Genomic DNA, 352,322 nt, shown 5'->3' with positions numbered 1-352,322 from the left:
TCTCAACTGGCGCTGCGGTTAAACCGGGGAAAACGGGACACCCAAAACAGGACAAAAAAGACTCTGCGAAAGTAATGCAAAAAAGACAATGACTCTGCTCGAACCCTGAAAGGGCCCTGGACCAAACGAGTAAAGGCTACCGAAGAAGGACAGCGCGAGCGATCACGAGGGATCGCATTACAAATGCTTAAAAAACCCAGGAGTCAAGCGGCAAATCAAGCTCATCACTAGCCGCCGACCGTAAGACAACTTACCGAACGGGTTTGATGGTAGCACGGAAAACTAGGCCCTTTTCAAGCCGTTTCCCGCAAATATTTGAGTTGCACCATTCCCGGTGAAACCCTCGTTGACCAGCCAAAAGAGCCATTCCCTCATCCCTCCATTGGATGCACAAAACCTTAAGCTCACATGAAGGCCCCCAACCCCGCAACGACACTTCGTCCACTTATTTCCTTCCCGTTTTCCACCTCTTCGCGTATACTCAGGAATTGTCGCCCCCGTGCTGACTGCCATACTTGAGAGCCTTAGTATTCGCCTCCAGGAAGCCGGTCCACCAAAAGCCAGCGTTCGACACACATTCAAGTTTCGTAACAGGAGCAGTCCCATGCCAAAGCGTACCTTTCAGCCCAACCGCCGCCACCGCGCCAAGACCCACGGCTTTCTCACCCGCATGAAGACCAAGGCCGGTGCAGCCGTGCTCAACCGCCGCCGCGCCAAGGGCCGTCACAAGATCGCAGTCTCCGCAGGCTTCCGCGACTAGTCCCGCCCGTGGCCGCCGCCACAGCAGGACGACGCACGCAATCCCAAAGCCCACGTCTCGCACCCCGGTACGTGGGCTTTTCCTTGCCCGGGAATGCCGTTGCCGTTCGGATTAGAGTGGGGCTTTAGCCCCACGTCAAAGGCTCAACAACAAAAGGGGCTTTAGCCCCGGGTTCTCCCCCGCCATGCCCACCCCCACCCCCAACGCGCTCCTCCGCCTGCGCAAGCACGCCGACTATCAGCGCGTATACACCTCATCCCGCAAGCAATTCTCCAAACAGATGAGCTTCTTCTTCTCCATCCGCCCGGAAGGAAGACGCTCCGACACCCCAGGCCCCCGCGTCGGTCTCACCGTCGGCAAGGTCCTCGGCAAAGCCGTCGATCGCAACCGCATCAAGCGCCGCCTCCGCGAGTGCGTCCGTCACCATGCCCAGACCCTCACCCACCCGGTCGACGTCATCCTCCACCCCCGCCGCACCGTCCTCGAACTCGAATCCGGCCACCTCGAACGCGAGATCGCCCAGATCTTCCGCACCATCCAGACCACCCTCAACAAAGCCGCACTCCAGTAGACCCTCATGGCAGGCATACGAGACACCCTCCTCCGCGCCGTCTTCACCCTCTACAAGGCAGTAGTCTCCCCCATCCTGCACTCCGTCGGCGTCTCCCGCTGCATCTATCTCCCCACCTGCTCGGAGTACGCCTACATCGCCATAAGCCGCCACGGCCTCCTCCGCGGCACCGCCCTGGCCGCCGCCCGCATCGCCCGCTGCAACCCCATGTCAAAAGGCGGCCTCGACCCCGTCCCGGACTAAACACTTTACCCCAGCGTAAAACCCCACCATTTACCATTAGGACAGGCCGTCTGAATCACCACGGCCAAGATATCCGAACCACCAGAACAGGAAGACCCAAGTGGCAGAGTTTCGCAACCCGAACCAACCAGGCGCATCGCAGGATAACCGTTCCCTCTTCACGATCATGGCCATCATGATCCTCGTCTTCGCCGGCCTTCAGTTCTGGCGCGCCAAGCACAACCCCCAGACCGCATCCCCCAACGGCCAGACCCAGCAGCAGCAGGCCAACCAGCCCACCCCGACAGTAGCCGCATCCGTCGCAGGCCAGACCATCCAGGTCCCCGCCGTGCAGCCCGTCGTCGCCGCCGCCGAGTCCACCACCGTCGTCGAAAACGAGCTCTACAAGATCACCTTCTCCAATAAGGGCGCACAGGCCACCAGTTGGATTCTCAAGAAGTACAAGGACTCCTACGGTCAGCCCCTCGACCTTGTCCACACCCTCGCCGCCCAGACCGTCGGCTACCCCCTCTCCCTCTACACCTACGACCCGTCGCTCACCGCCAGCCTCAACAACGCCCTCTATCTCCCCTCCGCCACAGGCAACATCACCGCCCCCCAGACCCTCACCTTCAAATACGTCTCCGGCGAGTACCAGGTCACCAAGACCTTCTCCTTCGACGACACCTACATCCTCCACGCCGACACCCAGGTCCTCCGCAACGGCTCCCCCATCCGCGCCCTCGTAGCCTGGCCCGGCGGCTTCGGCGACCAGGAAGACGCCAAGTCCTACGGCGGCTCCCAGGTCGATTACTCCCAGGAGCAGAAAGAAAAGCACCTGGCCGTAGGTAAGGTCACCGGTGGCAACACCCTCAACGGCTCCTTCGATTGGGCCGGAGCCTCCGACCTCTACTTCGCTGCCATCTTCCTCCCGGACGCGCCTGACTCCGCCACCGTCGCCACGTTGGACAGCAGCATCATCGTCCCCAAGGCCAACCGCCACAACGGCCTCGGCCACGGCGTCCCCGTAGCCCCCAAGGGCGAACCCGGCAAGGACGAGATCAAGGTCCCCATCATCGGCGCAGCCGTAGGCGATCTCTCCGGCCACACCCAGACCCGCCTCTTCGCCGGCCCCAAGGCCGTCGCCGTCCTGCGCAACGTTCACTCCGCCGGCAACAAGACTTCGCTTGAGCCTCTCCTCGACTTCGGCTTCTTCGGCATCATCGGCAAGTATCTCTTTCTCGCCCTCTTCGCCATCCACCAGTACGTCACGCCCAACTGGGGCTGGTGCATCGTCATCCTGACGGTCCTGATCAACCTGCTCATCCTGCCCCTCCGCATCAAGACCATGCAGTCCGGCCTCAAGATGCAGCGCATCCAGCCCCAGATGGATGCGGTCAAGGCCAGGTACAAGAACCTCAAGGTCACAGACCCTAAGCGCAACGAGATGAACGCCGAGATCATGCAGCTCCAGAAGGACAATGGAGTCAACATGTTCGGCGGCTGCGTCCCCACCCTCATCCAGATGCCTTTGCTCTTCGCCTTCTTCGGCATGCTCCCCAAGGTCGTCGAGCTACGCCAGGCCCACTGGTTCTGGCTCCCTGACCTCTCCTCCGCCGACCCCTACCATATCCTCCCCATCCTCATGGTCATCAGCCAGTTTCTGGTCCAGTTCTATACCCCCAGCCCTGGCGTCGACCCCCAGCAACAAAAAATGATGGCCTTCATGATGCCCGTCTTCTCCGGCTACATGACCTGGAACTACTCCTCCGGCCTCGCCCTTTACTGGTCCGTCGGCAACCTCATCTCCATCGCCACCCAGTTCATCATGAACAAGACCTCCATCGGCCAGGAGATGCGAGAGATCGCCGCCAAACGCGCCCGCCGCAAAGCCGGCGAAGGCGTCAACAGCAAAACCATCCAGGGCAAAACCGTAAAACGCTAACCCCGGCTTGAGCTCTACCAGAGGGGCCATTCTGAGCGGAGCGAAGAACCTCAGCAGTTCGCCCGGATCAGCGACACCGCCTCAGGAGAGCCCGTAACAAACAAAAGCGGGATAAGAGAAGATGCCCAGGCATCCCCTCTTATCCCGCTTTTATCGTTCTTATCCCCGTTACGCCTTTCTCTAGCCATAGCCCACAGCCGCACAGCATCTAGGTCTTATTAGCCTTGGCCTTACTCCCCCCAGCCTTCCGCAGCTTGCTCCCCGCAGCAGCCTTCGAGTCAGCCTTCTTCTCGCCCTTCGTCTGATGTTCCTTAGGCTCGCAGGACCCCTTGGTCCCAGGCGTCTTCCCCGCCACCGGCTCGAACCCAGGCCAGCAATGCGCCGCCGCTTTTTTTGCACTCTTCTTAGCCGGAGCTTTCTTACTCGCCGTCTTCTTCGCCGGAGCCTTCTTCGCAGTAGTCATGCCACCGTTAGAAGCCGCCAGCCCTCGAAACGCTACCGCCACCTAAACAAATATTTCACCGCAGCTTCAAACGAATAGGACCCTTTGCAGTAGAACCATCCACCACCTTCCCACCCTGCATGATGTTGATCCGACCCGCCGCCACCAACCGTCTCGCCGCAGCCCGCGCAGGCTCCATCAACCCCTCCCAATCCCGCCGCTCATCCTTCCCCCCGACGAACTTCGCAGCCTCAGAGGGACAGATCGTCTTATCCCTTCCCCGCTCCGCCAGCAACTCAAGAATCGCCGCCTCTAACTGAGCATCCGCCTCCCCCACCTGACGCCCCCGGCACCCATCCGAGCAGTACTTCACCACATCCCAGTCCTTCTCCCACTTCTTTCGCCACGAGAAAGCCCGCCCACACGTCTTACAGATCTTGTCCTTGTGCGGAGTCACCCGCTCCACCTTCCGCACCTTATCCGGCATAGCCTCACCCTGACCTTTGTAACCGAGCTTTTGCACTTCGGATTAGCGTGGGGCTTTAGCCCCACGATCAAGCCTACGAAAACATCCGGGCTTTAGCCCCGGAACGTCTACGAGTCCGGTCCCATCACGAAACCCCTTGAGCTCGTGTGATCTTCAGGTGGCAAGCATGATGCACCAGCCGCGTGTTCTCTTCCGTATAACCAGCCGTGGCCACCAGCCGATCCAGCTCCGCGCCCCGTTCCGGCAGGGGTTCCGGGCATAAAGCGCAGATCCCCTGTTGGCTCTTCCACTTCAACTCATGCAGCTTACGCCGCTGCGTCGGCGTCCCACGTTCGTCGAACTCCAACCGCTTCCCAACATACCGCCGCATCTGATGAAGCACATCGAGATCGCCCTCCGCGGCCTCCTGCAGAGCAGTCCGCACAGCCGCAAGGATAGGCAGCACCTTCTCTCGCTGAGCTTCGGTCAGAGACGGCATAGCGCTCCTACAGCTCCGCCGAATGGCTCTTCTGCAACTCCAGGCATCTCGCCACAAACGCCTCGGTCGACATAGCCCCGCCATCGCCCTTCCCACGCGTCCTCACACTCACCTCATCACTCTGCGATTCCTTATCCCCCATGATCAAAATGAACGGAACCTTGTTCACCCCAAACTCACGGATCTTCGCATTCATCTTCTCGTTCCGCTCATCCAGCTCCACGCGCACACCAGCGTCCTTGAGCCTCTGCTGAACCGTACGAGCATACTCGAGATGCTTCTCCGAAATCGGCACCAACCCAACCTGCACCGGAGCCAGCCAGAACGGAAACGCCCCCGCGTAGTGCTCGATCAGCACGCCAAAGAACCGTTCCACGCTCCCAAACAGCGCACGATGCACCATCACCGGCTGATGCAGCTCGCCATCCTCACCCTTGTAGTGCAGATCGAACCGAGCCGGCAGATTCCAGTCAAACTGAACGGTCGAAAGCTGCCACATCCGCCCCAGCACATCCACCAGCTTGATATCGATCTTCGGCCCATAGAACGCAGCCTCCCCCGGAATCGTCTTATACGGAATCCCCTTGCGCTCCAACGCGTTCCTCAGTGACCCGACAGCGACTCCCCACTGCTCCGCACTCCCAATAAACTTCTTGTCATTGGGGTCCCAAGTCGAAAGCTCCACCTTGAACTCATGGAAGCCGAATGTATTCAGCACGCTCTCCGCAAACTCGATGCAGGCCGTGACCTCATCTTCAATCTGCCCCGGCGTGCAGAAGATATGCGCATCGTCCTGCGTAAACCCACGCACTCTGAGCAGCCCATGCATCGTCCCGGACCGCTCATACCGATACACATTCCCCAACTCCGCATACCGCACCGGAAGGTCACGATAGCTCTTAGGCGAATTCTTATAAATCAAAATATGCCCAGGACAGTTCATCGGCTTCAGCCGATACTCCGCATCGTCCAGCTCCATCGGCGGATACATATTCTCGCCATAGTTCTCCTCATGCCCGGAGATCTTCCATAGCTCCCGCCGCATGATGTGCGGCGTAAACACCATCTCGTACCCGCGCTTGATGCAGTCCTCGCGCATCCAGTCTTCCATCGCCTTGCGGATCAGCCCGCCCTTCGGATGCCAGAAGATCAGCCCCGCACCCGCCACCTCCTGGATGCTGAACAGATCCAACTGCTTACCCAGCACCCGGTGGTCCCGAGCCTTGATCTCCTCCAGCCGCTTGAAGTGCGCATCCATATCCTTCGCGTTGAAGAAGGCCGTCCCATAGATTCGCTGCAACTGCTGATTCTTCTCATCGCCCAGCCAGTAAGCCCCAGCAACCGACGTCACCTTGAACGCCTTCACCCTGCCGGTCGAAGGCACATGCGGCCCTCGGCAAAAATCCGTAAACCCGCCATTCCGATACAGCGAAACCGGCTCCCCCGCCTGCGTAAACCGTTCGATGAAGTGGACCTTCATGAACTCGCCCTCGGCCGCATACTCCTGCAGCGCGTCTTCACGCGGCTCCGTCTCCTTCACAAAAGCATCGTTGCGAGCCACCACCTCGCCCATCCTCTTCTCGATCGCCGCCAGGTCGTCCTCCGTAAAAGGAGTCTCCCGATATACGTCATAAAAGAACCCCGCATCCGTCGCAGGCCCATGCCCCAGCTTCGTCTCCGGAAACAGCTCCAGGATTGCCGTAGCCATCACATGCGCAGTCGAGTGCCTAAGCACCTTCAGCGACTCCTCATCCTGCTCCTTCAGCAGCCAGAGCTCCACGTCCTCCGCCAGCGGCATCGCCAGGTCGATAATCCGCTCCGCCGAAGGCGAAAGCGCAGCGTCATACATCGCCTCTTCGGACCCCGCATCCGGAGCGTCGTCCTGCCCGCCTTCAGACTGGTTGATGTCCAGCCCAGCCATCGGCTTCACCTTCGCCACGACCACCACAGCCGCCAGCCGCGGTGAAATAGAGGTAGCAATCTCCAGCGGCGTAGTCCCGGAAGGAACCTCACGGATGCTGCCGTCTGGAAGTTGAACGCGAATAGTGGACACTGCAATCTGCTCGGTCATATCAATCCTGTCGTATCTCAAGCTGCAAAAACGTGCGAGGCCGCGAAGGTTTGCTGTTGCCCTTCGGATTAGAGTGGGGCTTCAGCCCCACGTCCAGCGTGCCAAGAAGAGGGGGCTTTAGCCCCGGGCTCTCCTCAACGCACCTAACCCTCTGCCCCTACAAGCATAGTTGCTTTCCCCCCCCCACACCACCCACACGCCCGCACCCCGAATCCGTTCAATCCTCCCCCTGCGAAATCGGCCCTCAAGTAATGGCACCTAAGGCCCATCGCCTCGAACGCAAGCGGCATTGTTGAGGAAAAGCAGGGGTTTTACTCTTCAGTTGTTGGCAGCACATGCCGATAGACCAATCAGAGCAAGAGGGCCCAGGCCATGCAGGTACTTTGCAAGATCTCCAACACAACCAGCGACGTACGTTGCAAGGTCTGCGGGCAGGGATTTCTGGTGTATTGGTCACGCACACAACGGTCCGAACGGGACCAGGTGCGCCGCCAGGTTGCCGAGGCGCTGTCACAACAGCACACCGCCTCGCACGCCCCCCAGGCTCATCCCCGCACCGGCTTCACCGTCTCCGCATGGTCAGGCGAGCCGGCCGCAGGAGCCCAGCCCTCCAGCTTCACCCTCACGGCAGCACGATAAGCCGAAAAGTTTAGTTCTGCAGGCTGAGGGCAGACACCACACGCCCTGGCTAACAGGCTGAAGCACAAAACTTCAGTGCCCCCCACGAATCCAAGCCGAAAGGCCAGGAAACGTGGGGTTCTTTTTTCCGATCCCTACCAGAACCGGCTCTCCACCCACCCAACCGTCCCCACCCAACTCCCGCTCCCATTCCCCAACCGTCCTCTCTTCCCCAACCGTCATTCTGAGCGAAGCTCAGAACCTCCGTATTGGCTTTGTCTGTTGCACTTGCTGTTGCAGTTCGGATTAGAGGTAAGCTTTAGCCCACCGTCAACGTCTCAAAAGTCAAAGGGCTTTGGCCCCAGGCTCGTGCCGTTGCGTGTCCTACAATCCGTTGCTCTTGCCGTTGCCTGTTCTATCCCTCTTATCCCGCCTTGATCCCTCTTATCCGCGTTACGCCTTCCTCCCCACCCTCAAAAAACATTCACACTCCCTGAATCTCCCCCAACCTCACCCCCATCTATAATGAGGATTGTTTGTTTCAACATCTACTTAGAGGTTCCATCATGGCGTCACTCCTCAGCATTGAATCCAGCCCACGCGGCGAATACTCCATCTCACGCAAGCTCACCTCTGCCTTCGTCGAAGAGTGGCAGAAAACTCATGCAGGCGGAACCGTCGTCAATCGCGACCTCTTCACCACCACCCTCCCCTTCGTCGACCTCCCCTGGATCGCCGGCGCCTACACCCCCGCCGAGCAGCACTCCCCAGAAATGAAGAAGGCCCTCGAGATCGGCAACACCCTCATCGCAGAGCTCAAAGCAGCCGACCACATCGTCCTCGGCACCTCCATGTACAACTTCTCCACCCCCGCCATCCTCAAGGCGTACATCGACCAGATCGTCCGTGTAAACGTCACCTTCACCCCGCAGTATGAAGGCCTCGTCAAGGGCAAGAAGCTCACCATCATCCTCGCTTCAGGCGGCGTCTATACCCCCGGCTCCCCCACCGAGGGCTACAACGCAGAGTCCAGCTACCTCAAGCAGGTCTTCGGCTTCATCGGCATCACGGACGTCAACATCGTCCTCGCCGGCGGCACCGGTGCAGTCTCCATGGGCCAGCGCTCCCTGGAAGACTTCGTCGCAGAGTTCACCCCCGCCGTCCTCGAAGCCGCAAAGTAACTCGCACCAAAACGGAAAACAGGCGTAGGAAGCTGAGCAGCAGAGGATTCACCCTCCATGCAAACTCTCTTCTTACGCCTTTTCGTTTGTCGTTTTTGTCTTGAGCGGGCAAGACTTACTCAGCGTAACGAACGCTGTCCAGCGGGATATACATCGCAATCACACAAGGCGTGAGCACCATCGCCCAATACACAAAGAACATCAGCACATCAGTCATAAAGCCTCTCTTGTTTTCGTCTTCGGATAGGTCATATCCGCCTTGCTTGATGGCTTCATCGGCGTTCCCCACGCCCCGTACGCCACTGTCCCAAATTCAGAAACCCCAACGTAATAACCCAAACCTTCGGTAATGCCCCGGCTTGGGGACTCTCGCATGACCGCTTAGAATGGGCAGCATGACCTATGCGGAAGCGCTCGAGCACCTCTACGGACTCGGCCCGGAACTAGCCCCCATCAAGCCATCCTCGGACTCCGAGCCCTCCAGCACCCCGCCCCGCCACAAGTTCGACCTCATCCACATGCGCCGCCTCTGCGCCGCACTCGGCGACCCTCAAAACAAGGTCCCCGCAGTCCTCATCGCCGGCACCAACGGCAAGGGCTCCACCTCCGCCACCCTCGCCAGCATCCTCGTCGCCGCCGGCTACCGCACCGGCCTCTACACCAGCCCCCACCTCACCCGCGTCAACGAGCGCATCCAGCTCGCCCACCCCATCCTCCCCACCGAGTACGGGGCACCCGGCGCCAATGGCCCCCTTGCCCTCAGCCCCATCCCGGACGACCTCTTCGCCGACCTCTACACCCAGGTCGACACCGCCGGCACCACCCTCGTCGCCGCCGGCGACCTCCCCTACCCTCCCAGCTTCTTCGAGCGCCTCACTGCCGTAGCCTTCGCCTACTTCGCCCACCAGCAAGCCGAAATCATGATCCTCGAAGTAGGCCTGGGCGGCCGCCTCGACGCCACCAACATCGTCGAGCCCCTCATCTCCGTCATCACCGACATAGCCCTCGACCACCAGGACTACCTCGGCGACACCATAGCCCTCATCACCGCCGAAAAATGCGGCATCCTCCGCGAGGGCGGCACTCTCATCACCCTCCCGCAACTCCCCGAAGCCAACCAGGCCATAGGCATAGCCGCCACAGCCCTCAACGTCCAAGCAATCAACGCCGCCCAGTACATCCCCCCACCCCAACGCGCCTCAGACCCACCTCATAGTGCCGTCCCCCATGCCACCGGCGTTCCATCCAATGAGGTCGTCATTCTGAGCGAAGCTCAGAACCTCCGTATTTCGCTCGGATCAGCACAAGCGCCTCCGGAAGCGCCCCCCGACTTCACCCCTCACTACCACCCCCACCAAGGCACTCCCCAAATAACCGACGAACCGGGTGCCCCACAGCCTGCCCTGAGCTTGCCGAAGGGTCTCGGTTCTGAGACGTGGGTTCCAGCCTCCACCCTCCCCCGAAACCACTACACCCTCTCCCTCGACGACCAAACCCTCCTCCAAGTCGACTCCCCCCTCCCCGGCACCCACCAGCAGCGCAACATAGCCCTGGCCATAGCCACCGCCCGAGCCATATCTGATTCCTGTTCCCTGATCCCTGTTCCCTTCCGAATCCCCCCCGAAGCCATAGAACAAGGCATCCGCACCACGGTCTGGCCCGGCCGCCTCGAACTCCTCCCCCCCAATCTCCTCCTCGACGTAGCCCACAACCCCGCCGGAGCCTGGACCCTACGCTCCGCCCTGGCGTCGCTACCAGAGCAACAACCAAGAACCCTCATCTTCTCCTGCCTCAAAGACAAGTCGTTAGAAGAAATGTCCCGCATCCTCTTCCCCCTGTTCGACTCCTCCCCAGACGCCGACCCGCTCCGCCGCCACGACCACATCATCCTGGCCCCCATAGCCAACCCAAGAGCCGCCGCCGTTGAGGATCTCTTAGCCGCCGCCCACGCCCTCCAGATCCCCGCCCACGCCGCCCCGCACCTGGCCGCAGCCCTGGCCCAGGCAAAGCAAATCACCCCCCCAGGAGGCCTCATCATAGCCACCGGCTCCGTCTACCTTGTAGGAGAAATCCGCGACCTGGCCTTGGGAGCATCCGAGTGAGCCAGCCCAAACCCGCCATCCGCTGGCTCACCTACCTCGTCCTCATGCCCCTGATCGCCCTCGCGACCACAATCTTCGGCTGCATCTCCCTCGTCGCCGGCCTCTGGGACAAATCCGGCCGCCAGCAGCACGCCATCGCCCGAGCCTGGGCACAGGTCCTCCTCTGGATCAGCCTCTCCCCCGTCAGGCTGATCGGTAAAGAGAACCTCCTTGGCCTGGGAACCGCCATGTACGCCGTGAACCATCTCAGTTACTACGACACCCCCGTCCTCTTCGCCAAGCTCCCCTTCCAGTTCCGCATCCTCGCCAAGCAATCCCTCTGGAAGATCCCCTTCGTCGGCTGGTACCTCAACCGCTCCGGCCAGGTCCCCATCGACGCCAAATCCGGTCGGTCCGCCATCGCCGGTCTCCTCCGAGGAGCCAAAACCCTCACCGCCGGCCTCCCCCTGGTCCTCTTCCCGGAGGGCGGCCGCGCCGAACACGGCCAGATGACTCCCTTCCAATCCGGAGCAGCCTTCATGGCCATCAAGGCGCAAGTCCCGTTAGTCCCCATGGCTCTCATCGGCACCTACGAGCTCCTCCCCATCCACACCTACCACCTGACCCCCCGCCCCTTAAAGCTGGTCATAGGCACCCCCATCCCCACCACCGGCCTCACCACCCGCGACGCCGACGCCCTAACCGCCCAAACCTTCGCCGCCATCACCGCCCTCTACCAACAGCACACTTGAAGCGCCTCCTCGTGTCGCTTTTTTGAGCGGTCGTCATTCTGGCGAAGCCAGAACCTCCGTATTGGTCTTTGCCGTTGCTTGTTTTTTATGCCTAGTGGTGTCCAGGCACCGTAATGTTCCACGTGGAACACTCCCACCCATAACGCCGTAAAATAGCCACATGCCAGTCCGCATCGCCATCCCCACCCCCACCAGCACCGACCCCGCCTACAACTCCCTCAACTGGAAGGACTACGCCGCCGCCGTCCGAGCCTGCGGCGCCGAACCAGTAGAAATCCCCCTCAACATCTCCCCCAAAGCCATCGCAGAGCTAGCCAACACCTGCCAGGCCATCCTCCTCCCCGGCTCCCCCGCAGACGTCACCCCGGAAAAATTCGGCCAGGAACGCGACCCAGCCACCTCCCCCGCAGATCTCCCCCGCGAAAACGTCGACGAACTCCTCCTTCAGGACGCCCACAATCTCTACAAGCCCATCCTGGGCGTCTGTTTCGGCTGCCAGATCCTCAATGTCTGGCGCTCCGGCACCCTCCTCCAGGACCTGACGATCCTTCCCGTCAACCACTCCGCCGGTCGCAGCGTAGCCGTAGCCCACACCGCCGAGATCGCCCCCAACTCCCTTCTCGCAGAGATCGCCGGGCCAGAACTCGAAGGCACCCGCCTCCCCATCAACTCCTCCCACCACCAGGCCATCGGAATCCCCGGCGACGGCCTCCGAGTCTCCGCACGCTGCCCCCAGGACGGCGTAGTCGAAGCTATCGAAGGCGGCCAATCCAACTCCAGTCACTTCGTCCTGGGCGTCCAGTGGCACCCCGAGCGCACCTTCGCCACCAACCCCGTCTCCCGCCTCCTCTTCGAGCGGTTCGTCCACGAAGCCACCACCTGGACCCCCCGCGAAATCCTAACCTCCGTAGCCCACTGACGAAGCAGGCCACCTCACCCCCCTCCCCACCACAACCGTCATTCTGAGCGAAGCTCAGAACCCCAGTATTGGCCGTTGTCGTTGTCATTGCTGTTGCCGTTGTCGTTGCCGTTCGGATTAGAGGGGGGCTTCAGCCCCCCGTCAACGGCGGCGATAAGATGGGGCTTTAGCCCCGGGCCGTTGTCGTCGCCGCTGTTCTCGCGTCTGCCGTTGTCTCTTCAAGCCGTCCTGGACCGATCCTTGCTCTTGCTTCATGACCGTTCGCACTCCCAAACCCATGCCAACCCTCCCCAAATCCCGCATAGCCGCCCTCCTCGCCCCCTACTACCCGGCAACAGACGAACTAATAACCCAACTCTCCGACTACCTCGACCTCCTCCTCCGCTGGAACGCCCGCACCAACCTCACAGCCATCCGCGACCCCGAAGAGATCGTCACCCGCCACTTTGGCGAATCCCTCTTCGCCGCCGCCAATCTCCCAGAAGGAAACACCCTACTGGACCTAGGCTCAGGAGCCGGCTTCCCCGGCCTCCCCATCCAGCTAGCCCACCTAGACCTCCTCGTCACCCTGGCCGAGTCCCAAAATAAGAAATCCACCTTCCTCCGCGAAGCCATCCGCACCTTGGGCCTCAAAACCCAGGTCCACGCCGCCCGAGCCGAAACCCTCACCGCTCCCTTTGACATCGTCACCCTCCGCGCCGTAGACGACATGCAGCTCGCCCTGGCCGCAGCTCTCCCCCTGGCCTCAAACGCCATCGTCATCCTCACCACAACCCGCCAAGCCCAGCCATCTCTCGAGAATTTCACCCTCCAACCCCCCATCCCCCTCCCCAACGCCCTGGACCACCAACTCCTCATTGCCCTCCGCAGCCAATAATGTTCCACGTGGAACAATCCGCTCTTTAGTAACCACCCAAACAAACTCCTGACGAATCCGCAAAATCGGTGTAGCCTTCTCCACATCCCCAGCACGACCAGGCCACTGTTTTCAATCCTTTAGGAGTCATCCAATGAAGCCCTTCCCAAGCCTTGTGTTGGCAGCGGCGCTGCTGCCTGCCACCGGTCTCGCCCAAACGGAGGTCCAGGCCGACAAGAGATCGCCCGCCACCCCCTCCACCAACGTCATCTACGCCTGCGTCACAGACTTCGCCGACTTCGCCCGCATCGTCAAAGCCCCCAAGGACTGCCACAAAGAGGAAAAGCTCGTCGAGTGGAACATCAAGGGCATCGCCGGTCCTGAAGGTCCCCCCGGTCCACAAGGCCCTATAGGCCTCCCCGGCCTGACAGGAGCCAAAGGCGCAACGGGAACCACCGGCCCAGTCGGCCCCGCAGGAGTCGCAGGAGCTAAAGGCCCCGCAGGCCCCACAGGAATAGCCGGCCCCGCAGGCGCAATCGGCCCAATCGGTCCGGCAGGTGCCAAAGGTGCCACAGGAGCTAACGGCCCTGTCGGCCCCGCAGGCGTTGCCGGAGCCACTGGTTCGATAGGCCCTGCCGGTGTCGCCGGTCCCACCGGCCCTGCCGGAACCGCAGGAGCCAAAGGTGCCACCGGTGCCAACGGCGCGATAGGCCCAGCCGGTCCCAACGGAGCAACAGGGGCCATCGGCCCAATCGGCCCATCCGGTCCTGCCGGAACGATCGGAGCCACTGGCCCCGCTGGCCCGCTTGGTCCCGCCGGTGTTCAGGGACCCACCGGTCCCACCGGCCCCGCCGGAGCCCAAGGCCCACAGGGAACCCCCGGCTCCACAACCCTTCCTGCCCCTCTCCAGGCGCTCTCAACCCTCCTCACCGTCGTCCCAAGCGAGCAGTACAACGCCCAGTTCCTTGACGGCAACGGCGGAGCCTGCACCCTCGGCGATATGGTCCTCTCCACCAACCGGTACTACGGAGGGAACTTCTTCCCAGCCGATGGCTCGCTCTATCAAATCAGTCAAAACACAGCGCTCTTCTCCATCCTTGGTACCCGCTTCGGTGGAGACGGCGTCCATACCTTCGCCGTACCTAACCTGGCTGCCGCGGCACCATCCGGTCTCTACTACTCCATCTGCTTCAAGGGAATCTTCCCACCTCGCGACTAATCTTCCCCAACGAGACGGGGATGTTCCACGTGGAACATCCCCGTTCCATTTGTGGTCCACGTATGGTGATTTGTGGTGCAGAAACACCACAAAAACCAGCAAAAATGCACATTTGTGGCACCACACCAGCCCCGTAAGTAACTAAAAGTAAACAACTTAACCAGTATGAGTCGCAGAATTGTTCCACGTGGAACACTGCATAAACGCAAAAAGGGCATTTTGCCGCAAAACGCCCGGAAAACCGAGAACATCGATCTGCCGTTTGCGCCCCCAACCCGAACCCGCTACGCTGAAGCAACGCATGAAAGCCGACAAGTCCGCCCCTCCGGAAACCCCCGCCCATAAAACCAAGGTCATCGCCGTCGTCAATCAAAAAGGCGGCGTCGGCAAGACCACCACCGCAGTCAACCTCGCCGCAGGCCTCGCTGTAGCCGGCCACGCAACCCTCCTCATCGACTGCGACCCCCAGGCCAACACCACCGGAGGCCTCGGCTTTCGCCGCCAGAAGGACGCAGAAGAGCAGCGCCTCTCCATCTACGACATCCTCCTAGGCCCCACCACCCTCATGGAGGCCATCCAGCCCACCCCAATCGACAACCTCAAGCTCATCCCCGGCAGCAAAAACCTTATCGGGGCAAATATCGAGCTTGTCGAAGCCGAACGCCGCGAATACCGCCTCCGCGACGCCATAGCCCTCCTGAATAACGACTTCCGCTTCATCGTCCTGGACTGCCCCCCCGCCCTGGACCTCCTCACCCTCAACGCCCTGGTAGCCGCAGAAGGTCTCTTGGTCCCCCTCCAGGCCGAGTACTACGCCCTCGAAGGCGTCTCAGAGCTCATCTCCACGCTCGACAAGGTAGCCCAGGCCTTCAATCCCGAGCTCGCCCTGGAAGGCGTCCTCCTCACCATGTACGACGACCGCACCAACCTCTCCCAGCAGGTAGCAGCAAACCTGAAGGAGTTCTTCGGGGATAAGCTCCTAAAAACCACCATCCCCCGCAACGTCCGCCTGGCAGAAGCCCCCAGCCACGGCCTCCCCGTAGAACTCTATGACCCCCGCTCCCGGGGAGCCGAAGCCTACCGCGACCTCACCAAAGAAATCCTAGAACGCAACAACATCGCCCTTAGCAACTGATCCCTGACAACTGATCCCTGCTCCCTGACCACCAAGAACGAAGGACCCCATGCCCCCATCTCCCGACCCAAAGCGCCGCGCCCTAGGCAAAGGCCTGGAATCCCTCCTCCCATCCCTCAAGGCGGAGGCCGCCCCACCCAGCACCGGCAAGCCACTCGAGATCCCCGTCGGTCTGATCGATCGCAACCCCTTCCAGACCCGCACCACCTTTGACGAGGCCAAACTCACCGAGCTAGCCCAGTCCATCGCCGCCTCAGGCGTCGTCCAGCCCATCGTCGTCCGCGTCCTCCCCGGAGACCGATACCAGCTCATCACCGGGGAACGCCGCCTCATCGCCTCCAAGCAGGCCGGCAAAGCGACCATCCCCGCCATCGTCCGTGAGGTCTCGGACGAGCAGGCCATGGAGATGACCATCGTCGAGAACCTCCAGCGCGCAGACCTCAACCCCATGGAGCAGGCTCGCGCCTACCACCGACTCTCCCACGACTTCAAGATGACCCAGGAGCAGATGGCAACGCGCACCGGCAAGGACCGCGCCTCCGTCGGCAACTTCCTCCGCCTCCTGAAGCTCCCGGAGACCATCCAGGCCCGGGTAGAAGCGGGTGACCTCAGCTTCGGCCACGCCCGCACCCTTCTCGGCCTCGGCTCCCCGGAGCAGATCGCCTCAGCCGCCCAGAAGGTCATGGCCCTCAGCATGTCCGTCCGCCAGACCGAAACCTACATCCACGGCCTGATGAACCCGGAGAGCCGCCCCGGCAAGCTGGAAAAGCAGCAGATCGCCGAAGCCGGCCAGGACCCCAACGTCCACGAAGCCCAGACTCGCCTTCAGCGCTCCCTCGGCCTCCGCGTCAAGATCGAAGACAAGAAGGGCAAAGGCAAAGTCATCATCGAGTACGCCAACCTCGAAGACTTCGACGCCCTACTCACCGCCCTTAACGCTCAACCCACCGAATAAGCAGCAGTCGCCTCCCAGCCAAGGAATTTACATGCGCCCAAAGCTCGCCAGAATCGCCTCCGTAGCCGCGTTTTCCCTGACAATCGCAGCTTCAGCCCAAACCGCGCCCCGGACACTGGTCCGCACCGGCCATCTCCTCAACGTCCACACCGGAGCTGAGCCGGAGGGGTTAACCATCGTGGTCACCGGAGACAAAATAACCGCCATCTCCCCCACGGCCCAGACTCCCGCGCAGGCCGGCGACCGTGAACTGGACCTGACAAAGTACACAGTCCTCCCGGGAATGTTCGACGTCCACGTCCACCTCACCGGCACCACCAACTTCGATCCCTACTTTGAGCTCTCCATGACCCCCGGCAAGGAGGCCATCATCGGCGTAGAAAACGCCAAAACGACCCTGGAAGCCGGCTTCACCAGCGTCCGCAACGTAGGCGCCAACGACTACACGGACGTAGCTCTCCGGGACGAGATCAACCTCGGCCACATCCCCGGCCCGCACATGCAGGTCTCTGGTCCTGCTTTGGGGATTACCGGGGGACACATGGATGAAAACCTCCTGCCCTTCGAGTACCACGTCACCGGCCAGGGCGTAGCCGACGGTATCCCCGCGGTCCAGCAGAAGGTTCGCCAGAACATCAAGTACGGCGCGGATCTCATCAAGATCGGTGCCAGCGGAGGCGTCCTGTCGAAGGGCGACGACCCACAGGCCAGCCAGTACACCCTTGAGGAGATGCAGGCCATCTGCGCCGACGCCCACCGCCTCGGCCGCAAGGTCGCCGCCCACGCCCACGGAGCCCAGGCCATCGCCCTCGCCACCCAGGCCGGCGTCGATTCCATTGAGCACGGCTCCTACATCGACGACGCCAGCATCAAGCTCATGAAGCAACACGGCACCTACCTCGTCCCCACCAGCTACCTCTATGACTGGTACAAGGAAAACGGCAAGCTCCCAGCGTTTTACGCCCAGAAGATGCACGACGTCACCTCCGTCGCCCGCGCCAACCACAAGCGAGCCATCGCCGCCGGCGTCAAGGTCGCCATGGGCACAGACGCGGCCGTTTATCCCCACGGTCTCAACGCGCATGAGTTTGAGGTCTACGTCCGCGACTACGGCATGAGCCCCCTGGCCTCGCTCCAGACCGGCACCCTCAACGCCGCCGACCTTATGGGCTGGACCGATAAAGCCGGCTCCATCGACGTAGGCAAATGGGCAGACGTCATCGCAGTCGAAGGCGACCCCCTCAAGGACATCCGGCTCCTCCAGCACGTCAACTTCGTCATGAAGTCCGGCGTCGTCTACAAGGATGAGTCTGCCCCGGCAGCCGTCGAAAAACTCAACCCCATGGCCGGAAACACCCTCCCCGGAGCGATGGTCGTCTCGGTGCCTGCCCTGTGAAGGCCTCTGCGCTCGAATTCCGACTCCGCTACCTCTTCCACGGCATCGTCTACGTCCTGGCCTTCTGGTCCCCGTGGAACTACGCCCTGCACACTGATCCCACCGGCCCCAACGCCCATGTCTGGGGCGTTCTCTCCGCAGCACTCGCCAAGAACGGCATCCTGAATATCGGCGCTGCGTTCGACCTCCTCCTCGTCATCGGGATCCTCTGCGCCTTCACCGGAGCCGGCCTCCGCACCTGGGGTTCAGCCTATCTCGGCTCAGGCGTAGTACAGGACGGCCGCATGCACGCCGGAGTCGTGGCCGACGGCCCCTACCGCCATCTCCGCAACCCGCTCTACCTCGGAACCTTCATCCACACCTTCGCCCTGGCGCTCCTGATGCCGCAGTCCGGGGCTATCTTCGCCATCCTGGCCATCGGCATCATGCAGATCCGCCTGATCTTCGGGGAAGAAGCCTTTCTGGCTGGCTCATTAGGCGACCCCTACCTGGCCTACAAAGCGCTCGTCCCCCGGCTCCTACCCTCCATCAAGGCAAAAGTAGCCGCGTCCGGACAGCCAGCCCGCTGGGGGCAAGCTTTCCTCGGAGAGATTTATATGTGGGGTGTCGCCGGTTCGTTCGCCTTCGCCGGCTGGCGCTACAACGCGTCCTTACTTACTCAATGCGTCCTGGTCAGCTTGGGCGTCTCACTGCTGACCCGCGCGCTGAAGCCGAACACAAGGTAAAAACCCACGATTCCCCGGGGGAATCGTGGGCGTATGACTACTTCTTGACGGGTGCGATGGTGTCCTTGGCGATCTTGGCGACGCGGAACTTCACGACGGTCTTGGCCTTGATCTTGATGGTCTCACCGGTCTGAGGGTTGCGGCCGAGGCGAGCCTTGCGTTCTGCCTTCACCAGCTTGCCGATACCAGGAATGGTGAACTCGCCATTCTTCTTGGTCTCTTTGACAGCCGTTTCGGCGAGCAGGTCGAGGAAGGCCGCGGTCTGCTTGTTGGTGAGTTCCATCTTTTCTGCCAGTGCGCGGACAAGCGCCGTCTTGGTCATACCCTTTGCCATGTTGTTACTCCTTCGTTCTTCGTTAGAGATGCGCTGCTGTGGAACAAAAGCGTGGTGCGTATCGGAAAAGCCTTTTACCGAGCCCATGGACGATTCAATCGCCTGTAATGACGCGGGTTTCAGGTGCCCAGAGAACCGTACCGCAATCCACCTTCGACTCTTCCGGGAGCTTTGTCAATTGGATTTGGGCGCTTTCCACAGATATTTTCGGGTTTTATCCCTCTTGTCTCCGGTTTTATACCCGTTTAAGTGGAAAAACCGCTAAAAGAGAGGCTTCGACGGGCGGCGAACGAGAGGCGCGTTGAGTAGATCGACAATGGGCGCTGCAGCCTTGAAACGCTTGACGATCTCACCGGTAAGTTTCGGGGTGAGGGCGAGATCGGCCGGAAGCTGGGCGGACACGCCCCACTGACGCTGAAGAATAAGGTCGAGCGCAGGATGATCCGCGGGAAATCCCTTGGGCGCGCGTGTGAGCTTGAGGCCGTCGAACGGCGTCAGGAGTGCTAGGGTCTTTTTTGCGCTGAAGAGGCCGCGAAGCTCCTCGTGGTGGTCAAGTAAATGACGACGGATAGCCAGAAGCTGCTCCCGCTCCGGCATGTACACACCTGCGGCGATGGTGATGTGGGTAGCGTTGATCTCAAAGTAGAAACCGCCGCCGGAGGTCTTCTCCAGGCCCTGGCGAGCCCACCAGGCGGCTACGTTCGTCTTGTAGGGGCGCTTGTCTTTGGCGAAGCGAATATCGCGATAGATGCGCATGAGGGACTTATGCGCGGGGCGGATGAAGTCCGGCGCGAAATCGACGAAGGCCTCATTGATCTGATTGATGAGGTCGAGCATAGGAGCTTTGAGCTCCTGCTCATAAACGGGCTTGCGCTCGTTGAACCATTCACGATCGTTGTTGCGGGCCAGGCCACGGAGGAATTTAAACGCAGCGGGAGAGAAGTGCGCGGACATACCCCGATGGTATGCCTGGCGGCTGTGCAAAGACGGCGACTGGCCGCGCGGAGGTATCCTGAGCGAGATGCAGAATGGAAGCTTCAGGAACGATACGATCGTGGCGATCTCCACGCCGCCGGGGCGAGGCGGGATTGGGGTAGTGCGGCTGTCCGGTGCGGATGCTCGTGCGATCGCCCTGCCGATGCTGCGGCTGAAGCACGCGCTGGAGCCGGGCCGGGTTCGTCTGGCAAAGATCGTAGATCCAGAGTCCGGTGAAGTACTCGATGAAGCCGTGGTGACGCTCTACGAGGCGCCACATTCGTACACGACTGAAGACGTTGTAGAGATTGCGTGTCATAGCTCTCCGGTGCTGCTGGAGGCAGTGCTGCGCGGCTGCGTGCAGGCCGGGGCACGCCTCGCGGAGCCCGGAGAATTCACGCAGCGAGCCTTCCTGTCTGGCCGGCTGGACCTGACGCAGGCCGAAGCGGTCCACGACCTGATTGAAGCAACGACGCTGCACCAGGCAAGGATCGCGGCAGCCCAACTGGGAGGAGCGCTTTCAAAGATCGTGGCTCCAATCAAGCGCAGGCTGGTGGAACTGATTGCAGGGCTGGAAGCCGGAGTGGACTTCGCCGAGGACGATCTGGATCTCATGACGGAAGCCGAGATTGCAGCTCGGATAGAGAGCGTGCGCGATCCTCTGCAGGCGCTGGCGGCTACTTATGACTATGGGCGAATTGTGCGGGAGGGCTTCACGCTGGCGATTGTCGGGCGTCCGAACGCAGGCAAGTCCTCCCTCTTCAATCGTCTGCTGGTGCGGCAGAGAGCGATCGTAACGGATCAGCCAGGCACGACACGGGACGCCATCAGCGAGCGTATGTCCATTGAGGGAATTCCGGTGGAGCTGATCGACACGGCCGGATTGCGTACAGCTCCAGACGGGCCCGAAGGTGAGGCAGAGCGGCAAGGCATTGAGCGGACGAATGTCGCGATGGCGGAGGCGGATCTTGTGCTGCATGTGGTCGATGGCGGCGCACTGACGAAGGACATAGATGAGATTGTGGTGGCTGAGGCAAGGCCTTACTTGAGAGTGCTGAACAAGAGCGATCTGCTGTCGGCTGGCGTTGGCGCAGAGGCATCTGAAGGGGCGATCCGTACGAGCGCGCTGACGGGCGAAGGCATTGAGGAACTCAAGCGGGCAATCGTAATGGCTCTGACGCAAACGGCGACGCCGCCGGAGAGCGCAGTGTTGACCAATGTGCGACAGCATGGGGCAATCATGCAGGCGGTGGATGCCTTGGAAATCGCGGCTGTGGCTGCGCAAGATGGACTGCCGCATGAGTTGTTGCTGCTCGATCTGTATGGAGCGCTGGATGCGCTCGACCGGCTCACAGGCGCGACGAGCGCAGATGAGATTCTGAACCTGATATTTTCTACGTTTTGCATCGGCAAGTAGGCCTGGACAAAGGTGACGCGGAAATGGCTGGGCGGGTGCAAGGAAGCTTGGTAAGATGAGGGTGAGCCGGGATGGCGGAATCGGCAGACGCAGCGGACTCAAAATCCGCCGACCGCAAGGTCGTGGGGGTTCGACCCCCCCTCCCGGCACCAGGATCCTCATGGAGCTACATCGCCTTCGGCCTCTCCCTTCGGAGAGGCCGAAGCTGTTTTGCAGCCACATCCCCCGAAGATCCGTCGAGAACCGCATGGCCGAATGCAGATCAAGCCCGAATCGTTCTCTTGAAACGTTGAGACGGTATGATCCCTTCAGAATCCTTGCGCTGAACTGCTTGGCGCCTTGCCCGCATCAGGTGTCTTTTTCCGGCATCTTACAATGGATGAACAGTTAACGATCTGCAACAACGAAGGAGTGAATCATGCAACTCGCAATGGTCGGTCTTGGAAGGATGGGAGCCAATATGGTTCGCCGTCTTGCCGCAAATGGTCACGAATGCGTCGTGTTCGACATGTCGCCAAAGGCAGTGGAGGATCTTGCGAAGACGGATGGAGTGACAGGTTCAACCTCCATGGAAGATATGCTGAGCAAGCTTTCCAAGCCGCGGGCGATCTGGCTGATGGTGCCGGCCGGCGTCGTGGATAAGACGATCGAACAGTTGGAGCCGCATCTTGAAGCGGGCGACATTCTGATCGATGGCGGAAACTCCTATTACATCGACGACATTCGCCACGCCAAGCGCGTGGCCGAGAAGAAGATCGAGTTTGTCGATGTAGGCACCAGCGGCGGAGTATGGGGACTGGAGCGCGGGTATTGCATGATGATCGGCGGCTCCGATAAGACCGTCGAGTATCTCGACCCAATCTTCAAAACCTTGGCTCCGGGTATTGGAACCATCGACCGTACGCCAGGTCGCCCTGAGAACAAGGGCACAGCAGAGTTGGGCTATCTGCACTGCGGTCCAAACGGAGCAGGCCACTTCGTCAAGATGGTGCACAACGGCATCGAGTACGGCATGATGGCTGCTTACGCAGAGGGACTCGGCGTTTTGAAGGCTGCAAACGTTGGCAAGCACGCGGGTGAGATCGACGCGGAGACTACCCCCCTTCGTGATCCGGAACACTACATGTTTGATATGGACATTCCGGAGATCACTGAGGTCTGGCGGCGCGGCAGCGTGGTCGCATCATGGCTGCTGGATCTGACCGCAGGTACGCTGGCTCAGGATCCGGAGCTGAGTAAGTTTGGCGGCCGGGTCTCCGACTCTGGCGAAGGGCGCTGGACGATCAAGGCTGCAATCGACGAAGGAGTCCCCACGCCTGTACTCACTGCGTCGCTCTACTCGCGTTTCAGTTCGCGCGGTGAGGCGGAATACTCCAACAAGCTCCTCTCCGCAATGCGCTATGCGTTCGGCGGCCATCTCGAGAAGAAGTCGTAAAAACGCAGGAGCGATCCATGTCCCAGGTTCATTCCGACGCTCTCGTCTTCTTCGGCGCCACGGGAGATCTTGCTTACAAGAAGATCTTCCCGGCGCTGCAGTCGATGATCAAGCGCGGCACCCTCAACGTTCCCGTCATCGGTGTTGCCAAGGCGGGCTGGAATCTCGATCAACTGAAAGACCGCGCCAAGGACAGCCTGGAGAAGCATGGCGGGCTCGACCAGGGGGCATGGGAGAAGCTGAGTTCCCTGCTCCATTACGTCGACGGCGATTATGAAGATCCAGCCACGTTTACAGCGGTACGGAAGGAACTTGGCGATGCCAAGAATCCGGCGCATTATCTGGCGATCCCTCCGTCACTGTTCGAGAAGGTCGTCGAACAATTGGTGAAGTCCGGCAACGCTGAAGGCGCGCGCATGATCGTGGAGAAGCCGTTCGGACACGATCTGGCTTCCGCGCAGGAGTTGAATCGAATTCTCCTCTCGGCCTTTCCTGAGACCTCAATCTTTCGTATCGACCACTATCTCGCCAAGGGACCCGTCTACAACATGGTCTCGTTCCGCTTCTCGAACTCATTCCTTGAGCCGCTCTGGAACCGGAACTACGTTGAGAGCGTTCAGGTCACGATGGCGGAGGACTTCGGCATCCAGGGGCGCGGGTCGTTCTATGACCAAACGGGCACGATCCGGGACGTGATCCAGAATCATGTGTTTCAGGTGATGTGCAATCTCGCAATGGAGCCTGCGGCAGCAGGCGATAGCGAGTCCGTCCGCGATGAGAAGGTCAAGGTACTGAAGGCAATTGCACCCATCACGCCGGATAATCTCGTTCGCGGGCAGTTCCGCGGGTATCTGGATGAAAAGGGTGTAGCCCCGGACTCCAAGGTAGAGACCTATGCGGCCTTGCGGCTGCAGGTGAAGTCGTGGCGTTGGGATGGTGTGCCATTCTTTATTCGCGCAGGCAAGAATCTTCCGATCACCTGCACTGAGGTTATGGTGAGATTGCGTAAGCCTCCTGCAACGAACTCCAGCAGCGGCGATCCCGCACAGAACTACATTCGTTTCAGGATTAGCCCTGAGACGACCGTCGCGTTGGCAGTTTCGGTCTCTTCTCCAACTGGTACAGGCAAGCGTGGTGAAGTTGAACTGGTTGCAAGCCGGCATCCCGAACCCAGCGAGATGGAAGCGTATGAGCGAGTGCTTACCGATGCCATGGCAGGGGACGCTACCCTCTTCGCTCGTCAGGACTACGTAGAAGAGGCTTGGAGAATCGTCGACCCGGTGCTGAACACCGATACGCCTGTCTCTGTCTACGAACCGCATACATGGGGTCCGGAAGGGCCGGAGAATGTCATCCCTCCGGGCGGATGGGATTCGCCGCAGCCGGAGCAAGGGGACAACTTCCGGCTCATCGGCTGATCATGCCGTGATCTGCTTTGTACCAGGTTCTTGCATCTCACAAACCAGGTAAGTGAGGAGCAAGGGAATGGCAAAGCAGATCTTAGGAACGTTTCAAAGCCGCAACGCGGCGGACTCAGTCAAAGACGCTTTCATCAAGGACGGCTTCAATGCGGCCGACCTGATCGTAATGGCGAACCGCGAGACTTCGGACCCGCCAGAGGATGCAAAGCTTGAAGTTGGGGCTGAAGGTGAGCCGGGCTTTGAAGGCTTTGAAGAGAAGCTTGGAAAGGCCGTGCTTCAGGTCTTCCACAAGGAAGAGACGATCGAAGGCGATGGCTTTGAGGGTGAAGGCAAGGGCGGCGCACTGCTCGGCATCACGCTGCAGAATGACGACGATGAGGCACGTGTCCGGGCGTTGCTGGAAAGACACTTTGCCAGCGATATCGAAGTCGCCCAACCAGATTAACCCTGTTCCCTGAGGTGCCTGTACATGTTTCGACTGAAGGAGAGCGTTCACGTTAATGCTCCGATGGATCGGTGCTTTCTGCTCTCCACCAGTATTGAACTGGTGCAAAAAACAATCGGTCTAAAGCCAGTCGAAGGCAAGACCAAAGGGCTCATCGTATCTGGCGATCAGTTGATCTGGCGGGGATGGAAGTTCGGCATTCCCGCCATGCACGAGACCTTGATCACGGGCTACGACAGGCCCGCCTTCTTTCAGGACACGATGGGCCGTGGCCGGTTCAGCTTCTTTCAGCATGATCATCACTTCGCTGAGATGAACGGTTGCACGACGATGTGGGATATCGTGCGCTTTTCCATGCCGTTAGGCATGCCGGGGAAGCTTGTGGGCAAGCACATCGTCGTCCCGCATGTTTTGAAACTGATGCTCCAGCGATTTGAACTACTCAAGCACATCGCAGAAGGTTCTGACTGGGAGAGGTATCTGGTCGCTGCGCCGGCTTCAACGGAGTCGACATCGGGCGCATAGTGAGCATCTTACTTCGGGTGAGGTGTCAGCGATGAAAGCTGTTGTGTTGCACAAGTACGGCGGTCCAGACGAACTGAAGGTGGAAGAGTGGGATGACCCGGTAGCGGGTGAGGGTCAGGTTCTGATCAAGATCTCCTCCGTCAGCATCAATCCCATTGACTGGAAGATGCGCTCCGGCGAAGCGAAGCAGCGGTTTCCGGTCGAGTTCCCCGGCATCATCGGGCGCGATGTCTCAGGCATCGTGCGAGCGGTGGGTGCAGGGGTAGAGAACTTCCTTCCCGGCGATAAGGTCTTCACCTTTGCGGATCACACCTACGCGGAACTCTGCGTAGTAAAGGCGAGTGACCTGGCAAAGATTTCAGAAGGTCTGGATGTAGTAAAGGCCGGCGCGCTTCCTCTGGTCCTGCTAACCGGAACCCAGTTGATCCGGCTTGGAGCAAAGATTCAGAGCGGCCAGACGGTGCTGGTCACGGGAGCGCTTGGAGCCGTTGGGCGCACGGCGGTCTATGTGGCCAGGAAGGCTGGGGCGCATGTGATCGCAGGCGTGCGCAAGAGCCAGTTGGATGAGGCGAAGAAGATCGGCGCAGATGAAGTCATCGCACTGGACGACAGTGATGCTGTTGCGAAGCTTGGCTTCCTTGATGCGATTGCCGATACGGTGGGCGGAGAGACGGCGCAGACTCTCATCGGCAAGGTGAAGCAGGGTGGTATCTTCGCCACGGTGACCGGTCCTCCTCAAAACGCGTCCCAACATCCCACCGTGCAGATCGGAGCGGTAAAGGCAGTGCCGAATCCCGAGCAACTCGTTGAACTTGCAGAGGACGTCCTGGCCGGCAAGCTGGAGATTCCAATCGACCGCATGATCCCGCTGGAGGACGCTGGAAAAGGGCAGGCAGCCGCTGAAAAGGGCGGGCTTGGAGGAAAGATTCTGCTGATTCCTTAGAACACTTCCATCGCTCCCGAAAGGCCCGGATGATCTCCGGGCCTTTCTTTATTTAAATCACTTGCTCATTATTGCAATCCGCAATACAATTATCACGAATCGCAATACATCGCAATACGGGGCAGTGGTGCTCCGAGCTGTCATGAAACTGTCAGACAAAATCCGTTATCTTCGCGAGGTGGAAGGGTCGCTGCGCGGCCTGAACCGGGCCATGACCCAGCAGGAGCTGGTGCGGGCAATCGCTGAGGATTCTGCGAGCGGTACGATCTCCCAGTCTTACCTTTCGCAGATCGAATCTGGGGCACGTCCTCACCTCACCAATACGACACGGCTGTTGCTGGCGCGGTTCTTCAAGGTCCACCCGGGCTACCTGGTGGAAGACCCTGAGGACTACCAGGCGGAGTTCCGGACGGCGGAGCTTGCGCAGCGGCAGTCCGAGGACAAGCTCGACCTGTGGCTCATCGCCGGAGCCGAGCGCTTCGGCAAGGCCGACCCAAAGCTCTGCCGAGCGCTGTTGACGTTGGCTCAGCATGAGGACTCCCGGCGCTGCCTCCTGTTGATGGAGTCGATTCTGGAGACACCGGCGCTGATCGACAGGCTCTACCAGGTCTTGAATCCGTCAGAGGCAGTTCTAGCCGCTGAACTGCAGCCAACAAAAGCGGAGAAGGAAAAGAAGAGCGGCAAGAAGAAACGGAAGGCTAAAAAGTGATCACTCTTTATCTCATCTGCTTTGTTCTGGGGCTGGTGTTGACGCTGTTCGCGGCGTTCTCAGGGGCTGGCCACTTGCACATCGGCCACCTTCATCTTCACCCGCACCTCCATGCCAAGCCCGCAGCTCACGTATCTGCGTTCAACGGTTTCACGCTGCCGGCTTTTCTGTGCTGGTTCGGTGCGGCCGGATATCTGCTGGATCGCTACAGCTCGGTGGTTTCAGCGGTCGTTCTTCTGGCTGCTGTGGCGGCCGGCCTCCTGGGCGCTTCGATTCTGTACGTCGTTCTATTCAAGCTTCTCCTTCCGCGTGAACGTGTCCTGTCTCCTGAAGACACGCGCATGGAAGGAACGCTCGCACGCGTCTCTGACGCGATCCGTGCCGGGGACGGTACGGGCGAGATTCTGTTCTCCCAGACTGGGGCTCGTCGCGCAGCGGCGGCACGCAGCGAGGATGGCGCACCCATCCCGCGCGGCACGGAGGTCGTCGTCCTGCGTTATGAGCGCGGCATCGCCTACATCCGCCCGTTGCACGAGCTCTCCAACTAACCCTCTAACCCGTTCCTTGAAAGGGACACCATGCACTCCCTGATCGTTCCTATTGTTGGGCTTTCCGTCGCTGTCATCATCATCCTGCTTGTGTCCATCGGCCGCATGTTCCGCAAGGCTGCGCCGAACCAGGCCATCATTGTCTATGGCTTTCGTAAGCCACGCGTCATCAAGTCCGGCGCAGCCGTTATCTTCCCTGTCGTCGAGACCTACCGCGAGCTGTCGCTCGAGCTGATGAGCTTCGACGTCGCGCCGCAGCAGGACCTCTACACCAAGCAAGGTGTCGCGGTGACCGTTGAAGCTGTCGCGCAGATCAAGGTTCGTTCCGATGAGGAGTCGATTCTCACCGCTGCCGAGCAGTTTCTCTCAAAGACTGCGACGGAGCGTGAGGGCCTCATCCGCCTGGTGATGGAAGGTCATCTCCGCGGCATCATCGGCCAGTTGACGGTGGAGCAGATCGTCAAGGAGCCGGAGATGGTAGCGGAGCGTATGCGTGCCACCTGCATGGATGACATGAGCAAGATGGGCCTCGAGGTCATCTCGTTTACCATCCGTGAGGTTCGCGATAAGAACGAGTACATCACCAACATGGGCCGGCCCGACGTCGCACGCATCAAGCGTGACGCCGAGATCGCATCGGCTGAAGCCGAGCGCGACACTGCCATCCGTCGTGCCAACGCACTGCGCGAGGCTGCCATCGCCAAGGCTGCCAGCGATCAGGATCGTGTGATCGCGGAGACGGCGTCCCTGGGTAAGCAGGCTGAGGCGCAGCGCGACCTCGACATCCAGAAGGCGCAGTACACCGAGCAGAGCCGCCGTCAGGAGGCGCAGGCCGATAAGGCTTACGAGCTTCAGACCAACGTCATGCAGCAGCAGGTCGTCGCCGAACAGGTCAAGGTCCAGCAGATCGAAAAGGAACAGCAGATCAAGGTGCAGCAGGCCGAGATCCTGCGTCACGAGGCTGAGCTGACCTCTACCGTCCTGAAGGGCTCTGAGATCGAGGCTCGCCGTATTCAAAACATTGCTGCCGCCGAGAAGGCTCGCATCACCATCGAGGCGGAGGGCCGTGCGGCGGCTACGCGTGCGGCTGGTGAGGCGCAGGCTGCGGTGACTCGTCTGCAAGGTGAGGCGGAGGCCGACATCATCTTCCAGAAGGGCAATGCCGAGGCCAAGGCGATGAACGTCAAGGCGGAGGCGTACCAGGAGTGGTCGCAGGCTGCGGTCGTCGACAAGCTCATCACCAACATGGCGGATGTTGTGCGTGCCATGGCTGAGCCACTGGCGAACGTGGACAAGATCACCATCGTGTCTACGGGCTCCGACGATCAGACCGGGGCGAGCAAGATCACAGGCGATATGACTCGGATCGCGGCCCAGGTGCCGGCGCTGTTCGAGGCTCTGAGCGGTATGAAGATGAGCGACCTGATGTCGAACGTGAAGGCCATGAAGCCGCGTGACAGCAGCAAGGACATCGACGCCGACACCGAGAAGAAGTCCAGCTAACTCACAACGAGCCCACGCACTGCTTTCAAGCGGCGCGTGGGCTCCTACCAACCTCTAACCAGTTCCCCTGCGAGGGTTCTTCAATGTTCACGCTTCTCTTCATCGTGCTTCCTATCCTCCTTGTGATTCACGTCGTTCGTTTGTTTACTCGTCCGTTCCGTTACCGCAGTTACCGGCAACCGTTCGGTTACGGCGGCTACGGGAACTACGGCGGTTATGGCCGTCGCCGTCACGGTCTTGGCGGTTCCCTGTTCTCGATCCTGGCGCTTGTGGCGCTGGACCGTATCTTCACCGGGCGGCGCTTCTAAGGGCTGCCCTGTTCTACCCGAAAGGATGTTGCCATGGCTCTCCTCGAACGTGTTTCTACTCTGCTGCGTGCGAATCTGAACGACCTGCTGGACAAGGCCGAAGATCCTGAGAAGCTGTCGAAGCAGATCGTGCTCGACATGGAAAATCAACTGCTCCAGGTGAAGACCCAGGTGGCAGTGGCTATTGCCGACCAGCACCGGCTGGGCAAGCAGCAGCAGGAGCATGAGGCCCAGGCGGCCGAGTGGCGCCGCAAGGCCGAGCTCGCGGTGGGCAAGCAGCAGGACGACCTGGCGCGTGCGGCGCTGGAGCGTTCGCTCTCCCACCAGAAGCTGGGGGAGGGCTTTGCGCAGCAGCATACGGATCAGACGGCCGAGGCCGATACGCTGCGGTCTGCGTACTCCAAGCTGCAGGGCAAGCTGACCGAGACCAAGGCTCGGATCGAGCTGCTGCTGGCTCAGCATCGGCGGAATAAAGCGCTGGCGAAGTCTGATCCGGGGCAGGCGCTGCTTTCGGCGGGCGAGCGGGCAGCTCGGCTGGAGCGGCTGAATGCTACCGTTGCTGCGGGTGAGCTGACGGCTTCGACCAACCGGACGGTTCGGGCGATTGCGGGCAGCGATACGCTGGAGGACCGGTTCCAGTCACTGGAGCAGGAGGACCAGATTGAGGCTCTGCTGCTGGAGCTGAAGGAGAACCACCCTCGTCTGAGCAACGGCACCAACTGAGTTCTACAATTCAGGGATGATTGCTCATCTGCGCGGGTTGCTGCTTTTCAAGTCTACAAACCAGGCTGTTGTGGAGTGCGGGGGCGTGGGATACGACGTGGCCATCTCGGTCGCGACGTACTCCGCGCTGCCGCGCGAGGGGGCGGAGGCTAAGCTGTTTATCTTCACCAAGGTGGCGGAAGAGCAGCTTGCGCTGTTTGGGTTCTCGGACCGGCAGGAGAAGAGCCTGTTCGAGAAGCTGTTGACGATTACCGGCATCGGGCCGAAGCTGGCGATTACGGTTTTGAGCGGCATTGCGGCGGACCGGTTGGTGACGGCGATCCGGGGTGGGGATCACGACACGCTGGTGAAGATTCCGGGCATCGGCAAGAAGACCGCCGAGCGGGTGGTACTGGAGCTCAAAGACAAGCTGGACGACATGGCCACAGCCCCAGTGGCGGCGGTGCAGAGTCATGGGCCGGCTGGGGACGATGTGCTTTCGGCGCTGGTGAACCTGGGGTATGCGAGGCCGCAGGCGCAGAAGGCCATCGAGATGGCGTTGCGTGATCCGGGTGCTGCGGGGAGCTTTGAGGTGCTGTTCCGGGCGGCTATGAATCACATCCGGTAGGTACCCCCCCTCCCCCCCTGAAGTAGGCAAAGTCTTCAAAGGAAATGAGTTAGGTCTGGACTGGCTTGTAAGGCTTCTGTTTAAAAGGGATTAGAGGTTGGCTCACGACGGTGGTTCGTCCTGATTTTTCTCTTCTTCTATTTTACCAAGGTGAGTGGGGTAAATACGCCATTTATTTTTGGGGTGGAAGTGGTTTTGAATGTTGGGGTTAGCTCAGATTTTTGGGCGGTGGGGTATTGACACGTGAGTTTTGGGGTGTTGTCGCGGAAAATAGTTGTAAAGCTTTGATAGTAGATGCTTTACGGGATCGATTATTGGCTGCACTTACGGTAACTTGGAACGGCAAGAGCAATGGCAACAATAGCTACGGAGATTCTCCGCTTCGCGCAGAATGACAGACCAGAACAAACAACGGCAACTGCAAATGCAGCTAAGGAGATTCTTCGCTGCGCTCAGAATGACGGTCGTGAGGGGTTGATGGTTGTTATCTGGGTGACGGTCGTGGCGGGGTTTTCTTCCAGCTGTCAGCTTCCAGCCGTGAGCTTCCAGCTTTTTGTTGCCTTCTAGGCGCGGCGGCGGTAGCGGATGGAGAACTCGTAGTCCTTGTTGGGGGGGAAGAGTTTGGCTACCAGCTTGAGGCGTTCGGCGAGGGCGGTAGGGGCTAGGAGGGGGTACTCGCGCTCGCGGAGTTCGGAGTAGTCGAAGTCGACTGCCAGGGAGAGTTGGTAGATCGCCAAGGCGTCCGAGAAGGCGGCTTCGGAGAACTCAAGCTTGGCCTTTTCGTCGGGATGGTTGCGGTCCGCCAGCGCGGCGGTGCGGCTCTCCCAGGAGTCCTGGCTGGTTTCTCCGCGGATGTCTGCGATGGCCTGGGCCCAGATGAGGTCGGTGAACTCGGCGGGAACGCCGGCGGCGTCGACGAAGGCGTGGCCGACGTTGATGAAGAACTCGAAGGAGAGGGCGAAGCGATCGTTGAGGAGGCGGACGGAGATGAAGACGCCTTCGCGGGCGGAGCCGTCGGGCGCGCTGGGGAGGGTGACGTTGCGGTGGCAGATGGCCTCGTCGCCGAGGGCCGCGGTGTAGATGGGCGAGACGAGGGTCTCTTCTGTGCCGCGGTGGCCGTCGCGGCGAGGCTCTGCGAGGGCGAGGGGGACGAAGTAGTAGGACTTGTCCTTGAGGGCCGCGGCGATGGGCGCGGGCACGGCCTGGACGAGGCGGGCGAGGTCGGTTTCGACCAGTTGGGTTTCGCCTGCGTGTGCGTATACGATTCCGTTTGCCGCGTGCTGCAGCGTCATTGCCTGCGCTGCGTCTGTTGCCTTGACCAAACCGCTTTGTCCAACCTCTGCCATAAGGAGTTATTCTACTTGGTATGAGTCAGACCGCTTACGACACGCCGCGCACGCTGGGAGGAGGATACCTCTTCGGGATTCCAATGAAGGACCTGGGGTGGTTTGCTTCGCTGCTGATGGGGCTCGCGACAGGCTTTATGGGGTTCTTTGGGGCTACGTTTTTTGCGATCGTAGGGCTGCTGATTTATAACGCCGGCGGGCACCATACGGTGGATTATTCGTACAGCTACTCGCGTGTGGGGCTGCCGGTGGGGATTCTGTTTGCGGTCGTCGCGCTGGGGTACCTGGGGACGATGTGGGCGAAGCGGATGGGGCGGAAGGCTTAGAGGAGTTCGATCATGAGTGATGCTTTAGTGCTGGTGCCACCTTTTACGATGGAGACGGCCAAGGCCAAGGTTCGGAAGGCTGAGGATGGTTGGAACTCGCGGAATCCGGCGCAGGTTTCGCTGGCTTACACGGTTGACAGCAAGTGGCGGAACCGGGCGGAGTTTGTGAATGGGCGCGAAGAGATCGTCGCGTTTCTGACGGGCAAGTGGGAGCGCGAGCAGGAGTATCGGCTGATCAAGGAGCTGTGGGGCTTCAAGGAGAACCGCATGGCGGTGCGGTTCTGCTATGAGTGGCATGACGCCGAGGGGCAGTGGTTCCGGTCCTATGGGAATGAGTTGTGGGAGTTCGATGAGGTGGGATTGATGCGGGTGAGGCATGCGAGCATCAATGACCTGGCGATTGCGGAGGGAGATCGGTTGTTCTTTTGGCCGCAGGGGCCTAGGCCGGTGGATCATGCTGGGTTGTCGGAGTTGGGGCTGTAAAGGCGTAACGCGGATCAGAGGGATAGGAACGGATCAGGGCGGATAGAACGTGTAATCTGTCTACAAGCTTTTCCGGAGATTCATATGAGCGACGTGATCAGCGGTGTACGGCAGGTAGTGCAGGACATCGTGGCTCCAGATCTCAAGGCTTTGACAGCGAAGGTGGACGCGCTGAAGACACAGAGTGCGATTGAGCACGATGCGGTCATGAAGACGCTGGATGCGTTCCGAGCGGAGATGCGGTCTGAATTGGCAGCGCTCCGGGCTAACAACCAAGTGGAGGTCTACCGGCAGGTAGCTCCTATCAGCGAACGCATTGCAATTATGGAAGCGCGCAAGAAGTAAGTCGCGGCTGGCTGGTCTGGTAGTCTGGGGGCTCCCAAATCTTTCTCGGAGAGCCCTGCCCATGTTTTTCGTTCGTGGAGTTGCTGCATCCTTTGTCCTTGCAAGCGCGGTTGTGCCGCTTGCTATCGCCCAGAAGCACGTTGATAAGGTTCCTTCCTACTACGGGGCGCAGCCTGCGACCGAAGATATCGACCTGACCATGTACTCGCGGATTCGCGAGGAGGGGTTGAAGCACTCGCATGTGATGGAGTTTGGCGGGGCGCTTTCGGATGGCATTGGGCCGCGGCTGACGGGCTCACCGAATATGGCGAAGGCCAATGCGTGGACGCGGGATACGCTGACGAAGATTGGCTTGGAGAACGCGCATCTGGAGGACTGGGGCGAGTTCGGGATGGGGTGGCAGCAGATCAATACGTGGGCCCGGATGGTGGGGCCTGATCCGGAGCCGCTTTGGTGCCAGGCTGCACCGTGGTCGCCTTCGACGAAGGGTCCGGTAACGGGTGAGCTGGTGTATATCGATCCGGCTACGGCGGATGCGGCGAAGCTGAAGGGGACGATGACAGGCAAGATCGTGCTGCTGGGTGCGATGCGGCCTACGCCGGATATTACGGAGCCCCTGTTCAAGCGATATACCGACGCCGAGTTGAAGGAGATGGAGAGCTATCCGACAGCGGGTGGCCGGCCGGGCGCGCCGAACATCCAGCAGTTGATGGCGGACCGGGTTCGCATGCAGGCGCAGCGGGCTGCGCTGCTGAAGGTCGTACTGGCGGATAATCCGGCGGCAATTATTCAGCCTTCGCGTGACTCCGGTGGCGGCGGCGGGACGGGCGTGATCTTTGACGATAACGGCGCGAACCTATCCCGGAACGCCCAGAGCAGGGAGGGCGCGGTCAACGTGCCTTCTGCGGTGATGATGATCGAGCATTACAACCGGCTGGCACGGCTCATCACGAACCATGTTCCTGTTTCGGTCGAGATCAATATCGAGACCAAGTTCACGGGCGATCATGAGCATGGGTTCGATACGGTGGCGGAGATTCCGGGTACCGATCCGAAGCTGAAGAATGAGGTCGTCATGGTGGGCGGGCATCTGGATTCGTGGATCTCGGGAACGGGCGCTACGGATAACGGTGCGGGCTCGATCGTCGCGATGGAGGCGGTGCGCATTCTGAAGGCGCTGAACGTGCCGATGAGGCGGACGATCCGGATCGCGTTGTGGTCTGGCGAGGAAGAGGGTCTGTTTGGGTCGGGTGGCTATGTGAAGCAGCACTTTGGGACCTTTAATGATCCACCGTCGGACCCCAACGTTCCGGCGTTTCTGCGGGCGCATGGTCCGCTGACGACGACCAAGGAGTGGGAGACGCTGGATGCTTACTACAACCTGGACAATGGGACCGGCAAGGTTCGGGGCGTATATACGCAGGAGAACTGGGCGATCGGGCCGATCTTCAAGCAGTGGATCGCCCCCTTGGCAGATCTCGGGGTGTCAACGATCTCCTACCGGAATACGGGTGGGACAGATCACCTGAGCTATGACGCGGTTGGGTTGCCTGGGTTCCAGTTCATCCAGGACCCGATGGACTATGAGACCAGGACGCACCACTCGGACATGGACACGTATGACCGGTTGCACCAGGCTGACCTGGAGCAGGCCGCGGTGGTGGAGGCGATCTTCCTCTACAATACGAGCCAGCGCGAGGCGATGATGCCAAGGAAGCCGTTCCCGCATCCGGAGACGGATAAAGCTCGGAGTGCGGCGATTGAGGGGATCTATCCGGGGGCTGTGAAGTAAAGGCGGAACGCGGATAGAAGCGATAGAAACGGATCAAGGCGGATTGGGCAAACCCTTAGGGGCTGCTCAATCCGCCTTGACGTTTTGGTGCGGGTTGGTATGACTTACTTGGAGGTGACGGTCAGGTTATAGGTGGCGGTGTGGACTAGGAAGCCGTCTGTGGCGGTGATGGTGAAGCTGTAGCTGCCGGGTTTGGTGTAGGACGAGTTCTCGGCCGGGAGCTTGCCGGAGCAACCGGTGACGGAGAGGCTGGCTACCGCGAGAAGCAGGGCGACCAGGGTGGCTCGGGCGAGGGTGCTTGCACTGCGGCGGCGGAACCAGAGGAGCGATCCGGTGCCGATGGCGAGCGCGCCCAGGAGCCAGTTGCCGCCCAAGCCGCTATAGCCGATGACGGTGTACTGAGAGGTGGTGGCCAGGTCGATCTCCGTCGTGATGGGTGCGGAGGGGAGGATAGTGGCGGACTTGGGCGTGCAGGTGGTGGCTGGTGCGTTGGTGACGCAGGAGAGCGTGACCGGGTTGGCGAAGCCGGCGATGGGTGAGGTGAGCGAAGAGAGCGTGACCGGATAGCCGGCGATGATGTTGCCAGAGGCGGGAGTGACGACGAAGGTAAAGTCGACGCCATTGCCGGTGAGGGCCGCGGTGGCAGTGGGGCCGACGGCGGCTGCGGAGCTGATGGTGATGGAGCCTGGGCTCGCGCCGGTGGTGGTGGGGTGGAAGGTGACGGTGAGGGTGCAGGAGCCGTTGGCGGGGACGATGGAGGTGCAGTTGGAGGAGACGGAATAAGGACCGGTGAGGGTGAGTTGCGGGAAGGGCAGACCGCCGGAGGCGCTGTTGGTGAGGAACAGGGTGCGGGCACCAGTGGCTCCCACGTCAACGCTGCCGAAGTCGAGCGAGGTGGAGGTGGTTGAGGAACTGGGTGTGGGTGTGGGTGAGAGGGCGAGCGCGGGAACGCCTGTGCCGGTGAGGCTCGCGGTGAGGGTGGTGGTGCCGGAGCCGACGGAGAGGGTGCCGGTGCGTGCGCCGAGTGCGGTGGGGGTGAAGACGACGTTGATGGTGCAGCTTGCGCCGGAGGCCACGGTTCCGCAGGCCGGGGAGACAACGGAGAAGTCGCCAGATGCGGCTTGAATGGTGACTGCCGCGGGGAAGGTTGAGTTGTTCGTCCAGACGAAGGGCTTGGCCGCCGTGGTGAAGCCTACGGGCTCTGAGCCGAAGTCCTGTGAGGTGGGAGTCAGAGTTGCGGCGCTGCCGTCGCTGGTGAGCTCGAAGAGGCTGAACTCGAGGAGCTTTTCCTGGGGGGTGAGGTCGGTGGTGGCGGACGGGCACTCGCTCGGGAAGGCGACGTTGATAGGCGAGGTCGTGGGCTGCTCGACGTGGTACTCGTTGAAGAGGACGCGGCCGCACTGGTTGGTGGTCGTGGTGACGGGGGTGTTGAAGACGAACTGCATCACGGGGTTGTTGAGGGCTGTGTTGTTCAGCGTAAGCCAGGACTGAGTGGGGGCGACGACACCGTTGAGGTCATGCTTGAGCACGGAGAGCTGGATCTGACCAAGGGTCGTGGTGGCTCCGACGAGCTGCAGCCAGTTGGAAAGGATCTGACCCTGCGAGAAGGAGGTGTCTACAGTGGCCGTGCCTGTGGTGCCGGGGTCCGGCTGCGTGACCTTCCAGTTGACGACGGAGTTGAAGGGCGCGTTGTTATACATCCAGACGTAGCTGTAGTGGCTGGAGTAGACGCGTCCACCGGCGTTAGCGAAGCTGACGAAGTTGGCCAGCGATCCGGCGGGCTGAATGTACTGATTCCCCTGGCAGGGCAGCATGAGGACGTCGTACTGGTTGAGCACGGTGGAGTCGGTCATGAGGTTGACCTGGGATGGGGTGGCACTGTCGATGCGTGCGCCGGGCGAGCCGCTGCCGGAGAAGAGATTGATGCGTCCGGTTCCTCCCATATTGGTGAACTCGGCGTCGTCGACTCCGACCTTGCGGAGGACGCACTCGACCTGGTCCTGAGAGCCGGTGGCGACAGCGAACTTGGGGATGTCGCCTTCGGTCTGATTGCGGGGGAAGCGGGAGAGATTGGGGTCGACTACTGTGTTGACGCCGGCGGCAGTGGCGATGGTGACCTGGCGACGCCAGCGGCCGGACTGGATCACGAGCGGCACGGCTGGATCGATGGGCACGCCTCCGAGGGAGAAGCTACCGTCGGTGGCGGTGGTGGTGCCGACCAGGGGGGTTCCGGAGGGAGGGGTGCCGGGGACCGGGCAGCTTACGCCGGGCGTGAAAGCATCCACGGCGGTGGTAGGGACGTAGACCAGCACATTGGGCAGGGGCTGCTTGCCATTGGGCGCGTAGACGATGCCGGAGATGCTGGTGGTCTGGCCGAAGGCGGCAGGGACACTGAGCCCGAAAAGCACGAGAAGAGACGCACAAAGAATTCGCATAATGGGGACTGTGAGAGGTATATCAGACCTTGTGGACGGTGTATCGCGAAAAAGCGGTTACACGTAACCCGTCAGTACAGTCGGATTCCCTGCTTATGCGTGTGCGGTAGGAGTTACCAAAGAACTCCGCGTTCCGGCGTGACGGGCGGCGGGAGTTCGGTCTCGCCGAGGATCTGGCGGAGGTTGATCTCGATGGTGCGGGTGATAGAGGTCAGGGGCACGTCGTAGATCTCGTTGTCGAAGGGATCTTCGAGGTCGCGACCGATCTTATCGAGCGTGAGGAACATGAAGCCGACCAGCGTGGAGCCGAGCGGCGTGAACCAGCCAAGCTGCTCCACCATGCCGATGGGCAAGAGGATGCAGTAGATCTGGACGAAGAGCATGGGGAAGAAGTCGTACTGCTTGGGCATGGGGGTGTTCTTGATGCGCTCTGTGCCACCCTGCGCGTCAGCCAGGTCGTCGAGGTTCTTGTCCATGGCCTGCCACTCCAGGTTGTCGATCCAACCGCGCTGGCGTGCGTTGCGGACGATGGTGCCCATGTTGCGCTGGAGGGCGAGGGCTACGTTCTTCTGCAGGGCGAGCGACTGGTACTCGGCTTCAGGGATGAGGCCGTGGATCTCCGGGAAGGGATCGAGCCCGCGCAGTTGCTGGCGGAGGGCGTGGACGTAGGCGATCTGGTGGTAGATGAGGGTGTGGCGGGTGGTGAGTAGCTCGTCCTCATCGTGCTCGGACTCAATGTGGTCCGGGCGGAGGGTGGAGAAGACCTGGCGCGCGAAGCTGCGAGAGTTGTTGACGATCTGTCCCCAGAGTCCGCGTGCCTCCCACCAGCGAGCATACGCAGAGTTGTTACGGAAACCGACGATGATGCCGATGGCCGAGCCATAGAGCGCAAGCGGTACGTTGCGGGAGCCGACCCATTCCCAATGCAGAACTTTGTAGGCGACGACGATGCAGACGTCCCAGACGACCAGCGCCAACAGAGGCAGGCCGACGTACTGGATCATGCGGGGCAGGTTGGCGGCTTTGGGGACGATCATCGGCGGCTCCTCAGGCTGGTCGGCCTCCGGCAAAAGCAAGGCGTAACGAGGATAACTATGGATAAGAACGGGATCAAGGCGGATAGAGCTTCAGTAGGGCCTCGATCCCGTTGAACTTCTCAGCTTTTAGACGGTGGATGCGCTTACCGGGATGAACGCGCGGCTGGGGTCTTCCGCGACGCGTACGCCGCCGGAGCCGATGTCATAGACCCAGCCGGAGATGCTGATCTCATTGCGTGCGAGTGCGCCGGCCACGCTGGGATGGGTCTTGAGGTGATTGATCTGCATGAGGACGTTCTGCTCGGTGAGGTTGCGGAGGCGCTGACCGGGTTTGTCGTCTGGGGTATCCAGGGCATCCGCTACCTTGAGAGCGGCCTGGCCGTTGGTGAGCCATGAACGCACAGTGGGCATGGCGGCGGTGCTGTCCGGGCTGAGCAGGGCCTTCATGGCGCCGCAGTCGGAGTGGCCGCAGATGACGATGTGCTTGACCTTGAGGGCGGAGACGGCGTACTCGATCACGGCGCTGACGCCACCCAGCATCTCTCCGTAGGCGGGGACCATGTTGCCGATGTTGCGGGTGATGAAGACCTCGCCGGGGCCTGAGGAGGTGATGGATTCCACGTCTACGCGGGAGTCAGCGCAGGCGATGACGAGGGTGTGGGGCTGCTGGGGGGTGGTGGCGGCACGCTCGTACTCCGCGGCATTGCCTGCGTGGACCTCTGACTGGAAGCGGCGGGCGCCTTCCTTGAGCTTTTCGAGAATCGTCTGTTCAGTCATAAGGACTTAGACTACCTCCGGCTGGAAAAGGGAAAGCGTAACGCGGAAAAAAGAGATAAAAAACAGATGAAGACGGATACGGCAAAGACGTTTCTTTTTGGGAGTTGCGGGGCCCTATCTGTCTTGATCCGTTCTTATCTTTCTTGTCTGCTTTACGCTTTGGCTGCTTTCTCTGTGGCTGGCTGGTTGGTCATCCAGGAGAGGGTGTCCGTCAGGTAGGACTTGAGGTTCTTACGCTCGATGACGGCGTCCAGGAAGCCGTGCTCGAGGAGGAACTCGGAGCGCTGGAAGCCTTCCGGGAGCTTCTGGCGGATGGTCTGCTCGATCACGCGGGGGCCGGCGAAGCCAATAAGTGCGCCGGGTTCGGCGATGTTGAGATCGCCCAGCATGGCGAAGCTGGCGGTGACGCCTCCTGTGGTGGGGTCGGTCATCAGCGAGATGTAGGGGATCTTGGCGTCGTCCATGCGGGCCAGGCCGGCGGAGATCTTGGCAAGCTGCATCAGGGAGGCGATGCCCTCCATCATGCGCGCGCCGCCGGAGGCCGAGACGATGATGAGGGGGTGGCGGGTGGCGAGCGAGCGGTCTACAGCGCGGGCGATGGTTTCGCCTACGACTGCGCCCATGCTGCCGCCGATGAAGGCGTACTCCATGACGGAGAGGACGACGTTGTGCGGGCCAAGCTGACCAATGGCGTTGACGATGGCGTCGTTGAGGCCGGTCTTCTTCTGGGCTTCGGCGAGGCGGCGCTTGTAGGGCTTGAGGTCCGTGAAGTTCAGCGGATCGGTGGAGCGCAGTTCCAGGTCGACGAGTTCGTAGCCGGGTTCCAGCAGGTTTTCGACGCGGGAGCGCGCGTCGAAGCGGAAGTGATACCCGCACTTGGGGCAGACCTGCAGGTTGGCGGCGAGGTCCGGCTTGAAGAGCGGCGTGCCGCAGGAGCCGCACTTGGTCCATAGGCCCTCCGTGCGGACGGTCTTGGTTTCGTCGTTGACGATCTTGTGATCTTCGCGTTTAAACCAACTCATTGCGGTCTGGTGTCCCTCTAGAAGCTCCTGCCTATTGTATCGGGGTTAGGCAAGGATGAGGGAAAGAGCGGTGACGCTGGCCGGCGGGAAGGTGTGGATGAGGCGGCCGCCGGAGGGCGTGCCGAGCTTTGCGGGCTCCGGGTGGACGGCGTTGGGGTGGGTGAAGTCGTTGTGGGCGTGGATGTCCGGGGCGGTGAGGACCTCGCCCGTGACGCTGGCGATGGTGACGCCGGGGATAACAATCTCAGTGGTGATGGGCTGGTCCAGGTGCGGGTTGACGACGGTGAGGGTCATCACCTTGCCGTTGCCGGTCGTCGCGATGGAGGCCGAGCCGCTGAGGCCGGCGAGCTTCGAGGCAGGATCGATGGAGCCGTCTGCGCTGTTGCCGCCGACCGGCGTGACGCGCGCGATGGGGTTGGGGATGGACGCCGCGGCAAACTCCACCCGCAGGCTCTGCGCGCCCTGGTGCGGCATGTACATCTTGAAGACGTGGAAGGTGGGGGTGACGGTGAACTTGTCCTCAGACGCCAGCATGAGTGAGTGGATGCAGTTGATGGTCTGCGCAACGTTGGCCATGGCGACTTTGTCCGCGTGCTTGTGGAAGATGTCCAGCGTGATGCCGGAGAGGATAGCGTCGCGCATGGTGCTCTGCTGGGAGAGGTTGTACTTCGGGCCGAGCTCAGTCGACTTGCTGTACCAGGCGCCCCACTCATCCATGATGATCTTGACGCTGTGGCCGTGGTTGGTCTCGCCCAGGGCGGACCAGCTATCGGTGATGATGCGCTCCATGAACGCACCGCGTGCGAGCGTGTCGTAGTAGGTGGGCGGGTCGAACTCAAGCGCGTCGCCGGCGGCGAACTTCTTCGCGTCGCCGGAGGTGTAGTAGTGGGTGGAGAAGCCGAAGGGCTTGTGATGCTCGCTGATGGACTTCATGACGCCGGCGGTCCAGCGTGCGTCGTCGCCGTTGGCTCCGCAGGCGATGAGGCGCAGGGAGTCGCGGCGCTGCTCGTCGGTGGCGCCGTAGCGGGGAATCCATTCGGTGTAGCGGCGATACTCGCCGCCATACTCCTCCGCGGTCTGCGATCCGCCGCAGCCCCAGACCTCATTGCCGACGCCCCAGTAACGGACGTTAAAGGGCTCCGGGCTGCCGTTGCGTGCTCGCTCCGCAGCCAGGGCGTTGATGCCGCCGGGCAGGCTGCCGCTCAGGTTGGGGGTGGAGGGCGCGTTGCAGTACTCGACCCACTGATAGAAGTCGCGGGCGGGGAGGCTGCGGACGTCGGCGGCCAGGTAGGGCTCGCACCCGATGGCGCGGCAGGTAGTCATGAACTCATGCAGGCCGTAGCGGTTGGAGTCTTCCTGGGTCCAGAAGGCGGTGCGCTGCGGGCGCTTCTCTGCGGGGCCGATGCCGTCGCGCCAGTCGTACGAGTCCGCGAAGCAGCCGCCGGGCCAGCGCAGGACGGGCGCTTTGACGGCACGCATGGCGTCGATGAAGGCCTGGCGGACGCCGTGGTGGTTGGGGATCTTGGATTTTTCGCCCACCCAGACGCCGTCATAGATCACGCCGCCGAGCTGCTCGATGAAGTGGCCGTAGATCTCCGGCGCGATGGTGCCGATGGGCTCGGCGGGCAGGATGGTGATGTGGGCGTCAACTGAGGTGGCGAGCTGGCCGATGCCGGCAGAGGCACGCAGGGCGAGTGCGGAGGAGGTCAGGGCGGCGGCGCGCAGGAACTGGCGGCGATCTGGATTCATGGGGTTGGGCCTCTGAAGTGCAAACCCACTATACATTTCCGGTAAAGGTTTTCCGAGCGTCTGAACCCTACTGCAAGTATGGATGGGGCGAGGCCTTTTTACTTATTCCGGTTCGCTGCCCCTGAAAGGGTTGGGGAACGGCCGAGAGAAAAACGATTTTGTGCGAATCGAACTTGACGTAGAGGTCCTTCAGAAAGACGCAGAGTTTCTCAAATTATCTGTCTTTTCATATAAATCTATGTGAAGTCAGTCACTTAGCAAAATGGGACGGGATGCGAAATAGTACGAAATCCTGAAACTTTGGTGGTATTTCCAGTTGGCCAGCAACGTGCAGGTAGTTCCCACAAGACCGAAAAACTCAAATCGTATAGAGCGGCTTATCCCGCTTTGCGCGAAGTTCTATCTCCCGGAGAAACGAAACGATGAAGAAGGTTCTTGGATTACTTGCTGTAAGCCTTGTCTGCACTGCGATGGGCCTTGGACAAAGCCAGAATGGAAACGTTGCCGGTACCGTGACGGACCCCAGCGGCGCGGTCGTCGCCGGAGCCACGGTGACCGTGATCAACGTCGCCACCGGCGCAACCCGCACCACAGTGACCACCGGCGCTGGCGCCTACAACATCGAGGGCCTCCCGCCCCAGGACTATAAGGTCACGGTGACCGCGCCCGGCTTCGGGACGACGAGCACCAATACGTTCAACATCTCGGTCGGTTCTTCAAATACCGTCAACGCGAAGCTTTCGGTGGATGCGACCAATGTTCAGGTTGAGGTTGCAGCGAACTCGCTGGCCGGAATCAACCTTGAGAACGCGGAGAACTCGCAGGTCGTCAATACACAGCAGTTGCTGGAACTTCCCACTGAAGGGCGTACTCCTTACGCTTTCGTTGTTCTTTCCGGTAATGCCGCAGCTGACCCCAGCGCAACCTCGCGCGGAGTTGGCGTGAACCTTGGCGGCGCACGTTCTGCCTCAACCGAGATACTGCTTGACGGTATCGAAAACACCAGCCTGTTCTCAGTGGGCGTTGCGACCTTCGTACCGGTTGATTCGGTGCAGGAGTACCGCATCGTCACCTCGAACTACGGCCCTGAATATGGACGCGCCTCCGGCGGTGTGGTCAATGTGATCACCAAGGCTGGTACGAACGCCTTCCATGGCACAGCGTATGAGTTCTTTCGCCCGTCAACCTTCGCGTCGAATAGCTATTACAACAACGCGAACGCCATCCCGCAGCACCGCTTCGATCGCAACAATTTTGGTTTCGCGGTGGGCGGTCCCATCGTCCACGACAAGCTGTTCTTCTTCAACAACACGGAATGGACGCGGGTTCGCAGCAGCAATGTGACCCAGTTTTATATTCCGACGTCGCAGTTCATTGCTGCTTCGGCATCCAGCACTCAGGCATTCTTTCAGCAGTTTGGAACCGTCTCCGGCACGCCCACGGGTAAGATTCTGACCCTCGGCCAGATCGGTGGCGCTGCGGGCTCTGTCTCCAGCGCGTTCGCGACGGACCGTGCTGCTCTGGAACTGGCGAAGCCCGGCACCTTCAACGACAGTACCCCCATTCTGCAGCAGGTCAACGTCACTGTCCCGGCGGACGCGGGCGGTGGTGTTCCTCAAAATACCTACAACATCGTCGGGCGGCTGGACTTCAATCTCAGCGACCGGACACAGATGTACGGCCGGTACGTTTTGTACAACTCGGTCACTCCCTCTGGAACTGGCAACGTCAGTCCATATGCTGGATACAGCACCGGGACGACCACGAAGTCGCAGAACCTGGTCTATGGAATCACCCATACCTTCTCCAATAGCTTGGTCGGCCAGTTCCAGATTGGCCTGCTCCGCTTCAACAATAACCAGCCCTTGGGGACCAATCCGGCTGGCCCTACGCTCTTTGTAAGTTCTGCAGCTGCTCCATCGATCGCAAACAATTCGCTTGTCTTTCCCGGTTATAGCGAAGGAAACGCGGCGAACGGGCTTCCTTCCGGCGGTCCGCAGAACAATATTGTGCTGAGCCCGACCTTCACTTACACCAAGGGCCGTCACTCCATCACCTTCGGCGGCCAGTACTCTTACATTCGCGATAACCACACGTTTGCGATTTATGAGAATGCTCAGGAGTCGCTGGTTAGCAGCACAGGTACGACGGACACGATCAACGGCGTTAAGGTGGGCGCGCTCACTAACTTTGTGAATGGCGTCACCGACTACTTCCAAGCGAATCTGAATCCGCAGGGCAAGTTTCCCTGCACCAAGGATCTGATCACCGGCTTGCAGAATGTCACGGCCGCTTGCACGTTGACCACACCAATCGCCCAACCGAACTTCAGCCGTTCTAATCGCTATCAGGAGGGTGCCGGCTTTGTGAACGATAGCTGGAAGGCGACTCCCCGTTTGACCATCAACGCTGGCCTGCGCTATGAGCTCTACGGCACTCAGCACAACAAGAACTCTGCCCTGGACTCCAACTTCTACTTTGGAACCACCGGATCGTTGCAGGATCGGGTTCGCGCAGGCAAGATTCTCCAGGTCAATCAGGCGGCTCCGGCAGGCGTGCAGAATCCCGGCGGCAAGCTATGGAACACCAACTACAAGCAGTTTGCACCTCGCGTTGCCTTTGCCTATGACCTCACCGGCGACGGCAAAACCAGCCTGCGCGGTGGTTACGGCATCAGCTACGAGCGCAACTTCGGCAACGTGACATATAACGTTGCGCTCAATCCTCCTTCGCAGCTTGCCATTAGCTTCACGAACCTGGACGTAGGCGCGCAGATTCCCATCAGCACCGGTGTCCTGGGTTCGTTCAGCTCGGGTTCGGGTGTCAGCAAGGCGATTCCGCAGGGAACCGTTCGCGCGGTTGACCCACGGATCAAGCCGGCCTACAACCAGTTCTATACGCTGGTTCTAGAGCGCCAGATCAACAACACCTTTGCTGCAGGCCTCGCCTACACGGGAGAACGTGGCATCCACAACTACTCCATCGCAAACTATAACCGCTCGTATTATGGCCAGGTCTACGAAGGGGATGCGGCAAAGTATGCTCCTTCGGGAGCAGTCAATACCAACCGCCTCAATCCACAGTTCACCTCCATCAACGTTCGCGGTGCGGACGGAGACAGCTACTTCAACAGCATGAACGCCAACTTACGCGGTACGAATCTATACAAGACCGGTGTCAGCCTCACAGCGAACTACACCTACGCACACTCCACCGATAACACCAGCTCAACGTTCACCGATGGCCAGTCCAACGGAGACGTAGGCGGCGTAGCCTACTTCGATCCTTACAACCACGCGATCGACCATGGCAACTCCGACTTCGATCTGAAGCACCGGATCGCTGTCGGCTTTGTCTGGCAGATTCCTTCCTATGGTGCGACCGGTTATAAGCGTGCCGCACTCGGCGGTTGGGAGATCGGGTCGATCTTTACGGCTGCTACCGGTACACCCTTCTCCATGTATGACTGCGCGCTTCCGGCTGTAACGGCTTGCCCTCGGGCACGCTTCCTGCAGACGCCAAACTACCAGCGTGTCCGCCCCAGCATAGGTGGTGGAGCACCGGACAAGTTTGATTACATCGACTTCCCCGCACGCTATCTTGCCAGCGGCGCGCTGAACAACGCGGCCTATGGTTCTTATGTCGATCCAAAGATTGGTGCAGCCGATCTGCCTACCATCGTCAACGGTATGGATACTTTTCCTGGCGGTATGTCAGCACGCAATGCCTTCCGCGGACCTGGAACCATATCTTTCAACGCTGACGTGAACAAGAGCATCAAGTTCACGGAGCGGTATAGTCTGCAGCTGCGTGCTGAGCTCTATAACGTCCTTAATCACGCAAACGCCTACCTGAACCTGAGCGGAGCGAACGATGTCTCGCAGAACTCGTTCATCTCTACCTACAAGAACGGGCCCGATCAGGGTGCTAACCGCCAGCTTCAGCTTGCAGCAAAGATCATCTTCTAAGCTGACTGAACGTGGCAAACGGCGAAAGGGAACGCCCTCATAGTGTTCCCTTTCGCCGTTTCAGGGTTAAAGCTCAGTGCCCCAGATGATACGGGTGCCCGGCGAGGATCGTCAGCGCACGGTATATCTGTTCCGCCGCAACGACGCGTGCCAACTCATGCGGCAGCGTGATGCGACCGAAGGAGACCAGTGCGGCGGCGCGGGTGCGGGCCTGGTCGCTCCAGCCGTCCGCGGGGCCGATTGCGAACACGATGCGCTGCGCTCCATCGTCCCGCAGGCGGCCGAGCGTATGGGCGAACTCGTCCGAGGTCAGGGTCTTGCCGCGGGGATCGAAGAGGATGGCATGAGCCGCAGCGCGTCCGGGAGCCTTGGCGATCCAAGCGGAGAGGGCATCCTCGCTCTCAAAGTTGAGCGCCTGGGCGGGCATATAGTGGGCCGCGCGAGCGAGATAGCGATCGGTCAGCGCCTGGAACTCGTCGGACTTGGCGCGGCTTCTCTTTGAAACGATTGCGCTTAGCGTGAGTTCGGTCATCCCGAATTCTACAATGCGGTGCTAAAAATTCTTCCACTTTTCATATTCCAGATATCACAGGCTTGTCACTGATTTGTCACCAGAATGTCACCGACTGCGGAAACACGGATTATTTAGATCACATTTTCAGGTGATTGATGTTTGGCCATTTACTTGCAAAGGAATCTGCATCCACGTAATTCAGCAGTCGGGCCCATTGCAAGGGGTATTCCCTTATTTGCATTTTGTTCTTATTCCGCTCAGGAGTTTTGCATGCCTTTCAGCACCCGTAAGACGTCGACCTATCTCACTGCCCTGGCGCTGTCGCTCGCTTTCAGTGCTCCGCTCGCCTTCGCTCAGACTAGTCAAGGCATCCTTGCCGGTGTCGCTCGTGATTCATCCGGCGCGGTTCTACCAGGATCCAAGGTTACGATCACAAATGAAGACACCCGCGAAGTCCGCACTACCGCAGCGAAATCGGACGGGACCTACCGTCTTGAGGCGATTCCGCCGGGGCGCTATACCGTTCTGATTGAACAGGCTGGTTTTGACGCGAAAAAGGCCACAGGCGTGGTCATCAATCCTTCGGTCACAAGCTCCTATGATGCAGTGCTCTCCGTGGGTAAGGTAAATGATGTTGTCGAAGTCGCAGCAGTATCCAATGCGATCAATCTTGAGAATGGTCAGATTACAGGCATCATCAGTGCAAACGACATTCGCTCGTTGCCGATCTTCTCGTTGAACCCGATCGAGCTTGCGACGACTCTGCCGGGCATTCAGACGATCGTCCAGCCGAGCGCGGGCCAAGGTGCTCAGGGACAGTCTTTCTCTGCCAACGGGGCTCGTCCGCGCGCCAACAACTTCCTCATCGACGGTCAAGAGATCAATGACGTGGCTATCGCTGGCCAAGGTTTCCAGCCTGACATTCCGGGCGCTTATGCGACGGTCGCTGTACTCTCTAACTCGGCGTCCGCCGAGTTCGGCCGTGCAGGTGGTGCTGTCACCAATGTGGTGACAGCGCGCGGCACTAACGTCTTCCATGGCTCGGCCTACGATCGTTACACCGGATCTGGTCTCAACGCGCTCTCCGCGACCCAGCGTCAATCCAAGGTCCCGGGCATCACGCCTCCGAAGAAGACGCGTTTCGACCGTCACACCTACGGCTTTACTGCGGGCGGCCCTATCTTCAAGGACAAGCTTTTTGCCTTCGGAGCCGGACAGTGGCAGCGTTACTTCGGTGGTGTTCTCGAAGGTCGTAATGAGCTTCCGGATCAGAGTGGCGTCAATCAGCTCAAGTCGATTGCCGCCCAGACAGGCACCGTCCAGGCGACCCAGGCTAGCCTGTTCGGGGCTTACCTTTCCAACTACGCCTACCTCAATACCTTTGCGAACACGACTGCAACGACCGCCAATCCGGCCTTGAGCTATAGCAGCTACTCAGTCATCGCTCCCGGTTGCCCTGCCACAGGTTGCTCCATCACCACGGCTCTGTTTCAGCGTCCATCCGTTCCGCAGCAGAATACAGACACGCAGTTCAATGTTCGCGTGGACTATACGCCAAGTGAGCGCGATAACGTTGCTGTCCGCTACATCCACGATCGCGGTTTCCTGACGCCTGACTTCGGCAACAATCCCTCGCTGCCAGGCTTTGACTCGCAGCAGGGCGGTTTCTCCGAGCTTGCCCAGGTCGCCGAGACTCACGTCTTTGGGCCGCGCGTTCTTAATGAGTTCCGCGTCTCTGAGACGCGCCTCAATTTCCTCTTTGCCTTCACTCCGGGCACCTTGGCCAACCCGCTCGCCATCACGCCGACGATCAGCTTTGCCGGCACCTCTCTCACCAACCTCGGTCCTAATCAAAACTTTCCCCAGGGGCGCGGTGAGGACCTTTATCAGCTTCAGGACACGGTCGGTATCAATATCGGCAAGCAGGCGATCCGTGCCGGTGCGGACATTGGCCGGCAGATTGAGCAGGAGTTCGTTTCGCAGAACGCGCTGGGAACGTTGGCCTACTCCGCAACCGGCTCCTACGGAGGTTCGATTGGCGAGTTCATCAACAACTCGCTGGGCAAATCGGGCACGGCAACCAAGACCTTCGGAAAGACCCGGATCGATCCACACGATTGGCGTTCGGGAATCTTTCTGGAGGACGACATCAAGCTGACCCCGGAGCTTACGCTCAACCTGGGTGCGCGCTATGACTACCTCTCCGATCCCGAAATGTATGGTCCGCCGCACGACTGCAAGGGAAAAGCGAAGGGCGACATCGACAGGTCTGCGCAAATGTATTCGGCCTTTGGGTGGAGGGTCTAGTCTCCTGGCCATGATGAGTTGCGCTGCGTGCTCTACCTGATAAACGGCACGGTCATGGAAGACCATTTTCGGGAGCAGGTTTTGAGCACGCCGTTGGGAACTGTTCGGTCGTCTTAGCTGTCCAGTGCAGACCTTGGTGGGAACTCTAAATCGTCGTCGTGGTGCGGTAAAGTGGGAGCGCGATTCTGCGCTTCCAAGCCGAAGGCGTCTTTTCCGCGCCTGCTCAGGCCGGCATCGGAGCCGTTGCTGGGCGGTAGTCATTGCCGCTTGAGAGCACCGCCCAGGCCATACGAGCAAGCTTGTTGGCTGCGGCTGTAATGACGACCTTCACCGGTGCTCGTTGTTCCAGACCATCAAGCCAAGGCCCAAACGGGGAACGCTCTCGCTTGACGATGAGAACTGCTGATCGGGCGCCATGGACGAGCAGCTTTCTCAGGTAGCGGTTACCTCGCTTGCTGATGCCGAAGAGTCTCGCCTTGCCGCCGGTCGAGTGCTGTCGGGGTACAAGTCCAAGCCATGCGGAGAACTCTCGGCCCTTATGGAAGGCTGCTCCGTTGCCGATCGCAGCGACGATTGCGGTTGCGACCAAGGGGCCGATGCCGGGGATTTGTCTCAGCCGTTGGCATGCGGGGTCGGAAGAAGCGATCTGCTCGACCTCTTCGTTCATCGCAACGATCTGCTGCTGAAGATCCTTCCACTCGCTCCAGAGCAGGCTGACAAGGTTGCGCATGCGTGGCGTCAGGTTCGACTCCGCGTTCTCGAGTATCTCTGGCATCGCTTGTCTCAACTTGATGGGAGTCTTGGCGAAAACCATGCCGCGCTCCAGCAGAAAGGCTCGCAGCTGGTTGATCACGGACGTCCGGCGAGCGACAAGCCTGTCACGCACACGATGCATGGCTTGCAGGTCGAGCTGATCGTCGGTCTTGATCGGAACGAAGCGCATGTTCTGTCGGTCGACGGCTTCAGCGATCGCCTCAGCATCCAGGAAGTCGTTCTTATTCGACTTCACGAACGGCTTTACAAACTGCGCTGGAATCAGCTTCACGTCGTGGCCTTGCGCTCGCAAAGCCCGGCCCAGGAAGTGCGCTCCTGAACATGCCTCCATCCCGATCAAGGAGGTCTGCATGTTCGCGGTGAAGGTGATCAGTTGCTTCTGAGTGAACTTCTTGCGCAACAGCACCTTGCCAGCTGCGCTCAGGGCTACGAGGTGAAAGGTCGTCTTACCCAGATCTATGCCAACCGAATGAATCTGCATGTCGATGATCCTCCTTGTACCTGCCAACACAATCGCCTACCTTCCGGGTGGAGATCAAGCGGCGGACCATCTCATTAACGGCGTTGCTTTTCCAGGAATCAATCCGGCGACTGCACTCACTGATCCAATCACAGCGGTCTACAAGGTCAATAATGATTACAACAACATCTCGCCTCGCTTTGGCTTTGCCTACAATCCGCACTTCGGCTTCTTCCATGACGGCAAGACCGTAATCCACGGAGGCTTTGGTGTCTACTTCGACGGGGACTTCAGCAACATTGTCGTCAACTCCGCGCAGAGCTCGCCGAACGCCGTTGCTCAGACCTTGACCTCAACGGCTCAGGACGGACTCGCCAACTCCAACACCCTGATTTCGGGCATTACGCCCGCTCTATCTCCACTGTCCTCCGTACTGTCGGTCGTCAATAATCTGGTCAACCCATACACCTATCAGTTCAACTTCGGCTTGGAGCGAGAGCTGCCTTATAACCTGAAGCTGACCACAAACTACGTTGGCAGCCGCGGAGTAAAGCTCTTCTCCAACCGCATGTACAACTACTTCACACCATCCAACGGGACTGCTGCTACGACCCGGATCAACCCGAATCGGGGCGCGATCTCAGCACGCGGTAACTTTGCTACATCTGAATACAACTCGCTACAGGCTGAGCTTTCGCGGTCATTCGTTCACGGCTTGACCTTCCGCGCCGCGTACACCTACAGCAAAGATCTCGACAATGCGTCAGAGATCTTCGCAACCTTCGCTTCCCCGGCTACCTACCCTGCCGATCTCTCGGCCAGCGGTATCCGTCAGGATTGGGGCAACTCTGCCTGGGATCACCGCAACAACGTGACTGTCTCGTATGTGTGGTCGCCGAAGGGCTACAACGCTGACAACCGTTTCACGAACGCCGTGTTGGGAGCCTTCACGCGGCACTGGACGATCTCTGGTGTCGAACGATTCCAGTCCGGCCCCTACAGCACTCTCAACATCAATGGATACGACACAAATGGCGATGGAACAACCACGAACGATCGCCCTGTCGTCAGCAACCCAATCGCACCAATCAACACCGCAGCGATTGATACCACGTTCCTTCCAACTGCCGCTGCAACGGGCGTTGCTGCCAACCCCGGTGTCCAGGGAACGTACTATAGCTTGAACGTCTACAACGCTGCGGCTACCCCCACCCAACCGGCTCACACCAAACAACTCGTTGATCCCGCATCGGTGCACTTCATCATTCAGCGTGGTCAAAACTTCCTCAGCCAGGAGGTCTCACGCAACAGCTTCCTGCAGCCTGGTTACCAGCAGCACGATCTCGCGATTGAGAAAGGGTTCGGTCTTTCCTATGCCCACTTCGAGCGCGGTCAGTTGACCCTTCGGGCAGAGGCAAACGACGTCGGTAACCATAACAACGTCGCTCCACTTGGCGTAAACGTGGCACTGTTCGGTGCAAGTTCACAGCTCAACCCTGTGGTCTCCCGCACCGTATCATCACGCTCGCTCGTCCTTTGGGCTACGTTGAAGTTCTAACTCGTCAGCTAAAAAATGGGCAGGCACCGATTCGGTGCCTGCCCATTCTTTCGCTGTTTGTAGAAATTCTTGAGTACTACTTTTTCTTCGTAGTCTTCTTCGCCGCCGCCTTTTTCGCCACTGCCTTCTTCGCCACTGCTTTCTTGGCAACAATCTTCTTGGCTGCAGACTTCACAGGCGCGGCTTCCGCCGGCTCTGCTACCTTGGCGCTCTTTCCAGTCTTTGTCCGTGTCTTGGCGATCAGCGCCTTCAGCTCTGCGTTCAGCTCCGGCACGCTGATGGTCGTTGCCGACTTCCGCAGACGTTCCAGCCCGTAGAACGCGCGCTTCTCGGCCGAGAAGACGTGGACGATGAAGTCGACGTAGTCCATCAGAATCCATTCGCCCTGGCGGCGGCCTTCCACCGAGTTCGGATACGTGCCGAACTCATGCTTCAGCTTGATCTCGATGGCGTCCGTGATGGCGACGTTCTGGCGATCGTTGGTTCCGTTGCAGATGAGGAAGTAATCGGTCAGGCCGCTCTCGGAAGGGTCCAGCGCCAGGATACGGATATCTTCCGCCTTCTTGTCTTCACAGGCCGCGGCGGCCGCGAGCAGTAATTGGTAACTCTCAGTGGTGGGCATGTTGCTCCTTCGTTCATGGTATCGGGTTGAGGGCGCGGGGGCCAGCAGAACCGTTGATTTATATGGGAATTCGTGGGCAGCGGGAATCTGCCCGGGGAAAGCCGGTCAGGAGCGGTACAGACCGTGCTCCGCGATAAACGCCGCGACCGAAGGCGTCAGAAGCTCGTCACAGCTCTCACCGTGAGCCAACCGCGTGCGCAATCCGGTGGCTGAAACATCCTCATGGACCGCGTCAAGCAGATGCACGCGAGCCCGCTGTTCCGGCGTCAGCGCCAAGCCGTCAGGCTCGGCGAGCAGAAATCCGGGGCGGCTGATGACGATCCAGTCAGCTAGCTCCAGCAGCCGTTGCGGCTCACGCCAGTGGCCCAGTGAGCGGAAACTGTCCGCGCCGGCAATGCTGAAGATCGCAGCGCCGGGCATCTCCTCGGCCAGCATCTCCAGCGTGCGCACGGTGTAGTTCGGCTGCCCATCCTTACGCGGCGCATCCAGCTCCGAGACCGCAAACCGGGCATCCTCCGCGCAGACCAGCCGCGTCATCTCCAGCCGCTCTGCATAGTCCGTCGAGCAGCCCTCCGGCTTCAAGGGCTGACGGCCAGCGGGGGCGAACAACACCGTATCCAGCGCGAAGCGGTCGGCGGCAGCGCGTGCAATCGCCACATGTCCGCGGTGCGGCGGATCGAAGGTGCCGCCGAAGAGCGCAACCCTGCTCAGCTTCGAAGGCACGTTGCTTACGCCCGGCCCTTGGCGGAGTTCGCCGGCGGCGGATAGTGCGCTCTGTGCTTCTTCGGCACTTCCAGCGGCTCCTGCACGGTGATGGGCCGGTGCGTCTGGACGAGCTCCCCAACCGCAAACTTCAGCGGCTCAATGCCCTCGCCCGTGACGGCGGAGATCTCGTAGAGCGGCAGCTTGCGCCGCTTGGCCATGGCCCGCAGCTTCTTCAGCTTGTCCGGGTTGGCCGCGTCGATCTTCGCCGCGACCAGCAGCGTCGGCTTCTCGGCCAGCGCCGGGTCAAAGCTCTTCAGCTCGGCGGTAATGACCTTGTAGTCCTCAACCGGGTCAGGTCGGCCGGAGCCGTCCGAGACATCCACCAGATGCACGATCACGCTGGTGCGCTCAATGTGCTTGAGAAACTGAATCCCCAGCCCGGCGCCAAGATGCGCGCCTTCGATGAGCCCCGGCAGGTCGGCGATCGTAAACGACTGCTCATGCGGCCAATCGCCCACGGAAACCACGCCCAGGTTTGGCTCCAGCGTGGTGAACTCGTAGTTAGCGACCTTCGGTTTGGCGGCAGACACGCGCGAGATCAGCGTGGATTTCCCCACGTTCGGGTATCCGACGAGCCCAGCATCGGCCAGCAGCCGAAGCTCCAGGCGAAAGTTCTTTTCTTCGCCGGAGCGCCCAAGCTCATGCTCGCGCGGAGCCTGGTGGGTGCTGGTGGCAAAGTGCTGGTTGCCGCGCCCACCGCGTCCCCCGCGTGCGATCACGATGGACTCGTTGACCCGCGAAAAGTCATGGATCAGCTCGCCGGTCTCGTCGTCATAGACGACGGTGCCGACGGGAACCTTCAGGATGGTGTGTTCGCCTGCATAACCGGAGCAGTTGGAGCCCAGGCCGTGTCCGCCGCGTTGCGACTTGTGCTCCGGGTTGAACCGGAAGTGAACCAGCGTGTTGTGGCTCAGGGAGGATTCCATTAAAACGTCGCCGCCATGGCCACCGTCGCCGCCGGACGGACCGCCGCGCGGGACGAACTTCTCCCGCCGGAATGCCATGCAACCATTACCGCCGTCGCCGGCTTTGACTCGAATTCGTGCTTCATCAATAAACATTGTTCTTCTTCAAGTGTAGCGGATCATTAGCTTTTGCCCCGGCTGGTGCCGCCCGTAACGGTCCGGCAACAAAAATAAGGAGGGAAATGACCCGTAGGACGATACACTGAACGCACACCAAGTCATCAAGCGTTCACGTCGTTATGTCATTGTGAGTGAAACAGCAACAGGCCGGAACCGCGCGTACAGGCTCGTCGAAGAACGAAGCTGCGTCGCGGACCGGGGTACTGGCAACAATTTCAGGAGATCAGATGATGTTCAAGCAAGCAGCACGTATCGCGATCGTGTCCACGGTCATTGCAGGTGCCGGAACCTTCGCGGGTTACGGGTACGCCCAGTCGGCTACGGAGGGCGCCATCGGCGGAACCGTTCAGGACTCCACTGGAGCAGTCGTTCCCAAGGCGAATATTGTCATCCACAATAACGGCACCAACGCAGAGCAGACCGTTACATCGGACGATTCCGGCTTCTTCCGCGTCATCCGTCTGCAGCCTGGTCTTTATACGGTTACGGTCAATGCGCCCGGCTTTCGCGCATTCAAGTCGGACAAAGTCGATGTCACGGTCGGCGCACTGACGGATGTGAACTCGACCCTCCAGACCGGTTCCTCCACGGATACCGTTGAGGTCACCAGCGATACGGCTGCGATCAACACCACCTCCCCTGACTTTGCTGGATTGATCGATCAGCAGACCCTCCAGAATCTACCGGTCAGCAACTATCGCTGGTCCGCGTACGCCGCCCTCACCCCGGGCGTGGTCGTCGACGGCAGCGGCTTCGGACTCCTCAGCTTCCGCGGGCAGAGCACTTTGCTCAACAACGTCACCATCGATGGTGCGGACGATAACCAGGCCTACTTCTCGGAAGAGCGCGGCCGCACCCGTGCCGGCTACTCCACTGCCAAGGCCTCCATCCAGGAGTTCCAGGTCAACACCTCCAACTATTCCACGGAATATGGCCGGTCCGCGGGCGGCGTCGTCAACTCCGTCACCAAGAGCGGTACAAACCAGTTCCACGGCGACCTTTACTTCGACGATCGTGACGCGGAGTGGGGCGCTTCCAACAATTACGCTCTCCAGACCGTGCAGAACGCGGCCGGCGCCTTCGTCTCCACACACATCAAGCCAACAGACAAGCGCAAGCAGTACGGCGGCGCCATCGGCGGCCCCATCTGGAAGGATAAGGTCTTCTTCTTCTTCGCGGGTGATCGCTTCGATCACAACTTCCCGGCGGTGGCGGCGGCCAGCGTTCCGGCCACCCTGTACGCGGTGCCGGATGCGACGCTTCCGGCCGGCAAGGTCTGCGGCACCACCGGCGGTACGGCCCCCAGCACTCTTGATGCCTCGGTCTGCACGCTCCAGACCAACCTCGGCCTGCCCACCTACGCCGCGGCTGCCACGGACTACATCAATGGCACCGCCGGCCTCAACTCCATGCTCGGCGTCGTTCCCCGCAAGGGCCTCCAGGACATCTTCTTCCCCAAGGTCGACTGGCAGATCAACGCGAAGAACCACTTCAATGCAGAGCTCAACCGCCTGCGCTGGGTCTCGCCCGCCGGCATCCAGACCGGGCTCGTCGTGTTTGACGGCGCATCCAGCTTCGGCAACGACTATGTCCGCGACACCTTCCTCATCAGCAAGTTGGACTCGCTCATCACCAACAACCTGAGCAATGAGGTCCGCTACCAGTACGGACGCGACTTTGAGTTCGAGTTCAACCAGACACCCACGCCTTATGAGCAGACCAACCTCGTCGGCCCCACCATTGGCGGCTACACCAACCCAATGGGTCTGCCGGCCAGCGTCTCCATCACCAACATCTTCACCTTCGGCACACCCAACTTCCTCAACCGCGCCGCGCTGCCGGATGAGCGCCGCTGGCAGATCGCCGATACCGCCAACTACAACCGCGGCAAACACAACATCAAGTTCGGCGTGGACTACGTTCACACCAACGACATCGTCAACAACCTCTTCTCCGGCTTCGGCGCGTACAGCTACAGCACCCTGACCAACTACTTCACGGACCTGTATCTCTCGCAGAGCGCGGCCAACACCGCCTCATCCCGTTATAAATACACGAGCTTCACCCAGGGCTTCGGTATCCCCGGACTCGAGTTTCAGACCGGCGATTACGCGTTCTTCGCAGAAGATAACTGGAAGGCCACCAAGCGTCTCAGCCTGACCTACGGTATCCGCTACGAGTACGAGCAGCTCCCCACGCCCCTCTCCAACCTCGTCAACCCGGCGCTTCCCCAGACCGGCAATCATCCCAGCAGCAAGACCAACTTCGGACCGCGCGTCGGCTTTGCCTACGACGTCTTCGGCTCGGGTAAGACCATCCTGCGCGGCGGCTACGGCGAGTTCTTCGCACGCATCCTCAACGGCACCATCTATAACTCGCTCATCAGCACCGGCCTAGCCGCCGGCCAGTACACCGCGTCCTTCACTCCGGGGCAGGCTGGATCGCCCACCTTCCCGCGCATCATCGCTGCCGGCTCTCTCAGCGTTCCGCCCAACGTCGTCTACTTCGACCCCAACTTCAAGACGCCTGAGATTCACCAGGCGGACCTGACGGTCGAGCAGGACCTGGGACACAACACCGTGATGAGCGTGACCTGGCTCGGCTCCTATGGCCGTCGCCTCGCCAACTTCACCGACACCAACCTCCCCACGCCCACCACTCAGAACTACACCGTAGTCGATACCTCGGGTAAAGGTCCCCTAGCCCCTGGTTCGATCTTCACCTCCAAGTTCTACGCCAAGCTGCCGAACACCGCTGTTTCACCTTGCCTCAGCCAGCGTCCCAACTGCGCCTACGGCGCAATCTCGGACATCTTCAGCGGAGTCAACTCGAACTACGAGGGTCTCGTCGGCCAGATCAATCACCGCTTCTCCAATCACGTCTCCTTCTCCGCCAACTACACCTGGTCGCATGCTTTGGATTACGGCGAGAACAACCAGACTGCCACCACCGCCAATAACCTGCTCGATCCGCAGAACCTGCGCGCAGAGTACGGCAACTCCAACCAGAACGTGCCTAACCGTTTCGTCATCAACGGTGTCGTGACCTCACCCTGGAAGTTCACCAATACAGCGTTGAAGTACCTGGCGAACGACTTTGAAGTGGCACCGTCTTATGCACTCCAGAGCGGTCTTCCGTACAGCATGACCAGCAGCGGTTCGCTCACCAGCGGCTTCGGTGGGATCAACGGCTCCAACGGAACCTTCCGCATCCCGGGCATTGAGCGCAACGGCTTCGAGCAGCCGAAGACCAACGTCCTCGATCTGCGGATCTCCAAGCGCTTTGCCGTCACGGAGCGCGTCAAGCTGGAGCTTCTCGGTGAGAGCTTCAACATCGTCAACCATCAGAACGTAACCAGCGTGAATGCGCTTGGATACACGGTCGGATCGACTGGTACGCTCACCTTCAACACCGCCACCGCAAGCCCCACGGTCTCCCAGTTCGGAGCCCGGACGGCCACCAACTCCAGCAACTTCCAATTCGCACCGCGCCAGCTTCAACTCGCGGCCCGGCTGCAGTTCTAACCTTACTGCTGTAGATCCAGGGCGGCGACTTCGGTCGCCGCCCTTTTTTCGTTTGCTGCAACCGGATCGGCTGCTATGCTTGCAGCCATCCCACCCAGACGTACGTTGTCCTGGAGCCTGATGCACTCGTTCCGCCGCTCAGAGTTGTACGCGGCAACACTCGCCTTCTCCCGCCTTCTTCAAGCGCTGGGAGTGCTCACTGCGCTGCTTCTCGCGAGCCCTCCCGATTCCGCCCAAAGCCCGGTCGATGGAGCCATCCAGGGCGTCGTCCTCGACTCCCGCGGTGCAGCCGTCCCCCACGCTGCCCTCGTCCTGCGCAACACGGACACCGGCGCAACCCGCCTCGGCTCCACGCAGTCTGACGGCTCCTTCCTCCTCCCGCATCTGCCCCCCGGCCACTACACCCTCAGGATCACCGCAACCGAGTTTGTCGAGGCACGCGAGATCGACCTCACAGTCAGCCTGGGCGAGACTGCGGACCTCCGCACGACCCTCCATCTCGCCAACCTTACACCCACCGCACAGACCACGGACGACACCCTCGCACGTCTGTCGCCCGCGCTTGAATCCACCCTCACAGATAGCGATCTGGCCCAGCTTCCAGCCAACGCTCATCGTTGGCAGGACCTGGCCCTGACGACCTCCGGCGCGGCCCCGGACCAGGATGACGACGGCCTCTTCAGCGCCAACGGTCTACCTTCCACCCAGAACAGCGTGCTGCTGGACGGAGCAAGCCAGAACCAGAGCTTCAGCTCCGTCCCAGCAGGCTCCGGTTCGGACGCCGCCCCGGACCCGGAGGCGGATTCAGACTCAGCCGAGCTCGCCACCGGCCCATCCCATGGCCTGTCGAGAGGACGTCACGCAGGCATCGCCTACAGCTTCTCCCAATCCGCCGTGCGCGAGTTCCGCGTCACCACCCAGACCTACTCCGCCCTCACCGGCAGCGCCGCCGGGGCCATCCTCACCTCGGTCTCAAAGTCCGGCGGTGCCATCCCGCACGGCTCCGTGTTCTTCTTGCTGCGCTCGCAGGCCCTCGCCGCCGCCAACCCGCTCTCGCTGGCCACCACGTACAACAATGGCGTCGCCACCACCCAGACCATCAAGCCGCACGACCTCCGTGAGAGCTATGGCGGAACTATGGGTGGTCCCATCCCGCACACCGCCGGCATGTTCGGCTTTTACTCGTTCGACCAGCAGCGCCGCGGCTTCCCCGCCATCTCCTCACCCGCCGACCCCAACTTCTATACCCTCACGCCCACGCAACTCGCCCTCCTCGCCAACCGCGGCGTCACCCGCGCAGCATCTACCGCCGCCCTGACCTACCTTGCCTCAATCACCGGTTCCACCCCCCGCCGAGCCGACCAGACCCTGAACTTCGCACGGCTCGACTGGCACGCCACCCCGCATGAAGAGTTCGGCCTCCAGTACAACCGAGTCCGTTGGAACTCCCCCGCCGGCCTCACGGACGCGCCCGTCGTCGCCGTCGGCAGAGCCAGCCTGGGCAACGCCTCAGGCAGTCTCGACGCCATCCTCGCCCGCGTCACCTCCACCCTCAGCACGCGCTGGATCAACCAGTTTCGACTTCAGTACGCCCGCGATAAGCAGTTTGAGACCCCGCAGCCCAACCTCCCACAGGAGCCCGGCATCGGCCCTGGAGGTCAAGCTCCGGAGGTCAATATCGGCCCCAACGGCCTGCTCTTCGGCACCCCGGCGTCGCTCTCACAGCAGGCCTACCCGGATGAGCGCAAGCTTGAAGCCGGGGACATCCTCTCGCTCCAGCTCGGCCATCATCTCTTAGAGCTTGGGGGCTCCGTCTCCGCCGTACACGATCGCGTCGCCACCCTCGCCAACGCAGCCGGCACCTTCCGTTACGACAGCACCCGCACCACCGCCAACGCAGGCGGCCTCGTCGACTTCATCACCGACCAGACCTTCAACGTCAACGCCTACCCCAACGGCGGTTGCCCATCGATCAACGCGGCCATCCATCTCTTCTGCTTCACCAGCTTCAGCCAGAGCTTCGGAGAGCAACTTGCAGCCTTTAGCACGTCAGAGTGGGCCGGCTTCGCACAGGACACCTGGCGCATCCGCCGCAACCTGAACCTCACCCTCGGCGCACGGTATGAGTACATCCTCCTGCCCATCCCCACCACGCCAAACTCCGCTCTGGATGCACTCTTCGGCACCCGCGCCGCCACCAGCATCTTCCCGGAAGACCGCAACAATATCGGCCCCCGCGCGGGGATCGCCTATGAGCCCTTCGGCAACGGTCACGGCACCATCCGCCTCGGCTACGGAGCCTACTACGGCCGTCTCCCCGGTGCGACTATCCGCTCTGCCCTCGCCGATACCGCCCTCACGAACTCCACCACCCGCATCCGCATCACCCCGTCCGCCGTCACCGCCTGCCCGCAGGTCGCAAATCAAGGCTTCGGCTACCCCTGCGCCTTCCTCACCCGGCCACCCGCGATCGTCTCCTCCACCACCTCCGCCATGATGTTCGATCGCCACTTCCGCCTGCCCGTCGTCCAGCAGGCCAGCCTCTCGCTGGAAGGCTCGTTAGGCCGCCACGCGAGCCTCTCCGCCACCTATATCCTCAACATCGATCACCAGCTCCAAAGCTCCACCGACCTCAACATTGCCCCGTCCACCTCAGCAGCCGAGTTCCAGCTCCAGGGCGGAACCGCCTCCCCCGGCGTCCTCTCCGGCGAGACCTTCGTCGTCCCCCAATACACCGCCCGCGTCACCCCCACCTTCGGCCCCGTCACCGACATCCTCTCCACCGCCAACGCCAGCTACAACGCCCTCGCCGTCACCGCCCAGATGCGCGGCTGGCACGGCCTCAGCGCACGCGGCAGCTACACCTGGTCCCGCGCCATCGACTACGGTGCCAACCTCTCCGCCACCCCCCGCACCAACAACCAGCTTGATCCATTCACCAACGGTTACGACAAGGGCCTCAGCGCCCTCAACTACCCCCAGATCCTTCGCATCGTCGCCGTCTACGCTCCTCGCATTCACATACAAAAGCGCACAACCCGCACCTTCCTCGACCACTGGGAACTAGCCCCCATCCTCCTCGCCCGCAGCGGCCGCCCATACTCCTACCAGCTCTACGGAGGCCCCAGCCTCAGCGGTGGCCACCAAAGCATCAACGGCTCCGGCGGCGCACTCTACCTCCCCACCGTCGGCCGCAACACCCTCCGCCTGCCGTCAGCCATCAACGCAGACCTCCGCATCAGCCGAGCCTTTACCCCCGGCGGTCACATCCGCTCCGAGCCCCTCAAGCTCCGCCTCTCCGCCGAGATCTTCAACCTCCCCAACCGCACCAACCTCTCCTCGGTAGAAACACGCGCCTTCCTCGTAGGCACCAAGACCGCCGGTATCACCCCGCTGGTATTCCAGGACGCCGCCGCCATCGCCGCCGAAGGCCTCAACACCCAACCCTTCGGCACCCCCACCGCCGCCAGCACCAGCCTTGCCCGCGAGCGCCAGATTCAGCTCTCCCTGCACCTGGAGTTCTAAGTCAGGAACCGGAAGCATCTATATTCACTTCCCGTTCGACAATCCACCCCGTGTTGGCATCCAATGGTGTCTAGCGGAGAAACGGTACGTATGGGCCTGATTGGCGTGATCGCGCAACACGGATACGCCATTGTGGCCATCGTCATGTTTCTGGCGGCGGCGGGCCTGCCCCTGCCCACCTCCATCGTGCTGCTGGGCGCAGGCGCAGCAGCCCACAACGGCCTCAAACTCGACATCATCTTCCCCCTCGCATGGGCCTCTGCTGTCCTCGGAGACACACTCCTCTACTTCGGTGGCCGATACACCGGCTGGTGGCTCCTGGCGGGCATGTGTCGCTTCTCCATCAACCCGGAGGCCTGCATCTTCTCGTCCTCGGCGTACTTCTACCGCCGCGGCTCCAAGACCCTGCTCTTCGCAAAATGGGTTCCCGGCCTGGCTTCGATGGCCGCGCCCCTCGCCGGCAGCCTCAATATGAAGTTCAGCCGCTTCTTCCGCCTGGACGCTGCGGGCAACCTCTTCTACGTCAGTGTCTGGGTCACCGCAGGCTATCTCTTCAGTCGCTTCCTCAACGAGATCATGGGCTGGATTCAGCGTGTCGGCCACGCGTTCCTGCTCATCGGCGCACTCCTCGTCGCAGGCTACGCCGTCTCGATCGTCGTCTTCTCCATCCGAGCTCGTAAGTACAACAAGATCGACAAGATCTCCGCCGCCAACCTCCAGGAGCGCCTGCAGAACCTGCACCCGGACAAGCTCGTCATCATCGCGGACGTCCGGAGCCACGGCTACTACGACCCCGGCATGCAGCGCATCAAGAACTCCATCCGCGTCGAGCCCACCCGCCTCAAAGAAGAGCTCATCGCCCTGCGCGAGTTCATGGCCCCCGAGTGCGAGATCTACCTCTACTGCTCCTGCATCCGGGACACCACCAGCAAGCGCGTAGCCCACATGCTCGAGCAGGAAAACTGCAAAACCCAGGTCATCGACGGAGGCCTCAAAGCCTGGGTCAAAGCCGGCGGCGAACTCGAACTCGTCCCCCTCGCCGATATCCAGCACCTACCCCGCTTCGAGTAGCTAGAGCATCAGATTCGGCAGATCCCGTCCGCCATAAAGCACCCGCTCGATCTTCACAATCTCGTCCCTGATCCGAAACAGAATGACATACCGCCCCACAACAGCCACTCTCGCATCCGAGCCAATGTCGGGACGCAGTTGGTAGAGGAGCGGATCTTTTCCGATCCTCGCAAAGCAAGCGCGAATTTCCTGAATGAACGTCACAGCCCTAACGGGCGCACCCTCTGCAATGAAGTCCGCAATGACACTGAGGTCGCCTTCGATGAAGGCCGATAGCTCGATGCGCATTACTTAGCCTCAGCCGCCTGATCTGCCATCAACTGGTATTTCCTTTCCAGTCGATCAAGAACCTCATCCGCACTGACGCTCACATCCGACTCGATCGACTGCTGCCACAGCCGCCGCAGATCGCCATGTTCCACCTGTCGAAGCCTGCGCGCCTCAGTCCACTCCTGTAGCGCATCGCGAACCACGTCTCCGCTGGAGGCATACTCGCCCGCCTCAACCGCCTCGTGAACCACCGTCAATATCTCTGGCGATAGAGCCACACTGATCGTTTCGCTCGCAGCCATGCCGTCCTCCGCTGGAAGCCGGTCTCCCAGGCCACCAGACTACCATCGTCGCTGGCACTAAAATAGACCTGTGGCCGTTACAGAACAATACGACGTAGTCGTCGTCGGAGCAGGACACGCCGGCTGTGAAGCCGCCGTAGCCTCCGCGCGCATGGGCCTCCGCACCGCCCTCTTCACCCTCAATCTCGATCTCGTCGCCCAGATGTCCTGCAATCCCGCCGTCGGCGGCATCGCCAAGGGCCACCTCGTCCGTGAGATCGACTCCCTCGGCGGCATCATGGGCCTCATCGCCGATTCAGCCGGCATCCAGTTCCGCCTCCTCAACACCTCCCGCGGCCCCGCCGTCTGGAGCCCCCGAGCCCAATGCGACAAGGCCCTCTACCGCGTCCGCATGAAAGAGCTCCTGGAAAACCAGCCCAACCTCCACCTCAAGCAAGCCGAAGTCGTCGACGTGTTGATAGAGGGACCAGGGCGCAGGGAACAGGGATCAGCCGCTGCCTATCCTGATCCCTGTTCCCTGATCCCTGTTCCCTGCATCCGTGGCCTCAAACTCCGCGACGGCCGTGAGATCCACGCCGCCGCCACCATCATCACCACCGGCACCTTCCTCAACGGCCTCATCCACTGCGGCGAGCAGCAGTACTCCGCCGGCCGTTCCGGCGAGCCCGCCAGCGTCCTCCTGGGCGAATCCTTAAAGCGCCTGGGCCTCCGCGAAACCCGCCTGAAGACCGGCACCCCGCCCAGGCTCGACGGACGCACCATCGATTGGTCCCAATTCCCCGAGCAGCCCGGCGACCCCGAGCCCACCCCCTTCTCCCTCCGCACCCGCGAGCTTCCCCTCCGCCAGATCTCCTGCCACATCGCCCACACCTCGCCGGAGACCATGTGGCTCATCCGCGAGAACGCCCACCGCTCCCCCATGTATACCGGCCAGATCGAAGCCATCGGCCCTCGTTACTGCCCCAGCATCGAAGACAAGATCGTCCGCTTCCCGGACAAGCCGCGCCACCAGTTCTTCCTTGAGCCCGAAGGCCTCACCACCCATGAGGTCTACATCAACGGCATGTCCACGTCTCTCCCTCAGGAGATCCAGCTCCAGATGGTCCACAGCATCCCCGGCCTTGAAAACACCGTGATGCTCCGCCCCGGCTACGCCATCGAGTACGACGCCATCGACCCGACCGAACTTGATCGCAGCCTCCGCGTCAAGTCCTACGAAGGTCTCTACCTGGCAGGCCAGATCAACGGCACCAGCGGCTATGAAGAAGCCGCCGCCCAGGGCCTCATGGCCGGAATCAACGCAGCCTTGAGCGTCAAGCGCGCTCGCGGCGATGCCTCCGCCGAACCCTTCCATCTCGACCGCACCGAAGCCTACATCGGCATTCTCATCGACGACCTCATCAGCAAGGGTACCGACGAGCCTTACCGCATGTTCACCTCCCGCGCCGAGTTCCGCCTCCACCTCCGCATCGATAACGCCGACCGCCGCCTCACCCCGCACGGCCACCGCCTCGGCCTCATCGGCGATGAAAACTGGGCTGACTATGAAGCCCGCCAGCACCGCGCCGCCGCCTTCAAGACCCTCCTAGAGACCACCCGCCTCAACGCCCGCGAGATCCCCGCCGACCTCTACGCCAAGCTCCTCGCCGGCTCCGCACAAGGCGTCGATTCCTTCGCCGGCGTCCTTCTCTCCGACCTCCTGAAGCGCCCCGACCTCGTCATCGAAGACTTCGTCCCGCTCCTCACGGAAGCCCTTGCCGCCCCCATCTTCACCGCTTGGCAAGACGAGACCTTCCCCGCCCGCACCCGCAACGAGCGCCGCGCCGTCGAGACCGAGATCAAGTACGCCGGCTACCTCTCCCAGCAGCTCCGTTCCATCGGCAAGATGAAGCAAGCCGAATCCACCCGCATCCCCCCCACCTTCGACTACACCACCATCTCCGGCCTAAGCCGCGAAATGCAGCAGACCTTCCAACGCGTCCGCCCGTTGACGCTAGGCCAGGCCAGCCGCCTCCCCGGAGTAACCCCAGCCGCCGTCTCCCTGGTCCACGTCTACCTAGAAATCCAATCCCGCCGCCTCACTGCCTGAAAGCAAAGACCTACCACGGATAAAAGAAAAAAAGGGATAAGAGCAGGATCATCTCAAGTGAGGTCCCCATGACACTGTCACCAGAGCATAACGGCAGGTTTCAAGGCGCGTCTGCCGATATTACTGAGCGGATCATCGGCATCTTCTACGATGTTTTCAATGAGCTCGGTTATGGTTTTCTTGAGTCGGTCTACAAGGAGGCCATGAGGGTCGCCCTTCTTGATGCTGGGCTAAGTGCTCAAGCAGAGGCCAACATCCCGGTTTACTTCCGAGGGGCTGTGGTGGGAATCTTCAAAGCCGACCTCATCGTGGAACAGCAGGTTATCCTCGAACTCAAGACAGCAGAAGTCATCTCCAAAGCCCATGAGGGCCAGCTGACTCACCACCTTATGTCATCAAATATCGAGGTAGGCCTCATCCTGAACTTCGGCGAATCCCCCAAATTCAGGCGCATCCTCCTAACCAACGACCGCAAGAAGAACACCAAGAAGAAAGATCAATAAATCGCCTTATCCTGCCTTTATCCGTCTTTCCCTTTTATCCGTGGTAAGTTTTTCGCCAGGAGCCAGCAAGGAATCCACCCTGTAACCCCCAGCGTCTAACATCCAGAGGCATCACATGGCACGCATCTCCGTCTTCCTCGCAGCAGTTCTTATCGTCGGCATCTTCTTTCTGGGGTATAAACGCATGACCATCGCATCCGCCGCCACCACGCAGCCCATCGCTGCCCCTGCTCTTGACGACCACCTCGCACCCCAGCCCGGCAAGGAAAAGGCTGTCTTCGCCGGCGGCTGCTTCTGGGGCACGCAGTCCGTCTTCCAGCGCGTCAAGGGCGTCACCCACACAGAGGCCGGTTACGCCGGCGGCTCCCAGTCGACCGCCACCTACGACCAGGTCACCACCGAGACCACCGGCCATGCCGAGTCCGTCGAGATCACCTTCGATCCCTCAAAGATCACCTACGGGACCCTCCTGCGCATCTTCTTCTCGGTCGCCCACGACCCGACGACCCTGAACCGCCAGGGCCCGGACGTAGGCACCAGCTATCGCTCCGCCATCTTTTACGAGTCGGAGCAGCAGCACAAGATCGCCCAGGCCTACATCGCCCAGCTTGACGCCGCCCACGCCTTCCACGGCAAGATCGTCACGGACCTGACCCCGCTGAAGGGCTTCTACAACGCAGAGGACTACCACCAGGACTACGCCACCAAGAACCCCAACAACCCCTACATCCAGATCTGCGACGTCCCCAAAACCAAGGCCCTCGCAGCCCAGTTCCCAGAGCTCTTCCAGACCTACAAGGGTCACTAACCCACCTCGCCGCGCTCAGAGTCAGCTCTCACCGGTCATTACTGAGCGCAGCGAAGAATTTCCGTAGGTGCCGCTGCTTTTTGCTGTTGCCGTTGCCGTTCGGATTAGAGGGGGCCTTTAGGCCCCCGTCAACGGCAAGTAAAGAATTGGGCTTTAGCCCCGGGTCGCTGTCGTTTCCACGTCGTCATCTGAAGCGGACCAAGGCCTTCGTCGCCCATTCTATTTATCCTTCAGAATGAACCACTTACAAGCCTAAAAAAATAATTTCTCCAAAACGCTGAGCAAAATCGCGTGTCAAGCCCCAAAACGACCTAACTCTCTCATTCCACGAGAGATAAAGTTGGGGTATTTACCCCCGTCAACCGCGTACAATTAAAGCAGAAGGAAATTCTTAGCCAGCCTCGTGCTCGCTCTCGTCCCCTTCGAACTCATTCAACACATCTTCAATCTCGTTATCGAAGCCCTCCAGAAGAGAGCCCAGAAACGCACCCGCATCCAGATCCTCGTCGTTTTCGGCGTGAACCTGGACGATGTTCCGCGCCAGATCCGCTAGCATTACTCCCCATGCCGTCGGGTCCTGCCACACCCCGGGCCGCAGCGAAATCTGCTGGCTCTGGTTCGCCACCCAAAGCCGCAGCAGCTCAAACGAAGCCGCATCCTTCGCCGCCGCCGCCGGTATCTCCAACTGTTTCTCTTGTCCCATTTGCGTCACTCTCCTCCAGACCATCCTCTCAGATCGGAAGGTCACAAAGGGAAGTCCAGACCTAACTTCAATCGTTTGAAGACTTTGGATCAAAACAGGGGGAGGGGGCCTACCAATCCATACCCCTAACAGCCAACGGAAGGGCACGGCCTCAGCCGTGCCAATACATCCCACCCCGCAAGACCGGGCCGTGGGCTGTAATCACCACAACCCTTCAGATGACCCATTTACACCGAAACTCCACTTTCTCCACGCAGCCGCTTAGCCTACTGTAAGGAGTAGACCGAACCAGAAAGCAGAGCGCACGCATGGCCACCTATCCCCGCCTCCTCAACCCGGAAGACGACTCCCGCCCCGCGTCCCTCCACGCCGAGCAGACCATCCTCGGCGCCATGCTCGTCGAGCCCCTCGCCATCGTCGACGCCACCATGCTTCTCAAGGCGGACGACTTCTCGCTCGATTCGCACCGCAAGATCTACGAGGTGATGATCCACCTCTCGGAGGTCGGCTACGCCGTAGACATCGTCACCGTCTCGGAGGAGCTCTCCAAGCGCAAGCAGCTCGACTCTGTAGGCAGCCGCCCGTATCTCGCAGGCCTCTCCGAAGGCCTGCCCCGCAAGCTGTCCATCGAGTCCTACGTCCGCATCGTCCGCGATAAATCCCTCATGCGCCAACTCATGAGCGTCTGCGACGCCGGCATGATGGAGGCCTCAGACCAGTCGCTCGAAGCCATCGACGTTCTCAACCAGGTCGAGTCCCGCCTTATGGAGATCTCGGAGCACGCTATCACCGGTGGCTTCTCCGGCATCTCCGACATCGTCAAAAGCTCCTTCGGCTCCATCGAGAAGCTCTACGAGCAGGGCCGCGAGGTCACCGGCCTCCGCACCCACTACACCGAGTTCGACAAGATGACCTCCGGCCTTCAGGAGTCGGAGCTCATCATCATCGCCGCCCGCCCCTCCATGGGCAAGACCGCCTGGGCCATCAACATCGCCCAGAACTCCGCCGTCAAGGACGGAATGGTAGTGGCGGTCTTCTCGCTTGAAATGTCCAAGGAAAGCCTCCTCCGCCGTATGCTCGCCGGCGAGGCCTCCGTTGGAGCCCGCAAGCTGCAGACCGGGTTCCTGGGAAGAGACGATAAGGGCAAGCTCCAGGACGCACTCGAGCGCCTCATGGAGTCCAAGCTCTACGTCGACGACACCCCCGGCATCACCCTCGCCGAGATGCGCGCCAAAGCCCGCCGCCTCAAGCAGCAGGAGGGCCGCCTGGACCTCATCGTCATCGACTACCTCCAGCTCATGTCCGGCTCCACAGGCGGCAAAAAAGGCCCCGAGAACCGCACGCAAGAGGTTTCGGCAGTCTCACGCGGTCTGAAAGCCTTGGCCAAGGAACTCCGCGTCCCAGTCGTAGCCCTCTCCCAGCTCTCCCGAGGCTCGGAACAGCGCACCGGCGACAAGAAGCCACTGCTCTCCGACCTCCGAGAATCCGGTTCGATCGAGCAGGACGCCGACGTCGTCTGCTTCATCCATCGCGAGGAGTACTACGACCGCGAGAACGAAGACCTCAAGGGCAAGGCAGAGATCATTATCGCCAAGCAGCGCAACGGCCCCACCGGCTCCGTCCAGATGGCCTACATCGCCGACTACACCCGCTTTGAAAACCTCGACACCGCCCACGGCGGCGACGGGGGCTACTAACTGAACAACTGGACTGAAATCGACGCCGCGGCCCTTACCGCTAACTACAAAGCCATCCAGCGAGTAGCCGGCGCCGAGGTCCTTGCCGTCATCAAGGCCCGTGCCTACGGCCACGGAGCCGAGCGTTGCGCCCCCATCCTCGTCCGAGCCGGTGCCCGCTGGCTCGGCGTTACCTGCGCCTCCGAGGGCCAGCAAGTCCGAGCCGCATTGGACCACGCCGGTCTCGAAGCAGACATCCTCGTGATGAGCGGCTCCCTGCCGAAAGACGTTCCTGCGATCGTCTCAGCCCACCTGATCCCCGTCATCTGGACGACGGACCATATAGACTTGCTCGCCGGAATCGGCTGCCGAGTCCACGTAGAGGTAGACACTGGGATGGGCCGCCAGGGCGTCCGCCCCGGCCAGGACCTCGCTACTCTGCTCGCGCGGATCAGCGCCGCGGGCCTGCGGTTGGACGGACTCTTCACCCACTTCTGTAGCTCAGAAGTGGCCAATTCAAATCTCACCCTGCGACAGCGAGCCCTCTTCGAGGCAGCCGTGCAGCAGACCGTGACAGCCGGCCTCACTCCAGCCTGGCTCCACGCCGCCAACAGCTCCGCGGTAGACAACGAGACGCCTGAACCATCGTCAGGCGACTGGCTCACCACCCTCGCTGCCGCCGCCGGCTCGCAGACGATGGTCCGCACCGGCCTCGCGCTCTACGGCTACTGCCTGCCCATCGAAGGCGGCGCACTCCACCACCTCAGCCCGGCCCTTCAGCCGGTCCTTACCTGGAAGGCCCGCATCCTGGCCGTCCGTGATTTGGCCCCCGGCGACACCGTCGGCTACAACGCCACCTTCATCGCCGGCCCGGCGATGAAGGTGGCGCTGCTGCCCGTAGGCTACGCCGACGGCCTCCGCCGCGAGCTCTCCCACCCCCACGGCTGGGTGATGGTTCAAGGCCACCCCGCCCCCATCCTGGGCCGTATCTCGATGAACCTGACGGTCGTGGACGTCACCGCCATACCCGCCGCAAGCGCGGGAGACGAGGCCACCCTGCTCGGCCCCGGCATCACCGCCGAGGACCACGCCCGCCTCGCCCGCACCATCTCCTACGAGATCCTGTGCGGCATCCACCCCTGCGGCTAGCCTTTGAATTACCATCGAGGGATGGAACAGCCCGTGACCAACAGCTCCGCTCGCCGCACCGAAGACATCGCCCTCGACCTCCTCAAGTTCGTCGCCGCACAAGCCAACGTCGGCCTGAAGGGTTCGGCCTCCACCACCGGCTTCGCCGCCCCCAGCTCCGCCAAGCCTGAGGACCAGGTCAACAACCTGCTCGAGCTCTACGCGCGCTGCCGTGAGGCCGTCGAGAGCCCGTCCGAGAAGTAGTGGCCACGAATGTAGCCGTCGTCGGGGCCGGGGCCTTCGGCCGCAACCATCTCCGGGTCTACCGTGAGCTGGAGCTGGCCGGAGCATCCGTCCGACTAGCCGCAGTCGTGGATCAGGACCAGACGGTCCGCGACCAGACCGCTGCCACCTACAATATCCCCGCCTTCCCCTCTGTGGAGGAGATGCTCGCCTCAGGCATCAGCCTGCAGGCGGCGAGTGTGTGTGTGCCTACAATCCACCACGCTGCTGCTGCCGCGCCCTTGCTGGCGGCCGGGACGGACCTGCTGATCGAGAAGCCCATCGCGGCTACGCTCGAGGAGGCAGACCAGATCAATGTGCTGGCGGCGAAGCATCATCGGATCGTGCAGGTGGGGCACCTGGAGCGGTTCAACCCGGCGGTAGCCGCTGCCCGGGCGCACCTCAACCGGCCTATGTTCTTCGAGGCCCATCGGCTGAGTGTGTTTACGCCGCGCTCGCTGGACGTGGATGTGGTGCTGGACCTGATGATCCATGACCTGGATATCGTGCTCTCGCTGGTGCCTTCTGCTGTTCGGGAGGTTCGGGCTGTAGGATTGCCGGTGCTTTCGCGGACGGTCGATATCGCCAACGTGCGGATCGAGTTTGAGAATGGATGTATTGCCAACTTCACGGCGTCCCGGGTGTCCACCGAGAGGGTGCGCAAGCTGCGCTTCTTCCAGCCGCACCAGTATCTTTCGCTCGACTTCGCACGGCAGGATCTTTTGCTGATCGATGTGACCGCCGCTGCCGGTCTGACGGACGCGCAACTGGCGGCGATGATCGAGAAGCACTCCAAGCCGGAACTGCCGGGAGAGCCAAAGCATCCTACTGCGGGGATGAATATGAGCAAGATCCCGGTGGCACCCGGGGAGCCGCTCCGGCTGGAGCTGTCGGCGTTCCTGGAGGCGGTGCGGACGCGGGAGCTTCCACAGGTGGATGGGGTGGCAGGGCGGAAGGCTCTGGCGCTGGCGCTGGAGATCAATGCTGCGATCGCGGAGCACACGCTGCGGACGGGGTTGTAGGGGAAATCGACCCCTGCACCCCCACCCGGGTAAATCATGCAAAGTCTTCAATCGATTTGACTTAGGTCCGGACTTCCTGCTCCGGACCAATCATGACCCACCGGCGAAAACGGGCACTACATGGTCTTGACTTTGGCGCCTTCCGGGAACTGCAGGACGAACTGCTCGTCGTCCAGCTTCTGGTTCAGGGTGAGCTTGGTGATGTCGATCTTAAGCTTGAGTTCGTTGGTCGGCTGGGTGATCAGGATGCTCTGCGGGAAGGTTAGTTCCCCGAACTTCTGGTACTTGTCGTAGGTCACGGTCGTGACGATGCGGCCTTCGTGGTAGTAGTCCTGCTGGTAGGGCTGGAGCGTGATGCGGCCGAAGTGGATGACGCGCAGTTGCTCAAGAACATGATCCTTGGTCTGGCTCAGGATCGTAATGTCGTAGTCCGGCTCTTCGATGGAGTCCTTCTGGCCGGGACCGGGGGGCGTGATGCGCGAGCCGCGGGTGAGCGTCACGTACTGATCGGGGGTGGCGGTCGGGATCAGCAGCGCGTCACGAACGATGTACGGCCGTAGATTCTCCAGACCGTTCTTGGAGGAGTCCGTGAACTTGTCTTCGCCGATGACCGCCAACTGTTTGTAGGGGACGTTGAGCTTGAAATGTGTGCCGTCAGAGACCATGTCGAGTCCGGTGGAGCGTGCGAGCGGTACGAGCATCAGCACGCGGAGGTCGCCGGGACGCCGCAGAAAGATATAGCCGGAGAAGGTGGGGAGTTCCTTGACCTCACCTTCGTGCTCGCCGCCAGTGGAGGCGGTGATATCGACCTTGGCGTTCATGGTCTGGATGGAATCATCCTGCTTGGCGAGCTGGGTCAGCAACTGGTCCAGGGTGGCGTCCAGGACCTTGGTGACGACGACTGTGCGACCAACGGTGTGGGTGCGGATGGAGTAACAGCCGGTAAGGCCGAACAGCATCAGCGCGGGCAGCGCGGCGCGGCACAAGCCGGTGAACAACCCCGGGAGCAGCCCTGCTGGCCCCCTCTGCTTCGAACTCTGTAACTGCCTCATTCCAGGTCTACTACTCGCAATCCCGCATCTGTTGTCACCCGTAAGACGTTCATCGGCGGGCGTTCGTGCTCAATGAGCCGAAAGCCAGCGCCGTCGAGACGCGGATGTACCGTGCGTTTCAATCGTACCGTGTTGGATGTCTGGCGGGGCTAAACGGTTCTTGGTGAACCAGACAGAGCAAGTCCTGCAAGACGATCATTGGGGGTGGGCTGCCTTTTCGGCCAGCCGGTAGGCCTGCACGCGCTCGTTGTGCTCCTTGAGGGTCCGGGAGAAGAGGCTGTGGCCTTGCGCGTCGGCGACGAAGTAGAGGAAATCAGTCTTTGCCGGCTGTAAGGCGGCTTTGAAGGCAGCGACTCCAGGGTTGGCGATTGGTCCGGGCGGCAGGCCGGCGTGCCGGTAGGTGTTGTAGGGGGAGTCTGAGGCCAAGTCGGACTGGTAGATGGTTCCGCGCCAGCGGCCGTCGAGCAGCGCGGCGTAGGCGACGGTGGGGTCAGTGGCGAGGGGCATGCCCTGGGCGAGGCGATTGACGAAGACTCCGGCGACCAGGGGCCGCTCAGAGTCCACACGGACCTCCTTTTCGATCAGGCTGGCCATTGTCACGGTTCGTGCGGTATCCGGACCGGGGGCCAGCCCGAGGCCGGCGGTGACCTGGCGGAAGCGCTTCACCATGGTGGCGACCATCTGATCAGGGGTGGTGTGGCGGGAGAAGCGGTAGGTATCGGGGAAGAGGTAGCCCTCAAGCGAGGCGGCCTGGGGGCTGAGATCGCGGATCAGGCCGGTGTCGCGGCGCTCCGCGGCCAGAAACGCGTCAGCTTCAGCGAGCTTTGCGCCCTGGATGGTCTGGGCGATATCGAAGATGTTGTAGCCCTCCGGGATGGTGACCTGGATGGTATAGACGTCGCCTTTGGCGATGCGGGCGTAGATCTCGTTGAGGGGGGCGGGGTGGTCGAAGCGGTACTCGCCTGCCTTGAGGCGACCGCCTCTGAGGGCTCGCAAAGCCTCAAAGGCAAATGCGGAGCGGATGACACCGCCGCGTTTGAGCCGCGCGGCCATGCCTTGGGTGCCGGTTCCGGAGGGGATATCGACGAAGGTCTCCGTATGCGGGCCGAAGGGGACGAGAAAGACGAAGGCAGCGGCTCCGACCAGGATAAGCAGGAATAGAAGTCGAACCAACCTCATGCGCAGAAACCCTCTGAGAGATTCTACGGCTTGCCTGCGCTTGCCCATGGGGATGACGCGGGACGCTTTTCAACGTCCCCGGAGAGACGACTTCAGGGAACTTTGCCCGGCATAAGGCTCGCGGGACCGCAGTCTAGGGATTCTGGGCGCGGGAACGGCGTTCGGGGTATGGGTCGGGTCTGAGGGCTACGGAGACGGTGCAACGGTCAACCTTGTCCGAGCCCGGGCGCTGAAGGAGCAGCTCAAGCTTTTGGCCGGGCCTGGTCCACCGCCCCTGGTAGTAGTTATCGAGCTGGGAGCTGGTGACGAAGCCACGGGAGCAATCGAACCGGTAGTCGGCTCCCTGGAGGACGGAGCCGGGCTGTGGATCGACGAGATTGGCGATGCCCCAGCCGTGATCGCCGAAGGAGTCTTCCTGCCGCTGGCCGTCAAGGACGTGAAACTGAATGAGATGGTCGGTCGAGGGGCCTTCATAGGCGAAGCCGGGGTCAAGCCACGGGGTTCGCAGGCTGGAGGAGACGCCATGGCTGAAGTGGGCGTCGTTAGCCGTGGTGAAGGGACGTGCTTCCATGGCGAGATTGAGGGTGCAGGTGCGGGTGAAGCTGGCACCTGCCTCAGTGGTCAGGATCTCCAACTGGTAGGGAGACTTCTTCCAACGTGCCTGGTAGGTGTCGGCGGGATCGGCGTTGGGCGTGAAGGGAACGCCGCACTCAAAGGCGAAATCAAAGCCCTGGAGGTTGGCGGCATCCAGCAGATTGCCTGTTCCGTAGCCGTGATTGCGTGATCCGAGACCTCCCCAACGAACGTTGAAGAGATGGACCCGGAGCGGGAAGGCAGCATCCGGCGCGGTCACGGGAACATCCGGCAGCAGTTTTTCAGGGTGATATACGGTACGCCGGACGCCATATTGAGCGTGCGCCATGGACGCGATGAGGAAGGAAAGAGCAAGCAGAGAGTGCTTCATGGGAGTCCTCGCAGGGACAGCTTAGTCGCGGGCGGGCGGGCCGCCGATGTAAAGACGGATAAAAATGCGGGATCGTTTCAAACCTTGCCGCGTGTTAGCAGTTTGCACGGACCGCATTCTGCCTGGCGGTCAAACGGTTAACCTAAGGGATTCCCGTGAAATGCTGCAAACCTTTCCACAGATATGCGGGAACCGGGCGCGTCTATCTTGCGTACCCCCAGACGCAGCGTAAGAACTCCCGGAGACTCAAGAATGCATCGCTTTTTCGTCGCGGCCGCGTGGCCCGCTTTTGTGGTTCCCTTCGTCTCAGCGGCAGCCGTCTCGCCGCTCCAGGCGCAGCAGCCACAGTCCGCCTGCACTGGCCGTGCTTTGACCGGTACGGTCCAGGACAGCACCGCCGCCGTGATTCCCGGGGCTACGATCCAGATCGACGGTAAGGCCGGGCTTAGCAAGATCAGCGGCAGCGATGGCCGTTTCAGCTTCCCCTGCGTTGCCGCCGGTCCTCATCACATCACCACCAATGCGCCCGGCTTCGCCGCCGCAGAGCAGGATCTGCCTGCACGCGCTTCCGCCGACCTCCATATCACCCTGATCCCGGCGGATTCGGTCGCCATCAATGTCAACGCGGACGAAGCGACGATCGACCCTGTTCCGGGAGGCCTCAACGGCACCACCTTGACCGGGACCCAGCTCAACACGCTTGCCGACGACCCGGACGATCTGCAGCGCCAGCTCCAGCAGCTCGCCGCATCCGGCGGTGGGCCGCCCTCCGGCACTGTTCTTTCCGTTGACGGCTTCCAGGACGACAGTCCCCTGCCACCCAAATCCTCAATCGCCCGCATCGAGGTAAATCCGGACCTCTTCTCGGCTGAAAACCGCCAGCCGCCGTTTGAAGGCGGCCACATTGAGATCTACACCAAGCCCGGCGCAAAAAATTATCACGGCACGCTCTTCACCACCAATTCCTCCTCGTGGATGAACGCGCACAATCCGTTCTCGGACGCGCCGGCCGCCATCGGCAAGCAGCGTTATGGCTTCACGTTGAACGGCCCGGTTCGGAAGGAAGGCTCCAACTTCTCGCTGGCGCTTGAGCATCGCTCCATTGACGAATTTTCCGTCATCAACGCCGTGACCCTGGACGACTCCGGCAACCAGGTCTCCACGGTAGCCAACGTGCCTGTGCCCCAGCGTCTCTGGGTTGGCAGCGCACGCGTCGACCTCCAACTGGGCCCGAAGAATATTGCCTTCGCCAGCTTCTCCACCAAGGTCGATCACCTCTCGAACGTCGGCGTCGGCGGTTCAACGCTGCTGGAGAGTGGCTACGACTCCCAGACCTACGATCACATCCTGCGTTTCAGCGATACGACCACTTTTTCGCCCAACCTGCTGCACGAAGGGCGTGTGAGCATCGATTTCCGAGGCGAAGACGACGTCCCAACCTCGACGGGGCCGCAGCTTGAGGTGGCCGGGGCGTTTACCGGCGGCGGCGCGAACATCGGCCAGCAGCGCATTCACCAGATTCGTACGGAGTGGGATGACGACTTCATCTATACCCACGGCAAACACTCGCTGAAAGCCGGGCTGCAGCTCTTCGACTACGTCGAGCGCCAGACCCTCAGCACCAACTTCAATGGGACGTACATCTTCGGCGGGGGCACCGCTCCGGTACTCAACGGCAACACCGCCACCACGGCCACGGAGACGATCACCGGCCTGGAGCAGTACCGTCGGGCCAAGCTGAATCTGCCCGGTGGAACCCCTACGCAGTATTCTTCGGTAGCCGGCAACCCGCAGGTCAACCTCAATGAGTTCTATCCTGTGATTTTTGTGCAGGACGATATCAAGCTCCGCCCCAACCTGACGCTTTCCGCAGGCCTTCGCTACTTCTATGCCAACCTGCCCTTCCAGGCCAACGGCTTTACCCCACGCCTGGGCGTCTCCTGGGCCCCCGGTTCCAGCAAAACCCTCACCCTCAACGCGCATCTTGGTCTCTTTGCCGGGCATAGCCCCAACGGTCTGGCTTTCACGCAGGCTGAATTGATGCGGGAGGACGGCGTCGCTCGTGTCACCTCGCTGGTCTATAACCCGGTTTACGGTGCTCCGGCTACGAACGGCAGCTCGGTGATCCATGCGGTCCGCACTCTGGCTCCCAACTACGGCACTAATCAGAACATGATGGCGCAGATCGGCGGGGATAAGACTCTGCCCTTCGGCTTCACGTTCAGCGCGAATCTCATCTACATCCGCGGTTGGCACCAGGAGCGCACGCTTAACGTGAATAGCCCGCTGAATGGCTCGCCTACAGGCCCACGGCCCGGCGCGCTCAATCTGAACGTGCTTCAGCTTCAAAGCTCAGCTGATACTGCGGGCGACATCGAGTTCGTCGGTGTCGGCAACCAGAAGCTGAAGCGGGTGCAGTTTTTTGTCGGTGCGGTGCGGATTCATATCAAATCCGATACGGACGATAACGCCTTCTTCTCCCCGCAAAGCTCCGCCACCAACGCCGGCGAGTACGCCATTGAGAGCGGTAACTCGCTCTGGCAGAACTTCGCCAATGTCACTGTCAACCTGCCGCGGAACGTGAGCCTGTCCATTAACTACTACGGGAATGGGAACTCGCCGTTCAACATCACGACAGGGTTCGACAACAACGGGGACGGCAACTTCAACGACCGGCCGCAGTTCGCGCGGCCCGGACAGGCTGGTGCCATTGCTACCCCCTTCGGGAATCTCGTAGCCACGGGAGGCACGGGTGTTCTAGCCCGTAACCGCGCCAGTTTGCCCTGGAGCATCCACGCCGACGCCAATATTCAGCGGACCTTTACGCTTACGAGCAACTCCAAGGCGGACCACCAGCAGACGATCACGGCTAATATCCGGTCGTCAAACTTCCTCAACCACACCAACGTGACCTCGGAGGGCGGCGTGCTGGGCTCGCCGCAGTTCCTGGTTCCGTTCGCGGCCGATAACAGCCGGCGCGTCGAAGGGGGTCTCCGCTACAGCTTCTGAGCAAGCTTTGTGCCGGACCGGCCTGGATACGGTTCTTTGTTGCGGGACGTATAATTTAAGTTCCGCACCAGTAATTCGCAGTTGTAGAAGAAGGCCGCATGCCAGAGCACATCAAAGCCAAGTTAGCCGAAGAGATCAAGGCGCTTGAGTACGAACTGACCACCGAACTTCCCGCCGAGATTAAGAAAGCCGTCGCGCTGGGCGATCTCAGCGAAAACGCCGAGTACCACATGGCCAAGCAGCGCCAAGTGTTCGTGAACGCGCGCCTGGGCCAGTTGAAGAAGCGCATGGGCGAGCTCGCCATGGTCAACCTGGCGAATATTCCGCATGACAAGACGGGCTTTGGGTCTCGCATTACCGTGTTCGATTCGACCAAGGATGAAGAGATCGTCTATCAGCTTGTAACGAGCGAAGAGTCGGATGTATCGAAGGGGCTGATCTCGACGACGTCGCCCATCGGCCGTGCGCTGCTGAATAAAGAGGTGGGCGATACGGTGACCGTCGTGACGCCGAACGGCAAGCGCGAGCTCGAGGTTTTGAAGCTGGCGACCATTCACGATATTGCGCTTGAGCTCGCAGCTGTGCATGAAACCGCCGCTGCCGGCACAACCAAGGAGTAGGCGCGTGCTTGCCCAGGCCTCTGTTGTTGGCTTCATCCCGGTTCACGACTTCGATCTTGCCGAAGGCTTTTATGCCGGCAAGCTGGGGCTGACTGTGGCCTCTCGCGATCCGTTTGCGCTGGTGCTGACGGCTGCCGGGGATGTCATGATCCGCTGCGTGCTGACTCCGGAGTTCAAGCCACAACCGTATACGGTTTTTGGCTGGGAGGTCTTGGATATTACGGTGTCCGCGAAGGCTCTGAATGCGGCTGGCGTTGAGACGCTGCGTTACCCGTGGTTTGAGCAGGATGCAGATGGCGTATGGACGGCTCCGGGTGGTGCGGCTCGCGTGGCGTGGTTCAACGATCCCTTCGGCAATGTTCTTTCGCTCTCGCAGCACAAGGCGGCGACCGCTTGAAGATCTTCCTGGCCCTTGCGCTCGCATGCTCCGCCTCGCTGCAGGCACAGTCCATTCCTGAGGAGGCGCCGATTGCTCCTGCGGTCACTGCGTTTGAAGCGGCGCTGGTCGGGCGCTGGTCCGGCGTGCTGGAGTATCGCGATTATCAGACCAATGGCCGCACCAAGCTGCCGACGTGGTCTTCGATCAGCCTCAGCCATACGGGTCTGACGTGGCAGTACACCTACGACGACGGGCCGAACAAGCAGGTCGTCGAAAACCTGGCCGTCACGGTGACTCCGGCTTCGTATAAGGTCGTCAATACGGACAAGCCCGCGGATGCGACGACCTCAAGCGTGGCCGGCCTGGATGCCCTGAAGAACGGCCGCGGAACCTTGGTGCTGACCGGAACGATCCAGGAGAATAATCACCCCGTCGAGGCGCGCACGACGCTGACGCTGCGGCGTAATCTGCTGGAGATCGTCAAGGAGACGCGTGCGGCTGGCGAAGAGTTCAAGTTTCGAGATGGCTACACGCTGACGCGTCTCACCCCGCTCTACGAAGCACCACCGGCAGCACACTGACACTATGACCTGGACAAGTCAATTCGGCAAAGGCAGCGGCTGGCTGCTGCAGAAGATCGTCAACGGTCTTGCCATCTCCAAGATCTCCCCCAACGTGCTGACGTTCATCGGGTTGATCATCAACATCGTGGCTGCGTTGTTCTTCGGCTTTGCGCGTGGCGATCATGCGGTGCGGTACTTCTTTTATGCCGGTCTGATCATCATCGGCGCGGGCGTCTTTGACATGGTGGATGGGCGGGTAGCTCGCCAGACCAACCAGGTATCGGTGTTTGGCGCGTTCTTCGATTCGGTGATCGATCGTTACTCGGACGTGTGCATCTTCTTTGGGTTGCTGGTCTTTTATGCGCGCGGCAACCGGTTGTTTTACGTGGGGCTGGTGGCGTTCGTGATGACGGCGTCGCTGATGGTCAGCTACACACGCGCGCGGGCAGAGGCGCTGATCGGGTCCTGCAAGGTGGGCTTCATGGAGCGGCCGGAGCGGATTGTGTGCGTGATCCTGGGGGCGCTGTGTAATCGTTGGGGTGTGATGGCTCCGGCGCTGTGGGTGCTGGCGCTGTTTTCAACGATCACGGTCATTCACCGCATCCGCTACACCTACAACGAAACCGAGCGCCGCAAGCGCCTGAACCTGGCGTGAAGAAGGCCTGATGCCTGAAAAACTTCCTATCCTCCTGATTCACGGCGGTGCCTGGGCCATGCCGGATGCCGAGATCGATGCCCATGAAAACGGTATCCGCAATGCCCTTGCGGCGGGGTATGCGCTACTGGAGCGTGGTGCTTCGGCGGTGGATGCGGTAGAGGCTGCCGTCGTCGTCATGGAGGACGATGAGACCTTCGACGCGGGGCGTGGATCGTTCCTGACTCGCGATGGGCGCGTGCAGCTCGACGCGCTGCTGATGAATGGTGCCGACCTCCGAACGGGTGGTGTGGCCTGCGTGGAGCGGCTGCGGAATCCCATCCGGGCGGCACGCCTGGTGCTGGAGGAATCGCCGCATGTCTACTTCGTCGGCACCGGCGCGGAACGATTTGCGATGCAGCACGGTATGAGCCTATGCGACAACATGGACCTGGTCATTCCGCGCGAGCAGAAGAGGCTCTATGCGGCGCAGGAGGCGGAGCTCGCGGGGCTGAAGGATACGACGTTTTCGGGCGGGTCGCCGGAGGCTACGATTCCTGATCCTCTGCTCTCGCACGATACGGTGGGTGCGGTGGCTTTGGACATCCACGGCAATCTGGCGGCCGCCACCAGCACCGGCGGCACGTTGAACAAGGCTCCGGGGCGTGTGGGCGATTCGTCGCTCATCGGCTGTGGCTGCTATGCGGACAATCTTTCGGCGGCTGTCTCGCTGACGGGATGGGGTGAGCCCATTATGAAGCTCGTGCTGGGCAAGTGGGCCGTCGACCGCGTGCAGGCCGGAGCAACTCCGCAGCAGGCTGCCACGGATGCGATTGCGTATCTGCACACACGGCTTGGCGGCCACGGTGGCGTGATCCTGCTGGGGCCGGATGGGTCGCTGGGCATCGCGCACAATACACCGCGCATGGCGTGGGGACTGGCGACTCCGGCGGGACACTCGCTTGGGGTTACACGCAACTGACGAGAGTCACGAAGGCGTAACGCGGATAAGAAAGATAAGACGGACCAGAACGGATAGGACACATACGTTTTGATTCGTACTTGTCACTTCTGTCCGCGTTATGCCTTTCACTTCAAAGCTTCTGCGAGCCTGCCTTTGTGGGCGGAAAGCCGTTCCTGCGCGGCCTCGCGCGAGATACCGAGCTTGCCCATTACGATGGCGATCTTCACGCTGCTGCCTGCCTCCAACAACTCCGCCGCGCGCTCCTTCTCGAAGCCTGTGGCTGCTGCGATGATGCGCACGCCGCGATCGACCAGCTTGGCGTTTGAGGTTTGCACGTTCACCATCAGGTTGCCGTAAATCATGCCGCCCCGCACCATGACGCCGGTGGAGATCATGTTCAGGACCAGCTTGGTCGCGGTGCCGGCCTTCATGCGGGTGGAGCCCGTCAAGACCTCCGGTCCGGTGGCCACTTCGACAGCCATTTCGGCCACATGACCCATGGGCGATCCACCCTCCAGCCCGCCCGCACAGGTCAATGCGACGGTCAAGCAGCCGGCATCGTTCGCTGCCGCCAGCGCGCCGAGGACGTAGGGCGTCCGCCCGCTGGCCGCGATGCCGAGAACTGTATCGTTGGGGGTCGGATCGAAGGTGAGCAGATCGCGTGCACCCTCCTCAGGCTTATCCTCGCTGCTTTCAGAGGAGCGGCGCAGCGCTGAGTCGCCACCGGCGATGAGGCCGACGAAGAGGCCGGGCTCGACCGAAAAGGTCGGCGGACATTCGCTCGCATCGAGCACACCCAGGCGTCCGCTGGTTCCTGCGCCGAGGTAGAAGAGCCGGCCACCGCGCTCGAACCGCGCCGCGATCGCATCGACGATCTCGGCTACGCCTGGCAGCACGGCCCGGACGGCAGCCGCAACGGTCGCATCTTCATCATTGATCACCGTCAGCATGTCCAGGGTGGAGAGTTCGTCGAGATGCTCGGAACGGGGGTTACGCGTTTCGGTCGGCAGCGTTGCGAGATTCATCATCTAGCTATTCTCAAGCCGCGAGAGCATCTCTACAACCGTAAGCCCCAGGATCGGATGCTTCCAGTGTGGTGCGATCCCGGCCAGCGGCTCCAGTACGAAGGCTCGTTCGTGCATCGCCGGATGCGGCAGCGTCAGCTCTGCCGACTGGACGACCAGATCGCCCACAAACAGGAGGTCCAGGTCGATCACGCGCGGGCCTTTGGCGGGTACGCCTTCGCGCTGCCTGCCCATGCCAAGTTCGATACCGAGTAGGGTCCGCATCAGTTCCGCAGGAGACAAGTCTGTTTCAAGGAGCACAGCGCCGTTCAGGAAGCGCGGTTGATCCGTGTAGCCCACCGGCTCCGTATCGTAGAACGCTGAGACTGCCGTCACCTTGCCAACCGCACCCAGACGTTCTACTGCGATATGCAGGGTCGCCTCACGGCCGCCAAAGGTTGAAGAGAGATTCGAGCCCAGCGCGATGGCGGCAATCACAGGGCTTACGCGTGCGCTGGAGAGAGTACCAGCAGGCCCAGCGAGCTTTCAGGCTCCGGCTCGGTGATCTCGTCGAAGCCATGCGCAAGGACCCACGCGGAGCGATCGCGCATCAACTTCTGCACCAGCGCCGTATGCATCGCGTGGCCTGCACGCTCGGCGACGACCTTGCCCTGGATGCGACGACCGGCAAGAGCGAGATCGCCGATCAGGTCCAGCACCTTGTGGCGTACGAACTCGTCGCTAAAGCGCAGCGGGCCGTTCTGCACGCCATGCTTGTTCAGAATGATCGCGCACGCGTCCGATGCGCCGCGGATCAGGCCCATGTTGCGCAGCATGGCTTCGTCTTCCATGAAGCCGAAGGTTCGGGCGGGAGCAATGAGGTTGGCATAGTCGCCGATGGCGAGGTCGCCGCGGAACGTCTCGCAGCCGATGGGCGCGGGAAAGTCGATCGAGTAGTCAATCTGGTAGCCCTCACCGGGATAGACGCCGATGAACTTCGAGCCGTCACGGACCTCGACGTCTTTGAGTATCTTCAGGTACTCGCGGCGGCGGCGCTGGGTCTTGAGGCCGACAGACTGGAAGGCCTGAACGTAAGGCAGCGCGCTTCCGTCCAGGATGGGGACTTCAAGGTTATCCACTTCCACGATCACGTTATCGACGCCGAAGCCGATGAGAGCGGAGAGGAGATGTTCGGTGGTCTGGATCAGGACCGACTGGCGCATGAGGGAGGTCGCATAGCTGACCTTGGCGACGTTGCGGCCGGTGGCAGGAATTTCGAAGTTGTCCAGATCGCTGCGGCGGAAGACGATGCCGGAGCCCGCAGGCGCTGGAATCAACCGCATCGACACCTCTGCGCCGCTGTGGAGACCCACTCCGTTGAAGCAAATCTCGGATTGAATGGTCTGCTCAGAGTGAGCGGGGCCTTGCACGGTTGGGTATCTCTCCTGCAGACGGAAGATTACAGCCGTGCAAACAGGATTTTGTGTGGAAAATTAGACACACGTAACCATGCAGGTGTTAACCTGCGTGGTTCAACCCAATTTTCGCAGTTATCCTTTTATAGTGAACGACTTACGCTACTCCTCTGGAACCTGCACTTGATCCAGAAGATGCACCACACGCGCAATCGGCAGGCCAACGACGTTGAAGTAGTCGCCTTCGATGCGGGGAATCCAGCGTGCGGCATAGCCCTGGATGGCGTAGGCTCCGGCCTTATCCATAGGTTCCCCGGTGGCGACGTAGCTCGCAATCTCCTGCTCGCTCATGAGGTCGAAGGTGACCTGCGTGATCACTACGTCGGCGATGGTGCGACTTTTGACCTCTGGGCCGAAGAACACGGCCGCCACCCCCGTCATGACGGCGTGGGTTCGCCCGGAGAGCAGTGCGAGCATCCTGCGGGCATCCATGATGTCGGTGGGCTTGCCCAGAATCTGTCCGTCTGCAACCACGCAGGTATCGGCTGCGAGGACGACGTAGCTTTCCGTTTCCTTGTCGCGGTGAAGACCGCAGACCGCCTGCGCCTTCTCGACCGCCAGCCGCTGCACGTAAGCCGCGGCGGCTTCGCCTTCAAGCGGGGTCTCATTGATGTTGGCGACCTCGACGGTGAAGTCGAAGCCGGCCTGCTTCAGCAGTTCGTGGCGGCGGGGAGAGGCAGAGGCAAGAATCAGCATGGGGTCGTTCAACTTTCGGGTTTTGTTGCGAGGCCGATCAGGCTTTGCCGAGCGTGATCTCAGCCTGCATGGTGTGAGCGTCGTTGGGTGCCAGCGTGATCGCGTCCTCGCCGGTGTTGGCGGTTTCAACGCAGACGAAGCCGGGCCACGCGTCCGGCCGCAGATCCTTCAGGGTCACCGAGCCTTCGGTCCATGGGTTCCAGACGACTGTTGTGGCGGAGTTCGATTTATTGATGGTGATGGTCCGTGGGCCGTCGCCGATCGTTGTGGACGAGACGTTCTCCGGGAAGACCCGGTCGGTCTGGCCGCTTAGGATCAACGCTTCGGGGGGGGTCTCCTTCTCCTTCAGGCCGTCGGTCTTATCCACGAATAATGCTGATTCCAGCCCTGCGATCGTCGTCCTGCGCACCTCGCCGATGGAGAAGTAGGTATGCAGCGCCTCTTCATACTTCAGCATGCCTTCGCCGTAGTTGGCGACGGTCAGGCGCAAGGTAAGCTTTTTGCCCAGAACCATCTCGTACGCGACGCGGAAGCCGTCAAAGCCGAGCGAGCGGCTAAGCGCGGTGGGGCCGAGCGTGAGGGTTAGGTGAACGTTCTCGCCTGAAAGCGCGGCGAAGGCGACCTCCCACGGCTGGATGCGCGCGAAGCCGTGCGATGGGCCGGGCTTGCCACCGGCACGCGGGCCAAACCAGGGGAAGCAGACGGGTATGCCGCCGCGGATGGCCTTATCGGGAGCAAAGTCAGAGCGATCCGAGAGAAAGAGCACAGGCTGCGCGCCGGTCGGCTGCCAGTGGGTGAGGTGCGCGCCGTGCAGGTAGACAGTAGCGGTGCAGGCAGGCGTTTTGACCTGCAGGCGGGTGAGGCCGTTGTGATCCTCAAAGGTCAGGACGCCGGAGAGTCCAAAGTGGTCGTTCAGCTCGGTCAGGTTCATTGCTCTCCTGTTCAGTTCTCAAGTCTACTCACTCACCAGGCTTGGATGCCTCAGCGGACTAATGCGCTCTGGTCAAAGCACTCCAGCAATGCGGCCACGTCCTTGTAGACCTCAACGCAGCCGGCTGCCAGTAGATCTTCCCTCGACCAGCCCCCGGTCTCCACGCCGATGGTCCAGATACCGGCCTTGCCCGCAGCCTCCGCGTCGTAGGGCGTATCGCCCAGCGCTAGGACTTCCTTCGGCTTCAGCTTCAACCGCTTCAGCGTGGCTTGAAAGATGTCCGGATGCGGCTTGGCGCGGTCAGCGTCATCTGCGGAACTCTCCTCTTCGATCAGGTCTTCCATGTGGGCGATCTTTTTGTAAACCAGCAGATCCTCTTTGCTGGCGGAGGATGCAAGCGAAAGCCGGATGCCTGCATCTTTCAGGCGCAGCAGGAACTCATGCACCTTCGGCAGCGGTTCAACCTTGGAGAGATAGTCCTGCTGGAAGATGAACTTCCGGTAGGCTTCCAGCGGCTCCTGCACATGCTTCCGCTTCCACCACGGCACGAAGACCGGCACGAGCTCCTCACCACCCTTGCCAATCTGCCGCCGGACCTCTTCAAGCTCTACCTGAATGCCCATCTCGGCGAGCGCGACCTGCCAGGCCTCGGCGTGAAGCCAGTTGCTTTGCACCAAGGTGCCGTCGATATCGCAAAGGAGTGCATTGATCATCCGCCGTATGATGCAGGGCGATGGAGCGCCGTATCCCGCTAACTGGCGATGTCTGAAGGATTTGCTTTGGTCTGCTTTTGCCCCTCTGGACACATATCCAGGAGAGGACATCTTCTGCAATGCGGCTCAGCGAAGGTGCAAAGTTCCTGGCCGTGCTTCTTGATGAGCGAGTGATGGTCGTCGAGCTTGATGGCGTCCCAGTCTGCTGGGATCTTGCGCATCAGCCGCTCCTCTGTGATCGCTGCATCTGCCCGAGGAGTGAGACCGAGGCGCTGCGTCACGCGCAGATGATGCGAGTCCACGCAGAGGGCTCTTCTGCGAAGCGTAGAAAAGTTCACGACCGCCGCAGAGGTCTTTGCCCCCACGCCTTCAAACTGCTCAAGCCAGGAGCGGATCTTGTTGGTCCTGTATTTTGCCAGAAACTCCAGGGACAGCTCGCCGCAGCGCGCTGTAATCTCCATCAGATCTTTCTTGAGCCAAAGGGCCTTGACCTCTGGAAACGTGATGATCTGGAGGGTCTGCTCAATCTCCGCGACCGCCGCGTCACGCAGATTTTCCCAGGTGCCGAAGCGTGCGCGCAGGTCACGCATGACTTGGTGGGATTGCTCGGTCTTGGTGCGGGAAGACAGAAGCGAGTAAATGAACTGATCCAGGGGATTCCAGACGTCCCGGGGCGGCGGCTGACCGTAGTGCGCCAGCAATCGGCGATCGATCTCGATGATGCGCGGGTCGGGCGGAACGGGGAAGAGTGTTTCGGGTTCCATCTCTTCAATTTTAGAGCACGAGCTAACTGAACAGGCTCATCTTGCGCGGCATCTCCAGCCCCAGGTGCTCGTAGGCCAGACGTGTTGCCACACGGCCACGCGGCGTGCGATCCAGGAAGCCGATCTGGATCAGGAACGGCTCGTAGACCTCTTCCAGTGCGTCCTGTTCCTCAGCCAGAGCTGCGGCGAGCGTGTTGAGGCCGACTGGGCCGCCATCGTATTTTTCGATGATCGTCCGCAGGAGTCGACGGTCGAGCTCGTCGAAGCCGTGCGCATCCACCTCAAGCATCTCAAGCGCCGCGTTTGCGGTCTCGCGGTCGATCACGCCGGCCGCTCGCACCTGCGCGTAGTCCCGGACGCGCCGTAGCAGTCGGTTGGCGATACGCGGTGTTCCACGGGAGCGCATCGCGATCTCCGCCGCGCCGTCGCGGTCGATCGGAACGCCCAGGACCTCGGCCGAGCGCTCGACGATGAAACGAAGTTCGTCGTCCGTGTAGAACTCCAGCCGCAGCAGGATGCCGAAGCGAGCGCGCATCGGAGAGCTGAGCAGGCCTGGCCTTGTGGTCGCGGCGACGAAGGTGAAGGGCTTGATGTCCAACACGAACGTCCGCGCAGCAGGGCCTGAGCCGATCATGATGTCCAGCGAGTAGTCCTCGAGGGCGGTGTAGAGCTTCTCCTGCAGGACAGGCTGCAGACGATGGACTTCGTCGAGGAACAGGACCTGCTTGTCCTTGATATTGGAGAGGATGGCGGTGAGGTCGCCTTGGATCATCAGCGCCGGCCCTGAGGTCTGCTGGAAGCCCACGCCCATCTCGTTGGCGATGATGGTGGCGAGCGTCGTCTTGCCCAGTCCCGGCGGCCCGAAAAGCAGGACGTGATCGAGGGCTTCGCCGCGCGATTTGGCCGCTTCGAGCGCAATGGCGAGCTGTTCCTTGGCCTTCGACTGACCGATGAACTCGGCGAGGCGGGTGGGCCGGAGCTTCAGTTCAAAAAGACTATCTTCATCGAGCGGTGCCGCGCTGACGATACGGTCGTCGCTCATAGATTCATCTCCCCGATCAGGTTCTGCATCTCGTCCATAAGTTCAGGTAGATCACGCTTCGTCAAGGAATAGACCAGCACGTCATTGACCGAGAAGTAGCCGTGTATGACACGATTCCGGAAATCGACAATATCGCGATCCATCTTAATTTTTCCCTGAAGTTCGGGATAGTGATCCAACGCTTGATTGATCGCCTCGCCGATGATGGAGAACTTTCGCTCGACTGCAGCCCGGACCAGGCTGCTCTCCCTGTAGTCGTCCAAAGACATATCGCCCAAGTAGGTCAAGATATCGCGGCCCGAATCGATGACATCATTTAAATATGCCCTCAACTCACGCGGCATAGAGGTAAACCTTATCGCATTCAATTGACTTGCGAAGGTAAGGGTTGCGGATGGAAGGATCTGTCAGCATATCGACACGGCGTCCGAAGAGCCGATCGAACGATCTGAGAAGAGAGAAGTAGTTGGGGGCGTACTCAAGGTCACTGAGAGGCCCGAACTCTACAAGTAGGTCGACATCGCTGCGTGCGGGGTCAAAGTCGTCGCGGGCAGCAGAGCCAAACACAGCGAGACTGCGCACGTGGTGCTGACGGCAGAGTTCGGCGATCTGCTCCTGGTTTTCTGTGATGATTGTCTGCACGCGGTATCCTCCCTGTGGGCAAAGTATATCGTGTGGCGGAACAGAAAAGCCCTGCCGGGTGGCAGGGCTTTTCTTGTACTCGAAAGTGAAGCTTACGCAGGGATCGACATGATCTCGGCAGCATCGATCGAGACGAAGCGGCCCTTCTGGCCACGGTCCTGGAAGCGGACCACGCCGGAGACCTTGGCGAACAAGGTGTCATCCTTACCGCGACCGACGTTGAGACCCGGCTTGAGCGGTGTTCCGCGCTGCCGAACCAGGATGGAGCCGCCGGAGACGACTTCCCCCCCGAACTTCTTCACGCCGAGGCGTTGTGCATTTGAATCGCGCCCGTTTTTGGACGATCCCAAACCTTTTTTATGTGCCATTTCTGTTCCTCATGCGACTCCCGGGACTCAGCCTCGGGGCGCGTTATGCGGATTGGACCGCAGTGAAGTCGATTGGAGCCGGGACTAAGCCTTGAAGCTCTTGCCGCCGACCAGAACCTCGTTGATCTTCACCTCGGTGAAGCTCTGACGATGACCCTGCATGCGCTTGTACTGCTTCTTGCGCTTGAACTTGAAGACCAGGATCTTCTCGCCGCGGCCTTCGCCCACAACGGTTCCGGTGACCTTGGCGCCTTCGAGCGACTGCTCGAAGCTGCCTGCATCGCCACTGACGGCGAGGACTTCGCCGAACTCGACCGCGCCATTCTCATGAGCGACCTTCTCAATCTTCAACACGTCGCCTGGGGCAACGCGGTACTGCTTCCCGCCTGTGCGGATCACTGCATACATGATGGAACCCTCATACGCGGTGGCGGATCCCGAAATCTCAACAAGACTACCCGGATGCCCGCTTCCCAGCGCGTTCTTCTGTTGCTGGATGGGTGTTGCTCGGAAGGCAGAAACTGGAATAAGACGCAGTTCCGCCAAACTTAAGAAGTGTACCTTGCGCCACGGCCTGGGTCAACCAGAAATGGCTATGAGATCCACTTCAGCAGCCGGATCACGCCCATGGCAGCCGGTTTGGAGTGCGCGGAGACGTCCTTGCGGGCGTGAATCTCCTTGCGGCTGGCGGCGTAGTACCGGAAGGCTTCCACCATCATCTCGTTGTTGGTCAGGGTGGGGGCCCAGCCGAGGCGCTCGCGGATGCGGCGGGTGTCGAAGATGAAATCCTCCGCGATCATGCGATAGTGGTACGGGCCGAGCGGCGAGACCCCGAGCTTATGGGCGAGCTTCATCGCCAGCAGCGTCGGGGCCTTGGGCATCTGGGCGACGCGGGCTTTCGTTGCGGCGACGTCGATGACGGCCTGGTAGACCTGGCGTAGGCTGGTCACATGGTCGGACCCGATGTGGAAGAGGTCCGAGCCCTCATAACCCAACGTCAGGATGCAGGCCGCTGCGAGGTCCTGAGCGTAGATGAACTGGTAGCGGTTGCCGCCGTCGCCGACCACCCAGACTCGCTTCCCGTCCTGGATGAACTCGAACAGGATGGCGAGCAGGCCGAGGCGGCCGCCGTCGATGATCGTCGGGCAGCGGATGGTGACGATCTGAAGGTCGGGGAACTCCGCCAGAGCCTCCTCGGCAGCGAGCTTGGAGCGGCCGTAGAGCTCGACCGGCGCGGGAATCTCATCCTCTGCGACCTCGTGGCCCAGGTTGCTGGCCCACAGGCAGTTGGAGCTGATATTGACCATCTTGGATACGCCGGCTGCGCGGCAGGCCTCGGCGATATTGCGTGTGCCGTCGACGTTGGAGGTCCAGAGCTCGTCGTCGGAGATGGTGTCGTGCGCCAGCATGGCCGCGCAGTGGAAGGCGGAAAGGAACTGGTTTTCGGCGAAGATGCGCTGCAGCAGGGGCTTATCGCGGATATCGCCGCGAATGCTGGTCAGGTTGGCGTGATGATCGGGGTCCTGCACCAGATCGATATTGACGACGGCAAAGCCTTCCGCCAGAAGGCGGCGTTTGAGTACTCCGCCAAAGAACCCGGAGCCTCCGGTAACAAGAACCTGTTTCATGCGTGTGCCTCGGCGAGCCTGCGGCGCTTTTCTGACGGCAGCTCAGCGGATTGAAAGAGATAGACGGCCAGGACCGTGATGATCGGTTCCAGGGGGTGGCGGAAGCGCGCCTGCACCGTGATGAAGTAATAAATAAGCGGAAAAAGCGCAAAGGCCCAGAAGAACAGCCAAGCGCCGGGCACGCGGCGATGCAGCGCGAGCGCGAGGCCGAGCAGGCCGGCCAGACTCAGGAAGGCGTAGTTCGCTTCGCGCGTGGCCTCGATGAAGACGCTCTTCTCTACGGGATGCGGAACGCTGACCCAGAAGAAGAAGACTCGTAATGCGGCGTGTCTTGCGAATGTCCTGGGATCGCGGCGGATGATCTCCTTGGCGCGCTCGCCCTGCGCCTTGCTGAAGGCCACTTCGCCCATATGTTCATAGCGTTGAAACTCTGGGTCAGCCTCCGCAAGCGATAAGGTGCCACCCCAGGGAAATCCATCGTTTGTCTGAAGTACGGATTGATAAAGCTCTGCGCCCAGATTGGCGCGCATGGGAATGAAGGCGTGGAAGGTGTACCAGTTACGCGCGACCCAGGGCGCGAGCATCGCCAGGCAGCAGACGGCGGCAAGAACGGCGTTGCGCAACGCTCGCAATACGTGGCGCGGGAGGCCTGTGAGCTCGGGCCAGACCATCCACAGCCCGCAGGCTGGGAGAAAGGTCAGCAGGGAGCTGTTCGATAGGGCGATCACGCCCCACAGAACACCGAACAGCAGCCAGCGACGGGCACTTTGAGGATTTGTTTCAGTTGGATCGCCCACGGCCCTGACCCGCAGGGCAAGCACGAGTACCCAGGAAAACAGGAGCGCGGTGAGCGCCATATCCCAGACCCAATGCACGGCGTACTGCATGGCCGCCGGATACAGAGCCCAGAGCCAGCCTGACCACAACGCGACCTTCAGCCCCTTGGCATCGCGGCCAAAGCAGCGCCATGCGATCTCATAGACCGCGCAGCCGGTGGCCGCGGAGAAGATGCTGTTGATGGTGAGGATGACCCACGCCGACTTGAGCGTATAGACGCCAAATACCTTGAAGACGCCGGCCAGCAGCAGCGGATAGAGCGGGGGCGTCCAGGCGGTGGGACCGGAGTGACCGTTGAATGGATTGGCAAAGCCGTATCCCGTAGCCAGCGAACGGGCGATGCGGCCCATCTCCCAGCCAAACTGGAAGTGGTCAAGAATGAGGCGAATCTTGTATGTGTGGGCCAGCGTGATGTAGGCGACGCGCAACGCGAGACCAACCCAGAAGAGTCGGCTGGGCAGCCGCAAGGGATCGTCCTCCGCCCGCATCCAGCGCAAGACGGCCTGCATACGAGTTTGAGTCGACGGCATCGTCCTTGATGATACCGGTTAGGTGCGCGTCAAGCTAAGGAACTGCCGTGCCGAACGCAACGCCAGCGCCATGATCGTCATCGCCGGATTCGCCGCCAGCGCCGCCGGGAAGGTGGAGTTATCGCTGATCCAGAGGTTCGGAATATCGTGACTCCGCCCATACGCGTCCACCACGTTATCTTTCGGGTCGTCGCCCATACGGCAGGTGCCGATGGTGTGGGCCGAGCGCTCGAAGGTCCAAATATCGGTCGCGCCTGCAGCCTCCCACGCCGAGGTCATCAGCTTCGCTCCATGCTCACTCATGCGTTTTTCGTTTTCGCCGTAGCTGAAGTGGATGAGCGGCTTGGGCATGCCGATGCCGTCGCGCTGATCCGCCTCGTCTGAAAGCTCAAGGTAGTTGCCGTTATACGGCAGGCAGTCGCCGTTAATCCCAATCCCTGCAATGTGGTTGTACTGGTCCAGGTAGTCCACCAGCGCCTGACCCCAAAGCCCACGCCCTCGCGCAACCTGCTTCGCAAAGGTCACCGGCACCACGCCCAGAGGCTGCACCAGGTAGCCGCCCACAAAGTCCGCGTCCGCAGGCCGCATCATCTCCTCTGAGATTAGCGACGCAGGGAAGCCCTTGTTCATCCGCATCTCCGGCGCAAACGTACCCCAGGCCTGCGTCGCGACGTGCGCCATGAAGTTCCGTCCCACCTGCCCGGAGGAGTTCGCAAGTCCCGTGTGCAGCAGCAACCGAGGCGTCTCCACCGCACCCGCGCAGAGGAACACAGCCTTGCATCGTTGCCTATGGTCTTCACTCTTCGTGCGATAGACCACCGCCGAGACCTCTCCTTTGGCATCGAGCTCAATCTGATGCACAAAGCTGTCCGGCCTGATCTCCACTCCCGCAGCGAGAGCGCGCGGCAACCAGGTCACGTCCATGCTGCCCTTGGCCCCATTGAATACGCACCCTTGGTGACAAAATCCACACCCCACACAAGGCTGCCGCTCCGCATACCCCGGCTGCGTGTACTTCGCTGAGACAGCAGCGATGGGCGCCTCAGCCGTCCTGATCCCAAGCGCGGCGAACCCCTTCTGCATCGCCAGCGCCGGCGCATTCAACGCGATGGGCCCCAACGGAAACTGCCTGCTCTCATTCCACGGATAAGGCGTCGGCCCGGAGACCCCCATGAAGCGATCGAGCTCCTCATAGATCGGCTTCAGCTCCGCATAGTCCAGCGGAAAATCCACGCCCAGCCCGGAGTCCGTCTTCAGCTTCAGGTCCCGCTCATCCGCACGCGGAGCATACGCACCCCAGTGCAGCATGGAGCCGCCCACGCCCGTCCCGCTGTTGTTGCCCCCGAAGGCTGTCGGCGTCTCACCTGCGCTGATGCGTTCGTCCAGCCAGTAGAGCTCGGACATCTGCACCTCGTCGGCTGCGAAATCCTTTGCCGGGTCCCACCAGCGCCCGGCCTCCAGCGCAACCACCGAAAGCCCCGCCTCAGCCAGCGTCGCCATCACGGGTGCGCCGCCCGCGCCAGTACCGATCACCACTACATCCACCACATCGTTCGTGCTGAAGCTCTTCACGCTTTCACTAACTCCTTCGGCTCCCACGCCTCGACATCGCCAATCCCAATCGCCACAAATCCCTTGTTCTGCGTGTTCGCGCCACCTACACCGATGCCGCTGTGGCCGATACGCGCGAGCGTCGCTGGGTGCGAGATGTAAGCGGTCGTAGCATCGCCGCGAACCTCCTCAAACCAGCACGCCTCTGCGCTTCCTTTCTTCTCCTCAAGCGCCCTCAAAGCAGCATCCTGATCCTCATCACTCATCTCGTCGAAGCCACGCGCTCTCAAGGAGTCCAACCCATCCCGATACGCCTTCGCATCCTCCGGCAGTACGGCATAACGCCAGCCATCGCCCTTGCCCTTGGCCAGCGAGGCCGCCACATATCCAGCCAGGTCGATTCCCTCACCCTTCTGCGGGACGATCCGTGCGAGCATCGCACGCAGCGTCACCATCTGCTCGGGCGTCAGCATATCCGTCGGCTCCGGTCCAGCCATGCGAGCCTCCAGCACCGCCCGCGTTCTAGGCGAAACCCGCTCCGAGGCGATGAACTCCAGGTACTCCGCAGGAACCGGCACCCGTCCCAGCTCTGCCACAAACGCCCGCATCATCTCCGCCAGCTCCGTGGGCCGTTCAAGCGGCACCAGGTGGGAACAGCCTTCGACCACCTTCAGCTCCGCCCTGGAGAAATGCCGCAACGTGAACTTGCGCTGAGAGTCCTCGCCCAGCGACGCATCCTTCTCCCCAGCAACGACCAGCGCGGGCAGGTCCAGCACGCCGACGCGCTCTCCCCAGTCCTCCCGGCTGCCGCTCTCCAGCCACGCCACCCAGGCGGCGCGGTTCATCTTCAACACCTCGTCCACCGTGCGCGCCAGCACCGCGGGAGGGATGTCCCGCTCCTCGTTGCGGCCGATGTAGACCTTAGCTCGCGCCTCATCACCGTCCTTTGCAGCGCCCAGCGACTCCAGCATCCCGGCACGTTTGTCGTCTGTCATCGGCTCCGGGCTGGGCGGAGACGGAGCCACCAGAATCAGGCCCGCGAGCCTGCCGTGCGCTGTCTCCGCAGCCCGTCGCGCCAGTACAGCAGAGACCTTTCCGCTCATGCTGTGCCCCACCAGCACGTACCGCCCCAGCTCCAGCCGCGCGATCAGTTCCTCCACAGCATCCGCCATCTCCGCAACCGAGTAGCCGGGCTCACCCGCAGCCTCGCCAAACCCCGGCAGGTCCACCGCCACCGTCCGGAAGCCGTCTCCCAATAGACCCACAACCTCATCCCACTCCCGCGTGCTGCCGCCCAGAAAGTGCATGAGCACCAGTGCCACATCGCCGGGCGTGCCGGTCCCTTTTATCTTCGCTTTCAGCATGTACCTCTCCAGACGTGTCCCGTTGCATGTCGGATGCAGAACTCTCCCAACCGTTTCAGTCCGAATGCCCGGCCTTGCACTTTCATCAACTTAATTCCCGGATGCGTTCAACGATAAACTCGACCCATGAACGCAGAATCATCGCCCGACCTGGAAATCAGTGTTCTCAAACTTCATCCCTACGCCCAGCTTCCCCGCTACGCCCACACCGGGCCTTATGGCGATCTTGCTGCCGATCTCCATGCCGTAGAGCCACTTACACTGGCCCCGGCGGAGACCCGCGCAGTTCCCACGGGCATCGCGCTTGGCCTGCCTGACGGTTTTGGCGCATTGGTGGAGGACCGTTCCGGGCTCGCCTCACGCGGCATCACCACCCTCGCAGGAGTCATTGACCCTGGCTACCGGGGTGAGGTCAAGGTCGTCATGACGAACCTCTCCGCCATCCCTCACACCATCGCCGCCGGAGACCGCATCGCCCAGCTCCGCATCGTACGCCGCATCGAAGCGGCCTTCACTGAGGTCTCCACGCTGGACCAGACACCGCGCAATCAGGGCGGATTCGGGTCAACCGGAGCTTGAATCGCAAGCCGAACGCACCGTAACACGGGCACATCGTCCCTGCCATCATGCGACAATCGAAGCTGCGAGCCTATGCCAAACGAGTACGTTTTCCCCACGTCTACGCCGCCCCCCACGCCCACCACCATCAGCCCGGCGCTCCTCAAAACGCATTCCATTACGCCGGACGAGTACACGCGCATTGAAGCCGCGCTCGGTCGCGTGCCTTCGCTGACTGAGCTGGGCATCTTCTCGGTTATGTGGTCGGAGCACTGCTCCTATAAGTCCAGCCGCGTCCACCTCAAGCGCCTGCCCACCAAGGGCACCCGTCTCAGCGGCCCAGGCGCGGTCGTGCAAGGGCCCGGCGAGAACGCCGGCATCATCGACGTAGGCGAAGGCTGGGCCTGCGCCTTCAAGATCGAGTCCCACAACCACCCCAGCTATATAGAGCCCTATCAGGGCGCGGCCACCGGCGTCGGCGGCATCCTCCGCGACATCTTCACCATGGGCGCACGCCCCATGGCCGTCATGGATTCGCTCCGCTTCGGCCCGCTTACCCCTGAGAGTGACAAAAAAGACGACACCACTGACTACGCCCGCAACCGCCAGACCATGGCCGGCGTCGTCCACGGCGTAGGCGGCTACGGCAATTGCTTCGGCGTGCCCAACCTCGGCGGCGAAACCCGCTTTGAGCAGTGCTACTCCGGCAACCCCTTGCTGAACGCATTTGCATTGGGCCTGGTGAGAACCGACGAGATCTTCTACGCCAAGGCGGAAGGCGTCGGCAATCCCGTCTTCTACGTCGGGGCTAAGACTGGAAGAGACGGTATTCACGGTGCCACCATGGCATCGGAAGAGTTCACCGAAGGCTCCGAGCAGAAGCGCCCCAACGTCCAGATGGGCGACCCCTTCCTCGAAAAACTCCTCCTCGAGGCCTGCCTGGAGGTCATGCAGACCGGCGCAGTCCTCGGCATTCAGGACATGGGCGCAGCCGGCCTGACCTGCAGCACCTGCGAGATGGGCGCACGCGGCTCGCTCGGCGTCACCATTGAACTCGACAAGGTCCCCCAGCGCGAGACCGGCATGTCCACCTACGAGATCATGCTGTCGGAGTCGCAGGAGCGCATGCTGCTCGTCGCCGCCAAGGGCCGCGAAGAAGAGGTCCTCGCCGTCTTCCGCAAGTGGGGCCTGGACTGCGCGGAGGTCGGCCTCGTCACCGCCGACGACGTGATGCGCGTCTACCACGGCGGCATCCTCGAAGCCGAGATCCCAAACAAGTCTCTGACTGACGACGCCCCGGTCTACCACCGCCCGGTCGGCACCTGGACCGCACCCGTCCCCAAGGACCCACCCGCCTGGGTTCTCGAAGAGCTCAAGAAGCCCCGCGACTACACCGCCGACCTCAAGAAGCTCCTCGCCTCTGCCAACATCTGCGACAAGCGCTGGATCTACGAGCAGTACGACTCCATGGTCCAGACCAACACCGTCCAGGGCCCCGGCGGAGAGGCCGGCGTCATCCGCATCAAGGGCACCGGCAAGCAGGACGCACCGGAGCGAGGCCTCGCTATGGCCCTCGCCGGCAACGGCCGCTGGTGCTATCTCGACCCCAAACTAGGCGCGATGCACGCCGTAGCCGAAGCCGCCCGCAAGGTCGCTTGCACCGGCGCAACCCCGGTCGCCGCCACCAACTGCCTCAACTTCGGCAACCCTGAAAAACCCGAGATCATGGCCCAGCTCTCCCAGGCCATCGACGGCATCACCGAAGCCTGCAACGCCCTCGGCACCCCCGTCACCGGCGGCAACGTCAGCCTCTACAACGAAACCAAAGGCGAAGGAATCTACCCCACCCCCGTCATCGGCATAGTGGGCATTCTGGACGATGTAACTAAAGCCGTGCCATCAGGTTTTGTTAGCGCGGGCCACAAGGTCATCCAAATTGCCGCCAAGTGGGATGTTGATTCTTACCCCGTCGAAGCATTTGGGTCCTCGGACTATGCGAAGACCATCCTTCAGACAATCTGGGGGAGGCCTGAGTGGTTTGATCTCAGAGAAGCGGCCCAGCTAAATAAGTGCTTGATTAGTCTTGCAAGTGAAGGGTTGTTGAGGTCGGCGTGCGATCTGTCCGATGGAGGTCTTGCGGTCGCTTTGGCAAAGGCTTGCCTAACCAACGGCGTAGGCGTGAACGCTGACTCCAGTCGAACCGCAATCTCGCTGTTTGGAGAACAAGCTTGTAGTGTCGTCATTTCCTGTTCGTCAGAGGACGAGTCCAAGGTTCGGTCCATTGTTGAAGGATATGATCTGCACGTATGGGCCTTAGGTGACACAACCGACCGCGATGATTTTTGGCTCGCCACAGGAAAGAAACCGGCAATTTTGACAACGGTAAGTGAACTCCGCACCGCCTACTCCACCGCCCTCGAATCCCAACTAGCCGAAGAGGTGCTCGCATAATGAACACCACCCTCTCCCTGGCCCAAGACATGCAAGATCACGAAGCCGACGACCACCTCGACAAGCTCCGCGAAGAGTGCGGCGTCATGGCCGTCTACAACCACCCTGACGCAGCCCGCCTCACCTATTGGGGTCTTTACTCCCTCCAGCATAGAGGCCAGGAGTCCGGCGGAATCGCATCCGCGGACGGCGAGCACGTCAACGACATCAAGGGCATGGGCCTCGTCTCGGAAATCTTCACCGACGACGTCCTCCAGAAGCTCCCCGGCCACCTCGCCATAGGCCACACCCGCTATAGCACCACCGGCGACTCCGCCCTCCTCAACGCCCAGCCCATCAGCGTTGAATCCACCAAGGGGCTGATTGCCATTGCGCACAATGGGAACCTGATCAACCTCGGCACCGCCAAGGAGCGCCTGGAGCGCGATGGAGCCATCTTCCAGACCACCTCGGACTCCGAGATCATCATCCAGCTCGTCGCCCACTCCAAATGCACCACCCTCGTCGATTGCATGGCGGAAGCCCTCGCCCAGGTCGAAGGCGCGTTTTCCATCGTCATGATGACGCGCAACCGCATCTTCGCCGCGCGCGATCCGCACGGCTTCCGCCCGCTCTGCATGGGCCGAGTCACCGGAGAAGACGGCGCGCCGGACACCTTCGTCTTCGCCTCCGAGACCTGCGCCCTGGACCTCCTCCACGCCAAGTATGAGCGTGACGTAGAGCCCGGCGAGCTCGTCATGGTCTCGGAAGACGGCGTCACCAGTCGCCACTTCGCCAAGGGCTCCGTCCCGCCCGCCTCCTGCGTCTTCGAGCACGTCTACTTCGCCCGCCCGGACTCCAAGGTCTTCGGCCGCTGGGTCCAGAAGTCCCGTGAAGAGATGGGTCGCCAGCTCGCACGCGAGTCGGCAGTCCCCGCAGACCTCGTCGTCCCAGTCCCCGACTCCGGCGTAACAGCCGCCATCGGCTACGCCGCAGAGTCCGGCATCCCGTTCAACTTCGGGCTCATCCGTAACCACTACGTAGGTCGCACCTTTATCGAACCCACCCAGCGCGTCCGCGACTTCGGCGTCCGCATGAAGCTCAACCCCTCCCGCGCCCTGCTCGAAGGCAAGCGCGTCATCCTCATCGACGACTCCATCATCCGCGGAACGACAAGCCGAAAAATCGTGCGGATGGTCAGAGCCGCCGGAGCCACGGAGGTCCACCTCCGCATCTCCTGCCCCCCCACCATCTCGCCCTGCTTCTACGGTGTCGATACCCCCAGCCGCGAACACCTCATCGCCGCCAACAAGAGCCTCGCCGAGATCTGCGCCTACATCGAAGCCGATTCCCTCGCCTACCTCTCCCTCGTCGGCCTCACCCACTCCTGCACCACCGGCGAGCCGCTCGGCGGCCTCTCCCCGGCCAGTTTCTGCACCGCCTGCTATACCGGCGAGTACCCCACCCAGATGATCGACGTTTCGGAGATCCTACCCGCTCCAGCCATGCCGCTCGCATGATGCCGGCGTTCGCATGATGCTCTCGCGCGCAGAGCTCCGCACCACTCACGCCGTTGAGTACTTGCGTGAGCTCTGCCGCCACTGGGCCCACCGCTTTCCGGTCGAGTACGACGACACCCACGGCAAGATCAAGCTGGACCGAGCCATCTGCACTCTGATGTCCGCCCCTGCGGCCCTCTCCGTCTACCTGGAGGTCGAAGATGCGGCCGATCAGGACGACGCGGAGAAGCTCATTGCAGACCGGCTCCGGCATATCGGCTCACAGGAAACTCTGGACTTCCACTGGTTCCAAAGCTAGCTCTCCAGCGGCGCATGAACCAGAAATAAGACTCATTCCGTCCCACTCATCAATCGATCTAAGACTCGAATCGTCCCAATTTACAAGGGTTTACGCGCGGTCTATTGTCATCCCGGAACGTCGAGAAGCAGGCAACGCGAATCGTCCAGCCGCCTTCTCACATAACAAGTTCTGGAGGATCACCATGCAGACAGTTCATGACGGACAGTGCGGTCTCTGTACCCACTTCGGCGAAGCACATGAGAAGACCACCGTTCTCGTCAGCATCCTAAGCAGCAAGTCCGCGGATGCCACCCTGCTTGATAGCTGCGGCCTGCCCAAGAATGCCGCGCTTCACCTGAAGGTCACTCCCCTCAGCGGCTGCGATGGCTTCCAGCCCGCTGCCCAGGCCTAACTCCTCGGCACCACAAAACGGCCGCTCCCTGGAAATCTAGGGGAGCGGCCGTTTTCTTTGCCCGCCAGTATCCACCCCGCCAGCCATCCCTCCCTCCCAATCGGCCTATAATGTCCTATGGCAAGCGCTCCGCCGGCTGATTCACAGGCTGGCCCTCTGAACTCGTCGTCCCCCACCACTTCCGGCTCAGGAAGCGTCGCGGGCATCGACATGGAAGCAGCCCTGCCCACCGCCGCTTCCATCTCAGCCGCATCCGGCGGCGTCCGGCCTCAGCTTCTCTCCTCCCCCATCCAGATCCTGCCCCACGATCTCGCCGAACCCTCCGGCTCCTTCCCACCACTCCAGCCCGCGCCCATCTCCGAGCATCCCGATGCCTTGCCCGGCTCGCTGGAAGCTCGCTTCGACCATCTCCTTAAAACCGTCCACCGCAACCGCCCCAGCGACGATCTTGAGATCATCCGCCGCGCCTGGGCCTTCTGCATCCAGCAGCATGCGGGCCAGCTTCGCGCCTCGGGCGAGCCCTACATCATCCATCCGCTTGAGGTCTGCCAGATCCTTGCAGACCTCAAGATGGACTCCACCGCCATCGCCGCCGGCCTCCTGCATGACGCCGTTGAAGACACTGACGTCACCAGCCCGGAGATCGCCAAGCGCTTCAACGAGCAGGTCGCCCACATCGTGGAAGGCGTCACCAAGCTCGACAAGATCAAGTTCGCCAACCGTGAAGATCACCAGGCGGAGAATATCCGCAAGATGCTCCTGGCCATGGTCACGGATGTGCGCGTCGTCATCATCAAGCTCGCGGATCGCCTCCACAACATGCGGACGCTGGAGCATCTGAAGCCGGAAAAACAGCAGAAGATCGCACGCGAGACCCTAGACATCTACGCCCCCCTCGCCCACCGTCTCGGCATGGGTAAGCTCCGCGGAGAGCTTGAAGACCTGGCCTTCCGTTACACAGATCCCTACGCCTACCTGCAGGTTGCGCAGGAGGTGGAGCATCTCCGCGATGCCAACGAAGAGACCCTCACCAACATCGTCGAGACCGTACGGGGCAAGCTCGCCGAAGCCGGCATCGATGGCCGCGTCGAATCCCGCATCAAGCGTCTCTACTCCATCCAGCAGAAGCTCACCGCCCAGAAGATCCCCGTGGATCAGGTCTATGACCTCCTCGCCGTCCGCGTCATCTGCCACACCGTGGGCGAGTGTTACGCCGTCTTCGGCATCCTCCAGAATCTCTGGCGTCCCGTCCCCGGTCGCTTCAAGGACTTCATCGCCACCCCCCGCCCCAACCTCTACCAATCCCTCCACACCACGCTCATGGCTCCCGGCGGTCACCAGTTTGAGGTCCAGATCCGCACGGAGGAGATGCACCGCATCGCGGAAGAGGGCATCGCAGCGCACTGGAAGTACAAGGCCAACGACGCCGTCAGCGCCAAGGATGAGCAGCGCCTCGCCTGGGTCCGCCAGTTGATGGAATGGCAGCGTGAGATGACAGACCCCAACGAGTTCATGTCGACCCTCAAGATCGATCTGTACCCAGAGGAGGTCTACACCTTCACCCCCAAGGGCAAGGTCGTCGTGCTTCCCAAGGACGCCAGCCCCATCGACTTCAGCTACGCCATCCACACAGAGGTGGGCAACACCACCATCGGAGCCAAGGTCAATGGGCGCATCGTCCCTCTCCGCACCAAGCTCCGCAACGGCGACATCGTAGAGATCAGTACCCAGACCGGCCACGCTCCATCCCGCGACTGGCTCTCCTTCACCAAATCCAGCCGCGCCCGCAACAAGATCAAGCACTGGCTCAACGAGCATCAGCGAGAGCGCGCCATTGAGATCGGCAAGAAGCTTCTGGACCGCGAAGCCCGCAAGTGGAAGCTCGCCCTCTCCAAGTTCGACGATGCCGATTACGTTCGCGTCGCCAACGACTACGGCCTGGGCACAGAGGCGGAGCTGCTCGCCGGCGTAGGCTTCGGCAAGTACTCAGCCCGCGTCGTCCTCAACAAGCTCCAGCCCGGCTCGACGATGGCGGCTGAGATCTCAGAGCCCGAAGCCGGCGTCGGCAACGTGGTCGGCCAGATGTCAGAGGCGGTCAAACGCGTCTTCTTCGGCAAGGGGTCGGACTCGCTACAGGTGGAAGGCCAGGACGATCTTCTCGTCTATCGCGCCCGATGTTGCAATCCGATCCGCGGCGAAGAGATCATCGGCTACGTCACCCGTGGCAAGGGTGTCGCGGTCCACGCACGCGTCTGTCCCAACGTGCAGAACCTTCTCTACGAGTCCGACCGCCGCATCCAGGTGGAGTGGGGCCTTGGCGAATCGCACGGCGGCGCAGGCGCACCCAAGCCCACCACCTACCCGGTCAAGCTCACCATCGTCTGCGACGACCGCTCCGGCATGTTGAAGGAGTTCACCGCCATCATCGCGGAGGACGGCACCAACATCCGCTCGGTCGACTCCAAGCCCGCCACCGACGGCTCCTTCATGGTGGACTTCGTCATTGAAACCGTAGACGTCCGCCACCTCACGAAGCTCACCCAGAACCTACGTAAGGTCCCCGGCGTTCGAGACGTCCAGCGCGTCCAGAAGATCTAGAGCCCCTTTCGTCTGCCAAACTTGGCTTGTCATTCCGCAGCGAAGCGGAGGAACCTGCTTCTGTCCTCCGCTTCGCTGCCGTCTGCCGCGCCTACTGCATCCCCAGCTCCTTCACCAGGAACGCATACATATCCGCCGTCACATCAAGCTGCTTGGAAAGCGGCATCCCACCGCCATGCCCCGCCCGAGTCTCCACCCGGATCAGCATTGGCGCAGCGCCCGGCGTCTTCTCAGCGGCAGCCTGCATCACCGCCGCAAACTTGAAGCTGTGCGCCGGAAATACCCGATCGTCATGGTCCGCTGTCGTGATCAGCGTCGGAGGATAGTGCGTGCCCGCATGAACGTTATGCACCGGGCTGTATTTGTAGATCGCCTTGAACTCCGCCTCGTTGTCGCTCGGGGAGCCGTAGTCCGACTTCCACGCATACCCGATCGTGAACTTATCGAACCGCAGCATATCCATCACGCCCACCTGCGCCAACACCGCCCCAAACAGCTCCGGCCGCTGTAACTCCACAGCCCCAACCAGCAACCCGCCGTTCGACCCCCCATTGATCGCCAGCTTCTTCGCAGACGTGTACTTGTTCGCGATCAGATACTCCGCGCAACCAATGAAGTCGTCGAAGACGTTCTGCTTCTGTAGCTTGGTCCCGGCTTCATGCCACTTCTCGCCATACTCCCCGCCCCCACGCAGAATGGCCTCTGCATAGATGCCGCCCATCTCCATCCACGCCAGCCGTGACGAGCTGTAAGCCGGCCCCAGCGATATGTTGAACCCACCGTACCCATACAGGATCGCCGGAGCCGCCCCATCCAGCTTCGTGCCTTTCTTGTACGTGATGAACACCGGCACCTTGGTCCCATCCTTGCTCGGAGCAAAGACCTGCTTCGTCTCATACTGTGCCGGATCGAAGACCAGCTTCGGCTGCTTCCAAACCGCGGTCGCCCCACTCTTCAGGTCCAGCTTGTACACCGTTCCCGGCGTCACATAGTTCGTGAACACAAAGAACACATCCGTGTCCTTCGCCCTGCCTCCGCCCACATGCGCCACGCCAATCCCAGGCAGCGCTACCTGCCTGATCACATGCCCATCGAGCCCCCGCATCTCCACCCGGGTCTTCGCATCCTCCAGGTAGCTCAGCACCAGCTCGTCATGCACCATCGATACGCCGTCGATCGGCTCCTTCCCCTCCGCCACCACCGTCTTCCACGCCGCCCGCTCCGGATGCTCCAGATCAACCTCAACGATCTTGCTGTTAGGCGCATCCTTGTTGATCTGCAGCCAAGCCTTGCTCCCCACATTCCCCACCCATCCATAGATCGCATCATCCACCTGCGCAAGCTGAATCAACCCCGCACTTGGCTTCGACAGATCCCTCACCACTAGAGCATTCGTATGCCCCTTACCCGAACTCAGGATCAGCCACCGCCCATCCTCGCTCACCCCGCCGCTGACCAGCATCTCCTTGTCATCCGGCCGCTCGAACACCACCTTATCCTCGTTCTGCGCAGTCCCCAGAGCATGGAAGTAGAGCTTGTGATTCGTATTCACCTGCTTCAACGCGGCCGCTCGTTCCGCCTCCGTCTTCGGCACGCCAAAGCTCGAGTAATAAAACCCCTTCCCATCCTTAGCCCAGCTCACACCAGAGAACTTCACCCACTCGATGAGGTCCGGCAGATCCTCGCCCGTCGCCACCACCTTTACCCGAACCTTCTGCACGTCGCTCCCGGCCTCGGCCAGCGCATACGCCATCAGCTTCCCATCCTCGCTCACGCTGTAGCTGTCCAGCGCGATCGTCGCATCCTTCGCCAGCGTATTCGGGTCCAGCAGCACCTTCGCCTCACCCTTTTCGCCCTCCTGCCAATACAGCACGCTCTGGTTCTGCAGCCCCGTATTACGCGAGTAGAAGTACCGTCCACCCTCCCGCTCCGGCATCCCCACCCGCTCATAATTACTCAGCTCCATCAGCCGAGCGTGAATCTTATCCCGCGCCGGTACACCCGCCAGGAACCCCTGCGTCACCGCATTCTCCGCATCCACCCAGGTCTTCACCTCGGCCGAGTCCACATCCTCCATCCACCGATACGGATCGGTCACGGTCGTCCCAAAGTAAACATCCTTCTGCTCTGAAACCCGTGCTGCCGGATACTTCAATGTCTGCGCCCCTGCCACTCCACTCATCACCAGAACCCCCGCTGCCACTGTTGACTTCCAAGTCATTGCATAATCCTCAAATACTCACAGGCCGAAACCTGCCATCACCTGAAATCTTACATTCCACCCCTCCCGCTAAAATCACATCATGCGAATCCTCATCATCGGCACCGGCGCACTCGGTGGCTACTTCGGCGCACGCTTGCTCGCCGCCGGCCGCGACGTCACCTTTCTCGTCCGCCCCGCCCGCATCCCCCAACTTGCCACCTCAGGCCTAAACCTCACCAGCCCCCACGGCGACCTCCACATCCCCACCCCGCCCACCATCACCGCAGACACCCTGGCCAGCACCTACGACCTCATCCTCCTCAGCTGCAAAGCCCACGACCTCACCTCTTCCATGGACTCCTTCGCCGCAGCAGTAGGCACCACGACAGCCATCCTCCCGCTCCTCAACGGCATGGCCCACATGGACGCGCTCGATGCCCGCTTCGGCCGCCAGCACGTCCTCGGCGGTGCCACGGACATCTCCGCCGTACGCGACCCCGACGGCCTCATCCGCCACCTCAACACCCTGGACCACCTCCTCTTCGGTGACCGCGACGACCCCTCCGGCCCCCGCATCACCGCCATCGCCGCGGCCCTCACCGTCCCCGGCTTTGGAGCTTCACTCCGCCCCGTCATCCTGCAGGACATGGGCGAGAAGTGGGTCGCCATCAGCACCGGCGCCGGCATGACCTGCCTCATGCGAGCCACCATCGGAGACATCGTAGCCGCCGGAGCCGCGCCCCTCGTCAACCAACTCATGCTGGAGGCCGCCAGCATCGTCGCCTCCACCGGCTACCAGCCCACCCAGGACTTCCTCGCCGTCACCCTCGCCAAGTTCACCCAACCCGGCTCCCTCTTCACCGCCTCCATGCTCCGCGACCTGGAATCCGGAGCCCCCATAGAAGCCCGCCAGATCATAGGAGACCTCCTCACCCACGGCCGTACCGCCAACCTCCCAACCCCACTCTTAGAAGTAGTCAACGCCCACCTCCGCTGCCACGAGATCCGCCAGCAACGCGAAGCTACCAATCCCTGACCTGTACTTGCCGTTGCTCCTTCCCTTTGTTGTCATCCCCGAAGGGAACCTGCGTTCGCATTTGCCGTTGTCTTGCCCCTTTGTTTGTCATTCCGCAGCGCAGCGAAGGAACCTGCAGTTGCACTCGCATCACGCCCATTCACCCACCCAAGTAAACTCTCCCCATGCACCTCCGCCCCTTAATCCTCGCAACGATCCTCCCGGCCCTCCTCCTCACCTCCGCTCCGGCGCAGGAAGCCCCCCCGCAAGACACTCCCACCCTCCGTCTCGGCTCCAACCTCGTCTTCGTCCCAGCTCAGGTCCAGACCAAAAAGGGAGAGATGATCTATGGCCTAACTCCCCAGCAATTCACGCTGGAAGACAACGGAGTCCCCCAGAAGTTCCGCGTAGATGAAGACACCGACGCCCGCGGCCTCTCCCTCGTCGTAGTCGTCCAGTGCTCCCGCGAAGCCTTCGCGCAGTTCAACCGCATGAAGGGCCTTGACGCCATGGTCGACGACCTTACCGGCGGCGCGCCTCGTCAGGTCGCCGTCGTCAGCTACGGCTCAGAGCCTGAACTTATCGGCGACTTCACCCCGGACCCCGATAAACTCAACCACAATTTAGCCCAGCTTGAGCCCTGTGAAGACGGCGGCAACGTCACCCTTGACGCCGTCGCCTTCGCCAACAAGCTCTTCGACCAGGACCCCAAAACCTCTGCCCTCACCCAGACCCGCCGAGCCATCCTCCTCATCGGAGAAACCCGCGACCACGGCTCCAAGGTCAAGCCTGAGACCGTCATCGCAGACCTCGGACGCTCCAACACCGTCGTCGACTCTGTCTCCTTCAACCCCGGCAAAACCACCATCATCGATTCGCTCATCCACGGCCAGTTCGGCCCCGGACCCTTCGGCCTCCTCGTCATGGCTGTTGAGGCGGTTCGCCGCAACGTCCCCCACACCCTCGCCTCCCTCACCGGCGGCGAGTACACCAACTTCTCCACGCAAAAGGGCTTTGACGCCGGCATCCACAAGCTCGCCAATCACATCCACAACTACTATCTGCTCAGCTTCCAGCCCGTCGGCCCTGCCGGAGCCCCACTCACTCCCGGCCTCCACCGCCTCACCGTCAAGGTCCCCGACTACCCCGACGCCCAGATCCGCTCCCGCCTCACCTACTACGCCGGCGAAGCCCCACCCCCCGAAGTCCCCGACAAGCCTGAGAAGGAGAAAAAATGAGGCAGTTTGAGGTAGCCAGAATCGCCGCCTCAAACTGCCTCATCACTACTCCAACACTATCTCTTCACTGCCGCGTCACTGTAACACAGGCACGGTGACCTTCTGCCCCACCTGGATCTTATCCGGGTTAGCAATGTGGCTCGCCTTCGCAATCCCCTCATAGTGGTTCGCATTGCCATAGAACAGCTTGCTCACCTTGCTCAAGTTGTCCCCCGGAGCGATCGTATACTCCTGCTCCTGACCACCGGTATTGGTGATCTCATGCTTCAGGTCCGCATACTGCGGGTCGACCTGCTTGATCGCGTCCCAGACCCGGTCCAAAACCACCTGAGAAGGCACATGCGCCACCAGGTGATACTGTTCGCCCACCAGTTCAGAGCCGTCGAACTTCGCGCCATGTCCTTCAAACTGCTTGATCACGTCGACTACTGGCTTGTACTTCTCCTGCAATGCCTGAAAATCTGCCATCGGTAAATCTCCTCCTGGTACTTCCCCTCTTTGGATGCCGCACAACCGTAGGAAAACTCCCGGCAGCCACATATTCAACGCCCCGCAACACTCCCCCGCTTGCCCCCGCGCCCAGCCCCGGCGACAATCGACACTATGAGCGATCAGACCAAAACCGTCATCTCCACCACCAACGCCCCCGCCGCCATCGGCCCATACTCCCAGGCCATCCTCACCGGCGACACGCTCTACACCTCAGGACAGATCCCCATCGACCCCAAAACCGGTGCCTTCGTCCCCGGCGGCATCACCGAGCAGACCACCCAGGTCTTTGAGAACCTCCGCGCAGTCCTGGACCAGGCCGGCTTCAACCTCGCCCAGGTCATCAAGACCACCGTCTTCCTCAAGGACCTCGGAGACTTCGCCGCCATGAACGAGATCTACGGCCAGTACCTCGCGCCCCACGGCGTCATTCCTCCCGCCCGCTCCACCGTCCAGGTAGCCGCCCTTCCAAAGGACGCCTTGGTAGAAATCGAAGTCATCGCAAAAAAGGCGTAACGCGGAAAAAAGAGATAAAGACGGATAAGAGCCGAAGCGAAAAAAGAAATACTCATCCTGAATTTTCGTTGCGGATGTCTCATGAGCGTTCTATCCGTCTTATTCCGTTCCTATCCCTCTTATCCGCGTTACGCCTTTTGTAACGCCCCAGCATCCAATCCGTAGGAGCACAATCATGTCCGACACCCAGACCGCACCCAAAGTTCAGAAGACAGAAGCCGAGTGGCGCGAAACCCTCACGCCCGAGCAATACCACGTCCTCCGCGAGAAGGGCACCGAGCGCGCCTTCACCGGAGCCCTCGTCAACAACCATGACGACGGCATCTACCGTTGCGCGGCCTGCGACGCCCCTTTGTTTGCCTCGGATACCAAGTTCGAGTCCGGCTCCGGCTGGCCCAGCTTCTTCACCCCCATCACCCCCGGCGCGGTCGCCACCATTGAGGACCGCACTCACGGTATGCGCCGCGTTGAGGTAACCTGCGCCAACTGCGGCAGCCACCTCGGCCACGTCTTCCCGGACGGCCCCCAACCCACTGGCGAACGCTACTGCATGAACAGCGCCTCCCTCAGCTTCGAAAAGCAGTAAACCACCCGGGCTCCGCGCAGAGCGGAGCCCCAATTTCTAATTCGCCGCAGGCACACTCACCACACTGCAGCCGTCACCCTACCACAACCGTCGCCCCCACGACAGCCGTCACCCCCCCACTATCACGACCGTTACCTTACCATCACGACCGTTACCTTACCATCACGACCGTCACCCCCACCACAACCGTCATTCTGCGCGGAGCGCGAATCTCCGTAGTTGTCGTTATTGCCGCACAAACGTCAGAACTGCCTGATTCTCCCGATAAGGACTCGCGATCATCACCAATCACCGTCATGCAAAGCCATCTTTATGAAGCACTTACAACTATTTTTCTAAAAAACGCCAACAAAATCCGTTGTCAAGCCCCCAGGCTCCCAAATAATCTCGTAACCTACACATCAGAAATAACTTACGCTCAAAAAATAAATGGCGTATTCACCCCATCCACTTTAGTAAAATAGAAGCAGGGAAAAAGAGAAAGCTCAGCGGGTGAACTGAGCGCTCATAAACCAAATAGAATGAATGCTTTGCAAGTAACCCCTTTGAAATCAAGACTTTAGAAGTCAACCTGGACCTAAGTTCAATAGGATGAATACTTTAGGTCATACAGGCGGGGGTAGGTGGTACCTGCAAACGCACGAATGCACCGCCCTGATTCTTCAGGCGGTGCATATCGAACGAAGTTCAGTCAGGGAAGCTTACGCGACTTTGACGATCTTGCCGGTCTTGATGCAGCTCGTGCAAACGCTCATGCGCTTGGAGCCGCCATCGACCTTCGCCTTCACAGGCTGGAGGTTTACATTCCAGCGGCGGCGGGTCTTGTTGTTCGCGTGCGAGACGTTGTTGCCGAACTGCGGGCCTTTGCCGCAGAGATCACATTTAGCTGCCATGGTCCTGGTGCTCCTGATTTCTCAAATCTTGTGACGCAGAGGAACTTCCATCAGCCGATGCCCATAAGTCTAAGGGGTACGAACCGGGGAGGAAGTGGTAGGCACGAGCGGATTCGAACCGCTGACCTCTACCGTGTCAAGGTAGCGCTCTAACCAACTGAGCTACGCGCCTCCGTGCGTCTCATCAGAGTAATTCATACAGCCCCGAACCGCAAGCCCTAAGCCGGCGGAGTCGGAGCATCCGCAACCGGGGTACTCACCCGCTGGATCACAATCCACGCATACTGCGCGGCGGAAAGCGGTGCCAGCACCGCGATCGCACGTAGCAGAAGCCCGGTGACGGTGGACAGGTACGGGATGGCAAACACATGCCCCCCCATGATCCCCACCACCGCAATAATCTGAACGAACGTGTTCAGCTTGCCGAAGATCGAAGGCCGGAAGTTCCGCAGCGTATTGGTCGCGAACAGCAGCGTCGCAATCAGCAGAATGCCCAGATCCCGGCTGAACACCAGCACCGTGACGTACCGGGGGATGGCCCCCACATGCGTCAGCACCAGAAAAAGCGTAGAAAGCAGCAACTTGTCGGCGATCGGGTCCAGATACAGCCCCAGCGTCGTGATCTGCTTCAGCCACCGCGCAATCACCCCGTCCAGGCCGTCCGAGATCCCGGCCAGCATTATCAGCCCAAATGCCAGGGTCCACCGTCCATCCAGGATATTGATCACCAGGAACGGGATGATGAAGAGGCGCAGCAGCGTCAGCAGATTGGGTGCTGCTCGGAATTGGCGGAGAAAGGGCACGGCTACCGCTTCATGCTATCGCATCCCCTTGCGTGGCCCCCCGGGCCGCCGTACACTCTAGAAAGATTGGAATAGTTATCAAATGCTCCGTCTGACTAAAAAAGCCGACTACGGACTGATGGCCCTGAAGTACCTGGCCGAGCAGGCTGCTGCCACCTCCGGCAACGCTGCGCACAACTACGCCCAGTCGGCCAAGGACATCGCAGAGGCTTACCACATCCCGCCCCAGCTCCTGGCCAAGATCCTCCAGACCCTGGCCAAGGGAGGCCTGCTCGTCTCCCACGCCGGAACCAACGGGGGGTATGCCCTGGCTCGCTCCGCCGCCGAGATCAGTGCATTTGAAGTGATTCGAGCGATCGATGGTCCGCTTTTCATCACCAGTTGCATCACGATCCACGGAACCTGCGACCTTGACAGCCATTGCACCATCAAAGAACCACTGCGCAAGGTGAACGACAGTATCAAGGACCTGCTCAGCGCCATCCGCATCGCGGACCTGATCGACCCCGCGGACGCCAGCCAGCCGAGAGCAGCCGCTGCCCTGGGTGGCGGCCTGGTCTCCATCGCGCTCTAAGCGCACAAGTTTCGTAACAAATTCAGGAGCTACATTATGACCGAAGAGACCGCAGTATTGAACGAACAGACCGCCAGCATGACCCCGAATGGAATGGTCATCACCGAGTCGAACGAGCCTTTGCCCGAGGGCGTTACCCTGCCCATCTACATGGACAACCACGCCACCACCCCCATGGACCCGCGCGTCCTGGACGCCATGCTCCCCTATTTTGGCAAGATCTTCGGCAACGCCGCCAGCCGTAACCACCAGTTTGGCTGGGAGGCGGAGCAGGCTGTCGACAAGTCCCGCGAGCAGATCTCGAAGCTCATCGGCTGCACCCCCAAGGAGATCATCTTCACCTCCGGCGCCACCGAGTCCAACAACCTCGCCATCAAGGGTATCGCCGAGATGTACAAGGAGCGCGGCAACCACATCATCACCCAGACCACGGAGCACAAGGCTGTCCTGGACACCTGCAAGAAGCTGGAGCGTCAGGGTTATGACGTGACCTACCTTCAGGTTCAGGCAGACGGTCTGATCTCGATGGACGATCTGAAGGCCGCTATCACCGAGAAGACGATCCTGGTCACGATCATGTTCGCCAACAACGAGATCGGCGTCATCCAGCCGGTTGAGGAGATCGGCAAGCTCTGCCATGAGAAGGGCATCATCTTCCACACCGATGCCGTCCAGGCTGTCGGCAAGGTTCCCGTCAACGTCCAGTCGATGAACATCGACGTCCTCTCGCTGACGGCACACAAGATCTACGGACCCAAGGGCGTAGGCGCTCTGTATGTTCGCCGCCGCAACCCGCGCGTCCAGATCACGGAGCAGATCAACGGCGGAGGCCACGAGCGTGGCATGCGTTCTGGCACGCTGAACGTCCCGGGAATCGTCGGTCTCGGCGCAGCCTGCGAGATCGCGATGAACGAGATGGAAGCGGAAGGCAAGCGTGAGGCTGAACTTCGCGACTACCTGAAGAACAAGTTTGAAGCTGCCCTGGACTACGTGACCGTCAACGGCAACATGGACCACCACCTTCCCGGCAACCTCAACATGAGCTTCGTTCACGTTGAAGGTGAGAGCCTGCTGATGGGCATCAATGACATCGCCGTCTCCTCCGGTTCGGCCTGCACCTCGGCCACGCTGGAGCCCAGCTATGTGTTGAAGGCTCTGGGTCTTGGCGACGATGTGGCGCACAGCTCCATCCGCTTCGGTCTCGGCCGCTTCAACAACAAGGCAGAAGTGGACTATGTTTCGGACAAGATCATCAACGTCGTCAACCATCTGCGGGAGATGAGCCCTTTGTACGAGATGGTCAAAGAAGGCATCGACCTGAGCAAGATCGAGTGGGCCGCCCACTAGTCCTTACCTTCCCAGAAATTTTCGCGACACACACGTGCCGCCGTATCATCTAACCAAGTGCATCAGGAGAGACTCACATGGCATACAGCGATAAGGTTGTCGATCACTACAGCAATCCCCGTAACGTCGGACAGATGGATAAGAGCCTGGATGAGGTCGGTACCGGCCTTGTTGGCGCACCGGAGTGCGGAGACGTTATGCGTCTCCAGATCCGCGTGAATCCGGAGACTCAGGTCATCGAGGACGCCAAGTTCAAGACCTTCGGCTGCGGTTCGGCCATCGCCTCTAGCTCCCTCGCAACCGAGTGGGTCAAGGGCAAGACCGTCGCAGAGGCGCTTCAGATCTCCAACACGGACATCGTCAAGGAGCTCGCTCTGCCCCCGGTCAAGATTCACTGCTCGGTTCTGGCTGAAGACGCCATCCGCGCAGCCATCGGCGACTGGAAGAAGAAGAACAACGTCGCCGAGACCGAAGGCGCTGCTGTCGCCGTCGCTCACTAAACAAATCTGTCGTCATCTGGCACCCCGCCTCTTCGCGTACCACGGCGAAGGGCGGGGTTCCTTGTCATGAAGGCTGAGAACAGAGGCACGCTTCTATGTCCATGGTTACGCTCCAAACAACGACGTCACAATCACCGACGGCTCCAAACAACGCGCCGAAGGACCCCCTTGCCGGGATGATTCTGCTCACGGCTGAGGGACAGCAGCCCCGCGCCAAGATGGCAATCGAGATCACAAAGAATGCTTTGAAGCGCGTTCGGGTTGCGATGGCAAAGGAAGGAATCTCCCCTGCGCAAGGCGGCTTGCGAGTGGGCATCACGGGCGGAGGATGCTCCGGACTGTCTTACAACATTCGATTCGATACCCAGCCCCGCGACCGCGATCGCACCTTCGTCTTTGGTGAAGGGCTTGAAACTCCGAACGATCCGTCCGGCGGCCAAGCGGTCAAGATCTTTGTCGATCCCAAGAGCTTCCTCTATCTCGCCGGGATGGTTCTGGATTTTGAAGAGACGCTGATGCGCCAGGGCTTCAACTTCATCAATCCCAACTCAACCAAGAGCTGTGGCTGCGGATCGAGCTTTTCAGCCTAACGCCATAAGCACGCGACGAAGCCGAGGTTCAAGAGCCTCGGCTTCGTCGCGTTGCGGAGTAATCTTGAATGATGATTGCTGCTGATTTCTTTACCGTCTTCTCTCTGCCTCGTCACTTGCACTTAGATACGGCTGCCTTGGAGAAGGCATTTTATGCACAATCCAGGAAGCTGCATCCGGATCGCTTCGCGTCCCGGCCGGCGGCGGAGCAGGAGGCCGCCTTGGCGGAGTCCTCGCGACTGAACGATGCGTACCGCACCCTGAAGGACCCGATCCTGCGGACACAGTATCTGCTGACGCTCGAAGGCGTGGAGCTGGAGGAGCAATCCAAGGCAGCAACCGAGTACGCCCGTACCTCCGGCCAGGAGAAGAAGCAGCTCATTCCGCCAGAGCTTTTGGAAGAGGTCTTTGAGCTGAACATGCAGCTGGCTGAGATGAAAGCTGCTCGACAGATGGGTGAGGATGACCCCCAGCTCCGGGCCGACCTGAGCGCTGCCAAGAAAACATTCGATGAAAAGATGGCGGAGACCCAGATCGAGCTTGAGACACTCTGGGCCCGCTGGGATACCGCAGAAGGCGCGGGAGATGAGGTCGACCGCAACGCTGCGAAGGACGCTATGGTGACTCTGCTCAACAAACGCAGCTATCTGCGTAACCTTGTCCGCGATGTAAACCAGGCACTTGAGCCGTAGTTCTCCGCTTTGCGCTTCTCAGTTGTAGCCCCGCTGGAACCTGTGGGCGCATCCAAGCGTATGTTGATTGCGAGATGCATTTGGAACTTTCCCAAACTGCATCCGTCGAACACATGGACCGGGATTGGCTCGGCCTCGCACCGGAAAAGGAAGAGATATGACGCCGCAAGAACAGCAGATGATCCAAGGGTTGATCGATCGAGTGCAGAAGACGCAGCTCCCAGAGAAGGATGCTGAGGCGGAACAGCTCCTGCAGCAAGGCCTGGGACGTAACCCCGACGCTCTGTACATCATGGCCCAGAGCCTCCTGGTGCAGGGGTATGCGCTGGAACAGGCGCAGAAGCAGCTCCCTGATCTGAAGGCACAGCTCGCGGATGCGACGGCACAACTGAACGAGTTGCAGCAACAGCAGAACCAGTATCAACAGCAGGCTCCGCCGCCTCCCCAGCAGAAGCACACCAGCTTCCTGGGCAACATCTTCGGCGCTGGCGACGATCGTCCCGCCCCTCCGCCAGCGTATCCGCAGCAGGGTTACCCACAGCAGGGCTATCCGCAACAGCAGCCGCAGTATGCGCCGGTTGCCAACTACGGTCAGCCGGCTGCCTACCCGCCGCCATCGTACGGCGGCCCGCAGTATGGACAGCCCGCTCCGCCCCAGGGTGGAGGGTTTCTAAGAGGCGCAATGCAGACGGCTGCCGGTGTCGCAGCGGGAGCGGTAGCCTTTGAGGGGATCGAATCCCTGATGCACGGCTTCGGTCATTCAGGCGGTTCTGAGGGCTTCGGCGGATTTGGCGGTGGTGGTGGCCAAAGAGAAGAAGTCATCAACAACTACTACGGTGATGATGCCGGCCGCGGACATGATGGTCACGGCCTGAGCAGCGACATCGAAGACCGGCGTGACGACACCCGTTTTGGCGACACGGGCGATAACTCGGGCAACGACAACAGCAAGGACTTCGCGGACACGGATGACTCCAATGACGACTCGAGTTCGTTCGACGATAGTAGTTCAGACGACAGCGGCAGCGACGATAGCAGCTTTTCTTAGGACGAACGCCTCACGCAGACGGCCCTCCAAGTTCTTCACGGAGGGCCGTCTTGCGTGAAATAGAAATGACGTCGAACTTTGTAACGCATCCCGAAGCTTCCTTACTTAACCGGACGCTCATCAGCGCGCATAAAGCATAGGCTGAAAGCATGACGCCGGCACCGGACATCCATCGCGGACGTAGTTCCGAAGTGCCCGCTGGCCCTCCGATGCTTCGGCAATTCTTCTCAGGCGGATCGCTCCGGCGTAACGCCGCCGAGTTCATGCTGCAGAATGCCCGTGAATACGGTGATCTAAACCATTACCGCATCTTCGGCCGCAATATCTACCAGCTCAACCATCCGGACCTGATCGCCGATTACTTCCTGAAGGATGCGCCCAAACACCATCGCAACATGGTGATGCAGAGCGCGCGTGAGGTGCTGGGACACGGCCTGCTGACCAGTGAAGAGCCGTTGCATATGCGGCAACGCAGACTGGCACAACCAGCCTTTCTGCGTGAGCGGATCGCGGCCTATGCGGAGGTCATCGGGAATAAGACGCTTGAGCTTACGGCACGCTGGAAGCCAGGAACCATCACTGATCTGCACCCGGAAATGCTGGAGCTTGCGCTACGCATCGTAGGCAAATGCCTCTTCGATCTGGACGCCTTCGATGACGTGACGGCCATCGCCTCAGCGGTCGACTCCTTCATGAGCTTCATGCCGCTCTCGTTCCTGCCCTTCGCCAGGCAGATTCAACGCTCGCCCATTCCTGCAATGCGTCGCCTGGAACGCGGTAAGGCTCACCTGGATCAACTCATCTACCGCATGATCGCGGAGCGCCGCGCCGACCCGACCGATCGGGGTGACCTGCTCTCCATGTTGCTGAATGCAACCGAGCCTGAAGGAGATGGGAGTGAGGCCAGCGGAATGACGGACCAGCAGTTGCACGACGAATGCGTCACCGTCATTCTGGCCGGCCACGAGACCACGGCCAACGCGCTTTCGTTTGCCCTGCACCTCATCGCCCATGATCCTGCGGTACAGGAAAGGCTGCATGAGGAGTCGACCCGGGTTCTTGGCAACCGAAACCCCGTCGCTGCCGACTACCCGTGGCTTCCCTTTGCCACCCAGGTCTTCGCCGAGACGATGCGCCTCTATCCACCGGTCTGGGTGACGGGCCGCACCTGCGCGGTGCCATATACGATCGCGGGCTATCAGATCCCAGTGGGGGCGACGCTGCTTGCACCTCAGTACGCCGTGCATCGCGATCCGCGGTTCTTTGCCGACCCGGAGCGCTTTGACCCAAGCCGATTCAAGCCTGAAAAGAAGGCCGGTCTGCCGCGTTACGCGTATTTCCCGTTCGCAGGCGGTTCACGGCAATGTATTGCGGAGGGGCTTGCCTGGATGGAAGGAACGCTGGTGTTGGCAGTGATTGCGCGCGACTGGCGGCTCACCCCGCCGACCGGTAGTGCGCCACGTCCGGCCATCAAGCCGGCAATTAGTCTGCGGCCCAGCCATGGCACGCCCCTGCTGATCGAGCGGCGGATTCCGAGCTATCGTGGCAGCGACTGAAGCTGTCCCAGATGATTGAGATCGTGGCCTGCCATGGTTTCTACGATCGTTCCGAAGGTCATGGCGCCGCGCTCGGGATGCGTCACCATTCGCTCGAAGTCCGCTGCGCTTGCTCCACCGATCAGCTTCAGGTTCCACTGGCGCGCCGCACGAAAAAGCTCCAGAGCTTCGGGCAGCGTGTAGACGGAGTAGCGCTTGGCCCAGTCATCCTGGTCGAAGGGTTGGATCACTGGGTGCGGTTCCGCAAGGGTCTGCCGCAGCCTGAAACTGAACGCCAGCTCACAGTCCGCTAAGTGCGAGACGATCTCGCGCGGGCTCCATTTCCCCGCAGACAGAGGCGCCTCAATCTGTTCCGGAGTCAGCGCACAAACACTTTGATGAATCAGTCCGGGCGTTGCGGCAAGCACCGCACGCGCGTCCTGCTCACCCAGAAAGGCTGCATAGGGGTTGAGTACCATGTCAGAAAGCTATCATGGCGGCTCTGGCGGCGCAGTCTAGTAAGCCCAGGGATCGTACTCCCCGATCGACCAGAGGTGTCCCTCCGGGTCCTTGTACCCGAAGGCCTTGCCACCGTATTCCATTTCAGCGAGCTCCCCGGTGATCTCGGCTCCAGCAGCCTTCGCAGACTCGTAAATCGCCGTAGCGTCGGTCACGATGAGGCAGATGGACTGCGTGCTGCGTCCGCCGATCTCGTCGGGCTGGGAGATGAGTTTGGAGTATTCGCCCCCGTTGACGACCGAGCCGATCATGACCATGCCGTTACCAAAGGTGAGCTCGGCGTGCATGACGTGGCCCTCCGGTGCGTCGTAAACGGCCTTTTTCTCCATGCCGAAGGCGGTGACGAGCCACTCGATGGCTTTGTGGGCATCGCGGTACCGCATGGCTGGGATGATCGACGATTTACAGTCCTTTGCAAGCGTAGAACTCATGCTGTCCTCCAATGGGTTGAGATTATGCCGGGCCAGTGTAGGACAATGGATGAGGAACGGCAAATGAAATTCGGCACCGCCCGTAAGCCGCACGCATCGAACAATAAGCAAAGGATTACCGGAAACTCATGGCAGAAGAACGCGTTGTAGGCATCGATCTCGGCACCACAAACTCGCTTGTAGCCTTCATGCAGGGCGATACCCCGGTGGTTATTCCCGGCGAAGACGGAGAGCGGCTGGTTCCGTCCGTCGTCGCGTGGACGGATAACGGCGTTGCGGTCGGAAATGCGGCACGCGCGACTCTCATGCAGGATTCTGCGTCTGCAGTCTACTCCGCCAAGCGTTTGATGGGCCGCGACATTACCGATATTCAGGATGAGCTGAAGCTGTTTCCCTTCCGCCTTGCTGACGACGCCAAGGCAGGCGAGGTGCTGCGATTGAATGTCGGCGGGCTGACGCTAACGCCTCCAGAGATCTCCGCGTACGTCCTTCAGCAGCTCAAACGCAACGCAGAGCGCTTTCTGGGCGGGGCTGTCACCAAGGCAGTCATTACGGTTCCGGCCTACTTCAATGACGCGCAGCGCCAAGCCACCAAGGATGCGGGGCGCATCGCAGGGCTGGATGTTCTGCGGTTGGTCAATGAGCCGACTGCGGCTGCACTCGCCTATGGTCTCGACAAGCAAAAGGATGGTGTCATTGCCGTGTATGACCTGGGCGGCGGCACGTTTGATATCTCGATCCTCAAGCTGCATGAGGGGATCTTTGAGGTCATCTCCACCGGAGGGGATACCCACCTGGGCGGCGACGATATCGACAACCTGCTGATTGCTATTGCGCTCGACGATATCTCCGGGGATTTAGGGGTGGATGTTGGTGGCAATCCCGAGGCGATTCAGGCGATTCGTAAGGCTGTGATCGACGCGAAGATCGCGCTCTCCCTCAATAAATCGGCGCACCTGAACGTCACGCTTCCGGGGCAGAAGCACTACCGCCGCGAGATTACGCGTGAGCAGTTTGATCAGCTTGTCGCCCCGGTTATTACTCGGACGGCTGGCCCTGTACGTCAGGCGCTTGCCGATGCACAGCTTACCCCAGCTCAGATAGATGAGGTTGTGATGGTGGGGGGCAGCACGCGCATCCCTGCTGTCCGCACCTTGGTGACGCAACTGTTTGATCTGGAGGCCCGAGGCAAGAAGCTCCATACGGAACTGAATCCTGATGAGGTTGTCGCTTTAGGCGCTGCGGTGCAGGCACGGATTCTAGCCGGTGGGTCTGCAGCTACGGAAGATCTGCTACTCCTCGATGTCACGCCGCTTTCATTGGGGATCGAGGCTCTGGGCGGCGTTGTCGCCAAGATCATTCAACGCAACTCGACCATTCCTGCTTCGGCGACGGAGCACTTCACGACCGGGGTGGATGGGCAGACGAACGTCGCCATCCATGTGGTGCAGGGGGAGCGGGAATTGGCTAAGGATTGCCGGTCTTTGGCGCGCTTCGACCTGAAGGGGATTCCGCCGATGGTCGCCGGATTGCCGCGGATTGAGGTCAAGTTTCTCATCGACGCGAACGGCATCCTGCACGTTTCGGCGCGGGAGCAGCGCAGCCGTAAAGAGGCCGAGATTGAGGTCAAGCCAACCTACGGCCTTACCGACGAGCAGGTTGAGACCATGATTCTCGACTCCTTCGATAACGCCGAGCAGGACATTACTGAGCGCCAGGTGATCGAAGCCAAAAACGAGGCTGAGACGATCATGACAGCGGTGGAGAAGGGCAAGTCCACCCCCGCGTGGCAGCAGCTTAGCTTTGACGAGATCGCGAAGATCGAGGCTGCCACCACCGAACTCAAGGCATCGCTCAAGGGCGGCGACCACAAGATCATTCGCAAGGCGATCGAGGCGCTGGACCAGGCTACCCGGCGTTTCGCGGAGATCATGATGGATTCGGCCGTCTCCGGGGCGATGAAGGGGCAGACGATGGCGGCTGCCGGGGAGTCCATGGGGCAGAATCTTGGGGCTTCTCCGTCCGCTCCGCATGCCTTTGCTCCTGCTGAGATCAACCCGGGTAAAGAGAGCGATGGGTTGACGCAGATTGAGTTGAATCCGGAGACTCCGGGTGAATCGACCGAAGACTGAGCCTAGATGCTCGCAGCACGGTAAAATCGAGGAATAATGTCAGATCACGAAGTAAAGCTTCCGTTTGTAGACCGCTCCACTCCCCCAGCTGAAGGGATCGTCCGCGTGACGTTCCTGCCGGAGGATAAGACCGTCGAGTTCCCGTTCGATACGCTGCCCTATGAGGGGCATGGGCGGCCCATGAGCTTCCTGGATGTGGCGGAGAACTACGGGATCTTCCTTGACCACGCGTGCGGCGGCGTCTGCGCCTGCACGACCTGTCACCTTTGGGTGAAGGAAGGGGCGAAGGGTGTCTCCGAGGCGGAGGACCTGGAGCTTGACCGGATGGAGACGGCGGCGGATATTCAGCTGAGCAGCCGGTTGGGGTGCCAGGCGGTGATTGAGCGGCCGGGGACCTATGTGGTCGAGATCCCGAAGTGGAACCGGAATTACGTGCAGGAGGGCAAGCCGGTTTCGGGTGCTCCCGGACGTGACTACGGGACAGTCGGCGAATAGACCTGGGAGTAAATCGACCCCTTCACCCCTACCCGGGTAAAGGGGTCCAAAGTCTTCAAAACAGGTAGGTTAAGTCTGGACTTCCTGCTCCGCGCCGATCATGACCCACCGGCGGATTTAGTGGGCGTCCGACTTGAAGATCTGCTCTGCGTAGAAGTTTTCTACCTTGGCATGGTCGCGGAGCATCTCGTAGTAGGCGCCCTTTAGAAGCTGGGAGCGGGCGTCGTGCAGGCCTTGGCGGATACGCTGCTGGACCTGAGGTTCGGAGACGTCATGCTGGCCGGCGGGGTCGCGGGAGAGAAGCTGGAAGATGGCATAGCCGCCGACCTTCTTGGGGTCGGACGGGTCCGGGAACGGCATGATGTCGGTGACCTGGCCGGGCTTCAGGTTGGCCAGCGAGTTGAAGATGATGGGGTTGGACTTCATCTGGGTCTCGGCGACCGAGCCCATGTCTCCGCCTGAGGCCGAGGTTTGGGGGTCTTCCGAGAAGTTCATCGCGAGCGAACCGAAGTCCTCGCCGGAGTCGACGCGATTCTTGAGCGCCAGGATCTTCTTTTTGGCGTCGGCGTCGGTCTGGGCCTTGCTGCCCTGGAGGTTGCCGGCCTGGGGGGCGGGGCTGCTGGTCACCAGGATGCGGGCGATGTGGTACTGGGTCTCGATGTTGTTGAACTCGCTCTTGTGCTGATTGAAGTAGCTGGTGATATCGGCATCGGAGACGGTGACCTTGGAGTTGATCTCCTTGTTCAGCAGCTTATTCATGGTGAGAGAGCGGCGCAGATCGCGCTTGATGTCATCGACCGAGGTGTGACGCTCGCGCAGAAGCCCGTCGAACTGCTCTTCGGTGTAGGGGGCCTTCATCTCTGCCAGCTTGGCATCGACCTCTTCGTTCGTGGCCGTGAGATTCATCTTGGTGGCGCGCTGCTGGACGATCTCTTCGTCGATGAGTTGTTTCAGGAGACCGAGGCGCTGGGAGTCTGCCTGCTCGGCTGACGGTTGGGACTGCTGGGCTTCCCCGAGCTGCAGGTTGTAGACCTTGTCCAGGTCCGCGCGCATGATGGCATGGCCGTTGACCGTGGCCATGACGTCCGCAGAGTGCTGGGGGTGGCAGCCCGCAAGAGCGAGGAGCGGAATCAGCAGAAATAAGGTGCCGCGTTGCCGCGTCTGCGAGTGAATCTGGGCTTGAACCTGCATCTGAATCCGATTCTGGGGCACTTCGTAAGCCTCGCTGGCTTTATTGTCCAATATTTTCATCACTGGGTTAGACGCGGATACTAGCTGCCCGGCTTCGTGACGGGCGCGGGAGCGTTATCGGAAGGCGTGGCGGGTGCCGCGGGCGGGACATACGGCGGCGGCGGGGTCTGGCCGGCGGCGATCAGGGCCGAATCGACGAAGCGGTACAGATCCTCGAGCGGATAGGCTCCTTCGAACTTCTCGCCGTTGATGAAGAGGACGGGCGTGGCCTCGACGTTCAGGTCCTCGCCGACCTTGAGGGATGCCTTGATCTTGGTGTCGTCCTGTTTCTTGATGCAGGCTTCGACCTCAGGCTGCTTGAGTTTCTCCTTGGCGGCCTCGTCCAGCGTCATCTTGTCGAGCGAATCGAGCGCCTTCTGGAGGTTGTGGTCTGTGCCTCCGAGTTCGCCGGCATGGGCGTGGATGGTGTCGACCAGGTTCCAGTAGCCCTGCGAGCTCTGGGTGGCGACGCAGTTCACATCCACGGCGGCGCGCATGGCCCAGGGGTGCTGAGAGATGGGGAAGTCCTTGTAGACGAAGCGGACCTTATCGCCGTAGCGCTGGGTGAGCGCGGGAAAGATCTGGCTGTGCATCTTTGCGCAGTAGGGGCACTCGAGGTCGTCGAATCCAACGATTTCGACGGGGGCTCCCTGCGGTCCACCGCGTGCGGGGCGATCGGTGCCAGAGACAACGGTGAGGGGGTTGGCGCTGATGTCGTACTTGGAGAACTGTGCGACGGTCTTGCCATCGTTGGAGAGCAGGAAGGTAACGGGCTTGCTCTGCTGTCCGTCAGCGGTGAAGCTGACCTCCATGCTGTCGTAGCCGGGGACGTCCGAGGGGGTGCGCGGGCCGATGTGGATGAGGTAGTTCGGCGGAATCTTGGCGCGGGTGCGGATGAGGATCTCGACGCGGCGGTAAAGCTCCGGCGAGAGGGTTCCGGCGGCGGGCTTCTGGGCGTGGCAGCCGAAGGAAGAGGCTACGAGGGCGAGAGCGAGGAGTGGCTTGGCGACGGCGTTCACGCCTTTATTATCTCACTTTGGGGGGGCGGGGCCAGTTCCCCCTCCGGCTCCGGCCTCACTCCGTGGCTTTACCAGGATTTGGTCTCGGGCTTCGATAGGAACTCGCTCAGAGCATCCGTCATGGCGGTGGGTCTGCGGCCAAGCAGACGCTGCAGAGTTGGATCGACGACGGCAAACTCATCGGCCCGGCTCGCCTTGTAGAGGCTTCCGATTCCATCGGCCAGCATCTCTGGAAGGCCATGCGCGATCAGGCCTGCGCGATAGTCCTCATCGGTGACGGTCTCTCGCACAATCTCGCGACCGAGGATCTCCGAGGCGAGCTTTGCGATGGCAGCGAAGTCCAGCGTCTGTGAGGCGGTCAAAGGCGGTGAGACGCCGTCGAACAGACCAGGCTGGGTGAGGGCAGCGACCGCAGCCTCTGCGAGGTCGGATCGTGAGGTCCAGGAGACGGGGCCATCTTCCGGAAGGGAGATCTTCCCTGCCTGCTTGAGGCTTCCTAACTGGAACAACGCCGACTCCGCATAGAAGCCATTGCGGAGCGAGACGTACGGAACTCCGGACGCTGCAAGCAAGGCTTCAGTTGCCGCGTGGCCCTGCGCGGGGACGAAGGCGGACGACGCACTCGCTCCTTGATGGCTGGTGTAGAGGATGCGTTTTGCGCCGGCTTTCTTTGCCGCCTGGATGGCATTACCGGCGAGGCGGACGGCCTCCTCGCCGAACTTGTTCACCGAGACCATCAGAATCTGCTCAGCTCCGTCGAACGCCCCCGCCAGGCCGGCCGGGTCAGCGAAGTCCGCCTTGCAGATGCGGACACCGCGCTGCTTGAAGTCTTCAGCCTTTTCCGGATCACGGACGCTGATTCCGATCTGAGTTCCCGGCAGCTTGTTCAGAAGTCCTTCCACGATTTGCCGGCCCAACTGTCCGGTTGCACCTGTTACGACGATCATTGATTCCCCTTGCTTGCTTTGTCAGCATTACTTTGTGTTTCCATTGGTATCATAATTTTAGTTTCGTTGGAAACAATCAGATAGAATTAGGGGTGTGCCGAAGAACGTCAAGCAAGAGCTCTCCACGGTTGTTCCTGGGGCTAACCATCGCGAGCGCATCCTCAAGGCTGCGATGGTTCTGCTCGCAAAGGGCGGCCGCGACGCCCTGACGACCCGCGCGGTGGCTGAGGCTGCGCGGGTGCAGCCGCCTATTCTCTACAGGCTCTTCAAGGACAAAGCGGGTCTGCTGAACGCTGTCGGGGAGCATGGTTTTGGCGTGTACATGGCGAAAAAGCGGTCTCCGGTGGATACAGAAGATCCGGTGGAGGCGCTTCGCGCAGGCTGGAGGCTGCATGTGCAGTTTGGGCTGACTCATCCTGAGCTCTATCTGCTGATGTACGCCGATCCTCATCCTGGCGCGGAGAGCCTGGCTGCTGAACGATCGCACCGCATCCTGCTCGAACATATGCATCGGGTCGCGGTAGTGGGACGGCTGCGTGTCAGCGAAGAACGAGCGGCGCGTCTCTTTCACGCGGCCGCGTGCGGCATGGTGATGACGCTGCTGGAGATGAAGAGCGATCTGCGCGACATGACTTTGTCAGACGCAGCGTGCGATGCGGCTCTGGCGGCGATCGTTGTGGACGCGCCGATGCTGCAGGCTCCGGCGATCGCATCGGTCGCTACGACGCTACGAGCTCTCGTGGTCAGTGTTGACGAGCCGCAGAGAACAAAGGTCTTCACGAAGGCGGAACATGCCTTGCTGATCGAGTGGCTTGATCGCCTGGCCTGATTTGCAGGTGATCGTAGTGATCCGCGCTCAGCATCAGGACCAGCGTGATGGCGGCGATAGCGATCTCGCCGATCGCTCCGACGAGGAGTGGTTTGGCACCTTGTTTCAGCAGGTCCTCGAAGCTGGTGCTTAGGCCGACGCCGGCGAAAAGGTAAGGCTTTTACCAAGCGGAGAGAATTTGATATGCGCTCCGCGGCACATGTGAGAGCCTCAGAATGAATCTCGCGCGGTAGCGTTGTTTTATCAGGGTTGAACGCTTCCCTTGTTATACGAACGGAGAACGATAAGCACGATGAAAATTCTAGGTCAGTTGCTGCTGGTGGGTGTGGTGGTGTTCGTTCTTTTGCAGGCTGTGCGTCCCAGCATTCCTGCACCGGCTGCTACGGCTGAGCTGCAGGCTCCGCCGCAGGTGATGCAGGTGCTGCGCAAGGATTGCTATAGCTGCCACTCGAACGAGCGGCGGCTTGCATGGTTCGACGAGATCGTTCCCGGATACTGGCTGGTGCGGCATGACATCCTGACGGCGCGAGAGCATGTGAACTTCTCGACGATCGGCGCGAAGCCGGCGGCGATGCAGAAGGCGACGCTGTTTGAGGCTGTGAACATGATCCAACTCGGCGCGATGCCGCTGCCGCAGTTCACGGCGCTGCACCCGGATGCGAAGGTGACGCCGGAGGAGCTGTCGATTCTTAAGGCGTATCTTGCGCCGTGGTCGCCTGTGGCTCCGGCTGCTCCGAAGACTGATGCTGCCGTGACTGCGCCTGCCGCGGCACTGGTTTCTTTGACCTCTGTGCTGCCGGAGTTCGACGGCTTCACGTTTGACGGTAGCTTTGAGGGTTGGAAGCCGCTGAGTACGACAGATCGTGGAGACAACAATACGTTCCGGTTCATCCTGGGCAATGAGATTGCGGTGAAGGCGGCGCAGTCAGGCAATATCTCGCCATGGCCGGATGGGGCACAGTTTGCAAAGGTGGCCTGGCAGCAGGAGCCAGGGGCGGATGGCCTGGTGCATCCCGGCAAGTTCGTGCAGGTGGAACTGATGCGGAAGGATGCGCAGCGCTACAAGAACCAGGAGGGCTGGGGTTGGGGACGGTGGCGTGGTATGGACCTGAAGCCTTATGGCAAGGATGCGAAGTTCGTGAACGAATGCACGAGCTGCCATCAGCCGGTGAAGGGTGATGACTATGTCTACACGATGCCGATCACGCCGGCGAAGGTGGCGAAGGTGGAGGTCGTGAACAACCATGCTGCGGCGCTGCCGGCCAGCCTGCCGTATCAGCCGCTGGGCTGGAATGCGATCACGATGTACGTCGATCCGAAGACGCATACGATGGCGACGCTGTATGGGAACGACGCTGCGGTGAAGGCGACCGGAGCTCGCGGGGCGATTGCGGCCGGGGCGGTTAGCTATCCGGCGGGCGCGGTACTGGCGCTGGTGACATGGGTGCAGCGGGATGATCCGCATTGGTTCGGTGCGCGGATCGCGGATTCACCGCAGGCGGTGGAGTTTGTGGAGGTTGGTGCGACACATGCTTATCGGCGGTATGCGGGAGATGGGCTGCCGGAGGATCGCCGCGAGGCTGGTTTGGCGATGCAGCGTACGGCGTTTGTGACGGGGCTTGCTCCGGCTCGGCTGCCTTAGTTAGCGCGTAGCCGCAGGGAAGGCGGCGCTGATCTGCTCGATGCGCCAGATGGGGCCGCCGTAGTAGAGCTGGCCTTCCTCGCGGATGAAGGCGGGTGCGAGGCCTTCCATGATCCAGACGTGGCAGTCCGGGGGCTGCTTGCCGACGAGCGGGGCTACCAGCCCGACGAGGCCGCCCAGCTCAGGCTTGACGGTGAAGTCGGTAGCTTTGCGGTGGACGCCGCCGATGGTGAAGGTCTCTTCGCCCTCCGGCTTGACGGCAAAGTGGATCAGGCGGGGCTTGCCGACGGTGACGACGAACGGGACCTTGATCTCGGGGGAGTCGGCGGAGAGGTTCATGAGCAGGGTAAGCTGCATGCCATTGGCGACGTCCGGCGGCAGGTCCATGTGTTCCTGCGTGGTCTGGGGCTTGCCGTCACCGCCGAGGATGCGGAAGGTGAGCTGGCCGTTGGCCTCGATGGTCAGGTCCAGGGGCTTGGGGAAGGATGGGCCGCGTTGGATGTGGTGATCGCTGATGAGGTGGAAGGAGCCACTCTGGGTGAAGGTGGTGGTTTCGTCGTCGAGCGAGCCGTCCCGGAAGTGGAAGGTCAGGCGGGAGGTAACGCGGTCGGCGTGGGCGACCTGGATGAGGTCGCCGGCGGCGAGGAGCTTGCCGTCAAGGGAGCGAATGGAGAGGAAGCCGTGTGCGGTGCCCTGGATGTGGCGCACGGGGATAGGCTCGGCGAAGAGGTTTGACGCGAGGAGTGCGAGGGAGGCCAGGTGCAGGGGACGTACGTGCATCGATCTCCGGGTCTTGGAGCAGGATTTGGCGGTTCTCTTGGCGGAACAGGACTTGCAGGGGTGTGATGCGGGTTTTACGAAAGGTCTTTGAGCAGACGCTGCTTTTCCTGGAAAAGACGCCCTGATTTTAGAAGAGGCGCTCGGCGCGGCGGAGATTTCCAGCGGCACCAATATTCGCAAGCGTGAAGTTGAAGCGGTACACGCCTTCGTTGCGGACTGCGCCTAGCTCATATTTGCGGTACTCGACTGCCAGGCCGCAGCAGTTCCAGTTGTAGGAGGTCTGGATGGCGGCGTACTGGAGGGTGGCGCAGCTTGCGGAAGGGGTCGCCGTGGTGGGTGAGGTGACGGCGGGGCAGAGATCGAAGCCGGCGTTCCCGGCGATGGCGAGACCGGGCCTGGTGGGTTGACCGTAGCCGAGCAGGACGCGCATCTGGTTGAAGCTGGAGACGGTGGAGCTGACGTTTGAGGTGTAGAAACGGCCGGGGGCGTCCAGGCGGGCGTAGCTGAGGGCACCGAACGCGTTGCCTTGATGGACGTCCAGGAAGACGTTGTTGGAGGTGAACTTTTTGGCACCGGTGTCGTAGTCGAAGTCCCACTCCACGTCCGTCTTGGCGGTGGTGCGGACGCGCAGGCGGCTGATGAGCGGAGAGATGCTGCGCGGCTCGGTCAGGAAGGCGACACCGGAGAGATCGAGGGTGGAATCGAAGATGTTGCGGCGACCGTTGAGGACAGCATGGCCGAAGGTGGGGTCGAAGAAGTACTTCTGGGTGAGGCGCCAACTGATGAGCTCTTCATTGCCGCAGCCCTTGTTGGCCTGGTCCTCTGGGACGGGTTCGCTGGCGGCTTCGGGCTCGAGTCCTGGGCCCTGGGGGAGCTCATTCGTATGGCAGGGGGTGCCGTCCTTGTGTGGTGCGGCTTTGCGGAAGAGGCGCTGGGTGACGCCGTACTCGGCCTCGTTCCGGTCCGAGACGACGTCGGTCTCGTCGAAGCGCAGCACCTTGAGGAAGTTATCGACGCCGCCGGTGTAGCGGTAGGCAAACTCCGGCTCGATGGTATGACGGATCTGGCTGCCCAGGAACTTCTTGAAGGCGGTGGGGGTGAAGGTGCGCTCGATGACGGGCGGCCGGATGTCGAGTTCGCCTTCCAAGGTCACGCGGGTAAGACCGCCGAGATCTTCGACGGGCGTGCCGCCGGGGGTGTACGGGGTTACGCGCGAGCGGGAGTACAGCGTCTCCCGTGTTCCGACCGCCGGGCGGATGCGCCACTGACCGATGGAGAACGGAACGGCGACCTGCGGGTGGAAGTCGAACCGCTCCACAACGCCGCCGGTGGCGAAGTTGGGCTGCGTGCGCTTGAGCCCGGAGGCGGAGGCGTCGAAGGTGTACTCCAGGCTGGAGGTGCCGAGATGATGATCTGTGGCGGAGAAGCTGAACGTCGGCACGTGGAAGAGGCGCACCTGCTGCTGCGGTGTAGTGCCTTGGGCGATGAGCTTGATGCCCTGGTAGCGGTCTGCGAGCGCGGCCAGCTCAAAGCCGTCATGGTCATGGGTCAGATACGCGGTGGAGACCACGTCTGAGGTCACGGCTTGGTTGAAGTTGTCTGTGAATGCCTCGCGGTAGATGTAGCTGGAGAGGTATTCGATGTTGCCGGCGGTGCGCGTGTATTTGGTGAAGTCATGCCGGCCGGCGAGAACGAAGTCCTCTCCGCCTTGGTTGGCTGCGCCTACGAGCTTATCCAGCAGACCGGTGTAATGGACGTTGACGAAGTCCTGGCCCTGGCCGCGGTAGCGGAAGGTGGCCATCTGCGCATAGCCGCGGGAGGAGTAGTAGTCCGCGCCGACGGTGAGATCGGACGAGCGGTTGATGACCACGTAGATCTGCTCGCCGATGATGAAGCCCTTGGTCGAGGACTGGCCGATCGTAGGGATCAGAAAGCCGGACTGGCGCTGGTTGGAGTCCACCGGATGCGTCACGTAGGGCAGATACAGCACCGGCAGGCCGAGCAGGTGGAAGGTGCTACCGGTTGCCTTGGCCTTGTCCCCGTCCATAGAGAAGTGGGTGGAGGAGAGCAGCCAGTCGGGCTTGGGCAACTGGCAGGAGGTCACGGTGCCGTCGTAGATGTCATAGTTCGCGGGTCCGGTCTTGACGACCATGCGGCCGCTGAAGAGAAACGGGTTGCCGGAGGTATAGATCACGCGGCTGGCGGTGGAGTAAGTGGGGTCGGACGGGATCAGCGTGGGCGCGCGAACGGCCGGTGGCTTCATGGCGACCGAGCCACTGACGTCGTAGAAACGTCCGGTCTGATTCTTGAGATTGTAGACGCCGTGGGCGGCGGAGATGCGCTCCTGATTCTCGCCGCCAGTAATGACGAGGTGGCCGCTGGCGATGACGTCTCCGGTCTTCTTGTCGAAGTCGATGTGGTCCGCGCGGATGATGCGGTCCTTCATGGTGATGACGACATCGTTATCGAGCGAATAAACGCCGTTGTGCTCGGATTGGGTGCCTGCATCCCAGGTCACGTCACTTCCGCCATCAGCGGCAGGGACGATGTAGGCGAGGGGATAGCGGACCTCGGACGGCGTATTTGGGAGCCCGGTTGTCTGGGCGGTTATCTGGTCTGGAGGGGGGGGTGCCTGAGTTGTCATCTGCTGTGCGTGCAGATGCATCCCACTGAGGGCGAAGGCCATGATAGTTATGAAGAGGTAACGGCTGCTGAACTCCAGACGAGACTCACCGCAGAAGCTTTTCTCTCTTCCCGGGCCGGTTCGAACTGGAGCGACGCACACCACCGATCTCAAGGCTAAACGATTTCACGGAAGCGGGTTTGGGTTTGAACACGATGAGCTCTGCACAGCTCGAAATTTCTCCGGCGGACGAGACCGCCGCAGCCCTTGCGGGGCAGCATTCCGAGAGCCCACGGCCCGGTGCGTTGCGTCAGCAGATGGCGGAGCGCATTGCACAGCATCGCCAGCGCCGCAGCTATCACGGCCACTCCGCCGTGCAGCTCTTTGAGGACTCCAAGCCCGAGGGCCGCAACAAGATCGCCGCCACGGTCGCCGAGCGCTACGCGCAGTCGCCCAGCTACCGCGCCTTCCTGGCTGACGAGGCCCAAAAGGCTATCCGCCAGGCCGCCGCAGCCGCAGAGGTCGCCGTGCGCAGTGCAGAGGCCGTCGCCACCGCGCAGAAAGAGCTGCTGGCTGAGCTGGAACTCTGGACTGCCCCGCAGGAGTTCACAGCGGAGACCGCTGTCATGGTCGAACCTGCTAAAGCCGAGCCCACGCCCGTCCCGACCCCGGAGCCCGTCCGTCAGATCTCCTCCGCGGGTATCACGGTCAAGCTCTACGAGGACGTGGGCCGCGCAGCCATCCTATCCGCGCCCGCCAAGCTTTCGGTCGCTCCTTTCAAGAGCCTGCCTGCCCCGCCGCTGGACGACGAGGAGTATCTCGCGCTCGATGAAGAGATCGCCTTTCGCAAGGAGCCGGTCTTCGACGACTTCCGCGACTTCTCCGCGCCGGTCGAGCCCATTGCGGCGAATCTCCTTTCCTTTCCGCGCCAGTTGATCGCGACCAAGAAGGCTCGCCCACGCTTGGCGGAGGGTCCGCTGCGCGATGAGCCCGCCTCCCGCGCGCCGCAGCTTCGGATCTTTGAGGTTGAAGCCGAGCAGATCTCGCCTGAGCCGCCACCGTCCTCCGCGCCGGAGTGGAGCTCCATCCATCTGGACGCGCACTCGGTCATCGAACCCTTTCAGGCACCGGACGATGACACGGCCATCATGCCGACGCTGCTGCCGCCCCACACCGCAGCCGTCAGCCAGCGCCTCATGGCCGCCGCCGTGGACTTCACACTCGTCTCCGCTACCTTCCTCGCGTTCGCCGCTACCGCTGCTTACGTCGCCGGCTCAGTGCCTACCGGAGCCGCTGCGGCGACGACCTCCGCGGTCGTCTTTGCCATCCTGTATCTCTCGTATCAGCTACTTTTCTTCACGTTCTCAGACCAGACGCCGGGGATGCGGTATGCTCGGATCGGCCTTTGCACCTTCACGGATGAGAACCCGTCCCGCTCCGCCATGCGCAAGCGCATCCTGGCGACGGTTGTTGCGGCTTGCCCGTTCGCCATCGGACTGCTTTGGGTGTGGCTGGATGACGACCGCCTGGGATGGCATGACCGCATCTCCCGCATGTATCAGCGCAGCTACTAAGCTCTCGCGCGCCGCAAAACCAATAGACTCAAGGTATGTCCCGGCTTGAGCTCTTCAGCATCCTCGTCACGACCGCCGCGCTCTTCGGCTGGGCGAGCCGCCGCTGGCTTAAGCTGCCCCTCACCATCGGCACCATGGTCCTCACGGTGGCTGCCGCGCTGGGCCTGCTGGGACTTGACCAGATCATTCCGGCCCACCTGATTCCCGGCCTGCACCCCTGGGCGCTGCACTTGCTGGGTGAGATCGACTTCGAGAATCTGATCCTGCACGGCATGCTGGGCTTGCTGCTCTTTGCCGGTGCCTTCCTGCTGGATCTGGAGGCGCTCGCCAAAGAGAAGCTCGCCGTGGCGCTGCTCTCCCTGCCCGGCACGCTCTTATCTTTCCTGGCAACCGCGGCGCTGATGCACTGGCTTCTGCCTCTGCTCGGCATGCAAGCTCCGTGGCTTCCCTGCCTGTTCTTCGGCGCGCTGATCTCGCCTACCGACCCCATCGCGGTATTGGAGATGCTGGGCCGCGCCGGGGTATCGCGCAATCTCAAGGCTCAGCTTGCGGGCGAGTCCTTGTTCAACGATGGCGTGGGAGCGGTGCTCTTCATCGCGCTGCTGGAGGTCTCACGCGGGACGATTGCTTCTCCGATTCACTTCATCCTGCTGCAGGTCTTCAAGGCGGCTGCGGGTCTCGCGTTGGGTGTGCTGGCGTCCTGGTTCTCGTCCTGGATGATGAGCCAGGTGGACGCGTACCAAGTGGAGATTCTGTTCACCATCTCGCTGGCAGTCGGCACCTATGCGCTGGCGGAGCGGCTGCACGTCTCCGCGCCGTTGACAGCTGTGGCCGCAGGCATCGCGCTGCGTCACTTCAACCTGCGTCATCACCATGACGACATCTCACACACGCGCCTCGATCGTTTCTGGGAGGTGATCGATGAGGTCCAGAATGCGATCCTCTTTGTGCTGCTCGGGCTGGAGATTTTGGCCATTCCGTTTACGCGCCTTTCGCTGGAGTCCGGGCTGGTTGCCATCGTCTCCGTCTCCGTGGTGCGCTTTGCTGTCGTCGCGGCGATCCTGATGCTGCTCCGGCTGCTTCAGCCTAGCCATCAAAGCTCCATCCGAACGCTGACATGGGGTGGCTTGCGCGGGGGACTCGCGTTGGCGCTGGCCTTGGCTGTTCCTGCTCATCAAGGACGAGCCTGGATACTTGTCGCCACGTACTCGTTGATTTTGTTCTCCATCGTTTTTCAGGGTGGATCGATGGATGTCATTCTAGGCAGAGTGGCAAGAAAACAGGGACGAGAGCCTAGGGCCTAGCAAACAGGGGCGCAGACAGCAGAAGGGCCTGCATACAGCAGGCCCTTCTGTTGCTCTAGTTTGTAGGACTTCGTCCCTACCATTAGAACGTAGTGCTGACCGTCAGGCGGAAGGTCTTTCTCGGCTCACGCAGGACATAATCCGCGCCGTACAGCTGTACTGCCTGCTGGTAGCTGTACTGGCCCGCGCCCGTGTTCGGGAAGTAGCTGCGGAACGTGCCCAGGCTGACCGGGAGCTGCATGGGCAGATCCTTGTAGAGGCGAAGCGGGTTATACGCGTAGAAGATGCGGAACGGTGCGTTGACGATCGGCAGGATGACCTGCAACTCAGCTCCGTTCGACATACGCGGCACAAAGTTGGTGCCGGACGCCGTGTGCAGATACTGGCTGAAGGTGACGGACTGGCCGCCGAAGCAGGCACCGTTGACGAACGTTGGGCAGCCATAGGATGGGCTGTTCAACGTGGACAAACCGGCGACGCTCTGGCGAAGCTGCGAGTCCTGCGTGTTGAAGGTGAGGCCGAAGTCCGTGAAGAACGCAAACGTGACCTGGTTGACGATCGGGATGCGGTACTCCAGGTTAGAGGTCAGCTGCGTATCGCCGCCGATGGGCTGGAGACGATAGACCGGGATCGGAATCTGGATGTTGCCCAGGCTCGGATTGGACGGGTCGCGCGGGATGGTCGAGCCGTCCGGGTTGGTCAGATTGAACTGAACGCGGTTGGGGATGACCACGTATGGGGAGGAAGCGCGGACGTCGAAGCCGCGGACTTCAGATTCGCCGCCACCATAGATACGCTGCTGCGGCGGTGCCACTTCGCCGCCGAACCCGCCCACGTGGGCAAGCTGGACGCGCATGCCAAGGACATTATGGCCTTCGCGGTTAATCTTCAGACCCTTCATCGGGTAGAACTGGCGGAACGCAATGGCAGGCGAGTAGTACTTCACGTTTCCGCCCGCGCCTGCAATCTGGATCTGCGCGTTGAAGTCGCGGCCGCTGTGCGGGCCCTGCGCGCGGTCAAGGCTGGAGAACGTGAAGGTCGGCGTAAAGACCGAGGTCACGATGCCGCTCAACTGGTTCAGGCCGGCCACGCCGGAGCGGAACGAGAGGTTCTGGAAGACGTTACGCGTGTTGTCGTTGAAGGTCGTGATCGACGAGCGCGACAGCGAGTACGAGACACCGGCGCGAGCTACACCGGTCCGCGCCAGCAAGTGACGCAGCGGCTCTGACAGTGAAGTCGTGAAGCCGGTGGTGGCCTGGTTGTAGTTCGCAAGCTGAGAGTTCTGCGCGGCGGAAAGATTCGAGGTTCCGGTTGCGCCGTAGCTCTTGGATGGATTGAAGTCGTACTTGGTGGTGAAGACGCTGACACCGACGGAGATCGGCTTGTTGCGCAGGTAAGGCTCGTTGAAGCCGAAGCTCAGGTTGCGCGAGAGATCGCCGACGTTCGCCTGTACGGAGAGCGTTTCGCCCAGTCCGAGGAAGTTATTGGTCTCGTAGTTCAGGCCGATGAAGGTTCCCGAGAGCCCGGAGATACCGCCGTTCAGGCCGATCGAGTTTTTGCCCTTCTCTTTCAGCTTGACCAGAAGGTCCACGGTGCCGTCGTCGGCGTTCTGCCTGGATTCAACGTCCTGATCGCTCTTCAGGGCTTCAAAGTAGTTCAACTGATTCAGGCGCAGCAACGAGAGATCGACCAGCCGGGAGTTGTAGACCTGGCCTTCTTCCACGAGGAGTTCGCGGCGGATGACCTTGTCGCGCGTGATGGTGTTGCCGGTGAACTCGATGCGCGAGATATAGAACGGCTTGCCTTCGTCAATATCGATGTCGAGGTAGATCAGTTTCTTGGCTTCATCGAAGCGCGGGGCCGGTGTGCCGACGAAGTTGATGTATCCGAGTTCGCCATAGGCTTTTTGAAGCTGAGTCAGACCTTTGCCGAAGAGCGAGGCATTGAAGTACTCGCCATCCTTCAGCGCGAACTGTGCGCGCAGAACGCGCGTGTTGGGTACGTGTGCGTTGCCCTTGAAGGTGATGCCGCCAAGCTTGTAGCGATCGCCCTCTTCCACCGGCATCAGGATATCGATGCGCTTGCCCACGGTGGGCTTGAGCAGGAAAGGGTTGAAACTGGAGGTGTCGCGGATCTTGGTGACGGGCTCGGCGGTGATTGCCTTGAAGTAACCCTTATCGCGATACGCCACGCGGACACGCTCGGCGTCTTCGTCGAGCTTGGAGGCGTCGAAGGTGCGGGCCAGCAGATTCTCGAGCACGATCGAGTGGGGTACGCCGATCGGCTTCAGGTTCTTCATCGACGCGCGCAGTGTGCGGTCCGGAATGCTGTTGTTGCCGTCGAAGACGATCTTGCCGACCTTTACGGTCGGACCTTCCTTGACGTTGAACGTCAGCGAGACCGCAGCGGGCGGAATCGTCTTGACCTCGCTCTTGATCGTCGCAAACTGGTGGCCGTGTTGGGAGAGAAGCTCCTTCAGCACGGTCTCGGCGCGCTTGATGCGGGTGGGATCGTACTGGCTTTCAACCGTCAGACCAACCTTGGCCTTCTTGAAGGCCTCCTGCGCATCGGAGAGCGAAACCGCGTTCAGACCCTTGTAGTTGATCTCGCGGATGGTCGGCTTTTCCTGCACGTAGATGACAAGCTGAACGCAGGCTGGAGTGTCGACGCGCTCGATGCGTACGTTCTCAAAGTAGCCGGTGTTCCAGAGCGAGTTGAAATCACGCTCGACAATCGCAGGATCGTACAGATTGCCCTGGCGGGAGAACAGCCGGGCCAGTACGGACTCCTTGGGAATACGGCGGTTGCCGATGACCTGGGGCTGGCAAAGCGCCTGCGCATTGCCGTTCTGGAGGTCTGCCGCCTGGGTTTCAGCCGCCGCGGGGGCTGTCTGTGCCTGCGCTACATCCATACAGGGCAGGCCGGCTGCCAGGACGATCAACGCCGCCAGGGAATAGGCAAAGCTGCGGTGACGGGATGCGGAGGCTTGAATGCTTCCATGAATCGGTTGCATGGTCGGGTGGGCCTGGGGACCAGAAACCCCGCTTGCTGGCTCGTTCTGCTGCTTGATGGAGCTGTCGCTCGCTCGCTTCACGGTAAAGATACGCACACCCTCACTGCCCTATGGAAATCTAGTCAAAACACGTCCCGAACATTGCTCAGGGGGAAAGCTCGATTATAGGTGAGCCGAAGCCTCGTTGCGAGTTCCCGTCCGGATTCAGGCTCCAAGAGAAGCGCAAAATGGGCGGGAGAAGCTCACCGGATAATCAAAACGATAGGGCTTGGACGAAGCAGGCTGCGGTTGGGTAGTGACGAATGTGATGCTGTTCGTTGCCCACATTTCACCAGTAGAAGACCAGCCGCAGCCACATTTTCACCACGTTCTACCGCATGGCTGCCGCCAGCACGGTTGCCGCGCCGCGATGAGTCTGCGCGATGTCGCGTGGGGCTACAGGGGCAGGCACGTAACGCCGATAAACGCTGATGTGAAAGCAGGCCTGCTGAAACTCCTCCTCCACATCGATCTTGCCTTGCTGCACCAGGGGCAATAGATATCCGCGCATCCATGCGATTTCTGTGGCGGATAATCCATGTTTTGCGATATCTACGGCCTGCCCGGTCAGGTGCGGGGAGGCCGTGTCGCCTTCAGCCGGGGCAGCGTTGCCGTTGATTCTAAGCAACTTTTGCTGAAACTCCACTGTTCGAACTGCGGAATTGACTTGGAGAGGAGAGTGGAAGCGCTCGTAGTGTGCGCGTGCCATCGCCGCTAGAAACTGCGCGGTCCATGGGCGGCAGTAGCGCCGATTTGCTGGCAAACGATCATCCGCCTGCAAGCCTAAAGCTTCTGGAATTATCACCAAGGAGCGATCCGCACGCATGCGGTCCAGGTCGGAATCATCCTGCACCCGCGTCAGTCCATCTGAATCAGCCATGAGATTTTGGTGAATCAAAATTTCATGTGAACCCTTCATGGGGGGTACCACCATGAAAACAGGGGACTTAACAGTGGCTACTTCTGGGGTGGGGGTGTGGTGAAGCTTGCGGTTGTGGTGGGTGTAGATGGGCTCTGGCGTTGATTCTATTGGGGTTGAGCGGGCGATGGTGCGTGCCGATGGGGCTGGCTTGTGATGGCGTCCCGAAACGGGATTGACCCTATCTTGTTGAGGCATAGGGGGTTTATGGCGGTGGTGGAGCTGTGTCTCAGTTTTTTTTGCGGCGTGGGTGGTTTGGCGCTGGCCGTGAGACTTTGCGGCGGCGGGGTGGTGCGGGTGGGCGTACGCTGGGGCGCCGGCGGTGGCGAAGACCGCGAAGAGTGCTAATTTGTGGGCAAATACGCGCATTTGGTGGGGCGGGCGCGGAGTCGCAGAGCAATTGTTACGTTATATTCTGGGTGTACCCCGTATAAGTATTGATGTTGATTCTGTTGTCGAGTCTGCTAATAGGAGGGCGGATGCTCCGCTTTGGAACTGGGTTAGGTGTCGCGGCTATGTTGTTCATGGCATGGGGCTTGGGTGGCGTCAAGGCACAGGATGACGCGAGCAAGCCGGAGTTTTACACAACGAAGGTGAAGCCGATCCTGGAGACGAACTGCGCCAAGTGTCATATGGGGATCAATCACCGTGGGGGGCTGAACATCGACACGCGCGCGGGGATGCTCAAGGGGGGGCATGACGGGACGGTTCTGGTTCCGGGCGATGCGGATAAGTCGTTGCTGGTCAGGCTGATACGGCATGAAGGGCCCAAGGATGATCCGATGCCGATGCCTCCAAACAAGCCCAAGCTTTCGGATGCGGATATCGCGGTTGTGGCTCAGTGGGTGAAGGCTGGGGCGGTTATGCCGCTCGATGCTGTCAATCCCTAACTGGTTAACGTTACTGTGGAAATGTATCTTTTGTGGTAGCCGAAACGCACCACAAAACGTGGTGGAGTACCGCCTTTTCACCAGGCGGGAACCACCACGTTTTTGCGTGTGGAATGTCTCGACAATTTGGGGGTGCTGGGTGTCGATCGCTGAGAGAGCCGTCGCAAGCATGAAAGGTTTTCAGTACGGGCGTGTACCACGTAAAGCAGCAGGTCTGTGGTTTGGGGTGGGGCTGGCTGGGACGCTGTTCGCTGTGTGTGGGGCGCAGGCTGCAGGGCATGGGCCGGTGAGGGTGAAGGGGACGAAGCCGCCGCTGGTGCTGCGGCAATATGGCCGGGTGACTTATTTGGAGGGCTCGGGCTTGAAGCTGGCGCTGACGCATCCCGGGGTTCGTCCGCAGGGGCTGAATGCGCCGTTTGGGGCGGCGCAGGTGTTCGCCAAGCCGGGGCATGTGCTGATCTTTACGGATAGTTTCGCTTCCAATCCGGGCAATGTGCAGGGGGAGTGCGGGGCAAGTGAGACCGGGGAGCGGTATCTGCATGTGCTGGCTCTGGGGCAGCCGAAGGAGACGCTTTCCGTGCTGGTGGAGAGCTGCTGGCTGAACATGGTGCCGGCGCACGCGCCGAAGTGGGATGCGGCGGCGGGGACGGTGACGGTCGATCTGCTGAGTAACGATAAGGGGCCGTTGCACTCGGTCTATCGTGTTGGGGCGGATGGGGCTGTGAAGCATTAGTTGGTGGGGAGTTTTGTGTTGGTGCAGGTTTTGCTTGCGTGGGTGAGGGTTGGGCTGTAGGCTTTGGCATCTGCCAAATCTGAGTTTTATAGGACCTTGCCTTGAATCTGTTTTCCTCTGCTTTGCTTTGCCTGCTTTCAGCAGGTTCCTCTGCCCTCTCTCAACAGACCACTCCTGCTAACCCTTCACAACCTGGCTCTCCTTCCGGGAGTGTGCCTGCGAAGGCTGCTGCCGCTAGTCCCGCTGCGCCTGCTGGTGCTTCGGCTGCGGTGGTTGCTACGCCGAACACGTTGATGGATGGGACTGCGGTCAAGCTGCGGCTGGCGGAGACGATCACGTCCGCGAACGCGAAGGTGGGGCAGTCGGTTTCGTTTGAGGTGGTGGACGAGGTCGATGTGATGGGGGTGATGGTGGTGCCGAAGGGCGCGCAGGCGCTGGCGACTGTGACCGAGGCGCAGAGCAAGCGGAGCATGGGGCGGGGCGGGAAGCTGGACGTCAATATCGATTCCATGCGGCTGGCGGATGGGGAGAAGGCCGCGCTGCGGGCGACCGAGGGCGGCAAGGGCGGGGGGCATACGGGGGCGATGACGGCGGGGATTGTGGGGACGGCGATCGTGTTCTTCCCGGCGGCTCCGCTGCTGCTGTTTATTCACGGCAAGGACATCTCGATCCCGAAGGGGACGGAGGTGACGGCGTTCGTGGCGGGCGATATGCACCTGGAGATGGCGAAGTTTGTGCCGCAGGATGCGCCGGGAGTTGTGGCGGGAACGGCCGTGGCGCAGATGGCGAGTCTTGCGGTGGACGCGAGTGTGGCGGGGGCGGACATCGAGGTGGATGGGGCGTTTGTGGGGAATACGCCTTCTACGGTGTCGGTGGCTGCGGGGAAGCATGAGATTACGGTGAAGAAGAGTGGGTACCAGGACTGGACGCGGAATATGACGGTGAGTGGGGGGGCGGTGAGGGTGAGTGCGGAGATGGTGGCGAAGTAGGGTTGCTTATTGCTCTCAGGGAACACCAGTCTAGTATTTTGAAATGGCTAGCATCTGATCAAGGGCGTCGTGATCTAAACTCATCTTAAAACAATCTGTGACTCAATTAAGAGGTAAGGAAATGATTCCTGAAGACTCCTTAGCGGCATTCAAGCAATCCCTCCTAAGTGGTTCATATAACTTGCTGACGGGTTCCGGAATCTCCAGGGACAGCACGAATCAAAAAAAACAAAAATTATTAGGAGCCGAGGATCTGCGGATACATCTTTGCGACCTCACAGGGGCGAAGAGCGGCACATCCCTGAGTCGTGTATATCCTCTACTCAAAAAGGAGCAGATCGCAAAAGAGCTAGTTGAAGCCTACAGTGGGTGTCATCCTGGCCAATCTCTAAAATATCTAGACAAATTTTTGTGGAGGAGATTCTTTACTTTTAATATAGATGACGTCGTAGAACATAAATACTCATCTAGCAGCATGCAAAATTTGGTAACACTGAACTATGACTCGCCTTTTGAACCCACACCTAGTCGAGATCAACTTCAGATCGTTCATCTTCATGGATGGGTCAAGCGACCAGAATCGGGCTTTGTATTTTCTAACAATGAATATGCAAGAAACATGGGAGCGCTTAATCCGTGGATGCACACGTTGGCAGAGATCCTTGCAACAGAGTCTTTTATTATTGCGGGAACCTCCCTTAATGAGATTGATCTTGAGTACTATCTAAGCCACCGAACCTCATCTACTCCTAGGCGGGGTTCTGGTCCATCACTGCTTATCGAGCCGGACCCTGATCCTGTCACCGAATCAGATTGTGCACGCTACGGGTTGATACTAGTAAAAGCTACGTTTGAAGAGTTTTTGAATTGGCTTCACAACGAAATTCCTGCTCCACCAACGATCGCAGACCTAGTGGTCCCAAATGCAGCTACACTCTTTCAGCCTGATATAAGCCAAAAGGACCTTCTCCACCTTTTCTTGGACTTCCAGCTAGTCACCGCAGCAAGTCTGCCGCTTCCTTCAACGCCAAGTGCATTTCTCTGGGGCCGAGAGCCTGATTGGGATGACCTTAATCATCACTATGATATCGAACGGAAAGCGAATGTTGCCATACGGACAACGGTTGAAAGAAGTTTGCGAGATGGCAATGTTCCTAAACTTCTGATTACGTCGGCTGATGCTGGAACTGGTAAAAGCACCACAATCAGACGAGTTGGTCACGACCTTGCGATGAGCGGTCAACCAGTGCTGGTAGTAAGAACATTGTCGAAAATCGATGTTGAACATGCAGTCAAGTGTTTTGATAAGGCCGTGCTCCCTCTATTGCTCTTAGTGGATAATTTTGCGGACCATGCAGAACAAGTCCAAGAGATATTAGAGAGATTAGGGGATCCATCGCGGCTCACCGTATTGGGTGCAGAGCGATCGTACAGAAATGAATATGTTCGCCTTGCGATCGGTCGACTTCCTCATACGCGTACCAGTTTTACACCTTTGTCAATGGCCGAATGCGAAGAAGTCCTGGGTAGATACCAACAATTTGGTCTAATTGCCGACCCCGGCGCTTTAAATAATCCTACTGCATACGCTCGCCGCATTTCTGGAGAACCAATCGCCATCTCAGTATGTCAAATACTCAATGACTTCAGGCCGTTAGATCGATTGGCAGAATCTTTGTGGAAAGAGTCTACTGAAGATGATGCTTCCGCGTATCTTAGTGTTTCATTAGCACAACACTGTTACTCGGAAGGAGTGAGATATAGCATTCTTCAGACGGCACTAGGAATCAAAAAGTCTATACACCACTTATTCGGGAGGTCCGTACCTTTGAAGTTGGCCTATAACGTTACAGAAAGTGATTTTGTAACTACGCTTCAAAGTGTGCTTGGAGAGCGTGTGCTCAAGAGTGTTAGGGAGCCTCTGCGCAGGCGGCCGATTTGACGATGTCGGTGTGTGACTTGAGTCGGCGGCCAAGTTTTTCAGCGGGGGGGGCCGTGCTTTGCTTGTTCTGGCTGGGGTTTGTGCGGAGTCGAAGACTCATAGCCCGTCTCCCGGCGCTAGGCGGCGGTTCCCGCCAGGTGCTTGCGGTGGAGGTAGAGGTTGATGAGGGCGAAGTTGGCGCATAGCCGGTGATGGTTCTTGGCGATGCCTCGGTAGCGTACCTTGTCGAAGCCGAAGACGCGCTTCAGGACACGGAAGACATGTTCTACTTTCGCTCTTACTTTTGATTTCGTCGTATTCTTCTTCTTTGCCGCTTCATCGACATAGTTCTTGAACCTGGTTCGCTTGCAGGTCATGTCCTGGGCCTTGGGCGCGGCCTGCCGGATGGCCTTGGTCTGGCCTTGATAGCCGCCGTCGCCCCACACCTTTCGCTCGTCGCCATGCAGCAAATCCGGCAGCATGTGAACGTCTGAAACGTTGGCCGCAGACGTCGCCACCGAATGCACGTGACCTTCTTTTGCATCAACGCCGATGTGCGCCTTCAGTCCGAAGTACCACTGCTTGCCCTTACGAGTCTGACGCATCGCCGGATCACGCTCTTTCTTCTCGTTCTTGGTCGAAGAAGGCGCATGAATAATGGTCGCATCCACGATCGTGCCGGTCTCGATGCGGATGCCCCTGGCCGCCAGATGCAGGTTCACCGCGTCGAGCATGGCACCGCCAAGGTCATGCTTTTCGAGCAGGTGGCGGAAGCGCAGCACTGTCGTTTCATCCGGTGCCGGAGCCACGCCCAGGTCAACACCAGCGAACCGCCGCAGCGTGAAGGACTCATAAAACGCCTCTTCGACGCCGGGGTCGGGACAAGTTGAACCACTGTTGCATAAAGTACGTCCGAAGCATGATCGCAAGCCCGACAGGACGACGGCCGTTGCCGGCCTTCGGGTAGTGCGGTTCGACCAGAGCCTGTAACTCGGGCCACGGAACAACCACTTCCATTTCATCCAAAAACAGCTCCCGCCGAGACTTCCGCCCATACTTCTCAAAGCTCGACTGGGACGCAAACGTCTGCTGCTTCATCGCCATCCACCCCTAACCATCAGATTAATCCATCAGGCCGCGGACGCAGAACTTGTGAAGAGTTTCCTTAGTGGCTCCAATGAGTCTTTAGCTTTAAAGGCGTTCACAAATCTCGCAAAAGCTCTAGCTCCACATGTCAATCGGAAAGCCATCATCGCCCGATCGCCGGAAGCCCGCCTAACAAGGAGACTTTTCGATGCGGACAAAGTCGTGAAAGTGTTCCTTCCGAATTTTGCGGGCCAGTTCTATTTGTCAACGCAGGACACTTGGGAGTGGAACTCAAGATATTGGGAGCAGCGGGCCTTATTTACCGCAGATGATGACTTGTCAACTGGGCTTCAGTATGCGAGACACGCTGTCGCTATCGAAAACCATCCTTTCGCACTGACTACGCTCGGCAAGCTTTTGTTACGAAGAATGGAGAGTGCGCCGATGGAGCGCGATGCAGCCTTCAACGAAGCATTTCAAAAGCTATCTCGCGCCATTGATGATGAAGAAGAGCGTGCAAGAATAACCGTCCACCCATTTCTAACTGTTTTCGCTGGCACAAGCCGCTTCTTAGAACTTAATGGAACCCTAAGCGCAAAGCAGCGTGCCGCCTTGCAAGGGTATCTGCTTCAAGCTCCCACGAGGTTCCGCGGCGATCCAGGAATTCAAGCAACCTGCCAACGACTAGATGAGCAAATTAATTGGTCATGAGTATACATTTAGCGGCCAGGTAGCACCCTGCTTATTTACCGGCTCTAGGGAAACTCTGCACAAGTTCTGCGTCCGCGGCCTGATGGATTAATCTGATGGTTAGGGGTGGATGGCGATGAAGCAGCAGACGTTTGCGTCCCAGTCGATCTTTGAGAAGTATGGGCGGAAGTCTCGGCGGGAGCTGTTTTTGGATGAGATGGAAGTGGTTGTTCCGTGGCCCGAGTTACAGGCTCTGGTCGAACCGCACTACCCGAAGGCCGGCAACGGCCGTCGTCCTGTCGGGCTTGCGATCATGCTTCGGACGTACTTTATGCAACAGTGGTTCAACTTGTCCGACCCCGGCGTCGAAGAGGCGTTTTATGAGTCCTTCACGCTGCGGCGGTTCGCTGGTGTTGACCTGGGCGTGGCTCCGGCACCGGATGAAACGACAGTGCTGCGCTTCCGCCACCTGCTCGAAAAGCATGACCTTGGCGGTGCCATGCTCGACGCGGTGAACCTGCATCTGGCGGCCAGGGGCATCCGCATCGAGACCGGCACGATCGTGGATGCGACCATTATTCATGCGCCTTCTTCGACCAAGAACGAGAAGAAAGAGCGTGATCCGGCGATGCGTCAGACTCGTAAGGGCAAGCAGTGGTACTTCGGACTGAAGGCGCACATCGGCGTTGATGCAAAAGAAGGTCACGTGCACTCAGTGGCAACGTCGGCGGCCAACGTCTCCGACGTACACATGCTGCCGGATCTGCTACATGGGGAGGAGCGAAAGGTGTGGGGCGACGGCGGCTATCAAGGCCAGACCAAGGCAATCCGGCAGGCCGCGCCCAAGGCCCAGGACATGACCTGCAAGCGAACCAGGTTCAAGAACTATGTCGATGAAGCGGCAAAGAAGAAGAATACGACGAAATCAAAAGTAAGAGCGAAAGTAGAACACGTCTTCCGTATCCTGAAGCGCGTCTTCGGCTTCGACAAGGTACGCTACAGAGGCATCGCCAAGAACCATCACCGGCTATGCGCCAACTTCGCCCTCATCAACCTCTACCTCCACCGCAAGCACCTGGCGGGAACCGCCGCCTAGCGCCGGGAGACGGGCTATGAGTCTTCGACTCCGCACAAACCCCAGCCAGAACAAGCAAAGCACGGCCCAACCGCAGAAAAACTTGGCCGCCGACTCAAGTCACACACCGACATCGTCAAATCGGCCGCCTGCGCAGAGGCTCCCTAGGCCAAAGACTATCCCGCTTGCGCGATTTCTAAATGACCTTGTGAAATTCAAAGCCAAAGCGATAAGTGGCCGAAGATTTTTAACTGAAGTGAGTGCTAGAGTGACATTTGGTTGGGAGCCTCAAGCACTCGCTAATCGCAGTCTATAGAGCTAATAGAGAGCATACCCAAAGGACAAAGGCCAAGTCTTTGGTGGGTTTGTGAGACCCGAGGCTGAAGCCTCGGGGTACCTAGCTGCAATGGCAACTGCAAAGACAGAAGCAGATTCCCTTCGGGAATGACAAACAAAAGGACAACGGCAAAGACAAACGCAGGTTCCCTTCGGGAATGACAACTAGAAGGGCAACGGCAAGGGCCAAAGCAAACGCAGATTCCCTTCGGGAATGACAAACAGAGTACGAAGACAGACGCGGATCACACTCGGGAATGACAAAAATTTGGCCCTTCCGGTTGAGGGAAGGGCCAAGTGGTCTACGAAAGTGGATTGCAGTTATTGCAGGAGGGTGCCGTTTTCTAGTTTCTCTTTGGGGTCTTCGGGGGGGATGGTCATGGCGGCGGCTACCTTGTCGTCCTGGTCTAGGTCCAGGAGCTTTACGCCGCTGGTGCTGCGGCCTGCGGCTCGGACCTGCTTGGTGTCGATGCGGATGATCTTGCCGAACTGGCTGATGAGCATCATCTCCGTGGTGTCGTCTACGAGGGAGATGCTGGTGACCTTGCCGGTTTTGGTGCCGGTCTTCATGTTGATGACGCCGGTGCCGCCGCGGGACTGGAGGCGGTAACGATCGACGTCGGTGCGCTTGCCGAAGCCGTTTTCCGAGACCGTGAGGATGAGGCAGGGGGTTAGGCCCAGCTTCTCGTCCAGTTTGTCCAGTTTGGCGCTGCTGACGGGTGGGGCGGCGGCGACGTCGGAGGGGTCGCCTTCGAGGACAAGGGAGGCGTCGGTGGCTTCGGTGATGGCGTCTTCGAGCTGGGCGAGGAGGCCGAGGGCTTCGGCGCGCTCGCGGCGCTGCTTTTCACGGGCCTCCGGGGAGGGAGTGACGGCGGCACCGATGACGAAGTCGCCCTTGCGAAGGTTGATTCCTCTGTTGCCCGTCGCAGGGCGGCCCATGGGGCGGAGATCCTGCTCGTTGAAGCGGATGGCCATGCCGTCGTGGGTGGCGAGGAAGACGACGTCGGAGCCGGTGGTGATGCGGGCGGTGATGAGCTCGTCTTCCTTGTCGATGCCGATGGCGATGATGCCGCGGCTCATGACGTTGGAGAAGTCCTTGAGGGGGGTCTTCTTGACGGTGCCGTTGCGGGTGGCGAAGAGGATGTTCTTGCCCTCCTCGGTGAGGTTCTTGACGGGGAGGATGGTGACGACTTTTTCTCCGGGCTGGAGGTCGACGAGGGAGGCCATGGCCTTGCCTTTGCCGGTGATGCCGGTGTCGGGGATCTCGTAGATCTTGAGCCAGTAGACGCGGCCGGAGTTGGTGAAGCAGAGGAGATAGGCGTGGGTGGACTCGATGATGAGCTGGGCGACGAAGTCTTCGTCACGGGTCTTCATGCCGATGCGTCCGGTGCCGCCGCGGCGCTGCTGGCGGTAGGTCGAGATGGGGGTGCGCTTGAGGTAGCCGGTGTTGGAGACGGTGACGGCGACTTGTTCGTCGGCGATGAGGTCTTCGAGGCCTAGCTCGGCGGTCTCGTCGAGGATGATGGTGCGGCGGGGGTCGCCGTACTTGTCGCGGATCTGCGCCAATTCATCTGCGATGACCTGGCGGAGCTTTGCCGGGGAGTTGAGGATTGATTCGAACTCGGCGATGTTGTCGCGGATGAGGGCGAGTTCTTTGAGGAGCTCGTCGATGGAGAGCTGGGTGAGGCGATAGAGCTGGAGTTCGAGGATCGCGTCGATCTGGCGGTAGGCGAGGATCAACGTCGCGCCGGTGCCGGCGTTGGCGGGCGGGGGCGGAATGAGGCGGGGGTCGATGCCGTACTTGGCGGGGTCTAATGTTATGCCGCGTAACTCCGTTCCGCGGAGAGTTATCGTCCGGTTGCTGAAGTAGGCGAAGAGGTTCTCGCGTGCGTCGGCGCGGGAGCTGGACTGGCGGATGATGCGGATGACCTGATCGAGATGGTCGAGAGCGATCTGGAGGCCGAGGAGGATGGCTTCGCGGTCGCGCGCCTTGGCGAGGAGGAAGGCGGTGCGGCGGCGGACGACTTCGATGCGGTGATCGAGGAAGGCGCGGATGGCCTTGTCGAGCGGGAGCTCCTTGGGCTGGCCGTTGTGGACGGCCAGGAAGATCATGGAGAAGGACTCCTGCATCTGGGTGTGCTTGTGGAGCTGGTTGAGGACGATCTGGTGCTCGGCACCGCGCTTGATGCCGATGACGATGCGCATGCCGTCGCGGTCGGACTCGTCGCGGAACTCGTCGCGGGCGATGTCGGTGATGATGCCTTCGTTGACGAGCTCGGCGATGCGCTCAATGAGCTTGGACTTGTTGACCTGGTAGGGGATCTCGTCGACGACGATGGCCTGGCGACCGCCGGAGATGTTTTCGATGTGGCACTTGGCGCGCATCATGAAGCGGCCGCGGCCGGTGCGGTAGGCCTGGGGGATGTTGGTGCGGCCGAAGAGGGTTCCGCCGGTGGGGAAGTCTGGGCCGAGGACGTGCTGGAGGACGAGTTCGAGGTCCGGGGTGGTGTCCTGGGGGGACTTCTGCAGGAGCGAGATGCAGGCGCTGACGACCTCAGTGAGGTTGTGCGGGGGGATGTTGGTGGCCATGCCTACGGCGATGCCGGAGCTGCCATTGATGATGAGATTGGGGACGCGGGCGGGGAGGACACTGGGCTCGAGGGTGGACTCGTCGTAGTTGGGGACGAAATCTACGGTGTCCATGTCGATGTCCGCGAGCATCTCGCCGGCGAGGCGGGTGAGGCGGGATTCGGTGTACCGCATGGCCGCGGGGGAGTCACCGTCGACGGAGCCGAAGTTTCCCTGTCCGTCGACCATGAGGTAACGGAGGGAGAAGGGCTGAGCGAGGCGGACCATGGTGTCGTAGATGGCGGAGTCGCCGTGGGGATGGTAGTTCCCCATGACGTGGCCTACGACTTTGGCTGATTTGGTGTATTTTTTGTTGAACTGGAGGCCCATCTCCTGCATGCCGTAGAGGATGCGGCGGTGAACGGGCTTGAGGCCGTCGCGGACGTCGGGGAGGGCTCGGCCGATGATGACCGACATGGAGTAGTCGAGATACGAGCGGCGCATCTCCTCCTCAATGTTGATGGAGGTCATGATGAGCGCGCCGCGGCCCTGGACCTGACCGTACTTGGGGTCGTCCGGCGGGGTGCCTGCGGGGGGCGGGTTGTTCGAGGAGGCGTCCTGCGAATCGGGTACTTCAGGCGTGCTGGGGTCTTCGGGGAAGAGATCGTCTGCCATGGTCTCCTCCATGATAAATGGTTGATTTAAGGGGGTAAAGGAAAGACAGGGGAGAAGCGTGTCGAATACCAGATATAGAGCGGAAATGGGTCTGGTTGAGAGCTCTGGAGGCTTAAACAGCGAAGACGCCCGGGAGGGCGCCTTCGCTGACAGATCATGCTTGCAGGTTAGAAGTAGAACTTTCCGGCGAGCTGAGTCTGACGGCCAGCAGCGGCTGAGGTGATCTGACCGAAGGTCGAATCTCCGATGTTGCCATCCGGATTGCTGAACTGTGTGTGGTTGAAGACGTTGTCGCTTTCAAGCCGAAGCTGGAAGTAGCGGGTGGAATCACTCGACACCGAGATATTCTTGGCGACGATGATGTTGGTGTTGAGGAGACCAGGACCGTGGTAGGGGTTACGATGCACGTTTCCGAAGGCCCCGATGGGCTCCGCGGCAAAGCTGGCGGGCGAGAACCAGGTGGTGTAGCCGGTGGTTGCGCTCCGCGTACGATCGTTGGCACGAACGAGAGGAGCGATCTGGTTGGGTACGTCCGGGCAGGCATAGTAGGAGAAGCTAGCCGAGCACCAGAGCGAACGAGAGGTTCCTCCACCGTATGAGATATCGAAGGGGAATCCCGTAGCAAAGGTTGAGACACCGCTGACTTCCCAGCCAGAGGCGGCGAGGTTACGCAGGCTGAATGCATTGCCGCCGGACTTGAAGGGCACACGATAGAGAGGGCTGAAGACGAAGCGGTGACGTGCGTCGAAGTTCGAGTCACCGTAGTTGAGGCTGGGCTGGTACTGGTTGTAACCACGGTTGGTGCCGCCGTAGCCGGTTCCTTCGTAGCTGGATCCGTTATCGAGCGAGTGGCTGTAGGTATAGCTGGCCTGGACCAGAAGTCCGTGGGTCAGACCCTTTTCAACGCTGGCCTGGAGAGCGTGGTAGCTTGATGCACCCTCCGTGGTGACCGTCCCGATGCTGGTGAAGTTATTGAAGCCGGTGCTTGCGTTGGCAACGCCGAACTGAGTGTGGGTGGGATAGACGTAGCTCTGAATGTTGCGGTTGGTGATGCAGGCTGCGCTTGCGAGGCAAGCAGCATGTCCGGCAGCGGTGACGGGATTGCCTTCCACGGAGAACTGGTTATGCCGGCCAAGGGTGCCGACATAGCTGAGCCGTGCGATGGTCTGCGAGGGCAGTTCGCGCTCTACGGTCAACTGGAAGTTTTCCGAGTAGGGCGAGCGGAAGTTCGGACTGTACTGGCTGAGGCTAAGGGGTTCGAACGGGGAGAAGTCAGGAGTCTGACCGGCCGTCGCAAAGGTTGCGGGGAACTTGTTCTTGTAGACCGTGCCTGTGTCCAGATCCTGGTAGGGATTGGCGAAGGTGGGGTTGGTTGCACCGTAGTCCGCAGCACCAGAGGAGTTGAGGCCGTAGGGAGCATCGCCGAGGTTGTTGAGCGAGGTCTCTTCTTCCGAACGGTTGTAATAGACACCAAATCCGCCGCGGACCGAGAGTTTCTTTGCACTTCCGCCAGAGAGGAAGCCGAAGTCGGGCGCATACGCGAATCCGAAGCGAGGTCCGAAGTTCGTATAACGGGTGGTGGCGCCGCTGGCGTTGTTGCAGCCGGGATCCGACGGATAGTTGAGGCCGATAGGCGCCGTGGTGAAGACCTTGGACTGCTGGCCGGGGATAAAGCAGGTGACGCCTTCGTTGTTGTATTGCGTGTTGTGAAGCGGCGTATCGATCTGATAGCCGATGCCATACGAGATGGTCAGGCTGTTGGTGGCCTTCCAGGTGTCCTGCGCATACATATAGTTAAGGAAGGCGTAAGCATTGATCTGAGCGCCTGAGCCCTGAGCGTAGGTGGACGGGTTGCCGAGCAGGAAGTCGAGAGACGCATCACCGGTGGTAAAGATGTTTGTTGCGGAATTGAAGCTGAAAGCACCGTTGTTGTTGCTGAAGAAGGGGTTCGAGACGTTGTAGCGTCGTCCGTCGTAGCCGAACTTCAAGTTGTGATGACCGACGACCTTCGAGAAGTTATCGTCCGCCTGATAGTTCTGATCCTTGCGGGGCTGAGGTCCGTTGGTGCTGAAACCGAGGTTGAAGAAGCCAGTTACACCGATGAAAGGTACGCTGGCGGCAGCTGCATTCTGGGGTGTGATGGAGAAGCCCAGGGTCGAAGGCTGCACGACGTTCTGCGGGCTGACCGATCCGAAGTTGAAGCGGGTGTAGTGGATTTCAAGATTGTTGACGGAGCTGGAGCTCAACTGGCGGATAAAGCCGGCGGAGTACTGGTAGATTTCGCTGGTGTTCTGGTCGCCGAAGCCGGGAACCGTGCCGCCCGTGAATGGGAGTACGTCCGAGCTGGGGAAGTGCTGCTGGATGGCGACGAAGTAGAACTGATTGGCCGCCGTGGGGTTGAAGTCCATGCGTCCGATGTACTGGCGCTGCGTCTGGGTGGTGACGGGATTGAACTGGAAGCCGTTGGTCCCGGTATTGGCTGCGGGAAGGAAGGCCTTAATGAGATTGAGTGAGACGGGATTGAAAGCAGTGGTGGGAATTTTGCCGGTCGGGAAGCACTGGGTCCAAGTCTCACCGGGCAAGGTGCAACCGGTGGCTGCCTTCAAGGTGCCAGGGACGGGATTGGCTTGAAATGCATTCGCGCTTGTGGGGTTGAGGTCGGCGGAGAAGTCTCCGGTCAGGTTAGCGGGGGAGAGGACGGTTACGTTTCCACCGGTCTGAGGGGTTACGGCCTTCTGACCCTGAAATGCGAAAAAGGCGAAGAGCTTGTCCTTGATGATGGGGCCGCCGAGGGTTCCACCATAGATGTTCTGGTGATACTTGGAAGCCTTGGTCTGGAAGTAGTTCTTGGTGTTGAGGAAGGTATCGCGATAGAAGTCGAATGCATCGCCGTGAAACTGATTCGTTCCCTGCTTGATGACGGTGCTGACGACTGCGCCCGAGTTACGGTCATATTCCGCGTTGAGCGGGCCGGTCACGAGGTTGAACTGGGCCAGAGCGTCGAGGTTGGGCTGGATGCCGATGGTGTTCAGGGCGATGTCGTTGGAGTCCGCTCCATTAATAAGGTAGCTGGACTGCTGTGTCTGGGAGCCGTTGACGGAGAAACTGCCGAAGCGGTCGTTGGAAGCCTGAACTCCGGGAAGAATCTGCTCAAGGTTGGTGAAGGCACGACCGATGAGCGGGAGCTCGACGAACTGGTCTGCGTTGACGATGTTGTTGAGCTGCATGTCGGTGGTGTTGACCTGGACGGCATCTGCCTGAACGGAGATGGTCTCTGAGGCGCTTCCGAGGTCCAGCTTGACCGGCTCGACGTATTCCTGGTCGATATTGAGAACAATACCCTTTGCCGCAAAGCCCTTGAAGCCGGTGGCGCTGGCAGAGATGGTGTAGGTACCAATTGGGAGCTGGGGGAAGAGATAGTCGCCGTTAGCCTGCGATGTGGTGGTGAACTTGACGCCGGTCGCCTGGTTGATCGCGATGACCTTGACGTTCGGAATAACCGCTCCGGCGGGGTCGGTCACGGTGCCCTTGATACGGGCATTGACGTCGGCTGCGTGGGCTGCGGTCAACGAAGCGGCGAAGATGCCCAGCATGGTCGCTCTGCGCAAGGCGGGGGAAAGTTTCATTCTTGAAGTCCTCGTGTGGGTGATAAGGATAAACGGTTGTAAGCGTTCTGCTGCACTTGCTGCAATTTGACAGCCATTCTTGCAAGAGACTTCTCTGATGAAAACAGAGCTGTAAATTGCGGGGGCTTTGCCCAATATATGAATTTACGGAGAACATTCCTTTTTCATGTAATTGGAGGCTAAAGTTCTGACTGCGCAAGAGTTCCCTGTCGGCTGGGAGCGCCTTCAGTCGGACTTGCAACTTTCGTTGCATTCGGGAGACTTAGAGCAGGGCGATCCTAGGTGGACCTCGACCTCAGTCCGCTACAGATATATCAGGCAGATTGGAATGTAACGTGCAATGTGTTCCGTGAACGTACGAAATCAGAGGCCAGCCTTATTGAGAGGCGGCTTACAACGACGATCTCGGTAACCTTCAGGAGAACACCGGATGAGGAAGTTTTTTGGAGTAGGCGCGATGGCTGTAGTCATGAGCGTCGCCAGCTATGGACAGAACGTTTCGACGAACGGCGGATCGATTCAGGGCACGATCACGGATCCGAGCGGCGCGGCTGTCCCGGGCGCGGAAGTCAAAGTGTTCGGTACAGATACGGGTTTCTCGCGCACGTTGAAGACGGATGGCGCGGGCTACTACTCGATTGGGCCGCTGACCCCTGGAGCGTATAAGGTTACGGTTTCTTCGGCGGGCTTCCAGTCGCTCGCAGTCACCACGGTGATTCGCGTTGGAACGACGACTCCGGGAACTTTCAAACTGAGCCTGGGTCAGTCCAGCGAGACGGTTGAGGTGAATGCGGGTTCGATTCAGGTGAACGCCGACCAGCCGGGCGTCAGCGACGTGCTGACCAGCCAGCAGATCGAGTCTTTGCCGATCAATGGGCGTAACTTCCTGGACGTTGCTCAGATTGAACCGGGCGTCATTCTTCAGGCGGGCGGATCGTTCGACCCGACGAAGGCTGGGTATTCGGCGCTGTCGGTTGGCGGTGTATCTGGACGTACGACCCGTATTCTGCTCGACGGCCAGGACATCACGGACGAAACGGTGGGAACGACGATCTTCAACGTTTCGCAGGGTGCGATCGGTGAGTTCCAGTTGAATCGCTCGACACAGGACGTTTCGGGTGATGTGACCTCGACCGGCCAGGTGCTGGTGACGACGAAGACAGGTACGAACGGGTTCCACGGCGAATTGTTTTATAACTTCCAGGACTCGCGTGCGCTGTTTGCGACGGAGTTTGGGTCGCAGCCTCCATTCCAGCGGAACCAGTTCGGCGGATCGCTGGGCGGTCCCATTATTAAGGACAAGCTGTTCTTCTTCGGGAATCTGGAGCGCATCAAGCAGGATGCCGCGCAGCCTGCAGGTGTTTCGTCGACGTTCTCTCAATATGTAGGGTTGAACGTTCCCTCTCCGTATCGTGAGACCTACTCGACGGTGCGTCTGGACTATAACGGACCGAAGGGCGGGCACTACTTCGTTCGTGCGAACTACAACGTGAATGCGGTTGCCGGTAACTTCGGTGAGCAGTTCGAGACGTATGCGAACCGGGATAACACGCCGGGTATTGCGGGCGGCGTGGACTATCAGTTCGGGCGCTTCACGCACTCGTTCCGCGGCAGCTTTGAGAAGTTCCACAACTTGATCAGCGACACGTCATCTACGGCTGCGGTGAATCTGCTGCCGGGTATTGCGTATCAGAACGTCGTTGGCACCAGCCCGTTGCTTTCGACCGGGCCTAACGTCGATGCTCCGCAGGGAACGTTCCAGAGCGATAAGCAGGCTCGGTATGACGGGTCATGGACGAAGGGTACGCATACCATTCGTTACGGCTATAGCATCAATTACATTCTGGGCGGCGGTTTTGCAAACTTCTTTGGTCTCGGACCGCGTCTGCGTACGAACTCGGCGACACTGCTGGCGAATTGCGGTAACGTTGCGGGTGCTGCAGCTTGCCCCGGCGATCCTTTGAACGGATATCACACCAGTTCATTGATCATAGGAAACGGACTGGGCTATTTCACGGAAAATCCTGGTTTTGGAGCCAATTTCGGTGGCGTGCATGACTGGCGCGAAGGTGCCTATGTTGCGGATTCGTGGAAGGCTACGCCGAATCTGACTGTCTCGGCCGGCGTGCGCTGGTCTGTGGATACCGACCGCGCGAACCAGGATCTTCCGGGCCTACCCTGCTCGGCACTGGACGCAACACAGTACAACACTTCGGTCGGAAATGTGGCAGATAATCCTTGTGCGGGTGCTGCTGCTACTACATCTCTGCTGGGCCTTTATGGTTCTCAATTCGCCGGCCAGGTTCACCAGCCTTACGGCAACTTTGCGCCACAGCTGGGACTCGCCTATGCGCTGCCGGATCACGTAACCGTGCTTCGTGCGGGCATCGGAATTTTCTTTGAGGGCGACGTCTTCAACAATACGACGAACGCTCGCGGTGCTCTTCTGAAGGCTGGTCCGTTCTTCGCGGAGGCTGCCAATGGCAACGTCTGCGGTCCTGGCCAGTTCACAAATCCGGACGGGTCGATCACGAACTCGGCGACTGTGGGCGGTCAGACGATGACCATCGCACAAGCGTGCGCGGCACCTGTGAAGCAAGCTGCTCCGTTTATCCTTGCGCTCTCGCAGGGGTATCAGACTGCATCTGCCAAGAACCCGGTTTCTCCAAACACATCGTTCATTGGAGAGACGCTCAATGCGACCGGTGTTTATGGTGCGCCTTACCGCACTCCTTATTCCGAGCAGTGGAACTTTGGACTGCAGCGTGAACTGTTCAAGGGTGCTGTTCTCTCCGTCGACTACGTGCATAACAGCACACTGAAGGTTGCGCAGGAGCAGGATGTCAATCACGTCGGTGCGGCTCGTTATTTGAATACGACGGCTGCGACGAACGCAATTGCCGCAACGCTTGCGCCGAATGCGGCGGCGAAATACGCAGGATACCCGACTTGCCCGCAAGGTTCCAGTGCGGCTTCCATCAACTGCGCTATCGCGAATGGCGCGACGATCGATACTTTCGCGCAACACGGACTTGACTCAGGCCAAGCGTACCTAGGCGGGGCGAGCGCGGCCAATAACGGCGACTCCATTGCAAACGGCGCAGCATTTCCGGGTGCCAATGCTAAGCTCGGTAGCGGTGCTTTCCTGCTTCCGGTCGGACGTTCCGGTTATGATGCCCTGCAGGTTGTCTTCCGTGAGCAGAAGTCACATCCCGTTCGGGGTATTGAACGGTCCAACGTTCAGATCTCTTATAACCTCTCCCGTGTCGTCTCTTCCTCCTTCGGTGGATCTGACCAGTTCTTCAGCAACTCCTCGTGGGATAACGACAACCCGAACGCCTACATCGGGCGTGCTGGTCTTGATCGCAAGCACCAGGTTTCATTTGGCGGATCGTTCCTTGTGAAGCATGGTCCTGAGGTCGGCGTCATTGGTCACTTCTACTCTGCGCTTCCCACGTCTCTGACGCTGGACAACACGGCAAGCTCTGTTGGAAACATCTTCCAGTCAGACTTGACGGGTGACGGTACGACGGGCGATCTGGCACCGGGCACATTGCCCGGTGACTATATGCACCGCGTGAAGCCGGGTCAGCTTGGCGCTTACATCAACAACTTCAACCAGGTATATGCAGGACAGCTTACTCCCGCAGGTAAAGCGCTTGTGGCAGCCGGTATCTTCAACTCCAATCAGTTGACCGCGTTGAATGGCGTTATTCAGTCGCTGCCTACGCTTCCCCAGGCGGTTGCACCTGCCAACCCGATGTTCCGCCAGGTAGACGTCACATTCTCTTACCCGATCCGCATTGGCCGCTATGTTCACACGCTTGGTGATTCTGTTCTTCTTGAGCCCAAGATTGCGTTCTATAACGTGGGTAACTTCTCCAACTACGGAAACGACGGCGGAAACCCGAACGTTGCTCCCTTTGGCGGCGATCTGGGTACTCCGGGTGTCGGCAGCGTGAACGGTCCGAATGATTTTTACAGCGTTGATTCTCAGCGCGTAACGCGTCAGTCGGGTACGTATGACCAGGGGGCTCCTCGTACGACAGAGTTTCAGCTTCGGTTGTCGTTCTAACTCAGGCAGTATTGATCACGGCGGCGGGGAGCTTCGGCTCTCCGCCGCTTTTTTTAGGTCAATGGCAGGAGTTGGTGGCTGGCAAGCAGCCCTCATTTGAGGTCGGGGTGAGGCTCAAGTTTTGTGGGGTTGTTGCCGATTGTGATTGGAGAGGGTTGCTGCATTCTTCGCCGCGAGGTGGGGGGCGGAGCTTTTGCTGGACCTTGCCTGCGGGCTTTGTGCGCTGTTTCGGCTCTCCTGTTCGCGTCCGCGACCTGGGATATGCCGGAGGCTTTCCGGGATGTTCGCGTCTGCGACTTGGGAGATACCAGTGTCTTTCACGAGGGAGGCTGTACGTTGTTGAGGATCTTCAGGGACGAGGACGGCTCGGCGACGCTGATTGCGGCGTTTGGGATGGTTGCGATCCTGGGGTTTCTGGCGCTGGCGGTGGATGTGGGGCAGCTTCGGTATCAGAAGAGAGGGCTGCAGAAGGCGGCGGATGCGGCGGCGTTGGCGAGCGTGCTGGAGATGTCCTACTGCGATGGGACACTGGCGTGCGGGGTGATGCAGACGGCGGCGAAGAGCGCGATGGTGGAGAACGGGCTGACGCCGGACAACATCGTCACGGCATGTGGGACGGTGCCGAGCACGGGGCTGACGTTGATGATCAATCATGGGCCGTGCGCGAAGGGGGCGAGCGATCCGAACTATGGGAAGACGTCGAGCGTGGAGGTGTTGGTCATGCAGGCGCAGCCGACGATCTTTGCGAAGGTGCTGGGGCTTTCGACCGGAACGGTGGGCGCGCGGGCTGAGGCTTCTACGACGGGTGGGACAAACTGTATCTTTGCGCTGGATCCGACGGGCAGCGGGGCGCTGACGGTGCAGGGGCTGGCTTCCATTACTTCACCGTGCGGGATCATGGTGGAGTCGAGCTCCAATAGTGCGTTGAGCTGTGCGGTGCTGGGGGTGATTACCGCTTCGGCGATCAATGTGGTGGGGGGCGTTTCCAACTTTCTGTGTGCGATTGCGCCGGTGCCGAAGACGAGCGCTTCCGTGCCGAAGCCGGCAGACCCGCTGGCGTATCTGGCGGCTCCAACGATGCCTGGGTGTGGGATCTCGACGAGCAGTCCTTATCATGGTGCGGGCTCCACGGTGACGGTGGGGTTTGGGCAGAGTGCGACGTTTTTTGCGGATGGGGCTTACTGCGGTGGGATCACGGTGCAATCGGGCGGGACGGCGGTGTTTCAGCCGGGGGTGTATGCGCTGACCTCGAACAATGGGGGTGCGACGAAGCTGCCGGGCGGGCTGACGATCGATCTGGGGACGAATGTTTCTGGGACGGGGGTGACGTTTTATAACTATGGGCCGAGCGGGGGGATCACGTTTCTGGCTCCGAGCCTGAGCCTGGCGGGGGTGCGGCTGGTTGCGCCGACGAGCGGCAGCTATGCGGGGATACTGTTCTTCCAGCCGAGCAACAACACGAACGGGGCGACGCTGCTGGGGAGCACGGTCTACAACACGATCCTTGAGGGGGCTTACTACTTTCCGAAGGCGAAGGTGACGTTCTGCTTCAGCGGGCCGGTGAACTACAACATCCTGGTGGCGTACGACATTGTGTTTGAGGCGTTGACGTTCGGGTTTACGACGGTGACGAGCTCGTTTGCGAACAACTATGGGTCGCTGGCTACGGGATCTCCGCTGGCTGGGAACGGGGCGGTGATCTCGCAATGAAGGGTTGGGGGAGAGAGGAGGGTTCTAGCGTGGTGGAGACGGCGCTGCTGATGCCGGTGCTGCTGCTGGTGCTGGTGGGTGTGGTGGACTTTGGGCAGGCTTACTACGTGGAGATTGAGGTGGGCTCGGCGGCGCAGTCGGGGGCGGCGTATGGGGTGTTGAATCCGACGGATACGGCGGGGATGCAGAGCGCGGCGCTGCTGGATGCGAGCGATGTGCCGACGATGACGGCGGTGGCGACGTATGGGTGCGAGTGCTCGGATGGGACGGGCGGGAGTGTGAGTTGTGGGGTGTCGCCGAACTGCCTGGTGAACATGGTGAACTACATCGATGTGAGTACGTCTGTGAACTTCAAGCCGATGATGGTGTATCCGCTGGTTCCGGCGACGATGGTGCTGAAGGGGCACTCGCGGATGCGGGTGGCACCGTAAGGATGAGACGGCTGCTTAAGGATGAGGTGGGGAGTGAGCTGATCGAGTTTTCGGTGTCGGCGGGGGTATTGATGATGATCATCTTCGGGATCATGGACTGCTCGCGTGCGCTGTATGCATATCACTTTGTGGCGGGGGCGGCGCGGGATGCGACGCGGTATGCGGCGGTGCGGGGCGCTACGTGGAGCGGGGCGCTTTGCCTGTTGAGTACTTCATTTCAGTGCGCGGCTACTTCAAGCGATGTGACGAGCTATGTGAAGAGCATTACGCCGATCGGGTTGACGACTGGGAGCCTGACCGTGCTGACGACGTGGCCGGGGACGACAGCTACGGGGGTTAGCTGCAATGCGCTGGGGATCTATAACAGCCCGGGCTGCATGGTGAATGTGAAGGTGGTTTATACGTTCAGCTTCGTGCTGCCGTTTCTGCCGAAGAATGCGTTGACGCTGGCTAGTACTTCAAAGGTGATGATCACGCAGTAGGGGGGAGGTGCCAGAGGGTGTAGCGCTCGAAGAGGATGCCGTGGCGGTCTGCTGACGCGTCTTCCTCTGAGAGGGTGAAGTCCTTAGTCCATTGCTGCTCGAGCATGGGGAAGCGGGCGAAGACCTTTGGGTAGCCGGGGTTGGCGGAGAGGAGATAGATGTCGCGGTTGTTTGACTGATCGGTCAGGTTGGTTAGGACCTTGCGGAGGAGTGGGGCCAGGAAGGGGTGATAGAAGAAGACGACGAGAGGGCCGGGTGGGTAGAGGACGGTGGCTGCATCGGCGGTCTGGATGGTGATGTTGGGGTGGGTGGTGGTGTTGGTGCGGGCTGAGGCGGCCAGGGTTGGGGAGAGCTCTATGCCTGCGATGTGACGGAAGTTTTGATGGGCGGCTATGAGGAGGGCTCGGCCCTTGCCGCAGCCGAGGTCTACGAAGGTGTATTGGGTGGGCGAGATGGGGAGGGCGGCTATGGCCTGGGTGAGGGTGGAGGGGGAGATGGCGTAGTAGGCAGTGTTGTAGAGGTCGGCGGGTGTGCCGGTGGCGAGGGCTTCGCCGGGGACGTAGCCGCTGGTGTCGGTGTGGTGGCGTTGGTCGAAGGGGTGGACTTCAGGGCTTGAGGGTTCAGGGGCGGCGGTGGACTGCCTGGGGGGGCGGATGGCGCGGAGGATGGTGCCGCGGAGGCCGTGGTTGTCGATGGCGTGGAGGAGGAGGCGATAGAGGAGGCGCATCGTGTGTTTCAGTAGGATGGCATGAGGAGCGTGGAATGGTACGGAAGATTCGCATGCCCCAGAGTGCCGCGACGACGCGGCCGGGGTACAGGAACGATCATGGGCAGGTGGTGGTGAGGGATACGGGTTGGGGTTCGGAGTCGTTTCCGGGGCAGCGGGTGTATCACCTGCGGTGTGAGCATTGCGGATTCGAGTATGGGGCGAACGGGACCGATATTGCGAAGCGGCTGTGCCCGAGCCATCAGGGCGGGGTGAAGGGCGAGCGGTTGCGCGAGGTGGGGCCGCGATTGTTCGATTAATGTCGTTCGCCTCAATCCAATGCAGCGAAGGGCACGTAACGAGACTGACAAGGTGAACCGCTTGTTGATGGGGTACACCGTTTGTGGATCGGATCATTTCTTTCTCTCTCGCGGAGTGTATGCGGCAGAGATTGTTTACATCCAACGCCAGGTTGTCACCGTTATCCGTGTAACTTTCATCTGCACTTTGGAACAGAGGAGAACCACCGTGAGCAAACTAGAAGAGATCTCGAAGCGCGCGCTATCCCGCCGAAGCTTCCTCGCGGGGACAGCTACGGCTGCCGCCGCGTTGACCATCGGCTGTAATGACGCTACTCCTGTGACTACGACGCCGGTTACGCCAACCGCACCGACGGCACCGACCTATACCGATGTCGATATTCTCAACTTCGCTCTGAACCTGGAGTATCTTGAGGCGGAGTTCTACCTTCATGCGGCGACCGGTTCCGGCATTCCTGCAGCAGATGCAGGCAGCGGAGCAGGCACTGTGACGGGCGGAGCCCAAATTACGGGTCTGACGGCGCAGCAGCAGCAATACGTCAACAGCATCGCTCAGGATGAGTACAACCATGTGAAGTTCCTGCGCTCTGCGTTGGGCTCCGCTGCTGTATCGCGTCCTGCGATCGATCTGACGAACAGCTTCAATGCTCTGGCGAAGGCGGCAACTGTGGGCCTTGCGACACCGCTGACGACGTTCAATCCGTTTGCGAACTTCAACAGCTTTCTCATTGGCGGATTCATCTTTGAGGATGTAGGCGTAACGGCGTACCACGGTGCGGCTGGTGCGATCTCGAAGACGTATCTTGCGCCTGCGGCATCGATTCTTGCCGTCGAGGCGTATCACGCTGCGATTCTGCGCACGCTGATCGTTGGGACTTCCCTGCCGACGACTGCCGCTCCTCAGGGCGATCAGACGTACGTCAACATTGCGAATGCGATTGCTACGTTCCGCGCGGCTGTGTCGGGTGGGACTTCTGTCTCGGCCGGAAGCGAGACGCTGCTTTCAAGCGGACTGACGTTCAGCAGCTCGACGGCGACGACCCCGACGGTTGGAGCTTCGAGCATCGTTGCGGCGGATGCGAACGCGGTGGCTTATGCCCGCACGTTCGACCAGGTTCTGCACATCGTTTACGGTACGGCAGCGACGACGACCGGTACGGCCTACGGCGTAGCAAGCGGCGCGTTCTTCCCCTCCGGACTCAACGGCAACATCAAGCAGACATACAGCTAAGTAAGAGCTAAGGACAATCAGCCATGGCAAATCAAGAGACACAAATACTGGACGAGATCATCGTAAGCAACCGGCGCAAGATGCTTGCGCTTGGCGGCGCGGCTCTTGCCGGACTGGCGTTTGCGGGCGTGACGAGCGCCTCAGCGCAGAGCGCGGCACCCACGGACGCGGACGTACTCAACTTCGCTTTGAACCTCGAGTACCTGGAAGCAAACTTCTACAACCTTGCTGTTTCGGGTCAGACGATCGATCAGCTTGGCATCGGCATCGGCGCTGGAACTGCAGCGACGGGCGGCGGTGCAGTAACGACCAAGCCTGGCGGACCGACGGCTTGCAAGGTCGCTTTTGCATTACCGCAGGTGAAGGCCTATGCAATTGAGACGGCTGCTGAAGAGTCCAAGCATGTGACGCTGCTGCGGAGTGCGTTGAGCACCTCTGCGGTCGCACAGCCGCCGATCGATCTGTACAACAGCTTCAACACTCTGGGCGCTTTGATCGGTGTTCCGAACTTCGATCCGTTTGCGAGCGACGCTTTCTTCCTGGTTGGCGCATACATCTTTGAGGATGTAGGCGTGACGGCATACAGCGGCGCGGCAGGTCTTATCAGCACGAACTCCACGCTGGTTACCGCGGCTGGAATTCTGGCGGTCGAGGCTTATCATGCCGGCCTGGTGCGGACGACGATCTTCCAGGTGGACCCGACCAACTCGGCCGGCTACCTTGGGATCACGCAGAAGATCTCCGCGCTGCGCAATAAGCTGGATCTGAGTGCGACGCCGGACGATTACGGCATCATGGCGACTGTCACTGCGCTCAATGGCACGAATGTCATTGGCGGCGGCTACTCGGTTGTGGATGCGAACCTGACGACGTCGCTTGCGTTCTCTCGTACGACGAGCCAGGTGCTGGCTATCGTAACGGGCGGAACGGCGGGCGCTTACAAGGGAGTGTTCTTCCCGAGTGGGTTGAACGGCAACGTCAAGTAAGAGTTTTACCAGCAGCGATGGTTGGGGTGAGTTATCCGTTTTGGATGACTCACCCTTTTTTTTGCTGACTTGTGCGAACGGACTACGGGGATAAGAGGGATAAGAGCGATCACGGCGGATTTTGTCTTGTCGCTCTGAGCGAATACAAATACGGAGGTTCTGGCTTCGCCAGAATGACGACCTCTGGGGGTGGGGATTGCACGGCTGTACCGGTTACTGCCAGGTGATGTTGGTGGTTGAGGTGTGGTCGAACTCTATGGTTGGGATGTTGTTGGCATCTGGGTTGATGGGGGTGTCATTACCGTTGACGGTGGCTGTCTTCGGAATCGAGGTCTGGAAGCGTAGGCGCAGGATGATGTGGGCGGGCTTATCGCCAGTGATGGTGAGGGTGTCACCTGTGCGAGTCAGGGTGCGGGCTTCAAAGTCTGTGATGGTGGTTGGGGTGGAGGCGGCGGGGCCGAGGAGCTCGTAGACGCGGCGATTGTCCAGGGTGTGGATGTCCTTGTTGCCGGACTCTTCTGCCGGGACCAGGGTCATGATGTCTTCGGGGATCTTGGGGAGGATGGTGCCTTTGCGGGCGTAGACGGGGATGGTGTCGGCGGGGGCCTGGGCGATCAGGGTGCGGGGGCCGGTGACGGGGTCGCCGGTGAAGAGGTTGAGCCAGTCGCCCTGCGGGATGTAGACGGGGCGGGAGGTGTTCTCATCGATGACGGGGGCTACGAGGAGGTCGGGGCCGAAGAGGTATTCGTCATGGATGGCGCGGGCCTTGGCGTCGTCCTGGTAGTTGAGGACGAGGGCTCGCATGATGGGCTGGCCGGCTGTGGCGGCTTGCTGGGCGGCGGCGTAACGGTAGGGGAAGAGCGACATGTGGAGGATGACGAACTTCTTGTAGGTGTCGAGTGCGGGGGTGGTGCCGGCAGGGGAGTTGGTGTCGAAGGTCCAGGGGACGATGTTCCTGGTGGACATGACCTCCATGGCCGGGGAGAAGGCGGAGTACTCCGTCCAGCGCTGGAGGAGGAGCGGGTTGGGAGTATCGGGCAGGCCGAGGTAGCCGCCGGTGTCCGAGGCCCATAAGGGCATGGCGGAGAGGCCTGCGCCGAGGCCTGCGGTGACGACTGACGGGAGGCCGTTGTCCTTGGAGAAGCTGGCTTCGTTGTCGCCGCCCCAGAGGAGGCCGATGCCGTTGGCGCCGGCGGAGACGGAGCGGGCGAAGAGGACGCCGTTGCCTTTGAGGTCCTTCTGGATGAGCTCTTCCATGGCGTTGTTGTAGAGGACGTCATAGCGGTTGCGCATGAGGCGTGGGTCAGTGCCGTCGAAGAACTTGAGGTCCGCGGTGGGGCCCTGGAAGTTGCCTTCGGCGTCGTCGTCCTTGAAGCCGTCTGCGCCGGCGCGGATGGCCTGGCGGACCTGGTCCTGCCACCAGGATTTGGCGGCGGGGTTGGTGAAGTCGATGAGGGAGCCCTTGCCCTTCCACCAGGTGCCGACGTAGGAGGTGCCGTCGGGGTTGTGGATGAAGAAGCCCTTCTGGGCGGCTTCGTCGTAGTTGGGGCTTTTTTCGGAAAGCTTGTCTGTGAACCCTTTTTCTCCGGGTGGGTTGGACTTGTTGTCGATCCAACTGGTGTGCCAGAGGACGAGCTTGAAGGCTTGATCGTGGAGGTGCTTGATCATGGCGGGGGCGTCGTCGAACTGTTTGGGGTTGAAGACGTAGGAGTTGTAAGAGGTGGTCCAGGGGGAGTCGATGAGAATGACGGAGGCGGGGAGGCCGAGGGCGCGGGTCTTATCGATGTCCTCCAGGACTTGGGCCTGGTTCTGGTGGTAGTCGCGGGCCTGCCAGGGGGCGAAGGCCCAGTAGGGCGGGAGGGTGACCTTGCCGGCGAGGGAGGCGAAGTCGCCGAGGATGTATGGGAAGCGGCCGGTGGGCTGGCTTTCCGTTTTCTGGCCGGTGAAGAGGACGATGCGGAGGTGGCTGGCTACGGCGTCTACTTCGATATCGTCACGGGAGCTGGCGTTGAGGTCGAAGGTGGCTTCTCCGGTGGTGTCGAGCCAGAGGCCGTAGCCGGTGGTGGACATGAAGAAGGGCATGGGCTTGTAGGTGGTGCTGCCCTTGGGGCCGCCGTTGTCCTGGCTGGTGTTGCGGACGATGGTGTGGGAGTGGTTGAGGACGTCGAATCGCTCGCCGAGGCCGTAGACGCCGATGGGGGCGTCGGCTACGGCGAAGTGCCAGTCGCCGACGGCGTAGGCGGTGGAGGTGATCTCAAAGATGCCGGGGGAGAGCTGCTTGAGATGGAGCTTGGAGGTGGGGACGGGGTCGCCGTTGAAGGTGAAGTCGTGGAGGGGGAGCGGGGTGGGGGTCAGGGCCAGGGTGATGGTGTCTTCGGAGGTGGCGGTGAGGGTTTGGGGCGGGTTCTGGGCATGGGCGAGGGAGACGGTGAGGAGGAGGATGGTGCAGAGGGATCGCATGGCGCTCCGGGTTTGAGTGTCGATAGAAGTCAGGATAACTTTACCGGAGCGGTGAAGATTGGAGGAAGCGAGGGTTGGACTACCGCTTCTCCGCTCAGGCATGGCCGGTGCTCTCAAAACCACGTTTGAGATATTCACCGGGGTTAGCTCCGACCACTCGCTTGAACGCCTTGCTGAAGGCGGCGTCGGACTCGTAACCGACCGACCGGGCGACGTCGATGAGCTTTTTGTCACGCTGCTGGAGGAGTTGCATGGCCTTCTGCATCCTCCACCCGGTTACATATTCGAGCGGTGTCTCTCCGAGCAACTCTTTGAAACGCGCTGCGAATGCGGAGCGCGACATGCCTGCGGCTTCGGCCATGGATTCGACGGTCCAGGGTGCGTTCACCCTGTCGTGAATGGCAGTCAGGGCGGTGCCCATCTGAGGATCGAAGACCGCACGAAGCCAACCCCTGTTGCGGCCTGGTTCCGATGCGATATGGGCCCGGAGCAGCTGGATCACCAGGACCTCGGCGAGGCGGGTTGCCACAACCTCCGATCCCGGCGCCTGTTCCGCCATCTCTGACGCCAGTGCCTGTACCGTGTTGTGCAGCGCCAGGGTGCGTGCCTGGTCTGCCTTCATCAGAATGAAGCTCGGCAATAACTGCGTGATCGGCTTGAGGCTGGCGCGATCAAAGCTCAGGGAACCACAGACGATCGTCGTCGGTGCGCCACCACCTCCACAGAGAGCGACATTGCCGTTAGCGCTCGCGCCGATCTCGCGGAAGGTCCATTTCGGACGCGTTCGCGGGCTGTCACGCATCACGATCGAAGTTCCCTTCGCCAGCAGGAAGCAATCACCGCCGGTGAGGGGAATGGGGTCCGGAATGCCATCGACACTGAGCCAGCAGTTCCCGCGCGACAGCATGGCGAAGTGCGCCAGATCTGCGGGAGAGGTCTTCCTGTGGGCAAGCGTGATCTCTTCGGTCTGGTTTTCCTGCCTGACGCCCCACGGGGCTGTGGCTTCAAGCCGGTGCAGACCGAAGGCTGTGACGTGCATCGTTTTGAAGACATCTGTGATTGGGTCCAATGTGGCCTCCAGTTGTGGACGAATGGACAAAAAGTTAGGACTCCTGAGCAGTCCTCGTCCACCGTCAAAGAAATCTACTCTTCTGTACGAATGCTACACACATTCCGAAGGGAGTCATCATGGGAAAGCTAGAAGGTAAGGTTGCAGTGATCACAGGAGGATCGAGCGGGCTGGCATTGGCCAGCGCCAGGCGGTTCGTTGAAGAAGGCGCGTACGTTTTTATCACGGGCCGGAGGCAGGAGCAGCTCGATGAGGCGGTGAAGTTGATTGGCCGGAACGTGACCGGCGTGCGCGGCGACGCAGCCAATCTCGACGATCTCGACCGTCTGTTTGAGACGGTCAAACGAGAGAAGGGCAAGATCGACATTCTCTTTGCGAGTGCGGGCAAGGGCGAAGCCGCTGTACTGGGCGAGATTACAGAAGAGCACTTCGATCGGGAGTTCGGCCTGATTGTGCGCGGTACGCTGTTTGCCGCTCAAAAGGCGTTGCCGCTGATCAACGATGGCGGATCGATCCTCATGACCGGGTCGGTTGCTTCGGTGAAGGGTTTTCCTGGTTTCGGCGTCTATGCGGCGAGCAAGGCGGCGTTGCGCTCTTTTGCGCGCACCTGGCTCAACGAACTGAAGGACAGGAAGATTCGGGTCAACGTGCTGAGCCCGGGGCAGGTCGACACGCCGGACTCCCAGCGACTGGATGAGGAGACGCGGAAGATGTTTGAATCGCTGATCCCAAGAGGAAAGATGGGTCGTACCGAGGAGATTGCGGCTGCTGCGCTGTTTCTTGCCTCCGACGAGGCGAGCTACGTGAATGGGATCGATTTCGCGGTCGACGGCGGCTTCTCGGCGATTTGAGGCGGGCGTAGGTCTTGAGTGCATTACACATCAACCAAAAAGGGAGTCATTATGGGAAAGCTTGAAGGAAAAGTTGCAGTCATCACGGGTGGATCGAGCGGCATGGCTTTGGCGAGCGCGAAGCTGTTTGTTGAAGAGGGTGCTTACGTTTTCATCACGGGCCGGAGGCAGGAGCAACTGGATGAGGCCGTCAAACTGATTGGCCGGAACGTGACCGGCGTGTGCGGTGACGCGGCCAATCTCGATGACCTCGACCGGCTGTTTGAGACGGTCAAGCGGGAGAAGGGCAGGATCGACGTCCTGTTTGCGAGCGCTGGTATGGGCGAGCCTTTGCCGCTAGGCCAGATTACCGAGAAGCACTTCGATGCGGCCTTCAACCTGAATGTGCGCGGCACGCTGTTTACGGTGCAGAAGGCGTTGCCACTGTTCAATGACGGGGGATCTATCTTCATGACTGGGTCCAATGCCGCGGCGAAAGGATTTCCGGGGTTCGGCGTGTATGCGGCGAGCAAATTGGCGTTGCGCTCCTTCGCACGCACCTGGCTCAACGAACTGAAGGATAGAAAGATCAGGGTGAACCTGCTTGTTCCGGGGGCTATTGCCACACCGATGCAGGAGGAGGTTCTAACCCCGGAGGCGAAACAGTACTTCGAATCGCTGATCCCGCGGGGGAAGATGGGTCAACCTGAGGAAGTCGCAACGGTCGCGCTGTTTCTTGCTTCGGACGATTCGAGCTTCGTGAACGGATTGGAGTTGTTCGTCGACGGCGGGATGACGGCAATCTGACGTCCGCAGGTACTCGGTGAGTGCATCATCGCCAACGCACTCACCGAGATCCAACAGCAGGTGGGTTTGGTCTGGATTGGCGTGATGGTTTGATCGTGAGTTCACGGTGGAAATGTATCCTGGGCGGGATCGGCTGAATCTGATGGGCACAGGAGAAATTTCTCAATGATCAAGACTCATGGATATGCGGCGCAGAGCGCCACGACTGCGCCGGCACCCTTCGATTTCGAACATCGCGATCCTCGTCCGAAGGATGTGGTGCTGGATATTCAGTTCTGCGGAATCTGTCACTCCGATATTCACCAGGCGCGGGGCGAATGGGGGAACTCAATGTTCCCGATGGTTCCGGGGCATGAGATTGTGGGTGTGGTCACGGCGGTGGGCGGCGAGGTGACGAAGTTCAAGGTGGGGGATACGGCCGCTGTGGGTTGTATGGTCGATAGCTGCCGGGAGTGTGCAAGCTGCAAGGCCGGTGAAGAGCAGTACTGCGACAAGCGCGCCACGGTGTTCACCTATAACAGCAAGGATAAGGATGGGAACCTGACGTTCGGCGGATATGCCAACCACATTGTGGTGGATGAGGCTTATACGCTGAAGGTGCCTGCATCGCTCGATCCGGCTGCCGCGGCTCCGCTGCTTTGTGCGGGCATTACGACGTATAGCCCGCTGAAGCACTGGAAGGCAGGGCCGGGAAAGAAGATCGGGATCGTCGGGCTGGGCGGACTGGGGCACATGGGGTTGAAGTTCTCGCACGCGTTCGGGGCGCAGACGGTGATGTTCACGACGTCGGCGAACAAGATTGAAGATGCGAAGAAGCTGGGCGCGGATGAGGTGATCCTGACCAAGGAGGCCGGCTGGCACGAGGCGCATCTGGGGACGTTCGACTTCATCCTGGACTGCGTTTCCGCGCCGCATGATGTGAATCCTTACCTGAACCTGCTGAAGCGGGATGGCGTGATGTGCTCGGTGGGCGTGCCGGAGACGCCGATCTCGATCAATACGTGGTCGGTGATCTCGCGGCGGTCTTATACGGGATCTGCGATCGGCGGGATTGCCGAGACGCAGGAGATGCTGGACTTCTGCGCGGAGCATGGGATCGTGTCGGATATCGAGATGACAAGCTTCAAGGAGCTGGAGACGGCTTGGGACCGGGTGGTGAAGGCGGATGTGAAGTACCGGTTCGTGCTGGATCTGAAGACGCTGTAATTGCTTGAACGCTGTGTGAGCCCCCACCGGTTCCGATCAGGAGCCGGTGGGGGCTTTTAGTTTGTGGCTTCTGAGTCTTCCGTGTCTTCCCAATGGGCGTTGCAGTGGTTGCAGATCCAGGATTTCTTGCCGGGCGGGAGCGGTACGCTGGCGATGAAGAGCGCGGCGATGGCGGGTCCGCGGGATGAGCCCTGGAAGGTGATGTCGGTTGAGCTGCAGACGGGGCAGTGGGGCTGGTCGAACTCTTCTCCGTCTGCGAATTCGATCGATTCCGGGACGGGTTGGGCGAGGAGCTCGCGTGCTTCTGCTTCGTCCGAGGCTTCGACCTTGAGGCGGATGCCTCCGATGAAGTTGGAGACCTGCCAGTCGAGGCGGACGAGGTTTTCGTCGTAGAGATAAACCTGGATGCCGGCGGATTCGAGGTAGGAGCGGGCCACGATGGCTTCGGAGAGGTCGCGGTATCGTTCTACGACGACGAGCTTTGTGGGGATTAGCTCGTCTTGGATGAGGGGAGGCTCAAGGCCGCGGCGTGCGAACTCTGCGCGAAGGGATGCCTGGGCGGCTTCTGTGAGGGAGTCGTAGGTGCGGGCGAGGTCGAGGAGATCCGGTTCGTTCAGGGTGGCGTAGTGGGCTGCCAGTTCGCCGGGGTCGGGGAGCATTCTGGGATGGTAGCAGGGAGGGGGAATTCCTACGCGGTGAGCTTGAGGGGCTCTACTTCTTTTTCGATGATGGTTTCTGAAGCGAGGCGGGCTTTGGAGAGGTCGTGGGCAGCCTGGAGGTTGAGCCAGAACTCCGGCGAGGTTCCGAAGCAGCGGGCGAGGCGCAGGGCGGTGTCCGGGGAGACGCTGCGGCGCTCGTGGAGGATCTCTCCGATGCGTGTGGCGGGCATGCGGGTGCGGAGGGCGAGCTGATTGGCGGTGAGGGCGATGGGAGCCATGAAGTCTTCGCGGAGGACGGCTCCGGGGTGCGTGGTGATGCCCTGGATGCGCCAGCCGGTTGTGGGTCGTTCGATAATGTTCATGATTGCCTCCGTCTAAAGCCCGGTTACGAGTGATAGTCGACGATCTCGACTCCATGCGGCCCATTTGCCCACCATACGAAACAGATGCGCCATTGGTCGTTGATTCTGATGCTGTGCTGAGCCTTTCGATTTCCTTTGAGCATCTCCAGGCGATTGCCTGCAGGTGCCTTCAGATCTTCCAGATGAATCGCTGCTTCAAGCTGATCCAGCTTTCTTAGGGCCACGGATTGGATCGCTGTCCAGCGCCTCGTCTTTCTGGTGATGAAGAGGCTGAACGTATCCTTGCAGCCGAAGGACTGGATCATTATTTCTTAGTATAACGCGAGGCGTTATAGTGTGAGCGGAAATTTAAGGATTTGGCAAATCGGGGCTTAAAGGGAAAACCCCACGATAACCTCGCCTGCGCTTTGCGCTGGCTTGGTGATCATGGGGCACCCGTGATCTCAAATGTTCTGCGATTACATGTTGGTGTGGCCGCCGCGCATGTCTTCGTTGAAGGTGGGCTTGATGAAGGCGAGGGCTTCGGCGAGGTCTACTTCGTACTCGGCCTGCTTGGCCATCAGGGCTGGAGTGGGGGTGGCGAACTCCTTGTCGGAGGACAAGGTGATGAGGCCTTCCTTGACGAGGGTGTCGACCGAGACCCGGAGCTCTGCGGTGGAGGCGTTGAGGTACTGGGCGTCGCGGGGGTCGAGGAGCCAGACGGGGGCTCCGTTGCCGAGTGCGCCGGAGAGCCAGTAGGTCTTGGCGGCGAGGTAGGCGGTGCGCTGGTCTTCCTTGGTGTCGGTGAAGGTGAACTTCTGGCTGCGCGGGCTGTAGTAGCGGGTGGTGACGGGGACGGGCTGGCGGTTGCCGGATTTGACGAGCTCAAGCTGGCCCTGGTCGAAGGTCTTGCGGATGGCGTTGTAGATGAAGGACTCGGCGAAGGGCTGCTCGGGGGCGCGGACGACGTCACGGAAGGTGACGGTCATGGCGGCGGAGAGCCGGGCGTGGAGGGGCGAGTCGTGACCGTCGACGAGGTTGGCCTGGCCGTGGACGAGCGAGGTGTCGGCGCCGGCGACGGATTCATGGAAGGGCCAGGCGAAGAGCGAAAAACGCAGGGGGAAGCCGGTCAGGGTGAGGTAGAGGTCCGGCTGCGGGTTGTGGAGGCGGCGTGCGGACTCGACGAAGTAGGCGGCGAGATCCTTGCCGAGGAGCTCGGCGAAGGTCTGGGGGTCGAAGGACTGGGAGAGCTCGAGGGTCTGGGTCTTGGTGGGATCGGAGGCCAGGGCGAGGGTGAAGCGGGTTGTGGGAAGGCCTGCGGAGCCGGTGGAGGGCTCGGACGAGAGGACCTGGAGGCCGGCGGCGGAGGCTGCGGCGGTGATCTGGGAGGTGAGTGCGGTGTTTTCAGTTGCGGTCATTTTGAGTGGAATCTTCCTTGAGACGGGGTGCGTATGAACTGTACGTTCATTTTACGGGAGTATGAGTAAGGAAGGCGTAACGCGGACAAAAGGGATCAGTACGGATAAAAACGGATCAGGCATGATGAGGGGTTGTGGGTGGTTCCGTCGTTTTTGGATGTGGTGCATCTTAGAAGTGTGGGTTGGGGAGGAAAAGCGTGCGCATGATGACGTGGACGGGGCGGCTGGTTGGCTTGGGACTGATCGCTTGTGGGGTTGCGGGTGGATTGGCTCGGGCGCAGGATGCGAAGGAGTTGCTGGCGACGCTGGCGCAGAATGAGCAGACGGCGGGGGAGCATCGGGGGCATTACACGTATGTGGCGGAGGAGCGGTCCGACCGGACGGGTGGGCGGCTCTGGACGGAGAAGGTGGTGGAGACTTCGGTAGGACGGGTGCGGTTTCTGCTCAAGGAAGACGGGCAGCCGCTGAATCAGGAGCGGGAGGCGCAGGAGCGTGGGCGGCTGGCGCAGGATGTCGCCAACCCGGATGCGTTTGCGAAGCGGGAGGCGGCGCAGGCCAATGACGAGGCGCATGCGAAGCAGATGCTGGGGCTGCTGCAGAAGGCTTACCTGTTCGATCCGCCGGCGGTGGATGCGGAGTTTATCCGGATTCAGTTCAGGCCCAATCCGGACTACAAGCCGGCCAGCATGGAGGAGCGGGTGCTGCATGGGATGACGGGACTGGTGGTGATCGACCGGCGGATGACGCGGCTGAGGGAGCTGGATGGGCGGCTGGCGAGCGATGTGGGCCTAGGGTTTGGGCCGCTGGCGGTGGTGAAGGCGGGGAGCAACTTTGTGACGCTGCGCGAGCATGTGGAGGGACCCGACTGGAAGACGGAGTCGGTGCATACGGATATTGCGGGGCGTGCGTTTATGTTGAAGAGCCTGGCACGGAAGATCGATGCGAAGCGGTGGGGGTATCAGAAGGTGAAGGATGGGTTGAGCGTGGCGGAGGGGGTCGCGCTGGTGGAGGAGTAGGGGTTATCGGGGCAGTGTAAGAAGGCCGTGATAGTAGGTCGGCTGACCGTTTACGAGGTGTGGAGCGAAATGGCAAGATTCCAGATCGAGAAACTGTGTTGGAGACACAAAGCCTGGCTTGTTTGCATCGGGAAATCCCTCGCCGGTCAGTTTGCCCTGCTCGTTGACTGAGACGGATTCCAGATACGAGGGCTGGCCTGTTTCGGCATGAGGAATTTCGCAACCTGTAATCTGAGCGCGGGTTTGGGCGTCGTTCAGATTAGGAAGCGGATTCTCGACCCGCGAGACGAAATGAAGAACAAGCGGCATCTCCATCTGCTGGGGTACTCCATCGATGATCAGTGGATGGAACTTATAACGAAGAGCCTGCTCCATTCCAAACTGCTCAAGGCCTGGATTGTCTGAGTTGTGTTTGGATGTTTCGCGGACCTGTCCGGTTCGATCGGTGCGAGCGTAAACGATCATGTAGCCTTCGGTCTTGCCTTCGTGAACGGAGGGCCAGTTTAGCGTCGGCGGATCGTCGACCAGGCTTTCTTCCTTTAGGGTTGAGACGAAGGTGGTCTTGATGCGCTCTGAGGCTGGTGTTGGAGAGGGGATGGCGAATTGAGATGCGTCAACACCTTTCAACTTCTCCAGTACCGTCAGTCGGCCAGTTACTGGTTTGTAGTCGAGCACATCCGTCGTGTAAGTGTGGGCGATTTGCTGCTTGCCGAACGATTTGAAGTCTGAGAAGTCAAGGCTGGAGTTTGTGGTGAGCGTGGATGCAAGGCGTGGTTCACTGCCGGAGAAACAGATCATTCCCCAAGTGAGTTGATCCGTAATGCCGCCCGGTCGGTCGTCTCGGCGGATACAAGAGTTTGTGACGAAGCTGCCGACGCTGACGGCCCCGTTTCTCCCTTTGAAGTTCGCAGCCATGGGGATGGGATCGAGAAGAGCATCCACAAAGTTCTCCAGCCAGCGGGGGTAATAATTACCCTCATCTTTCTCAGAGACTTGTGTGCCGTTGAGAATGCGAAGTTGATGAAAGGCGGGGGAATCGATCTTGATGCGGTATTGATCTTTGGCCGCCCAGAGCAAGTCAATCCCGCCAGAGTATGCCGGCGAGGGGCCGGAGATTTCGAGGACGGCATGGAAAGGGGCTTTTCCCTCCGTGAGAGAAGAGTGCTTGAGGGCCTCATCCAAGGCTTTGTCGGCAGAGATGGTATCGCTTTGCTGCTGCTGAAATTGTGCGTAGGTGGGGATGGAGGCTGAGAGCATCAAGAGAACGAGGGTATGCCGCGCGATCATACCGCCATGCTACTTCAGCTTATGTGCGGGGTCTTTATGATGGTGGGATGAGTTTGGAATTTGAGGTTTCGAGGACTGCCGAGGGTGGCGGGCGGCGGGGGCGGCTTGCGTTGCCGCATGGTGTGGTGGAGACGCCGGTGTTTATGCCGGTGGGGACGGCGGCTACGGTGAAGGCGGTGCCGCAGGACACGTTGGAGGTGCTCGGCAAGGATGGGGTGGGGGCGCAGATTATTCTGGCGAATACCTATCACCTGTATCTGCGGCCGGGGCATGAGTTGATTCGGCGGATGGGTGGGGTACACAAGTTCATGAGCTGGACCAGGCCGATGCTGACGGACTCGGGTGGGTTCCAGGTGTTCTCGCTCAGCAAGCTGCGGAAGATTACGCCGGATGGGGTGGAGTTCCGGTCGCATCTGGATGGGAGTAAGCACTTTTTTTCGCCGGAGCACTCGATGGCGGTGCAGATTGCGCTGGGTGCGGACGTGATGATGGTGTTCGACGAGTGTGTGGAGCATCCGGCGACGTACGAGCGGACGCGGGAGTCGATGGGGCTGACTCATGCGTGGGCTGCTCGGTCGAAAGACTATTTTAAGGCGCATAAAGCTGAGGTGCCTTGGCACGAGGAGCTTGGGGGGAAGACGCAGAGCTTGTTCGGGATCGTGCAGGGTGGGATGTATGCGGATCTGCGGCGTGAGTCAGCGGAGCGGCTGGTGGAGATGGATCTGCCGGGGTATGCGATCGGCGGGCTGGCGGTGGGGGAGCCGAGGGAGGTGACGCGGGAGATGATTGCGCGGACGCTGGAGTGGCTGCCGAAGGACAAGCCGAGGTACGTGATGGGGGTGGGGTACCCGGATGAGATTGAGGAGTATGCGCGGATGGGCGTCGACATGATGGACTGCGTGCTGCCGACGCGGGCGGGGCGGCATGGGCTGGTGTTTGTGCGGGTGGATGGGGTTCCGGTACGGCTCAACATTAAGAAGCTGGAGTTCGCGGAGGACAAGGGGCCGATCGATCCGACGTGCGGGTGCATGGTGTGTTCGCGGTACTCGCGTGGGTATCTGCGGCATCTGTTTGCGAGCGGTGAGGCGCTGGCGGGGACTTTGCTGAGCGTGCATAATCTGGCGTTTTATCTGGACACGATGGCTCGGGTTCGGGCGGGGCTGGCGGGATGATGGACGGCGGGCGAGTGCGGTTTCGGGTGATCGCCTGCATGATGTTTCTGTTGGTGTGCCAGCTTGGGTATCTGGCGGCAGGGGTGAAGACGGGGCTGGCCGGGTTCGCGGACTTTCGGGCGTTTTATGGGGCCGGGGCGATTGTGCGGATGGGGGCGGGGGCTCGGCTGTACGAGTATGAGCTGCAGCATCAGGTGCAGAACGAGCGCGTGGGCGAACGGACGGCGGCGCTGCCGTTTGTGTATCCGGGCTATGCGGCTTTGCCGTTTGCGGCGGTGACGGGGTTGGGGTATCGGACGGCTTACTGGGTCTTCCTTGGGGTGAATGTGGTGCTGCTGGGGGTGGCGGTTTGGCTGATGCTGCCCTGGCTTCAAGGACTGACGGCGGTCTGGAGGGGGCTGCCGTGGATGGTGTTCGGGTGCTTTTATCCGGTGGCGGTGGCGCTGTTGCAAGGGCAGGTTTCGGTGGCGCTGCTGGTGATCGTATGCGGGTGCTTTGCGGCGATGGAGCGGGGGAGGATGTTTCTGGCGGGGGCGGTGCTCGCGCTGGGGCTGGTGAAGTTTCATGTGGTGCTGCCGGTGGCGCTGCTGTTCTGCTGGTGGCGCAGATGGCGGTTTGTGGGGGGATTTGCGGCGGGGGCTGCGGGGGTGGGGCTGGCTTGCCTGTGGGTGACAGGGTGGGCGGGGATGGTGAGCTATGCGCGATTAGTGGTGACGGCGGCGGGGACGGGGTCGGTGGGTGCGGCGCTGGATGACTCGATGCGGAACTCCGGGAGGATGCCGAATCTGCATGGGCTGGTGTTTGCGATGGCGGGGGATGCGCGATGGGGGACGGTGGTGGTTGGGGTGCTCTCGGTGGGGGTGCTGGTCTGGACGGCGAGGCAGGGAGCTTCACTGGGGCGGGCGGTGGTGGCGGGGCTACTGGTGAGCTATCACCTGCATCTGCACGATGTGAGTCTGCTGCTGCTGCCTTTGGGGCTGGCGCTCAATGGGATGAGTCTGGAGCGGGTACGGAGTTTGTGGGTGCGGGGGGCGACGGTGTTCTGGATGGTGTCGCCGGTGTTGGTGTGGGTGGCGGGAATGGGGTGGAATTTTGTGCTGGCAGTGACTATGATTCCGTTTTTGGTGCGGTGGGAGCGGGATAAGGGTGATGGTTTGGAAGCGAAGACGTAGGATACAGAGATTGGTGTTTTTATTGCCGGGATCGAAGAGGGCATTATGTCTGACAGTGTGCAGGATAGAGTACTGAAGGTTGTGGAGACGGCGCGGCAGAAGCCGGCGGGATCGATCACGCCGGACAGCACGTTTGAAGAGCTTGAGATCGACTCGCTGGATCGGCTGAACCTGCTGTTTGATCTGGAGGGTGAGTTCGATATCCAGATCGACGACGAGCAGGCGAAGACGGTGACGAGCCTGCGGGAGATGATCGATGGAATCCAATTGCTGGTAGACCAGAAAGCCGAGAAGGCCGAGAAAGATGCGACGGACGCGAAGGCTAAGGCTTCGCCCACGAGCTGATGCGGCGTGTCTGCATCACGGGCGTTGGGGTGATCAGCTCGCTGGGCAACGACCGGGCTGAGTTCTGGGATGGGCTGACGAGCGGGGTGGCCGCGATCGGGCCGAAGCTGGGCATGGATATGGAGCAGTTTCGCTTCAAGAACGTGGCCGCAGCGAACGGATATAAGCCTGAGGCAAACTTTGAGGCGAAGGAGCTTGCGCTGCTGGACCGGTTCGCGCAGTTTGCGCTGGTGGCCGCTGACGAGGCGGTGAAGCAGGCGGGCGTGGAGTGGACCGAAGCGCTGCGCGAGGATACTGCGGTGGTGACCGGCTCCTGCCTGGGTGGGCGTGGGGCTGAAGAGGTGGGGTACTGGGAGCTGTTTCATAACAACAAGAACCGGGTGCATCCGCTGACGATTCCGCTAAGCATGAGCAATGCGGGGGCGAGCCATATTTCAATGAAGTATGGGACTCGGGGGGCGGCTTATACGATATCGACGGCCTGCTCGTCTTCGGCTCATGCGATTGGGCAGGCTTTCTGGATGGTTCGGTCCGGCGCTGCGCCGATGGCGATTACGGGCGGGAGCGAGGCTCCGCTATTCCTGGGGAGTTTGAAGGCGTGGGAGGCGATGCGGGTGATCAGCAAGGACACCTGCCGACCGTTCTCTGCTGACCGGACTGGGTTGATCCTGGGCGAGGGCGGCGCGATGCTGGTGCTGGAGCCGCTGGACGATGCGTTGGCCAGGGGGGCGAAGCCGCTGGCGGAGATTGTGGGCTTTGGGATGACGTCGGATGCGGCGCACCTGACGAATCCCTCTGGCGACGGCGCGACGAGTGCGATGCGGAAGGCGATCAAGGATTCTGGGCTAGCGCTGGAGCAGTTTGGGTACATCAATGCCCATGGGACGGCGACGCAGGCGAACGATTCGGTGGAGTCGGCTGCGATCCGGACGGTGTTTGGGAAGCAGGCGGTGGCGGTGAGTTCGACGAAGTCCATGCATGGACATACGCTGGGTGCGGCGGGGGCGCTGGAGGCCGTGGCTTCGGTGATGGCGTTGCAGTGTGGGGTGCTGCCGCCTACGGCGAACTACACGACTCCTGACCCGGAGTGTGAGCTGGATGTGATTCCGAATGAGGCGAGGGCGGTTCGGGTGGAGGCTTGTTTGTCGAATTCGTTTGCGTTCGGTGGGTTGAATGCGGTTTTGGCGTTCAAGGCGATTTAGCTTTTGAATGGCAAGTGCAAGAGCAACGGCCCGGGGCTAAAGCCCCTTCTTTTTGCCCGTTGACGGGGGGCTGAAGCCCCCCTCTAATCCGAACGGCAACGGCAACGGCAACGGCAACGGCAACGGCAACGGCGACGGCGACGGCGACGGCAAGAACAAGCAACTGCGAATACCAATACAGAGGTTCTGACTTCGCCAGAATGACGAACCTTTTTACTTTTTCGACCCAGGCAGGGATTGGACCCAGGCGGCGGAGCGGGCTATGCCTTCTTCGAAGCTGATGGCGGGGTTGAAGGCGAAGTCCTCGATGGCGCGGGCTATGGGGAACTCCTGGTTGCGGCCGAGGAGGAGGACGGCGTGGCGGGTGAGCAGGGGGCGGCCTCCGAGGTGGAGGAGGCGGTGGGGGATCTCGAAGAGGCGGGCGGCCTGGGTGGCGGCGGCGAAGGGGAGATCGATCCAGGGCATGGGGAGCTTGAGCTGGGCGGCGAAGTGGGTGATGTAGTGGCGCCAGGTGGCGTTGGTTCCGTCTGAGATGTTGTAGGTGCGGCCCAGGGTCTGGGGGCTCGATGAGGCGGTGAGGATGGCCTCGACTACGTTGTCGACGTAGGTGAAGCCGCCGGGTGCTGCGCCTTTGTCGATGGTCGCCATGAGGCGCTGGCGGAGGAGGGTGGCGATCTCGAGGGTAAAGTCCTTGCCGCGTGGGCCGAAGATGGTGGCGGGGCGGAGGATCGTGATGGGGAGCTTACTTTGAGCGTCGCGGACCAGCTGCTCGCCGCGGCCCTTGGTCTGGTTGTAGGGCAGGCCGGCGTCGACGATGGGGTGGGATTCGTCGCAGGGGATGATGGGGTAGCCGTAGACGTCGGTGGTGCTGATGTGGAGGAGACGCTCCAAGCGTGGGGCCTGGAGTGCGGCGGCGACGAGGTTCTGTGTGCCGGTGACGTTGGCCGCGGTGTAGGTGGCCTGGGGTGCCCAGTCGGTGGAGCAGGCGGCGCAGTGGATGATCTGGGTGGCTGGTTTGAGGGCTTCGGCGAGGAGGGTTGGGTCGGAGAGATCGGCCTGGACTGTGTTGTAGTTCAAGCCGGCGAGGTGGCTGAGGTCAGAGCTCTTGCGAGCGAGGATTGTGACTTCTTCTCCTCGCTCGCAGAGGGTCTGGACGACCCTGCCGCCGAGAAAACCGCTGGCGCCGGTGACGAAGATCACCCGGGCTATTCCGCGGCCATCTTGCGGAAGACGTCCAGGACGAACTCGAGGTGATCCATGGTGTGGGCGGCTGTGACGCAGAGACGCAGGCGTGCCAGACCCTGGGAGACGGCCGGGAACATGACAGGCGCGGCGATGATGCCGTGGTCGCGCAGGCGGCGGGCGAAGAGTGCGGTGCGGGCTTCGTCCTTGAGCACGACGGGGATGACCGCCGTCTCGGAGAGGCCGGTGTCGTAACCGAGCTTCTGGAGGCCTGCGCGGAGGAAGTCTCCGTTGCGGCGCAGGCGGGTGACGCGCTCGGGCTCGGATTTGAGGATTTCGACGCCCTTGGCGATGGCCGCTACCGATGCGGCAGGGACGGCGGCGGAGAAGATGTACGGAGAGGAGGCGTGCTGCAGGAAGATGGCGACCTCCTGCGAGACGGCGATGAAGCCGCCGTTGGACGGGATGGACTTGGCGAGGGAGCCGGTCCAGATATCGACCTCACTGGTGGCGATGCCGAAGTGCTCATCCGTGCCGCGGCCGGTGGCACCGAGGACTCCGGTGGCGTGGGCTTCGTCGATGAGGAGGAAGCAGCCGAACTCTTTTTTGAGGGCGACGAGGTCGGGGAGGCAGCAGATGTCGCCGTCCATGGAGAAGACGCCGTCGGAGATGATGAGGGTGCGGTTGGCGGTGTTGGGCTTCTGGAGCTCTTCGCGCGCGGACTGGGGATCGTTATGGCGGAAGCGCTGAACTTGCACGCCGGTCATGCGGCAGGCGTCGTGAAGGCTGCGGTGGCAGTACTCGTCGATGATGACGCGGTCGCCGGGGCCGAAGAGGCCGTAGATTGCGCCGAGGTTGGCGAGGTAGCCGGAGCTGAAGGTGAGGCAGTCTTCGGTGCCCTTAAGGTCGGCGAGTGACTGCTCCATCTTGCGGTGGCTAGCGAGGGTGCCGGTGAGGAGGCGCGCGCCGCTGGTGCTGGTGCCGTAGTGCGCGATGGCTTCCGTGGCCGCCTGGTCGATCCTAGGATCACCAATAAGTCCAAGGTAATCATAAGACGAGAGCATCAGCATGGGGTGGCCGTCGGCGATGACGCTGGGGCCGGCCTTGGCTTCCAGCGGCATATGGAAGGGGTAGGCGTCTACGGAGCAGGCGAGTGCGGTGTTTTCGAGAATGCGCCGGGCGCGGGCGTCGAGCAGGCTGGACTTGGTGAAGTTCCAGGACTTGCCGGGGGCGAAGTATTCGCCGAACATCTCTCCGCCGGATGAGGGGAAGGCCTTGGCCTGGGTTGCTGCGTCGATTTCCGACGTAAGTGTGTGCGCCATATTGACTAATGCTACCCGTATTGCCATAAATTCACCTAGCAATAAGGCGTGCATTGATGACGGGAGGCCAATGTTTCTGCGAGGTGAGGCGATCGAACTGCTCCGGGGAGAACAGGAGCAGCGGAGCGGGCGAGACCGTTAACGATCTTAACTGGCCCGCTCCATTGAATCTCTGGCATGCGTCCGGCCGACGGGAGGATCTTTCGACCCATTCACCGGCGGCAGACCCATCTTCAGGGGAGAGTGGGGTATGGGGCAAAGCTGTGGCGGCGTTGTTTCGTATAAGCAACAGGATCTCCAGAAGTAAGGGAAATTCCCTGAATGTGCCAAAGCGAACAGAGGATGCGAAAGGTGAATGATCGGTCTATATTGTGTAAAAGCAATAATTTACTGCTGTCGCTCTTGACTGGTTCCCAGATCTGGGAGCCGGACTGGGAGCCGGTCGAATGGGATTCCGAAGGGGATTCCCTGTCGGCGATCGGTCGTGCGGCGCAATTTCCAATCAGCTGTTGCTGTTTCTTGTACGGGAGACGGGTGAATGGAAGCCATCGGGATCAAGCTTCGTGCGGCGCGGGTGCAGTGGCAGTTGACGCTGCGCGAGGTGGAAGAGCGGAGCTCCCGCCTGGCGACGCAGTGGGGAAACCCGGCGTATCGCATCTCCGCGAGCTGGCTGGACCGGGTTGAACGCGAGAACCGTGGTCTTTCGGCGACGAAGCTGATTGTGCTGGCGTCCGTGTATGGACTGACGGCGGAGCAGATGCTGGGTCTGTGCCCGGATTCGACCGTGCTTCCCATGCAGACGGAGAAGGTTTCCAGCCCGAACGCCACACTGCTCCTGGAAGAAGGGGCCCTGGAGCAGCGAGCGAAGCTGTGGCTGCCGGACAAGCTGGTGACCGACGCTCCGCCGGCGAGCACGACGCTGCTGCCGACCGAGGATGGAACGATTCCGACGCACTATCGGCGCGGGATCATCGGGCAACTGGACCGGACGCTGGAGCCGATGATCCGTGCGGGCTCGATCGTGCTGATCGACACGCAGAAGCGTGCGATCGCGGGGCGCAAGGAGTGGAACCACGAGTTCGACCGCCCGATCTACTTCCTGCTGACGCGGACGGGGTATGTTTCAGGATTCTGCGAGCTGGATAAGGAATCGGAGTGGCTGACGCTGATCCCGCACGCGCTTTCGTTCGAGACGAACAAGCGTTGGCGCTATCGCAAGGAGATTGAGGTGGTGGGGACGGTCGCCGGGGTGTTTTCTCGGCGCTTTGCCTGAGCGGGCGTTCGCTAAAAGGCGGCTAGAGAGCGGATTCCAGAGCTGCGAGGCGGGACTGATCGAGTTGCTGGTAAAGGGTGATGAGGCTGCGGGTCATCTTGTAATAGGTGGTAACGGCACGCTGGGCGTAGTCGGGGAAGACTGACTCGAGCTTATCCACCTGGGCCGCGCCTTTGAGGCGGCCGATGTGCCATTCGAGCTCACGGGCGTTGAGGCGAAGCTGCTCTGCGACGACGATGGCCTCGGGATAAAACTGCTGGAGATAGCTGGCGAGCTTGATGAGGACCTCACAGTTTTCCTGCAGGATCTCCAGACCGTCCATGCCGCCGATGAGGGTCCAGACCTGGGATGGATCGAGTTCCCTGCCGTCGGTCGGGCGCGTCGGGTCGTTTGGATCGTCGATGAGGTCATGCGCAATGAGGGCGATGTTGTTGCGGTTGACGAAGGCGAGCTCGTCGAGCAGATCTTCCCAGGTGGAGTGGGAGACGCGCCGGGTGCGGATGAGGTAGTAGCCGGCGATGGCCAGCAGGGCGGCGGAGAAGACGCAAACGGCCAGGAGAAAGTGGAGATTGCGGGCGTCCATCTAGCCTCTCCCCTGACGTATGGCCTGTACATCCGCGGCGGACTGGCGCTCCAGCGAAGCTAACTGCCGGCGCATCTTCTCCGGCATCTGGCGGGGGGACGGCGCGTCGAGCCAGAGGGTGACGATCCAATACACGAGGCAGACGAGATAGAGGGCGATCCGCACGTGCGAGAGCATGCGGTAGGCGTCGGAGTTGTTGGCGACCCCAAGTACGGTGGTGGCGGAGTCCGTGACGATGCCGGCGATGGAGTAGACCCCGAGACCTTGCGCGATGCGGGCGACGTGGGTCTTCCAGGGCAAGCCGAAGGTGACGGCGAGGACGATGAGGCCGACGAAGAGCTCGCACATAAGCGCGGAGGAGAAGAAGTTGCCGCGGATGACGACGGCCTGGCGGAGGGTTTTGGTGGCGGGTGTAGCCAGGAAGGTCAGCGCGCCACCGACGGCCACGCTGGCGAGGGTGACCCAGAGGAGATTGCGGCGGATGCCGGGGGCCCACTCGCCGAGCGGCCGGAAGATATGCCAGGCGACCTCATAGATGACGAGAAGCTGGAGGACGACGTCGACGATGGCGAGGGTCCAGTAGGTGAGGAAGTAGCCGTGCCTGGTGCCGTGCCGGAGGGTGAAGTAAAGGACGACGGTCCGGATGATATTGGCGGCGATGAGGGTGGTGAAGAGAGGAAAGAGCGTTGCGCGGTGGCGGATCAGCAGCACGCCCAGCAGCAGGATGTGGCCTGCCAGGCCAGCTGCCCAGAAGAAGAGATCAAGGCCGGTCAACTGCATCTCGATCGTTCTCTCTTTCCCCTGGGTTTGGCTGGCCTGGCCGCCTTAGCTTGCAGCCAGTCTACGACAACTGCCAGAGGATGAGGGGCATGAACGTGACATCGTCAATGGGCTGAGGGTCGGTCCCGGTGACGACGGTGGGGGGCGGTGGTGGCGGCGGCGGCGGCGGCGGAGCGCTGGATTGGCCGATGGCTGTGTGGAGCGGGGCTGCAAGTACGACGAGCATGAGGGCGGATGAGAGAGTGCGAAGAGCGTGCCTGGTCACTTTTTAGTCTCCTGGAGCGCATGTGCGCTGGCCGGAGACTAGGGACTAAGGCTGGGAAGTTTGCTCGCAATCGGGAGCTGTTGTGTAACAGAAACGGTTACGGACGGAGGCGCTGAAAAGCCGCGCCAATCAAGGCTTTTCAGCTTGCGGATGAAGACCTTGGAGGACAAGCGATCTGTGAGTTCGATTGTCGATGAGCAACGGTTTGCGTTGCTTTTGGGGGTGCGGTCCGGAAGGAACCGTGGAGGGACACGGCTCTGGGGTTCAGGATGTGGTCAGGGGGCGGTTGGGGTTAGTCGATCTTTCGGATGTCGAGCTCAAAACGCTGCTGCAGCCTGATGCCGGCGGCAGCGATCAGGATGCGAAGCGAGCGGGCGGTCCGGCCCTGTTTGCCGATGACCTTGCCCAGGTCGGCGGCGGCGACTGTGACGCGCAGGGTAGTGGAGAAGGTGCCGGAGATGGCCGACACCTCCACAGCCTGGGGGTCTTCCACAAGCGCGACGATGAGTAACCGAGTGAAGTGCAGCATCTCTTCCGTAGCGTTCTGTGGGTGTGAAATCACTGTCATTTCAGGGTTCCTAAAGGGTCTCGAAAACGGACTGTGTAAGGTTCGTCCACTTCTGACGCGCGTACACGGGGTTGGATGCAATTAAGGTGTCGTTCTATGTCAAATGCTTCACACTCGTTACGAACCCTCACCTGGATGGAAGCAGACCTTCCGGATGGCTGAACTGGCCGACAGCCCGTGCTATGCTGGCCTCGCGCTCCGCTGGGCGGACCGCGTTGTTAAATCGACAGGGAACAAAAGGAACGATCATGGGATTCTTTGAAGAAGTAGCAGGAGCGGTCGTCGCGGTGGAAGGTCTGAAGAAGGTCGATCCGGATGCGTCCATTATTACCGAAGGCATCGCCGCCGTGGTTGGGTTTGAGGGCACAAAAGAGGTCACGGAACACTTTGAGAAGAAGGAAGAAGAGAACAACGGATAACCGTGAGCGCGTCAGCCCGCCCCCGCGGCTTTCTTGACACGCGGGGGTGGGTACGCAATGCTTAGGGTTGAGGTGACGGCAGTTGGTCATGTTGGGCATGTGGTTGCAGAGTGCGGGTTTTCTGGGGAACGGCGGGATCACGAGTCTCGCGTTGCCAGTGCTGTTTTTTGTTGCGTTGTACTTCCTGATGATCGCGCCCAACCAGAAGAAGCAGAAGGCCTGGACCCAGATGCTGGCGGACCTGAAGTCCGGCGATACCGTCACCAGTACCGGCGGCCTGCGTGGCCTGGTGCTGCAGGTCAAGGACGATTGCGTCATCGTGCGCACCCAGCCGGACGGCGTCAAGCTGGAGTTCGTGAAGAGTTCTATCGCGGCCGTAGTCACCGCTGAAGATAAGAAGTAGACCCCAAAAAGCGGCGGCAGATGACTCCCAAGCAACCTCTTGCGGGGTTTTCGTGCTGCTGGTTACGCCTTAGGGTAGACTGAAGTGATTCAGGATTTCAGTTTGTGCTGGATCAAGATCAGACCGTCTGCCCGGCTTTGAACGGGCGCGGGTGAAGGAAGAGAAAAAAGGTTTGGCTGTGGAGCCTGCGGGCGCCCGGCTGACTCCCTTTGACCAAGATCATGGGCAAGAACCTCGCTACGAAACTGGCTGCAATCGTCGTTGTCCTGCTGTTTTTCATCTACGGCATCATCGGCATCCCGCACGGCAGCCTGAAGCAGTCCATCGCGGACAGGATTCACCTGGGGCTCGACCTCAAGGGCGGCATTCACCTTGTGCTCGCGGTTCATGTTGAAGAGGCTGTGGCCTCGACGACGGACCGCGACGTCCAGCGCCTGGAGGCGGCTCTGCCCGCCGGCGGCGTCACGGGCGCGACCGTGGGCAAATCTGACCCTGCGCACCAGGACATCATCACCATCACTGGCGTGCCAGTGGGGCAGATGAGTTCCCTGCGCACGCTCGTCGGCGGCAATGATTATGCGTCGTACGAGGCGTCCAGCCAGCCCGACGGCAGCATGCGCCTGACGATGAAGCCGACCGCGATCTCGGATCTCGAAGCGCGTACGCTCGAGACCTCCATCGAGACCATCCGGCAGCGCGTCGATTCGCTCGGCGTCTCCGAGCCGACCATTCAGAAGTACGGTCTGGGCGACAACCAGGTGCTCGTCGAGCTGCCCGGTATCGCCAACGCCGACGAGGTGGAGCAGGCGATCCAATCGACCTCCAAGCTGGCTGTTTATGCCGTCGTCAGCGGCCCGTATGAGAGCGAGCAGGCGGCCATGACGACCCTGAACAACGTCATTCCCCCGGATGCGACGCTGGTTCACGGCCAATCCACTCCCAATTCTCCCGACCAGGTCTGGCTGCTGAATCGCGCCAGCGAGGTGGAAGGCACGGACTTCCGTGACGCCAGCGGCGGCACCGACGTCAACGGCCGCCCGAACATCCACTTCACCCTGACCACCGAGGCGGGCGACCGCTTCTATAAGTACACGGATGCGCACAAGACCGGCAGCCCCACGCCGGGGTCGATGGCGATCGTGCTCGGCAACAAGGTTCGTGAGGTTGCATCCATCAATGGAGCCATCCGCGACCAGGGCGAGATCACCGGCACGTTCACCCAGGCTGAGGTGGATAACCTCTCGCTGATGCTGCGCACAGGCGCTCTGCCGGCTTCGATCTCGTACCTTGAGACTCGGACGGTTGGACCTTCGCTCGGCGCGGCCAGCATTCGCCAGGGCGTGATCGCTGCAGTCGTCGGTATGGCCGCGGTCATGATCTTCATGCTCATCTATTACAAGGGCTCCGGCATCAACGCTGACCTGGCGCTGCTGCTGAACCTTTTGATTCTGCTGGGCTTCATGGGCTATAGCCACGCGACGCTGACACTGCCGGGTATCGCCGGAGTCATTCTGACGATCGGTATGGGCGTCGACTCGAACGTGCTGATCTTTGAGCGCATCCGTGAAGAGCTGCGAGCCGGCAAGACAGCCGCCGCAGCAGTCAAGGAAGGCTTCGCGCACGCCTGGATCACCATCGTCGATACGCACGTCACGACCATCGTCTCCGCCGCCATCCTGTTCCTCTTCGGAACCGGCCCGGTCAAGGGCTTCGCCGTCACGCTCACCTTCGGTCTGCTCGCCAACCTGTTCACCGCCGTGTATGTGTCGCGCCTGATCTTCGACGCGCACCTCAAGGGCAAGGAACGCGGCACGGCGCTCTCGATCTAAAGGCTCTTCAGCAAAAGCTTTCGCACTTGTTCTTCAAGGGATCTAAAAGTTATGGAACTGTTTCGTCAACCAAACGTCGACTGGCTGGGCAAGAAGTGGTACTTCCTGGCGTTTTCCCTGGTGTTCTCCGTCGCGGGCGTCTTCAGCCTGCTGTTCTGGCATCACCTGCCGCTGGGCGTCGACTTCAAGGGCGGTACGCAGGTTGTGACGCGTTTTGACTCCACGCCCAACGAGGACCATGTCCGCGCGGCCATGGACAAGGCAGGCATCCACGATGCGCGCATCCAGCGCATCTCCGGCGCGGCCAATGAAGTCTCGAACCAGGTCGTCATTGCCCTGCCCGAGTCCACTGCCACCGACTCCAACCACGACCAGGGCCGCTCCGCCGTCGAGAACGCCCTGAAGGCGAACTACTCCGACTCCGGCTTCCAGGTCCTGCAGGTCGATATCGTTGGCCCCACGGCCGGCAAGCAGCTTCAGAAGCAGGCCGTCTACGCGACCATCTACTCGCTTATCGGCATGCTGGTCTATCTCTGGTTCCGCTTTGAGCTGATCTATGGCGTTGCGGCCGTCGTCGCAGTCTTCCATGACACGCTGATCACCGTCGGTGCGTTCTCGTTGACGAACCAGGAGATCACCCTGACGGTCATTGCGGCGATCCTGACGCTGATCGGTTACTCCATGAACGATACCGTCGTGGTCTTCGACCGTATTCGCGAGAACCTGGCCCTCAGCCGTCGTGAGCCGCTGGCGGACGTCGTCAACCGCAGCATCAATCAGACCCTGAGTCGGACGGTTTTGAGCTCCGGCCTGACCTTCCTCACGGTACTCTCCATCTATTTGTTTGGCGGCGAGGTCCTTCACGGCTTCTCGTTCGCGCTGGTCGTCGGCATCCTGATCGGCACGTATTCCTCGATCGCGGTCGCCGCACCGATGCTCGTGGCGTGGCAGGATTGGCGTGCAAAGCAGGGCAAGGCGTCGGCTACTTTGCCTGCGGGACGTGTCAGGGCGTAGTATTTGCAGCACGATCCCTGCTCTTACTCCTTTGTGGGATTGCAGGGATCGGACCGGTCCAGACTAAATTCCTTCTTCGGGAACATTCTGGAACTCCCCGGTGTCTAAGGTGGTACGCTCGTTTTTCCGAGCAACGACTTCCTGTTCGAGGCTGCTCTCATGTTTGAAGATTCCCTCGTCGATTCCGGCGGCCGGCTCAAGACGAAGTCCAAGTACTGGATGATCGGTACTGGCATCTTGAACCTGTGCATCGTGGCGGTGCTGATTGTCATCCCGCTGATCTATCCGGAGGCATTGCCCCATACGGCGATGACGGCGATGTTGTCCGCGCCTCCTCCGCCCCCACCGCCTCCACCCCCGCCGCCACCTGAAGTAGTTGTGAAGCAGGTTAAGGTGGTCGTGACGCAGATCGACGACGCTCTCCATGCGCCCACGAAGATCCCCAAAAAGATCGACATGAGCAAGGAAGATGCTGCTCCTCCCCCGCAGGTCTCCACCGTAGTCGGCATGACCGGTATGTCCGGCGGCGCGGCAGGCGGTATCCCCGGAGGCGTGATGGGCGGTATGGGAACAGCTCCCCCGGTCGTCGTCAAGACGCCTGAAAAGCCCAAGGGCCCTGCCCGTATCTCGGGCGGTGTGATCGCGGGTAACATCATCGAGAAGACCCAGCCCACGTATCCTCCGATCGCCAAGGCTGCCCACGTCTCCGGTGCTGTCGTTCTGCACGCCATCATCAGCAAGAACGGCACCATTCAGAACCTCACCGTCATCAGCGGACCTGAGATGCTTCGGGCCAGCGCGCTGGACGCCGTGAAGTCCTGGCGGTACAAGCCCTACATCCTCAACGGCGATCCGACCGAAGTCGATACCACGGTCACCGTGAACTTCAGCCTTGGTGGCGGTTGATCCTTAGCCGCAACTAAGCAGAATTTGTTGAGCTCCCGTCAGGTTGGTTTGTAACCCCAGCCTGATGGGGAGCCGTCACAAAGTCCCGAAGCGGATTCGCCCGCTGACTCGCAGATCGTCGCGGCAGGCGAAGGCCACAGAGTTCAACCAACAGCTTTCATAGCCCGGAGGAAAGATTCCAGTGATTCTCGCCCACATTGCAAACGCCGCTACATCCGCTCACGTCACCTCGTCCCTCGCCATGCTGCAGGAAGCTTCCAACAGCTTCTCCCTGATGGACATGTGGGGCCACATGAGCTGGATTCCCCGCCTCATCGTCATGTTGCTCTTCATCATGTCGATCTGGTCGCTGGCGGTCATCATCGATCGCGCCATCTACTTCTCGGCCGCCCGTTCGCAGTCGCGTGAGTTCGCACCCAAGGTCGCCAACGCTCTCAAGACCGGCAACCTGGACGCCGCCATCAAGGTAGCCGACACCACCAAGAAGTCGCACCTCGCTGAAGTCGTCACCTCCGGCCTGCAGGAGTTCCGCAGCTTCGGTTCCGGCGGCGCTATCTCGGAGGCTCAGATCGAGTCCAGCAAGCGCGCTCTCGAGCGCTCTGAGGCCATCGTTCACTCCAAGCTGAAGCGTGGTCTCGGCGGTCTCGCCACGATCGGTTCGACGGCTCCCTTCATCGGCCTGCTCGGAACGGTTATCGGTATTCTCAACGCCTTCCAGCAGATCGCAACCCAGAAGACCTCGGGTATCGGCGCAGTCGCCGGCGGTATCTCGGAAGCTCTGGTTACGACCGCCTTCGGTCTCGTCGTCGCCATCCCCGCCGTTATGGCCTTCAACTACTTCACCAACAAGGTAGAAGCGTTCGACGTCGAGATGGACAACAGCTCGTCCGAGCTCGTCGACTACTTCATCAAGCAGAGCCACCGCTAGCACTCAGGCAGCAACCGTACCACGCTCGGCATGGGCGGCCTGAACAACTTCAGGCCGCCACCCGAGGCAAAAGGAAGCACCCGGAAACACCGGACGGAGTGTTAGCGCATGTCAATCTCGAAGCGGGACGAAGGAAAGAAGGTAAACAGCAACATCAACGTCACCCCCATGGTGGACGTGATGCTCGTGCTCCTGATCATCTTCATGGTCATCACGCCGATGCTGAACAACAAGGTCAACGTCGACCTGCCGACAGCCGCCGCGGCCGTCGTCATGGAAAACGCTAACAAGGAAGATGCAGTCACCGTCGCCGTCACGCGCGATGGCAAGAGCTTCCTCGGCGCGGACCAGGTCACCAACGAAGATATCGGCAGCAAGATCTCGGCGAAGCTGGAAAACAAGACCGATAAAGAGGTCTTCCTGCGCGCCGACAATCGCGCCAACTACGGCAAGGTCATGGACACGATCGATGGCATCCGCACCGCGGGCGTAAGCCAGCTCGGACTGCTCACCGAGAAGACCGAGAAATAAAGCTCGTAACAACCGCATACGGTTGAAAGCAACACGTTCCAGGAAAGACAAGGAGAACTGCTATGGGAATGGGTGGTGGAGGTACAGGCGGAGCAGTATCGGAGATCAACGTAACGCCGCTGATCGACGTGCTGCTGGTGCTGCTGATCATCTTCATGGTCATCGTTCCGGTGACCCCGAAGGGCTTGGACGCGATTGTTCCACAACCGCCCAAGAATCAGCAGCAGAATGAGCCGGATTCGAAGACGATCGTGGTTTCGATTCTGGATAACAAGGGCGGCGAGCCCTCGTACAAGATCAACGAGGATTCGATCGCCAAGAGCGAACTCGAAGCACGCCTGCAAGGCATCTTCGCAGTTCGTCAGACCAAGGTCATGTTCGTCAAGGGCGACCCTGATCTGTTCTACGGCAAGATCGCTGAGGTCATCGACTTCGGTCATGGCGCAGGCGTAGACAACATCGGCATCATCACGCCGCAGGTTGCAGCCGGACACTAATACGATCGCAGGTTCAAGAGAAAGCGGTTCGGCTCAGGCCGAGCCGCTTTTTCGTCCCTCGAGCCCCCTCCGCGCTCGCAGTCCAAACGCAAAGAACCCCGCACAGGGCGGGGTTGAAGATTTCAATCGATACCGGAAACTCAGGCTGCGGGGTTGATCCTTGCCATTCTGGAACCGCTCAGATTCAGGGCCAGCAACCGGCGCTCCAGGGAGCGCGTGGAACCGGTGATTTTGGCATCCTCAGATTCTTTTGGCATCAGGGAAAAGCGGCTCTTCAGGGCGGCGGGGGCGGTCCTGGCCTCGGACTTCATATTCGTCAGAAGCGTCGCGTGCGCGGACCGGTAAGGGCTGGGGGAGATGCGGGTGCTTTGGATCGGCTTGCGTAAGGATGAGGGGATGGTGTTCCGGGGAACGGTGGTAGGAGAGAGAGACATGGGAAACCTCCTCGCGCAGGCTCAAAGTTCAGGCCCGGAGTGAACCCGGGCGGAACCTCAACCTGACAGCTCGTGCGTTGAAGACCTGACGACTCGCGCCAGATGGCGCCGTTCTTGACTCAGCATGTAGCTCAGATGCTCGGTGGAGCAGATCCAGGAGGGGTAAAACCCAGGCGTAACTGCTTCTTGGTTACTCTGATGCTTGAGCCCCAGAAAAAGTTACTTGCTTTGTTCCTTAGTCGGCGTCGAGCGCCGCACGCAGACGTTTCCAGGTAACATCCAGTGTCTCCGGAAGGATTCTCGTCTCCGCCACCACCGTCATGAAGTTCGTATCGCCGAGCCACCGGGGAAGAATGTGCATGTGAAGGTGCTCGGCCACCCCTGCACCCGCCGCCTTACCCAGATTCATCCCCAGGTTGATTCCGGCGGGATCGTAGACTTCGCGGAGCGCCGCCTCCACCCGTTGCGCCTCACGGATGACCTCCTCGGCCTCGGCCACCGGCAGCTTGGCCAGAGAATCCGTATGCAGGTACGGCACCAGCAGGACATGCCCGCTGGAGTACGGGAAGGCGTTCAGGCAGATGTAGCCAAACTCGCCCCGGCTGACGATAAAGCCATGCGCCTCAGCCTCTTCCACCGGCATACCGGTCTCGATAGCCCAATCGACAGACCGGATCAGGTTGCAGAAGACGCAGCCTGTATCCTCACCGGGCCACGCCTCCAGCCCCTCCGGCACACCTTTGCGTCCACGCGGTTTCTCATCGGTTACATAGGCGTAGCGCCACGGGGTCCAAAGCCTGTCCATCCCCCGAGTATCCCCTTAGCGCTCCGCCCTGTGCAACCTGCCTACTTCTTCGCGCCCTTCTTACCGTCCTTCGTGGCGTCCAGGAAAAGACCTTCCAGCGGCTTGGCCTCTCCAGCCATCGGCAACTCCGGCCGTGGCAGCATGGCATCCCGCATCGCCGTGTTGTAGAGGAAGATCGCCTCAATCACCGAGGCCTGCTTGAGATCGCTGGGCGAAAGCCGCTCGTAGACGTCCTGGTTCGTATGGTGGGTGCGCGTCTCGTAGTCTCGCGGGTCCTGGATGAACTGGAACCCCGGGAGCCCGGCCATCTGGAACGGCACATGATCGGTGGAACCCGTGTTCCGCAAGCTGACCGTCGTCATCCCTAGGTCCTTCAGCGGAGCCATCCACTGCTGAAAGATGGAGCCGATCCCCGCATTGCCTTCCGCATAGATTCCCAGCAGCTTGCCCGTGCCGTTATCCATGTTGAAGTACCCGGAAAGCTGTGCCGCCTCCGGCTTCATCACAGGTGCAGCCGCCATTGTTTGCAGAAACTCCGGCACGTCCGCATCCTTGGGATCTTTGGAGAACTTGAACTCCGCAAAATGCTTGCTCACGTACCCGGACGAACCAAAGATTCCCTGTTCCTCACCGCTCCAAAGCCCGATCCGGATCGTCCGCCGGGGCTTCACTCCCAGCGAGGTCAAAATCCGCATCGCCTCCATCGCGACGATCGTTCCCGCGCCGTTGTCGGTCGCGCCCGTTCCGGCGATCCAGCTATCCAGATGCCCGCCGACCATGACCACCTGATCCTTGAGCGCAGGGTCGGACCCGGGGATCTCTGCAATGGTGTTGTAACCCTGTTCATGATCTCCGCTGAACTCCGTCTCGATCTCCGCCTTCACCGTCACCGGGACCTTCGCCGCCAGCAGCCGGCTCATACGCCCAAACGCCTCATTCGCAATCACCATCTCCGGGATCGCCTGCTTATGGTCCGCCCGATATACGTACCAGCCAAATGTCCCCAGCGTGTCGTCCTCGATCACCCCGCCAGATCCGCCCGGCGTCAACACCGCAACCGCCTTCTCGGCCGCAAAGAACTTTGCCACCTTCTCCTTGAACGCCAGGTCCCCAAACAAACCACGCCAGAAGCTCATATCAGTCGATTGCAGAACACCCTGCTCGGACATATCGCCATCCAGTGGATATTGCCCAAGCCCGGCCAGCTTCGCTACGTCATAGTGCTCCAGCAGCGGCTTTGGGTCAGGATTGATCTTGGGCGCATCGCCGTACAGGATGACCTTCCCTGCCAGTTTGCCCTTCCACTCGTCCAGATCCTTCTGCGTCTTCAGCGACGGAACCCGCACGACCTCCGCCGTCACCGCCTTGCCAAGGCTCGGCGACCATGGGGTCGCCTGCGCCAGAAACACCGCCGGCCCCGGCTTCATCATCTCCAGGGATGCACCCTTCTGTGTCCATCCCATCCCGAACTCACCCCAGCTCTCCAGGTGTGCGTTGGCGCAGCCCATCGCCGTCAATTGCTGCCTGGTCCACTCATTTGCCTTTTTCATGGCGGGCGACCCCGTCAGCCGTGGCCCAATGTCGTCAAACAGCGCGCTGCCATACTCCATCACATGCGACCGGTTGAACCCCTCATCCCGTATCCGAGAGTACATCGCCAGATCCACGTTCTCGCTCGCCGGCTGCGGCTGCCCCATCGCAACCGCCACGCCACCCAGACACACCGCCGCCGCCACCGAACTCCGTAACAAACCATTCATAATGCCGCAATTCTAAAGCACTCTCGCCCAATCTCCGCCGCCCAATCGGTTGACTCCAGCCTCAGCGGTTGATATCCTTTTGAGTGAGTAACTGCGTGTGGGATCCAAGTGCAGCCACTCCTGTTTTTGACTCTGACCGAAAACCCGTTCCTGAGCGCATGGCCTCCACACTGCCGTCCGGCAACTCTCCCCACGGGGATCAATTGCCAGCGGCAAAAAGAGAAAACAGCCGCCCTGTAACGAGCCAGGCAGAAGTTCTTGGATCCCGGAGTACGCATCAATCATGGTAGACGACCATAATCCTGAGTTAATCGAGAGCAAACCCCTGAACACCGAAATCGAAACCCTCGCGCCCGAAGCGACAGCGGAGAACACCTCCATGTCATCCGATTCCACCCCAACCGAAACCACCCAGATCCCGACCACGCCCTCTGAAAATCCCGCAAGTGGCCAGATCGCTCCGTCCCTCTCCGCCTCCACCTCAGACACTGAGGAAGAGGCCGGCGAAGTGGACTACGACGACTCCGACTTCGCCGCCGCACTCGCAAGCTTTGACCGCGAGCAGGCCGTCGACGCCGCCGCCGCCCAGAACCTCACCGCGGAAGAGGTCATCGTTACCGGTACCCTCGTCAAGATCACGGACAAGCACGCCATCATCGATATCGGCCTCAAAGCCGAGGGCCTTCTCGCTCTCGACCAGGTCAACAATCCCGATGGCACGCCCAAGTTCGCAGTCGGCGACCAGATCGAAGTAGTGGTTGAGCGTGAAGAGACCCATGGCGGCGGATACATCGTCTCCCATGAGAAGGCTCTCCGCCATAAGGTTTGGGACGTCCTCGAGGCTGCCGCAAACTCCAAGACCCCCGTCAAGGGCATGGTCGTCTCCCGCGTCAAGGGCGGCCTCACCGTCGACATCGGCATCAAGGCCTTCCTGCCCGGCTCCCAGATTGAAGTCCGCCCCGTCCGCAACCTTGACGGCTACGTCGGCACCGAGATCGAAGTCCGCGTCATCAAGCTCAACAAGAAGCGCGGCAACGTCGTCATCTCCCGCAAGGAGCTGCTTGAGGAAGACCAGAACGCCAAGAAGGCCGTCACTCTCGCCACCCTGGAAGAGGGCTCGGTCCTCACCGGCACCGTCAAGAACCTCACCGACTACGGCGCATTCGTCGACCTCGGCGGTCTCGACGGCTTGCTGCATATCACTGACATGAGCTGGGGCCGTTTGACGCACCCCCGCGACCTCGTCAATGTGGGCGATGAGATCCAGGTCAAGGTCCTCAAGTTCGACAAGGACAAGCAGCGCGTCTCGCTCGGCTTCAAGCAGCTCACGCCTGACCCGTGGCTTGACGCCACCGAGCGTTATCCCATCGGCGCCCAGGTTCGCGGCCGCGTCCTGTCCGTCACGGACTACGGCGCATTCGTGGAGCTCGAGCAGGGTATCGAAGGTCTCGTCCACGTCTCCGAGATGACCTGGTCCAAGCGGATGAAGCATCCGTCCAAGCTGGTCAAGCCCGGCGACGAGGTTGACACCATCATCCTCTCCGTCAACCCCAACGACCGCCGCATCTCGCTCGGCATGAAGCAGCTCCAGGACAACCCCTGGGAGGCGCTTGAGGACAAGTACCCCACCGGTGCCATCATCGAGGGTCGCGTCCGCAACCTCACAGACTTCGGTGCCTTCATCGAGATCGAAGACGGCATCGACGGCCTCGTCCACGTCTCCAACCTCTCCTGGACCAAGCGGATCAAGCATCCGTCGGAAGTCCTCAAAAAGGGTGAGAAGGTTCGCGCCATCGTTCTCGGCGTCGAGCCGGAGAACCGCCGTCTCTCGCTCGGCGTCAAGCAGCTTCAGCCTGACGTCTGGGATACCTTCTTCGCGCAGCACCGCATCGGCGACGTCATCAAGGGTAAGGTTCTGCGCACCGCGCAGTTCGGCGCCTTCGTTGAGATCGCTGAAGGTGTCGAAGGTCTCTGCCACGTCTCCGAAGCCGTTGACGCCACCGGCAAGCCGGTTGAGCTCAAGGTAGATGACGAGCACGAGTTCAAGATCGTCAAGATGAACCAGGAAGAGAAGAAGGTCGGTCTGTCCATTCGCGCCGTAGGCGAAGAAGCCAGCCGTGCCGAGGTCGAATCCTATAAGGAGCAGGCCCACCAGAGCAACAGCGGTGGCGGCGGCAAGAAGGGCGGCCAGGGCAACCAGGGCTCCTCGTCTTCTTCCGGCTCCAGCTCCAGCACCACCCTCGGCGACCTCCTTAACTGGAAGCGCGCCGAACGCGAAGGCGAAGAGTCCAACGACTAATCGCACCAGCAACCAGCCTCAAACAGAAGGGTCGCCCAACCGGGCGGCCCTTTTTGCTGTGCCGGTAATATGCTGTTCTGATATGAAATTCAATAAATATCCATATCTTCCTTCCAAATTCTGGAGCTTAGACAAACGTTTGACTTATGGCTTCTCGGGCTAAGTGTTGTGTTGCAACACTTAGTGAATGGCCCTTCAGTTGCTAAGCTATCTGCATACAGACACCTAAATCCCAAGTCACAGCAGAATGTGCAAGGAAAACTATATTGATGCGTAAGTCGACCCTCAGGCTCGCCCTCTCTGCCGCAACTCTCTTTGCAGCTCACGGCGCACTCCATGCCCAGGACAGCTCGTCCATGACCGGACTCGTCACGGACTCTACCGGCGCAGCCCTCCCGGGAGCTGTCATTACCCTGCGCAACCCCAGCACCGGTGCTCAATTTACGCAGAAAACGAACTCCAGGGGTGAATACCGCTTCGCCAATGTGCCTCCGGCCCCCTCGTATGTGGCCACCTTCAGCCATGACGGCTTTACCTCAATCGCTGTGAATGATCTGGCCCTGCAGGTCGGTGTCACCCGTACCCAGGATGAAGCGCTCGCCGCCGGTACCAGCCAGGAAGTTAGCGTCTCCGCCGGACGCGATGTAGTCACCATCAACACCACTGACGCATCCATCGGGAATAATATCGATCCCACGACTCTTGTCGACCTGCCCATCCAGGCGAGAGAGAGTGTTGCCGTTCTCTTCCTGCTTCAGCCTGGCGTCGCCAATAGCTCCTTTACTGGTGCTCGCACAGACCAGAGCTCCGTCACCCTTGACGGCATGGACGTCAATGACATCGCAGCCGGTTCCGTTTATGGCGGCGGCGGCGGACGCATCACTTCAGACGCACCCGTAGACTCCGTCCAGGAGTTCCGCGGCACGGTCGCAGGACTTCCCTCTGGCCTCGGTACCGGCTCCGGCGGCCAGTTCCAGCTCGTTACAAAGGGCGGTACCAATCACTTTCACGGCGATCTCAACGAGTATCACCGTGACACCGCCACCGAGGCTAATAACTGGTTCAATAAGAATCTGACGACTCCCGTCCCTCGCACCCCTCTCATTCGCAATCAGTTCGGCGGTGCCATCGGCGGCCCCATCAAGAAGGACAAGCTCTTCTTCTTCTTTGATTTCAATAACTCCCGCATCATTCAGTCGACCAACGTAGAGCGTGTCGTTCCTTTGGATTCCTTCCGTAACGGCCTCGTCTCGTACATACGGAATACGGACTCTTCCACTGGTGCTGCCTGCGCTGCCACCAGCCGCCAGAACACTACGCCCACTTGCATCGGCCAGTTGACTCCCGCTCAGGTTCAGGCGCTCGATCCTCAGAAGATTGGAGAATCAACCGCCCTCTTCAATTTCATCAATAGCGCATATCCTCACGCCAACGACCCCGCCTACTCCTCGGCGGATGGCATCAACACCGGCGGTTATCGCTTCAACTTTGCTGAACCGGACTTCCTCTACAACTATGTCGGACGTCTGGATTACAACCTCACCTCCAAGCAGCAGGTTTTCGTGCGCGGAAGCATCACCCGTGAGAACTCCACGCAGAGCGCAAACGCCTTCGACACCACCCCCGGTACGACCAACCCCTTTGTAGATCGCAGCTATAGCTACGTCGTCAGCCACGTCTGGCAAATCGGCCAGAACAAGGTCAACCAGTTCTATTACGGCGATACCATTCAGAAGTTCAACTTCCCGAGCCTCCTCGCACCCACCGGGACTACGGAATATGGGCTCGGTGGCAGCACTAACACGACCAGCAATCTCTTTGGTCCTTATAACAGCTACAGCTCTCAGAAGCGCCGCGTTCCCATCCCGGAGTTTCGTGATGACTTCAACTGGCAGCTCGGCACTCACAACATTGGCTTCGGCGGAACCTTCAAGTTCATCAAGACCAATTCACAGCTCATTAATGACTTCAACAGCGTGACCCTTGGGCTCGGTGGCGAAAACCTCACGCTCGATCCTACGGTTCGTCCAACAGTCGCCAATGGCTATGGCGTGAATGCCATCCGCACCGCTGGAACCACCTCGTCCGCAGTTTATGACGAAGCCTTTGCTCTGGCGCTCGGCCGCGTCGCCTCGGTTGGCAGCAGCTACAACTACAACGCAGTCGGCATCCAGACCCCACAGGGCACAGGTGCCGTCCGCGCTTATCGCTATTTCCAGACTGAGCTGTACGTCGGAGATACCTACAAGGTTCGCAAGGACCTCACTGTCACTTACGGGCTCCGTTACCAGCTTTACTCGGTTCCGTATGAAGCGCACGGTGAGCAGTCCATCCAGAACTTCACCTTCAACAACTACTTCGCAGCACGCGAGACCCAAGGCGCAGCCGGTATCTCCGGTGCAACCGCTCTGGCACCCATCACCTACAACCTGGGCGGCAAGGCGAACGGTGCGGCTCCCCTCTATACCCCCAGCTATAAGGATTTCGCGCCCCGTTTCGCCTTTGCCTATAACCCCTCCTTTGCGCCAAAGTCCGTCATCAATGGCTCCTTCGCATTGGTCTATGACCGCACGGTCATCAACGCGGTCAACTTCATCCAGGACCAGTCCTCGTACCTCTTCCAGAACAGCGCGAGCACGCCGTACGGTGGAGCTGGTGCTGCCGCCGGTCTCGGAGCCGCGAATCCCAGAATCGGCACCAACCTTGCCTACACCAATCCCAACACGGCTCCTGTCATCACCAAGCCGCTCAGCCCCTTCATCCAGGGCGGCGTTCCCGTTGGGCTTGCGGACAACCAGTTCAACACCATCGTGGATCCCACCCTCAAGGATCCCTACTCCCTTACCTACAACCTCGGCTTTCAGCAGGAGATGCCGGATCACTTCATCCTCAAGGTCAACTACGCCGGTCGTCTTGGCCGCCATCTCCTCGCTCAGGCTGACGCATCCCAGTTGGTTGACTTCAGAGATCCTGCTTCCGGTCAGTTGATGTCCACCGCCTTCGCCAACCTGACCAAGGAAGTCCGCGCTGGACAGGCCTATACCGCTCAGCCCTGGTTTGAAAACCAGGCCGGAAAAGGTAATACGGTCTTCCTCGCCAACGCACTGAGCTCCCTGGTCTCCAACGGAGATTTTGCAGACTACATCCAGGCGCTTCAAGCTGACGGCTACCTCGGCTATAACGTCGGCATGGCATCGCAGTTTGCGGAGAATACCTTTCTGACGAACAAGGGAACCTCTACCTACAACGGCCTGCTCGTCACCGTCAGCAAGAATCTCTCGCAAGGCCTGCAGTTCGACCTCAACTACACCTGGTCGCACTCCATGGATAACGTTTCGTCCAATGCCAACTCCATCTCTGCTTCAAGCGGAAACAACTTCGTCTGCGACGCAACAAACCCCAAGACCTGCTTCGCCAACTCCGACTTTGACGTCACCACTGTCGTCAACTCCAATTTCATCTATCAGCTTCCCTTCGGTCGCGGCCGGACTTTCTTCTCGAACGCGCATACCTTGATCAATGAAGCGATCGGCGGTTGGTCCGTCTCCGGGCTTCCGGCATGGCGCAGCGGCCTTTCGCTTGGTACTTCCTCCAACGCCTTCGTCGCCGGCTATGCCAATGACGCGCCCGCATTCTTCAACGGAAATCGCGCTGATGTGCAGGCACACGTCAAGAAGGATCCGACCACGGGTGCCGTCTACCTCTTTGGCAGCGCCAATGCCTCCACCAAGGCGCAGGCGGAGTTCTCCGGTCCTGTTGGACTCTCCTTTGGAAGCCGCAACAACCTTCGTGGACCTTCCGCCTTCACCATGGACGCCGGCCTCGGAAAGGTCTTCCCACTCCTTCCCAACGAGCGCCTCAACCTGAAGTTCCGCGCGGACTTCTACAATATCCTTAACCATCCCATCTTCAATCTGCCCAACACCGATATCACCTCCGGTAGCTTCGGTCAGGTCTCAAGCACTCCTACTGGAAATTCACCTGGTGCGCCTCGCGTCGGACAGTTCTCACTCCGTCTCGAGTTCTAACTCAGGCCCCAACCCACGCAAAGGGCGCTCCTCGAGCGCCCTTTTGCCTTACCTCAAACTATTTTTTGCGAAAACACTCAGCAAATTCGCATGTCAAGCCCCCTAAGCCTCTTGAAACGAAATAACCCGTTCCTTATCAATAACTTGAGTCTGAAAAATAGTTGGGGTATTTACCTCCCGCGATTCGGTACAATTAAAGCAGGCAAGAAATAAGCCGCAATTACATCCCATCACAACTTTCTGTGTACAAACTGAGAAACCCCAGTGTTGACGCGCCCCTCACCACGTTTGCGTGTGGTTCGTTGACCAGCATTTATGGTCGAAACACCACGATTTGTGGAACGTTTGTGGTGCGGTTTCCGTAGAATCGGTCTCAACCCGATGGTCATGCCCCGTAAGTTCTTTCGATCAAAACTCCGCCGTCTCTGGGCCCGCCTCTTCGCGCCCATGGCCCAGCACGAGCTTTACGAAGAACTCCTCTACTACACCCGCCGCAACCTCTCCCTCGACCAGCTCCTCGAAACGGTTCCCAACCGTATCTCCTTTGCTCTCAACCTAAGCGGCTTCCACGTCTTCCTCCGCGAAGGCTCCGAATATGTCCTCCAGCACCCCGCCACGCCGCGAATCACCTTCCCCGCCAGCTCCTCCACCGTCTCCCGCATGAAGCGGGAACGCAAACCCGCAATCTACGTCCCGCAAGGCTCAGACCGAGCCCCAATCGACGGCTGGCAGCACCTGGCCACCCCCAACGAAATCAACACGTTAGACCTCCTCAACGCTCAACTCCTGCTGTCTTTAGAGGGAAGCACTGGCTTGATGGGGTTTGTGATTCTCTCCCGTTCGCCGTATAAACCGTTTGATTCAAAGGAGTTACGTTTCCTGTTGGCGCTTGGACCTCAGATCGGCCGGGGTTTCGAGACAGCCCAGTTCGTCCTCTCCATCAGCCGCCAGGAGGTGCAACGCGCCCATCTCGCACGAGAACTGGAACTTGCCCGCGAGGTTCAGGAGCGCCTCCTGCCGGACGAAATTCCCATCGTGGCCGGCATCGACGCAGCCGCTGCATATCAAAGCGCCGAGCGCATCGGCGGCGATTATTACGATCTCTTTCTCGCGCCGAAGGGTGCGCTGTGCATCGTTATCGCCGATGTTTCAGGCAAGGGGCTCTCCGCTGCGCTCCTGATGGCGTCGCTTCGAGCTTCTTTGCATAGCACCATGCTGCAGCCGGATATGGATGCTGTTACCGCAGTTCAGCGGCTCAATACGCTGCTTTATCAGTCCTCTTCCGCAAGCCGTTACGCCACCCTTTTCTTCGCGATTTACGATCCGCATGAAAGCACGTTGACCTATGTCAACGCGGGGCACAATCCGCCGATCCTGCAGCGAGCGGACCGATCCCTTGTTCGCCTTGAGTGTGGCGGCTCGGTTGTTGGACTTCTATCGGGGCTTACGTATGAACACGAGATCATCGATTGGCGGCGCGGCGATCGTCTCATTGCCTGGACCGATGGTGTCACCGAGGCCTGTAACATTCGCGGGGAAGAGTGGGGTGAAGCGGGGCTCGAATCCTGCCTGTTGAAACAAAGGGATCTGACCGCCCAGGCGAGCGTGAGGGACGTCCTCACGGCCCTGAAGAGCTTTACTGCCGGAGCTGCTCAGAACGATGACATCACCCTGCTTGTCCTCAATCGTCTGACAGACTGAGTCGCGCATCATCCGATGAATCATTGGATTTCGTGTGCCTCCTTTGACTCGGGAGGCAATCCCGGACTAACATCCGGTACGACCAATGTCGCGCCGATCCTTCATTCTCGCGCTTCTGCTTGCAGCCTTCATCACCCAGATGACCCCCCGTGCCGAAGCCTCGCATAAGGCTCATACCCTCAAAAAGAAAGACTATAAGCACGAGATCGAGGGTCTCGAAGAGCAATGGCGCGTCGCGCAGATAGCCGGCGATGTCACCGCGATGGATAATCTGCTCTCGGACGACTATGTGGGGATCACGATCAATGGCATGGTGAACACGAAGGCCCAACAGCTTGATCGAATCAGGACCCGTGCTTTGACCGTGACGCGGATGGATCTATCGGATACGAAGATCAAGCTGGTGGGATCGATTGCGGTTGTCACCTGCCGCGCGGAAATCGAAGGGATGAACGACGGGACTCCCGTAAACGGGACCGTACGCTATACGCGCGTATATCAGAGGCTTAGCTCAGGCACCTGGAAGATAACCAACTTCGAGGTCACCCGGGTCCCACACTCTCATCGCGCTGACGTAGCGAGTGCCGCACCTGGCTACTAGCCAGTCTCAGGCGTGATGCAGGCTGGCGGATGGCTTTTCTGGCTGACTAATGTGTGCCAGAGGAGCAGCCGTGTAGGTGTTTCTACGGCAAAAAGGGCAGCGATAGTGGTGGATGCCCATAAGCTCCAACAGCGTGTCGGGCAGGGTGGAGTGGACGGGCTTCAACTTCGTTTCGGCACAGGCAGGGCATACGGCAGTCATAGATCGCTCCAGCGTACAGGTACTTCGCGGAGAGCAGTCTAACGCCGAATTGACACGCCTGTCATGTTCCAAAACGCACTCCATTCCGGAGTACCAGATTGGTAAGCGAGGTGCCGTTCTCCGACGGCCTGCCTCGCCCTCCAAGCTAAAGAATGGAAAGTGTTTTTGCGGTAGTGGTCAGGATTTCGAGGGATTGATCGATCTGCGCGCGGGTGTGCTCGCTGGTCATGATGGTGCGGATGCGGGCCTTGCCTTCCTGGACGGTGGGAAAGGCGATACCGGTCGCCATGAGGCCGGCTTCAAAGAGCGCCTTCGAGAAGTCCATCGTCTTACGGCCTTCACCGATGATGATCGGGGTGATCGGAGTCTCGCTCGCAGGAGTGTTGACGCCGCCGATGTTGAAGCCGGAATGAGCAAGCTGCTGCTTGAAGTAAGCGGTGTTGTCCCAGAGACGCTGGATACGGTCAGGCTCGTTCTCAAGGATGTCGAACGCCGCGATGCAGGTGGCGGCAACGGATGGCGGATGCGACGTGCTGAAGAGGAATGGGCGCGCGCGATGGTAGAGGTAGTCGATGAGATCGCGGGAGCCGCAGACGTAGCCGCCGAGTGCGCCGATGGCTTTCGACAGGGTGCCGACCTGGACGTCGACCTTGCCGTGAACGTCGAAGTGATCCACCGAGCCGCGGCCGTTGCGGCCTAAAACGCCGGAGGCGTGAGCGTCGTCGACCATCATGATGCCGCCGTATTTTTCGGCCAATGCTGCCAGTTCACCGACTGGGCCGATGTCGCCGTCCATGGAGAAGACGCCATCGGTGATGATGAGCTTCTTGCCGGGCTCGTTGGCGATCTCCTGGAGGATCTCTTCGCAGTGAGCGACGTCCTTGTGGCGGAAGACCTTGATCTTGGCCTTGGAAAGACGGGCTCCGTCGATGATGCTGGCGTGGTTGAGTTCATCGGACAGGATGAAGTCTTCCTTGCCGAGGATGGAGGAGACGGTGCCGGCGTTGGCGGAGAAACCAGACTGGAAGACGACACAGGCTTCAACGTTCTTGAAGGCTGCAATCTTCTCTTCAAGCTCCATGTGGATGCGCATGGTGCCGGCGATGGTTCTCACCGCCCCGGACCCTACGCCATGATCCTTGATGGCTTGGATGGCGGCTTCTTCGAGCTTGGGGTGATTGCAGAGGCCCAGGTAGTTGTTGCTGGCGAGGTTGATGACCTTGCGGCCGTCGTAGGTGCAGACGGGACCTTGAATGTCCTCGAGTTCGCGGAGGCGGAAGAAGGTTCCGGCCTGGCGGAAGGTATCGAGCTGGGCGGTAAGGTGGGCGAGCTGACTTCTCGTTTGCGGGTGGTTTTCGACGGCAAGGCTCATGAGTTCAATCGTAAATGTTTTCCGTGTGCAAGCAGACGAAGTGAGATTGCTTGCATCGGACTTGATAGGCCCCACGGGAAACTCTCCCTTTTCATCACGTTGGACACGAGGACGATCATGATCGATGCACGGAATGGTATGCGGCAGGGACTGACGGTTGGAGCGCTGGCGTTGACGCTGGCCTTCGCGGGATGCAAGAGCGCAGCAGATAAGGCGAATGACGCCGCGATCGCACAGGCGAAGCAGCAGGCCACCGCGACAGGATCTCCCCAGCAGGTGGTCTGGACCGATAAGGACGGGAATACGACGACCGTTGTGGTGCAGCCTCCGGCTCAGGGTCAGGCGACGCAACAGGTGACGACAACCGTGACGAAGCGACAGGTGAGTGGCGGAAATACCACGCAGTCGACGAGCACGTCCACGAGCATGCAGCCTGTGGTGGGCCCTGTCGTACAGCAGCCGGTGTCGGGACCGGTGGGACCTCCCGGCCAATATGGAACGCAGCAGCCGGTCAACGGCGGGCCTGGTTATGACAATGGGGCTTCTGCTCCAGGGGCAGCGTATAACGGGCCGGCACAGAGCGGACCTGCTCCAGTTGGATCTGGACCGGTGGTCTCTCCGCTGAATATGAACGTGCCGCGTGGGACGACGCTAGCTATTCGAGTGAACCAGACGATCAACGTGAAGACCAGCCGCGCCGGGGATCGGTTTACTGGAGAGATTGCTCGTCCTGTCGTTGAAGAGGGTCGCGAGGTGATTCCGACCGGAACCCCGGTTGAAGGGGTGATCGATGCGTCGCACCGGCGCGGGCACTTCAAGGGGCGTTCGATCCTTGAGTTGAGGCTTGTGGCGATGAGGCTCAACGGAACTCGCTATGAGCTGGACACGAGAGACAACGTGCGGACGAAGAAGGGCAAGGGTAAGCGGTCTGCTGCGTTCATCGGTGGCGGAGCGGGTCTCGGGATGCTGGTGGGCGGCGTTGCGACCGGCGGCGTTGGCTTGCTGGTCGGCGGCCTTGCTGGTGGCGGCGCGGGCACGCTCGTCGGAGGACTCACGGGCAATCGGGATATCGTGATTCCGGCGGAGAGCATTGTGGACTTCAAGCTCGCGGACGATCTGGCTGTTTCACCGATGTAGAACGCTGTTTCTGCTGATCAGGGTGCCGGAGATTTCGGCACCCTTTTTTATTGGCGGAGTTCATTAGAGTTTGCTCAAGTTTGCATTCTCCATGCCGATGAGGTCTTCAATTCTGCTTTCAGGAATGGAGCTTCCATGTCTCTTACAACGATTCCAGTCGCATCGGTGGCGGACTATAACTCATCGTCTGCGGGCGTGGCGACGGTGCCAGCCCCGGATGCAGACAGCACCAGTACGCCGATCGTCAGTGCAGGCAGCACCGCACCGCCGAACCCACTTGCCAAGGATCTTTCCGCGCTGCTGACGGATCTTGCCTCCGGCAACATTCAGAAGTCGAGTGAAGATCTGCTGAAGCTGAAACAGGATCTGAAGGCGCAGCAAAGCTTGCAGGGGCCCACGGCGAGCGCGTCACAGGCTCCAGGGACAGGCTCTCTTGAGAAGGTCGTGTCGTCTATCTCAAGCGCGCTCAACTCCGGAAGTACGGAGGACGCGCTGGCTGGTCTGTCGAGCTATCTGGTGCAGAGCGGGCAGAGCTCCGGGACTGCGGTCAAGACATCAGCGTAGCGGCTTGAAGATGTTTTTCGACGAGTTGAATCGCTTGTCTTTCGGCTTCGGGTGAATCGCCTGGAGCCTTGAGCCAGTGGACCTCATGAAGCTCGGCTTCGCGGCGGAACCACGTCATCTGGCGTTTCGCATAATGACGATGGCCTTGCTGCGCTTGAAGGATTGCTGCAGCCTCCGTGAGTTCCCCGCGTAGAACCTCGCTGGCCTCCGCGTATCCGAGCGACGAGAACGGACGGCAGTCTGGACCGAAGCGAGCGATGAGATCTCGGGTCTCGTCGATGAGACCGTTGGTAAACATGGCTTGAGCACGAAGATTGATGCGTTGGTAAAGCTCCGGGCGGGGTGGGTCAAGCCCTAGCCGCAGAATGGCGTAGCCGGTGAGGGCATCGCGGCCGGATTGCCACTGCTCGGTGATGGGACGGCGTGCCAGAAGCGAGACTTCGATGGCCCGAACGATCTTGGGTATGTCGTTGGGGTGGATGGCGTGGGCCGCCACTTGATCCAGGCGGGTCAGCGTGCGGTGCAGGTGAGCGGAGCCTCGGGTTGCGGCGCGGTGGCGGAGAAGTTCACGAAGCGCCGGGTCCTGCTGTGGCGAGGGGAACAGGCCATCGAGGAGAGCGCGGAGATAGAGGCCGGTACCGCCGGAGAGGATCGGCAGCAGGTTGCGAGAGGCTATTTCGTCCAATGCTGCCCGGGCGTGGCGGGCGTAGTCGCCTGCGTTGCAGGCTTCGTTGGGGTCGTAGAGGTCAAGGCAGTGATGAGGGACAAGGGCGCGTTCTGCCTGAGACGGCTTGGCGGTTCCCAGTTCCATGTGGCGATAGACGGCGACTGAGTCACAGGAGAGGATCTCGCCGGAGAAGCGCTGGGCGAGCGCCAGGGAGAGTGCCGTCTTGCCGGACGCAGTTGCTCCCAGGGTGACGATGAGAGGCTTCAAAGCCATAGGCCTAGGGTCGCCACCAGTTTGAGTGGAAGATCTGTGCCGGGTGGGCGCGGTAGAGGATGAACGCCAGTGCGGCTCCGGCCAGCAGGAGCAGACCTCGAAGCTGGCGGCGGCGTTCCTGCATCTGGTGAGGGGTCTGGGGAGTCACCTTGCGCTACTCGGCGCCGCGATGGTTCTGGACGATGTTGAACTGAATGCGCAGGGTAAGCTCCGGCCCCTTGAAGTTTGCGGGCAGCGGAGGATACTGTCCTACGCCGACGATCCCACCCCATGCGGCTTCATCGATGGCGCGGTCGTGGGTCGAAGCGTCCAGGTGCATTCCGCCGATCTTGAGCCGACCATCGGGCAGGATCGTGAAGCGGATGAGGGTTGAGCCTTCCTTGCTGATGGGCGGGCGGGTCTCTTCCGGGATGAGCGGAATCCAGGCGGCGCGCACCATGCGGAGGAGACGCTGAATGTAAGGACCGAAGTCTACGCCGAGCGTATCGGAGAGGATCTCAGCGCCGGTGTTTGTGCCTGGGTGTCCGGGCCTGGCTCCCGTGCCGTTGTCTCCGCCGGCGCCTTGGCCCCCGCCTGAAGCAGCGTCATGGGCGGCCTGCGCGATGGACTGGCCGGGGGTCATGGGAGTGCCGAAGTTGGGGCGGGTGCTCTGCGATGGGCGGGGGGCATCGGGGATGGCAGCCTGACTGGGCTGCGGGTGTGCAGGCTGGGGTGGCAGCGGCTTGGGCTGCTGAGGCTGGGGCTGGACCTGTGCTTGCTGTTGAGGCGGGGCCTGTTGCTGAGGCTGAGGTGTAGGGGGGAGCGGGCGCGGGGCCGGGCGGGGCGCTGCTGCTTGCGGAGGAGGGGTGCCGCGCTTGGCTTCGGGGGTGGGATGCGCGGTCTGGGCTACGGCGCTCTTGTCGCTGATGACCGTGGTGGGCTTGGGAATGTGCTTTAAAAGATCCTTGGGGGTCTCGAGGTAGGTGAGTTCCTTATTGTCGCGCTTGGTCTCTACAGGGACGATCTGGGGGGAGTGCCAGAGGACGCGGGGGCCGTAGAGGACGAACCAGGCCAGGGCGACATAGAAGAGCAGGGAGACGTAGATGGACTCGCGGAAGCGGGAACGGGAGCGCTCGTCGTCGAGTGAATCAAGCAGGTGGATGAGCTCATGCTCTTCAAGCTCACCGAAGCGGCGCGTCTGGAGGCGAACTGGGGGCTGCTGGGCCGGCGGTGGGGTAGGCGGGGCCGGATTGGGGGGAGTTTCGAGCGAGGGCATTTGGCTTCTTAGGTCAGACGTTTAAGCGACTCTATTAGTTTAGGGGATTCGGCGTTACGGGTGTAGACGCGGCGTTTAGACTGGGTGGGGTATGGATTCCTTTAGTCATGAGATGCGGGCGGTTGTGGTGACGGTCAGCGACCGGTGTGCGGCGGGGACGCAGGTCGATGTATCGGGGCCCCTGGTAGCGAAGATGCTGGTTGAGGCTGGGATGGCGGAGCCGGTACGGGTTACGCTGCCCGACGAGGTGCAGGAGATTGCACATGCGCTGAGGCACCACGCCATGCAGGCGGATTTGATCGTCACGACGGGTGGGACGGGTTTAGCGCCTCGGGATGTTACACCGGAGGCGACGAGAATCGTATGTGACCGGCTGGTGGACGGGCTGGCGGAACGGATGAGGGCGGAGGGCTTGAAGGAGACGGCGCGGGCTCCCCTGAGCCGCGGGGTTTGCGGCTGCCTGGATGGAACGCTGGTGGTGAACCTGCCGGGCAGCCCCAGGGGCGCGGAGACGTCGCTGCGGGCGATCCTGGACCTGCTGCCGCACGCGCTGGCGCTGCTGGCGGGCAGGACCGGACATGAAGGTGAGGCTGGCGCTTGAACGGGCTGGGGTTAGTGCTGGCGGGGATTCCGTGGAGGAAGATCGGCGGATGGCTGGTCAAGTCCAAGGTGTGGCTGCTGGCGGTGCTGCAGCCGTTCGGCGTGTTTGGGATTCTGATCCTGGCGATTGTGGACTCGTCGTCCATGCCGCTGCCGTTTCTGGACCCTCTTGTGGTGAGTTATGGTGCCGCCGACCATAAAAAGGCTCTTCTTTACTGCCTGATGGCGTCCCTGGGGTCGGCGATTGGGAGCATGGTGCCGTATTACCTGGGGCGTGCGGGTGGGGAGCTGTTCCTGCTGAAGCGGATCAATCGGGAGCGTTATGAGAAGCTGCGGGACCGGTTTGAGAAGCAGGAGTTTCTGGCGATCATGCTGCCGGCGATGTGCCCACCCCCGATGCCGGTGAAGCTGTTCGAGCTGGCGGCGGGCGTGTTCGAGATGCGGCCGGTGAGCTACTTTCTGGCGATTGCGTCGGGCAAGTTTGTGCGGTTTCTGATCGAGTCGATCCTGGTGATTGTGTATGGGCCGGCGATTTTGAGCACTTCGCTGCGGATGCTGCACCGGCACCTGGGGGTGGTGTTGGCAGTGATGGGGATCATCGCGGTGGGGATTGTGATCTATGTGTTGCGGAAGGTGTTCGACCGGCGGAGAGGGATTGCGCTGCCGGTTGAGGACGAGGCGATCGAGGTGGGGCCTGGAGATGCGGTTTAGGGAAATCGACCCCTGGACCCCTACCCCCTGTTTTGATCCAAAGTCTTCAAAGCAGATGACTTAGGTCTGGACTTCCGGCTCTGGGCCGATCATGGGTCACCGGCGGAAATGGGGCTCGGCTACCTCTGGATTTTGTTGCCCATGCGGGTCTCTATGACGCGCTGGCCGTCTGGGGCCTGCATGTTCAGGGTGACCTGTCCGTTGATGGGGGCGTGGGTGCGGCCCTGCACCAGGAAGGTGTTGTAGAGGAAACGGGCGTCGGTGAAGGTGACGACGGCGAGTGGGTGATTGGGGTCTGTGGTGTCCGCGGCTTCGATGAGGATGGGGTATTGGGACCAGTCGAGGTAGATGCGGCCTAGCCCGGTGCGCTTGGCGGCGAGGAGAGGCAGGGTGATGGCGGGTTTGTAGAGGGTGTCGGAGGGCTCGGTGGGGTCGAAGTGCTGGGTGTGGGTGTCGAGGGTGGAGAGCTGGTAGTGGTCGGGGGTATCGGCTACGATGTGCCAGGTGAAGGGGTCGATGGGGTGGGGGCTGGCGTAGACGCGGGTGGCCTCCGGGGCGTTTCGGGCGGCGAGGGTGAGGGCTTCGGCATGCTGGTTGAAGCGGAAGAGCCAGAGGGCACAGATGGCGAGGAGGGCGGCTGTGGGCCAGGCTCGGCCGGAGAATGGGGGTTTGCGTGCTCCGACCTCTGACCCGATGAGGCCGAAGAGAGATGGAGCCAGAAGGCCGATTAGGAGGAAGAGGAACAAGATGGGCTCAAAGATAAAGACGAAGGAGCCGGCGTACCAGTGGGGGTCGAAGGGGAAGAAGGGGCGGAGGCCGTAGTTGTTGGTCCAGTCCAGAAAGAGGTGACTGAGGAGCGCCAGGAGCGTATAGGCGAATAGTTCGGCCCAGCGAGCGGGGGCGGCTGTTTTGGGTTGTTTGCGAAGGCGGTGGTAGAGGTAGAAGGCGAGGGTGACGGTTGCGGCTTCAAACGGGATGCCGACGAAGGTGTGGGTGATGCCGCGATGGTGCTGAAAGGAGGCCAGAGGGCCTTCGATGGACCAGAGGGTGTCGATGTCCGGGAGTTCCGCTCCTATGGCCATGGCCGCGGTGCAGTAGGCGGCGCGGCGATTGAGGCCGGTGCGGGAGATAAGGGCTCCGGTGAGGACGTGGGTTACGGGTTCCATAAGGACAGTATGGGGCAGTGTGAGGCAGTGAAAGGCAGTATGGAGCAGTAAAAGCTCCCTGTGGGCTGTGGCGTTTTAGTCTAGTGGAGAGGATTTGTGATGAGCAAGGGATCGGTTGAGGAGCAGGTGAAGGAGTTGCGGGAGCAGTTGGAGCATCACGAGCACCTTTACTACGTGATGGATACGCCGGAGTTGACGGATGGGCAGTACGACTCGCTGATGAACCGATTGAAGGCGCTGGAGGCGGAGCATCCGGAGATGGTGACTTCGGATTCGCCTACGCAGCGGGTGGGGGGGAAGCCTGCGGATGGATTTCAGAAGGTGAAGCACTCACGGCCTATGCTTTCGCTCGACAACGCTTATAACGAGGAGGACCTGCGGGCGTGGGATGTAAGGGTGCGGGGTGGACTGCCGGGGACGGAGGCGGTGGCTTATACGTGTGAGTTGAAGTTGGATGGGCTTTCTTTGGCCTTGCATTACCGGGGAGCGTCGCACGACGGATCGCAGTTGGAGCGGGGGTTGACACGCGGGGACGGGACTACCGGTGAGGATGTGACGTCGAATGTGCGGACGATTCGGTCGATTCCGCTGACGATTTCGGCGGCGAAGCTGAAGGCGGCGGGTTTGCCGATGGAGTTTGAGGTTCGCGGTGAGTGCGTGATGCCTCATGCTGCTTTTCTGAAGATGAACGAGGAGTTTGAGGCTGCGGGGCTGGCGGCCAAGGCGAATCCGCGGAATGCGGCCGCGGGGACGATCCGGACGCTGGAGCCGAACATCGTGGCGCAGCGGCGGCTGGATTTTTATGCCTACTTCTTGCTGCAGGCCGAGGGTGGGGAGATGCTGCTGGGGTCGCAGTCCGAGGCGCTGACGGCGCTGGGGAAGGCGGGGATGCGGGTGAATCCGCAGGTGGCGACGGTGGACTCGATTGACGGGGTATGGGAGTTTATTCAGCGGTGTGAGCCGCTGCGGGACTCGCTGGGTTACGAGATCGACGGGATTGTGATCAAGGTGGATAAGGCGGCGCAGCAGCGGCGGTTGGGGTTCACGGGGAAGGCTCCGCGGTGGGCGATTGCTTATAAGTTTGCGGCTCGCGCGGGGGTGACGAAGCTGGAGGGAGTGGCTTTCCAGGTGGGGCGGACGGGGAAGGTGACGCCGGTGGCGCAGTTATCGCCGGTGTTCATCGGCGGGACGACGGTGAAGCGGGCTACGCTGCATAACCCGGATGAGATTGTGCGTCTGGGGGTGCGGATTGGGGATTTCGTTTCGGTTGAACGGGGCGGGGATGTGATTCCAAAGATTACGGGGGTGGTGCTGGAAAAGCCGCGGGGGACGCAGGAGATTGTGTTTCCGGAGTGCTGCCCGGCGTGCGGGAGTGCGCTGGTGAAGGAGGAGGGTGAGGTGGACTGGCGGTGCGTGAATGCCAGTTGCCCGGCTCGGCTGAGGGAGGAGTTGATTCACTTTGGAGCTCGCGGGGTAATGAATATTGAAGGGCTTGGGGATGCGATGGTGGGGCAGTTGCTGGGGCAGGTGGAGGATGCGGTAGATGAGACCGATATCGAGAAGGAAGAGGCTGCTGCGCCGGTTACGGTGAGGGAGCCGCTGGTGCGCTCGATCGCCGATCTGTACAGGCTGACGAAAGAACAGTTGGTGGGGCTGGAGCGGGTAGGAGATAAGTCGGCACAGGCGCTGCTGGACGAGATCGCGAAGTCGAAGAAGGCACCGTTGTCACGGGTCTTGCTTGGGCTGGGAATTCGTCATGTGGGGCAGAGGACGGCGGAGTTGCTGGCGTCGCACTTTGGGGCCATTGAGCCTTTGATGGGTGCGACCCAGGACGAGCTGGTCCAGGTGAATGAGATTGGGCCGATCGTTGCGGCGACTGTCCATGACTTCTTTGCGCAGGAGCAGAACCAGGCGCTGGTAAAGGAGTTGCTGGAGATTGGGTTGGAGATGAAGGCGGAGAAGCGGGTGACGACGACGGTGCTGGAAGGGCTGACGTTTGTGCTGACGGGGACGCTGCCTACGCTGACTCGGGAGATTGCGAAGGAGAAGATTGAGGCGGCGGGAGGACGGGTTTCAGGCAGTGTGAGCAAGAAGACGGATTATGTGGTGGCGGGTGAGGATGCGGGCTCAAAGCTGGAGAAGGCAGAGAGCCTGGGGGTGAAGGTGGTGGATGAGGCTGGGTTGCTGGAACTGCTTGAGGGGGCTAAGGAGTAGGGGGTGAGCTGAATTTCAGCTCGTATCGAATCAGGTGGAGGGGTGTGTCGCTCGTGTTTTCGATTGTGTGGCCGCCAGCCTTTGCGGGCAGGATCTTGACTCCAGTGGGCAGGTTGCGGGGTTCGGGCTGGCTGCCTGCTTTGGTCTCGTCACGCATGGACACGCCCTGAATGACATAGAAGAATCCGGGCCAGGGATTTGTGTGGAAGGAAGTCGTGGCATGGGGTGCGAGGTGGAGATCGAGCACGCGCACGTTCTGGTTTTCAAGGAGCAGGGTGTAGTTGGCAGGGGCGGCAACTAGGGCATCGTCAGGCCCGGGCGAGGCTGGTCGCCAGCCGGGCAGACCGCAGCCGGGATGCTTGAACTCCACACGGACGGCGTGAAAGGGAACTTCGCCGGTGTTCTCGGTCCAGTGTTGGCCTTCAGAAGGGATGGCGAAGATTCTGAATTTGAAGTTGGGGTCGGTGGGATGGCTCTTGTTCCCGCTTCCGTCCGGAGTGTTGTAGGTGCCGGCGCCCTGGCGGTCGACGTACATGACGGACGGCATGGAGTGGGTGTGGACGGCCTCCCGGGTGTGGGGCTGGGAGTGCACGTCAAGGACTCGCACGTCTGCGTTTTCGTAAAGCACGGTATGGTTTTCGGGCGAGGCGGTCAGGGCATCCTGGGCGTCGGGGGCGAGCGTTCTGCAGGTTGCGGCGGTTTGTGCGCCGGAAGTGGCTGCCGAGAGTGCGATCAACGATGCGAACAGGACGAGAGTGGACTTCATGGGGCGATCTTATCGTCCTTCTGCTGCCACGCAAAGGGCGAGATAAAATTGAGGGATGCCTACGTTGACCGCGCTTTCGCCTGAGATTCTTGCCAAGTATCAGCCTGTAATTGGGCTGGAAGTTCATGTGCAGTTGCTGACCGAGTCCAAGGCGTTCTGTGGGTGCGTGAACAAATATGGCGGTGAGCCGAATACGCACACCTGCCCGACCTGCCTGGGGTTGCCGGGCGCGCTGCCGGTGTTGAACCGCAAGGCGGTGGAGTTTGCGGTGCTGGCGGCGAAGGCGATTCACTGTGAGATTCGCGAAACGAGTATTTTTGCTCGGAAGAACTACTTCTATCCGGATAATCCGAAGGGGTACCAGATCTCGCAGTTCGATAAGCCGATTGCCGAGGGTGGATGGCTGGAGGTGCCGACGGCGGAGGGTGGGACGAAGCGGATTGGGGTGACTCGTCTGCACATGGAAGAGGATGCCGGGAAGAGCGTGCATGACGGGTTTATGGACTCGGTAAACCGGACTTATATCGACCTGAACCGGTGTGGGACGCCGCTGGTGGAGATTGTGAGTGAGCCGGATCTGCGAACGGCGGATGAGGTGTTCGAGTACCTGACGAAGCTGAAGGAGATCCTGCTTTATACGGGTGTGAGCGATTGCAATATGGAGGAGGGATCGCTGCGGTGTGACGCGAATGTGAGCGTGATGCTGAAGGGGGCCAAGGAGTACGGCACGAAGGCCGAGGTGAAGAACGTCAACAGCTTCCGCTATATCCGGTCCGCGGTGGAGTATGAGATCGAGCGTCAGATTGGAGTGATCGAAGACGGCGGGCGGGTGGTGCAGGAGAGCCGGCTTTGGAACCAGGGCGAGGGCCGGACGTACTCCATGCGGAGCAAGGAACAGGCGCATGACTATCGGTATTTTCCGGAGCCGGATTTGCCTCCGTTAGTTGTGGGGGCGGAGTGGCAGGCGGAGATTCTGAAGGATCTGCCGGAGTTGCCGGAGGCTCGGCGCGCAAGGATGGAGGCGGAGTACGGGATCACGCCGCAGGATGCGATGACGTTTACGGCGACGAGGGCGTTTGCGGATCAGTTTGAGGCGGCGGCGAAGAAGGCGAAGTCGCCGCGGCGGGTTGCGGCCTTGCTGACGAGCGAGATTACGATGCGAGTGAGGGCTGCGGGGATCGAAATGGAGGCTTCGCCTGTGAGCATGGATGGGTTGGTGCTGGCGGCCGATCTTGCGGAGAGCGGGGAGCTTTCTTCGAAGATGCTGAAGCAGTTGCTGGATACAGCTTTCGCGAATGGCGAGGACTTTCTTGCGGTGTATGAGCGGGAGAAGCCGCAGCAGATCTCGGATACGGGGGCGATTGAGGCGATGATCGATGAGGTGATTGCGGCGAATCCGAAGCAGGTGGAGCAGTACAAGGGCGGCAAGAAGACTGTCGCGGCTTTCTTTGTTGGGCAGGTGATGAAGGCCAGCAAGGGGCAGGCTAATCCGGCTGTGTTGAATCAACTTGTGGCGGCTAAGTTGGATCAGGCTTAGGGCAGAGCAAGACGTAACTAGGGTAAGAACGATAAAGGCGGGATAAGGATGGATTTAGCTGAGACCTGGCTGAGTTCTTTCTTATCCCTTCTTTTCTTTTTGTGGTTTGAGGTCTAATACTCGGATGCGGCGTTCTCTTGTTCTCGGGGTGGTTGGGGTTTGTGGGTTGGCGGTGGGGTGTGGGTTGACGAAGAAGGCTGAGGTCGCGGAGAAGGCGGGGCCGGGGCAGATGCCGGCTAACACCGTCATGCTTTCAGAGGTGATGCGAGAGCTTTCGGAGAAGCCTGGATTTACGGATGCGCTGCTCGACCAACTGCAGAAGGGAGCGGGGCATAAGGGCGCTGGAGCGGCGCTGCTGACGCCCAGGCTGATCGATCGCATGCGGGAGATGATCCTGGGCAAGGATTGGCAGGGGCTGGACCGCTTTCCGGGGTGGACGATGCGGGAGATCAACCCTACTGTGCGGATGGTGGGGCATGTGGTGGGGAAAGATCCGAAGGTGGAGGCTTCGGCTACGGCGGGTGGGGCTCCGAGTGGGACGCCGGGGGTGGTGGGAAACAAGGATGCGCTGGCGTTTATCGATTTGGGTGCGGACTTGTTGAGCAAGGGTGGGGTGGAGGATCTGGATATGCCTTCGCGGCTGCCGGGCTTCGATGCGAAGGCTCTGGTGAGTGAGTTGGGGGCAGACGTGGTGCGGGGGGATGGGCCGAATGTGGATCGTGCCGGGCGTCATGCGGAGAGTGCGCGGCTGGCTGAGGTGCTGAATCGGCTGAGCCTGAATGGGATGGATGGGGCGGCTAAGTTTCAGGCTTCGGTGGGTGGGAAGACCGTGGCTACGCCGCAGGATCTGATTGTGGCGCTGGGCGAGACGGGGCATGAGGTGATGGTGGCGGATTCGCGCTACTTTGCGAACTTCGGGCATCTGCACTACAAGGGGCAGGACGTGATGATGCCGTTCTGGGTGAACTCGCAGATTGTGGTGCCGGAGACGAAGCGGCCGCTGCTGGTGCCGGTTTCGCACGCCGAGTACGAGTGGTTTGTGCGTGGGCCGAAGGTGAATGCGGAGGTGAGCTTTTACTTTGGGATCGATGGCAAGGCTGAGTTCCGGACGATGGATCAGTTGGACCAGGCGTGGGTGATGAATCGGCATGCGCATGAGTACAAGGGGGCGGATGCGGTGGAGGTGACACGGCTCTCCGGCGCGATGGTGCAGACGTATATGCATCAACATGCGGACCGGCCGAAGCTGCCGTTTGGCGGATACTATGCGCTGGGCGTGTGCCAGGATGTGGTGGCGGCGATCGAACTCAGGATGACGGGGAAGACGACGCTGTTTCCGAACACCGCAGATGGTGCGCTGTTCGACGATGCGCGGGATGCGGAGATCAACAAGCTGATCAAGGCGATTCCGAAGGATCGGGCGGGCAGGCCGTCGGAGGTGGAGAGGATCTTTGGGTCGCTACCGGTGGGGAGCTCGGATGGGGAGCTTGCTAGCGTTTCGATACCGGGGCTTGGGGCGGATCTGGTTGCGGTGCATGATGCCTGGACCGACGGGTCGCTCCGGCGTGTGACGCCCAAGTGGGTTATGTGGGGACGGCGTGGGGCGGCGTTGCTTGGACTGGTGCTTGGGTTTGGCGTGGCGTTCTGGGTACGGCGGCGGTCGCGACGTTAGGAGCGAAAAGATGCACTGAAGGGAGTGCAACTCTGTGGGGTGAGCCACGCTCTTATCTCAGCGAGGTGATGCGCCATGGCTACGAAGAAGAGTGCGGAGCGGAAGTACTCGCCGGCGGCGAGCAAGAACGTCGAGACCGAGATGAAAGAGATGAAGGCGGGCAAGCTGAAGAGCGGCAGCGGGCAGAAGGTGACGAACCCGAAGCAGGCGATCGCGATTGGGTTGAGCGAGGCTCGTAAGGCTGGAAAGAAGGTTCCGCCGAACCCGAATGTGCCGGCCAAGAAGACTGCTGCTAAGAAGGGCGCAGCAAAGAAGGCTCCGGCTAAGAAGATTGCTGCGAAGAAATCGACCGCGAAAAAGACTGCGACGAAGAAGTAGGCAAGCTACTTCTTGTCGCTGCTGGTTGAGGCGGGTGCGCTGGGGGCTGCTGCTGGTGCGGCCGCCGGCGCTGCTGCCGGGGTGCTCGCCGTAGCTGCTGGCGTGGTTGTGCTGGTGTCCGACGCCGCGGATGGCTTTTTGGAGCCGTAACCGTCTGCATACCAGCCACCGCCAGCAAAAGAGAAGGCGGGTGCGGAGATGACGCGCTGGAGTGGGCCGGCGCAGAAGGGGCAGACCGTGATCTCGGGGTCGGAGAACTTCTGGATCTTCTCCGTGTGGCGATGGCAGGCGGTGCATTCGTATTCGTAGAGCGGCATGATCGTTTCCTATGTCTTCCAGTCCAGTTTAGCGGATATGGCTTGTTTGCTGCGGGCTGTCATCCTGACTGAGGGATTCTCGTCTATTCGGGTGAAGGCTGAACGGCTGGAGCCGAGCGGCCCGGAGCGATGAGGATGAAGGATTTTGGTGCGAAGCTGACTTTGATTCTGACCTTCTTTGCGGCGGCCCTGCTGCTCATGGCTGCCTGTTACGCGCAGCCAGGACCTTTGCCGGATGGACCGGGTGGTGGTCCTCCGACCGTGGAGCAGGAGCTGGCACGAATGACCTGGGCCCTGGCGTTGAGTGAAGCTCAGGGTAGGGCGATCCTGCCGATTCTCGAAGACCGGCACTACGAGGTTGGCGCACTGATGCGGAATGGAGCGGGACGCGAGGCGAATGAGGCACAGGTTCACGCGATCTTCGAGGAGACCGATGGCGAGATCAAAGTCTTGCTGGCTGAGGAACAGCAGGCGATCTTCGATGCGATGAGACCGCCGCGGCCTCCTGATGGTGCTACTGCGCGGGTTGACCGGATAGCTGGGCAGTGACCTGGGTGGTTGGGTTGGCTTCGCGGGCGCGCTTGATGAGCTTCTTCAGTTTGCCTTCCACGTCTGAGCCGGAGCCAAGCATCTCCGCAGTGAGGACGCCGTCGGAGTCGATGGTGAAGTAGTGCGGGATGGCGTTGATGCCGAACTCATCGGAGAGTTTGTGATCGGCGTCGCGGTACTGGGTCCAGGTCATCTCGTTCTTGGCGATGAAGCTCTTCCACTTTGCGTCGTCGCTATCCCAACTGATGCTGATGATGACGAGGGGATCGTTGGCGAACTCTTTCGCGATCTTCTTCATGTGCGGGAGTTCTTCGTTGCAGGGGCCGCACCAGGTGGCCCAGAAGTCGATGAGGACGACACGGCCGCCCATATTGTCCAGGTTGAAACGCTGACCGTCGAGCGCGGTGACCTCAAAGGCGGGTGCCATCTTGGAAAGTGAAAGGGCGGGGTTCTCGGCAAAGTGCTGGGCGCGGATCTTCATGGGATCGGTGGCGGAGGCGCGGTCGGCGCACTCTGAGAACTGCTTGCTGGCATCGTCGTTCTTGCCCATGCGGGCGAGGACGCAGGCGTCGCTCCAGCGGGCGGGATTGTTTTTGGGGAAGTCGGTGAGGGCAGACTGGAGGGCGGTGTGGGCGGCGTCGAGTTGGGCAGGCTTGGGCTTGTCGCCGGCCTGCTTGAGGATGGCGTCCCCGAGCATGCCTTCGGCGAGGGACTTGTCTCGTGGCGTGGCTGCGATGGCCTGGAGCTTGTTCGCCGTGGAGATGGCGTCCTTGAAGTCGTGCATGCCGAAGTCGAGAGAATACACCGAGTTCAGGCACGGTCCGCAGGCTCCTCCGGCAATCTTGTTGGCCTTGTTGTACGCATCTTTGGCGAAGCCGTACTGACGGTCGTGCGTGAGCTTCCTGCCGTCCGCGAAGGCTGCCTGATACTTGGGGTCGGACTCATACGCCGGCTTGGCGGCGGCAGCGGGTGCGGCGTTCTGGGCTGAGGTCGGGCCGGCGAACATGCAGAGAGACGCGGCTATGGCGAAGTGGATCAGTGTTGCAGGGCGCAAGGGAAGGCCTCCGGGTGTGGAGATGATCTTCCAACGGCTGGCGAAGGAACTCAAGCAGAATATTTGCACGGTCGACCGATTCCTACAGGTAGTGTCTATCTGGGAGGATCGATCGATGAAGCGTTGGCACGGAGTTGCGATTTTTGTGGCGGGTCTGAGTGTGGGTGGGGCGTTTTTTGCGGGGAGACAGGTGCCGGTGGTGCATGCCCAGAGTACGAACAACTACTCGGGCTGCAAGACGCTGGTGCCGAAGGACTGGGGCAAGTACGAGGGAGCTTCGCTGTTCGGGATTACGTTTGAGGATGATAAGGGGACGTTGCGGTTTGTGGGGCATCCGAATTGCGGCGGCCTTGGAGAGACTGGCGATTCGGTCGGGCTTTCGATTGCGGATCTTACGATCGTGAGGCAGTAGGCGCTGCCGTTTGGCGGCAGCGCCACTTGCCTTAGCCTTTTGCGAGTTCGATCAGGCGGACCGAGACGATGGCTTCGATCTGCTTGAGAGCCGCGAGAGCGGGTGCGGCGGCGTGGGAGTCCGGGACGTCGATCTGCACGACGGCGAGGGCCTGGCCCTGGGGGACTCGCTGGCTGCTGCGGCCTGGGGTGTCGGAGGCGCGACCGAGTGCGAAGTTGGCGATGTTGATCTTGTGCTCGCCGAGGATGGTGCCGATCCGGCCTACGACGCCGGGGACGTCGTGATTGCGGATGGAGACGAGGGTGCCGTTGAGGGGGGCCTCGATGTCGATGCCGTCGAGGGTGAGAAGGCGGGGGCTGGTGCCGTGCAGGACGGTCGCGCTGGCGCTGGTGTCGCAACCAGCGTCAGAATCTGCTCCCGGACCGGAGCTGTGCAGGACGAGCTTGAGGACGGAGCCTGAGCCTCCAGCCACGAACTCCTTCTTGTCTTCCTGGATGCGGATGCCGCGCTCCTGCGCGATGGCCGCGGCGTTGATGCGGTTGACGGAGTTGCCGCCTTCGGTATCGGCGAAGATGCCGGCTACGGCGGCGTTGCGGATGAGGTCCGTCTTGCCGGTGGCGATGCGGCCGGTATAGGTGATGGAGATGGTCTCCAGATGGCCGGGGATGGCGTGGGAGAGGAAGCGGCCGAGGCGGGCGGCCATCTCGATGTACGGCGCGACCTCAATGTATTCCTCATGCGAGAGCGAGGGGAGGTTGACGGCGTTCTGGACGACGCCGAGCTTGAGGTAGTCGCGGACCTGCATGGCGAGCTGGATGCCGATGGCCTCCTGCGCCTCATCCGTCGCGCCGGCGATGTGCGGGCTGAGGAGGACGTTTGGGAGGTTGAAGTAGGGGGAGTTCTTGAGGGGCTCCTGGTGGAAGACGTCCAGGGCCGCGCCTGCGACCTTGCCGGACTTGAGGCCCTCTACGAGGGCCTCGTCCACGATGAGCTCGCCGCGGGCGCAGTTGATGATGCGGATGCCGGACTTCATGATGGCGATGCTGTGCTGGTTGATGAGGCCTTCGGTTTGCGTGGTGAGGCCGACGTGGAGGGTGAGGTAGTCGGAGGCCTTGAAGATGTCGTCGAGGGAGACGAGGGTGACGTTGTGCTCGCGTGCGATGACGGGCGCGATGAAGGGATCGTAGGCGATGAGGTCCATGCCGAAGGCGGCGGCGCGGCGTGCGACTTCAAGGCCGATGCGGCCGAGGCCGACGATGCCGAGGGTCTTGCCGCGAAGCTCGGAGCCCTGGAGGGATTTCTTGTCCCAGACGCCTTCATGCATGGTTTTGTTGGCGCGGGGGATGGACCGGCCCATGGAGATCATGAGGCCGAGGGTGAGCTCGGCTACGGCTACGGCGTTGGCCCCGGGGGTGTTCATGACGACTATTCCGCGATGGGTGGCGGCGGCGGTGTCGATGTTGTCCACGCCTACGCCGGCGCGGCCGATAACGCGGAGCTTGGGGGCGGACTCGAGCAGCTCGGCGTCTGCCTGGACTGCGGAGCGGACGATGAGGGCGTCGGCGTCGGCGAGCTCTGCTTTGAGGGCTTCGCGGTCCTTGATCTTGTCGGCGGTGATGCAGTTCCAGCCGGATTCCTGTTGCAGGATTGCAAGGGTTGCGGGGGAGACTTTCTCGGCGATTACGATCTTCAAGGTGCTTGCCTTTGCGGTGCTGGATTTGTAAATCGAGGGTGGGACCACCACCCGGGTAATTGATCCAAAGTCTTCAAAAGATAAGACTTAGGTCTGGACTTCGTGCTCTGGGCCGATCATGAGCCGCACTCGTAAATGAGGCGTCCTTTCTATTGTAGAGAAGTGGGGTGACGAGGGTGTTACCTCGCGGGTGCGGTGGCTACCGCTACGAAGGAATCGGCGCAGCCGTAGTAGAGGAGCCAGTGGCCCTTGAAGAGGACGAGTCCTTCCGCGAAGGTGGTGCCGGCGGCGTACTGGCCGGTCTTCTCCCAGGGTTCGGTGGGCTGGAGGACGGGGTGCTCGGTCTGCTTGAGGAGGTGGCCGGGGGCTTGGGGGTCGAAGAGGGCTTCTCCAGCGGCGTAGGCGTTGGGACCCATGGTTGGGTCGCCGCCGGTGGGGGCGTTTTTGCCGTTGTAGAGGACGATGATTCCTGCCTGGGTGAGTACAGGCGGTGGGCCAACCTCAGGAAAGCTGCTGTCGAAGTGGCCGGGGTGGGGGTGCAGGATTGCGATGGGCTTGCCGGAGGCGTCCTCGACCGGGGTCCAGTGGATGAGGTCTGTGGAGGTGGCGAGGTGGATGGTGCCTTCGCCCCAATACATCCAGTACTTGCCGTTGATGCGGGTTGCTATGGGACGGCCATCTCCTACCTTGGTGAGGATTCCGGCGGACTTGTACTGGAGGTGGGCGTACTTGCCTCCGGCGGCTTCAAGGAAAGCAGGGCCGTGCTTGGTCCAGTGGACGAGGTCCGGCGAGGTGGCGATGCCGACCGAGTAGGTGATGCGGTTCCACTGAGTGTAGGTGAGGACGTAGGTGCCGTCTTCGGCCTCGACGAGGCGGGGGTCTTCTACGCCTCCGGGGGATTCGCGGGATTGCTGGCTGTCTGGCGCGGGGTAGAAGACGGGGTCTGGACGGCGGGTGAAGTGGAGGCCATCATCCGAAACGGCGAGGCCGAGGCGGGAGGTGTGGCCGCCTATGGACATGGAGCCGGAGTCGTCTTCCGCGCGGTAGAGGACGTAGACCTTGCCCGCGCGGACGATGGCGGCGGGGTTGAAGGTGTGGAGGGCCTCCCAGTGGGTGGGGGTTTTGAGGATGGGGTCGGTGAAGGTGCTGGCGGGGATGGGGGAGAGGACGGGATTGCCGATGGGACGGGTGAATGGGCCGATCTGCCAGGATTGGGCCGCAACGGGGAGGGCGGAGAGGAGGACGGCCAGTAAGAGGCTTTGTTTCATGTGCGGAAGTTTACAGGGATTAGGGAAGGCAAGGCAGACCGCAAAGGGCGCTAGGAAGAACGCTAAGGGCGCCAAGGTGAGGCTAGGGTTCAGTCGATCGGCTCTGTTGAGAGGGGCGATCGACCGAACTCGAGCTGATTACGGTCACGGCAGCGATCAGGCGATCGGTTTTCCAAAGAGGACGCTGAACTTTCCGAACATGACATCGAGCCGGTAGACATGGGCGGGATGGGCAAGCATCTCTTCCAGTTCCGCTGCACGGAGGAAGTTCTGGCCGCCGGGGCCGACGTTGTGCGCGTTCCGTGCCGCGACGTCCGGGAAGGCTTCAAAGATGCCGAAGGTGGTGTCCGAGAAGCGGCAGCCAAACCAGGGGCCGGTGCCGGGTTCTTGCTCTACGCCGGCCAGGATGTCCTTGAGGAACTGCTGCACCTGGTCGCCTTTGCCGGGCTTGGCTTCAAGGTTGATGTAGTAAGCCTTGCGGCCGGGCGTGTTGTCCTGACCGCTGGCGACCCAGCCTGGGTAGACTTCGATCTCCGAGTTGTTGGTGGGATTGGGACCGGCTGATTGGATGGTGTTGCTCATTTTCTTGTCTCCGTGCGTTGGTTTGTGTTGCGTGAATGGGAGAAGCCTTCCACAGGCCGCGATGGGATCAGGAGCGGCGAATTACCAGGGTTCGCCGTTGCCGAAGGACCAGTCGTCGCGATCGACGAAGACGAGGCTGATGAAGACATCCTCGCGGCGCACGTTGAGGCGGCGGTTGAGTTCATCTGCCATGTGGCGGAAGAAGGCGAGCTTCTGCTCTTTGGTGTTGCCGACGGTGCTGGTGACCTGAAGGATGATGAGGTCGGGGGTGCGCTTGATGTTGAGGAAGTTGGGATCGAAGACGAAGTTGTCCGGTGCGTGCTCGCCGATGATCATGAAGCGGTCGCCTTCCGGGGCCTTGAGGACGTTGACGATTCCGTCATAGACGACGTCGGCTACGGTGGCGCGGTACTCGGGGGTTTTTCCTTTGGCGAGGTCGATCCGTGCGAATGGCATGACGGGCTCCTTGTGGTGCAGCGTTGGTTGGAAAGCTCGGAAGCGGACGGCTGCGCCTTACAGGAGGGGCTCAGTCATGAGGGGGTCGGGAAGGCTTGCTTTCCCGTTTTCCCTACCGGCCACTTGGTCGGTTAGTGAGTAGACTCTACCTGCCACTTGGTTGATTCAACAATTCGGAATAAAATTTTGAACAGCTTCTCTGTATTCATTACGGAGGGCGGGAGGCGATCCGGTGAGTTCCGATTCTCGAGAGAAGATTCTGACGGCGGCGAGGCTGTCCGCGCAGGCGCATGGGTATAACGGGTTGAACTTCCGCGATCTGGCGGAGGACGTGGGCATCCGGGCCGCGAGCATCTATCACCACTTCCCCAGCAAGGCTGAACTGGCTACGGCTGTGGCGAAGCGGTATTGGCAGGACTTTGCGGCGGTGCTCGATGGACTGCTGGCCGAGGCCGGGGATGCGAGCGTTGCGCTGCATCGGTATCCGGAGACGTTTCGGTGGGCGCTGGAGAATGAGAACCGCATGTGTCTGAGCGGCTTTATGGCGGCCGAGTATGACGATCTGCCTAAGGAGGTGAAGACGGAGGTCCAGAGCTTTGCGGATGTGAACGTGGCGTGGTTGAGTAAGGTTCTCGCCGCTGCGAAGGTGGTGGGTCCGAAGAAGAGCGAGGCTCGGGCACGGGCGATCTTTGCGGCTGTGGGTGGGGCGCAGCTTATGGCGCGGAGCCGGTCTGATGTTGCGCTTTACGATGCTTTGATTGAGAGCTATCGCGCGGCGGGGTTGCTACCGGCGTGAGGGATTTTTTTGTGATCAATCGTGCAGGTGAATGTCCGCCGCTTACGCAATAAGAACAAAACAAATGGAGAGGCCGAGTGCTGGCGGCTTCTGAATCACCAATCGGCTTCCCGAAGGGCTACTCTGGATGGCAACAGGCGGAGGAGCGCAATGAAAGATCGTGAGTATTACGGGATCGATGCGCCGGGAGTTGTGCGCACGCTGGGAATTGTGGGTGCGCTCTTTCTTATCTGCGGGGTGCTTCCGAAGAGTGTTCCCGGCGCCGCTGTGATCCATAACTTCTGGCTGTCCGGGGTGAGTTTACTTGCGGCGTGCGGCTGGATGCTGGCTTCGAGCCTGTGGCTGAAGAAGCGGGTGATGCGGGCGTTGCTCGACCAGCGACGGTGGCTGGGGGATGAGGTGGTTCTTGATGTCGGGTGCGGACGTGGGCTGGTGGCGGTGGAGGCGGCTAGGCGGGTGCCGCGGGGGAGGGTGCATGGCGTGGACATCTGGCAGGAGGCCGACCTGAGCAGCAATAGCCCGGAGGCGATTCGCGTCAACGCGACCGTTGCGGGTGTGGCGGAGCGGCTTGTGATCGATACGGGCGATGCTCGAAAGCTGCCGTATGCCGACGCGAGCTTCGACGTGGTTGCGTCCATGACGGCGATCCACAATATCCCGGATGGGGAGGGACGGCGCAAGGCTATCGCGGAGATGTGGCGGGTGCTTCGGCCAGGCGGGCAGATCCTGATCTTCGATATACGCCATGCAAGGACGTACCTGGGGCAGCTGCGTGAGATGGGGGCGAGCGAGACGGTGTTGAAGGGGCCTATCGTGCTCTGGGGGCCGCTGGGCTGGAGATTCTGCGCTACGAAGCCGCTCTCGGCGTAGAGGCGCGGGGCGGCAGGAGACTGGGCGGAAGGCCGCGCCATCCAAATGGGGATGTTTGAGCTGATCGCGTGGATTTCGCTTGGTCTTGCGTTTGTCTCGGCTGCGGTGATTGTGATTGATGAGGTTCGTCATCCGCAGAAGATGGGGGTGATGAATATCGTCTGGCCTGCGACTGCGCTGTACTTCAGCGTCTTTGCGGTGTGGGCTTACTTTGTGAAGGGGCGGGGGATGGCTCGGGATGCTGTGCAGGGGATGGAGCATGAGGAGGGGCAGAGTCCTACCTGGGCTCAAACAGCGCTGGCTGGAAGCCATTGCGGTGCGGGGTGTGTGCTGGCGGATGTGGTGACGGAGTTTGTGGTGTTTGGCGTGGGGCTTACGCTGTTCGGGAAGGAGCTTTATGCGAGCTATCTGTGGGACTTTGTGGCGGCGTGGCTGATTGGCGTCGCGTTTCAATACTTTGCGATTAAGCCGATGCGGGACCTTACAGTTGCGGGAGGGATCTGGGCTGCGGTGAAGGCGGATACGCTCTCCATCCTGACGTTTCAGATTGGGATGTATGGGTGGATGGCGGTGGTGTTCTTCAAGCTGTTTCCGGGCCCGCATCTGCATCCGAACGATGCGGGTTACTGGCTCATGATGCAGATTGCGATGGTCTGTGGATTTGTGACGGCGCTGCCGGTGAACTGGCTGCTGGTGAAGATTGGGTGGAAAGAGGCGATGGGGTAGGGCTTTATTACAGTGCGGGCCAGAGGCGGGTCGTTTGGAGTTCAAAGCCAGCAACCGGCGCATGGCCCAGGACGACGTCAGGGCGCTCCAGGGATTCGGTTGGTTCGCTGGGCCGATAGATTACGACATTTGAGTCGATGGGATCGATGAGCCATGCGAGCTCTGCGCCGTTCTCGATCCAAAGCTGCATCTTGGCTTCAAGGAGACGGCGTGAGTCCGTGCGGGAGCGAATCATCAATGATGAACTCAGGGCAAAGCGGCGGGTAACCGGCCTGCTGCTCCGGCAGAAGCGCGTTCCAGCGCGCGAGAGAGAGCCACGCAGCGTCAGGGGAGAGACAGGAGCCGTCCGGAAGATTGAAGCCAGCGTTTGATACAAAAGCAACTCCAGTTCCGCTGAGTTCGTTCCATTGAACCAAAGACGATGACACCCAAGCTTCATGGGTGCTTCCTATGCCGCCTACAGGAGTCATGATCGTGACCTCTCCCTTGTTATTGCGTTCGATTTTGTAAGGCCTGTTCTCTTCCGAGAACCGCATCAGGTCCTCGTCTGTCAGAGGCTCAGCGGGCCGCAGCGTGATGGGGTGCGGCAGTCCGGACAGATTCAGGTTCATACGCGTATCCTCCACCGAACAAGAGCAGGCATAAAAAGGGTATATCAGAGACGCCGATGGGTAGCGGCTTTGTGGGCGGCGCGTTTTGGTTTAGAGGCGGGGTGGTAGATGGGTGGGGCTTCGGGGAGCGGGGGTAGGCCGGCGAGGGTGAGGAGGACGTTGTTGGCGGCTTTGAAGAGATTGAGGTGGGTTTCCGGGAGGCCGTCCGTGGCGGCGACGAAGATGGCGGTATGGCGGGACTGGTTGATGGCGATGTAGGTGAGGAAGCCTGCACCGCCGCCGGTCTTTTCGATGATCTCGGAGTCGGTTGCGGTGGGGTCGAGGGAGCCGGGGGTGTGTATCCAGCCGAGGCCTATGCCGGTGGCTTCTCCGGCGTGGTCGAGGCCACTGATGCTGGCTAATTGCGACGGCTGGAGGTATACGGCCTGCGCGGCGGGGTTCTGGCCGGGGGTGATGCCGACCTGCTGGCCAAGTAGGTATTGGAGCCAGTGGGATATGTCCGTAGGGGTGGAGTAGAGGCCGGAGGAGCCGGCGGTGGCCTGGGTGTCGGTGCATTGGCCTTCGTCGTGTACGCCCTGGAGGAGGCGGGCGCACTGCGCGGGGGTGGGGGTGTAGTTGGTCTCCCACATGGCGAGCGGCTTCAGGGTGCGGGCGCGGAGGAGGGCGGCGTAGGGCATCTGGGCGGCGGATTGGAGGGCGTCGCCGAGGAGGTCAAAGGAGAGGTTGGAGTAGAGCGCGGCGGTGCCGGGGACGGTGATCAGATGGGCCGTGGGGAGCCAGTTCCAGCGCTGGGCGTGGTTGGGGAAGGTGAAGTGGCCACTGCCGCGGGGGGTGGGGGCCATCTCGCGTGGGAGGCCGGCGGTGTGGGTGGCGAGATCGCCGAGGGTGATGGGACGGGCTTGTTTGTCGGGGACGGTGGCGTTTACTGGGGCGTAGCTTTTGAGCGGGTCGTCGAGCCGGACGGTCTTGTCCTGTACGAGCTTGATGAGGAGGTCGGCGGCGAAGATCTTGGTGAGGGAGCAGAGGCGAAGCAGCGAGGTTGCGGTGGGGGCCTGGTGGCTGCCGGGTGCGGTTTCGCCGAAGCCGTGGACGTAGATTTCTTTATCGCGGACGACGACCAGGACAAGGCCGGTTGAGCCGGAACGCTCTAAGAGGGATTGGCCAAGGGTGTCGGCGGATTTGAGGTCTGGCAGGGCCTGGGCGCGAGACAGGGCTGGAAGGAGAGCCGCGAGGGCCAGGAGGGCGATGAGCTTGGGTTTGGGCACGGTCTGGAGAGATTTTACTTTGCGTCCCTGCGTAAAGGCGCGGAGGATGGGGCCTCGGAGTGTCTAGGGCGGTACACTTAAGGACGTCCGATTATGAAGATTCTTACTCCGTGGCTCCGCTCCTATTTGCCTGTGCTCGCTGTCGATGACGCGCAGCTTGCTGAAGACCTTACCCTGCGCGGGATTGCCGTGGAAGGCGTGTTTGAGGTCAATGACGCCTCCGGCGACTCCGAAGGCTCCGTGTTCGACATGGATATTACGACCAACCGCGTCGATGCGATGAACCACTACGGCATGGCTCGGGAGGTGGCGGCGATCTATGACCTGCCGCTGCATGCGCTGGATGTGTCGCTGCCTGACGCGGGGGCGGCGGAGACGGCGTTTCCGGTGCGGATTGAGGCGCAGGACCTTTGCGGGCGGTTTACGGCCCGGGTGCTGCGTGGGGTGACGGTTGCTCCGACGGATGGCGTGATCGGCGGGTACTTCGACTCGCTGGGGTTGAAGAAGATCTCGAATGCGGTGGATGTGACGAACTATGTGCTGCAGGGCATGGGGCATCCGACGCATGCGTTCGACCTGGACAAGATCGAAGGCGGGATCGTGGTGCGGCGAGCCAAGGCCGGGGAGCAGATCAAGCTGCTGGATGGGACGACGCGGACGCTGGTAGTAGATGACCTGGTGGTGGCGGACGAGGTGAAGGCTCTGGGGCTGGCCGGGGTGATGGGCGGCTGGGACTCGATGATTACGGCGGAGACGAAGAACGTGCTGGTGGAGGCCGCGTGGTTTCAGCCGGCGACGATTCGTGCGAGCAGCCGGCGGCATTTGATCCACACGGACGCCTCGCACCGGTTTGAGCGTGGCGCGGACTTTGCGGCGGCTCCGATTGCGAATGCACTGGTGTCCAAGCTGATCCTTGAGGCTTGTGGTGGGCGGGTTGAGGGTGAGTTGATCGACGTGGTCGTGGCTGAGCATGAGGCGGCTACGGCGAACCGGGGGACGGTGGCGCTTTCTGTGACGGAGGCTCGGCGGCACCTGGGGACGACGGTTGAGCCGGACGGGATCAATGCTGAGGTGATCCATCGCTACCTGACGGCGCTGGGCTGTACGCTGACGCCGGTGAGTGTGGATGGATATGAGGTCAGGCTGCCATCGTGGCGGCTGGACCTGACGCGCGAGATCGACCTCATCGAGGAGATTGCGCGGGTCTATGGGTACAACGGCTTTGCGAATACCCTGCCGACGCCGGGTGTGGTGATCGATCATCCGACGGCCCGGGCGGAGCGGGCTGTGCGGGAGCGACTGCTGGCGCTGGGGTACTCGGAGGCTTTGAGCAGCACGTTTGCGAGTGCGGCGGAGTCGGCGCAGTTTGCGGCTGGCGTGGCGGCGGTGGAGCTTGAGAATCCTCTGAACGAGGAGGCGGCGAACCTGCGGCCTTCCCTGCTGCCGGGCATGGTGACGATGCTGGCGCATAACCTGAATCGGGATGTGCTGAACGTACGGCTGTTTGAGACGGGTGCGGTGTTCAGTGGCGGGACGGCTGAGGTTTCTGAGGCGATGAGTCTTTCGCTGGGGATTACGGGTGTCTCGCCTGTGAGCAATCTTTATCTGGCTGCGGATGCGTCGTTCTATGAGCTGAAGGGTGCGGTTGAGTCGCTGGTGGGGCTGTTTGCGGCACCGGGGCTTACGTTTGCGGCGGAGGCTTCTCCCGTTTTTGAGGCGGGGCGTGCTGCTGCGGCTTCTGTGAATGGCAAGGTGGTGGCACAGTTCGGGCAGCTTGCCGCAAGCGAAGGTGCGAAGCGGAAGATGCGACAGCCGGTGTATGTGGCGACGGTGGATCTGGCGGCGCTGCTGGCGATGCCGCTGAAGCACACGACGGCGAAGGAGCTTTCGCGTTTTCAGGCTGTCGAGCGGGACTTCTCGTTCGTCTTTGCGAACTCTGTGACGTGGGGCGATGTGGAGGGGGCGATCCGGTCGTTGAAGATTGCAGAGCTGCAGAGCCTGCGGCCGATCGAGGTCTTCCGCGATGAGAAGAAGTGGCCCGGGGTTTATTCGACGCTGATGCGGACGGTGTTCCAGTCGCTGGACCGCACGTTGACGGATGAGGATGTGACGGGCTGGTGGAGCGCGATCATTTCTGCGCTGCAAGGGCTTGGGGGCGTGATCCGGGATTCGTAATCAGGAGGGTTACTGGGTAGGTATCAGGGCTGGTGCGGGCCTCGGTTTCGTACCCTGATATCCACTTCTTCCACACTTATACTTTGGGAGGAGTATTCACTTGGACACGAGTTCTATGAATGACAACAGTAACGTCTCCGTGAGTGCGGATGAGTTCCAGGCGCTGGAGCAGAAGGTGCTGCGTGCTGTGGAGATCGTCAAGCGTGAGCGCGAGCTGCGTGCTGCGGCTGAGGCCGAGGCGGCTTCACTTCGGGAGCAGATCACGGCGTTGACCAGCATGTCCGACGAGGCGCAGACGCAGATCTCGACGATGAACCAGGAGCGCGATGCGGTTCGTCTGCGGGTTGAGAAGATGATGAGCCAGATTGACGAGCTGCTCTAGAGATTGGCTGTAGAAACCTGCTGAGAGGGGGCTGACGGGCATGACCGGAATCGAAAAAGAGTTGGAAAAAGAGTTGCAGATGAGTGGGCAGGCGCAGTCGATCTCGGTGGACATCTACGACCAGATCTATCATCTGCGTGGGACTGATCCGGCGTACATCGAGCATCTGGCCGGGCTTGTGGATGCGAAGATGCGCGCGGTCTCGGCGCATGGCGGAACGGTGGACTCGTTGCGCGTAGCGGTGCTGGCTGCGTTGAACATCACGGATGAGCTGGAGACGCTGCGCGAGCGGTATAACGCGCTGGCACGGTCTCAGTCGCAGACGCAGACGACGATGCGGAGCCGTTCGGCTTCCCTTTCCGGGATGCTGGATGAGGTTCTGGACGAGCCGATCCGTCGCGCAGGATAAAAGTGGATTACGCGCTTGACTTGCGGTTCGGTTCGGTCGCGGTTAGTATCCAGTTCAGAAACCGGCCTGCAAAGTAGGTACGCGAACAACGCAGGTTGAACCAATATTCATTGAACAGGGATCTGACTCGTAGACATGGTTCGGTGTGCAACGTCCGCCAGTTCGGAATGCCTAAAGAGCCACGGTCAGGTTCCGCCGTCTTAGACGGGTTCACCTGCGCTTCGTCGTACGGCCAAGCGGGTCGGTTTTCTTATCTCTACCCGGTACACTGAGAAGAGTCTCGTGTATCCCATCCTCTTCCATCTTGGACGTGTCGCGCTGCCCACCTTCGGGGTGCTGGCGGCGATTGGGCTGATGTGCGGGCTGGGTCTCTCGCTGCGGACGGCGCGGCTGCTGGGACTCGATCCGGATGCGGTGTGGAATGCGGGGCTGTTCGCGGTGATTGCGGCGTTTGTGCTGTCACGGGTGCTGCTGATCTTTGAGCATATGCGGATCTTCATGCAGTTTCCGGGGCTGGTGCTGGCGTTTCCCTCGCTGACGGCGACCGGGGTGCTGCTGACGGGGCTGGCTACGCTGGCGTGGATTCGGGTGAAGAAGCTGCCTGTGCTGCGGGTCTTGGACGCCTGGGCTCCTTGTGCGGCACTGGTGTGGGGTTTCCTGGCGCTGGGGCACTTTGCGGATGGGAGTGACCCTGGCATGGCTCTGGGCGCGGCGAGGACGCATCCGGTGGGAGTTTATGCGGCTTTGGCTGGGTTTGGAATGGCTGCGGGGCTTTACTGGCTGCTTGCCGGGGCGGGCGAAGGCGTAACGCGGATAAGAGGGATTAAGACGGATGTTCGCGGATTTGTTTGTGGGTTGGGGCTGGTGGGGTGTGGGGTGTGCCAGTTTTTGATTTCGTTTGTGCGGGTGCCGGGAAAGCAGCTTTATGGCATGGATGTGCTGCAGGTTGTGGCGCTGGGGATGGTGGTGGTTGGTGGACTGCTGGTGGGTGGTTTGGGGCCGCGAGTGACCTCAGTTGAGGCCACTTCCCGGCGGGTGAGAGAGTTTTAGCCGATGATGGAGATGGGCAGGAGCGGTCGTTTGCTGCCGCAAACGATGCCCACCCTAACGACGATGAAGCTGTCGTGAGGATGGGGCACACGGCTTTATCGCCGGGATGTGGAAGTCCGGCTTTGGTCGTTGATTTGAGAAAGAGGATGTATGCCGTCTAAGAACATGATTCCGAAGGGCCAGAGGCACCATACGGTGCGGCCGCAGTATGTGGCGGAGCGCTTTGCCGAGCCCGTGGAGCCGCTGGTTGTGCCTACCGTCGAGTTTGAAGACGACGGCGAGGATGCCATCCGGAGCTTTCCGGCGGATGTGGCGGCTGCGGGGATGAGGCTCGATGCTTACCTGGCGCAGGCTTTGCCGGATATCTCGCGTGCGCGGGTGCAGATTCTGATCGAGGCCGGGCAGGTGAAGGTGGACGGCGCTGTGCCGAAGGCCAAGGCGAAGCTGAAGGGTGGGGAGACCATCGAGATCGAAGGCCAGCCGCAGCTTGAGCCGCTGCATGCGATTCCCGAGGATATTCCGCTCCAGATCGTTTATGAGGACGAGTACCTGGCGGTGGTGAACAAGCCGGCGGGGATGATGGTTCATGCCGGCGCGGGTTCGACTGACGATGAGCGCAATCGCGGCACGCTGGTCAATGCGGTGCTGTTCCATATGGGCAAGACGGCGGATTCGCTTTCGGGTGTGGGCGGGGAGCTGCGGCCGGGGATCGTGCATCGGCTGGATAAGCAGACGTCGGGGCTGATCGTGGTGGCGAAGGACGATGTGACGCACCGGCGGCTGGGGGAGATGTTCTCGGAGCGGCGGGTGTCGAAGACGTACCTTACGCTGGCGCATGGGGAGCTGAAGAAGGCGGATACGACGGTGTCGCTGCCGATTGCGCGGGACCTGGTGCGGCGCATTCGGATGACGACGCGGCGTGGGGATGGGCGGTCGGCTGTCTCGCACTTTCATGTGCTGGAGCGGCTGGATACTCCGTATGGCAAGTTCACGTTCGTCGAGGTGAAGATCGAGACGGGACGGACGCACCAGATTCGCGTGCATCTGCAGAGCTTGGGTCATCCGGTGGTGGGGGATACGCTGTATGGGGCTCCGCACGTTGTTCGGCTGACAAAGGAGCCGAACGTGGAACCGCTGGAGTTGGAGCGGAACTTCCTGCATGCAGCTCGGCTGGCGTTTGTGCATCCCCGGACGGAGGAGGAGATGGAGTTTGAGGCTCCGCTGGCGGAGGAGTTGGTGGAGTTCTTGGAGAAGATCAAAGGCTAAGGCTTACCACGGATAGAAGAGAAAGACGGATCAAGGCAGTATCGGGGCTGGGCATTTGATCTATTCTTATCCCTCTTTTCTTCTTATCCGTGGTGAGCTGTTCGGGTGGTGATGCGACAGGGGTTGCGGGAACAAGTAGAATCGAGCGCGTGAGAGATTGGGTGTCCATGACGCGTAGTGTTCGTTTGATTTCGGCTGCGGCCTTGTTGTTTTCAGGAGTTTACGGGTTGGGCCAGACGGCTCCGGTGGCGACTCCGCCAGCACAGCAGACTGCGCCTCAGCAGCCCGTGCAGGCTCCTCCGCAGGAGGCTCCTGGTGCGACAGGCCTGTCCGCTCGTCCGCAGGGGCAGGATCAGCCGTTTCAGTTGACCGTGCGCGCCAACCTGGTGAGCCTGGTGTTTACCGTGACGGACAAGAAGGGCCGCTTCGTCAAGGATCTGCACCTGAGCGACTTCGGGTTGCTGGACAACGGGCTCCAGCCGGAGAAGGTGCTGGACTTCAAGCAGCAGACCGACCTGCCGCTGCGCGTGGGGATCATGCTCGATACGTCCAGCTCCATCCGGACGCGGTTCAAGTTCGAGCAGGACTCGGCGATCGACTTTTTTCTTTCGGTGATGCACCAGAACGACCGTGCGTTTGTGGAAGGGTTCGACGTGCAGACGTACCTTCCGCAGGACTATACCAACAACATCGATCTGCTGGATCAGGGGATCAGGAAGCTGCGGCCGGGCGGCGGTACGGCGTTGTTCGATTCGCTGTACAAGACGTGCCGGGACCAGATGCTGGCGTTGCAGGCGGATAATGAGGTCCGCAAGGCGCTGATCCTGGTGTCGGACGGCGACGATAACTACAGCCGCGCGAGCATGACGGATGCGATCAAGATGTGCCAGCGGGCGGATACGATCGTTTATACGATCTCGACCGACACGAGCCCGACGCGGGGTAAGGGTGGTGCGGTGCTGGAATCGATCTCAGGCGCGACCGGCGGACGGACGTTCTTTCCGATCAAGCTGGAGGATGTGGCGATCGGGTTCAAGAACATCGAGATTGAGCTGCGGAGCCAGTATCTGCTGCAGTACCGGCCGGCGGAGTTTACCCAGGACGGCAAGTTTCGGACGATCCTGCTGCGCGGGGCGAACCGGGCGAAAGACCTGACGGTCCGGGCTAGAACGGGATACTTTGCGCCTCGGCCTCCGCAGTAATCGTCTTCGCGGCTTCCTGGCGAACCGACTACCGGGATAAAAGGGATAAGAGCGATCAAGACGGATAGAAGCAAAGAGTTCCGTCTCGCGACTTTTTGGTGGTGACGTGCGTAACCTTTGATACGGGATTGTGTCTTTATAAGGCACGGAGTCTTGTCTATGCGCGCTTTGATCGGTTCTATCGCCTCTGCTGCTGTTCTTCTTTCGTCCGGAATGATCGCTTATGGTCAGGCCTATGGCGGGCCGAACGGCGGGCCTCCCATGCCTCCGCCTCCTCCTCCGATCGAGCAGACGATCGCTACGCTGGCGGATCAGCCTGCGACGCATAGCGGGTTTGTGTTCGACCGGACGATGCTGCAGGTGGCGCAGAGCATGCTGGAGTCGAATGGCATGGACGCGCGGCGGGCAGCGGTGGCGCTGACGGCGATCTCATTCGATAGCTACCGATACAGCCAGCCGGCGTTCTACAGTCCGGAGGCTATGTCGGGGCTGGTGGAGCAGTATCGTGCGATGGGCTGGAAGCACATGGTCAACGCCAACCAGACGCCGCAGAATACGGCGCAGCCTCGGGCGATGGTGACGGATATGTGGCTGCACTTTTCGGGGGCCGATATCGATGGCGTGACCGTGCTCACGCGGTCGTCCCGCGATATGAACCTGGTGCAGGTGCATGGAGACCTGCGGCCGCTGGATCTGCTGCACCTGGGTGGGCACTTCGGAATTCCGAAGGTCGATCCGAATGCGGTGATGGTGCCGGCGCGGTAGTTTAGTTCTTATTCTTGATGTAGCGGCGGTTCTGGGCGGTGTATTGGCCGCTGAGGACGTGGGCGATGGCCTCGGGGTAGGCCTGGTGTTCCTCAGCGAGGATGCGGGCGGAGAGGGTGTCGGGGGTGTCTGAGTCCTCGATTGTGATGGCCTTTTGCAGGATGATGACGCCGTGATCCATCTTTTCGTCGACGAAGTGGACGGTGCAGCCGGCTATTTTCGCTCCGAACTCGAGTGCCTGAGTCTGGGACTCGAGGCCGGGGAAGGCGGGCAGCAGGCTGGGATGGACGTTGAGGATGCGGTCCCGGAATGCGTCTACGAAGGCCGGGCTGATGATGCGCATGTAGCCGGCGAGACAGACCAGGTCGACTTTTGCTTCGCGCAGTGCGGCGATGTAGGGGAGGTCGCGTTCCTCAGGAGGCAGGCCGGCGGTGGGGATGTGGTGTGCCGGGATGTTTAGGTCGCGTGCAGCCTGAAGTCCGGGGGCGGCGGACTTGTTGGAGAGGACGACGGCGATCTCGGTGCCGGGAAGGCGGCCATCCTGGATGGCACGGTGAATGGCGAGGAAGTTGGAGCCTCGGCCGGAGAGGAGAATGCCTAGACGATTCACGGAAGCGGCTCCATGTGTGCTGGATCGGGATCAGGGTTTGCGAGCAGGGCCACCTTGACGGCCTCCTCGAGTACGGGAAGGTCGTTGTGAAGCTTGCCCCAGATGATCTCCGGAGTGATCTTGTCGTACTCATGACGCAGAAAATTTCCGAGACCACGGATGGAGCGCCAGTCTACGGTTGGGCAGAGTCTGGCAGCCTCGTCGCCAAGGCGAAAGGCAGCTTCGGTTAGGATCTGTAACTGGCGTTCAACGGCGTCCTGGCGCATGGAGGCGGAGAGGTAGTCCTCCAAGGTGACGCCATCCAGGTATTCGCGGATTCGATCACAGCTTTTCAGGATGTCGTTGAGGTATCTGCGGGTGGACCTAGAAGACATCGATGGTCTCAGGCAGTACCTGGTGTTTGATCTCCGGGCGCATATAGGTCAGGGAGCTGAGATGCGCCCTAACGCCGAGAATGCGGCTCAGGTCATCTTCAAAGCCATAGGCGCGGAGTGTATTGTGTAAGTCCGAGTCGTCACTGTCGAAGAGAAGGTCGACGTCGGATTCGGCGGTGTTCTCATCCCGAGCCACAGATCCAAAGAGGCGCAGATGCATAAGGCCGGCAGCCTTGAGCTCCGCCTCATGTGCACGCAGAATGCCGAGGATGTCCTCTTTGGTCATGCTTCAACTGTGACATATTCCACTGCTCGGGGCAATGAGAACAGGCAAATGCGGCCTCATGCCGGCCGGGCAGTGCTTCGCACCGTGTTGGACCGCTTCGCGGTGCGTAAGCGACTGCGGCTAGTTGTAGACGACCTTGCGTGTGCCCCGCGTGACGATCCGCCCGATGATGCAATGGCGCTCGTTCGCACGGTTGAGGATCGCCTTGGCCTTCTTGACCTGCTCGGCGGGAATGACCGCGATTAGACCGATGCCCATGTTGAAGGTGCGGAACATTTCGTCGCGATCCACGTTGCCCAGGTGCTGCAGGTGCTCGAAGAGCGGCGGCGGGGTCCAGGCGGAAAGATCGATTACCGCGTCGAGCCCCTTGGGCAGGATGCGCGGGAGATTCTCCGTGATGCCGCCGCCAGTGATGTGGGCCATGCCGCGAACCATCTCGGGCTGTGCGGTGAGCTTCTTGATCACGCTGAGATAGCTGCGATGCGTGCGCATGAGGGCTGCGCCGGCCTTGTCCTTGAGCTCGTTGACGTAGTGCTCGGGGCCGTACTTGGCGACCTCGAAGAGGAGCTTCCGGGCGAGCGAATAACCGTTGGTGTGGAGGCCGTTCGAGGGTAAACCGAGCAGGACGTCACCCGCCTCGATTCCCTCACCCGTGATGATGTTGGGGCGGTTGACGGCGCCGATGATGGTGCCGGCCAGGTCGTACTCGCCGTCGGCGTAGAAGCCGGGCATCTGGGCGGTTTCGCCGCCGATGAGAGCGCAGCCGTTGGCGCGGCAGGCCTCTGAGATGCCGCGGACGACGGTCTCGACGACATCGTTTTCCAGCCGGCCGGTGGCCAGGTAGTCGAGGAAGAAGAGCGGCGTCGCGCCCTGGACGGCGATGTCGTTGACGCAGTGGTTGACCAGGTCCGCGCCTACGGTGTGATGGATTCCGAGCTCGAAGGCGACCTTGAGCTTGGTGCCGACGCCGTCCGCGCTCGAGACCAAGACCGGCTCGGGATATTTGGCGAGATCGAGGGCAAAAAGGCCGCCGAAACCGCCGATCTCCGACAGGACCTGCTTGTTGAAGGTCTTGCGCGCGAGCATCTTGATACGCTGCTTGGCGCGGTCGCCGGAGGTGATGTCGACGCCGGCATCGGCGTAGGAGATGGACTTGGCTTTCTTCGGTTCTGCGGGTGTGGCTTGGGCGTTGTCGTCCGGCAAGGTGCGCTCCGTTGGTGTCGTGTCGTTGGGTGCGAGGGACCTTCAGTCTAGCAGGGGACATTTCCACGGCATGTGAAAAGTACACTGGAAGGGAGAGATTTGAGGGAGATGCGATGCGGGTGATGGAGAAGTCGAGACAGTTGCAGGTTCGCGCGGCGGGATTGCTGCCGGGCGGCGTGGATTCACCGGTGCGTGCGTTTCGTGCAGTGGGCGGCGATCCGCCGTTCGTCAAACGGGCGGAGGGCGCTTATCTGTGGGACGTCGATGGGAACAAATACCTGGACTTCTTCGGCTCCTGGGGGCCAATGATCCTGGGCCATGCGTTTGAGCCGGTGGTGGAGGCGATCAAGGAGGCTGTGGGTCGCGGGGCGAGCTTCGGGGCCAGCCATGCCGATGAGGCGAACCTTGCCGAACTGGTGACGCGCTGCTTCCCCAGCGTGCAACGGCTGCGCTTTGTCAGCTCGGGCACAGAGGCGTGCATGTCTGCGATCCGGCTGGCGCGTGGGTTTACGGGGCGAAAGTTCGTCATCAAATTTGAAGGCTGCTATCACGGTCATGCGGATGCTCTGCTGGTGAAGGCAGGATCTGGCATTGCGACGCTGGGGATTCCGGGTTCTGCCGGCGTGCCGGAAGAGACCGCCATGCACACGCTGGCGTTGCCATACAACGATTTGTCGGCGGTGGAGACGGCGTTCGCGTTGCATCCGGGGCAGATCGCCTGCGTGATTGTGGAGCCGGTGGTAGGGAATGCCGGGACGATCATCCCCGCAGAAGGCTATCTTGCTGGCCTGCGGAGGATTACGCAGGAGCATGGTGCGCTACTGATCCTGGATGAGGTGATGACGGGGTTTCGGCTCTCGCTGGGCGGGGCGCAGGAGCTTTACGACGTAAAGCCGGACCTGACGACGCTGGGCAAGATTATCGGCGGCGGACTGCCGTGCGGAGCGTTCGGTGGACGTGCGGATGTGATGGAGTTTCTCGCACCGCTGGGGCCTGTGTATCAGGCCGGAACGCTGAGCGGGAATCCGCTGGCGATGGCTGCGGGAATCGCCACCGTGGGCCATCTGATCGCGAATGAAGCGGCTGTCTACAGCCAGCTTGAGCATGTCACGAAGGCGGTCGCGGAGGGCGTGGTGGAGATCGCTGCTGCGGCGGGCGTGAGGCTCACGATGAACCGTGTGGGGTCCATGTTTACGTGGTTCTTCACGGATCAGCCGGTGCGGAACTTTGCTGACGCTGCCACGTCGGATTCAGCTGCCTTCGGCAACTTCCACCGCGGCATGATGGAGGCTGGCGTGTGGCTGCCGCCCAGCCAATATGAGGCGGCGTTTATCGGCACCGCGCATGGTGAGGTTGAGGTTGAGATGGCGCTGGCTGCCGCTAGAAAGGTGTTTTAGTCCGTTTCCCGATTTCGGGTGCGACCATGGCAATCTGCGAAAGTATTGTCTTGGCCCGCAGGACTCGGAAGCTTGACTTGCATCAGAACATGTAGGTTCTGGAAGCGAGGGATACGGATGGGGAAGGTTGGACTTTGGGCTGCCGGGCTTTGTGTCGTTGGTGTGTTGGGATTGTCGTTGGGTGCAGCGACTCTGGGCGCGCAGGCACCGGATAAGACAGGTGTGCTGGGTGATTGGCAGGAGCCGGGCGGCGGGGTGCTGGAGGTCTATAAGTGCGGCTCGCAGGAGATATGCGTGAAGCTCAGGATGCTCGCAGCCGATACGCCAGCCAAGGTCGACGGTCATAATCCAGATCCCGCCCTCCGGACCCAGTCCCTCTGCGACCTGCGCGTGGGCTATGAGTTCAAGCTGACTGACCCGGACCACGCCGACGGCGGCAAACTCTATGATCCCAAATCCGGGAAGACCTATAGCGGCACCATGTCCACGGAAGGCGACAAGCTTCGGCTGCGCGGGTATGTGGGCATCAAGTTGTTCGGACGCACGGAGGTCTGGAAGCGGGCCGGTGCGTTTCATGGGTGTTTGAAGTAAGGCATTGAAAGGTGCGATTCCCGATCTGGGAATATTCCGCGTAGAAGCATCAGGAGCCGGTTGGAGCTCCACAGACCTCGGATAGAGTTCTCCGCAGTAGTGATTGCCGCTACGCACGAATCCCGGCGCTGAAACGCCGGGATTCGTGAACTCCATGGGAGGTGCGTATGACGATTACGCCCAACCTGATGCGGAAGCTGAAACAGCTTCTTTGCGTCTGTGCTGCGGCTTTAGATCTTGCCGGCAAAGGATATGACCTATACCGGCGCATCATGAAGCCCTAATCAGACGATGCAATCAACCCCGGTCTGCAGTATTACAAGTACTGCCGACCGGGCCTACTGCCGTTTACATCGACAGTTTTCACCGTCTGCATCAATGCTTCGCCGCCCTCAGCCAAATGTCAAGGAATTTATGCTGCTTTTAGATCCTCAGGGGCGGGTCTTGGTGATATCGGGACCGAGTGTCTGCTGGGCCGTCGGCGCGGGATCGGCTGGGGGATGATCGGTCGCGTCGTCAGCGACCGCTGCCGCCAGCGCCGGTTGCAGGATCGCGAACGCCTCGTCGGGGGTGTCTGCAAACTGGAACAGGTCAAGATCCTTCTGGGCGATGGCTCCCTTGGCCGCCAGCAGTTCCAAGTTCAGGACGGACTTCCAGTACTCGGACCCGTAGATGACGACGGGGAGATCTTTGGCGAGCTTGTGCGTCTGCACCAGCGTCAGCAGCTCGAACATCTCGTCGATGGTCCCGAATCCGCCGGGGAAGACCACCAGCGCCTTGGCCAGGTAAGCGAACCAGAACTTCCTCATGAAAAAGTAGCTGAACTCGAAGTTGAGTTCCGGGGAGATGTAGGCGTTCGGATACTGCTCGAAGGGCAGCTTGATGTTGAGGCCGATGGTCTTCGCGCCAGCGTCCCAGGCTCCACGGTTAGCCGCCTCCATGATGCCGGGCCCGCCGCCGGAGGTGATGACGAAACGGTGGCGCGGACCGGGTAGCGTCTTGGCCCAGGTTGCGATCTTGCAGGCCAGGGTGCGGGCGTCCTCGTAGTATCGGGACATCTCGACCGCCGAGTGGGCCAACGAGAGCTTTAGGGCGGAGGCGTCTCCCGCTGCGATCTGCTCCGGCGTGGCCGGCTGCTCGGGCTCGGGCGCGGCGGCAGCCGAGCCTGTGTTCTCCAGCAGTTCCAGGTTTTGATCGGCCACGGAGCGGGCGCGGAAACGGGCTGAGCCGAAGAAAACGACGGTATCCTCGATGCGCTCGCGTCGGAAACGGACCAGGGGCTCCTGGTACTCGGACAGGATGCGGATCATGCGTGCATCCGGCGAGTTGAGGAAGTCCAGGTCTTCGTAGGCGAGCGGTGCGCGGGCCAATGGGTCGGGGGCGTTCGGTTTGGAAGAGTTTTCCGGCATGGAGTTTAGATTGAACCTGTCGCTTGAGAGCGGCGTGAAAAGAAAGCGTTGCGAGTCAGGGACGGTCGTCGCGGTAGTGGATCGCCTCGGAGATACCGATCCAGATATCCAGCAGGCCTAAGCCGGAGATGATCCCGCGCACGGCACCCAGGCGGAGGACCGACCAGAGCCATGGACGGGATTGGAAGAACAGATTGTGATCCCACACTGAGGTCCACCAAGGCAGGATCGCCACAATGATTCCCAGGTAGACGCAGAACAGGACCAGAATGAAGAGCGAGATACGCTGCAGCCACAACGGAGCGGTGCCGGAGCGAGGCTGGGCCGCCACAGCCGGATGCGGCTTTGGGGGAGCGCCTGGCTCTGGAAAGAGATTGGGTTGAACGGGCATCCGGGTGCGAGCAGTCTCCAAACATCCAAGGTAGCAGAGGGCGGAGGTGGATCGCGCCGGGGGCTATTACGAGCGCAGCCCCCATGTCGGCCCTGGAACGGCAAGTCCAGACTTAAGTTATTTATTTTGAATACTTTGAGGAGTTTGCCCGGGAGGGGGTGGACACCTCGATTCCGTCTCCACTTACGGATGAGAAGATTGAAGGATGCTACAGCTTTCAGGTGCGGGAAAACGGTTTGGACAGAAACTGCTGTTTGAAGATGTGAACTGGCTGATTACGCCGGACGAGCGTACGGGGCTCGTGGGTGGGAACGGAACGGGTAAGTCTACGCTGCTGAAGGTCCTCGCCGGACGTGAGTCGCTCGATTATGGCGTAAGCTCCCGCACAAAAGGGATGACCCTGGGCTATCTCCCCCAGGACGGTCTGGCTCTCCGCGGGAAGACAGTCTTTGAGGAGTGCCTGAGTGTCTTCGACGATCTCCGTGGCCTGGAAGGCGAGGCGGAGGAACTCAGCGGCAAGCTGGCGGAGTTCGCGCCCGGCAGCGCGGAGTATGAGGCGGCGGCGGCCCGGTATGGGCATGTGACGGACCTGATGCACGCCCACGACATCTACACGCTCGACTACCAGGTGGGAACGGTGCTGGGAGGCCTGGGCTTTGGACGTGAGGACTGGGAGCGTAGAACCGAAGAGTTTTCAGGTGGCTGGCAGATGCGCATCGCGCTGGCCAAGCTGCTGCTGGAGAAGCCGTCGCTGCTACTGCTGGATGAGCCGACCAATCACCTGGACCTAGAAACCCGCAACTGGCTTGAGGACTACCTGCGGAATTACGAGAATGCTTTTGTACTCATCTCGCATGACCGTTACTTTCTCGATCAGACCGTCAGCAAGACGACAGAGCTATGGAACAAGAAGGCCCACTTCTACTTCGGCAACTATGAGAAGTATCTGAAGCAGAAGGAGGAGCGCCGCACCCAGATCATGAGCGCTTACAAGAATCAGCAGGATCGCATCCAGGATCTTGAGGCGTTCATCAACCGCTTCCGCGCCCAGGCGACCAAGGCCAAGCAGGTGCAGTCTCGCATCAAGGAGCTGGAGAAGATTGAGCGCATCGAGGTTCCGGAGGAAGAGGCGACGATCCACTTCTCCATCCCTCAGCCCCCCGCCAGCGGCCGCACCGTCATCGAGGTCAACAACCTGACCAAGATCTATCCGACGCGCGACGGGCTGGGCACCAAGACGATCCTCAAGGACGTCAGCTTTTCCATCGATCGCGGGGACCGAATCGCGCTCGTGGGAGCTAACGGCGCGGGCAAATCCACCCTCATTCGCATGTTGAGCCAGTTGGAGGATCCGACGAGCGGTGAGATCAAACTCGGTCATAACGTTCTGGCCGACTATTTCGCGCAGGATCAGTACAAGGTTCTCGACGGAGCGGCAAAGATGCTGGACGACATCAGCGGTATTGCGCCGAAGGTGCCGGTGGTGGAGTTGCGGAGCCTGCTCGGGTGCTTCATGTTCTCCGGCGACGACGTCTTCAAGACGCTCGGGGTGCTGAGCGGTGGAGAGCGCAATCGGTACGCCATGGCGAAGATGCTCGTCTCGCCGGCCAACATGCTGCTGCTGGACGAGCCGACCAACCACTTGGATCTCCGGGCTAAGGACGTTCTGCTGGATGCGATCCGCAAGTTCTCGGGCACCGTGCTGTTCGTCTCGCATGACCGCTACTTTATCGACGGCCTGGCGACGCGTGTGTTTGAGGTCGAAGACAAACGCGTCCACGTCTACCCCGGCAACTATGAGGACTATCTATGGCGTAAGCAGGGCGGCCCGGAGAAGGTGCAGTCATCCTTCACCGCACCTAAGCCTGAGCCGGTGGCTGTTCCCGTAGCTTCCGTTGTCGTCGAAGCGAAGAAGCCGGCTGTGAAGAAGCTCAACCCGATCAAGCTGAAGCTGCTCGAAGACGAAGTCTCCGCCGCAGAAGAAGCAATCGGGGAGTGGGAGCGGCGGATTGAAGCCGCGGAAGCCAAGCTGGGCGTCTTCACCACGGCGGACGAGCAGCAGCGTGGGTCGGCGGAGCTGGACCGTCTGAGAACCGAGCACGCCGAGTTGCTGGCCGTCTGGGAGAAGCTGGGAATGGAGTTGGAGGAGCAGCGGGACTAACGAAGTTGGCGGCCGCTGACGCTTATTCGTGTTCGCTCCGCCCCCCGTAGAGGATGCTGATGATCTGAACCTGGTCGGACTCAACCGCGAAGTAGATGGTCACTCTGCGCTCAAAGCCGATCGTCCTTATGCCCGGGCGGAGATCGTCTCGCTTTGTTCCCTTGAACGGCATGAGCGCGAGCGAGTGGCAGGCCCTTGTTAGGCGGTGTATGTAACGCTCTGCATTTGCGGGGTAGAAGCGTTCGGCAAGATAGTCTTCTAGTCGCTCAAGCTGTCTCTTAGCCCTCGGCGAGAACACCACCGAGTAGCTCATTGGTTAGCTAGCTGTCGGGCTTGGCGCCTGGCTTCCAGACTTCTCTCCACCTCTTCAATCGAGATGGAGTGCGAAGGATTGGCCTTCAACTCATCGTAAGCAGGGCCGACGACTTCCTGCTCAAAGCGCTTGTGTTCTTCTTCATCCTGCCTGAAAACGTCGAGGCAGTCGGTAACCACGTCACTTTCAGACTGATACTTGCCACTCGCGACTTTGCTACGTACAAACTCCAGCGTTTCTTCCGAGAGGGTGATGTGGAGAACTGATGGCTCGGGCATAAGGAAACCTCGCTCTCCATCATGCTATCAAGAGGCCAATTGGCAGACGGAAAATAAGTCTTCAGCGTCCTTCGCGGAGGCGCGACGCCAGGCGTTCGGGCAGTTCGGCCATGAGGATGCGGCCCTGGGTGGTCATCACGTCGTACGGCGTTCGGTGGAAGACGATCTCTGCGGCTTCCGAATCGAAGATGGCGTAGGCGGCACGCCAGTCGTGGTCGCGGGGTTGACCCACCGACCCGGGGTTGATGAGGTGGCGGGTCTCGGGCTCGAGCGGCAGGGTCCACTGGACGGGCTCGCTGCGGGTGTCTGTGCGGCGCTCGTAGGCGGGGCGGAGATCGTGCCAGTTGTGGTCGCGCTGGGAGAAGCCGCCCTGGATGTGGGTGTGGCCGAAGAAGGTGATGGGGGCCGGGCTCTGTTGCAGCGGCGCCCAGGCGTCGCGCATGGTGAGGATGTAGCGGTCTTCATCGAGCGGGGAGCCGTGGGCGCAGGTGATGCCCTCGAAGTTGGGGCTGATGGGGCCCTGGGGGACGTTGCGGAGCCAGTCCAGGTTCTCCGGGGTGAGCTCGGCGCGGGTCCAGAGGGCGGCGGCGCGGGCTACGGGGTTGAAGCCGTTGGGGCTGGTGAGGCCGCAGCAGACGCGGTCGTGGTTGCCGCGGACGACGACGGCGGAGATGGGCCGGATGCGGTCGATGACCTGGTTGGGGCTGGCACCGTAGCCGACCATGTCGCCCAGGTTCCAGATCTCGTCGTACTTGCCTTCAGCGGCGAAGAGGACGGCTTCCAGTGCTTCGAGGTTCCCGTGGATATCGGAGAGGATAAGAGCGCGCATTCGACCTGTCGATTATCGCAGGTTGAGCGCGAAAGCCTAGAATCGGTATGACCGTGACTGAACCTCTGCTCGACGTCCGTGACCTCACTATCGCCTTTGGCGGCAAGCCTGTCGTTCATTCGATCTCGCTCTCCATTGCGCCGGGGGAGACGCTGGGCCTGGTCGGCGAGTCTGGCTCGGGCAAGTCTGCTACCTCCTTTGCCCTGATGCGGCTGCTGCCGCCTTCGGCGACGATCACAGGCTCCATCAGGCTTGAGGGCCACCCGATCCTGACTCTTCCCGAGCCGCAGATGCGCACGCTCCGCGGCTCCGCCGTCTCCATGATCTTTCAGGAACCGATGACGGCGCTGAATCCGGTCATGCGCATCGGCGACCAGATTGGTGAGTCGCTGCTGGCGCACCATCCTCGTACGCCCCGTGCGGAGCTTCGTGCGCGTGTTATCGCGGCCATGCAGGAGGTTGGGCTGCCGAATCCTGAGCAGCGCCTGCGGGACTACCCGTACCAGTTCTCCGGCGGCCAGCGCCAGCGAATCCTCATTGCCAGTGCGCTGATCAATCGTCCGCGATTGCTGATCGCGGACGAGCCTACGACTGCGCTCGACGTGACCGTGCAGGCCCAGATCCTCGACCTGCTGCGTAAGCTGCGGCGTACCCACAACCTTTCCATTCTCTTCATCTCCCACGATCTGGCTGTGATCAGCCAGATTGCCGATCGTGTCGCGGTCATGCAGCACGGCCGGATTGTGGAGACTGCCGCTACCGCCGATCTGTTCCGCGACCCGCAGCATCCCTATACGCGGAAGCTGCTGGCCAGCGCTCCGACCATGCAGACCGACCGTAGTAAGCCGCTTGCCACGCTTGCTTGAGAATCGCGTCATGCGCGAAGGGCGAAGTTGCGTCTAACGTAGTGTGATGAAGCGTTGGTTTGGGTTGGCGTTTTCCGGGGCCGCACTGGCGACCGGGGTGGGGTTTGCGCAGACGCATGTGGTGAAGAAGCCGGAGACGGTGGTGCGTGCGGTCGGTGTCTACGAGTGGACGGGTGAGCTGGGGAAGGCGAAGGCCAGCCGGTTTGTGCCGGTGACCGTGTTCATCGATAACGAGCTGCAGGATGCGGGCTTTTACCTGGCGCGGCCGGTTCCGTTTGCACTGCAGACGGGGACGATTTTTGAGCTGGATAAGGCCGGGGTACCGGATGGGACGCTGGAGTTGGCCTACCAGAGGCACCTGACCGGTGGGGTCGCGGATCTGGATGGCGGGTGGCTGGGTTATGGGGCCTATAAGGCTCCTCCGGTGATGAAGGCGTCCACGAAGAAGAGTGGGGCGCTGTCCAAGGTTGAGGTGAGTGGCGGCAAGAGTGAGTCGAGCGGGCCGAAGTTCGGTAAGACTCCGGATGCGAGCTCGAAAGATCCTGACCGTCCGACGATGCGGCGAAAGACGGACTCGGATGACACGGACACGACAAAGAGCGCTTCCACCTCTACGCCTGCTTCCACGCCGACTTCGCCGGACGATCCAAATCGTCCGACCATGAAGCGCAAGACCGACTCCGACACCGCTGCATCGGCCACTCCATCCAGCACGGCTTCTACGCCGGAGGACGATCCTGACCGACCGACGATGAAGCGGAAGACAGACTCCGATACGGCATCCACTCCGGCCACGTCCACTCCGGCAGACGACTCCGACCGCCCGACCATGAAGCGGAAGAGTGACTCCGATTCCACGACTGACTCGACCGACTCGAAGACCTCCGCTGATTCCAAGACCTCGACCGACTCGGCGGGCTCCGGCGGGGAGAACGATCCGGAGCGGCCTACGCTGCGGAAGCGGACGGACGCGCAGCGGCAAGGTGCGCGGAAGGAGCACGACTCGTCTTCGGTTACCGGAGTTGGATCGTTGAACGACGATCCTGACCGTCCGAACCTGCACCGGGGTAAGCCGGCGGGGCGGATGAACGAGGACGATCTTCCTCCGTTGCAGGGGACGCCGGCGGATATGCAGCAGTTGGTGGCGGTGTCCGATGCCAAGAACCGGGATACGCACGACTTTGCGCGGGCTTGGGCCGATGATGCGGAGCGGACGGCGGTGCTGGGCAAGATGCAGGCGATGGCTCGGGACAGGCTGACGGCGTATGGCGATGCGGCTGCCAAGGCTGCTGCTGCTCCTGCTGCGGCTGCTAAGACGGCTCATGCTCATGCTCATGCTCCGGTGAAGAGGGCTGCGGTGAAGAAGCCGGTGGTCCCGGCTTCGGCGGCGGTTGCGCTCAACGATGAGGTCCTGAAAGGATTCACGTTGAGCTATGGTGGGGCGGCTACGTACTTCTACACGGCTTCTACGCCGGGGGCGGATGGGACGACCCGGTACGTGACGGTTGTGGCGCAACTGGAGCCTGCGGGTGATCTGAAGGCGGCGCTGGCGAGTGTGACGGACTCGACGCACCTGGACCGCTCACCGTGGATGCGGCTAGTGGATGCGGTGGATGTCGAGGCGTCGAACCGGGCGTCATTGCTGCTGGAGTTGAGGGCTCAGCACTCGCGGCAGTTTGCGCTGTATCGCGTGATTGGGGCGCAGGCGGAGCAGCGTTTCCTGACGGGCAGCACGGAATAGGTTTCTGCATCCTACTGCTACGCGCTCGAGGCGCGAAGGAGTCTGGGATGAGTGGATTTGTGCGTTACAGCGATTCGGTTGAGGTGCTGCAGCCTGGGGAGGAACAGACCTTCGATGAGATCACGGCGACCTTGCTGGATATCTCGAAGAAGGTCGGCGAGCGGCAACGGCATACGGTGCGTAGCGTTCATGCGAAGAGCCATGCACTGCTGAAGGCCGAGGTGACGGTGTTGGACGGGTTGCCGGAGCAGCTGCGGCAGGGTTTGTTTGCGAAGCCGGGCAGTTATGGGGCGATCATGCGTTTTTCGACCAATCCTGGGGACATCCTTTCTGATCACATCTCGACACCGCGGGGGCTGGCGATCAAGATTGTTGGGGTTGAAGGTGAGATGGTGCCGAGTCATGCGGGTGAGGTCACGCAGGACCTGGTCATGGTGAATGGGAAGGCGTTTGCCGCGCCGAACGCCGCGGGGTTTCTGAAGGGGCTGAAGACGCTGGACGCTCATGCGAACGACTCCGAGGCGCTGAAGCAGACGGTGTCATCCGTGGCGCAGGTGGCGGAGTCTGCGCTTGAGACGGTGGGCGGCAAGAGTCCTACGCTGCTGGGTTTTGGGCATCCTCCTACGAATCCTTTGGGCGAGACTTTCTCGACCGTCGTGCCGTTGCGGTATGGGGACTACTTCGGCAAGATCGAACTAGTGCCGGTCTCGAAGAACCTTGTGGACCTTTGTGGCAAGCATCTGGAGAACGCTCGCGAGTGGAATGCGCTGAAGGACTCGAATGTGAAGTTCTTTGCGCACGAAACCTCCATCTGGGAGCTGCGGGTCCAGCTTTGCACCGATCTGGACAAGATGCCGGTGGAGAAGGCGGATGTGCCGTGGGACGAGACGCTGAGCCCCTATGTGACGGTGGCGCAGGTGACGGTTAAGGCGCAGGAGGCGTACTCCGATGCGCGGCGGGTGTATGTGGATGAGGAGTTGAGCTTCAACCCGTGGCACTGCCTTGCGGCGCATCGTCCGCTGGGGAACGTGATGCGGGCGCGGTTCAAGGCGTACAAGGCTTCGACGAAGTTCCGGCACGCGGCTGAGGGACGGGTGATGGTTGAGCCTAAGTCGATTGAGGAGTTGCCGGGTTGAGTGCTGGTCCCTGGCGGAAGGCGTAACGCGGATAAGAGGGATGAAGACGGATAAGAACGGATGATTGCGGGGGCTGGGTCGGCTTCGGCTTTGAGGACCAGGCCCTCTTCTTCTTCGCTCCAGATGTAGTCTGGGCGCTGGGGGGCGGGTGGGTGGAGTCTTGCTTTCTCTGCTGCTTCTTCCTTGTCCTTGGCCCATTGCTCGGTGAGGATCTGCTCGAGGGTCTTTTCTCCCTTTGGAGCGGTGAATTCAGACTGCGGGGCAAGGGTGCCGAGGGTCTCGTGTTCCGTGATCTCTTCTACTTGTTGGTGGGATTTCTGGGGTTCTTCTGCCTCGCGGCGTTGGGGTGGGAGGTTGGTGGCGGCGATCTGGAGGCCGTAGAGGAGGAGGCCGGCGCGGCGGTTGTCGAGCTGGTTGGCGGCGATGCGGCGCAGGATCTCGCCGATGGCGAGCTGGATGGCGGCTCGGTCTTCGGGGAGTGGCAGATCGAAGGGGGCGTTGCGGTTCTGGTCTGCGTAACGGGCTGCCAGGTCGGCGCGTGGGATGGGTTTGCGGGTGGTGTGGTGGTAGTAGCAGAAGTGCTCGTGGCGGAGGGTTGGACTGCCGCAGCGGCGTCCGTCGGTGTGGATGTGGCGGCATTGGTAGCGTGCGGGTGCTTCGACTGCTTGAGTTTGTGTGGACATGGTTGGGGCTCCCCACCCCCGGTGAAAGTATGTAAAGTCTTCAGACGATTGATGTTATGGGTGGACTTCTTTTTGAGTACGGTTGTCCATTGTCAGCTGTGGCGGCGCGGGTTTTCTTCCAGCTATGAGCTATGAGCTATCAGCTAAAAACAGGCAACGGCGTACATTGAACAGTTTCGAGTTGTGAGTTTCGAGTCAGACGACGGCAAAGACTGGCTCACGACAATGGTTCGTCCTGAGATTTTGTCTACTCTTTAAGTTTACCAAGGTGAATGGGGTAAATACGCCATTTATTTTTGACTTGTAAGTGGTTTTGGATGAGTAAGTTAGGCGATTTTTTAGACTTTGGGGGGCTTGACACGCGAGTTTACGGTTGTTTTTTAGAAAAATAGTTGTAAGTGATTGTTGTAGATAGGTTTAGCGGGCTCTATTCTGCGCATGGAATGACGGCTTGGATTTTGGTCTTGCCAGACGGTGGGCCGACTGAGAGGATCGTTTGATTCTGACGATGACGATTGTGGCGAGGGAGCGACGATGAACTCAAGACGTGAGTTTGTGCGGTGGTGTGCGGCTTTGTCGGTTTCTGGAGTGGCGGTAGGGGACCGCGGGTTGTTCGCACAGGCGAGCGGTGCGGTGCAGGGTACGGCTACGCCGGCGAGTCTGGCGGCTGTTGTGGCGCTGATGACGGAGCTCATGGAGAAGCAGGGGGTGAGCGCTGGTCAGATTGCGGTCTGCAAGGATGGCGGGCTGGTGCTGAGCAAGGCGTTTGCGACGAAGCCTCCGGCGGGCTTTGCGGCGGTGAACTCGCAGAGTCTTTTCCGGATTGCGAGCTGCAGCAAGATGTTTACGTGTGCGGCGATTACCAGGCTGCGCTCACGGGGCGACCTGGATATGGATGCGAAGGTGTTTCCGATGCTCGGAATCAACGCTCCGGCGATGCCGAAGGATAAGCCCGATCCGCGGATCGACGAGATTACGGTGCGGCAGCTGGTGGATCATGCCGGGGGCTGGAACGATCATGAGAGCGTGGTGGCGAAGGATGGGACGCATGTTCCGGGGACTGAGTGGGACCCGATGTCCGGGACTCGGCAGATTGCGCTGGAGATGCACCTGGACCGGCCGGCGACGAAGCTTGAACTGGCTCAGTATATGTACGGGAAGAAGCTGCAGTTTGCGCCGGGGAGTCAGAACTTCAACAGCACGGCGAAGAAATCGTACTCGAATGTGGGGTACATGCTGCTGGGGCTGGTGATCGAGAAGGTGAGCGGTGGGCCGTACCTGGACTTTATCCGGACGGAGTTGGGGCCGGAGAGCGATACGTCGAATGTGTATCTTTCGCGGTTGCTGGAGAAGACGAAGAATCCGCGGGAGGTCTGGTATACGAGTTCGCGGTCCGGGCCGACGCAGTTGAATCCGCGATCAGGCGAGGTGCTCTCCGAGGCGTATGGCGGGGCGTATCTGCCTGAGCAGCATGAGAGTGCGGGCGGATTGATGACGAACGCGGAGACGCTGGCGCTGTTTGCGTCAAAGAATGCGGTGTGGGGGCTGGGCGGGAGGTCGGCGCGGTCGGGACGGAGCGGGAGCCTGCCGGGGACGAGCAGCTTCACCTGCAGCAGGCCGAATGGGGTGGACGGTGCGTTCATTCTGAATACGAGGGACTTCAGAGACGGCGAGGCGAAGCTGGATGAGTTCATCGGGGCGCTGCAGGGACTGCTGGACCGGGTGTGAGGCTGCGGCGCATCCAAGAAAGATGGAGGTGAGTATGGGGAATCGGAAGAGTGTGGTGCTGTCGCTGGTGTTGACGTTTTTTCTGGGGCCGTTTGGGATGTTGTACAGCACGGTGCCGGGGGCGCTGGTGATGCTGGTGCTCTATGTAGCGCTGGGGATTGTGACGCTGGGCTGGGCGCTGGCGGTGCTGCATCCGATTGCTATGATTTGGGGCGCGGTTGCGGCTGATCGGGCAAATCGGTATTAGCCTGGGCTTGATTGCTGATCCAGCCGATGGGCCGGTTGCGGCTGATCGGGCGAATCGGTAAGGCGGAGGAACTGGGAAGCAGACTACTTCCCACCCATCGCGATGAGGCTGCGATGGATGGGGCACGATGTTTCTGGTGCCGGTTCTCTGGGAAGGCTAGGTGGTGGGCTGGAAGGTGAGGATGAGGGTGAGGAAGAGGACACCGACCAGGATGACGAGCAGGGGCCAGAAACGATCGAGCCAGGATTCTGTGTGACCGGCAGAACTCATTGTGGAATCTCCTTTTGCTCTTTGAGTCTATAAGAGACGGTGGTCAGTGGGTAGTGGTGAGTGATTCGACCGAAGTCAGATAGACTGCGTGTCATGTTGCTGCGGCATACGGTGGATGGGGTTCGGTATACGTTCGATGGGCTGCGGGAGCTGCTGGGGAAGGCTTCGCCGGCGCGGTCGGGGGATGAGCTGGCGGGGTTGGCGGCGGGGAGTGCTGTTGAGAGAGTAGCCGCGCAGATGACGCTGGCGGAGGTGCCGCTGAGGGCGTTTCTGGATGAGGCGGTAGTGCCGTATGAGACGGATGAGGTGACTCGGCTGATCGTGGATGGGCATGATGCCGAGGCGTTTGGGGCGGTGGGGAGTTTGACGGTGGGTGGGTTTCGGGATGCGCTGCTTTCAGACGAGATGGATGGGGTTGCGCTCGCGGGGCTTTCGCCGGGGTTGATGCCGGAGATGTGCGCGGCGGTGAGTAAGCTGATGCGGGTGCAGGATCTGATTGTCGTGGCGCGGAAGATACGGGTGGTGACGAAGTTTCGGACGACGGTGGGGCTCCCCGGGAGGATGTCGACGCGGCTGCAGCCGAACCATCCGACGGACGATCCGCTGGGGATTGCGGCGGCGATTGTGGATGGGCTGATGCTGGGGTCGGGCGATGCGGTGATTGGGATCAATCCGGCGGCGGACGATGTGGGGAGTACGGGGCGGCTGCTGCGGCTGATCGACGCGGTGCGGACCCGGTATGCGATTCCGACGCAGAGCTGCGTGCTGGCGCATGTGACGACGCAGATGGCGGCGCTGGAGCAGGGGGCTCCGGTGGATTTGATGTTTCAGTCGATTGCGGGGACGGAGGCTGCGAATGCTTCCTTTGGAGTCAATTTGGGGCTGCTGCGGGAGGCGAATGAGATGGCGCTGGGGTTGGGGCGGGGTGGGAAGAATGTGATGTACTTCGAGACCGGGCAAGGGAGTGCTTTGTCGGCGGGGGCGCATCACGGGGTGGATCAGCAGACGTGTGAGGCTCGGGCTTATGCGGTGGCTCGGGTGTTCAAGCCGATGCTGGTGAATACTGTGGTGGGGTTTATCGGGCCGGAGTATCTGTATGACGGGAAGCAGATTGCGAGGGCGGGGCTGGAGGATCATTTTTGCGGGAAGCTGATGGGGCTCCCGATGGGGTGCGATGTCTGCTACACGAATCATGCGGAGGCGGATCAGGACGATATGGATGGGCTGCTGACGCTGCTGGGGGTGGCAGGGGTGAACTACGTGATGGGCGTGCCGGGGGCGGATGACGTGATGCTGCAGTATCAGAGCACGTCGTTTCATGACGCGCTGTATGTGAGGGAGGCGCTGGGGTTGAAGGCTGCGCCAGAGTTCGAGGAGTGGCTGGGGAGTGACGGGGCGAGGCGGCTGAGGGAGCCGATGCAGGCGCAGTTGGTGGCGGGGGTATGAGCTCGCTTGTGAGGGGGTTGAGGGGGCTTACTCCGGCTCGGGTTTCTTTGGGGACTGCTGGGCGGAGTCTGGCGACGGAGGAGGTGCTGCGATTTCAGTTGGATCATGCGAGGGCTCGGGATGCGGTGAGGGCGGAGTTGGGGGTGGGTGGGTTTGCGCGGCGGCTGAGGGATGAGGTTGGGGTGGAGGTAGTGGAGTTGAGGTCTCGGGCTCGGGATCGGGCGGAGTATTTGCGGCATCCGGAGTTGGGGCGGGCTTTGGGAACGACTGAGGGGTTGGTGCGGGGGGATTGGGATCTGGGGATTGTGGTCTGTGATGGGCTTTCTTCGCTGGCTGTGGAGCGGAATGTTGTGCCTTTGCTTTCTGCTTTGTTGCCGATGCTGGAGGGGTGGAGCGTGGGGCCGGTGGCGGTGGTGGCGCAGGGGAGGGTGGCGGTGGGGGATGAGGTTGGGGAGCGGATGGGGGCTCGGTGTTGTCTGGTTTTGATTGGGGAGAGGCCGGGCTTGTCGGCGGCGGATAGTCTGGGGGCTTATCTGACTTGGGGGCCTCGGGTGGGGCGGACGGATGCGGAGAGGAATTGTTTGTCGAATATTCGGGTGGGTGGGCTTGATGTGGATGGGGCTGCGGGGAGGTTGATGGGGTTGTTGCGGGGGGCTCGGGCGCGGGGGGGGAGTGGGGTTGGGTTGAAGGAGGGGGTTTTGAGGCTGGGGTGAAGAAGGCCCGGGGCTAAAGCCCCCTTTTTTTTGGCCCTTGACGGGGGGCTGAAGCCCCCCTCTAATCCGAACGGCAACGGCAACGGCAACGGCAACGGCAACGGCAACGGCAACGGCAACGGCAACGGCAACGGCCACGGCCACGGCCACGGCAGCCTTAACCGCAACCGCAGATTACCTTCGGGAATGACAAACAAAAAATACAAACGAAGTGACAAACAAAAAGATGGCCCCTGATCGCTTATGTGCGGTCAGGGGCTGTCTGGGGTTGGGTTAGTAGGGGCGGGGGCCGCCGGGGCCGGGGCCGTACATGTGGCGGACGGCGTTGTCGTAGCCGCGGCGGAAGCCGAACTTGTAGTCGCGGCGCTCGGGTCCGGGGATGAAGCCGGGGTGGCGGTACTCGTCACGGTTGTTGACGTTGGGTGGGCGATGGTTCTCGAAGTCCTTGCGTGCGCCCTCTACGCCGTCATGGTAGCCGCGGGCCTGGGCGGCCTGGAACTCGGGTGGCGGGGCTTCCCAGCCGCCGGGACCGCCGGGGCCCTGACCGTAGCCCTGGGGCGGGGGTGGGGGTCCGCCGTAGCCTTGAGCGAAGGCCGATGCGGTGGTGAGAAGAGCGATTGCAAGTGCGGGTGCTGCGAGCTTTTTGAGGTTCATGGTCAAATTCCTTTCCGACTTGCTTACAACGAGTTATGAGTATCGGTTGCCCATGGGGTGTTGCTTGGCGACACTCATCTATACCCGGGCCGGGGGAGTTTGTTGCGCTAGAAAAGAAAGGCGTAACGCGGATCAGAGGGATGGAAACGGATCAAGGCGGATAGGGACACGGCTTGTTATGCCTTGGCCCTATCCGCCTTGATTCTTGTTATCGTTTTTTTCTTTAGATGGGTTTGGGGTTGCGCTCTTCAAACTGGCGCTGGTGCCAGTAGGGGTAGGCGAGGATGGGGTCGCTGGCTGCGTCGAGCTTGGCGATCTGGTCCGGGGTGAGCTTCCAGCCTACGGATCCGAGGTTGGCCTTGAGCTGCTCTTCGTTGCGTGCGCCGATGATGAGGGTTGAGACCGACGGGCGGCGGAGGAGCCAGTTGAGGGCGATCTGGGGGACCGTCTTCCCTGTTTCTTTAGCGACTTCGTCGAGGGCGTCTACGACCTGGTAGAGGTACTCGTCCGGCATCTGTGGGCCGCCGTCTGCGGCCTTGTGGAGGCGGCTGCCTTCAGGCAAGGGCTGTCCGCGGCGGATCTTGCCGGTGAGACGGCCCCAGCCGAGGGGCGACCAGACGAGTGCGCCGACGCCCTGATCGATGGCGAGGGGCATGAGCTCGGACTCGTAGTCACGGCCGATGAGGGAGTAATAGACCTGGTGGCCGACGTACTTGGACCAGCCGTAACGCTCTGAGACGGAGAGCGACTTCATGAGGTGCCAGCCGGAGAAGTTGGAGCAGGCGATGTAACGGACCTTGCCGGACTTTACGAGATTGTCGAGGGCGCTGAGGGTCTCTTCCACCGGGGTGAGGGCGTCGAAGGCGTGGAGGTGGTAGACGTCGATGTAGTCGGTGTCGAGGCGGTGGAGGCTGGCGTCGATGGCTTCAATGATGTGGTAACGCGAGGAGCCGACCTCGTTGGGGCCCTTGTGGCGGCCCTGGCGGAAGGTGGTCTTGGTGGAGATGAGGAGATCGGCGCGGCTGTGGTGCTTGAGGGCCTTGCCGAGCATGAGCTCGCTGGCGCCGTCGGAGTAGACGTCGGCGGTATCGAAGAAGTTGAGGCCGGCTTCCATGCAGATGCTGACGATGCGGTCGGCTTCTTCCTGGGTGGTTTCGCCCCAGGCCTTGAAGAACTCGTTGCCTGCGCCGAAGGTTCCGGCTCCGAAGGTGAGCTCGGGAACCTTGAGGCCGGAGCGGCCGAGAAGTCTGTACTCCATGTAATTCCTCCTTGATGTGTGTTCAGGGATAAGATGCGGAGATCAGAGCCCAGGGACTAGAGCCTAGGGCCTAGCGGGTCAGTGCCGGTGTGGGGTTGGGGTAGGATCAAGGGAGTTGTCTGGAGATCTGCTTGCCCTATTTGTACATCGACAAGGTGCTGAATGAGCTGCGGGATGAGTTGCTGTCTGCGATGCATGCGGCGGTGGACCGTGAGCTGCGGCAGGGGCGGGTGGATGTGGGGAAGCTGTATCGCGCGTTTACACGTGCGGCGGCGAACCAGATGGCGAACCCGGTGCTGGTGTCGGACAAGTGCATTGAGACGAATACGTCTCGGCCAAAGAAGGGTTCAAAGGTTAGGGCAGAGGAGTAGGGTGGGTTGCCTGGCGTGGGAAATAAAGGGTTTAGTGAATAAAGTTTGGTGAGAAGTGGGATTTGCGGCATCCAACCGGGGAGAAGGTTGGACAGGAGATCCCATGAACGTAAGCAAACTTTCAAGCTTGGTTGTTTTGTCGGCGATGGTGGCCGCACCTCTTTCAGGGCTGGCGCAGCACTCAGCTGCATACTATCGGGCGAAGCGGTCACAAAGCCGGCATGACAGCCGGCACCATACGCCGGCGAAGGTGATCGGCGGGTCGGCTGCGGGCGGCGCGGTGATTGGCGCGCTGGCGGGTGGGGGTAAGGGTGCGCTGATCGGCGGCGCGATTGGCGCGGGCGGCGGCGTGGTGGCGAATAAGGTTCGGACGGATAAGGGGATCAAGGCTCGGGAGCGTGAGGGGCGGTAAGTCACGCTGCATCAGGGGTTACTAAATATGGGCGTGGGGGTAACCAACCCAGGCCCATATTTAAGAATCCAAGGCCAGCCACTTCGCGTCAGATTGTTAAGAAACGGAGTGGCGATTATGAAGACTGCAATCACCCGTAAGGTTGGAAACAAGTTTGGCAAACTGATGGTAGCTGGGGCGCTGATGTTGAGCCCCGCTCTTGCGCTGGCACATCCCGGGACCCCCGAGACGCGTATCCATACCAGCCCGGTTCATGAGCACGGGGTTCAGATTCACTCTGTCCACTCGTCCACAATCGTGCATCGTTCGTAACTAACAGGGTCTGGGTGGCAGGGTTCTGGAGCCGGTTCTCAGTGGTCAATTTTCAGTGATCAGTAAGGGCTTCAGGACGCTCCCCGGGCTGCTTTGATGAAGGCTTCTAGTTTGGCGTAACTTTTCTTTCCGGGAACTTCCTCTACACCACTGGCTACGTCGACTCCGTAGGGTCTCAAAACCTTTATGGCTTGGGCTACTGTGTCTGGCTGCAGGCCTCCTGCAACGATGACGCGGATGGTGGGGTGTGCCTGGAGGATGGGGCGGGCGTGGGTCCAGTCGTAGGAGACGCCCAGGCCGCCGGAGGTCTTGCCGACTTTAGCGTCGATCAGGAGGCGATAGTTGGCGGGATCGGCTGCCAGGGCTGCCAGGTCCTGGGCTACTTTTGCTTCGGTCGTCTGCTGATTTTCGCCTACCGTCCAGTGGGTGGTGGGGATGATGGCGATCTTTGGGCCGAGGCGGGACTGGAGGCTGTGGGCCAGGGCGAGGTCTATTCCGCCGTGGAGTTGGATGGCGGTGAGGCCGGCTTGTTCTGCTGCTGAGGCTATGGCTTCTACGTCTGTGCCAGAGAATACTCCTACGCGCTCCACTGACGGCGGCAGGTGGGGGGTAATGACGGCTACCTGGGCTGCGGTGACCTGTCGCTTGCTGGGGGCAAAGACGAAGCCTACGGCGTCCGCTCCGAGGGCTGCGGCGGCTTGTGCGTCATCCAGGTTGGTGTTGGCGCAGATCTTAATCCACATGGGCTAGACCGTGGCGGCTGTGCCGAGGAGGGTGGCGAGGACGGCGGCGGGGTCGGGCTCGCGCATGAGGGTTTCACCGATGAGGAAGGCGTTGTAGCCGGCGGCGAGGAGACGGTCGATGTCGGCGGGGGTGCGGATGCCGCTTTCGGCGACGCGGATGGTGTCTGCGGGCAGGTGTTCGATCAAGGCCATGTGGTTATCGTGCTTGACGTCAAGGGTCTTGAGGTCGCGGGCGTTGACGCCGATGAGGTCGGCCCCGAGGTCCTTGGCGCGCTCGAGCTCTTCGCGGTCGTGGACCTCGCAGAGGATGTCGAGCTGATACTGGCGGGCGGAGGCGGCGAGGATTTTGAGGGTGGCGTCGTCGTGCGCGGCGACGATGAGGAGGATGGCGTCGGCACCGGCGGCGCGGGCTTCCAGGAATTGGAAGGGGGCGACCATGAAGTCTTTGCGGAGGAGCGGAATCCTGACGGCTGCGCGGGCGGCTTCAAGGTAGGCGAGCGAGCCCTGGAAGAACTCTTCGTCGGTGAGGACGGAGAGGGCGGCGGCCCCGGCGGCTTCAAGTGAGGCGGCCAGTTCCGTGGGGCGGAAGTCTTCGCGGATGAGGCCTTTGGAGGGCGAGGCTTTTTTGAGCTCGGCGATGACAGCGGGGCGCGTTTGGGCGACGGCGCGAAGGTTGGCGGCGAAGCCTGCGGGGATGTGGGCGGCGGCACGGCGCTCGAGTGCCGGGAGGTCCGCGGCGGCCTGGCGCGCCTGGACGGAGAGGGTGGTGCGGGCGAGGATCTTGTCGAGTACGGTGGACATGCTGACTCTGTTTTACACCCGTGGGGTGGGGTTAAAAGCGAAAGCCCCTCATGCGAGGGGCTTTGTGCTTGTCGATCAGGCTACAGGGATCTCATTCCGCCTGATCAGAAGATTTGGTGCCGAAGAAGGGACTCGAACCCCCACACCCTTGCGAGTACGTGGACCTGAACCACGCGCGTCTGCCAATTCCGCCACTACGGCACAGAAGAAACGTTGATTCGGGCAAGGAGTTCATACGCCCGTAACGTCTTTCCTGAATCTCGATTATCTCCCCGGGAGGGGTTGCTGTCAATTCATGGGCGGGTAGCTTACACTTGCTTTGCTCGGCTTGCCGGGCGCACGCACCCAGACACCGAGAGGCAAGAACGCCCGATGAGTAATCCGCTGCATGGAACGAATGCTGAAGCTGCCATGGGTCCTGTTGGTCCTTCCGAGATGATTCCGGAGGAGCTTGCGCTGGAGATCCGGCGGATGGCGCATGACCTGTCGAATGCGCTGGAGATCATTGTGCAGACGAGCTACCTGCTCTCGACGGCAGAACTGAAAGAGCCTGCCAGCGACTGGCTCTCGATGCTCGATGGCGGCGTCAACAAGGCGCTGGACATCAACCAGGCCTTGCGGACGTACATCAAGACACACACGCCGAAGTAGGGGCGTCCCTTACTTCTTTTTGACAGCTTTCTTCTTTGCGGGAGCTTTGACGGCTGTGGCCTTTTTAGCCGTCTTCTTCGCAGTTGCGGTCTTCTTGACGGTCGCGGATTTGGCTGGAGCCTTGGCGGCCTTCTTCGGTGCCGGGCTGGGCGTCGTGGTCTTGGCAGCGGCCATCCCTGCGGCGAAGCCGGCTGCGAGGGTCGCGGCCGCACCACCTTTTTCCAGCTTCTTCAGCTTGGCCTGGTGGGACTCCAGCAGCTTCTCAATGGACTGGATCAGCGAGCGGGTCTGCATGGGCTTGACCAGCATCTTGTCCGCGCCCATGTCCTGCCAGTCCTCGTCGGCGACGGGGAAGGCGGTGAGGAGAGCGACGGCGGGGTGGTAGTCGGCGGTGCGGGCGGCGACGATGACCTCGCGGCCGGCGACCTCGGACTCCATGCGCATGTCGGTGATGACCATCTCGTATTGCTTGGATTTGAGCTTGGACTTGGCTTCGCGCGCGCTGGCGGCGGTATCGACGTCAAAGCCGCTGATTTCAAGAACGGCTTTCAGCGTCAGCAGGACTGCAATCTCATCATCGACCAGAAGAACCCGGCGTTTCGGCAAAGTATTCACTCCTTCAATTACGCAGGACGCGCGTGTTTCATCATCCACGCTGCGGGTGAAAGCTGCAACTTTGCAGGGGAGTTGTGGAGGAGGTCAGCTGGCGTTTGCGGCGAGGAGCGGCGCGCGATAGGGGCGCAGACAAGCGAGTTCTTCTGATGTATAGGCTGCGGAGGTGTCATCCGAGAAGCAGATGATGATGCCGCAGTCCTTGATCAGCTCGACGTGCGTGACGTTGAGTGGGAGCTTGGGTGTGTGCATGCACGCATCATAGGCTTTTACCTGTTTCTCCTAAGTCTTCCTCGTGACATAGAGGCCTCGCACTCTGAATCTGCAATGTTTCCCGTGCTACTGCTGGCGTGGAGGCCTACATGACGCGAGGTTCGCGGCAGGGAGCCGGAGCGTGGCACGCGGGCGAATTGACTCTGTCATCGACTGCGGATGCTATACTTAACGGTACGGCGGGCAGCAAAGTCAAATCTGTAACGGGCACGACTTCAGGCCCCTGCCAACAGATTCTGTTGATTTACTTTACAGAGCCAGACCGGAATGCCGGTCGCTCGCATCAAAAACTCTAAACCAATGCATGGCGCAGCCCGAGGGGCACGCTGTGGAGGCAGATTATTCCACCGATCGATAAACGTTCCGCCAAATCCTTTATCCGCACCAATGAGCGCATTCGCGCGCGCGAAGTCCGCGTCATCGACGAGAACGGCGAGCAGCTCGGGGTGATGGCACCCTTTGAAGCGCTGAAGATGGCCCGTGAGAAGTCGCTGGACCTGGTTGAGATCTCCCCGAATGCAGTGCCGCCGGTCTGCAAGATCCAGGACTACGGCAAATACCTGTATGAGAAGGACAAGTCCGACCGCGCGGCACGCAAGAAGCAGAAGGTCATCGTCATCAAAGAGGTCAAGTTCTCCGTCACCGTGGATGAGCATGACTACGTGACGAAGAAGAACATGGCTGTGCGCTTCCTGCATGACGGCGACAAGGTCAAGGCCTCGCTGCGCTTCAAGGGCAGGCAGATGGCTCACCGCGACCTGGGCTACAAGATCATCAACCGGCTGATCCTGGATATTGGGGATGCTGGACTGGTCGAATTCATGCCGCGCATGGAAGGCACCACACTTCATGCGATCCTGGCACCTTCCAAGAAGGCCGAGCAGCAGCAACAGGCTGCACCTGCTGCTCCGAAGAAGGCTGCACCGGCACCGGCTGCACCCGCACCTGTGGCTGCAACCTCCGCTCCGGAGACTGCACCAGTCGCAGATCCGGTGGTTGCCAGCACCGATGCGGTTACGGTCGAGGCATAGCGCTTCCGTACATCAGACTTGAGCAAGGAAACGGGCGGCACCCAACTGGGAGCCGCCCGTTTTTTATTCAGGGACGCATCACCCTGCGGGGTGGTGGGCTGGGCGGGCGTGGGGACCGGCTGGGCGGGGGCGGCTTGCGTAGGTACGGTCTGGACCGGAATGGTCTGGGCGGGGCCGGGGGCGTCCTGGATGCGGTCCTGCGTGGGCTGCAGCGGGATGGGCGCGCCGGCGAGGGGGACTACGCCGGTCTGGGATGGTCCGGGTGCATCCTGGATGCGGACTTCGTTCTGCTGCTGGTTCTGCTGCTGGACGGCCTTACTGACAATTTGATCGTTGATGACGGCGGCCTTGTCGGACTGGGCTTCCTGACGTTGGAGAAGGCGCTGGTCGGCGGCCTTCTGCTGTGCTTCCGTGGCGGCGTTGAGCTGCGCGGAAGACTGGCTGGGCGCGGCGGGGGCGGTCTCGATGGGGATGGTCTGGGTTGCGGTGCGCTGGCGCTTTTTGTGGGTGGTTGTGGTGGTAGTCGAAGTAGAGGGCTGGGCGGCTGTCGTCTGAGTGGGTGTGGTGGGCTGCTGGGCGAAGGCGGGAGCAGTCAAGGCGACAGCAAAGGCAAGGCTAAGCGAAAGTTTTGGCATCATGTGAATCACCTGTGAATAAGATGCGCGGATCAGGCCCAAGGGTCGGCCAAAGCGCGAGGTCTTATGCAACGCTGTACTTCCGGGGGGCCGGGGAATTCGGAAAGCCTGCAACTATCCCACTGCAAAGTCCGTGGTTCCACGCTAGAATCCTCCACAAGCCACTCACAACCAGAAGAGGACCTCCCAGCATGTCCGAAGCAGCTTACCCCTCCAGCGCCTCCGTATCCGAGCCCCAGGGCCTCAACCAGATCGAGCGCGTCGTCGACGCCTTCATCGCGCCCTCGAAGACCTTCAAGGACATCCTCCGTAGCGCGAGTTGGTGGCTGCCGTTCATCCTCATGGTCCTCTCCGCGACATCGCTTGCCTGGGTCGTGGATAAGCAGGTCGGTTACGATCATGTGGCCGAGAACGTCATTCACCAGAGTCCCAAGGCGGAGGACCGCATGTCCTCGCTCTCGCCGGAGCAGCGTGCGAGCTCCATGCACATGGTCGCCATGCAGACGCGCATCGGGGCCTACGCCGCGCCGGTGTTTCTGCTGATCTTTTTTGCCATCTATGCCCTTATCCTGTGGGCCAGCTTCAACTTCGGGCTGGGCGCCCAGACGACGTTCTGGCAGGTCTTCGCCGTCAGCTTTTACGCTGCGCTGCCCTATATTTTCATCAACCTCATCGCCATCTTCACCATCTACTTCGGCGGCAGCGCGGAAGCTTACGACATGAAGAATCCGGCGGGGACCAATCTGGGTTATTACCTGCCGGACGTCTCGCCTTGGCTCAAGGCGCTGCTGGGTCAGCTTGATGTGATCAAGCTCTGGACGCTCGCTCTGACGGTGCTGGGGATGGCCATCGTGGCGAAGAAAAGCATCACGCAGTCCGCGGTGATTGTGGTGGGTTGGTGGCTTGTGCTGGTGGTTATCGCCGTCGGTTTTGCCGCGGCCTTCAGCTAGCGTCCGTATTCATCAACCGATATCAGCCGAGGTCTCAAGCGCCACGCTTGGGACCTCGCTTACTTTGCGACGCCGCACCATGTAAAAGCCCAGTGCCACCAGGTTGCTGACCGCAGTCGTCCCGAGGATCTTCACTGCGAACGCCAGCGGGCTGATCACATCCACTACCGGGTAAGCCGAGATCAGCAGGCTGAAGAGCGTCGCACCGAGCCCTACGAGCGAGATCCATTTCAACGACGGCGGCAGCTCCTTGCGGACAGCACCGGCACCGACCAGCGGGATCGCAAACATGGCGAGGTAGGCGATCTCATAGTGGGTCAGGCTGGCGCCCTGCAGGAGTTGGTATGCCTCCTGCGCGTGTACGCCGAAGCCTCCCATCACCACCAGCAGAAACACCAGACCCGCCGTGCAGAGGATGGAGTTCGTGGGCGTGCGGCGGGTGGGATGCAGGCGCGTGAACCACTCCGGCAGGAGGTCATCCCAGCCCACCGCCATCGGCAGCCTTGTGACGCCGGTGAAGATGTAGCTGGCCGCGCCGATCAGGCGGAACTGCAGCAGGGCTATCGCCGCGATGGCAAACAGGTTTCCGATGCCGGTGCTCCCCAGCGCGATGCGGAGGGTCTGCGGGATGGGTGCGATGAAGTCGATGTGGCCGGGTGTGCTGAAGGCCAGGACTGAGCTTGTGCCGAAGATGAACATCGCGCAGATGATGGGCGAGGAGATCCATACGGAGCGCCCGATGGTCTTCTCCGGGCTCTTGCTTTCGCCTGCGAGGATGGCGACGTACTCCAACCCGCACTGCGCACCGAAGAGCATCTGGCCGAAGAGCGCCAGCGACCTGAGGTCACGGCGCGGCAGCTCATAGGCCAGCGGAGCCCAGTGGATGGGCATATGCCTCGCCAGGCCCCACAGGGGCAGCAGGATGAGTACCGCGAAGATGGTCAGCATCGCGATACCGCCTACGTTGTGAATCCACTTTCCAATATTTAGCCCTCGAAGGGCTGCTATGGTTAGCAGCGCCAGGAAGAACGTGACGATGCCCACCGAGGCGAGGTGATTCTCCGGCAGCCATGCCGCTGTCGGCCCGATCAGGTATGCCAGTTCTGTCGGCAGGGCGTAGAGGATGGTCGCTGTGACTGCCAGACCATAGACCCAGAGGTTCCAGGCCGTGAGAAAGCCGCCCAGGTTCCCGAACGCACGGTGCGCCCAGGCGTATAGGCCGCCCTCCATCGGCATGGCGCGGTTGAGACCGATCACCGCCGCGGCCATCGGCACGTAGAAGAGCACCATTGCAGCGACCCACATCACCGTCTGCGCGCGTCCCAGACCCGCCGCCACCCCTACCCACGAGCTGCCCACCACGCAGAGGATCTGCGTCAGCACCAGGTCCCGCAGGCCAAGCTGCCGGTCCAGCCGATGTTCTTCCACCACAAGCGTCCCAGATGAGGCCATGTGCGTAGATACTCGCACGCCGCCTTCTATCCGCCCAAAGAAAAAGGACGCAGCCGAAGCCGCGCCCTTATTTCTCACTGAAAACGCTTATTCCATCCAACGCTTGAAGACCAGCGAACCGTTCGTCCCGCCGAACCCGAACGAGTTTGAGAGCGCATAGTCGATCTTCGCTGCCCGTGGCTCATTCGGCACGTAGTTGAGCCTGCACATGGGGTCCAGTTCTTCGATGTTCATCGTCGGCGGCGCGATCTGGTGCTGCATGGCCATCAGGGTGATGCCGGCTTCCAGGCCCCCAGCGCCGCCCAGCAGATGCCCCGTCATGGACTTGGTGGAGCTGACCAGCAGCTCATGATCGAGCGCTCGCTCGCCAAACACATTTTCAATCGCCTTCGACTCCATTGCATCGCCCAGCGGGGTGGACGTCGCATGTGCGTTCACGTAGTCGATCTGGCCGGGCAAAATTCCCGCCACCTTCATGGCCGCGTTCATCGCGCGCAGGCAGCCTTCGCCTTCCGGCGCCATGCCCGTCATGTGGAAGGCGTCGGCCGACATGCCGTAGCCGATCACTTCGCCAAGAATCTTCGCTCCACGCGCCTTCGCAAACTCCAGCTCTTCGAGGATCAGAATCCCCGCGCCTTCGCCCACGACGAACCCGTCGCGATTCTTGTCCCAAGGCCGGCAAGCGTGTTCCGGGTCGTCGTTGCGCGTCGACAAAGCCTTCATCGCCGCAAAGCCGCCTACGCCCATGGGCGTAATGGCTGCCTCGGTTCCGCCCGCGATCATCGCATCCGCGTCGCCGCGCTGGATGATGCGGAAGGCATCGCCGATGGAGTGCGCGGAAGACGTACAAGCCGTCGCCGTGGCCTCATTCGGCCCGCGAGCCTTGTAGCGGATGGAGACATGTCCCGCCGCGAGGTTCACGATCGTCGCCGGAATAAAGAACGGTGAAATCTTTCGCGGTCCGCCGTTCATCATCGCCGTATGCTCGCGTTCGATGACATCGAAGCCGCCGATGCCTGAACCGATGTGCACGCCGAAGCGGTCCTGGTTGGTTTCGTCGATCACCAGGCCCGAGTGCCTCATCGCCTCGTCCGCCGCCGCAATCGCGAAATGGATGAACCGCCCCATCTTGCGCGATTCCTTCTTCTCGATAAACAGCAGCGGGTCGAACTCCTTGACCTCTGCCGCAAAACGCACCGGATGCCCGGTGAGATCGAACGCGGTGATCGGTGCCATTCCGCTTTTACCCGCAAGCAGGCCGTCCCACACCTCTGGAGCCGTCTTGCCCACTCCACAGATGAGTCCGATGCCGGTTACGACGACCCTGCGATGCACTTGCTCTGCCATCAGCTTCCCTTACTTGGTCTTCTGGTTCTTTTCGATGTAATCCACGGCGTCCTTCACGGTCTTGATCTTCTCCGCGTCCTCGTCCGGAATCTGGATGTCGAAGGCCTCTTCGAACTGCATGACGAGCTCAACGACATCGAGCGAATCCGCACCCAGATCCTCCTGGAAGCTTGCGCCCGGCGTGACTTCGGCTTCATCCACCTGAAGCTGCTCGACAATGATTTGTTTGACCTTCTCGTCTACTGCTGCCATTTTTCTCTCCTGTGTACGTCTTGGGCTGCCGTCCAGATTGCCCTGAATGCGCTCTCTGAAGGATACTGAGCGCCTTTGCGAGTGTAAAGCAAACCGCCCAACCCCGCACCGTCGCAATCCCCCGAACGAACCAGCCTGGGTGCGGATCACCTTTCCCTGCGTCCCATCTACCCTCCAAGTGCGTCCAATGTTCAGGCATGTCAAACGTTCCCAGTACGCGCTCTTTCATCCTCGCCGCCGCCGCCGTCCTCGCGGCAGCCGCCGTTTTCGCCGTCCAGTTCGCGCAGGCGCAGTACCGAACGCCGAAGCAGGTTCCCGGCGTCCGCCCGTGCCCGAAGCTCGAAGGCTCGCGCAGGATCGAAGAGTTCAACCGGCCCGCCGTCGAGATCCTGGTGAAGATGAACGTGGACGTCGACGGCGCGCCCAACGCCTACGGCCCGCCGGGTAAGAAAGCTCTCGACATCGACGCTCACGCGCGCGCGCCCAAGGAGTCCGAGCACCCCGGCGCCATCGTCGGTTACATGACCGAGTACGAAGGCGGGCCGCCGACGAAACAGGGTCCGCACGATCCCTACCCCGGCTACTTCGTCTCCCAGACCGACTTTGCCGATCTCAGCAACAAGCGCATGGAAGACCCCCGCCGCTACGTCGACGCCGCCCGCATCAACTATCTCGTTCAGGGCCGCGTCGCGAAGCAGACCGGCGTGGCCCTGGGCGACTTCGCTACCGTCTATAGTTGCCGCACCGGCCGGACCGCGTTTGCCATCGTGGGCGACTCCGGGAATGAGAGCGGGGCGGAAGGGTCGCTGGCTTTGGTGCAGAACCTCGGCTACCCGATTAAGGATGGGGTGGAGGATTCGGTCGACGACCGCGAGATCGTCATCCACTACTTCCCGAAATCCAACCCTACTAAGCAGTTTTTTCACACACAGCAGGAGTTGGACGCCGCTGCGCTGAAATTAGGGCTCAAGAAGTAGGCGTTGAATGTGGGTTCGACTTACTCTTCTACCCCTGCCGCAAGGCGCGGCACAATCTCCTCCACCAGGAACGGCTGGGCGGAATCTACCTCACTCACATCCTTCAGCGACCGATTGATCGCCCGCGTCCGGACCCCTAGCTTTTGGATGGTGTTCTGCACCGTTTGAACCTGATTCTCCATTGATCCCATGAGCGTCTCGAAGGTCTTGAACTCGGTTTTTGTCCGCTCCAACACCTTCCAGACCTCATCGCCCTTCTCCTGCAGCGCCAGCATATGGAAGCCCATCTGGAAGCTGGTCAGAATGGCCGATAAGGTCGTTGGTCCGGCGATTGTGACGTGGCACTTGGACTGGATCTCGGCCTGTAGCGCGTCGCGCCGGATCACCTCTGCATACAAGCCTTCGGTTGGAAGAAACATGACGGCGTATGGGGTCGTGACCGGCTGATTGATGTACTTGCCGCAGATCCGGTCCGCCTCCGTGCGGATCGCCGTCTCGAAGGCCGTTCCGGCCTTGGCGATTGCGTCGGGCAGATTGCTCTCGTAGGCGTTTTCCAGGCGCTCCCAGGCCTCGCGCGGAAACTTTGCGTCGATTGGCATGAGCCGCTCGCCGGAGTGGCCCGGAAAGCGCACCGCAAACTCCACCCGCTCGGCGCTTCCCGGCTTGACGGTTGCGTTCTCGATGTACTGCCCTGGTGCGAGCATCTGCTTCAGCAGCATCCCGAGCTGAACCTCCGCAAATCCGCCCCGCGACTTCACGTTCGTAAAGATTCGGGAAAGCCCATCCACGCCTTCGGAGAGCTTCGACATCTCGCCGAGTCCCGTGTGGACCTTGTTGAGTTGGTCCGTCACCTGCCCGAAGGATTCGGTCAGACGGGTATGCAGGGTGGCATGAAGCTTCTCATCGACGGTTACCCGCATCTCCTCGAGCTTCTTCTCATTGGCGGAGCTGAGCCGGTCGAGCGACTCCCCCACCGTACCCCGCAGTTTCTCCTGCTGGGCTGCATTGCTCTCTCCCAGTTCGGTCAGACGGCGGTGCAGTGCTTCTCTAGCTCCTTCCTGCTGGAGCCGAGCCTCGCTTGCTGCCGCCGTCAGCTTCTGCCCAATCGCCTCATGCTGCGCGTGTACATCGGCCTGCAGTTTGCCTGCCGCCTGTGTGTTGTCGGATCGGAACCCCGCCAGCTCCGTCTTCACCGTCTGTCCCAGCGTCGCGATAGTCCCGGTCACCTCACCCCGCAGCTCCGCAGATGCCCGCGCATTGGCCTCCCGCGTTGTTAGCGCCTCCGTCCCGGCCTCCCGCCGGATCTCAGAAAGTCCACTCCGCAGGGCACTCTCCAGCGCCTCATGCCGCGCCTGCAGACCCGTAATCTGGTCCGGCAACGCAGCCTGACGTGCATCCAGCACCGGGGCACTCGTCCGCCGCATCAGCAGCACAACTAACCCCCCCAACAGAACGATTTGAAGCACGACGATTACGAGCAGCATATTCGATTTTCCTTCGCCAAAGGATAGCAGACTTCCTTCCCTGAACATGTTCATTTCTCTCCAGGTTCGTATACCGTAGCAATGGGATCACCCGCCCAAGAGGCAGACTTGCCGGAGCCAGCCAAAGTCAAAAAATCCGAGGAAACCCGCACCCGCATCCTTGAGGCTGCGCTCGCTATCTTCAAGGAGCGCGGCTTTGAGAAGGCCACTATGCGCGAGATTGCGACCGAAGCCGGGGTGGCTGTGGGCGCGGCGTACTACTACTTCGACTCCAAGGATGCGCTGGTCATGGCCTTCTACGAGCGCTCCCAGATGGAGATGCATCCCAGCATGGAGGCGGGTCTCGACCGCGCGCGCACGCTGGAGGCCCGGCTCCGCGTCATCATCTCGACCAAGTTCGACTACTTCGCGCCCAATCGCCGGCTGCTTGCCGCGCTCAGCGCCCACACTGATCCGGAGCATCCGCTCAGTCCCTTCTCCGCTGAGACCGTCGCCATTCGGGAGCAGGACATTGCGAGCTTCGAGCGTGCCGTCTCGGAGTCCGGCGTAAAACTTCCTGCCACGACCGCGCCCTATCTCGGGCGGCTTCTCTGGATGTACCAGATGGGGCTCATCCTCTTCTGGGTGTACGACAAGAGCGAATCCCAGTCGCGTACTGCGCTGCTCTATGAGAAGACCCTCAAGATGCTGCTCGTCACGCTGAAGCTGGCCGGGATTCCTCTCCTGCGGCCACTCCACCGACTGGCTGGGGAGCTGCTCGCCGTCATCTACGACGCGTGACTGACTCAGCCTGCCTAGTGATTGCTCCTCAAGATCCCGTCCGCCACCTCAGTTGCAGCCCGCATCGCCCGCACCTCATGGACTCGCAGAATGTGAGCCCCGCTCAGCACTGCGGCTACCCCGGAGGCCAGGGTGCCTGCTGCGCGGTTCTCGACTTCGGCGCTGAGAAAACGCTTGCGGGAGGTTCCTACCAGCATCGGGAGCGCGATCTCTCCCAGCCTCTCGAGCCCCGCGTGTAGCACGAAGTTCTCCGCCCCGTGCTTGCCGAAGCCAAAGCCTGGATCGATGACGATTCGCTCAGTCCGAACGCCCGCCGTCTCTGCTGCCCGCACGCTCTCCCGGAGCCCTGTCAGCACCAGCGGCAAGATCTCTGCATCCGCAAGGGGCGGCAGCCCGGCCCACTCCTGCGGCCGGCCGCGAGCGTGCATCAGCACCACCCCGACCTGGGTCTCCTCCATGACCGCCGCCATCTCCGGGTCCCACATGAGGCCGGAGACGTCGTTGATGATCTCCGCGCCTGCCTCTGCTGCGCGCCGGGCTGTCGCCGCGTGGTAGGTGTCCACGGAGACGATTGCCTCCGGCCTCGCCTTCAGGATCGCCTCCAGCACCGGCAGGACCCGCGCCTGCTCTTGATCCGTATGCAGTGCGATCGCGCCCGGTCGCGTCGACTCTCCGCCCACATCGACCAGGTCTGCCCCCTCGTCCAGCAGCCAGAGCGCATGATCCACCACCTGCGCGACCGAGCCGAGCATTCCGCCGTCGGAAAAACTGTCGGGCGTGACGTTCACGATGCCCATCAACACGGTCCGCTTGCCCAATGGCATGGAACGGGTTCGCAGCCTCCACTCAAAAGACGTTCGCACAGGTAATCCCATCTCCGGATTTTAGCCGCACAAACTAAAAGGGCCCCGAATCGCTTCAGGGCCCTCGCCATGCTCTGACCGTTGTCAGACTGTCATCAGTTCCTTTTCTTTGGCCTTGAACAGGTCTTCGAGCCGCTTGATCTCGGCGTCAGTCAACTGCTGAACCTCTTCGTTGGCACGCTTTTCGTCGTCGGCGGAGATCAGCTTGTCCTTTGCGGCCTTCTTGATCAGCTCGTTGCCGTCGCGGCGGATGTTACGCATGGAGGTCTTGTGGCCTTCGAGTACGCCGGCCAGGTTCTTGACTGCTTCCTTGCGCCGCTCCTCGTTCATGGGCGGGATGGGCACGCGGATGATGCGGCCGTCGTGCATGGGGTTGAAGCCCTGGTTTGAGGTGCGGATGGCCTTCTCGATGGCCGTCACGAGCGTCTGCTCCCAGGGCTGGACGAGGATTAGTTGCGCCTCCGGCGTGGTGATCTGCGCCACCTGCGAGATGGGGGTGTCCGTCCCGTAGTAGTCCACCTTGACCTGGTCGAGCATGTGTACGCTGGCCCGGCCCGTACGAGCAGACAACAGGTTCGCCCGAAAATCATCAACCGTCTTCTCAAACCGAGTCTTCAGTTGCTGATGCACATCCTTCAAAGCCACAATGCTCGCCATCGCAGAAGCCATCTCTTGTTCCTCACTCGCGCTGTTGCGCCAAGGTCGATTCTACTCAGTTTCGGCCAGCCGTTCGAGTCGGGCACACGCGTCGCGTAAATCGGCATCCTTCTTGGCGAAACAGAAGCGCAGGAGGTTCTCGCCGCCGCCGCCCGCACGGAAGAAGGCTGAGCCAGCCACCGCCGCGACACCCGTTCGCCGCAGCAGGTCCCTGGCCTTCTCCGCCGCGTTCGCACCCTTGAGCAGCGGGCCGCAATCGGCCAGGATGTAGTACGCGCCATCCGGAACGTGCGGGGTGAGTCCTGCCTTGCGCAGGGCGTCTACCAGCATGGCTCGCTTGACCTCATGCTCGGTTGCCAGCCCGCTATAGAAGCTGGCGGGGAGCTGTTCCACCCCATCCGCCACTCCATGCTGCAGCGGCGCAGGCGCACAGATGTAGGTCAGGTCATGGAAGTAGCCGATGGAGGGAGTCCACTTGGCGTCGGCGACGAGATATCCGATTCGCCAGCCGGTTACCGAGAAGGTCTTCGAAAAGCCGGACATGAGGATCGTCCGCTCGCGCATGCCGGCGATCGTGGCGGGACTCAGATGCCTGGCTGCGCCGTAGACGAAGTGCTCGTAGATCTCGTCGGTGAATACGAAGAGGTTACGCTCGGTTGCGATCTGGGCCAGGCCTTCGATCTCCGTCCGGGTGAAGACCTTGCCTGCGGGATTCGAGGGCGTGTTGATCATCATGGCCCGCGTCCTGGACGTCACAGCAGCACGCACCGCTTCTAGGTCCAGCCGCCACTCACCTTCCCCGGAGACGGTCATTGCGACGGGCACCGGAACGCAACCGTTCCCGCGCAGCATGGCCGCGTGGTAGCCGTAGAAGGGCTCGAAGAGCAGGACCTCGTCGCCCGGATTCAGCAATGCCTTTACCGCCGCCTCAAAGGCTCCGCTGGCACCGCAGGTCACCAGGATTTCGCGCTCCGGATCGGCTTCAATTCCGTGCGTTCGCGCCAGTTGGCCGGATATTGCCTTGCGCAGGCGTGGGATACCATCGAGCCGCGTGTAGATGTTGTGGCCGTCGCGGATGGCCTTCTGCGCGCCTTCGGTGACGATCTCCGGCGGGTCCGTATCGCAGATGCCTTGCGCCAGATTGACGCCGCCCATCGCGTCACAGGCCACGCTCATCGCACGGATCTCGGACTGCACGGTCCGGGGGGCGAGCTCGCTCAGGTGCAGGTTCTTGGTGGCGGTTGGCATACTCATCCTTATCTCTTTGAATTTCGTTCCAATGATAATCAAGAATTCTTGACTTGCCATGCGGACCGGCCTACGGTTGAGCCATGGCCATCGCCGTACACATCGAACTGACCCCGGAGGAAGAATCTCTCCTTCGAGAGGCCGCTCAGCACGAAGGGAAGAGCGTTGACGATCTCGTTCGCGGTGCCACCCTCTGGCTTGCTCAGCAGGAGGCCGCAGATCGCGCGTCGCTGCAGCGTTCCATCGATCAGGCGGACCGTGGCGAATTCGTCCCCGAAGAAGAGATGGACGCCAGAATCGCGCGGATGTTGGCCAGGTAGTGCAATTACGTTGGACGCCTGAAGCTGCGGACAATCTCGAAGAGATTTACGACTACTACAGGAACAAGTCCGCCGTTGCCGCACATCCTGTGATCGCCTCCATTCAGGCAGGTCTCACTCAGTTACAGCAGTTTCCCTACACGGGAAGGCTCGGAATCCGGCCAGATACCCGTGAACTCGTCCTCACCGGCGTGCCTTACCTGATCGTCTATCGAATACGGCATGACACTGTTGAGATCCTAGGTATCCGGCATGGTGCTCGCCAGATTATTCAGTAGGGTCCTCAACCACCGTCTCTCCCGGCAGCGGCCCCATCCCCAGACCGCGGTTGGCCTTCTTCTTCCGTTTGCTGGCGTACTGTTTCTCTTCGGCTGGAGGTGCGAGAGTCTCCTGCACCTTCTCTTCGACTGCACGCCAGTACTTCACGTCAGCCGGACGTGCGGAGGGGATGGACACTCGCATCCGGCAGTACCAGAGGGACCACTCCAGCTCCTTGACGTTGCGGTTGGCGATCGCCGTCTCGACCCGTTTGACTTCGCTTGGAACGGCCATGGCTAAGCCAGCCCCGTGGACTCGGCCTGCTCCTGGGCGTGATAGCTGGAACGCACCAGGGGGCCGGATTCGACGTGACGGAAGCCCATTGCGAGAGCCTCCTGCTTCAGGAAGGCGAACTCCTCGGGCGTGTAGAAGCGGCTCATGACCAGGTGATCCTTGGATGGGCGCAGGTATTGCCCGATCGTCAGGATATCTACCTTGCGGTCGGCCAAGTCGCGAAAGACAGCCAGCAGTTCGTGCATCTCTTCGCCCATTCCGACGATGATGCCGGTTTTGGTGACCTGGGTGATGCCGGTCTCAGCGGCGATCTCTTTCGCTTGCTCCAGAAAACGCAGGGAACGCGGGTATTTTCCGCCCGACTTCGCGATGCGGTACAGCCGGGGAACGGTCTCGATGTTGTGGTTCAGGATTTCGGGCTTGGCTGCGACGACCATTCGCAACGACTGCTCGTTGCCTTGAAAGTCTGGCGTGAGGACCTCAATGCGAGTGCCGGCGGATTGCAGCCGGATCTGCTCGATGACCTCAACGAACGCCTGTGCTGCGCCGAGATTGTCGTCGTCACGGTTGACGCTGGTGATGACGGCGTGAGCAAGTCCAAGCTGTGCGACAGCATAGGCCACGCGGCGAGGCTCGTCGTGGTCGATCGGCTCCGGCTTGCCCTTGGGCACCGCGCAGAAGCCGCAGCGGCGGGTGCAGAGGTTGCCGAGCATCATGAAGGTGGCGGCCTTCTGGTTCCAGCACTCGCCGATGTTGGGGCAGTGGGCGCTCTCGCAGACGGTGTGGAGGTTGAGGTCGCGCGCCATCTTTTTCAGCGCGTGGAAGGTCTCGCCGCCTGGTGCGCGGGCCTTCAGCCACTCCGGTTTACGTACCGGAACCTTGGGCGAGAGATCGATCTGAACGAGTTCGAGCGCGGGTGCCATCGTGTTGATTGTATGCGTTAGACCAGGCGGTCGCGTACTTCCGACCGCACCAGGTAGAGAAAGAACAAGAGCATGAAGAAGCCGCGGATCAGAAAAAAGAGGCTGTGGGCAAGTTTGAAGAAGTGGAAGTCGCCGAACGAGAGCAGGAGGCAGCCGGCGAGGACCAGCGCCCAGCCCCAGCGGCGCATGCGCAGGAGGCCGAAGATGCCGATAACTAACAGAGAACAAAGGGCCAGGATGCCGTACTTGCCGCGTCCTGTGCCGAAGGCGTTTGAGAGCGCGCCGAAGACGTTTAATAGCGTTAGAACCAGCATGAAGATGCAGATGCCGGCGATTCCTGGTAAGAGTTGGCCTTTTGGTTGGGTCGGTTGGGTCATAGGGTGTGCAGGTAGGCGAGGAGGTCTTCTAAGTCGCCTGTTTCCAAGTGGTTACCTTGTGCGGGCATGAGGTTTCGGCCGTGGATGATGGTGGCGGAGACGCGCTCGTCCGTGGCGGCTGCGCCGCTGGGGAGGGCAGGCTTTTTGAAGACGCCGAGGAGGGATGGGCCGTGCAGATCGCCGGTGCGGCGGTCGTAATGGCAGACGGCGCATTTGGTCTGGAATGCGTCATGTCCGCGCATTTGTTGAGGGTTTAGTTGAGCCAAGGGGGTGGGGGGCGGGGTGGAGTGGCAGCCCGTCAGGAGGGCTGTGGCGAGCAGAACTGGAACGGTAAACTTCATCTTTTCTATCATCGCATCTGTGTCATTTTGTGGCAGAAGTGCACCACAAATCACCACGAACTCACCACAAATTGCGTGTATTAGTTTCCGGCGGCGATGGCGGCGACGATCTTGTCCATGGCGACGCGGTCGGCCGAGCCGGGGAGGTGGTTGTCGACGAGGATGGAGAAGATGAGGGTCTTGCCGGAGGCGGCGATGAGGTAGCCGCTGAGGGCGCGTGACTCGCCCAGGGTTCCGGTCTTGGCGAAGACGCGGCCTTTGAGCGGGCCGGTGAAGCGAGCGGACAGAGTGCCGTCTACGCCGCCTACGGGGAACGACGACTTCCAAGCTGGGCCCCAGGGCTGGGCCGCGCCGTAAGCGAGCAGCTTGATGATGGACCGTGGCGTGACGAGATCGTACGTGGAGAGGCCGGAGCCGTCGTAGAGGGTGACGTCATCGGCGCTGATGCCACGGTCGATCAGGAACTGTCGAACGACGCGTGCGCCCTCGGCGAAGGTCCCAGGGAGTGAGATGCGGTCGCCGAGACGGCGGAGCAGGATCTCCGCGTGCAGATTGATGCTGGACTTGTTGGTCAGGATCACGTCTTCCAGCAGAGTAGAGGAGGTCAGGCTTCCGAGGAGCGTGTTTGTTGAGATCTTTGCGGGATCACATGGATCGGGACAAGGAGAGAGACCTGAAGCAACTCCGCGGCCAAGCGACATCATCGCGGGGAGGTCCAGCGGCTGGCGGGAGACCTCACGGAAGCCTCGGGGATCTTGGGAGGTGACATGCTCCGCGATTGCATGGCCATCGATGAGGATGCCCTGGCGCTCAAGCGCCTGCTTCAAGGCCATGGCTGCATAGGCTGGGGGGTCTTCGATGGCGACGTGGTCTGTCTCAGGGCTGGCCTTGAGGGCGATGTGTCCGTAAAGGTGAAGAAGCCTGGAGCCTGGTGTTCGTTCGATTGCGATGGAGGTTGCCGAGCCGGTATCGGTCGTCATCACATCGTTCGAGAGGGTGTAGTAACGAAGAGCGGGGGTCATCTCAATGGTGGCCCGGCTGCTGAGTTCCGTGGCCGGAGTGATGGTCAGCTTGATCTCGTTATCGTTGATGTCCAGGGCTGAGACCGGCGCGCCGTAGCCCCAGAGGATGTCATCCTGGGACCAGCCGTTGGGGTAGGGTTCATTGCCGAAGTGATCGCCGATGGCAATCACATCTCCGGTCACAGACCGGAGACCGGTGCGGGCGACCTGAGCGGCGAGATCATCGAGGCTGTGCAGCGGCGGAAGGGCCTCGTCCGTCCCGGGAGCGTAGGGAACCCTGCGGCCGGAGAGGTTGGCGTCTCCGTTTCCGAAGAGATAGAGACTGCCGTCCAGATGTTCCTTGCCTGTGAACACGCCATGCGAGAGGACCTCTGTTTCGACGGTTGCGTTTGGGCCGAGGAGCGCGAGGGCTGCGGCCGTGGTGAAGATCTTGGCGTTCGAGGCGGGGCGGAAGAGCTGGGCTTCATTGACGCCGCAGAGCGGGGTGCCGTCGAGCGTGGCGACCTGCACGCCCCAGTGGGCGGCGGCGACGGTGGGGTCCTGGGTGAGGGCGCGGATGCGGTCGCAGAGGGGCGCCTGGGCGTGCGCGATGGTCGCGAGGGTGAAGAGGAGGGCTACAGCGCGAGCGGGCATGGTGGGAGTTTAGCGGATGGGGCATCGAGATGTGCGAGTGTGCGGAGTACAAGGGCATTTGCGGAGCCGTGGTTGGCGTTGAATCAATCCGTATAGGATTGATTCGCGTCCAGAAAACCCGAACGACCTCCTTCCCATCCAACCAACCGTTCCTGATTTTTTTCGACTTACTCCTGATTCGCTTCGATCTCAAGAGATCCTGTCTGCCAGCGGAATTTGCATTCCTGGAGTTTGTCCTGAACGCACGATACCTTGCTCCACATACCCTCCTTCTCTCTGTTGCGCTGGCGGTCCCGGGGACCTGCGCATGGGCTCAGGCAGCCGGCACGGGCACAATCCAGGGGACTGTCACGGACAAGTCCGGCGCGGTTGTTCCCAATGCCAAAGTCACAGCGGTCTCCCAGGACACGGGCCGGACCGCTGCACAGCAGACCTCCTCAGCAGGCACGTATGTTCTGCCGGCGCTGCCTCCTGGCGATTACAGCGTCACGGTTGAGCTTAAGGGCTTCAGTCCGGTGCATCAGGAGCACGTCATCGTCAACGCCATCAGCGTGGTCGGTCTCGATCTTTCGCTGCAGGCTGGGGGAGCCGGCGAAACTGTGACTGTCACGGCGACGCCATCAGACCTCAACACTGAGAACGGTGCTCTCGACACTACGATCCCAAACTCCACGTACACGGCTCTGCCGGTCGCGATGAACGGCGGACCGAAGAGTCCGCTGGGCTTTCTCTCGCTGGTTCCAGGCGTGGCCTCCGGTGATTTTGGAGTGGAGAACATCAATGGCGGCAGCTCCAACTCTTCTTATCTCTATATCAACGGACTGCCGCTGACGACCTCAGAGATGCAGGGTGATGCCCGTAACGTCAACGGCGCCACCTCCACCGAGGTCATCGATCAGTTTCAGATCATCTCCAGTGGCGTACCTGCGTATTACGCAGGGCAGGGCATCACGAATCTCGTGACCAAGTCCGGCTCAAACCAACTGCACGGTCATGTGTATGAAAATATCCGTAACACCGCGTTTGATGCGGCCGGATACTTTTCAACCGTTACCCCTGTGGAGCACCAGAACGAGTACGGCGGTTCCCTGGGCGGTGCGCTGGTGAAGGATCGTTTCTTCTTCTTTGGCAATCTCGATCGCTTCAAGATCTCAAATGGCAATCCGCCCATTTTTTATAATCTCCCGACCGCGGCTGAACGGTCAGGCGACTTCAGCGCGCTGAGCGTTCCCATCTACGATCCGGCTTCGACGGTCTGCAACAACGGGGTCTGTACTCGAACGGCGTTTTCCGGAAACGTGATTCCGGCGGCGCGTCTTTCTTCCATCTCCCGGCAACTGCAGTCTTACCTGCCCGCCACGCAGAACAACGCGATTCAGAATAACTTTGCGAGCTCTCTGGAAGGCGGCACGACTCAGAATATGTACCTTGGCAAGCTGGATGGGGCGATCAACTCCAGGCAGCACGCCTTTGCGCTGTTTCAATATGGCAAGAACTCACCGATCGGTCTGCCGCCCAATGGCGGGCCACAATTGCCTCTGCCGTATACCAGCAGCCGCACGGCTCTGGAGGTGATCTGGCTCGGCCAGGTTGGCCATACCTGGACCATCACGCCGCACGTCATCAATGTGTTTGGTGCGCAGTTCAACCGCTTCAATACGCCTTTTACCTCTCCGACCAATGGTGGGGGATATCTCGGCAAAGCGGGGCTGACTGGCCTGCCGAGCGGCGCTCCTTCCGATAACTTTCCGTCGGTCAATTTCCTGGGCCCCAATGCACCTACTTTGTGGGCGAGCAATAACAACACCGAGAACTCGAACACCGTTGCGAACAGCTTTGTCTATCAGGACAACCTGCAGTGGGTTCGAGGCAGGCACTCCATGACCTTCGGCGGCCAGATCATTGCGCAGCAGGAGCAGCAGACTATTCCGAATTTTTTAAGCGGCTTCAACTTCAGCAATAACGAGACGGCTGGCTTTGCCGCTGTCAATGGCGTGTCCTCGATCGATGCGACGACGGGAAACGCATACGCCAGCTATCTGCTGGGGGCCGTGGACAACGCCGCTCTCTATGACACCTCGGTCGCAGAGACCGGCGCGCGGTATCGCGATTATGCCGTCTATGCACAAGATGATTGGAAGATCACGCAACGGCTGACGGTCAACGTCGGTTTGCGCTATATCATCGCCAAGCCGTTCGTTGAATCTGAAAATCGTAACTCGTGGTTCAATCCCGCTCTGCCGAATGCTGCTGTCAGTAATTATCCCGGCGCGGTTCAGTTCGCGGGGAACGGGACCGATAGTTGCCACTGCAGCACGCAGGTGGATACGCACTACCTTACGTTCGATCCGCGCGTTGGGTTTGCTTTTTCGGTTACGCCGAAGACGGTGGTACGCGGCTCGTTTACGATCAACCACTTCAATGCGGGTGCCCTTGGGGGTAACGCGCAGTCGCAGGGAACCGGGTTGCTGGGGTATGTCGCTCAACCCTCACCCAATACACCGGACTCCGGCATCACGCCGGCGTTCAACTGGGCGACTGGCTTCCCTGCGTATGCCAAGCCGCCGATCTTCGATCCCACCCTCAATGCTGGCTACAACAGCACGACCGGCGCTACTGGCGGAAATGTTACGTACAATCGACCCGATACGGCTGCTCGGTCCCCCTACACGGAGAACTGGAACCTTACGGTTGAGCAGGCCTTTACGCCTTCGCTCACGCTTCAGATCTCATATGCAGGGAGCCAGTCGCACTTTATCCCAATCAACGGTGGTGTTGGCATCTACTCTGACCAACTGGACCCGAAGTACATGGTTCTGGGTGGACTGCTGCAACAGTCCCTCAGTCCTGCCGTTCTTGCACAGGCGCAGACAATCGTCCCGACTGCCAAAGTTCCTTATGCGAACTTTGTGGGGACGCTTGGTCAGGCGCTTCGGCCCTTCCCGCAGTACAACAGCATCTACGACCCGTTTGCGGACTTTGGGAACGCCAGCTATCACAGCCTGCAGACGCGCCTGCAGCAGCGTACGTCACACGGGCTTTACTTCCTTGCTTCCTATACCTGGAGCAAGTCCATCAACAATACCGGTGCCGTCATCGCTGGTGCGGAGGCCGCTCCGCGCTCCGCTTATAACTTACGGCAGGAACGTGCGGTCGCTGTGGAGGACATTCCTCAGATTCTGTCGATCGCTACTGTGTATCGTCTGCCCTTCGGTCGCGGGCAGGCGTTTGCTAACAGCGGCATCGCGAATGCCATCCTGGGTGGCTGGAGCATCTCCGGCATTGTGCAGTACCAGTCCGGCACGCCGCTCGGTCCTATCCTTGCGTCCTGCCTGGTGCCCTATACCGGCGGATGTTACGCCGACTATGGCAAAGGACTGACGGCGCGCATCAACGGGGCGTACGGGAGTGGCGGTAGTCCCAGCACAACTGCTTATATCAATCGAAGTGCATTTGCGGACCCTGCCAGCTTCACGTTCGGCAATACGCCGCGTACGCTTGCCTTCGGACTGCGCAATCCGTGGAGCCTCGACGAGGATGTCACCGTTGGACGGGATCTGCGTATTACCGATCGCTGGAAGGTTCGTGTCCAGGCGGACGCCTTCAACGTCTTCAATCGGACTGTCTTTGGCGGCATTCAGACGAATATCGATAGTACGAACTTCGGTGCGGTCACTTTGCAGTCAAACTCGCCACGCAAACTTCAGTTGGAGGGGTCTATCAGCTTTTGAAGGGGCGACTTGTTTCGAGGTATTTGGTTAAGAGCGGATTCATGGATACTTTTGCAGGCGATGTATAACCAGCGTATGAGACGTCTTGCTCTGCTTGCCGCGATCCTCTTCAGTGCGATCCGCTTCACCGCCCTCGGGCAATCTCAGCCCAGGGCTGTGATCGATACGACTGCGGGACGTCTTACCTGCACACTTTTCACGCATGAGCGTCCTGCTACGACCGCCGCATTTATTGCGCTGGCGGAGGGGACGAAGGCGTGGACGGCTCCTGATGGGTCGATGGAGCGGGATCAGCCGTTCTATGACGGGACGCGGATCTTTCCGCACTCGGCGGGGATTGTGACGGGCGCTCGTGCGGCCAAGGAGGAACGGGCGGCGGGTGCGGGCTTTGCTGTCGAGGCTGCGCCGCCGCTGCGGTTCGACCGGGCGGGGCTGCTGGCGATGACCGAGGCCAAAGGAGAGGCTGGGCCGTCGCGGTTCCTGGTGACGGATCATGCCAATGCCGAGGTGGATGGGCATGCGGTCGTGTTCGGGGAGTGCGATGAGGCTTCGGTGAAGCTGGTGGCGCGGTTGCGCCGGGAGTTGCAGGCTACGGATAATCATCCTGCGAAGGATGTGGCGATCAGGCGGGTTGTGATCGTTCCGGCTGGTAAGGCTCTACCGGGGGTGGCTGCGGTGGATGCGAATGTTGTGGTGCTGCCGGCACCGAGTGCGGCTCCGCTTGCAGCGCCGGCGGGTCCTGAGCCTACGGGGCCGGTGGCTGTGATCGAGACCTCTGTGGGGACGATCTCGTGCCGGCTGTTTACGAAGGAGAGTCCGATTGCTACGGCTACGTTTCTAAGCCTTGTGGACGGGAGCAAGGACTGGACCGACCCGAGGACGCGTGCGGTTCAGCATGGGCACCGCTTTTATGATGGGCAGGCGATCGACCGGGTGCTGCCGGATTATTACATTCAGTTTGGGGATATTACGGGGGATATCAGCGGGGATACGGATATCGGTTTCCGGTTCAAGAATGAGAGTGCGCCGGGGCTTACGTTCGATCGTCCGGGACGGCTGGCGTTTGGCAACGGCGGGCCGGATACGAACAACAGCGAGCTCTTCTTTGCGCTGAATCCGATGCATGTGCTGGATGGGGGGTACACGATTATTGGGCAGTGCGATGGTGCGTCGATGAAGGTGCTGGAGAGGGTTGCGGGGTTGGCGCGGGATAGTTCGAACCGGCCGCTTACGCCGGTCGTCATTCGGCGGATCAGCACGAAGCCGTAGGTATCGCTTCGTCTGCCGGTGGCACTATGATGCCTCATGCTGCGTGTGGCCCTCTCCTTCGTCTTGTGTTTGATTGTGACTGCGGCGTTCGGGCAGGGGGCGCTCGACAGGGTTGCTGTGCCTGGGGCGCGGGCGGTGGTGCTGTTCTTTGTGGCTTCCGATTGTCCTGTGTCGAACCGGACGTTTCCGGAGATGAAGCGGGTGAGGGAGAGCTTTGCTTCGCAGGGAGTTGTGGTCCGGTATGTGTATCCGAATGTGGGGGAGACGGCTGCGGGGATTCGGGTGCATCAGCGGGAGTTCGATGCGGGGGGCGTGACGCTGGGCGATGCGGATGGGGCGCTGGTGCGGTTGACTCATGCGAAGGTGACGCCGGAGGCGGTGGTGCTGGTGCGGAGTGGGGCGGGTGGGTGGAAGACGGTTTATGCGGGGCGGGTGGATGACCGGTTCGTACATCTTGGGCAGGAGCGGCCTGCGGCTACGGAACACTTTGTGGAGGCGGCGGTGCGGAGCGTGCTGGCGGGGAGGCCGGTGGTGGCTGATCCGGGTGGGCTGGTGGGGTGCTCGATTGTGAGCCGAGGGGCGCGATGAGGTTTGTTGGGTCTCTGATGCTTTGGCTTGCGGGGGTCGCGGGGGCGCAGAGTGCGCCGACGTGGCGGCATGATGTTGCGCCGGTGCTGTATCAGAGCTGTACGGGTTGTCATCATACGGGGGGCTCGGGGCCGTTTGCGTTGATGACGTATGCGGAGGCGAAGCGGTTTGCTTCGGTGATCGATACGGCGGTGACGACGCGGTATATGCCGCCGTGGTTGCCGGAGGAGGGGCATGGCAGGTTTCAGGGCGATCGTCATCTGCCTGCGGAGACGGTGGCGCTGCTGCACCGGTGGATTGCGGCGGGGGCGATCGAAGGAGCGGGGCCGGTCGCGAAGGCTCCGGTGTATACGAGCGCGTGGCAGCTTGGCGAGCCGGATTTGATTGTGGAGACGCAGACTGCGGTGTCGGTGCCGGCCTCTGGCAGCGACTTCTTTACGAATGTGATTCTGCCGAATCCACTGGCCGGTACACATTGGGTGAGAGCGATGGAGATCAAGCCGGGTAATCCGCAGGTGGTGCATCATGCGAACGTGCTGATCGACCGGACGGCTTCCCTGCGGAGGACGCATCCGGAGTGGAGGCGCGGGGTGCCGGGGATGGATATCGAGGTGGACTCCGGGGACGACTTTGATCCGGACAGCCACTTCCTGTTCTGGAAGCCGGATTCGACTGCGCTGGTGGAGGCACCGGGGATGCCGTGGCGGCTCGACGCGGGCAATGACCTTGTGCTGAACCTGCACCTGAAGCCCTCCGGTAAGGCGGAGACGACGCGGGCTCGGATTGGGCTGTACTTTACGAAGACGCCGGCGGAGCTTCATCCGATGCTGCTGCAACTGGAGCATGATGCGGCGCTGAACATCCCCGCAGGCGATGCGAGCTTTCCGGTGGAAGATGCGTTGACGCTGCCGGTGGCGGTGTCTGTGCTGGGCGTGTATCCGCATGCGCATTATCTGGCCCGGCGGATGGAAGGCTGGGCGGTGACGCCGGATGGTGCGAGGCGGGATCTGATTTTGATTCCGGAGTGGGATATCGACCGGCAGTCCGTGTACCGGCTGGCGGAGCCGATGAAGCTGCCTGGGGGGAGCGTTCTGCATATGCGGTATGTGTATGACAACAGCACGGGGAATATCCATAATCCGCACTCGCCGCCGGTGGTGGTGAGGGCGGGCAACCGGTCTGAGGATGAGATGGCGCACCTGTGGGTGCAGGTGCTGCCGGAGGTGGATACGCTGGCGTCTCGGCAGGCGCTGGAGGGGGCGTGGATGAGCTCCGTGCTGCGGAAGAATCCGGGGGATGCGATTGCGCTGTATAACCTGGCGGCGCTGAAGTTGAGTACGGGGGCGGCGGCGCGGGCGGTGGAGCTTTATACGCAGCTCGACGGGCTGACGCCGGGGAGTGCGCGGGTGCTGACGGCGCTGGGGTCTGCGCTGCAGGCTCGTGGCGATGATACGGGGGCGAAGGTGCGGTATGAGGCGGCGTTGAAGGTAGATGGCGGCTATACGGATGCTGCGTTCGATCTGGCTACGCTGGATGTGCGGCTGGGTGATGCGGCGGGGGCAAAGCCGCTGCTGGTGGGGATGCTGGCTCGACACCCTGAGGATGCGGAGGCGCATCATCTGCTGGCGCTGGTGTATGCGGGCGGCGAGGAGTTTGAAGAGGCGTTGGTGCAGCTTCGGGCGTGGGAGGCGCTGGCTGCGAAGGACCCGGAGCCGCATCGTGCGCTGGCGCAGGTGCTGTCACAGATGGGGCGCGGGGCGGAGGCTCTGCGGGAGCAGCAACAGGTGGTCGCGCTGGCTCTGCGGGATGCGAACGACTGGAACGACCTGGGGGTGATGGAGGCTCGGGCGGGGGATAAGGTGGCGGCGCGGCGGGATTTTCTGCGGGCGCTGGAGATCAATCCGGGGTTGACGGAGGCGCGGGGGAATCTGGGTCATCTCAAACCGCTGGATTGATTGTGGGTGAGTGGTTGAGGTGCGTTTCCATGGGCCGCGTTGGCGTGACACAATCGTTCGTATGTCGGGTTTGATGGCTTGAGAGATTCGGGGGTCCAGCCGCTGCAGCCGCTCAATCAAGACGAGAGCCTGGGCACCGAGGCGGTGGCGGAGAGGCTGCGTGGGGTGGCGCTCGATCTGTTCTGGAAGAAGGGCTATAAGCCTACGACGACGCGGGATGTGGCGGCTGCGCTGGGGATTCAGCAACCTTCGCTCTACCATCATTTTTCAAAGAAGGAAGAGCTGCTGCATGGGATCTGCTATCCGACGTTTCTACACCTGATCGAGACGGCGGAGGCGGCACTGGCGCTTGCTGCGACGCCGCTTGAACGGTTGCGGACGCTGGCTCGTGTTCACCTGACGACGACGCTGGAGTTTCAGCGTGAGTTCTCCGTGAGCGTGATGGAGTGCAGGTCGCTTTCAGCGGAGTACCGGGCGGAGGTGGATGGGCTTTGGGGGCGGTACTCGGCTACCATTTTTGAGGTGCTGGATGGGGCGAAGGGGGCGGGGGTGGTGCGTGGGGATGTCGCCAACCGGTACCTCTATACGGCGCTGATGGACATGCTGAACTGGTCGGTGCTTTGGTATCGGCCGGGTGCGGCTTATACGGTGGATGAGCTGGATGGGATCTTCTTTTCGATCTATTTGAACGGCGCGATGACTGCTTCGACTCGCGCGGCCTGGAAGGGCGATTCAACGGTGCGGGAGGTTGTGGCGGGTGTGGCCAAGGGACCGGAGCTGCGGCTAGGTCATGCTCGGCTGCTGGATGCGGCGTGCGCGCTGTTTGCGCGGAGCGGATACTTTGCTACGTCGATGCGTGAGATTGCGGAGGCGGCGGGGATTCAGAAGGCTACGGTGTATCACTATGCGTCGAGTAAAGAGGATTTGATTTATCAGATCTCGCGGGCGGCGGTGGAGCATCTGCATGCGGGGGTGGAGGGGGCGCTGGCTGGGAGGACCGACCCGATCGAGCGGGTGCACGTGCTGATTACGGCGCATGTGGTCTGCCTGCTGGAGCACCAGAGCTGGCATGCCTCCGCCAATGACGAACTGCACGCGCTGACGGGGGAGCGGAAGCGGGAGATCGTGGAGCGGCGGGATGGGTATGAGGGGCTGCTGCGCGGGGTGTTTGGGGAGGCGCAGGAGGCGGGATTGCTGCGGGGAGATGTGCCGGTGAAGCTGATGGGGCTGGTGCTGCTGGGGATGGTGAACTGTATCTATCCGTGGTACTCGGCGGAGACGGATCTTACGCCGGTGGAGCTGGGCGCGTTGTTGTCGGATTTGTTTTTGACGGGTTGCTCGGCTTAGACCCCGATCGGGTTTACTTCGATCTCAGGCATCGGCGATGGAGCTTCCGGGCGGCCCTGCTGGGTGGGCTGAAGGGCGAGGCGGAGACATGCGGCTGCGGCGATCATAGCGGCGATGGCTCCGGCGAAGAGGACGGGGTAGCCGTAGCGGGCGATGATGGCTCCGCCGAGGGTGGCGGCTGCGGCCTGGGCGAGGGAGTTGGCGAGGAACCAGGCGGCGGAGGCGCTGCTTCTTTCTTGCGGTGCGGCTCGGTTCATGAGGAGGGTCTGGAAGAAGGGCTCGCTCATGTGGAAGGCGGCGAGGTAGCCGCAGAGGCCGATGGCGGACTGGAGTCCGCCGTGACTGCCTGCGAGGAGGGTGAGCGAGCAGGCGCCGGCGAGTTGGGTGGCGAGGATGCCGGAGGGGAGGCTGAGGCGGCGGAGCAGGAAGGGCATGGCAAGGACTGCGAGCGCTTCCAGAGCCTGGAGGACGGAGAAGAGGGTTCCAAGGGGACCGAGACCGAAGCCTAGCCGGTGGACGAAGAAGACGCCGACAAAGGGAGTGAAGCAGCCGATGGCTGCGGCGTAGAAGGAGCCTGCGGCAAAGAACCGGAGTAGATGGGTCGGGGGCAGGATGCTGCGGGTGGGACTCGGCGCTAATGCGTGACGCAGGGCTGGGGTGAGGCGTGCGATGGGCCATGCGGCGGTCATGGCCAGGAGCGAACCGGCGATGAGGACTGCGGACTGGCTGGGGCTGTGGACGACGCGTGCGAGCCAGCCGGGAAGATGACCGCCGAGGAAGCCTCCCGCGCCGCAACTGAGGATGGCGACGCTGAAGAGGAGGCTGAAGGCGAAGGGGCGTTTTGCCTCAGTGGAGACACCTGCGACGAGGGGTGAGAGGCCGACGACCCAGCCGCAGACGACCATGCCGCTGAGGAAGGCGAGCGCAAGCTGTATGGGTAGGGTCAGGAAGGCGGTGCGGGCGATGAAGATGGGGCCGACGAGCAGGAGGCAGGTCAGCACGACTCGGCTGAGACCGAAGCGTGCGGCGAGCAGACCGATGGGGAGGGTGCCGGCCATGGTGCCGAGGACCATGGCGGTGGCGACGAGGCCCAGGGTTCGCTCCGTGAAGCCGTGATCCATGAGGAAGAGGCTGAAGAGGAAGAGATAGGCGGAGAGGCCGACGTTGTAAAGGATGGCTGCGAGCAGGATGCGGCGGAGGTCGGGTCCGGGCGCCCGGTGCCGCCACCAGCCTGCGAGGTTGAGCGAAAGGGCTGCCACTTGAGTGTGCCTATTCTGCTTGAGGCAGAGCAGAGTAGACAAGCTCGCTGATGGCTATTTTGCTGGTTGGGACCACTCTGTGGGGATGGGTGGGGAGACGGGGGTGATCTCCTGGCCGAGGTAGGAGAGGTATGGGGTGATGGGGGCGTCGGTCAGGCCCTCGAGGCCGGCGACGATGCAGCGTGTGTCCAGGAAGGCTCCGGCGGTGTTGATGTGGACCTGCTCGCGGGTGTGGAAGAGGCCGGCGGTCTTGTCCGGGCCTAGCTTGCGGTAGGCCTGGGCGATGATCTCGCTGACGTCTACGAAGTCGGTGTGGCCTTCGGAGTTGGCGATGCGCCAGGAGGACTCGCGATAGTTGTTGACGCCGACCTCTACCTGGCCGTCCTTCCAGACGTTGCGGGTGGTGAGGGACATGACGATGGGGGTGGCACCTTTTTCGCGGGCTTGCTTGACGTAGTTGCGGAGGTACCAGCCGAAGGTGTGGACGACCTCATGCTTGTGGGTGACGATGTTGTCGATCTCCTGGGTCTGGTCGCCGATGCCGGGGATGGTGCCGCGGGCGGACTTGTCGTTGAGCTCGAAGACGTCGTTCTGTCCGAGCTGGATGAGGACGATGTCGTGGGGTTTGACCTGGGCTAGGACCTTCTGCCAGAGGCCTTCGGTCATGTAGGTACGGGTGGAGCGGCCGCCGCGGGCTGCGTTGACGACGTTGACCCTGGTGGGGTCGAAGAAGGCGGGGAGGAAGTAGCCCCAGCCCTGGATGGCGGCTGCGCCTTCGTCGGTGCGGTCTGGGTGGTAGCTGGCGGTGGAGTCGCCGACGATGAAGATGGTGGGGAGGGCGGGGTTGAAGGGGGCGGGGAGCTCTTTCTCGGGGTAGAAGGCGTTGGCTGGGGCGGGTGGGGGTGGGGTGGGTGGTGCGGTCTGGGCGATGGAACCGGCGGTCAAAGCGCAAATGATGACTAAGGGAAGCAGGTACGAAGGTTTCATGGATGGTCTCCAGTCGTTGATCGGGGAGGGCTATTCAGGCTTGAGTAAGAGGAGCCACGGGCTTGCGTTGGGCTTGGCGTAGGTGGACTGTTTGGCTTCGGCGGGTTGGGTCTGGCCGGTTTCGGGGTCGAACCATTGGGCGGCGTAGTGTGTGTGTGGGAGTGGGTGGGTGAGGGTGATGTCCGGGCCGGAGAGGGAGTAGAGGAGGATGGGGTCTTTGGGGCTGCCGGCTAGGGTCCAGGTGTGGTCCGGTGCGGCGGTCCAGCCGTCACGGGGCGAGAGGTTCATAAGGCTGGTGGCGAGGTTGGTTTGAATGAAGGCTTCGAGATTGTGGTCGGCGTTGGCGTGCTCGGGTGGTGCCGTGGCGGGACGCAGGGGGTACATGGCGGAGGCTTGTTGCTCTGCTGAGGGCTTAGGTGCGGGGGTGCGGCCGCCGACGAGGGCGGACTGGGAGGCTCCGCCGCCCATGAGGATGGGTATGGGGCCGGCACCGTCTTCCATGGGCATGAGGGCGATGTTGGGGTAGCGGTCGCGGTACTCGCGGGTGGCGCGGTAGACCTGCTCTGGGGTGGTGACGGGTGGGGTGTCGGTGTAGCCGGGGAAGGCGAGGGAGATGAGCTCGCGGAAGGCGTGGTTTTCGCCGGCCTTGGGGGCGAAGAGGGTGCCGTCGGGGCGGTACTCCCAGTAGCGCATGTCGACGACGGCGATCTGCTTGGAGCGGATGGGGTCCTGGAGGATGGCGTCGGTGGTCTGCTTGCTGGTGGTGAGGGCGAAGCGGATGTGCCGTCCGGGGTGGGTGGACTCCCACTCGCGGGCGGTGTCCTGGAAGAACTGCTCGAACTCCAATGGGCCAGCGTACTGGTAGGCGATGCCGAAGATGACGTTGGGCTGATCGCCGAGCTGGTCGAAGGTGTGGAGCATGTAGGCGCGGTGAAGGGCCTTCAGCTCCGGGTTGGTGGTGGAGAAGAACTGGTTACCGACGTCGTTGCGGTTGTGGGGTTTGAGGGGCGGCGGCTCGGGCAGGCCGGTGTTGTTGATGTTGTTGGCGGGACGCCAGGCGTAGTCGATCCAGTGGGGGCCGATCTCAAGGACGTCGTGGGTGTTGTAGAGGTCGTAGAAGATGAGAAAGCCCTGCTGTGCGGCTTGCTGGGCGAACTGCTTCTGGCGCTCGAAGTACCAGGGGTTGTAGCGGGAGAGGTCGAATTTGGAGAGGCCGTCCCAGGCGGTGCCCTGACCGCTGCGGGCCCAGGGAGCTTCAAAGAATGGGGCCCAGACGTTGCCGTCGTCACGGCGTTCTACGGTGTGGGCGTCGCGGCGATGGTCGTACCAGAGGCCGGGGTTGATCTGGATGGAGACGATGCCGCGGGCCTTGAGGCGGGAGGCCATCTCGGGGAGATCCTCCGTCAGACCGGGGGCGGTGACGCCAGGCATGAAGCGGCTGACGCTGGAGCCGGTGGACTTGCCGGCGGTGTAGGGGGAGGTGTCGCCGCGCCACCAGGCTTCACCCTGGGATGGGCCCCAGAGGGTTTTGCCTTCGAGGACGAAGCGGCCGTTGATGATCTGGACGGGGTGGGTCTGGGGGGGATTGGCTGGGGTTTCAGCTTTGGGAGAAGCGAACCACAGAGGGCTCGGAGGGAAGGACGAGGACACAGAGGTTTCTGGGAGGAGTGTGGTTCCTATGCGGGCTTGGAGTTGGGTTTCGTAGAGGGATTGGGGGGAGTTGATGACGTAGTTTGCGGCGGCGGGTGGGCCGATGGCGTCGACGGACTGGGCGGTGGAGTTCCAGAGGATGGAGTTGGCGGCGGTCCAGCCTGCGCCCTGAGCGCGGGAGAAGTCGAGGAGGAGTTGGAGGCGGGCGTTGGGGATGTGGACGCGCTCGTAGAGGATGCCGGAGGACCAGCCCTCAAAGGCTCCGCTGGCACCGAGGGAGGCGGTGGCGGTGTCGTCCAGGAAGACGTTGGGGCCGCCGGCGAGGAGGCCGGAGGCGAAGTCGTTCATGCCGGCTTCACTGGTGGAGTGGCGGACGAGGACCTGCTGGCCGTCGATGAGGAAGGACTGGCGGCGGTAGCCGGCGAACTCTGCGATGGGGGATTCGGCGTGGGTGTCTGTGATGGTGATGCGGCGGGCGCGCAGGTTGACGTGGACGGCGGAGGCGGCGAAGTGGCGGGTGGTGACGTTGCGGACGAAGGCGTCTTCGAGGTGGTCGAAGAGGATGGCGATCCAGGCGTGGTCTTCGTCTTTGGGGTTGGCGGGGTCGAAGGTGGATTCGAGCGTGAGATCTTCTATGCCGATGTGGGTAATGGGGGGCTGGCCGGTGAGCTTGGCTACGGTGCCTGCGCCGTATTGTTTTTCAAGCGCGGTGGTGATGGGGGCGTCGAGCGTGATGGTGTGGGTGGTGGGGTCGATGGAGAGGATGGTGCGGTCCCAGACGAGGTCGTGGGAGCCGGGCTGCCAGTCGAGACGCTGGTTGGCGAAGGTGCCGGGGAGTCCGGACATGCTGATGGCGGAGATCCAGGGGGCGGTGCTGGGGCGGCGGACTACGATGTGGTCGCCTGTCGTGAGGGAGTCTGTTGAGGTAAGGGTTAGGGTGAGGCTGCCGGCGGGGGCGTCTTCTGTGACTTCGATGGGAGTTGCGAGGGTGGGGTCGGTGAGGGCTCCGGCTTCGATGAGGCTGCGGCGGGAGAGGCCTTCGGCAATGAGGGTGGTGTTGGTGGGGCCGGAGCCGCGGAGGACGATGCCGGAGGCTCGGAGGGTGAGTTGGCCGGCGATGCGGTAACGGCCGGGCTGCAGGAGGAGCGCGCTGCGGAAGCCGTTGGGCTGGATGGGGAGGGTGGCGATGCGGTCGATGGCGGATTGGAGGAGGGCGGTGTCGTCGGAGCCGGTGGGGCGCACGGTAAGGACGGCGGGGATGGATGGGAGTGCGGGGCCGGCTTCGTAGCCGGCGAAGGAGAAGTCGATGCCGGTGGGGTTATGGGGGACGGCTGCCGTCTGGGCGAAGGAGATGGATGCGGGTGCGGTGAATGCGAGGAGCAGCAGGGGAGTTGGGGAGACGCGCATGTGAGGCTGGTCCTTGAAGGATGCTGGAATGATGCTTGGACGTGGGGGCTGGGGGTGAAGTCTAAAAAGGACGGCGCTCCACGAAGGAACGCCGTTTGTGAGGACAACAGGGTTAGAAGTTGATGCGGGCTGCGAGCTGGATGTCTCGGGAGAGATTGCTCTGGCTGCTGGAGACGCCGAAGGTGCTCGGGGTGCTGGTGCTGACGCCGGGCGCGGCCAGGATGACGGAGTTGGTGATGTTGTAGGCGGAGACGTCGAGGAGCAGGTTGACGTTGTCGTGGAGGGTGATGGTGCGCTTGAGGCTGACGTCGCCGTCAAAGGCCGTGGGTCCGCGGAGACCGTAGGGCGCGGTGCGTGCGACGTTGCCGATGGTGTAGTTGGGGTAGGCTGCCTTCTGGGCGGCGGTTGCGGTTGAGCTGGTGGCGGCGGAGGGGTCGATGAAGCCGTTGATGTCGATGTAATGGGTGGTGGCGGCGGTGGCCGCGGTGACGCCCTGGCCGTAGCTTCCGTTGATGCGGACCTTGGAGCCGGTGTAGTTGGGGTTGTAGTTGGGCATGCACTGGCCGGTGCCGGGTGCGACGCAGCCGGAGGAGATGATGGCGAGCGGGATGCCGGAGCTATAGGTGTAGATGGCGGAGAGCGAGAAGTCGCTCATGAGGCTGTTGAGGAAGCGGTTGTTGGAGTGGAGCGGCTGGCCTTTGCCGAAGGGGAGCTTGACGATGGCGGTGGAGTTGATGACGTTGGGGACGTCGGCGGTTCCGCGTCCACGCTCGACGCGGTTGGAGAGATAGCCGCTGCGGAAGGTTCCGTTGTCGTCGATCTCCGCGCTCCAGGTGTAGTTGAACATGAAGTCGATGTCTCGGCTCATGCGCTGCTTGATGATGAATTGGAGGGAGTTGTAATTGGAGTTGACGAGGTTGTCGTAGGTATCGGAGACGCCGGAGTACTGGGGGAATGGAACGAGCGCCTGCGCCAGGGTGCCGGAGAACGAGGCGTAGGGGAGTTGGATTCCGGGGAAGACCTGTTGAGCCTGGGCGATGACCGCAGGGGTGACCGTGGTGCCGAGCAGGGAGCCCAGCTTGAGGTACTGGGGGTTGAGCTGGTTGCTGAAGTAGCCGCGTGCGCCGCTGGCGGAGACCGGCAGGAAGTGGCCCTGGGAGCCGACGTAGTTGATCTGGACGGCCATGTCCTTGGTGAGCTGCTGCTCGATGCCGAGGTTGTACATGTTGGCGTAGGGCGCGCGTGAGCCGAGGTAGGGATCGGGGTAGCTCATGCTGGAGGCGGGGGTGTTGGAGAGGGTGGTGTAGAAGGTTCCGTAGCCGGCGTTGATGGTGGGTGGCGCGGTATAGGCGGGGAAGCCGCTATCGAGGAGGAAGGCTGCGTCTCCGGAGGTTTTGCTGACGATGGAAGGCGCGGAGCTGAGGCCTACGGTGCCGGTGCCTTTGAAGAGCGCGCTGCGGGTGCCGGAGCCGTGGGTGTAGGCGATGGCGTAACCGCCGCGAATGACGGTGCCGGGAGCGACGCTATACGCGAAGCCGAGACGGGGGCCGAAGTTCTTGTACCAGCTGTTGACCGGCGTGTTGCAGTTGCAGTACGGGCCGGTGCCGCTGCCGGCGTACTCCAGTGCGCCCTTGTTGCCGGTGATGGGGTTGGTGGCGTTGATGTTGAGGAAGGTGCTGCGGTTGATGACCTCGCGGTAGGCGGGGTAGTAGTCCCAGCGGAGGCCGATGTTGAGGGTGAGCTTGGAGGTGAGCTTGTAGTCGTCCTGGGCGTAGAGTGAGCTGGGCTGGATGCGTGCGCCGGTATCGATGAAGGACTGCTGGGTGAGCGAGCCCTGGTTGACCTGGCCGATAAGGAAGCTGGCGTAGGAGTGGCCGGTGGAGGAGATGCCGGTCTTGTTGGTGTAGAGGGCGGTCTGGCTGTTGCTGTACGTGAGGGTCACGGGCGAGATGCCAGTGGTGTAAGCGATGTCCTGCACCTCAAGCCACTGATGGGTGCCGCCGAAGGTGAAGGTGTGTTTGCCCTTGATGTATTGGACGTTGTCCAGGATGGTGGCGTAGTTGGTGATGTCGTTGTAGTCCTGGTCGCCGCTCCACTGGGTGAGCGGGTTGTTGCCAGCCCAGGTGACGGTGGGGAACGAACCTGAGGCCTGGCCGCCGGGGAGTCCGGTGACGCCGGCATTGGTGCCGAGGCCGAAGCCGGGGGTGCGGTAGTCGGGGTTGAAGACCGGGCCCCAGAAGCGGGTGTAGCCGGCCTTGAACTGGTTTACGAGATGCTGGTTGATGGTGAAGGTGTGCTCAGCCTGGATGAGCTTGTTCTTGGTCTCAAAGCCCTGGCCTGAGGTGTACGGGAGCGGGCCGGGGTTGGAGCCGTTGGATTGGAAGCCATAGACCGCGCCGAGCTGCGCGCCGAAGATGACGGAGAAGCGCTGGCGGTCGTTGATGGTCCAGTCCAGGTGCTCCATGGTGCTGAAGTGGTGCTGAAAGCTGGGGATCTGCGAGAGGTAGTTGTTGGTGATGTTGCTGTTGATGGGCGTGGGCTGGAACTTCTGCATGAAGGTCTCAGCCGCGCCGATGCGTGCGGGATTGATGACGTTGGGCTGGTTGTTATAGGCGAACTGCGTGCGGGTGCAGGTGCCGGCGCTCTGCGATCCGGTGGGGCAGCTTGTGGGATCGTAGATGGCCTGCGGGGTTGCGAGCGTCAGGAACTGGCTGAAGTCTCCACTGCGCATGGCGAGCGTGGGGATGGTGGAGTAGGTGGGGTTGTTGTCCTTGTGGAGATAGAAGCCGTCGTAGTTGGCGAAGAGGAAGATCTTGTCCTTCTTGATGGGGCCGCTGAGGGAGACGCCGTACTCGGACTGGTGCTCGTTGGGCTTGGTGGCGTGGCCCAGGAGAGGGTTGATGACGTTGGGCTGGAAGAAGCCCCAGGTATCGAAGGAGGTGTCGCGGTAGTAGTCGAAGACGGAGCCGTGAATCTTGTTGGAGCCGGAGCGGATGGTGTAGTTCTCCAGGCCGACGCCCTGGTAGGCGGCGGGCGGGTTGCTGGTGATGACCTGGAACTGGTCGACGGCCTCAACGGAGACGAGGTTGGAGACGTAACGCGGGTCGCCCTGCTCGTAGATGCTGGTCTGGGGGAAGCCATCGATGTAAACCTCATCCAGACGACCGGCGCTGCCGGTGCCGCTGAAGATGCCGGTCTGAACGCCGGAGCCGCCGTGGGCGACGCCGGGTTCGAGATAGACGAAGGAGGTGGGATTGCGTGCGCCGCCGTTGATCTGCAGCGGGAGCGCGACGTACTCGGCGTTCTCCATGGTGCCGCCGATGGAGGCGTTCTGGGTGTCGAGCTGGGGTGGCGCACCTTCTACGGTTACGGTCTCGGTTGAGACGCCGAGGGTGAGCTGGGGCTTGAGGCCGACGATCTGCAACGCGTTGACCTGGATGTGCTCCTGGGTGAGCTTCTCAAAGCCGGTGGCGACGATGGTGACGGTATATTGGCCGGCTTCCAGGGGCGAGAGCGTGAAGGCACCGGCGCCGCTGGAGTGCTGCGTGACCCTGGTGCCGTTGGCGTTGTTGACGGCGACGATGAGCGCGTTGGGGATGACTGCGCCGCTGGGATCGGTGACGGTTCCGCTGATGGAGCCGCTGCCTCCGATCTGTGCGTCGAGGCGGCTTCCGGTCGAGAAGAAGCAGAGGACGGCCAGGAGGATGACTGTGGCGAGCCTGATCGCTGAGGCCAGGCTGGAGGGGGTGGATTTCGTGGCTACGAGTGTGCGCATCAGGCTCTCCAAAAGGGTTTGTGGCAGGTGCGAGTGCGCCGGAAATTTCCCGGCCCGACCGATTGATAGTTTGCAAGCGAGAGCATTCTGCAAAGCGCGGAGAAGTCTTGTCAAGGGGAATTGTTCAGACCACTTGAAGAAATTTTTTGGACGGAGGGAGGGTGGCGCGGGATCTCGGGCGGACGGAGCGTCAGGGATGGTCTTTGACGTGAGGGGGCGAGCAGGGCTGAATACACGGCACAAGCGCCCAATCGGGGAAGATCGCCGAGGGCCGATGCGGGAGAGAACTACGTTGCCGGTGGGGTGCGGGTGCCTTGGAGCAGGGCTTGGCGATCCGGCCTGAGTGGCGGAATTGGTTCAGCCTCTTTTGGATTTGAGGAGGGTGAGGGTGTCGAAAGACGGGTGGGCTTTAGGTGGTGTGATCGACGATGATCTTCCAGCCGCCCTCGGTTTTTTCGAAGATGAGGGAGAAGATTCCGTCGGCTGGGCCGCCGGCCTTTTTGTTGCGGTCGAGGTGATACTTGCCGAGGACTACGGCGAACTTTTCGTCGAGCAGGCGGGGCTCGAGATCTGCGAAGGTGAGGGTGCCCATGGCGTCGCGGTTGGGGTAGTTGTGGCGGTAGTCGGAGACCATCTGGGCGTAGCCGTGGCTGACCTGTGCGCCGACGAAGAGGATGTCCGGCGCGTTCTTGTAGCCGGTGACGTAGGAGTCGATGTCACCGCGATTCCAGGCCTTCTCCTGCGCGTTAAGGACCTTGATGATGGCGAGTTCGTCGTGGGAGAGGGTGCGGAGCTGGTCCGGACCTTTGTCCTGCGCGCGGACGGCGGGGGCGAGTGGCAGGCAGAGAATGAGGGCGAGGAGGAAGAGGGTTTTCATGGGATCACCTGGACGCGCGTGAGGAGAGGATACCGTATCGATCAGACGGCGCCGTGGGTCTCGCAGTTTTCGTGGGCTGCCTTGAGGAGGAAGCCGGGGACGATCCAGATGACGGTGACGAGGGCGATCTCAGCCGCGGCGACGAAGGGGTGCCAGTAGGCGAGGGCATTGCAAGGGCGTACATGGCGAGGCTGAGGAAGGCTTTGCTGCGCTCGGCCTGCTGAATGGCTGCGTCTGTGGGGTCTTCTACGCCGCCGGTGCGGTGGAGATGACGGCCGATGGCGAGCGAGAGCGCGATGAAGCCGATGCCGCTTAGGAGCAGGGCTCCGGCGTAGACGGCGACCGAGAAGGAGTCAAAGTGCTTCTCCAGCGCGTAAGACGTGGCGAAGGGCAGGAGCGACAGGCAGAAGAGGAAGAAAAGATTTCCGTAGAGCATGGGCGCGTTGACGTGGCGGATGCGATGCACTAGGTGGTGATGATTGACCCAGTAGATTCCGGTGAAGGTGAAGGAGAGGAAGTAGACGGCGAGCGTGGGGAGGATGGCTCGGGCAAAGGCTGCGGGGCCGGGGTCATGCGGGACCTTGAAGTCCAGGACCATGATGGTGATGATAACGGCGATGACGCCGTCTGAGAAGGCTTCCAGGCGGCCGGGGGATGGTTGTTCTTTGGGCATTTTTGCGGGGAACCTTTGGAGAGCAGGATACACGGCGGGCCTAGAATAGGCAGATGGAGCTTGTGGGCGAGAGCGGGAGGCGCGTGGTGCATGCGGTGTGCTCGCATGACTGCCCGGATAGCTGCGGGGTGCTGGTGACGGTCGCGACGGATGCGGCCGGGCAGGAACGTGCGGTGAAGGTGGAAGGCGATCCGAACCATCCGGTGACGCGTGGGTTTTTGTGCGGCAAGGTAGCGAAGTATCTTGACCGGGTGTATGCGCCGGATCGTCTGCTGTATCCGATGAAGCGTAAGGCTGGCGTGGCCAAGGGGCCGCTGGTGCAGGGACGGGAGATGGAGGCGTTCGAGCGGATTACTTGGGACGAGGCGCTCGAGGTGATCGCGACACGGCTGCAGGGGATTTCGGACGAGTTTGGGCCGGAGAGCATTCTGCCCTATAGCTATGCGGGGACGATCGGGCAGCTTGGGTATGGGTCGATGGACCGGCGGTTTTTTTATCGGCTGGGGGCTTCGCAGCTCGACCGTACGATCTGCGCGACGGCGGGTGGGGCTGCGCTGACGAGCGTGTATGGGGTGAAGCTGGGGACGGTGCCGCAGGACTTCGCTCATGCGGGGTTGGTGATCGCGTGGGGGGCGAATATTCATGGGAACAACATTCACCTTTGGCCGTTTATTGAGGAAGCCCGGAGAAAAGGCGCGCGGCTGGTGGTGATTGACCCTTACCGGACGCGGACGGCGGCGCTGGCGGATGAGCACCTGGCGATCAATCCGGGGACCGATGGGCTGCTGGCGCTGGGGATGATGCATGTGATCTTCAGCGAGGGGCTTGAGGATGCTGCGTATCTGGCGGAGTGTACTGTCGGGGCGGCGGAGCTTCGGGCTCATGCGCTGAAGGCGGAACATGCGCCGGAGGTGGTTTCGCTTGCTACCGGGATCTCAGTGGAGAAGATTGTGGGGCTGGCGCGGGAGTATGCGGGGTGCTTGAAGCGTACGGGCAAGCCGGCGGTGATTCGGGTGAACTATGGGGTGCAGCGGAGTGAGAACGGTGGGACTGCGGCGAGGGCTGTTGCGATGCTGCCTCTGGTGACGGGAGCGTGGAAGCACAAGGGCGGTGGGCTGCTGCTTTCTACGAGTGGGTCATTTCCGTTCGACAACAACACGCTGCAGAGGCCGGACCTGATGTATGCGAGTCCGCTGGGGCGTGCGGCTCGGGTGGTGAATATGAGCCAGTTAGGGCAGGCTTTGACGGAGCTCGGTTCGGAGGCGAAAGATGGCCCGCCGGTGAAGGCTTTGTTTGTCTATAACTCGAATGCTGCGGCTGTGGCTCCGAATCAAAATGTTGTGTTGGCGGGGATGCGCCGGGACGATCTCTTTACGGTCGTCCATGAGCAGTTCTTTACCGATACAGCGGACTATGCGGATGTGCTGCTGCCCGCGCCAACGTTTCTTGAGGTGAAGGATGTGCAGGGGGCTTACGGGCACCTGTTCGCGCAGGTGAGTAACCGAGCGATTGCTCCGCTGGGGGAGGCTCGGTCCAACGTGCGGGTGTTTGGCGAGCTTGGGCAGCGGATGGGGTTTGAGGAAGACTGCTTCAAGGATGGCGATGATGAGTTGATCGATCAGACGCTGGCCTCCGGCAATGCCTGGTTTGAGGGGATTACGCGGGAGCGGCTGGAGCGGGAGGGGCATGTCGCGCTGAGGCTGCCGGGCAATGAGGCCGGAGAGACGCTTCCCTTCTCTACTGCTGAGTGGTTCAGGACTCCGAGCGGCAAGGGGGAGTTGGTGCCGGTGCCGGTGTATGTGGCACCGGAGGAGTCTCGCGCGCGGGCTACGGGGGAGTATCCGCTGGAGTTCCTGGGGCGGAAGGCGGACAACTATATGAACTCGACGTTTGCCAATCAGGCTGTGCATCAGCGCATGGAGGCCAAAACCGACGGCGTGCTCGAAATGCATGCGGACGATGCGCAGGCCCGGAGTGTGCAGACCGGCGACGAGGTGGAGATCTTCAACGCGCGCGGCAGGATCGTCCTGAAGGTGGGGATAAACGGCAAGATCAACCGCGGCGTGGTGGCGGCCAGGCTGGACTGGGCGAAGCTTGGCCAGGACCTCTCCGGACGCGGCGCGAATGTCAACGCGCTGACGAGTGAGCGGGTGACGGACCTGGGCGGCGGGGCCACGTTTTACTCGACGCTGGTGGAGGTTCGCAAAGTAGAACGTCCCGCGGCGGCTCTCGCGCATCCAAGCTCAGAGGAGACGAACGATGCCGCGTGAGATTCAGTGGACCGATGCCGAAGAGATTGGGATTCAACTGCAGGAGAAGTATCCGGAGATCGAGCCGTACACGGTGCGATTTACGGACCTGCATAAGTATGTGACAGAGCTGCCGGGGTTTGTGGGCGATCCGATGAAGTCGACCGAGCCGGGGCTGGAGGCGATCCAGAAGGCCTGGTACGAGGAGTATGAGGACGCCAAGGGGCTGTAAGGGCGTTTGCCCTAAGCTTTCCGGTTTCGAAGCTGCTGGATGAGCTTCGAGCCGGAGAGTTGCAGGGTGAAGAGGATCACTCCGGCCCAGAGGGCGGAGGCGATCAGGATGACCACAATGTCGCCGGGGTGGCCGGACGGGTGTGGGATGTACGGGATGGCCGTTGAGGTCAGGAAGTAGGCCAGCAGCGCGGCGATCAGGGCTCGGCCTATCTCCTCAAACTCCAGACTCGCCAGCGATACGATGTGCTTCTGATGGAGCAGCACGGCCAAGGCCACCGTGTGGGCGAGGATGCCGAGGTCGGAGGCGATCGCCAGGCCATCCACGCCGATGTGGTGGAAGAGCAGCGCGTAGATGGGAATCGAAACCAGCGTGACGACGGTGCCGGAGATGGCAGGCGTGAGGGTGTTGCGCGCGGCGTAGAAGGCTCGGGCGTAGATTCCCTGGGCGGACCACAACGCCAACGAGACGGAGAAGATGGCGAAGTAGTGTGCGGTGTTGAGGGCGTCGGCCTTGCTGTAGACGCCGCCACGGTAGATATCGAGGATTGGGACCGAGAGCGAGCACATCCAGGCGGTGCAGAGGAGGCCTACGGCCAGAAGGCGCGAGACGGCACGGTTGACGGCGGCGTTGAAGTCGAAGTGGCGGCCTTGGGCGTAGAGGCTGGTGAAGAACGGCAGCGACGCCGCGCCGGCAGCCGCGCCAATGATCCCGAGCGGCGCGTTGAAGAGGGTCTTGGCGTTTTGAAGGCGGGTGAGGCCGCCGTCATCCGCCGTGGCGAAGTAGCCGAGAATCCACTTGTCCGCCATGGCCAGCGAGACGCCGATCATGAGGGGCAGCGAGAGCTTGAGCCACTCCAGAAAGGCCGGATGCTTGAGGTTGAAGATGGGGGTGTAGCGCAGGCCGCCGCGAAAGGCACCGATGGCGTTGAGGAGTGCGGCTCCGACGAAGGCACCGCCCAGGACACCATAGGCGAGCGAATCGATGCCGAGGCGGGCGGAGAGCAGGACGCCGCCGAGGATGATGCCCAAGTTATAGATCAGCGGCGTGATGGCCTGGTAGAGGAAGATCTTGCGCACCAGCAGGCGTGAGCCGAGGACTCCTCCGACGAAGAAGAAGAACTGTGCGGGTAGCAGCAGGCGCGTGAGATGGGTGCAGAGGGCGGCGGTCTCCGGGTTGAGCTTGGGGAAGAGCGCGGCGGTGTACCAGGGGGCGATGAGCTCCGCGATGAGGATGCCGGTGCCGAGCACGACCATCATGGCGTTGAGGATGATGGAGAGGGCACGGTCCGCGCCTTCTTCGTCGCCTGCCTCACGGTAGCGGCTGAGGATGTTGACCAGGGTGATGGAGGCCACGCCGCCGATCAGGAAGTAGCTGATCATGTCCGGCAGGTTGAAGGCGGCGTTGTAGGCGTCCGTTATGCTGCCTGCGCCGAAGACGTAGGCGATGTACTTGGTGCGGACGAGGCCGAGGACGCCGGAGAGCAGGGACGCTCCCATGAGCAACATCGTGGCGGAGAAGACGGAGTGCTGGTGCTTGAGGCTGAAGAAGCCTGCTCGTGGGGTCGTTTCGGGGATGGGCTGGGTCGTGGGCTGGGTAGTGGACAAGGGTTTTGGGACCGTATGCGGTCTTATCAGTTTAGCGCGGTGGATGTGTGATGGGTGTGCCGCGTGTGAGGTGTGGTTTTCTTCCAGGTGTCAGCTATCAGCCGTGAGCTGCCAGTTTGAGGGTGGCGGGTGTGGCGAGCTTAGGCCTGGGTGGGTGGATCGAAGTCGAGGTCGTCGAAGAGGGAGTCCAGGAGGGTGGGGCCTTTTTCGCGCTCCAGCATCAGCTTCGACTTGGGAAACTGGGCTGGCGGCGTCTTGGCGCGGGGGATGGGCTGCGGACGCGGGGGGCGGATGGGCTGCACCACCGACTTCGCCACCGCCGGGCGCGAGAGCATGGCGTGGAGCTCGCCGAGTTCCTTGCGGATGGCTTCAAGGTGGCTGGTGTCGACTGCGCCTGGAGCCGCAGACTCCGGCTCTCCCATGTCTCCGAGACCGAGTTGGGTGTCCCGGGTGGTGCGAAGCTCAGCCTTGAAGGCCTGGCGTGCGCCGGGGATGGTGTAGCCCTCGTCATAGAGGAGGGTCTTGATGCGGAGGGCCATTTCGACGTCGCGGCGGCGGTAGAGGCGCTGGCCGGTGCCACCTTTGTTGGGCCGAAGCTGGGGGAATTCGCCTTCCCAGAAGCGCAGGACATAGGCCGGCACGTCGCAGAGTTTGGCGACCTCTCCGATGCGGAAGTAGAGCTTATCCGGGATCTCGCGTGCGGACGACGCACCGGTGCCTCCACTGCCGGAACGCTTACGGATTGATTCCTGCGGGGCCATGGCTGGGGCCAGTATAGGTGAGGCGCGCGCCGTCCGAACAACAGAATCCAAAGGGATTCGCCTTGATTACCCTTGGCTAAGTCTCTTTTCTGGAACGAATTTGGGCCGGGGCGCGTATGTTGGGGTAACGGCGGCAGGGCCACGCCGCAGGCAACGACCCGTGCAAGGCGGGCGAGGATGAAGGTTATGACAATCAATCAGGTTCGGATGGCTGTTCTGGTAGGCGCGGCAGGCGCACTTTTGGCTTCAGTTACAGGTTGCCGGGTGGAGGATCACAAGGACGGCGACGCCACCAACGTGAAGATCGCGACTCCGTTTGGCGGCATGAGCGTCAAGACCAACGACAAGGTGATCCAGGGCAATATGGGCCTGGACGTCTATCCGGGTGCGGTGCTGGAGCGGAAGAAGAACGAGAACGACAGCGCGGCGGACATCAATATGAGCTTCGGCAGCTTTCACCTGGGCGTGAAGGCGGTGAGCTACACCACGCCGGACAGCACGGACCAGGTGATGGCCTTCTACCAGAAGGACCTGTCCAAGCATGGCTCGGTGATCAAGTGTAAGGACGACCGGCCGGTGGGCATGCCGGTGCGGACCGATGACGGTCTGACCTGCGATGACGACGACAAGAAGAACACCGTTCAGGTGAATGCGAAGGACGGTAAGGGTACGGTGGAGCTGAAGTTCGGGTCCAAGCAGCACCAGCACATCGTCTCTATTGAGCCGCATGACGGCGGGACGAAGATTGGCCTGGTGGCGCTGGATCTGCCCGGCAACTTCAGCGTGACGGATGAGGACAACAAGCAGTAAGCCGTTGCGGCCGTGAATGTTGGCTACAATCAAGGGATGAGCACTTCCCAGAGCGGGCTGCAGATGGTCGGAACCTGTCATCGCTGCGGCGGCGAGTTGGCCGCGCACGCGGTGACGGATGAATCCGGCCTGTTCTGTCCGCACTGCGGTGCGCCGCAGATCCTGCTGCCGGAGTACATGCGTCCGGAGCCCGTGCCGGAGCCGCTGGCGGTGACGCCGACCACGGGAACCATTCCGCCTCCGCTGCCGCAGGCGATCGACTGGCGCAATGCCCTGATCTGCGGGGGTGCCGTGGCGCTGGTGGCTGCGGTGCTGACCGTGCTGGGCGTGATTTCGTCGTTCGCTTCACTGATCAACTTTGTGTGGGTGGTCAGCGGTGGCGTGGCGACGGTTGCGGTCTACCAGAAGCGGCGGCCGGATGCGCTGATGAACGGGCGCGTGGGCGCACGGATCGGGCTGACGGCGGGGCTGATGTTGATCGTCGCGATTGGGCTCGCGCTGGCGACCTCCGGGGTGGTGGCGCGGTTCGGGCTGCACCGGATGGCGAGCTTTGACGCGCAGGTGGCGGAGTCTGTCCAGACCATGCAGGTGCAGATGCAGGCCAGCATGGAGGAGCAGAAGCAGAGCCGCGATGTCCAGGAAAAGGTGATTGGGATGGTGAACTCGCCGGAGGTACGGGCGGGGATTGCGGTGGTGTATCTGGGTCTGCTGGGCGCGATCGTGGTGCTGCTGGGCATGGGCGGCGGGGCGTTTGCAGGGATGCTGGGAGCAAGGCGGCAGGGTGTGCGGAGGCTGCTATGATCGGTTCGGAAAGCGTGGAGACTCATGGCTGAAGAGATGGCTGAAACCAAAAAAGACGGGCCGAAGTTGAGGCTGAAGGGCCGGCTGATGTCGGCGTCTGAGATTGAACGGACGCTGGTCAGGCTGGCACATGAAATTGTGGAGAAGAACGACGGCGCGACGAACCTGGGGCTGATCGGGATCAAGCGGCGGGGCGTGCCGCTGGCGCAGCGGCTCGGCAAGCTGATTGAGAAGATTGAGAAGACGCCGGTGGATACGGGCGTGCTGGATATCAGCTTCTATCGCGACGATCTTTCGACCGCCGGGCCACGGCCTGTGGTGACGAAGGGTGCGATCGGGTTCGACGTCACGGGGCGCGACATCATCCTGATGGACGACGTGCTCTACACGGGGCGGACGATTCGCGCGGCGCTCGATGCGCTGTTCGACCATGGCCGGCCGAAGAGCGTGCAGTTGCTGGTGTTGATCGACCGTGGACATCGTGAGCTGCCGATCCAATCTACGTTTACGGGGCGGACGATTCCCACTTCTTCACGCGAAATTATCGAAGTGAAGCTGCGCGAGATCGACGAAGACGAACAGGTGCTGCTGGTCGAACTGGCGGAGTAGCCTCAGATTTTTAGGAGATCGACCGATGCTGTCTTTTACCGTACGCATGCGCTTTGACGAGGCCGATCACGAAGCCATTGAAGGCGCACTGAAGGCCCTGACCACAGGCTCCCGCGCGGAGCCCGGCTGCGTCAGCTATATCTGCCACTTTCTGGAGTCGGACCCGAATACTGTTTTCATTTACGAGCAGTACAAGGACTCGGCTGCGCTGGATGAGCATAAGGCGACGAGCCACTTCAGTGAGTTCGCGGTGGGCGTGCTGTACCAGCGGATGAAGGAACGGGTTGTTGAGAATCTGACCGCCGTCGCTTAGGCCTCCATCATCTCCAGCAGCTTGCCGATGGTGTTCCAGTTGCGTGCCGTGCTGACCGTCTTCAGCTTCGAATCGAAGTAAGCGTTCGTCAGCTTCGTGCGAGCCATCCCATTCGGTAGGTGCAGATACACGGCGCGTTTGTGGACTGCAAAGGCGTCTGGTTCGGAGCGGAGTGGGTCCAAGGCTTTGACTGCACCGGCTGCGGGGAGATCGTTCAGGAAATAGACGTGGAGCGTGGACTCCACCGCTCCCGCTTTGAGGAACGGATTGTGCGTGAAGGTCTCGCGTAGCTCCTCCGTAGAGCGCAGGACGATGCGGCCCGGATACCCATACTGTTTTGCAATTTCCTCCGTCACCTTCGCGACGCAGGCCTCGGCGGCCTCGTGAGGCTTTGCCTCAAAGACGACATTGCCGCTCTGGATATAAGTCCGAACCGCAGTTGCGCCACACGCCGTAAAGATGGCCGCAAGCTCCTTCATGGGAAGCTTGGCCTTGCCCCCCACGTTGATTCCCCTGAGCAATGCCAGATACACATCAGCCTCCTTCCCGCGCAAATTTCTTGACAACGCGCATGGTCCCGTTAGTCTTGAATCCTCATGGACACCTTACTGAACGACATCTTCCACGCGCAACCGTATGCACTCCTGATCATCGCCGGGCTCGTCTTCATCACCATCGCTATCGTTGGCAGCATCAAGACGTATATCGATCCGGGCAAGGCGGGGCGGATCGCCGCTGGAGCCGCGGGTGCAGTGCTGTTATGCGCCGGCCTGTTCATGTCGAAGTCCGCCCCTGCAACCGCCAGCGCGCCCCCTGCGGTGCCCAAGGTTGAGGCGGCCACGCACGGCGGAGAGTCTTCCGCGCCGGCCGCCGGTACGCTCGGCAAGCCGACCACCGCCTGCTACGTCCAAGGGCACTGGCCCACCGATATCCATAAGCAGATGGCTGCGGGCGACACCTGCACGCTGCCCGATGGGCTGGCAGGGAAGGCCGTCCTCGCCAACAACGTCTGTAACTACACCTCCGGGCCGCTCAACGGCACCAGCGCGCAGTTCAACAACCTGATGTACGTCGGTTATAGCTGCACCTCACCGGACAAACAGAGCAAAGGTCAGGTCCCTGCACCGGTGGCAACTCAGAACTAGTTCACCCCTCTGCACTGGCTGCAACTTCACTGATTCCAACCGCGTGAGAGCTGCATCTCATAGGGCGGAGTTTGAATTGGAGAAAAATAGCCAAGCCGTTTTTCCAAATCATCAACATAGCCGCGGCAAAGCGTGGCGATGGACCCTCTGGAGTGTGCTTCTTGCAGCCGCAGTCCTGATCGGTGTGCTGCAGATCCTGGTGGCACGGGCTGGTCCGATCCTCAAGGGCCGCGTCGTTGAGACGCTCAAGACGCGCTTCGACAGTAAGGTGGAGCTGGACAGGCTTCAGGTCTCCATCTTGCAGGGCCTGAACGTCACGGGCGGCGGCCTGCGAATCTATCCGCCTGACGATGTCATGGCCGCAGGTGCGAAGGCGCCGCTGATCTCAGTCGATGCGTTTGAGTTTCATGCCGGGCTGCTGGGCCTGGTGTTCAAGCCGATGCATGTTGGCGCGGTGCATGTGCGTGGGCTCGCCATCCATATCCCGCCACGCAAGATGCGACAGCAGGGTGCCGCAAAGCCCCGGCATCTGGGCAAGGTCAAGATTGAGGTGGATGAGATCGTCTGCGACGACTCACAGCTCGTCATCGGCACGGACAAGCCGGACAAGGACCCCAAGCTCTTTGAGTTGAAGCACATCGTCCTGCGTGACGTGGGACCGAATGCGCCGTGGCCCTATGACGCCGTGCTGACCAACGCCGTGCCGAAGGGCGACATCCACGCGGCGGGCAGCTTTGGTCCATGGAACACGGAGAGCCCCGGCGACTCCAGCGTCATGGGCGACTATCGCTTCGACCACGCCGATCTGAACACCATCAAGGGCATCGGCGGCATCCTGCACTCCACCGGCCACTTCGAAGGCCAGCTTGACCGCATTGCCGTGCAGGGCACAGCCGACGTGCCGGACTTCTCACTCGACACCGCCAACCACCCCATGTATCTGAAGACGGAGTTCTCCGCCGTCGTCGACGGCACCAGCGGCGATACCTACCTGCAGCCCGTGCAGGCCAGGCTGGGTGAGTCCGACTTCACCTGCAGCGGCGCGGTCGTGAACGTCAAGGGCAAAGGCCACATCATCGATCTCGACGTGGACGTGCCGGCCGCGCGCATTCAGGACTTTCTGCAGCTCTCCGTCAAGACCGAGCCGGCGGTAATGTCAGGCGTGATCACGACGAAGACGAAGCTGCACATCCGTCCCGGGCCGGAGAGCGTCACGCAGAAGCTGAGCCTGAAGGGCGGCTTCGTGCTGAAGCGCATCCATTTCACCAACCCGGAGGTGGAGGACAAGGTGGATATGCTGAGCCTCCGCGCCGAAGGAAACCCCAAAGACGCCAAGCCCGGTGCGCCGGATGTGCATTCGCTGATGACAGGGCAGTTTGAGATGAGCGGCGGCAAGCTGAACTTCAGCAACCTGAACTACACGTTGCCGGGAGCGAGCGTCGCGTTGGCGGGTGTCTACTCGCTGGACGGGCAGCAGTTTGAGTTCACAGGAAAGGTCCGGACGCAGGCCAAGCTGTCCCAGATGGTGGCCTCCAAATGGAAGAGCCTCCTGCTGAAACCGGTCGACCCGTTCTTCCACAAGGACGGCGCGGGCGCGGTCATCCCGGTGAAGATCTCGGGGACGAAGAGTGCGCCTAAGTTTGGTCTGAACCTTGGCGGCAAGAAGCCGGATCAGGCTTCGAGATGAAGTCACGCTCGAAAGACGATACGCCCCGCAACGACGGTCGCCTTCACCTGCCCAAGCATCCCTACTCCATCGAAGGGTGTGTTGCGCGACTTCGACCTCGTCTGCGCGGCCGAGTAGGTCCACTCCGCGCCCGCATCGAAGACCGTCACGTCGCCCCATTTGCTTGAAGTGAGCGACCCCGCATTACCCAGCCGTGCGATGGCCGCTGGTGCCGCGCTCATGAGTTCGATGATGCGCGTCAACGATGCGCCATGTTCACGGTGCAGCACCTTCAACGCCAGTCCCAGTGCAGTCTCCAGGCCGGTGATGCCGTTGGGTGCGCGCTCGAACTCCTGCTCCTTTTCGTGGCGTGCGTGCGGCGCATGGTCGGTGGCGATGCAGTCCACCGTGCCATCCAGCAGCCCGGCGATCACGGCCAGGCGATCCGCCTCAACGCGCAGCGGCGGGTTCATCTTGGCGTTGGTGCAGAAGTTGCCGATGGCATTCTCATTGAGCGTGAAGTGATGGGGGGCGGCCTCGCAGGTGACGTGCAGACCTTCCGCTTTGGCGGCTCGCACGGCATCCAGCGCACATGCGGTGGAGATGTGTTGAACGTGCAGTTGGGCGCGTACGCCATCTGTCTTTTCAATCTCCCGCAGCAGCCGTATATCTCGTTCAACGATGGAGCTTTCAGCCTCCACCGACATCCCGCGCAGCCCCAGGCGAAACGCCAGCGCCCCGGCGTTGATGCCGGAGGACGGGGAGATGCGGGTGTCCTCCGCATGCTGCGAGATGACGAGGCCGAGGCGACCGGCTTCCAGTAAGGCTGCGCGCATCATCGCATCGTGCAGGACGGGCTTGCCGTCGTCGGTGAAGCCGACTGCTCCGGCTTTGGCGAGCGCGGCAAAGTCTGTCAGGCATTCCCCCATGCTGCCCTCTGTTACCGCGGGCATGGCGAAGAGACGGATTGCGGGATTGCGAGCGGCATCGAGCATCCACGCCATGGATTCGGGCGTGTCATTCACCGGAACGGTGTTGGGCATGGCCACGACGGAAGTAAATCCGCCAGCCGCCGCGGCTGCGGTGCCGGTGGCAATGGTCTCCTTGTAGGTCTGGCCGGGCTCGCGCAGGTGGACGTGGACGTCGATGAATCCGGGTGAAACGATGCAGTCCGCAGCATCCAAGTGCTGTGCTTCAACACCAGCAAAACCACCCGGAGATTCGACTCCAGCGATGACACCATCGCGGATCAAAACATCGCGCAGGGCGTCCAGACCGTTCGCCGGATCGATCACCCGCCCGCCAGAAATCAATACGCTACTCATTCAGTTACAATCTCCCTCTGGCGTGACCTGTTCCGAACCTTGACTGTTACAAATAGCTCTCTTAGGCCTGCTCAAGCGCGCGGACCAGCAACGCCGCCCTTACGGCCTGCCCATGCCGGACCTGCTCTTCAATGGCTGACTGCGCGGAATCAGCGACCTCGCCCTGAATCTCAAGCCCACGAATCATCGGCCCTGGATGCATCACGACGGCGCGAGGCGCATAGGCCTGAAGCCGCTCTTCATTCAACTGGTAGTGGATGATGTAATCGGCAAGATCGATCTCCAGCCCAGCCAGCCGTTCGCGCTGAATCCGCAGCATCATGACGACCTGTGAGCGCTTCAGCGCTGCATCAAAGTCGCGCACAATCTCAATGCCATCGCCCAGTCCCAGCGCTTCTTCCGGCAGAAGCTCCGGAGGGCCGCATAACAACACTCGCGCACCGAGACGAGGTAGCAGCATCGCGTTTGAGCGAGCGACACGGCTGTGGCGAATGTCTCCGGCGATCGTCACGGTGACGCCATCCAGGACATGCTCATCCACTGGTTTGTCCGTGCGTCCTAGCCGCGAGAGAATCGTCCGCAGATCAAGCAGCGCCTGCGAGGGATGCTGGTGCATGCCGTCGCCCGCATTTAACACGGGCAGCCCAGTCGTCTGCGCCAGCACAAACGGAGCCCCGCCGGCGGGATGCCGCAGGATGATGCACTCCGCGCCCAGCGCTCGCAGAGTAAGCCCGGTATCCTTCAGGCTCTCGCCTTTTTCAATCGAGGAACTCTTGTCCGAGACCAACGTAGTTGTCGCGCCGAGTGATTTGGCTGCAAGCTCAAAGCTGGTGCGGGTACGGGTGCTGGACTCGTAAAACAGCAGAGCCACGCGGCGGCCCTTTAGAACCTGCGATCGCTCCTCGGGAGCCATCGCCTCCAGGTGCGAGGTCAGCGCAAGAATGCGGCTGACCTCACTGACGGCCAGTCCATCGACCGTCAGCAAAGACCCCAACGCATAGCCGGCGGCCGTCGTCATCCGGCAACGGTTCCGTTGACGTTGACGCCGCCCAGCAGCGTGTCGAACTCGGGCATGGTCATGGTCTGGATGCGGTCCGGCCCGGTTGAAACCATGCCGATCTTCGCGTTTGATTCGCGCTCGATGAAGTGCAGGTAGTCCTGTGCGAGCTGGGGCAGCTTATCGAACTCCGTGATGCCTTCGGTCGAGCAGTTCCAGCCCTTCAGCGTCGTGTAGATGGGTTTGATGGACTCGAAGCCGCGGATGTCGGCGGGGATGACGTCGGTCACCTTGCCGTCGATCTTGTAGCCGGTGCAGACGGGAATCTCCGCGCACTCGTCCATCACGTCCATCTTGGTGACGACGAGCCACTCGGTCCCGTTGATCATGTTGCTGTAGCGCAGCAACGGCAGGTCAAGCCAGCCGCAGCGGCGCGGGCGGCCGGTGACTGCGCCGTACTCCTGTCCGCGTGCGCGGAGCAGGTCTGCGGAGTGGCCGTCGATCTCGGTGGGGAACGGGCCTTCGCCGACGCGGGTGACGTAAGCCTTGGTCACGCCGATCACGGTGCCGATCTTGGTGGGGCCTACACCGGTGCCGGTGACTGCGCCGCCAGCCGTAGCAGAGCTGCTGGTCACGAAGGGATAGGTGCCGTGGTCGATATCGAGCAGCGCACCCTGCGCGCCTTCGAACATGACGTTCTGACCCTTGTCGATGGCGTCGTTCAGCATGACGGCGGTGTCGGTGACGTAGGGGGCGAGCTGCTCGGCCAGCTTGACGTACTCCTCATACATGGCGCGCGGGTCCAGCGGCTCCGTGCCGAACAACGCGTGGGCGATGGTGTTCTTCTCATGGCAGGCGTTGTTGATGTGCGTGCGCAGGAGCGAGGAGTTGAGCAGGTCGGCGACCCGCAGACCGTTGCGATGGATCTTGTCCTCATACGCGGGGCCGATGCCGCGGCGGGTGGTGCCGATCGGGGTGCGGCCAGGCGCAGTCTCAGCGGCGAGCTCGATCATGCGGTGATAGGGCAGGATCACCTGCGCGCGGTTGGAGACGAAGAGCTGTCCATCAACCGGCAGACCGGCGTCCTTGAGCTTCTTGACCTCGGCCAGGAAAGCTGCGGGGTCCAGCACGACTCCGTTGCCGATGACGCCTTTGCAATCCGGGCGCAGGACGCCGCAGGGGATCAGTTGCAGGACGAACTTGCGGCCGTGGATGATGACCGTGTGGCCGGCGTTGTGGCCTCCGGCGTAACGTGCGACGACATCGAACTTTTCAGAGAGAACATCGACGATCTTGCCCTTGCCTTCATCGCCCCACTGGGCTCCAAGGATGACGGCGGACTGACGCTGGGACTTGCTGGCAGGCTGAGACTGGCTCACGATGAGGATGCTCCGGGGTGCTTCGGGTGGGAGTGCGCGCGCCTGGCTGAAGGGTTACTCAGCCGAAGCTCACGCCCATAAGTCATTTTATACTGAGGACCGGGGTGACCGATGCCGGTTCTGTTCAGCCGTATGCGCGAGTTTGAGAACCAGCGGGTCCACATGGTCTTTGACGACGACCACGAGGTCGTCGCAACCCTGCTGAGCGCGACCGAAGACATTGAAGGCAGCCACCACCTGATCTACGACAAGGTGGAATGGGCGAACGATCCGCGTGAGTTCGCCACAGCGAAGGATTCAAGCGTCTACGCGGAGGGTGAGTCGCTGGTCAGCATCGAGGCGGCTGAGGCGGTGGAATCGACCCATGCCTGAGCTTCCCGAGGTCGAAACCGTTGCGAACGGAGTCCATGACCGCGTCCACGGCCAGCGGATCGACTCCGTCTGGACCAGCGGCAAACCTCAGACCTTCAAGAGCCCTGAGACGGAGATCGCAGAGGTCCTGACCGGTGCAAGGATCGACCGGGTTCGCCGGATCGGCAAGACCGTTGTGGCCGACCTCACTCGCTCCTCCGGCGAGACTGCACAGTTTCTGGTGCATCTGGGTATGACGGGGCGGCTGCTCGTCTCGCACCCGGAGGTTCCGCTGCCGCCGCACACGCATGCGGTGCTGGGGCTGAGCGGAGGCAATGAGCTTCGGTTCGTCGATGCGAGGCGGTTTGGGCGGCTTTCCGTGGTGCATGAGGCCTATGGCGGCCCGGGAGCCGAGCCACTCACCATTAACGAAGAAGACTTCATTGCGCTCTTCAAGGGGCGCAAACTCGCCATCAAGGCGGCGCTGCTCAACCAGTCTCTGCTGCATGGGGTCGGCAACATTTATGCCGATGAAAGCCTCTTCCGCGCCAAGATCCGCCCGCGAAGGCAAGCTGGGAAGCTCACTCGCGACGAACTCAAGCGGCTCCGAACTGCCTTGATCGAAGTTTTGCGCCATGCCATCAAGCTCGGCGGCTCCTCTGTCTCAGATTATGTGGACGCAGACGGAGTGCGTGGGTTCTTCCAGCTGGAACATAAGGTCTATGGCCGTGCCGGTGAGACATGCAAGGACTGTGGCACGGCGCTGAAGAAGATCATCGTAGGTGGCCGCACCACCGTCTACTGCCCCACCTGCCAACACTGAAGGCCTATACTCGTTGCGAGGTGAAGCATGGCCACGACAGCATTAGTCGTCACAATGGATGAAAGCCTTGATCGTGAAGCATCGGCTGTTCTGGCTGGTATCGGCTTCACCGTCGACCAGGCCGTGAAGCTGTTGCTGACTCAAGTCGTCAAAGAGAAGTGCCTGCCTCCGTCGCTGCACGTTCCTAACCAGGACACCATCGACGCGATGCAGGAACTGAAAGACGGTGGCGGCGAGCAGTTTGCCAACGTTGAAGACATGCTGGCCAGCCTGGGCATTTAGCAATGCTCGAAGTCGTTATGGCCACCAGATTTCGTCGTGATACGAAGCTCATGGAGCGCCGGGGCCTGAAGATGACCAAGCTGCGAGAGGTCATCATGCTCCTTGCCCAGGAGATTGAACTGCCCGTGCGATATCACGATCATCTCCTCAGCGGCAGCTGGAAAGATCATCGCGAATGCCACGTTGAGCCTGACTGGCTTCTGATCTATCAACTGCAGGAAGGCCAAATCCTTTTCGCGCGAACCGGAACCCATGCAGATCTTTTCGCAAAGTAAGCCCTAGCCCTGCAAAGAAAGCTCCGCAGCCACCGCAGCTCCCACCACCCGAATATCCGCGTCGTCGTTCACGATCTCCAGCGTATAGCTTTGCAGCGGGCTCATCTTCACCATCTGCTGGATGTAGTCCTTCAGCATTGGCAGATCGATGAAGCGGGAGTTGAAGCCGGTCAGAAAGAACTTGCCCGGTCCCTCGTTGTGGATTGAACTCGCCGTCCCTGCAGCCAACGCCTTGTGCCACAGCTTCTTGAACTGGAAGCAGCGGTCATCTCCGCCCGGACCGCCCTTCGGACCCTTCTTCGCTTCTGCAAAGACCTCTTCCGGCTCCATATCCAGGAAGCGCAGACGCATCGCGCGATGCCCCATGATGCCTTCGAGGTGCCCTCGTCCGCCGCACCCGCAGTAGTTTTCCTTGTCATCCAGCGTGACGACGGCGTGTCCGCCCTCCCATACGCCCGGCGCAAACGGATAACGCCCATACCCAATCCCGACGCCCAGCGTCCAGACCCGGATAAAGTGATCCAGCTTGCCCTGCGCCGCAGCGAGCCCGGCCGCAACGCCATCGGCATCGTTCAAAATATGTACCGGCACGTCGAGCCCATGATTCTTCAGCTCGGCGGACAGCAGTTCGCTGATATGCGCACCCTTGAGCTGCGGCAGATTGGGCGAGTCCTCCACCACCCCCGCCTTCATCAGCCCCGGCATCGCGACACCCACCGCCGCAATATCTTTATGGCCGTTCTGCACGAGGATGACCTGCTCACAGATCGTCTTGATCAGGCTTTCGGTGTGCATCTCCACCAGGCCGGACTCATCGTCCGCCGCCTCCGGAAACGCGCGTACCGGTCCATCGAGCTTGTGATCGACCACAAGCCCCGCCAATACCCGTTCCGACAACACCACCCCAATGGTCTTCGCCATGTCCGCCCTGCCCTTTAGTTTCTCTTCTCGGCTGATTGCCCATCTGGCTTGAGAAAGATGCCCCGATGAGTTACTCGAACTTGCTCACGCGGTTCAAACCGTTGAACGCCGCAACTTTATAACATTCAGCCAGAGTTGGGTAGTTGAACACGGTTTCCACGAAATAATCGAGCTTTCCGCCCAAAGACATGACGGCCTGCCCAATATGGACCAACTCGCTGGCGCCCTCGCCGATAATGTGGATTCCCAGAATGGCATGCGTCATCCGGTGGAAGATGATCTTCAGCCGCCCGGTCGTATCGCCGCGAATCTGTCCGCGTGCGATCTCGCGATAGTACGCCACGCCGACCTCATACGGCACGTCTTCCTCGGTCAACTGCTCCTCGGTCTTGCCCAGGAAGCTGATCTCCGGAATCGTCCAGATGCCGTACGGGTAGAAGCTCGGGTTGGAAAGAACCGTGTCGTCGCCGAACGCACGCGCACTGGCGATCCGCCCCTGCTCCATCGAAACCGAAGCCAACGACGGGAAGCCAATCACATCACCCACGGCGAAGATCGTCGGAACCTTGGTGCGGAAGTCCTTATCGACCGGAATACGCCCGCGCGAGTCCGATTCAACCCCGACTGCAGCCAGGTTCAACTCGTCTACATTGCCTTGGCGGCCTACGGCGTATAGGAGCGCATCGCCCTGAACCTTCTTCTTCGATTCAAGATTCGCCACGACCGTGCCATCGGGCATCTCGTCGACGCTTTCCACTTCCTCATTCATGCGCATCGTCACGCGCGAATCGCGAAGGTGGTAGCTCAGCGCCTCAATGATCTCCTGGTCCGCAAACTCCAGCAGACGCGGACGCCGCTCGATCAGCGTCACCCGCACGCCGAGCGCGGAGAACATACAGGTGTACTCGACCCCGATCACACCGCCGCCGACGATAATCAGCGTCTTCGGCAGATTCTTCAACTCCAGGATCAGGTCGGAGTTCACAATCGAGTGACCGTTGATCGGCACCTTCGGCGAGCTCGCTGGCTTCGTCCCGGTTGCAATCAGCACATTCTTCGCGTCGTAGATGGTCGCGCCGCGAGAGTTCGTGACCTTAACCTGGGTGATGCCGTCATTCGTGCCTTCAAAGCTGGCCGTGCCGACGAACATCTCGATGTTATTGCGCTGAAGCTGTGCCTCGGTGACGTCCACCTCGGTCTTGATGACGTGCTGCACCCGGAAGGCCAGGTCGGCCATCGTGATGCGTTCCTTCACCCGGTAGTTCATCCCGTAGATGGACTTGTAGTTGTAGCCGGAGAGGTGAAGAACAGCCTCACGCATGGTCTTGGACGGGATGGTTCCGGTGTTGATACAGGCACCGCCTACCACCTCGCGCATCTCCACGACGGCGACTTTTTTGCCCAGTTTGGACGCGTAAATTGCCGCGCGTTGTCCTGCTGGGCCGGAACCGATAACGATCAGATCGTAAACACTGCTCATGAGCGGCGTGCTCTTCCTTGCGCTGCGAAACTTGCGCCTAAGTTGTTACGTTTCCTATCAAGACTGCATAAAACCTACCACAGTCCCATCACGGCAGATGACGCAGGCGGTCCACTGCCAACGCCGCTTCATAAGGCCTAAACTTGATTCTATGCTTCGTTACGCCATCACAGACCGTTTCCTGCTTGGCAAGGGAGATACCGGGCGTCTGATCGAGCGTTGTGGGGCTCTGGCCCAAACCGGGATCGATTTCATTCTGGTCCGTGAAAAAGATCTTCCCGCCGGGGAGCTTGTGCAGCTCTGCCGCCAGATCGCAGCCGCCGCGCAAGGCTCCGCCACCCAGATCCTGGTCTCATCCCGCGTCGACGTGGCCCTCGCAGCCGGCGTGGCCGGCGTCCATCTCTCGTCGCAACCCGGCGAGCTCACCCCCGCCCAGGTCCGCCAGCTCATGCCCAGTGCCTTCATCAGCGTCTCCTGCCACTCGCTGGAAGAGATCCGCCGCGCCCGGCTCGGAGGAGCCTCCGCCGCCCTCTTCGCCCCCGTCTTCGGTAAAACCATCCAGGGCCAGGAGGTCTCAGCCGCCATCGGTCTTGATGCTCTTCGTGCAGCCTGCGCCGAAGCCGCTCCAATGCCCGTCTTCGCCCTGGGCGGAGTCACCAACGAAAACGCCGCGTCCTGCGGAGCCGCCGGAGCCGCAGGCATCGCCGGAATACGGATCTTCTATGCTGCCTGAGCTCACAACGGAACGCCTCATCCTGCGTCCGCTTCAGCTTGAAGACGCCGCCCGGACGCAACTTCTATTTCCCCACTGGGAGATCGTGCAGCACCTCAACGCCGTCGTCCCCTGGCCCTATCCGCCGGACGGTGCCTTTACCTTCTACCGCGATAGTGCACTCCCCGCCATCGCACGCAACGAGGAGTGGCATTGGACCCTCCGTCTCAAGTCAGACCCCGCCCTGCACATCGGCTCCATTTGCCTGACCCGGGCGGCAGAGGAGAATCGAGGCTTCTGGCTGGGCCAGCCGTGGCAGGGTCAGGGCCTGATGACGGAAGCGGCAGAAGCCGTAACGGAGTACTGGTTCGAAGTCCTCGGCATGCCGACTCTGCGAACGAAGAAGGCCGCCGCCAATCTCGCCTCCAGAAAGATATCGGAGCGTCTCGGCATGAGGTTCGTCGGCTTGCAGGAACACGACTTCGTAGCCGGCCGCCTCCCCGCAGAGACATGGGAGATCACCCGCGAAGAATGGAAGCAGCAAAGAGCAGCTCAGTACTGACCACTGCCTTCAATTCTCCAAAGGCCGGTGCGCCCCATCGATCACCAGCGCATTCACCATCCCCTTCGTCTCCTCAAGCTTCAACCCAAGCTGCTCCTGCACGGCGGTAAACAGAGGAGGACTCGGAGAATCAGCCGGTGCCGCAGGAATATCCCCGCTCAACTGCGTCTCATCCGGAGCCCATTCCAGGTCGAAGTCGTACCGCCCGGTCAGCCCCGTCTTATCGACGACGGGCCGGTCCAGGATCGCCCGCTGCAACACCGAAGCAAAGTCCCCCATACTCACATTCCGCGCCGGCATCTTGATCTTCTGCGGATACACCGTGCTGATCGTCTGCGGAGCCTCGTCCGGGGCCTGTGTGCTCGCCTTCAGCTTCGACCCACCCTTCGCCCGGCTCAGCTCGTAGATCGAAAACTCCTTCTGCTCCCGATGAAACTTCAGCGCAAACCGCTCCGAAATCAACAGCCGAAGCATCGCCATCTGCTGATCGCGGCTCGGCTTCTTCTCCCCCGGCGTCACCGCGACGACGTCGTAATGATCCTCCGTCACCCACCCCGGCCCACCGGAGATCGTCTTCGGATTCAGCTCATACGCCGCCGCAATCAGCAGCTTCAGCGTGTAGTTTTTCCCGATGAACCGGTGGTCGCCCTCCATCCGAATAAACCGCCCCGCCCGCTCCCCCGGATCGACCAGCTTGATCGTCGCCACCTCAAACGGCTCCGCCTTACCCGCAACCGTCCCCTGCGCGCCCAACCCCAGGCTTCCCATCACCAACCCCGAGACCGCGATCCATCTCACCATACCAACCCCCTCCGGAATTGACTCCGCGTAACCGACTGCGAAGATTGGACGCACCACTCCGACCTTCGCCACACTGTACCTCAGCGAAACCCCGCCTCCCCGCCATTCGACAGTCCTGCCACTGAAAGCCCGTCCTACCCCCCTTTTCGAAGGTCCCGGTCCCGCCCCATCCTCGGAATCCACCCCTCCCCTCACCCAACCCGATACCATAACCAAATGACCACCCGCATCACCACCCCGCTCTACGGAGGCACCTTCACCCCCGAGTCCGGCCCCAACACCTCGCCAGACCTCCCCTTCGTCCTCCCCGGCGAGCTCATCACTCCCGATCCCCTCACCATCCTCGAACCCTCCCCCCACCGAGTCACCCCCAACTGCGTCCATTTCACCGTCTGCGGCGGCTGCCACTACCAGCACGCCGACTACCCCACCCAACTCACCCTCAAATCGCAGATTTTGCAACAAATCCTCGCCCCGATCGGCCTGCAAGCCACCCCCACCGTCCATTCTGCCGACCCCTACGCCTACCGCAACCGCATCCGTCTCCGCGCCGAGCAGATCGATGGCCTCACTCACTTCGGCTACAGCCGCCGCAACTCCAACGAATTCCTGCCCATCCGCATGTGCCCCATCGCCGCCCCGCTCCTCTGGCGCGCAGCCGAGACCCTCACCCGCCTCGCAGAATCAGAGCCCCTCATCACCCGCTGGCTCGCCCGCATCTCTGAGCTCGAGTTCTTCATCTCGCCCAACGAGGAGCGCCTCCAGATTCAGTTCTTCCTCCGCAACGCCGAGGACGCCAACCAGAAGGGCCAGAATTTCGCCGCCTTCTGCGATCGCCTCAAAGCCGCCCTCCCCGAGCTTGCCGGAGCCTCCGCCCAGATGGACCCTGAACTCAGCCGTCGCACCCGCCGCACCTGGCCCGGAGTCACCTGGGGCACCGCCGGCCTGTCTTACGCAGTCGGAGAACGCAAATACTGGGTCAGCCGGGGAGCCTTCTTCCAGGTCAACCGCTTCCTCGTAGAAACCCTCGTCCAGATCGTCACGGCCAACCGTTCCGGTACCCTGGCATGGGATCTCTTCGCCGGCGTAGGCCTCTTCGCGCGTCCCCTCTCAGAAACCTTCCAGCACGTCGTAGCCGTGGAAGGCGCGGAAGCAGCCGCCGTCGCCCTGTCCAACCTCTCTGTCCAGACCCCGTCCCTCCAGGCCGTCCACTCCCCCACCTTCGACTTCCTCCGCGCCGCCGTCCTGCAGCGCGAGCGCCCCGACCTCATCGTCCTCGACCCCCCGCGCGCCGGCCTCGGCACCGAAGGCTCCGCGCTTCTCGCTCGCATCGCCCCTCCGGAGATCGTCTATGTCTCCTGCGACCCTGTAACCCTTGCCCGCGACCTTGCCGTCCTCCTCCCGCACTACCGTGCCACGGCCGTCCACCTCGTCGACCTATTCCCCCAAACGTTCCATATTGAAACTGTCGTCACGTTAGAGCGAATCTAATCCCCAAACGAGCCCTGAATGCTGTACAAAGCAGGGTATCGCGCGCTCCAGATCCAGCCACCTCATCCACCCGCTCCTCTTCCGCCGAGCACCGCTCGCGTTTGCCGCCCTGTGCTTTGCCCTCGGCGTAGCCCTCGCCCGTATCGTCTATCAGCCTGTTCTGGTGATCGCCACCGTTCTCACCCTGCTGACGGTCCTGGCGATCTGGTCGCTTTGCCGCAGTGAGCGCCCAGCCTGGCTCCCCGTCGCCGCCATCTGGCTCACCCTCGGCCTGGCCGCCGCCGAATGGCAGCCATCCCCAGCCTCCATCGCCCTAACCCCCTACACCGACGGCCTAAGCCGCCACCTCACCGCCCGCATCATCCGCATCCACACCCTCCCCCCGGAGGCCCCCACCCCTGACGCCGACCAAATCCCTGTATGGGAGGCCACAGACTCAACGCCCGAAACAGAAAACCAACCCCAAGCCATCTCCGCCGACCTAGCCCTCGCCTCCATAGAACAGGTCACCCCGGACACCTCAACCGAAGTCCCCATCACCGGCACCATCCGCGCCACGCTCTACTCCGCCACCCCAATCGCCCTCCGTTGCGGCCAGCCTATCACCGCCACCCTCCGCATCAAGCCCCTGGAGCGTTACCGAGACCCCGGAGCCTGGCAGTACGCCGACTACCTCGCCACCCAGGGCGTCGTAGCCCACGCCAGCGCCCCAGCCTCAGACATCCACGCCACCGCCCCCCCAATCCGCACCCTCCCCTGCCTCCTGGCCGACTCCCAATCCTGGGCCGCCGCCCGCCTCCTCGCCTTCACCCAATCCCCCCAAAACCGCGGCCTCCCCGAACTCGTCCGCCTCTCTCAGCAAGACGCCGGCATGCTCAATGCCATGCTCTTCGGCGACCGCACCGTCCTCAACCACACCCTCCGCCTCGGCTTTGAGCGCACCGGTTCCTTCCACCTCTTCGTCGTCTCCGGCCTGCACATCGCGCTGCTCGCCGGGGCCGTCTTCTGGCTCCTGCGCCTCATCCGCACCCCTCGCTGGCTTGCAACCCTCCTCACCCTCGCCGCCGCCACCTTCTACGCCGCCCTCACCGGCTTCGGTCAACCCGCCCAGCGATCCTTGGCCATGGTCGCCGTCTTCCTCCTCGCACGCCTGCTCTCCCGCGACCGTGACGGGCTCAACGCCCTCGGCGCAGCCGCCCTCGCGCTCCTGCTCTGGGACCCATCGACCCTCTTCGACGCCAGCCTCCAGATGACCATTCTCGCCGTCATAGCCATCGCCGGGCTCGCTCACCCCATCGCCCAGCGCACCTTCCTCCCCTGGGCCGCCGCCGCCCGACAGGCCTTCCGCCCCCGCCGCCGACCCCTACCACCCGCCCTCGCCCAACTCCGCCTCACCCTTGAACTCTTCGGCGAGCACCTCTCCGCCGCCTCGCACCTCAAGCCTATCCGCTACATCCCCGCGCAGGCCTTTCGCCTCATCCTCTGGACCCTGGAATTAGCCCTCGTCGGCATCGTCGTAGAGCTCGTCATGGCCCTCCCCATGGCCATCTTCTTCCACCGGGCCGCCGTCTTCGCCCTCCCGGCCAACATGCTCGTCCTGCCGGTCATCGCCATCCTGGCTCCCGCCGCGGTCGCTACCTTCGTCGCCTCCCTCATCAACCCCTGGCTCGCGATCCTCCCCGGCACCCTCACCGCCACCCTCCTCCACACCCTCACCTCTGTCATCTCCCACATCAGCCATCTGAAATCCGCAGACGTCCGCATCCCACCCCCATCCCCCTGGATCGCCGCCGCCGCCCTGGCTGCCTGGCTCACCTGCTGCTGGGCCGTCCGCCGCAGCCGTGCCGGCACGGTCATTACAGCCGCAGTCCTCCCGCTCATCGCCGTCGCCATCCTCTGGCCCGAGCCCCCCATCCTCACCCCCAACACCCTCGAAATCACCGCCCTCGACGTGGGCCAAGGCGACTCCCTCCTCGCCGTCAGCCCGGAGGGCCGCACCATGCTCATTGACTCCGCCGGCCCCATCGGCCGCCACGGCCAGTCAGAAGTCCTCTCCACCTTCGATATCGGCGAGCAGGTCGTCTCCCCTTACCTCTGGTCCCGCCGCCTCCGCCAACTGGATATCGTCGTCCTGACCCACGCCCACACCGATCACATGGGCGGTCTCCCCGCCATCCTCCAGAACTTCCACCCGCATGAGCTCTGGGTCGGCATCGACCCCCACTCCGCCCTCTACGCCGCTCTCCTGGCCCAAGCTGCGCGCCTCAACATCCGCGTCCGCCACCTACACACCGGAGACCATGTCCAGTGGGGTTCCATCCCCATCGAAGTCCTCTCCCCATCCCCCACCTACCTCAACCCCGGCCCCCCAAAGAACGACGACTCCCTCGTTCTCCATATGCAGTACGGCCAATCTTCAGCCCTGCTGGAAGGGGATGCCGAGCGCCCCAGCGAAGCCGCCATGCTCGCCGCCAAGCTCATTCACCCCGTAACACTCCTGAAAGTAGGCCATCACGGCAGCAACACCAGCACCATCCCAGCCTTCCTCGCCGCAACCGCTCCGATCGACGCAGCCATCAGCTCCGGCCGCGGGAATCCCTTCGGCCATCCGCGCGCAGAGGTCATCGGCCGCCTCGCCGCCCAGCACACCCACCTCTTCCGCACGGACGAGCTCGGCCTCACCACCTTCCTCCTCACCCCGGACGGCCGCATCCGTGAGGTCGTCAACTCTACCCCGCTCCCCGTCCACTCCCCATAGCCGTTCCTCCATCCACGGATTCAGCGTTATCCAGCGAGATTCCGACAGGCTCCAGCAGGCCGGAATCGTTGTATCCTCCAGCTACGTCAAAACGACTGTGAATCTCTGGAGGCCTATGCAGACCGAAAACACCGCATCCCAGCCGCTCCCGAAGCCAGACGCACAGCAGGAAACCCAGGAAGAGAACCGCCTCATCCGCCGCCTTCAGCTCATGATGAACCTCGTCATGCAGACCATCGCCCAGGACGGTTCGCTCTCGGTCGATGACGCCTCCCAGATGATCGCCGACGCCCGCAAAGCCGCCCTCGCCATGTTTCCCGGCAAGGAGCTCGCCTACGAACTCATCTGGCGGCCCCGCTTCCAGCGCCTCATGCAGGAGCGCTTCCGAATCAACTAGCCGCCCCGGACCCAGGAGAAACCTTGCTCATCCGCCCCACCAAAACTCCCAAGAAGAAATCCTTCGAGACCCATGACATAGCCGCCATCGCCACCCGTGCCGAGCAGGGCAAAGCCCCTACCCGCCACACCGTCAAGCTCCCGAAGACAGCTACCCCCGGAAGGGGTAACTAGACCCCACCAGCTCCGCTTCCTCAGCGACCAAGCCACGCCGCCCGTCAAAGAAGCGCTCCACCGCCCCCAGCACGGCATCCCCGCTCTTGCTCTCGAAGATCTCCTTGCGCAGCCCGCCGCCGCCCGGTATCCCGTGCGTGAACCAGCTCGCAAACTGCTTCATCTTCCCCAGCGTCTCGCGCAGGGAGGACTCCTTCACCCGCTGCAGCTTCTTGTCCGCATCCGTCAGCTCCACGCCCGGAATCCCAACGATCTCCGGATGCTCATGGAACTCATGCAGCAGCATCCCGAAATAAGCCTTGATCATCCGGTAGCGATCGTCATCGGTCGCCAGGTCATACCGCCCGGTCTCCGTGTACTGTGCAATCTGCCGGAAGATCCACGGATTAGCCGGAGCCGCCCGCCCGATCATCACCGCATCGCACCGCGTCTGGTGTGTCATCGCTACGGCATCCTCCGGCGTCAGAATGTCGCCATTCCCAATCACCGGAATCCCCACCGCATCCTTCACCGCCGCAATGTACTCCCACCGAGCCTGCCCCGAGTACCCATCCTCACGCGTCCGCGCATGGAGCGCCACAGCATTCAGCCCGCAGTCCTCCGCGATCTTTGCCAGCTCCACACAGACGATGTTCTTGTCGTTCCAACCCATCCGAAACTTCACAGTGAAGGGAATCGAGATAGCCCCCCGCACCCGTTTGAAGATCGTCTCGATCAGCGGCAGATCCCGCAGTAACCCCGAGCCGCCATTGCACGCAACCACCCGCTTCGCCGGACACCCCAGGTTTAAATCCACAATATCGAAGCCTGCATCTTGGCAGATCCGAGCCGAATCTGCCAGCGTCTCCGGGTTAGACCCAAAGATCTGCGCCGAGATCGGATGCTCGTCGTCGTAGTAGGTCAGGTAGCGCTTCCGCTTGACCTCCCGCATCCGGGAAAGCCCGTCCGCCGAAGTGAACTCCGTCATGATCAGCCCACACCCGGACTGCGCATTCGAAGTTTCCACGTCAACATCGGTATCGCCCGAATCCGGGGTAAACTTGCTCGCATTTTTGATGAACCGCCGAAACACCGTATCCGTCACGCCTGCCATCGGCGCCAGCACCGTCGCCGGCGCAATCCGCACGTTGCCGATCGTCAGCACCGCCGGCACACGCGTCCCCTCAGGCATCTCGTTCGTGGCCGGATTGTCCCAATGCTTCTGCACGCTTCCCCTCAATCGATCCCGCTAAACCGAAAAGGCCCCCGCAGCGCGGAGGCCTTTCCTTGCCGTAAATCCAGCTTACTTCGTGTCCGTAGCCGCCGCAGCCTTCGCTGCATCCGACTGCGCAAACTTGCGGCGGAAGCGGTCGACGCGGCCAGCCGTATCGATCATCTTCTGCTTACCCGTGAAGAACGGGTGGCAGGCTGCACAGATTTCGACGACGATGTCGCCCTTGTTGGTCGAACGCGTCTCAAAGGTGTTGCCGCAGGCGCACTTGACGTTGATATTGTTGTAAGACGGGTGAATCGCTTCCTTAGGCATGATCCTGTTCCTTCATTCCTGGGGCCGACTTGCGGTTCGCTTGCAAACGGTCAACTCACGTTCACGTCGAAGGGCCTGTCGCGCTATCGGCTCGCCAGCGCACGGGATGGAAAAACTCCAACACGCGCTTTCCTCAGTATAACCTTGTTTCGCACAACTATCGATCAGATTCAACTCTACGACTTTCGATTCATCCCCCGCCCAACCTGCCATACTAGGCAGTGCCATGGAACAAGAAGTCTGCCCCCACTGCAACGACTCCGGCCTCCGCACCTTCACCCGCGAAGACGGAGAGCGCTTCGTCCGCGACTGCTCCTGCCGCGTCGAGCGCCGCGTCCGCCGCATGATCGCCCGCTCCCACATCCCCCGCCGTTACGAGCACTGCTCGCTCGATTCCTTTGAAACCGACTTCAAGGACGCCACCCGCTCCCTCAAGACCGCACACTTCTCCGCCCGCAAGTTCGTCGAGTCCTACCCCATCGAAACCGGCGGCACCGGTCTCCTGCTCACCGGCTCCATCGGCGTCGGCAAAACCCACCTCGCCGTCGGCATCCTCCAGGCGTTGGTCGCCGAGCGCGGCGCAACCGGCCTCTTCGTGGACTACCGCGAGCTCCTCCAGAAGGTCAAAAACTCCTATAACCCGCAGGTCCAGTCCACCGAACTCGAGATCCTCAAGCCCGTCTTCGACGCCGAAGTCCTCATCCTCGACGAACTAGGAGCCTCAAAACCCAGCGAGTGGGTCTGGGACACCGTCGCCCACATCCTCAACACGCGCTACAACGACCGCCGCACCACCATCATCACCACCAACTACGCCAACGCCGCCCCGCTGGACGGCACCGTCAAGGAACTAGGCCGCGCCGCCCGCGAAGAATCCCTCGGAGACCGCATCGGCGAACGCATGCGCAGCCGCCTGCAGGAGATGTGTGTGGTGGTGGAGATGCACGGCGTAGACTTCCGCCAGACCGTCAACCTCGCCCGCTTCGGCTGAGCTCTAGCGCCAGAAAGCCCACATCGCGCGTTTGATCCGCTCCGTGAGACTCCGTCTCTTACGAAGAATTGGCATCAGTTGCGGCATTACCCTGAGTCTGGCATGAACCCCTATGGCACGGACCGGGACCCCCATCAAAGCGCGCTGCACGGGCAGGCCATTTGCAGCCACTAGAAAAAGTCCGTGCGACCCTGGCGAAGAACTTCCTGCCGCCTTGAAGCGTGTGTTCTGACCCATAATCGATCTCCTCCCAATGCTTATCGTCGAAGCCGGGAGCTTCAAACCCACTGTCTCAAAAATGAGCAGCCGTGACTCCCAAGCTACTAACGAAACCGCCAATCCGTCAAAGTCCTGGAAAACAAACATGTGTCCCATGAAAATTCAGATGCGGGCGTAAGTGCCCCGCGCCTGCCCTTGAGTTCGCCAAAGAGATCTCATTTCTGAGACATGGGATTCCACAAATGCTCTCCGGGAAGCCCAGGTTATAAAATCCGCTTCATGAGCGATCAGACGCCCACCCCCGCCCTCTTCACCCCGCCCACGCCCGAGCGCACGTCCTCGCCCATCCTTCCCATCGCCATCGCTGGCTTGGTCGTCGTCCTCATCCTCGCCGGAATCCTCCTCGCCACGCACCGCAAGCCCGCCCTCAATCCCAACGCCATCCATCCCCTGGACCCCTACGCCGCCAGCCTGCCCATCACCGGCATCGTCATGAGCGAGTCCACCAGCCTCTCCGGCGGCAAGTCCACCTTCATCGACGGCCACATCCGCAACACCGGCAACCGCACCATCTCGTCGGCCACCGTCCAGGTCCTCTTCGCCAACGACGCGCAGCTTCCGCCGCAGCTTGAAACTCTGCCCCTCGCCGTCATCCGCACCCATGAGCCTTACGTGGACACCCAGCCCCTCAGCGACGCGCCCCTCAAACCCGGCGACGACCGAGAGTTCCGCCTCATCTTCGAAAACATCAACAGCAACTGGAACCAGCAGCTTCCGGAGATTCACGTCATCGCGGCGAAATAGAGGGATTGTTCCCGCCTAATCCCTAGTCATGCACCGTGTGGGTCGCCTCTTCGCTCGGAACCTTCCCGTCGTTGAACCGCCGCAGCAATGCCGGGAAGACCAGTGCGACCACGAAATAGGCCACCGTAGACACCACCGCCAGCACCAGCAGCCCCGCCCCGCAAGCCATCCCTATCCCCGTCACCAGCCACACAGTCGCAGCCGTCGTCAGGCCCTTCACCCGGTCGCCCTGCACAAAGATGATTCCGGCCCCGATGAACCCGATGCCCGTCACGATCTGGGCCGCGACCCGGGAAGGGTCCAGCACAATCCGGCCCGCCTGCAGCACGTCCGTAAACCCGTACTTTGAAATCAGCACAAACAGGGCCGCACTCGTGCCGACCACGGTATAGGTCCGCAGCCCCGCGCTTTTGTGCCGCAACTCCCGCTCCAGCCCCACCACCGCGGAGAGAAGAAATGCCGCACCCAGCTCAACGATCTGCTTGAGACCCTGCCCATCCATGCTCATTCCCAGCGTCGACATGAAGGCAATTCTAGGTCAGTACATAACCAGAAAGGTTCCCTTCACCCACTCCTTCCTCCCACAGGGCAAAAAATTCCACCCTCAGGAAGCTCTTTCCGCCGCCCTGAAACGAGAAAACCCCAGTAAACATTGAAGATTTCGACTTTCCAGACTTTGGCACGCCGTTTGCAATAACCCTTTGCACAGGACGGGGCAAAGTCCTGATTCAATGCACCCCAGATGTAAGGGTGCTGCGGAGGAAAGAAAACATCCATGGTCAAGTCTTATAAAGTTCTTGGTACCGCAGTTCTGTTCGCTGTCACCTCCTTTGGTGCGGTCGGTGGTTCAGCGTTAGGTCAGTCCGCCACGAGCCAGACAACACCGGCCCAGTCTTCCACTTCCGCCACCAGCGGCCAGGCCGATACCTCGACCTACGCGACGGGCAAGCCTCTCGAGACACAGTCGCACGAAGGCTTCTGGGGTCACATGAACCCCATGGCCCGGAAAAAGTGGGTACATCGCCAGGTTGATCCCCTCAAGGATCGCGTCAACGAGCTCGACGAGCTCCAGGCGAAGAACGCAAACGACATCCGCGACGTAGACTCCCGCGCCACCGCCGGCATCAGCAAGGCGATGACCTCCGCCCAGGCTGCTGACGCGCACGCCGCCGATGCTTCCAGCCGCGCCGATCAGGCAAACTCCCTAGCCGTCTCCGCTGATTCGCACACCACCGCACTCAGCGGCACGGTCTCAAATCTCGACCAGTACCAGGCCGTCACGTCCGAGGCTGTACCCTTTACCGCAGGCCGCACCACCCTCGGTCCCAAGGCTAAGGCAAGCCTCGACGATCTCGCCGCCAAGCTGGCGTCTGAGAAGGGCTTCATCGTAGAGGTTCAGGGCTACAGCCGCGCAGGCGTACCCCAGTCGCAGGCAATGGCTGACTCGGTCGTCCGTTACCTCGTCACCGAGCACCAGGTGCCGATCTACCGCATCTACCGTACCGGCCTCGGCCGCGCCACCAAGGATCAGATCGCCGCGCAGACCGCCTCGAATGACGGCACCAAGCCCGTCACCAACGGCGTCCGCGTGACCCTGCTCCACAACAGCCTCGCCACCATGGGAAGCTCGAGCTCCACGTCGGCTCCCACACCCGGCACCAACTAAGCTGTAACCGTTTATCGTAGGCTTCACGTCAAAAAGGGCGGGAAGTGAGCATAAAACTCACGTCCCGCCAGCAACACCAAAGTTCAGAACCACAAGATCGCGAGTTGAGCCCAAAAGCGCCATCATCAGGCTAGCCGAGCTTCAACCGCAACGCCCTCTCCTAACCAGAGAGAACCAAGGCAGATTGGCCCCTCACCCGAGGGGCCGTTTTTTTGCTCCGCACACTCATTTACGAGTGTGCGTCATGATGAGCTCAAGATCCCTGAAATGAAGCCTTTGCAAAAGAGGTCCAGACCTAAGTCATTCTTTATGAAGACTTTGACACTTAAGGTGGGGAGGGGGTCTTAATACCGCCCCACCACCTCATGCACCGCCACCAACTCCTCCAGGACGCCCTTCAACCGATCCAGCCGAAGCGCATTCGCACCATCCGACTTGGCCTCCGCAGGATTGTCATGCACCTCCAGAAACACCCCATCCACCCCCGCCGCCACAGCCGCCCGAGCCAGCACCGGAATGAACTCCGGCTGCCCCCCGGACACCCCATTCCCGGCTGAAGGCGTCTGCACCGCATGAGTCCCATCGAAGATGACCGGTGCAAACTCCCGCATGATCGGCAGCGCCCGCATATCGACGACCAGGTTGTTATACCCAAAGCTGGCCCCCCGCTCGCACAGGCTCACCCGCTCGTTACCCGAGTCCCGGACCTTCTGCACCGCGTGCCGCATATCCCCCGGCGCCACAAACTGGCCCTTCTTAACATTGATCGCCCGCCCGGTCTCCGCCGCCGCGATCAGCAGATCCGTCTGGCGGCACAGAAACGCCGGAATCTGCATCATCAACTCAACATCCCCGACAGCGTCCGAAAGCCGCGCACAGTCCTCCGGAGTATGCACATCCGTCAGCACCGGCAGCCCTGTATCCTTGGCGATCGCCCTCAATATACGGGTCCCCTCCACCAACCCAGGCCCCCTAAAGCTCTTGATACTCGTCCGGTTTGCCTTGTCGTAGCTCGCCTTGAAGCAGTAGGGAATCCCCACCTCGGCCGCAATCTTCTGCACCGCTTCGGCCAGTCCACGGGCATGGCTCTCGCCCTCGAGCACACAAGGCCCTGCAATCAAAAAGAGCTTCCCACGGCCAACCGCAATCGGCCCAATCTCAAACGTCTTCTCAGGTAGTTTCACCCCACCATCTTACTTCTCCGGCGTACCCTTCAGCGACTTGCCCACCGCCGCCAGCACCAGCGTCATGAACGACAGCCCCCGTCGGCTATCCTCGCTCGTAGCCCGCCGCGCCAGCGCCCACAGCGAAGGCGGCTTAGTCTCCGCCTGGTGCTGCCCCACCGCTGCCGTCACGCACCTCGTCAACTGATCCAGCGTCTCCGGATCGATCGCCATCAGAATCTTGCTCAATTCCAGCAGATTCCGTATCGCCGCGATCCCACCCGGCAGCTTCGCATACTCCGCCACCTTCGCCGCAATGATGTCGCGCCCACCCACCAGTCCATTCACCAGGTCCAGCGTTCCATTCGCATGCGCCGTCTTCAGAATGTCGTACGCGACCAGCAGCGCCTCCGCATTCTCCACCGGCGCAGCCTCAAGCTGCCGCTGCAACTCCAACTTCGGATCGACCACAACCTTGAACTTCAGTGGATTCGCCATAATCTCCGCTCTCTAAACCGTAATCGACTTGATCTGCACGAGCTTATCGCTCTCCTTCGTTCCCGGCAGGTGATACCCCGGCAGCGCCCACTTCCGCTCAATCTCTAATCCCATCTGCGGATGCCGAGTCCCATACCGGAAGTTCTTCCTCGGCAGCGGATTCTCCCCCATCTCCGGAAGCACCGTCATCTCAACCGAGGTCTCCTTGAACGCCGGGGTATGAGTCGCCCGGTCCGTGTGCGAGCCCGTCAGCTTATTCACCGGCTCCGCTACCGAGTTCAGCGGCATATAAAGCTGTTTGCCCTTCACCCGGTCCGACACCAGCACCTGCACCCTCACCCGACCATACGGACTCGTCAACTGCACATACCGGCCCGTCGCAATCCCACGCTCCGCCGCTAACTCAGGCGATACCTCCACAAAGTTCTCCGGCGTGATCTCCTTGATCCCCGGCGACCGATAAGTCATCGATCCCTGCTCAAAGTGCTCCAGCAGGCGCCCATTATTCAGGTGCAGATCGTACTTGGCACTGACCTCCTCCGATGGCGGAACATACACCAGCGGCCAGAACGTCGCCTTCCCATCCGGCAGCGCGAACTTCTCCGTATAGCAAAGCGGCGTGTCGGTCCCATCCTTCGCCACCGGCCATTGCAGCGATTTGAACCCTTCCAGCCGCTCATACGTCACGCCCGCCATGCTCGGCGTCAGCCGAGCCACCTCCACCATCACATCCGAAGGATGCTTATAGTCCCACCCAGCCCCCAGACGATTCGCAATCATCTGCAGAATCACCCAGTCCGGCTTCGACTCTCCCAGTGGCTCCAGCGCTTTATATAGCCGTTGAATCCGCCGCTCCGTATTCACAAACGTCCCATCCTTCTCCAGCGATGGCGAAGCCGGCAAGATCAGATCCGCATACTCGCACGTCACAGAGAAGTTGATGTCCTGCACGATCAGGAAGTCGAGCTTCCGCAGCGCTTCGCCCACATCGTTCGCGTTTGAGTCGGATGTGATCGTATCCTCGCCCTTGATGTACATCGCCTTCAGCTTGCCGGCGTGGATCGCCTCGATCATCTCCCGGTTATCCAGTCCCTTGTTCACCGGCAGCGTGCATCCCCAGTCCGCCTCAAACTTCCCGCGAATCTCCGCGTCATCCACCTTCTGGTAGCCGGAGAAGATGTTCGGCATCGACCCAAAGTCGCTCGCACCCTGCACATTGTTATGCCCGCGCAGAGGATAAGCCCCAGTCCCCGGCCGCATATAGTTCCCCGTCAGCAACAGCAGATTGCTGATGCAGGTCGAGGTATCCGCGCCGCCACAATGCTGGGTCACCCCCATCGCCCACAGAATGCAAACTGTAGGGGCCGCCGCAATCTCATTCGCCAGCGTGATCATCGTGTCCTGCGAGAGACCCGTCACCTGCTCCACATACTCCAGCGTGAACGGCTCCAGCGACTTTGCATACTCCTCAAACTTGTTCACCCATTTATGAACGAAGGCCATCTTCGCCAGGTTGTGATCCAGGATGTACTTCGCCACGCCGCTCAGCCAGACCTCGTCCGTAGAAGGGTTCGGCTGAATGAACATGTCCGCCCGCTCCGCCATCTCATGCTTCCGGATATCGGCTACGATCAGCCTCTGCCCCCGATGCTTCTGAGACCGCTTGATCCGCGTAGCCAGCACCGGATGCGACTCCGCCGAGTTCGCCCCCACGATGATCACCAGCGAAGCCATCTCGATATCCGAGATCGATCCCGAGTCCGCCCCATACCCCACCGTCCGCTGCAATCCCATCGAAGCCGGCGTCTGGCAGTACCGGCTGCAATTATCGATATTGTTCGTCCCCACCACCTGCCGCGCCAGCTTCTGCATCAGGTAGCTCTCTTCGTTCGTGCACTTGGAGGAAGCGATAAACGCCAGCGCATCCGGCCCATGCTCCTCCTTGATCTTCCCCCACTTCTCTGCGATCAGGTCCAGAGCCGCATCCCACGTGATCGGCACAAACGTATCGCCCTGCCGCATCAGCGGCTGCGTCAACCTGTCGGGCGAGTTGATAAAATCCCACGCAAACTTGCCCTTCACGCACGTCGAAATGCCGTTCGCCGGCCCATGCGTCGGCTCGATCTTCAAGATATGCCGATCCCGCGTCCACACCTCGAAGCTGCACCCCACCCCGCAGTACGTGCACACGGTCTTCGTACGCTTCACCCGCTGATGCCGCATCTCCGATTCCATCTCGCTCAGCGCCAGAATCGGCCCGTACCCAATCGGCGGCTCGATCCCCTTCACTACCTCGATCATGTCGTCCAGGACCTTCGGCGGAATGTTCGTCAGGTACCCCGCATGGCCGATCATCGTCTTCTCCATCAGCGCATTGCATGGGCAAACCGTCACGCAGTGCCCACACGACACACACGACGATCCCTCAATCTTCTCCCCGCCATCCCACAACACCCGCGGGTGCTCACTCTCCCAGTTGATCGTAAGCGTCTCGTTTACCTGCACGCTCTGACAGGCCTCGACGCAACGCCCGCACAGAATGCACTGGTTCGGGTCATACCGGTAGAAGGGGTTGGACATATCCTTCTCATACGGCTTCTCCATATAAGGACGAGCCTGATGCTTCACATCCAGGTCCGCCGTCGCGTTATGTACCGTGCAGTTCTGGTTGTTGTTATCGCAGACCGTGCAGTACAGCATGTGATTCTGCAGAATGCGGTCAAACGCCTCCCGCTGCGCCACATCCACCTCATACCCTTCGGTCTCCACCTTCATCTGGCTGGTCACAGGAGTCCCACAGGCCCGCACCAGCTTCCCATCCACCTTCACCATGCAGGTATCGCAACTCTGGATCGGCCCCATCTGCGGCACGTAGCAGACCTGCGGCGTGCCCTTGACGTTCAAAGCCGTTGCATGGCGATTCAGCGCCTCAATGAGATGCTCTCCCGCATGAGCGGCAACAGCCTCCCCATTTACCATGATCGTCGTATCAGGCGTGATATCCAGGGGCGTGTTCAGAAGAGATTTCGTGGCAACCATACTAACCTCAGATGCACCCCAGCCAATCCGAGTTCACACATTTATCCCAACCCCAGACCTGGGTGCCCCATGTCCGGATTTCGGAGGTGGGTTTTCACCGCTCCCAATCATTCCCCAATCGACTCCAGCACCTGCCCCGCCACCCTCAATCCACTCCGCAGCGCAGCATGCACCGTCCCCCAATGCCCGGTCGTATCCGTATGCTCCCCTGCAAAGAACAGCGTCTCCTCCATCGGCACGCCCATCTCTGCCGAAGCGTCCACACCACCCACCGGCACCCATGAGTAAGCCCCCCGCGCAAACTCATCTGAAGCCCAGTCATGCACATGAACCCCAATCAACTCCTTACTCACGACATCCTCTGACACCCCCAAAGCCGCCGCCAACCCAGCCATCCCACGCGCCTGTAGATCCATATCCCCCATCAACTCGTCAGCCCGTGGCCCACCAACCCAACCCGTCATCGTCAGCCCCGCAGAAGGCCACGCCGACCACCACACCGGCGGCATAGCCTCCCGCGCCATCAAAAAACTCATCCCCTCCGGCCAGAGCATCTTCTTGAACACCAACGTAAACCGGCAAACCTGCCCCATCCTCATCCGCCTCGCCGCCGCCATCACCCCCGCCGGCTCCGGAGAAAACGTCACTACCCCCGCCTGCAAAACTCCCAGCGGCAGCGTCACCACGGCCTTCGCCGCCCTGAACTCACCTGCAGATGTCTTGACCACCACTCGCCCGCGCTCCCAGGCAATTTCCTTCACGCAAGCCCCCAGCATCACCCGCCCACCCGCCACCTCAAACCGTTCCAGCAGGAACTCCGGCACCCGGTCATATCCATCCTTGATCCGCCAGAGCCGGTCCCCCTCGATCGCATCCTCCGCAACCTGCTGCCGCCCCAACCCAATAATCGAGGCCTCCCGCGCATCGGCGGCATTGAACCCTTCCACGTACCCAATCGCCTCCACCTTCTTAGTCGCCGAAAGGCCCAAGCCTTCGACATACTGCGCAAACGAAAGGTCAGGCCCCTCATATGTCTTCAAGTCTTCGAGCGGCTCCTCGTCCTCATCACCCTCACTCTCAAACCCGCCATCCCCCGCACGCAGAAACTCTCCGGTCCGCTCATAGGTCTGGAGACCTGCCTCCCCGATCAAATCCCAAAGCTCCTGCGGCCGTCCATGCACGAACTCCGCACCCATCTCGACGACCTCATCCCCCGCCCGCACGGTCAGGATGCGCCCACCGACGCGGTCCCGCCCCTCCAGCAAAACTACGCGCAGCCCCGCCTCAGCCAGGGCCCGGCCAGCCGACAACCCGGCCATTCCGGCCCCAATCACCAACACATCGAACTCGCTCATTCCCGTTGGATGCGCCGGCCCTGCTCTCAGGTCTGTCTTACGTAATGACGGCTCGTTTGGCTTTCTTGCCAAGTCGGATCGTCAAGGTAACGGGAAGGCTCGCCAGTTGCATCACGGCATCCTTCTGCACCTCACCGTCGATCTTCACGGCGCCTTCGCGGAGCTTGCGGGTAGCTTCAGAGTTTGACGGGCAGAGACCGCAGTGGACGAGCAGGGGAGGCAGCTTGATGGTGAAGCCCGTGACGCCATCCTGTGCATTATGGGCTTCCGGGCCAGCAATCTCAGCCTGCGTGATGCCTACTTCTTCGATATCGTCCGAGACGCCGCCCTGCTGGAACTGTTTCGACCAGTTCTCCTCCGCGTGAGCGGCGACCTCCAGCGTGTGAAAGCCTTCGACAATGGTGCGAGCAAGATCTCGTTTGGCCTGCATGGGATGAAGCTGGCCGGCGACGATCTGCTCCTCAATCACCGCGATCTGGGCAGGCAGTAGGTCCGTCAGGAAGGTGAAGTAGCGGCCGATGAGCGCATCCGGAATCGTCATCAGCTTGGTAAACATATCGAACGGCGAGTCCTCTACGCCGACGGCGTTGCCGAGCGACTTGGACATCTTCTGCACACCGTCCAAGCCTTCCAGAATCGGCGTCATCAAGACGATCTGCGGAAGCTGCCCTGCGTCGCGCTGGAGGCGGCGGCCCATTAGCAGGTTGAACTTCTGGTCGGTCCCGCCGAGTTCGACATCGCATTCCAGTGCAACCGAGTCATAGCCCTGCGCAAGCGGGTACAGAAGCTCATGCAGGCTGATGGGCTCCTCGTTGTTGAAGCGCTGATGGAAGTCCTCACGCTCCAGCATCTGGCTAACAGTGGCCTTGGCGGCGAGACGGATCATGTCCGCGAAACCGAGTTTGGCGAGCCACTCCGAGTTGTAGCGGACTTCGGTCTTAGATTCATCGAGAATGCGAAAGACTTGCTGCTTGTAGGTCTCTGCATTGGCGTCGATCTCGGCCTGGGTAAGCTGCTTGCGGGTCTGGGACTTGCCGGTGGGGTCGCCGATGAGCGCGGTGGAATCACCGATGAGGAAGATGACGGTGTGGCCAAGCTGCTGAAAGTGGCGCAGCTTACGCATAAGGACGGTATGGCCCAGATGGAGGTCGGGCGCGGTAGGATCGAAGCCGGCCTTCACACGAAGGGGCTTGCCGGATTTGAGGCTGGCTTCAAGGCGCGTGCGCAGGTCATCGAGCGGGATGATCTCGGCTGCGCCCTTGGTGAGAAGGGCAAGTTGGTCTTCAACGGGAGCGAATCTGGAATCTGACATAGGCCTCTCCAGTATAGGAGGTGGCCGGTGCCGGTTTCGCATTTCACTGCGTGCGGGTAGGATTCTGGGTATGAAGACCCTGACCTCGCTCGCGTGCCTCTTTGCTTCCCTGCTTGTCATCGCTGCGCCTGCAAACGCGCAGAAGAAGGGCAAGGTAGGGGTATTTGATTTCTATCTATTGAATCTTTCGTGGTCGCCGGAGTTCTGCGCGATCGAGGCGACGAGCCCCGAGTGCAAGGCAAAACCGGGGTTCATCGTGCATGGCCTTTGGCCGCAGAATAACAACGGCAGTTACCCGGTGAGCTGCTCAAATGCGCCGGGGCCGAAGAACTATAGCCAGTATCTGGACATCTCGCCGGACCTTACGCTACTGGAACATGAGTGGCCGAAGCATGGGACATGCACGGGACTTGGGCCGGATGCATTCTTCCAACTCGAACGCACGGACTTCCACGCGTTCAAGGTTCCTGCGGCCTTCAAAAATACCAAGGCTGTGACCATGACGCCCGCCGCGATTCAACAGCAGCTTCAACAGGCGAACCCGACGTTTCCGGCAGGGAGCATTCTGGTGAGCTGCAGCAACAAGGAGCTGACTGCCGTGGAGGCTTGCCTGGCCAAGGATGGCGTGACGCCAACCGTATGCAAAGGACTGAGTGAATGTGCGGAGCCGTCGATTACGATTCTGCCGCAGGGCAGCACGTCTGCGGTGAACAAGAAGCCTGTGAAACGTTAGCGAGGGCGCGGCCAGGAGACACGGTTGCCGTCAGGAGCGGTGGGAGGAATGTGGGTGTTGGAGTCCCACCGCTTCGGCATGTGCTGGAACGATCGCTTCTCTGCAAGGGTCCAGGAGTTAGTGACGGTGGTTAGTCGAGGACGACCTTGGTGTTGTTCTGCTCCGGCGACAGATCCAGCAAAGTATCGCCAACGTGGTGGTTGGGCATGTAGCTGTTGACATAGATGACGGTGCCGGCGGGAGCCTTCACTGCAAGCGTGCCGTGCGAGGTGACGGTATAGTTGCGGCCGCCGATCTTCACGTCGCGGAAGCTCTGAGACTTATTGACCAGGGTCACCACAACGCGGGTATCCGTCTGCGAGTGCGGATGCAGGTGGACGAGATTGCCAAGCGGCATGGCGGCGGAGGCGAGGGTGCTGGAGGCGGCGAGGGCGAGTACGGCGAGTGACGAATAGATCATTGGAGTTTCCCTTCGGATTACAGAGTTCGACGGGATAGGCTGCCATGGTTCAGTCAGGCTCGTCGTGACAACTGTTACGGGAAGTAGACTCGGTTCGTTCCGTAAAAGTTCATCTTTTTTCACGATTTCTCATTTTTATTTAAATCGCTAAAACCCGCGTATTCATTGGGCGTTCACACTGTCCGGGAGTGATCAGTAGTGGTGTCCGGAAGTGGTCAGCGTGGGCAGTGGAAGAGCCTGCGGAGCCTAGCACAGATGACGTTGGCTTAAAATGAAAGCTGGAGTTGTCGCCTCATGTCCCGCCTCTTAGAAAAGATGAATCCGCAACAGCAACAGGGCATCCAGACCGTCGATGGCCCGGTGCTTCTGCTGGCCGGCGCAGGGTCTGGAAAGACTCGCGTCATCACGCACCGCATCGCTTACCTGATTGAAGAGCGCGGCGTTTCGCCTGACGCGATCCTCGCGGTGACCTTCACCAACAAGGCCGCCAAGGAGATGGCCGAGCGTGTCGATAAGATCATCGGGCACAGCTCACTGGCAAAGCCCACACTGAGCACCTTCCACAGCTTCTGCGTGCGCGTGCTGCGGCGTGATATCGAGGCGCTGCAGGTCGGCGGCAAGGGACTGACGCGCACCTTCGCCATCTACGACGAAACCGATCAGCAGGCGGTGGTGAAGTCCGCGCTGAAGCGTCTGGGCATCGACGACAAGAGTCTCAAGCCGCGCGTGGCGCTGGGACGAATCTCCTGGGCAAAAAACCACATGATCGATCCGCAGGAGTACTTCCTGGCGTCCACCAATCCGCTGGAAGAGAAGATCGCGCATATCTTCGAGATCTATAAGAAAGAACTCAACAAGGCGAACGCACTGGACTTCGACGATCTGCTGCTCGAAACCGTGCGGCTGCTGAAGAGCTCCGGCGAAACGCGTGCGCGCTACAACCGTCGCTACCAGTACGTGATGATCGACGAGTATCAGGACACCAACAAGCCGCAGTATGAGCTCATGAAGCTGCTGGCCGGCGATCACAAGAATATCTGCGTCGTGGGCGATGAGGACCAGAGCATCTATAGCTGGCGCGGCGCGGACATCAAGAACATCCTGGACTTTGAGAAGGACTTCCCGGCCGTGCAGACGATCCGGCTGGAGCAAAACTACCGCTCAACTCAGATGATCCTTGAGGGCGCAAGCGCGGTGGTCGCGCAGAACACGCAGCGCAAGGGCAAGAACCTGTGGACGGCGAGAGAGGGTGGCTCGCTGATTGGGCTGTATGAGGCTCCGGACGGCGAGAATGAGGCGCTCTTCATCGCGGACCGCATAAAGAAGTATCTGCGCGAGGCAGGACAGACTGAAACCGAAGAGCCTGCCCGTTGCGCTGTCTTATATAGGACGAACTCGCAGAGCCGCCTGGTGGAAGAGGCGCTGCGGCGTTACCAGATTGCGTATCACATGGTCGGCGGCTTCAGCTTCTACGATCGTGCTGAGGTGAAGGACATCCTCAGCTACATGAAGCTGGTGCAGAATCCGCATGATTCCGTGGCGCTGGGCCGCAGCGTGAACTCACCGCCGCGCGGCATCGGCAAGACGACCATGGAGACGCTAGAGCGCATGGCCCTGACCACAGGGATGAGCACATGGGATGCGATCGCAAGGGCGATCGAAGAGAAGCTGCTGCCGGCTCGTGCGCTGCAGGCGCTGAGTGGGTTCAAGCGCCTGATCGAAGATGCCCGGGCGATGTTGGGGCCGGGCTTTGCGGAGAAGCTGGCGGAGGATGTCGAGGCGGAGACCGCCGACGACGAAGAGGATGTAAGCTTCGGCTTCTCCGTTGAGGCAGAGCCGGTGGAAACGGGTGCGGATGCTGCGGCGGATACGAGCTTCGACACCAGCTTCAACTTCGGCTTCGACTTCGGTCCAAGCGAGGAAATCTCTACACTGGCCGCTGAGAACTCCGTCGATTCAGACGCCGCGCACAATATCGGTTCCGTCAGCTTCAACCCGTTTGCGCCCGTTGTCCTGAAGGAGTCCGCAGCAAGTGCCTCCGCGGCAGCACGGCGTGCCGTCGCCAACGAAGAAAAAGAGCTTGCCGCGCAGGAGCCGGAGCGGCCGGCCTTCCGCAAGGCAGGCGATGCGGCGACGCTGCCAGAGCTGATCAAGTTCCTCAACGAGCGCTCCGGCTACATCCGCGCGCTTGAAGATGAGGCGACGCCGGAGTCCTTCTCCCGCATTGAGAACCTGAAGGAGCTCGCCAACGCAGCCCAGGACGCTCAAGAGCGCGGGGAGACCCTACACGAGTTCCTGGATCACGCCGCGCTGGTGTCGGATGCGGACAGCTATTCGGCTGAGGCCAAAGTCACGCTGATGACGCTGCACGCGGCCAAGGGACTGGAGTTTCCGCTGGTCTTCCTCGCAGGCATGGAGGAAGGTTTATTCCCACACTCGCGCACCTTCACCGACCCCACCGGCCTCGAGGAAGAACGCCGTCTCTGCTACGTAGGCATGACGCGCGCCATGGACACTCTGGTGATGACGCGCGCGCGGTACCGGCGGCGGTATGGATCGGACATGCCGGAGGCCTCGGTTGCGTCCCGCTTCCTGGAAGAGGTTCCCGGGCGTTTGGTTGAGGATCTCGGCAGTCCCGCAGCCCAACCCCAGTTCTCGTCTTCTTATTCGACACCCTATCCACAGCGCGGGCGCTTCGGTCAGAAACCCGGGTACGAGGAGGGTGATCGCCACTACTCCTACGAAGATGAGGATCAGTCTGGCGAGCGCAAGGCGGCAGCGGCTCCGGGGCGGCAGATGGCCGGGCAGCAGTCGCCTGCGAAGTCCCTGGACAATGTGGCGGCGTTCTTTGCCTCTCGCGGCGGAGCCCCCGGCGCGAAGTTTGCACGACCCAAGCTGGACATCCCCGCAGCGACCGGAAAGACCGGTTTGGGCAAGGGATCACGGGTTCGTCATCCGAAATACGGGGAAGGCATCGTCTTTCAGCGTGAAGGAGACGGAGATGACGCGAAGATTACAGTACAATTTCAACAGCACGGCGTGAAGAAGCTGGTGGAGAAGTTCGCCCAGCTGGAACGGCTGTAGTTACAACGGCCGCAACGCGACCGGCACCCCATTTATCTGGAAGAGAGATCAAGGCAAGTTATGGCAAACACAAAGGCAATTACCGATACCGAAGAGCGCAAGAAGATCAAGCGGGCCGCACGCAAGAAGGCTGCTCCCAAGGCCAAGCGCACCGGCGCTCGTGGTGAGAACAAGGCCAAGATCAAGAAGGCTGCACGCGGTCAGAGCAAGCGCTAGTTCGTTTTAGCTAAATTATTTAGGTTTTGAGACGCATCCGGGCAGAGTTCTCTCTGCCCGGTTTTGCCGCACCGTAGCTGCTTTCCGCACGTATTCCGTACAGGAGCAAGCCAGCTGGGCCGACAAATCTTCGCCACAAAATCGATCGACAAACTGATCTCCGAATCGGAACGGCCGGAGAATGCCCTTAAGAAGACTTTGGGGCCCGTCTCTCTGACCGCCCTGGGAATCGGTGCGGTCATCGGCTCAGGAATCTTCACCGTCATTGGCACCGCCATTGGTGGCAATCCCGCCGCGCTCAAGGACTGGAAGGGCTCGCCCATTCTGGACCTGGTCGTAGGCTGGCTGCACCATACCTCAGGCGCTGTTGCCGGTCGGCCTGGCGCGGGGCCTGCGCTGGCACTTTCGCTGGTGCTGGTGGCCGTCGTCTGCGGATTGACGGGGCTTTGCTACGCGGAACTTGCGAGCATGATCCCCATCGCAGGCTCAGCCTATACCTACACCTACGCCACTATGGGTGAGTTGATCGCCTGGATCATCGGCTGGGACCTGATCCTGGAGTACGCCTTCTCCAACATGAGCGTCTCGGTCGGCTTTGCGGCCCACCTTGTGGATCTGCTGGACTGGTTAGGCATCCATCTCGATCCCAAATGGCTCTCCCCGGCGTATCTACCGCTGGGCCTGCAGGATCTAGCCGGCAAGGACATCTTCACCACCGGCTGGCACTTCGGCTTCGACTTCCCCGCATTCTTCGTCGTGCTCCTGCTGACGGTGGTCCTGGTGCGCGGCATTCGCGAATCAGCCCAGACCAACAACATCATGGTGCTGGTGAAGATCGCGGCCATCCTGCTGTTCGTCTCGTTCGGCGCCAGCTTCATCCATCCCAGCAACTATCACCCCTTCTCGCCCAACGGCTTCACGGGCGTGCTGGCCGGCGGATCGATCATCTTCTTCACCTACATCGGCTTCGATTCCGTCTCGACCGCCTCCGAAGAGTGCAAAAACCCACGGCGCGACGTGCCCATCGGCATCATTGCGACGCTGATCGTCTGCACGATCCTCTACATCGGCGTAGCCGCAGTGCTGACCGGCATGGTGCCGTGGCAGACGGTCGCGGGCGATGGCGCACCCGTCGTGAACGCCCTTAAGCGAGTGTCCTTGCTGCCCGGCGGTCATCGCCTGCACTTCGTCCGCCTCTTCGTCCTGATCGGTGCCATCGTCGGCATGGTCTCGTCGATCCTGGTCTTCCAGCTTGGCCAGGCACGCGTCTGGTTCGCCATGAGCCGCGACCGCCTGCTGCCGGATATCTTCTCTACCCTGCATCCGAAGTTCCGGACGCCGGCCTTTGCGACCTGGGTCGCGGGGATACTGGTCGCGATCCCTTCGGGGCTCTTCGATGTCGGCACCTTTGCCGAGATGTCGAACATCGGGACGCTCTTCGCATTCGTACTGGTCTCGATCGGTGTGATCGTCCTGCGCTACAAGGACCCGGGCCGCCGGCGCGGCTTCCGGGTACCCTTCGGCCCCCTCATCCCGGTCTTGAGCACGCTCTTCTGCCTCCTCCTGATGGCAGGACTGCCAGCAATTACGTGGGTGCGGTTCTTCGTGTGGCTGGCCATCGGGCTGGTGGTCTACTTCTTTTACAGCCGCAAGCGGAGCGAATTCTACAAAGCCTAATCGGCATCCTTGGAAGTCAGGTTACCGTTTCGCCGTCGCCACCTTGCAACCACTCAGAGCAAACTTCACGTCCACATGCTCTCCCACCAGCAGCCGCACCCGCTGGGGGATCATAAAGCCGTCCACCCGGCCGATATCGATGGCATACCGTGCCCGCGTCGTGCCGTTCGGCTCTGTATCCTGAGTATCGTTGCCCGTCAGCACCATTCCCTCCGGCGCGCTGGTGAAGATGGGATGCTCGTCGATCTGGCTAGCCGTGCCATTCTGACTCTGAATCTCCGTCACCATGGAGTTCCTATCCAGGTGCAACACCATTGGCCCGGCAGGGCCTTTGACCGTGATGCGGTAGCCTTCGCCATCCTGCGCCACGCCGAGCAGTTGCTTTTCCTGGTGCGGAATCGGCCCGGCAAAGCCCTTCAGCGGCCAGGTCTGGAAGAAACCCTGAACTAGCTCTGAGATCCAGAGCGTCGCGCCTGCAACCACGTCCTCAGACTGCGACTGCGCGCCATCGGGGAACTGAAACTTCAACGTCGGCCCCCCGGACGTGACCTTCAGCGTAAAAACAGCCGTCTGCAGTAATGCCCGATCCGCGATATCCCCCGCCGGCAAAAAACCCTTGGAAAGCGTATCGAGATCGAAGTTCACGCCGCATGTAAACGACTTCACGCCCAGCCCCGTCAGGTTGTAGTAGCGCGAGCGCGCCGTCTCCAGCACCCGCTGCCGTGCCGTGCCCGTCAACTCCTGCGCCTGCATCTCCTTCGCCTGCATCGCCACGGCCCCACCCAGCGCGATCATCAGGAGACACCTTCGCATCCGCATACCGTCCGAGTTTATCGCGAACAGGCAGCCTGTGCCTTGTCTGGAAATGTCATATCCCTGTCATCTGCAACGACTTATCCAGGAATGATCTGATCCGCTTTCAGCCGGTCAAAGAGATCAAAGAACGAGGCCGGGGTGTCCTGATGTGAGACGAAGCCTACCCGGCGGCTCTTACTCATATCATTCACGCACTCGATCTTGCGCCCCAAATCGCCATCCGTGTGCCACCAAGAGGCCACGCGGGTCACGTCGCTCTCGGCCAGATCGTACTTCGACGCGATAGCCTTCCAGTCCTCCGGCGCTTCGCCCATCCGGCCTTCGAGCGGCGCAATCTCCGCCGGCGGCCCCTCGGGCTTCACGCCAAAGTAAGCTGCAAGCTGAGGCCACAGCCAGCGCCACCGGAAGACGTCCCCGTTGACGACATTGAACGCCTCGTCTCGTCCAGCGGATCGGGTCGATGCCCACTCCAGGTGCTCCGCGAGAAGCCGCGCATCCGTTACATCGGTCAGCGCATTCCACTGCTCATGCGAGCCCGGAAAGATGAAGCTCTCGCCGGACTCGCGGCACAGCGTCGCATAGACAGCCAGCGTCGACCCCATATTCATAGCATTGCCCACCGCATACCCCACAATCGTATGAGGACGATGCACGCTCCACCCAAAGCCCATGCGCTCCGCCGCCGCATAGAGGACATCTTCCTGGGTGTAGTAGAAGTTGAGCCCTGGCAGCCGCGGAGTGTCCTCGCGAAACGGAGTCTCCGCAGCAGTCTGCCCGTAGGACTCGAACGGCCCCAGATATTGCTTGGTGCCGGTGACCAGCGCGGCATGCTTGAGGTTCTTCGCCCCTTCCAGACCGTCGAAGACGTTCTCAACAATGCCGCCGTTGACCTTGACGTTCTCCGCCTCGGTCTCGTGCCTGATCCACGCACTCAGAAAGACGTGCGAGACATCCTGCCCGCGCAATACCTCACGTACAGCGGCAGCATCCCGCAAATCTGCCGATAGGCCCTGCACCCCATCCACCACCTGTTTGCCGCGTGAGAGGCCGAGCACATTCCAGCCGTTCCTAAGCAGTCGCTGCGCCAGATTCTGTCCTACGATGCCGGTTGAGCCGACGATGAGTGCGGTCTGCATGATCCTGAATATCTCCGTCGTCTATAGATGCGCGAATGCCATGAAAGCTCCACCCGCTCCATCAAACCGTTAGACTGGAGAGATGGCACGCCGTCCCAAGCAGAACCCGCAGGACCTCATCGACATCCCTACCTGGCTTCGCGGCCTCCCTAAGGCCGAGCTTCATCTACATCTGGAAGGCACGGTCACGCCGGAGACCCTGGTAGAGCTCTCCCGCCGTCATGATCTCGAGCCTCTCACGCTGGAGACCGCACGCGCCATCTACGTCTACAGCGACTTCCAGGCCTTCCTGATGGCCTTCAAGGCCGTCTCAGAGCGGCTCCAGACGCCGGAGGATTATGAGTTCATCACCTACGAGATGATCAAGGCCCTGGCCGCCCAGGGCGTCGTCCACGCGGAGGTCTATATCTCCTGGGGCATCCTGCTGCGCTTCAAGCCACAGCTTGCGATTCCCTCCATCATGGACGCGGTCGAACGTGCCCGCCTTCGCGCTGAAGCGGAGTTTGGCACGACCCTTTATTGGCTCATCGATGCAGTCCGACACTTCGGCCTGGAAGAAGCCGCAACCGTCTTCCGCCTGGCTGCCGAACTGCGCCTTATCTATCCCAGCATCATCGGCATCGGCATCGGCGGAGATGAAGCACGCGGCCCAGCCGAGCCCTTCCGCGACCTCTACGCGGAAGCCAAGGCAGCCGGCCTCAGGCTCACCGTTCACGCCGGTGAATCGACCGGCCCCGTCCACGGCCCCGCCTCCATCTGGTCTGCCATCAACATCGGTGCAGAGCGCATCGGCCACGGCCTCGCCGCACAGCATGATGCAGACCTGCTGAGCATCCTGGCGGAGCGACAGATCCCCATCGAGATCAACGTCACCTCCAACCTCCGCACCGGCTGCTGCGAATCGCTCGAAGCGCACCCTGTCCGCGAGTACTTTGAGGGCGGCCTCTTCCTCACCCTGAACTCAGACGACCCACCGATGTTCGGCTCAGACCTCTTGGGCGAGTACATCCTCGTGCAAGAGCAGTTCGCTTTCTCGCTGGATGAGATGCGCGAGTTCGCCGCCAACTCCATCGAAGCCAGCTTCCTGCCGCCCGAACGCAAACTGAAGCTGATGGCTGATGTCGAGCGTTATGCAGCCTAGCTAGTTGGTCCGCACCAGGTAAGGATTCGCGTCCGGAATATGGATCGACTCCAGGATGTTCGAGGCCGTCAGCTTATCCGCCTGCGCGGGGTTGATCCTCACCCAATACCCCGTAGGCCCCTGGAACTCGATCACCTTGGCCGTCTTGTAGCGCTGCAGCAGATCGTTCTTGAGCTGGATGGCATCGTCCGCAGTCAGGAACGCGCCAATCTGCACACACCAGCGACCGCCGGGGTCAGCGGTATTGTGCGCGTAGACCTCAACCTTCACCTTCGCGACACCCTTCTGATAAAGCCCGGTCGCCTTTGCCGCCGCCAGTGAAAGGTCAAGAATCCGGTTCGGTACAAACGGCCCGCGATCCGTAATCTTCACCACCACAGACTCACCCGTATCCAGGTTCGTCACCCGCACGGTCGAGCCCATGGGCAAGGTTCGATGCGCCGCCGTCATAGCGTTCTGGTCGAAGATGCTGCCATCCGCGGCCTGACGATTGTGATACGGAGGCCCATACCAGCTTGCCAGTCCAACTTCAGTAGAAATAGGTGGCCCACTCAGATCGTCCGGTTCGCCTGCTGGCGGCTTCCGCACGATGGGCGCAGCGCTCCCTGGCTGCGGAGCCGTGCGATGCGGCACTGCTTCAGACCGGGAAGGCAAAGGCGGAGGTGGTGGCGCGGAAGACGTATCGTAGGTCGTCTTCGCATGATGGCAGCCGCTCAGAAGCAGAATCCCGACCCCAAGCACCCCCTGCACGACCCGTCCTGAAGAGCGGCCCATCATGACTTGCGGTTCGCCTCATCCATCCGGTGCGCCAGCTTCTCCAACTCAACCGAAGCCACGCGCAGCGCATGAGAGCCATTCCGCCGCACATCCGGCACCACCTCGTCGTTGACGTACGTGATCAGCCGCTTCAGTTCGACTTCGACATCTCCGGCAGCAGCGCGCAAACGCTGTTCCAGAGTCGGAGAAGGCTGCCCATTTGTCTTTGTCATATCGGACCCTTTTTCGCGGAAACAACCCCTTTGTCGGGTCGTACCATTGCTCCCGTTGCATGCCGCCAGCTTCAGTATGCGCGTGAAAAGGCCCGTTTAGCGATGCTTATTGCACCCCTGGTGCCGTATTGGTCACGGTTCCAAAGGAGTTCCCCCTCAACGAGCCAAGGGAACACGGTACAACTTAGACAGGAAGCCGCGCGTCGGATGCTTATAGACACTCTGCCTTCTTCCCGAGTCCTCAAGCTGAGGAGCCCCGGTGTTTTGAAGGAGCAGGGCCAGGCAGCGCGCCGTAAGATACCCGGTTCGGTCGCCGAAAGAGGAAGAACGATTGCATAAAACCTATTCAACGCACGCCCGTACGGAAGAGTTGTCGCCCTCACGCTCCAATAAAATTCGCGGCATCTCTGCAGCAGTAGCCGTACTGGCCTGCGGCCTGCTTCCGGCCGTTAGCTTCGCCCAGGCAGAAGCACAACCCGCTTCGCTCCAACTCGTCTCAAGCTCCTCCGCTGCGGAAGGCACTCTCACCGCCACCGCCGAGCCCCTAGAGGTTGAGCCCGTAAAGTCCGACACCACAGCCCTACCCGATGCCCCCAGCTTCAGTTCCAGCAAGGCCCCCGCAGACGGTGAAGAGGGGACAGGTGGGTTCGGGGGGCAGCCACGCGCCGCCAAACCACATGAGGCGGGTCATCTGGATAAGATCATTCAGCCCGGGGAGATCGCTCCACGCCTGACCGTCGGCGACAAGATTTTGATCGGTCTCCGCGCGAACGCTACCTATACCTATATGGCGGGTTGGGTTGTCAGCGCAGCGTATGAGCAGGTTGTCAATGGAGCTCCCAACTACGGACAGACGGGCAAGGGCTTCGCCCAGCGCCTGGGCGCAGCCGCGGCTCGTTCCGCTTCGGACAACATATTCTCCGACTCAGTTCTCGCGCCGATCCTGCACGAAGATCCCCGCTACTACCGCCTGGGTCCCGGCCACAACTTCGTCGCGCGGTTCTTCTATGCCGGAACCCGCGAGTTGATCACCAGATCGGACAGCGGAGCCCGTACGATCAACTTCGCCGACATCGGCGGTAACTTGGGCGGTGCCGCACTGACCCAGTGGTACTACCCGCCGCTCAACCGAAACGTCAGCCAGGTCATGCAAACGTGGGGATCATCCCTTGGCGGCGATGCAGTAAGAAACGTCGCAAACGAGTTCTTTCCCCGCGGCATACTGCACTTCGGCCACTCAAACTAGAAGCGTCCTACCCACCGCGGGTTACTTTCATAATGAGGTTGGTTTCATGCGGTGGGTTTTACTGGCAGCTGTGATGAGTCCAATCGGGATGCTGGCCCAGATTTCCAACGGGCCGCTCCCCGGACCGGGCACGGCTGTAGTCGGCGCGTACCTCCCGGATTCGCCCGGCTCCATATTTTTTGAGCCTGCCGCATACGAGTCAGCCTCCAGCAGCACTCCCACATTCTTCGATCCCGCACAAGCAGGCCAGATCAGCGTCCAGACCAACGGACAGACGAGTGAGCGCAAGCCTCGTACTCCCACGCCCTGCGTCGCCAACCCCAATCCAGCCCTGACCCCTCCACCAGCCAACGCTAAGAAGAAGGATCTGGTGCCCTGCCCACAGGGACTCAACCCGTATGAGCGCTTCCTCAACAGCACCCAGCCCATTCCTCTGAGCCCGCGCCAGAAGGGCTATCTCGCCATTCACGACGTGATCGACCCCTTCAACCTCCTGACCATCGGCGCGAACGCCGCCTTCACCGTCGGCATCGATTCGCACTCCGCCTACGGCCCTGGCCTGAAGGGCTTCGGCAGGAATATCGGCTACAGCCTCTCGCAGGACGTCAACGGCGAGTTCATCGGTACCTTTCTCATCTGCTCCCTTGCTCATGAAGACCCGCACTACCACCGTCTGCCGCAGGCCACCCCCATGCGCCGCCTTTATCACGCAGTCAGCCGCACCTTCGTCGCCCAGAAGGACGACGGCCGCCCCATGCTCAACATTGAAACGCTACTGACCTATCCCATCTCCGCCGAACTCGCTAACCTGTACGTCCCCGGCGTGCATGGAGACGGTGTCTCCACCGTTGAGCGCATCGCCACCGGTCTCGCCACGGACCCCGTCAACAACATCATCACGGAGTTCCTCCCGGACTTCGCACGCCACGTCCACATCCGCGTTGTCTTTGCGCAGCAGATTCTGAACCAGATCGCCAGCGGACAGCAGTTATAACGTCTATCTCAAGGGTTTTTCTCGGAACGGCTCCCTCACTTGTAGACTGAATCGATGCGTCCCCAGAGAGTCCTACTCCCCCTCGCACTCGCCTGCACCTCTGCGCTGGTGCCCTTCGCCGCTCCAGCCCAGGCACCCAGCCAGGCCCCGCCCGCCCAGCCGGCCGCGCCGTACGACGTCAAGGCCAACTACACCAAGACCGAATACCACGTGAAGATGCGAGACGGTGTGACGCTCTTCACCTCCGTCTACGCCCCCAAAGACACGTCAAAGACCTACCCCTTCCTGGTCTCGCGCACCTGTTACTCCGTCGCGCCTTATGGTCCCGACAAGTACCGCCCGTCTCTCGGCCCATCCCGCGCCTTCGCGGAATCCGGCTACATCTTCGTCTACCAGGACGTGCGCGGACGCTACGGCTCAGAGGGTGAGTGGCTGGAGATGACGCCGCATATCGATCACCCCACCGGCACCCAGCATGACGAGTCCACGGACATGTACGACACCGTAGAGTGGCTCCTCAAAACTATCCCCCACAACAACGGCAAGGTCGGCATCTACGGCATCTCCTACCCCGGCTTCTACACCTCCGCCTCCATCATCGACGGCCACCCCGCCATCAAGGCCGCCAGCCCCCAGGCCCCCGTCACCGACCTCCACGATAACGACGACGCCTACCACAATGGCGCCTTCATGCTGGAGGCCAACGACTTCTACCGCAGCTTCCGTCCCCAGAAGAATCCCATCCCGGAGCCGCCGCGCCCGGACAACACACCCTTCGACTACGCCGACGCCTACACCGCTTACCTCAAGCAGTGGGAGCCGCTCTCCAAGGCCCGCGCCTTCGTCGCCAACCCTTACTTCGACGACCAGTCCAACCATCCCAACTACGACAGCTACTGGGACGTCCGTGACATCAGCCGCCACCTTCACAACATCCATGCCGCAGTCCTGACCGTTGGCGGCTGGTTTGACGCCGAAGACCTCAGCGGCCCGCACAAGACCTTCCAGAGCATCGCCAAACAGAGCCCCGACGCCTCCAACAAGCTCGTCATCGGCCCCTGGGTCCACGGCGGCTGGTCCGTTCTGGACGGAGAACGCATCGGCGACGTCCACTTCGGCAGCAAAACCGGCGACTACTTCCGCGACAAACTCCAGTTCCCGTTCTTTGAGCACTACCTCAAGGACGCACCCGATCCCAACCTCGCCGTCGCCACCGTCTTCGAAACCGGCTCCAACACCTGGAAGACCTACACAGCATGGCCCCCTGCCGGATCGAAGCCGCGCATGATGTACTTCGGCCCCCACGGAACCCTCTCGCTCACACCATCTCCCGCAGCATCCGGCTCCGGGGCTTATGACGAGTACGTCTCCGACCCTACCCACCCCGTCCCCGAGCTCTCCTACACCGCCGAGCCCGGCCCCAGCCGCGACTACATGGTCGCCGACCAGCGCTTTGCAGCCACCCGCCCCGACGTCCTCGTCTACCAGACCGAGCCGCTGACCGAGGACATTACCTTCGCCGGCCCCCTCCGCGCCAGGCTGCACGTCTCGACCAGCGGCACCGACTCCGACTTCGTCGTCAAGCTGATCGACGTCTACCCCCAGCAGGAGCCCACCCCGCCCCAGCGCAGAGGCCGCGGCGGCGAACGCCCGGTAGACGTCCTCCTGCCGCCGGTCCTCACCCCCGGATACGAGCAGCTGGTCCGCGGCGAGCCCATGCGCGGCAAGTTCCGCAAATCGCTCGCCAAGCCGGAGCCTTTCACCCCCAACAAACCGGAGTCGGTCGACTTCTCGCTCGTGCAGGTCAACCACACCTTCCTCAAGGGTCACCGCATCATGGTGCAGGTGCAGAGCTCCTGGTTCCCCCTGGTCGACCTCAACCCCCAGACCTTCGTGGACATCTCGAACGCCAAACCGGAGGACTTCAAGCCCGCCACGGAGCGCGTCTTCCACTCCGCCGACCTGCCCAGCGGGATTGAGTTTCAGGCCCTCCAATAATCGCCCCCGTATCTTTGCAGAGAAGGCGCATCCAGAAGGTAAACGGGTGCGCCCTATGCGTTCTGAGCGTCCTCCTTCTCTTTTAGGGTCTACAACATTTGCCCCATTCACCACCTCAGAATCCCCATTCAATGCACCAACATCCCATTCGCCGTTCCATTCTTCATTTTGCGCGACACAAGGCATAGCCTTGTTCTTGGCTGAGCCTGCCGGATGTTGCAGTAAACATGGGCCATTCAGGTTAGGCCGGCATCAGAAGACATACCTCGCCGAACGTCTGCGGGGCACTAAGCTTGATAGAAAGCATTACGCCCGTCCCCGTGGCGGCGAATCTCAGGAGATAAACACCGATGGCAAAGGCAAAGCCGGCAAAGCTAGTTGAGAACGCAATGGTTGGAGTGGCGAAGGTTGCATGGGGCGTGTTCAGCCGTCTCAACAACATCAGCCCCAATGACAGTTTCACCCCCAGGTGGAGCGACAAGCCGCTTCTCAAGAGCTACCAGAAGGAGAAGCCGCCCCTCGGCTGGCCCCGTACCACCGACTCCCTCTGCCCCGGTTGCGTGCCCGCCATCCGTCAGCAGATCGTCGACGGCAAGCTGCCGCACGAGATCCTGCTCAACGAGAAGGTCGGCGAGATCAAGGCTCAGATCATCGAGCGCGACGGCCAGATCCTGATGGTCAAGGACTGCCCCATCCACGGTCACTATGAAGACGTCATGTCCATCGACCCGGCCTTCTTCAAGCACCTGGAAGAGGTCTTCCCGGGCCGCGACATCCGCGCCCACAACGATGAGAAGCTCCACAACCACGGCACATCCACCGTCACCCACGGCCGCGGCTCGGTTCTCACCATCGACCTCACCAACCGCTGCAACATGATGTGCGATCCCTGCTTCATGGACGCCAACCAGGTCGGCTTCGTCCACGAACTCACGTGGGACGAGATCAAGACCATGCTCGACAACGCCGTGACCATCAAGCCTCGGCGCCAGATGTCCGTGCAGTTCTCGGGCGGTGAGCCCACCCTCAGCCCTTACTTCCTCGACGCCGTAGCCTACGCCCGCAAGGTCGGTTACACCTCCGTCCAGGCCGCGACCAACGGAATCGAGTTTGCCAAGTCCAAGGAGTTCTCGAAGGCTGCCGCTGAAGCCGGTCTGCGCTACGCCTACCTCCAGTTCGACGGTATCGGCAACGCTGCCAACTCCCACCGCAAGGTCGGCAACTCGTTCGACGTCAAGCTCCAGGCCATCCACAATCTGCATGAGGCCGGCGTCGATATCGTGCCCGTCACCTGCATCATCAACGGCATTAACAACGAGCAGGTCGGTCGCATCATCGAGTTCGCACTCGATAACCCGAAGAAGATCAACTTCCTCTCCTTCCAGCCGGTGTCCTTCACAGGCCGCGACGAAGCCATCTCCGACGAGCGCCGCATGGCGCAGCGCTACACGCTGTCTCACTTGGCACACGATGTGAAGAACCAGACCGGCCTCGGCGAGCCCACACGCGACTGGTTCCCCATCTCTTTCATGTCCACCTTCTCTGACTGGGCCGACCTGGTTCACGGACCGGATCGCGACTGGGGCCAGCTCTCCTGTGGCTGCCATCCCAACTGCGGTATCTCCATGGCGCTCATGATCGATAAGGAGACCAAGGAAGCCGTGCCGGTCACTGCGTTCATCAACGCAGACCGTCTCGCCAAGGACATCGCCCGCGTCAACGATGCGGCGCGCGGCAAGACCCTCACCATCATCGGTGCGACCCTTGCCCTGCTCCGCAACTACAAGCCGGAAGCCGCTCCCACTCACTTCAAGATCAAGGATCTGCTTGAGAAGTTCGATAAGAGCTTCGGCGCAACCGGCCGCAGCTACGGCAAGGTCACCGCGGACCGCACGATGGAAGACATTGCAAAGCGCCGTGGCGATCGCTGGAACTTCCTCTTCATCGCCGGCATGTGGTTCCAGGATCTCTTCAACTACGACTTCCGCCGCACGGAACAGTGCATCATTCCGTACGCCACCCAGGAAGGCGAGATCAGCTTCTGCGCCTACAACACCGGTGTGGGCTGGAGAAACATCATCGAGAAGATGCACATGACCTCCACCCTCACCAAGTGGTACGAGGAGCATGGCCGTCATGAGATCTTCGCCGGCGGCAAGAAGGTCGGTCTGGAGAAGGAGAGCAGCTACGATCTCGTCCTCAACGACGCGCACGTCAACTCCGCCGCCAACGATACCTTCGACAAGTCGGGAATCGCCAAGAACGCACGCGAGGAGAAGATTCGCGCCCGTGACGCCAAGCTGAAGCAGGATGCCGAGAACTCCAAGATGGCAGCCCTCTACCGCAAGGAAGTCCTGGGCGAGAAGGCTCCCGAGGGTGGCTTCGTGCCGCTCGGCGCCATCGGCGGTTTGGGTGGCATCACCCCGGCTCCCAAGTCGAACGTGGAAGTCGTCTCCTCAATCGAAGAGACGGTCTCCGGGGACTAACTCTGGTAACTTTTCGCTCTATTTCTTACTGAATTCAACTCGGAAGGCCGCCAGCAATGGCGGCCTTCTCCTTCTTCGTAGTACGCTCTAGTCAGATTCCCAATTCAGACGTTACAATCAAGCGGTCAAGGGGAAACCTGAAGCCCTGTAAGAACGTCCCAGTGTAAGACCCGCCTCTTCCAAGGAGAACAACGCCTGATGAAACTGATTGCACGAGTTCCGGTAACCGCCGGCCTCTTGGCCCTATCGTTGATGTCCGCCACCGGGTGCAACCGGCTCCGTGCCGCGGACCAGCTGAACAAGGGCGTTGCCGCTTTCAAAAACGCAAAGTATGAAGACGCGACCAACTACTTCCAGAACGCGGTCAACATTGACCCGAACTACGATATGGCCAAGCTTTACCTTGCGACGACCTACAGCTCGCAGGTCGTTCCGAACCTCAACACCCCAGAGAACTTGAAGCTCGCGAACAACGCTTTGGCCGGTTTCAAGGAAGTCATTGCCAAGGACCCCAGCGATGTCACCGCGCTGAGCCAGATCGCCTACATCGATCGCATCACCGGCCACATCAAGGAAGCCAAGGAAGATGAGCGTAAGGTCATCGCCGTCCAGCCCAACAACGCCGAGGCCAACTACACCATCGGCCAGGTGGATTGGAAGGAAGCCTTCGATAACGCCACCATCGCCGTCAAGACGCAGGGCCTGCCCGGCGACGACGGTGAAGGCAACACCAAGCTCTCCAAGCCCAACTGTGCGGCTCTGGCAGCCAAGAACGGCCCACTCGTCACCGAGGGTCTCGAGTATCTGAACAAGGCCGTCGGCATCAACCCCAACTACGAAGAGGCCTACACCTACCTCAGCCTCATGTCCCGCCGCAAGGCTGACCTGGAGTGCGGGAATGACGCAGCCCGCAAGGCTGACCTGCAGGCCGCAGACATGTACGCCCAGAAGTCCATGGGAGCCCGCAAGGAAAATGAGCGCATCAAGGAAGAGAAGTCGCACGGCGTCTCCTAGTCCTTCACACGATTGCACCTGCAGTATCGATTTAGAAAGATGCCCTCGCTCCTGCGAGGGCATCTTTTTGCTTTGAAGTAACCGCATCCATCAGGAAAGCGCGGCTTCGCCTGAGCGGGAAGATTGACCGTGACCTACCGGATGCAAGGTCAGCGACAAGCGCGTGGATCAGCATACGCCAGCCGCCTGACCCATCAAGAGAGAAGGCGCCCCTTGCGGGAGCGCCCTCATCTTTCTTTGCTCGAACGTCACAGAAGATCTAACGCCTCGCTTCTTCGATCCCTCTTGCAAGAAGGGCAGAAGCGTTAGGGCTAGTGGTGATGTTCGCCCTCGCCGTGAGGTTCCCCGCCGCCGCCTTGCGGATGGGGTGCCGCCTGAGGGTGCGGCTGCTCAACATGCTGCTGCGGGGGTTGCGGACGGGGCTGCTCAACGTGCTGCTGAGGCTGCTGCACGCGCGGCTGCTCGACGTGCTGTTGCTGGACATGCTGCTGTTCGATCTGCTGGCGCCCCTGCACCTGCTGTTGCTGCTGGATCGCACGCTGGTTCTGTACCTGCTGTTGTTGGACGCGCTGCTGGTTCTGCTGCTGCTCGCGAGCCTGATTCTGGACATTCCGCTGTTGCTCAACTTGCTGGTTGCGCTGCTGCTCCATCTGCTGATTTTGCACATTGCGCTGCTGCTCGACCTGCTGGTTTTGCTGGTTGCGCTGCTCCGTCACTTGCTGCTGATTTCTCAACTGGTTGTGCTGCTGATTCTGGATCTCCTCGTTGTGCTGCTGAAGCTGCTGGTTGCGAACCTGCTCGTTCTGGATGCCGTGCTGCTGGTTCTGAAGTTGCTGGTTGCGCAGTTGCTCGGCCTGCTGGTTGGGGACGACGCCACGCTGCTGTCCCTGCTCAAAGCCGCGCTGCTGCTGACCTGGCTGAGCTTGCTGGCCCTGGACGAAGCCTCTCTGCTGCTGCTGGCCCGCCTCAAACCCGCGCTGCTGCTGCTGACCCTGCTGCAAGCCACGTTGCTGCGCTCCCTGCTGTCCGAAGCCGGTGCGGAGCGCCTGCGCAGGCGCATGGTCCGCGACGAGGCGCTGCTGGGCCACGGCCTCGGCCGGCCGGCCGTGGTTTTCCGCGAAGAACTGCTGGCGATTTCCCTCGGCCGCACGGCGATTGGCGATCTGGGACTGCATGGCAGGGAAGCGCTGCTCGCGATAGGCCGCGATCTCGTTGGCCTGGGGACGCGCGTTCCAGCCGCCCGGCCCGTTGAAGCTGACGCGGACGTTGGTGTTGTAGCGCGGCACGTCATGGATATAAACGTTGCGGACGATGTTCACGTTCACGCGATTGACCTCGCGGTTGTAGTAAAAATCGCGCCCACGCCAGTAGCCGCCGTAGTAGCCGACGCCGGTATATCCAAAGCCGTACGGAATGCCGCCGTAGAAGCCGATGTAACGGCCCCAGAAGCCATGATGGAAGCCATAGCGGCGGTTGTAGTAGCCCCAGTAGGGCGGCGTCCACAGAGCGCCGCTGTAAGGTGGCGCGACCCATGCGCCAGGGACCCAGTAATAGCCCGTGTTGGCGTACGCCCAATAGCCGGGGGTCCATTGGTCGCCCGGATCGGTGAGCACGGGCTGGTCATAAACGGGAAGCGGCGGGGGCGCCTGATCGGCGTACACAGCCTGGGAGTCGAGTGCATCCTGCCCGGCGTTGACCTGGTCGTCGTACTGGGCGTTGTAGGCATAGTTCTGGTCGTCGACGGTGCCGGCCGGCGGAGCCTGATTGTAGTTGTAGGCCTCGTTCTGCTGGGCGGACTGGCCGTAGGTCTGGTTGTAAGCCTCACCGCTCGCGGTTCCGGTCGGCCCTTCGACACGCTGGCCAAGCACCCGCGCAGGCTGTCCCTGCGGAGCCGTGTTGCTGACGGAAGAGGTTCCGGCAAACTGCTGCGGCGCGTTGGGATCGATCGGCGCAAGGTTTCCTGCGGCGGGATCGCCTCCGTTGGCGACGGTTGCCGGGTTCTGTTTGCAGCCGCTCATCCCCGCGGCCAGGCTTAACAGGAGAATTCCATGTGCTGCAAATGCGAGCTTCGTTTTCATGTGATTTCTCGTCTGATCTTTCATCGGTGCACCTGTCATAAGTCTTACCAACGATTACTTGTAACCCTGAATTGTTCAGATGCACTCTATGGCGCGGCACAGAAGAAAAAACGTTCTCCAGGGAGCATCCGGCGGGCGTAAAATGAGGGCGATGGCAACCTGCCTGTCGACCTGCCTACTTTCGACGAAGCGCTTTCACCACGGTCGCCCTGACCGCGGACGCTGCTAGCGGACCTTTCCGCCCCTTATTTCCTGATCGTCCGTTCTATCCCTGATCCGCCGCCTTTTGTGGCCTGCATTCCCTACGGAGAAATTCCATGAGCCTCGTGACCCCCCATCCCAACTCCTTCGGTTCCAAAACCACCCTGACCAGCGGCAGCCAGAAGGTGACCTACTTCGCGCTCGACGCGCTGAAGGGCTTCGACCTGGCGAAGCTGCCGTTTTCCCTGAGGATTCTGCTTGAAAACCTGCTGCGGCATGAGGATGGCCGCACCGTCACCGCCGACGACATCCGCTTCCTGGCGAGTTGGAACCCCAAGGCCGAGCCCTCGCGCGAGATTGCATACATGCCGGCGCGGGTGCTGATGCAGGACTTCACCGGCGTCCCTGCGATCGTGGATCTGGCAGCCATGCGTGACGCAATGCGAGCCTTGGGCGGTGACCCCGAAAAGATCAACCCGCTGCAGCCGGCGGAGCTGGTGATCGACCACTCCGTGCAGGTGGACGAGTTCGGCACGACCAACGCCTATGACATGAACGCGGCGCTGGAGTTTCAGCGCAATCGCGAGCGCTACGCGTTCCTAAAGTGGGGGCAGTCTGCGTTCAACAACTTCTCCGCCGTACCGCCGGGCATGGGGATCTGCCACCAGGTCAATCTCGAGTACCTCGCGCGGGTGGTGTTCACGACGCAAGCGGACGCGGCGGGTGAGATTCTGGCGTATCCGGATACGCTCGTCGGAACCGACTCGCATACGACCATGGTGAACGGGCTGGGCGTGCTGGGCTGGGGCGTCGGCGGCATTGAGGCGGAGGCCGCAATGCTGGGGCAGCCGGTCTCCATGCTGGTCCCGCAGGTGGTCGGCTTCAAGCTGACGGGCAAGCTGAAGGAAGGCACCACCGCGACCGACCTGGTCCTGACGGTGACGGAGGCGCTGCGGAAGCTGGGCGTTGTCGGCAAGTTTGTAGAGTTCTACGGCCCAGGCATCAGTGAACTGCCTCTGGCGGATCGCGCGACCATCGCAAATATGGCACCCGAATACGGTGCGACCTGCGGAATCTTCCCGGTCGACCACGAGACGCTGGCTTATCTGCGGCTGACGGGGCGCACGGATGACCAGATCAAGCTGGTCGAGGAGTACATGCGGGCGCAGGGTCTATTTCATACGCCGGATGCTCCGGAGGCTGAGTACTCGGCAACGATGTCGCTGGATCTTTCGACGGTGGAGCCGTCCGTGGCTGGGCCGAAGCGTCCTCAGGATCGCGTGCTGCTCTCCAATGCACCCGCAAGCTTCGCCCAGCAGCTTCCAAATCTGCTTGGACCTGTCGGAAACAAGGGTGCGGTGAGGCAGATGGTGCGCTGGGAGGGTGAGGGCGGACACATGTCGGAATCGGGCGATGTGACGAGCTCAGTGGGAGCGCCCTCGCCCGGCACGGATACCCATCTGCCGATCGCAGACGGGTTGGTTCCTGTCTCCACACTGACGGCCGGGCCTCATGCGGTGCATATCGACGCACCGGTCACCAGCGTGAAGGGCCGGTACGGCGTTGACGTGGACCAGTATCTGGATCACGGCAGCATCGTGATTGCTGCGATTACAAGCTGCACGAACACCTCTAACCCCTACGTGATGATGGCGGCCGGCCTGCTGGCCAAGAAGGCAGTCGAGAAGGGCCTGCGTACGCCGCCGTGGGTGAAGACCTCGCTTGCGCCGGGCAGCCGCGTGGTGACGGACTACTACGTGAAGGCCGGGCTGATGCAGTATCTGGACGCGCTGCGCTTCCAGGTAGTGGGGTATGGCTGCACGACGTGCATTGGCAACTCCGGCCCGCTGCCGACCGATGTGAGCAAGTCGATCGAAGAGCATGGACTGGTGGCTGTCTCCGTGCTTTCTGGAAATCGGAACTTTGAGGGCCGCATCTCGCCTGAGGTTCGGGCAAACTACCTGATGAGCCCGCCGCTGGTGGTCGCATATGCGCTCGCCGGGACGATCCATCACGACTTTGAGAAGGAGCCGATCGGCTACGATCCAGCGCGGCAGCCCGTCTTCCTGAAGGACATCTGGCCGACCCAGCAGGAGGTCATCGACACGGTGAACTCGTCGATCAACTCCGAGATGTTCCGCAAGCAGTACTCGACCGTGAGCGACGGAGACCAGAACTGGCAGAACCTGAGCTTCCCTTCAGGCGATACCTATGGCTGGGAGCCGGATTCCACCTACATCCGCAAGGCTCCGTACTTTGACGGGATGCCGGCGACCCCGGTCGATGTCGAAGATATCCGCGCGGCACGCTGTCTTGCCGTGCTGGGGGACTCGGTCACGACAGATCACATCTCTCCGGCTGGCTCGATCAAGAAGAACGGTCCGGCGGGCAAGTACCTCATGGAGCACGGCGTGGAAGCGGCGGACTTCAACAGCTACGGCAGCCGCAGAGGCAACCATGAGGTGATGGTGCGCGGGACGTTTGCGAACGTTCGGCTGCGTAACAAGATGGCTCCGGGCACCGAAGGCGGCGTGACTCGTCTGCTGCCGGAGATGACGGAGATGTCGATCTATGACGCCTCGGTCGAGTATGCGCGGCGCGGGACTCCGCTGGCGATCCTGGCCGGCAAGGAGTACGGCTCGGGCTCTTCACGCGACTGGGCGGCGAAGGGGCCGCGGCTGCTGGGCATCCGCTTCGTCATCGCGGAGAGCTACGAGCGCATTCACCGTTCGAACTTGGTGGGGATGGGGATTCTGCCGCTGCAGTTCGAGCATGGCGAATCGGCTGAGTCGCTCGGTCTGACGGGCGAAGAGATCTTCGAAATCACCGGCCTGAAGGAGATGCTGGACTCAAAGTTTGCGGCGGGCAAGAACATCACCGTGAAGGCCGAGAACCAGACCGGCACGACCATGGAGTTCCCCGTGACCGTACGCATCGATACGCCGCAGGAGATCCTCTACTACCAGCACGGAGGCATCCTGCAGTACGTGCTGCGGCAGTTGGCGGGTAAGGCGTAGACCTTTAGGCTATGAACTAAAGGGTGGAGTTCGCGCTACAGGCCGCAGGCCTGGCAGAGCGGCTCCGCCCTCACCTTTTCCTGCCCCTCCGTTCAGATCTCGTGTGATGCGCGCAGCTACGCGTTGTTGGTCCCACGAAGTATTGATTTAATCGCGGGTCGAGCTCTAGCATCCTATGAACTATGACGACACGCTGGAAGCTTTCGGATATGCC

General features: G+C 61.1%; 333 protein-coding genes, 3 tRNA genes and 1 other RNA gene (1 of these 337 only partly in view). 191 read left to right on the top strand and 146 right to left on the bottom strand.

Annotated features, from left to right (window positions below; genetic code table 11):
* The first annotated feature begins 604 nt into the window (after nucleotides 1-604).
* The 4 genes from rpmH (at nucleotide 605) to yidC (ending at nucleotide 3,498) form a co-directional block, all read left to right on the top strand.
* Nucleotides 605-760 (top strand): 50S ribosomal protein L34, encoded by a 156-nt coding sequence (gene rpmH / locus ACIX9_RS18885; RefSeq protein WP_013582097.1) that lies wholly within the window; start codon nucleotides 605-607, stop codon nucleotides 758-760.
* 184 nt (nucleotides 761-944) lie between these two features.
* Complete coding sequence (gene rnpA, locus ACIX9_RS18880) at nucleotides 945-1,331, top strand: ribonuclease P protein component (RefSeq protein ID WP_013582096.1); 387 nt, start codon at nucleotides 945-947, stop codon at nucleotides 1,329-1,331.
* Between the two features lie 6 nt (nucleotides 1,332-1,337).
* A complete protein-coding gene (gene yidD / locus ACIX9_RS18875) occupies nucleotides 1,338-1,574 on the top strand; it encodes a membrane protein insertion efficiency factor YidD (protein WP_013582095.1) in 237 nt (78 codons plus the stop codon).
* A gap of 100 nt (nucleotides 1,575-1,674) precedes the next feature.
* Entirely contained in the window at nucleotides 1,675-3,498 is a 1,824-nt protein-coding gene (yidC, locus tag ACIX9_RS18870; RefSeq protein WP_013582094.1) for a membrane protein insertase YidC, read from the top strand.
* A 208-nt stretch (nucleotides 3,499-3,706) separates the two neighbouring features.
* On the opposite strand, the gene ACIX9_RS25455 is transcribed toward yidC, so the two are convergent.
* From ACIX9_RS25455 to thrS, 4 genes are all read right to left on the bottom strand, one after another.
* A complete protein-coding gene (locus ACIX9_RS25455) occupies nucleotides 3,707-3,961 on the bottom strand; it encodes a hypothetical protein (protein ID WP_013582093.1) in 255 nt (84 codons plus the stop codon).
* A 55-nt stretch (nucleotides 3,962-4,016) separates the two neighbouring features.
* Complete coding sequence (locus ACIX9_RS18860) at nucleotides 4,017-4,463, bottom strand: DUF2256 and DUF3253 domain-containing protein (protein WP_232298755.1); 447 nt, start codon at nucleotides 4,461-4,463, stop codon at nucleotides 4,017-4,019.
* A gap of 88 nt (nucleotides 4,464-4,551) precedes the next feature.
* On the bottom strand, nucleotides 4,552-4,905 hold the full coding sequence (locus tag ACIX9_RS18855; protein WP_013582091.1) for a hypothetical protein: 354 nt from the start codon (nucleotides 4,903-4,905) through the stop codon (nucleotides 4,552-4,554).
* A gap of 7 nt (nucleotides 4,906-4,912) precedes the next feature.
* Nucleotides 4,913-6,976 (bottom strand): threonine--tRNA ligase, encoded by a 2,064-nt coding sequence (thrS, locus tag ACIX9_RS18850; RefSeq protein ID WP_013582090.1) that lies wholly within the window; start codon nucleotides 6,974-6,976, stop codon nucleotides 4,913-4,915.
* Between the two features lie 372 nt (nucleotides 6,977-7,348).
* Here thrS and ACIX9_RS18845 point away from each other — a divergent pair, with 372 nt between their 5' ends.
* Together ACIX9_RS18845 and ACIX9_RS18840 are read left to right on the top strand one after the other, a co-directional pair.
* A complete protein-coding gene (locus ACIX9_RS18845; protein WP_013582089.1) occupies nucleotides 7,349-7,615 on the top strand; it encodes a hypothetical protein in 267 nt (88 codons plus the stop codon).
* Nucleotides 7,616-8,160: 545 nt separating this feature from the next.
* The gene (locus tag ACIX9_RS18840) at nucleotides 8,161-8,775 is read left to right on the top strand and encodes an FMN-dependent NADH-azoreductase (RefSeq protein ID WP_013582088.1); all 615 of its coding nucleotides are present in this window, start codon (nucleotides 8,161-8,163) and stop codon (nucleotides 8,773-8,775) included.
* Between the two features lie 115 nt (nucleotides 8,776-8,890).
* Here the strand turns inward: ACIX9_RS18840 and ACIX9_RS26035 are convergent, their stop codons facing one another.
* The gene (locus ACIX9_RS26035) at nucleotides 8,891-9,064 is read right to left on the bottom strand and encodes a hypothetical protein (RefSeq protein ID WP_157477686.1); all 174 of its coding nucleotides are present in this window, start codon (nucleotides 9,062-9,064) and stop codon (nucleotides 8,891-8,893) included.
* A gap of 106 nt (nucleotides 9,065-9,170) precedes the next feature.
* On the opposite strand from ACIX9_RS26035, the gene ACIX9_RS27065 reads away from it, so the two are divergent.
* The 9 genes from ACIX9_RS27065 to ACIX9_RS18795 all read left to right on the top strand — a co-directional run bounded on the left by ACIX9_RS27065 (nucleotide 9,171) and on the right by ACIX9_RS18795 (nucleotide 18,813).
* The gene (locus ACIX9_RS27065) at nucleotides 9,171-10,877 is read left to right on the top strand and encodes a bifunctional folylpolyglutamate synthase/dihydrofolate synthase (protein WP_232298754.1); all 1,707 of its coding nucleotides are present in this window, start codon (nucleotides 9,171-9,173) and stop codon (nucleotides 10,875-10,877) included.
* A complete protein-coding gene (locus ACIX9_RS18830; protein ID WP_013582085.1) occupies nucleotides 10,874-11,608 on the top strand; it encodes a lysophospholipid acyltransferase family protein in 735 nt (244 codons plus the stop codon). Before ACIX9_RS27065 ends, ACIX9_RS18830 begins: the two co-directional genes overlap by 4 nt.
* 160 nt (nucleotides 11,609-11,768) lie before the next feature.
* Nucleotides 11,769-12,527, top strand: coding sequence for a gamma-glutamyl-gamma-aminobutyrate hydrolase family protein (locus ACIX9_RS18825; RefSeq protein WP_013582084.1), 759 nt, complete (start codon nucleotides 11,769-11,771; stop codon nucleotides 12,525-12,527).
* Nucleotides 12,528-12,780: 253 nt separating this feature from the next.
* Nucleotides 12,781-13,404 (top strand): 16S rRNA (guanine(527)-N(7))-methyltransferase RsmG, encoded by a 624-nt coding sequence (gene rsmG / locus ACIX9_RS18820; protein ID WP_013582083.1) that lies wholly within the window; start codon nucleotides 12,781-12,783, stop codon nucleotides 13,402-13,404.
* 133 nt (nucleotides 13,405-13,537) lie between these two features.
* Nucleotides 13,538-14,602 (top strand): tail fiber protein, encoded by a 1,065-nt coding sequence (locus ACIX9_RS24090; protein ID WP_013582082.1) that lies wholly within the window; start codon nucleotides 13,538-13,540, stop codon nucleotides 14,600-14,602.
* A gap of 301 nt (nucleotides 14,603-14,903) precedes the next feature.
* Complete coding sequence (locus ACIX9_RS18810; RefSeq protein WP_013582081.1) at nucleotides 14,904-15,737, top strand: ParA family protein; 834 nt, start codon at nucleotides 14,904-14,906, stop codon at nucleotides 15,735-15,737.
* Nucleotides 15,738-15,786: 49 nt separating this feature from the next.
* Nucleotides 15,787-16,692 carry a ParB/RepB/Spo0J family partition protein gene (locus ACIX9_RS18805; RefSeq protein WP_013582080.1) on the top strand — a complete coding sequence of 302 codons (906 nt, stop codon included), beginning with the start codon at nucleotides 15,787-15,789 and terminating at the stop codon, nucleotides 16,690-16,692.
* Between the two features lie 31 nt (nucleotides 16,693-16,723).
* Nucleotides 16,724-18,088, top strand: a complete 1,365-nt coding sequence (locus ACIX9_RS18800) for a metal-dependent hydrolase family protein (RefSeq protein WP_013582079.1) — start codon at nucleotides 16,724-16,726, stop codon at nucleotides 18,086-18,088.
* Nucleotides 18,085-18,813 (top strand): methyltransferase family protein, encoded by a 729-nt coding sequence (locus tag ACIX9_RS18795; protein ID WP_013582078.1) that lies wholly within the window; start codon nucleotides 18,085-18,087, stop codon nucleotides 18,811-18,813. The genes ACIX9_RS18800 and ACIX9_RS18795 overlap by 4 nt, the downstream gene beginning before the upstream one ends.
* 37 nt (nucleotides 18,814-18,850) lie before the next feature.
* On the opposite strand, the gene ACIX9_RS18790 is transcribed toward ACIX9_RS18795, so the two are convergent.
* Complete coding sequence (locus ACIX9_RS18790) at nucleotides 18,851-19,147, bottom strand: HU family DNA-binding protein (protein WP_013582077.1); 297 nt, start codon at nucleotides 19,145-19,147, stop codon at nucleotides 18,851-18,853.
* Between the two features lie 261 nt (nucleotides 19,148-19,408).
* The gene (locus ACIX9_RS18785) at nucleotides 19,409-20,101 is read right to left on the bottom strand and encodes a DUF2461 domain-containing protein (RefSeq protein ID WP_013582076.1); all 693 of its coding nucleotides are present in this window, start codon (nucleotides 20,099-20,101) and stop codon (nucleotides 19,409-19,411) included.
* A gap of 67 nt (nucleotides 20,102-20,168) precedes the next feature.
* On the opposite strand from ACIX9_RS18785, the gene mnmE reads away from it, so the two are divergent.
* The 14 genes from mnmE to ACIX9_RS18715 all read left to right on the top strand — a co-directional run bounded on the left by mnmE (nucleotide 20,169) and on the right by ACIX9_RS18715 (nucleotide 31,273).
* Nucleotides 20,169-21,539, top strand: a complete 1,371-nt coding sequence (mnmE, locus tag ACIX9_RS18780) for a tRNA uridine-5-carboxymethylaminomethyl(34) synthesis GTPase MnmE (RefSeq protein ID WP_013582075.1) — start codon at nucleotides 20,169-20,171, stop codon at nucleotides 21,537-21,539.
* Between the two features lie 65 nt (nucleotides 21,540-21,604).
* Nucleotides 21,605-21,691: transfer RNA gene (locus ACIX9_RS18775), tRNA-Leu, on the top strand.
* A 266-nt stretch (nucleotides 21,692-21,957) separates the two neighbouring features.
* Nucleotides 21,958-22,974, top strand: a complete 1,017-nt coding sequence (gene gnd / locus ACIX9_RS18770) for a phosphogluconate dehydrogenase (NAD(+)-dependent, decarboxylating) (RefSeq protein ID WP_013582074.1) — start codon at nucleotides 21,958-21,960, stop codon at nucleotides 22,972-22,974.
* A 17-nt stretch (nucleotides 22,975-22,991) separates the two neighbouring features.
* Nucleotides 22,992-24,392 carry a glucose-6-phosphate dehydrogenase gene (gene zwf, locus ACIX9_RS18765; protein WP_013582073.1) on the top strand — a complete coding sequence of 467 codons (1,401 nt, stop codon included), beginning with the start codon at nucleotides 22,992-22,994 and terminating at the stop codon, nucleotides 24,390-24,392.
* A 67-nt stretch (nucleotides 24,393-24,459) separates the two neighbouring features.
* On the top strand, nucleotides 24,460-24,840 hold the full coding sequence (locus ACIX9_RS18760) for a hypothetical protein (RefSeq protein WP_013582072.1): 381 nt from the start codon (nucleotides 24,460-24,462) through the stop codon (nucleotides 24,838-24,840).
* A gap of 24 nt (nucleotides 24,841-24,864) precedes the next feature.
* Entirely contained in the window at nucleotides 24,865-25,365 is a 501-nt protein-coding gene (locus tag ACIX9_RS18755) for an SRPBCC family protein (protein ID WP_013582071.1), read from the top strand.
* 31 nt (nucleotides 25,366-25,396) lie between these two features.
* The gene (locus tag ACIX9_RS18750; protein WP_013582070.1) at nucleotides 25,397-26,308 is read left to right on the top strand and encodes an NADP-dependent oxidoreductase; all 912 of its coding nucleotides are present in this window, start codon (nucleotides 25,397-25,399) and stop codon (nucleotides 26,306-26,308) included.
* 142 nt (nucleotides 26,309-26,450) lie between these two features.
* The gene (locus ACIX9_RS18745) at nucleotides 26,451-27,017 is read left to right on the top strand and encodes a helix-turn-helix domain-containing protein (RefSeq protein WP_013582069.1); all 567 of its coding nucleotides are present in this window, start codon (nucleotides 26,451-26,453) and stop codon (nucleotides 27,015-27,017) included.
* Nucleotides 27,014-27,565: a hypothetical protein gene (locus tag ACIX9_RS18740; protein ID WP_013582068.1), complete on the top strand. Its 552-nt coding sequence runs from the start codon at nucleotides 27,014-27,016 to the stop codon at nucleotides 27,563-27,565. Before ACIX9_RS18745 ends, ACIX9_RS18740 begins: the two co-directional genes overlap by 4 nt.
* Nucleotides 27,566-27,595: 30 nt before the next feature.
* Nucleotides 27,596-29,068: a flotillin family protein gene (locus ACIX9_RS18735; RefSeq protein WP_013582067.1), complete on the top strand. Its 1,473-nt coding sequence runs from the start codon at nucleotides 27,596-27,598 to the stop codon at nucleotides 29,066-29,068.
* Nucleotides 29,069-29,151: 83 nt separating this feature from the next.
* Nucleotides 29,152-29,376 (top strand): hypothetical protein, encoded by a 225-nt coding sequence (locus ACIX9_RS18730; RefSeq protein WP_013582066.1) that lies wholly within the window; start codon nucleotides 29,152-29,154, stop codon nucleotides 29,374-29,376.
* A gap of 33 nt (nucleotides 29,377-29,409) precedes the next feature.
* Complete coding sequence (locus tag ACIX9_RS18725; protein WP_013582065.1) at nucleotides 29,410-30,099, top strand: PspA/IM30 family protein; 690 nt, start codon at nucleotides 29,410-29,412, stop codon at nucleotides 30,097-30,099.
* 16 nt (nucleotides 30,100-30,115) lie between these two features.
* Nucleotides 30,116-30,706 (top strand): Holliday junction branch migration protein RuvA, encoded by a 591-nt coding sequence (gene ruvA, locus ACIX9_RS18720; protein WP_013582064.1) that lies wholly within the window; start codon nucleotides 30,116-30,118, stop codon nucleotides 30,704-30,706.
* Nucleotides 30,707-31,057: 351 nt separating this feature from the next.
* The gene (locus tag ACIX9_RS18715; protein ID WP_041597217.1) at nucleotides 31,058-31,273 is read left to right on the top strand and encodes a hypothetical protein; all 216 of its coding nucleotides are present in this window, start codon (nucleotides 31,058-31,060) and stop codon (nucleotides 31,271-31,273) included.
* On the opposite strand, the gene ACIX9_RS18710 is transcribed toward ACIX9_RS18715, so the two are convergent.
* Nucleotides 31,270-32,052 (bottom strand): hypothetical protein, encoded by a 783-nt coding sequence (locus ACIX9_RS18710; protein WP_013582063.1) that lies wholly within the window; start codon nucleotides 32,050-32,052, stop codon nucleotides 31,270-31,272. The two genes, ACIX9_RS18715 and ACIX9_RS18710, sit on opposite strands and share 4 nt — an antisense overlap.
* A 20-nt stretch (nucleotides 32,053-32,072) precedes the next feature.
* Between ACIX9_RS18710 and ACIX9_RS18705 the strand changes: the two genes are divergently transcribed.
* The 4 genes from ACIX9_RS18705 to ACIX9_RS18690 all read left to right on the top strand — a co-directional run bounded on the left by ACIX9_RS18705 (nucleotide 32,073) and on the right by ACIX9_RS18690 (nucleotide 34,998).
* Complete coding sequence (locus ACIX9_RS18705; RefSeq protein ID WP_013582062.1) at nucleotides 32,073-32,378, top strand: hypothetical protein; 306 nt, start codon at nucleotides 32,073-32,075, stop codon at nucleotides 32,376-32,378.
* Between the two features lie 12 nt (nucleotides 32,379-32,390).
* Nucleotides 32,391-32,861: a nuclear transport factor 2 family protein gene (locus tag ACIX9_RS18700; RefSeq protein WP_013582061.1), complete on the top strand. Its 471-nt coding sequence runs from the start codon at nucleotides 32,391-32,393 to the stop codon at nucleotides 32,859-32,861.
* An 84-nt stretch (nucleotides 32,862-32,945) separates the two neighbouring features.
* Nucleotides 32,946-33,206 carry a hypothetical protein gene (locus ACIX9_RS18695; RefSeq protein WP_013582060.1) on the top strand — a complete coding sequence of 87 codons (261 nt, stop codon included), beginning with the start codon at nucleotides 32,946-32,948 and terminating at the stop codon, nucleotides 33,204-33,206.
* Nucleotides 33,207-33,267: 61 nt separating this feature from the next.
* A complete protein-coding gene (locus ACIX9_RS18690) occupies nucleotides 33,268-34,998 on the top strand; it encodes a M20/M25/M40 family metallo-hydrolase (RefSeq protein WP_013582059.1) in 1,731 nt (576 codons plus the stop codon).
* 104 nt (nucleotides 34,999-35,102) lie between these two features.
* Here the strand turns inward: ACIX9_RS18690 and ACIX9_RS18685 are convergent, their stop codons facing one another.
* The 5 genes from ACIX9_RS18685 to ACIX9_RS18665 form a co-directional block, all read right to left on the bottom strand.
* Complete coding sequence (locus ACIX9_RS18685; RefSeq protein WP_041597216.1) at nucleotides 35,103-37,406, bottom strand: choice-of-anchor D domain-containing protein; 2,304 nt, start codon at nucleotides 37,404-37,406, stop codon at nucleotides 35,103-35,105.
* A 140-nt stretch (nucleotides 37,407-37,546) separates the two neighbouring features.
* On the bottom strand, nucleotides 37,547-38,509 hold the full coding sequence (locus tag ACIX9_RS18680; protein WP_232298753.1) for a bestrophin family protein: 963 nt from the start codon (nucleotides 38,507-38,509) through the stop codon (nucleotides 37,547-37,549).
* Between the two features lie 87 nt (nucleotides 38,510-38,596).
* On the bottom strand, nucleotides 38,597-39,247 hold the full coding sequence (locus ACIX9_RS18675; protein ID WP_013582056.1) for a carbonic anhydrase: 651 nt from the start codon (nucleotides 39,245-39,247) through the stop codon (nucleotides 38,597-38,599).
* 152 nt (nucleotides 39,248-39,399) lie between these two features.
* Nucleotides 39,400-40,269 carry an acetyl-CoA carboxylase, carboxyltransferase subunit beta gene (gene accD, locus ACIX9_RS18670; protein WP_013582055.1) on the bottom strand — a complete coding sequence of 290 codons (870 nt, stop codon included), beginning with the start codon at nucleotides 40,267-40,269 and terminating at the stop codon, nucleotides 39,400-39,402.
* A 45-nt stretch (nucleotides 40,270-40,314) separates the two neighbouring features.
* Complete coding sequence (locus ACIX9_RS18665; RefSeq protein ID WP_013582054.1) at nucleotides 40,315-42,018, bottom strand: alpha-N-arabinofuranosidase; 1,704 nt, start codon at nucleotides 42,016-42,018, stop codon at nucleotides 40,315-40,317.
* A gap of 422 nt (nucleotides 42,019-42,440) precedes the next feature.
* Here ACIX9_RS18665 and ACIX9_RS18660 point away from each other — a divergent pair, with 422 nt between their 5' ends.
* Entirely contained in the window at nucleotides 42,441-45,986 is a 3,546-nt protein-coding gene (locus tag ACIX9_RS18660; protein WP_013582053.1) for a TonB-dependent receptor domain-containing protein, read from the top strand.
* Nucleotides 45,987-46,059: 73 nt separating this feature from the next.
* On the opposite strand, the gene ACIX9_RS18655 is transcribed toward ACIX9_RS18660, so the two are convergent.
* Complete coding sequence (locus ACIX9_RS18655) at nucleotides 46,060-46,518, bottom strand: 23S rRNA (pseudouridine(1915)-N(3))-methyltransferase RlmH (protein WP_013582052.1); 459 nt, start codon at nucleotides 46,516-46,518, stop codon at nucleotides 46,060-46,062.
* Between the two features lie 252 nt (nucleotides 46,519-46,770).
* Between ACIX9_RS18655 and ACIX9_RS18650 the strand changes: the two genes are divergently transcribed.
* Nucleotides 46,771-48,807, top strand: a complete 2,037-nt coding sequence (locus ACIX9_RS18650; protein WP_049789386.1) for an outer membrane beta-barrel protein — start codon at nucleotides 46,771-46,773, stop codon at nucleotides 48,805-48,807.
* Between the two features lie 223 nt (nucleotides 48,808-49,030).
* On the opposite strand, the gene ACIX9_RS18645 is transcribed toward ACIX9_RS18650, so the two are convergent.
* On the bottom strand, nucleotides 49,031-50,062 hold the full coding sequence (locus ACIX9_RS18645) for an IS110 family RNA-guided transposase (RefSeq protein ID WP_013573305.1): 1,032 nt from the start codon (nucleotides 50,060-50,062) through the stop codon (nucleotides 49,031-49,033).
* On the opposite strand from ACIX9_RS18645, the gene ACIX9_RS18640 reads away from it, so the two are divergent.
* The gene (locus tag ACIX9_RS18640; protein ID WP_049789385.1) at nucleotides 50,061-51,599 is read left to right on the top strand and encodes an outer membrane beta-barrel protein; all 1,539 of its coding nucleotides are present in this window, start codon (nucleotides 50,061-50,063) and stop codon (nucleotides 51,597-51,599) included. The two genes, ACIX9_RS18645 and ACIX9_RS18640, sit on opposite strands and share 2 nt — an antisense overlap.
* Nucleotides 51,600-51,675: 76 nt before the next feature.
* Here ACIX9_RS18640 and rsfS read toward each other — a convergent pair whose 3' ends face one another.
* From rsfS to obgE, 3 genes are all read right to left on the bottom strand, one after another.
* Nucleotides 51,676-52,221, bottom strand: coding sequence for a ribosome silencing factor (rsfS, locus tag ACIX9_RS18635; RefSeq protein WP_013582051.1), 546 nt, complete (start codon nucleotides 52,219-52,221; stop codon nucleotides 51,676-51,678).
* A 105-nt stretch (nucleotides 52,222-52,326) separates the two neighbouring features.
* Nucleotides 52,327-52,944, bottom strand: a complete 618-nt coding sequence (nadD, locus tag ACIX9_RS18630; RefSeq protein WP_013582050.1) for a nicotinate-nucleotide adenylyltransferase — start codon at nucleotides 52,942-52,944, stop codon at nucleotides 52,327-52,329.
* A 5-nt stretch (nucleotides 52,945-52,949) separates the two neighbouring features.
* Complete coding sequence (gene obgE / locus ACIX9_RS18625; protein WP_013582049.1) at nucleotides 52,950-54,047, bottom strand: GTPase ObgE; 1,098 nt, start codon at nucleotides 54,045-54,047, stop codon at nucleotides 52,950-52,952.
* A 251-nt stretch (nucleotides 54,048-54,298) separates the two neighbouring features.
* Here obgE and ACIX9_RS18620 point away from each other — a divergent pair, with 251 nt between their 5' ends.
* From ACIX9_RS18620 to ACIX9_RS18610, 3 genes are all read left to right on the top strand, one after another.
* Nucleotides 54,299-57,595 (top strand): TonB-dependent receptor, encoded by a 3,297-nt coding sequence (locus ACIX9_RS18620; protein WP_013582048.1) that lies wholly within the window; start codon nucleotides 54,299-54,301, stop codon nucleotides 57,593-57,595.
* A gap of 120 nt (nucleotides 57,596-57,715) precedes the next feature.
* Entirely contained in the window at nucleotides 57,716-61,120 is a 3,405-nt protein-coding gene (locus ACIX9_RS18615; protein ID WP_157477682.1) for a TonB-dependent receptor, read from the top strand.
* A gap of 90 nt (nucleotides 61,121-61,210) precedes the next feature.
* On the top strand, nucleotides 61,211-62,191 hold the full coding sequence (locus ACIX9_RS18610) for a VTT domain-containing protein (RefSeq protein ID WP_013582046.1): 981 nt from the start codon (nucleotides 61,211-61,213) through the stop codon (nucleotides 62,189-62,191).
* Here the strand turns inward: ACIX9_RS18610 and ACIX9_RS18605 are convergent, their stop codons facing one another.
* Together ACIX9_RS18605 and ACIX9_RS18600 are read right to left on the bottom strand one after the other, a co-directional pair.
* Nucleotides 62,192-62,479 carry a type II toxin-antitoxin system RelE/ParE family toxin gene (locus ACIX9_RS18605; protein ID WP_013582045.1) on the bottom strand — a complete coding sequence of 96 codons (288 nt, stop codon included), beginning with the start codon at nucleotides 62,477-62,479 and terminating at the stop codon, nucleotides 62,192-62,194.
* Entirely contained in the window at nucleotides 62,479-62,763 is a 285-nt protein-coding gene (locus ACIX9_RS18600; protein WP_013582044.1) for a ribbon-helix-helix domain-containing protein, read from the bottom strand. Before ACIX9_RS18600 ends, ACIX9_RS18605 begins: the two co-directional genes overlap by 1 nt.
* Before the next feature lie 70 nt (nucleotides 62,764-62,833).
* Here ACIX9_RS18600 and mnmG point away from each other — a divergent pair, with 70 nt between their 5' ends.
* The 3 genes from mnmG to msrA all read left to right on the top strand — a co-directional run bounded on the left by mnmG (nucleotide 62,834) and on the right by msrA (nucleotide 66,163).
* Complete coding sequence (gene mnmG / locus ACIX9_RS18595; protein ID WP_013582043.1) at nucleotides 62,834-64,852, top strand: tRNA uridine-5-carboxymethylaminomethyl(34) synthesis enzyme MnmG; 2,019 nt, start codon at nucleotides 62,834-62,836, stop codon at nucleotides 64,850-64,852.
* A gap of 68 nt (nucleotides 64,853-64,920) precedes the next feature.
* Nucleotides 64,921-65,355 (top strand): GxxExxY protein, encoded by a 435-nt coding sequence (locus tag ACIX9_RS18590; RefSeq protein WP_013582042.1) that lies wholly within the window; start codon nucleotides 64,921-64,923, stop codon nucleotides 65,353-65,355.
* Nucleotides 65,356-65,470: 115 nt separating this feature from the next.
* Entirely contained in the window at nucleotides 65,471-66,163 is a 693-nt protein-coding gene (msrA, locus tag ACIX9_RS18585; protein ID WP_013582041.1) for a peptide-methionine (S)-S-oxide reductase MsrA, read from the top strand.
* A gap of 391 nt (nucleotides 66,164-66,554) precedes the next feature.
* Here the strand turns inward: msrA and ACIX9_RS18580 are convergent, their stop codons facing one another.
* Nucleotides 66,555-66,866, bottom strand: a complete 312-nt coding sequence (locus ACIX9_RS18580; protein ID WP_013582040.1) for a DUF5076 domain-containing protein — start codon at nucleotides 66,864-66,866, stop codon at nucleotides 66,555-66,557.
* Nucleotides 66,867-67,174: 308 nt separating this feature from the next.
* Here ACIX9_RS18580 and dnaB point away from each other — a divergent pair, with 308 nt between their 5' ends.
* The 4 genes from dnaB to ACIX9_RS18560 are packed head-to-tail and all read left to right on the top strand — an operon-like array spanning nucleotide 67,175 to nucleotide 70,974.
* The gene (gene dnaB, locus ACIX9_RS18575) at nucleotides 67,175-68,563 is read left to right on the top strand and encodes a replicative DNA helicase (RefSeq protein WP_013582039.1); all 1,389 of its coding nucleotides are present in this window, start codon (nucleotides 67,175-67,177) and stop codon (nucleotides 68,561-68,563) included.
* The gene (gene alr, locus ACIX9_RS18570; RefSeq protein WP_013582038.1) at nucleotides 68,564-69,691 is read left to right on the top strand and encodes an alanine racemase; all 1,128 of its coding nucleotides are present in this window, start codon (nucleotides 68,564-68,566) and stop codon (nucleotides 69,689-69,691) included. It abuts the gene before it with no gap.
* Nucleotides 69,692-69,712: 21 nt separating this feature from the next.
* Complete coding sequence (locus ACIX9_RS18565; RefSeq protein WP_013582037.1) at nucleotides 69,713-69,934, top strand: hypothetical protein; 222 nt, start codon at nucleotides 69,713-69,715, stop codon at nucleotides 69,932-69,934.
* Entirely contained in the window at nucleotides 69,934-70,974 is a 1,041-nt protein-coding gene (locus tag ACIX9_RS18560) for a Gfo/Idh/MocA family protein (protein ID WP_013582036.1), read from the top strand. Before ACIX9_RS18565 ends, ACIX9_RS18560 begins: the two co-directional genes overlap by 1 nt.
* Before the next feature lie 116 nt (nucleotides 70,975-71,090).
* Here the strand turns inward: ACIX9_RS18560 and ACIX9_RS18555 are convergent, their stop codons facing one another.
* The 3 genes from ACIX9_RS18555 to ACIX9_RS18545 all read right to left on the bottom strand — a co-directional run bounded on the left by ACIX9_RS18555 (nucleotide 71,091) and on the right by ACIX9_RS18545 (nucleotide 74,169).
* Complete coding sequence (locus ACIX9_RS18555; RefSeq protein ID WP_049789384.1) at nucleotides 71,091-71,972, bottom strand: LolA family protein; 882 nt, start codon at nucleotides 71,970-71,972, stop codon at nucleotides 71,091-71,093.
* Nucleotides 71,973-72,221: 249 nt separating this feature from the next.
* Nucleotides 72,222-73,205, bottom strand: coding sequence for an endolytic transglycosylase MltG (mltG, locus tag ACIX9_RS18550; RefSeq protein ID WP_013582034.1), 984 nt, complete (start codon nucleotides 73,203-73,205; stop codon nucleotides 72,222-72,224).
* Nucleotides 73,206-73,338: 133 nt separating this feature from the next.
* Nucleotides 73,339-74,169 carry a hypothetical protein gene (locus tag ACIX9_RS18545; protein WP_013582033.1) on the bottom strand — a complete coding sequence of 277 codons (831 nt, stop codon included), beginning with the start codon at nucleotides 74,167-74,169 and terminating at the stop codon, nucleotides 73,339-73,341.
* A 252-nt stretch (nucleotides 74,170-74,421) separates the two neighbouring features.
* Between ACIX9_RS18545 and ACIX9_RS18540 the strand changes: the two genes are divergently transcribed.
* The 6 genes from ACIX9_RS18540 to ACIX9_RS18515 all read left to right on the top strand — a co-directional run bounded on the left by ACIX9_RS18540 (nucleotide 74,422) and on the right by ACIX9_RS18515 (nucleotide 80,356).
* A complete protein-coding gene (locus tag ACIX9_RS18540; protein ID WP_013582032.1) occupies nucleotides 74,422-77,178 on the top strand; it encodes a TonB-dependent receptor in 2,757 nt (918 codons plus the stop codon).
* A gap of 98 nt (nucleotides 77,179-77,276) precedes the next feature.
* Complete coding sequence (locus tag ACIX9_RS18535; RefSeq protein WP_013582031.1) at nucleotides 77,277-77,798, top strand: GreA/GreB family elongation factor; 522 nt, start codon at nucleotides 77,277-77,279, stop codon at nucleotides 77,796-77,798.
* A 4-nt stretch (nucleotides 77,799-77,802) separates the two neighbouring features.
* On the top strand, nucleotides 77,803-78,195 hold the full coding sequence (locus ACIX9_RS18530; RefSeq protein WP_013582030.1) for a VOC family protein: 393 nt from the start codon (nucleotides 77,803-77,805) through the stop codon (nucleotides 78,193-78,195).
* Nucleotides 78,192-78,758, top strand: coding sequence for a hypothetical protein (locus ACIX9_RS18525; protein ID WP_013582029.1), 567 nt, complete (start codon nucleotides 78,192-78,194; stop codon nucleotides 78,756-78,758). The genes ACIX9_RS18530 and ACIX9_RS18525 overlap by 4 nt, the downstream gene beginning before the upstream one ends.
* 4 nt (nucleotides 78,759-78,762) lie before the next feature.
* The gene (locus ACIX9_RS18520) at nucleotides 78,763-79,395 is read left to right on the top strand and encodes a CDP-alcohol phosphatidyltransferase family protein (RefSeq protein ID WP_013582028.1); all 633 of its coding nucleotides are present in this window, start codon (nucleotides 78,763-78,765) and stop codon (nucleotides 79,393-79,395) included.
* A 10-nt stretch (nucleotides 79,396-79,405) separates the two neighbouring features.
* The gene (locus ACIX9_RS18515; protein ID WP_013582027.1) at nucleotides 79,406-80,356 is read left to right on the top strand and encodes an isoaspartyl peptidase/L-asparaginase; all 951 of its coding nucleotides are present in this window, start codon (nucleotides 79,406-79,408) and stop codon (nucleotides 80,354-80,356) included.
* 107 nt (nucleotides 80,357-80,463) lie between these two features.
* Here the strand turns inward: ACIX9_RS18515 and murQ are convergent, their stop codons facing one another.
* The 16 genes from murQ to ACIX9_RS18435 all read right to left on the bottom strand — a co-directional run bounded on the left by murQ (nucleotide 80,464) and on the right by ACIX9_RS18435 (nucleotide 93,883).
* Nucleotides 80,464-81,366, bottom strand: a complete 903-nt coding sequence (murQ, locus tag ACIX9_RS18510) for an N-acetylmuramic acid 6-phosphate etherase (protein ID WP_013582026.1) — start codon at nucleotides 81,364-81,366, stop codon at nucleotides 80,464-80,466.
* Nucleotides 81,367-81,840 (bottom strand): 2-amino-4-hydroxy-6-hydroxymethyldihydropteridine diphosphokinase, encoded by a 474-nt coding sequence (gene folK, locus ACIX9_RS18505; protein WP_013582025.1) that lies wholly within the window; start codon nucleotides 81,838-81,840, stop codon nucleotides 81,367-81,369.
* A 5-nt stretch (nucleotides 81,841-81,845) separates the two neighbouring features.
* A complete protein-coding gene (gene lpxC / locus ACIX9_RS18500; protein WP_013582024.1) occupies nucleotides 81,846-82,772 on the bottom strand; it encodes a UDP-3-O-acyl-N-acetylglucosamine deacetylase in 927 nt (308 codons plus the stop codon).
* 147 nt (nucleotides 82,773-82,919) lie between these two features.
* Entirely contained in the window at nucleotides 82,920-83,513 is a 594-nt protein-coding gene (locus tag ACIX9_RS18495) for a Maf family protein (protein ID WP_013582023.1), read from the bottom strand.
* 37 nt (nucleotides 83,514-83,550) lie between these two features.
* The gene (locus ACIX9_RS18490; protein WP_013582022.1) at nucleotides 83,551-84,444 is read right to left on the bottom strand and encodes a D-hexose-6-phosphate mutarotase; all 894 of its coding nucleotides are present in this window, start codon (nucleotides 84,442-84,444) and stop codon (nucleotides 83,551-83,553) included.
* A gap of 50 nt (nucleotides 84,445-84,494) precedes the next feature.
* Entirely contained in the window at nucleotides 84,495-85,157 is a 663-nt protein-coding gene (locus ACIX9_RS18485; protein ID WP_013582021.1) for an HAD family hydrolase, read from the bottom strand.
* 38 nt (nucleotides 85,158-85,195) lie between these two features.
* Nucleotides 85,196-85,921, bottom strand: coding sequence for an endonuclease III domain-containing protein (locus tag ACIX9_RS18480; protein WP_013582020.1), 726 nt, complete (start codon nucleotides 85,919-85,921; stop codon nucleotides 85,196-85,198).
* Between the two features lie 22 nt (nucleotides 85,922-85,943).
* Nucleotides 85,944-86,963, bottom strand: coding sequence for a Holliday junction branch migration DNA helicase RuvB (gene ruvB, locus ACIX9_RS18475; RefSeq protein ID WP_013582019.1), 1,020 nt, complete (start codon nucleotides 86,961-86,963; stop codon nucleotides 85,944-85,946).
* Complete coding sequence (locus ACIX9_RS18470; protein WP_013582018.1) at nucleotides 86,960-87,307, bottom strand: HepT-like ribonuclease domain-containing protein; 348 nt, start codon at nucleotides 87,305-87,307, stop codon at nucleotides 86,960-86,962. Before ACIX9_RS18470 ends, ruvB begins: the two co-directional genes overlap by 4 nt.
* Nucleotides 87,297-87,605, bottom strand: coding sequence for a nucleotidyltransferase family protein (locus ACIX9_RS18465; RefSeq protein ID WP_013582017.1), 309 nt, complete (start codon nucleotides 87,603-87,605; stop codon nucleotides 87,297-87,299). Before ACIX9_RS18465 ends, ACIX9_RS18470 begins: the two co-directional genes overlap by 11 nt.
* Before the next feature lie 92 nt (nucleotides 87,606-87,697).
* Nucleotides 87,698-87,973 (bottom strand): 50S ribosomal protein L27, encoded by a 276-nt coding sequence (gene rpmA / locus ACIX9_RS18460; protein WP_013582016.1) that lies wholly within the window; start codon nucleotides 87,971-87,973, stop codon nucleotides 87,698-87,700.
* Between the two features lie 84 nt (nucleotides 87,974-88,057).
* Nucleotides 88,058-88,519 (bottom strand): 50S ribosomal protein L21, encoded by a 462-nt coding sequence (gene rplU, locus ACIX9_RS18455; RefSeq protein ID WP_332308614.1) that lies wholly within the window; start codon nucleotides 88,517-88,519, stop codon nucleotides 88,058-88,060.
* A 47-nt stretch (nucleotides 88,520-88,566) separates the two neighbouring features.
* Nucleotides 88,567-89,601 (bottom strand): NAD-dependent epimerase/dehydratase family protein, encoded by a 1,035-nt coding sequence (locus tag ACIX9_RS18450; protein ID WP_013582014.1) that lies wholly within the window; start codon nucleotides 89,599-89,601, stop codon nucleotides 88,567-88,569.
* Complete coding sequence (locus ACIX9_RS18445; RefSeq protein WP_232298752.1) at nucleotides 89,598-90,968, bottom strand: ArnT family glycosyltransferase; 1,371 nt, start codon at nucleotides 90,966-90,968, stop codon at nucleotides 89,598-89,600. Before ACIX9_RS18445 ends, ACIX9_RS18450 begins: the two co-directional genes overlap by 4 nt.
* 18 nt (nucleotides 90,969-90,986) lie before the next feature.
* Nucleotides 90,987-92,540 carry a GMC family oxidoreductase gene (locus ACIX9_RS18440; protein ID WP_013582012.1) on the bottom strand — a complete coding sequence of 518 codons (1,554 nt, stop codon included), beginning with the start codon at nucleotides 92,538-92,540 and terminating at the stop codon, nucleotides 90,987-90,989.
* Nucleotides 92,537-93,883 carry an alpha/beta hydrolase gene (locus ACIX9_RS18435; protein ID WP_013582011.1) on the bottom strand — a complete coding sequence of 449 codons (1,347 nt, stop codon included), beginning with the start codon at nucleotides 93,881-93,883 and terminating at the stop codon, nucleotides 92,537-92,539. Before ACIX9_RS18435 ends, ACIX9_RS18440 begins: the two co-directional genes overlap by 4 nt.
* Before the next feature lie 126 nt (nucleotides 93,884-94,009).
* Between ACIX9_RS18435 and dut the strand changes: the two genes are divergently transcribed.
* The 6 genes from dut (at nucleotide 94,010) to ACIX9_RS18405 (ending at nucleotide 101,681) form a co-directional block, all read left to right on the top strand.
* Complete coding sequence (gene dut / locus ACIX9_RS18430; protein WP_013582010.1) at nucleotides 94,010-94,462, top strand: dUTP diphosphatase; 453 nt, start codon at nucleotides 94,010-94,012, stop codon at nucleotides 94,460-94,462.
* A gap of 72 nt (nucleotides 94,463-94,534) precedes the next feature.
* A complete protein-coding gene (gene purL, locus ACIX9_RS18425) occupies nucleotides 94,535-96,892 on the top strand; it encodes a phosphoribosylformylglycinamidine synthase subunit PurL (RefSeq protein WP_013582009.1) in 2,358 nt (785 codons plus the stop codon).
* Complete coding sequence (purF, locus tag ACIX9_RS18420) at nucleotides 96,892-98,391, top strand: amidophosphoribosyltransferase (RefSeq protein WP_013582008.1); 1,500 nt, start codon at nucleotides 96,892-96,894, stop codon at nucleotides 98,389-98,391. Before purL ends, purF begins: the two co-directional genes overlap by 1 nt.
* 13 nt (nucleotides 98,392-98,404) lie before the next feature.
* Nucleotides 98,405-98,689 carry a DUF2218 domain-containing protein gene (locus ACIX9_RS18415; protein ID WP_013582007.1) on the top strand — a complete coding sequence of 95 codons (285 nt, stop codon included), beginning with the start codon at nucleotides 98,405-98,407 and terminating at the stop codon, nucleotides 98,687-98,689.
* Between the two features lie 184 nt (nucleotides 98,690-98,873).
* Nucleotides 98,874-99,083: a hypothetical protein gene (locus ACIX9_RS18410; RefSeq protein ID WP_013582006.1), complete on the top strand. Its 210-nt coding sequence runs from the start codon at nucleotides 98,874-98,876 to the stop codon at nucleotides 99,081-99,083.
* 117 nt (nucleotides 99,084-99,200) lie between these two features.
* On the top strand, nucleotides 99,201-101,681 hold the full coding sequence (locus tag ACIX9_RS18405; RefSeq protein WP_013582005.1) for a RelA/SpoT family protein: 2,481 nt from the start codon (nucleotides 99,201-99,203) through the stop codon (nucleotides 101,679-101,681).
* A 91-nt stretch (nucleotides 101,682-101,772) separates the two neighbouring features.
* On the opposite strand, the gene ACIX9_RS18400 is transcribed toward ACIX9_RS18405, so the two are convergent.
* Nucleotides 101,773-103,902 carry a prolyl oligopeptidase family serine peptidase gene (locus ACIX9_RS18400; RefSeq protein WP_013582004.1) on the bottom strand — a complete coding sequence of 710 codons (2,130 nt, stop codon included), beginning with the start codon at nucleotides 103,900-103,902 and terminating at the stop codon, nucleotides 101,773-101,775.
* 82 nt (nucleotides 103,903-103,984) lie between these two features.
* On the opposite strand from ACIX9_RS18400, the gene ACIX9_RS18395 reads away from it, so the two are divergent.
* The gene (locus ACIX9_RS18395) at nucleotides 103,985-104,920 is read left to right on the top strand and encodes a ketopantoate reductase family protein (protein WP_013582003.1); all 936 of its coding nucleotides are present in this window, start codon (nucleotides 103,985-103,987) and stop codon (nucleotides 104,918-104,920) included.
* 164 nt (nucleotides 104,921-105,084) lie between these two features.
* On the top strand, nucleotides 105,085-106,137 hold the full coding sequence (locus tag ACIX9_RS18390) for a VWA domain-containing protein (RefSeq protein ID WP_013582002.1): 1,053 nt from the start codon (nucleotides 105,085-105,087) through the stop codon (nucleotides 106,135-106,137).
* A 75-nt stretch (nucleotides 106,138-106,212) separates the two neighbouring features.
* Here ACIX9_RS18390 and ACIX9_RS18385 read toward each other — a convergent pair whose 3' ends face one another.
* The gene (locus tag ACIX9_RS18385; RefSeq protein WP_013582001.1) at nucleotides 106,213-106,605 is read right to left on the bottom strand and encodes a LysM peptidoglycan-binding domain-containing protein; all 393 of its coding nucleotides are present in this window, start codon (nucleotides 106,603-106,605) and stop codon (nucleotides 106,213-106,215) included.
* Nucleotides 106,606-106,740: 135 nt separating this feature from the next.
* On the opposite strand from ACIX9_RS18385, the gene ACIX9_RS18380 reads away from it, so the two are divergent.
* Nucleotides 106,741-107,142 (top strand): RidA family protein, encoded by a 402-nt coding sequence (locus tag ACIX9_RS18380; RefSeq protein WP_013582000.1) that lies wholly within the window; start codon nucleotides 106,741-106,743, stop codon nucleotides 107,140-107,142.
* Nucleotides 107,143-107,317: 175 nt separating this feature from the next.
* Complete coding sequence (gene msrB / locus ACIX9_RS18375) at nucleotides 107,318-107,728, top strand: peptide-methionine (R)-S-oxide reductase MsrB (RefSeq protein WP_013581999.1); 411 nt, start codon at nucleotides 107,318-107,320, stop codon at nucleotides 107,726-107,728.
* Nucleotides 107,729-108,429: 701 nt separating this feature from the next.
* Here msrB and rpmB read toward each other — a convergent pair.
* The 3 genes from rpmB to ACIX9_RS18360 form a co-directional block, all read right to left on the bottom strand.
* A complete protein-coding gene (gene rpmB, locus ACIX9_RS18370; protein WP_013581998.1) occupies nucleotides 108,430-108,621 on the bottom strand; it encodes a 50S ribosomal protein L28 in 192 nt (63 codons plus the stop codon).
* A 95-nt stretch (nucleotides 108,622-108,716) separates the two neighbouring features.
* Nucleotides 108,717-108,793 (bottom strand) — tRNA-Val (locus ACIX9_RS18365).
* A gap of 46 nt (nucleotides 108,794-108,839) precedes the next feature.
* Nucleotides 108,840-109,424: a CDP-alcohol phosphatidyltransferase family protein gene (locus ACIX9_RS18360; RefSeq protein WP_013581997.1), complete on the bottom strand. Its 585-nt coding sequence runs from the start codon at nucleotides 109,422-109,424 to the stop codon at nucleotides 108,840-108,842.
* An 82-nt stretch (nucleotides 109,425-109,506) separates the two neighbouring features.
* Between ACIX9_RS18360 and ACIX9_RS18355 the strand changes: the two genes are divergently transcribed.
* The 7 genes from ACIX9_RS18355 to ACIX9_RS18325 all read left to right on the top strand — a co-directional run bounded on the left by ACIX9_RS18355 (nucleotide 109,507) and on the right by ACIX9_RS18325 (nucleotide 115,731).
* Complete coding sequence (locus ACIX9_RS18355) at nucleotides 109,507-109,998, top strand: RrF2 family transcriptional regulator (protein ID WP_013581996.1); 492 nt, start codon at nucleotides 109,507-109,509, stop codon at nucleotides 109,996-109,998.
* Nucleotides 109,999-110,076: 78 nt separating this feature from the next.
* Nucleotides 110,077-111,345, top strand: a complete 1,269-nt coding sequence (locus ACIX9_RS18350; RefSeq protein ID WP_049789435.1) for an IscS subfamily cysteine desulfurase — start codon at nucleotides 110,077-110,079, stop codon at nucleotides 111,343-111,345.
* 77 nt (nucleotides 111,346-111,422) lie between these two features.
* Nucleotides 111,423-111,845, top strand: coding sequence for a Fe-S cluster assembly scaffold IscU (gene iscU / locus ACIX9_RS18345; RefSeq protein ID WP_013581994.1), 423 nt, complete (start codon nucleotides 111,423-111,425; stop codon nucleotides 111,843-111,845).
* A gap of 95 nt (nucleotides 111,846-111,940) precedes the next feature.
* Nucleotides 111,941-112,435, top strand: a complete 495-nt coding sequence (locus ACIX9_RS18340) for a HesB/IscA family protein (protein ID WP_013581993.1) — start codon at nucleotides 111,941-111,943, stop codon at nucleotides 112,433-112,435.
* A gap of 68 nt (nucleotides 112,436-112,503) precedes the next feature.
* Nucleotides 112,504-113,127: a Fe-S protein assembly co-chaperone HscB gene (gene hscB / locus ACIX9_RS18335; RefSeq protein ID WP_013581992.1), complete on the top strand. Its 624-nt coding sequence runs from the start codon at nucleotides 112,504-112,506 to the stop codon at nucleotides 113,125-113,127.
* Nucleotides 113,128-113,284: 157 nt separating this feature from the next.
* A complete protein-coding gene (locus tag ACIX9_RS24085; RefSeq protein ID WP_013581991.1) occupies nucleotides 113,285-114,175 on the top strand; it encodes a DUF2076 domain-containing protein in 891 nt (296 codons plus the stop codon).
* A gap of 149 nt (nucleotides 114,176-114,324) precedes the next feature.
* Nucleotides 114,325-115,731: a cytochrome P450 gene (locus ACIX9_RS18325; RefSeq protein ID WP_269744681.1), complete on the top strand. Its 1,407-nt coding sequence runs from the start codon at nucleotides 114,325-114,327 to the stop codon at nucleotides 115,729-115,731.
* On the opposite strand, the gene ACIX9_RS18320 is transcribed toward ACIX9_RS18325, so the two are convergent.
* Nucleotides 115,713-116,189 (bottom strand): DinB family protein, encoded by a 477-nt coding sequence (locus ACIX9_RS18320; protein WP_013581989.1) that lies wholly within the window; start codon nucleotides 116,187-116,189, stop codon nucleotides 115,713-115,715. The genes ACIX9_RS18325 and ACIX9_RS18320 overlap by 19 nt on opposite strands.
* Before the next feature lie 36 nt (nucleotides 116,190-116,225).
* The gene (locus ACIX9_RS18315) at nucleotides 116,226-116,660 is read right to left on the bottom strand and encodes a VOC family protein (protein WP_013581988.1); all 435 of its coding nucleotides are present in this window, start codon (nucleotides 116,658-116,660) and stop codon (nucleotides 116,226-116,228) included.
* 128 nt (nucleotides 116,661-116,788) lie between these two features.
* Between ACIX9_RS18315 and hscA the strand changes: the two genes are divergently transcribed.
* Nucleotides 116,789-118,792: a Fe-S protein assembly chaperone HscA gene (gene hscA / locus ACIX9_RS18310; RefSeq protein ID WP_013581987.1), complete on the top strand. Its 2,004-nt coding sequence runs from the start codon at nucleotides 116,789-116,791 to the stop codon at nucleotides 118,790-118,792.
* Nucleotides 118,793-118,828: 36 nt separating this feature from the next.
* Nucleotides 118,829-119,287, top strand: coding sequence for a 2Fe-2S iron-sulfur cluster-binding protein (locus ACIX9_RS18305; protein ID WP_013581986.1), 459 nt, complete (start codon nucleotides 118,829-118,831; stop codon nucleotides 119,285-119,287).
* A gap of 117 nt (nucleotides 119,288-119,404) precedes the next feature.
* Here ACIX9_RS18305 and ACIX9_RS18300 read toward each other — a convergent pair whose 3' ends face one another.
* From ACIX9_RS18300 to ACIX9_RS18290, 3 genes are all read right to left on the bottom strand, one after another.
* The gene (locus ACIX9_RS18300) at nucleotides 119,405-120,538 is read right to left on the bottom strand and encodes a SurA N-terminal domain-containing protein (RefSeq protein WP_013581985.1); all 1,134 of its coding nucleotides are present in this window, start codon (nucleotides 120,536-120,538) and stop codon (nucleotides 119,405-119,407) included.
* A 20-nt stretch (nucleotides 120,539-120,558) separates the two neighbouring features.
* The gene (locus ACIX9_RS18295) at nucleotides 120,559-121,536 is read right to left on the bottom strand and encodes a DsbA family protein (protein WP_013581984.1); all 978 of its coding nucleotides are present in this window, start codon (nucleotides 121,534-121,536) and stop codon (nucleotides 120,559-120,561) included.
* 68 nt (nucleotides 121,537-121,604) lie between these two features.
* A complete protein-coding gene (locus ACIX9_RS18290; protein ID WP_013581983.1) occupies nucleotides 121,605-122,483 on the bottom strand; it encodes an SDR family oxidoreductase in 879 nt (292 codons plus the stop codon).
* Nucleotides 122,484-122,577: 94 nt separating this feature from the next.
* Here ACIX9_RS18290 and ACIX9_RS18285 point away from each other — a divergent pair, with 94 nt between their 5' ends.
* The 3 genes from ACIX9_RS18285 (at nucleotide 122,578) to ACIX9_RS18280 (ending at nucleotide 124,954) form a co-directional block, all read left to right on the top strand.
* Nucleotides 122,578-123,312, top strand: coding sequence for a TetR/AcrR family transcriptional regulator (locus ACIX9_RS18285; protein ID WP_013581982.1), 735 nt, complete (start codon nucleotides 122,578-122,580; stop codon nucleotides 123,310-123,312).
* A 1-nt stretch (nucleotide 123,313) separates the two neighbouring features.
* Complete coding sequence (locus ACIX9_RS27460; RefSeq protein WP_269744680.1) at nucleotides 123,314-123,445, top strand: hypothetical protein; 132 nt, start codon at nucleotides 123,314-123,316, stop codon at nucleotides 123,443-123,445.
* A 159-nt stretch (nucleotides 123,446-123,604) separates the two neighbouring features.
* A complete protein-coding gene (locus ACIX9_RS18280) occupies nucleotides 123,605-124,954 on the top strand; it encodes a cytochrome P460 family protein (protein ID WP_013581981.1) in 1,350 nt (449 codons plus the stop codon).
* On the opposite strand, the gene ACIX9_RS18275 is transcribed toward ACIX9_RS18280, so the two are convergent.
* Both ACIX9_RS18275 and ACIX9_RS18270 read right to left on the bottom strand, forming a co-directional pair.
* Nucleotides 124,955-125,734, bottom strand: a complete 780-nt coding sequence (locus ACIX9_RS18275; RefSeq protein WP_013581980.1) for a hypothetical protein — start codon at nucleotides 125,732-125,734, stop codon at nucleotides 124,955-124,957.
* Between the two features lie 127 nt (nucleotides 125,735-125,861).
* Nucleotides 125,862-128,420 carry an LPS-assembly protein LptD gene (locus ACIX9_RS18270; protein ID WP_013581979.1) on the bottom strand — a complete coding sequence of 853 codons (2,559 nt, stop codon included), beginning with the start codon at nucleotides 128,418-128,420 and terminating at the stop codon, nucleotides 125,862-125,864.
* Between the two features lie 152 nt (nucleotides 128,421-128,572).
* On the opposite strand from ACIX9_RS18270, the gene ACIX9_RS18265 reads away from it, so the two are divergent.
* Both ACIX9_RS18265 and ACIX9_RS18260 read left to right on the top strand, forming a co-directional pair.
* Nucleotides 128,573-129,931, top strand: coding sequence for an RDD family protein (locus ACIX9_RS18265; RefSeq protein WP_013581978.1), 1,359 nt, complete (start codon nucleotides 128,573-128,575; stop codon nucleotides 129,929-129,931).
* A 35-nt stretch (nucleotides 129,932-129,966) separates the two neighbouring features.
* The gene (locus ACIX9_RS18260) at nucleotides 129,967-131,235 is read left to right on the top strand and encodes a cation:proton antiporter (protein ID WP_013581977.1); all 1,269 of its coding nucleotides are present in this window, start codon (nucleotides 129,967-129,969) and stop codon (nucleotides 131,233-131,235) included.
* A gap of 82 nt (nucleotides 131,236-131,317) precedes the next feature.
* Here the strand turns inward: ACIX9_RS18260 and bamA are convergent, their stop codons facing one another.
* Both bamA and ACIX9_RS18250 read right to left on the bottom strand, forming a co-directional pair.
* Nucleotides 131,318-134,146 (bottom strand): outer membrane protein assembly factor BamA, encoded by a 2,829-nt coding sequence (gene bamA, locus ACIX9_RS18255; protein ID WP_408609732.1) that lies wholly within the window; start codon nucleotides 134,144-134,146, stop codon nucleotides 131,318-131,320.
* Between the two features lie 472 nt (nucleotides 134,147-134,618).
* Nucleotides 134,619-135,206, bottom strand: coding sequence for a DUF5715 family protein (locus ACIX9_RS18250; protein WP_157477680.1), 588 nt, complete (start codon nucleotides 135,204-135,206; stop codon nucleotides 134,619-134,621).
* A 479-nt stretch (nucleotides 135,207-135,685) separates the two neighbouring features.
* Between ACIX9_RS18250 and ACIX9_RS18240 the strand changes: the two genes are divergently transcribed.
* From ACIX9_RS18240 to ACIX9_RS24970, 4 genes are all read left to right on the top strand, one after another.
* A complete protein-coding gene (locus tag ACIX9_RS18240; protein WP_013581974.1) occupies nucleotides 135,686-136,096 on the top strand; it encodes a c-type cytochrome domain-containing protein in 411 nt (136 codons plus the stop codon).
* Nucleotides 136,097-136,265: 169 nt separating this feature from the next.
* Entirely contained in the window at nucleotides 136,266-136,829 is a 564-nt protein-coding gene (locus tag ACIX9_RS18235; protein ID WP_013581973.1) for a hypothetical protein, read from the top strand.
* A 212-nt stretch (nucleotides 136,830-137,041) separates the two neighbouring features.
* The gene (locus ACIX9_RS18230; RefSeq protein ID WP_232298751.1) at nucleotides 137,042-137,818 is read left to right on the top strand and encodes a PEGA domain-containing protein; all 777 of its coding nucleotides are present in this window, start codon (nucleotides 137,042-137,044) and stop codon (nucleotides 137,816-137,818) included.
* Between the two features lie 121 nt (nucleotides 137,819-137,939).
* The gene (locus ACIX9_RS24970; RefSeq protein ID WP_083808489.1) at nucleotides 137,940-139,760 is read left to right on the top strand and encodes a P-loop NTPase; all 1,821 of its coding nucleotides are present in this window, start codon (nucleotides 137,940-137,942) and stop codon (nucleotides 139,758-139,760) included.
* A gap of 116 nt (nucleotides 139,761-139,876) precedes the next feature.
* On the opposite strand, the gene ACIX9_RS18225 is transcribed toward ACIX9_RS24970, so the two are convergent.
* A protein-coding gene (locus ACIX9_RS18225; RefSeq protein ID WP_041598203.1) for an IS5 family transposase occupies nucleotides 139,877-140,837 on the bottom strand; the annotation gives its coding sequence in 2 pieces (ribosomal slippage) (nucleotides 139,877-140,617 and nucleotides 140,619-140,837; 960 coding nt in all).
* 54 nt (nucleotides 140,838-140,891) lie between these two features.
* On the opposite strand from ACIX9_RS18225, the gene ACIX9_RS18220 reads away from it, so the two are divergent.
* Nucleotides 140,892-141,536, top strand: a complete 645-nt coding sequence (locus ACIX9_RS18220) for a hypothetical protein (RefSeq protein WP_041597212.1) — start codon at nucleotides 140,892-140,894, stop codon at nucleotides 141,534-141,536.
* A gap of 115 nt (nucleotides 141,537-141,651) precedes the next feature.
* Nucleotides 141,652-142,611 carry an IS5 family transposase gene (locus ACIX9_RS18215; protein WP_041597230.1) on the top strand — a complete coding sequence of 320 codons (960 nt, stop codon included), beginning with the start codon at nucleotides 141,652-141,654 and terminating at the stop codon, nucleotides 142,609-142,611.
* Nucleotides 142,612-143,247: 636 nt separating this feature from the next.
* Here ACIX9_RS18215 and gyrA read toward each other — a convergent pair.
* On the bottom strand, nucleotides 143,248-146,169 hold the full coding sequence (gyrA, locus tag ACIX9_RS18210) for a DNA gyrase subunit A (RefSeq protein WP_013581971.1): 2,922 nt from the start codon (nucleotides 146,167-146,169) through the stop codon (nucleotides 143,248-143,250).
* A gap of 167 nt (nucleotides 146,170-146,336) precedes the next feature.
* On the bottom strand, nucleotides 146,337-149,795 hold the full coding sequence (locus tag ACIX9_RS18205; RefSeq protein WP_013581970.1) for a TonB-dependent receptor: 3,459 nt from the start codon (nucleotides 149,793-149,795) through the stop codon (nucleotides 146,337-146,339).
* Nucleotides 149,796-150,225: 430 nt separating this feature from the next.
* Here ACIX9_RS18205 and ACIX9_RS18200 point away from each other — a divergent pair, with 430 nt between their 5' ends.
* From ACIX9_RS18200 to ACIX9_RS18185, 4 genes are all read left to right on the top strand, one after another.
* On the top strand, nucleotides 150,226-153,870 hold the full coding sequence (locus ACIX9_RS18200) for a TonB-dependent receptor (RefSeq protein WP_013581969.1): 3,645 nt from the start codon (nucleotides 150,226-150,228) through the stop codon (nucleotides 153,868-153,870).
* Nucleotides 153,871-154,209: 339 nt separating this feature from the next.
* Entirely contained in the window at nucleotides 154,210-155,580 is a 1,371-nt protein-coding gene (locus tag ACIX9_RS18195; protein WP_198152123.1) for a pilus assembly protein TadG-related protein, read from the top strand.
* 29 nt (nucleotides 155,581-155,609) lie between these two features.
* Nucleotides 155,610-156,011 (top strand): TadE/TadG family type IV pilus assembly protein, encoded by a 402-nt coding sequence (locus tag ACIX9_RS18190; RefSeq protein ID WP_013581967.1) that lies wholly within the window; start codon nucleotides 155,610-155,612, stop codon nucleotides 156,009-156,011.
* A 2-nt stretch (nucleotides 156,012-156,013) separates the two neighbouring features.
* Complete coding sequence (locus tag ACIX9_RS18185; protein ID WP_013581966.1) at nucleotides 156,014-156,493, top strand: TadE/TadG family type IV pilus assembly protein; 480 nt, start codon at nucleotides 156,014-156,016, stop codon at nucleotides 156,491-156,493.
* On the opposite strand, the gene ACIX9_RS24080 is transcribed toward ACIX9_RS18185, so the two are convergent.
* Nucleotides 156,483-157,220, bottom strand: coding sequence for a class I SAM-dependent methyltransferase (locus ACIX9_RS24080; RefSeq protein ID WP_013581965.1), 738 nt, complete (start codon nucleotides 157,218-157,220; stop codon nucleotides 156,483-156,485). The genes ACIX9_RS18185 and ACIX9_RS24080 overlap by 11 nt on opposite strands.
* Before the next feature lie 35 nt (nucleotides 157,221-157,255).
* Here ACIX9_RS24080 and ACIX9_RS18175 point away from each other — a divergent pair, with 35 nt between their 5' ends.
* The 3 genes from ACIX9_RS18175 to ACIX9_RS18165 all read left to right on the top strand — a co-directional run bounded on the left by ACIX9_RS18175 (nucleotide 157,256) and on the right by ACIX9_RS18165 (nucleotide 159,736).
* On the top strand, nucleotides 157,256-157,519 hold the full coding sequence (locus tag ACIX9_RS18175; protein WP_013581964.1) for a hypothetical protein: 264 nt from the start codon (nucleotides 157,256-157,258) through the stop codon (nucleotides 157,517-157,519).
* Between the two features lie 208 nt (nucleotides 157,520-157,727).
* Entirely contained in the window at nucleotides 157,728-158,750 is a 1,023-nt protein-coding gene (locus ACIX9_RS18170) for a ferritin-like domain-containing protein (RefSeq protein WP_049789383.1), read from the top strand.
* Between the two features lie 23 nt (nucleotides 158,751-158,773).
* Nucleotides 158,774-159,736: a ferritin-like domain-containing protein gene (locus ACIX9_RS18165; RefSeq protein ID WP_013581962.1), complete on the top strand. Its 963-nt coding sequence runs from the start codon at nucleotides 158,774-158,776 to the stop codon at nucleotides 159,734-159,736.
* A 213-nt stretch (nucleotides 159,737-159,949) separates the two neighbouring features.
* Here ACIX9_RS18165 and ACIX9_RS18160 read toward each other — a convergent pair whose 3' ends face one another.
* Nucleotides 159,950-162,196 carry a TIM-barrel domain-containing protein gene (locus tag ACIX9_RS18160; RefSeq protein ID WP_013581961.1) on the bottom strand — a complete coding sequence of 749 codons (2,247 nt, stop codon included), beginning with the start codon at nucleotides 162,194-162,196 and terminating at the stop codon, nucleotides 159,950-159,952.
* A 94-nt stretch (nucleotides 162,197-162,290) separates the two neighbouring features.
* Nucleotides 162,291-163,265 carry an AraC family transcriptional regulator gene (locus tag ACIX9_RS18155; protein ID WP_041597209.1) on the bottom strand — a complete coding sequence of 325 codons (975 nt, stop codon included), beginning with the start codon at nucleotides 163,263-163,265 and terminating at the stop codon, nucleotides 162,291-162,293.
* Between the two features lie 119 nt (nucleotides 163,266-163,384).
* Here ACIX9_RS18155 and ACIX9_RS18150 point away from each other — a divergent pair, with 119 nt between their 5' ends.
* The 3 genes from ACIX9_RS18150 to ACIX9_RS18140 all read left to right on the top strand — a co-directional run bounded on the left by ACIX9_RS18150 (nucleotide 163,385) and on the right by ACIX9_RS18140 (nucleotide 166,108).
* Entirely contained in the window at nucleotides 163,385-164,116 is a 732-nt protein-coding gene (locus ACIX9_RS18150) for an SDR family NAD(P)-dependent oxidoreductase (protein WP_013581959.1), read from the top strand.
* A 51-nt stretch (nucleotides 164,117-164,167) separates the two neighbouring features.
* Nucleotides 164,168-164,902: an SDR family NAD(P)-dependent oxidoreductase gene (locus ACIX9_RS18145; protein WP_013581958.1), complete on the top strand. Its 735-nt coding sequence runs from the start codon at nucleotides 164,168-164,170 to the stop codon at nucleotides 164,900-164,902.
* Nucleotides 164,903-165,067: 165 nt separating this feature from the next.
* Entirely contained in the window at nucleotides 165,068-166,108 is a 1,041-nt protein-coding gene (locus ACIX9_RS18140) for an NAD(P)-dependent alcohol dehydrogenase (RefSeq protein ID WP_013581957.1), read from the top strand.
* A gap of 56 nt (nucleotides 166,109-166,164) precedes the next feature.
* Here ACIX9_RS18140 and ACIX9_RS24075 read toward each other — a convergent pair whose 3' ends face one another.
* The 4 genes from ACIX9_RS24075 to ACIX9_RS18120 all read right to left on the bottom strand — a co-directional run bounded on the left by ACIX9_RS24075 (nucleotide 166,165) and on the right by ACIX9_RS18120 (nucleotide 168,526).
* Nucleotides 166,165-166,767, bottom strand: a complete 603-nt coding sequence (locus ACIX9_RS24075) for a putative signal transducing protein (protein ID WP_013581956.1) — start codon at nucleotides 166,765-166,767, stop codon at nucleotides 166,165-166,167.
* A gap of 29 nt (nucleotides 166,768-166,796) precedes the next feature.
* Nucleotides 166,797-167,129 (bottom strand): HigA family addiction module antitoxin, encoded by a 333-nt coding sequence (locus ACIX9_RS18130; RefSeq protein WP_013581955.1) that lies wholly within the window; start codon nucleotides 167,127-167,129, stop codon nucleotides 166,797-166,799.
* Between the two features lie 23 nt (nucleotides 167,130-167,152).
* A complete protein-coding gene (locus tag ACIX9_RS18125; protein ID WP_013581954.1) occupies nucleotides 167,153-167,434 on the bottom strand; it encodes a type II toxin-antitoxin system RelE/ParE family toxin in 282 nt (93 codons plus the stop codon).
* 153 nt (nucleotides 167,435-167,587) lie between these two features.
* Nucleotides 167,588-168,526: a hypothetical protein gene (locus ACIX9_RS18120; protein ID WP_013581953.1), complete on the bottom strand. Its 939-nt coding sequence runs from the start codon at nucleotides 168,524-168,526 to the stop codon at nucleotides 167,588-167,590.
* Between the two features lie 197 nt (nucleotides 168,527-168,723).
* Between ACIX9_RS18120 and ACIX9_RS18115 the strand changes: the two genes are divergently transcribed.
* On the top strand, nucleotides 168,724-169,542 hold the full coding sequence (locus ACIX9_RS18115) for a hypothetical protein (protein WP_198152122.1): 819 nt from the start codon (nucleotides 168,724-168,726) through the stop codon (nucleotides 169,540-169,542).
* A gap of 3 nt (nucleotides 169,543-169,545) precedes the next feature.
* On the opposite strand, the gene ACIX9_RS18110 is transcribed toward ACIX9_RS18115, so the two are convergent.
* A complete protein-coding gene (locus ACIX9_RS18110; protein WP_013581951.1) occupies nucleotides 169,546-170,829 on the bottom strand; it encodes a hypothetical protein in 1,284 nt (427 codons plus the stop codon).
* Nucleotides 170,830-170,876: 47 nt separating this feature from the next.
* On the opposite strand from ACIX9_RS18110, the gene tgt reads away from it, so the two are divergent.
* The 5 genes from tgt to ACIX9_RS24965 are packed head-to-tail and all read left to right on the top strand — an operon-like array spanning nucleotide 170,877 to nucleotide 174,910.
* Entirely contained in the window at nucleotides 170,877-172,001 is a 1,125-nt protein-coding gene (gene tgt, locus ACIX9_RS18105) for a tRNA guanosine(34) transglycosylase Tgt (RefSeq protein ID WP_013581950.1), read from the top strand.
* Nucleotides 172,002-172,039: 38 nt separating this feature from the next.
* Nucleotides 172,040-173,173 carry a glycosyltransferase family 87 protein gene (locus ACIX9_RS18100; RefSeq protein WP_198152121.1) on the top strand — a complete coding sequence of 378 codons (1,134 nt, stop codon included), beginning with the start codon at nucleotides 172,040-172,042 and terminating at the stop codon, nucleotides 173,171-173,173.
* Nucleotides 173,174-173,218: 45 nt separating this feature from the next.
* Nucleotides 173,219-173,518 carry a phosphopantetheine-binding protein gene (locus ACIX9_RS18095; protein WP_013581948.1) on the top strand — a complete coding sequence of 100 codons (300 nt, stop codon included), beginning with the start codon at nucleotides 173,219-173,221 and terminating at the stop codon, nucleotides 173,516-173,518.
* Nucleotides 173,518-174,720, top strand: a complete 1,203-nt coding sequence (locus tag ACIX9_RS18090; RefSeq protein ID WP_013581947.1) for a beta-ketoacyl-[acyl-carrier-protein] synthase family protein — start codon at nucleotides 173,518-173,520, stop codon at nucleotides 174,718-174,720. The genes ACIX9_RS18095 and ACIX9_RS18090 overlap by 1 nt, the downstream gene beginning before the upstream one ends.
* Before the next feature lie 52 nt (nucleotides 174,721-174,772).
* Nucleotides 174,773-174,910: a peptidase gene (locus ACIX9_RS24965; protein WP_083808487.1), complete on the top strand. Its 138-nt coding sequence runs from the start codon at nucleotides 174,773-174,775 to the stop codon at nucleotides 174,908-174,910.
* A 23-nt stretch (nucleotides 174,911-174,933) separates the two neighbouring features.
* On the opposite strand, the gene ACIX9_RS18085 is transcribed toward ACIX9_RS24965, so the two are convergent.
* Together ACIX9_RS18085 and ACIX9_RS18080 are read right to left on the bottom strand one after the other, a co-directional pair.
* The gene (locus ACIX9_RS18085; RefSeq protein ID WP_013581946.1) at nucleotides 174,934-175,920 is read right to left on the bottom strand and encodes an NAD-dependent epimerase/dehydratase family protein; all 987 of its coding nucleotides are present in this window, start codon (nucleotides 175,918-175,920) and stop codon (nucleotides 174,934-174,936) included.
* A gap of 5 nt (nucleotides 175,921-175,925) precedes the next feature.
* Complete coding sequence (locus tag ACIX9_RS18080) at nucleotides 175,926-177,224, bottom strand: aminotransferase class I/II-fold pyridoxal phosphate-dependent enzyme (RefSeq protein WP_041597206.1); 1,299 nt, start codon at nucleotides 177,222-177,224, stop codon at nucleotides 175,926-175,928.
* Nucleotides 177,225-177,762: 538 nt separating this feature from the next.
* Between ACIX9_RS18080 and ACIX9_RS18075 the strand changes: the two genes are divergently transcribed.
* Entirely contained in the window at nucleotides 177,763-178,497 is a 735-nt protein-coding gene (locus tag ACIX9_RS18075) for a helix-turn-helix domain-containing protein (protein WP_013581944.1), read from the top strand.
* Between the two features lie 22 nt (nucleotides 178,498-178,519).
* Here ACIX9_RS18075 and ACIX9_RS18070 read toward each other — a convergent pair whose 3' ends face one another.
* From ACIX9_RS18070 to ACIX9_RS18060, 4 genes are all read right to left on the bottom strand, one after another.
* The gene (locus ACIX9_RS18070; protein ID WP_013581943.1) at nucleotides 178,520-179,080 is read right to left on the bottom strand and encodes a hypothetical protein; all 561 of its coding nucleotides are present in this window, start codon (nucleotides 179,078-179,080) and stop codon (nucleotides 178,520-178,522) included.
* Nucleotides 179,081-179,860 carry a hypothetical protein gene (locus tag ACIX9_RS18065; RefSeq protein ID WP_013581942.1) on the bottom strand — a complete coding sequence of 260 codons (780 nt, stop codon included), beginning with the start codon at nucleotides 179,858-179,860 and terminating at the stop codon, nucleotides 179,081-179,083.
* Nucleotides 179,861-179,921: 61 nt separating this feature from the next.
* Nucleotides 179,922-180,125 carry a hypothetical protein gene (locus ACIX9_RS26020; RefSeq protein WP_157477676.1) on the bottom strand — a complete coding sequence of 68 codons (204 nt, stop codon included), beginning with the start codon at nucleotides 180,123-180,125 and terminating at the stop codon, nucleotides 179,922-179,924.
* A gap of 292 nt (nucleotides 180,126-180,417) precedes the next feature.
* Nucleotides 180,418-180,693: a KH domain-containing protein gene (locus ACIX9_RS18060; RefSeq protein ID WP_013581941.1), complete on the bottom strand. Its 276-nt coding sequence runs from the start codon at nucleotides 180,691-180,693 to the stop codon at nucleotides 180,418-180,420.
* Between the two features lie 248 nt (nucleotides 180,694-180,941).
* On the opposite strand from ACIX9_RS18060, the gene ACIX9_RS26550 reads away from it, so the two are divergent.
* The 8 genes from ACIX9_RS26550 to ACIX9_RS18025 all read left to right on the top strand — a co-directional run bounded on the left by ACIX9_RS26550 (nucleotide 180,942) and on the right by ACIX9_RS18025 (nucleotide 187,220).
* Nucleotides 180,942-181,112 carry a hypothetical protein gene (locus ACIX9_RS26550; RefSeq protein ID WP_013581940.1) on the top strand — a complete coding sequence of 57 codons (171 nt, stop codon included), beginning with the start codon at nucleotides 180,942-180,944 and terminating at the stop codon, nucleotides 181,110-181,112.
* 88 nt (nucleotides 181,113-181,200) lie between these two features.
* Complete coding sequence (yajC, locus tag ACIX9_RS18055) at nucleotides 181,201-181,515, top strand: preprotein translocase subunit YajC (protein ID WP_013581939.1); 315 nt, start codon at nucleotides 181,201-181,203, stop codon at nucleotides 181,513-181,515.
* Between the two features lie 221 nt (nucleotides 181,516-181,736).
* Nucleotides 181,737-183,344, top strand: coding sequence for a protein translocase subunit SecD (secD, locus tag ACIX9_RS18050; protein ID WP_013581938.1), 1,608 nt, complete (start codon nucleotides 181,737-181,739; stop codon nucleotides 183,342-183,344).
* A gap of 51 nt (nucleotides 183,345-183,395) precedes the next feature.
* Nucleotides 183,396-184,358, top strand: coding sequence for a protein translocase subunit SecF (gene secF, locus ACIX9_RS18045; protein WP_013581937.1), 963 nt, complete (start codon nucleotides 183,396-183,398; stop codon nucleotides 184,356-184,358).
* A 159-nt stretch (nucleotides 184,359-184,517) separates the two neighbouring features.
* Nucleotides 184,518-185,264 (top strand): energy transducer TonB, encoded by a 747-nt coding sequence (locus tag ACIX9_RS18040; protein WP_013581936.1) that lies wholly within the window; start codon nucleotides 184,518-184,520, stop codon nucleotides 185,262-185,264.
* 181 nt (nucleotides 185,265-185,445) lie between these two features.
* Nucleotides 185,446-186,192 (top strand): MotA/TolQ/ExbB proton channel family protein, encoded by a 747-nt coding sequence (locus tag ACIX9_RS18035; RefSeq protein ID WP_013581935.1) that lies wholly within the window; start codon nucleotides 185,446-185,448, stop codon nucleotides 186,190-186,192.
* 108 nt (nucleotides 186,193-186,300) lie between these two features.
* Complete coding sequence (locus ACIX9_RS18030; protein ID WP_013581934.1) at nucleotides 186,301-186,723, top strand: ExbD/TolR family protein; 423 nt, start codon at nucleotides 186,301-186,303, stop codon at nucleotides 186,721-186,723.
* A gap of 62 nt (nucleotides 186,724-186,785) precedes the next feature.
* Nucleotides 186,786-187,220 (top strand): ExbD/TolR family protein, encoded by a 435-nt coding sequence (locus tag ACIX9_RS18025; RefSeq protein ID WP_013581933.1) that lies wholly within the window; start codon nucleotides 186,786-186,788, stop codon nucleotides 187,218-187,220.
* Between the two features lie 140 nt (nucleotides 187,221-187,360).
* On the opposite strand, the gene ACIX9_RS18020 is transcribed toward ACIX9_RS18025, so the two are convergent.
* The 3 genes from ACIX9_RS18020 to ACIX9_RS18010 all read right to left on the bottom strand — a co-directional run bounded on the left by ACIX9_RS18020 (nucleotide 187,361) and on the right by ACIX9_RS18010 (nucleotide 190,219).
* Entirely contained in the window at nucleotides 187,361-187,654 is a 294-nt protein-coding gene (locus ACIX9_RS18020; protein WP_013581932.1) for a hypothetical protein, read from the bottom strand.
* Nucleotides 187,655-187,889: 235 nt separating this feature from the next.
* Nucleotides 187,890-188,459 (bottom strand): HIT family protein, encoded by a 570-nt coding sequence (locus tag ACIX9_RS18015; protein ID WP_013581931.1) that lies wholly within the window; start codon nucleotides 188,457-188,459, stop codon nucleotides 187,890-187,892.
* A 41-nt stretch (nucleotides 188,460-188,500) separates the two neighbouring features.
* Complete coding sequence (locus tag ACIX9_RS18010) at nucleotides 188,501-190,219, bottom strand: M28 family peptidase (protein ID WP_157477674.1); 1,719 nt, start codon at nucleotides 190,217-190,219, stop codon at nucleotides 188,501-188,503.
* A 283-nt stretch (nucleotides 190,220-190,502) separates the two neighbouring features.
* Between ACIX9_RS18010 and ACIX9_RS18005 the strand changes: the two genes are divergently transcribed.
* The 4 genes from ACIX9_RS18005 to ACIX9_RS17990 all read left to right on the top strand — a co-directional run bounded on the left by ACIX9_RS18005 (nucleotide 190,503) and on the right by ACIX9_RS17990 (nucleotide 198,848).
* Nucleotides 190,503-192,518, top strand: coding sequence for a 30S ribosomal protein S1 (locus tag ACIX9_RS18005; protein WP_013581929.1), 2,016 nt, complete (start codon nucleotides 190,503-190,505; stop codon nucleotides 192,516-192,518).
* A 269-nt stretch (nucleotides 192,519-192,787) separates the two neighbouring features.
* Nucleotides 192,788-196,546 (top strand): carboxypeptidase-like regulatory domain-containing protein, encoded by a 3,759-nt coding sequence (locus ACIX9_RS18000; RefSeq protein WP_013581928.1) that lies wholly within the window; start codon nucleotides 192,788-192,790, stop codon nucleotides 196,544-196,546.
* Between the two features lie 381 nt (nucleotides 196,547-196,927).
* On the top strand, nucleotides 196,928-198,247 hold the full coding sequence (locus ACIX9_RS24070) for a PP2C family protein-serine/threonine phosphatase (protein WP_013581927.1): 1,320 nt from the start codon (nucleotides 196,928-196,930) through the stop codon (nucleotides 198,245-198,247).
* An 85-nt stretch (nucleotides 198,248-198,332) separates the two neighbouring features.
* Nucleotides 198,333-198,848 (top strand): nuclear transport factor 2 family protein, encoded by a 516-nt coding sequence (locus ACIX9_RS17990; RefSeq protein ID WP_013581926.1) that lies wholly within the window; start codon nucleotides 198,333-198,335, stop codon nucleotides 198,846-198,848.
* 346 nt (nucleotides 198,849-199,194) lie between these two features.
* On the opposite strand, the gene ACIX9_RS17985 is transcribed toward ACIX9_RS17990, so the two are convergent.
* Nucleotides 199,195-200,421, bottom strand: coding sequence for a glycine C-acetyltransferase (locus ACIX9_RS17985; protein ID WP_041597205.1), 1,227 nt, complete (start codon nucleotides 200,419-200,421; stop codon nucleotides 199,195-199,197).
* Between the two features lie 117 nt (nucleotides 200,422-200,538).
* On the opposite strand from ACIX9_RS17985, the gene ACIX9_RS17980 reads away from it, so the two are divergent.
* The gene (locus ACIX9_RS17980) at nucleotides 200,539-201,558 is read left to right on the top strand and encodes a hypothetical protein (protein ID WP_013581923.1); all 1,020 of its coding nucleotides are present in this window, start codon (nucleotides 200,539-200,541) and stop codon (nucleotides 201,556-201,558) included.
* Between the two features lie 135 nt (nucleotides 201,559-201,693).
* Entirely contained in the window at nucleotides 201,694-202,122 is a 429-nt protein-coding gene (locus tag ACIX9_RS17975; RefSeq protein WP_013581922.1) for a hypothetical protein, read from the top strand.
* On the opposite strand, the gene miaA is transcribed toward ACIX9_RS17975, so the two are convergent.
* Genes miaA through ACIX9_RS17965 form a run of 3 tightly spaced genes read right to left on the bottom strand, consistent with a single transcriptional unit; the run spans nucleotide 202,106 to nucleotide 204,317 of the window.
* Nucleotides 202,106-203,062 carry a tRNA (adenosine(37)-N6)-dimethylallyltransferase MiaA gene (gene miaA, locus ACIX9_RS17970; RefSeq protein ID WP_013581921.1) on the bottom strand — a complete coding sequence of 319 codons (957 nt, stop codon included), beginning with the start codon at nucleotides 203,060-203,062 and terminating at the stop codon, nucleotides 202,106-202,108. The two genes, ACIX9_RS17975 and miaA, sit on opposite strands and share 17 nt — an antisense overlap.
* A gap of 4 nt (nucleotides 203,063-203,066) precedes the next feature.
* A complete protein-coding gene (locus ACIX9_RS26015; protein WP_157477672.1) occupies nucleotides 203,067-203,210 on the bottom strand; it encodes a hypothetical protein in 144 nt (47 codons plus the stop codon).
* Nucleotides 203,211-203,216: 6 nt separating this feature from the next.
* On the bottom strand, nucleotides 203,217-204,317 hold the full coding sequence (locus ACIX9_RS17965; RefSeq protein WP_013581920.1) for an energy transducer TonB: 1,101 nt from the start codon (nucleotides 204,315-204,317) through the stop codon (nucleotides 203,217-203,219).
* A gap of 91 nt (nucleotides 204,318-204,408) precedes the next feature.
* On the opposite strand from ACIX9_RS17965, the gene ACIX9_RS17960 reads away from it, so the two are divergent.
* Together ACIX9_RS17960 and ACIX9_RS17955 are read left to right on the top strand one after the other, a co-directional pair.
* Complete coding sequence (locus ACIX9_RS17960; RefSeq protein WP_013581919.1) at nucleotides 204,409-204,918, top strand: MogA/MoaB family molybdenum cofactor biosynthesis protein; 510 nt, start codon at nucleotides 204,409-204,411, stop codon at nucleotides 204,916-204,918.
* Nucleotides 204,915-205,628, top strand: coding sequence for a YqaA family protein (locus ACIX9_RS17955; RefSeq protein ID WP_013581918.1), 714 nt, complete (start codon nucleotides 204,915-204,917; stop codon nucleotides 205,626-205,628). The genes ACIX9_RS17960 and ACIX9_RS17955 overlap by 4 nt, the downstream gene beginning before the upstream one ends.
* Nucleotides 205,629-205,747: 119 nt before the next feature.
* On the opposite strand, the gene ACIX9_RS27455 is transcribed toward ACIX9_RS17955, so the two are convergent.
* Complete coding sequence (locus ACIX9_RS27455) at nucleotides 205,748-206,794, bottom strand: metal-dependent hydrolase (protein ID WP_013581917.1); 1,047 nt, start codon at nucleotides 206,792-206,794, stop codon at nucleotides 205,748-205,750.
* A gap of 99 nt (nucleotides 206,795-206,893) precedes the next feature.
* Between ACIX9_RS27455 and ligA the strand changes: the two genes are divergently transcribed.
* Nucleotides 206,894-209,008: an NAD-dependent DNA ligase LigA gene (gene ligA / locus ACIX9_RS17945; protein ID WP_013581916.1), complete on the top strand. Its 2,115-nt coding sequence runs from the start codon at nucleotides 206,894-206,896 to the stop codon at nucleotides 209,006-209,008.
* On the opposite strand, the gene ACIX9_RS17940 is transcribed toward ligA, so the two are convergent.
* The gene (locus ACIX9_RS17940) at nucleotides 208,998-209,774 is read right to left on the bottom strand and encodes a cupin domain-containing protein (RefSeq protein ID WP_013581915.1); all 777 of its coding nucleotides are present in this window, start codon (nucleotides 209,772-209,774) and stop codon (nucleotides 208,998-209,000) included. The genes ligA and ACIX9_RS17940 overlap by 11 nt on opposite strands.
* 55 nt (nucleotides 209,775-209,829) lie before the next feature.
* On the opposite strand from ACIX9_RS17940, the gene gatB reads away from it, so the two are divergent.
* From gatB to ACIX9_RS27055, 3 genes are all read left to right on the top strand, one after another.
* Entirely contained in the window at nucleotides 209,830-211,311 is a 1,482-nt protein-coding gene (gene gatB, locus ACIX9_RS17935; protein WP_013581914.1) for an Asp-tRNA(Asn)/Glu-tRNA(Gln) amidotransferase subunit GatB, read from the top strand.
* A 124-nt stretch (nucleotides 211,312-211,435) separates the two neighbouring features.
* Nucleotides 211,436-212,983, top strand: coding sequence for a hypothetical protein (locus ACIX9_RS17930; protein WP_013581913.1), 1,548 nt, complete (start codon nucleotides 211,436-211,438; stop codon nucleotides 212,981-212,983).
* 75 nt (nucleotides 212,984-213,058) lie between these two features.
* Nucleotides 213,059-213,361, top strand: a complete 303-nt coding sequence (locus ACIX9_RS27055; protein ID WP_013581912.1) for a DUF6496 domain-containing protein — start codon at nucleotides 213,059-213,061, stop codon at nucleotides 213,359-213,361.
* A gap of 5 nt (nucleotides 213,362-213,366) precedes the next feature.
* Here ACIX9_RS27055 and ACIX9_RS17920 read toward each other — a convergent pair whose 3' ends face one another.
* Nucleotides 213,367-213,678, bottom strand: a complete 312-nt coding sequence (locus ACIX9_RS17920; RefSeq protein WP_013581911.1) for an FmdB family zinc ribbon protein — start codon at nucleotides 213,676-213,678, stop codon at nucleotides 213,367-213,369.
* Here ACIX9_RS17920 and ACIX9_RS27450 point away from each other — a divergent pair.
* Nucleotides 213,677-213,811 (top strand): hypothetical protein, encoded by a 135-nt coding sequence (locus ACIX9_RS27450; protein ID WP_269744679.1) that lies wholly within the window; start codon nucleotides 213,677-213,679, stop codon nucleotides 213,809-213,811. The genes ACIX9_RS17920 and ACIX9_RS27450 overlap by 2 nt on opposite strands.
* Nucleotides 213,812-213,813: 2 nt before the next feature.
* Nucleotides 213,814-214,227, top strand: coding sequence for a hypothetical protein (locus ACIX9_RS17915; RefSeq protein WP_013581910.1), 414 nt, complete (start codon nucleotides 213,814-213,816; stop codon nucleotides 214,225-214,227).
* Here the strand turns inward: ACIX9_RS17915 and ACIX9_RS17910 are convergent.
* A complete protein-coding gene (locus tag ACIX9_RS17910) occupies nucleotides 214,193-215,281 on the bottom strand; it encodes a TlpA family protein disulfide reductase (RefSeq protein WP_232298750.1) in 1,089 nt (362 codons plus the stop codon). The two genes, ACIX9_RS17915 and ACIX9_RS17910, sit on opposite strands and share 35 nt — an antisense overlap.
* A gap of 115 nt (nucleotides 215,282-215,396) precedes the next feature.
* Between ACIX9_RS17910 and ACIX9_RS26010 the strand changes: the two genes are divergently transcribed.
* A complete protein-coding gene (locus ACIX9_RS26010) occupies nucleotides 215,397-215,693 on the top strand; it encodes a hypothetical protein (protein ID WP_157477670.1) in 297 nt (98 codons plus the stop codon).
* Between the two features lie 31 nt (nucleotides 215,694-215,724).
* On the opposite strand, the gene serA is transcribed toward ACIX9_RS26010, so the two are convergent.
* The 4 genes from serA to ACIX9_RS17885 form a co-directional block, all read right to left on the bottom strand.
* Nucleotides 215,725-217,386 carry a phosphoglycerate dehydrogenase gene (gene serA / locus ACIX9_RS17900; RefSeq protein ID WP_041597940.1) on the bottom strand — a complete coding sequence of 554 codons (1,662 nt, stop codon included), beginning with the start codon at nucleotides 217,384-217,386 and terminating at the stop codon, nucleotides 215,725-215,727.
* Nucleotides 217,387-217,565: 179 nt separating this feature from the next.
* Nucleotides 217,566-218,654 (bottom strand): glycoside hydrolase family 130 protein, encoded by a 1,089-nt coding sequence (locus ACIX9_RS17895; protein ID WP_013581906.1) that lies wholly within the window; start codon nucleotides 218,652-218,654, stop codon nucleotides 217,566-217,568.
* A 156-nt stretch (nucleotides 218,655-218,810) separates the two neighbouring features.
* The gene (locus tag ACIX9_RS17890) at nucleotides 218,811-219,236 is read right to left on the bottom strand and encodes a putative quinol monooxygenase (protein ID WP_013581905.1); all 426 of its coding nucleotides are present in this window, start codon (nucleotides 219,234-219,236) and stop codon (nucleotides 218,811-218,813) included.
* Nucleotides 219,237-219,317: 81 nt separating this feature from the next.
* The gene (locus ACIX9_RS17885) at nucleotides 219,318-219,692 is read right to left on the bottom strand and encodes a tautomerase family protein (RefSeq protein WP_013581904.1); all 375 of its coding nucleotides are present in this window, start codon (nucleotides 219,690-219,692) and stop codon (nucleotides 219,318-219,320) included.
* A 232-nt stretch (nucleotides 219,693-219,924) separates the two neighbouring features.
* Here ACIX9_RS17885 and ACIX9_RS17880 point away from each other — a divergent pair, with 232 nt between their 5' ends.
* The 3 genes from ACIX9_RS17880 to ACIX9_RS17870 all read left to right on the top strand — a co-directional run bounded on the left by ACIX9_RS17880 (nucleotide 219,925) and on the right by ACIX9_RS17870 (nucleotide 222,084).
* Nucleotides 219,925-220,488 carry a TetR/AcrR family transcriptional regulator gene (locus tag ACIX9_RS17880; protein WP_013581903.1) on the top strand — a complete coding sequence of 188 codons (564 nt, stop codon included), beginning with the start codon at nucleotides 219,925-219,927 and terminating at the stop codon, nucleotides 220,486-220,488.
* Between the two features lie 150 nt (nucleotides 220,489-220,638).
* Nucleotides 220,639-221,358: a class I SAM-dependent methyltransferase gene (locus ACIX9_RS17875; RefSeq protein ID WP_013581902.1), complete on the top strand. Its 720-nt coding sequence runs from the start codon at nucleotides 220,639-220,641 to the stop codon at nucleotides 221,356-221,358.
* A gap of 51 nt (nucleotides 221,359-221,409) precedes the next feature.
* Nucleotides 221,410-222,084, top strand: a complete 675-nt coding sequence (locus ACIX9_RS17870; RefSeq protein WP_157478095.1) for a DUF4396 domain-containing protein — start codon at nucleotides 221,410-221,412, stop codon at nucleotides 222,082-222,084.
* A gap of 7 nt (nucleotides 222,085-222,091) precedes the next feature.
* Here ACIX9_RS17870 and ACIX9_RS27445 read toward each other — a convergent pair whose 3' ends face one another.
* Genes ACIX9_RS27445 through ampH form a run of 3 tightly spaced genes read right to left on the bottom strand, consistent with a single transcriptional unit; the run spans nucleotide 222,092 to nucleotide 223,960 of the window.
* Entirely contained in the window at nucleotides 222,092-222,274 is a 183-nt protein-coding gene (locus ACIX9_RS27445; RefSeq protein WP_049789382.1) for a PDDEXK family nuclease, read from the bottom strand.
* 7 nt (nucleotides 222,275-222,281) lie between these two features.
* Nucleotides 222,282-222,695 carry a Uma2 family endonuclease gene (locus ACIX9_RS27440; RefSeq protein ID WP_049789381.1) on the bottom strand — a complete coding sequence of 138 codons (414 nt, stop codon included), beginning with the start codon at nucleotides 222,693-222,695 and terminating at the stop codon, nucleotides 222,282-222,284.
* A 44-nt stretch (nucleotides 222,696-222,739) separates the two neighbouring features.
* A complete protein-coding gene (gene ampH / locus ACIX9_RS17860) occupies nucleotides 222,740-223,960 on the bottom strand; it encodes a D-alanyl-D-alanine-carboxypeptidase/endopeptidase AmpH (protein ID WP_013581900.1) in 1,221 nt (406 codons plus the stop codon).
* A 93-nt stretch (nucleotides 223,961-224,053) separates the two neighbouring features.
* Between ampH and pheT the strand changes: the two genes are divergently transcribed.
* From pheT to ACIX9_RS17825, 8 genes are all read left to right on the top strand, one after another.
* The gene (gene pheT / locus ACIX9_RS17855; protein ID WP_013581899.1) at nucleotides 224,054-226,135 is read left to right on the top strand and encodes a phenylalanine--tRNA ligase subunit beta; all 2,082 of its coding nucleotides are present in this window, start codon (nucleotides 224,054-224,056) and stop codon (nucleotides 226,133-226,135) included.
* Between the two features lie 115 nt (nucleotides 226,136-226,250).
* Nucleotides 226,251-226,517, top strand: coding sequence for a hypothetical protein (locus ACIX9_RS17850; protein WP_013581898.1), 267 nt, complete (start codon nucleotides 226,251-226,253; stop codon nucleotides 226,515-226,517).
* Between the two features lie 40 nt (nucleotides 226,518-226,557).
* A complete protein-coding gene (locus ACIX9_RS17845) occupies nucleotides 226,558-226,926 on the top strand; it encodes a cell division protein ZapA (protein ID WP_013581897.1) in 369 nt (122 codons plus the stop codon).
* 60 nt (nucleotides 226,927-226,986) lie between these two features.
* A non-coding RNA gene (gene ssrS / locus ACIX9_RS24960) (6S RNA) lies at nucleotides 226,987-227,173 on the top strand.
* Nucleotides 227,174-227,208: 35 nt separating this feature from the next.
* Nucleotides 227,209-227,976: a prolipoprotein diacylglyceryl transferase family protein gene (locus tag ACIX9_RS17840; RefSeq protein ID WP_013581896.1), complete on the top strand. Its 768-nt coding sequence runs from the start codon at nucleotides 227,209-227,211 to the stop codon at nucleotides 227,974-227,976.
* A gap of 150 nt (nucleotides 227,977-228,126) precedes the next feature.
* Nucleotides 228,127-229,242, top strand: coding sequence for an RluA family pseudouridine synthase (locus tag ACIX9_RS17835; RefSeq protein WP_013581895.1), 1,116 nt, complete (start codon nucleotides 228,127-228,129; stop codon nucleotides 229,240-229,242).
* A gap of 227 nt (nucleotides 229,243-229,469) precedes the next feature.
* The gene (locus ACIX9_RS17830) at nucleotides 229,470-230,444 is read left to right on the top strand and encodes a VWA domain-containing protein (protein WP_013581894.1); all 975 of its coding nucleotides are present in this window, start codon (nucleotides 229,470-229,472) and stop codon (nucleotides 230,442-230,444) included.
* A gap of 159 nt (nucleotides 230,445-230,603) precedes the next feature.
* Entirely contained in the window at nucleotides 230,604-231,209 is a 606-nt protein-coding gene (locus ACIX9_RS17825; RefSeq protein WP_013581893.1) for a hypothetical protein, read from the top strand.
* A gap of 1 nt (nucleotide 231,210) precedes the next feature.
* On the opposite strand, the gene purN is transcribed toward ACIX9_RS17825, so the two are convergent.
* The 4 genes from purN to purM form a co-directional block, all read right to left on the bottom strand.
* The gene (gene purN / locus ACIX9_RS17820) at nucleotides 231,211-231,819 is read right to left on the bottom strand and encodes a phosphoribosylglycinamide formyltransferase (RefSeq protein ID WP_013581892.1); all 609 of its coding nucleotides are present in this window, start codon (nucleotides 231,817-231,819) and stop codon (nucleotides 231,211-231,213) included.
* Complete coding sequence (locus ACIX9_RS17815) at nucleotides 231,816-232,193, bottom strand: HepT-like ribonuclease domain-containing protein (protein WP_013581891.1); 378 nt, start codon at nucleotides 232,191-232,193, stop codon at nucleotides 231,816-231,818. The genes purN and ACIX9_RS17815 overlap by 4 nt, the downstream gene beginning before the upstream one ends.
* Nucleotides 232,183-232,479, bottom strand: a complete 297-nt coding sequence (locus ACIX9_RS17810; protein ID WP_013581890.1) for a nucleotidyltransferase family protein — start codon at nucleotides 232,477-232,479, stop codon at nucleotides 232,183-232,185. Before ACIX9_RS17810 ends, ACIX9_RS17815 begins: the two co-directional genes overlap by 11 nt.
* A 120-nt stretch (nucleotides 232,480-232,599) precedes the next feature.
* Complete coding sequence (gene purM / locus ACIX9_RS17805) at nucleotides 232,600-233,682, bottom strand: phosphoribosylformylglycinamidine cyclo-ligase (RefSeq protein WP_013581889.1); 1,083 nt, start codon at nucleotides 233,680-233,682, stop codon at nucleotides 232,600-232,602.
* A 113-nt stretch (nucleotides 233,683-233,795) separates the two neighbouring features.
* On the opposite strand from purM, the gene hemL reads away from it, so the two are divergent.
* Both hemL and ACIX9_RS17795 read left to right on the top strand, forming a co-directional pair.
* Complete coding sequence (gene hemL, locus ACIX9_RS17800; RefSeq protein ID WP_013581888.1) at nucleotides 233,796-235,079, top strand: glutamate-1-semialdehyde 2,1-aminomutase; 1,284 nt, start codon at nucleotides 233,796-233,798, stop codon at nucleotides 235,077-235,079.
* Between the two features lie 177 nt (nucleotides 235,080-235,256).
* Entirely contained in the window at nucleotides 235,257-235,670 is a 414-nt protein-coding gene (locus ACIX9_RS17795) for a DUF2147 domain-containing protein (RefSeq protein ID WP_232298749.1), read from the top strand.
* 431 nt (nucleotides 235,671-236,101) lie between these two features.
* Here ACIX9_RS17795 and ACIX9_RS17790 read toward each other — a convergent pair whose 3' ends face one another.
* Nucleotides 236,102-237,079, bottom strand: a complete 978-nt coding sequence (locus ACIX9_RS17790; RefSeq protein WP_013581885.1) for an LOG family protein — start codon at nucleotides 237,077-237,079, stop codon at nucleotides 236,102-236,104.
* A 55-nt stretch (nucleotides 237,080-237,134) separates the two neighbouring features.
* Nucleotides 237,135-237,470, bottom strand: coding sequence for a hypothetical protein (locus tag ACIX9_RS17785; protein WP_013581884.1), 336 nt, complete (start codon nucleotides 237,468-237,470; stop codon nucleotides 237,135-237,137).
* Between the two features lie 205 nt (nucleotides 237,471-237,675).
* Between ACIX9_RS17785 and ACIX9_RS17780 the strand changes: the two genes are divergently transcribed.
* Nucleotides 237,676-239,631: an ABC-F family ATP-binding cassette domain-containing protein gene (locus tag ACIX9_RS17780; RefSeq protein WP_013581883.1), complete on the top strand. Its 1,956-nt coding sequence runs from the start codon at nucleotides 237,676-237,678 to the stop codon at nucleotides 239,629-239,631.
* A gap of 22 nt (nucleotides 239,632-239,653) precedes the next feature.
* Here ACIX9_RS17780 and ACIX9_RS17775 read toward each other — a convergent pair whose 3' ends face one another.
* The 3 genes from ACIX9_RS17775 to ACIX9_RS17765 form a co-directional block, all read right to left on the bottom strand.
* Nucleotides 239,654-239,944 carry a type II toxin-antitoxin system RelE/ParE family toxin gene (locus tag ACIX9_RS17775; RefSeq protein ID WP_013581882.1) on the bottom strand — a complete coding sequence of 97 codons (291 nt, stop codon included), beginning with the start codon at nucleotides 239,942-239,944 and terminating at the stop codon, nucleotides 239,654-239,656.
* A complete protein-coding gene (locus ACIX9_RS17770) occupies nucleotides 239,941-240,222 on the bottom strand; it encodes a ribbon-helix-helix domain-containing protein (RefSeq protein WP_013581881.1) in 282 nt (93 codons plus the stop codon). The genes ACIX9_RS17775 and ACIX9_RS17770 overlap by 4 nt, the downstream gene beginning before the upstream one ends.
* 61 nt (nucleotides 240,223-240,283) lie before the next feature.
* Nucleotides 240,284-241,051: a metallophosphoesterase family protein gene (locus ACIX9_RS17765; RefSeq protein ID WP_013581880.1), complete on the bottom strand. Its 768-nt coding sequence runs from the start codon at nucleotides 241,049-241,051 to the stop codon at nucleotides 240,284-240,286.
* Nucleotides 241,052-241,098: 47 nt separating this feature from the next.
* On the opposite strand from ACIX9_RS17765, the gene ACIX9_RS17760 reads away from it, so the two are divergent.
* The 8 genes from ACIX9_RS17760 (at nucleotide 241,099) to ACIX9_RS26540 (ending at nucleotide 250,118) form a co-directional block, all read left to right on the top strand.
* Nucleotides 241,099-241,917, top strand: coding sequence for an ATP-binding cassette domain-containing protein (locus ACIX9_RS17760; protein ID WP_013581879.1), 819 nt, complete (start codon nucleotides 241,099-241,101; stop codon nucleotides 241,915-241,917).
* 46 nt (nucleotides 241,918-241,963) lie between these two features.
* Nucleotides 241,964-243,658, top strand: coding sequence for a hypothetical protein (locus ACIX9_RS17755; protein WP_013581878.1), 1,695 nt, complete (start codon nucleotides 241,964-241,966; stop codon nucleotides 243,656-243,658).
* 47 nt (nucleotides 243,659-243,705) lie between these two features.
* Nucleotides 243,706-244,794 (top strand): catalase family protein, encoded by a 1,089-nt coding sequence (locus ACIX9_RS17750; protein ID WP_013581877.1) that lies wholly within the window; start codon nucleotides 243,706-243,708, stop codon nucleotides 244,792-244,794.
* Between the two features lie 1,217 nt (nucleotides 244,795-246,011).
* Entirely contained in the window at nucleotides 246,012-247,205 is a 1,194-nt protein-coding gene (locus ACIX9_RS17740; RefSeq protein WP_013581875.1) for a serine hydrolase domain-containing protein, read from the top strand.
* Nucleotides 247,206-247,239: 34 nt separating this feature from the next.
* A complete protein-coding gene (locus ACIX9_RS17735) occupies nucleotides 247,240-247,452 on the top strand; it encodes a hypothetical protein (protein WP_013581874.1) in 213 nt (70 codons plus the stop codon).
* A gap of 363 nt (nucleotides 247,453-247,815) precedes the next feature.
* On the top strand, nucleotides 247,816-249,168 hold the full coding sequence (locus ACIX9_RS17730) for an ethanolamine ammonia-lyase subunit EutB (RefSeq protein WP_013581872.1): 1,353 nt from the start codon (nucleotides 247,816-247,818) through the stop codon (nucleotides 249,166-249,168).
* The gene (gene eutC, locus ACIX9_RS17725; RefSeq protein ID WP_013581871.1) at nucleotides 249,165-249,881 is read left to right on the top strand and encodes an ethanolamine ammonia-lyase subunit EutC; all 717 of its coding nucleotides are present in this window, start codon (nucleotides 249,165-249,167) and stop codon (nucleotides 249,879-249,881) included. The genes ACIX9_RS17730 and eutC overlap by 4 nt, the downstream gene beginning before the upstream one ends.
* A 30-nt stretch (nucleotides 249,882-249,911) precedes the next feature.
* Nucleotides 249,912-250,118, top strand: a complete 207-nt coding sequence (locus ACIX9_RS26540; RefSeq protein WP_013581870.1) for a hypothetical protein — start codon at nucleotides 249,912-249,914, stop codon at nucleotides 250,116-250,118.
* Between the two features lie 36 nt (nucleotides 250,119-250,154).
* Here the strand turns inward: ACIX9_RS26540 and ACIX9_RS17715 are convergent, their stop codons facing one another.
* Together ACIX9_RS17715 and ACIX9_RS17710 are read right to left on the bottom strand one after the other, a co-directional pair.
* Complete coding sequence (locus ACIX9_RS17715; protein ID WP_013581869.1) at nucleotides 250,155-250,535, bottom strand: hypothetical protein; 381 nt, start codon at nucleotides 250,533-250,535, stop codon at nucleotides 250,155-250,157.
* 223 nt (nucleotides 250,536-250,758) lie between these two features.
* A complete protein-coding gene (locus tag ACIX9_RS17710) occupies nucleotides 250,759-251,793 on the bottom strand; it encodes an aldo/keto reductase (protein ID WP_013581868.1) in 1,035 nt (344 codons plus the stop codon).
* A gap of 131 nt (nucleotides 251,794-251,924) precedes the next feature.
* On the opposite strand from ACIX9_RS17710, the gene ACIX9_RS17705 reads away from it, so the two are divergent.
* Together ACIX9_RS17705 and ACIX9_RS17700 are read left to right on the top strand one after the other, a co-directional pair.
* On the top strand, nucleotides 251,925-252,164 hold the full coding sequence (locus ACIX9_RS17705; RefSeq protein ID WP_013581867.1) for a hypothetical protein: 240 nt from the start codon (nucleotides 251,925-251,927) through the stop codon (nucleotides 252,162-252,164).
* Nucleotides 252,165-252,267: 103 nt separating this feature from the next.
* On the top strand, nucleotides 252,268-252,576 hold the full coding sequence (locus tag ACIX9_RS17700) for a hypothetical protein (protein ID WP_013581866.1): 309 nt from the start codon (nucleotides 252,268-252,270) through the stop codon (nucleotides 252,574-252,576).
* 383 nt (nucleotides 252,577-252,959) lie between these two features.
* Here the strand turns inward: ACIX9_RS17700 and ACIX9_RS17690 are convergent, their stop codons facing one another.
* The 3 genes from ACIX9_RS17690 to ACIX9_RS17680 all read right to left on the bottom strand — a co-directional run bounded on the left by ACIX9_RS17690 (nucleotide 252,960) and on the right by ACIX9_RS17680 (nucleotide 254,633).
* Nucleotides 252,960-253,631, bottom strand: a complete 672-nt coding sequence (locus ACIX9_RS17690) for a phosphoribosylanthranilate isomerase (RefSeq protein ID WP_013581864.1) — start codon at nucleotides 253,629-253,631, stop codon at nucleotides 252,960-252,962.
* A 3-nt stretch (nucleotides 253,632-253,634) separates the two neighbouring features.
* Nucleotides 253,635-254,432, bottom strand: a complete 798-nt coding sequence (gene trpC, locus ACIX9_RS17685) for an indole-3-glycerol phosphate synthase TrpC (RefSeq protein ID WP_013581863.1) — start codon at nucleotides 254,430-254,432, stop codon at nucleotides 253,635-253,637.
* A gap of 114 nt (nucleotides 254,433-254,546) precedes the next feature.
* A tRNA-Leu gene (locus ACIX9_RS17680) sits at nucleotides 254,547-254,633 on the bottom strand.
* A gap of 171 nt (nucleotides 254,634-254,804) precedes the next feature.
* On the opposite strand from ACIX9_RS17680, the gene ACIX9_RS17675 reads away from it, so the two are divergent.
* Nucleotides 254,805-255,083, top strand: a complete 279-nt coding sequence (locus ACIX9_RS17675; protein WP_013581862.1) for a hypothetical protein — start codon at nucleotides 254,805-254,807, stop codon at nucleotides 255,081-255,083.
* 9 nt (nucleotides 255,084-255,092) lie between these two features.
* Here ACIX9_RS17675 and ACIX9_RS17670 read toward each other — a convergent pair whose 3' ends face one another.
* Nucleotides 255,093-255,698 carry a response regulator gene (locus tag ACIX9_RS17670; RefSeq protein WP_408609721.1) on the bottom strand — a complete coding sequence of 202 codons (606 nt, stop codon included), beginning with the start codon at nucleotides 255,696-255,698 and terminating at the stop codon, nucleotides 255,093-255,095.
* A gap of 84 nt (nucleotides 255,699-255,782) precedes the next feature.
* Entirely contained in the window at nucleotides 255,783-255,947 is a 165-nt protein-coding gene (locus tag ACIX9_RS26005; RefSeq protein WP_013581860.1) for a hypothetical protein, read from the bottom strand.
* A 347-nt stretch (nucleotides 255,948-256,294) separates the two neighbouring features.
* Here ACIX9_RS26005 and infC point away from each other — a divergent pair, with 347 nt between their 5' ends.
* A complete protein-coding gene (gene infC, locus ACIX9_RS17665) occupies nucleotides 256,295-256,999 on the top strand; it encodes a translation initiation factor IF-3 (RefSeq protein ID WP_332308639.1) in 705 nt (234 codons plus the stop codon).
* 826 nt (nucleotides 257,000-257,825) lie between these two features.
* Nucleotides 257,826-258,584: a YIP1 family protein gene (locus ACIX9_RS17655; RefSeq protein WP_013581858.1), complete on the top strand. Its 759-nt coding sequence runs from the start codon at nucleotides 257,826-257,828 to the stop codon at nucleotides 258,582-258,584.
* 12 nt (nucleotides 258,585-258,596) lie between these two features.
* On the opposite strand, the gene ACIX9_RS17650 is transcribed toward ACIX9_RS17655, so the two are convergent.
* Genes ACIX9_RS17650 through ACIX9_RS17640 form a run of 3 tightly spaced genes read right to left on the bottom strand, consistent with a single transcriptional unit; the run spans nucleotide 258,597 to nucleotide 261,635 of the window.
* Nucleotides 258,597-260,114: an APC family permease gene (locus ACIX9_RS17650; protein WP_232298747.1), complete on the bottom strand. Its 1,518-nt coding sequence runs from the start codon at nucleotides 260,112-260,114 to the stop codon at nucleotides 258,597-258,599.
* A gap of 9 nt (nucleotides 260,115-260,123) precedes the next feature.
* The gene (gene fabF, locus ACIX9_RS17645) at nucleotides 260,124-261,383 is read right to left on the bottom strand and encodes a beta-ketoacyl-ACP synthase II (protein WP_013581856.1); all 1,260 of its coding nucleotides are present in this window, start codon (nucleotides 261,381-261,383) and stop codon (nucleotides 260,124-260,126) included.
* 9 nt (nucleotides 261,384-261,392) lie between these two features.
* Nucleotides 261,393-261,635: an acyl carrier protein gene (locus ACIX9_RS17640; RefSeq protein WP_013581855.1), complete on the bottom strand. Its 243-nt coding sequence runs from the start codon at nucleotides 261,633-261,635 to the stop codon at nucleotides 261,393-261,395.
* Nucleotides 261,636-261,832: 197 nt separating this feature from the next.
* Between ACIX9_RS17640 and ACIX9_RS17635 the strand changes: the two genes are divergently transcribed.
* A complete protein-coding gene (locus ACIX9_RS17635; RefSeq protein ID WP_013581854.1) occupies nucleotides 261,833-262,612 on the top strand; it encodes a hypothetical protein in 780 nt (259 codons plus the stop codon).
* A 20-nt stretch (nucleotides 262,613-262,632) separates the two neighbouring features.
* Here ACIX9_RS17635 and rmuC read toward each other — a convergent pair whose 3' ends face one another.
* A complete protein-coding gene (gene rmuC / locus ACIX9_RS17630) occupies nucleotides 262,633-264,096 on the bottom strand; it encodes a DNA recombination protein RmuC (RefSeq protein ID WP_013581853.1) in 1,464 nt (487 codons plus the stop codon).
* Between the two features lie 81 nt (nucleotides 264,097-264,177).
* Here rmuC and ACIX9_RS17625 point away from each other — a divergent pair, with 81 nt between their 5' ends.
* On the top strand, nucleotides 264,178-264,876 hold the full coding sequence (locus tag ACIX9_RS17625) for a TetR/AcrR family transcriptional regulator (protein WP_013581852.1): 699 nt from the start codon (nucleotides 264,178-264,180) through the stop codon (nucleotides 264,874-264,876).
* 14 nt (nucleotides 264,877-264,890) lie between these two features.
* Here the strand turns inward: ACIX9_RS17625 and folP are convergent, their stop codons facing one another.
* From folP to ACIX9_RS17610, 3 genes are all read right to left on the bottom strand, one after another.
* Nucleotides 264,891-265,700 carry a dihydropteroate synthase gene (gene folP / locus ACIX9_RS17620; protein ID WP_232298746.1) on the bottom strand — a complete coding sequence of 270 codons (810 nt, stop codon included), beginning with the start codon at nucleotides 265,698-265,700 and terminating at the stop codon, nucleotides 264,891-264,893.
* Between the two features lie 123 nt (nucleotides 265,701-265,823).
* Entirely contained in the window at nucleotides 265,824-266,408 is a 585-nt protein-coding gene (gene frr / locus ACIX9_RS17615; RefSeq protein WP_013581850.1) for a ribosome recycling factor, read from the bottom strand.
* 39 nt (nucleotides 266,409-266,447) lie between these two features.
* The gene (locus tag ACIX9_RS17610) at nucleotides 266,448-267,644 is read right to left on the bottom strand and encodes a pyridoxal phosphate-dependent aminotransferase (RefSeq protein ID WP_013581849.1); all 1,197 of its coding nucleotides are present in this window, start codon (nucleotides 267,642-267,644) and stop codon (nucleotides 266,448-266,450) included.
* Nucleotides 267,645-267,727: 83 nt separating this feature from the next.
* On the opposite strand from ACIX9_RS17610, the gene ACIX9_RS26000 reads away from it, so the two are divergent.
* Nucleotides 267,728-267,964: a hypothetical protein gene (locus tag ACIX9_RS26000; RefSeq protein WP_013581848.1), complete on the top strand. Its 237-nt coding sequence runs from the start codon at nucleotides 267,728-267,730 to the stop codon at nucleotides 267,962-267,964.
* Nucleotides 267,964-268,242, top strand: coding sequence for a type II toxin-antitoxin system RelE/ParE family toxin (locus ACIX9_RS17600; RefSeq protein ID WP_013581847.1), 279 nt, complete (start codon nucleotides 267,964-267,966; stop codon nucleotides 268,240-268,242). Before ACIX9_RS26000 ends, ACIX9_RS17600 begins: the two co-directional genes overlap by 1 nt.
* Here the strand turns inward: ACIX9_RS17600 and ACIX9_RS17595 are convergent.
* The 5 genes from ACIX9_RS17595 to dacB form a co-directional block, all read right to left on the bottom strand.
* The gene (locus ACIX9_RS17595) at nucleotides 268,232-268,516 is read right to left on the bottom strand and encodes a hypothetical protein (RefSeq protein WP_013581846.1); all 285 of its coding nucleotides are present in this window, start codon (nucleotides 268,514-268,516) and stop codon (nucleotides 268,232-268,234) included. The genes ACIX9_RS17600 and ACIX9_RS17595 overlap by 11 nt on opposite strands.
* A gap of 2 nt (nucleotides 268,517-268,518) precedes the next feature.
* A complete protein-coding gene (gene lipA, locus ACIX9_RS17590; RefSeq protein WP_013581845.1) occupies nucleotides 268,519-269,439 on the bottom strand; it encodes a lipoyl synthase in 921 nt (306 codons plus the stop codon).
* A 17-nt stretch (nucleotides 269,440-269,456) separates the two neighbouring features.
* Entirely contained in the window at nucleotides 269,457-269,816 is a 360-nt protein-coding gene (locus tag ACIX9_RS17585; protein ID WP_013581844.1) for a hypothetical protein, read from the bottom strand.
* Nucleotides 269,813-270,157 carry a c-type cytochrome gene (locus ACIX9_RS17580; RefSeq protein WP_157477666.1) on the bottom strand — a complete coding sequence of 115 codons (345 nt, stop codon included), beginning with the start codon at nucleotides 270,155-270,157 and terminating at the stop codon, nucleotides 269,813-269,815. Before ACIX9_RS17580 ends, ACIX9_RS17585 begins: the two co-directional genes overlap by 4 nt.
* An 80-nt stretch (nucleotides 270,158-270,237) precedes the next feature.
* Nucleotides 270,238-271,812 (bottom strand): D-alanyl-D-alanine carboxypeptidase/D-alanyl-D-alanine endopeptidase, encoded by a 1,575-nt coding sequence (gene dacB / locus ACIX9_RS17575; protein WP_013581842.1) that lies wholly within the window; start codon nucleotides 271,810-271,812, stop codon nucleotides 270,238-270,240.
* A 29-nt stretch (nucleotides 271,813-271,841) separates the two neighbouring features.
* On the opposite strand from dacB, the gene ACIX9_RS17570 reads away from it, so the two are divergent.
* The 5 genes from ACIX9_RS17570 (at nucleotide 271,842) to ACIX9_RS24055 (ending at nucleotide 280,702) form a co-directional block, all read left to right on the top strand.
* Nucleotides 271,842-275,543, top strand: a complete 3,702-nt coding sequence (locus ACIX9_RS17570; protein WP_013581841.1) for a TonB-dependent receptor — start codon at nucleotides 271,842-271,844, stop codon at nucleotides 275,541-275,543.
* Between the two features lie 75 nt (nucleotides 275,544-275,618).
* Complete coding sequence (locus ACIX9_RS24060; protein ID WP_198152119.1) at nucleotides 275,619-276,812, top strand: peptidylprolyl isomerase; 1,194 nt, start codon at nucleotides 275,619-275,621, stop codon at nucleotides 276,810-276,812.
* 36 nt (nucleotides 276,813-276,848) lie between these two features.
* The gene (locus ACIX9_RS17560; RefSeq protein WP_013581839.1) at nucleotides 276,849-277,400 is read left to right on the top strand and encodes a thioredoxin domain-containing protein; all 552 of its coding nucleotides are present in this window, start codon (nucleotides 276,849-276,851) and stop codon (nucleotides 277,398-277,400) included.
* Nucleotides 277,397-279,355, top strand: a complete 1,959-nt coding sequence (locus tag ACIX9_RS17555; RefSeq protein WP_013581838.1) for a tetratricopeptide repeat protein — start codon at nucleotides 277,397-277,399, stop codon at nucleotides 279,353-279,355. Before ACIX9_RS17560 ends, ACIX9_RS17555 begins: the two co-directional genes overlap by 4 nt.
* Nucleotides 279,356-279,433: 78 nt before the next feature.
* Nucleotides 279,434-280,702, top strand: a complete 1,269-nt coding sequence (locus ACIX9_RS24055) for a TetR family transcriptional regulator (protein WP_013581837.1) — start codon at nucleotides 279,434-279,436, stop codon at nucleotides 280,700-280,702.
* On the opposite strand, the gene ACIX9_RS17545 is transcribed toward ACIX9_RS24055, so the two are convergent.
* The 6 genes from ACIX9_RS17545 to ACIX9_RS17520 all read right to left on the bottom strand — a co-directional run bounded on the left by ACIX9_RS17545 (nucleotide 280,699) and on the right by ACIX9_RS17520 (nucleotide 291,330).
* A complete protein-coding gene (locus ACIX9_RS17545; RefSeq protein WP_013581836.1) occupies nucleotides 280,699-281,961 on the bottom strand; it encodes an MFS transporter in 1,263 nt (420 codons plus the stop codon). The two genes, ACIX9_RS24055 and ACIX9_RS17545, sit on opposite strands and share 4 nt — an antisense overlap.
* Before the next feature lie 54 nt (nucleotides 281,962-282,015).
* Nucleotides 282,016-282,948 carry a GDSL-type esterase/lipase family protein gene (locus ACIX9_RS17540; protein ID WP_013581835.1) on the bottom strand — a complete coding sequence of 311 codons (933 nt, stop codon included), beginning with the start codon at nucleotides 282,946-282,948 and terminating at the stop codon, nucleotides 282,016-282,018.
* A gap of 30 nt (nucleotides 282,949-282,978) precedes the next feature.
* Entirely contained in the window at nucleotides 282,979-286,005 is a 3,027-nt protein-coding gene (locus ACIX9_RS27435; protein ID WP_013581834.1) for a DUF6298 domain-containing protein, read from the bottom strand.
* A gap of 112 nt (nucleotides 286,006-286,117) precedes the next feature.
* Nucleotides 286,118-289,780 carry a TonB-dependent receptor gene (locus ACIX9_RS17530; RefSeq protein WP_013581833.1) on the bottom strand — a complete coding sequence of 1,221 codons (3,663 nt, stop codon included), beginning with the start codon at nucleotides 289,778-289,780 and terminating at the stop codon, nucleotides 286,118-286,120.
* A 409-nt stretch (nucleotides 289,781-290,189) separates the two neighbouring features.
* Complete coding sequence (locus ACIX9_RS17525) at nucleotides 290,190-290,657, bottom strand: YybH family protein (RefSeq protein ID WP_013581832.1); 468 nt, start codon at nucleotides 290,655-290,657, stop codon at nucleotides 290,190-290,192.
* Nucleotides 290,658-290,661: 4 nt separating this feature from the next.
* Nucleotides 290,662-291,330, bottom strand: a complete 669-nt coding sequence (locus ACIX9_RS17520; RefSeq protein ID WP_013581831.1) for a TMEM175 family protein — start codon at nucleotides 291,328-291,330, stop codon at nucleotides 290,662-290,664.
* A 53-nt stretch (nucleotides 291,331-291,383) separates the two neighbouring features.
* Here ACIX9_RS17520 and ACIX9_RS17515 point away from each other — a divergent pair, with 53 nt between their 5' ends.
* Nucleotides 291,384-293,600 (top strand): molybdopterin-containing oxidoreductase family protein, encoded by a 2,217-nt coding sequence (locus tag ACIX9_RS17515; RefSeq protein ID WP_013581830.1) that lies wholly within the window; start codon nucleotides 291,384-291,386, stop codon nucleotides 293,598-293,600.
* Nucleotides 293,590-293,811, top strand: a complete 222-nt coding sequence (gene iscX, locus ACIX9_RS17510; RefSeq protein WP_013581829.1) for a Fe-S cluster assembly protein IscX — start codon at nucleotides 293,590-293,592, stop codon at nucleotides 293,809-293,811. Before ACIX9_RS17515 ends, iscX begins: the two co-directional genes overlap by 11 nt.
* 11 nt (nucleotides 293,812-293,822) lie before the next feature.
* On the opposite strand, the gene murJ is transcribed toward iscX, so the two are convergent.
* Both murJ and ACIX9_RS24050 read right to left on the bottom strand, forming a co-directional pair.
* Nucleotides 293,823-295,418 carry a murein biosynthesis integral membrane protein MurJ gene (murJ, locus tag ACIX9_RS17505; protein ID WP_013581828.1) on the bottom strand — a complete coding sequence of 532 codons (1,596 nt, stop codon included), beginning with the start codon at nucleotides 295,416-295,418 and terminating at the stop codon, nucleotides 293,823-293,825.
* A 140-nt stretch (nucleotides 295,419-295,558) separates the two neighbouring features.
* A complete protein-coding gene (locus tag ACIX9_RS24050) occupies nucleotides 295,559-296,179 on the bottom strand; it encodes a MerR family transcriptional regulator (protein ID WP_013581827.1) in 621 nt (206 codons plus the stop codon).
* A gap of 177 nt (nucleotides 296,180-296,356) precedes the next feature.
* Between ACIX9_RS24050 and ACIX9_RS17495 the strand changes: the two genes are divergently transcribed.
* The 4 genes from ACIX9_RS17495 to ACIX9_RS17480 are packed head-to-tail and all read left to right on the top strand — an operon-like array spanning nucleotide 296,357 to nucleotide 298,712.
* Nucleotides 296,357-296,989: a hypothetical protein gene (locus tag ACIX9_RS17495; protein ID WP_232298745.1), complete on the top strand. Its 633-nt coding sequence runs from the start codon at nucleotides 296,357-296,359 to the stop codon at nucleotides 296,987-296,989.
* A gap of 36 nt (nucleotides 296,990-297,025) precedes the next feature.
* A complete protein-coding gene (locus tag ACIX9_RS17490) occupies nucleotides 297,026-297,790 on the top strand; it encodes a zinc ribbon domain-containing protein (protein WP_013581825.1) in 765 nt (254 codons plus the stop codon).
* Nucleotides 297,791-297,814: 24 nt separating this feature from the next.
* On the top strand, nucleotides 297,815-298,399 hold the full coding sequence (pyrR, locus tag ACIX9_RS17485; RefSeq protein WP_013581824.1) for a bifunctional pyr operon transcriptional regulator/uracil phosphoribosyltransferase PyrR: 585 nt from the start codon (nucleotides 297,815-297,817) through the stop codon (nucleotides 298,397-298,399).
* A 25-nt stretch (nucleotides 298,400-298,424) separates the two neighbouring features.
* Nucleotides 298,425-298,712, top strand: coding sequence for a putative quinol monooxygenase (locus ACIX9_RS17480; protein WP_013581823.1), 288 nt, complete (start codon nucleotides 298,425-298,427; stop codon nucleotides 298,710-298,712).
* On the opposite strand, the gene ACIX9_RS17475 is transcribed toward ACIX9_RS17480, so the two are convergent.
* Complete coding sequence (locus tag ACIX9_RS17475; protein ID WP_013581822.1) at nucleotides 298,709-299,245, bottom strand: DUF1697 domain-containing protein; 537 nt, start codon at nucleotides 299,243-299,245, stop codon at nucleotides 298,709-298,711. The two genes, ACIX9_RS17480 and ACIX9_RS17475, sit on opposite strands and share 4 nt — an antisense overlap.
* A 63-nt stretch (nucleotides 299,246-299,308) precedes the next feature.
* Between ACIX9_RS17475 and ACIX9_RS17470 the strand changes: the two genes are divergently transcribed.
* Together ACIX9_RS17470 and ACIX9_RS17465 are read left to right on the top strand one after the other, a co-directional pair.
* On the top strand, nucleotides 299,309-299,857 hold the full coding sequence (locus ACIX9_RS17470) for a hypothetical protein (RefSeq protein ID WP_013581821.1): 549 nt from the start codon (nucleotides 299,309-299,311) through the stop codon (nucleotides 299,855-299,857).
* A gap of 154 nt (nucleotides 299,858-300,011) precedes the next feature.
* Nucleotides 300,012-301,544, top strand: coding sequence for an AsmA family protein (locus tag ACIX9_RS17465; protein WP_157477664.1), 1,533 nt, complete (start codon nucleotides 300,012-300,014; stop codon nucleotides 301,542-301,544).
* A 2-nt stretch (nucleotides 301,545-301,546) separates the two neighbouring features.
* Here ACIX9_RS17465 and ACIX9_RS17460 read toward each other — a convergent pair whose 3' ends face one another.
* From ACIX9_RS17460 to ACIX9_RS17450, 3 genes are all read right to left on the bottom strand, one after another.
* Nucleotides 301,547-302,848 (bottom strand): dihydroorotase, encoded by a 1,302-nt coding sequence (locus ACIX9_RS17460; protein ID WP_013581819.1) that lies wholly within the window; start codon nucleotides 302,846-302,848, stop codon nucleotides 301,547-301,549.
* Between the two features lie 61 nt (nucleotides 302,849-302,909).
* Nucleotides 302,910-303,866: an aspartate carbamoyltransferase catalytic subunit gene (locus tag ACIX9_RS17455; protein ID WP_013581818.1), complete on the bottom strand. Its 957-nt coding sequence runs from the start codon at nucleotides 303,864-303,866 to the stop codon at nucleotides 302,910-302,912.
* Entirely contained in the window at nucleotides 303,863-305,224 is a 1,362-nt protein-coding gene (locus ACIX9_RS17450) for an adenylosuccinate synthase (RefSeq protein ID WP_013581817.1), read from the bottom strand. Before ACIX9_RS17450 ends, ACIX9_RS17455 begins: the two co-directional genes overlap by 4 nt.
* A gap of 111 nt (nucleotides 305,225-305,335) precedes the next feature.
* On the opposite strand from ACIX9_RS17450, the gene ACIX9_RS17445 reads away from it, so the two are divergent.
* Genes ACIX9_RS17445 through ACIX9_RS27780 form a run of 4 tightly spaced genes read left to right on the top strand, consistent with a single transcriptional unit; the run spans nucleotide 305,336 to nucleotide 306,955 of the window.
* The gene (locus ACIX9_RS17445; RefSeq protein ID WP_013581816.1) at nucleotides 305,336-305,596 is read left to right on the top strand and encodes a hypothetical protein; all 261 of its coding nucleotides are present in this window, start codon (nucleotides 305,336-305,338) and stop codon (nucleotides 305,594-305,596) included.
* Nucleotides 305,589-306,398 (top strand): bifunctional DNA-formamidopyrimidine glycosylase/DNA-(apurinic or apyrimidinic site) lyase, encoded by an 810-nt coding sequence (gene mutM, locus ACIX9_RS17440; protein ID WP_013581815.1) that lies wholly within the window; start codon nucleotides 305,589-305,591, stop codon nucleotides 306,396-306,398. Before ACIX9_RS17445 ends, mutM begins: the two co-directional genes overlap by 8 nt.
* A 27-nt stretch (nucleotides 306,399-306,425) precedes the next feature.
* Nucleotides 306,426-306,680 (top strand): type II toxin-antitoxin system RelB/DinJ family antitoxin, encoded by a 255-nt coding sequence (locus tag ACIX9_RS17435; protein WP_013581814.1) that lies wholly within the window; start codon nucleotides 306,426-306,428, stop codon nucleotides 306,678-306,680.
* A 2-nt stretch (nucleotides 306,681-306,682) separates the two neighbouring features.
* The gene (locus ACIX9_RS27780) at nucleotides 306,683-306,955 is read left to right on the top strand and encodes a type II toxin-antitoxin system YafQ family toxin (RefSeq protein ID WP_013581813.1); all 273 of its coding nucleotides are present in this window, start codon (nucleotides 306,683-306,685) and stop codon (nucleotides 306,953-306,955) included.
* A 3-nt stretch (nucleotides 306,956-306,958) separates the two neighbouring features.
* On the opposite strand, the gene ACIX9_RS17425 is transcribed toward ACIX9_RS27780, so the two are convergent.
* Together ACIX9_RS17425 and sthA are read right to left on the bottom strand one after the other, a co-directional pair.
* Entirely contained in the window at nucleotides 306,959-307,876 is a 918-nt protein-coding gene (locus ACIX9_RS17425) for an ROK family protein (RefSeq protein ID WP_013581812.1), read from the bottom strand.
* A gap of 70 nt (nucleotides 307,877-307,946) precedes the next feature.
* Nucleotides 307,947-309,356, bottom strand: a complete 1,410-nt coding sequence (gene sthA / locus ACIX9_RS17420; RefSeq protein ID WP_013581811.1) for a Si-specific NAD(P)(+) transhydrogenase — start codon at nucleotides 309,354-309,356, stop codon at nucleotides 307,947-307,949.
* A 151-nt stretch (nucleotides 309,357-309,507) separates the two neighbouring features.
* Here sthA and ACIX9_RS17415 point away from each other — a divergent pair, with 151 nt between their 5' ends.
* Both ACIX9_RS17415 and ACIX9_RS17410 read left to right on the top strand, forming a co-directional pair.
* A complete protein-coding gene (locus tag ACIX9_RS17415) occupies nucleotides 309,508-310,089 on the top strand; it encodes a thiamine phosphate synthase (protein ID WP_049789376.1) in 582 nt (193 codons plus the stop codon).
* Nucleotides 310,079-310,630, top strand: a complete 552-nt coding sequence (locus ACIX9_RS17410; protein ID WP_013581809.1) for a GNAT family N-acetyltransferase — start codon at nucleotides 310,079-310,081, stop codon at nucleotides 310,628-310,630. Before ACIX9_RS17415 ends, ACIX9_RS17410 begins: the two co-directional genes overlap by 11 nt.
* 9 nt (nucleotides 310,631-310,639) lie before the next feature.
* Here the strand turns inward: ACIX9_RS17410 and ACIX9_RS17405 are convergent, their stop codons facing one another.
* Nucleotides 310,640-311,431 (bottom strand): TIGR03435 family protein, encoded by a 792-nt coding sequence (locus tag ACIX9_RS17405; RefSeq protein ID WP_013581808.1) that lies wholly within the window; start codon nucleotides 311,429-311,431, stop codon nucleotides 310,640-310,642.
* A 216-nt stretch (nucleotides 311,432-311,647) separates the two neighbouring features.
* On the opposite strand from ACIX9_RS17405, the gene ACIX9_RS17400 reads away from it, so the two are divergent.
* The 4 genes from ACIX9_RS17400 to ACIX9_RS25990 all read left to right on the top strand — a co-directional run bounded on the left by ACIX9_RS17400 (nucleotide 311,648) and on the right by ACIX9_RS25990 (nucleotide 316,250).
* Nucleotides 311,648-312,922, top strand: a complete 1,275-nt coding sequence (locus tag ACIX9_RS17400) for a class I SAM-dependent RNA methyltransferase (RefSeq protein ID WP_013581807.1) — start codon at nucleotides 311,648-311,650, stop codon at nucleotides 312,920-312,922.
* 163 nt (nucleotides 312,923-313,085) lie between these two features.
* Nucleotides 313,086-315,680 (top strand): ComEC/Rec2 family competence protein, encoded by a 2,595-nt coding sequence (locus ACIX9_RS17395; protein WP_013581806.1) that lies wholly within the window; start codon nucleotides 313,086-313,088, stop codon nucleotides 315,678-315,680.
* 115 nt (nucleotides 315,681-315,795) lie between these two features.
* Nucleotides 315,796-316,077 carry a hypothetical protein gene (locus ACIX9_RS17390; protein ID WP_013581805.1) on the top strand — a complete coding sequence of 94 codons (282 nt, stop codon included), beginning with the start codon at nucleotides 315,796-315,798 and terminating at the stop codon, nucleotides 316,075-316,077.
* Nucleotides 316,078-316,100: 23 nt separating this feature from the next.
* Nucleotides 316,101-316,250, top strand: coding sequence for a hypothetical protein (locus ACIX9_RS25990; RefSeq protein ID WP_013581804.1), 150 nt, complete (start codon nucleotides 316,101-316,103; stop codon nucleotides 316,248-316,250).
* On the opposite strand, the gene ACIX9_RS17385 is transcribed toward ACIX9_RS25990, so the two are convergent.
* A complete protein-coding gene (locus ACIX9_RS17385) occupies nucleotides 316,228-317,457 on the bottom strand; it encodes a tRNA dihydrouridine synthase (protein WP_013581803.1) in 1,230 nt (409 codons plus the stop codon). The genes ACIX9_RS25990 and ACIX9_RS17385 overlap by 23 nt on opposite strands.
* Before the next feature lie 75 nt (nucleotides 317,458-317,532).
* Nucleotides 317,533-317,775 carry a 50S ribosomal protein L31 gene (gene rpmE, locus ACIX9_RS17380; protein WP_013581802.1) on the bottom strand — a complete coding sequence of 81 codons (243 nt, stop codon included), beginning with the start codon at nucleotides 317,773-317,775 and terminating at the stop codon, nucleotides 317,533-317,535.
* Nucleotides 317,776-318,001: 226 nt separating this feature from the next.
* Here rpmE and ACIX9_RS17375 point away from each other — a divergent pair, with 226 nt between their 5' ends.
* Nucleotides 318,002-318,766 carry an ATP-binding protein gene (locus ACIX9_RS17375; protein ID WP_013581801.1) on the top strand — a complete coding sequence of 255 codons (765 nt, stop codon included), beginning with the start codon at nucleotides 318,002-318,004 and terminating at the stop codon, nucleotides 318,764-318,766.
* Between the two features lie 498 nt (nucleotides 318,767-319,264).
* A complete protein-coding gene (locus ACIX9_RS17365; RefSeq protein ID WP_013581800.1) occupies nucleotides 319,265-319,789 on the top strand; it encodes a DUF2393 family protein in 525 nt (174 codons plus the stop codon).
* Between the two features lie 22 nt (nucleotides 319,790-319,811).
* On the opposite strand, the gene ACIX9_RS17360 is transcribed toward ACIX9_RS17365, so the two are convergent.
* Nucleotides 319,812-320,312, bottom strand: coding sequence for an MgtC/SapB family protein (locus tag ACIX9_RS17360; RefSeq protein ID WP_013581799.1), 501 nt, complete (start codon nucleotides 320,310-320,312; stop codon nucleotides 319,812-319,814).
* Between the two features lie 252 nt (nucleotides 320,313-320,564).
* Between ACIX9_RS17360 and ACIX9_RS17355 the strand changes: the two genes are divergently transcribed.
* The gene (locus ACIX9_RS17355) at nucleotides 320,565-321,455 is read left to right on the top strand and encodes an OmpA family protein (protein WP_013581798.1); all 891 of its coding nucleotides are present in this window, start codon (nucleotides 320,565-320,567) and stop codon (nucleotides 321,453-321,455) included.
* A 344-nt stretch (nucleotides 321,456-321,799) separates the two neighbouring features.
* Here ACIX9_RS17355 and kdsA read toward each other — a convergent pair whose 3' ends face one another.
* From kdsA to tyrS, 5 genes are all read right to left on the bottom strand, one after another.
* The gene (gene kdsA, locus ACIX9_RS17350) at nucleotides 321,800-322,639 is read right to left on the bottom strand and encodes a 3-deoxy-8-phosphooctulonate synthase (RefSeq protein WP_013581797.1); all 840 of its coding nucleotides are present in this window, start codon (nucleotides 322,637-322,639) and stop codon (nucleotides 321,800-321,802) included.
* Nucleotides 322,640-322,648: 9 nt separating this feature from the next.
* Nucleotides 322,649-323,116 (bottom strand): DUF1641 domain-containing protein, encoded by a 468-nt coding sequence (locus tag ACIX9_RS17345; protein ID WP_013581796.1) that lies wholly within the window; start codon nucleotides 323,114-323,116, stop codon nucleotides 322,649-322,651.
* A gap of 12 nt (nucleotides 323,117-323,128) precedes the next feature.
* Nucleotides 323,129-326,155 carry a formate dehydrogenase subunit alpha gene (fdhF, locus tag ACIX9_RS17340; RefSeq protein ID WP_013581795.1) on the bottom strand — a complete coding sequence of 1,009 codons (3,027 nt, stop codon included), beginning with the start codon at nucleotides 326,153-326,155 and terminating at the stop codon, nucleotides 323,129-323,131.
* Between the two features lie 107 nt (nucleotides 326,156-326,262).
* The gene (locus tag ACIX9_RS17335) at nucleotides 326,263-327,510 is read right to left on the bottom strand and encodes a flavin monoamine oxidase family protein (protein ID WP_013581794.1); all 1,248 of its coding nucleotides are present in this window, start codon (nucleotides 327,508-327,510) and stop codon (nucleotides 326,263-326,265) included.
* A 37-nt stretch (nucleotides 327,511-327,547) separates the two neighbouring features.
* A complete protein-coding gene (tyrS, locus tag ACIX9_RS17330; protein ID WP_013581793.1) occupies nucleotides 327,548-328,822 on the bottom strand; it encodes a tyrosine--tRNA ligase in 1,275 nt (424 codons plus the stop codon).
* A gap of 70 nt (nucleotides 328,823-328,892) precedes the next feature.
* On the opposite strand from tyrS, the gene ACIX9_RS17325 reads away from it, so the two are divergent.
* Nucleotides 328,893-329,555: a ribonuclease T2 family protein gene (locus ACIX9_RS17325; RefSeq protein WP_013581792.1), complete on the top strand. Its 663-nt coding sequence runs from the start codon at nucleotides 328,893-328,895 to the stop codon at nucleotides 329,553-329,555.
* Nucleotides 329,556-329,685: 130 nt separating this feature from the next.
* On the opposite strand, the gene ACIX9_RS17320 is transcribed toward ACIX9_RS17325, so the two are convergent.
* A complete protein-coding gene (locus ACIX9_RS17320) occupies nucleotides 329,686-330,015 on the bottom strand; it encodes a hypothetical protein (RefSeq protein WP_013581791.1) in 330 nt (109 codons plus the stop codon).
* 294 nt (nucleotides 330,016-330,309) lie between these two features.
* On the opposite strand from ACIX9_RS17320, the gene ACIX9_RS17315 reads away from it, so the two are divergent.
* From ACIX9_RS17315 to ACIX9_RS17310, 3 genes are all read left to right on the top strand, one after another.
* Nucleotides 330,310-333,099, top strand: a complete 2,790-nt coding sequence (locus ACIX9_RS17315; protein WP_013581790.1) for an ATP-dependent helicase — start codon at nucleotides 330,310-330,312, stop codon at nucleotides 333,097-333,099.
* Nucleotides 333,100-333,159: 60 nt separating this feature from the next.
* On the top strand, nucleotides 333,160-333,315 hold the full coding sequence (locus ACIX9_RS26530) for a hypothetical protein (RefSeq protein ID WP_013581789.1): 156 nt from the start codon (nucleotides 333,160-333,162) through the stop codon (nucleotides 333,313-333,315).
* 63 nt (nucleotides 333,316-333,378) lie between these two features.
* A complete protein-coding gene (locus ACIX9_RS17310; RefSeq protein ID WP_013581788.1) occupies nucleotides 333,379-334,992 on the top strand; it encodes an amino acid permease in 1,614 nt (537 codons plus the stop codon).
* 21 nt (nucleotides 334,993-335,013) lie between these two features.
* Here the strand turns inward: ACIX9_RS17310 and ACIX9_RS17305 are convergent, their stop codons facing one another.
* On the bottom strand, nucleotides 335,014-335,805 hold the full coding sequence (locus tag ACIX9_RS17305) for a hypothetical protein (protein ID WP_157477662.1): 792 nt from the start codon (nucleotides 335,803-335,805) through the stop codon (nucleotides 335,014-335,016).
* Nucleotides 335,806-335,885: 80 nt separating this feature from the next.
* Nucleotides 335,886-336,944, bottom strand: coding sequence for an SDR family oxidoreductase (locus ACIX9_RS17300; RefSeq protein WP_013581786.1), 1,059 nt, complete (start codon nucleotides 336,942-336,944; stop codon nucleotides 335,886-335,888).
* A gap of 82 nt (nucleotides 336,945-337,026) precedes the next feature.
* Between ACIX9_RS17300 and add the strand changes: the two genes are divergently transcribed.
* Nucleotides 337,027-338,085 (top strand): adenosine deaminase, encoded by a 1,059-nt coding sequence (gene add / locus ACIX9_RS17295; RefSeq protein ID WP_013581785.1) that lies wholly within the window; start codon nucleotides 337,027-337,029, stop codon nucleotides 338,083-338,085.
* On the opposite strand, the gene ACIX9_RS17290 is transcribed toward add, so the two are convergent.
* Nucleotides 338,086-338,862 carry a septal ring lytic transglycosylase RlpA family protein gene (locus ACIX9_RS17290; protein ID WP_013581784.1) on the bottom strand — a complete coding sequence of 259 codons (777 nt, stop codon included), beginning with the start codon at nucleotides 338,860-338,862 and terminating at the stop codon, nucleotides 338,086-338,088. It abuts the gene before it with no gap.
* Nucleotides 338,859-339,074, bottom strand: a complete 216-nt coding sequence (locus tag ACIX9_RS17285) for a hypothetical protein (RefSeq protein WP_013581783.1) — start codon at nucleotides 339,072-339,074, stop codon at nucleotides 338,859-338,861. The genes ACIX9_RS17290 and ACIX9_RS17285 overlap by 4 nt, the downstream gene beginning before the upstream one ends.
* A gap of 331 nt (nucleotides 339,075-339,405) precedes the next feature.
* Here ACIX9_RS17285 and ACIX9_RS17280 point away from each other — a divergent pair, with 331 nt between their 5' ends.
* The 5 genes from ACIX9_RS17280 (at nucleotide 339,406) to ACIX9_RS17260 (ending at nucleotide 346,812) form a co-directional block, all read left to right on the top strand.
* Nucleotides 339,406-340,320 (top strand): hypothetical protein, encoded by a 915-nt coding sequence (locus tag ACIX9_RS17280; protein ID WP_013581782.1) that lies wholly within the window; start codon nucleotides 339,406-339,408, stop codon nucleotides 340,318-340,320.
* A gap of 88 nt (nucleotides 340,321-340,408) precedes the next feature.
* The gene (locus tag ACIX9_RS17275; RefSeq protein WP_041597192.1) at nucleotides 340,409-341,314 is read left to right on the top strand and encodes a hypothetical protein; all 906 of its coding nucleotides are present in this window, start codon (nucleotides 340,409-340,411) and stop codon (nucleotides 341,312-341,314) included.
* Nucleotides 341,315-341,368: 54 nt separating this feature from the next.
* Nucleotides 341,369-343,312: a CocE/NonD family hydrolase gene (locus tag ACIX9_RS17270; protein WP_013581780.1), complete on the top strand. Its 1,944-nt coding sequence runs from the start codon at nucleotides 341,369-341,371 to the stop codon at nucleotides 343,310-343,312.
* Between the two features lie 350 nt (nucleotides 343,313-343,662).
* Entirely contained in the window at nucleotides 343,663-345,798 is a 2,136-nt protein-coding gene (locus ACIX9_RS17265; protein WP_013581779.1) for a radical SAM protein, read from the top strand.
* Nucleotides 345,799-345,996: 198 nt separating this feature from the next.
* Nucleotides 345,997-346,812, top strand: coding sequence for a tetratricopeptide repeat protein (locus ACIX9_RS17260; protein WP_013581778.1), 816 nt, complete (start codon nucleotides 345,997-345,999; stop codon nucleotides 346,810-346,812).
* 311 nt (nucleotides 346,813-347,123) lie between these two features.
* Here ACIX9_RS17260 and ACIX9_RS24045 read toward each other — a convergent pair whose 3' ends face one another.
* The gene (locus tag ACIX9_RS24045; RefSeq protein WP_049789373.1) at nucleotides 347,124-348,890 is read right to left on the bottom strand and encodes a YXWGXW repeat-containing protein; all 1,767 of its coding nucleotides are present in this window, start codon (nucleotides 348,888-348,890) and stop codon (nucleotides 347,124-347,126) included.
* A 317-nt stretch (nucleotides 348,891-349,207) separates the two neighbouring features.
* Here ACIX9_RS24045 and acnA point away from each other — a divergent pair, with 317 nt between their 5' ends.
* Complete coding sequence (gene acnA / locus ACIX9_RS17250; RefSeq protein WP_013581776.1) at nucleotides 349,208-352,108, top strand: aconitate hydratase; 2,901 nt, start codon at nucleotides 349,208-349,210, stop codon at nucleotides 352,106-352,108.
* A 182-nt stretch (nucleotides 352,109-352,290) separates the two neighbouring features.
* Nucleotides 352,291-352,322, top strand: partial view of an oxidoreductase gene (locus ACIX9_RS17245; RefSeq protein ID WP_013581775.1) — the 5' end (the start) only. It continues 934 nt past the right edge of the window; 32 of the gene's 966 nt are visible here — the first part of the coding sequence; the start codon lies at nucleotides 352,291-352,293; the stop codon falls past the right edge of the window.

This window comes from Granulicella tundricola MP5ACTX9, assembly GCF_000178975.2.
Lineage (GTDB): Bacteria > Acidobacteriota > Terriglobia > Terriglobales > Acidobacteriaceae > Edaphobacter > Edaphobacter tundricola.
This window is presented reverse-complemented; position numbering and strand designations above follow the sequence as displayed.

What these genes read in the sequence shown, in the direction of transcription:
- rpmH (WP_013582097.1), top strand. Translation starts at nt 605, where the DNA reads ATGCCAAAGCGTACCTTTCAGCCCAACCGCCGCCACCGCGCCAAGACC.
- rnpA (WP_013582096.1), top strand. Translation starts at nt 945, where the DNA reads ATGCCCACCCCCACCCCCAACGCGCTCCTCCGCCTGCGCAAGCACGCC.
- yidD (WP_013582095.1), top strand. Translation starts at nt 1,338, where the DNA reads ATGGCAGGCATACGAGACACCCTCCTCCGCGCCGTCTTCACCCTCTAC.
- ACIX9_RS25455 (WP_013582093.1), bottom strand. Translation starts at nt 3,961, where the DNA reads ATGACTACTGCGAAGAAGGCTCCGGCGAAGAAGACGGCGAGTAAGAAA.
- ACIX9_RS18855 (WP_013582091.1), bottom strand. Translation starts at nt 4,905, where the DNA reads ATGCCGTCTCTGACCGAAGCTCAGCGAGAGAAGGTGCTGCCTATCCTT.
- thrS (WP_013582090.1), bottom strand. Translation starts at nt 6,976, where the DNA reads ATGACCGAGCAGATTGCAGTGTCCACTATTCGCGTTCAACTTCCAGAC.
- ACIX9_RS18845 (WP_013582089.1), top strand. Translation starts at nt 7,349, where the DNA reads ATGCAGGTACTTTGCAAGATCTCCAACACAACCAGCGACGTACGTTGC.
- ACIX9_RS18840 (WP_013582088.1), top strand. Translation starts at nt 8,161, where the DNA reads ATGGCGTCACTCCTCAGCATTGAATCCAGCCCACGCGGCGAATACTCC.
- ACIX9_RS27065 (WP_232298754.1), top strand. Translation starts at nt 9,171, where the DNA reads ATGACCTATGCGGAAGCGCTCGAGCACCTCTACGGACTCGGCCCGGAA.
- ACIX9_RS18825 (WP_013582084.1), top strand. Translation starts at nt 11,769, where the DNA reads ATGCCAGTCCGCATCGCCATCCCCACCCCCACCAGCACCGACCCCGCC.
- rsmG (WP_013582083.1), top strand. Translation starts at nt 12,781, where the DNA reads ATGACCGTTCGCACTCCCAAACCCATGCCAACCCTCCCCAAATCCCGC.
- ACIX9_RS24090 (WP_013582082.1), top strand. Translation starts at nt 13,538, where the DNA reads ATGAAGCCCTTCCCAAGCCTTGTGTTGGCAGCGGCGCTGCTGCCTGCC.
- ACIX9_RS18810 (WP_013582081.1), top strand. Translation starts at nt 14,904, where the DNA reads ATGAAAGCCGACAAGTCCGCCCCTCCGGAAACCCCCGCCCATAAAACC.
- ACIX9_RS18805 (WP_013582080.1), top strand. Translation starts at nt 15,787, where the DNA reads ATGCCCCCATCTCCCGACCCAAAGCGCCGCGCCCTAGGCAAAGGCCTG.
- ACIX9_RS18800 (WP_013582079.1), top strand. Translation starts at nt 16,724, where the DNA reads ATGCGCCCAAAGCTCGCCAGAATCGCCTCCGTAGCCGCGTTTTCCCTG.
- ACIX9_RS18790 (WP_013582077.1), bottom strand. Translation starts at nt 19,147, where the DNA reads ATGGCAAAGGGTATGACCAAGACGGCGCTTGTCCGCGCACTGGCAGAA.
- ACIX9_RS18785 (WP_013582076.1), bottom strand. Translation starts at nt 20,101, where the DNA reads ATGTCCGCGCACTTCTCTCCCGCTGCGTTTAAATTCCTCCGTGGCCTG.
- mnmE (WP_013582075.1), top strand. Translation starts at nt 20,169, where the DNA reads ATGCAGAATGGAAGCTTCAGGAACGATACGATCGTGGCGATCTCCACG.
- gnd (WP_013582074.1), top strand. Translation starts at nt 21,958, where the DNA reads ATGCAACTCGCAATGGTCGGTCTTGGAAGGATGGGAGCCAATATGGTT.
- zwf (WP_013582073.1), top strand. Translation starts at nt 22,992, where the DNA reads ATGTCCCAGGTTCATTCCGACGCTCTCGTCTTCTTCGGCGCCACGGGA.
- ACIX9_RS18760 (WP_013582072.1), top strand. Translation starts at nt 24,460, where the DNA reads ATGGCAAAGCAGATCTTAGGAACGTTTCAAAGCCGCAACGCGGCGGAC.
- ACIX9_RS18755 (WP_013582071.1), top strand. Translation starts at nt 24,865, where the DNA reads ATGTTTCGACTGAAGGAGAGCGTTCACGTTAATGCTCCGATGGATCGG.
- ACIX9_RS18750 (WP_013582070.1), top strand. Translation starts at nt 25,397, where the DNA reads ATGAAAGCTGTTGTGTTGCACAAGTACGGCGGTCCAGACGAACTGAAG.
- ACIX9_RS18745 (WP_013582069.1), top strand. Translation starts at nt 26,451, where the DNA reads ATGAAACTGTCAGACAAAATCCGTTATCTTCGCGAGGTGGAAGGGTCG.
- ACIX9_RS18735 (WP_013582067.1), top strand. Translation starts at nt 27,596, where the DNA reads ATGCACTCCCTGATCGTTCCTATTGTTGGGCTTTCCGTCGCTGTCATC.
- ACIX9_RS18730 (WP_013582066.1), top strand. Translation starts at nt 29,152, where the DNA reads ATGTTCACGCTTCTCTTCATCGTGCTTCCTATCCTCCTTGTGATTCAC.
- ACIX9_RS18725 (WP_013582065.1), top strand. Translation starts at nt 29,410, where the DNA reads ATGGCTCTCCTCGAACGTGTTTCTACTCTGCTGCGTGCGAATCTGAAC.
- ruvA (WP_013582064.1), top strand. Translation starts at nt 30,116, where the DNA reads ATGATTGCTCATCTGCGCGGGTTGCTGCTTTTCAAGTCTACAAACCAG.
- ACIX9_RS18715 (WP_041597217.1), top strand. Translation starts at nt 31,058, where the DNA reads ATGGCAACAATAGCTACGGAGATTCTCCGCTTCGCGCAGAATGACAGA.
- ACIX9_RS18710 (WP_013582063.1), bottom strand. Translation starts at nt 32,052, where the DNA reads ATGGCAGAGGTTGGACAAAGCGGTTTGGTCAAGGCAACAGACGCAGCG.
- ACIX9_RS18705 (WP_013582062.1), top strand. Translation starts at nt 32,073, where the DNA reads ATGAGTCAGACCGCTTACGACACGCCGCGCACGCTGGGAGGAGGATAC.
- ACIX9_RS18700 (WP_013582061.1), top strand. Translation starts at nt 32,391, where the DNA reads ATGAGTGATGCTTTAGTGCTGGTGCCACCTTTTACGATGGAGACGGCC.
- ACIX9_RS18695 (WP_013582060.1), top strand. Translation starts at nt 32,946, where the DNA reads ATGAGCGACGTGATCAGCGGTGTACGGCAGGTAGTGCAGGACATCGTG.
- ACIX9_RS18690 (WP_013582059.1), top strand. Translation starts at nt 33,268, where the DNA reads ATGTTTTTCGTTCGTGGAGTTGCTGCATCCTTTGTCCTTGCAAGCGCG.
- ACIX9_RS18675 (WP_013582056.1), bottom strand. Translation starts at nt 39,247, where the DNA reads ATGACTGAACAGACGATTCTCGAAAAGCTCAAGGAAGGCGCCCGCCGC.
- accD (WP_013582055.1), bottom strand. Translation starts at nt 40,269, where the DNA reads ATGAGTTGGTTTAAACGCGAAGATCACAAGATCGTCAACGACGAAACC.
- ACIX9_RS18665 (WP_013582054.1), bottom strand. Translation starts at nt 42,018, where the DNA reads ATGAATCCAGATCGCCGCCAGTTCCTGCGCGCCGCCGCCCTGACCTCC.
- ACIX9_RS18660 (WP_013582053.1), top strand. Translation starts at nt 42,441, where the DNA reads ATGAAGAAGGTTCTTGGATTACTTGCTGTAAGCCTTGTCTGCACTGCG.
- ACIX9_RS18655 (WP_013582052.1), bottom strand. Translation starts at nt 46,518, where the DNA reads ATGACCGAACTCACGCTAAGCGCAATCGTTTCAAAGAGAAGCCGCGCC.
- ACIX9_RS18650 (WP_049789386.1), top strand. Translation starts at nt 46,771, where the DNA reads ATGCCTTTCAGCACCCGTAAGACGTCGACCTATCTCACTGCCCTGGCG.
- ACIX9_RS18640 (WP_049789385.1), top strand. Translation starts at nt 50,061, where the DNA reads ATGTCGATGATCCTCCTTGTACCTGCCAACACAATCGCCTACCTTCCG.
- ACIX9_RS18645 (WP_013573305.1), bottom strand. Translation starts at nt 50,062, where the DNA reads ATGCAGATTCATTCGGTTGGCATAGATCTGGGTAAGACGACCTTTCAC.
- rsfS (WP_013582051.1), bottom strand. Translation starts at nt 52,221, where the DNA reads ATGCCCACCACTGAGAGTTACCAATTACTGCTCGCGGCCGCCGCGGCC.
- obgE (WP_013582049.1), bottom strand. Translation starts at nt 54,047, where the DNA reads ATGTTTATTGATGAAGCACGAATTCGAGTCAAAGCCGGCGACGGCGGT.
- ACIX9_RS18620 (WP_013582048.1), top strand. Translation starts at nt 54,299, where the DNA reads ATGATGTTCAAGCAAGCAGCACGTATCGCGATCGTGTCCACGGTCATT.
- ACIX9_RS18615 (WP_157477682.1), top strand. Translation starts at nt 57,716, where the DNA reads ATGCACTCGTTCCGCCGCTCAGAGTTGTACGCGGCAACACTCGCCTTC.
- ACIX9_RS18610 (WP_013582046.1), top strand. Translation starts at nt 61,211, where the DNA reads ATGGGCCTGATTGGCGTGATCGCGCAACACGGATACGCCATTGTGGCC.
- ACIX9_RS18605 (WP_013582045.1), bottom strand. Translation starts at nt 62,479, where the DNA reads ATGCGCATCGAGCTATCGGCCTTCATCGAAGGCGACCTCAGTGTCATT.
- ACIX9_RS18600 (WP_013582044.1), bottom strand. Translation starts at nt 62,763, where the DNA reads ATGGCTGCGAGCGAAACGATCAGTGTGGCTCTATCGCCAGAGATATTG.
- ACIX9_RS18590 (WP_013582042.1), top strand. Translation starts at nt 64,921, where the DNA reads ATGACACTGTCACCAGAGCATAACGGCAGGTTTCAAGGCGCGTCTGCC.
- msrA (WP_013582041.1), top strand. Translation starts at nt 65,471, where the DNA reads ATGGCACGCATCTCCGTCTTCCTCGCAGCAGTTCTTATCGTCGGCATC.
- ACIX9_RS18580 (WP_013582040.1), bottom strand. Translation starts at nt 66,866, where the DNA reads ATGGGACAAGAGAAACAGTTGGAGATACCGGCGGCGGCGGCGAAGGAT.
- dnaB (WP_013582039.1), top strand. Translation starts at nt 67,175, where the DNA reads ATGGCCACCTATCCCCGCCTCCTCAACCCGGAAGACGACTCCCGCCCC.
- ACIX9_RS18565 (WP_013582037.1), top strand. Translation starts at nt 69,713, where the DNA reads ATGGAACAGCCCGTGACCAACAGCTCCGCTCGCCGCACCGAAGACATC.
- mltG (WP_013582034.1), bottom strand. Translation starts at nt 73,205, where the DNA reads ATGAGGTTGGTTCGACTTCTATTCCTGCTTATCCTGGTCGGAGCCGCT.
- ACIX9_RS18545 (WP_013582033.1), bottom strand. Translation starts at nt 74,169, where the DNA reads ATGAAGCACTCTCTGCTTGCTCTTTCCTTCCTCATCGCGTCCATGGCG.
- ACIX9_RS18540 (WP_013582032.1), top strand. Translation starts at nt 74,422, where the DNA reads ATGCATCGCTTTTTCGTCGCGGCCGCGTGGCCCGCTTTTGTGGTTCCC.
- ACIX9_RS18535 (WP_013582031.1), top strand. Translation starts at nt 77,277, where the DNA reads ATGCCAGAGCACATCAAAGCCAAGTTAGCCGAAGAGATCAAGGCGCTT.
- ACIX9_RS18520 (WP_013582028.1), top strand. Translation starts at nt 78,763, where the DNA reads ATGACCTGGACAAGTCAATTCGGCAAAGGCAGCGGCTGGCTGCTGCAG.
- ACIX9_RS18515 (WP_013582027.1), top strand. Translation starts at nt 79,406, where the DNA reads ATGCCTGAAAAACTTCCTATCCTCCTGATTCACGGCGGTGCCTGGGCC.
- murQ (WP_013582026.1), bottom strand. Translation starts at nt 81,366, where the DNA reads ATGATGAATCTCGCAACGCTGCCGACCGAAACGCGTAACCCCCGTTCC.
- ACIX9_RS18495 (WP_013582023.1), bottom strand. Translation starts at nt 83,513, where the DNA reads ATGCTGATTCTTGCCTCTGCCTCTCCCCGCCGCCACGAACTGCTGAAG.
- ACIX9_RS18490 (WP_013582022.1), bottom strand. Translation starts at nt 84,444, where the DNA reads ATGAACCTGACCGAGCTGAACGACCACTTTGGACTCTCCGGCGTCCTG.
- ACIX9_RS18485 (WP_013582021.1), bottom strand. Translation starts at nt 85,157, where the DNA reads ATGATCAATGCACTCCTTTGCGATATCGACGGCACCTTGGTGCAAAGC.
- ACIX9_RS18480 (WP_013582020.1), bottom strand. Translation starts at nt 85,921, where the DNA reads ATGGAACCCGAAACACTCTTCCCCGTTCCGCCCGACCCGCGCATCATC.
- ruvB (WP_013582019.1), bottom strand. Translation starts at nt 86,963, where the DNA reads ATGAGCGACGACCGTATCGTCAGCGCGGCACCGCTCGATGAAGATAGT.
- ACIX9_RS18470 (WP_013582018.1), bottom strand. Translation starts at nt 87,307, where the DNA reads ATGCCGCGTGAGTTGAGGGCATATTTAAATGATGTCATCGATTCGGGC.
- rpmA (WP_013582016.1), bottom strand. Translation starts at nt 87,973, where the DNA reads ATGGCACATAAAAAAGGTTTGGGATCGTCCAAAAACGGGCGCGATTCA.
- ACIX9_RS18450 (WP_013582014.1), bottom strand. Translation starts at nt 89,601, where the DNA reads ATGAAACAGGTTCTTGTTACCGGAGGCTCCGGGTTCTTTGGCGGAGTA.
- ACIX9_RS18445 (WP_232298752.1), bottom strand. Translation starts at nt 90,968, where the DNA reads ATGCCGTCGACTCAAACTCGTATGCAGGCCGTCTTGCGCTGGATGCGG.
- ACIX9_RS18435 (WP_013582011.1), bottom strand. Translation starts at nt 93,883, where the DNA reads ATGCTGAAAGCGAAGATAAAAGGGACCGGCACGCCCGGCGATGTGGCA.
- dut (WP_013582010.1), top strand. Translation starts at nt 94,010, where the DNA reads ATGAACGCAGAATCATCGCCCGACCTGGAAATCAGTGTTCTCAAACTT.
- purL (WP_013582009.1), top strand. Translation starts at nt 94,535, where the DNA reads ATGCCAAACGAGTACGTTTTCCCCACGTCTACGCCGCCCCCCACGCCC.
- purF (WP_013582008.1), top strand. Translation starts at nt 96,892, where the DNA reads ATGAACACCACCCTCTCCCTGGCCCAAGACATGCAAGATCACGAAGCC.
- ACIX9_RS18415 (WP_013582007.1), top strand. Translation starts at nt 98,405, where the DNA reads ATGATGCTCTCGCGCGCAGAGCTCCGCACCACTCACGCCGTTGAGTAC.
- ACIX9_RS18410 (WP_013582006.1), top strand. Translation starts at nt 98,874, where the DNA reads ATGCAGACAGTTCATGACGGACAGTGCGGTCTCTGTACCCACTTCGGC.
- ACIX9_RS18405 (WP_013582005.1), top strand. Translation starts at nt 99,201, where the DNA reads ATGGCAAGCGCTCCGCCGGCTGATTCACAGGCTGGCCCTCTGAACTCG.
- ACIX9_RS18400 (WP_013582004.1), bottom strand. Translation starts at nt 103,902, where the DNA reads ATGACTTGGAAGTCAACAGTGGCAGCGGGGGTTCTGGTGATGAGTGGA.
- ACIX9_RS18395 (WP_013582003.1), top strand. Translation starts at nt 103,985, where the DNA reads ATGCGAATCCTCATCATCGGCACCGGCGCACTCGGTGGCTACTTCGGC.
- ACIX9_RS18390 (WP_013582002.1), top strand. Translation starts at nt 105,085, where the DNA reads ATGCACCTCCGCCCCTTAATCCTCGCAACGATCCTCCCGGCCCTCCTC.
- ACIX9_RS18385 (WP_013582001.1), bottom strand. Translation starts at nt 106,605, where the DNA reads ATGGCAGATTTTCAGGCATTGCAGGAGAAGTACAAGCCAGTAGTCGAC.
- ACIX9_RS18380 (WP_013582000.1), top strand. Translation starts at nt 106,741, where the DNA reads ATGAGCGATCAGACCAAAACCGTCATCTCCACCACCAACGCCCCCGCC.
- msrB (WP_013581999.1), top strand. Translation starts at nt 107,318, where the DNA reads ATGTCCGACACCCAGACCGCACCCAAAGTTCAGAAGACAGAAGCCGAG.
- rpmB (WP_013581998.1), bottom strand. Translation starts at nt 108,621, where the DNA reads ATGGCAGCTAAATGTGATCTCTGCGGCAAAGGCCCGCAGTTCGGCAAC.
- ACIX9_RS18355 (WP_013581996.1), top strand. Translation starts at nt 109,507, where the DNA reads ATGCTCCGTCTGACTAAAAAAGCCGACTACGGACTGATGGCCCTGAAG.
- ACIX9_RS18350 (WP_049789435.1), top strand. Translation starts at nt 110,077, where the DNA reads ATGACCCCGAATGGAATGGTCATCACCGAGTCGAACGAGCCTTTGCCC.
- iscU (WP_013581994.1), top strand. Translation starts at nt 111,423, where the DNA reads ATGGCATACAGCGATAAGGTTGTCGATCACTACAGCAATCCCCGTAAC.
- ACIX9_RS18340 (WP_013581993.1), top strand. Translation starts at nt 111,941, where the DNA reads ATGTCCATGGTTACGCTCCAAACAACGACGTCACAATCACCGACGGCT.
- hscB (WP_013581992.1), top strand. Translation starts at nt 112,504, where the DNA reads ATGATGATTGCTGCTGATTTCTTTACCGTCTTCTCTCTGCCTCGTCAC.
- ACIX9_RS24085 (WP_013581991.1), top strand. Translation starts at nt 113,285, where the DNA reads ATGACGCCGCAAGAACAGCAGATGATCCAAGGGTTGATCGATCGAGTG.
- ACIX9_RS18325 (WP_269744681.1), top strand. Translation starts at nt 114,325, where the DNA reads ATGACGCCGGCACCGGACATCCATCGCGGACGTAGTTCCGAAGTGCCC.
- ACIX9_RS18320 (WP_013581989.1), bottom strand. Translation starts at nt 116,189, where the DNA reads ATGGTACTCAACCCCTATGCAGCCTTTCTGGGTGAGCAGGACGCGCGT.
- ACIX9_RS18315 (WP_013581988.1), bottom strand. Translation starts at nt 116,660, where the DNA reads ATGAGTTCTACGCTTGCAAAGGACTGTAAATCGTCGATCATCCCAGCC.
- hscA (WP_013581987.1), top strand. Translation starts at nt 116,789, where the DNA reads ATGGCAGAAGAACGCGTTGTAGGCATCGATCTCGGCACCACAAACTCG.
- ACIX9_RS18305 (WP_013581986.1), top strand. Translation starts at nt 118,829, where the DNA reads ATGTCAGATCACGAAGTAAAGCTTCCGTTTGTAGACCGCTCCACTCCC.
- ACIX9_RS18300 (WP_013581985.1), bottom strand. Translation starts at nt 120,538, where the DNA reads ATGAAAATATTGGACAATAAAGCCAGCGAGGCTTACGAAGTGCCCCAG.
- ACIX9_RS18290 (WP_013581983.1), bottom strand. Translation starts at nt 122,483, where the DNA reads ATGATCGTCGTAACAGGTGCAACCGGACAGTTGGGCCGGCAAATCGTG.
- ACIX9_RS18280 (WP_013581981.1), top strand. Translation starts at nt 123,605, where the DNA reads ATGAAAATTCTAGGTCAGTTGCTGCTGGTGGGTGTGGTGGTGTTCGTT.
- ACIX9_RS18275 (WP_013581980.1), bottom strand. Translation starts at nt 125,734, where the DNA reads ATGCACGTACGTCCCCTGCACCTGGCCTCCCTCGCACTCCTCGCGTCA.
- ACIX9_RS18270 (WP_013581979.1), bottom strand. Translation starts at nt 128,420, where the DNA reads ATGGCCTTCGCCCTCAGTGGGATGCATCTGCACGCACAGCAGATGACA.
- ACIX9_RS18265 (WP_013581978.1), top strand. Translation starts at nt 128,573, where the DNA reads ATGAGCTCTGCACAGCTCGAAATTTCTCCGGCGGACGAGACCGCCGCA.
- ACIX9_RS18260 (WP_013581977.1), top strand. Translation starts at nt 129,967, where the DNA reads ATGTCCCGGCTTGAGCTCTTCAGCATCCTCGTCACGACCGCCGCGCTC.
- bamA (WP_408609732.1), bottom strand. Translation starts at nt 134,146, where the DNA reads ATGGATGTAGCGCAGGCACAGACAGCCCCCGCGGCGGCTGAAACCCAG.
- ACIX9_RS18250 (WP_157477680.1), bottom strand. Translation starts at nt 135,206, where the DNA reads ATGAAGGGTTCACATGAAATTTTGATTCACCAAAATCTCATGGCTGAT.
- ACIX9_RS18240 (WP_013581974.1), top strand. Translation starts at nt 135,686, where the DNA reads ATGCTCCGCTTTGGAACTGGGTTAGGTGTCGCGGCTATGTTGTTCATG.
- ACIX9_RS18235 (WP_013581973.1), top strand. Translation starts at nt 136,266, where the DNA reads ATGAAAGGTTTTCAGTACGGGCGTGTACCACGTAAAGCAGCAGGTCTG.
- ACIX9_RS24970 (WP_083808489.1), top strand. Translation starts at nt 137,940, where the DNA reads ATGATTCCTGAAGACTCCTTAGCGGCATTCAAGCAATCCCTCCTAAGT.
- ACIX9_RS18215 (WP_041597230.1), top strand. Translation starts at nt 141,652, where the DNA reads ATGAAGCAGCAGACGTTTGCGTCCCAGTCGATCTTTGAGAAGTATGGG.
- gyrA (WP_013581971.1), bottom strand. Translation starts at nt 146,169, where the DNA reads ATGGCAGACGATCTCTTCCCCGAAGACCCCAGCACGCCTGAAGTACCC.
- ACIX9_RS18205 (WP_013581970.1), bottom strand. Translation starts at nt 149,795, where the DNA reads ATGAAACTTTCCCCCGCCTTGCGCAGAGCGACCATGCTGGGCATCTTC.
- ACIX9_RS18200 (WP_013581969.1), top strand. Translation starts at nt 150,226, where the DNA reads ATGAGGAAGTTTTTTGGAGTAGGCGCGATGGCTGTAGTCATGAGCGTC.
- ACIX9_RS18185 (WP_013581966.1), top strand. Translation starts at nt 156,014, where the DNA reads ATGAGACGGCTGCTTAAGGATGAGGTGGGGAGTGAGCTGATCGAGTTT.
- ACIX9_RS24080 (WP_013581965.1), bottom strand. Translation starts at nt 157,220, where the DNA reads ATGCGCCTCCTCTATCGCCTCCTCCTCCACGCCATCGACAACCACGGC.
- ACIX9_RS18175 (WP_013581964.1), top strand. Translation starts at nt 157,256, where the DNA reads ATGGTACGGAAGATTCGCATGCCCCAGAGTGCCGCGACGACGCGGCCG.
- ACIX9_RS18165 (WP_013581962.1), top strand. Translation starts at nt 158,774, where the DNA reads ATGGCAAATCAAGAGACACAAATACTGGACGAGATCATCGTAAGCAAC.
- ACIX9_RS18160 (WP_013581961.1), bottom strand. Translation starts at nt 162,196, where the DNA reads ATGCGATCCCTCTGCACCATCCTCCTCCTCACCGTCTCCCTCGCCCAT.
- ACIX9_RS18150 (WP_013581959.1), top strand. Translation starts at nt 163,385, where the DNA reads ATGGGAAAGCTAGAAGGTAAGGTTGCAGTGATCACAGGAGGATCGAGC.
- ACIX9_RS18145 (WP_013581958.1), top strand. Translation starts at nt 164,168, where the DNA reads ATGGGAAAGCTTGAAGGAAAAGTTGCAGTCATCACGGGTGGATCGAGC.
- ACIX9_RS18140 (WP_013581957.1), top strand. Translation starts at nt 165,068, where the DNA reads ATGATCAAGACTCATGGATATGCGGCGCAGAGCGCCACGACTGCGCCG.
- ACIX9_RS24075 (WP_013581956.1), bottom strand. Translation starts at nt 166,767, where the DNA reads ATGCTCCCCGACCCCGGCGAACTGGCAGCCCACTACGCCACCCTGAAC.
- ACIX9_RS18130 (WP_013581955.1), bottom strand. Translation starts at nt 167,129, where the DNA reads ATGAACATTATCGAACGACCCACAACCGGCTGGCGCATCCAGGGCATC.
- ACIX9_RS18125 (WP_013581954.1), bottom strand. Translation starts at nt 167,434, where the DNA reads ATGATCCAGTCCTTCGGCTGCAAGGATACGTTCAGCCTCTTCATCACC.
- ACIX9_RS18120 (WP_013581953.1), bottom strand. Translation starts at nt 168,526, where the DNA reads ATGACCGCAACTGAAAACACCGCACTCACCTCCCAGATCACCGCCGCA.
- ACIX9_RS18110 (WP_013581951.1), bottom strand. Translation starts at nt 170,829, where the DNA reads ATGATCGCGCGGCATACCCTCGTTCTCTTGATGCTCTCAGCCTCCATC.
- tgt (WP_013581950.1), top strand. Translation starts at nt 170,877, where the DNA reads ATGAGTTTGGAATTTGAGGTTTCGAGGACTGCCGAGGGTGGCGGGCGG.
- ACIX9_RS18100 (WP_198152121.1), top strand. Translation starts at nt 172,040, where the DNA reads ATGATGTTTCTGTTGGTGTGCCAGCTTGGGTATCTGGCGGCAGGGGTG.
- ACIX9_RS18095 (WP_013581948.1), top strand. Translation starts at nt 173,219, where the DNA reads ATGTCTGACAGTGTGCAGGATAGAGTACTGAAGGTTGTGGAGACGGCG.
- ACIX9_RS18090 (WP_013581947.1), top strand. Translation starts at nt 173,518, where the DNA reads ATGCGGCGTGTCTGCATCACGGGCGTTGGGGTGATCAGCTCGCTGGGC.
- ACIX9_RS18080 (WP_041597206.1), bottom strand. Translation starts at nt 177,224, where the DNA reads ATGGCGCACACACTTACGTCGGAAATCGACGCAGCAACCCAGGCCAAG.
- ACIX9_RS18075 (WP_013581944.1), top strand. Translation starts at nt 177,763, where the DNA reads ATGGAAGCCATCGGGATCAAGCTTCGTGCGGCGCGGGTGCAGTGGCAG.
- ACIX9_RS18070 (WP_013581943.1), bottom strand. Translation starts at nt 179,080, where the DNA reads ATGGACGCCCGCAATCTCCACTTTCTCCTGGCCGTTTGCGTCTTCTCC.
- ACIX9_RS18065 (WP_013581942.1), bottom strand. Translation starts at nt 179,860, where the DNA reads ATGCAGTTGACCGGCCTTGATCTCTTCTTCTGGGCAGCTGGCCTGGCA.
- ACIX9_RS18060 (WP_013581941.1), bottom strand. Translation starts at nt 180,693, where the DNA reads ATGACAGTGATTTCACACCCACAGAACGCTACGGAAGAGATGCTGCAC.
- ACIX9_RS26550 (WP_013581940.1), top strand. Translation starts at nt 180,942, where the DNA reads ATGGGATTCTTTGAAGAAGTAGCAGGAGCGGTCGTCGCGGTGGAAGGT.
- yajC (WP_013581939.1), top strand. Translation starts at nt 181,201, where the DNA reads ATGTTGGGCATGTGGTTGCAGAGTGCGGGTTTTCTGGGGAACGGCGGG.
- secD (WP_013581938.1), top strand. Translation starts at nt 181,737, where the DNA reads ATGGGCAAGAACCTCGCTACGAAACTGGCTGCAATCGTCGTTGTCCTG.
- secF (WP_013581937.1), top strand. Translation starts at nt 183,396, where the DNA reads ATGGAACTGTTTCGTCAACCAAACGTCGACTGGCTGGGCAAGAAGTGG.
- ACIX9_RS18040 (WP_013581936.1), top strand. Translation starts at nt 184,518, where the DNA reads ATGTTTGAAGATTCCCTCGTCGATTCCGGCGGCCGGCTCAAGACGAAG.
- ACIX9_RS18030 (WP_013581934.1), top strand. Translation starts at nt 186,301, where the DNA reads ATGTCAATCTCGAAGCGGGACGAAGGAAAGAAGGTAAACAGCAACATC.
- ACIX9_RS18025 (WP_013581933.1), top strand. Translation starts at nt 186,786, where the DNA reads ATGGGAATGGGTGGTGGAGGTACAGGCGGAGCAGTATCGGAGATCAAC.
- ACIX9_RS18020 (WP_013581932.1), bottom strand. Translation starts at nt 187,654, where the DNA reads ATGTCTCTCTCTCCTACCACCGTTCCCCGGAACACCATCCCCTCATCC.
- ACIX9_RS18015 (WP_013581931.1), bottom strand. Translation starts at nt 188,459, where the DNA reads ATGGACAGGCTTTGGACCCCGTGGCGCTACGCCTATGTAACCGATGAG.
- ACIX9_RS18010 (WP_157477674.1), bottom strand. Translation starts at nt 190,219, where the DNA reads ATGAATGGTTTGTTACGGAGTTCGGTGGCGGCGGCGGTGTGTCTGGGT.
- ACIX9_RS18005 (WP_013581929.1), top strand. Translation starts at nt 190,503, where the DNA reads ATGGTAGACGACCATAATCCTGAGTTAATCGAGAGCAAACCCCTGAAC.
- ACIX9_RS18000 (WP_013581928.1), top strand. Translation starts at nt 192,788, where the DNA reads ATGCGTAAGTCGACCCTCAGGCTCGCCCTCTCTGCCGCAACTCTCTTT.
- ACIX9_RS24070 (WP_013581927.1), top strand. Translation starts at nt 196,928, where the DNA reads ATGGTCATGCCCCGTAAGTTCTTTCGATCAAAACTCCGCCGTCTCTGG.
- ACIX9_RS17990 (WP_013581926.1), top strand. Translation starts at nt 198,333, where the DNA reads ATGTCGCGCCGATCCTTCATTCTCGCGCTTCTGCTTGCAGCCTTCATC.
- ACIX9_RS17985 (WP_041597205.1), bottom strand. Translation starts at nt 200,421, where the DNA reads ATGAGCCTTGCCGTCGAAAACCACCCGCAAACGAGAAGTCAGCTCGCC.
- ACIX9_RS17980 (WP_013581923.1), top strand. Translation starts at nt 200,539, where the DNA reads ATGATCGATGCACGGAATGGTATGCGGCAGGGACTGACGGTTGGAGCG.
- ACIX9_RS17975 (WP_013581922.1), top strand. Translation starts at nt 201,694, where the DNA reads ATGTCTCTTACAACGATTCCAGTCGCATCGGTGGCGGACTATAACTCA.
- miaA (WP_013581921.1), bottom strand. Translation starts at nt 203,062, where the DNA reads ATGGCTTTGAAGCCTCTCATCGTCACCCTGGGAGCAACTGCGTCCGGC.
- ACIX9_RS17965 (WP_013581920.1), bottom strand. Translation starts at nt 204,317, where the DNA reads ATGCCCTCGCTCGAAACTCCCCCCAATCCGGCCCCGCCTACCCCACCG.
- ACIX9_RS17960 (WP_013581919.1), top strand. Translation starts at nt 204,409, where the DNA reads ATGGATTCCTTTAGTCATGAGATGCGGGCGGTTGTGGTGACGGTCAGC.
- ACIX9_RS27455 (WP_013581917.1), bottom strand. Translation starts at nt 206,794, where the DNA reads ATGGAACCCGTAACCCACGTCCTCACCGGAGCCCTTATCTCCCGCACC.
- ligA (WP_013581916.1), top strand. Translation starts at nt 206,894, where the DNA reads ATGAGCAAGGGATCGGTTGAGGAGCAGGTGAAGGAGTTGCGGGAGCAG.
- ACIX9_RS17940 (WP_013581915.1), bottom strand. Translation starts at nt 209,774, where the DNA reads ATGAAGTCCACTCTCGTCCTGTTCGCATCGTTGATCGCACTCTCGGCA.
- gatB (WP_013581914.1), top strand. Translation starts at nt 209,830, where the DNA reads ATGCCTACGTTGACCGCGCTTTCGCCTGAGATTCTTGCCAAGTATCAG.
- ACIX9_RS17930 (WP_013581913.1), top strand. Translation starts at nt 211,436, where the DNA reads ATGCGGCGTTCTCTTGTTCTCGGGGTGGTTGGGGTTTGTGGGTTGGCG.
- ACIX9_RS27055 (WP_013581912.1), top strand. Translation starts at nt 213,059, where the DNA reads ATGGCTACGAAGAAGAGTGCGGAGCGGAAGTACTCGCCGGCGGCGAGC.
- ACIX9_RS27450 (WP_269744679.1), top strand. Translation starts at nt 213,677, where the DNA reads ATGATCGTTTCCTATGTCTTCCAGTCCAGTTTAGCGGATATGGCTTGT.
- ACIX9_RS17920 (WP_013581911.1), bottom strand. Translation starts at nt 213,678, where the DNA reads ATGCCGCTCTACGAATACGAATGCACCGCCTGCCATCGCCACACGGAG.
- ACIX9_RS17915 (WP_013581910.1), top strand. Translation starts at nt 213,814, where the DNA reads ATGAAGGATTTTGGTGCGAAGCTGACTTTGATTCTGACCTTCTTTGCG.
- ACIX9_RS26010 (WP_157477670.1), top strand. Translation starts at nt 215,397, where the DNA reads ATGAAGCGTTGGCACGGAGTTGCGATTTTTGTGGCGGGTCTGAGTGTG.
- ACIX9_RS17895 (WP_013581906.1), bottom strand. Translation starts at nt 218,654, where the DNA reads ATGAAACAAAGCCTCTTACTGGCCGTCCTCCTCTCCGCCCTCCCCGTT.
- ACIX9_RS17890 (WP_013581905.1), bottom strand. Translation starts at nt 219,236, where the DNA reads ATGAGCAACACCATCCAATCAGCCGGTCCCAATCCCACCAACAACTCG.
- ACIX9_RS17885 (WP_013581904.1), bottom strand. Translation starts at nt 219,692, where the DNA reads ATGCCATTCGCACGGATCGACCTCGCCAAAGGAAAAACCCCCGAGTAC.
- ACIX9_RS17875 (WP_013581902.1), top strand. Translation starts at nt 220,639, where the DNA reads ATGAAAGATCGTGAGTATTACGGGATCGATGCGCCGGGAGTTGTGCGC.
- ACIX9_RS17870 (WP_157478095.1), top strand. Translation starts at nt 221,410, where the DNA reads ATGTTTGAGCTGATCGCGTGGATTTCGCTTGGTCTTGCGTTTGTCTCG.
- ACIX9_RS27445 (WP_049789382.1), bottom strand. Translation starts at nt 222,274, where the DNA reads ATGCAGCTTTGGATCGAGAACGGCGCAGAGCTCGCATGGCTCATCGAT.
- ACIX9_RS27440 (WP_049789381.1), bottom strand. Translation starts at nt 222,695, where the DNA reads ATGAACCTGAATCTGTCCGGACTGCCGCACCCCATCACGCTGCGGCCC.
- pheT (WP_013581899.1), top strand. Translation starts at nt 224,054, where the DNA reads ATGAAGATTCTTACTCCGTGGCTCCGCTCCTATTTGCCTGTGCTCGCT.
- ACIX9_RS17850 (WP_013581898.1), top strand. Translation starts at nt 226,251, where the DNA reads ATGAATGACAACAGTAACGTCTCCGTGAGTGCGGATGAGTTCCAGGCG.
- ACIX9_RS17845 (WP_013581897.1), top strand. Translation starts at nt 226,558, where the DNA reads ATGACCGGAATCGAAAAAGAGTTGGAAAAAGAGTTGCAGATGAGTGGG.
- ACIX9_RS17835 (WP_013581895.1), top strand. Translation starts at nt 228,127, where the DNA reads ATGCCGTCTAAGAACATGATTCCGAAGGGCCAGAGGCACCATACGGTG.
- ACIX9_RS17825 (WP_013581893.1), top strand. Translation starts at nt 230,604, where the DNA reads ATGCGCGCTTTGATCGGTTCTATCGCCTCTGCTGCTGTTCTTCTTTCG.
- ACIX9_RS17815 (WP_013581891.1), bottom strand. Translation starts at nt 232,193, where the DNA reads ATGTCTTCTAGGTCCACCCGCAGATACCTCAACGACATCCTGAAAAGC.
- ACIX9_RS17810 (WP_013581890.1), bottom strand. Translation starts at nt 232,479, where the DNA reads ATGACCAAAGAGGACATCCTCGGCATTCTGCGTGCACATGAGGCGGAG.
- hemL (WP_013581888.1), top strand. Translation starts at nt 233,796, where the DNA reads ATGCGGGTGATGGAGAAGTCGAGACAGTTGCAGGTTCGCGCGGCGGGA.
- ACIX9_RS17790 (WP_013581885.1), bottom strand. Translation starts at nt 237,079, where the DNA reads ATGCCGGAAAACTCTTCCAAACCGAACGCCCCCGACCCATTGGCCCGC.
- ACIX9_RS17785 (WP_013581884.1), bottom strand. Translation starts at nt 237,470, where the DNA reads ATGCCCGTTCAACCCAATCTCTTTCCAGAGCCAGGCGCTCCCCCAAAG.
- ACIX9_RS17780 (WP_013581883.1), top strand. Translation starts at nt 237,676, where the DNA reads ATGCTACAGCTTTCAGGTGCGGGAAAACGGTTTGGACAGAAACTGCTG.
- ACIX9_RS17775 (WP_013581882.1), bottom strand. Translation starts at nt 239,944, where the DNA reads ATGAGCTACTCGGTGGTGTTCTCGCCGAGGGCTAAGAGACAGCTTGAG.
- ACIX9_RS17770 (WP_013581881.1), bottom strand. Translation starts at nt 240,222, where the DNA reads ATGCCCGAGCCATCAGTTCTCCACATCACCCTCTCGGAAGAAACGCTG.
- ACIX9_RS17765 (WP_013581880.1), bottom strand. Translation starts at nt 241,051, where the DNA reads ATGCGCGCTCTTATCCTCTCCGATATCCACGGGAACCTCGAAGCACTG.
- ACIX9_RS17760 (WP_013581879.1), top strand. Translation starts at nt 241,099, where the DNA reads ATGACCGTGACTGAACCTCTGCTCGACGTCCGTGACCTCACTATCGCC.
- ACIX9_RS17755 (WP_013581878.1), top strand. Translation starts at nt 241,964, where the DNA reads ATGAAGCGTTGGTTTGGGTTGGCGTTTTCCGGGGCCGCACTGGCGACC.
- ACIX9_RS17750 (WP_013581877.1), top strand. Translation starts at nt 243,706, where the DNA reads ATGAGTGGATTTGTGCGTTACAGCGATTCGGTTGAGGTGCTGCAGCCT.
- ACIX9_RS17740 (WP_013581875.1), top strand. Translation starts at nt 246,012, where the DNA reads ATGAACTCAAGACGTGAGTTTGTGCGGTGGTGTGCGGCTTTGTCGGTT.
- ACIX9_RS17735 (WP_013581874.1), top strand. Translation starts at nt 247,240, where the DNA reads ATGGGGAATCGGAAGAGTGTGGTGCTGTCGCTGGTGTTGACGTTTTTT.
- ACIX9_RS17730 (WP_013581872.1), top strand. Translation starts at nt 247,816, where the DNA reads ATGTTGCTGCGGCATACGGTGGATGGGGTTCGGTATACGTTCGATGGG.
- eutC (WP_013581871.1), top strand. Translation starts at nt 249,165, where the DNA reads ATGAGCTCGCTTGTGAGGGGGTTGAGGGGGCTTACTCCGGCTCGGGTT.
- ACIX9_RS17715 (WP_013581869.1), bottom strand. Translation starts at nt 250,535, where the DNA reads ATGAACCTCAAAAAGCTCGCAGCACCCGCACTTGCAATCGCTCTTCTC.
- ACIX9_RS17710 (WP_013581868.1), bottom strand. Translation starts at nt 251,793, where the DNA reads ATGGAGTACAGACTTCTCGGCCGCTCCGGCCTCAAGGTTCCCGAGCTC.
- ACIX9_RS17700 (WP_013581866.1), top strand. Translation starts at nt 252,268, where the DNA reads ATGAACGTAAGCAAACTTTCAAGCTTGGTTGTTTTGTCGGCGATGGTG.
- ACIX9_RS17690 (WP_013581864.1), bottom strand. Translation starts at nt 253,631, where the DNA reads ATGTGGATTAAGATCTGCGCCAACACCAACCTGGATGACGCACAAGCC.
- trpC (WP_013581863.1), bottom strand. Translation starts at nt 254,432, where the DNA reads ATGTCCACCGTACTCGACAAGATCCTCGCCCGCACCACCCTCTCCGTC.
- ACIX9_RS17675 (WP_013581862.1), top strand. Translation starts at nt 254,805, where the DNA reads ATGAGTAATCCGCTGCATGGAACGAATGCTGAAGCTGCCATGGGTCCT.
- ACIX9_RS26005 (WP_013581860.1), bottom strand. Translation starts at nt 255,947, where the DNA reads ATGCACACACCCAAGCTCCCACTCAACGTCACGCACGTCGAGCTGATC.
- ACIX9_RS17655 (WP_013581858.1), top strand. Translation starts at nt 257,826, where the DNA reads ATGTCCGAAGCAGCTTACCCCTCCAGCGCCTCCGTATCCGAGCCCCAG.
- fabF (WP_013581856.1), bottom strand. Translation starts at nt 261,383, where the DNA reads ATGGCAGAGCAAGTGCATCGCAGGGTCGTCGTAACCGGCATCGGACTC.
- ACIX9_RS17640 (WP_013581855.1), bottom strand. Translation starts at nt 261,635, where the DNA reads ATGGCAGCAGTAGACGAGAAGGTCAAACAAATCATTGTCGAGCAGCTT.
- ACIX9_RS17635 (WP_013581854.1), top strand. Translation starts at nt 261,833, where the DNA reads ATGTCAAACGTTCCCAGTACGCGCTCTTTCATCCTCGCCGCCGCCGCC.
- rmuC (WP_013581853.1), bottom strand. Translation starts at nt 264,096, where the DNA reads ATGCTGCTCGTAATCGTCGTGCTTCAAATCGTTCTGTTGGGGGGGTTA.
- ACIX9_RS17625 (WP_013581852.1), top strand. Translation starts at nt 264,178, where the DNA reads ATGGGATCACCCGCCCAAGAGGCAGACTTGCCGGAGCCAGCCAAAGTC.
- folP (WP_232298746.1), bottom strand. Translation starts at nt 265,700, where the DNA reads ATGCCATTGGGCAAGCGGACCGTGTTGATGGGCATCGTGAACGTCACG.
- frr (WP_013581850.1), bottom strand. Translation starts at nt 266,408, where the DNA reads ATGGCTTCTGCGATGGCGAGCATTGTGGCTTTGAAGGATGTGCATCAG.
- ACIX9_RS17610 (WP_013581849.1), bottom strand. Translation starts at nt 267,644, where the DNA reads ATGCCAACCGCCACCAAGAACCTGCACCTGAGCGAGCTCGCCCCCCGG.
- ACIX9_RS26000 (WP_013581848.1), top strand. Translation starts at nt 267,728, where the DNA reads ATGGCCATCGCCGTACACATCGAACTGACCCCGGAGGAAGAATCTCTC.
- ACIX9_RS17595 (WP_013581846.1), bottom strand. Translation starts at nt 268,516, where the DNA reads ATGGCCGTTCCAAGCGAAGTCAAACGGGTCGAGACGGCGATCGCCAAC.
- lipA (WP_013581845.1), bottom strand. Translation starts at nt 269,439, where the DNA reads ATGGCACCCGCGCTCGAACTCGTTCAGATCGATCTCTCGCCCAAGGTT.
- ACIX9_RS17585 (WP_013581844.1), bottom strand. Translation starts at nt 269,816, where the DNA reads ATGACCCAACCGACCCAACCAAAAGGCCAACTCTTACCAGGAATCGCC.
- ACIX9_RS17580 (WP_157477666.1), bottom strand. Translation starts at nt 270,157, where the DNA reads ATGAAGTTTACCGTTCCAGTTCTGCTCGCCACAGCCCTCCTGACGGGC.
- dacB (WP_013581842.1), bottom strand. Translation starts at nt 271,812, where the DNA reads ATGCCCGCTCGCGCTGTAGCCCTCCTCTTCACCCTCGCGACCATCGCG.
- ACIX9_RS17570 (WP_013581841.1), top strand. Translation starts at nt 271,842, where the DNA reads ATGTGCGAGTGTGCGGAGTACAAGGGCATTTGCGGAGCCGTGGTTGGC.
- ACIX9_RS24060 (WP_198152119.1), top strand. Translation starts at nt 275,619, where the DNA reads ATGAGACGTCTTGCTCTGCTTGCCGCGATCCTCTTCAGTGCGATCCGC.
- ACIX9_RS17560 (WP_013581839.1), top strand. Translation starts at nt 276,849, where the DNA reads ATGCTGCGTGTGGCCCTCTCCTTCGTCTTGTGTTTGATTGTGACTGCG.
- ACIX9_RS17555 (WP_013581838.1), top strand. Translation starts at nt 277,397, where the DNA reads ATGAGGTTTGTTGGGTCTCTGATGCTTTGGCTTGCGGGGGTCGCGGGG.
- ACIX9_RS17540 (WP_013581835.1), bottom strand. Translation starts at nt 282,948, where the DNA reads ATGAAACCTTCGTACCTGCTTCCCTTAGTCATCATTTGCGCTTTGACC.
- ACIX9_RS27435 (WP_013581834.1), bottom strand. Translation starts at nt 286,005, where the DNA reads ATGCGCGTCTCCCCAACTCCCCTGCTGCTCCTCGCATTCACCGCACCC.
- ACIX9_RS17530 (WP_013581833.1), bottom strand. Translation starts at nt 289,780, where the DNA reads ATGCGCACACTCGTAGCCACGAAATCCACCCCCTCCAGCCTGGCCTCA.
- ACIX9_RS17525 (WP_013581832.1), bottom strand. Translation starts at nt 290,657, where the DNA reads ATGAAAACCCTCTTCCTCCTCGCCCTCATTCTCTGCCTGCCACTCGCC.
- ACIX9_RS17520 (WP_013581831.1), bottom strand. Translation starts at nt 291,330, where the DNA reads ATGCCCAAAGAACAACCATCCCCCGGCCGCCTGGAAGCCTTCTCAGAC.
- ACIX9_RS17515 (WP_013581830.1), top strand. Translation starts at nt 291,384, where the DNA reads ATGGAGCTTGTGGGCGAGAGCGGGAGGCGCGTGGTGCATGCGGTGTGC.
- iscX (WP_013581829.1), top strand. Translation starts at nt 293,590, where the DNA reads ATGCCGCGTGAGATTCAGTGGACCGATGCCGAAGAGATTGGGATTCAA.
- ACIX9_RS24050 (WP_013581827.1), bottom strand. Translation starts at nt 296,179, where the DNA reads ATGGCCCCGCAGGAATCAATCCGTAAGCGTTCCGGCAGTGGAGGCACC.
- ACIX9_RS17495 (WP_232298745.1), top strand. Translation starts at nt 296,357, where the DNA reads ATGAAGGTTATGACAATCAATCAGGTTCGGATGGCTGTTCTGGTAGGC.
- ACIX9_RS17490 (WP_013581825.1), top strand. Translation starts at nt 297,026, where the DNA reads ATGAGCACTTCCCAGAGCGGGCTGCAGATGGTCGGAACCTGTCATCGC.
- pyrR (WP_013581824.1), top strand. Translation starts at nt 297,815, where the DNA reads ATGGCTGAAGAGATGGCTGAAACCAAAAAAGACGGGCCGAAGTTGAGG.
- ACIX9_RS17480 (WP_013581823.1), top strand. Translation starts at nt 298,425, where the DNA reads ATGCTGTCTTTTACCGTACGCATGCGCTTTGACGAGGCCGATCACGAA.
- ACIX9_RS17470 (WP_013581821.1), top strand. Translation starts at nt 299,309, where the DNA reads ATGGACACCTTACTGAACGACATCTTCCACGCGCAACCGTATGCACTC.
- ACIX9_RS17460 (WP_013581819.1), bottom strand. Translation starts at nt 302,848, where the DNA reads ATGAGTAGCGTATTGATTTCTGGCGGGCGGGTGATCGATCCGGCGAAC.
- ACIX9_RS17455 (WP_013581818.1), bottom strand. Translation starts at nt 303,866, where the DNA reads ATGACGACGGCCGCCGGCTATGCGTTGGGGTCTTTGCTGACGGTCGAT.
- ACIX9_RS17445 (WP_013581816.1), top strand. Translation starts at nt 305,336, where the DNA reads ATGCCGGTTCTGTTCAGCCGTATGCGCGAGTTTGAGAACCAGCGGGTC.
- mutM (WP_013581815.1), top strand. Translation starts at nt 305,589, where the DNA reads ATGCCTGAGCTTCCCGAGGTCGAAACCGTTGCGAACGGAGTCCATGAC.
- ACIX9_RS17435 (WP_013581814.1), top strand. Translation starts at nt 306,426, where the DNA reads ATGGCCACGACAGCATTAGTCGTCACAATGGATGAAAGCCTTGATCGT.
- ACIX9_RS27780 (WP_013581813.1), top strand. Translation starts at nt 306,683, where the DNA reads ATGCTCGAAGTCGTTATGGCCACCAGATTTCGTCGTGATACGAAGCTC.
- ACIX9_RS17425 (WP_013581812.1), bottom strand. Translation starts at nt 307,876, where the DNA reads ATGGCGAAGACCATTGGGGTGGTGTTGTCGGAACGGGTATTGGCGGGG.
- sthA (WP_013581811.1), bottom strand. Translation starts at nt 309,356, where the DNA reads ATGAGCAGTGTTTACGATCTGATCGTTATCGGTTCCGGCCCAGCAGGA.
- ACIX9_RS17415 (WP_049789376.1), top strand. Translation starts at nt 309,508, where the DNA reads ATGCTTCGTTACGCCATCACAGACCGTTTCCTGCTTGGCAAGGGAGAT.
- ACIX9_RS17410 (WP_013581809.1), top strand. Translation starts at nt 310,079, where the DNA reads ATGCTGCCTGAGCTCACAACGGAACGCCTCATCCTGCGTCCGCTTCAG.
- ACIX9_RS17405 (WP_013581808.1), bottom strand. Translation starts at nt 311,431, where the DNA reads ATGGTGAGATGGATCGCGGTCTCGGGGTTGGTGATGGGAAGCCTGGGG.
- ACIX9_RS17400 (WP_013581807.1), top strand. Translation starts at nt 311,648, where the DNA reads ATGACCACCCGCATCACCACCCCGCTCTACGGAGGCACCTTCACCCCC.
- ACIX9_RS17390 (WP_013581805.1), top strand. Translation starts at nt 315,796, where the DNA reads ATGCAGACCGAAAACACCGCATCCCAGCCGCTCCCGAAGCCAGACGCA.
- rpmE (WP_013581802.1), bottom strand. Translation starts at nt 317,775, where the DNA reads ATGCCTAAGGAAGCGATTCACCCGTCTTACAACAATATCAACGTCAAG.
- ACIX9_RS17375 (WP_013581801.1), top strand. Translation starts at nt 318,002, where the DNA reads ATGGAACAAGAAGTCTGCCCCCACTGCAACGACTCCGGCCTCCGCACC.
- ACIX9_RS17365 (WP_013581800.1), top strand. Translation starts at nt 319,265, where the DNA reads ATGAGCGATCAGACGCCCACCCCCGCCCTCTTCACCCCGCCCACGCCC.
- ACIX9_RS17360 (WP_013581799.1), bottom strand. Translation starts at nt 320,312, where the DNA reads ATGTCGACGCTGGGAATGAGCATGGATGGGCAGGGTCTCAAGCAGATC.
- ACIX9_RS17355 (WP_013581798.1), top strand. Translation starts at nt 320,565, where the DNA reads ATGGTCAAGTCTTATAAAGTTCTTGGTACCGCAGTTCTGTTCGCTGTC.
- ACIX9_RS17345 (WP_013581796.1), bottom strand. Translation starts at nt 323,116, where the DNA reads ATGGCGAATCCACTGAAGTTCAAGGTTGTGGTCGATCCGAAGTTGGAG.
- fdhF (WP_013581795.1), bottom strand. Translation starts at nt 326,155, where the DNA reads ATGGTTGCCACGAAATCTCTTCTGAACACGCCCCTGGATATCACGCCT.
- ACIX9_RS17335 (WP_013581794.1), bottom strand. Translation starts at nt 327,510, where the DNA reads ATGAGCGAGTTCGATGTGTTGGTGATTGGGGCCGGAATGGCCGGGTTG.
- tyrS (WP_013581793.1), bottom strand. Translation starts at nt 328,822, where the DNA reads ATGTCAGATTCCAGATTCGCTCCCGTTGAAGACCAACTTGCCCTTCTC.
- ACIX9_RS17325 (WP_013581792.1), top strand. Translation starts at nt 328,893, where the DNA reads ATGAAGACCCTGACCTCGCTCGCGTGCCTCTTTGCTTCCCTGCTTGTC.
- ACIX9_RS17320 (WP_013581791.1), bottom strand. Translation starts at nt 330,015, where the DNA reads ATGATCTATTCGTCACTCGCCGTACTCGCCCTCGCCGCCTCCAGCACC.
- ACIX9_RS17315 (WP_013581790.1), top strand. Translation starts at nt 330,310, where the DNA reads ATGTCCCGCCTCTTAGAAAAGATGAATCCGCAACAGCAACAGGGCATC.
- ACIX9_RS26530 (WP_013581789.1), top strand. Translation starts at nt 333,160, where the DNA reads ATGGCAAACACAAAGGCAATTACCGATACCGAAGAGCGCAAGAAGATC.
- ACIX9_RS17305 (WP_157477662.1), bottom strand. Translation starts at nt 335,805, where the DNA reads ATGCGAAGGTGTCTCCTGATGATCGCGCTGGGTGGGGCCGTGGCGATG.
- ACIX9_RS17300 (WP_013581786.1), bottom strand. Translation starts at nt 336,944, where the DNA reads ATGCAGACCGCACTCATCGTCGGCTCAACCGGCATCGTAGGACAGAAT.
- add (WP_013581785.1), top strand. Translation starts at nt 337,027, where the DNA reads ATGGCACGCCGTCCCAAGCAGAACCCGCAGGACCTCATCGACATCCCT.
- ACIX9_RS17290 (WP_013581784.1), bottom strand. Translation starts at nt 338,862, where the DNA reads ATGATGGGCCGCTCTTCAGGACGGGTCGTGCAGGGGGTGCTTGGGGTC.
- ACIX9_RS17285 (WP_013581783.1), bottom strand. Translation starts at nt 339,074, where the DNA reads ATGACAAAGACAAATGGGCAGCCTTCTCCGACTCTGGAACAGCGTTTG.
- ACIX9_RS17275 (WP_041597192.1), top strand. Translation starts at nt 340,409, where the DNA reads ATGCTGGCCCAGATTTCCAACGGGCCGCTCCCCGGACCGGGCACGGCT.
- ACIX9_RS17270 (WP_013581780.1), top strand. Translation starts at nt 341,369, where the DNA reads ATGCGTCCCCAGAGAGTCCTACTCCCCCTCGCACTCGCCTGCACCTCT.
- ACIX9_RS17265 (WP_013581779.1), top strand. Translation starts at nt 343,663, where the DNA reads ATGGCAAAGGCAAAGCCGGCAAAGCTAGTTGAGAACGCAATGGTTGGA.
- ACIX9_RS17260 (WP_013581778.1), top strand. Translation starts at nt 345,997, where the DNA reads ATGAAACTGATTGCACGAGTTCCGGTAACCGCCGGCCTCTTGGCCCTA.
- ACIX9_RS24045 (WP_049789373.1), bottom strand. Translation starts at nt 348,890, where the DNA reads ATGAAAACGAAGCTCGCATTTGCAGCACATGGAATTCTCCTGTTAAGC.
- acnA (WP_013581776.1), top strand. Translation starts at nt 349,208, where the DNA reads ATGAGCCTCGTGACCCCCCATCCCAACTCCTTCGGTTCCAAAACCACC.